The organism is Flavobacterium rarum (SeqCode), assembly GCF_965234445.1.
In the GTDB taxonomy this organism is placed as follows: domain Bacteria; phylum Bacteroidota; class Bacteroidia; order Flavobacteriales; family Flavobacteriaceae; genus Flavobacterium; species Flavobacterium rarum.
Genome location: NZ_OZ248479.1, coordinates 403,700 through 865,072, shown reverse-complemented (window position 1 = coordinate 865,072; position 461,373 = coordinate 403,700). Strand labels below are relative to the sequence as shown.

The following is a 461,373-nucleotide window of genomic DNA, read 5'->3' as shown; positions in this document are numbered from 1 at the left end:
AAATGAAGCTGAAAATATTTTACACTTCTTTAAAAAGAACGGATATACTATCTACAACGACAAATTAGTAGAAATTGCTGATTATAATGATTATTTAAATAAAAAAACCCCAAATATATTCTTCCAATATTATCATTAAAATGAACAACCCCAAAATATGGCTTTCGTCCCCGCATATGGGAGGCACTGAGCTCAACTACATACACGAAGCCTTTAATTCTAATTGGATTGCTCCACTGGGGGCAAATATTACCGAATTTGAACATGATTTAGAAAAATATTTATCTCAAGGTGTTTTTGTAACAGCTCTAAATTCAGCTACAGCGGCCATTCATTTGGGATTAATCCTTTTGGACGTTAAAGCCGGTGATCTTGTTATTTGTCAATCCATGACTTTCTCGGCATCAGCAAATCCTATTTTATACCAAGGTGCTACTCCTGTTTTTATTGATAGCGAACTCGAAACCTGGAATCTTTGTCCTATTGCTTTAGAAGCAGCCATTGTTGATTGCATATATAAAGGTAAAATACCTAAAGCCATTATAACAATACATTTGTATGGTGTACCTTATAAAATAGAGGAGATAAGAGCCATTGCCAACAAATACAATATTCCAATTTTGGAAGACAGTGCAGAAGCATTAGGTAGCAGTTACAAAGGGCAAAAATGCGGAACCTTTGGTGATATTGGTGTTTTTTCGTTTAACGGAAACAAAATTATAACCACTTCTGGAGGTGGGGCCATTGTAACTTCAAACCATCAATTGAAGAAGAAAGCACAATTTTTGGCATCACAATCCAAAGACGAAGCGCCTCATTATCAACATAGTGAAATAGGATATAATTATCAAATGAGTAATATATGTGCTGGAATTGGTCGAGGCCAAATGGAAGTACTCGACGAACATATCAACTTAAGAAGAGCTATGCATGATTTTTATGTTTCCCTTTTTGAAAATATTCCAGGTATCACTGTTTTTATTACAACAAACCCAGATTACTTTGCCAATTATTGGTTGACATCCATACAAGTAAATCCTAATGAAACCAAAAATGGAATCGATAGAGAAACCATACGTTTGACATTGTTGGATTCCAACATCGAATGCAGACCGCTTTGGAAACCCATGCATTTGCAACCCTTGTTTGAAAATTATCCTTTTTATGGAAATAAGGTAGCCGAAACTCTTTTTGATAATGGTCTCAGTTTGCCTTCGGGATCCAACTTAACAGATTCGGATAGAGATCGTATAAGTTCAGTTCTATTGAAATTATTAAGCTAAATAAGTCCTAAATCATCAATAAATGACTTCTTAAAAAATAAATCTATGAGTTCTAATTTTTCATTAAAAAAAGTATCACTGTTCCTTATCTGCTTATTGCTTTTTTCGTGTGCTTCCCGAAAAGAAATAGTCTATTACCAAGATATCGATGGTGTTGCATTTAAAGAAAAATCCAATTCGTATGAGATTAAAATCCAGCCCGATGATTTGTTAATGATCATCGTTTCTGCCGAAGATCCTGAAATTGCTGCCCCTTTTAATTTAAAAAGTTATACCGCAGTAAATCCTAGCAAACAAGACGTTGCTGGTTCACAAGCTACACAACTTTATTTGGTCGATGCTAGCGGATTTATAGATTTTCCAATACTAGGTCGATTAAAAGTTAGCGGAATAGCACGATCGCAGCTCGTTCAACTTTTACAGGATAAAATTTCAGCTTTTATTAAAAATCCAATCATCAATCTTCGCATTATGAATTTCAAAGTTTCTGTGCAAGGTGAAGTAACCGTTCCCGGAATTTACACTATAGCTTCCGAAAGAATTACGCTTATTGAAGCTCTTTCTATGGCAAAGGATTTAACTATCTATGGCAAACGCAATAACCTATTAATTATAAGAGAAATTGACGGTGTTAAAACATACAACAGAGTCGATATTACCAAAACAGATTTTATGAATTCTCCTTTTTACTATTTGGCACAAAACGATGTGGTGTATGTGGAACCCAACAAAAACAAAGTCAACGGATCGGCTGTGGGGCCAAATACTGGAGTAATTATATCCATTACTTCTTTGTTGATTACTTTAATTACATTAATTGTAACCACTTCAAAATAATTTCTTGCTATGGAAAGTAATCCTTCGAATGAAAATCATAATCGGGAATTTCAATTAAGAAACTTCATAGATCACTATCTAGTACATTGGAAATGGTTTTTAATTGGAGCTTTCATCAGTCTTACTATTGCATACATCTATTTACGATATACCACCCCACAATTTAAAGCTACAGCTACAATTTTGGTGAAAGACGAAAAAAAAGGAGGCATGTTATCCGAGCTTTCCGCATTTGCCGATATGGGAATTGAGAGCGGTTTAAAAAACAATGTTGACAATGAAATTGAAATTTTAAAATCCCGAACTTTAATAGAAAATACGGTAAAAAGATTGAACTTGAACATTTCAATGTTTATAAAAGGAAATATTATCAATACTGAAATGTACGACAAAACTCCTATTAAAGTATATTTCATTCCAAAAGACAGCCCTTTTTATAAAACTGCAACAACTCTTAAATTTCTAGAAAACTCACCTTATACTTTTCAACTAGAAAACCTACTTCAAGCTGAAAACTCAAAAAACAATTTCATTAACAAACCTGAATTTCGCTATGGAGAAGTTATCACAACTCCAAATTGGAATCTTATTATAACTAAAAATCCAAGTAAATTATTTAAAGTAAACAATAGAGAAATCACTATACAAGTGAGTCCAATGGATGATGTAGTAGATGGTTTTAGAAACAGACTTAACGTAAATCCATTAAGCAAAACCAGTAGTGTAGTCGAATTATCATTGGTTGATCCTGTTTATGAAAAAGCAGAAGTATTCTTAAATAATCTAATTGAAATTTACAACCAAGATGCCATCACCGATAAAAATCAAATTTCTGAAAACACCTCAAAATTTATTGCCAATAGATTGTCATTAATTACTAGAGAATTGGATGGAGTTGAACAAGATGTTGAAAGTTTTAAGAAAAGCAATAACCTAACAGACATCGATTCGGAAGCCAAATTATTTATAGAAGGGGCTAATGAATATGACAAAAAAGGAGTCTCTACAGAAACACAACTCAACGTGGTCAACTCTATGCTTGATTTTACAAAAAAAAGTAGTAATTCAGATTTACTTCCCACCAACATAATCTCAGGAGAAGAAGATGCTTCTGGACTCATCAATATGTACAATGAATTGGTTTTGGATCGCAATAGAATTTTAAAATCGGCAACTGTTGTAAATCCTACCGTAATAAAAATGGACCAACAAATTGCTTCTTTAAAAACAACTTTAATTACAAATTTGGAACGTTTAAAATCTAATTTAAACATTCAAAAAAAAGATTTAGACAGTCATAAAGGAATTATGGAAACCAAGATTGAAAAAATCCCAGTTCAAGAACGCCAATTCAAAGTCATCGCCCGCCAACAAAAAATTAAAGAAGAACTCTATTTGTACTTACTGCAAAAAAGAGAAGAAACCGCCATCTCCTTATCGGCAACAGAACCAAATGCCAGAGTAATTGATGCTGCAAAAGCCTCACATATACCTGTTGCTCCAAAGAAAAAAATAATGTATTTGGTGGCTTTTATCATTGGAATACTAATCCCTTTTGGAACTATTTACCTCAAAGATTTATTGGACACCAAAATAAAAAGCCGCTTGGATCTAGAAGGTAAAACAACAATACCTTACTTAGGAGATATACCCACATCCGATTCCAACACTCAAATCATTAAATCCGAAAGTAGAACTAGCTCTGCCGAAGCTTTAAGAATCATAAGAACCAACATGGAATTTATGCTCAGTAAAGCCCCAGAAAATCAAGCAAAAACTATATTTTTAACCTCAACATTCTCCAAAGAAGGCAAAACATTTGTATCTGTAAATCTTGCAGCAACCTTTGCCCTTTCTGGCAAAAAAGTACTTCTCATTGGAATGGACATACGTAATCCAAAACTAGACGATTATGTAAACTTGCCAAATCAAGGACTCACCAATTACCTTTCGCACAAAGAAACCGCAATCGAAGATTTAATTATCAAACAAAAAGGATACGAAGATTTCCATATTCTTCCAGCGGGAATTATACCGCCCAATCCAGCCGAATTATTATTAAGCAAAAAAGTAGATACCCTATTCAAAACCATAAAGGCGCAGTACGATTACATTATTGTAGATACTGCCCCAGTGAGTTTGGTAACAGATACGCTCTTGATTGCCAAACACGCCGATTGCTTTATCTATGTAATTCGCGCCAATTTTCTCGAAAAAAGAATGCTTCATATTGCCAATGATTTATACCAAGAAAAAAAACTACCCAATATGTGCTTACTCCTCAACGATACCGATTCTACCAAAGGATATGGTTACGGTTATGGCTACGGTACAAAATCGAGTAAAAAACCGTGGTACAAAAAAATATGAAGTAAATAACCCAGAACCTTTAGCCCAATAAAAATCTTTTGGGCGTGACCCTAATAAAAAAAAGGGGCTAACTCAGCAATTTGCTAGTTGCCCCTTTTTTTATTAGGGTCGGGCTGTTGCCGCTACTTCGTTAGCCAGGCCCATCCCTCACGCAGAGAACAACAACTTTACGGTACAAATAGACATTTTACTTTTCAGATTGACATACCCTCAAAAAATGCTAATACCAAACACAAATAGTAAATAACCCAATTTTTACTCCCTCTCCTATTATTGGGGTGCACGACAAAATGCATTTCTTTAAAAAAATTAGGTGCAACTAATTTTAAAAATTGATTTTTTGACTTTGTTTGACATAAATTTCACGGATTTACACTGATTAATACCGTTAGCTATTGGACTATAATGTTTTGGGTGCACGACAAATTGCATCTTCTAGCAAATCACAATGAATTTGATTGTGAAATAATTATATTTATAGTACATTAACCAATCCAATCTGCGTAAATCTGCCAAATCTGCGTGTCAATTTTCACGCAGATTTGGCAGATTTACGCAGATTTTAAAAAAAATAAAGAAATGCAATTTGTCGTACACCCTAATGAATTAACCAATGGTATAATCTGTTCAAATTTGTGTAATCTGTGTCTCCTATTTTGAAACAGTGTAATTTGTTGTGCATCCTCTTTAGAGAGGGCTGGGATGAGGACTAATAAAAAGGACAATTATGTATTTGCGTTTGGTATAAAACCCTACTCCATCCTAAAAAACTGATTGTTTGCAATTACTTCCTCCAATGCAGTTACGTCTTTCCATTTTACTTTTTCCTCAAAAGCAGCAATATGATTGTTATGATGCACATCTGAGCCCACAAAATCGTACATTCCTTTTTGCAATAATTGTTCGGAAATTTTAGCAATTGACTCCCCATAATACCCAACAACCGCCAACAAATTCAACTGAAATAGACAACCTACCCTTTTTAATTTTACATATTCTTCAAAATTATTGTGGAAAAAAGTATATCGTTCAGGATGTGCCAAAACGGGAATATAGCCTGCCACCTGCAAATCAAAAAGTATAGTGTACAACTGCATAGGCGCATTGATATATGACATTTCTACCAATACATAATTGTCTTTCAAGGTCAATAGCTCTCCTTTCTGAAAAAGTTTTACAAAATGATCGTCCATCATATATTCTGATGCCGTACGAAAAGGGAATGATATTAAATGTTTTTGCAATTCTAGAACAGTTTCATTCTTAACTTCTATAATTCTTTCTTTTGTATTATCCCATACATGACTCATAGTATGTGGAGTAGTCACAAACTGAGAAAATCCAAATCCTTGAAGAGCCTTTACCAACCCCAAAGTATGCTCAAAAGTTGGTGCGCCATCATCAATTCCAGGCAACAAATGCGAATGGATATCAATATGATTATCAGGAATTAAATCCTTTAGAATAGCTTTATTTTTGGTAAAAAAAAACAATTGCGATTATTTAAAATACGCTACAAAGTAAATGAAAATTAAACAAATAACACTACTTCAAAAACAGATGCATTAGAACAAAAAAAAGCTGCCAAAACCCAATAATAGGATCTTGACAGCAAAAAAAAAAATGTTTTTATTATTAGAATGTATAAGTCGCAGCTATTAAAGCATAAGTGTTAACACCCTTAAGTGCTCCATCATTGTCTTCAAAAATATCATTTGAAGCAGAATCGATTCTGATTTCTGGAATAATAGTCATATTACCAACTTTATAATTTAACGATAATGTATTCCCAATTATTGAAGATCCAGCAATTGTTCCTAATGAAGCTGTGGCATCTTTTGAATCCATATACTCCAAACGATATGCTAATAATACATTTGAACTAATAGCATAAGTTGGATAAAGTACTAATGAAAACCATTCCCCATCTAAACTACTATCAATATTGTTATTTGTATCTGCATAGGTTGCATTGAACCCAACAGCAAACTTGTCACCAAATTTTTTGGTTCCAACAAAATCAAACTGAGTTCTATCTTCATTCGAAGAACCAATGATTTTTCCAAAACCATCTCTTAGAGGGCTTCCATTTTCAAGTCCCGAAGACACATTAAAATAGGCACTTCCTGTATTTCCTACATAAGCCACTTGTCCGATATATGTTTTTGAGTTTGTTTGCGTTTCAATAGCCGATTTAAAATCAGTAGGATTAGTAACACCAGCCATAAAACTAAATTTACCTGATGTATATTGTGCTTTTACACCTGTGTTAAAAAATGGTCCGTAAGTAAATGCATACGACATACTGTAGTTTTTGTTGTCTACTGCGTCGACCAATTCATAACCAACATGAGTTCCAAAAGTTCCAGCTATAAATTTAAAACTATCAGATACTTCATAAGTAAAAGTCAATTGTTTAATCATAAATGTATAATTATTATCATTATAAGTAAACTCTTTAGCTCTACTTCCAAAACCTAAGTCAACAAATACAGATGCTTTTTTCCATTTGTGAGAAGCTTCAAGGGAAACCATTCCTAATTCAAATGAATTATTAGTATTTGTAAAACTTGTATAGCCACTTGAAATTCCAGAAAAACCATATTTGTAATAAGCATCTGCTGAACCTGCAAATGTAGTTGCTGGTGGTGTAGAAGGTGCATCTTCTTGTGCAAATGAAATAGATGTTGTTAATACTAATGCTAAAATTGTAATTACTTTTTTCATATTTAATCAGTTTTTAGTTAATAATTCAATTAAAATAATTGAATTGAATTTGGTTATTTTTTCTTTTTCTTAGAGCGAAATTATTAACTTTTAGTTAACAGAAAAACTTTTTAGAGACTTTCCGAAAAGAATTATCGATATCCAAAAATCATCAAAAAATAATGTGCATTTCCTATTTAAATCCTTTAATTTTAAAAATTCAATAATCACATTTTTACAAAACACCCTTTAATTTTTATATTTTAAAAAAATAAACATTAAAATAACTCGATTAATTATCAAAAAAAATATAAATAAAAAATAATACCCCTTAAAAAATAGGGGTTAAAAAATATGCAATAAAAATAACCTGAAAAAATATTGCTATTGTAAATTCAAAATATATCTCAAAATTTTGAACAACAAAAAACCTTAAACTCACAAACGAAAAGCTAATTGTAAGTTTAAGGTTTTGAAACTAGGAATATAAATTATTGCTTTTTTTCTATATAAATCGTTAATAAAAGTAACTCCACTAGACAAGAAATTTCCAACGGGTTTTGCCAAATTATTGAATTCGATAATTAGTTTCGTATTTATACTTCAATAATAAATCCGAACAGTAAACACATTAGAGTGAGTAATACTGTTTAGACTTTAAATTTACTTTTATAAAACAATCTAGATCTACGTCTGTTCGAGTGTTTCGTTAAAAAATGCGATAGCTTTTTTTTTATGAAATGTATCGAGAACCCGCATCTAGTAGGCTTCTCGATACAATTTAGAAAAGTAAAGCTCTCGCATTACTTTTCTAAATCACTCGAAGAGACGTTGCATTTTATTACAGTAAAATCAAAGGTTAAATGGTATAAAGTGGCTCTATTATCGATTGCATTATAATAAAAGACTTGAAACCGATAAAAATTATTATTATTATTATTATTATTATTATTATTATTATTATTATTATTATTATTAGCAATTTGATTAATACAAAAACGGCCTTCTGTATGGAAGGCCGTTTTTATAAAAATTAACTTGTTCTTATTTACTAAAAGAGAAGGTAACTCCAGCTACTAAAAACTGATGTCCTAACGGCTCTAAATTTTCTTTTGCATCGGTTGCATTATAAGTATAATTCAACCAAACTGGCATCACTACATTTTCCGACAACTTGATCTCTTTTGAAACTTTACATCCCAAATTAACAAAAGAGGGTTTATCGTAATCTCCTGCGTAATAATATTGCGCTTTATTATTTAAAACCACACCTGCAACTGGCGCAAGATTGATTCCAAATGGCGCTTCAAAATTGTACCCTACTTCCATATAAGTTGTAAAATTTTGTTTCCCTTTTTCGTCAAACTCATCTTCGTATCTGCAATCATTACCTGCAAGAAACGTACTCGAAGTAAACCATAATGGCAATCCATGTTCGGTAAAATCAAACATAAACAACAAATCTAAGGTATTTGAACTATCATTCCCCCAATTAAAAAAGTCATTTGAAACCCCATCTTGTTTATCGGTTGATGGCCAAAAATACTGTTGAGCAGAAATAGTTAAAAAATCATTTACTGCATAATTTACAATAAAATCTATTTCTTTATACCCTTTAGAACCACCATTTTCATCATAATACTCTTTTTGGAAGTTGTGTGTTGACCAGACTCCTACAGACCACTTTTCTGAAATATTGTAATTCCCATATAATTGGGCAACGGGATAATTACCACCCCAACATTGACCTCTCCAGACATAGCGTGAAGCTAAATCTAAATTAATATCCCATGTTCCTTTTATGGACTCTTCAACTTTTGTTGTGTCTTTAACTGCATCTTGTGCATAAGTTAAGCTACAAGAAAAAGCTAATACTAAAATAAATAATACTTTTTTCATTTTGTTTTTGGTTTTGGTTTTGTTTTTGGTTATTCTTTTTTTTATATAAAAAAGTAATTTTAAATTATAGTAAATACTATTAATTACAATAAAATTTAATTAATTAAATATATTTACAATGATACTATTTATTTATGAAATATTTACAATAAATAAAAGTAATTTTGATTTATTTTACAATTGGTAATTTTACTTTTTCTAAAATAGTTTCTGCTGCCAAACGTCCTGTTTCTGCGGCTCCATTCATAAAGCCTTGGTAATCGACACTACAATGTTCTCCAGCAAAATAAACATCCCCAATTGGCTCTGCAGTATGCAACATCGCTGTATTCCATTGCCCTGGTTTTGGACAAGTATAACTCGCTTTTACCCATGGATATGTCGACCACGCTGCAAAGGCATGTTTATTAGCATACGCCTTTTTTGATCCTGGATAAACTTCGTCCAATTGATTAATAAATCTACCTATTTCAGCTTCTGGCAAATCGGTTTTCCAAATGTGGTTGGCAGGCGCATTCTTATTGTTTATCGCCACTTTCGCTAGTCGAATGGACTCATCCCCACCGAAAAAACAGCAATACGCGCCTTTGTTACTGGCAACACTTTTTATACTACTAGAATCCCAACCATCATGAATATCTTTGTGAAATAAGTATCCATAAAATTTGTTTTTACCTTCACGCCACGGTCTATTTTCATACCCAATAAACAATTTATTGTTTTGACCATATCCTAATTCTTGAATCGAATTTATTTTTTCAGGAGTCATTTCAGGTAAGTCCAGTTGAACGTCTCGCAACATTGTAAATGGAATAGTAATTATAACAAAATCGGCCTCTACCTCTTTTTTATCTTTAAACGATAAAATGTACTTTTCTCCTTTTTTAGAAATTGCGGTAAGCATAGAATTCATAACAACCGGTTGTGGTAATTTTGAAGCAATGTTTTCTATAAGCTTTGAATTACCTTCTTTAATTCTATATTTTTCGTCACTATCTCCAAATATTTTGAAACCTTCGGAAGTATCGGTATCAATCATATCCAAAATATTAATTGCGGATTGCTCGGAGGTATCCAAGCCAAATTCAGCCAAATAAGCCGCCGTGAAAGCATCTTTCAACCACTGAGCACATTTTAAAGATTTGATGTAGGCTGTCAAAGTCATTTTATCAAAAACCAAAGCTGAAGGAGTATCATAATCCTCCCCAAGACTTTCGGCATCTTTCTGTATTTTTGGTGCTATTTTTTTAAATTCTTTTATAATTTCTTCTTCTGAGATATGTCTTCCGTCAAAAAAGAAAGTCTCATGAACCAAACCTGCTGCTTTCGATTCGGCATACATGTCCACCAATTCCAAATTGAATTCTTTAGAAAGCGCAATCATATCTTCATGATTAGAGTCAATAAAATCACCACCGAACTCTGGATGGATTCCCATTTGCATGGCATCATTATAATGCGTCAAAATACGACCGCCCAAACGGAAACTTCCTTCGTAAACCTGTGCATTTATACCTGATTTACTCAATTGATAAGCGGCATTCAATCCAGCCATTCCAGCTCCTACGATCACTACTTTTTTATCACTTTTTGGTTGCATTCCTTCGTCAGAAACTGCTTTTGTACTTGGCTCATTCTCTTTTTTGCAACCTATCACTGAGGTTCCAATAATCCCTGTTAGTAAACCAAACTTTGCAACATCGCCCACAAATTTTCGTCGGGTAACCGAATCCGCACTTTTAAACGCAATGATTTTATCTATTTCAATTTCAGGATTGTCGTTAGAAAATTGAGCTAATTTTAAATTAGACAAAATATTTTTTAATACTGTTGATTTTGGGTTTCTCATTGGTTTTTTGGTTTGGTTATTTGACTCAACTACAGATTTTATTACTCAATAATAACAGATTTCATATTCATAAATTCTTTCATTCCAATATCGGCTAATTCTCTACCATAACCCGATTTTTTGATCCCTCCAAAAGGAATTCTAGAATCCGAACGTACTAGTGAATTAACAAAAACATTTCCTGCCTCTATTCTTCTCGCCAATTTATAGGCATTCTCTCGGTCTTCTGTCCAAATTGCTGCTGCCAAACCATATCGATGATTATTGGCAATCGCAATGGCATCATTTTCGTCCTTGGCCCTTATAATTGTAGCAAGCGGTCCAAAAGTTTCTTCTTGAAAAGCAATATTATTGGCATCTACAAAATCAATCAATGTGGGTTGGAAATTGCAATGCTCACGTTCTCCTCCAACCAAAATTTTTGCACCTTGTTTTAGAGAATGCTCCAATTGATAACTTAATTTTTCGGCCAAATCTATTCGTACCAAAGGCCCCATGTTAATCCCATTTTGCAGAGGATTCCCTTGTTGTAACGCACTTACTTTTTGAGTAAACAAAGCTGCAAATTCATCCGCTACTTTCTCTGTTACAATAAAACGTTTGGCGCAAATACAAGCCTGACCCGCATTTAACATTCTAGATTGAGTAGCCACAGTTGCAGCTTTTTCCAAATCGGCGTCATTCAAAACAATAAAAGCATCCGAACCACCCAATTCCATTACCGATTTTTTAATATGCTTTCCTGCCAATGCAGCGACAGATGAACCTGCCATTTCACTGCCTGTCAAAGTAATACCCGAAACAATATCGGCAGCAATAACGCTTTCTACTTGAGGAATATCAATATTTATTTGTTGGAAAACACCTTCTGGAAAACCCGCTTCCAAAAATGCATCTTCTATGGCTTTGGCACAACCAATTACATTTGGAGCATGTTTTAATAGCGTAACATTCCCCGCCATAATTGCCGGAGCTGCATAACGCAACACTTGCCAAAATGGATAATTCCAAGGCATAATAGCAAAAACGGCACCTGAAGGATCATACACCGACATGCTTTTGAAAGGCGTATCGTAATACTCGTCTTTCAACATTTTCTCTGCATTTTCTGCATAGTAATCACAGTTTCCAGCAGATTTCTCAACTTCTGCAATTCCTTCGGGTAGCGTTTTACCCATTTCATTGGTAATCAGTAACCCCAATTCGTCTTTATTGGCTCTTAATATATCGGCCAGTTTTTTCATTTTATCGGCTCTTTCTTGAAAAGTCGTAGTACGCCAGTGTTTGAAAGCCGATTCTGATAATTGCAGTTTTTGAGACAATTGCGCATTGGTTAATACTTCGTGCTCCGCAATAACTGCTTGTGTAAACGGATTTATAGATTTGAATATCATTTTTTTTTAAGTTTCTAAGTTACTAAGAACCTAAGTTTATAAGTTTATTTTTAAAAAGTGAGAGTTTTAGATTATAAGCGTATGTTTTTTAACTCCTAAAAAACTTAGTTGCTTAGAATCTTAGAAACTCAGCATCTCCAATTTAATACCATCCCACTGGATCGGTATCCAGATTGATGTTGACTTGTTTTACTTCGAGGTAATTTTCTATTCCATACAACCCCAATTCTCTACCTGTTCCAGATTGTTTATATCCACCCCAAGGCATTTCATTGAAGGTTGGATGATAAAAATTCACCCATCCAATACCTGCTCTAATTTTTGGCATCACTCTGTGAACACGTGTTACATCTTGTGTGAACAATCCATATCCTAAGCCGTATTCTGTATCATTAGCCATTGCAATTGCTTCTTCTTCAGTTGAGAATTTTATTAATGCCACAACTGGACCAAAAATTTCTTCTCTGGCAATTCGCATATTTGGAGTGACATCTGTGAAAATGGTTGGTTCAATAAAAAATCCTTTGCTATCATCTGTATTCCCCCCAAAAGCCAATGTTGCCTCTCCTTTTCCTACTTCGATATAGGCTTTTATTTTGTCAAAATGGGCTTGAGATACAATAGGTCCCATCGTATTTTCGGCATCACTTCCATCACCCACTTTTATATTTTTGGCTCTAGCCACAAACTGTTTTACAAACTCATCGTAAATAGTATCCTGAATCAAGATTCGAGAGCCTGCTGTACAAACCTGTCCGCTATTGGCGAAAGCGGCAAAAAGTCCCCAATCAATAGCCAAATCCATTTTGCAATCATCAAAAATGACAACAGGATTTTTACCTCCCAATTCTAAGGTTACTTTTTTAAGATTTTCGGCAGCGATTTTGCCAATGTATTTCCCTGTTGAAGTTCCTCCCGTAAAAGCAATTTTATCAATTTTGGTATTGCTGATTAAAGCGTTTCCAGCAATAGGTCCATCTCCTGTAACAATATTGATTACTCCATTTGGAATATCCAATTCGTCTATTAATTGAGCCAAAAACAAAGCAGTAAGCGGTGTCACTTCGGATGGTTTTAAAATAACGGTATTTCCTGCTGCAATCGCTGGCCCTAGTTTCCAGGCACACATTAAAAACGGAAAATTCCAAGGTATAATTTGAGCGCAAACCCCAATAGCCTCGCGAGTCACATAACTAAATGAATTTCCAGGAACACTCATGGTTTCTCCATGAATCTTGGTGGCTAATCCTGCATAAAACTCAAAACAAGAAGCCGCGTCATCAATATCAAATTCGGCTTCACGAATTGGTTTACCATTATTTTCAACTTCCAATTTTACAAATGCTTCAAAATTGTCTCTAATTTTTCCCGCAATTGCAAATAATATTTTCTGACGGTCCTGTGCCGTTTTACTTTTCCATTCCTCACCATCAAAAGCAGCTCTTGCAGCATCGACTGCGGCATTTACATCTTCAATTTGTGCTTCTGGAACTGTAGCAATTACAGCCTTGGTCGCAGGATTTACTATCGTTCTTGTTTTGCCTGATGCTGCATCTACAAAAACACCATTGATATACATTTTATACATAATTTTTAAAGTTAGAAGTTAGAGGTTAGAAGTTTTAAACTTCAACCAAACTTTTATTTAATTATAAATTTGAATTAAACTCGGCGCTAAATAAATAGTCACCGATTGTCCTATAATTTTTGTCAATGCTACTGACGAATCTTCTGTTTTAATAATTTTTTGACCAGATGCCGTTACCAATTTGTACTTTCTGTGATTCCCCACAAAAATGACATCTTCGATAGTAACTTGAAGCGAAATATCATGCATTGTATCAAAAGAAACATTCTCTGGTCTGATGAATACTATTCCCTTATTATCACTTATTTCATGATTAAAGCTAAAGGTTTTATCCTCTAATGAAAATGTTTGTTTATTAGCAATGTTCACCGGAATCAAATTGGCTTCTCCAATAAAACCAGCTACAAATTTGGTTTTTGGATGATTATATAAAGTTTGACTGTCCGACAACTGCTCGATAACTCCGTGATTCATTACTGCAATTCGATCCGACATGGTCAAGGCTTCTTCCTGATCGTGTGTTACATACACAAAAGTTTTATTCAAATCTTTGTGCAACTGTTTCAATTCGAACTGCATCTGTTTCCTTAATTTCAAATCCAATGCACCAAGAGGTTCATCCAACAATAAAATTTCAGGATCGGGTGCAATCGCTCTGGCAATGGCAACTCGTTGTTGCTGTCCACCTGACATTTCAAAGGGTTTTCGTGTCTTAAAAGCTTGCATCTGTACCAATTCAAGCATTTCATCCACTCGTTTATTGGTTTCGGTTTTGCTCAATTTTTTTTGGTGCAAACCAAAAGCGATATTCTCGGCCACATTAAGATGCGGAAACAAAGCATAATTTTGAAAAACCGTATTTACGTTTCTTTTATAGGGAGGCAATTGTGAAATGTCTTGTTTATTGAGTAAAACTTGTCCATTGTCGGGAGTTTCGAAACCTGCAATCATGCGCAAGGTTGTTGTTTTTCCGCAACCACTTGGTCCCAAAATGGTCAAAAATTCTCCATCTTGGATTTCTAAATCCAAATTGTTTACAATAAGCGAACTTCCGTATGATTTACTGATTCCTTTTAATTCTAATTTACTCATTTTACTGTAATTTTAGGACTCTAAATCCTTGTATAAATCTAAATACAACCTACTTATTAATAACTTTTTTCATTCTAAAACCAGAAGTTACAAAACCTTCATTTAGATAAAAATTCAACGCTTTTTCAGAAACGTCAGGTCTTGGCGTATCGAGTTCTATTCTTTTCCAACCCTCTTTTTCAGCTATAGTACCCACATAATCAATCAATTTCTGCCCTATCTTTTTCGAACGAAAATCAGGCACGATATACAATTCATTGACAACACCTAATTTACCTTTTGCATAAATTGCATTAGTTACAACATACGTAACAAATCCAATAATTTCATTGTAAACAACAGCGACAATTATTTCTCCATTAGTCAAAAAATCAGATACTATTTCATCATACTCATCTACATTGTAGTCAAAATCTATTTCTTTATAAAATTGAAGATTCATTTTTTTAAAAACTTCGATTTCTTCTTTTTGCAATGTTCTAATATTAACTTCAATAGTTGCATCCGAGGTTAAATTTGAGATTTCCTTCATTTTTAATTCTCTTTATTAAATTTTAATGAAATAAAAATGGCTGCTGATGATATTAAAAATACCAAAGTTGCCACAGCATTTACTTCGGGTGTAATCCCTCGACGCATCATTCCATAAATTTCTATTGGTAATGTATTTTCTCTTGAAATCAAGAAAAAAGTAACAGGAATCTCATCCATTGATAATACTAGTGATAATAAAACGGCACCAATAATGGCTGTTTTTATATTGGGTAAAATCACTTTAAAAAACGCTTGTAATGGACTGGCTCCCAAATCAAAGGCCGCCATTTCCAAATAAGGATCTAATTTTTTGAATCGAGCCAAAATCTGTGTAATCATAATGGCAATTAAAAAAGTGGTATGTCCAATAAAAACGGCTTTCAATGACAATGGAATTCCCATTAAAGGAAAAAGACTCAACATGGCAACTCCCGTCACAATTCCTGGAAGCGTAATGGGAAGTAAAATTAATTTTAGCAAAAAGTTTTTACCAAAATAATTGTATTTGTGTAGCGCATAAGCAGACGGTATTCCAATTATTAAAGCAGCGAGCGTACTTGATATTGCTATTATAAAACTGACTTCGACAGCATTAATCATTGATTGGTTGTGAAATAATTTTACGTACCAATCCAACGAATAATGTTCAATTGGAAATGAACTTACCGATTCTTTATTAAAGGAAAACCAAATAATAATGAATATCGGGAAATACAAAAACCACAGCACCGAAAAGGCTGAAAAGGAAATTATAAATGCTCTTATTTTTTTCATGATTATTGTGTTTCGTGTTTTTTCTCGTATCGAGAGGAAAGTTCCAATACTATAAAAACCAAAATGAGTAAAACTACTCCAACTGCAGATCCCAGTGGTTTGTCATTGGATGTTCCAAATAAATTTTGAACGATGCTGGATATAAACAATGTATTGGGACCGCCTAAAAGCGAGGCCGCCAAGAAATCTCCTAGCGTAAGTACCAAAGCTAAAGTACCTCCAGAAATAACTCCAGGCAGAATTAGTGGAAAAATTACTTTTCTAAAAGTCACCCAAGAATTGGCTCCTAAATCTTTGCTGGCTTCTACCAATGATTTTGATATTTGTTCGAATGAAGTATAAATTGGTATGCAAACAAAAGGCAAAAAGATATAAATCAAACAGAGAATTACCGAGAAATCAGAATACAACACAAAGCGCAATGGTTTGTCTATAATACCCATATTGAGTAACGACGAATTAAAAATTCCGTTTTCTCCAAGAATTACTTTCCATGCATAAGCTCGAACAATATAGGACATCCAAAAAGGCAGAACGATTAAAGTGTAATAGAACGATTTGTTTTTGGTTACTTTGAAAGCAATAAAATAGGCCAGTGGCAAACTCAATACGATGCAAGCTAATGCAACAATTATAGCATAAATAAAAGTTCGAATCAAGGTTTCGTAATACAATGGATTTGTAAAAATCTTGATATACGAATCAAAATTGAGATCATATACTACTTTTCCAAAATCATCTGTTGCCAATACACTTTGAGTCAAAATGAACAAATACGGCATTACCAGAAACAGGAATAACCACAGCAAGAGTGGAAAAATTAATACATATTTATTGTAGTTCTTCATTGTAAAAAATTATACTTTTTTAATACATATCAAAAACGGCAGTTGCCATTCTTTTAGTGATTTGGCCAGAGGAAAGTATTTCGGTTAAAATTAATTTTTGAGCACTTTCACTTTTCAAAACCTCAGACATGTTTCTAATATCGCCACAAGGCACATTATTATTTTTTAATTCGTTGAGCAAAAAATCACTTTCAAATTGTACAAAAGCGTTTCCCAATAAAGAACTTAAACTTTCTCTGTTTTTGACTCTTAAATTATTTGAACTAAAACGAACATCTGATAGTAAATCATTTATATTCAAACACAAACAAAGCGCTGTAAACTGTTTGTCATTTCCCACTGCAAGGACAATTGCTTTATGATCTTTTGTGTAAAACGTTTCGCCATAAGGAGCTATATTTGGATGTAAACTCCCCATTCTTTCTGGAACAATTCCACCCATTAAATAATTGGTCGCTTGATTGGCCAATGAAGCTAAAGCCGCATTATATAAAGACACATGAACAGTCATACCTTGATTCGAACTACTTCTTTTCAGCAATGCAATCAATATGGCTTCTTTAAGTTGGTGTGCTGCCAGAATATCAATAATGGCAATTGGGACCTTGACAGCAGCACCTTCTTTTTCACCATTTATGTAAATAAATCCAGCTTCTGCCTGCAAAACCACATCAAAAGCGGGAGTTTCGTCTTTGGCTCCATAACCGCTTATTTGTGCATAAATGAGTCTAGGGAATTTACTTCGTAACGTTTCGGCATCTAATCCTAGTTTTATGGCCGAGGAAGGTTTGAAATTGGCAATAACAATATCCGCTTCTGCAATCTCATTCAAAACTAACTGAAGATCTTTTTCGACAGTTAAATCTGCCCACATGACTTTTTTATTATAATTCACAGAACTATAATACCCGGATTGATTTTCCTTGGATTCTGATTCTAAAAGCCAGCTTCTAGTTACATCTCCGTTGTTGGAAGGATTTTCGACTTTTATAACAGTCGCACCCAATTCGGCAAAAAACATTCCTACCGCAGGACCAGCCAAAACCCCCGCTAATTCGACGATTTTTAATCCTGCAAATAGTTCTTGTTTGTTCATTCCTAAAATATTTTTGAAGAAGGAATTATTGGTTTTTTACTTCACTCCAGATTTCATTGTATCTTTTTCTGTTTTTCACAGGTTGCCAAAAATTCAAGGTTTTAAACATTTGATCCATGCTTGCTACATCCATTAATTTTTGAGTTTCGGGAGTTAACAAGGCATTTGCTTCTGGATTTGACACATAGTATTGTGTGAATTCTGCTATTTGAGCCATCACTTTTGGTTGAGAAACGTACTCCAACCATAATTGAGCCAATTGCTTGTTTTTAGCTCCTTTCACAATCATCAAACGGTCAATCCAGCCTGTTGCACCTTCAGTAGGAATCACAGCTTTGATGTTCATTCCTTGCTTGTTTAAATTTGCTGGAGTCAATGGCCATCCCACTGCGGCAACTACTTCTTTATTTTTGAATAAATTGTCCAATTCCCCTGCTGAAGCCCAGTTTTTACGAACCTGAGGTTTCAATTCTACCAATTTTGCTTTACATGCAAGCAACTGTTCTTCGGTTAAATTATACAAAACCGACTGATCTGTTTTGTCGTATCCTAACAATTGAGCCGCTAAATAAATAGAAGAAATATCATCATACATGGCGATTTTTCCTTTGTATTTTGGATCAAAGAAAAGGTTCCATGAAGTTGGAGTTTCTTTGATAATATCGGCATTATAAACTAAATAATCCGGTCCCCAAGTAAATGGCATACCGTATGTTTTTCCGTCTTTTTGAACATCTTTCATTCCAGATAAAACTGGTGAAAGTGATTTCCAAGCCGTTAATTGTTCTATATCTAATGGTTCAGCCAAATCTGAAGAAACGATATAACCCGCCACATCGGATGAAGGAGTGATTACATCATAACTAGCTCCACCGCCACTTTGTAATTTTGAAACCAACTCATCTGAAGATCCAAAATAAGTTCCTTTTACAGTCACTCCATATTTTTCTTCAAATTCTTTGGTAAAAGAAGCGTCAGCATATCCTTCCCAAGCAAGGATATTTAATGTAGAACCTTTTAATGCTGCTAAATCAACAGTTTCTGTTTTAACTTCTTCAGTTTTTTTGCCACAGCTTGAAAATAAGCCTACAATTACAAGTAAGGATAATGCAATTTTTTTCATTTGGTTTTTGGTTTTAGTTAAATAGTAAAAAATTATATAATTTTAGAAATCTAGTCAGAAATTTCTAAACTCATTTGGAGTTCATTTTATCATAGCAATAATGAATAAAGAACATTCTATACTCAATTAAGTGAATTTAAAGATTTAAAAATTTAATTTTCTTTGAACCATAAAGAAATTAAGGTTCATTAAGTCCCAGAAAACTTAATTTTTCTTTATATTTATAACTGAACACTAAAAAAACTGAATACTGAGTACTTTCTTCTTAATGGTGTTCGCTTAATTTAGTAGCTGAATCAATAGGCCAATACATTAACACCGAACAATTCCCGCTACGTGGATCATCTAAATAATCAAACAATGGTTCTACTAAAATGAATCCGCATTTAGTTTGAGCCGTTACTGTAGGATCGATGATTTCACCTTTTATAAGCTTATCACAATACTCTGCAATGGTCATTTGATCTTTTACTTTATCAAAACCAATTGGCATTCCTGCGGTCATTTGACCTAAACATCCCAATTCAATTGCCACCTCTTGACGGGCATTGTAAATTTGTCTTCCAATTCCTTGTCCTTGATAATCGGGATGCACCGAAACATCAAGTCCATACAACCATTCCGCTTTTGGATCATGCGTTCCTAACCAAAGATTATCAGAAATCTCCAAAAAAGTATGGTGTCCTTTATGATAATTTTGCTGTAAAGTTGTAGTAGCCGCAATTACTCTATCTCCATCTAAAACAACCATTTGACCTTCTGGAAAAATTTCCATGTGTCTCAAATATTGCTCTTCTGTCATTAATTCTTCAGCTGATAAAGTTGGAAAAACAATTTTTTGAAGTTCTGCTTCTTGTTTTGCGTATTCTGGTGTAGCAGTCTGTAAAATGTATTTGCCTAAAATTTCTTTTTTCATCTTTTTATGTTTTAAAACCTCACCCCGACCCTCTCCAAAGGAAACGAAGAAGGAACTGTTGTTTGACTTTTGGAATTTGCCCTTTGCCTTTTGCTTTATATTAGCACATATTACCGTAACTAATCAATTTCATTTCCAAATATTCTTTCAAACCTTCAGATCCTGATTCATGGCCAATTCCACTGCTTTTTATTCCAACAAAAGGCAATTCTGTTCCGTGTGCCGCCCATTCGTTTATTCCAACCATACCGAACTCAAGGTTTTCGGCATATACATTTGCATTTTTTATGTGATTGGTAAAAACGTAAGACGCCAAACCATATTCGGTTTCGTTTGCCCATTCAATCACCTCCTCTTGAGTATCAAAAGGAATTACTATCATCAACGGTCCAAATACTTCTGTCTTAATAAAAGCTTGATTTTGTCTGGCTTCAATTAATGCAGGATGTACAAAAAATCCTTTCGCTGCTTTTTCACCACCAATATGAACAATTGCTCCCTCACTTTTTGCTTTTTCGAGCATAGCCAAAGAATGGTTTTGCTGTGTTTTATTAATCAATGGTCCAACAAAATCAATATTTCCTCCATTGACACCTGTTTTTAAATTAGATATATCCTCTTTTACAACAGCAACAAACTGATTAAAAATGCTGGAATGCACATAAAAACGCTGTGGCGAAACACAAACTTGTCCACAATTTCTTAATTTGGCAACCAAAGCTTGATGTGCAATCGATTCTACATCAACATCTTTATCAATTATAACGGGAGCGTTTCCACCCAATTCCAATGACAATTTGGTTGATGTTTTTGAAGCACCATCCATTAATATTTTTCCAACACGGGTACTTCCAGTAAAACTTATTTTTTTTAACAAAGGGTTTTCAATCATTTCGATTCCTGTAGAAACCGGTTCCGTATTGATTAAATTAAAAACTCCTTTTGGAATTCCAGCTTCATGCAAGGATTTTGCCATATTAAAACTCGACAATGGAGTAAATTCGGAACCGCGCATTACAACGGCACAACCCGCCGCCAATGCAGCAGCTACAGCTCTTGCTGGATTATAAGCTGGGAAATTCCATGCCGTAATTACACCAACAACACCCAATGGCTGATAAATGACCATCGAACGTTTGTCAATTCTACTCGAAGGAATAACCCTTCCATAACTGCGTTTTCCTTCTTCGGCATACCATTCGAAAAGGTTGGCAGAAACTTGCCATTCGCCTCTTGCTTCCAGCATTGGTTTTCCTGTTTCCAAAGCGGTTTCTATTGCAAAAGCTTCCACATTTGCACGTATATAATCCGCTGCCTTTTTTAGAAACTCCGCTCTAAAATAAGGTGTTGTATTTTTCCACCCTTTGAAAGCAGCATCAGCAGCATTGATCGCTAATGTGCAGTCTGCTGCATTTCCAAAAGGAACTTTGTCTAAAATTTCTTCAGTCGCTGGACTCTGCACGTCCCATGTAGTTCCGTCTATTGCGTCACACCATTCTCCATTTATATATTGCTTTCTCATTTTTTTCTTTTAAGATCTCTTTGTCAAAGTTTTGAACTTTGACAAAGATTATTTTACTTCAAAACCTCTTCTATCGCTTCTTCCAAAATCATTAAGCCTTTGTGCAAGACTTCATCTTCAATAAACAAAGGACTTAGAATTCTAATACAATTTCCGTACGTTCCAGAAGTAATTACAATCAATCCATTGGCCAAACATTTATCGACAATTGCTTTTGTAGCAACTCCATCCGGAATTCCAGTTTTTGGATTTGTAATTTCAAAAGCCAACATCGCTCCCAATCCACGAACATCCGTAATGGTTTCTGGATATGCAGCTTGCCAATGTTTGAATTTATCATGAACAATTTTACCTACTTTTTTACCAGCAGCATTAATGTCATTTTTTTGCATATAATTGATACTTGCCAATGAAGCCACACAGCTTAAAGGCCCACCCAAATAGGTTCCACCAATAAGTCCTGGTTTTATGGCATCCATAATTTCTTGTTTACCAATTACAGCTCCAATAGGCATTCCGCCACCCATAGATTTCGCCCAAGTAGACAAATCTGGTGTTACTCCATAATGTTCGTATGCAGCCCAAGCTCCAGTACGACCAAAACCAGATTGTACCTCATCGAAAATCAACAAAATGTTATTTTCTGTACAAAATTGGCGTAAATATTGAACGTATCTTTTGGAAGCGGTTGTAAAACCTCCTTCACCTTGCACCAATTCCAATATAATTGCAGCGGTTTGACTGATAGAAACAGTAGATGAAAAAGTTTTATGCAATTTCATAATCATCAAATCATCAAACTCATCTTGGGTCATTCGAGACACCATACTCGGTTTGTAATACGGATATTCCAAACGGTATACTTCGGGTGCGTAAGGTCCTGCTCCTTCTTTGTATTTGACATTGGATGTCAAAGTCATAGCCATCATAGTACGACCGTGAAAAGAACCGTCATAACAAATGATTCCAGCTTTTCCAGTTACGGCACGCGCAATTTTTATCGCATTCTCCACAGATTCAGCTCCCGACAAAGTAAGCATTGCTTTCGTATTTTCACCATGAGGTAAAATTTCACACAATTTTTCGGTCAAATCTAAATATTGCTCGTAAACTGAAACATTAAAAGAGGCATGAATAAATTTTTCGGCTTGTTTTTGAATGGCTTCAATAATTTCTGGAACACTGTGTCCCACGTTATTTACTCCAATTCCACCTGCAAAATCAATCAATTCTCTTCCATCAGCATCAATAATTATGGCGCCTTTGGCCGATTGAATACTGGATGGATTAAAAATTCCCAAAGCGTTTGGAACACTTTTCTTTCTTCTTTCGTATAATTTGTCTGTATTACTCATTTTGTTTGCTTGATAATTTTGCTAATTCTAAATCGGGTTGTGCGAATTTGTATATTTTCATATACATGTTTGTTTTGGTATCAAAAACACCATCCATCACGTGTATTTTATCTCCAATTAATTCATTTAAATGTTCCATGTCACGGCACATAACATTTGCTTCAATATCAAAATCACCTGAAACGGATGCTAAAAAACTAATTTCAGGCAATTTGGTTAACTCTTCAAAAATGGCATTCATATATGTTTTTGGTTTGACCGAGATCAAAATACTTGCATAAGCATTAAAACCAATTTTGTTCGGATCTATCCTTCCTATAATTTTTAACGTTCCATCTTCTACCAAATTGATAAAACGGTGTCTGATAGTACTTACCGCAACATTTATTTCTTTTGATATTTCAGTAAACGACATTCTACCGTCTTTTTGTAATAATGTCAAAATCTGAAAATCCAATTCATCGTCTAATACACTCATCTTTAGCTTATATTTGTAAATTAATTATAACAATTCAAATGTAATTAATTTATTTACAATAATAATAGTTTTTTTGGTTTTATTTTTAAAAAAATAAGTTGTTTTTTGTGTTTTAATTATAGTTGATCTAATTATAAAATCCTCACCCCTTCCAATATCTCTATGTTGTTTGATTAAGAAATTTTGTGTTTATAAGCTAAAAACCACCCCACCCTGCGGGCACCCCTCCAAAGGGAAATTCTAGCCCTCTACTATTGAACTTTTATATATGGAAAATCAAAAAAATCTAGAACTAGTCTCTTTTAAAAATCAACTTTCCTTCACTCCATGTCTCTATTGCTTCAACATTAGAAACATCTTCTAACTCAAAAGGGTTTTGATTTAATACAATAAAATCGGCGTGTTTACCGACAGATAAGCTTCCTTTTATATTTTCCAAATTATCGGCAACCGCGCTACCTTGAGTATAGGCGTATAATGCTTGTTGCAATGTAATTTTTTGACTTTCGCCAATGACAAAACCATCAGCAGCTTTTCGAGTTATAGCCGTTTCAATGTTTACCCAAGGGTTTATTTCTTTTACAACGGGTCCATCGGTAGATAATGCTAAATTAATACCATTGTCTAAGACAGTTTTGCATGGATAAACCACATCCAATAATTCATCTGTCAAAGTACTTTTGAAATTATTGGCCAATTCATAAATAAATATGGGTTGCATGGCAGCAGTCATATTCATTCGTTTGAAATCATTTATATTTTCATTAGATAAAAATCCAACATGTTCTATTCTGTGTCTTAAAGAAGAATCTATTTTGAATAAATCACTATATACTTTCAACGTCAAATCGATGGCTTGATGACCAATAGCATGCGTAGCTACAGAGAAACCTTTTTGCACTGCTTCTTTGGCAGTGGCATAAAATTTATCATAGTCCAAACGCAACACTCCTTTATATCCATCCGTATTTTTATAAGGAACATTCAATGCAGCAGTAGCCGAACTCAATCCGCCATCCGAGAAGAACTTCACGGTTTTGATTTGCAAGAATTCTGATTCATACAGTTCCGGCAACACTTGAATTTCGTCACTACCATCAGGGATACGTAGCGGAAAAACGTTCATTCGCACTTTAAGTAAACCTTCCTGATCCAATTGAATATAGGCTGCAAGCAATTCTTCATTGGCGGCAGGATCTGTAGCACTGGTAATTCCTAAACTTAACAGATAGTTATGTGCTTCCACAATCATGTTTTTATATTCCTCGAAAGTAAAAGGCGGAATATTATTCATAATTAAGCCCAAAGCTCTTTCGGTAAAAATTCCCTGCAAACTGCCGTCTTGATTTTTGCGAATTTCACCTCCAAAAGGGACTTCAGTCGTTTCATCTACTCCAGAAAGTTGTATTGCTAATGAATTGGCAATACCAATATGCGCGCAAGTTCTAATGACAAAAACGGGTCTGTCTGAAATTACTTCATCCAAATCTTCTTTGGTAGGCAAGCGTTTTTCTTCGAGTACCATTTCGTTAATTCCACGAGCCAAAATCCACTCTGAGTTTGGATTTTTTTCGGCAAAATCTTTTAGTTTTTGTTTGAATTCGACTATCGATTTTATGCCTCGAACATCCAACATATAGGTTCGAAGATGTCCAATTTTCCAAACATGTATGTGCGCGTCATTAAGTCCTGGAACAATTGTTTTTCCATGATAGTCAATTTCTTCTTTAAAAGATCCAAATTGGTTTCTCAATTCATTTTCAATTCCAATCGCTTCAATTTTTCCTAAAGCATTAATTACCATGGAATCCGCTTTTGCAAAAGCTTCATCCATAGTAATAATAGTGGCATTATGTATTAAAATTTGTTGCACTCTTTCTTTTATTTTTATTTATTCAATTACCATTTTCAATAATGGTTTGTAAGTATCCACTCTTCTGTCTCTATGAAACTGAAGCAAATCTGCCGCTTCTTTGCATATATCAAAATCAACATCTGCGTAAACAATTTCGTCTTCAGCTCCTCCTTTTGACATGATTTCGCCATAAGGATTACTAATAAAGCTTGAACCGTAAAATGTCATTTCAGAATTTTTTCCTTGCTCCGTGCCTACTCTGTTTACGGCTGCTATATAAACCGAATTACAAATCCCATGAGAGCTAATCACTTTTTCCCAAGCTTTTGCTGTACTGATGTCTGGTCTATCTGGTTCTGAACCAATTGCTGAAGGATAGAAAATTAGTTGTGCTCCTTGTAAAGCAAATATCCTAGCTACTTCTGGAAACCATTCGTCCCAACAGATTCCAACAGCAATTTTCCCGAATTTGGTTTCAAAAATATTGTATCCGGTATTTCCAGGAGTAAAGTAATACTTCTCTAAATATTGTGGCCCTTCAGGAATATGATTTTTTCTGTATTTTCCTAGATAAGATCCATCGGCATCATAAACCACAACGCTATTAAAATAAACTCCAGGTCTTACAAATTCGTACATCGGGACAATAGTGACTATACCAAGCTCCTTAGACAATGCACTAAAACGATCTGATGTAGCTCCGGGAAGTACTTCGGCATAATCGTAATAAGCCACATCTACATCTTGACCAATATACAACGTGTTGAATAATTCTTGAAGGCAAACTATTTTAGCTCCGTTTTGGGCTGCTTCTTTTACTTTGGCAATACTGTCCAAAATATTTTGTTCAACATTTTCGACACAAGCCGCTTGAATTAAAGCTATTTTAACTGTACTGTTCATAAAAAATTATTTCGTAATTAGTGGTTTTTGTTGTGTATTACAGTGAATTCCACCACCACCGATATTAATGGCGCGAGGATCAATAGTAACTATTTTCCTGTCCGGAAAAGCTTTTTGCAAAATATCGGCAGCTTTTTTATCTAAGGCTTTCCAAGATTCAGGACAACCTGGTTTCCAAAATTTCTGAGCCACTACGACTTTGTTCGATATCAAAAAATTCAAATAGCTAGAAGCCAATATCACTTTTATAGGTTTGCCTTTTTGGATAGGGTTTTGTTTTATGATACTGTCATTAGACGCTAAATAATCATAAACTCCATCACCTTCTTTTAATGTTTCATAGATAGCAGGAGCCGATGGCATAGGAACCAATTCGAATTTATTCCCATCTTGATCTTTTGCGTTTTTTAAAACTTTTAAATTCGCATCCATTCTCCTTTTATTTTCAGCCGCAATTGGGTCTTTTTTAGCTTCTTCTTCAGAAATATCGGTGTACAAAATTCTATTTGAGCTTGCAAATCGGGTATGTTCGTCTATGTGTCCTCCAGTAGTGATAACCGTATAAATTTCTTTAATTCCTTTTTCGTTTGGTAGTTTGGATTTAAAAGTTAAATCATCATCGTATCGCCCAAAAGGCAACCAAATTACATTTGTCACTCCTAATAAACGCTTGTATTCAGCTTCCATTTGAGACTTGGTCATGTTCGGATTCCTTTGTTTTTCAACCACTTCCACCGCAATCATAGTGCCTTTTCCGTTGAACTCTCTATTTCCGCCTTCGCTAATCATTTTAGAAGAATTTATTTTCAAGCCGGATTCTTTAGCTACATTTTCATCAATTTTCTCTTCTGCAAGAGAATATTCTGAATTGTTTGCTTCATATCCCCAACCATTGAATGAAAAATCGGCAATTTCCAATTGATTTTGTTTGTTTACAACAAAAATTGGCCCCATATCTCTCCACCAAACATCGTCATGAGCAATTTTGTGAAAACGAACTTTATCTGCCGGCACTTTGTATTTTGCCATTAATTCTTTGATTCGTTTTATTTGATCTTCATAAACGTATTCTTTTTCTGGATTATCTGGATTTACAGCAACATCAATAAAAACGGTAGGTGCCAAAGCTGCCCAAATTTGTACATGTAAATCTTCAACAGACCAACCCGCTTTATTTTCGTAAGTTGGCCATCCCATCCAAACGGATTCCTGAGGTTCAAACTCAGCCGGAAATCGCACAGCTGCTTCGGCTACTTCTGAAACACTAACTTTTTCTTCTGTTTTTTTACAAGATGAAATAGTAGCAATTAATAATGCAAATGCTACTCCCTTGATTATGTTTTTCTTGTTCAACATTTAGTATTTATACAATTTATAATGGTTAATTTTTCCTCACCACTACCCTTTCTATAAAGCAGGGTGAGGATATTATAATTTCAAAGTGTTTTATTGATTCATCAATATCGTTTTATAATCTAAAAAAAGAGATTGTGACTGAATACTAAAATTCTGAACACTGAACACTTTTTTTTACACTCTCTCGTTCAAAACTTCTTGAATAGCATTTTCTATCACATCCAATCCTTCATTTAATTGTTCATCGGTAATTACAATTGGAGGTAAGAAACGAATACAGTTAGTATACAATCCAGCTCTAATTAAAATCAAACCATTGGAAACTGATTTTTTGATTACAGCCATTGCAAAATCCATGTCAGGTTCTTTGGTTGTTCTGTCTTTTACAAACTCTACTACAAGCATCGCTCCTAGACCACGAATATCACCTATTACTTCGAATTTTTTGCTCATTTCCGTCAAACGACTAACTATAACATTACCAACGTGAGTTGCTTTGGCTAAAAATTCTGGTGTATTAATTTCTTTTACTGTTGCATGCGCAGCAACTACAGCAAGTGGGCTACCTGAATATGTTCCACCAACACCTCCTAAATGTGGTGCGTCCATGATTTCTGCTTTACCTGTTGTAGCACTAATTGGCATTCCTGATCCAATAGATTTTGCCATTGTTACAATATCTGGTATAACGCCACTGTGTTCAATTGCCAAGAATTTACCTGTTCGTCCCGCACCAGATTGCACCTCATCTGCAATAAAAACAATACCATGTTCATCGCATACTTTTCTGATTTTTTCAAGGAAACGTTTCGGAACTGGAATAAATCCTCCTTCACCTTGCACAGGCTCAATAATGATTGCTGCAACAGCTGATGGGTCTACATGCGAAATTAAATTTTGGTCAAAACGTTCAATACAATAATCAATATACTCATCATCAGTCATCGCTGCTGGTTTTCGATATAAATTTGGAGACAGAAAACGATAAATATCTGGTGCAAAAGTTCCAAAACCTCTTTTGAATAAACCGTATTTACTAGTCAAACTCAGTGTCAGCATAGTTCGTCCATGGTAAGCCCCTTCAAAACAAATAACTGCTGGACGTTTGGTATAGTATTTAGCAGTCGAAATAGCATTTTCTACAGCTTCGGAACCAGAACAAGCGAGTAATGTTTTCTTTGGAAAATCACCTGGAGTACTATTGTTTAGCATTTCTGCAAAATCTAGATACGGTTCAAAAGTAGTAACTAAAGCTCCCGTATGTATGTATTTGTCCAATTGGTCTTTTATAGCATCTATAACCACTTGAGGTCTGTGTCCTAAATTTACCATTCCAATCCCACCTGCAAAATCAATCAATTGATTCCCGTCTACATCCCACACCAAAGCTCCTTCTGCTTTTTCAACCACCACTTCGGTAGATTTTCCAAGGCCTGCTGGTAAAGCAGCAGCTCTTCTTGCTAAGATTATTTTACTTTTTGGACCTGGAATTTCTGATACTTTTTTAATTTGCGTTCCCATTTTTCTTTTCTTTTTTTTATTTTTAAATATGGCTTTTTGTTATTGACTATTAGCCTTTAGCTTGGTTATTTTTACTTTTTTACTTATTATACTTTCTCCAAATAATAATTCTCATCAACAGGTTTATACATTAATATACTTCCAAATCCCGATTCAGGATCATTGATGTAGTTGTATAATGGTCGAATCCATCGAAATCCAGCATTTCTTTGTGGAGCTATCGTAGGATCAATTATTTCATTATTCATAACTGATTTACAATAATCTTCAATGGACATTTGGTCTTTTACTTTGCCATAACCAATGGTCATTCCAGCTATGATTTGCCCTTTCAAACCCAATGCTACACAAACTTCATTACGCGCTTTATACATTTCTTTTGAGAGTCCTAAACCTCTGTATTCTGGTTGCACTCCCATGTCTATTCCGTACATCCACTCTCCATTAGGAATTTGTACATTGGTAATCCACAAATTGTCTGTCTCTTCCAGAAAAGTGCTATCGTGCTCTGGAAAATCACATCTAAACGAACTTGCCGAAGCTACTATAACACCCTCTTTTTCTACTACGATTTGACCTTCAGGAAAAACCTTTATATGATTCGCAAAATGATTCCTATCCAAGATTTCCGATTCATGCAATGTTGGATAACATCTTGATTGCACATATTCCATTTGTATAATGTCTTCTGCTGTTGCGATTCTAATTATAAATGCATCATTCAAAATCTTTTTAGCAATCATATTTTGATTTTATTAAGAGGCTAAGACACTAAGCATCTAAGTTTCTAAGTTTTTTAAAAAAAACTCTTTTACATTGTTTTATCAAATCTTAGAAACTTAGTATCTTAGAAACTCAGAATCTATTAAACTTTTAATTTATAATTCTCATCTACTGGACAATACATTAATATACAAGCAAAACCAGCTTCGGGATCATTGATATGATTGTATAATGGTTTTATCCATCGAAAGCCAGCTTTGGTTTGCGGAGTTACTGTAGGATCCGTAAATTTTTTAATTTCTAATGCGTAACAATACTCTTCAATGGTCATTTTATGTTTTACTTTTCCATAACCTATGGCCATTCCTGCAATAAGTTGTCCTTTTAAACCTAGTTTTTTGCATATTTCTTGCCTAACCGTGTACATTTCTGTCGAAAGTCCTAAGCCTCGAAATTCAGGTAATATACCCATATCGATTCCATACATCCATTCTCCATCTGGAACATGTGCATTGGTAATCCATAAATTATCTGATGACTCTAGAAAAGTATCTTCCTGTGTTGGAAAATGAGACCGAAAAGTACTGGCAGAACCCACAATTACTCCATCTCTTTCCAACACAATTTGACCTTCTGAAAATACTTTGATATGATTTACAAAATGATTCCTATTTAACAACTCTGTTGGATCCAAAGTAGGATAACATTGCTTTTGAACATATTCCATTTGAACCGCATCTTCTGGAGTTGCGTTTCGAATTACAAATTCATTAAATAAAACATCTTTCGATACCATAACTATCTCATTTATAACACAAATCCAGCAATAAGATATAACAGTGACGAAGCAACAAATATTGTCAATTGATATGGAAATTGAGACATACCGTGCTGCATCATATCTACCTTACAAGATTGTGCCGTTAATACTCGATTATCAGAAAAGAAACAAGCTGCAGCTCCCCAAACAGTTCCAGATGCTAATGCTCCTTGAACCAACCAAAAATTGGCTCCCAAAGTATGAGACAACAATGCAGTTGTAGGAACCAAAATAGCATAAATCCCCCAGTTTGAACCAGTAGCCCAGCAAATCCAAGCAACCAAAGCAAAAACGATGAAAGGCAATGTAGCACTATTTAACCATCCTATTCCTTGTAGGTTTTCGACAACGAACTCATTAAAGCCCAAAGCATTTTGAACATCTTTTAATAAATAAGTAAAGCCTAAAACAGTCAATACGAAAGTGATCGTTTCTAATCCTAAAACGAAATGCTTTGATATTTTATTAAATTTAATTACTCTGAAAATTAAAAAGTATAAATAGGTAAATACAACAGCAGTAATAATTCCACGTAATGCATCTATGCTTCCAAAAATATATTCTGTAGAAAAAGAGAAACTACCCCAATAATCCATATCAAAAGGATAAGGAAATACAGTACACCAGATTAAAACAAAAATGGGTAATATAAAATAGGATAATTTACCTTGCTTTGCATTTGGTTTTGGAGCCTTAACAGTAGCAGGATCAATAGGTTTCACATTTGCCTCAGCCAGTTTGATTCCTTTTGAATCTGGAATTATTTGAAAAACAATCAAGCCTCCCATGATTAATGAAATCCAAGCCGAAAAATTATAAGGTATCGTACCCAAGAATGCTTGAATCGGGTTGGTAATAGCCACACCTGTAGCGTCTAGAACTCCACCATCAATAGCCACAATTTGAGTCCCGTAAAAAATGGTCCAAGTCGAAATTGGAAATATAATGGTAAAAGGAACACAAACCATGGTCAAAACCAAAGCTAGTTTTTCTCTAGAAACTCCAAATTTATCGGTAATAGGTCTCATGGTATTCCCTACAGACAATGCGCTTAAATAATCATCCAAGAAAAAGAAGAAACTTAAAAAATAAGTCATTATCAAGGATTGCTTTTTGTTTTTTACATGATTCTCAGAATATCTAGCAACTGCTTTAATTCCACCAGACGCGTTCAACAATTGCACAAATGCACCATAAAGTATACAAACAAGTATTACCCAAATCAATCCTTGATCGTGCGCATCTCTAGAAATAGAAGTAAACATACCATCAAACATATTCAATGGAAATATCATTCCTTTTCCTTCTGGAAAATATTCTTCAGATCCTCCGTGTTGTGCCAATAATGCAAATCCAATTGCACATCCTATAATTAAGGGTTCCAATGCTTTTCTGGTAATCATTGCCACTCCTAGCACAGTAAAAGCAGGAACTAGAGCATGCCAATGAATAAAATAACAAAGTGTAGCCAAGAATAAAAGGGCAACACCGATAATTGTAGATACTGATTTCATAAGTTTAATAGATTTAGTTTGGTTTTGGTTTTTGGTATATTAACTAATTTAAATTGGTTCCTTTTTAAATTACAGACCTATATATAATGATTTACTAATTAACTTTTCGAAGTTGTAAATAAATCAACATGTACATGAATATTTTGTAAATCTAACAATATTTTCAATACACGCAAAAAAATTTATTGTTTTTTTATATATTATTGTATATTTGAAAAAATTTAAAAGTTAACATTATGTCATTTAACGAAGTAAAAAACTTTATAAACGGGGAGTTTATCTCTGGTAGTTCTACAAAAAAACATGCTGTAATCTCTCCTTTAGACGGTACGGAATTAACTACATTCAACGAATCTACTATGGAAGATTTGAATGAAATAATCCATTCAGCACAAATAGCACAAAAAGCGTGGCAAAAAGTCACAATGAAAGAAAGAGCTCAAGTATTCTATAAATACAAACAATTGTTAGAAAAGAATAGCGAAGAATTAACCGAGATCATCTATAGAGAGAACGGAAAAATTCACAGTGAAGCCAAAGCAGAAATAGACAAAGCCATTGAACTAACCGAATTTGCTTGTTCATTACCACAATTTGTAAATGGAGAAAACATGGAAGTAAGCAAAGGTGTTTTTTGCTCGTCTACAAGAGTACCACTGGGTATTGTAGCTTCAATAGTTCCTTTTAACTTTCCAACTATGGTACCACATTGGACTATTGTAAATGCTATTGCTCTAGGAAATGCATTTATATTAAAACCATCCGAAGCAGTTCCGGTAAGTAGTCAATACACCGCCAAACTCCTTAAAGAAGCAGGTCTTCCTGATGGATTGTTTAATATTATAAATGGAACTCAAAGCACGGTAGAAAACATTTGCGATCATCCCGGAATTCAAGCGGTGACGTTTGTAGGATCTACCAAAGTAGCCAAAATAGTGTACCAAAGAGCGAGTAATAATCTCAAACAAGTACTAGCACTTGGTGGCGCAAAAAACCACATCCTATTATTACCCGATGCGCATCCTGAAATGGCATCATCAAATATCGTTGCATCAATGAGCGGTTGTGCAGGTCAACGTTGCATGGCTGCCGCTACCTTAATTGCTGTTGGAAATTGCGATTCTATTTTGGATAAATTAATTGGAGATGCTCAAAAAATTCAATGTGGTACCACTTTAGGAGCTGTAATATCTAAAGCGGCCAAAGACAGAATTGAAGGATATATTACAGAGGCCGAACAACAAGGCGCCAAAATTATTTTGGATGGACGTAATGCAGTTGTTCCAGGAAAAGAAAATGGTTTTTATGTTGGACCAACTATAATAGACTATGCAACTGCAGATATGAAAATTGCAAGAGAAGAAGTTTTTGGACCAGTATTAGCAATAGTTCGTGTGAATACCATTGACGAAGCTTTGGCAATTGAAAACGCTAATCCGTATGGAAATGCCTGTTCTGTATTTACACAAAGTGGCGGTTTGGCCAACTATGTGACTGAAAATGCTTCAGCTGGAATGTGCGGCGTAAATATTGGCGTTCCAGTTCCAAGAGAGCCTTTTGGTTTTGGAGGATGGAATGAATCTCGATTTGGTTCGGGTGATATTACCGGAAAAAGTTCTATTGGCTTTTTTACCAAAGAAAAGAAAACTACAACCAAATGGAATCCAGAAGCAGGAACCAATTGGATGAGCTAAGTTGATTTTTTTTGGTGAAGTATTTTATTTGAAAGTGATCTTAATCGTAAAATAAAGCGTCTTAATTATAGGAATAAAATAAACTAATATTTTTTTTGTAACTTTAATTTTTAAACCACTTAAAAATAACCAATTATGATACGAAGAGCCACTATTCAAGATTTAGATCAGTTAACCAAATTGTTTGATCAATATGTAGTTTTTTATAAGAAACCATCCAATTTTGAAAAACACAAAGAGTATTTGAAAGAGAGATTAGAAAACAATGAAGCAATTATTTTTTTAGCTTTTGATGAAAGTAACATAGAAAAAGCAATTGGTTTTACTTTAGTCTACGTGACTTTTTCTTCTTTGGCGCTCAACAAAATACTTATTTTAAATGACTTGTTTGTAGATTCTTCTATTCGGAAAAATGGAATTGGCGAGAAACTTATTTTACAAACAGTTGAATTAGCCAAAGAGTTAGGATCTAATATTATACGTTTAAGAACCGCAAAAAACAATACAGTAGCTCAAGGTTTATACCAAAAAATGGGATTTGTAAGAGAGGATTATTTATATAGTTATGATCTTGCAGTACACTAAATACAAATTAAACTAATTAAAAAAGAATGTTAAGTAAAGAACAAATTATAAGTGACAGTAAAGAATTCAGTTTGTTTTCATGGTCAGCACAAGCTAGTTTAAACCCAATAGCTATTGAAAAAGCCGAAGGGGTTTATTTATTTGATTATGATGGCAACAAAATAATCGATTTTTCATCAGGTCTAATGTCCGTAAATATTGGACATGGAGACCAAAGAGTCACGGCAGCAGTTGTTGAACAAATGCAAAAGGTAAGTTTTGTAACTCCATCTTGCACTACCGAAATAAGAGCTAAATTGGCTAGAAAGCTAGCAGAGATTTGCCCAGGCGATTTAAACAAAGCTTTCTTTACTTTGTGCGGAACATCATCAGTTGACAATGCAATTAAACTAGCTCGTTTGTATACTGGAAGACATAAAATCATTGGTCGTTACAGAGCCTTTCATGGTGGATCAATTGGCGGAATGTCTGTGGGTGGTGATCCTAGAAAATTGGCTAATGATTCGCAACAAATGTCAAATACAGTTCTTTTGGACGATCCATACTATTTCTTTGGTATGAAAAATCTTGATGAGGCTACAAAACTAAGTTTAAGCTTGGAATATGTAGAAAGAATAATTCATTTTGAAGGAAAAACTAATATTGCCGCTTTTATTTTTGAAGGAGAAAGTGGTTCTTCGGGTTGTTTGCATTATCCAAAAGGATATTTAAAAGGTGTAAAAGCGCTTTGTGAAAAATATGATATTCTTTTTATTGCAGATGAAGTAATGGCAGGTTTTGGAAGAACCGGTAAATGGTTTGGTTTTGAAAATCACGATATCATCCCAGATATGGTTTGCATGGCCAAAGGACTAACTTCCTCTTACCTTCCATTAGGATGCTTAATGGTATCAGATAAAATTGCATCCAAATTTGACAATACTCCCATGATGATAGGGCTTACATATAATGCACATCCTGTTTCAATGGCAGCTGCATTGGCGGTTATTAACATATACGAAAGTGATAATTTGATTGCCAATACCCGAAAAATGAGTGCATACCTAGAAACAAAAATTGATGAAATGCGAGCCAAACATCCAAGTATGGGAGCATTTAGAAACACCGGTTTATTAGGTTGTTTGGATGTACTAAAAAACAAAACTACTGGTGAACTAATTGCTCCTTATAATGCTGCGGGAGACGATTTAAAAGTTACAAACTTAATTGCTGGAAAGCTTCGTGCAGCTGGATTATACACTTTTGTACGTTGGGGATATATTTTTATAGCACCTCCATTATGCATTACGGAAGCAGAAATAGACGAAGGATTAGCTATAATCTCTGAAGCTTTATCCATTGCAGATGAGCATTTGGTTTAAAATTTAAGTCAAAAAAAAAGAGGGTTTCTAAATACAGAAGCCCTCTTTCTTTTTTTACTAAATAAAACAAACCTAACCAGTTGGGTGTAATTATTTTTCACCTCATAGAAACATAGAGTTTATAGTTTTTAAAAGAAAGAAATAGACGCTTTACTTTTCACATAGAAATTCTATGTGTGAAATAGTGCTATTTCAATTAATTTTTTGCCTATTTAGCATTAAACTATGATTCTATGTGGTTGAATTTTTATTTTATTTGAATTTCACCCAACGGGTTAAACCTAACAAATGGTATCATTTTGAAATACTTTATTGATCAATTCGTATATTTTTTCTTTATCCAAAGGTTTTGTAATATATCCTGAAAATCCTGCTTTGATAATTCTTTCTTTTACTTCAGTAGAAGAATGTGCAGTTTGAGCAATAATGATGCTTTCTGGTTTCTGGTTTTTTATAATTTCAAAAGCTTCGTAACCATCTAAAACTGGCATTTTTATATCCATAAATATCAAATCAATATCTGAGTTTGACGCGCTTAAATCTACCACTTCTTGACCGTTTTTTGCTCTAATAACCTTATGATTTTTCTTTTCTAAAAGAGTTTTTAGCAATAGGAAATTTATATTATCATCTTCTGCTACCAAAATAGTCTTGCCTTCAGAATTGTATTGCATGATTTCGAATTCAATATCATTTTTAATCTGTGAACTTTCATCGTACAATAATGGTATTGTAAACTTAAAAACAGATCCTCCGCCAAAAACTGACTCTACTGAGATATGGCCACCAAGCATTTCTACATAAGCTTTGGATATTGACAATCCCAATCCTAAACCACTCATTGAAATGGAATAATCATCATCTATCCTTCTAAAGCGATTAAAAATAACATCCAAATCTTTTTTACTAATTCCGATTCCTGTGTCTTCTACTCTAAATTCCAAAAACTTATGATCAGGACAAATTGAAAAACCAAATGCTATATGCCCTTTCTCGGTAAATTTTATGGCATTGGTCAACAAATTAACAATCACTTGTTTTAATTTAATTTCATCTGTCAAAACATTATTAGATAACTTAAACGTGTTTTTAATTAAATAAAGTTCAATTTTTTTATCTTCTGGAATGGTAACTCTAAGTGTATTAAACAAATCTTTTAAACATTTTTCAATATTTAATCCTTTAAATTTAGGCGCAATTTGTTTAGCATCAATTTTGGACATTTCGATTAAATCTTCAATAATTGACACTAGACTTTTCCCACTGTTGTTAATTATTTTTAAATACTTTTTCTTATGGTCTTCAGATAGATTTTCATTCAAAAGCAAATCTGAAAAACCTAGAATAGCATTCATAGGAGTTCGGATTTCATGAGATAGATTGGCTAAAAAAGTTGACTTAAGTTTATCACTTTCTTCTGCTTTTTCTTTGGATTTTTCCAATTGAAATCGATTTTTTCTGTGATCGTCAAATAAATTACCAATGTAACCAAATTCCCCAGGTTCTTTTTTAAGATGACTTATTGCAATTTCCTGATCGGTTTCTAATATAGTTTTAATTAATCGAAGAGGTCTATAGATCCACTTTCTAGAATAATAAAAAGCACCAATAAGACTGAAGAAGGTAGCAATTACAATAATCAGCAGCAACTCTTTGGTTCTTTCAAAATTAAGGTGGGAAGGCCTTTCAAATAATAATTTGGCAACCACAAGATTATCATCATCCCGAAGTTTGATTACCGAAGTTACTTTTTTGTTGCCAATAGTATCTGTATCAACTTTATCTAAAAGTTGAATTTTGGAAGTCGTTATCTCTTCTAGATTTTTAAAATATTTTTTATCTAAAAGTCGTGCCATAAAAAAATATCCCGAAGGTTTCGTTTTTATTTTTTTTGGATCATCAGATGTATGTATAGTACCTCCAAAAACCTCTACCACTCCTTCTGGAACACGCATGTAAAATCTTGAATTTTTATTTCTATACAAATGCATCATGGCTTGTATAGGTATAAAATCTTTGGATTTAATTTTAGGATTTGAGGTTCTTACAATGATTTTTTTACTTAAGTCGTAAACAGAAATATAATCTACTTCGTAAGTAGGAAATTCATTAGCTACATAACTATTATACCAGATAGTATCTTTAGTTTTTGTAAATTCTACTAAAGCATCCCAATATGTTAAATCATTTATGGTAACAATTTGAGTTTTTGAATTAAAATCAAACAATCGATTGACTTCGGTTTTGTATTGATTCGAATTGTCTCTAAAAACGTCTTTTTCTTGTTGGACTGTATACAGATAAAGGGAAAGAAATAACAATAAAAAAAGCGAGCAAATTCCAATGATTAGAATAACCAATTTGGAATATGTCGTTAATTTAAGAGTCAATTTCATACAATAGATCAGGGGTTATCATCCGAAATAAATTGCAATATACAGCTTTTTTAGAAAACAAAAAATAAAATACAACTTACTGATAAGATGGGTTTTACATTTACGATACTATTTCTCATTATTGTATTTTTTTAAAAACCGTATTGTTAATTTACCAGATTCTTTAATATCTTGATCAAGCCATTTACCATTAGTGTTAGCCGATTTATTAAGCATAGAACAGGTTTCGTCTTTGCTTGAAATTGACCAAGTGATCCAACTTAATTTTCTTGCTTCCATCCAATCGATGTATTCTTGCCAAGCAATAACATTTAAAGGTCCATCACCAGTAGCTTCCATGCCAGCCGATTCAGAGACAAAAATAGGCAATCCGTTTTTAATAGCATCGTCAGTTCTATCTCGAAGCCATTTGCCATGAGTTCCCGCATAAAAATGCATGGTGTACATTATGTTTTCAAAACCAACTATGGGATCTGCGGCTGCTAAATGAATATCTTGGTCCCAATGCGGATTACCAACAAGAATGATGTTTTTGGGGTCATTGTTTCTAATCACTTTAATCACTTTTTGTGAATAAGCCTTTACTTCCGACCAAGTTTCGTTATCTGGCTCGTTAAAAACTTCGTAAATAATATTGGGGTATTTGGAATATTTTTTTGACATTTCATCAAAAAAAAGTTTTGCTTCATCTAGATGAATATTATGACTATGAAAATCGATTATTACATAAATATCCTGATCTATTGCAGCTTTTATTACTGCCTCAATCTTTGATTTTGAATCATTTTGATTCAGAATATAGCAATTTTCATCAGCATCAACACCCATAGCGGCTCTTAAAACAGTAGCATTCCAATCATTATGCAAAGTTTTAACCACACCTTTATTATAAAATTTACCCCACCAATTGTGCCAGCCGAAACTCAGTCCGCGCAATACAATAGCTTCTCCATTTTTGTCTACTAGCTGTGTTCCTTTTACGCTAAGCTGTCCGTGTTTTTTGACGAATTGGGCGTTTGCCAAACTGCAACTCAATGCAAGTAAAAGCAGGATTATTTTTGATTTGAAGTTCATGTTTTATTATATATTATGTTTCATAATAGATGATAATTTAGCATAAAAATAATACCTAACAGGTTAAAAAAACGGGTTAGAATAGAAAATTTTCATAACTACTAAATTAAGGAATTAATTTTAGTGTAATCACATCGTGAGAAGCGATATCGGCAGTGAAATTCTTTTTAGTATTTCCTACTTCTTTGTTCATCCAAAGGTCTTTAACTTTGAAGGTGATTTTATTAAAATTCGCTTCAAAGCCAAAATCAGCATCTTTGATTGGATTTTTCTTCCAATCGTAATTGATTTTTTTAGGAGCATCGGATCTGTTCAAGAAAGTGACTGCCCAAGCTCCATCGGATAAGGGTTTAACCCAAACTTCCAATCCGTCTTCGGCAGAAAGTTTGAATCCTTGAATTCCCAATTTATCCTGATTTACGGCAATGAGTTCCTTATTGGTTAAAATAGCCACCGTTTCTTTGGACATTTTTCTGAAATCATTTCCAGCAATAAGCGGAGAAGCCATCATACACCACATTGCAAAATGGGTTTTGTCCTCAGTATTGGTCATTCCGTTACCCACTTCCATCATATCAAAATCGTTCCAATGGTCTGGACCTGAAAATTTACGAATGTCTTTGCGCATTTCGGCAATTTTCATGAATCCCCACGACGACCAATTGCCTTCTTCATGGTGGAATTCGCAATCGAAGCATGGGTAAATATCCCCCGAAATTCTCCAAAGATTCCCAATAGGTTTTCCCCACTCCCAAGGTTTGTTATCACCCCATTCGCAAAGGCTGAAAACGATTGGTCTTCCAGCGGTTTTAAGAGCGTTGCTCATTGTGGCGTAGGCTTCGGGAGCATTGATTCCTGCGGTGTTGCACCAATCGTATTTTAAGAAATCAATACCCAAATTGGCATAAAAACGAGCGTCTTGGTACTCATAACCTCTGGTACCTGGGTAACCTGCGCAAGTGTGGGTTCCGGCACAATTGTACAATCCAAATTTTAGTCCTTTGGAATGTACATATTCAATCAAAGATCTCATTCCGTTTGGAAACTTAATTGGGTCTGGCACTAGATTTCCGTTAAAGTCTCTTTCTTTGGACATCCATCCATCATCGAGAACAATATAGGTATAACCCGCATTTACCATTCCTGAGGCAACCATAATATCGGCGGTTTCTTTGACCAGTTTTTCATCGATGTTGGTTTCAAAAGTGTTCCATGAGTTCCAACCCATTGGCGGTGTCATGGCAAGACCTTCAAATTTTCCTGAACCTTGTTTGTATACATTTCCTTGAGAGAAAGCTGAAAAAGCGACTCCAATTAGAAAAGTAAAATAATATATTTTTTTCATTTTGATTGTTTTAAAAAATAAAAAATCGAGTAGGTAGGGGGATTACTCCCCCGCCCTCTCACACCACCGTGCATGCTCTCGCACACGGCGGTTTCTTTAGACTTTTAAACCTCTCGTAATGCCATGCAAGGTTGTACAAACCTTGTTCTTCAAACCAATCATTGCTCATTGCATGTTGTACTTGTGGACTTCTCGACTTTCGCCAGTGTCCTTTTCCAGACAGAGCTAACATCCAACTACTCCAATTCTTTACACCTAACTTTTTTAAGAATTGTTGTAAAGTAGAGACTCTTTTACATTGTTTTATGCGATAACATCTAAGTTTTCTTCTAATCCAACTGTCTAAGTCTCGCATTAGTTTCAAACTCTTTGAGTATTGAAAATACTGCAACCAACCTCTTAGCACTGGGTTTAGTTCCGAGATAAGGCTCTCAAAACTTCTTCCTCGATTGCGTTTAGTGATTAGCCTGATTTTGTCTTTGAAGCGTTTTTGATTTCGCTTTGAGATACTTAACCAACCTACTTTTTGGATTGTATATCCTAAAAACTTGGTTTGATTTACATCACAAGCTTTACTCTTGTCCTTGTTCACAACAAGTTTTAGTTTGTTTTCGATAAAGTTGCTTACCGATTGCATTACCCTCTCTCCTGCCTCTTGACTTCGTACGAAAATATTACAATCGTCTGCATAACGAACAAATTTGTGCCCCCTTTTCTCCAATTCTCTATCCAATTCGTCTAAAACTATGTTTGACAATAATGGCGATAATGGACTTCCTTGTGGTGTGCCTTCAAGTCGTTGACTTACGATTCCGCCTTTCAAAATCCCTGTTTGGAGGTATTTCCTTATCAACTTCAAGAGGATTTTATCCCCTATCTTGGTTGACAATTCATACATAAGTCGGTCGTGGTTTACTAAATCGAAAAAGGTTTTAAGGTCAATATCTACAACCTTCTTTCGCCCTTCTTCAACATAACCACTCGCTTTCTTCAAGGCTTGATGCGCATTTCGCTTTTCTCTAAAACCGTAGCTATTCTCGGAAAATAACGGGTCGTAGATTTGATTCAATACTTGCGCAATTCCTTGCTGTATGATCCTATCTGTTACCGTTGGAATTCCAAGCATTCGCACTCCTTTGTCTGGTTTGGGAATTTCTACAAGTCTCACCGATGTGGGTTGGTACGTTCCTAGTTGTAAGGACTTGATAAGATTTTCTCCCTCATCCTTGAACCAGTCTGCAAAGTTACCAACCACCATTTGGTCGATTCCTGCCGCACCTTTGTTCTGTTTTACCCGTTTGTACGCTCGGCGGATGTTCTCCGTAGAGCATATCACTTGCATTAAGTTGCAATTTGCTAAGGCTCGTTCTTGTTGTCCTGCTCCGTTTACTTGTGACTCCTTTCTTTCGTCTGCTCCACTTACGGTTTCACAATTCTCAGAATGGCGCATAGCATTCGAGTTGCTTCCATCTAATGGAAACAAATCCAACTGATATGCTATACCTTGCTGTCGCTTCATAAACCAAATTTCTAACTAACTGCTCCTTAAATCTAAAGATTCAGACCTTCAGCCAAGGTGTTAACCACTTGCCTACTATGTCCTCTGCTGACTTCTTCAAACTCTTTTGTTTACATCACTATAAACATAGTCCACTTAGAACAAGTTTCAAGACCTCTCGGGATAAGGCTCATTTTTCTTTCCGTGGGTTCCGCCTAATTTACTGTATCGAGTTACGTTTGAATTTTGGGCTTTCGCAGTCTATGGCCTGCTTGCCCCTCAAAATCAGCCTTATATTAGATTTCTGTGCGTCAGAACCTCACTTTTGCTGATGGCTTCTTTCAGATTCTACCTCACGGTAGACACCCTTGCCAATTGCTAACACTTCCTATCAACTCGGCGTGTACAGAGACTCTCACTCTGCTAGAAAAAGACCATGCCCGACATACCAAAAAAGGAGCTTCAAAATTTTGAAGCTCCTTTTTTCATATAAGAATAACAAACTATTTAAAAGAAAAAATCTGAGGATTCACATTAATCATAAGCCAAGCCCAATTGTTGGTATGGTCAACGTCTCCGCCTTTTAATCGTTGCATGGTATCTGTTGCAAACATTTGAGAATACCCACCGCTTACATTTACAAATTTATGAACTGCATAGCCAAAAGTCAAATCTACTTCGGTACCTAAATAATCATCCATTTTTTTTCCATTTCCACCAATAACGGTATTAGCTGCATTAAAAACATGTGGAGACAAAGCAAACTGCCATTTTTTATTAGTATACCCAAATTTAAGAAAGACGTCTTGTAATCCTACCGTATTTTTATAATTCCCTACATAGAAATAATCCATCAACCCATTAAATGCATGATTGGTTCCAAACAAAGGAAAGAAAGATTTAATGTCGGTACTGGTATTAGTTTGGCTTTTTCCCGATAGAAATTCATATCCAAAACCAGCTTTAAATTTATCTGTTACTGCGTAATTAAAGTTCAAAGCCGCATTATAAGCGCTTACATTATTGGTATTACTTTTTCCAGTTTGCCCATAAAACCAAAGATTAGTATCCCAATTTTTTCCTTTTGTATTCATATATGTACCAAAAGTTTGCATGTAATCTACTTTTAATTCTGGAAGTGGTGTTGGTATTGGAGCGGTTAACTTATTTTCATAACCTGTATTCAGAAATAACAAACTCATGTTTATTTTACTTAATTCGGTATGATACCAAGCGTATTGCATGGTTTTATAGTTGGGAACCACATAATTTGTTGCAAGATCTGTTTCGCCATTTGCATTATAGGCTAACCCAAGATCCAATTGACTCTTTTTGCTTTTGTAGGTTATTAAAGCAGCATCATGACTTTGTCCTTGTTGCAACCAATCAATTTCGCCAAAAATACGTTGATTATCATATGAAATCACCTGGCGACCAAGACGCATACTCCACTTTTCATCAAAATTATATTGAGCCCAGGCTTCGAATAATTGAATACTATTTGCGTCCGATTTTGTAGTGGTTTGAACATCTCCCCATACGCGAACGTTTTGCATGGTCAGTTTGGTTACAAATTTATCTTGTTTGAAATTAAGATTCAAACGCGTTCTTCCAGAAATAAATTGACCTGAAGTTTCCCCATAAGGAATTGGGGCTCTAAAACCATTTCTAAATTCGTAACGAGGTCTGATTTGTAAATTGGCATCAAATTCCTGAGCATTAACACCTAAGCTTAGCATTATTATTAACGATAAGCTGATTTTTTTAAGTAAGTTCATTGGTATTTAATTTAGTTTAGCTTTTCAGCTTCTTCGTTTATTTTTTTTATTGTTTCGTCTGAGTTTACTCCCAAACCTTCTTGCTGATAGGCTAATTCGCCTTCGGCATTAAAAACGCTAATTATATTGGAATGTGAAAAATCCATAGGCGACACTTTTTTATAATTCACAGACAATACTGCTGCAAATTCTCTTGTATTTTCTTCGGTAGAACGCAGAAAAATCCATTGATCAGTTTCCATTTTATTTTCGACAGAAAAAGCTTTTAAACGCTTTGGAGTATCCACTTCGGGATCAATACTAACCAAAACTAGTTTCACATTACCCTTGATTCTGTCAGGTAAACGAGATTCTATATTTCGCATATCAGCAACTAGTCTAGGACAAGCCGATTTACATGAAGTATAAATCATAACCATTACTAAAACTTTTCCTTTCAAATCTTTCATTTCAATTTCTTTACCATCTTGGTTGGTCCATTTCGATGGTAAATTGTAGATCGACAAATCGGAAATAGGTTTGTCTTTTGGAATATTTTGACCTTTCAACTTGGAGTCACAACTTTGCAGTCCCAGCACCAAAATTAATATTATTGCAAGTATTTTTTTCATTTTATTTTATTTTTTCATATCTTTTGCACAGCGAAAACCTAAATTTCTAGAAGCATAATTTGCTTTTAAGCTGGCTCGAAAACCATAACGCATAAAGGCGGCATAATTCATCAGGTCGGATGCGTTTATAGATCCACTGCCACAGAAAAGATTTCGATCTGTTGCTTTGTCTTTTCTTGATTCTCCCGACAAAAAAATACTATTAAAGTCCGAAGTCCATTCCCATACTAGTCCATGCATATCATAAACTCCCCAATAGTTTTTAAAGGTTTTACCCACTGGATTTGTGAAGGTTTTCGGTTTTTCATACCAAGACAAGATGTATTTATTAAATTCTTCTTTCGATCTGGCGTCTATCCTTTTTTCATCGGCCATACCAACATATTCCCATTCGTCCATACTTGGTAGTCTTTTGCCTTGGCATTCGCAATACTTCTTAGCTACAAACCAAGAAACATTAGTTACAGGAGCATTGGGTAAATTAGTAGTACCAAAATCATAATCACTTTTCCATTGTGACAAATAACTTTTCTCGGCAAACAGACCTTTTATATTTGAACGATTGTATTGCGGGTATTTTTTTATAAAAAGTAAAAATTGAGCATTGGTAACTGGATAAATGTCCATGTTAAAAGAGTGTACCGCTACTGGTTTTTTATCAGCGGTACCATAAAGGGGAATATACTCCCCTTTTTTTATGGTTACCATCTGAGTGTTTTGAGCTTTTATAACTGTTGACAATAGTAGTAAAAAAAGGATTCCTACTGTTTTGAATTGTAACATGGTGAAACTCTTTAAAGTTTAAAATCTATTTTCGTTGTGCTTTAACCATAGCAGGTGTAATCACTTTTTTGCTGTTTCCCCAGCTAGCATAAACATAAGTTAATGCATCTGCAATTTGTTGGTCACTTAATGCTTGAGCTGGCATAGCACTATTGAATTTTTTACCATTTACCGTAATTGGCCCAGTTAATCCTTTAACTACTCCTTTAATAGCACGGTTCACATCGGCATTCAAATAGTCCGACTTGGCTAGTGGAGGAAAAGCACCTGGAATCCCTTGTCCTGTTGGTTGGTGGCAAGCCACACATACCTTATCATAAACGCCTTTACCTTTATCAGCATTTTGGCTATACCCTTGTATTGCAAATCCTAATATTGCAATTGTAAAAATAAACTTTTTCATAATTTTAATTTTAATTGAATTAATTAATACCGTTTGGCTATTTCAATAATAAAGTTCAATTCCTTATACACAGGAAAGATATTTAAAAAAAGAGCTACATCCAAACGGAATTGTTTCTATTATTAATGTTCTGCTTGACTTTTTTGAGCTTTGACCATTGCAGGTGTTATAATGGTTTTATTATTTCCCCAACTGCTATAAACATACGTTAATACATTTGCAATTTCGTCATCTGTTAAGTTTTGACTTGGCATCACGCTATTGATTTTTTTGCCATTTACCGTAACTTCACCGCTCAAACCTTTAAGTACAACATCGATAGCTCGTTTTGGATTTGCATTTAAGTAATCTGATTTGGCCAATGGAGGGAAGGCACTAGGTATTCCTTGACCTTCAGATTGGTGACATGCAAAACATGTTGTTCCATAAATTGCCTTTCCAGCAGCAATTTGTTGTGGAAGTGTTAAAGCAACTTTGGATTTTGCAGCTTCTTTCGCTTTTGGCATGGTTTGAATAGTTCCACCTTCTGGCAAATAAATTCCTTCTTCGGTAGTTCCAGAATAAATAGTTTTGTCAGCAGGTCCTTCTACTTTTAGCATTCCCAAAGCGCCTTTATTGAACGCTCTAAAAATAGAGTGATCTACTAAGACTAATGTAGCAGGTACTTCACACTTAAATTCTACAATTGCCGCTCCACCAGCTGGCACCAAAGTGGTTTGAACATTTTTGTTAATAGCATCTCCGCCTTCTATATATACTTTGTCAAAAATTTCACCAATTACGTGGAAAGAAGAAACCAAGTTTGGCCCTCCATTACCCATAAAGATACGAACTGTTTCACCTACTTTGGCAGTTAATGCTTTATCACCTACTAGCGACCCTGTTTTACCATTGAAAACCACATAATCTGGCTCTTCTTTTATCGCTTTATTCATATCAAAAGCTTGTAAACCTTGTTCTCCATACTTCCCTTGTGTATAGAAATCACCTTGCATTACGTAATATTCTTTGTCCACTGGAGGCAATCCTCCTTCTGGCTCCACCAAAATCAAACCATACATTCCATTGGCAATGTGCATCCCAACTGGTGCAGTAGCACAATGATACACATACAGCCCTGGATTTAAACATTTAAAATTGAACACTTTTTCATGTCCTGGCGCTACTAATGACGACGCAGCTCCTCCACCTTGTCCTGTTACAGCATGCAAATCAATATTATGCGACAATTTATTGTCTGGGTGATTTTCTAAATGAAACTCTACCTCATCACCGACACGGGTTCTAATGAAACTTCCTGGAACTGAACCTCCAAATGTCCAATAGGTATATTTTACTCCATCGGCCATTTCGCCTTCCAATTCTTTAACTTCCATATGAACAATAAGCTTAGTAGCTTCTCTATCACCCACTGTTTTTGGAACAAAAGGTGGAGCTGTTAATTCGGCTTCTTGTTGGCCTTCAACTTTAATATACTTGTTACTATCTGCATCGCTACTTGGCTTGTAAAGATTGAATGCTAATAATCCTAACGAAACAGTTAAGCATGCTGCTAAAACAATTCTGATTCGTTTGCCTTTTTGTGTTTTTGGTTTCATAATGGTAAAGGTTTAATGAATTTAAATAAGAGATAAGTTTGTCTTTTATTTCGATGTAAAATTAAATGATGAATGATAAATAGATCATGATAAATATCATGTTTTTAACTTTTATTTAAGACTTCTATTTTAGCAAAATAATGACCAACACTAATAAGATTAAAGTCATTATCAAACTGATTTTCCAAAACGTGTTGGCTTTTTTCAATTCCATAAACTGATAAGCCACCAACATAAACTTAGCAACAGCCAACCCCATTAGTAAGGAAACTACAAAGATTGAAATTGAAAAGGAATTAGCTATAAAAGCGGTAGTCAAAGTAAGTACAAGCAAAATTCCATAAACAATTAGAAGTGATTTTTTCATTTTTAATAAATTAAATACAGTACTGGAAACAATAGCAACCAAATCAAATCACACATGTGCCAAAAGGCAGCACAAGCCTCTACATCTTCAACAACGGTATCCGAATTTTTCTTTGTCATTCCGTAATTGGTCCACATTAAAATGACCAAACCCATCACAACATGAATCATATGAAATCCTGTTAGCAACCAATAAAAGGTAAAAAAAATGTTTGTATCTAATGACATTCCCGATTCAATTTTATGATAGTATTCAATACTTTTTAGTATTAAAAACAATATTCCCCCAAGCATTGCCAATTTGAAATACAATGATGATTTTTTCACATTTGCTTCTTTAAATTCATGCACCGCGTTGGCCATAAAAAAACCACTTGTCAATAAGAAAACCGTATTTATGGCCCCAAAAGTGGTATTCAGTTGCATTCTAGAATGATGGAATAAAACTGTATTTTCTCTTCCATAATACACAAAAGCAACCAATGCCATCCCGAATGTCAACAACTCGAGAAAAATGATAATCCACATCAGGAGGCCTCCCGGTGGATAATAGATGTTCTTGTAATTTATTTTTAAGGCGTTCATTTCATTTAAGATTGAAGAATAACGATTTATGATTTTATATTTTGCCGAAAACGATGGAGGAATAATAAATAATTTTATATTTTGAAAAACGGAATTGATTATTACAGGCTTTTGTTTCTGATAATGGCAAAAAAGCAAAATATTACTCTTTAGCCCCGATTGCAGTGGAAATCCTCCCGATTTTTCATCGGGAGATTGTAGCGGAAAGCGGGACAATATTTCCAAAAAAACCAAATCCTTCTGCTCCAAAATCTAAAATCGTTAATCAAAAATCTGAAATCTTTCTATTCCCAATCCAATAATCTTTTTTCGCCTTCAATTTTTTTTATATCTGTAATATCCTGAGACATTTCGATTACTCCTTTGTAGTTTTTATTGGCATCTCTTACCGCAAAATAGCGAATGTATATCAGTCGTTCTTTATAATTTATCCAAAAAGAAGATTCATTTTGAGTTCCTTTTTTAAATTCATCTAAGATTTTCAATACTGTCCCTACACTTTTTGGAGGATGGCAAAACTTCACTTCACGGCCAATGATTCCTGCACTTCTAGGAAACACCCGATCTTCTCCTCTGTTGTAGAAAATCACTTTATCATTTTCATCCACATAAGTCAAATCCAAAGGCATGGTTTTAAATAATAAATTCACTTGCTCCACTGTCATATAACCTTCATCATAATGGGAAGTGTTTTCTAAAGAAAAAGGCATTTCGCGAATGGTAAAATCTTCTGAAGGATGTATGTATGCCACCGCTGGAAAAGAGGGAGGTGTTTGAGTGAGCATCCAGCCAATTTCTTCTTCGCCTTTGCGCATTTCAATCCAATCACTTTCGGCTAGGATTTCTAATGCATTTGGAAACAAAACATCTTCTTCAACTCCTATCAATCGAGAAATTCCCTCTGCCAAAAATGGCGTATTGGTTTTTATCTTTTCAAGATTATTCATTTTAAGATAATACTGTATTAATCGGAATTGTTCTCTCAAATTATCATGAAACGACCACATTCCTTGCGAGGGTCCCACCCAACCTTTTTTTTCTAAAAAAGGAAATAACTGATTTTCTTTTCTGGCAAAACGCTTTTCGATGGTTAGTAATTGGTTGAATATATTAGTATATTTTGGCAAATCTTCCGATGGATTTACGCTTTTAATTTCTTCTAAAAGATTTTCTATAATTTCTTTTTCCTGAAAGTAAATCCATACGGGATGACCTTTGGGCAGTACTGGTGTTTCAGCTATTTCTGTCATTTCAATTAAATTTTAAACTATTAATGGATTATTTTTAAACCATTAAGACATTAAGAAAATTAAGCTTTGATTCAATATTTAAACTTTACCTTAATGAAACTTAATCCCTTAATGGTTCAATAAAAAATGGTTTGTTATAAATCATTTTTGATGTTTAATTTTTTCATATAATTTCACTAAAGATTGCAACAACTCAACAGGAGTTGTTAGAATTTGATAGTGTTTTTGCCCAAACATTTGCGGCAGATAATATTTAGCTTCGGCTTCGATGGCCAATGCGTAGGAATTAATATTTCTAGAATTGAGTTCCCGAAGGGCTTGTTTTACATCATTGATTCCATATTTCCCTTCGTATTTGTCGTAATCATTGGGTTTGCCATCAGAAATCAGTATTACCCATTTATTCTTCGTACTCCGTTTGTCGAGACGAACTCCTGCGTGCCGAAGTGCAGCTCCAATTCGGGTATAACCGCTGGGTTCAATAGCTCCAATTTTATGTTTGGCGGTATTCCAACTTTCGTCAAAATCCTTAACCGTGAGATAGGTCGAATAATTTCGTGTTTTGGAGTAAAAGCTATCGATCGAAAAATCGATATTGAATTCGTTTAAAATTTCGCCAAACAAAATGGAAACTTCTTTTTCTACATCTATCACGCGATTTCCAGCAGCATATCCATCACTAGACAAACTAATATCTAGCAATATTAAAATCGACAAATCCTTTTCCTTTTTTCGGTTCGAAATATAAATTTTATCCGAAGGTGTTCTTCTCGAATGCACATCGACATACAAGTCGGTGATGGCGTCAATATCAAATTCATCGCCTTGAGTTTGTCTTTTTTGCTGTTGCATTTTGTTGTTGACATTCGTCAGCATTTTGCGCAAGCCCATCAACGTGGAAGCATTTTTTACTACGGTTTTTTTGTAATAATCGCTATCCATTTTTAGCTGTGACTTTGGATATACTTTGCAAAAATTTTCTTTGTAGCTGTTTTTACTAAAATCCCATTCATTGTAACTGTGGTGAAAACCTTTGTCATCGACAGAAGCACTTTCGGAAATTGTGGTATTCTCCATAAAATCGGCTTGATATACCGAATGTGAGGTGTCATCCACCCGAACGGTATATTTCATGTTCAATTCTTCCAAAGCTTCCTGATGGTCTTCCAACTCATCAGACCCATCAAAATCACGCCAGTTGCCATTGAATTCTTCAGCGGTTTCTACTTTTTCAAAATTATGCAACATCACATAATCTTCTTGTTGCTTTTTGTCGAGTTCAACTGTAATCACTTCCTCTACGGCTTTTGCTTTAAGCGTGGTTAAGGGTTGAACTTCATTTGGTTTTTTAGTTTTGTCCGAGAAATTTTGGAGTACATCTTCTTTGTCAACTTCAACTTCATTTTTCATCCATTTGCCAAAAAGCCATGAAAAATCGGGTTCATTCTTTGCACTTGCTTTTTGGATAAAATGACTTTTGGCATCCACAAGAAATTGTTTGTCGAGAGAAAACTCTTTAAATAAAACAGAAAGAATTTCTTCGGAGGTTTCTAATGCTTTTTGCTGCGAAAGAAACAATGTAGGTTCCGTTTCTTCCACTTTCCAATTGTAATTCAAACGTTGTTGCACGCACAAGAATAAAAGTCGAAAATGGTAAAAAGTAAGATTCTCTTCCAAAGTAGGTAGTTCCCCAAAAGAAACAGGCAAGAAGAAATTATTATTTTTATAGCCCCCTTCTCGTTCGGCAGGATATATTTCGATAGAATTTCCTGTCAAAGCTCGCGCCATAATAGTCAAACGGGGTTTTATCCCAGCAAGCGTAACCGTTCTGGCTTCCACTTCGGGATTGGTTTTTTTTCTGCTTTTTAAATGCTTGAAAAACTTCCCAACTAAATATTCATCTATTTCGAAACCCATTTTTTAAGTGTTCAGTGTTAAGTTTATTAGTGATCAGATATTAGTAATCAGTGGTCAGTTTTTTAGTCGTCATGCAAAGTATCCGTTTTCTTGATCAACTGAACACTAAAAAACTGACCACTGCCAACTAAATCATCAAATTGCACAAATCTTTAAGTGCTTCCAATGTTTGCAAATCATCTGTCAATGGCTCTACGACTGCTACATGAACAGATAATCGTTTTGGTAATCCGCTGTGAATGATTTTGGCAGCATCAACCAATAGCCGTGTTGAAACCGTTTCGGTCAATCCTAATTCGGTTAAGTTTCTAATTTTATTCCCAATAGCAACTAGCTTCTTGGCAGTATCGTTGTCAATATTGGTTTCATTTACCAAAATTTCTACTTCAATTTTCGGCTCAGGATAATCAAAAGAAACGGCAATAAATCGTTGACGGGTGGAAGGTTTCAGTTCTTTAAAACCTCTTTGATAACCGGGATTAAAAGAGGCTACTAGCATAAAATCTCCATGTGCTTTAATGGTTTCTCCCAATTTGTCTATAAAGAGTACGCGTCGGTGATCCGTCAGGGAGTGAATCGCCACAATTACATCGGGACGGGCTTCGGCAACCTCATCCAGGTAAATAATCGCTCCTTCTTTTACGGCAGTGGTCAAAGGACCATCAAGCCAAACGGTTTCGGCTCCTTTGATGATGAATCGACCAATTAAATCGGTTGAAGAAGTTTCTTCATGACAACTGATGGTAATGAGTTTTTTATCCAATTGATGCGCCATAAACTCAACAAAACGAGATTTCCCTGTTCCAGTTGGACCTTTCAATAAAAAAGGAATTTTATTTTTGTAGGAATGCTCAAAGACTTCGACTTCTTTGCCTACAGTGTGGTAATAAGGTTTGTTTTCTAACATGCTTTTAAATTTTAGAAAAAAACCGAAACGTAAAACAATCGTTTTTCTAGAAATGGATATTCAAAAACTGCTGTCAAAACGTTCCGGTTAAAAAATGGTTCGGTTAGTTTTTTCTGTTCCTGCAAGGTTTTTTTCCAAACCTTGTAGGTATCTTATTGTTGACATTTCATACCTACAAGGTTTGGAAAAAAACCTTGCAGGATAACCTCATAATTAGCAAGAACAAAAAGATCTTGAAATCTGTGAAGCTGCGTGAGGGATTACTTCACTATATATTTATTTTCATTGGTGTTCAGTGAATTACATTTGAGCAAGGCGCCATAGCGCTCGTGATAGCCCGACCGCGTTGAGGAAAGGGGGGAATAGGCGGTCTCTAAAGTTACCCCCCTTTACTCAATGTGGTCACGCCCAAATAATTAGAACGGAATATATTTATTTTGTTTCCAAAGCCTCATCGGTTGGACGGCCATATTTTACAAAATCATAGATAAACAAGCCGATACCTGTGGTGAACATCGTTGCACAGATTAGCAATACCACAAAGTGAATGCTGATTTCATTTTGCACGACCATGAATTCCATTTTCATTTTTCGTTCCAAATAGACTTGTACCACTCCGGCCACTCCAAAAGCCACTGTCATTCCAAGCATTCCGATATTGGACAACCAAAAAGCGGCCATTCCTGTTGCGCTTTGGTATCTTTTTCGGCCCGTTAAATTGGGTAAAGCATAGCTAATTATTGCCAAAACAATCATCGCATACGCTCCCCAAAAGGCATAATGTCCGTGCATAGCCGTTACCAAAGTTCCGTGAGTGTACAAATTAGTTTGTGGTAAAGTATGTGCAAAACCCAGTAACCCTGCTCCTACGAAAGAAACAATTGATGAACCGATGGTCCAGAATAAAGCAATTTTGTTGGGATGGCTTTTTTCACCTTTGCGATACATATTCACAGCAAACAAAGCCATTGCCAAGAAAGCCAAAGGTTCTAGTGCAGAGAAAATTCCACCAACGATCAACCAAATTTTGTTCACTCCTATATAATAATAATGGTGCCCCGTTCCTAATACTCCCGATAGGAAAGTCAGTCCAACGATTACATACAGCCATTTTTCGATAACCTCTCTATCAACACCCGTCAATTTGATTAATAAATACGAAAGAATACCTCCCATAATTAATTCCCAAACACCTTCAACCCACAAGTGAACCACCCACCAACGGAAGAATGAATCCATCACTTGACTGTCAAACCAGATCATTCCTGGTAAATACAATAAAGCTGCAAACAGCAATCCCATTGACAATACCAATGCGGTTGTGGTTCTACGTTTTCCTTTGTAAAGCGTTCCCAGAATCAGACCCAAGAAAAGCAATACATTGATGACTACCAGAAAATCCAGTTCTCTTGGGATTTCAAGAAATTTTCTACCTTCCCAGTGGTTGAAGTGAAAACCAACAATGGCCACCACACCAACAACGGCGAGTGAAATTAATTGTACATACGCCCATTTTACGCTTATCAATTCGCGTTGCGCCTCTTCGGGAATAATGTAATACGCTGCTCCCATAAATCCAGTTAACAACCAAACAACCAATAAATTGGTATGCACCGCTCGGGCTACATTAAAAGGAACAATATCGTGCAGGCCCTGGATTCCTATTCGGTCAAAGCCCATGATAAAACCATAGATAATTTGCAGAGAGAACAAAAGCATGCACAATGCAAAAAACCAATAGGCTACTTTTTGTGATTTATATTTCATTTTTGTTAATTTTATTTGTTTTTAGGTAAAAAATGGTATCGCTTTTTTTATTTTTTTTTGCTTACGCAAAAGTGTATTGGTTAGCGATTTCATATTTTATATAATTAGATAATTTGAAAATGTGATAATAAAAAAGGAATTAAAAGTAATTTTCTAATCAACTCATTTTCAGATTTTTTATTGATTTTCTTTAGCCAAAGGAGAAACAATACGGTCAAAACCATTCAAATCGATTTTTCCAATCCACTTAAAGTATGCCACAACGGCATCGGCATCTTTTTCATTCATATTATAAACCACCATTTTTCGTCCGTTTGGTGCCCAAGGTATTGGAGACATCAATACTGCTTTGACATAACCTTCGCCTCTGCGGTCGATAACTTTGGTCAGCTCTGGAGCATAATAGCCTCCTTCTCCCAAAATGGTATGACAACCCATACAATTGTTGCGTTCCCAAATTTCTTTTCCTCTCACTACTTTTGCATCTATTTTGCTGTAGTTGGTTTGATCATTTCTGGGCATAAACGAATAAATGGTCAATCCTATAAAGATTAAAAAGGTGACCAAAGTTCCTCCCAGAAAAAATGCTCGTGCTTGTGATTTTGAAAGCATAATAATCTGTTTTTTGTTAGTTAATAAAATTAATTTTAAATAAAAGATAAATTTATCTTTTATTAGAGAACAAATTTAAAGGATATTTTTGTCTTTTATTGTGCAATTCAATCATTTTTTTTAAATAAAAATATTTTTTTTTATTATTTGAATGCAAAAGCGCTTCAACGCTCGAAAAAGTAATCTTATAAGTTTTCAACAACAAAATGTTCTTAAGTAGTATGTGAAATATGATAAAAATCATGTTCTAACTTTTTTAATATTCGTAAAATTATAAAGTCAAAAAAAGAAGATTCCAAAATCTCATTCTTTTAATTTTCAATCATTTATAAAAAATAATAAATAATATATTTAATTAAGGATAAATTTGTCTTTTATTTAAATGTTACCTACTTTTGTACTCTAAATTTTAATTAAAAAAACAACACGATGGAAACTTTAGAGAAAATTACAATAGGAGAATATGTAGCAAAAGATTTTAGAACAGCAGCATTATTTTCGAAATACGGCATTGATTTTTGCTGTAACGGCAACAGAAGTATTGAAGAAGCTTGCGAGAAAAAAGCAATGAATCCTGCCGAATTATTACAAGAAATAGAAGGTGTTTTATCTTCAAAAAGTGATTCTGGAATCGATTTTAATGCTTGGCCAATTGATTTACTAGCTGATTATATAGAAAAAACACACCATCGATATGTGGTTGAAAAAACACCGATTCTTCTTCAATTTTTGGACAAATTAAGTCGAGTGCATGGCGCCAATCATCCAGAATTGATAGAAATTAACGAATTGTTTAAAGGTTGTGCTGGTGAATTGGCACAACACATGAAAAAGGAAGAATTGATTTTGTTTCCTTTTGTTAAAAAAATGGTGAATGCAACCTTAACAGATGATTTAATTGAGCAACCTCATTTTGGAACGGTAGAAAATCCAATTGCCATGATGATGCACGAACACGATGCCGAAGGAGAACGTTTTAGAAAAATAGCTTCGTTATCAAATAATTACACCCCACCTTCAGACGGCTGTAATACCTACAAAGTAACATTTGCTATGCTGGAAGAATTCGAACAGGATTTGCACAAACACATCCATTTGGAAAACAATATTTTATTCCCAAAAGCAACCAAGCTCGAAAAGGAATTTTCGGCACATTTATAACCAAAATAACCACTTAAAATCAACTACTATGGAGAACTACGTTATCAAAAGGAATGGAAAATACAAACCATTTGAAAGTTTTAAAATAAAAGACGCCATCGATAAAAGTTTTAAAAGCGTATCTGTAGCAGTTGATGAAAGTGTTTTTGAAAGTATCATCATCCAACTCGAAAGCCAAGAAGTATGGGCTGTTGAAGAGATTCAGGATTTAATTGAAAAAAAATTATTCGAAAAACAATATTTTGATGTAATGCGTTCCTTTATGCTGTTTCGACATACTCGAAAATTGCAACGTGAACATGTAGCTGGTTTAAATGATGACACTACTTATGTTGACAGTACACAAACTATTGAAGAATACATAGAACAAACGGATTGGCGCATCAATGCGAATGCAAACACTTCGTATTCAAATGCTGGATTGGTCAACAATGTGGCTGGAAAAATTATTGCCAACTATTGGTTGGACAAAGTATACACCAAAGAAGAAGGTTACGCTCACAGAAATGGAGACATTCACATTCACGATTTGGATTGCCTAACAGGATATTGCGCGGGTTGGAGTTTGCGCGTGCTACTCAACGAAGGTTTTAATGGTGTTCGAGGTCGAGTAGAGAGTAAACCGCCTTCCCATTTTAGAGAAGCATTGGGACAAATGGCTAATTTTCTTGGGATTTTACAAAGTGAATGGGCAGGTGCTCAAGCTTTCAGTTCGTTTGATACGTATCTTGCTCCATATGTATTTAAGGACAATTTAGGATTTGACGATGTTTTAAAAGCAGTAAGAGGTTTTGTGTACAACCTAAATGTTCCTGCACGCTGGGGACAATCGCCTTTTACCAACATTACTTTGGACTGGATTGTACCTGATGACTTAAAAACACAGATTCCGACCAAAAACGATCATCATATTTTTGAAAAAAACATTACATCTGACTTACTAGCGAGAGCCAAAAGAAGAGGCGTTTCCAAAGCAACCGACTTGCGTTATGAGCATTTCCAAAAAGAGATGAACCTCATCAACAAAGCGTATTATACGGTTATGACCGAAGGTGATGCCAATGGGCAACCCTTTACCTTCCCTATCCCGACGGTAAATATCACCGAAGCTTTTGATTGGGATGGAGAAAATACCGATTTACTTTTTGAAAATACAGCAAAAATTGGATCGTCCTATTTCCAGAATTTCATTGGAAGCCAATATATATTAGACGAAAACGGCAATCAGATTGAAAATGAGAATGCCTACAAACCCAATGCCGTACGCTCTATGTGCTGTCGTTTGCAACTCGATTTACGCGAATTGTTAAAACGCGGAAATGGTCTTTTTGGAAGTGCAGAAATGACGGGAAGTATTGGAGTTGTTACTATAAATATGGCACGATTAGGCTATTTGAATAAAGGAAACAAAGAAAAATTATATACTCAACTGGACTCTCTTTTATACATAGCCAAATCGACTTTGGAGAAAAAAAGAGTATTTATTCAAGAAATGTACGATCGCGGATTGTATCCTTATACCAAACGCTATTTACAACATTTTAGAAATCACTTTTCGACTATTGGAGTAAATGGAATGAATGAAATGATTCAGAATTTCTCCAACAATCAAGACACAATTACATCGGAAGAGGGAATTGAATTTGCGTCTGGGATTCTAGATCATATTCGAAATAGAATGAGAGAATTCCAAGAAGAAACAGGTAACCTCTACAATCTGGAAGCTACACCTGCAGAAGGAACTACGTACCGTTTTGCCAAAGAAGACAAAAAACGATATGACGACATTATTCAAGCAGGACAAGAGGAAAATATTTATTATACCAACAGCTCCCAAATTCCAGTAGATTATACCGAAGATCCTTATGAAGCCCTGCTTTTGCAAGATCAATTGCAATGCAAATACACGGGAGGAACGGTTCTGCATTTGTACATGAGCGAAAAAATAAGTTCGCCAGAAGCCTGCAAACAATTTGTCAAAAAAGTAATTTCCAATTTTAGATTGCCTTACATCACCGTTACTCCAGTATTTAGTGTTTGCCCAATTCATGGTTATTTGAATGGAGAACATGAATATTGCCCGAAATGTGATGAAATTATAATTCAGGAAAAGGCGAAGTTCATTGAGATATAAAAGAGGTTTAAAAGTTAGTTTAATGTTGTTTAAAGGTTTAAATTGTTTAAGATGGCATTAGCCAAAATCAATAATTTTTTTGGCTAAAGCCCATCCATACTTTTTCAATTTCATCCCTCCTGCTAAAGCTAGAGGCAATTAAAAGCTTTAAACAACATTAAACTCAAAACATTTTAAACTTTAAAACATTTAAACAATTTAAACCTTTAAACAATTTAAACCTTTAAACAATTTAAACTCTTAAACAATTTAAACTCTTAAACAAACTTAAACCTTTAAACAATTTAAACTATAAGAAAATGAAAATAACAACCAATCAGATTTTAGCGCAAAATCAAGAATTACGCACCAAATGCTTGGTGTACACACGGGTAATGGGTTACCACAGACCCGTAGAAAGTTTTAACATAGGAAAAAAAGGTGAACACAAACAACGAACTCATTTTACAGAAGGAAAGTGTTGCTAGACCTATTTATAGCTTAACCCCTTTTACTTTATTGGATTATCCACATAAATCAGCTTGCATTCTTTGGTTTGCAGGCTGTAATATGCGGTGTTTGTATTGTTATAATCCAGAAATTGTCTTTGGAAAAGGAACAATATCCTTTGAAAAAGCAATATCCTTTTTAAAAACCAGAATCAATCTTTTGGATGCAGTCGTTTTTAGCGGAGGGGAATGCTTGTTGCATAAAAAATGTATCTCATTTATTGCCGAAGTAAAAAAAATGGGTTTCCTAGTCAAAATCGACACCAATGGTTCGCAACCCAAAATACTAGAAGAACTCATTCAAAAAGAGCTCATCGATTATGTAGCGCTCGATTTTAAAGCACTTCCTGAAAATTTCGAAAAGATTACAAAGTCAAAACTATTTAAACCTTTCGAAAAGTCATTACATTTATTGCTAGAAAGTGATATTGAATTTGAAATCCGTACTACGGTTCATTCCGACTTAATAAATGAAGAAGCGGTTCAAAAAATGATTGCCTACTTACAACAAAACAATTTTGAGGGGAATTATTATCTTCAAAATTTTAGAAATGATGTACCCACAATCGAGAAACTAGGATACTCCTATCGGGAACTTGATGGAGAATCACTTTCTACCCAAAATATCAAAGTAATTATTAGAAATTAAATATGAGAAAGAGCTGGATTTTGGTATGTTTTGTCAATTTTTTAATTGCTTCATTAATGGGATTATTGCTTCGATGGATGTATGTAGCTCCAATTGAAGGTGTCAATTTTCAGTTCTTAATGCACGGGCATTCGCATGTGGCCATGTTGGGTTGGGTGTATTTGATGTTGTACTGCTTGATTTTTCATTTATTTATTCCAAAAGAAGCACAACAAAAACCCGTTTATAACCGATTATTTTGGGTAACGGAACTCGCCGTAGTAGGCATGATGATTGATTTTCCTGCGCAAGGATATGCTTTTGCTTCGATATTGTTTTCGACTATGCATATTTTTTGCAGTTACTATTTCTGTTATTTGATTTGGAAAGATGCCAAGCCTAGAACATATCCAGAAAAAAGAATGTTACAAACGGCCTTGTTTTTTATGATATTCTCCACACTCGGAGTTTGGTGTTTGGGGCCTGCCGTTGGAATGATGGGAAAAGCAAGTGCCTTTTACCAAATTGCGATTCAGTTTTTTCTACATTTTCAGTTTAATGGTTGGTTTATGATTGCAGTCTTAGCTTTGTTTTTCAAACAGTCAAAAATAAAAATAGACGAAAAAAAATTCCGTTTGTTTTATAATTTATGTGTTACATCAACGGTATTAACGTTGGCTTTACCGGTGAGTTGGTCACTTTCGAATCCCATTTTTTATTGGATAAATGCCGTTGGAGTCATAATCCAACTACTATCATTTATTCTTTTTACTCTACTCCTTAAACCTCATTTTCAGTATTTCTTTGCTCCACTCTCCCCTTTAGAAAAAACCGTGTACCGATTTGCTTTATGTTCTTTAGCTTTAAAAATCATCATTCAATTAGTAGTTTTAATTCCTGAGTTGGCACAAATATCTCATGAAATTCGGAATTTTGTTATTGGATACATCCACTTAACGATGTTAGGAATTATAACTGGTTTTCTGTTTGGATTTGCGTTGCAAAATGGTTTTTTAAACTCAAAAATTAAAATTCAAAAATGGGGAATCAAATTTTTCTTATTAGGATTTGTAGCAACCGAAATTCTTTTATTCCTTCAAGGTACTTGGCTATTCTTGAAAAACGGGGCATTTCCCAACTATTATCAAAATTTATTTATAGCCAGTATTGGTTTGCCTTTAGGCTTATTATTTGTAACTGGCAGTCTATTCTATAAAACCAAATTTAGACGTTCAGACGTTTAATTCAATAGCAATTAATACCAAAAATGAAACTTATTTCTTAAATTTGTAAAAAACCAATTATGTTTTCCAAAACCTGTGAATACGGCATACGAGCCACCATTTTTATAGCTTCAGAATCTTGTTTGAATAGAAGAGTAGGACTTAGAGACATTGCCAAAAAAATTGATTCCCCCGAAGCTTTTACAGCCAAAATTCTTCAAATTTTATCCAAAAACAACATTATAAATTCTATAAAAGGTGTAGGTGGTGGATTTGATATTCCTAGAGAAACGATGAAAGATATAAAGTTGGCCCAAATAGTAAATGCTCTTGAAGGAGACCGCGTTTTCACGGGTTGTGGCTTGGGACTTAACCATTGTTCCGAAGACCATCCATGTCCGATGCATGATAAATTCAAATCCATTCGAAACGAATTGGCTTTTATGCTTGAAAACACCAATTTGGAAGAACTGGCTTTGGGTATAAAATCAGGTGATACTTTTTTGAGATATTAATCAAAAAGTAATCTTATATTTATAAAGTTTTAATTTTAATTACAAACTTTATGAAAGAGTCCGAGAAATCCGAACCCAATTTTTCATCAAATAAAACTGAATTCGAAGATAATGGCATTTGGCTAACCAATAGTTTGACCCTCCGCAAACTTATTGGTGTATTGGGAATGGCAATGCCGTTTTTGCTATTTATTTTTTTATTCTTAGACAATGGTTTAAAATATCCATTAGAATCCATCAGCCATTATTACTTCACCAGAGTTTGTGGCATATTTGTCATTATTTTAAGCTTACTGGCTATCTTTCTGATTGTATATAAAGGCAAAGACAAAGTTGATTTTTATATTTCTACAGTAGCAGGTATTTTGGCCCTAATTGTTGTTTTATTTCCTACCAGCAACCTAACTCAAAGCTGTTGCGATTCCACAAAAATTTATGCGGTCACTTTTTTACCCCAAAGCAATTTCAGAACGTATTTTCATTATACTTCTGCAGGATTGTTTTTTTTATGTTTGTCTTATATGACCGTCTTTTTGTTTACCAAATCAAACAAATCGCCCAATGAAAGGGGTACCCAAAAAATAATTAGGAATCGAATCTATAGAATTTGCGGAGCTGTAATGTTTACCGCTGTACTGGTTCTCTTTGCAGGTTCACTTAAAATAATTCCACCCGAATACTTTAAGAATTATCCCTTAACTTTTTGGATGGAAACACTAGCTATTGAGAGTTTTGGATTTGCTTGGTTAATTAAGGGAGACACGCTTTTTAAGGATTAAACTAAAAAAAGGCTTGAGGTTACATCAAGCCTTTTTCATTATTTAAACTATTACTAATTCAGGAATACTAAGTTCAAACAGTTCGTTTTTATATTGTTTCAATTGATTTTCTATTTTTTCTTTACTTTTTTCAAACCAAGTATTCGAAGCCATTAAGGATTGATAATATTCAATTCCTTCATTCAAATTGGATTTGAAATCTTTTAATTTCTTTACTTGAGGCGCAGTAATACATTCTGAGAATTCATTGATTTCATTTTTCAGATAATCCATGTACATTTTCAGTTCATTGATAATAACATTTGGACGTTCGTTATTGCCTAAAACAGAAGCATTCCCATAAATGTGTTTTACCATATCCAAAAGCGAAACTTCTTTGTCAAAATAAGCCAAATTAGGTCCAGGACATATAACTACGCCTTGAGATTGTCCTTTTATTTTGATGTTGTTTTCAAGATAAGAAGCATTGGCCAAACCAACACAAAGACATGCTTTTTCGGTAATGCTGTTTTTCTTTTTATCAAAAGCTTGAGTTGACAAAGAATCTTTTTCTGCATTTAAGGCTTCTAATTTTAAATCTTGGTATTTTTTGGAAGCAGGGCACATTCCTTTTGGGCCGTATTCTTTGCTTAATGCCAAGAACTTTTTTGGACAGGAACTTCCCGCATTATCTTCTTCAATCCTTTTTTGTTTATAATACTCATTGGTGGTTCCTTTAACGGCATTAAAAGGGATTCCAAGAGGAGAAATATGACTCAAATAAAAATCATCTTCTTTGGCTTTTTCCAATAAAGTTCTCGTTTCCGCATCTACAGAAGTTGCTTCGGGCACCAACAAAAATGGAGAACCCCAACCCACAGAATCTATTTGATAGTGTTCTAATAAAAAGTCATGCTCTTCGGCAGTTCCTACTCCTCCTTGAACTGTAATTTTTAATTCTAGAGGAGCTTCTGGCGCATGCATTCCTTTTATATCCAAAGCTTTCACCATTAACTCATGAGCCGATTGAATTAACTGTTCTTTCTTTTGTTTGAATTCTTCTAGAATAGGCCCAAGTAAAAAGCCATCGGTTGCAAAGGCATGACCTCCACAATTTAAACCCGACTCAATTCTATATTCGGATACCCAAAGTCCTTTTTTGGCCAAGAAATTTCCTTGAATCATAGCCGAACGAAAGTCACTTACTTTCAGGATAATTTTCTTTTGTAAATTATTATTCACATCTGGATAAAATACAGTAAAGTTCTCAAAATAAGCATACAATCTAGGATTCATACCAGCAGAAAGTACTACTGAAGAGGTCAAATTACTGTTTGCGAATCCTCTTAACGAAGCATGAGCATCATTAAATTCAACTGGTAATTGTTCGTCTTTATCAAAATTATCTTTATCGACTTTGGTCATGATATTGACATCGATTTCACCAGGAGAAAGATTTTCTTCAAGATACTTTTTGATGTTGTCTTTAAACGCAACTCCATCTTGGATTAACTCTTGTAATCCTTTCTTGAAATCCGATTTATTCGGTAACATTGCAATGTAATTCTCCAAAGCTTGTTTGCTTTCAGCCAATTCTTCTTTAAATTTTTCGAATTTATCTTTTACAATAGTGTCCATTAAATTTAAATAAGAAGTAACACGTTCTGCACGATAATCCTGCATTTTTTGGGTAATTTCTTGATATGGAATTTTGAATTTTTCGCTATAAAAAGCATTCATCTTTTCAATCAAATCATCGTCTATTATAGAAACAACAGATGAAATTCCGTATTGAGCGACACGTATCGGACTATCAATTGTATACGCCAATCCCATAACAGGAATATGAAAAGTATGTTGTGGTTTTTTTGTTGTCATGCGTCTTCTTGGTTTATTAATTATAATCATGCAAATGTCATCATAGCAATTCGCATAAAAGCTGATAAATGTCATACTAGCAAGAAACATATTAGAATACATTTACCGGTTTTAAAAACCACAAACGCAACTATTTAACAAAAAGCTTTTTTTCGATAGTTTTCTATGGGTATAAGAACGATGTAGCTTCAAAGTTTTACCTTATATTTGCAATGAATTAATCTTCAATTAAAAAAACACAATTAAAGTTTTTAAAAAATGAAAAGTCTCAAAGAACGTATATTGGAATTAAAAAAAGAGAAAAATGCGGTAATCTTAGCGCATTATTATCAAGAAGCCGATATTCAAGACGTGGCAGATTACGTAGGAGATAGCTTAGGATTGTCTCAAGAGGCTATGAAAGTAGATGCCGATATCATACTTTTTGCAGGAGTTCACTTTATGGCCGAAACTGCCAAAATATTAAACCCTTCCAAAAAAGTAATTTTACCTGATTTGAAAGCGGGTTGTTCACTAGCTGAATCTTGTCCTGCGGATTCTTTTCAAAAATTCACAGAAGCGCACCCCGACCATATTGTAATCACTTATGTAAATTGTTCTGCCGAAGTAAAAGCGCTGACAGACATTGTAGTTACTTCCTCAAATGCCGTGAAAATTGTAGAATCTATTCCCCTTGACAAACCAATTATATTTGCTCCAGACAAAAATTTAGGAAAATATGTAATGGAACAAACGGGTAGAGATATGCTACTTTGGGATGGTGCTTGTGTGGTACATGAAGCTTTTTCTTTAGACAAGTTAATCGCTTTATACAAACAAAATCCAGATGCTCAAATCATTGCTCATCCAGAATCGGAAACACATATCTTAAAAACAGCCAACTATATTGGTTCTACTGCGGGTATGATTAATTATGTAAAAACCAATCCAAGCAACAAATTTATTGTAGCCACCGAAGCGGGTATTTTGCATAAAATGAAACAAGAAGTGCCCGACAAAATATTAATCCCCGCTCCTTCAAACGAAGATAACACTTGTGCTTGTAGCGAATGTGGGTATATGAAAATGAATACACTTCAAAAAGTATATGATTGCTTATTGAATGAAACTCCCGAAATTAATGTTCCAGACGACATTAGAATAAAAGCACTAATCCCTATCGAACGTATGCTCGAATTATCTTAATAATGATTACAACCAATTATTTAATTATAGGTTCAGGAGTTGCAGGATTGACATTTGCCATCAAAATGGCCGATCGCTTTCCCAACAAAAACATCACCATTATTACCAAAGCAAACGCTGACGAATCCAACACCAAATATGCTCAAGGTGGCATTGCGATTGTCACTGACAAAACCGAAGATTCGTATCAAAAACATATAGAAGACACACTAGTTTGTGGAGATGGACTATGTGACGAAACGGTAGTCAAAATGGTGGTCACCGAAGGGCCAAAACGTTTGAAAGAATTAATTGAATGGGGCGCTACTTTTGACAAAAATGCCAAAGGAACATTTGATTTAGGCAAAGAAGGTGGGCATTCCGAAAACAGAGTGGTTCATCATAAAGACCAAACAGGACACGAAATTCAACGTGCTATACTAGAACAAGTACTGCAAAAAGAAAACATTACCGTTCTGGATCATCATTTTGCGTTGGAATTAATAACTCAAGAAAATCGATGCGTTGGTGCTTACGCTCTTGACGAAAAAACAAATGAAGTAATCACCTATCAATCTGAATTCACTTTACTAGCCACTGGCGGAATTGGTCATCTTTATGGACACACCACCAATCCAATAATTGCAACAGGAGACGGAATTGCCATGGCTTATCGTGCCAATGCTGTTATAAAGGATATGGAATTTATACAATTTCACCCTACTGCATTATATGATGCTTCACCAGGTTCTAAATTTTTAATATCAGAAGCTGTTCGTGGTTTTGGAGCTCGTTTGAGAACCAAGAAAGGGGAATTATTTATGCACCATTATGACTCTCGAGGCGATTTGGCTTCAAGAGATATTGTTTCCCAAAGCATTGATTTGGAACTCAAAAAATCGGGTGACGAGTGTGTTTATTTGGATTGTACTCATCTAGAAATGGAAGGTTTTAAAAAACACTTTCCGATGATTTACAAGCATTGTATGAAAGTTGGAATTGATCTTGAAAAAGAATGGATTCCTGTTGTTCCAGCCCAACATTATTTGTGTGGCGGAATTGTTGTGGACATTAACGGGAAAACGTCTGTAGAAAACTTATTTGCCTGTGGTGAATGCTCTAGAACTGGCTTGCACGGCGCCAACAGACTGGCTTCGAACTCACTATTGGAAGCTTTGGTGTATTCCGATAAAATTTATCATTACTTAGCCGAAAATCCTTTTGTCGAGCCAAAAACAACAAGTACCATACCAAAATGGTCTATCGAATCTAAAACAAAAATCGCACAAGAATACATCGCTCAAACCAAAGCAAAACTGCAATTGTTGATGCGTCAAAATGCGGGAATCGTTCGATTTGATTCGGACTTACTAAAAGCCAAAGAAGCGCTTAAAAACCTGCAAAATGAAATTGATGAAAAAATAAAAAACCATCTGGTTTGCACTGATTTATACGAATTGAATAATATGATTGACATTGGGAATCTTATCGTTCAGCAATCGATTGACCGAAATGGCAATTGCGGTGGATTTGTGAAGTTTGAATCGAATGATATAAAATAATAAAACGTTTTATTATGAATGAAAAATCCCCTCAACTTTCGTGGTTGAGGGGATTTTTCAGTACTTTATCAAAAATTTGCAGAACTATGCCCTGTAAATGGCAACGCCCACTCTATCTATATGCTCTTTCAAATCAATACTTTCAAGAGTATTGTAATCTAAAACATCAAACCGGTAAGGCATTGAACTTTCCTCATTGAACCAATAACTGATTTTATTCACGGCATCCAATGTAAGTGAATCGCCTTTTAGAGCAATATCTACATCACTTCCATTTTTAAAATTCCCTTTAGCCCTACTTCCGAAAATATAAGCTTCGGTAATCAAAGGTTCTTTGCTTAAAAAATCAAGAATGGAAGTTAAGTCGCTTTCACGCAATCCCAATTTATTAGTCATCTAATTTATTTTTAAAAGTTGCATGCAATTGTTTTAACAAAGGAAAATATTTGTGATGTATCAAATCCTCGACAGCAGTAGCTTTGGCTTCATCATAAGTATGGGAAGTAAGGTTTCTATCTACTAGCAAATCAATCCAGCTATGACCATCCGAAATAATCTCTATTTCAAAAGCTTTTTTCAAGGCAGCTCTAGGCGATTTCACATCTACAAAACCCTGTTCTTCAAGATAATCCTTGACCATATTCCAAGACAACTCAAAACTCATTTCAAAAAAATGAATAATCCCAGCTTTTTGAGTAATATCAGGGTTTACAATTTTCAAGGCGTTTTCGAGAAGTTGTAATGTTTTGCTGAAATTATCAAAACGTTGCTTCCAACGAATATCTGGAGTTTCCATATTATTTTTTTTTGAGTGTAAATTTAGGTTATTATCTTATATTACAAAACTGGCTCAACACGAATTGTGTGTGTAAAATTTTTCGCTCGAGTCGTGGCTAACCTTTTTTTAAATAAATACAAAACTCACACAATTCGAGGTAGTAACTAATTTAGATAATTCTTTATCGTTTTATTTTTGTTCAAATTCTACCATCCATTCAATTCCATATTTGTCTCTAAACATTCCAAAATAAGTTCCCCAAGGGCAATCTCCAATCGGATATTCAACATTTCCGCCTTCCGAGAGTCCGTGAAATAATTTATCGGCTTCTTCAAGACTTTTTGCACTAATGGATATCTTTGACCTGTTTTCATTTTCATCTACTCGTCCCATACTTTCTGGAACGTCATTACCCATTAAAAAGTTTTCACCAATTGGCAAAGCAATATGCATGATCTTATTTGCTTCTTTTTCCGGTATTGGATATTCTGGGCTCGACATCTCATTGAAGCGCATAATCTTTGCGAACTCACCTCCAAATACTGATTTGTAAAAATGGAATGCTTCTTCGGCATTTCCGTTGAAGTTAACGTGTGGATTGATAAGTGCCATAATGTGTGTTTTTTAAGTTTTTGCTTTTCAAATGTCTTAGAGCAAGGTGTCGCAATACAATGAATTCTAATAACCCCTAGGCATACTGAAGTTTGCGCATAAATTAAGATTTGTTTTCGAATTTGCCTAAACCATTCAAACATAAAACCGACTTTCTGTTAAGTCAATTACCTAAATATCTTGTAGTTGCGAATATGGCTTTTTTTTCTTTTTTTACGATATTCAAACAAAATAACTGAGATAACCATTAGCTGAAGTAGCAAGCACAAAATAGAACCCTCAAAACCAAAATAACCACCGTTCCAAATAGTTGGAGTATTGAATTTGGTTTGAATAATAGAAAAATGTTGATTTCCACTCACATTAAAACCAAAAACTGTACCCTGAAAGAAATTCCAACTAAAATGCAAAGCTATGGAAAACCATAATTTTCTGGTAATTACATAAGGGATTCCAAATAGAAATCCAATTACAAAAAGTTGCGTGAAACTAATAAAATCCATAAAAGGGTTTCCTAAATGCAATACGCTAAAGATAATTGCGGAAATAAATAGCGCAATATAGTTATTGAATGAAGCCAATAAGTTTTTTAAAATATAGCCTCTAACTAATACTTCTTCTGCGATGCCAACAAAAATAAAAAGGAAAAGACCAAAGAAAAATGATTTCGAATCGAAAACTACATTTTGAACCTCTATTTGATTTGTAAAATATAAAATCGAAAACCCCAGAAGCATAATAATGAATCCCAAAAAAATGCCTTTGCAAATATCTTTCCCAATCAAGTGATTTTTGAAACCTAAAGTGTGAAATGGTTTTTCATCAGCAAATTTCATCATTAACCAAATGGTAATCAAAGTACCTAGAAGAGTAGCGAATGAAACAATCAATAATTGAAAAGGTGTTTTATGAACCATTTCAATATTATTTATTTCAAGCCCTAAATTATAATAGGCTATCCATTGAAATAGACCAACTATAAAAAAATAAGGTATTATTAGCTTAAAAATATTACACCATCCTTCAGTTGGAGTCATTTCATTTTCTGTCATTATTTATTATTTTGAAAAAAAAAGTTTGAGAAACCTCTCCTTAATAATTTAATTAATTTGCTGTAATTCCATTTTTTTATTATCTACAAATAATCTACAGCTTACGGTAAAAAAGCCAGAAATATTAGCTTTAATATCCAGTTTTTCTCCATTACGATTAGTCAAACTGCCCGTCATTCTACTTGGAGTAATAAAATTCAGTTGTTCATCTTGCAACTCACCGTTTACAAAAAGCTTTTCACCAGTAAACCAATTGTTTTCTACTTTAATTTCTGAATCTTCATATTTTGTAACCCACGTACTTTTCATCTTTATAAATTATTCGTTAGACTTTGTATTATTTAATTGCTAATATATAAAATAATAATCTTACATTTCATTTTTTTTAACAACTAAGCGTTATTGTATAAAAAAACTAATTTCAGCTTACCCAAAATCTACTTAGAACTGCGTGAGGGATATGCCAAATTACCGAAGTAATGGCAATAGCCCGACCGCCGATAGGAAAAAGGGCAATGACGACAACGAAACTAGCCCTTTTTTCTAGCGGGGGTCACGCCCAAATTATCGCTAAATTTCAATATATAAAAAAATCCCAGTTGTTAAACCAGGATTATTAAATTCAATTTCTTGAAAGTTTTATTTTTGAGGTTTATTCCCCGAAGGCAAGTAATACAACCAACTGAACCCTATTAAAAATAAAATTAATGAGGCGATAAAGGCTGGAATTAATATTTCGCGATTGTTTTCTAAAGCGTTGTTTAAAGAAGCATACAACAACCAAATTTGGATGGTGACATTCAGTATTAATATAAAGATCAAAGTCGAAAGAATATTATTCAACTTATTGGGATTCGCTTGATTTTGACTGGTTCTAAAAGTACTCATTTTTTAAAGTTTTTGGTTATGAGTTATCGGTTATGAGTTATCGGTTTAAATGGATAGCTAATAACTGACAACTTCTTATACTTCGTGTTCTTTGTGCTGTGATGCTTTCACAAAGATTTCGTTTTCCTTAAAAAACACATCCAAACTAGGCAACGATCTTGGTGGCGGGCCTGCTAGGACATCTCCCGTATTGGCATCAAACGATCCTTCGTGACACGGACAATGAATGATTCCTGTGCCCGGTTTGTAAAATACGGAACACGATAGGTGCGTGCATTTTTGTTCATACGCTTTGAAATCACCACTTTCTAAGTGAATCAAAATGTACGGTATAGTACTGCCCGGTATTACAAAAGCTCGGGTTCCACCTACAGGGACTTCGTCTTTTTTGCACACAAAATGCTCTCCCTCGACTTCTTCTTTGGGAAGCAAATAGGCTTTGGCCGCTACGAGTCCGCTACCTACCATGAGTCCGCCCGATACAAGGGTTAGGAATTTGGCAAAATCACGACGACTTACATTGGTCGCTTGTTGTTTGAGAATTGGAAAGTCTTTCTTCCAATTTTTATTTAAATTATCTTCTTTTGACATTTCTTTATGTTGTAAAAAGGTTATGTTTCAGGTTTAAAGTTTCAAGTTACCCTTTTGTCTTAATACTTAATACTAGTATATAATCAGCTCCGTGCTTCCTTTTGGCATCATGATATTGACTTTGGTATTGACAATTTCTTTGCCAAATATGAAGGTGTTGACTGGCGTACTATTCGGACGCATTTCCTCTATTTCGGTCCTTGTTCCAAAAAACAAAGCACCGCTTGGGCAAACTGTAGCACACATTGGTTTTTTGCCAATGCTGGTTCTGTCGTAACACATGGTACATTTCATCATCAAATCGTAGGACTCCTCTTTTTTGGGTACACCAAACGGACAAGCCATCACACAATTCGAACAACCAATACATCTCTCGGTATTGGCGGTATGAACAATTCCGTTTTCGTCTTTGGATATGGCATCGGCAGGACATACATTGGCACAAACGGGATCATCGCAGTGCATACAAACCTGAACCGTAGTTTGAATCGTTGAAGCCCTATCCACATAATTCACATGAATTAAGGATTCCTGACCGTTGGTCTCACATTCGGCGCAAGCCATTTCGCAGGCTTTACAGCCAATACAGCGCTGCATATCTACAAAAAATTCCTCGTTTTTATTGAAACTAGTGTAATTCATATTTACTTTTTATAGATTAAACACTTGCATACGCAGTTGATTCCTTTGATGGCCCTGCTATTTCTTTAAGAGGTTCCAAATGACAGGCACAAACTTTGAATTCCGGTATTTTTGAAATAGGATCTAAAGTTCCTGGTGTTAATTGATTGGCGGATTTTTTTCCAGACCAGTGGTACGGAATAAAAACAGTATCCTCACGAATGGTTTCTACTATATTGGCTGGAAAAATTCCTTCTCCGCGTCGAGTGGAAACTTTTATTAATTCTCTTTGCTGAATTCCGTATTGTTGTGCTAGTTTGGGATGAATTTCTAATAATGGCTCAGGAAACTGATCCACCAATTTCCCAATTCTACGGGTTTGTGTACCGCTCAAATATTGAGACACCACACGACCTGTTGTCAAAATCACAGGAAATTCAGCATCAGTTACTTCACCTGGAAGTTTGTATGGCGCTGGATTAAAATGTGCTTTTCCGTCTGGGGTTTTAAACTTTTTGTCTTCCCATAATCTTGGTGTTCCAGGATGACCTATTGTTGGGCAAGGCCAAAAGACACCCATTTCATCTTCAATTCTTTTGTATGTAATTCCATAATAATCGGCTGTTCCTCCTTTTGATGCCACACGCAATTCGTTAAAAATGGCTTCACTATTTTCATAGGTAAACTTATCTTCAACTCCTAAACGTTTGGCTAATTCAAGAATGATAGAAGTATCGGTTCTCGCGTCACCAGGAGGCGTTACCGCTTGACGGATACGAATCACACGACCTTCTGCGGATGTTGTGGTTCCTTCCTCTTCTTCCTGCAAAGAACCTGCTAACACAATATCGGCGTGGCGTGCGGTTTCATTCAAGAAAAAGTCAATACATACGTAATATTCTAATTTCTCCAAAGCTTCCCGAACGTAATTACTATTTGGCAATGACACCAATGGATTGAAACAAATCGAAATCAATCCTTTAATCTCTCCACGATGAATCGCTTCGATGATTTCGTAAGCCGAAAGACCTTTTCCAGGTAAATCTTTCTCGTTGATTCCCCATACTTCCGAAATATACTTTCGGTGTTCTGGATTTTCAATATCTCTGTTACCAGGCAATTGATCACATTTGTGTCCATGCTCTCTACCGCCTTGTCCGTTTCCTTGACCAGTAATGGTTCCGTAACCGCAATACGGCCTACCAATTCTTCCTGTTGCTAAAACCAAGTTGATACAACCCAAAACATTATCTACTCCTTTGGAGTGGTGTTCTATTCCACGGGCGTGAAGCAAGAAACTCGTTTTGGCTTTACCCCATAACTCAGCGGCTTCTCTTATTTTATTTTTGTCTATTCCCGTTACTTCCTCCGCCCATTCTAGCGTATAGTCTTTTACGGCATCTATCGTTTCTTGAAAACCAGATGTATAATTATCTATAAAATCATGATCCAGCATGTCATGATCCACCAAGTATTTCAGCATAGCGCCGTACAAAGCCGAGTCGGTTCCTGGACGAACATCCAAATGAATGTCGGCAGTTCTTGCCAGCGGAATCATCCTAGGGTCAATCACTATAATTTTGGCACCACGATCACGGGCTTTCCAAATCCAATGTGTCAAAGTTGGAAATGTCTCGCTAATATTAGCTCCAGCCACAATAATCACTTCGGCATACTCCAGATCCGAATAATTATTCGAAGCCCTGTCCAGTCCAAATGCTTTTTTGTTACCCGCACCTGCACTCACCATACACAAGCGACCGTTGTAATCTAAGTTTTTGGTTTTTAGCGCCACGCGAGCAAATTTACCAACCAAATAACTTTTTTCATTAGTCAACGAAACGCCAGATAACATCGACATAGCATCATTACCGTATTTTTCTTGAATTCTTTTGATTTCCGAAACCGTTTTGCTCATGGCCTCATCCCAAGAAGTTGGAACAAATCCTTGCCCCGGAACACTTTTCAAAGGAGTCATTAAACGATCCGGATGGTTGTTTTGCAAGTAGCGTTGCACCCCTTTCGGACACAATCTTCCTTCATTGAAAGGGAATTCCATCCAGGGTTCAAAACCAACTACTTTATTTTCTTTGACCAACAATTGAATTCCGCATTGCATTCCACAAAAACAACAATGTGTTTTCACAGCCTCATCTGGTTCATCTCTACCTACATAACCATCCTTTGGCGCATAATTCAGCGTTGGTCCAAAATGCTTTACAATATTCTCTTCTGATACAGGTAATTTTGCCATTTTATATTTTTTACAGTTCTCTGTTATTAGTTTTCGGTTTCAAAAATCTAAAATCATAATTCTAAAGTCTGCAGTCCTCCTCTGGGCGTGCCACCAATAATGAAAGAGGCCAACTCACTATACCGCTTATTCGGCCCCTTTCATTACTGCTGTCGGGCTATCCGCGCTACTTCGGTAGCTAGCTTCTATCCCTCACGCGGTCGTAATCAACATCAGTTTTCAATAAAAACATTTAGTTGTTTCAAAACCACTCACCCTATTTTCAATCTTCTTTCTGAAATCTGCCTTCTTTATTCTATTCTCTAACCTCTAACTTCAAAATCATCCAAATAAATTTCCGCCTTCTAGTCTAGCCTTCAAATGCGCTTGTGCCAATCGGGATCTTTTTCCTTCTGGGCTTAAATCAAGATGCGATGTTCCATCTGCGTGATTAAAATCAAAACCTAATTGTTCGGTTACTGTTTTCAAATCTTGAATATGCAATTTGGTTGCAAATTCCTCTCCTGTATGCGGACAAACAGCCATTCCCATTTTCATTCCTTGCTTCTTGTAAATATGTGCTCCAATTTGTGCAGGACGCTGAATGATATGAAAAAACTTCCCAAACGGAATCCAAATCAAAAACATAATTACTGTTACAGCGTGTAAAACTGCCAAGAAATCAAACGCAAATCCTTTCATAAATTGATAGGAATAGGTAAGACCTAGGCCCGTTACCGAAATGGCAATCAACAAAATAAGCGGTAACAAATCGCCTTCAAAAGACTGAGTAGCAATTAATCCTGGATTGGTCAAACGACGTCTTAAATAATACAGCGATCCAAAAATAACCAGATAAGAAGACCAATTCAAGGCATGAAAAGTCAAAAAGGCGATTATAGAACCCAGCTCAAAATCCATTACTTTAAAACCGAAAAAATAGGCTTCATAAGTCGAAATTGTATTGGGAGCCATCGCAAAATGTATCCATCCAAAAGTAAGCGGTATCGTTATCAAAAATGCCGAAGTACAACCCACAGCAATCATAAAATGCGCCACCCAGCGGTATTTCCCTCTTGGATAAATAAACTTTTGAAAAGCAATATTCTCCACCGATTCTTTGGTGGCGAACCAAAAATGCGAGAACACTTTTCCAGTGACCAAATACGTAATTCCACGTTTAAAATAAATCCAAGTAGGTGGTCTTTGCAACCAAACCGTGTAGCGATATACAATCCCGAAGAAAGCAAACACGGTACCAAATAAATAAGTAACCAATGCAGCATCAAAATTTTGCAACTTTCTAGAACCAAAAAATACAAGAGCAATCATAAAAATAGAGAGTCCCGTTGCAATCAGTAAAGCTTTGGCATTATAAGTATTGTTTTTCATCTACTTTGTATTATATCAAAAACGTATTGATTAAAAATTCAAATTTATTAAATACCTAACAGGTCTTGGAGACCTGTTAGGATAAAAATGTTTACAAAACTCCCACTTCAGGGGGCTGGAGGCTAACTTGGCTTTTCACAACCTTTACGATTGTAAAACCACCAATTTATAACTGTAGCTAAGATAGTAAAAACAATCAAACCAATAAAGAATTGATTTACAGTTCCGTTTATAGTAATGTTATTTCCAATTAATTTAGAAAATATAAATGGTCCAAATGCTGCAATGGCTGCTGTCCAACCAATAACTCCAGCAGCTTGACGCTGATCTTCTGAAAAGATAATTGGAAATTGTCTAAAGGTACCTGCATTTCCAATCCCTGTAAAGAAGAACATTGCCAAAATGACTCCCACAAATAGTGGAAATTGATCCATACTTGTAGGCGCAACCAATCCTTGAGTTACTAAAAGTATAGCACCTGTTAAAATTCCTAATCCTGTAATTGTGGTTAAAATGGCTCCTCCTACTTTATCGGCTACAAAACCAAAAGCAATTCTACTGGCAGAACCAATCAGCGGGCCGTAAAAAGCATATACTAATGGATCTGGTGCATCTGGAAAATCGCCGTATAAAAATTTAATCATCAAAGGAAAAGCTGCTGACAAACCGGCAAAGGTTCCAAAAGTCATTACATAAGTAATGGTACAATACCAAGTGTGTTTGTTCTTAAAAATATCCATTTGTTCTTTTACAGAAGAATGCATTGGAATACTTTTTAAATAAAACCAGCTGATTACCGACAAAATCAAAAGAAAAGGAATGTACCAAAATGCCGCCGATTGAATGTATACTTCTTTGTTTTTTACCGCTTCATTATCTGGACTTAATTTATTTAATATTTTTTCAGCCAATTTTGGATTGGCATTGGCTATGGCTTTTGATTTTGCTTTTAAAGGTAGCGCTGCAAAAATAACTGCATTATCTGTCGAATGAGTTGCCGCTGTAACTGAATCCATTACAGGTTTCTTTACAGTAGATAATATTTTTGTTTGCACTTCGGCATCCAAGGCACCAAAAACTTCAGATTGTTTTTCAATAGTAGTATTTTTAAAAACGGTAAGCGTTTCTTTTGGATCAATACTAGTAAATACAGAGGCTGCTCCGTAAATGCTTACACTCAAAATAAGTGGTGTTACAAACTGAGCTAATGAAACTCCAAAATTCCCAATCCCAGCTTGAATTCCCAATGCTGTACCTTTGAGTCTTTTTGGAAAAAACAAACTGGTACTTGGCATATAGGATGAAAAATCACCTCCTCCAAAACCACAAGTAAAAGCCAGAACTGCAAATATCCAAAAAGGAGTATTGGTATCCATTACTGCAAAACCAATTCCGATTACTGGAATTAATTTTATTAAAGTAGCCCAAGCTACAACGTGTCGAGTCCCAAAAATTGGTAAAATAAACGTATGAATAATTCTTAAAAAACCAGCAGCTAAACCAGGTATAGCCACCAACCAAAAAAGTTCATCTTTGGAAAACGAAAATCCAAGTCCGGGAAGTTTTACTGCAATTACACTCATCATAAACCATGAGGCAAATGACAATATTAAAGATAAAGTGGTAATAGTTAATGTTTTCCATGCGATTTTACTTCCTGTATTTTCCCAGAATTCTTCATTTTCGGGTTCCCATTTGTCTAGCCAAGTTTTCATATTATGTGTATTTAATTTGTATTTGATATTGTTTTTTATATTGACATTGAAATTGACATTGATATTGACATTTCTTAATGATTATGCTCAATTTCCTTTGTAAAACTCGGAGATTTTACACGAAGAATTTTAATAATCGTGCGGTGCATCCAGAGTAAACAAAGTACTGAGATTACAAATATAAAGATCCAAGAACTAGTCCAAAGTCCTGTTGAGTTCAGTAGATACCCAAAGATAATTGGCCCAACGAAACCTCCTAAACCTCCTATCAAACCTACCATTCCTCCTACTACACCTACTTCATTAGGAAAATATTCTGGAATGTGTTTGAAAACCGCAGCCTTCCCAATTCCCCAAGAAATACCAATAAGAATGACTAACACCAAATACACCCACATATTGGCCTCAAACTTGATTTGAGTAATTCCTTTGGCCAAAAGTTCTTTCTTTTTTACCTCTTGGTTTTGCTGTACCACAATTTCTTGCCATGATTTTTTCACGGGAAGAATCGATTTAATTTCTTTTTCGGTCACAACTTTTGTATTTACACTTTGGGCTTTGCCGTCTATTTTAATTTCAGAAGCAGCAATTTCGGTTATTACGCCTGTTTTTGCAGCCAATACTCCAGGTCCAGCAGTGAAAATCTCCATTTTTGGAAACATCAACAAAAAGCTGATTACTATGGAAGATCCCAAAACCCAATACATTACTTTTCGAGCACCAAATTTATCCGACAAATAACCTCCAAAAGCTCTAATTACTCCCGATGGCAAACTAAACATGGTAGCAAACATTCCTCCCATTACGAGTGTTGTTTGGTATACATTCATAAAATTGGGCAACAACCATTGAGAATAGGCAACAAAGCAACCAAATACTAGGAAATAGTAAGCTCCAAATCGCCAAACTCGAACGGATTTTAATGGTTTCAATAATGTTTTTATGTCTTTTGAATCTCCTAACGGTTTTTTATTTTTAGCAAATACTATAAAAAGAATTCCCATCAATACCAAAACAATTGCATAGGAAACGGGTAGCATTTTCCATCCGTTTTCAGGATCATTTTGGGAGAAATTATTCAATAAAGTAGGAGCAATAAATGTTGTTAGCGCAGCACCTGCATTTCCCATCCCGAAGATTCCTAAAGCTCTTCCTTGCCAATTTTGGGGATACCAAACTGAAGTGTACCCTATACCAACCGCAAAACTGGTTCCTATCAGTCCGAAAAGAAAACTCAATACCGCAAAACTCCAGAATGAATTGGCAAATGGCAATAAAAAAAGAGGAATAGAACATAGAAGTAATAATGCAGAAAAAATTATTTTACCTCCGAATTTATCCGTCAAAATTCCAATTGGTAGTCTAAAGATAGACCCCGATAAAATAGGAATTCCAAGTAACCATCCAACTTCAACAACACTCCAATTAAAAATTCCTTTATCGACCAAAAAAGTGACCAATACTCCATTTAATGTCCAGCAAGCAAAACAAATAGAAAAAGCTAAAGTATTTAGAAATAATATTTTGTGAGATTGGTTTAAGTTGCTCATAAATTAAATGTCATGTTGTTAATTCAATTTCTTTATAAAATAAATTCACTAATTAAAAAGACAAAAAAGTCCTTTATAATGTGTAGCAAAAATAACATCCTTATAAAAATCAAAATATGATAATTATCAGTTGTAAAAAACAATCTGAGCAAAATCATTTAAATTATGATATAAATATAAAGAAATAATCAACATCTTTAACAATTTTTTATTTTCAATTTATTGACATTAAACAATTTAAAAATAAAAAAACAAGACTGTATTAAAATAATATTAGCTTAAAATAAAACAAACATTTAAAGTTAAAAAAGCATATTTAAAAAATATTTTTATTTTTTAAATTAAATAAAAAACACAAATCAGTTTGACAATTTGAAATTTTAATAATTATTATGTTTTTTAGGTCATTAAAAAGTTAATAAGTATTTTTGACCTGTTACTAATCAACCCAAACTATGAAAAAGTATTTTTACACATTACTGTTTTTAATTTCTTTTATTAATTCCACTTTCGCACAACTAAAAAGTCCTTCGGATTTTATTCCCAACTACGGAAAACAAATCACCTATTACCATCAAGTTGAGGATTATTTCAATTATTTGGCTGGAGAATCCAAACTCATCAAGAAACAAAAATATGGGGTTACAAATGAGCAAAGAGATCTGAATTTATTTTTCATTTCGACTCCAGAAAATTTAGCCAATCTGGAACAAATTAGAAACAACAATTTGTCAGCCATAGGCATGTCCAATACCAAAACGGCAACTGTAGAAGACAAAGTCATTGTTTGGATCAGTTTTAATGTACATGGAAATGAATTTGCAGGTACCGAAAGTGCTTTGACAGTTGCTTACGAATTATTGAACCCAACCAACGAAACTACCAAAGCTTGGTTAAAAAATACTATTGTTATTCTCGATCCTTGCATTAATCCTGATGGCTATTCCAGATACGGAAATTGGTTACGTGAGATTTCGGGCAAAAAAACACATCCTGGATTGTATGACAGAGAACACATGGAAGTTTGGCCTGGTGGAAGATACAACCACTACATTTTTGATTTGAATAGAGATTGGGCTTGGCAAACACAAGTCGAGACGCAACAACGTATTGCGATGTACTACCAATGGATGCCTCAGGTTCACACAGATGTACACGAGATGAGCTATGACTCGCCTTATTTCTTCCCTCCATCGGCAGAACCTTTGCATGAATTTATTGAACCCTATCAAAAAGATTTCCACGCTACCTTGGGGAAAAATATTTCGGCCAAATTTGACAAACAAAACTGGATGTACAATACCCGCGAACGATTTGATTTGTTTTACCCAAGTTATGGCGACACTTACCCAACCTACAACGGCGCCGTTGGTATGACACTGGAACAAGGAGGAATAGGAGCTGGTAGAGAAATTACAATGGAAAACGGATCCAATTTAACGATAAAAGACCGTTTGACACATCATGCAACAGCGGTACTTACAATTGTAGAAAGTGCTTCTTCTCAAAAAGAGGCCTTAGTAAAAGGGTTTAGAGATTTCAATAACAATGCTAGAAAAAAAGTAAAAGGTACCTACAAAACCTATGTTATGAAAAGCAATCCTAAGTTGGAACAAATGGCTGTTTTGCTTAAGAAAAATAATATTGATTTTGCTTATGCTGATGCTTCTGCTAATGAATCGGGTTTTCATTATCAATCCAAAAAGAATGAAAGTTTTAAGATTGAACCCAATGATTTGATTATAAAAGTGGATCAGCCAAGAGCTGTATTAACACAAATTCTTTTTGAACCCAACCAAAAACTGAATGACAGTTTATCATACGACATCACAGCTTGGGCATTACCTCTTGCTTATGGCGTAGAAGGTTATGCAGTAAAAAACAGTTTGGATATTAAAACAAAAACGACAATTGAAGTCAAAGAAAAGAAAGTTCCGGAAACCGTTTACGCTTTTCATATTCCTTGGAATAACAGAACCTCAGCGCAAGTCATTTCACAATTACATCAAGCAGGTATCAAAGTAAGATCGGCGATGAAAAAAGCAATTTTTGGTGACATTACAATTGAACCAGGGGGATTAATTGTAAGCAAAGCCGATAATCCTAAAGCAGTTGATTTTGAAAAAACAGTAAGTGATATTATAAAAATAAAATCGGATTTTAATTTTATTTCAACTGGATATTCTACCAATTCGAAAGATTTAGGCGGAGAAAACTTCATCTTGCTTAAAGCTCCAAAAGTACTATTGTTATCCGGAAAAGGAGTAAGTTCAACCGAGTTTGGTGCTACCTGGTTTTATATGGATGAAACCATTAGTTATCCTATGAGTATTGTAGAAACGGCCAATTTTAGCAGAGTAAAATTATACAATTACAACACTTTGATTCTTGCCGATGGTTATTATAATTTATCCGATGAGCAAAAAACGCAAATAGATAATTGGATCAAAAACGGCGGGAAAGTAATTGCAATGAACGCTGCCATTTCATTATTTGAAGATAGAGAAGGTTATGCCTTAAGTCCTTTTGCCAGTTCCGAAGAAAAGGAAAAATCGGAGAAGGAAGAAAAGGAATTGGAATTGAAGAAGCGTTTCTTGGATTTTGAAGGTTCAGAACGAAGAGCGATTTCGGGATCGATTCCTGGCGCTGTCATGGAAAACAAACTAGACAAGACTTACCCAATGGCTTTTGGTCTTGGAAATAGTTATTTCAGTCTTAAAACAGGTGAGAAATGCTATCCTTTATTGAAAAAAGCGATTAATGTGGCCTACATTCCGAAAGATTATCATAGTTATGGTTTTGTTGGGAATGACATGAAGAAAAAACTAACCGAAACCGTAAGTTTTGCTGTTGACAAAAAAGGAGACGGATCGGTAATTTATATGGTAGACAATCCATTATTTAGAGGCTTTTGGGAAAACGGAATTTTACTGTTCAGCAATGCTTTGTTTTTGGTGAATTAAGACTTAAAACAAAAAAGAAAGGGAGTATGATAAATCAATTATACTCCCTTTCTTTTTTAAATAGTATGCTCTTCACGAGCGCAAGCTGGTATGTACTGAACAGGCGTGGATTACAGTTTGCTATCGTTTACGGAAATATATAATGAACTATCAGGACTTCCGTTGCAATGAGCTGCGTTGCAAACGAGGACGAGAAAATAGGAACAAACGAATGCCAGTTGGATAGTCTCCTTTCAAGTAAAATTGAAAGCTAATTTCAATTAACTGCTTTAAATTGTTTCATTTCTTGTAATGGTTCGATGAAATTATAATCTTTCCACATCTTGGGATCATAAGATTTAATAGTTGTAAATCGAAAGTCTTCTTCCTTTATTTTTTCAATTGCTGATGATGATGATTCAGAACGAGACATATTAAGGAATTCAGTTTTATTGAGAATATTGGCTTCAATTTTAAAATCAAGTGCCAAAACATCTTTTTCACTATTGGTCAATTCTATAAGCTTTAATGGCCGATTAAGATAAAAGTAATTACCGCTTTCTAATGTGGCATACTGAATATAGTAGCTATCGTCTTCGGCTCTTTTCTTGTAAATTATTGTTCCTTTACTTACATTTTCGGACACTTTAATTCCAAAAAGGAACTTCATATTAAAATTATGCACCTTTTCGCCTTCGTCTAGTACATAATCGGTTCTCAGGACGGCATAATCACTTTCAGAAATGTATAATTTACCCACATACATTGCTTTGCTTTTTCGAGGTTTAAAAGTAAGGACATAAGCAAATTCATTCTGATTAGTGTAGATAGTGCCTTCAAAAGTATAATCATATAGCTCTGGTTTTTGTATAAAATCGAATTTCTTGTTACTCAACAAATCATTTTTATACATAAAACTGTCAAGATTACTTTTCTCAGCAGTTAATTGATTTTTTACTTCTTTGTCTTTACCTGCTTTTTTATTGAACTCTTTACTAAATGAAATAGTATCTCTTGATCCTATAAGACCACTCTTTATGCGGTAATATTTAGTGGTATCGAGATGTTGTAGCATCAAGTTTTTAGCTTTTTTTTCTAAATCCTCTATGGATGCAGACTCTCCTTCATTTTTTAAGATCGTGGCTTTTAAAACATTCAATTTTGAGGTAAACACATACTTATCTGCTTTTTTTGTTTTAACCGAATAGTAATTACAAAGGATATCAGTAAATGACAACGGTGGATGCGAAATTAATTGTTTAGAAAAAGTCTGCAGGTCATTGTTGACTTTTGACAATGCTTGTTTGCTAAAACCCGTTGATTTGTTAATCTCTATATCGATTATTGAAGGATTAAAATAATTAGAGGTTCTGTAAAAGAACATTTCTTTTGACCCTTTTTCTCCCGTAGTATAATTTTGACTTAAGTTCGCTTTTACATTTGCCATGATTTCATAGGCATTCGGTTTTTTATTAGACACAACAACATCTTTCAATTCGTAAATTCCGGGTAAAAGTTTAATTGTATAATCGAGCTTTTTCAATTCCCCAACGGTCAGTTGCCTGTTAACAAAACCCAAATAGGAAACCGTAAGTAGAGTATCATCAGTACTATTTTTTTCAGAGAGTGCAAAAAATCCTTCGGCATTAGAGACTAGGTTTTCGGACTCGTTTACCTTAATATTAGCATACGGAATACTTTCTCCCGTAGTGGAATCGATGATTTTCCCCTTTGTGTTTTGAGCCATTCCAGGCAGGTAGAAAAGTAAAGTAAAAAAAGTAATAAAAAAAGTTGTTCTCATCGATATAATGTTCGTTCCTAAACAAGACTAATTGATGGCGATTTTGTTACAGAGTTTGGAAAACTTGTTGCCAAAGGCGAGTATTTAAGATAAAGTGTTAAATATAAAAAAACATAAGAGTTGATCTAAAAATACTACCGTTGTTGTGAACCGTGTTGCAAACGCTACCTTTTATCTTTCAAATAAGGAGGTACAGTACCAGCGAGAATTTTGAACTCTGAAAGGTCTTTTTTTAAAACTTTTAAATCAAATTGGATCGATAAAATAATATTCAGGTGATCTTTTAAACCTACAAAGCTTTTTTTTTCTATCCTATTTTAATGAGTAATGACTTAACATTATCAAACCTTACTCATGTGATTTGAGATAAAATTTCACTTGAAAAAAAGACTAACTTGGCATTATTCTATGTTATTTAATAAATAAATTACTACCTTTGAACTATTATATGACAGTAAAAGTTAATAATATTGCTAATTGACGCTTTAGAATAACTATTTTTAAAAACCACTTATTTACAAATGAAAATTAGAAAAATCGGACCAAACGGAGATTTACAAGACATGAACAATAAAAAAAGAAATCCTTACAAAATTATTCTTTTTACTATAATCATTCTCTCAATAGCTTTTTTTGGCTTTAAACATTTTAAAAATCATGATACTACTGTTTGTTTGGATTCGGATACCAAAGTCTATAACGAATACAAAGACGCAGTTGTACTGATAAAACATAAGTATGGTTATTTTGCAAAAATTAAGGGAAAAGAAATTCAACTTACTACCGAGGACGCCAAAGAAGAAACGGTTTTTGGAACTGGTTTTTTTGTAGATAGAGACGGAAAGATAATAACCAACAGTCATGTTTTGCAACCATGGAAATCATCAAATGAAGAAGATGAAAAAACAAATACTACTATAAGAAATATAAGAATGAAAATTGCTTCAATTCTTACTACTGATATTTCTGAAGATGAGTATGAAAGTTTTATTGAAAGAAACTGGAAAATTGCTTCAGCGTATGACGAAAATGAAGGTGAAGGTGATTATGAAGAAGGAAATGAAGAAACAAGTGAAGAGCCAGCAGGTGAAGAATTTATCAGCTCAAATGACACAGAAGTAGATACCTCGAAAGCAGCAACTGATATTGCAGCATCTATTCCAGTCAAAGAATACGTTTCGAAGGAAGATATAGAAGTATATGTAAAGACTGTAGATATTACGGTAGCACTTCATAATACTGATGACCAATGGCTTAGTTGCGAAATCGAAAAAATTTCAGAAGATACCAACATTGATTTAGGCCTTGTACAATTAACGGATCGTACAACCCCAGAAAGTGTTGTAAACATTATCAATCTTGACAATGCTGTCGAGGACGATGCCTCTTTAAATCCTGGCCAAAAAGCGATAATGATTGGCTATCCTTTGGGAATGGATTTGGCAAAAACGAATTCAGGTATTAAAGTGCAACTTTATGATGGTAAAATAAGTAAAGAATCCGACGGTAATAAAATTCAATACAGCATCACTTCTACACATGGCGCCAGTGGTGCACCGGTATTTAATGAATGTGGTCAATTGATTGCAGTAAATTTCAGCGGAGTAGATCAGGTACAGGGTATTAATTTTGGAATTGTTGCCAAGCATATTCACAATTTCTAATCGGAAGTTATCTTAAAGCTTTAAAAAAAGCCTTAGGAATTATTTAGTATTCTCCTTCATAATCAAATAAAATCACTTTTTTTAATATGAATAAAATTTTCACTATAGGTGCATTAATAGTTTTTAATGCCGTTTTTTCTCAGATTCCAACTCTTGATGTAGATAACCAGAAAAAAAATCCTGTAATCCTGCAGGAAGCAAAAATTGACACCCAGATTTTAGGAAATCTTGCCACAACAACAGCAATTTATACCTTTTACAATCCGAGCAACCGAATTTTAGAAGGTAAGCTTACCATTCCGTTGCCAGAAGGGGTAAGCATAAGCGGTTATGCTTTAGATATAAACGGAAAATTGAGAGATGCGGTTCCCGTTCCCAAAGAACGTGCTAAAGAAGTATTTGAAAGTCTTGAAAAAAGAAATATAGATCCAGGTATTATAGAAAAAGTAGCTGGAAATAATTTTAGAACAAGAATTTATCCAATTCCTGTGCAAGGCAGCAGAACTATAAAGATTACCTATCATCAGGAACTAAAAAACTTCGCTTCGGATTATCTCTATTTTTTAAGTTTTGCCAATGCAGCTAGCATTCCAAAATTTAATCTAAAAGTGTTGATTAATGAAAGTCTGACAACTCCTAAAATCACAGAAAATCCAGATGGAAGTTTTGCTTTTCAAAAGCAAGGAAATCAATGGGTTGCTGAAATTAATAAAGAGAATTTTACACCAAACGAAAGTCTTAAAATAACAATCCCAAAAACAAATCAGTCTTCAAATGTTCTGCTACAGAAAGCTTCTGGCGACAAGTTTTATTTTGCTGCCAGTGTTTCAATGGATTTTCCAGTGAAAGAAAAGCCGAAATCCAAAAAAATTGCCATTATTTGGGATAATTCTTTCAGCGGATCAAAAAGAAATCTTGAAAAGGAACTTGACTTTCTTAACGCCTATTTTTTCAGTAACAAAGATATTTCTGTAACTTTTGTTCTTTTAAATAATATTCTAGAGAAAGCAGAAGAATTTACTGTTTCTGGAGGAAACTGGAGTGTATTAAAAAATAGAGTTATCAACTTAAAATACGATGGGGGAACTGACTTTGGCACATTGAAAGAAATTCCAGGAATAGAAGAATATCTTTTATTTTCTGACGGAATTTCTAGTTTTGGTGATTTAACATTGAAATTTAAAAACCCACTAAACAGTATTGTAAGTACGCCTACTTCCGATTTTAACCTACTTAAACTTTTGGCATCCCAATCTGGAGGGAATTTTATCAATCTTAATGAATTAGACACTCCATCTGCACTAAAAGCATATAACAAACTACCTGTTAAATTTTTAGGCTTTAAAGAGAATACTACTGTTCAGGAGCTGTTTCCAAATGTGGGTACTGTTGTAAATGAGCCAGTGAATATATTTGGAATTTCGTCTCCAAATCTGGGTAAACTTACCGCTATCTTTTCTGTAGGGGATAAAAAATATGAAGTACCTGTAGATTTTAATACCGCTGTGCAAGTAGACAAATGGCCCATTGCACAATTTTGGGCACAAAGAAAAATTAATGATCTTGAACTTAATTCAACTCAAAACCGCGATGAAATCAAAAACTTGAGCGAACAGTTTGGTGTGGTAAGTAAAAACACCAGCCTTATTGTATTGGATGACATCAATGATTATGTGCGTTACGGAATCAAACCTCCACAGGAATTACTATCAGAATACAATAAAATCGTTTCTCAAAATAAAAGGGAAATTTTAGAAAAAAGAAAAAATCTGCTATCCAAATCTTTTGATATAACCCGTGAACTCGTAACGTGGTGGAATTCTGAGTTTAAACCTAAGGAGAAAAAAGAATACCCTACAGTATCTAATCAGTCGGTTAGAGAAAATCATTTAGAAGAGTCTGCTGTTTACAGTAGTCAGAAAGTAAGCGCAGAAAGTGTTACCGTAGATGCCGAAGTTGTATCTATGAAACCGAAAGGCAAAATAACTTTGGTTGATGTAGAAAGCAACGAAGAGTATATGAGAGATTTTCAGGCGCTACAGTCACCTGAATTGATTTACCTGAAATATCTTGAAAATCGTCCAAAATACGAAAAGCAGGTGACTTATTATTTTGATGTCTCAAAATTGCTTTTCAAAAAAGGAGACAAAGTACTCTCTTTAAAAGTTTTAAGCACATTAGCAGAGCTTGATCTGGAAAATGAAGAATTATACAAAACGATATATTATTTACTAAAACAGAGAGGTAATTTTGAAAAAGAATTGTGGATTACGCAAAAAATTCTAGAATGGAGACCGTTCGACCCTCAAAGTCACAGAGATTATGCATTGGCTTTGATAGATAATAAAAAACCTCAAGAAGCTCTTAATGTTTACAAATCGATGCTTTATCAGGAATACACAGACGAGATTTCAGTGAGAGACAATGGCATTGAAGAAATCTTGATTATGGAAATCAATAATATTCTAAGCCAAAACAAAAATGTAGATGCGAGCAAAATAGATGATCGTTTGAAAGCAAATCTTCCGATAGACATCCGTGTTGTAATCAACTGGAATAAAGACAATACCGATATAGACCTTTGGATTACAGATCCGAGAGGCGAAGACTGTTCCTACTCTCATCAATCTACGGAAATTGGTGGCCGACTAAGTAACGATTTTACTCAAGGTTTTGGTCCTGAACAGTTCTTACTAAAAAAAGCCATCAAAGGAAAATATAAAATTAAAACCAATTTTTTCGGTGAGAGACAGAATATTCTTTCTGGACCTACAACAGTAATGGCCGAAGTATATCTGTACTATTCTGATGGAAGACAAGAACGCAAAATTGCTGTTTTCCAAAGTCAGAAAGAAAATAAGCTTGAAAATGACAGCAAAATTCTCATAGGAGAATTTGAATTTTAGAAAAGATTATACAAAATACCGAAGAATTACTCTTCGGTATTTTTGTTTAATCTTTCTTGAACTTAAGCAATTGATACCGAAATTATTGATAATTTTTCTCCCTTTCTATTTCGTCCTTTATTCTTTTGTTGACATCCACTTTTGCACCACGCAATACATAAATCGAAATTTCTGGTTCTCTGGCAAATTTATTGATTCTTTTGCCTGCCAAATAAACGGTATCAAATAACGGAATCTCGGTTTTTCTTTCTTTGTCTTCGTCATCATCCTCTTTTACCAAAATGACATCTTTGATTTTTTTATCTAATGGAAGCCAATTGATATAGTCGGCATTAAAGGAATGAGCAACCACATCTTTATTAGTTGTATAATAATTGATAGCCCCCGCCTGTCCGTAATTATCGCAAAGAATTAAGGTATGCTCCAAATCAGGAAGTGTTCCTGCCACAGAATCTACTTTCATGGCCAATTCTTTCCAGCCTAGCATATCGGCGAAATCTTGTGGCAATAAATGGTCTTTACCATCTTCCCAATGAAGTAAGCCAAATTTTTGATACGGTTTGGCATGATTTACTATGTATTCCGGGCTTTTGTTTGGGAAGAAAGCGTTGTACATCTGGATAAAAAACAAAATGGGCATTATAATTAAAACGGGTTGCAAATACCGCTTCCAACCTTCTTTTAATTGATTGGCCAGATAAACGGAGCCAAACGAAATGTAAATAGGATAAAGCCCAATTGCGTAATAATCTTTGGCTTTGAAATACATAAAAACTGCAAGTGTAAAGATAATGCTCCAAAAGAACAGTCTGTATTTTTGAAACGGCTTGTACAATAACAAAGCCAACCATCCCGATACAATCACAAAAAATGAACCAATAAAAAAGAGCAATTGTGATTTTAAAAAATCCAATCGATCCACATAAACCAATTGTGTATCCGCCAATTCTTTTAAATGATGAATCACTGGGAAGTTGTTGTTATATTGCCATAAAAGGTTGGGCGTAATTATCAACAAACCTAAAATAAGAGCAAAATACAATTTGGGCTGACCAAAGATTTTGCGCTGTTCGGTCACTATAAGAGCAGGAATCAATCCAATAATTAGAAAACCAATGTTGTACTTATTCAGAAAACCAAAGGCAAATAAAATTGCTCCAATGAAAAGCCACTTGGTGTTTTCGCTATTGATGTATTTGATTAGTATAAAATAAAAAGTGGTCCAACACAATACATCAAAAGAGTTGGGTTGGTACAAAGTGTTCAGTCTTAAAAGTGCCGAGAAGAACACACAGGTTGCTCCCAAAACTAGTGCAAACAAATTGCCTTTTAATTCTTCAATAGCTTTCCATACCACGACAATAGTCAAGGCCCCAAACAAGGCAGGAAAAAATTTAACCCAAAAAACCGAATTCCCCAAAAGATAAATAAGATAAGAAATCCAAGAGGTAAAAGGCGGAACCGATAAATATCCCCAAGCCAAATGATGGGCTTGGTCAAGGTGCAAATACTCATCACGCTGTAAATCGTAATCGGAGCTTATTAAAGAATATTGCAAAATGAATTTTAATATAATGAAGCTGAGTAATAATAAAGTTTTTTTGGTCATTTGCGATTGTCAGTTATGATGATTGATGTTGTTAATTCAAATGTAAATATAAAGCTACCCGCGGTTAAAACAGTAGGCTACAGAAAAATATCTGAAAAACTATTAATTGATAAAAAAATAGCTCACTTTCTACCAAACATCTTGTGAACTGCGTGAGTGATAGAAGCTAGCTACCGAAGTAGCGCGGATAGCACGACCGCCGATAGGAAAAAGGGCAATGACGACAATGAAACTAGCCCTTTTTTCTAGCGGGGGTCACGCCCAAATGAAGTTTTTAAAAGTAAATACTTCCTTTTTATCCCCCAATCTTAATCATGCTTCTGTTTTTAGAAAAAAGCAGTGGGTTTTGAAATTTGGCATCATCATCCATTCCGCCTCGCATGGCATGTTTGGATTTTATGTTTTGAAAAATTAGCGGTTCTATGGATTCTCCTGCTCTTAAAGTATCAAGCAAGGAGGTTTCGGAATTGGAGAACAAACAGTTTTTTAATTTCCCATCGGCAGTTAAACGGATGCGGTTGCAAGTACTACAAAACGGATTGGTCACCGAACTGATAACGGAAAAACTGCCTTTATAGCCTTGAATTTTATGGTTTTTGGAAGTGTCGTTGGGTTTGTCTTGAGTGCGTTCTACCTTTTGTTCGGTATAAAAAACATTGGCTTGCGAAAGGATTTCGGCATAACTTACCAACTTTTCTTTGTTCCATTGATTGCCATCAAAAGGCATGAACTCAATAAACCGAATTTGGATGTTTCGGTCTTTGGTCATTTCAATAAAATCGATAATTTCGTTATCATTAAATCCTTTGATAACCACTACATTTAGTTTTACTTGAAACCCATTCAACTCCAGCAAATCGAGATTTTCAATTACTTTTTCAAAATAATTGCGACGCGTAATTTGGTTGAATTTGTCTTTTTTTAGACTGTCAATACTCACGTTCAAAGTCGTGACTCCTGCTACTTTGAAGGTATCAATGAATTCGTGAACTAGAATTCCGTTGGTGGTCAAAGTTAATTCGACTCCCAATTTTCCTAATTGTTCGATAATGGTTTTAGCATCTTTTCGCACCAAAGGTTCGCCACCGGTCAATCGGATTTTGGTTACACCATTTTTTACGAATGTTTTAGCAATGGTAACAATCTCTTCTGCAGTCATCAGATGTGCTCTTGGTGTAAGCGCAATCCCTTCGGCTGGCATACAATAAGTACATCTCAAATTACAATGTTCTGTAATCGAAATGCGGAGGTAATTATGAGCTCTGCCGTGGTTGTCCTGCATTGGATTGCTGTTATTTTCCATGGTTGAAACCATTTAATATTTTGAATAAATGCAATATGGAAGGAAATACCGCATCCATAGATTCGCTGGCTCCAGCTGTAGAGCCGGGCAAGGCCATAATCAGTGTATTTCCTTTGAATCCCACCACGCTTCTGGACAACATCGCGTAAGGCGTTCTGTCCTGTCCGTACGAGCGAATGGCTTCCTCTATTCCAGGAATACGTCGGTCGAGCATTGGAATAATGGCTTCGGGAGTGACATCACGGTTGGACAAACCTGTTCCGCCTGTGAGAATAACCAAGTCTTTGTTGGCCGAACACAGTTTGTTTATGGTTTCCTGAATATCGAGAACCTCATCGGGAATGACCGAATAGCTTGAAACCCTCAATCCCAAATTCTTGATTTTGTCCGAGATTACCTTTCCTGCTCGGTCTTCTTTTTTTCCGCTGGAAACACTGTCAGAACAAACGATTACCGCTACCGATAAATCCAAATTTTCCTTGACTCCATAATCGGATTTTCCACCTTTTTTGTGCAGTAGTTTTATGGTCGAAATTTCGACTTGTTTGTCGATGGGTTTTAGCATATCGTACATTGTCAAGGCTACAATTGATGCGCCGTGCATGGCTTCGACCTCAACGCCTGTGCGGTAAATGGCTTTGACCGTTACCTTTATCAATACGGAATCTTCCAGCAGTTCATATTCAATTCCTGTGAATTCAATCGGCATGGGATGACAATCCGGAATGGAGTTCGAAGTGTTTTTTACGGCAAACAACCCTGCTGTTCTCGATACTTCAAGCACATTACCCTTGGGAACAGTGTTGTTTATAATAGCTTGCATCGTTGCCGGCGAACCAACTTTTACAATAGCTTGAGCCGTAGCGGTGCGTTGTGTTATGATTTTATGGGTGATATCTACCATTATACTTTATTAATTATTTTTTTAATCTTTTGATGTCCGCTTCAATTTCTTTTAAACTCTGTTCTTTTTCAATTGACATTTGTGTTACCTTATATTTTTCAAATTCAACATTTGATTTTTCAACAGCCATATCGTGGCTTATTTTTCCTGCATGTTTCAAAAGTTCTCTCCCATTGAGTTGCAAAATGCTGTCCAAACGTTCTGTCCAATCTTTCATGTACATTGGCATTTGCTGTTGTGCCATAGTTTCCGAAAATGCTAAATATTGCTCTACTAATAAACCCAGCAACTTTATTTCATTTTCGTCAAGATAATTTTTAGCTACGCTTACATCCGTTTTTTTAATTTTATTACTGTCTTTTTTATCTAATGATTGCATTCCTAAAAGAGGCAAATCAGCATCAACTCGTCTGTAAACCAACTCAGCTGCTGTGTTTTGGGATATCGCCCAAAGCAACTTGTTTTGCACTATCTTAAAGAACTCAATAGTCTTTTCATCTTTTGGATTATAATCAATGCTTGTTGTATAAATATCTTTTATCTTTTGATAGAAAAAACGTTCCGATAATCGTATTTCTCTAATACGTTCTTGTAATTCGGTAAAATAATTCATCGAATTACCTGTTTTGAAACGATCATCATTTAAAGCGAAACCTTTTACAATGTATTCTCTCAACCGTTGTGTTGCCCAAATACGAAATTGCGTCCCTTGTTGTGATTTTACCCTATATCCTACAGAAATAATAACATCTAAGTTATAGAAATTGGTAGGTTTTGTAGAAAAATCGGAAATTCCGATTTTTCTAATACTAGTCATTTCATCCAACTCTTTTTCAGCATAAATATTTATAATATGCTCATTTATTGTTGACTTTGCTTTACAAAAAAGCAGTCCCATTTGTTCTTGCGTCAACCAAACAGTTTCTTCTTCAAGTCGAACATCAATTTTAATGCTACCTTCTTGGTTTTGGTAGATTAGTATTTCACCGTTACTCATAAGCTTACTATCTATTTATGTGTTCTTTTTCCAAGTATAACTTTCGTCTTCAAAAATTTCTTTTCCGAAAATGGCTGTTTTTTCTTTTATTTCCTCCACCAAAAACTCCAAAGCTTCGTACACCACTTTTCGCCTAGGTGCCGAAACAAAAACGAACAAACATATTTCACCTGCTTTTACTTTTCCCAAACTGTGGTAAATGTGTAAACATGACAACTCATATTTGGCGAAAGCCGATTCCCGGATTTCGTAGAATGTTTGTTCCGCCATTTTTTCGTAGGCGGTGTATTCAATTGCTGTGACTGTTTTTCCTTCAATCACATCGGCCCGAACTTGTCCCAAAAAAATATTGTGGGCGCCAATCGTAGTTTTGCTTTGGTGTTTGGCAATCGAATTCCCAATGAATTCGGATGTTATTTGTCCTTGAATGAAGGAACTCTTTTTTGGTTTATCTAGTGACATACTTATTGTTTTTTTGCCACAGATTACAAGGATTATAGTGATTTTCTATGATTTCATTTTTATAAATCCGTGCCTATCTGTTTCATCTGTGTAATCCGTGATTATTTTTTTTTTTTTAATATTGTCATTGCTATTGAAATTGAACTTGATTTATCCCTTTTCCTAAATGAAAAACCCCGACAAACCCTGATTTTATCAAATAATTCATAGCGACTAAACTGCGTTGCCCCGTTTGGCAAAACAAAACGATTTCTTGGTTTTTATTCAATTTCTTGCTGTATTCTTCTAATTCTTTCAAAGGAATCTGAATAACATTTTTTCCTTTAAACTCAGGCATTTCATCGGATTCCCGAACATCAATAACAACAATTTCTAACTGTTTGCATTTTTCTAAAAAAGCTTCTGGAGTTAAATCTTCATTTGTTCTTTTGCTGTTCAAAAGCAAAGTTCCGTTTATGAATCCTTTTTCAATTGCTTTTGGATTTTTGACAAAATCAATAATTTGAGTTTGGAAATTCAAAGCATCATAAATCAATAATTTGCCCGATAATACCTTACCGATTTCCAATATTATCTTAAGTACTTCAGTAGCTTGAAATGCACCTAAGGTATTGGGCAAAACACCCAAAACTCCAGATTCGGCACAATTGGGAACGGCATTCAATCCTTCCTGTTCCGGAAACAAACAACGGTAACTCGGACCATTTTTATAATTGAATACCGAAACCTGACCTTCAAATTTATGAATCGAGGCATACACTACCGGAATCCTTTTGGCGACAGCCACATCATTAATCAAATACCGAACGGCAATCGTATCGGTGCAATCCACAATAATTTGGTATTCCTTTATAATTCGAACTGCGTTTGCAGTAGTAAAAAACTCTGAGAAAGTGATCACGTTAATTTCGGGATTTAGTTCCAAAATTGCTTTCTTGGCGGTCTCAGCTTTGCTCTTTCCGCAATCTTTTATGGTGTACAGTAATTGTCGGTGCAAATTAGTTTCTTCTACCACGTCACCATCCACAATTCCGATGTTTCCGACTCCCGCCGAAGCCAAATTTTGCAAAACAGGACAACCCAAACCGCCCGCACCAATAACCAAAACGCTAGCATCTTGCAATTTTTTCTGGCCTGTTTCTCCTATTTCTGGAAGAATCATTTGTCTGGAATACCTCATAGTGTTTAAACGTTTAAAAGTTTAAAAGTTTAAAGTTAAACGGGTTTAAACCATTAAACTCTATACTTTAAACAAATTTCAGCCACCAGCAAAAGGTGGCAGAAAAGCAACTACATCATTGTCTTTTATTACAGTTTTCAAATCGCTCATTGTTTGGTTGACCGCAATGTTATAAGTTGCGTTTTGCATGTTTTGGTAACTGTTTTCAATTTTTGCTTTTAATGCCGAAACTGAAATAGTCTCTTCTTCGAAAGCGAATTGCTCCTCTTTCAACTTTGTTATATCCGCGAGTAAACCAAAATATTTTAGGGTAATATTCATTTGATTAAATTTTGATATTCTTCTGGTGTGTTTATATTTTGAATCTGGTTGTTCCATTTTTCTGGAATATCAAGAGTTTGGTGTTTGACATCTTCAATCACTTTTCGCAATTTTAATTGGTTTCCAGCCATGTGTTCACCGAATACAATTCTCATCGAACGGTCGTAAACCCCAATCAGCGGGCTTGTTTTATCGCCACTTTTGGTTTGCGTAACCATGTATGTTTCGTCGTGGTTTTTTAGTAGCCATTGCAACAATTCAGTAGAAACTAGTGGCACATCAACACTCAATACCAGATTGACTTTGGTTTTGGATGCAAGTAGTGCGGTATACAATCCACCAACTGGACCTTTATTTTCAATTATATCTTCTACTCTAGTATATCCTAAAGCATCATATTCCTTATTTGTGGAAACGATTAAAATATTCGAACCTACAATGGGTTGCAAAGCGTCACAAATATGTTTGATGAATACTTTTCCATTGAAATCCAACAAACCTTTATCAGTCTCCATTCTTTGGCTTTTCCCGCCTGCCAATATAATTGCTGTTATTTTATTTTCCATAATTTTCTTTTATGCTAATTATGCAGTTGCATATAATTTAAAAATAGCAATCCCAATGACTACTGATAATACGATTCGTAACCCTTTCGAATTGAATTTGACACTTCCATAATAGGCACCCAATAATCCTCCTATAAAAACTAAGCCAATCAACAACCCCGAAGATGCAGGCAAGCTTCCGCCTTGTGACACAAAACCAAAAAGACCTGATATGGAATTGACCAATATGAACAATGCCGAAACAGCGGCCGTTTGTTTCATAGTAGCCCAGCCCATGAGTAACAAAACGGGACTCAAAACAATTCCCCCACCAATACCTAACAAACCGGATAAAAATCCAATTAATGCTCCAAAAGCCAATGCCATTGGAATATTTATAGTTTTTAAATTTTCTTTCTCTTTACCAAAAATCCCTAACAATCGCAAAACGGCAAAGACCAAAACCGTAGCCAAAATTATTTTATAATAAAAAGCATCAATTTTTAAATAACCTCCAATAAATGAAGCGGGAATTGAGGTTAGAGCAAAAGGATAAAAGAGATTCCATTTAAAGTTTTTTTCTCTGTAATAAAAATAAAAGGAAAGACCCGAAACCAAGATATTCAATACCAAAGCTGTCGGTTTCATAAATGTCATCGGAAAAGCAAAAGCACTCATCAAAGCAAGATAACCGCTAGCGCCACCATGACCTACACTAGCATATAAAAAGGCTACAATTGGAAACAGTAATAATAATAAAGGCATGTCTAATAAATGTTCCACGCTCATAAAGAATGTTTTTTAAGTTCTAAATCCAAAAAATTCCAACAGGCAACATTAATAGCTTCAAAAGATTCAATTAGTGATTTGCCATAAGGAGTCAAAACTGTTCCCCCACCTTTATTACCACCCACTTGAGTTGCAATCAAAGGCTCTTTGGAAGCTTTATTGGAAGCATCAATCAATTTCCATGCTTTTTGATACGAAATATTCATTTCCTTTGCCGCTTTATTGAGTGAACCAGTGGACTCAATCAGCTTTAATAACTGAATTCGTCCCTCACTAATGAGAATTCCCTCATCGGTTTCAATCCAAATTTTACTCTTTATTTTCAAAGCAGACTATTTCGTTATACTTTTACAAATATAACGAAATGATAATTCCCTTAAAATAAAAAAACAGCTCAATCTCTTTTTTTTTGTTATAAAAAAATAATAGTATACTTACTTCAAGAAATTTGATGCTTTATTAGTTGAAATGATGATTATAGTGATATTATAAAAAAAATGCATTAATAGCTCTAAAAGCGATTAGTCAAGAATAAAAATTCTCATTAAAATCTGCGACCCGAGCGACAGCGAATTGGCGAAGCAACATGAGGTAAAATAACTGATGCATTTGTGAAGATATTTACTCCAAAAAATACTTTTAAAAAAATAAAATAATTATATTCGCTCTTCCTTTTTAATTCTAATCAACTCTAAATAAGCATGAAACAAGCCACCACTATAGACGAAGTCATTCAATTTTTGGATGAAATAATTAAAATATCAAAACTAGAACAAAGCGCTATAGGCTTGTTTACTACTCTTTACCGTGAAGTTACAATACAAATAAAACACGGCATTGGCAATGGTTCTTTTCAAAATGGGGAGCGAATGGAAAAACTGGATGTTATTTTTGCAAATCGGTATTTGAAGGCGTATTACCAATACAAAGCCAAAGAAAAACCTTCTGAATGTTGGGAATTCTCGTTTCAACAAGCCGAAGACTTTTGGCCAATAGTTGTTCAGCATTTATTACTCGGTATCAATGCGCATGTAAATCTGGATTTAGGAATAGCTTCAGCACAAGTCAGTACAGTAGAAGATATTGAAAGCTTAAAATCCGATTTTGACCAAATAAATACAATTCTGAGCAATCTGGTAGAAAGCGTCGAAAAATGCTTAATCAAAATTTGGCCAACATTGACCATTATACTCAAATTATCTGGAAAAATAGACAACTTCTTTATTGATTTCAGTATGAAAACAGCCAGAGATGGTGCTTGGAAATTTGCCAATGAATTTGTTGTACTACCTGAAAATCAAAGAGAAAACTGCATAAAGGAAAGAGATGTAAAAATCACTAAAATCGCTCGATTAATTTCAAACCCAGGTTTTTTGGTTAGCAGTGTTTTTAAATTCATTCGAATATTTGAAAAGGGAACTGTTGCTCAAAAAATAATCGATTTGCAGTTAATTGATGAAAAAAAAGTGGAGTGTGTTGTAGTTTAATTACTAAAAATAGTACCCCGAAAATTACAATATGGGTGTGACACACCTCCCTTTTTGCTTACACCATAGCCAACGGTTTCAACCGTTGGAGACAATATAGAAAATCTAATATCGAAAAACAATCTTGATTATGTTACCCACGGTTGAAACCGTGGGCTATAGTTAAAACGTATACAAAACTAGATCATTATTGTATTATCCAACTACTTTCAAGGTTTTGCAAAAAATCACTTAAGCCTGCTCTTTCACAAATCGAGCAATTACTTCCTGATAATAATTAAAAGTAGTTTTAGCAATCGATTCCCAACTAAATTGTTTCAACACTCTCACGCGTCCCGCTTTACCCATAGCGGCTGCCAATTCTTCATTGTCCAACAATGCATTTATTTTGACAGCAAAAGCTTTTTGAAAACCAATTGGATCTTTTGGATTGAAATCGGTTCTCGAAACACTTTCTAGCGGAATCAAATAGCCCGTTTCTCCTTCTACAATTATTTCAGGAATTCCACCCACATGACTTCCTACGACTGGTGTTTCACAAGCCATAGCTTCCAAATTAATGATTCCGAAAGGCTCATACAAAGATGGACAGGCAAAAACTCGAGCATGACTGTACAATACTTTGATTTTTTCACGAGGTAACATTTCAGAAATCAAGATTACTCCGTCTCTCTCTGATTTCAATTTTGCAATAAGAACTTCCGTTTCTTTGGCAATTTCTTCCGTATCGGGAGCTCCTGCGCAAAGCACAATTTGACAATTTTTGTTAAAATATTGAGCAGCTTCAATCAATCCTGAGATTCCCTTTTGACGGGTAATTCGGCCTACAAAAAGCACAAAAGGAATATTGGGGTCGATGCCATATTCGGCTAACAAAGCTTCATCAAAAGTAGGCTTGTAAAATTCGGGGTCTATTCCGTTATGGATTACAGTTACTTTTTTGGGATCAACACCATACGCTTCCACCACATCGGTCTTCATTTGCTCACTAACAGCAATCACGCCATCGGCAGTTTTGTAAGCGTTGGTTTCAATCCATCGGGACATAAAATAACCGTTACCCAATTGTTCTACTTTCCAAGGGCGGTGCGTTTCCAAACTGTGAGTCGTCAATATTAACGGCACCTGCAATAATTCTCTCGTAAAGACACCCGCCAAATGCGTGTACCAAGTATGACAATGCACAATATCCGCTTTTGGAGTCGCTTGAGCCATTTCGACATTTCGGCTTAAATTATGAAACATCTTAATGTGTTCGTTTTCTGGATCGACCATTTTAGTCAAACAGGAATTAATTCCTTCCACATGCATGGAATCCTTGTTTTCTTTTTGGTCTCCAAAACAGCGAACCTCAACTTGAGCCAATTTGGCCAACTCCTGACTTAAAAAATCAATATGAACACCTGCTCCTCCATAAATGTAGGGCGGAAATTCGTTGGTATAAAGTGCTATTTTCATTTACTATCTTTTTAAAATTTAAAACAATTGACATAAAGGCACATTACTTAAAACCTTAAACTGCACCAAGACATCAATTTAGTAAAAATACAAAACCCCAAATTAATTTGTACTCAAACCAACCATTATTTTGAAACATTTTTTAACTAATTTCAAAATTATTTAAACTTTCAACAAAACACAACATTAAATACTATTGCTATTTACAGCATTTTAACTAGATTAGCCTAAAAATCGTATTGCTTTTTTATACATCAAAAAAACTTAGTATATGCAAACAAAAAACTCAAACTTCAACAACTACAGTTTCGAAAAAATTGCCGACACCATCATCCGACTTGGTGTGCTATTTTTATTAATAAGTTGGTGTTATGACATCTTGAAACCCTTTGTTTTAATCCTAATTTGGGCGGTTGTTATTGCCATTGCATTCAGTCCTGTATATGAATCCGTTACCAAATTATTTAGAGGAAAAAAGATTTTGGCAACGCTATTTTTGACTTTAGTTTTGCTAAGTATTTTAGTTATTCCCAGCATACTAGTATCCCAATCGTTGTACGAAGAAATTAATAATTTCAGCCATTCCTATCAAGCTGGCGAACATTTGATTCCGCCTCCGGGAGAAAGCACCAAGGATTGGCCTACAATTACAAAACCCATCTTGGAAATCTGGAAAAGTGCCTCCGAAGACATTTCGAACGTAGTATTTAAATATTCCGATCAACTAAAAGTAGTTGGAGAATGGTTATTGCTTGCTTTGGCAGGTGTTGGAAAAGGTATTTTACAATTTATTTTTTCGATCCTAATTGCCATGGGATTATTGTTGTATTCTGACTCACTAACCAAAGTTTCCAAAAATATCTTCATCAAACTAATAGGTTCCAATGGCGAACATTATGCACTAATCACCGTAGCTACAATACGCAATGTAGTAAAAGGATTTCTGGGAGTAGCCTTGATACAATCCTTAATGGTAGGTGCCGGATTCTTTATGGCGGGAGTTCCTTTTGCTGGGATTTTCACGGTTATTTGCTTAATTCTTGCTGTAATCCAAATCGGAATTGGCCCAATTGCTTTTCCTGTTGTGATTTATATGTTTTCGGTTACCGACACCACAACTGCCACACTTCTGGCGATTTGGATGGGTATCACCATGATTTCCGACAACATATTAAAACCCATATTTCTGGGAAGAGGAAATCCGCCTGCACCAATGCTTGTGATTTTTCTAGGCGCCATTGGAGGATTTATTTACAACGGATTCATTGGATTATTCCTTGGGGCTGTTATCCTGACCTTAGGTTATAAATTCTTCCTTTCCTGGATTGAAATGATAGAAGACGAAAAAATTGAAGAATAATTTTCATTTACCAATAGTTATTTGGGCGTGCCCCCATTGAGAAAAGTAGCTTACTTTAGACACCGCTTACAAAGCCACTTTTCTCAATGGGGTCGGGCTATCACGAGCGCTATGGCGCCTTGCTCTATCCCTCACGTAGTTCACAAGTTCTTTAGGCAAAATAAGTGAATTTGTTTTTACAAGAGTCCAAATTACTGCTGTCAAATTACTCCCGAAACAATAACGAAGTTTATAGTTGTTAAACTAGAGTAAATACACGGCAACGGCATCCCCTCTCTTCAATTCATATTGTCCATGAGGTACATAAATCAAACCATTGGAAACGGAGAAAGAATTGAGCATCGATGAGTTTTGATGCGTCAGAATTTCTGCTTCTCCATTATTGATACTCGCTTTCAAAAATTGAGAACGGGTATTTTTTACTTCATAATCATGAACTAACGGAAACTGGACTGCTTGCTGATAATTAACCTCCGCTCCCGAAAGTATAGCCAATGTAGGCAAAACGTACACATAAAAACATGTCAAACAAGCTGCAGGATTTCCTGGCAAAGCAAAAACCATCTTGTCATTCAACTTTCCTGCGAATAGAGGTTTCCCTGGTTTTTGGTTCACTTTATAAAAAAGAGTGTCGACTTGAAGTTCTTTTAATGCACGAGCCACAAAATCATAATCTCCAACGGATATTCCTCCCGAAACCAAAACTACATCATTGTTTGTTATTGCTTCATTCAGTTTGTTTTTAGTATTTTCAAAATCATCATTGACTTCATATAAAGTGACTGCGTCATAAAATGCATCCATCAATGCAGATTGTAACATAATACCGTTACTCTCATAGACTTTTCCATATTCGAGAGGAGTTCCGGGTTTTGACAATTCATTACCCGTAACTACAATGCCGACCTTTGGTTTTTTATATACAGAAACTTTTGTAAAACCAAGGCCCGCCAAAAAACCGATGGCAGCAGCGTTTAACACAGTTCCTTTTTCGAGAGCCAAGTCCCCTACAGAAATTTGTTCACCAATAGGTCTAACATTCGTCTCAGGTTTTACTAATTCGTCCAACAGCAATTGTGTCCCGTTGGCTGCTACTTTTTCAATTTGGATGACTGCTTGAGCCGAATCGGGTACAGCAGCACCTGTAAAAATCTTTACGGCTTGTCCCGGTTGCAATTCTACTATATGAGAATCTCCTGCTTTTACTTCTCCTACGATCTCATAAGCCAAAGCATCATGCAAACACAAAGCATAACCATCCATCGCCGATTGTCGGAAAGGTGGCATATTAATAGGCGACAATAGGGATTGTGCTAAAATATGTTTTCTTGCTTGAAATAAAGAAATCTCTACTTCATGCAAAACAGGTAAATTAAGTTCTAATATCGAAAAGGCTTCAGGAACGGAAATCATAGGTTATTTTTTAATAGTATTCAAAAATACAATTTGAAAATGGATATCACTTATTGTTCCTATAAAAAAACAGAAAATCCAAATAAAATTAACCTTCTGAAACCCTCTAAAAATGTCTTTTTTCGAAATAAATAAGCTACCGAAAATCTCAAATAAAAAAACCATGGTTACATTCCATTCAAACATTTATGTTAATTTAAATCAAAGCTTTAAACCTTTTTCTCCTTCATCTATCTTATCTCTATAACTTAAAAATAAAATGAAATGAAAAATTTAATTATTGCCTTAGTATTCGGAATAAGTTTGACAGGATTTGCTCAAGAAGCCACTCCACAACCCAAAAGAGCTGACATGGAAAAATTGACTCCAGAACAACGCCAAGAAAAACAATTAGCCCATCTAACCAAAAAACTTTCTTTAGATGCCAAACAACAAGAAGCGGTTGGTAAAATATTGGCAGAAAAAAGTGCCAAAGCACAAGATCTGAAAGCTCAAAAAGGCACAAGAAAAGCCAATGGAAATAAAATGACTGCTGAAGAAAAAACAGCATTCAAAAACTCAATGCAAGCCGAAAAAGCAGCTACCGAAGCTACAATGAAAGCGATTTTATCTGCTGATCAATATCAAAAATGGCTGGATATGAGAGAAGAGAATATGGAAAAAATGAAAGACAAAACGAGTGCAAGAAGAGGAGGAATGTAAAGAATAATTCAAATTATATTCAAAAAATTAAACACGAATTCCCCCAATTATCACGAATAAATTTGTGAGAATTGGGGGAATTCGTGTTTTTCTCCTGCAAGGTTTTTTTCTAACCTTGTAGGTGTAACTTATTATGAAGTCGTTTTCAAACATACCTACAAGGTTAGAAAAAACCTTGCAGGATATCAAATAACATCAAAGGTTAGAAAAAAAACGGTGCAGGATATAAAGAAATTAAAAGGTTTTAGAAACTTTATCAATAGCATTAATAGTAAAGTCTAAATCTTCATACGTTAACGCATCGGTGATAAACCAAGTTTCGTAAGCTGATGGTGCGATGTACACTCCTTCGGCCACTAATCTGTGGAAGAATTTCTTGAACGTTTCATTGTCTCCAGCAGCTGCAGATATAAAATCGGTTACTGGATTCGCATCAAAATGAACCGAAATCATTGAACCAATTCTATTGATGGTAAAAACCACGTTATTGGCTTTCAAAACTCTTTCGATTCCTGCACCCAAATAAGCTGTTTTCTCTTCCAATCTTTTAAAAATAGAGCGATCAGTATCTAATGCCTGCAACATGGCCAATCCAGCAGCCATCGCCAATGGATTCCCCGATAATGTTCCCGCTTGATAAACGGGTCCAAGAGGCGCTAGGTAATTCATGATTTCGGCACGAGCGGCAAAAGCTCCAACAGGCAACCCGCCTCCAATTACTTTTCCGAAACAAACAATATCAGCATTGATATTGAACAATTCTTGAACTCCACCTCTGGCCAATCTGAAACCGGTCATTACCTCATCAAAAATCAATAGAATTCCGTTTGCTGTACACAACTCGCGCAATCCTTCTAGAAATCCTTTAGCAGGTGGAATACAACCCATATTTCCTGCAACGGGTTCTACAATTATAGCGGCAATTTCATTTTTATTGGCTTCGATTAAAGTAGCCACATTTTCCAAATCATTGTATTTGGCTAGTAAAGTGTCTTTGGCAGTTCCAGCAGTTACACCTGGACTGTTTGGTGTTCCAAAAGTAACGGCACCACTCCCCGCTTGAATTAAAAACGAATCGGAATGACCGTGGTAACAGCCAGCGAACTTGATGATTTTGTCTCTCTTGGTAAATCCGCGAGCCAAACGCACCGCGCTCATACACGCCTCTGTACCTGAATTTACAAAACGAATTTTGTCAATATTTGGAACCATCGAAACGGCTAAAGAAGCGATTTGAGTTTCCAATTCGGTTGGCATCCCGAAAGACGTTCCCAATTTGGCTTTTTCAATTACGGCTTCGACCACTGGTTCGTAGGCATGACCCAAAATCATTGGCCCCCATGAATTGATATAATCGATTAAACGGTTTCCGTCCTCGTCATACAAATACGCTCCTTTGGCACTTTTTACAAATATTGGTGTTCCGCCCACAGCTTTAAACGCTCTTACTGGTGAATTTACTCCTCCTGGGATTACTTTTTCTGCTTCCGCAAAAAGTTCACTACTTCTTTTATAGATCATTATTTTAGACTTCTTAGATTATTAGACTTTATAGATTATTGGACTTCTTGGATTGATGGAATACTAGAATTTGTGTTTTCAAAACCGAAAACAGATAACTCTTAACTTATAACTCAAAACCCATAACTTACTTCACAATCAACTTCTGTCCTATCGAAAGCGCATTCTCTGTTAAGTTATTTTTCTGTTTTAATTCGTCAACGGTTAAATTGAATTTTTTGGAAACCGAATAAAAAGTATCTCCTTTTTGAATTTCATACAAACTGGCTTCATCTCCACCGAAATTATCTTCAAGCAATACTTTGGTTTCTGTTTTTGTTATTTTGCTCCCCAAAACTTTGTCATCGTATTGACTTAAATTGTACAACTCAATATAGTTAATTAATTTTTCCGGATATCTTGGGTCGGTGGCATAACCTGCGTCTCTCAGCCCTTTTGCCCAAGCTTTGTAATCCCCTTTGGGCAAAGCAAATAAATTAGCATATCTTTTTTTACCTGTCAAAACTGTCGCGTGATCTTGGTAGGATTCAGAAGCTTGATTGTATTTTCGGAAACATTCATTAGCAGAATCATCATCTTTATAAATCTTGTCTCCTGTCCAATCGTTATGGCATTTTATGCCGAAATGGTTATTGGCATTCATTGCCAAATCACTTTGCCCAGCTCCAGACTCCAAAATACCTTGTGCCAAAATAATACTGGCAGGAATTCCATAGGTTTTCATATTGGCCATCGCAACGGCATTGTATTGCGTTATGTAAACTTTGGTCACTTCATTTGTTGACATTGGCTTGGAATTCACTTTACTGCTACTGCCGTTTTGGATGGGTTTGGAATATTTCCATCCCACTGGTTTTTTGGTAGTAACGATTGTTGATTTCGAAGAACCACATCCGATGATAGTCCCAATGAAAAGAAATAAAACTATTTTTTTAAACATGAAGCTGTATTTGGGCATTATATTGATACTGTAATTATTTATTTTATAAAAAATGAGACGCTTATATTTGCTATTAAAGTTTCTATTTTAAATAGTCATTGAAACTGCTATTGTCCTACTTCAATCAACGTCTTATTCTTCTTTTTTAAAAGCGCATTCATACCCTGAATTCCCTGTAATCCTCCTGTATGAATCAATAAAATTTTGGTGTTACTCGAGAAATAGTTTTTCTGAATTAAATCTATAACGCCAAAAACCATCTTTCCAGTATAAACGGGATCCAATGGCACTTGTGTTTGTTTGTAAAACTGATTTATAAACTGAATCAGTTCTTCATTTACCTTTCCGTAACCTCCAAAATGATAGTCGGTGATTAATTCCCAATTTGTATTGGTGGCAAATTTACGAATTTCTTCCGATAAAGTAGTTATTTGCCTAAGGTCGTCAGGAACGCCTTTTTTATTTAAATTGGAAGAAAATTTATTCATGGGCGTTTCATCTTTTTTTAAAAAGTCTACTTTTAATGCTGGAAATCCCAAAACTTTTTGATGTGGCAATGCACTGTTAATAATCCCCGAAATGGTTCCGCCTGTTCCTACCGCACAACATACGTAATCAAACTTAGCATCTTCCTTAGTTAGTATTTCTTCGCAACCTTTTATGGCATATTCATTGGTACCTCCTTCTGGAACGAGATAAAACGATCCGAATTTGTGTTGGAGATTGGCTATAAAATCAGGTTCGGTTTTGAATCGATAGGCTTCTCTGGTGACAAATTCGAATTGCATTCCGCATTCTTGAGCGAACTGTAAGGTTGGATTTTCGACAATTTTGTCGGCTAACTCGTCTCCGCGAATTACGCCAATGGTTTTGAAACCTTGTTCTTTTCCAGCGTAAGCCACTGCCGCAATATGATTGGAATACGCACCGCCGAAAGTAAGTACCGTTTCTTGATTCTCAACTTTCGCTTGAAGCAAATTGTACTTTAGCTTCCTGAATTTATTTCCGGATATAAAAGGATGAAGCAAATCCTCTCTTTTTATTTCAAGAGAGATTCCATTAGGTAAACTATATGATATTATTTGATTCAATATTTAGGATTTAATTGTTTTTAGATAGTTTATAAAACTAAAAAAAGTTCTCGTTTTTAGATAATCTAAATGCATTTCATTTGTATAAGCTTCCCTTTCAAAGCTGATATTTCTATAGGCTAAATTGGCGTTTTTATATTGGAGCAAACGTACCGCATATTCGACAAAATACCAAACAAAAAAAGGCAAAACGAGTAATTCCAATTGCTGTCTAATATGGATTTTCTCGTGGTTGATAAGCACTTTATTTTCCGAATCAAAGACGTATTTTACAAATACAAAAGGAAAGAGCGTTAGCCCGCGATATCCTTTCGGAATTAAATATTTGGTAACAATAACAAACATTGGTTATAAAATTTATAAATTTGTAGAGGCAATTTAGCTCAAATTAAAGAAAAACACAATCGCCTAGTAGCGAATTTCAAGTTTAAAAACAGCATGGCAGAACAAAGTAATGAAAATAAATTAATAGAAGGCGAAGATTTTTATTTTACGCCCGAAGGTTACAAATGTTTTACCGAAAAACACCATTTGAAAAGAGGCTATTGTTGCAAAAGCGGTTGCCGTCATTGTCCCTATGGATTTGATAAGAAAACGGGGGAAATTAGAAAATAGAATAAAGAGAAAAGAATATAGATTGCAGAAGCAGAATTTAGATTCAGTTTTTTATATATTAGATTTCTAGTTTTATTTCAAACAGCATTAAATTGCCTCTAGCTTTAGCTGGAGGAGTGAAAACAGGGGACTATTTAATGGCTTTAGCCAAAAGATATATTTGGCTAAAGCCAATTTGATTTACAATTTATTATCCCTCCAGCTAAAGCTGGAGGCAATTCAACAACAGCAATGGACATTCTTTCTTTAAAATATAAAATTAAAATTCACAAGTCCTACCACAGGTCGGATATACGGTATCCATAGTGGATAATTTCTTTAAATTAAGAAAAATATCTTGATTTACGGGATGCGAGAGGGATAAAAGCAAACTACCGAAGTAGTGCGGATAGCCCGACCGCATTAAGGAAAGTGGCCGACTAACCACAGCGAAACATAGGCCACTTGGCTTAATGGGGTCTCGCCCAGAAGCTCCTCATTTGAACAATTAATTTTAGATTTTAAATACCAAAAAAATGACTTTTCAAGAACAAATACAACAAGGAATTCCATCTATATTACCACAGCCAAAACCGTATGAGACCAACATTAATCATGCACCAAAGCGAAAAGAAATATTGTCTGAGGAAGAGAAAAAACTGGCGCTCCGTAATGCTTTGCGCTATTTTGAGCCGAAACATCATACGGAATTAATTCCTGAATTTCGTAACGAACTAGAGACTTACGGTCGTATCTATATGTACCGTTTGCGTCCCGATTATAAAATGTATGCGCGTCCAATCTCGGAATATCCAGGAAAAAGCGAGCAAGCCAAAGCCATTATGTTGATGATTCAGAACAATCTGGATTATGCCGTGGCGCAACATCCGCACGAATTGATTACGTATGGCGGAAATGGAGCTGTTTTCTCGAACTGGGCGCAATATTTGTTGACGATGAAATACTTATCGGAAATGACAGATGAGCAAACGTTGACCATGTATTCTGGACATCCGATGGGGTTGTTCCCTTCTCACAAAGAAGCGCCGAGAGTGGTGGTTACGAACGGAATGGTAATCCCGAATTATTCGCAACCCGATGATTGGGAAAAAATGAATGCTTTGGGAGTTTCCCAGTATGGGCAAATGACCGCAGGAAGTTATATGTACATAGGACCACAGGGAATTGTACACGGAACAACCATTACGGTTTTGAACGGTTTCCGTAAAATAAAACGTTCCCCAAAAGGAGGTTTGTTTGTAACTTCTGGTCTTGGAGGAATGAGTGGCGCGCAACCCAAAGCGGGAAATATTGCGGGTTGTATCACGGTTTGTGCCGAGGTGAATGCCAAAATTACCCACATTCGTCATAGTCAAGGATGGATAAATGAAGTGGTGGAAGACATAAACGAATTGGTCAAAAGAGTTGCTTTGGCGAAAGTCAATAACGAAACGGTTTCTATTGCCTACCTCGGAAACGTGGTGGACGTTTGGGAACGATTTGACGAGGAAAACCTTTATATCGATTTGGGTTCCGACCAAACCTCGCTTCACAATCCGTGGGCTGGTGGGTATTATCCGGTTGGAATTTCTTTTGAGGAAGCCAATGACATGATGGCTAATAATCCTGATTTATTTAAGGAAAAAGTACAAGAAACATTGCGTCGACACACAACAGCTATTAACAAACATACGGCCAAAGGAACGTATTTCTTTGATTATGGAAATGCCTTTTTACTCGAAGCTTCACGTTCCGGAGCTGATATTATGGCCGAAAATAAAATTGATTTTCGATACCCGAGTTATGTGCAAGACATCATGGGGCCTATGTGTTTTGATTATGGTTTTGGGCCTTTCCGTTGGGTATGTGCCTCGGGAAAACCGGAAGATTTAGCCAAAACTGATGCTATTGCTTGTCAAGTTTTGGAAGAAATAGCTAAAACAGCTCCTATTGAAATTCAGCAACAAATGCAGGATAACATTCAGTGGATCAAAGGTGCACAGGAAAATAAATTGGTTGTGGGTTCTCAAGCCCGAATCTTATATGCCGATGCCGAAGGCCGTGTAAAAATTGCCGAAGCTTTCAATCAGGCGATTGCCAAAAGCGAGATAGGAACGGTTGTTTTGGGTCGTGATCATCATGATGTTTCTGGAACGGATTCTCCTTACCGAGAAACTTCGAATATCTATGACGGTTCAAGATTTACTGCTGATATGGCCATTCATAATGTGATTGGCGATAGTTTCCGTGGCGCCACTTGGGTGTCTATTCACAACGGCGGCGGTGTTGGCTGGGGAGAAGTTATCAATGGTGGTTTTGGAATGGTGCTGGATGGTTCCAAGGAAGCTTCTCGACGCTTGGCCTCAATGCTTTTTTGGGATGTCAACAACGGAATCTCAAGACGCAGTTGGGCTCGTAACGAAGGAGCTGTTTTTGCTATAAAACGTGCTATGGAAGTTGAACCTTTGTTAAAAGTAACATTACCGAATTTAGTGGATGATGCCTTATTGGATTAATTGTTTTCAAACAATAAAGTTTGACACAGATTTCACAGATTAGCACAGATTCCATTTTTTTTGTTTTTTAAAATCTGTGCTAATCTGTTTAATCTGTGGCTAAAAAATTTCGAGAAGCTCTATTTAAAAAATTAACACTCATTTAGCTAAACTGGTACGGTTTTTGCACTAGTTTTAACTTAACTAAATCATATGAACATGAAAACTATTAAATTCTTGCCTCTATTGTTACTTTTCATAGTTGCTTCTTGTGACACCGTAAAAGTATATTCTGATTATGATAAATCTGCTGATTTTGCACAATACAAAACTTTTGCTTTTATGAAATCGGGTATTGACAAAGTCGAAATATCTGAATTGGACAAAAAAAGAATTCTGAACGCTATCGACCAACAATTGCAAGCCAAAGGAATGACCAAAAGTGAAAATCCCGATTTATTAGTAAACATTTTTACTAAGTCGAGAGAACAAGTTAGCGTAAACCAATTCAATGCCGGTTATGGCTACGGTTGGGGTTGGGGATGGAATCCATATATGATGGGCGGACAAACCACAGTAACCTCTTCCACAGAAGGCACTTTATACATTGATCTTATCGATGCTAAAAAGAAAGAATTAATTTGGCAAGGTGAAGGAACTGGAACACTTACCAAAGAAATGAACCGAAAAGATGAAGTAATAAACAACATTGTTTCTCAAATTTTGGCACAGTATCCTCCGGTACTTCCTAAAAAATAAAAATAACTTAAGACAAAAACCTACCTTTGCGTAGGTTTTTTTTATAATTAGAAATTATGGCAAATAAAGACATTTCCAACATAGAAGACATTCAATTAATGGTAGACATTCAATTAATGGTAGACACTTTCTATTCTAACATTCGAAAAGACGAACTACTGGGTACTATTTTTGATGAAAAAATAGGCAACCGCTGGCCAGAACATTTGGAGAAAATGTACCGCTTTTGGCAAACTATACTGCTCGAAGAGCATACTTATTCTGGAAGTCCTTTTCCGCCACACAAACAACTGCCAGTCGAGAAACAACATTTTAACCGCTGGATGGATATTTTCACTCAAACTGTGGATAGTTTATTTGCAGGTAAAAATGCTGATGAAGCCAAACTAAGGGGCAAAATGATGGCCGAGATGTTCAACCACAAAATTGAGTATTTTAGACATGAAGCGAAGCATCCGCTTTTGTAAAATAACACAAATATTGTAGTTTTTTGGATACAAATTACACAGATTATCACAGATTGTTTTTTTTTCAACATTCAACTACCACTACTTTTCCAATCAATTCAGATAAAGTTTTGAATTGCCTCTAGCTTTAGCTAGAGGATGATTTGTAGCAGTGTCAATTACTTTAGTCAAATATTTTGCTGTTTTGGCTAAAGCCAATTTGATATAAATTCATCTCCCTCCAGCTGAAGCTGGAGGCAATTTATCTGCATATCCTTAGGGACTTTATATTATTCAAATCCATTGTATTACTTTTGCTACACTAACAAAACTTTTCCAATCAACTCACACAAAGTTTTGAATTGCCTCTAGCTTTAGCTAGAGGATGATTTGTAGCAGTGTCAATGGCTTTAGCCAAAATATTTTGCTATTTTGGCTAAAGCCAATTTGACATTAATTCATTTCCCTCCAGCTAAAGCTGGAGGCAATTTATCTGCATATCCTTAGGGACTTTCTATTATTCAAATCCATTGTATTACTTTTGCTACACTAACAAAACCAAATTACAATGACTAATTCTCTAAAAACAATCCTTTTTCTATTTATCGCATTCTCATTTTTCACGAGTACCGCCCAAAAAGACAAAAACACAAGAATATACCAATACGCTACAATCAACGCTTTGATGGAAGGTGGTTTTGATGGTGATATGACACTTAAAGATTTGCAAAATAAAGGGACTTTCGGGATTGGGACTTTTAACGAATTGGACGGCGAAATGATTGGGTTTGACAATCATTTTTACCAAATTAAATCGGATGGAAAAGCGTATGAAGTTTTACCTTCGCAAAAAACTCCTTTTGCGGTGGTTGCCAATTTCTCGAAAGACAATGTTGTTTTTGCACACCAATCCTTTGACCTCAAGAAACTCTATGCTTTACTAGACACCATATCGCCCAATAAAAACTTGTATGTGGGATATAAAATCAAAGTGAAATGCCAAACGATAAAAACCCGAAGCGTCTCTAAACAAGTCAAACCCTATCCATTAATGATTGATGCCATAAAAAAACAATCCGTTTTTGAATTGGGAACTATTTCTGGAACGCTAGTTGGCTTCCGATTTCCTGACTATACGAAAGGGCTGAATGTTCCGGGTTATCATTTTCATTTCCTTTCAGATGACAAAAAAACGGGCGGACACGTGTTGGATTTATTAGGCTCTAATTTTGAAATCGAAATTGACTATATGGATGATTTTGAAATGCATATTCCCGATAATGAAGTGTTCAACAAACTGAATTTAGCCAAAACCAAAGCAGAAGATTTGGAGAAAGTGGAGAAAGTGGAGAAATAATTTCTATAACCAATTTGAAATGAAATCAATTAGTGCTACTAACCTGCAATAAAGAATTAAATACATCTCCTTATAAATAGCTAATGATTATTTTGAATATTTTTTGCAAAATAAAAAAGTCTTTATGGTTTAAATCTAAATAGACTTAACCGCATTAGATATGACTAATCACAACCTTCAACCTATATAAACTCTTCAATGTAAATTAAAATAAACACCTTTAATTGCATTAACACAAAGTTAACAGCATAACATTTATTTTACATTTTGATAAAGCAATAAAAACTTTTTGATAATCCATAAAATTTACTAATATTAAATATATTACGTTCATTTGTAAAAAATATTTAATATTAGTAAACAATGAAAACAAAACTAAATCGGATACTATTCTTAGTAGTACTAAATTTTACAGGATTTTGCTTTTCCCAAAAGCAAGGATTAATAGGTACTGTTTATGACAATAAGCTTCCAATACCTGGAGCGACCATCTCAATTGAAAATTCGAATAATAAAACGACATCCGATTTTGATGGAAATTTTAAATTGACTTCAATTGCAGATGGAACTTTTAAAGTTATTGTTAATTCAATTGGATTTAAAACACAAGAAGTAACAATTAGTATTAGTCCAAATGAGGTTTATAATATGGGTGCTATCACTTTGGAACCATTAGAAACCGGATTAAAAGAAGTTATTGTCAATTCAGCTCAAAGAAATAGTGAATTACGAGCGCTAAACATGCAAAAAAATGCTATTAATGTTATGAATGTTATAGCAGCTGATGGAATAGGAAAACTCCCAGATCGTAATGCTGCCGAAACCGTTCAAAGAGTTCAAGGAGTATCTATAGAACGAGATCAAGGAGAAGGAAGATTTGTATCGGTAAGAGGACTCCCGCCATTTTGGGCTTCAACTACTATAAATGGCAACAGAATACCAACTGCAGAGGAAGAAACAACCTCTAGAGCTACTGCATTTGATTTCTTTCCTTCCGAATTAATTGCTTATGTACAAGTAAACAAAGCTATTACACCTGACATTGAAGCCGACGGAATTGGCGGAAGTGTTAATTTCATCACCCATAATGCACCCGCAAAACAAACATTGAATGCTACTATTGGTAGTGGCTATAATGACAAATCTGGAAAAGGGGTATACAATGCTGCTTTAACTTATGGCGGAACAACAAAAAACAAAAAATTTGGTTATTTGATTAATTTAACTCGTTTTAATAGAAACTGGGCTACTGATAATTTTGAAGCCAGAAGAGATGGAGATGAAGGAGTTTTTAGAATGGAATTAAGAGATTATACAGGAATACGTAAAACTACAGGTGGAAACCTTGCTCTTGATTACAACTTGAGTCCTAAAAGCAAGATTTATTTAAAATCAATGTACGGTACTCTTTCTGATTTTGAGACACATTACAAACAAAGAGTTCGTTTTGATAAATTTAACTCTACCACCAATACGGCAAGAGTAGAACTACAAAACATTCATAACAACTTAATTACAGAATTAAAATCTGTTAACCTTGGAGGAAAACATGATTTAAACAATGGTACCATTGATTGGGAATTAGCATCTTATGAAAATGAATTCAAATACGGAAACATTCCTGATGCTGAAAATAAATCATACTTTGTAATCAAATACAGACAAGATGGTATTGGAATGAATCCTTCTTATATTGTTAATAAAGGTAAAGGTCCAAGAGCTTATTGGGCAGTAGATGGCGGGAAATTAGATTATAAAAATCCAGATGCTTTATTTGGTTTCTATAGTGATCCTAATTTTAAAACTGATGCAGCAAAAATGAAATTCTCAGATTTAGAATTTTATAAAGTTGCAATTACAGAGAAAGACAAAATCGTAGCTGCTTTTAATCATGAGATTCTAGCTAATGATAAATTGACTTTGAAATACGGATTTAAATATAGAGATAAAGAACGTACTGCACGATTCTCAGACATTTTCTACAATTGGATACCTGGAGGAGCTCCAGCACCACTTCTTTCAGACTCACAAGGATTTCTAATTGAACAACCTGGAAGAGCTGACTATTTAAGAGAATTAGACACTAACATTTCTAGCACTTTTGGTCCTGTATTATCTACAAATGGTATGGATGATTTTTGGAATAAAAACAAAGGAAACCTAGTGATTAATAAAACCGACTCAGAAGCTTTAGAATATAATAAAGCTTTGGGAAGAAACTTTGATGTTAATGAAACGCATGCCGATGCTTACGGAATGGGGACTTATAAAGTTTCTGAAAAACTAACTGCATTGGGAGGTATTCGTTTATCGAATACTGAAACAAGAGTAAATGGCTACAATGTGATTAATGGCGTATTGACTCCTGTTGAAAACACAAAAAAATACTTAGCTGTATTACCTATGATTCACTTAAAATACCAAGCTAATGAAAATTTAAATCTAAGATTTGCCACGACAAGAACTTTTGCTAGACCTAATTTTGGTGATATTACCCCTGGTGGATCTTATGTAGAAGCAGACAACGAATTCAAAGGTGGAAATCCAAATTTAAATCCAACTTATTCTTGGAATATTGATTTAATGGGAGAATATTATCTTTCTAATGCAGGTTTGATTAGTGGAGGTGTTTTCTATAAATCTATTAAAGATCCAATTTTTCAAGACTCTTACCAAGGAACCTATAATGGGATTACAGGAGTTGAATTTAGCACGCCAAATAATGGAAACGAAGCTTGGATTGGTGGTTTAGAGTTAGGTATCATGAAACGTTTTGATTTCTTACCTGGTTTCTTACAGTATTTTGGAACGCAATTAAATGCAACCTTGATGACTTCAGAAATGACAACAACTACAGGAAGAGAAGTAAGCTTGCCTTATCAAGCCAAACAATTATTCAATGCGCAATTATTCTTTGAAAGAGGAGGATTTAACATTAGAGCAGCCTATAATTACAAAGGTAAATATGCGATCGCTTTTGCTGATCAAGACAAAAATGACATATACTATGGCAAATACAGTACATTAGACGTAGGACTTTCGTACAAAATCAATAAAAACTTCTTGTTATTTGCCGACATCAACAACATTCTCAATAATCCATTAATGTACCATTATGGTAATTCAGAGGATCGTCCTAAGCAAGTTGAATTTTATGGTGTAAAAACAGCTTTTGGTGTCAAATTCACACTATAAATCAAAGAAGTCTCTTCACAAAAGAATGAAAAATACTAAAACACAAAATAATTGGTATGTACCAAAAGCGGCATTTGCTGCTTTTGGTGTATACTTTTGTATGTATGCCTTTAGAAAACCATTTACAATAGCAAGCTTCGAAGGCATAACATACTGGGGATTGGACTATAAAGTGCTATTGATTATTGCACAAGTTATGGGCTATTTTCTATCAAAATTCATTGGTATCAAGATTGTATCTGAACTTAAAGAAAAAGATAGATTAAAGTTTTTATTTGCCTTCATTGCATTTGCATTTCTTACACTTTTAGGATTTGCATTAACTCCAAGACCTTATAACATTTTCTTTATGTTTTTGAATGGCTTACCCTTGGGCATGATTTGGGGCATTGTTTTTTCTTATATTGAAGGCCGAAAAGCAACAGAAATTTTAGGATTAATTCTATGTACTAGTTTTGTTGTTTCCTCAGGTTTTGTAAAATCGGTTGGAAAATTCACCATGAGTTATTTTGGAGTAAGCGAATTTTGGATGCCTTTTTTAACAGGTTTATGGTTTATCATTCCGTTAGTCTTTTTTGGCTTGCTTTTGGATCGTTTGCCAAAACCATCTGAAGAGGATATTGCGTACAAAACGAAACGGGTTCCTTTAAATCAAAAAGAAAGAAAAAAATTAATTCTTACCTTTTGGGTTCCCTTATTTTGCTTAACTATTTTATATGTTAGTTTAACTATTCTAAGAGATTTTAGAGACAATTTTACCGGTGAAATCTGGGACGCCTTAGGCTTTAAAGATGCCGTTTCTTTGTATACCTATGCCGAAATACCAATAGCTTTTACGGTTCTTTTGGTCCTAAGTTTTATGGTTACTATAAAAAACAACACAAAAGCCTTCTTGCTTTATCACTACATTTTACTAACAGGTGTTTTGATTATTGGCTTGTCGACTATAGCATATAGCAGCCATCTCTTATCCCCAATGCCTTGGATGATTATTACTGGTATTGGAATGTACTTGTGTTATATTCCTTTTAATGGGTTGTTTTTTGACCGTATGATTGCCACTTTCAAAATCAAGGGCAATGTGGGCTTTTTAATCTATTTTGTAGATTCATTTGGTTACCTGGGCAGTATATTAATACTACTATTTAAAAATTTTGGCTACAAAAAAATATCCTGGCTACACTTTTACATACAATTGAATTATGCGATTGCTATTATTGGTTTTTTTACCATTCTCTTCGCCGCCATACAATTTCAAAGAAAAATTAACAAAATGAATTCGGCTCCACAAAGTCAAGAAGAAGCTTCTTTTCAGCTTCAAGAATGGAAATAAAAAACAATTCATACCTATGAATAAAAAATATGATTTAATCGTGATTGGTGGCGGAATACTAGGCCTTTTTCATGCTTACCACGCTTTACAAAAAAAATTAAAAGTGGCAATTATTGAAAAAAATAGTGTGCCGAATGGAGCCTCTGTTCGAAATTTCGGACAGGTCATTCCATCTGCAATGAATATAAAATGGCAGAATTACGGAAGAGAAAGTTTGGCTATTTACAAGAAATTACAAGGACAAACCGACTTAACCGTTAGACAAAACGGCACCGTTTATTTAGCATCGAATGAAGAAGAAGTTCAATTAATTGAAGAGTTGAACAAAATCAACAAAGACAGGGATTACGAATCTGATTTATTAACAAAAAAAGAATGTTTACAGCGTTTTGACGGATTAAAATCAGACTATTGCAAAGCAGGCTTATTTTATCCAGAAGAGATAACAGTAGATTCTAATATAATGATAACTCGATTTCAAAAACTATTAATAGAACAATACGGTGTACGTTTTTTTTATAACACAACTATTATAGCAACTTCCGAAAACAACAACAGTTGTGAAGCAATTTCGTCCAATGGTCAAAAATTTATAGCCTCTAAGATTATAATTTGTGGAGGTAGCGAGTTCAAAACACTTCATCCTAGTATCTATGAAAATAGCGATTTGGTTGCCACAAAACTTCAGATGTTACAAACCAAACCGCAAGGCATATATGCTCTGCCTAGCAATATATTGACAGGATTAACCATTCGTCGCTATGAAGCATTTGAAGAATGCCCATCATATACTACTATAAAATCAAAAGAGGTTTCGACTAGTTTCGATAAAAAATTTGGGATTCATATCCTATTCAAACAATCCTTAGACGGTTCTATCATTATTGGAGATTCTCATGAATATGCTGATGCAAAAGACATCGATGTTTTAGGCTACGATCTAAATATGGAAATTGATACTTTTATGATCAATGAAGCCAAAAAAATAATCGATCTACCTACTTTCGAAATACAAAAAAGATGGTTTGGCATCTATTCACAATGCAAAACTCAGGATATTTTTGAACACAATCCGAGTCCAAACATTCATATAATCACCGGAATTGGTGGCAAAGGCATGACAGGAAGTGCCGGATTTTCTAAACAAAAAATAAATTTAATATTCAATAAAAATTAGACAAATGAAAAACATAAAACTTGTAGTACTAGACATGGCAGGAACAACAGTAGACGAAGACAATGTTGTGTACAAAACCTTATGTAATGCTGTAGTAAAACACGGATTTGAAGTTGATTTAGATACGGTGTTAAAATATGGGGCTGGAAAAGAAAAATTAAAAGCAATAACAGATGTCTTAGAATTTTTAAATCAACCAACTGATAAAGCCTCGATGATTTTTGAAGAATTTTCAATTGATTTAAAACAAGCCTATCAAGATTTGGAGGTTAAACCTATAACTGGTGTGACCGAATTCTTAGAAGAATTAAAAGCAAAAAAAATCAATATTGTTTTAAATACGGGTTACAATTCTAAAACTGCCAACCAATTATTAGACAAATTAGGTTGGAAAAAAGGAAATCAATACGATGCGTTAATAACTGCTGATGATGTAGTAAATGGAAGACCTAGCCCTGAAATGATTCTAAAAGCTATGGAACTGTTTGATGTAAAAGACAGTAAAACTGTTTTAAAAGCTGGCGACTCAGCCATTGATATCGAAGAAGGAAAAAATGCCAATTGCGGGATCACTGTTGGGGTTCTTTCTGGTGCTCAAACCAAAGAAGAGCTCGAGGCAGCAAATCCTGATTACATCTTTGATACTATTACTCAAATTAGATCATTATTTGTTTGTTAGTCCTAATTTGTGATTAAACCCAGCTCCATTTGGCGCTGGGTTAAAAAAAATTAAAATTTATTTACAATGGCCCACTTAGATCTTCCCTATTTACAAGCGCCAAGCGCTACTTCTATTCTTGTATCTTGGATTAGCAATTTTGAAGTCAAGCCTGAAGTATTCTATGGGCTTAAAATTAATAATTTGACAAAAAAAGCATACGGAAACAGTACCTTAATTGAAGAAAATCATGTTGTAAATCATGTTCAAATACAAGAACTACAACCCAATACACGTTATTTTTACAGAACAAAATCAGGTGATCAATTATCTGAAGTGTATAGTTTTAAAACTCAGGTTGACCAAACACAACATCGTCAAAAATTACGTTTCATTGTTATTGGAGATCATCAACGATTTGACGAAGCGTTTCCAAATCTTGTAGAAAAGGCTTCTGCAAAGGCATTAGAAATTTGGAATGGCACTTCTATTGAAGAAACGGTTAATTTTGTGATGAATTTGGGCGATCAAGTACACAATGGAGGCGAACTTTCACATTATAGAATGCATCATTTTCATAAATCAAGTAGACTATCCACCAAAGTTCCTTTTACTACCGTTTTAGGGAATCATGAGCTTTATGGTGATCCCGAAGCCAAAAACTACTTTGCTCATTTTGACTATAGCAGTTTGAATTACAAAGGCATAAAACCAAAAAATACAGATAATGAGACCGAATACTATAGTTTTAGAATTGGTAAAGCACTGTTTCTGCATCTAAACAGCAATTCAAATTGTGTAGACCAAACTCACTTTGTTAGTCAAATCATTCAAAAAGCAGATAAAGATGATGAAATTGATTGGATTTTTGCTGCGGCTCATCACCCACCTCGAGCTGAACAATTAAAAAAAGACGGAAACGATTATATCTGCAATGTCATTATTCCAATCCTGCAATCATCAGCAAAAACTAGTATCTATTTTGCTGGACACGCACATCTTTATGCTAGAGGAGCGAATAGAAACCATAGGATACATGAAATCATTAATGGAGGTGCTTCTTGGGATCAATACTGGACAGATGCTCCCGATGCTATAACACTTTACGAAGACGTTCAAAAAACTTTAGAAGCTCATGTGTTTCAATTGGTAGAATTGGATTTTGAAAAAGAAGAGCTCCAAGTACTAACCTACTCTACTGGAAATGCCCTGAAAGAAAAACCACTGCATTTACTAGATTATTTTTATAAAAAAAAGAAAGAAAACCGACCCGAGACACCTGCTATCAACAATTTACCTGAGAAGATCACGTTACCTTTCACCTTTAAGGGTACGGACTATTCAGGCGATGAACCATTAAATAGTAGTGAATTTGAAATTATAAAAATAATTGATACAAACGAAATAGTGGGCTATTCAAAAAAAAGAGATTACGAGAAATGGTTTGGCAGTTCTGGCACTCCAAATTTTTCTCCTATAAACATACATCACTCTACTTCAATTTTATCATTGACTGTAAATGAAAATGAACTAGAAACTGGAGTGTACAGAATTAGAGTTAGATATCGGGATCAAAACTTGTCTTGGTCAGAATGGTCCAAAACAGCAACTTTTGTAATAGAGTAGTTTTTCTATTCTTTCTCAGAATAAAAATAAAGAACTAACATTGAACAAATTGCATTTGAATTATTCACTGGTACATGTGGAATTTTACCATTAAAATATAACGAATCTCCTTCTTTTAATAAAACGTCTTCATTATCTATAACATACAGAACTTCACCTGTTAAAACATATTTAAATTCCCATGCATCTGTAATCACCTTATCCCGTTTGCAACCTGGTTCTAAAGTAAGTAAGACAGCTTCAAAACCCAAAGCATGCATACTTTTACTAAATACATGTAAATAACTGAATCCAGTAGCTTCTATTTCTTTTTCTAGGATTTGTTGCTCTTCCTTTGGTACGTGGATAAATTTAGCATTTGATTTTTGTTCAACACCCTCAAAAAAATAACTGGCATCAATTTCTAAGGATTGAATTAAATCCAATAAAACAGGTAACGAAGGTATCGTTCTTCCATTTTCAATTCTAGAAATCAAACCATTACTAACATTAGCTCGATTAGCCAATTCTTGTATTGTTAATTCATTTTTTTTTCGAAAATCTTTAATTCTTTTCCCTATACCTATCAGAAAATCATTCATTTTTATAATATTATTTAAAAATAACTTTGTCGTTGTTATCCATTAAAAACAGAAAAATCTATCAACACTCATTTAGAATGTAAATGTAATTTTAAAAACTCTAATCACAATAATATACTTTAGAAAATACCTACACAAAACATATTTAATAAAAAATGACAAACCATAAGTTTGCCATTTTTATTTAAACATTCAAATAATATCAATAACACATTTAACTTTTTATTCAAATATTTAAAACTAACCAAAATATAAAATGAATTACTCATTCAAGAAATTGACTTTATAATTTTCCAGAATCATTATTAATAATTCTATATCATTGGCATTGATATCACCAATATTACCAATTCTAAAAACACTCAAATTACTAAGTTTCCCAGGATAAATTACAAAACCATATACTTTCAAATAATCATATAACGATTGGAAGGTAAAGGTTTTACTATCGGGAAATAAAAAAGTCGTAATAATAGGTGATTGAAACTGAATTTCAATACAACTCTTAAACCCTAGATTTTCTAATCCAGCAACCAACTTTTTTTGATTATCAAGATATCGCTTATATCGTGCCACAATTCCTCCTTCATCAACTAATTCTAGTATTGCCTGATAAAAAGCTCTAACCACATGTGTTGGTGAGGTAAACCTCCATTTTCCTGGATCCATCTCCATATTTATCCATTGATCGTACAGATCTAATGACAAAGAGGTACTGTTTCCTTCACACTTTTGAATGCTTTCTATCTTTGAAATAATAAAAGAAAAACCCGGAACACCTTGCAAACATTTGTTTGAACTACTTATAATAAAATCGATTTGCAAAGCATCAATATCGATTGGAATACCTCCCAAACTACTCATTGCATCAACAATTAGCACTTTATCATGTTGCTTAACCACCTCACAAAGATCTTCTAGTGGATTTAAAATTCCAGTTGTAGTCTCACAATGCACAAAGGCTACATGGGTAATAGATGGATTTTCTTTTAAATAGGAATTTAACACCTCTTTATCAATGATTGATCTTTCATCAAATGCCAACGAAGAAACATTTTTCTTTGCTTTAGTAGCAATTTCATAAATTCTTTCTCCATAAGCTCCGTTTTTGAGAACAAGTAAATGATTGTTTTCTCCAACACTTGAAATTATGGTACTTTCTACACCATAAGTACCGCTTCCTTGTAGCAAAGTAACAGTGTGTTTTAGATTTGATAAACTATTTATTTCTAATAATTTTGAACGAATATCTTCAACTAAAGTTTTGTATTCTTCATCCCAAGTACACCAATCCTTTAGCATAGATTGTTTTACTGTATCACTTGTCGTTAAAGGGCCTGGTGTTAATAATTTGTAGTGCATATCATTAAGTTAATTTTGGTAAATTTATAATTAAAAATAAAACAAAATATATAAATAGTAAATATTAACCGTAATTTAATATTATAAGTTTACTATTTGTAAACTTATATGATAAAAAATTAGGTAAAAAAACTCAAATTAAAGCTTCATTATACAACCTTACACACAAAGCAACCCATTATTAAAATCCTATAAAAACACTTCGTTTACTAAAAACACTCGATAAAAACCCATCATTAGTCGTTCAAAATCGTACTTTTGCATAAAAACTATATCGTTTTCGTTATGAACACAAAAATAAAAAGTAATCCGTTATTAGACCGTTTGCCAAAACATTTAAAACAGTTTATCAAACCTCAAGATTATAGCGATTACACTCCGATCAATCAAGCGGTTTGGCGTTATGTGATGCGCAAAAATGTGAATTATCTCTCGAAGGTAGCTCATAGTTCGTATCTGGAAGGTTTGAAAAAAACGGGAATTGAGGTGGATAACATTCCGAGTATGTATGGCATGAACCGCATCCTTAGCGAGATTGGCTGGTCTGCAGTGGCGGTAGATGGTTTTATTCCGCCAAATGCTTTTATGGAATTTCAGGCGTACAATGTGTTGGTGATTGCATCTGACATTCGCCAACTTGAACATATTGAATACACTCCCGCACCTGATATTATTCACGAAGGTGCTGGTCACGCGCCTATTATTGCGAATCCAGAATATGCAGAATATTTAAGACGTTTTGGAGAAATAGGTTGTAAAGCCATTTCTTCGCACAAAGATTACGAAATGTATGAAGCCATACGTTTGCTTTCTATTTTGAAAGAAGCCGAAGGCACACCGCAAGCCGAAATTGAAACTGCCGAAAAAGCAGTGGAAGACCTGCAAAACAATATGGGAGAATTGTCTGAAATGGCACAAATTCGTAACTTGCATTGGTGGACTGTTGAATATGGTTTAATAGGCACAGTCGAAAATCCTAAAATTTACGGCGCCGGATTATTGTCCTCCATTGGCGAAAGTGCTTGGTGCATGACGGATAACGTGAAGAAAATCCCTTATGCTTTTTCGGCAGTAACTCAAAGTTTTGATATTACCAAATTGCAACCTCAGCTGTATGTTACTCCTGATTTTGCTTATTTGAGTTTGATTTTGGAAGAGTTCGCTAACACGATGGCTTTACGCACTGGCGGATTGTCTGGGTTAAAAAAACTAATCCATTCGAAAGCATTGGGAACTGTTGAATTGAGTACCGGTTTACAGATTTCGGGCATCTTTACTAATGTTATTGAAGACGAAGGAAAACCAATTTACTTTCAAACTAATGGAAAAACGGCTTTATCATATCGTGAAAAAGAATTGGTGGGTCACGGAACGAGTACGCATCCAGAAGGTTTTGGTAGCCCAATAGGAAAGTTAAAAGGTATCAATCTGGCAATCGAAGACATGAGTCCAAGAGACCTAAAAGCTTATGGTGTTTATGAAGGTCAAACGGCTACTTTGGAGTTTGAAGGTGATATCAAAGTGGTTGGAGAAATCATTACTGGAAAGAGAAATTTGCATGGCGAAATTATTTTAATTTGTTTTAAAAACTGTACAGTTACACACGGAGATACTGTTTTATTCCAACCGGAATGGGGGAATTACGATTTGGCGGTGGGTAAAAAACTGGTTTCGGCTTTTTCGGGTCCTGCCGATGTGAACAGTTTTGATTTGATTTTGCACGTACCTTCGAGCAAAACCATTAAAGCCAAACAAACGGCCGAAAGAGACGACTTGGAAATACTATACCAATCGGTGAGAAGTATTCGCGAATCAAATGACACCGCAACTTCATTGGAACCTATTTTTGAAAAGCTTCAAAATAACCACCCCAATGATTGGTTACTTTCTATTGAAATCATTGAGCTTTTGAATACGAGAAACGAAACGAATTTGATGCAACAAGTGCTTTTGCATTTGGACAACCTTAAAAAACAACGTCCTGAAATCTACAACTTAATCTCGAATGGATTGGAATTGATTTTTGAGAATGAAAAAACGACGCATTAGGATTATAGACACAGATTAAAATTTATAGACACAGATTACACACCCGAGCGATAGCGAACTGACGAAGTAAATTTTAACAGATTGTTTTTATGTGAAAGTTTGTGTTTTTTTTAGCTAAAAATAACCTGAATATCCATGATTATCATTGACGCTTTTTAATACCCCAACTATCCGAAAACTTGTCATTTATATTGCTTTTTTTGGATGATGGCAAAAAAGTAAAATATCTCCCCGATTGCTAAACAAATTTTAGCCTCCTAATGCCTATTGGTATTTTTTGATTATACCATAGACAACGGTTTCAACCGTTGGAAACAATACAACGCGAAATAATGTTGAAAAATTGGTCTTACAATTCGTTACCCACGGTTGAAACCGTGGGCTATGGCAGGAATGTAGCTGTTTTTTTCTTTTTTTGAATGATGGCAAAAAAATAAAACATCTCCCCTTAGAGCCCCGATGCTAAGCAGATTTTGCCTACTAATGAAATTGACATTTTTTTAATTATAGCATAGCCAACGGTTTCAACCGTTGGAGACAATACAACGCGAAATAATGTTGGAAAATTGGTCTTACAATACGTTACCCACGGTTGAAACCGTGGGCTATAGCAGAAATGTAGCTGTTTTTTTCTTTTTTTGAATGATGGCAAAAAAATAAAATATCTCCCCTTAGCCCCGATTGCAGTGGAAATCCTTGTAAGCCGGGGTTCGGCTTACAAGATTGAAACGGAAAGCGGGACGATATTCACAAAAAGGCCTAATCTTTCTGCTTCAAAAAATTATAATAGGATGCTGAAAATAATTATCAAAAAGGGTAACCAATAGCAATATTAAGCACTAGATTGTCTTTCCTCCAAGCTCCGCTTCCAAAATCGATAGCATCAATCACCCAATTACTTCCGTCAACCAAATAAGGCTGTCTGATGGGGAAAGCCAAGTCGGTTCGCAGGATTAAAAAAGAAAAATCAAAACGCAACCCCGCTCCTACTCCAACTGCAATTTGTTTCATAAAATCTTTTGAAAACTGACTACCTGCTTTATTTTTATCCTCATTCAAAAGCCAAATATTTCCAGCATCTACAAACAAAGCTCCATCAACAATACTAAACAATTTGGTTCTGTATTCGGTATTGAATTCTAGTTTTATATCCCCTAATTCGTCCGGTATAAAATTAGCATCTGTATTAGTGTTTTGATAACTTCCGGGGCCTACCGATTGTGATTTAAAGGCTCGAAGACTATTGGCTCCACCGGCAACAAACTGTCGGGAGGATGGCATTACGGTATTGTTTCCATTAGCAAATCCAGCACCTGCGATGAATCTTGTGGCTAACTTGCTGTTTTCGCCGAGTTTTAAATAATGCCTCAAATCGCCTTTGACTTTTATAAATTGACTGAAAGGCACACCAAAAAACTTAATAGTATCTCCTTTTTTGGCATTGGCTCCCATAAGCAACCCTGTAACATTCCCTGATAGATCCAATTCACCATTGAAATAGAAAGTATTTTTCTTTCTTATTTGCATGGCATTGGTAAAAGTATACGAATAGGTCGGACCAAAAATAAGTTGCTTTTCGATTACTCTCCCTAATGATTCATTTGTTTCAATATCTTCCAAATAGGAATCCGTTACATTTTGCGGACTTACATAATTAATTTCCAACACTTTAAATTCGTGTTCCGCTTTGATACTTTCTTTCCACATATAACCAAAAGAAGTCTTGAAAGAATTTAATGTGTACTGATCGGCCTTGCTTTGACGTTCATAACGGACAAGCGCTTTTGTTTTAGGAACAAATTCACTCGAATTTTGCCATTTGAAAGGAGCGACTAAACGTGGCCAAATCAAACTGGCTTCCCCTCCAAAAGTATAAATATCGTGTCCTCCATTCTGCCCTGAAACCTGAAAATCAACACCACCAAATAAGGAAAGTGTAAACAATTCGGCTCCGCCAAAAAAGTTTCTATTATTCCAATTAATTTTCGCTTCAGAACCTGTATATCCTGCCGAATTGGTACTGGCGCCTACTTCAAAACGAAGGAATTTTTTGGGCAACAACGTCAAATAATAATAGGCATTCAAAGCATCGGGAATGGTATCATCTACTTTGAATTCATTTTTTACAAACTTAAAAGTGCCTAAACTTACAAATCGATTCAAGGAAAGATTATGATTTTTTCTGTTGTACAAATCTCCTTTTTTAAAATACAAGGTGCGGTCAAATACTCTAGGATTAAAAGTTTTGGCAGAATCAATTATGGTAAAGTCTTTGTACTGAACCACATCTTCCTTTTTATGAGCAATACTGTCTGTTAGAATAGAATAATTAGGATAGACAACGATGTCATTTATGGCAAACGGTTTCCTTGCTTTTGAGGGTGCTTCCTCTTTTATTTTTAGTCTAATATTTACTTCGTGATTCCCCTTTGAACTATCAACCTGAGCCAAAATATAATCGGGATTAAAAAAATAAAATCCTTTTTCTTTTAGTCGGGCATCAATGCGGTCGCGTTCCAATTTTATAACTTCTAAATCATAAGGATTGCCAGGAATTAAAAGGGTTCTTTTCTGAGTCCTACTAATTGCTTTTCCCAAAGCGGTGGAATCTTCTGGAAAAGAAATAGTTGAAATTTTATATTGTTTTGAAGGTTTTACAATATATTCTGCTGTGGCTCGTTTACCATTTCTCGTTGAATCTGACTGTACTTTGGTTTTAAAATACCCTCTGTTTTCGGTATAATTTCGAAGTAAGGATGCATTATATTCTAAATCCACCTGACTGAATAAAACAGGCGGTTCTCCTACTTTGGTGCGCAACCAATATCGAAACCCTTTTTCTTTTTTGGGTTTTCCCGCTAAGTTATAAATCAGTAATTTTGGTCTTAATCCCAATATTTGTTTGGTTGGTTTGGGGCGTAAAAGATTGGTTAATTCTTTTTCCAGTGCTTTTCTAGCTTTTCTTTTTATAATAGAATCCTCCACTTTTACTGAACCTCCGGTATAGAGCAGGTCGCCTTCGGGCAAATACTTAGTGTTACTGCATCCTAAAATAAAGAATGAGCATACGATTAAAAGATATTTTGAATATTTATTTTGCATAAGGTATCTTTACATAAACAATTATTTTTACACGAATTTCACGAATTGACACGAATTCAAAATGCGGAATTGGGCTAATTTCACAAAAAAATTAAGGCCGTTCTTAAACCCAAATTCCGCATTAGAAATCTACTGCATCTGAATTCTTCTTCAAAACCAAGAGCTTACTCCTATTTTTAAATTCAAAATACAAAAGTATTACATCTTTAAAAATAGTCCGTGAGCTCTTGCTTTTATTGAATAATTCAGCTTCGCTACGAAGTCTAATGCGGATTCTGGGTTAAATTTGAAAACAATTTGCTTCGTTTGTCAGCTATCGCTCGGTCACAAATTTCACCTATTTATGCAACCAATATAGTTCGTGAAATTAATTTCACGCTTGAATTCGTGTCAATTCGTGAAATTCGTGTCTGCCTTTTTTAAATCCCGTTATTGTCCCACGGCCGAATGGTTATCCTTCACCTTTTGCTTCTCTTTCTCCAATTTCTTTTTTTCTTTACGAATTTGTTCCTTTTTTGAAATCTCAATTTCTTTTGCACTTCGTTTAAAAAGCTCTTTGAATTTATTGTACTCCATTGTGATGACAAAGACAACTCCTGTTTCTACAATTTCGCCTTGAATGGCCACTTGATATTCATTTTTTCGGTACGCCCGAATCATATACCTGCCATCTTTACTCAATTGGTATTCTATCGAAGCATCACCAGCAATATTAGACGCATCTTCATTGGCGCGTTCTTCTCCTTCCACACCAAAACTGCTCCCTACGGTAACTTTCAGTCTGTCGTTCAATAATTTTTTTGAAATACCCACATTCAAATCGGTTCTGGTTTCTTTTGTTCCCGAAGTATAATCTTCAGTTGATTCCAGATCAAATTCCAGTTGAACTCCAGCAATTAAATCTCCCGCCAAATCATTCATTTGTTGCGAAAGTATTTTACTCGCGCTTTGTCGGGCAAGATATTCGGCGCTTGTGCTTCCGCTTTCGCTAGAAAAAGGGTTTTCGCCAACAAATCGATTAAGCAACAATAAAGCAAATACTTGCTTATTCAATTCAGACGGATCTTGTCTTAGCTGTTCTAATTTGGTTTGCGAAGCACTCACAATATCCGAGGATACATCATAATTCCCATCAGGTAAAATGATGTCAAAAGTAATTTCCGGTTTTAATAATTCCCCATTCATTTTCAATAAAGTCTGAAATGGAATTTTTTGCTTATACGTATTTTTAACCTCCGGAGACACAGCTCCAAGTTGATCACTAAGTAAATCCAATGGCGCCGTATTGACTTTATAAACCGCCGTAATATTCACAGTTGCCATCGTTGGCTCTCCGTTCCAAATAATATAACTGCCTTTTTGAATATCAAATTTTCGTCGGATCATATTGAAATTCATTTCGTATGCGCCTCCGCTAAATTCGTATTTACCCGTTAGTGTAGTTTTTCCGGAAGGGTCAATACCAGCAGTAAGTTCTGCTTCCCCTTTTAAATTCAGATAATCCCCATTTCCTTTATCAATTACCAAAGTAAAATCGGCTTCTTTATTTATAGTAATAGCAACCGACACATCCATTCCTATTAATTTAGATTGATTCAGCTCTTTCTGCAATGCAACGGTTTGTTTTAAATACAGATTATCTTCATCCACAAATTCGACAATTCCTTCCCTATCCACAATTGATGGATCCGACTGAGGCATAACAACCGTAAATTTTGTTTCGTCATTTATTTCCACATTTCCCTTAACAACAGGATTGTCAACTGTTCCGCCAATTTTTAATTTGGTATCCAAAAACAAATCGCCGTAAAAAAGATCATTATCGGTAACTTTGGAATGAATCGCCCTGAAATCATCTGCCGTAACGTTTAAATCAAAATTAAAATCCCTGAAATTTTTTGTCGTCATTTTTCCGTTTACGGCCAATTCATTTTTATTTTCATCAAAAATGGAGAAATGGTCAAAGTCAATTTCTTCATTTCTCAATGAGACCTTTTCGTCATTTACGGTAAAATAAGAATTGAGTTTTGTGATTCGGAAACCCGCATCTTTAAAAAGTAATTCCCCATTAACTTTTGGTTCCGTAACATTTCCGGTAATTTTAAACTGTCCAGACAAAGAACCTTTTCCATCGGTTATATTCCCAAATGAAAACCCTTGAATACTTTTGATATTTAATTGATTTACATCTAAGTTCAAATCGAAATTATCGCTGTCAATTGTATATTTCCCTAAAAGAGCCAAATCATTCCCTTCGCCCGATAGCGTCATATTTGCAGAAAGTATATTTGTATTTTTGTTATCTACTTTTAAAGCGATATCTCCAACAGCTTCTCCTCCAAAGACAAACGTATCAATGGTCAAATCTGATGTAAAAACGGGGTTCGTCATAACGTTTTCGACTACGGCAGATCCATTTATTAAACCTTGCATTTCCAATTCATCTTTCTTAATCATATTCAAAATGGTCTCTATTTTGAAATTCACAAAATCAACGTGAAGCGGAGCATTGTTTTGATCACCTTGCGATTGAATCTTCAATTCATTTCCGGAATGATCCAAATAAAATTTATTGACATAAAGTCTTTTATCTCCAAATTCTATTGAGTTCTCCCGATTTATATTCCATTTATCATAGTTTAAAACTAAATTTTCATGATTCAGTTTAATGACGTTTTTCGAGTCTTCATGGAGTAATTCACCAGCAATAAAATATAAATCTTTTTTGTCTTTATCTTTTACCTGCAAAGCATACGAAAGAATATTGTTTTGAGCTTTTCCTGATAAATTTGTAAACGGAATTTTAAATTGTCCGCCTTCAATGGTTGCTACAGAAGCTTGATATTCTAGAGCATTATCCTTTGTTTCGATATTTATTTTGCCGTCTGAAATTGTAGTATTGGCATAAATAATTTTCGGAATTGCTCCTTTTATTTCCAAAGTATCGCCGACACTATTGTATTTTCCGAAAATATTTATGAGTTCCATTGCTGTCAACTTCGGAATTAATTTATATAAAACAGGATCATTTTGAATCGAAAGTTTAAATGTAAATTGTTGTTTATCCGAATTGTTTTTGTATTTCGCCGTCTGAACATTTATATATTTTGACAACGAATTTTGTATCGCATCCGAAAGTGTAGTTAGTTTGTATTTACCATCTATTTCTGCATTAACAAATTGGGAATTGATTTTTATATTATTTTTTTGATTGTTTGAAGAAGCAATAATTTTAACCTTATCCAAAACAATCGGTTCAGTGTCTTGCAAAATTTGAATGTTGGATGCGACTATTTCGCCATTCAAATAATCAGGATTACTGTTGGCAATATCTGCAACAACATTTCCTCGAAGTTTCATCGGGCCTGCATGCAGATTTAGTTTTTCCAAATCGGCAATGTCAAGGTTCAGATCTAATTTTACTGCTGGATATTTATCTTTGAAACCACCATTTGCATCCAGTTTAAATTTTAAATTTGGGTCTTTACTATCCGCTTTTATATCAAAATTTCCTTTGGCAATCGAACCTTTCAATGCTATATTGGAGTAAACATATTTATTAAAATCTGCTTTTTTTACAATGGCTAAGAGCTGAGCATTTGCCGTTTTCGGATTTAATCCTTGTCCTTTAACTTTTGCATTGACCGTGATTTTTCCTAATGAATCATTCTTGATTAACTGTCCCAAATTAAAATCGTCAAAGGAAAGCGTAGCATCATATTTTTCAATGTTTTTAATTCTATTATCAAACAATGCATCCACATTGGCTTTGCCATAACTGCTGTTTAATGCCAATTTGGTTTTGAAATTGTCGATAGTACCTTTGAATTTTCCACTACCATTAAACTGTTCCGGAAGTTGAATTGTTTTGGGAAGTGTTCCTTCAGGTATAAAAGAAATTACGTCACGGGAAGAAGAAGTTATGTTTTTTATATCCAAATCAAAAAACGCTTTTTCGTAATTGGGAAGCCCTTTTATTTTTCCAGAAACAGAGACTTTTGTATTTCCAATTCCCTGCATTTGAAAATAAGGAATATTCAAATCCTTTACTTTTCCATTTACACGAGAATTGATATATAAAACGGCATTAGGATTCGATTGAAAAGGATTCATTTTATGCAATTGTGGAGCAAAAAGTAAAATATCTTTAAAACCAATTCTCGACTGACTCAAATTAGCATCAACCGACAAATCTCCTATGTTTTCAGAAACTTTTGCAAGCGATTGATAGTTCACTTTTATTTTGTCTTTCAATTCCGTTTGAGGCGTTCTTACATACAAATCAGTCAGATAAGCCTGTTTTGGCCCATAAAAAAATTGTGTTTTAAGTTGTTGAACTTGTAGTCCGCTTTTCTCGTTTACAGTTAAAGATTTTACACGCCCTGAAATAATCTCATTCCCATAATAAATATGCTCTGCTTTGGCATTCAACCCATTCAAAGAAAGGTGACTGTAATCCATTCCATTTGCAATCGCAGGAGATTGCATATCATCAAATTGGAAAGCAATGTTTTGCAAATCGATTGTTTTAAGTTTCATTTTCCAACCATTTGTTGCAATGGCTGTTGTATCTAAATTGGGTGTTTTTAGTTGCCTATCTTTTTTACCCAGAAGCAGATTTCCTTTTAGGTTTTTGACTTCAAAACGATCAAAATCGAGCATTTGATTGTTTATATCCAAATCATTAACCAATAGTTTTAAACTCCCCAACGTAAATCCTGAATTCATTTTAGAATCTTTATTGTCGTATAAAACCTTGATTTTAGACAATGTGATTTTTTTTAATTCCAAATTAAAATCGCTTCTTTTATTAATTGTATCAATAGTTTTAACAGAGACTTCGGCTATTTTTTCAACCAAATCCTGATTTAAAACTACATTCAATCCCTTTAAATCAATATAAGGAATATTGAAATCCATTTTGTCCAAATCAAACTTTTTGAATTTTGTGCTGAAATTTTCCAGCTTTAGGCGAATGTCATTTTTGGATAAATCGTCTTGAAAACTAAACTTGATGTTTTTTAAATCCACATCAACAACCGATACAACATATGGTTTGCTTTTAGGATCCGCTGGCGCGTTGGAAGCAAATGCTTTGATAATGTAATCGAAATTGAATATTGCATCCTTATTCCTTGAAATATTGGCCGTTGCGTTTTCCAGTTCAATCGAGTTTATTTCTATTTTGTGATTGATGATTTTAAACAAATCAATATCAATGGCCAGCCTTTTCCCACTCAATAAAGTGTCTTTGTGTTGGTCTTCAAAATAAAAACCTTCTAGTACTATCGTTTTTGGGAAAGTTATAGCAATATGATCTAGAGAACTTTTAGTTTTAAGCTTTTCATTGAGATAAGTGAGTACCTTATCTTTTGCAAAATTTTGGATAGCTGGAACTTGAATTAAAACAATGATTAAGAGCAAAACACACACAATTGTAAGAGCGCTCCAAAGTATAATACGCTTTGTTTTTTTTACAAAAGAATTTAGTTTTGGGTTCATATAAAAAATCTTTGTAAAATAAATGCTTTTGAATTCTTGTTATTCATACTATTTATCAGGAATTTTTGAATCTACAAATATGCAATAACTCAGATTTTATAAGTTATACAATTCCACTAATATGTATTAAAATTATTGTGTGATTGTCTAAATTATTAAGTTGAAGCATCCTAATTTAGCTATACTTTATAAAGTTAAAAAACTTACAGTTTCAAATCCTGTTGCAACTGACTTTCGTTTTCAATGATCTCCCCTTTGTATTGCAACTTCCATCCTAAAGAATTGGTTAGAATCAGCATTTTGGAGATTTCGCTCACCAAACGATTTTTAGCATTGGTTTTCAAAGTAGATTTGTCTACTTTCTTGGCCAAATTAGCTCGTACTGTTTTATTTATTTTATTGTAATCCGCTCCAGTAAATTCGTTTAGTTTACTTTGCTCCACATCATAATATTGAATATCTGGATAAATAGAAATTTCTTCTTTTGGAATAGACAAAATCGTTATGGTTTTATTCTTTTCATCAATATCGTATTTCATTTGATGCAAATCATAAGCCACGGTCACCTTGGCATTAACAATCACGATAGCCTTCTTTTCAAACGAAATCATATCCATTAAATACTTATTCGAATTCTTAAAGGTAATCACCTCCGAGAAATGTCCTTCAGTAACCACCAATTTCCCAACATTGAGAATTTGTTGCTGAATAAGACTGGTATTATAATCGAACTCGTCTTCTTTTTCCTTTTTGAAATCGCAGTATTTGAACAATAGCAACCCAACTACAAAAACCCCAACTCCTATTAAAATTCGTTTCAACATAATTAAAATTTCATAAATGAATACTGAGCTACTAATTTAGTAATTTTTTCCTTCAATTTGGATTCGAATTTTTTATGACTTTCGGAATTTGGATTAAAAGGGCGGTGTTGCATACTTTTTTGAATGCTTTCAACAATTTCCATTGTATCATAAGCCGTTTCTGCAATAGTACTTTTCTTGAATTGTTCCCAAATATAATCAATCGCTATTTGACTTGGATGTATCATATCTTCGGCATAGAAACGATAATCCCGAAGTTCGTCCATCATGATTTCGTAGCTAGGAAAGTATTCAGTGTTCTGTATTGAGTGTTCAGTTCTCACTATATTATAAACAGCGGTAATCAAATGTGCTTTACTAACCTGATTTTCGACAAAACCATCTTTGAGGTGACGTACTGGTGAAATGGTAAATATGAAATTGGAATTGGAATTTATGGCTCGAATCAAACTGATTGTGTTTTCGATACTTTCCTGAATGGTTTTTACCGAAAGTAATTCTTTGACAAACTGTTTTTGAGGTACTTTATGACAATTGGCTACTATTTCGTTGCTTTCAACATTTCGATACACCCAAGACGTTCCATAGGTAATAATGATGTGGGTTGCTTCTTGTAATTGCTTTTTGGTTTCCCTCAGAATTTGATTCAGGTTTGTCAATAATCCCACTGCATCTGAATGACTTAAATCCGAATGTACCTCAAAACAATGCCAACGCTCATTGTGAAAAAAAACATCTTCTTCAGTAAACAATAAATCATTGATCACTCTATCCATAATTTTTTCAATAGAAACTGGATTAAAAATTATTCCGAAAGTATTTGTTGAGTTTTTAAATTTAAAATACTGGAATTTGTCCCCCATATTTTCAGCAAAACAGGAACCCAAAGAGACAATTTTGGAGTTGTAGTCTATGGGATTAGGGTTTTTGGGAATGGGAATTTGGGTTGTGAAGTTCATTCTAAGTTTTTAATATTTCAAAAATACGAAATAAAAAAAACTTTAAATACTAAACCCCAAATACTCCATTTTGAAAATGGTGTATTTGGGGTTTTTAAATAATATTATTCACTCAAAAAAGGTATGAAATTTAATAAGTGAATGTAGATATACCATCTGAAGCTCCATTGTAAAAACCTTTTTGCTCAGTTGGAAAACTTTCAGCATTATACTTATACTCATATGTGTTTGTATAAATATCTGTAGAATTGGAATAAGTACGTTTAACTATATTGTTAACATAAGCCCCCTCCTCATCATTTACCAATAAATTAAAACCTACTACATTCTTAAAAGGATTGTTCTTAGCATCATATTCATATGTTTCGGAACTGTTGGTACCATAATATGATTTTTCTTTCTTCACTAGATTACCGTTTTTAAAAGTATACTTCCCAATATACCCATATTCTTCTTCTTTTCCTGTAGCAACTGCAACTCTAAAATCTTCAAAAGAAATAGTACCATCAGTATTATGAACGTATTTAGTCTTATACTTGTAATCATCTCCAGTCTCTAAACTTATCTCAGATGTAAGTTTACCATTAGTGTAGGTGAATTCAGTTGTCTGATCCACAACCCCTTTATTGTCAGTATCTACAATTTTTGTAATTAATTCTCCAGTATAAGTAAATGTAGTTTTATCTCCGAAACTATCAACCGAGCTCACTAATTTATTTCCACTATAGGTAAAATCAGTAGTGAATGATTCACCAGTAGAAACATAAGATGATTTCTTTAATAAAACAGTAGTTGTTGGTGCTGATGTAGTATCATCATCACTAGAACAAGAAGAAAGCACTAACAATGTAGCACTAAATAAATAAAGTAATTTTTTCATAATTATATATAGTTAATTTTTTACAAAAAAAAAGATAAAAAAACCAAAAACCAAATTCTAAATCATAATTTTCTATATAATAATACGTACAAAATAAAAATAAAAAACATAAAGATTTGGTTATTAGTTGATTAGTGTTTTAAATTCACTGTAAAAATTAAATCCCCTATTTCAATTTGATAATTATAAAAAAGTACATTCTTTTATAATTATAATCCAATGAAAAGCCCTTAAACAATCTGTATAAACAGATTATTTAAGGGCAATATTTAATTATTTATCTTTATAAAAGATGATACATATCTTTTGAAATCTACTTCACAAAATCAACCGCCTTAACCAAAGCCTCAGCAATTCCGTCTGCATTTTTTCCTCCAGCGGTAGCGAAGAAAGGCTGTCCTCCTCCTCCACCTTGGATGAATTTCCCTAATTCACGAACCACTTGGCCTGCGTTTAGTTTTTTGTCAGCCACTAATTCTTTAGAGATGTAACAAGACAACGTTGGTTTTCCTGCTTCGGCTGTAGCCAAAACTAAGAATAAATTCGTTCCTAATGTACCCAATTCATAAGCCAAGTCTTTGGCTCCTTCTGGACTCAAATCAACTTGTTTGGCAAGGAATTGAATTCCATTGATTTCTTGTAATTCCTGAGCCAATTCGCCTTTCATATTTTTAGCTTTATCTTTCAATAAAACTTCCAATTGCTTTTTAAGCGAACTATTTTCATCTTGCAATGTTTGAATCGCTTTTACAGGATCAACAGCATTTTTCAGGACTTCTTTGATTTCATAAAAAGAATGCAATTGAGATTCAAAGAAATCTTTGGCTGCATCGCTGGTAATCGCTTCTATACGTCTGATTCCTGCTGCAACTGCACCTTCGGATACAATTTTAAAATGCCAAATATCACTTGTATTCGGAACGTGGGTACCTCCACATAACTCTACCGAATCCCCATATTTTATCATTCGAACCAAATCACCATACTTCTCTCCAAACAGCGCTATCGCACCTTCTTCAATCGCTTGGTCTTTTGGAATCGCTCTTTTTTCTACCAAAGGCAAGCTTTCGCGAATTCTGGCATTCACAAAATCTTCCACTTCTTTAATTTCATCATCCGTCACTTTAGAGAAATGAGAAAAATCAAAACGCAAAGAAGCCGAACGTACCATAGAACCTTTTTGCTCAATATGTGTACCCAATACTTTTCGCAATCCTTGGTGCAACAAGTGTGTCGCCGTATGATTTGACGATGTTCTAGCTCTTTGATTTTTATCCACAATAGCCGTAAAACTATCGGTTAAATTATCAGGTAACGATCTAGTCAAATGTACCGTTTGATTGTTTTCCTTTTTGGTATCAATAATATAGATAATATCACCATTTTGCGCTTCCAAATATCCTTTATCACCTGTTTGTCCACCGCTTTCACCATAAAATGGAGTCGAATTGAAAACCAACTGATAAATTTCGCCATCTTTCACACTATCAACTCTGCGATATTTTGTGATTTTAACGTTGTGTTTCAATCGGTCGTAACCCACAAATTCCTGAACATCATCTTCAACCAAAACATTCCAATCTCCTGCAGTAACTTTAGAAGCCGCACGAGAACGTTCCTTTTGCAATTGCAATTGTTCTTGGAAACCCTTCTCATCCAATTCCAACCCTTTTTCAGACAAAATCAAAGCCGTTAAATCGATTGGAAAACCATAGGTATCATACAATTCAAATGCTTTTTTACCATCGATTACAGTTCCTGAATTGGTATTGATTACCGCATCCAGCAACACCAATCCTTGATCTAATGTTCTCAAGAAAGAACTTTCCTCTTCCCGAATCACATTCGAACACAACGCTTTTTGGGAGCGAATTTCCGGAAAAGAACCGCTCATTTGAGTGCTCAACGTTTCTACCAATCGGTATATAAAAGGCTCTTTGGTATCCAAGAAAGTAAAACCGTAACGAATTGCACGACGCAAAATTCTACGAATTACATAACCCGCTCCAGTATTAGACGGCAACTGACCATCGGCAATAGCAAAAGCTACTGCACGAACGTGATCCGCAATCACACGAATCGCGATATTTATTTTTTCTTCTTCTTCGTCTTTCGCTTTAATCGTGTATTTAGCACCCGTAATCGTTTCAATTTCTCTAATTAGCGGTGTAAAAACATCCGTATCATAATTTGATTGAACTCCTTGCAAAACCATACAAAGACGCTCAAATCCCATACCAGTATCCACGTGTTGAGCAGGCAATTTTTCTAGCGAACCATCGGCTTTGCGATTGAATTCCATAAATACATTGTTCCAAATCTCTACCACGTGCGGGTGATCGTTATTCACTAAAGATTTACCAGAAACCAAAGCTTTCTCTTCAGCCGAACGAATATCAACGTGAATTTCAGAACAAGGTCCACAAGGTCCTTGGTCACCCATTTCCCAGAAATTATCTTTTTTGTTACCAAGTATAATACGGTCTTCATCAATCAAGGTTTTCCAAATATCCCAAGCTTCTTGGTCAAAAGGTACATTCTCATCCGGATTTCCTTCAAAAACAGAAACATACAGTATGTCTTTCGGAATTTTATATACCTCTGTCAATAATTCCCAAGCCCAGTGAATCGCTTCTTTCTTGAAATAATCACCAAAAGACCAGTTCCCCAACATCTCAAACATAGTGTGATGGTAGGTGTCAATTCCTACTTCTTCCAAGTCATTGTGCTTTCCAGAAACACGAAGACATTTTTGCGTATCGGCAATTCTCTTGCTTTTTGGCGTTCCAAGACCCAAGAAATACTCTTTAAACTGTGCCATTCCCGAGTTGTTAAACATCAAGGTTGGATCATCCTTAAGAACAATCGGAGCCGATGGAACAATTAAATGTCCTTTACTTTCAAAAAAATCTAAAAATTGTTTACGTACGTCTTGTGATTTCATTTTTGCTGTATATATTCTGTAAATTCGTTTACTTTTTAGTTGCTAAGCTACTAAGTCTCTAAGTTCCTAAGTCTTTTAAAAAACTCAGAATCTTAGCTTCTCAGAAACATAGAAACTCTTCTTCTGGGCGTGACCACATTTGGAAAAGGGGCCCAATTTTGCAACCGCATATTCGGCCCCTCTCCCAAATGCGGTCGGGCTATTTGCGCTACTTCGGTAGCCAGCGTCTATCCCTCACGCGAACTCGTTATTTCAAGAGCTTTATTCTAAACTAAAAAACTCAGTAGCTTAGCAACTTAGAATGGCAGTATCTCAAAAATTCATTTATTATTAAAAAAAGAGCAGAACAACTGAAACATTTATTAAATTTGTTCGACTTACTCTTTAACTAATTTGCAAAAATAGGGTATTTTAAAATATGGCGAAAGTAAAATATTATTACGATTCCGTAAATCTTGCCTATCGCAAGATAAAAATTAGAAAAAGACGAAAATTTGGTTTCGCTTTACTGTTTTTATTAGCCTCGGCGCTTTTCGGATTCTTGACCTTTATCATTCTATTGAACACTCCTTATTTTGACACACCAAAAGACCGTTTGCAAGCAAGAGAAATCGAAAATTTAAAATTGAATTACGCCATTTTGAACAAAAAAATGGATCAAGTAGATGATGTAATCGAAGATATCGAAGATAGAGACAACAATTTGTACAGAGTCTATTTTAATACCGCCGCCATTCCCGAAGAAGAACGAAAAACAGGCTATTCCAAAATCAATCGTTATGCTACTTTACAAGGATATAATAATTCAAAATTGGTGAGCAACACCACAGAAAGAGTTGACGCATTGAGTAAAGAATTGGCCATACAATCCAAATCGTTGGACGAAATTGTAAAATTGGCCAAAGCAAAAAACAAATTGTTATCGGCAATTCCGGCCATCCAACCGGTAAAAAATGAAAATTTAAAAAGAATGGCATCCGGTTTCGGTTATCGATCTGATCCGTTTACCAAAGCAAGAAAAATGCACGAAGGAATGGATTTTACAGCAAAAACAGGAACCCCAATCTATGCAACAGGCGATGGAGTTGTAGTTAGAGCAGACAATACTGCTTCAGGATTTGGGAACCATATTGTAATCAGACACGGTTACGGATACGAAACGCTTTATGGACATTTAAGCAAATACAATTGTCGCCCTGGAAAATCAGTAAAAAGAGGTGATATTATCGGTTATGTTGGTAGCACGGGACGATCCGAAGCGCCGCATTTACATTACGAAGTACACAAAAATGGAAAAGTCGTCAACCCGCTTAATTTTTATTACGGCAATATTTCGGCAGTAGAATACGTCGCTATTTCTAAAATTGCCAATCAGGAAAATCAGTCTTTGGATTAGTTTTTTTTTAAATATTATAGAATTAAGAATTATTATAATGATTATCTTAAAGAATTCTTGCTAAGCACTTTCTAATTCTAGCTCTCGCAAAGGCGCGAAGACGCAAAGAAAAGGATTGCAAAATTTGCGACTTTGCGTCTTTGCGAGAAAAATGAAACTTAACTTAAAAATGAAATTCATTAGAAAATAAAAAACATGCATATCGAACTTTCACCAGACAAAAGATACTATAGCATCGGCGAAGTCGCCAAAGCATTTGATGTAAACGCTTCCCTGATTCGTTTTTGGGACAGTGAATTTGATATTCTGAAGCCAAAGAAAAATGCAAAAGGAAACAGAATGTTTACACCCGAAGACATAAAAAACTTAAAGCTTATTTTTCATTTGGTGAAAGAAAGAGGATTTACACTCGAAGGAGCCAAAACTCATTTGAAAGAAGGACAAAAGAAAACTATGGACAAATTTGAAATTATCAGTAAATTAGAAACCATAAGAATGCAATTGATTAGCATTAAAAACGAATTATAAGCCCTTAACCCGAAATGGGAGAATAAAAAATAAAAAAAAACAATAAAACAATAAAACAACAAACTTTAAATTAAACAATCATGAAAAGATTTTTGCCTTGGATTATCGGAATTGGAGTAATAATAGTAATTGCTTTTTGGGTGATGGGACTAAAAAACACAGCGTTACGCCACAGTCAAGCAGTTGGAAAAGAATGGGGTAATGTTGATGCTGCCTATCAAAGAAGAAACGACTTAATTGGAAATTTGGTAAACACAGTAAAAGGAGCTGCCGATTTTGAAAAAAGCACTTTGACAGCGGTAATAGAAGCTAGAGCAAAAGCAACTTCGGTAACTATTGACCCATCTAATATTTCACCAGAACAATTAAGTGCTTTTAGTAACGCACAAAGTGGAGTAACAAGCTCATTGTCTAAATTATTGGTTAGTGTTGAAAGATATCCTGAATTAAAAGCAAATTCTAATTTCTTGAAATTACAGGACGAATTGGCGAGTACAGAAAATCAAATTTTAACAGCAAGAACCCGTTTTAATGAATCCGTTGAAATATACAACGGCTATATTCTAGCGATGCCACAAAGCTTTTTCTTAGGAAGCTATAAAGAAAAACCTTTCTTCAAATCTGTTGAAGGCGCAGACAAACCTGTTGAAGTAAAATTCTAAAAAAAACTTAACCCCGCCATGGCGGGGTTTTTAAAAACTATACAATGTCAAAAGTAGAAGATTTTTTAAGCAAAGAAGAAGAACAGGAAATTGTAGAAGCTATTCGAATAGCCGAAAAAAACACTTCTGGCGAAATTAGAGTTCATATTGAGAAAACCACTTCCCTTGATGCATATGATCGCGCCATGGAAGTTTTTCATGAATTGAAAATGGACGAAACAGAACTTCAAAATGGAGTTTTGATTTATCTTGCCGTCGAAGATAAAACCTTTGTGATTTGTGGTGACAAAGGTATCAACGATATTGTTGAAGCTGATTTTTGGAACTGTACTAGAGATGCAATGGTTACTCAATTCAAACAAAACAATTTTAAACAAGGCCTTGTAGATGGAATACTGAGAGCCGGAGACCGATTACAAAAGCATTTTCCTTGGCAAGAAGGCGACACCAACGAATTATCAAACGAAATATCAAAAGGATAAATGATGAAAATTCCAACAAAGAAAAAATCAAATTCGAAAGGAATTTTACAATCCCTGTTCTTATTACTTGTACTTTTTTCGAGCAATTGCATTTTCTCTCAGTTTACAATACCAGAGAAGCCTAGTTTTCAAACCTCGGTTTATGACTATGCCAATGTTTTAAGCCCAGAGGAAAAATCACAACTCGAAGAAAAACTTATCCGATATTCTGATTCAACCTCTACTCAAATTGTAGTCATTACAATAGAGAGCCTAAAAAACGAGGATGTAAGCATACTAGCCACTAAATGGGCGCATACATGGGGTTTAGGACAAGCCAAAGAAGACAATGGAGTTATCATTCTTTTGGCTAAAGCAGAAAGAAAAATAGCTATCAACCCGGGTTACGGCTTGGAAGATCGATTGACTGCAGGAATTGGAGGAGAAATAATTAGAAATATTATCATTCCCGAGTTTAAAGCGGGTAGTTATTACAGCGGATTAGACAAAGGTGCAGACGCTCTTTTTGATGTCTTCAAAGGCAAATACAAAGGCGAACGCAAACAAACCAAAGGAAAAAACTTTCCAATTTTACCTATCATTGTTATTGTGGCCATCGTTTTGTTTTTATTTTCAAGAAATAAAGGAGGCGGTAGCGGAAATTCAGGAAATCATGGCGGAGGAATTGGCTCTAGCCTACTCGATGTCATTATCCTAAGCAGTCTTGGCAGAGGTGGCGGAGGAGGTTTTGGAGGATCTTCAGGCGGTGGCTTTGGAGGCGGTGGCGGAGGCGGCTTCGGAGGCGGTTTTGGCGGAGGCGGATTCTCCGGTGGAGGTTCAAGCGGAGGCTGGTAAAAACATATAAATATAAAAGAGAGTTCAATATGGACTCTCTTTTGTGTTTTAAAAATATCTTTGTTTTGAAAACTGACGCCCTAGCCCAGACAGAAGCGGCATCCTTTCTTGTCCCGATTTTTCATCGGGATTAGAAAGATATAGCGGATGGCTGGATAAAGCTCCTTATACCATTTAAGTTAGAATTTACTACAAAATAAAAGATTTTTCTTAATTAGAAAAAAAAGCATAGCTGGGCTAAAGCTTCTTTTTGATTTGAATAAGAAAGGAAAAAAGATTGTTTTATTACAGTAAACTCTATGCTTAGATAGTAGTAATAAAACAAAAACATTTCTATTTCTTTTGTGCCAAAAATTAAATTTAAAAATTTAAAAAAAAAGCTATATTTGATTCTTTAAAAAAATAATATCTGTTTTTGTATTTGTTGTAAAAACATTAACCCGCCAATATGCTTTCACATAAGACCAAATATGCCCTTAAAGCACTTCTTTACTTAGCACAACAAGATGAAAATCACATTTCAAGAACCATTGAAATTGCAGAAGGTGCTTCAATCCCTAAAAAGTTTTTAGAACAAATACTTTTGGATTTAAAGCGAGGTCACTTTGTAGGCAGCAAGCAAGGAAAATATGGTGGATATTACCTTTTAAAAGACAAAGAAACGATCACATTGGCTGATATTCATCGATTATTTGATGGGGCAATCGCTTTACTTCCCTGCGCCTCTTTAAACTTCTACGAACGTTGCTCGGATTGTGTAAGCGAGTCTGAATGCTCGTTACGACACGGGTTATTAGCTATTCGGGACGAAACTTTGAAAGCCATGCAAGGTATTACAATTGCCTCATTGGTAAAAAAATAAAAAAATATATTTTAAACTCTACTAGTTTTATAGAATTAGTTATATATTTGTCGAAAACGAAATAAACTCAATGAAAACCATCAGAATCTTTTGTCTTTTACTAGTATGTTTTACTTCTAAAGCCCAAACCGAAAAAAATGTAGATCATCAAAGTTTACTTTGGACTCGCTATTACAACCAATTAACAATAAACAACAAATGGTCAGTACATACTGAATTTGACAACCGGATTTTTTTGAATCCGACGAAACAGAATTTGTTTGTAATTCGATTGCAAGGTCGCTACAAAATCAATTCGAATATAGAAGTTGGTGGAGGATTGGTCTATTTCTCAGTAACCACACAAGATCCTGATGTTGCTTTTGATTTTAAAATACCCGAGTACAGAGGACAACAGGATATTACATGGAAACAAGAATTTGGCAACTTTACATTGAACCAACGTTTTCAAGTCGAAGAACGTTTTTTTCAAAATGCAAACAAAGAAGAACTACTGTCGGGAACTACGTTCTTTTGGAGATTCAGATACCGACTTCAAGGAGAATATTCTTGTTGGAAAAAAGAAAACCAATATTTGAAAGTAATTGTGTACGATGAATTGATGATTAATGGTGGTAAAAATATTGTCAAAAACACTTTCGACCAAAACCGAATTTACACTGCGTTGCAATATGGGATCAACAAAAATAGTGCGATAGAATTGGGCTATCTAAAAAGTTTCCAACAACGAGCTAATGGGGTAGATTATTTTGACCGAGATATTATTCGGTTTACCTTATTTCATAAAATAAAACTTAACAAATAGAACAAAAAAAAGTCCCGAATTTCTTCGGGACGTTCTAGTTTTATTTCTCACGAATATAAATATCTATTGGCACTCCTGAGAAGTCCCATTTTTCTCTAATTTTATTTTCAAGGTAACGTTTGTAAGGTTCCTTAACGTATTGTGGCATATTGGCAAAAAACACAAACTGAGGCGTTGGTGTTGGCAACTGCATACAATATTTAATTTTCACATACTTCCCTTTAGTTGCAGGTGGCGGATACGCTTCAATCACTTTCAACATAAACTCATTGAATTTAGAAGTTGCAATATGTTGCTTTCTATTTTCAAAAACCTGAACTGTCGCTTCCAATGCTTTCAATAAACGTTGTTTGGTCAAAGCCGACACAAAAAGAATCGGCACATCTGTAAATGGCATTAATTCTTTTTTGATTTTCTCTTCATAATCACGGGTTGACATCGTTTCTTTTTCTACCAAATCCCATTTGTTTACCAAGATCACAACACCTTTTCGGTTTTTTTCGGCCAACCAAAAAATACTTTGATCCTGACCTTCAAATCCACGGGTTGCGTCTATAATCAAAATACAAATATCCGCATGCTCAATGGCACGAACCGAACGCATCACCGAGTAAAACTCTAAATCTTCTTTGACTTTCGCTTTACGACGAATTCCTGCCGTATCGACCAAGTTGAATTCAAAACCAAAACGGTCAAACTTCGTATCAATAGCATCACGAGTTGTTCCCGCAATATCCGTAACCATAAAACGTTCTTTACCAATCAATGCATTGATAAAACTTGATTTCCCTGCATTAGGGCGACCTACTACAGCAAAACGAGGCAAAACCACTTCTTCTTGCACTGGCTCCGGCTTCACTGGAAAAGCATCAATCAATGCATCCAATAAATCTCCTGTTCCACTTCCGGAAATACTTGCAAAAGTGTAATATTCTCCTAATCCTAGGTTATAAAACTCAATAGCGTCTTTTTCACGCATGGCATTATCCACCTTATTTACAGCCAACAATACTGGTTTTTTCACTTTACGCAAAAGTCTCGCAACAATATCATCCATCGGAGTAATTCCCTCCTCAACATCAACCACAAAAATAATAACATCGGCCTCATCGATAGCCAATTCTACTTGTTTACGGATCTCACCTTCAAAAACATCATCCGATCCGCGAACGTATCCTCCCGTATCAATCACAGAAAACTCTTTTCCGTTCCACTCGCTTTTACCGTAGTTTCTATCTCTGGTTACCCCAGAAACCGAATCTACAATAGCTTCTCTTCTTTGTATCAGCCTATTAAAAAGGGTTGATTTCCCTACATTAGGTCTTCCTACTATCGCAACAATATTGTTCATAATATAAATTAAAACATTAATTTTTCCCGAATACTGATTTCCAGTTTCGGGTTGCAAAGGTAGTGTTTAAAACCATGATTATCAATTTTTTTGGTATATTAGCGCAACCTTATCAACTTAACTACTTCATTTCTATAATTATGGGCACCAACAATGAGATCCGTTTGCGTTTGCGATTCTACAAAGATGTCAATCAAGACATCGATTCTCTGCGTCAAAAGTTCATACTATTTATAAACACCAATTCTCCTGATTACGCATTAAAAATAAAAGAATACCACATTTGGATCAACATTAAAGGCACAAAAAAAGCCTATTGGTCACCGCATCTGCATCTCGAAATGGAATCCAAAGGCGATAACCAAACCCACATTCGAGGTTTATTTGGTCCCGACCCCGATCTATGGACCTTTTTTATGTTCTTACACTTTATGATAGCGGGAACTTTCATCATTTTTAGTGGGATTGCTTATTCTCATTACATTATAAAAGAATCTACAATGGGCGATTTCGTCGTGATGTCTCTCATGGTTTTTGCGTGGTTCTTACTCTACGTCATCGCCAAACAAATCCGAAGTAACGGCGAAAAACAAATGAACGATATCGAAAAAGTATTTTTAGAAATTATAGAATCCTAATAATAAGAAGCCAATCCAGCTCTCCATTGCAACTCCTCGCTCAAAAAGGAGTTGTTTCAATGCGCTTGCTCGAGCTTCTTGCAGTCGCTCAGCAACCACAGGAACAACAACCCTTTTTCACTGTGGGGTTTCCATTTCGATCTGGGCTAAAAAAAATCAGCATTAGAACAAAATTCCAATACTGATTTTATATTTATTTCGCTTTAAACTTTACTATCAAACCATTTCACCGATTCCAAAAACATCCGTAAAAAACCGTTTAACACTTACAATCTGTGGCAAAAAAAAATCAGCATTAGAGACAAACTCTAATACTGATTTTTACTATTTTATTTTTCAACTTTTAACAAGTCCACAAATTCACTGAATACTAAAAATCTGAACATTGAACACTACTTATTGATTATACCCAAAACGCTTCAACATATTTGCATTGCTTCTCCAGTTTTTATTCACTTTTACGTACAACTCAATATGGATTTGTTTTCCGAAGAATTTCTCCAAATCGGCACGAGCATCCATTCCTACTTTTTTCAATGCAGCCCCTTTGTGGCCAATAATGATTCCTTTTTGAGTATCGCGCTCCACCATAATCAAAGAACGAATGCGGATGATATTCTCATCTTCAAAAAATTCTTCGGTTACAATTTCAACTGCGTACGGAATCTCCTTACTGTAGTTCAATAATATTTTTTCACGGATTGTTTCGTTTACAAAGAAACGCTCCGGTTTGTCTGTTAATTGATCTTTTGGATAATACGCTGGCGATTCCGGCAATAATGAAATGATTCTCTGAAAAACTTCAGGAACATTAAAATTCTGCAAAGCCGAGATTGGATAAATTTCGGCATTTGGAACTTTAGCAGTCCAAAACGCCACTTGCTCTTCCAACTGAGCTTGATTTGAATTGTCTATTTTATTTAACAATAACAACACTGGAATTTTTGAATGGATGATTTTATTAAAAAAAGCTTCGTCTTTCAATTCCTGCTCCCCAATCTCTACCATATAGATTAAAACATCAGCATCCTCAAAAGCGGATTTTACGAAGTTCATCATCGATTCCTGCATTTCGTAGGCCGGTTTGATGATTCCTGGCGTATCCGACAAAATCATTTGAAAATCTTCTCCGTTTACAATCCCCAGAATTCTATGACGTGTTGTTTGTGCTTTTGACGTTATAATGGACAACCTTTCACCAACAAAGGCGTTCATTAGTGTTGATTTTCCAACGTTTGGATTCCCTATGATGTTTACAAAACCTGCTTTATGTGACATTTCTACTTAAATTTATGGTGCAAAGGTAGTCATATCAAGTCAATAGATAAAATAAAACATTTTTTAAATTTTTTGTTGAAAGTGTTGTTTTTCGTCGTATATTTGCACCCGAAACAACGCGGGATAGAGCAGTAGGCAGCTCGTCGGGCTCATAACCCGAAGGTCACAGGTTCGAGTCCTGTTCCCGCTACTAAGTTAATTTATTGAAATTACAAACGCACATCGCGGGATAGAGCAGTAGGCAGCTCGTCGGGCTCATATCCGCCGCGGCGGACACAGATTCAACTTCATTTACAGCTACTAAGAATTTCAATAAAATACAAAACGCACATCGCGGGATAGAGCAGTAGGCAGCTCGTCGGGCTCATAACCCGAAGGTCACAGGTTCGAGTCCTGTTCCCGCTACTAGAAAAGCTTCAGAGAAATCTGAAGCTTTTTTTCATTTACAATACTTTATTATGGACGAATTCGTTGTTTACATTTTATATTCCGAAAAATTCAATAAGAATTACACTGGTTTCACGTCCAATTTAATGGAACGGTTCAAATCCCACAATCACTTAGGCACTAAAGGCTATACCTTACAATTCAGACCATGGAAAGTTATTCATGTTGAATTTTTCAATTCCAAAACCGAAGCCATGAAAAGAGAAAAGCAATTAAAATCTGGCATAGGAAGGGAATTTATTCAAAATCTCATTCAGAATTTATAAAAAAGGAGGGCTCATATCCGCCGCGGCGGACAAAGGTTCGAGTCCTGTTCCCGCTACTAGAAAAGCTTCACAGTATTGTGAAGCTTTTTTTCATTTACAATACTTTATTATAGACGAATTCGTTGTTTACATTTTATATTCCGAAAAATTCAATAAGAATTACACTGGTTTCACGTCCAATTTAATGGAACGGTTCAAATCCCACAATCACTTAGGCACTAAAGGCTATACCTTACAATTCTGACCATGGAAAGTTATTCATGTTGAATTTTTCAATTCCAAAACCGAAGCCATGAAAAGAGAAAAGCAATTAAAATCTGGCATAGGAAGGGAATTTATTCAAAATCTCATTCAGAATTTATAAAAAAGGAGGGCTCATATCCGCCGCGGCGGACACAGGTTCGAGTCCTGTTCCCGCAACTAGAAAAGCTTCAGAGAAATCTGAAGCTTTTTTTCATTTAAAATACTTTATTATGGACGAATTCGTTGTTTACATTTTATATTCCGAAAAATTCAATAAGAATTACACTGGCTTCACGTCCAATTTAATGGAACGTTTCAAATCCCACAATCATTTAGGCATTAAAGGCTATACCTTAAAATTCAGACCATGGAAAGTAATTCATATTGAATTTTTTATTTCCAAAACCGAAGCCATGAAAAGAGAAAAGCAATTAAAATCTGGCATAGGAAGGGAATTTATTCAAAATCTCATTCAGAATTTATAAAAAAGGAGGGCTCATATCCGCCGCTGCGGACACAGGTTCGAGTCCTGTTCCCGCTACTAGAAAAGCTTCAGAGAAATCTGAAGCTTTTTTTATACCACAAAACTAAAGTGCTTGCTTCGCTCCTTCATTTTTTATCTTTTGCACTTCTTTTCATAATCTTTTAAAATTAAACACTCTTAATTAAAAAAAAATAAAAATAAAAAACACAACAGTCCAAAAACCATTGTGCTTTTCTAAAAACAACTAACTAATTTTATCTAATTACAGGCTTAATTTATAATTTTAAAATATTATTCATCTGCTGCCAATACTCCTTTTGACGAATTGGACACTTCCATTTGATAAGCTACACCCGATTCATTTACCATAGTGAGATTAAAATCCTCTTTCTGTATTAAAGCTTTAGGTACTACTCCCGAAAACGAATTGTATGCCAAGTTCAAATTTTTCAAATTTTCCATTTTTACCATGTTAAACGGAATTTGACCATTTAGTTTATTATCAAACAAACTTAAATTTTCTAGGGATTCCAAATTTTCTACATTCCAACTAATGCTTCCAGAAAAATTATTACTGCACAAAATAAGTTGTTTTAAATTTTTTAACTGATATAGCGAATCTGGTAGATCTCCTGACAACTTATTATTGAATAGCGAAACAGTTTCCAATTCTTTTAAATTTCCAATTTGAGTCGGTAATTCGCCTGATAGGTTATTCATGAAAAGATTCAAGGTTTTCAAGTGTGGTATTTCGCAAATGGAATTCGGAATTTCACCCGACAATTTGTTAAAAGAAAGATCCAAAACTCTCAGGTTATTTAATTTCCCGATAGTACTTGGTATTTTTCCTGAAATTTGATTTTTAAAAAAATTCAGTTCTACCAAATCTTTCAAATTAGTTATTCCATCTGGCAATGTACCCACTAAATTATTATTGGTCAGAACAATACCGACCACTTTATCATTTTCAACCTTTATACCATACCAAGTTTCAACAGGAGCTTTTAAATCCCATTTTGTTTTCCAATGCAAACCGTCAGTAGACTTATACAATTGCATTAATACCTTTTTATCTGAAACAGATACATTTGCCATTATCGACAACGAAAAGGCAACAGTAAGAAATAATGTAACGCTATTTTTCATGATCTATATATTTAAACAACAGATTAAAAGTAAAATAAATTAATTTTAAATGCAAATTTTACCGATGAAATACACTTTTATTTTATTTTTATATGTAATTTATTACTTTATAATCGTCAAATATCATTTAAAATTATATCAAGTAAAAGCATCAGAACTATTATTTTTGTTATTATAGAAAATAATGAAATTCCCCCCCCACAAAAAAAAGACTGGTCAAATTGAGCAGTCTTTTTATACATTTAATAAACAGGTTTATATTGCAAACAAACCTTGCTTGTGAGCATTGTACAAAACCAAATCATAAGGAACTAAATTAGGTGCCACTTTCTCAGAAGTAGCATTCAATTTGATACCATTGTGTTTTCTAAACAAGTAAATTTCTTTTAGACAATTTGACAAACTCTGATGAATTAATGTCGTAAAAATTGGCAACTGATTGTCGGCTACCAATAAGTCAATTTGGTAATTTGAACTGCTTTTTGATAGATTGTTTCCGATTATTCTTAAAGTGAATAGTGTCGGAATTCCATTTTGTTCACCTTGATACTGTACTACCATATTATTTAAGATTAAAGTGTGGTTAAATTAATTTTTATAGTTTTCAACTCTTGATTGATTAAATTCTGAATTAAAGTTATAAAAAAAAACAAAACTGATATATAAACAACCATTAAATTATCAAAACTTTATAAAATAAATCCTTAATGAAAATTTACACAACCATAGTTAAGAACAATACTCCTAAAATAAAAACGAAAAACCCTGTAAAGTATGAAGTTACAGGGTATTCTAACTAAATGTATTAAAACAAACAACTTTCTTTATATTTCTAATCTTTAAATTAGAACATTACTCTTTTATTACAGGAAGAGAAAAAACATTTCCTATTTCATTTCGCATAGTCAAATTCAATTTATCCAATACTGCCAATTTATTAGACACTAAACCAGAAAACAAATTATAAGAAATATTCATTTTTTTTAAATGTACTAATTTCTCTAATTCCAATGGAACCTTTCCTTTAAAATCATTATCAAAAAGGTGAAGATTTTCTAATAACACCATATTACTTATTGCCGGACTTAATGGACCAGAAAATTTATTACTATACAAAGAAAGCGATTTCAACGCTTTTAAATTGTAGAAAGAAACAGGCAATTGTCCTTTAAAAGAATTCTCATAAAGAGAAAAATTTTCTAAGTTCGTAAGTTTACCTATTTGTGGAGGCAGTTCTCCAGACAAAATATTTCGATCTAATGCGAGCACTTTTAAATTTGAAAGTGTACAAATAGAAAGAGGCATAAAACCTGTCAATCTACAATTGGAAAGATCTAAAACCGTCAATGATTTTAAATTACCAATATTAAGAGGTATCTCTCCATTTATTAAATTGAACCCTAGATCCAACTCTTGCAAATTCAGCAAGTCACTAATCTCAACAGGAATTCGTCCAGATAGATTATTACCTTTTAACTTTAAAGAAACTACCTTATCATCTACTACTTTTACTCCATACCATTTATCCATTGGTAATGAAAGATCCCACTTCTTTATCCACTTACTCCCATTGGTAGTTTGATTTAGTTTTATCAAAATATCCTTTTCAGCTTGTGATACAGTAGCAAAAACAGAAAGTGAAAAAAAGACCGATAATAGTAAAGTAATTTTTTTATTCATTTGCTTTGCTTAAAATTCATTACATCAAAAATACTTAAAAAGTTCGCTAATAAACAAAATAAATCGGCGAATTAACAAATTTAATTTTTTAGGAAGTACTTATCTTACTAAAAAATAATAATGTTTAAAAAAAAACCAATTCATTCACCAACATTAAAACCAAACCATTCCTAACCAACTAACTTTTAAATTAAGCAGAATCTTATTCGTCTACAGCTAAAACACCATACTCATTATCAGAAACTTTCATTTTAAATGCAACTCCAGTTTCAATTAGCATTGTTAAATTAAAATCATCTTTTTGAGCTAATGCTTTAGGTACCATTCCCGAAAATGAATTATAAGATAAGTTTAGGGTTTTTAAATTGTCCAGTTTAACTAGATTAAAAGGAATCTGTCCATTTAAATTATTATCAAACAAACTCAAAGATTCCAACGAGCTTAAATTATCAATATCCCAACTTATATATCCAGAAAATTTATTACTACTTAATATCAATTGTTTTAAATTCTTTAAATCATAAAGCGAAACAGGAAGTTGCCCTGATAATTCATTATTAAATAAAGAAACAGTTTCTAATTCTTTTAAGTTTCCAATTTCACTAGGAAGTTCTCCAGTAAGATTATTCATAAAAAGCATTAATTTATTCAAATGTGTTATTTCACAAATTGAAACTGGAATAGAACCTGATAATTTATTAAAAGAAAGATTCAATTCTTTTAAGTTTTTTAATTGTCCAATATTATTTGGTATTTGTCCAGAAATTTTATTTTTAAATAAATTTAACTCTTCTAAATTCTTAAGACCAATTAATTCCACAGGCAAATTTCCATTCAAATTATTATTGGATAAATTAATAGCAATTACTTTATCATTTTGTATTCTAACTCCGTACCAAGTTTCTATTGGTGTACTCAAATCCAATTTTACTTTCCATTGCTCACCAGCAGTTTGCTGATGTAATTTTATCAAACTATTTTTTTCAGCATTGGATATTGAGGCCAACAATGAAACAGAATAGCTAAGAGTTAAAAATAAAGTTATTATATATTTCATGATAATTTGTTTTCATCAAGGGAAACAAAAGTCATGCCAAAATTAAGGTTAATGACTTATTTTATAGATATACTACACTTAAACACATTATTCATACGTATTCATTTACTTTTATTATATATTTAAGTTTTCTAAAAAATGAGTACATTTGATTGAATAACCTTAAAACCTTTAATTATGGAAATGAATTGGATTGCAATTTTAGTAAGTGCATTGACAACATTAATAGTTGGATTTGTTTGGTATCACCCAAAAGTATTTGGAACTGCTTGGATGAAAGAAACGGGGCTTACACAAGAGGAATTAGCAAAAGGAAATATGCTAAAGATATTTGGCTTGACCTTTATTTTCTCTCTTTTTATCGTTATAATCGAAATGTCATTAACAATTCATCAAACTGGTGCAATGGGAATGATCGGTGGTCCGAATAAATTAAACGAAGCTTTACCCTCTTTTAAAGCTTTTATGGCTGATTACGGATCTGCTTTTAGAACGTTCAAGCACGGCGCATTACATGGATTAATGTCTGGTTTATTATTTGCTTTTCCGATGATAGCTATAAACGGTTTGTTCGAAAGAAAATCTTGGAAATATATTTTGATACATGCAGGTTATTGGTTAGTTACCCTAACCATTATGGGGTCCCTAATTTGCGGTTGGGTATAAATTAAAAAATATTAAAGCCTTATTTCTAAATGTTTTAGAAATAAGGCTTTATAAATTTAAAACAAACTTTCAATTTGACTGGCTAACTCAAAATCTTTGTCGGTAACACCTCCAGAATCATGAGTTGTCAAGCGAATATTTACTTTGCTATAGACATTAAACAATTCGGGATGATGATTCATTTTTTCTGCCAAGACACCCATTTGCACAATAAAACCGAGTGCTTGATTGAAATTCTTAAATTTAAATTGCTTTTCAATTCCGTTATCTTTGAATTCCCAACCTTTCAAATTTTCCAACAAGATTTCCCCTGATTCTTTTGTATATGTTTTCATTCTTTTATTAGTTTATATAAAGTTAGATAAATTATAACAATTCCAATTAAAATTAACTTTATTGATTAATTTTGAAAAAAAAATCAACCAACTTTTTTGGAAACAACTCTTTCTCATCAAATTTACGAAACCAAATCCCAACTTCCTGAAAATTGGAATAATCTGGGCAGTAAAAATATTTTTTTATCCAAAGAATATTTCGAAATATTAGAAAAATCGGCACCAACAAATATGATTTGTCATTATATCGGTCTGTTTAAAGCCGAAGAACTTGTTGGTATTGCAATTTCTCAGTTTTTAGATTTAAATCACTTAGAATCTTTTGGAGACAGAGACAAATGCTACAAAGCCACTATTCGGAATTTAATTTTAAAGAACTTTGCCTCTCATATATTAATTTTAGGAAATAATATGTTAACAGGTCAAAACTCTTTTGTTTTTTCGGATACTATAACTACTAATGAAGGTCTTATTGCACTAAAAAAAGCAACTGATGCATTAAAATTTAAATTTAAATCTTCGGGAAAGAAAGTTCACATTACAACTTATAAAGATTACGATCAAAAAACTGCGAAAAATTTTGAAAATGAAATATTTGATAAAAACTACAAATATTGCATACAACCAAATATGAACTTTACCATTCGCGACCAATGGAAAACAGAACAAGATTATATTGATTCCTTAACAAAAAAATACAGAGATCAATACAAAAGAGCACGTAAAAAAGGAGACGGAATTGAGAAAAGAAAATTACACTTGGAAGAAATAATTAAGTATGAAGATACTATTTACTACTTATACCATCATGTTGCAAAAAGCGCACCTTTTAATACTTTTTTTCTAACCAAAAATCATTTTAGAATATTAAAAGAAATATTTAATGATAAATTTTTATTTTATGGCTATTTTATAAATGAGGAACTTATTGGATTCAATACTTTGATCAAAAATGGAAATTCAATAGATACCTATTTTTTAGGATATGATGATTCTATTCAAAGAGAAAAAATGTTGTATCTAAATATGCTTTACGATATGATTGGATATTCCATTAACAAAGGATTTAATGAAATTGTTTTTTCTAGAACGGCATTGGAAATCAAAAGTTCGGTAGGTGCAACTCCTATTGAAATGTATGGTTTTATGGAGCATAATAATAAACAGATTAATAAATATGTCCCTAAAATATTCCCTAGGTTGGAGCCAGAAGTGGTTTGGCAAGAAAGAAATCCTTTTAAAGAGTAATTAAATTTCAATTTAAAATATAGAGCATAGAGAAAAGAATAAAGATTTTGTGTTTTAGTTTAAAAAACAAAAGCAAAAATAGTGACTAATTGACAAACTTCTGCTTTCGTTTAGATAATAAACCAAAATCTTTCAAGAACAATTTTGTGTCAATATGTCCTTGATCTTTCCTCTATGCTTTATTTTCTATTTATTTACAAATTATCTATTTCTTCTTGAACAATTTCCCAATCCAAAAGAAGTTTATCTAACTCGGCTTTCTTTTTATTATAAGCCATAAAAAATTTAGCATCTTCTATATGCTTGTCGTAGTTAGATGCTAACATTTTGTCATCGTGTTGAATGTCTTTTTCCAATTGTTTTATTTGACTTTCAACTTTACTTAATTTATTTTGCAACGCTTTTCCTTTTTTCTGGTCTTCATAGGAAGCTTTGTTACTATCTTTTGGAGCTGTTGCTTTTAGGGCATCTTTTTTCTCAACTTCACGCATGTTTTCCATATTGCGTTGCTCCAAGAAATAATTAATATCTCCTAAATATTCTTTTATTTTTTGATCTTTGAATTCATATACCAAATTAGACATTCCTTGCAAGAAATCTCTATCATGAGAAACTAAAAGTAAGGTTCCACCAAATTTCTGCAAAGCGGCTTTCAATACATTCTTCGATTTTATATCCAAGTGATTGGTAGGCTCATCCATCAACAATACATTAATAGGTTGTAACAATAATTTACACAATGCCAATCGATTTCTTTCTCCCCCAGAAAGCACTTTTACCTTTTTTTCGACATCGTCACCACGAAACAAAAAAGAACCTAACATATCACGTACTTTCATACGATTGGTATCCATAGCCGCATCCTCCATGGTTTGCAATAATGTAATTTCACCATCAAGATATTCGGCTTGATTTTGAGCAAAATATCCCAATTGAACATTATGCCCTAACTTAATTGATCCTTGGTATTCGAACTCATCAACAATGGCTTTGATAAAAGTAGATTTTCCTTGTCCATTTTGACCAACAAAAGCAATTTTACTTCCGCGTTCCACCAATAAATTGATGTCTTTTAAAATGGTTTTATCACCATAACTTTTGGTAACATTCTCTGCCTCTACTACAACTCTTCCCGGTTCTTTTGAAACTGGAAAAGTAATATTCATAACAGAATTATCATCTTCATCGACTTCAATACGTTCTACTTTGTCTAATTTTTTGATTAACGATTGTGCCATTGAAGCTTTTGAAGCTTTGGCACGGAATTTTTCAATTAGTTTTTCCGTTTCTTCAATTTTTTTAGCTTGGTTTTTTTGAGTCGCTAATTGTTTTTCTCTAATTTCATGACGCAATTCAAGATATTGAGAATACGGTTTGTTAAAATCGTATGCTTTACCTAGTGAAATTTCAATAGTTCGATTGGTTACATTATCCAAAAACATTTTATCATGCGAAACAATTACAACAACTCCTGGATAATTTCTTAAAAAACTTTCCAACCAAATAATACTTTCAATATCCAAGTGATTCGTTGGTTCATCCAGCAACAAAACATCATTGGCTTGTAATAATAATTTGGCTAGCTCAATACGCATTCTCCATCCTCCAGAAAAAGTTTCTGTTTGATTGTCAAAAACTTCTCTTTTAAAACCTAAACCTAAAAGTATTTTTTCAGTATCACCAACGTAATTATATCCACCAAGTAATTCAAAACGATGCGTATAATCTGACAGGTCTTCTATGATTTGACTGTATTCATCACTTTCATAGTCAGTACGAGTAACTAACTGATGATTAATTTCAGCTAACTTATTTTCAACAATTTTAATATCCACAAAAGCTTCATAGGCTTCTTCAAGAACGGTTCTTCCTTGTTCAAAATCGATATCTTGACGTAAAAAACCCATTCGAACTTCTTTTTCTTGAGAAATAACTCCCGAATCAGGAGCAAAATCTTTGGCAAGTATTTTAAGCATAGTCGATTTACCTGCACCATTCTTTCCAACAAGACCAACACGGTCTCCTGCACCCAATCGAAAAGTAACTTCTTCAAACAAATAAGAACCACCAAACGAAACCGATAAATTGTGTATATTAAGCATTTATTATGATTTTATTCCTTTATGAAATTGTATTTTTGTTATTCTAAAAAAGGAAAAATTAAATTTTTTGCAAATGTTAAAAAAAGGATCCAAATTAAATAGCATTTTAACAGGAACTTGTCCTAAATGTCAGAATGAGAGTATGTATTTGGATAAAAACCCATTTCATTTGGGTTCAATTCTAAAAATGAATGAAAATTGCAGTCATTGTGGTTTGAAATACCAAATTGAACCTTCCTTTTTTTATGGAGCAATGTATGTAAGTTATGGTTTGAATGTAACCATAGGAATAGCAGCATTTATCGTTTCTTTTATTTTTTTACATACTAGTATAAAAACTTCATTTATAACTATAATCGCAACATTAATTGTGTTTTTCCCAATAGTTTTAAGATGGTCTAGAAATATATACATCAATATGTTTGTTTCTTATGACCCAAATAGCACAAAATAATATTAGCATTTAAATTAGTTGTTACAAAGAAAAAAAATTACTTTTTCTTTATATAAAATCTTTGAATATCAATTTCTGGATTCAATACAGTATCATTTTCTACATGATCAAATAATGCTTTAGCCATTGCAGGGCCTAGCATAACACCACGAGTTCCAAGACCATTAAGAATATGAATATTTTTAAACTCCTTATGTGTACCGACTAAAGGTCTTCTGTCCCTAACAGTTGGACGAACTCCGGCATAATGGTCTATAATTTCAAAATCACAAGAAATTATTTCTTGAATTCTTTCAATCAATTCTGTTCTTCCTTCTTGAGTAGGCAAATTGGTTTTGTCCTTCCAGTTGTATGTTGCACCTACTTTGAACAAATCATTTCCCAAAGGCAAAATAAAAACACTTGTATTAATTATCACATCTAATTTTAAAAGAGGAGCTTTAATGATAAACAATTCACCTTTGGTGCCATCCAAAGGGAGTTCTTCAAAAAACGGATTCCCATGCAAACCAAATCCTTCTGCAAACACAATATTTCTAGACTCAATTCCTTTGTAAGATACACTATCCGGATTAATGACTAAAGCATTATAATCAAACTTCTCTTTCTTTAAAATTTGATGAGACAATAAATACTCTTCATATTTAGTAACTAACAAAGCAGTATCAACATATCCAGTTTGTAATACTTCACCATATCCAAAAGGAGAATCTATTCCAACATACTCTTTAAAACACAATGTAGTAGATAAGAATGGTGCAAGTGCAATTTTATCGGATGAAGCAAACCAATTATTCTGTTCCTCAATAGAAAAGAATTTTCTTAAAATAGGTGTTTTAAAATCAAACTTGACATCAATCTTTTTATTAAGATTATAATAGAAAAGGGTCATTAAATCAAGTTGTTCTTTAGCTTTCCATACTTCACTAAATCTTTTTAAAATTACAGGATTGTACAAACCACCTGCGATTTTGGAAGAATTTTGAGAATCATCACTAAAAACAATGATCTTTTTTTCCGACAATAATGCAACTTCGGAAAAAGAAATACCAGCTAAACCTGAACCAACAATAATATAATCAATCATAACCTTCAAAAAAAAAATTAAATAAAACAAAAAACTCTTACTTATAAAAAGTAAGAGTCTCTGTTAATATATATTGGAGTATTAATAATTCCACATATCGTGTTCAAAATCACGAATTTTGCTTTTAATTCTTTCTGATTCTAATAATTGGTTTAAAGCATTTTCATTGACATATTGAGTAATTTGACGATCCCCATATACATTTTCTTCTTTGTAAATAGTACCACTAAATTGACGTGAATCTAAAATTCTATCAAAAGAAATTGGCATAGAAGAATTTTTTTCATTGAAAGCCAAATAACCATGCAAGTAATCACGAACTGAAGGATAAAATATCCAAAACAAATCTATATAATCTGGATTTTCATTACCAATTTCTCTAGCTTCAGGAGCAATTGGACAAATTCCTAGTAAACGGAATTTTAATTCACTTTGACGTTTGTCAAAATACCAATATCCTTTTAATCTATATCCAGTAATGTCTTGAGCAGACAATTCTCTTCTATTAATAAACTGAGGATCCAAGACTTGAGCAGCAGCAGCAGGAACAACTACTTGTGTTCTTTTTCCTTTGACAGTTTTGTAAGTAACAGTTTCTTTTGGAAAATAAGCAGCTCTATTAGCATTGATAATCTCTTTACCAGCATCAGTAGTATCAATATAAGTAAAAGAACTACTCATATCTTTAAAAGTTTTTTTGGTATTAAAATAATCATCCGCATAGACTTCAGTAATTTTATTTGTTTTAATCCCTTTAATTAAGACATCAAACAATGACCTTCTATCTTTACCTATATTAGTAGAATCTACGGGAAAGTAAAGAGGAAAATTGAAACGTTCGCTCAAATCTACTATCTCCCAAGTTGTTTTTCCCATTAATATATCTCTATCATCTACATAACCATAAGCTAAAGGCTTATCATTATCAAGAGACACTTGAGATTTAGTTTTAATACCTATTTGCTCAGGTGTTTTTGCATTAAGCAAATTGGATTGTGCAAATGAAGCTAAACTTCCCGCAACCAATGCAATAACTACAACTAAATTTTTAGTCTTCATCTTTAATTAATTATTAAGTAATTTAAGTAGGTAAAATGTAACTTAAATATTATTGTATTTCGTAAATAACTGGAGCTGTTCTTGAAAGCATAATATCAGAACCAACTAACTTAGTTTTAATATCAGAAATAGTAACTTGATCACCTCTTGTTGCTCTAGCTAAAGCAGTTTTACATTGCGCATTAACTCTATCACCAGAAACAATAACAGCAGCTTGTCCAGCAACTTTTAAAGTAAATCCAACAACATTTAATTGTACATTGAAATCAAAATCAGGTAATTTTGCAGTAACTTGAGAAACCTCTAAACGAGACTTTGCTCCTTTAACATTACCCATTTCGCCACCTATAGCTCCCACTGGAGGTGGAATACCTTTAATTCTAAATGTTTTTTTATCAGAAACTTTAGATCCATCAGGAAGCGTACCAGTAACATTGATAACCACTTCAGATCCTTGACCTGGATTCATATTATAAGAACCTGCTTTTCCAGCAGAGCTTAAACCTGGAGCAGAAGCACTAACTTTGTTTGAAGATATCCCAGCAAAAGTTATTGTCATAGGATTAATTACTCCTCTATAAACTACATTCATTTTGTCTGCAGAAATAGTAGCAGAATTAGGTTTAGGAACAACCACATATTTACCTTCAAATTTCAAAGGAATAGTTTTTCCGTCTTCCAAGAATGTAAATTGACCATTAATGTTTTGTTCACCAACACCACCAGCTGTTAGAGAAATAACGGCTTGACCATTTTCCAATTTACCTGGACCTTGGAAAGATGTTGGTTTAGTGTTTTCGTCATAACGACCTAAAACTACTTTACCTTTTACATTTTCACCTTGAAAATATGCGTTTTTCTCTAAAACAACAATTGCTTGATAGTTACTATAAGAAGCAGCTTCAACAGCAGCTTTACCTAAGGCAGAATTGTAAACATCAGCTTCTGCTTTTTTAACATCATTTTGCCAAGCAGAAAGTTTAGCCACAGAAGCTACTGCAGGAAAACCTTTAAAGTGATAAGACAAATACTTAATTTTGTTTCCGTCTTTATCTTTAACATCTGCAACACTAAATTTACTTTCAACTTCTCTAACTATTGCAGCATACTTTTTGTCAGTTCCTAAAGCCACTTTCATATCAGCTTTATACTTTTCAATTTTTGCAATAATTTCACTACCTTTTTTAGTATAACCTTCACCTATGAACCAGTTGTCAATATTGTCACCTTTATCCATATTCTCGTAAGGTAATTTACCAGTTTCATCGTCTACAATAAAACCCTTAAGAACATCAGTTTTCAAAGTGGCAACATAGGCGTCGAACTCTTTAGTAATAACTTCAACTTTGTGAGCTGTTGCTGCTGCTGCAACGAAATCACCTTTAGCTTCAGCTGCCTTAGTATCTAAGGACATTAATAAAGATTGATTGGTTTGTGTAGAAGCAGCATTAGCGCTTTCAAATTTTTCATTCATTAATCCGAAAGCAGATAAAACTTCTTTGGACATATTCATTGCTAACATTGCGATGAAAACCAGATACATCAGGTTAATCATCTTCTGTCTAGGGGTTAATTTTCCTCCTGCCATTTTTTCTAAATAATTAGTTTAATTAATAATAATTTTAGTCTAAAACTAATTATCCTTTATTGTTCATTGCAGAAAGCATACCTCCATAAACATTGTTTAAAGAAGCAATGTTTGCAGTCATTGAAGCCATTTGCTCTTTCAATTTACTTGCATTTTCAGCGATTTCTTGATTAGCTTGAGCATTTCTAGAAGCACTTTCTAATTGTACTTTATACAAACTATTTAAAGACTCCATTTGTGCAGCTGCCATAGACAATTCTTCACTGTATTTTTTTGTTGCAGAAATAGAATCAACCGTTGGAGATATATTTCTCGAAGCATCTTCAAAGTTTCTGATACTAGTACCAAGACTAGACATTAATTCACCGTCAATTTTTGCTTCTTTAAGCATAGCATCTAATTTTGATGACAACATTCCGTCTGCATCATCAGAAACAACTTCTTTTACAGCTGCTTTTTCTCCTCCTACTAATTCAGGATAAACTAACGACCAATCTAATTCTTCATCTACAGGCTCGAAAGCGGAAAGTGCAAAAATAAATGCTTCAGTTAGCAATCCGATTGAAAGCATTAAGGTTCCAGTTAATGGTCCAATCTCAAAGTGAGTAATTTTAAATAACGCTCCAATAATCACTACTGCCGCACCCATACCATATGCGAAATTCATTGTTTTTTTGCTCAATATTGCCATCTTTGTAATTTTTTTTTAGTTAATTTATTAGGTTTATTTAAATTGATTTAGTTTATTTTTTACCGTTACCAGTTGTTTGGGTTCCCATGTAATCCTGAACTGTTCTGAATCCAATGTAACTTCTTGCAGAATCTGAATACTCAAAAGCACGAGTACCTACTTGAAGGAAATACGCTACGTCTTTCCAAGACCCACCTCTTACAACTTTACGTTTGTTTGAATTATCAATAACCGCAGGATTCATTGTAGAAACAAAATCATAAGAATTAGCATCATAAGCTGAATCTGTCCATTCTGATACATTACCTGCCATATTGTATAAGTTGTATCCGTTAGTTTCATAAGATTTAGCCTCTACAGTATACAATGCTTGATCTGCAGCATAATCACCTCTGTTGGGTTTGAAGTTTGCTAAGAAACAACCTCTATCACTTTTAGTATAAGGTCCTCCCCAAGGAAAAGTTGCAGACTCTAAACCACCTCTAGCAGCGTATTCCCACTCTGCTTCGGAAGGTAATCTAAAAGCATTCACATTATCAACATGATTCTTTTTAGATTTTATATAACTATTTTTATTCAAAGTTCTCCATTCGCAGAATGCTTTGGCTTGACTCCAAGTAACACCTACAACTGGATATTCCCCATAAGCTTTGTGCCAAAAATAATCATTATGCATTGGCTCATTATACGAATATGCAAAATCTTTTATCCATACAGTTGTATCTGGATAAACCTTAACTTCTTCAGTACGAATGAAGTCTTGTCTTTTACCAACTTTGGCTTTAGCAGCAGCTTGAATATCCATCCATGTATAACGGAATTTCAATTTGTTTACGTCCATAGTTCTCAACCCATTGTATGATGCTTCTAATGGCAAATACATTGAATCCATTACTTCTGTATAAAACTCATCTGGATATTTTTTGGTATCCTTAACTAGCTTTGCTTTTCTATTTAATCTTTTGTATGCATTAGGATCTTTGTCAGTACCAATACTATAATAGTTATCATACATGTATTTATCGTAAGCAGTCATTTTTTCCGGATCAGAATTCTTAAAAGTATAATCAGCTATACTTCCTGAATTTTTGGATTTCCCTTTTCCATCACTTGCAACACCTTGACCGCTATCTTCTGCCAAAATTGCTAAACGAAAACGAATAGTTGAATCTTTTACCCATTCAACAAATTGACGGTATTCGCTATTTGTAATCTCTGTTTCGTCCATATAAAAAGACCTAACAGTTACTGTTTTTGTAGGCGCATCACCAATATTGGCCAAATCATCATCTGATTTCCCCATTATATATGATCCCCCGGGAACCAATGTCATTCCATAAGGTTTTTCTGGATGCCATTTTGCTCCTTTTACACCAACCAACTCACCTTTGTCGCTTGATCTACCACAGCTAATCAACACTGTTAAAATTGCCGTTATCGCAATGAAATTCTTCATAAAAATTGGGGTTATCTATTCATTATTATTCAGACCACAAAACTATTTATTTTTTATATACAAAACAATACTTTTATAGCCCTTAATTATTTGGTCAAATGTATATTAAAAAAATTTAAAAAAAAATAATTTACCGATAAAGAGGCGAAATTATACGACAAAAAACAGATTTTTAAAATATTTGTAAGTATATCGGAAATAATATTAAAATTTTCATAAAATTAACAAATTTAATGAATAATAATCAAGTTACTGAAAGACAATTGTTTCTAAATCACGTTCTTTCTTTGCACTTTCCACCATCTTTCAGGCATCTCTTGATTACAAGCAGCTAAATATTCTTCATACGAACACGGTAATAACGTATTTTTCTTCAACTTATTGTTGAAACTCGAAATAAATGGTATTTCTATCCACCATCTTTCTGTTTTATCACTTTTATAAAAAACAAGATCCTCTTCTTCTAAAGGAACTATGTATTTTAAATAATTTTCTCTACTCCCAAAAGGGTATTCATTTGATCTATAATGAAACCCTTCTATAAAATACCAAATTAATTGAGAAACTATAACTGCCTCTTGTTTAGAATTATTGTGATTAAAAATTCCAAATGAACTTACTTTATCACTTATTCCTGCATACCTAGCTAATGAACAAATTTCTTTACCATTAAATCCATTGGGCTGAAAATCTACAAAATTTCCAGAATCTGAAGATTTAATTGCATTTAAATCTAAACTAACAACATCTGCATCTCTAAAAACCGGTTCAGTAATTGAAATATTGTTTGAAACTTCTCCCAATCGATAAGCATCAAAAAATAATTTTTCAATCAAATCGATCTCTTCCTGAGCATTATAATAGGTTTGAAAACCAATATTACAAAAATTAAATAGATTATTAGGCTCATCTATAATAATCTTTGTCAAAAAAGAACCAGCGCTAATTGATTCGTTTTCTTTACCAAAATCAAACTTGTTATCAATTGCTACCAAATTGACCATTTGTTCCAAATCATCGTAAGCCCTATAAAGCGCATAAGTCAAATCTTGAGAACCCCCAATAACTATTGGTATTATTTTTCTTTTTATTAAACTTGAAGCTATTTTTTTTAAAGCAAAAAAAGTATCTTCTTTTGTGTTTCCAGATAGAATATCTCCTAAATCTGCAATTGATGCATTCCAATTTCCAGGAAACATACCGTAAAATTCTTCTCGGATAGCCTTAAGATCTACTTTATTAACATTAGTAGCACTTCCCCTATTTTCAATAACACCTATTATGGCAATGTCAATTTTATCTAAATTTGGAAATTCCTCGCTTGTATGCAATACCAGCTTACTACCCAAATGTTGAGAAGACAAGCCTGAAATATAATCGATAAATTCTTTATTTAAGGGTTCCAAAAAATCAAACTCCATTTTTTACTTTTTTTTCCTACTCCTCCAGATTGAATCGGGACCTCCGCAAAAAGGCAAGGAAGAGCAATCGGAATTAGACTATTTCTTTTTAGCTACAACTTTTTTAACTGCTGGTTTCTTAGTAGCAACCGCTTTTTTAGTAGTTGCTTTTTTTGCTGCTACTTTTTTGACTGGAGTTTTCTTGGCAATCATTTCTTGTACTTCTGCCAAAGTCAATTTTGAAGCATCTACATCTTTGCTTAACTCAATTTTAATTTTCCCTTTGGTTATAACAGAACGACCCCAACGTGCTTTTTCGACCAATATTCCTTCTTCAACCCAGTTATGCAAAACTTTATCAATGTTTTTCTGCAACTTGTCTTCAATTAAAGCTTCAACATCTGATTGTGATAAATTATCAAAATCATATTTTTTGCTTACGTTAATGAAAATTCCGTTCCATTTGATAAATGGTCCAAAACGACCTGTTCCTTTTTGAACACCTTCTCCTTTATATATAGCAATTGGAGCATCTGCAATCGCTTTTTCATCAATTAACACTTGAGCTCTTTCTATTGAGACATCCAAAGGATCTTCTCCTCTTGGTAAAGAAATAAATACAGCACCATGACGAACATAAGGACCATAACGACCATTACTTACCTCAACTTCTTCTCCATTATATATACCCAAATTTTTTGGAAGTAAAAATAATTTCAGCGTTTCTTCTAAAGTAATATTCCCAATGTTTTGTTCGGACATTAAACTCGCGAATTTCTTCTCTTCGTCATCTGCAGCACCAATCTGAGCCATTGGCCCAAATTTTCCTAAACGAACCGATACTGGTTTTCCAGAAACAGGATCAGTTCCCAAAATTCGTTCTCCACTCTCTCTTTCTGCATTTAACTCTACATCTTTTACCGTAGGATGAAATTGATCGTAGAACTCCTGCATCATCTTTGTCCACTCAATATTTCCTTCGGCTATTTCATCAAAATCTTGTTCAACTTTTGCCGTAAAATTATAATCTAAGATATTTCCAAAATTTTTAACTAAGAAATCCGTAACAATTGTACCAATATCTGTTGGTACTAATTTTCCTTTATCAGAACCTGTGTTTTCTTTAAGTAACTTCTCTCCTACTTTACCAGATTGCAAAATAAGTTGTGTATAATTTCTCTCTTGACCGTCTAGATTTCCTTTTTCGACATAATTTCTATTGATAATAGTAGAAATCGTTGGTGCATAAGTAGAAGGACGACCAATACCTAATTCTTCTAATTTTTTCACTAAAGAAGCTTCTGTATATCTTGCCGCAGCACGTGAATATCTTTCGGTTGCTGTAATAAAATTATTTTGCAGCTTTTCATTCACTTTCATGGCAGGCAACATTCCTTCTTGCTCTTCTTCATCATCATCGTGACCTTCCAGATAGACCTTTAAAAACCCTTCGAAAAGTAATACTTCTCCAGAAGCTGTAAAAACTTCTCCATGATTATTGGCTTCAATTTTTACATTAGTACGCTCTAATTTGGCATCACTCATTTGAGAAGCAAGAGTTCTTTTCCAAATTAAATCATACAATCTAGCTTGATCCCTGTCGATATCTACGGTATGGCGTGACATATCGGTTGGACGAATAGCTTCGTGAGCTTCTTGAGCTCCTTTGCTTTTATTGACAAAAGTTCTAGGATATGAAAATTCCTTTCCATAAGATTTAACAATCTCTGCTTGTGCAGCATCCATAGCGTCTTTTGACAAATTTACACTATCCGTTCTCATATAAGTAATAAGTCCAGCTTCGTATAAGCGTTGTGCTAATTGCATTGTGATTCCAACTGGCAAATACAATTTCCTAGCGGCTTCTTGTTGCAATGTCGAAGTTGTAAATGGCCCAGTAGGTGATTTTTTGGTAGGTTTAGTTTCTAAATCTGCTACCTTATAAATAGAGCCAATATTATTATTTAAAAAATCTTCGGCTTCTTTTTTTGTATTGAAATTTTTAGGAAGTTTTGCTTTGAAAGTTTTTCCAGATTCATTTGTAAACTCAGCAACAACAGAATAAGTTGCAATTGCATTAAAGTTTTGAATTTCGCGTTCTCTTTCAACAATTAAACGAACCGAAACCGATTGCACACGACCTGCAGACAATCCGCCTTTTATTTTTCTCCAAAGAACAGGTGATAATTCATAACCAACTAATCGATCTAAAACACGACGAGCTTGTTGCGCATTTACTAAATTATAATCAATTTCACGGGGATTATCAATTGCTTTAAGAATAGCTGTTTTTGTAATTTCGTGAAAAACAATACGTTTTGTTTTTTCTTTTTTTAATTTAAGCTCTTCGGCAAGATGCCAAGAAATAGCTTCACCCTCGCGATCCTCATCACTTGCTAACCAAACCATATCGGCATTTTTGGCTAAAGTTTTTAATTTGGATACTAAAGCTTTTTTATCGGATGAAACTTCGTATTTGGGTTTAAACCCATTTTCTACATCTACACCTATTTCTTTTGAAGGTAAGTCAGCAATATGTCCATAACTTGACTCTACTTGATACTCACTTCCTAGAAATTTTTCGATTGTTTTTGCCTTTGCTGGGGACTCAACTATCACTAAATTCTTTGCCATGTTGCTTTTGTTTGAAACGCAAAAGTAATTTTTTTTTTTAAATATCAGCCTTTCATTGATTTTAAAAACACTTTATATCGGTAAACGGACTTTTCTAAAAGCATAAGTATGAACTTTTGCATCTGACTATTTCAAGATGAATCAAAACAAAAAGAGATACAGGAAACAAAAAAAATACTTTTTGACAACAAAATACATCAATTAATTAAACCTTACTTTTTGGATGTACTATTTTGTAGAAACATAAAACCTACAGTATCTACAAAGGATTTAATAGATATTTCTCTTTTTACACATACTATCTGTTAGGAAAATAGTACTATTTCAATTCATTCTTTAATCATTAGTCATAATTATATGTCAAAGTAGTCCCTTTTTATTTAAATAAAATTACCCAACAAGTTAACCTTATATATAGGTATAAAATAATCATAACAAAAGTTATAGTTATTAGCACAGAAGAACTAATGATACCCACTTTCAATTAAAATACGAGTATTAACTAAAAATAGATAATTATACACCTAAAATTATTTTAGAAAAAAAACAAATGCATTTGATTAATTAGTTAAATTTACTACAAATGCCTAGGTCAAATACTTCAGAACCATTCATGAATAGAATTGAACAAATAGATAAAATTAAAAACAATCAAAATTGGGACATCATCATAATTGGTGGTGGTGCCAGTGGACTTGGAATAGCTATTGACGCAGCCAGCAGAGGCTTTAAAACTATTCTTTTGGAGGCTGTAGATTTTGCAAAAGGGACTTCGAGTCGAAGCACGAAATTGGTCCATGGCGGAGTTCGTTATTTAGGACAAGGAAACATTGCCCTTGTCATCGAAGCGCTGAAAGAAAGAGGATTGATGGAAAAGAATACGGGACATTTAGTTAAAAACGAATCCTTCATAATTCCAAACTATAATTGGTGGGGTGGTTATTTTTATACTTTTGGATTGAAAATTTATGACTTATTAGCCGGAAAATTAAGCCTTGGAAGTTCTATTTATTTGTCAAAAAAAAGAACATTGGGATTTATACCGACCATTAATCCAAAAGGATTACAAAGTGGTGTACTGTATCATGATGGGCAGTTTGATGACTCCCGATTGGCGATTAACCTTGCACAAACTGCATCAGAAAAAGGAGCTTGCATACTCAATTACTTAAAAGTTACACAATTACTAAAGGACGACAAAAACCAAATTACGGGCGTCATAGCAATCGATCAAGAATCAGGAGAAGAATATACATTACAAGGCAGAGCCGTGATTAATGCAACGGGAGTATTTACCAATGCCATCATGAAGATGAACGATACCGTTTACAAAAAATACATCGTTCCAAGCCAAGGCATCCACTTAGTATTTGACAAATCTTTTTTGCCAGGTGATTGCGCATTAATGATTCCGAAAACGAGTGATGGAAGAGTACTTTTTGCAGTTCCGTGGCACGATAAAATTGTAGTTGGTACTACCGATACTTTGGTCAAAAAATCAGAAATTGAACCCATTGCTCTTGAAGAAGAAATTGAATTTGTACTAGAAACAGCGAAGAGATATTTGACAAAAAATCCAACACGAGCAGATGTTCTTTCGGTTTTTGCAGGTTTAAGACCTTTGGCAGCACCCGAAAAAAAAGGACAAAGCACCAAGGAAGTTTCCAGAAGCCATAAAATAATTGTTTCCCAAACTGGACTAATCACCATCACCGGCGGGAAATGGACAACTTACCGGAAAATTGCAGAAGATATCGTCGACAGAGCTATTACAGTACATAAACTTACACCAAACAAATGTGTCACCGAACATTTGTCTATTCATGGAAACAAGAAAAACATCACAGCAGATTTTGAAAATCACTTATTTATTTACGGAACGGATAGTAAAGCCATTCTTCAATTACAAGAAAACGAGCCTAAACTTAGGGAGAAACTACACCCAGATTACAATTATACTTTAGCGGAAGTGGTTTGGGCCATTCGAGAAGAAATGGCTATGACGGTTGAAGATGTTTTGGCGAGACGTGTTCGGTTGTTGTTTTTGGACGCGCGTGCAGCAATTGCTTGTGCTGATAAAGTAGCCCGTTTACTGGCGAAAGAATTAGAACATGATGAAAACTGGATTCAGAATCAATTGGCCGTATTTAAAACCGTTGCCAATGGTTTTTTGTTGAAAGAGTTTAGGGTTTTATAAAAAGGAGAAGGGATTATTAGTTTAAAAAAAAATGCTGTATACCTACAACGTCCAAAAAAACCTTGAAGGAGATTCAATTCCACAAAATACAATTCTAAAAACGAAAGCCCTAGCCCCGATTGAAGTGAAAAGCCCGGAGCAAAAAAAGCAAACGTTTCCTGTTCTAGAAAAGCGACCAAGGAAGCTCTTTCTGGAACTTTGGAAACTTTGCTTTTTTTGCGAGGACTTGTAACGGAAAGCGGGAAATAGCTCCGTAATGATTTCAGATATTTGATTTTAGATTAACGATTTTAGAAGTAAAAATCGACGATAATAATCGAATAAGTCGCTTTTAAATTAGTCTTACTAAATCTTAAATCAGTCCCGATAATTATCGGAATTAATCTTCATTCTAAAATCCTTTAAATTTTGTTAATTCTTCGGCTGACATCTTGTCATAATACTTGTATTTGCCTTATCTTTGCGCTTTGAAAATACCCAATGGAAAAGATAATTGAAGAAAGCAAACAAGGAAATAGCCTTGTTCTAGAACATAAACCAGAGAACACCAAAAAACTTTTTATAGAAAGCTATGGCTGTGCGATGAATTTTTCGGATAGCGAGATTGTGGCGTCTATATTATCCGATGGTGGATACAACACTACTTCTATTTTGGAAGAAGCCGACTTGGTTTTGGTAAATACTTGTTCGATTCGGGACAAAGCCGAACAAACGATACGCAAACGTCTGGAGAAATACAATGCCGTAAAACGAATTAACCCGAAGATGAAAGTGGGCGTTCTAGGCTGTATGGCGGAGCGTTTGAAAGAAAAATTTCTTGACGAAGAGAAAATTGTAGACCTTGTAGTAGGACCTGATGCCTACAAAGATTTGCCGAATTTGTTGAGTGAGGTTGAAGAAGGACGTGATGCCATCAATGTGATATTGTCGAAAGAAGAAACATACGGTGATATTTCGCCGGTTCGATTGATGAGTAACGGAATTACAGCACTCGTTTCTATCACAAGAGGTTGCGACAATATGTGTACGTTTTGCGTGGTGCCTTTTACCCGTGGGCGTGAGCGTAGCCGTGAGCCACAAAGTATCATGAACGAAATTCAGGATTTATGGAGCAAAGGATTTAAAGAAATCACACTTCTTGGTCAAAATGTAGATAGTTATTTATGGTACGGTGGTGGTTTGAAAAAGGATTTCGTCAATGCAACTGATATGCAAAAAGCAACAGCAGTAGATTTTGACCAATTACTGGAAATGGTAGCGGTTGGTTTTCCAAAAATGCGCATTCGTTTTTCGACTTCAAATCCACAGGATATGCACGAAAGCATTTTGCACGTTATTGCCAAATATCCTAACATTTGCAAACACATTCACTTACCAGTACAATCAGGAAGCAATCGAATCTTAAAAGAAATGAATCGTTTGCATACCCGAGAAGAATACATGGCTTTGATTGACAAAATACGTTCTATCATTCCGGAGGGAGCCATTTCGCAAGATATGATTTCGGGTTTTCCAACAGAAACCGAAGAAGATCATCAAGATACTTTGAGTTTAATGGAATATGTGAAATATAATTTTGGTTATATGTACAGCTATTCCGAACGTCCGGGAACTTTAGCGGGAAGAAAAATGGAAGATGATGTTCCTGAAACTACCAAAGCAAGAAGGTTGCAGGAGATAGTGGATTTACAACAAAAACACGCTTGGTTGCGTTCTGAGGAATATATTGGTAAAACAGTGGAAGTTTTAGTAGAAAAAGTTTCGAAAAAATCAACTGAGGAGTATTCGGGTAGAAATTCACAGAGTACAACAGTAGTTTTTCCGAAAGAGGATTATAAGATTGGAGATTTTGTAAATGTAAAAATCACATCTTGTACTTCAGGAACTCTGAAAGGAGAAGCGGTTGGATATTCAAGTATGAACTGATTTTTTTAACCACAAATTACACGAATTTTCACAAATTAAATTTATTCAATAAATATGAGTGACACTAATGACTTTTATTATAAGAAAAATGAAAACTACGAAATCGTTGGCCTTTGTATGGAAGTACATCGAATATTAGGACCAGGTTTACTTGAGATAGTTTATAAAGATGCATTAGAAATAGAATTTAAAAATCACAATATCCCATATAAAAGAGAGAAAGAATTCACGGTAGAATACAAAGGGATTATTTTGCCTCATAAATTTTACGCCGATTTTATAGTTTATTCTGATATTATTCTCGAAGTAAAATCAATAAAAGAAATAAATAATGACCATCTGGCACAAACATTAAATTACATGAAACTAGCGGACACTCCAGTTGGAATAATCGCTAATTTTCAAAATAAATCATTAGTTCACAAAAGACTCATTAACACATAAAACACGAATTTGTGAAAATTTGTGTAATTTGTGGTTAAAAAACTAAAACACAATGAACAAAAAACATATACTTATCGCTTTAATAACTTTTATCGTTGCTTTTGGAAGCACATTCTATGTCATTAGAACCTATTTTCCAAAACACAAAGTTGAAAAAACAGCTATTAAAAAAGATACGTCAACAAAACCTCAATAGTAGAATACTAATATTTCATTAAAAAAATAAAGTTTGAAAGTTTAGATTTAAAGTTTGCTTGGCAACTTGAAACAGTAAACCTTAAACTAAAAAGACTAAAAGAAAATGGATACAGTACAATCAATAAAACAGCGTTTTGAGATTATTGGGAATGACCCAAAGCTCAATCGCGCGATAGAAAAAGCCATTCAGGTTGCCCCTACCGATATTTCGGTTTTGGTGGCTGGTGAAAGCGGTGTGGGTAAAGAAAATATCCCAAAGATTATACATTCCTTATCACACCGAAAACACGGAAAATACATTGCCGTAAACTGTGGTGCCATACCAGAAGGAACCATTGACAGTGAGCTTTTTGGACACGAAAAAGGAGCTTTTACAGGTGCAACTAGCACACGTGAAGGGTATTTTGAAGTAGCCAATGGCGGTACGATTTTCCTTGATGAAGTGGGTGAATTACCATTAACTACACAAGTACGTTTGTTGCGTGTTCTAGAAAATGGAGAGTTCATAAAAGTGGGTTCATCACAAGTTCAAAAAACAAATGTCCGAATCGTAGCAGCAACGAATGTTAATTTATTCAAAGCTATTGAAAAAGGAAAATTCCGTGAAGACTTGTATTATCGTTTGAGTACCGTAGACATTACTTTGCCTCCTCTACGAGAACGAAAAGAAGACATCCATTTACTATTTAGAAAGTTTGTTGCCGATTTTGCCAATAAATACAAAATGCCTCCTTTGAAGCTTGATGATAATGCTATTTTATTGTTGCAAAAATTTCGTTGGAGCGGTAACATTCGACAATTGCGAAATGTTGCTGAACAAATTTCGGTATTGGAAACCAATAGAGATATTACAGCTACTACATTACAAACCTATTTACCTACTGAAGGCAGTAATTTACCATCTGTAATAAAAGATAAAAAAAACGACTCCGATTTTAATACCGAAAGAGAAATTTTGTACAAAGTTCTTTTTGACATGAAAAGTGATTTGCATGATTTAAAAAAACTCACATTAGAATTAATGCAAAATGGTAGCTCGAAAGTTCAAGAAACCAACAAATCGCTGATTAAAAAAATATACGGAGCCAAAGAAGATGACAGTGAAATAGATTTTGAAGAAGAACCTAGAAACACTTACTTATCGAATCAAAACGAAGAGCAAGAATACGAAGAGCAAGACAATAACAACTATCTTTTGGCAGAAACCATTGAAGAGGAAGAAGTCTTAAGGCTTGAACAAAAAGAAATCGAAATGATTAAAAAATCATTAGAAAAAAATAAAGGAAAAAGGAAAGCAGCCGCAGATGAACTAGGTATTTCCGAGCGTACTTTATATCGAAAAATAAAACAATTTGATTTATAACAAAGAATAAAATTCCAAATTCCAAATTTGAAAATTCATATATTTGAAAATAATTATAAATTTCCGCAATATCTGGAATTATATAATTGCAATTTACCCTGTTCCCTATGAAAAAAATACATCCTTTTTTATTTATAATTTTACTTTTTACTATAAGTGGTTGTTCTGTTTATAATTTCACAGGAACTGGCAAAATTGACGCCAAAACGTATCAAGTAAACTTTTTTCAAAACAATGCCGAATTGATTGAACCCGGAATCGATAGAACTTTTACACTTACATTACAGGATTTGATTCAAGGTCAAACCAATTTGCAATTAGTAAAAAATGGAGCCGACTTAACCTATGAAGGTGAAATAACAGATTATAGAATCAGTCCGATGACTGCAACAGCAGATCAACAAGCTTCGCAAAACCGTTTAATGATTAGAATAAATGTTCGATTCACCAACAAAAAGAAAGAAGCTGATGATTTCGAAAAAAACTTTGAATTTTATTATGACTATCCAGCGAATCAACAATTAACAGGAACAATAAAAGATGCTGCTTTTAAAGAGATTTTTGAAAGAATTACACAGGATATTTTTAATGAATCGCTAGCCAAATGGTAAACTGAAAAATTTACACATTATATATAGAATCCTTTAATAATCAAAAAAGCGGAATACACAAATACAGAATACAAAAACAAATGAACATTAGTAGTTATAATTATTTATTAAACCAACCTGAAGAAATCAACGAAGCTCAGACTTTATCTTTAGAAAAAGTATTGGATGAATTTCCATTTTTTCAAAGTGCAAGAGCTTTACGTCTCAAAGGGCTTTACAATCAAAATAGCTATAAATACAACTTTGCTTTAAAAATCACTGCTGCTCATACTACAGATAGAAGTGTACTATTTGATTTTATCACATCCGAGTCCTTTATTGCTATTCAAAAAAAGACATACGACAAAAAAATACAAGAACTCCTCAATATTACAGTTGTTGATAGTCAAGTTGTAGTTAAAGACGTAACTCCAAAAAATACAAATACGGCTTTGGAGCAATCCATTCTAACTTCAATTAAAGAATCGACATTAAATCCAGAAGATTTACAAACCGTTGTATTTGAAAAATTAGAAATCGATAAAAATGTTGAACAATCGATACTGAATTCTATAAAAGAAGCAACACCTGAACAAAGAATAGAAGAAACTTTTGAAGTAGAAAACAAATTAGAGCTAGGAAAACCATTAGAATTTTCAAAAGAAGAAACCCATTCTTTTCATCAATGGCTCCAAATTTCGCGGATACAACCTATAATTCGAGACACAACAATAGAAAACGCAAGTATGGCAACAAAACCTATCATTGACGAGGATAAAAAGAAAAAGGCTGAATTAATAGATAAGTTTATAGAAACCAGTCCAAAGATCCCACCTATAAAACCAGGCGTTGTCTTTTCTCCAAATATTGACCTCAACAAGGATGACAATTCTTATTTAATGACAGAGACTTTGGCAAAAGTGTATTTGGAACAAAAAAAATATCAAAAAGCTATACAAGCTTATGAAATATTAATTTTGAAATATCCAGAAAAAAGTAGTTTCTTTGCAGACCGTATAAAGGATATTAAAATAGTACAACAAAATAACAATTAATAATAAATAGTATGTTTTCAATTTTTTTAGTTTTAATTACAATAGTATGTTTTCTATTGATCGTAGTAATTATGGTTCAAAACCCTAAAGGTGGTGGTTTATCTTCTACAATAAGTGGTTCTCAAATGTTAGGTGGTGTTCAAAAAACGACTGATTTTTTAGACAAAAGTACTTGGACATTGGCTACTGTATTAATTGCATTAATATTACTTTCAGGATTGAGTTTCACAGGAACTTTGAGTGATTCTGATTCTAAAATTATTGACAAAACAGAATCTGCAGCACCAACAACAGCTCCAGTTCAAAATGCACCTGCACAGAATGCACCTGCAACTCCAGCAAAATAATTTATTTTACATAAATACAATAAATGCCAGCCTGTCAAAGCTGGCATTTTTTATAAGAAATAATGTCAGTTTATAAAGTATGGCACAATTTCTGAAATCATAATTATATAAAAAATAACATAAATATAAAATCATGAGTTTAAACATTAAACCACTTTCGGATAGAGTACTTATTGAACCGGTAGCTGCAGAAACCAAAACAGCATCGGGTATTTTTATTCCAGATACTGCCAAAGAAAAACCTCAAAAAGGAACTGTAGTTGCAGTAGGAAACGGAACAAAAGACCACACTATGACAGTAAAAATTGGCGATTCTGTACTTTATGGAAAATATGCCGGAACAGAATTAAAATTAGAAGGAAAAGATTACCTAATAATGCGTGAGGACGATATCCTTGCAATAATTTAAGAAAAGCATTAAGACCTAAGAATTAAGTATTAAGACTAAAGTTTTCTGGTTCTCATTGAACAACATTAAACATTTAAACTTTAAACAATTTTAAACTAAAAAAAGTAATGGCAAAAGATATAAAATTTGATATTGAAGCACGTGACGGATTAAAACGTGGAGTTGATGCATTAGCAAATGCTGTAAAAGTAACCCTTGGACCAAAAGGTCGTAACGTAATTATTGGAAAATCTTTTGGTGGACCAAACGTAACAAAAGATGGTGTTACTGTAGCCAAAGAAATTGAATTAAAAGATCCATTGGAAAATATGGGTGCTCAAATGGTAAAAGAAGTAGCCTCAAAAACCAACGATTTGGCAGGAGACGGAACTACAACTGCAACCGTTTTGGCTCAAGCAATAGTAAAAGAAGGTTTGAAAAACGTTGCGGCTGGAGCAAATCCTATGGACTTGAAACGCGGTATCGACAAAGCTGTTGAAGCTATTGTTGCTGACCTTGCTAAACAAGCCAAAGTGGTAGGAAGTGATTCTGAAAAAATCAAACAAATTGCTTCTATCTCTGCTAATAATGATGAAGTTATTGGTGAACTAATCGCTAATGCTTTCGCAAAAGTAGGTAAAGAAGGTGTAATTACTGTTGAAGAAGCCAAAGGAACAGATACGTATGTTGATGTTGTGGAAGGAATGCAATTTGACAGAGGATATCTTTCTCCATACTTTGTAACCAATCCAGAAAAAATGGAAGCAGAACTTGAAAGTCCATACATCCTTTTGTATGACAAAAAAGTTTCTTCTTTAAAAGAATTATTACCAGTATTAGAGCCAATTGCTCAAACTGGAAAACCATTATTGATTATTGCTGAAGATGTTGATGGTGAAGCATTATCTACTTTGGTAGTAAACAAATTGCGCGGTGCCTTGAAAATCGCAGCTGTAAAAGCTCCTGGTTTTGGAGACAGAAGAAAAGCAATGTTGGAAGATATCGCTATCTTAACAGGCGGAACTGTAATTTCTGAAGAAAGAGGATACACTTTAGAAAACACTACTCTAGAAATGCTAGGAACTGCAAAAAGAGTAACTATTGACAAAGACAACACTACTATTGTAAGTGGTGCTGGCGAAGCTGACATGATCAAGAATCGTGTGAACCAAATTAAAGGTCAAATGGAAGCTACAACTTCTGACTATGACAAAGAAAAATTGCAAGAACGTTTGGCTAAATTAGCTGGTGGTGTTGCTGTTCTTTATGTTGGTGCTGCTTCTGAAGTAGAAATGAAAGAGAAAAAAGACCGTGTTGACGATGCACTTCACGCGACTCGTGCTGCTGTTGAAGAAGGAATTGTTGCTGGTGGTGGAGTAGCTTTGTTAAGAGCAAAAAATGCACTTAGCACTATTGTTGCTGACAATGCAGATGAGAAAACAGGAATCCAAATTATATCTCGTGCAGTAGAATCTCCATTGAGAACTATTGTTGAGAATGCTGGTCTTGAAGGTTCTGTAGTAGTAGCAAAAGTTTCTGAAGGTACTGGTGATTATGGATACAATGCCAAAACTGACGAATACGTAGATATGTTGAAAGCAGGAATTATCGATCCTAAAAAAGTAACTCGTATTGCATTGGAAAATGCAGCTTCGGTAGCAGGAATGATATTAACTACTGAATGTGCATTGATAGATATTAAAGAAGAAAATGCAGGTGGTGGCCACATGGGTGGCGGTATGCCAGGAATGATGTAATATCCAAGTAATAAGATTTTAGCACTAAGATCTTTTCACAATCTAAATCCGTCTTGAATTCGTTCTTGACGGATTTTTATATGCTTTACTATTAAAAATTGAATGCTTTGTAGACTTTATAATTAGCCAAAATAATTAATTGACCTGTTATACCATTTAACCTTTGATTTTACTGCAATAAAAAAGCAACGTCTCTTCGAGTGATTTAGAATAGTAATGCGAGAGCTTTACCATTCTAAATTGTATCGAGAAGCCTACTAGGTGAGGGTTCTCGATACATTTCATTAAAAAAAGCTATCGCATTTTTTAACGAAACACTCGAACAGACGTAGAACTAGATTATTTTATAAAGGTAAATTTATAGTCTAAATGGTATTATACTTTCAAACAATTTTGCATAAAAAAACCGTCTTGTGTTTAAAGCAAAACGGTTCATTTATTTTAATATTTTTTATTTAGCAACCACTTTTTTCTTAATTAATTTTAGAAAAACCGGAAATGTTGAAATCAAGATAATTCCAATAACAATTTTCTCTATATGCTCTTTTAGATCAATTCCCATCTCTAAAAACATTCCATACAAATAATGTCCCGAAAAAATTAAAATAAAAGACCATAAAAAAGAACTCAATATATTGTAGAACATGAATTTCTTTTTGTCCATTGTTCCAATACCAGCAACTATCGGTGCAAATGTTCTGACGATTGGTAAAAACCTTGCATAAATTATGGCTTTTCCTCCGTGTTTTTCAAAAAATTCTTTGGATTGAAGCAAATATTTTTTCTTAAACAAGAAAGTATCTTTTCTATTGTACAAATAATACCCACTTTTGGCACCAAACCAATAACCAACCATATTACCAAGCACACCCGAAAAAGCAACAAGTGTTGATAGTAAAACTAGATTTATAAAATCACTTGGTATGTATAAAATGTTTTGAACAAGATCACGACTGTAAATTCCAGCTAGAAAAAGCAAACTATCTCCAGGAAGGAAGAAGCCAGCAAAAAGACCTGTTTCTGCAAATACTATGAATAAAACGATATACAAACCCAGTTGAATGCCACCGATTGAAAAAGTAATGTAAAATTCGGGATTTACTAATTGGGTCCAATCAAAGTTACTCATAAAATTTTATTTTTATTTAGGATGTGAAAGTAAGGATTATTTAGGTGAACCACAATTTATTATTTCACTTTAAAGTTTTATTAACGATTTAAAAACTATAAAAAGCATCAATTAACATTACATTTATTGATGCTTTTACATTAATCATCAAAAATAATTAAGCAGTTAAACTTAACTTTTTTTATACAATTACAGCCTTTCATATTGGCAACAACCATGAAGGTTGTCATAAACTTCTTTTGTTGATTTTACTTCATCCGCGTCATGTCCAACATTTGCAATAGCTTTTTTTACATCTAATAAAGTACATTTCTCTTCATTTATAATAACACTCAATTGGTGCGTTTCAATATTCCACGATGCTGATTTAACTCCGGGCACCGAAAATGCAGCTTTTTGAATTCGCTTCTGACATTGTTCACAGTTTCCATTTATTTCAGTAGTATATTTGGCGTTTTTATTTTTATTTTCTTGGCCTTGAGCAGAAAACCCCAAAACAGTCATTAGCAAAATTAAAAATACATTCTTAATCATATTGCTATTGAAGTAATTTCTAAATTCTAGTTTTATTGATTTCATTTTTTTAGTATTAAAAGTTGACATTGATTTTTGAAATTGACATTGTTATTGATATTGATATTGTAATTATTTTATTTTAAATCGTAATCCTGCATAGTACATCTGCCCAAAAACGGGTGCATACAAAATTGTAGCATCAAAATAAGGGCCAAAAGGGTTTTGTGTATCTACTATTGCTGGATTTTGAGTATAATTTCCGATATTCTCCCCTCCCACATACACCTCAAAAGTCTTTGAAAAAACCTTTGTGATTTGAGCATTCATCAAAGAATAAGAAGGTGAATTTTCAGGAAGTTGGTACTCAACAGGATTGGATGCTGTATAAGGCAATTGCTGCTCCCCAATCCAATTGTAGGTAAAATCAAATTTCCATTGCTGTCCCTTATCTTGAACATTCGTTTCGTAACCTAGATTTCCAAAAAAACGATGTGCTGCCTGCAAGGGTCTTTGGTATTTTCCCGATAAATAATCGGTTTTGATATCATAGTATTTATACGCAGAACGCAATTCCAAATGTTTTGCTAATTCGTAATTGAATTCCAATTGAAAGCTATTAGCAAATGAAACACCGTCTAAATTATGAAAAATCACTTGCTGTGGACTTTGCATTACATCGACCACAACCTGATTCTGGAAATTGGTTCTGTAAAAATCAATGGTTACATCTCCATTTCTATTAAACAACTTAAATCCTTGCATAAAACTCAGTCCATAATTCCAAGCAATTTCAGGATCCAACCCATACAATTTCCCTCCCGAATTTACAACATCGAAGGTTCTGGAACTGGCAAACAAATTTTGATTTTCGGCAAAAATATTGGCAGGACGTTTTCCTCTACCAGCAGAAACTCTCAAAACACCTTTTTCCCAAGGATTGTATCTCATGTGTATTCTTGGAGTAACAAAAACCCCCAAACGATTTCCAGAATCAACCCTACCTCCTAGAATCAAACTAAAATCATCTTGATTGTCAAAAGTATACTCAAAGAAAGCGCCAAAGGTATTGTCAATTCTGCTATAATCTGTTGTATTGACGAACTCTGAATAGGTATCATAGGTAAAATTCAATCCTGCAGCAAACTTATTCCTTTCATTATTGATAATTGAATTAAAAATCAAATTCGAATAAAAACTATTTTGTTTGATGTTGTACCCATTCAATCCAAAATAGGAATCTTGATCATAACTGGAGAAGGCATTTTGAAAACCAATACTTTGATACGGCATATCCTTAAAAACATATCCAATTTTTGTAGAAATATCAATCTTTTTGGTGTCAATTTCCGAACCCCAAGAGTTTGTTGTTCCTTTATCAGTATCTTGATCAAAACTCAATTGTCCCATTAATTTTGAATCATTCATATATTGAAAATTAATAAAACTAACCCAACCCGTCTCGGCATTATAATACTGATAGCGATTGAGTAAATTAATTTGTTTTTGCAAAGGATTGTCTAGAAAACCGTCATCATTGTTATCCATTTTGGAATTTCGCATATTTCCGTGAAGCAATAAACTGGTGGCCCATTTGTCTGATAGTTTCTGATTAAAATTAGCATTCAATTCAAAACGGGAATCAGACGAACCATAGGCATTAAATAAAAACGGTGCATCAGATAATGGCTTTACCAATTCAGTATTAATTTGTCCCGAAATGCTTTCGAACCCATTAACTACACTTCCAGCTCCTTTGGTAACTTGAATGCTTTCAATCCAGGGCCCAGGAGTAAAAGAAAGGCCAAAAGATTGCGAAGCCCCTCGAACAGAAGGTACATTTTCTTGGGTCATCATCAAGTAGGGACTTGTCAACCCCAATATTTTAATCTGCTTGGTTCCGGTCAAAGCATCAGAAAAATTGACATCGATAGACGGATTGGTTTCAAAACTTTCAGCTAAGTTGCAACAAGCTGCTTTGAGTAATTCTTTTTTGGTAATCAAGCTTGTATTACCTGTAACAGTATATGATTTTTGAATACTCTTGCGTTTGGATTGGACTTTAATTTCCCTCAACGTGTCTTGTGAATAGGAACTAAAACCAATAAACAAGAGCAATAAAACCAATGTTATATTTGTTTTCATAATTTAAATTATAATGATTAAAAATATCAAACCTTAAAAAACAGATTCAATTCTAATTAAACATTACAATTTATCGTAAAGGATATACTGGCTGTACAGCTTGAAAAGAGGCGGTGCATTGGCATCACAATAATAAGAAAGCGTCTTATTGTTTTTAAAATTTTCTACAGCAGTAAATACAAAAGAATGTGTTTCTGGAATGAGGAACGCACAATCCATTAGGAAAGAAAATGATTTAAAAACATTACTTTCTGTTTTTTTCTGGATAACAACTTTTTTGTCTTTGCAGCAACTGTCTTTTTTAGAAACTAACTTTTCGCAACAGCCTTTTTCACTTTTAAATGAAGGCAAAGGGGAATTCAAAGAAACAGAGGCCAATTCACCTCCGCAATAATGCACATTAAAAGCCAGTCCAACATTGGAAACCAATAGTAGGACTGCAAGAAATAGGCTTATTTGTTTTTTGAAAATCATAATGCAAAATTAAAACTATTATATAAGGAATAAATCAAATTCTTGTTAAACTTTAAAAAAAGTTAAAACTACAATTCAAATACTTGGCCCATGCTAGGAATCACACATTCGATTCCGTACTTTTCTTGAATTTTTATTCTAAGTTCATCCGCTGGTTCCTTTTCTCCATGAACCAAAAAAACTTTTTCAATACTGCCTAACTCAGAAAGCCAATTGACCAAGTCTTTTTGATCACCGTGTGCAGACAACCCATCTATTTCAAGTATTTTGGCTTTTACATCATAATATTTTCCATGGATTTTGACCTCTGTTGCCCCTTCCAATAATTTTCTGCCACGAGTACCTTCGCCTTGATAACCAATAATAATTACTGTTGTTTCTGGCAATCCAATATAACGCTCCAAATAACTTAAAACTCTGCCGCCCGTAACCATTCCACTAGCAGCAATTACAACTTTGGGATGTTTATTATAAATGGTATCAATCGTTTCTTGATAATCGGTAATTAGAGTAAACATTTTACACATAGCCGTAAACTCTTCAGAACGCAAACGGTGCCATTTTCTGTTATTGGCAAAAAGTTCCAGCATACTTATTCCCATTGGAGTGTCAATAATATAAGGAATATTTGGAATTCTATTTTCTTCTTTCAGCTTCCAAATCAAGTACATTACACTTTGCACACGTTCTACAGCAAAACTTGGAATTATAACTGTACCTCCATTGTGAAATGCATTATTTATATACATTTCAAGTTCTAATTTGGGATCTACATCTGGATGCAATCTATTGCCATAAGTACTTTCGAGAAAAACATAATCTGCTTTTTTGGGTTTCGTGGGCGGATACATCAACACATCATTGTCACGGCCAATATCTCCAGAGAAAACGACAATTTTATTTTCAAGCCGAAGCTCAACCGTACAGGCACCCAAAATATGACCAGCATTTGTAAAAACGGCTTCGATTTCGGCATCCAATGAAATACTTTCGTTTGGATTTATAACCCTAAAATGCGGAAAAACCTTTTCAGCTTGGGCAATTGTGTAAAGAGGCTCAGCAATTTCGTGTTTTGAATATTTTCCTTCATTGGCCAATCTGGCATCTTCTTCCTGTATTTTGGCACTATCCAAAAGAATCAATTTGGCAACATCCTTGGTAGGACTTGTACAATATATTTTACCATCAAATCCTTGATTGACAAGCCTTGGCAACCAACCACAATGATCCAAATGACCGTGGGTCAATAAAACAAAATCTATAGTAGAAGGTAAAATAGGTAATGGCTCCCAATTTAATTCTCTCAGTGGTTTCAAACCTTGAAATTGACCACAATCAATCAAAATACGTACACCGTTGCTTTCAACCAAAGTTTTGGATCCTGTAACCGTTCCAACTCCACCAATACAAGTGATTTTCATTTTTTTTTAATTTTGATTAATCGAATCTAATTCTAAGAAACTAAATAAATCTGCACAGCTCTGAAGCTTCTTTCATAACATTTTTCATTCTGTTGGGACTCAACCCAATTTTCTCCAAAACCGCTCTATTGTTGACAACCTCTCTCACCAGAATAACATCTAGAATTAATAATTTGTCTTTTTCTGAAAGGGATAATGTAGTCAAACAGGTGATCGGATATAATTGATAATTATCTATTTTAGTTTTTAAATTATTTGCTTCGGGATAATCCCAACTCAACAAATTCAATCCAGAACATTTTGCAAAATCAACTGCATCCGAAGTAAACCGATTGTTGGTTACAATCCAACATTTTGAAATCAAGTCTTTCTTGTCAAATATATCGTGGTTTTTGTCTTTCAGATCATTGAAACGCGAAAGGATATACATAGGAACTTTTACATCTGAAGCCGCATCTCTACCAACATGAAACTTACATTCCAGCATTGCAATGCTATTGTTTTTCTTAACAAAAACATCTATTTCGTGCTTTACACATTTGCCTTGAAGGGTTAAATTTGTTTTGGTTTCATAATGCTCTGAAGAAAAAAGACGAGCAATAAATTTCTCAAAGAAAAAACCTGCAGGACCCAACAACCGAATAGCTTCTCTTAAATTGTATCGAGCTGCATGAGAATTTGAGGATTTTTTCAAAAGACCAAAGGCCATTTTATAAATGTATTTTGTTGAAATACCTTCATAAATTTCTTTTTCAATACTCTGAAGAACCTCTTCGACAATAGTAGGACTGGCCCCTGATTTCAAGAGAGATTGTTTCAACTTTGATCTGTTGAAATCTACAATTGCACCTGAATGTTTTATAATTTTCATCTTACTTGAACCAGACTAAAATAAGTACTAAATTCTGATTAAAGATACAAAAAAAATAAAGCTTACTTGTTTAATTTTTGATAATAAAATGCTGGAATAAAAAGAATTAGAAACAATGGCTGAATCAAAAATCGACGTACATAAAAAAGCAACAGATTATTTTGATTTCCATAAAAATGAAGAACTGAAAAGAATCCAACAATTAATACCACAAAGAAAAATAAATATAAAATTGAAGCAAATTGAAGCATTTCCTTGTCCTTAAAAAGGCAATAAACAATTGCTAGTGATATCATTCCATTTAGAAAAAAACGAAAAGACATACTCAAAAACAACCAAAACCCATTGTAGTTCGGCAAAGGCATTTTTAAATAATCCCCTTCAAAATAGCGAAGAAAAGGATCGTAAAACAATTGACTTTCAAACGCACGAATAGCGACTAAAATAAACAATAGTAGAACGATTAAAAAAACAGTTTGCTTATTTTGAAGTACTTTATTTAGCATATTTCGAGAATTTATTGACCCAAATTACCCACAAAACAAAAACAACTCCATAAATAATCAACGGGAACAAGACTCCATGCAAAAGATGTTCTTGTTTTGGAAAATAATACAACAAAACTGTTAATGCAGCGATGCGGAGTACATTTAGAATATAAATGAATAGACTTCCGCCAAAAACAAACAGCATAGTGTTCTTAAAACTTCCGGAGAAGGCGATTACGAAAGATATAAAAAGTATAATTACACTTATTCCGTTACAACCCTCTACTATTCGAGCAACACTCTTATTTTGAAAATAGATCGAATAAAAAGGTTCATTAACCACTTCTTCAACACGAACCAATTGGTAAAACCAAGAAAGGACAGCTTCAGTATTTTGAGCTACAAAGTGCGTTATTGAATCTGTTTTATTACTCTCAAAACCATTCAAAAAAAACTGATAGCATAAGCTTAAGAGTACGTAAGTCCCGAAAAAAGAAGCTAGAAAAAGCAAAAAAGGTTTATAAAGGACAAAATATTTTTTCAAAATTATTTTTTTTTACAAATTTATGCAATTATAAAATGAGCATTAAATACTTTTGTAAAAAAAATAAAACATGGACTTTCAAGAATTACAACCCAAAGTAACGGAGATTACTTTAAACACAACACTTTCTAGGGACGAAAAACTTTTAGCAGTTTGCCAACTTTTGAGTAATTCTATTTCCTACTACAATTGGGTAGGCTTTTATTTTGCCAATCACGAAGCCAAAACATTGCACTTGGGGCCGTATGTAGGAGCAGAAACAGACCATACCGTTATCCCTTTCGGAAAAGGGATTTGCGGACAAGTAGCAGAATCGAATGCCAACTTTGTAGTACCTGATGTGGCCGCACAAGACAACTATATTGCATGCAGCTTTACTGTAAAATCAGAAATCGTAGTTCCATTATTTGTAAATGGAGAAAACATTGGACAAATTGATATTGACAGTCACGTAATTGATCCATTTACAGCAGAAGACGAACGCTTTTTAGAGTTTGTGAATGGGGAAATCGCGAAATTGTATTGATTTTCCATTTTTTTATCTGAAAAATATTTATATGAAATTCAATTTCCTCTGTTGTTTCTACTTTATTTTTAATTTTGGCTTTTGTCAAACGTCAAATGACGATGCCGTTTATTTAGATTCTCTTCATAACATAGGTACTGAGGATAATTTTAAATACATCCGAATCACCAAAGACTACTATACAAACAAGGATACTTATTTGGTTTCTGATTTTTATAAATCTGGAAAATTAGAAATGAGAGGGACTACAAAAGACAAAAACATATTAAAACTTGATGGTACTTGTATTTATTATTATGAAAATGGAAATAAAAAACAAATATCAAATTATGCTGACTCAAATTTAAACGGGAAACAATTCGAATGGTATGAAAATGGAAATATAAAATCCGAAAAAGAAATTTCATGGGATAGTAAGAATTTAGTACCAAATGTTGAATTCATCCATTATTGGGATGAAAATGCAATTCAAAAAGTAATTGACGGAAATGGCACTTATACTGAAATCAAACCAGAAGAAAGTTCTCAAGGGGAAATAAAGAATCGTTTAAAGCAAGGTAAATGGACAGGAACTAACATTATAGACAAATATACATATACAGAAAATTATGAAAATGGTATCTTAATAGATGGTGTTAGTATTGATTCTTCCAAAACAGAACATACCTATAAAACTATTGAATACAATGGAATCCCAAGAAAAGGCATGGAAGCTTTTTATAGTTATATTGGTAAAAATCTTAGAATACCGAAAGAAGTTTCTACAAATAATATTACAGGAAAAATATATGCGTCATTTTTTGTTGAAAAAGATGGTTCCATAAAAGATGTAACAATAATTAGAGATATTGGCTATGACACAGGAAAAGAGGTCATCCGAATAATTAAAAACTACAAAGATTGGAATCCAAGCACTTGCAGAGGAATCGGTATTAAAAAAAAATATTCTTTACCCATAACTATTAGTTCGCCCAAACAATACAATTTATATCCTAATTATTGATTTTTATACGATTTTAGTAAAAAGGTTTATTTTTCAAAAAATAAATAGTACTTTTGCACCCGTCTTACAATAGCTGTACGACATACATAAAAATCATTTAAATAATATTAGCATGTATTTAACGAAAGAGATTAAAGAAGAGATCTTCGCACAACACGGAGAAAAAACAAACACTGGAAAGTCTGAAGCGCAAATTGCTTTGTTCACATACAGAATTACTCACCTTACTGAGCACTTGAAAAAAAATCGTCATGATTACAACACTGAGCGTTCATTAGTATTGTTAGTAGGTAAAAGAAGATCATTGTTGGATTACTTGAAAAAGACAGAGATCAACAGATATCGTGAGATTATCAAAGTATTGGGTATTAGAAAATAATCAATATATAAAGAGGTGCGAAAGTGCCTCTTTTTTATTTTAGATTTTAGAGTGCAGATTTTAGATTTTTTGAAAAAACCATCTTTTGTCTATCCGTCTATTATCTATCCGTCTTAAAAAAAGTTTGTTTTTCATTGGGTTTTAGGCATTAACTACGCAACAACAACACAACTAAAACCTATGTTAAACTTAAAGAAAAAAAATTATGATTCCACAATTATTTGTAGAGAGTATCGATTTAGGTGATGGCAGAAACATCACAATCGAGACAGGTCGTTTAGCCAAACAAGCTGACGGATCTGTTGTAGTAAGAATTGGTAAAACTGTTATTTTAGGAACAGTTGTATCATCAAGAAAAGCAAGTCCTGGAATCGATTTTTTACCATTGACGGTAGATTACCGCGAAAAATTTGCAGCAGCAGGTCGTTTTCCTGGAGGTTTCTTCAAAAGAGAAGCGCGCCCGAGTGACAGCGAAGTGCTAACAATGAGATTAGTTGACCGTGTTTTACGTCCGCTTTTCCCAAGTGATTACCATGCAGAAGTTCAAGTTATGATTCAGTTAATGTCTCATGACGATGATGTTATGCCAGATGCATTAGCAGGTTTAGCCGCTTCGGCAGCACTTGCCTTGTCTGACATTCCTTTTGAAACCTTAATTTCTGAAGCTAGAGTGGGTAGAATTGATGGAAAATTCATCATTAATCCTTCTCGTGCACAATTAGAATTATCAGATATTGATATGATGATTGGAGCTTCAACCGATTCTATCGCTATGGTAGAAGGGGAAATGAAAGAAATTTCAGAAGCAGAAATGCTGGAAGCAATCAAATTTGCTCACGAACATATTAAAGTACAAATTGCAGCTCAAGAAAGATTGGCAAATGCATTTGGAAAAAAAGAAGTTCGTACCTACGAAACGGAAAAAACAGATGATGCCATTTACGCTAAAGTAAAAGCAGCAGCTTATGATAAAATTTACGCTATTGCAAGCAAAGGTTCTGCAAAACAAGAACGTTCTGCTGCATTTGATGCCGTAAAAGAAGAAGTAAAAGCCTTATTTACTGAAGAAGAATTGGCTGAAAATGGAGATTTAGTTTCTAAATATTTCTACAAAACCAACAAAGAAGCAGTACGTAACGTAACTTTGGATTTAGGAACACGTCTTGACGGAAGAAAAACTACTGAAATTAGACCAATTTGGTGTGAAGTAGATTATTTACCATCAGTTCACGGTTCTGCATTGTTTACTCGTGGAGAAACTCAAGCATTGGCAACAGCCACTTTAGGAACTTCTAGAGAAGCAAACCAAATTGATTCACCATCAGAACAAGGTGAAGAAAAATTCTATTTACACTACAACTTCCCTCCATTTTCTACAGGAGAAGCTCGTCCGTTAAGAGGAACTTCAAGAAGAGAAGTAGGTCACGGAAACTTGGCTCAAAGAGCTTTGAAAAATATGATTCCTGCTGATTGTCCTTACACCATTCGTGTAGTTTCGGAAGTATTAGAATCAAATGGTTCTTCTTCTATGGCAACTGTATGTGCTGGAACATTATCATTAATGGATGCTGGTATCCAAATGATACGCCCTGTTTCTGGAATTGCAATGGGATTGATTACTGATGGAGAGCGTTTTGCAGTTTTATCAGATATTTTGGGTGATGAAGATCACTTGGGAGATATGGATTTCAAGGTAACTGGAACTTCAGAAGGGATTACAGCTTGTCAAATGGACATCAAAATTGACGGATTGAAATATGAGATTATGGAAGCGGCGCTGGCACAAGCTAGAGATGGTCGTTTGCATATTCTAAACATACTTACTGCTACACTTGCAGCTCCAAAAGCAGATGTTAAAACGTATGCTCCAAAAATCATTACAAGAACCATTCCTGGTAACTTTATTGGCGCGTTGATTGGACCTGGTGGAAAAGTAATTCAAGAATTACAAAAAGCTACTGGAACAACTATCGTAATCAACGAAGTAGACGAGCAAGGTGTTATCGAGATTCTTGGAACCGATCCTGCTGGAATTGAAGCAGTATTGGCCAAAATCCAATCGATTACTTTCAAACCACAAATGGGGGAAGCTTATGAAGTGAAAGTAATCAAAATGCTTGATTTTGGTGCAGTTGTTGAGTACCTAGACGCTCCAGGAAACGAAGTATTGCTTCACGTTTCTGAGTTGGCTTGGGAAAGAACAGAAAACGTTACCGATGTAGTAAACATGGGTGATGTATTCATGATTAAGTATTTAGGTTTAGACCCAAAAACTCGTAAAGAGAAAGTATCTAGAAAAGCCTTAATGCCAAGACCTCCACGTGAGGAGAAAAAAGAGTAATCCAATCTTAGTTTACTAAAGGTTTATTTATAGAAAACCCCGTTTCATGTATGTGAAACGGGGTTTCTCGTTTTTGTTTAGATTCAACGCAACCTTTTTAAATTTTCAGTATCTAATCAAATAAAGAGCTAAATCAAACTCAATAAAAACAATAAAAACCAAAAATAAATGGAATTCATAAATTATTAGCAACAGTTTTTTTAGTATTTTTTTTAAATCCTTTTATGCAGAAATTTGCTAAAAAAAACAAAAATATAACAATAATAGTTGTTTTTGTAGGATTTAATAGTACTTTTATAAAAAAGTTGTATTTTCTATATTTGATTAAAAATATAATTACCTATAAATCCATTACATGAAACCAATATGTCAAAAAATGCAAATTATAAAATCAAAAATAAATTTTTTGGTATTATTAACACTACTTACAACCATCGCATTCAAGACACATTCTCAAACCAATTCTGACATTCCTTTATATTCTGAGTATGACTCTATTGTTGGAAGAGAAAATCTTGGCATAAATAACGGAACACTTCACACTGATCCCTACCGAAAGATTTCCCAAAATCATAGGTATTATATTAAAGAGGAATTTAGCATTGGACAACTTAGTTATGATGGACAAATATATCTAAATATCAATCTGAAATATGACTTATTAAACGATCAGTTGATATTCAAACACAAAAACCAAACGGACAATCTTTCTATAAACCTAAACTGTAGTAAAACAAATTTCTTTATTATTAAAAATAAAAAATTCATTAATTTCAATTTAGATCCGTCATTAAAACCTGATTTTTTAAAAGGATTTTATGAAGAAAACTTTTTAGGAAATGAAATTTCACTTTATATAAAACATTTTAAAGAAAGAAAAGAAATCAACCAGTTTGATGGTATTTATAGTGACTATTTGGAACATGAAATTTTCGTAATCAAATACCAGCAAAAATTCTACAAAATAAACACGGAAAAAAATCTAAAAAAAATACTCCCCGAATACAAAAAAACAATTAGTGATTATTATAGAATGAATGGTAATCTTGAAAATAGTAACAAAGTACAGTTCATCGAAAATTTAGTCCGATACATCAATAATCATTACCCAACAAAAGCCTAATTAGATGAGAAAAATAATTATTACTATTATTACCCTAACTTCATTTCATGCTTTATTTTCTCAAAAAATTAATGACAAAATATCAATAGATTTCAACAATATTAATAGAAGAACAGCAATGCAAAACTTGGAGAAGACAACAAACTATATGTTTTACTTTAATCCAAAATGGCTAAACAATGATACTATTTCTATTTCGAAAAACTACAAAGAAGCTACCATTAAAAATATCCTAGATGGTATTTTTGAAGATACCGATATAAATTATTACATCACAAAAAAGAGGGTAATCCTAACACAAAACAGTTTAATTTACGATAAATTACCAATAGATTTTTTTTTAAAAACAGAAGAAAACACTACTGTAAACAAACCAACAGAATCAGAGGTAAAACCAATTTTCTATAAAGAAAAAGATAGCCTTCAATTATCTAAAAAAGCAAACATAAGTACGACACTAATAGGTAAGGAAAAAAAGAAATTTGAAACGAAAATATATTCACTTTCTGGGTATATAAAAGATAGAAAAACTAGAAAACCAATTCCAAACATATCTATTAGCGTACAAAAAAAGAAAACAAATACCGTTACAGATACAGAAGGTTATTATATCTTAAAACTTCCATATGGCATTAATTACATTGAAGTTGAATCTGTAAATTATGAAAAAATTATTCGAAAAGTTATAGTGTATGACAATGGAAAACTTGATATTTCAATAAATGAAAGTATAAATGAACTTAATGAAGTTTTAATAAAAGGGAATCGAAATAAAAACATTAGAACTGCAGTCACTGGAGTTTCTACAATAGATATTGAAGGCATTAAAAATGTTCCATTAGTACTTGGAGAAAGAGACATATTTAGAGTAGCGGCAACATTACCGGGAATAAAAACAACGGGAGAAGGTTCAGCAGGATTTAATGTAAGAGGAGGGAAAGATGACCAAAATTTAATCTTACTTGACAATGCTGTTTTATACAACACCTCTCACTTTTTAGGTTTTTTCTCAGCAGTCAATCCATACACAACTAACAAAGTAGATATTTACAAGGGGAGTATCCCCGCACAATTTGGAGGAAGACTGTCTTCTGTCTTTGATATTACTACTAAAAAAGGGAATTTAGAAAAAACTACTGGAGAAGGAGGAATTGGATCAGTTACCAGCAATCTTACCGTTGGAACACCAATTATAAAAGGTAAATCAAGCTTATTAATTGGAGCGAGAGGAACTTATTCAGAATGGATATTAAAGACTTTAAAAGAAGAGTCATTAAAAAATAGTGAAGCCGCATTTTTCGATGGCACATTGAAGTACAACCATAAAATAAATGACAATAATAATATTGAATCGACTTTGTATTATAGTCATGATCAATTTAGTATTTCATCCGATTCATTATTTAAGTATAGCAACCGTTTAATTTCACTAAAATGGGATCATTCTTTTAACAGTAAAAACAAAGCCGCTTTGATTTTAACTAATAGTGAATATAAATTCAATATTGATTATAATGCAGAAGGGATTAATTCATTTGATTTTGGTTATAAATTAAATGAATCTCAACTACTTGTAAATTTACAATCTCAATACTACAAAAAACATACTTTTAACTACGGTATATCATCAAAATTATACAACATAGACCCAGGTTATCTAAATCCTAAAAAAACAGAATCTACACTCATCCCAATTAACATAGAAGATGAAAAAGGATTAGAAACTGCCGTTTATTTTTCAGATAATTTTAATATAACGGATAAAATATTATTAAATGCAGGTTTACGCTATTCATTCTATGCCGCATTAGGAAATTCAATCCAACGCGTTTATCAAGTAGGAGTCCCCGTAAATGATGCAACCGTTATTGCAACAAATGAATATAAAAACAATGAAGTCATTAAAACCTATGGAGGTTTTGAACCTAGATTAGCTCTTCGTTATTTAATAACGGATGATTTTTCAGTAAAAACAAGTTATGACAAGACCTTTCAATTCATTCATTTATTAACCAATAATACAACCCAGTCTCCAACAGATGCTTGGAAGCTTTCTGATTTAAATATTGAACCACAAGAAGCACAACAATACTCTATAGGATTTTTTAAAAACATCAATAAAGATCTATTAGAAATTAGTTTAGAAGGATACTACAAAAAGTCTAAAAACATATTGGATTACAAAGTTGGTGGAGATCTTGTTTTAAAAGAAAACATAGAAACAGAAATACTACAAGGAGTAGGCAAAGCCTATGGGATAGAACTGCTTTTAAAAAAACAATTTGGAAGGCTTAATGGCTGGTTAGGATACACTTATTCCCGTACTTTTATAAAACTAGACAGTAAATTTAACGATGAAAAAGTAAATAACGGAAAATATTTTCCGACTAACTTTGACAAACCACACGAAGTAAGCACTGTTCTAAATTATAAAATTACGCAACGTTATAGTTTTTCTGGTAATTTTATTTATCAATCCGGCAGACCAATCACTTATCCTATTGGCAAGTATGATTACGGAAATGCCTCATATACTTTGTATAGTGACAGAAATAAATTCAGAATTCCAGATTATTACCGTTTGGACATTGGTTTTAATATTGAGGGTAATCATAAATTAAAAAAAACAACCCATAGTTTTTGGAATATATCTGTTTATAATGTATTGGGAAGAAACAACCCGTACTCTATCTTTTTTATAACTGAAGAAGGCAAAATTAAAGCGTACAAAACATCCATTTTTGCAATCCCAATTCCAAGTATTACCTATAACTTTAAGTTTTAATAACATGAAATATAAGCATCTAAATAAAATTATTCTATTATTAACTATCTCTTTTATAGTAAATAGCTGTACAGAGCAATATGCCTTACAAACAAATACTTTTGAAGATGCACTTGTTGTAGAGGCCACTATAACAAATGAGTTAAAAAAACAAGAAATAAAAATAACCAGAACCTATCGACTGGAAGAAGAAGAGACAACAATTGAATCAGGAGCAACCGTAACTGTAACCGATAATGAAAACAATAAATATGATTTTGACTTGAAAGACACTGTATATGTTTCTCAGTCTGAATTTCAAGCGATACCAGGAAGAAAATACCGACTAGACATAGTCACCAAAGAAGGAAAACTATATTACTCTACTTCGGAAACATTACCAAGTGTGAATGAAATTCAGAGTGTAGATGCAACTGTTCAGACCTTTGGTAATCAAAGAGGCGTCCAAATTACAGTAAATAGTTATGACCCGAAAAACAGTTCCAAATATTACAGATATGAATATGAAGAAACCTATAAAATAGTAACACCTCTGTGGGATCAAGATAAAGCTATTCTATTACCTCCCTTACCAGAAAGCAACCATAAAGAAATTGGTCTGATTCCTAGAGAGGGAGAATCTAAAATTTGCTACAGTACCGATAAATCAAAAGAAATTCTAATATCATCGACAAATTCATTAAAAGAAGATCGAATTGCATTTCCAATTCGATTCATTAGTAATCAGAATTATATTATTTCTCACAGATACAGCATTTTAACCAAACAATACATTCAAAACTTAGAAGCCTACACATATTACAAAACACTAAAAGAATTATCTGGCTCAGACAATATATTGTCACAAAATCAACCTGGTTTTTTTTATGGCAACATCAAATCATCGGAAAATCCAAATGAAAAAGTAGTTGGTTTTTTTGATGTCTCCTCTGTCTCTTCGAAAAGAATTTTTTTTAATTATTTAGATTTATTTCCAGGCGAACCACTACCTCCCTACTTTGACAGTTGTGATATTAGAGTTTGGACATTTTGCTTTATATCAGAAAACCCAGATTGTAGAGGAGCACAACTTCTTTCAACAATAGAATCAAATAAATTAGTATATTTAAATAGCTATCAATATTCCAATCCTCAATTTACAACTTATGAAATGGTACCTATAGTTTGTGGTGACTGTACCAGTTTTTCATCCAACATTGTACCACCATTTTGGACAAATTAATTTAAATAGTTATTAATGAAACCATTTCAATTAAATATATTTTTTCTACAATTAATACTCTGCTTGACCTTAATAAGTTGTACAGAGCAATATGCACTTCAAACAAATACTTTTGAAAATGCACTAGTGGTAGAAGCTACTATAACAAACGAATTAAAAAAACAAGAAATAAAAATCACAAGAACCTATCGACTTGAAGAGGAAGAGACAACCATTGAATCTGGCGCATTAGTAACCGTAACTGATACAGAAAATAACAAATATGTATTTGATCAAAAAGACAGTGTTTATGTTTCACAAACAGAGTTTAACGCTATCCCGGGAAGAAAATACCGTTTGGACATAATAACCAGCCAAGGGAAAGTATATTATTCTACTCCTCAAACATTGACAACTATCAATGAAATCCAAAATATCGATGTAAGAGTAGAAACTAGAAAAGGCGACAGAGGAGTTGAAATTAATGTAAATAGTTATGACCCTACTGGTACCTCAAAATATTACAGATATGAATATGAAGAAACATACAAAATAATGGCACCACAATGGGACGCTAGAATGACTAAACTTTTACCCCTAGCGCCAGACGAAACCCATCCTGCTATTATTGTTCTTCCAAGAACACAAGAGACAAAAACTTGTTATACAACTAAAAAAGAAGACAATATAATACAAACCTCAACAAATCAATTTCTAGAAGATAGAGTTCACTTCCCCATACGATTCATTAGCAATCAAAACTACATTATTAGTCATCGTTATAGCATTTTAGTTCGCCAATACATTCAAACAATTGAAGCCTATAGTTTTTACAAAACATTAAAAGAAATATCTGGCAATGAAAGCATCTTATCTCAAACCCAACCTGGTTTTTTTTATGGAAACATAAAATCTTCTGACAACCCCAATGAAAAAGTTATTGGGTTTTTTGAAGTCTCTTCTGTTTCTTCAAAACGAATTTTTTTTAATTATGCCGATTTATTTCCAAAAGAGCCTCTACCACCCTATTTTATTGACTGTACAGAAAGACTATATGTTGATTGTTTTAATCCAACACCCGAGTGCAAAGGAGCGGCTTTACGTTCGGCAATTAGCGGAAATCTTTTAGTTCACTTAGGCAGTAGTAACATAACATATCTAATGGTTCCTCCTCCTTGTGGAGATTGCACCTCATTTTCATCTAACGTAACACCATCATTTTGGATAGACTAAAAATTACCCTAAGTATCGTTTTAATAGTAGTAAACTATTTATTTTCTTGCGCACAAAATAACAATTCAATTACTGAAAGTAAAAGCATAACACAATCCATGCAAGAAAAAATATTTTTGCATTTAAATACTACTACATTCCTAACAGGAGAAACACTATATTTTAAAATGTATTGTATGAATCCCGTTAATACATCAAGAAGTCTGATCAGCAAAATAGGATACATAGAACTTATTGATAGCGATAAAAAAGTCGTTTCAAAAAGTAAAATTTATATAGATAAAGGAGTTGGCAAAGGAGATTATTTCTTACCAACCACATTAAAAACGGGTAATTACAAAATAGTTGCCTATACTAAATGGATGCTAAACAGTTCTTCAACAAACTTTGAAGTAATTGACATTACAATTATAAATCCATTCCAACCCAAACAAGGTGCAAACTTTAGTAATAATAGCGACACATCCTTAATAACAGAAAATAGAACCGTAACAAAACAAAACGCTACAGCAACCGGTGCCGTTGATAAAACAAACTCTGTTATAGAAACAAACAAAAAAACATACTCTAATAGAGAAAAAGTAAATTTAAATAGTAATCAGTTATCTAATGGTATCGGAAAAGGGAATTATTCCATTTCTGTTAGAAAATTGGTCAATTTGCCAATTAACAAACAAAAAAGCGCCGTTGAGTTCAAAGAAATTAATACCAAAACAAATTCAAACAATCCAACAACAGACATCAATATAGTACCGGAATTTCGTGGAGAACTCATTACCGGATCTATTAGTTCGGATAAAGCCGAATTAAGTATTAGTAATAAAATAATTTCACTTTCAATACCTGGTAAGTCATTTGCGTTGAAAACGTTGAAAACCAATTCATTAGGCAAATTTACTTTTATACTCGATAAAAATCCAAATAATACAAACTGTGTTATTCAAGTTATTGATGACAACCGAAATGATTATAGCATACAATTGGATGAATTTCAAAAAACCCAAACTGCATCATTATCTTTTTCATCCAATTTAAATCTTACAGAAAACGACTCAATCGCTATTCAAGAACAGTCTACAGCTAATCAAATTGAAAATGCCTATTATGAAATAAAAAAGGACAGTCTGGTAACAAACTACAAAACAGATTCATTTTTTAATACATTTCAAAAAGAATATGTACTTGACAATTACACTCGTTTCCCAACATTTAAAGAAACTATAATAGAAGTAGTAATTGAATTATATTATAGAAAAAACAATGGCTCTTATAAAGTTTATGTTAGAAATGACAAAAAAGACCTTACCGTTTATGGACCTCCTTTAGTTTTAGTGGATGGAGTCGTTATACAAGATACAAATGAACTTTTTGATTATAATATGGCAAACGTTTACAAAATAAGTTTAGTTAATGAAGGATATGTATATGGTCCTGGATTGTTTGGTGGGCTAGTTAGTATAGAGACCAAAAACAATGACTACCAAACCAAAGCAACTGGTAATTACATAATACAAACAGAAATCCAAAGACCTTTAAACGAAACTAAATTTTTTACCCCAGATTACACAGACAGGTCCAAAAACGAAAGAATCCCAGATTATCGCTATCAATTATTATGGCTTCCGGAAATAACCTCATTCAACAAAGAGAATCCAATATCTTTTTACACCTCAGATGTAACAGGGATATTTGAGGTTTCATTGGAAGGTTTTACAGAGCAAGGTGTCCCGATCTCTCTAAAAGATACTTTTGAAGTACAATAAGCGACATCAAAACCCTAATTCATTATTTTGAATTGGGGTTTTTAATTTAATTCAATTATTTTGAATCAACAACGCAACCATTTCCTTCTTACAAAGACTATTATAAAAAGTATAGAAGTTTATGAAAAAATACACCACAATTCTAATAGCATCTCTTTGTTTTACATTCCTTTTGTCTTGTTCAGAAGAAACTGTCGATGCAACTACTCCTATTCCATCAACAAGTGAAACAATCTCACCTCCACCAAAAAATGTTCTTAAAAAGGAGGATCCACTTGTAGAATATTTAGCAATAACTGGGTACAATCAATTTTCACTTCCTTGTGGAGATACAAATGATAGCTTTGAAATTGGATTTGAATTTTACCCCCTAACAAATGGGAATATAATTGCACTTTCGGTACGTATTCCCGAGGCTAAAGCCAAAGTAGTAATGACAATTTGGGATGTTGCATCAAAAGCTAAAATCAGAACAGAAGAAATAGAAGGAATAACTGCAAATACAATTATTTCAAAGGATATCACTCCCTTGAGTTTAGTAAAAAACAAAAAATACGCAGTAACTATATACACCAATAGCTATTACATGCGCCATGCAGCAGAATGGGCTCAACCACAATATCCTGTTACATGTGGAAATATAAAAATAGTTGTTGCAATAATGGGTGAGGCGAATTCTAATCAGTATCCAAAAACTGGAACTGGTAATTTTCAAAACGGTGATTGCAGTTTTAATTTCATGCCAACTAATTAAAAATAAAATAGAATGAAAAAGAAAGTAAAACCACTGTTTTATTATTGTGTAATAATATTAGCGTTTTTTGGATGTACCGATATAGATGACAATCTTAAAATTATAGATGAAGTTATCATTGCACCTGAAAATATAATTACTAAAGACTCGGAATTATTTCAATTAATTTCGATAGTAAGTACATTAAAGGATACTCTTGTAAATGAAACTGTATGCGTAGACTTCAAATACCCAATGAATCTGACAATTTATGATAAAGAATATGCAGCAATTGGTACTAGATTTTTGCTAAATGACAAACAACTAAGTCTTTTATTAGAAAAAATGACCGATGAACAATCTTTGAGTATAAGTTACCCAATTACAACAACTCTAAAAGATGGAACAATTTTCAGTATAAACACGAATGCAGAACTTAAATTAGCGATCGATAGCTGTTCAAAAGAAGACATTATAAGCTCTTGTAATTCTTCATTCTGTAATGCTAATCCAAGCCAACAAACACCATTTGTCTGGAAAGTTCAGTATGTTGAAAACGGAAGCAATAAATATGTGAGCGGCTTCTTTGTCACAAATCCAGATACAACTCTTACTTTTAATTTTAATGGTATAAAATATCCAGGTAACTGGGAAATTATTTTTGTAAATAATGAATTGCACATTAATATCAAATTGGAAGGTGACTCTCCAGTAGCTAAGTATTGGAATTTTGACAGAAAAATAATTCTCACTTTGGATTCCATAAAAATTTTCGATCCCACACAAAATGTAGTTCTAAAAAAAGCATATCAATCAATTGAACAATATAGTATTGGTGACAAAGGACCATCAGATGGAATAGTATTTTACGACAAAGGTTCTTATAGTGATGGATGGAGATATATAGAAGTTTCTTTAGTTGATTTAGGTAGTTTTGAATGGGGTTGTGCAACCTCACCAGTAGCTGATTCTAGGAATAACAACATAGGGAAAGGTCTTTATAATACTGCCGCGATTGTTAATTTCCACAATGATTTAGCCAATTATTATAAAAATCCAGCAATGTGTAATGCATTAAGCAACGGTACAGTTAGCGCAAAGGAAGCTATTCTATATAAAACAGAAATCAGTAGCGATTGGTTTTTGCCTTCTCTCGCAGAATTGCAATTAATCTATGACAATCTATTTATTAATGGAAAGGGAAATTTAACAAATTCAACATATTGGAGCTCTTCAGAAATTGATGCTATTAGTGTCTATTCAATAAACTTCAAAACTGGAGAAAGAATAACTGTTCTTAAAAGTCCAAATACAACAGGTATTAAAACAAGAGCTGTACGTTATTTTTAAAATAATTAGCAATACATTTAAGCGTAATACATTTTTTATTTGAATTTAGATCTAATTATTAAAGGTTGCATCAAGCAAAACAGCAAGGCACAAGAAGAGTTATACAATCTGTATAAAACGAATCTTTTTGTGCTGAGTCTAAAGTATTGTTCAAACAAAACGGAGGCCGAAGACAATTTGCACAATGCTTTCTTAGAAATATTAACCAATATAAAAAAATTCAATAATAAGGGTTCATTTGAAGGATGGATAAAAAGAATTACAATTAATAAGGCAATTGACAGCTATAAAAAAAGCCATAGTCTAACGCCTATAAAAGACGATTATTATGAAGAAATTACTATTGAAGATCATGAAATTGATCTGCCGTTAGATATCTTACTCTCCATTATTCAAGATTTGCCCAATCAATATAGACTAGTCTTTAACCTATATGAATTAGATGATTATTCGCACCAAGAGATTGCAACTATGCTTGGCATTTCTGAGGGCACTTCAAAGTCGAATCTTCATAGAACAAAATCGATTTTAAAAGAGAAAATAAAAAAAACTTATTCATTCCGTAATTACAATAGGGCCAATGAAAAATGAAAAAGAAATAGGTAAAGCACTTCGAGATAAACTAAGTGATTTAGAGCAAATGCCTAGTGATAATATTTGGAATTCAATTCAAAAAGATCTTCAAAAAAGAAAAAAGAAACGAATTGTTTTCATACCATTTTGGATAAAAACGACTGGAATATTTTCTTTGGCGCTTCTGCTTTTTATATTTACTAACCCATATTTCTCTATTTATAATACTACAAATAAACCCAATAATCTAAACACTGGAGTTGACACGTTTAATACTTTTGAAGATTTTGACGGCGAAAAAGAAAATAAAAGCAATAACAAAAATGGAGACAATGTTAAAATAGCCAATCCGAGTCTAGACACAAATTCAGACCACAAAAACAAATCAAATGGTGTGGAGATAGATTCCATTTACACGAACAAAAAAGAAAATAAAAAAAGAGAGAATATAGATTTATTAGTTAAGACAACTGAAAAAACTAACTCAACAGCTCTAGTCAACAACAGTTTGAGCAAATCAATACAAAGTAAACGTAATTTTTCAAATAAAAAGAATAGCCAAATAACGGCTTCAACAAACAGTAAAGAAAAGAAATTTAAATACCAAAATTCAAATACAACCAAAAAAAGACATAGTAATACATTAAAAAGTACAAAAACTGTAGTAGCGCAATCAGGAAATAAGCAAGAAAAATTAGATTCTAAAAATGCTGCTATTAAACATGAATTCCCTAAACAACTGAATGCTGAAATAGCTGAAGCCTCAAAAAAAGATACACTAAAAAGTAAAGAAAAAAAGGAAAAAAGAACAGAAATAATATTATACCCAGAAGACAAGCAGGACTCTGCCAAAGTCATTTTAAATAAATTTGATTTATATGCATTCATGGCACCTTCAGTTTATGGATATCTAGCAAATAATTCTCCTATTGATACTAGGTTAAATAACAATTCTACAACTTCTCAAATCAAGTTCAGTTATGGCTTGTATCTCTCTTATGAAATAACTAATAATTGGAGCATTCGCCTTGGAGTAGAAAAGACAAACTTAAATTATCAAACCAAAGACGCAGTAATAAATATACCAAATTACCAAAATATCAATTACTTAAATTCTATTTCTAACGCAAGTATTTACAGCCAGTCTAACAATTCCAGTACTATGACTATTGTGCAAGAACTGGAATACACAGATATTCCAATAGAAGTAAAATACAAATTCATTCACAATAAAATAGGTGTAGGAGTTATAGCGGGGATTAGCTATTTGTCCCTTACCAAAAATAATGTAAATGCAAAATCACAAAATTCTAGTGAAATTAAAGTTGGTGTAATTAAAGATTTATCTGATAAATCATTTAGCATAAATTTTGGTTTTGGTCTTGACTATAAATTTTCAGAAAAACTAAAACTCAATCTTGAGCCCATTGTCAAGTATCATCTTATAGATTACTTAAATGGATCGCAAAATTACAAGCCCTACTCATTTGGAATACAAACTGGTTTGCAATATTCTTTTTCTTTTGACCAACAAAAAAAGCAATAGTGAAATCTATTTTGAATAGAAAAGTTTTTACAGAATTTATTATTTTACAAAACCCCATTTCATCCATTCGACTTGGGGTTTTTCATTTTTAGGGCATGACCTCAATAGAAAATGGAGCCAAATATACAAACCGCTCATTCGGCTCCATTCACTATTGCGGTCGGGCTATCCGCTCCGCCGCGGCGGATTGCTCCTATCCCTCATGCGGTCGTAAAACGAGAACTTTACACCAAAAAACAGCATCCAAATCAACTATCAAAAAATCCGCGTTAATCCGTCTAATCCGTGGCCAAAACCAACACACAAAACAAAACTTTGCGCCTTTGCGCCTTTGCGAGAAAAACAAACACAAAAAAAAAACCTTTGCGCCCCTTGCGTAACTCTTTGTTCACTTTGCGGTTAAACTCCACGAATCACCTATTTAAAAATCCGCGTAAATCCGTTCCATCCTTCAAATCCGTGGCCAAAACCAACACAACACAAAACCTAGCGCCCCTAGCGTAACCCTTTGCGGACCTTGCGGTTAAACTCCACAAATCACCTATTTAAAAATCCGTGTTAATCCGTTCCATCCGTCAAATCCATGCCCAAAACAAACACAAAACAACCCTTTGCGCCCCTTGCGTAACCCTTTGCACACTTTGCGGTTAAACTCCACAAAACCACTATTAAAAAATCCGCGTTAATCCATTAAATCCGTGGCCAAAACCAACACACAAAACAAAACTTTGCGCCTTTGCGCCTTTGCGAGAAAAACAAACACAAAAAACCTTTGCTCCCCTTGCGTAACCCTTTGCGCACTTTGCGCACTTTGCGCACTTTGCGGTTAAACACACCATCCCATCAAAAAACATTGTTTTACACCTTTTAAAGCGAATAATTCAAAAAAATAATAAAACCAATACATTTTATTCAAAGAAAAAAAATATCTTTAGCGTGAATATTATTAAACAATTAACTATTAAAAAAAACTACTATGTGTGATTCTACCAAAGAACTATCCTTTACTCCTTACCCAACCGTCCAAACCACCAAGATTAACACTTTACCGTTTACTTTCCTAGAACCAGGTGAGGTGAATTACCCCGTAGCCCCATTAGTATCTGCAAAATTCTACACTCCAAAAGGCGGTGTTTTAACCTTAAAAGTAAGAGCTACAGTATACATGAACTCCGAAATTCCAGACGCACCCGTTGTTGAACCACCAGTTGAAAAAGACGGCGTTTTGACCATCAATTACGATTATGATTTCTCCATGGAAACCCCAGAAACTTGCGATGTGTGGTACGTAGAACTAGATTACACTTCGCCTACTGTGGGTAATATAAATAAAATTGAGTCTTTTATGGTAAACTTGGATCCTGAAGCATCACGAGGAACTTCAACGCAAGTTCCTTAAAAATGAACTTAAAAAGCAAAAAATATTTCTTTTATATTCTCCTATTAATTCCTGTTTCACTTTTTTCACAAAATGTTATGGAGACTTTTTTTGAAAAAAAGATTCTTCATCTAAATTCAATTGAATTTAAAGAGGAAATAAATTTAGTAAAAGCCCAATCTTTTTATTTAAAAAAAGATTGGGATTCTACATTGGTCTATTCTATGAAACAGCTAGGCAGTAGTAATGACAAAAAGATAGTGGATTATTGTCATTACTTTAGAGGAGTAAGTTTTTTCAACAAAAAACTTTATAATGAGGCAAAGAAAGAACTTAGTTTGACATCATCAGACTTCGAACTTGCAACTTTAAGAAATTTTACTTTAGGAGCTACATTATTAGAGTTAAAAGAATTTAACAATGCACTTTATTATTTTAATATTTCCGAAAATCAATCTTTAAAAATCAAAGATTTTAAAATTTTAGCTGACTCATATAATGGAATAGGTACAACTTATATTTTTCTCAAAAAATTTGAAAAAGCAGAAAAATATTTGCAGAAAAATTTAGAACTAAATTTAAAGTTTAGAAACAAAAAAAATATTTGCTCTTCTTATATGAATTTAGCCACATTATATTATGAACAATATAAGGATAATTTAGCTATTCATTATTTTAAAAAATCTTATAACATATCTAAAACAATAGCTGATTTTGGCTCAAAATATTTGGCTTCAAAAAATATGGCTGTTGTCGAAGAAAACAGAAACAACTTCAAAGAAGCTTTAGCTTACAGAAAAGAATCAGAGCAATGGAAAGATTCTCTCAACAACCAAAACAAAGTCTGGGCACTCGCAGACTACGAAAAGAAATATGCGGTAGCACAAAAACAAAAACAAATCTCAGTACTTAAGGTCGAAAACAAACTAAAAGACACCCAACGTAATACCATGTTTTTTTCAACAGTTGGTTTATTATTGTTTTTGGTAGGAGGTGTTTATGTCTATGCTCAAAAAGTGAAAAACGCCAAAATCATCCTTACTCAAAAAGAAAAACTAGACGAGCTCAATTCTACCAAGGATCAATTGTTCTCCATAGTGAGTCATGATTTGCGCTCCTCGGTAAATGCCCTCAAAACCAGCAATACCAAACTAACCAATTCGCTAGAAACCAAAAACTACAGCGAGCTAGACCAGCTTTTGCACCAAAACAGTGCCATTGCAAACGGCGCCTACAGTTTGCTGGACAACTTGCTCCACTGGGCGTTGTTGCAAACCAAACAATTGTATTTCAGCAAAGATTCGGTGCATTTGTATTCCATCGTGCAACAAATAGAATACAACTACAAACCCTTACTGCTCGACAAAAGCATTACTTTTGAGAACGCCGTTTCCAAAAATAGTTTTATCTTCGTTGATCTCGATTCGCTAAAAATTGTTTTGCGCAACCTTCTCGACAACGCTATCAAATTCTCACCAGAGAACAGCAAAATTAGTTTTTATACCGTCGAAACCAACACCAATTTTTGCCAACTAGTGATTCAGGACAGCGGTTTGGGTATGAACCAAAACACCATAAACGAGTTGCTGGAAGACAACGAGTTGTTGGCCAAGAAAAGCAATTCGGAGATAATAGGTACAGGCCTCGGGATGCAATTGTGCAAACAAATGATCAAGAAAAACGGAGGAACACTAGCCATAGAAAGCGAACTCAACAAAGGAACCAAAATGATACTTTCGTTCCCAAAAACAGAACAAAATGGATAACATCAATGTACTTATTATAGAAGACACCCCAGAGCAAAGTGATGCACTGAGCAAAGTCTTACTGGCCAACAAATACAACATTGTAGGCGTTGCCAGAAATTATACAGATGCCCTAACCTTATTCTACCAAAACCCCGTAGACATTATTGTAATCGATGTTTTCCTCGACGGAAAACCAGACGGAATAACCTTTGCCGAGACTATTAATATTGTGCCAAACGGTTGTAAACCTTTTGTATTCTTGACCAGTTCACAAGATCGCCAGATTTTTGAGAGAGCTAAACTCACCAAGCCTTTCAGCTTCCTGATGAAACCCTTCAACGAACTAGAAATTCTTTACGCACTGGAAATGGCTGTCGAAAAATTCTACGAGCAAACCAATGTTTTCCTGAGCGAAGACCAAGACACCGTAATCAGCAATGATTATATGTTCATCAAAAAGAAAAACGCACTCAAAAAAGTGTCCCTTCAAGACATTTTATACATTGAAGTTGAGGATCGTTATTGCAACATCGTCACCGAGAAAGAAAAATTTGTCATCTTGATTTCGCTCACCAAAATCAGCGCATTGCTCGACAAAAACAAATTCACCCGTACCCACAGAAACTACATTGTCAACACCGACAAGATAGAAGAAATCATCCTAGCCGATAATTTGATCATCCTCAAAGGCGGTCACAAAGTAAACCTAAGCGACTCCTATAAAGACTTCATCAAAAAAATGAATATTTTGTCTTAGGGATTGGTTTTGCGCTCGTATATCATTGTGAGGTGTAATTTTATTCTAAAAAAAGCAATATATAATGACGTTTCGGTCGTCAGTTCGAGTAAATTTTCAGAAAATGCGAATAGCTTTTTCTGAAAATTGTATCGAGAACCGTTCGTTATAATAAAAACTTCTATGGCAGTTCCTATGACTATGGGAATCTCGCATGTCTCTTCGCGTGCAGAAGGTTTTCTACGTACAATCAAAAATTATTATCACTCATACCAACAAAAACCCATTTCATGACATTGCTTTTTTAAAACACTAATTACTGTTGTAAATTTACTTTAGAATTAAAATCCAAAAAACACCACCATGAGACTAGAACTTAATAAACCGAAAAATATGCAATTCAGAACCTTCTTTAACAGATTTAACCCTTGGATTGGACTTGTAGCTTCCTTATGCCTAATTATACCAAGTCTATATGACATCCTAGACGAGCCATTACTTTTTACTAGCGATCATTTAATCCTAGGGGCAGGACTATTCTTTATGATTTTATTTTTAAAACAAATATTTGATAGAATCATCAATTTTGACGAAATGGAGTAACCCTTAAAATAAAAAATAGCAAATGCCATTTACTCTATTTCTTATATAAATAAGCTTTCCAAAAAACAATTAAATTAGTTAGAAGTACCTGTTTCATTCATTTGAAGCAGGTATTTTTTATTTCGGACAATCACAAATTGCTTCACCATTTCGACAATATAATAGATACTTTTGCTCTAATCAAAACATCCAGATTGGATCAAATCAAAAAATAAATATTTCTTTTGTAACTTTTTCGATACTTCAAACGTATAACCATTTGTACACTTAAAAATTGAGGAGACAAAAACATGAGACAACTTAAAATCACCAAGCAGGTTACCAATCGTGAAACCGCTTCATTAGACAAATATTTACAAGAAATTGGAAAAGTTGACCTTATTACCGCTGACGAAGAAGTAGAATTAGCTCAAAAAATTAAAGCTGGGGATCAAAGAGCCTTGGAGAAATTGACAAAAGCCAATTTGCGTTTCGTAGTTTCGGTAGCCAAACAATACCAAAATCAAGGTCTTACCTTACCCGATTTGATCAATGAAGGAAACCTTGGTTTGATAAAAGCAGCACAACGTTTTGACGAAACTCGTGGATTCAAATTCATCTCTTACGCCGTATGGTGGATTCGTCAATCGATACTACAAGCTTTGGCAGAACAATCTCGTATTGTTCGTTTGCCACTAAATAAAATTGGTTCTATCAACAAAATCAACAAAATGTATGCCTTATTAGAGCAATCCAATGAGCGCCCGCCCTCTGCTGAAGAAATTGCAAAAGAACTAGACATGACCGTAAATGACGTAAAAGAGTCTATGAAAAACTCTGGACGTCACTTATCAATGGATGCGCCTCTTGTAGAAGGAGAAGATTCAAACCTTTACGACGTATTGCGTTCTGGTGAATCTCCAAATCCAGACAGAGAATTAATTCACGAATCATTGCGTACCGAAATAGAGCGTTCACTAGAGACATTGACTCCTAGAGAGGCAGATGTAGTGCGTTTGTACTTTGGTCTTGGCGATCAACATCCAATGACATTAGAAGAAATTGGTGAAACTTTTGACCTGACTCGCGAACGTGTACGTCAAATCAAAGAAAAAGCCATCCGTAGATTGAAACATACCTCTAGAAGTAAAATCTTGAAAACCTATTTAGGTTAATTAAAATATCCCCAAATTAAAATTTTGAAAATACTATAATTTTTAAATATTTTAATACAACGTGAACAACAGTCTGATTAACTGTTCGTTTTTTGATTGATGATTGAAACTCCGGCTGATTACCGGAGTTTTATTTTTTAATACAGCCTAAATAGCATCCTAAATGCAACTATTAAATATTTTGAACCATTAAGAAATTAAGTTTCATTAAGCATTGACTCTAAATGAAACTTAATTTCTTAATGGTTTTTTATGAATATATTTGCAGCATTTTATAAAGACCTATATGCTTTTAGATGAGGAGTCCAAAATCAAAAATCGTTAATCATCAATCTTAAATCAAAAATCATTGTACCTTTGCAAAAAAAATAAACAACACAAATGTAAAGATACACTTCTGTGCATCTGATCGTAAAAACTACACAATGAAGAACACACTTATTGCTCCATCAGTTTTGGCTGCCGATTTCGCCAATTTACAACGTGATATCGAAATGATTAACAACAGCGAAGCCGATTGGTTTCATATTGACATTATGGATGGTGTTTTTGTACCCAATATTTCTTTTGGAATGCCAGTACTTGAAGCTATTACTAGACATACCAAAAAAACAGTAGATGTCCATTTGATGATAGTCAATCCAGACCAATACATCAAAACTTTCAAAGCATTAGGAACAGATATCTTAACGGTACATTATGAAGCCTGCACGCACTTACACAGAACCCTTCAAGCCATCAAAGCCGAAGGTATGAAAGCAGGAGTAGCGCTAAACCCACACACTAGTATTGATTTATTGGAAGATGTAATCAATGATATTGACATGGTTTGTATCATGAGTGTAAATCCAGGTTTTGGAGGGCAATCTTTTATAGAAAATACATACGCGAAAGTAAAAAAACTAAAAGACCTAATTACCAGAAAAGGAGCATCAACTATCATAGAAATAGATGGTGGAGTAACCAACAAAAACGCTTTGCAATTGGTCGAAGCAGGTGCCGATGTACTTGTTGCAGGAAGCTTTGTCTTCAAAGCAGAAAACCCTACACAAACCATTGCCGATTTGAAAAAATTGACAACAGTATAAAAATAGAATTCATTCCCTTAAAATTAGTAGGGCGTGACCGAATTGAGAAAAGGGGCTTACTTTGGGCACCGCCCATTCAGCCCCTTTACTCAACACGGTCAGGCTATCCGCGCTACTTTGGTAGCTTGCTTCTATCCTTCACGCAGCTTCACGTATTTCAAGACTATTTAGCATTAAATAAGCTAAAAAAAGCCGAGTAGCCACAAAATTAAAAAGTCCCAATAAGTTTAAAAAAACAGAATTGGAACTTTTTTCAGTAAGCACGAATCACAACAAATCTTAATGGTACTGATTTATTAAATACTTAATCAAATCAGTAGTAGTTATTATACCAACCAACAAATGATCTTCACACACAGGCAACGCGTGAAATTCATTACTAGCCAATATCTCGGCAGCTTCCTTTATAGTAGTTTCTGGAGTAATGGTAATTAATTTTTTTGCCATCACCTGCTCTACCGTAAACATATTGTAAACAGTAGTATCCACAACCTCTTCATCATCATCTATGGCATCGGCAAAGGAAATTCGCAACAAATCGGTGTAACTCAATATTCCAATTATCGTAGCTCCATTTACCACAGGAATATGTCTTATTTTATGATGCTTAAAAAGAGATTCAGCTTTTGTTAAATCATCTGAAATAGTCAGTTTAATAATATTTTTGGTCATAATAGTTGACACGGGAACATGCTGTCTCATAACACCTCTTTTTTAAATTATACGTAAATTTAAAAAAGAAAAAAATAGCAAAATATGATGTTTATCAGTTGTTTTTCCAAACTATTTTCCGATATAAAATAAAGCCATTTTTTTTCAATAATTCTTACAAAATTTTTATTGTTTTAGACTCAAAGAACCTACGTAAAAATACGTGGAGAAAGAATTGATATTTCTTAGTTTTTTTCTTATTTTTTAAAAGAAATAGATCATTATTGAAAGGTAAATCTCTATTACATGTGTTTTGTTGAAAGAAAAAATTAACATTATAACAAAAAACAAACAGTAAAAAGACAGTCATTAAGGCTGAAATAAGTTCTAAAAAACTCCTTAAGTACTGATTTTTCTAAGAAAATTCATATTTAACAAAAAATTAACATTCCTACAAAATAGTGTACGAATTTTTTGCTAGTTTTACTTTGTAAATAAATAAATTTATAACTAAAACATTTTTATTATGTCATTTTCAACAACATTGACCGTAGGCGGGAAAGATTACAAAGTACTTTCAGTAAGCTACGATTTAGCACAAGAAACTGACGCTTCAGGGCGTCCATCTACAGTAACACGTGGAGGTAGAATCATGGTAGAGGTAGAATCTACTGGAGGAACAGAATTGTTTGAATGGATGACCAACAATTTCGAAAGAAAAGATGGGTCAGTAAAATTCATCAAACGCGATTCAAACGCAACTCTAAAAGAATTGAAGTTTACAGAAGCGTACATGGTGAAGTACAAAGAAAACTTTGACCACACTGGAGACAATCCGTTAACGGAAACTTTTATGATTTCTGCTCGCAAAATTGCAATGGGTGGAGGAGAATTTGACAATGCTTGGGTATAATCCTAGAGACTTAGTCAAACTTTTTTAAGCTTGAACCTTTTAAAGGAAGTCTATTTATGGACTTCCTTTTTTGTGTTACAACCACTTCCTAATTAATACACATTACAAAAGATTCTTTTTCTTCTTGAATCTAAAATCTAAAGTCCAAAATCTAAAATTATAAAAATATGAGTTTTTTATCTACCTTTCATGTTGACGGAGAAGAGTACAATGTACTAGAATTTAATATTGATTTCAAACAAGGAACAGACACTACGGGTAAACCCATTGGAGGACCAAAAGGTGGAGCCATAAAACTCACCATTGAAGCCACCCAAAACACAAAATTTCTATCTTGGATGCTCAACAGCGAATTGACAAAAGATGGTAAAATAATTTTTTATCGCAGAGACGCTTTGAGTAAAATGAAAGAGCTAACCTTCAAAAAAGCTTTTTGCATCAATTACCACGAGCAATTTTCCAGCACAACAGATATCCCAATGAAAATAGCATTAGAGATCATAGCAAAAGATATTGTCTTTGGAGATGCCCAATTTTCAAACAACTGGATCGCTTTAGAATAGTTTTTTTTTAGTTTTAGTCGCAGTCGCATTAATTTAGTAAAAAGAGCAAAATATATCCTAAAAAGATAATAACTCTTCACTGACAACCGAAAACCGATAACCGACAACCTTTAACTGATAACCGATTAAACCCCAACCTGATGATTACATACGCAGAACAAGTACATTTAGACATTAGCGGTTTCGCACCAAATGTTGTTTATTATGATTTGAAATTATCTCAAAAAATGATGGGTCACCACCATTTTTCGTTTGTGTGGCAATACACCAACACCGCCATTATAGAACCCAGCGCACAAGCCAAAGCCATACGAGATTACTTAGGACGCGATGTAATCTTTACATTCAAAAGTCTTACGGGAGTGCAACTGATGGCCAAAGGAGTAATCAACTCGCTTGAATCTATTGATTTACACGGCAGTCCTGCAGGATTGCACGTAACAGGAATAAGCCACAGTATTTTTCTTGACGACATGAAAAAGTCTAGAACCTTTATGGAGCAAGACCTAGAAACCATTGTAAAAAAAATTCTAGCCGAAGGTCCAGGGGATTTCTACAATCGTGAAGCGATTATCCCAACCTATGACCCGAATCTGGCCTATATGCCACAATACAACGAAACCAACTTTGATTTCTTGAAACGACTGGCTCAGCGTTACGGACAATGGTTTTATCACGATGGAATGCGTATGCAATTTGGACAGTTAAAACCCAGCAAAGTAAAACTAACCAATGGAGGATCATTACACCATTTCAAAATACAAACCCTATTGCATTCTCACAAAGAATCGCTGGGTGGCTATGATTACAATAGTGCGTCTAATATTAAAAATTCATTGGGAAAAACCACCACAGGCAGTGGTGATGGATTTGCAGTCGCCGTTGGATACAGACAAGGAGCGGTTAGACAACCCGACTTGGAATTAGGTGCCTATACCGCACAAGCACCCGATTCTAGCACCCTTAGTGAAATGGTCAAACTACAAACCAATGGTAAAGATGCCAACAGTATTTTTTACAGCGGTTTGTCTTATCTTCCGCTTGGAATAGGTCAAAAATTTACGATTGTAAACAACACAGTAGAACACAATTTAGTTGTAATAGAAGCCACACATCAATCAGAAGTTCACGGAAATTATACTTGTGCTTTCAAAGCCATCCCCTCCGATGTTGGCGCGCCGCATTACACCAATGTACACGCTTACGCCAAAGCCGAAAGTCAACCCGCTAAAGTGATAGACAACAACGACCCCGATGGCTTAGGGCGCGTAAAAGTTGAATTTTACTGGGCTGGAGGAAATACAAAAAGCGATTGGATGCGCCTAATACAACCGCACGCAGGAGCTGGAAAAGGATTTTATTTCATCCCGGAAATCGACGAGGAAGTCCTAGTTGGTTTTGAAGGAGGAAGTGCCGAAAGACCCTATATAATGGGAACAAACTACAACGGTAGCGAAAGTTCAGGTTACAACACCAGTGGCAACGACCAAAAGGTAATTCACACCCGCTCCGGCACCAAAATGATCTTTAACGATGCCGAGGGAAGTGTTTTCATCGAAGACCCGAGTGGCAATACTTGGAAAATGGATGGTCAGGGGAATATTGAGGTCAATGCTCCTAAGAATTTCACCGTAAATGCAGGGGAGAATATTACATTTACTGCAGGAATTGATGTATCTGTAAATGCAGGTGCAAATATAAGTGAAACTGCAGGAGAGAATAAAACGACTACAGTGGGTATGTTTCATAGTTTGTCTGTAGGTACAGATTATATGATACATGTAATTGGCAAAATGACTGAATACATAAAGGGAGATAAAGAGTCCCGCACCGAAAAAGAAAGAACTCGAATTTCAAATGGAAAAATCGTAACACAAAGCCAAGGAACACATGAACAACACTCAGATAAAGTTGTAAAAAACAATTCGGGAGAAAAAACAAGTATGTATTAATTATGAGTAAAACAACCATAGTAGAAGGAGATATATTTGAGTTTACAGGTGGCAACAACATTGCATACAGTAAAGAAGGAATTGAAAATAGTGCCAGTAAGGTTATGCAAATTGGTAAAACGGATGGAGTAACACATGACGAGCCTACAACTTACGAAATAATTGAAAACCTAAAAGGGGTAAAAGTAACAGCTATATTATTTTTTGATGGAACAAAAAACAATAGAAACAATACGTTTAGACGTTTAGACAAAGATGCCAATAGCAATACAAGTGGGTATAGCAATACCATTTACAAAAAAAACTATGAAAAAGAAAGCAGTTATGAAAATGGTTACTCAAATATTGCAGCATTATCATATATGGCGATTGAAGATAAACCAAACAAAATAGTTGTAGAATACATTGAAGGAGAAGGAACAGAGGATGATATAAAAGGAGACACTATGGGGTATGCCTTTGGCTCTGGCACTACGGGTATTCCTGCCAAAGTAGACAAGGGTTTTACTAAGATTAATGCCAAAATCAATAAGGTTTTTGATTATAAGCAAGAATACGTACAAGAACTTACTATCAATGTTTTTGGGTTTAGCCGTGGTGCAGCGGCAGCTCGTAGTTTTATGACCACCACAAAAGAAGACTTTGAAGAAAAATACCCTAGAGCCAAGATAATCTATAAGTTTGTCGGCTTGTTTGATACGGTATCATCTTATGAACCCGAAGGTGTTCTAGGTAAAGTTGGCTCGGCGGTAAAACATGATTTTGACAATGATGTAAGAGAATTAGGGTTGCAACTTGGTGGTATGGCAAAGAAAGTGATACACCTCACAGCAGAAAATGAATACCGAACAAACTTTTCGCTCACAACAATTGCAAGTTCCATTGCCGCTGGAGTTGGCTTCGAATTACAGTTACCTGGAGCCCACTCGGATGTAGGTGGAGGGTATGAAGAGTACGAACATCTTGAAAAAAGAAATTTAAGCAAATCAGATAGAGGCGATTATGAATTACTCGAAGAAGGATGGTATAACGAGGATGAAATAAAAAATAGGGGAACAATAAATTGCACTGGTACACGAAAACTAAAAAATTCGTACCAATTTATTCCATTGGCAATTATGATGCATTTTGCCAAGAAAAACGGAATGACATTTGAAGGTTTTGATGATAATTTTCAGAATAAAACCTTCAAGGTAATCCGCGAGCTAGAAAACGTTAAAAACAAACTTTTGAATTTTGCTATAGAAAAAGAAGGAGCCGTAAATGTGATAACCAAATTAAACAACTGGCACGAATTAAAGGATCTTCGCCACCGCTATTTACATATCTCATCCAACGAAGAATCACTGGGCATGGGCGAAAATAATCCCAATTGGTGGAGTACCGTGGTAAAACGTACCATTATTGAAGATAATGCTTAAACCAAACCTAATGAAAAACAAAACCATTTTACTTTTTACTTTTATCCTAATCGCGCAACTAACCAGTTGTCAAAAAAAAGAAAACATGAACACCGAAAAATTTGATTGGGAAGGATTAGGTTGTACTCCAGCAGGTTACCCAGTAGTAATATTATCGCCGAATATATTTTATTCCAACGGAGGAAAACACATAACCTTAATCCCAAATATGAGTGATACCGGAGGATCGGATTGGACTGGATCTGGCAGAGGTTGGTCTAGTGAACCAAGTCCTGCACCCGATCATTTGAGTATTGTATGGTTCTCTATCACAGAAAATAAAATTTATGAGGGCGAATTTCAGCTTCCACAACAAAAGATATACGAGCTTTTTAAGGAAGGCTACATGACGTATGGCATACCGATAGACACCAAAGACGGCAAAGAAACCCTACACTGGGAAACCTATGACGCTCTTACGGCAGGACTAGCTCCAAAAGGTATGGTAGTGGTATGGTTAGAGGGGCTTAATAAAGTAGAATTAGGAAGATACCAAGCCCGAGAACTGAGCAAAGCCGAAGCCAATGAGGTGTTTAAAAGGCATTTTAAAGTAGATTTTGATATGCCTGACACCATAATTAAATTAAAATTTGATAAACTACTCCCTAAAGTTCAAGAAGAAATTAGACAAGACAAATTCAGTTGTAAGCAATGGGATGATTATCGCTTGCGATACAACTGGAAAGTGGAATTTAATAAACCGCTGGAAATGTATAGTTACTATATACGCTATTTCAACAGTGAAAAATCAGGCGAAATTCCACCTTCATTAGCTCAAGACGAGTATAATAGAGTCATTTTAGAACCTGTCAGTAAAGTAGTTCCAAATAATTTAGGCATGTATGTTACAGCCCAAAATAAGAAAAACTATTTGATTAGATTTGAAACACTAGACGAGCAAGAAACTATTGAAGCGTTCCAAAAACTAGAGGAAGCAAGTCCAAAAGCTATTATTACTGTTTTTATTACAGTTGATGATGATTTTAAAAAGTTTAGCGTAACGCTAAAAAATGATAAAAAAGAAATTATTCTCGAAAAGGCACTTTTACGATTGTTTACTTTGGACAAAAGCAATGATTTGAGCAATGAAAAATAGCACAACTATTTTGGCAAACAAGATAGTGAACCACAAAAGGACAATTGGAATTCACAAAACCATTTTACTTTTTACTTTTTTCCTAATCGCGCAACTAACCAGTTGTCAAAAAAAAGAAAACATGAACACCGAAAAATTTGACTGGGATGCAATGGCTTGTACTCCTGCAGGTTATCCAGTAGTAGTATTATCGCCTAATATATTTTATTCCCACGGAGGTAAATGCATAACCTTAATCCCAAACATGAGTAACACCGCAGGGTCAAATTGGACTGGCTCTGCGAGTAGTTGGTCTAGTGAACCAAGTCCAGCACCTGATCATTTGAGTATTGTATGGTATGCGCCAACAGAAATGAAAATTTATGAAGGGGAATTTGAGTTACCACAACAAAAAATTTACAATCTCTTTAAAGAAGGTTATATGAGGTATGGCATCCCTATAGATTCCAAAGATGGAAAAGAAACTCTACACTGGGAAACCTACACCTCTCTCACGGCAGGACTAGCTCCAAAGGGTATGGTAGTAGTTTGGCTAGACGGACTCAATAAAGTCGAGATTGGTCGGTACCAAGCTCATGAACTTGGTAAAGCCGAAGCCAACGAAGTGTTTAAAAGGCATTTTAAATTGAGTGGAGAAATGCCAGAAACCGTTGTTGAAAGTGAATTGGTATCTAGAAGAGTAACTCCTGAAGTTCAAGAAATAATTAAGCAAGGTAAAATAAGCTATAAGCAATGGGATGATTACAGGTTGAGATACAACTGGAAAGTGGAGTTCAACAAACCACTGGAAATGTATTTTCTTGACATGGAATTTTTTAATAGTGAAAAATTAGGTTATCTCCCTCCTTCAATGAGTCAAGAGAGCTTTAATAAAATCATATTGAAACCCACAAGTAAAGTAGTACCAAGTTATATAGGAATGTATGTTACAGCCAAAAATGGACGAAAGTACTTGATAAGATTAGAAACACTTGATGAAAAGGAAACCATTAAAGCGTTCCAAAAACTAGAGGAAGCAAGTCCAAAAGCTATTATTACTGTTTTTATTACAGTTGATGATGATTTTAAAAAGTTTAGCGTAACGCTAAAAAATGATAAAAAAGAAATTATTCTCGAAAAGGCACTTTTACGATTGTTTACTTTGGACAAAAGCAATGATTTGAGCAATGAAAAATAACACAACTATTTAGATTTAGAAAATTTAAAAAGACTGCGCCACGAGTATCTGCACTGGTCGGTAAAGGCAGATAAATTTGGTTTAGGTCCAAGATTCGGAGAAGTATTGCCTATAGAAAAACGCAAAAGAGAAATACATCATGGATAAATTTTATAAAATAGTAGTTTTAATAATAGTAAGTTTAAATGCCAGTTGTCAAATGAAAAACAAATACGAATGGGAGAGTTATACCTGTCAGCCTTCAATAGAAAAAATAAATGGCAATGAAAATATTTATAGAGTAGAATTTGTTCGGGGAGATATTATTACGCTCGAAGGCATTCCTGCCACTTTGCCTTTTGGAGGTTCCTCGGGTCGTTGGGGAGATTCTGGAAAAAGCTGGACCTCACAGCACGGCACGCCTATAGGAACTGATGTCATTTATTATGCAGGTTACGAAGATAAATTTTACCATCTTAAGACAGATTTTCCTGTAGAAGAAATGAAAAAAGCCGTAGATACAACCTATCAATATAATGATGATACTCATGAAAAATTTTCGGGATTAATTTTTGGTTTTGCACCACAAGGTATGGTGGTGGTCTGGAAAGAATATGGAATTTTCGTAATTGAATTAGGTCGTTATCAAGCAGAAGTCATTAAAGAGGATACGGAACTGGAGAAAAAACTCTTTAAGGACTGGTCTATGAACCGTGAAGAGGTAAGAGCACGTGATTTTATGCCAAATACTTCATGTACCCAGTGGGACATGTACCGCAAGCGTTATACTTTCAGGGTTGTAATGCAAAATGAAAACCCCAATTTGCGTTTGTTCCAATATTGTTTTACCAATTATAATGGGGAACAAGACATTATTTTTATGCCTTCACGACCATCAACGAGTTATGACAATCGACCTTTACCGCAAATTCTGGAGCTGGACTGGGAAACGAGTTTTTATGAGCGTTTTCGTGGCAATATTTTTTTAAATGAGAAAGTGATATTCGACAAATTCAAAAATTTCAAACCAGAGGATAAACAGGAATTTGAGGTGAAAATAAGTAAAGACAACAGAAAACTGGAATTGTTTTTAAACAACGAGCCAGTTGAAGTAGACAGCATACGTATTTATAAAGGGTCAGTTATGTATAAAGGTTCTTACTAATCATAAAATTTTAAAAATTCAATAGTTGATGATACATTCGGAAAATTAAAAAAATATACTTGTCGATATAGTAAATCACCACCTAATCAGAGCTTAAATAAAACTAAGCTAGTGTGAGCTTCAAGCACGCACCAACAAAGAACCCTACAACAGCACCTCAAACATCAAAAATGCGGCTACCAAAACCACCACAGGGAGTGGAGACGGATTTGCAGTCGCCGTTGGATACAGACAAGGAGCGGTAAGACAACCCGACTTGGAAGTAGGTACCTACACCGCACAAGCAGCCGATTCTAGCGCACTTGGCGAAATGGTCAAACTACAAACCAATGGTAAAGATGCCAACAGTATTTTTTACAGCGGTTTGTCTTATCTTCCGCTTGGAATAGGTCAAAAATTTACGATTGTAAACAATACAGTAGAACACAACCTGGTTGTAATAGAAGCCACGCATCACTCAGAAGTACACGGGAATTACACTTGTGCTTTCAAAGCCATCCCTTCCGATGTTTGCGCGCCACATTACACCAATGTGCATGCCTACGCCAAAGCCGAAAGTCAACCTGCCAAAGTAATAGACAACAACGACCCCGATGGCTTAGGGCGCGTAAAGGTTGAATTTCACTGGGCTGGAGGAAGTATGAAGAGCGACTGGATGCGTCTGATACAACCGCACGCAGGAGCCGGAAAAGGTTTTTATTTCATACCTGAAATCGACGAGGAAGTCCTAGTAGGTTTTGAAGGAGGAAGTGCCGAAAGACCTTATATAATGGGAACAAACTACAACGGCAGCGAGAAACAAGACAATCATAGCTTTACTAAAAACGAAAGTATTCTTACTCGCTTATCGATATCACTCCAAATCTAGCCTATTATTCTCCCCTTCCCTCTTCATCTATAACCAAACGATACGGAAACACATTCGAGGATCTTTGCTTCAAATACTTCATAAAACTATCACAGAGATAATCCCATTCGGTTACAGAAATATGTTGCTTTTCCTCTGGATTCGTTTTGATGAATACATCAACTGTTCTACTAAATCCTGCTTTAATTGAAACTTCTTTTCGAGTACCTTTTTCGATTCGAACCTCAAAAAGTGTGTTTTTAAAATGATTGTGCGCAAAGGCCTTTATATCGGCAAATGTTACAATTCGGCCTCTAGTAAGCAATGCATTACGGTAGGCTAGAATTCTATCTTTATTGTTTTGTCTATTGACTCCTCCCACTGTATTGGTAAACAAGGTGGTTTGTTTGCTCACAAAATACAAATCGTCTTTGGACTCCAATATCGTTCCTGCTTTGATGTCATTACCATCTTCGGCACAAGTAGACCAATATTGAGCTGTAAAATTTTTACCTTTTTCTGTATTGTGCTTGGGTCTAATCATCAAATAAGGTGCATTATTTCTGGTAAAACTGCTTTCTTTGGCTTGCTGTTCTACAGAAGCTAGTAATTGATTAATCTCAGTTAATGCACTTTTCATAAAATCTTGTCCAAGATCCGAAAACGAAGAACTCTCATCCTTCAATAAATCTAATACGTTTTGCAACAACTCAGAGGCCGTTCTTGAATCAAAACGAGACACTCCACCAGTTCTTAAAACAGCATTTCCTTCATCAACCATACCATCATTGAATTCTTTAATTTCGTAATGACTGCCCGATGGATCTACAACAGTATCAATATCGAGGTAGTTATTGTCCTCAGTATCCAGTGCCATATAACTTAAAAAACCGCTTAACTCTCTAGTCAAAGAGTGCAGTTTTTTATTGATTACCGGAAAACAATTCGTCGTTATCGATACATTGTCAATGATTTGTGGCACCAAAGATTCAGGGAAAATCATTTTAATCCAAATAATTTTGTTTTGATTCTCGTTAGTTAACTCTTCGAAAACTTTATATTCTGACGAATAATCGGCGATATTTTTAGGCGATATTTTCCCTTTCAAAGTAAAAAAATTATCAAAATAAAACTCGTTTACTTCTCGAGAAACTTCAACCAAATGCGTGTAATTTCTATTGATAATGGAATCAATATTCATATCGTTAAAAGGCACATTATATCCCTCTTGCACCTTTATTTCTTCATCATCATGATAACATTTCAATTGCTTCAAATAATATTGAAACATCTCTTTTTGATGGGTATTTTTTATATCAATATACAACATAACATCCTCGAGTTCCACAACATCAGGACTTGTAATTTCAATCCCTAGAATGATTTCACCTGCGGGTAAAACAGATTTATATCCATAAACGGGTTCTTTGTAAAACAAATTCGAAATTTCCAGCAAATTTCGCTCATACGCCATGTACTTCACATTACAAGACGTCAATTTCACCTCCAATGTTGGCGAAAGAAAAATCTCTTTCACAATCGGTTTCAGCGGATTGTAAATATTATGCATCCTACGTCCTACTACCATTTGGTTTTTCAATGAGACTTTCAAGTTGTTTTCCAAGGGCAAAGCATGAAGAATTCCACGAGCTGGCTTGGCTCCCGAAGTCACCTCCGGAAACATAATTTCCAAGACACGCTCCACCACACGAGTTTTGGAATCTTCCAATTCATGCGAAACTTTTTCGAGTTCATAAGACAAGGCATTGAGTAACAAACTCACCACAGGATCAAAAGTCGTTTCCATCTCAATATCCGAAAACCCCCAAGCTCTCGCCGCTCTCTTCAAAACTCTGTCTTTTATTCTTTCTTGTCTCATATTTTCTAAAAAAATGAATGAATCTTTTTTTTGAAACAGTCTCTTTTACAAAACGGTTTTCAATTATATTTGTTCTATACTAATCATTTGGGCGTGACCCCGTCGAGAAAAGGGGCTTAACTTTAGCACCGCTCATTCAGCCCCTTTCCTAAACAGGGTCGGGCTATTGCCACTACTTCGGTAGTACGGCCTATCCCTCACGCGGTCGTAAACCAAGACCTTTAGTGGAATTACATTTTCATAATAAAATATGACTATCCGTTATCTAGACTTTAATTTATTTTCTTGACACAGATTTCACCTCCGAAAGCTTTCGGGATTCACAAATTAATCTGTGGAAATTTGTGAAATCTGTGTCAAATAAACACATTTAAGTTTTTATATTTATGCAATAATTCGCGCAATACCCTTATTGGTATTAGTTGCGGACGTCATATAATAAAAAAACACATTAGACCACCAAAATCACCTCTTTCGTCCAGTGTACTTCGCCATTCTCAATAGAAACAGTCATTTTGTCTCCTTCCTGAACTTCACCCGAAATAATTTTTTTAGCAAGTGGTCTTCTCAAATGACTTCTAATAATACTTTTGATAGGTCTTGCACCATATTTGGCATTATAACCACTTTCGGCCAAATGCATTTTGACTTCCATAGGAATATCAACCGTAATATTGATGGTCTTTAGCAAGTCCATGAATTCTTTTTTAAGATGGACTTCAAATATTTTCAAAGCATTGTCTTTACTGATTGGTGCAAAAGGAACAATCTCCGTAAGCCTACCCAAAAATTCAGGCCTGAAAAAACGACCCATAATTTCCATCAATGAAGTCGATGTCGGAATCTCGTTTCTATTAAACGATTCCACGATATGATCCGCTCCAATATTCGAAGTAAACAATATAATGGCATTCGAGAAATCGCCTTCTTTCCCCAATCTATCGTGTAATTTTCCCTCATCCATTATTTGAAGAAAAACATCATAAACAGAAGTATGCGCTTTTTCAATCTCATCAAAAAGCACAATCGAATACGGTTTTTGTCTTATTTTGTTGACCAACAAACCACCTTCTTCATAACCAACATATCCTGGAGGTGCTCCATAAAGTAATGCAGCCGAATGTTCTTCCTTGAACTCCGACATATCAAAACGGATAATAGCGGTCTCATCTTGAAAAAGAAACTCGGCCAAACTTTTGGCCAACTCCGTTTTCCCAGTTCCCGTAGGTCCTAGAAAAAAGAAAGAAGCAATGGGCTGACCCGATTTACTCAATCCCGATCGGGATTCCAGAATTGAACCCGCCACAGTGGCTATACAATGGTCCTGACCAATCACGCGCTGGCCTAATACTTCCTCAATCGAATTGAGTTTGGTTTTTTCTTCTTCTTTTAATTTCCCAACAGGAATTCCTGTTTTTTGAGCAATCACAAGAGACAAATCAAAGGCTTCAATATGCACTCTCTTGTCCAATGCCTTTTCTTCAAGTGTCTGTAACAACGATTCAATATACTGAAATAACGATTTTGACTTCTCAAACTCTTCATTATTATGATCGTCAACCACCATCAAAAAAGTGGTTTTCTTGGTCAAATCCTGTAAGAACCAATTGGCTTCTTTCAGCAATTGTTCTTCAGTCAATTCCTTTTCGTTGGTTTTCAAAACTTGAAGTTTGTTCATCAAAGATTCTTTCTCTTTCAAGAAAGTCTCCCCAGAAGTTTTCAAAACTGACATGGTATGATCAATCAAATTTATAGCCGATTCCGGCAAACTTTTTTCTTTCAAATACCGTCTCGACAACCGAATTGACTCAGAAATAGTCTCTTCGTCAATCTTTATTTTATGATGTTCTTGATATACTTGTATCGATTCTTTTATCATTCGAAACAAAGTATCGTTATCTCCTTCTTCCAATTTCAATAATTCAAACATTCCTGCCAAGCCCTGCTCCTTCTCTATTCGTTTCGAATATTCCTCCACAGTTGATGTGGCAATAATGTTTAAACCTTTGGCCAATTCTCCTTTTAACACATTCGAAACTCCAGAATCTCCTCCATTTTTATCCAGCAAAGTATGAATATCTTCAATAATCAAAATCGATTTTGGGTACTGTCTTAATTCCTGTATGCAATTGCGCAAACGATCCTCGATTTCACCTTTGTAAGACGCTCCAGCAATCAAAGAAGACAAATCCAACTCAAATAATTGCACCTTATGCAACACATCTGGCACTTGATTCTGAATCACATTTAGAACTAGATTGTCAATCAAAGTTGATTTACCAATACCTCTATCTCCTATTATTAGCACATTGGGTTTGGAGAAACGACACAAAATTTCTTTCATGGTATTCAGCTCCGTATCACGACCAATTGCAATTCTATGTTTTTTATTTTTTTCTAAATTTTTATGAATACAATACTTTCCTAAAAATCCTTTTTTCACCTCTTGCTTGGCTGAATTTCCAACTTCTTGCGGGGCCAGAATTTGTTCTTCCAACAATTCGTTCCTTGCAATTGGATAGGTTTTCATTTGGTCAAAATTGAACCCTATGCCAGGTGAACTCAAAGCTACCATTACAGCAAAAAGTGAGATAGATTCTTCGTTGAGCATCACTCGAACCAATTCGGCTTCATTGATAATGGCATCGATAACATCACCAGGTTCAGCATCCAAAACATGATTTGTTTTGGGTTCATCTTCCATTCGAACCTCAGCCCATTCGTCCAGATAATAAACATCCTTTCACATACTTTCAAGCTGTTTCAAAAGGGAAAAATCCCTATTCAGCATTGCTTTTAATAAATGGGATGCGGTGTAAACCTGATTCGAATTGTTCTTAGCAATTTTCTTCGAAATTTCAAAAGCAGTGATTAATTCCTGACTGAAAATATTTTTTTCTTCTTCCATCTTTTTTTAATCTTTAATCCAAATGAACATATTCTTGACTTTGTAACTAATATCCAACCCTTTGACACAGTTGGTCGTTTTATCTTTATTCAACCGAATAGCGTCAATTCGAATTTTTTTTCCTTTAATATTATCACAGAATTGTTCAAAAGTCAAAAGATCTTCTCCATTCTTAACCACTGGGATTTCATAATTACCGCATAAAAATTCTTCAAAATCATCTTTTACTTTATTTCCTTCGGCCACTTTCAACAAAAGAATTTCAAATTGATCTTCGGATATTTTTGGTGCTTTTTTGACAACTTTTATGCTGTCTTTTTTAGGATCTGTACTTGATGCAACAGGAATGTATTGCAACATATCTTCTAGTGGGTCTTTTTGAACTTTCCCTTTTGGCAAAGAAAATTTTTCGGGTTTTTTTTCATATTCATAAGAAGTAACATCAAGCGGATTAATTTTTTTAATTTCTTTTGGATGTACATAAACCGCAATTCTAGCCACACTATTAAAATTACCATTTGCAACCAAAGTGATAATTTTTTCTCCTGCTTTTGTAAAAATGTAAACAGGATTTTGAGTCGTATCGTCAATCCCATTATTTTCGCCAAAAGACCATTCCCAAGTCTTTCCACCTTCTTTTATACCTCTAAAATAAGTGGGGTGCCCCACAGTAATAATTTTGGAAGCCAATATGGTTGGCATTTCACTTTTATTGACACTATGATTATCACTTATAGTAACCTCTTTGGTATGGATACAAACTCCATTTAAGGTAAGGGAAACAATGTATTTTCCTGACTGTTTGTAGATATGAAAAGTATGTTGTCTGGTGTCAAATTCTGAACCATCTCCAAAGTCCCAAAGCCAAGCGTTTGCATTCTCTGTTTTGTCATAAAATTCTACTGATTCTTCACTTTGAAAGTGCTCCGACAAGACATAAAATTTAGCAGTATCACAGTCTACCCGATTAAAAAATTGCACTAAAAAATACACGATTGAAAGCAATAAAAAAAGCACAAAAAATAGCACAATCTTTAAATCAAACTTAACATCAAAATAACCTTTTTTCATCACTGATTTTATATTTTAAGAAAAAAACAAATCATCCGTTTTTCAATAATAGTGTATGATTTTAAATACAAACATATACTTTTATTAGATTCAAACATAAAAAAATATAAGAATATTTTTCTATAAAAACCAATACAAATTACAACTAATTCCTACTAGTGTTTGATTTACAGTATTTTAGAACAATTTTATAAAATAAAAAAAATATACAAACCACGTAGAAATACGGGGTAATTACTTTCTTACTTTAACTATTTTATGATTCAGTTTTATTTTACAAAAAAAAATATTTGTTTTTAAAAATATATTTATACATTTGCCCCATACCACATTTTTATAATTGATTTTTCAAGTCAATTAGAAAATTTTCCAAAAACCATTTTATTTTATTTATAATACTTTCACTATAATTAAAACTAAGAAAAATCACAAGTTAATTACTTGGTTTTTTGCTAATTTAATTCTAAGAAAGACTTGTTTATTCCTTCATTTTTGACATTAGGAATAGGCTGTTTTTTTATTTATAAAAAAAATAAAATTCAACAAAAAAACACATAAAAAGGAAAATTTTGAAACAAATTCGAAATTCAAAAAAAATATAAACCTAAAAATGAAATATAAAATAGCGCTATTACTTTTCTTGACAATTGTGCTTGTTTGTCAAAGCCAAAATTACTTAGCTCAGATTCCATTCAAGTATGATTATTCTGTTGATTTATTAAAAAAACAACATAAAATGAACGAAAAAGCAATAGAAAATCAAGCGGTAGTGAATGACAATAGCGAAAATTTAAGTGATGAAGTTTTGGCTATAAAAGAAAAATACAGTATTGTACTTGGTGTAATGCCAAAAAAAATAACCAATTACAAATTATATTCTTATATCGACAAATGGATTGACACTCCATACAAAGACAAAAGCTTTTCTAAAGATGGGATTGATTGTTCTTATTTCATTCAATCGCTTTACAGTTCTGTTTACAAAGTAACACTCCCAAAGGATCCTGCAGGAATGTTCAGATCAAAATCATTGCAATTATTTACAGGACGTGATTTTCTTGAAGAAGGGGATTTAGTTTTTTTTAGATACGACAAAGATAATCCTATTTCGGATGTGGGCTTGTACTTGCACAACGATAGAATCTTAGCTTGCACCGATAAAGGATTGGCTATCTACAATTTTAATGACGAATATTTTCAATTACGCTACATCGCATCAGGCAGAATTGATGAAGAGGTAAATAAACAGTCCAATGGAACTAAGTAAAATCGTCAATCAAATAGAAGAAATCGCTCATGATATTCGGGCTGAGATTATTGCAAATGAACTTATTCAAAGCAATACGCTTACCGAAAACAAAATCATGATTGCCAATGAAGGGCAGTTTTCTAGAGCGTATCGTCATGATGTATTGGGCGCAAGTATTTTGGATGACAATTACGATAGTCAAGAATATCTCAAACTACAACTCTCTAGAGACAGTATTTACGACACGCTACCCGAAGGATTCATGCACAGTCCTAGTGACAATGGGACCGAGAAATCGGTAAACCAAATGATTCGGGAGCACAAACACCAGAAAAAAAAGGAGGCCGAATCGCGTAATTTCTTTTCCCCATTTGAAAACGAAATATTTCATTATAGAACAAAAATTGAAAATACAGAACGTGATTTTCTTTATAAATTGAATGGTAGTAAACCATTAGAATTTTTTTACGAATTCTGGGGACTATCTAAAGATTTCCCTGCTGTACTGGTTTCCAAGTTGATACAATTATTGCCTTATGCGTACAAAATTGTCGGTGATATTGACCTATGTTGTCGTTGTTTGTCCAGCATTATCGAAGAACCAGTAAGTTTCAAAACATCGGGATCAAGAGAATACAGTGACAACAAAGAAGAAATTACACTTGGGGATAATCGATTGGGGATTGATTTGATATGTGGCAACAGCTATATGGATTATTCGTATAATGTTACAATCGAAATAGGGCCCATTACTAAAAACTCATTTGTAAAATTTATAAATGATGGAGAAATAAAAAAATTTATCGACTGTTTCTATGAGCATTTCTTTCCTATGGAAGTTGAACTCAAGACACTTTTGATAATGAATCAAGACATAGAAGAATTTAATTTTAATACAGAGCCTGTATTAGGCTACTCAACAAGAATATAAAATGATCAAAAACCATTTAAGGGATCTTATCGACATAAGACTTATTATAATTATAGTAATATTAATAGCAATTACGGTAGTTTTGACAATGATTTTTAGTGACAAAGTCAAAGAATTTGATAAAAATTACAAAAGAAAATTTTACATCTATGCATTGTCATTTATGTTCATTTATGCTTTAGTAGCATTTTTGGGTTTCAACAAACTTTTCTCTAAGCTATCCGACGAGTTTTTGTTTTATCAAATCTCAACCCTACTGTTTGGTGGAATGCATGTGTTTTTTTACCGTTGGTATTTTGATGAATTCCATTTAAAGACTTTCCCAGCTGAATTGCTTTTTTCGTTAGTGATAGTATTGTACTCCAGCATACCCTTTATATTAATCTACACTGCACTCAGCGGATTAGAGTTTACGCTATTAATGTGTTCCCATTTTATCGCATTTTTAATACCAACATGGGTAAACGGGTTATTTGAATACATGATCCAAATTCCACCAAAAATATATGTTACTTGGAAATTTCCAGAAGAAAAAAATGCTTTTGAAGATTTGAACGATGCCGAAATTAGAGATCTTTTATTGATTACGTTATTAATTAAAAAGAATGAGAAAGACACTGAATACACTACAATAAGAGCAAAAGGACCTGTAAGAATGGATTTTGGACGTTTGTTTTACCATACAGCACAAGATTATAACAAACACTTTTCGAACCAGCCAATCCAACTCAATTTTGACGGAAAACCGTGCCATTGGGTCTTTTTCTTGCAACCAAAATGGAATGAAAAAGCAAAATATGTCGACGCAAGATATACTTTGGGCATGAACGGAATCACAGAGAATTCGGTTATTATTTGTGAACGAAAAGAAAAGCAAATTGTAAACAAAAAAGAGGACAAAACAATAGGTTTCATTCATGAAAACCAAGACAACTAATACAAACAAACTACTAATACTATAAAAAATGGTTGAAAAGCTGAATCATTTTCCAGTCAATTGGATTGACGGAATGAAGATTAACAAAAGTCATTTTTTGGCTATGCAAGAAAATGTTGCAGAGTTAGTAAATGACGCGATAGGCATACACACTACCCCAATGAGCTATGGTTTGTTGAACTTGGGGAATCAAAATAAAGAGGCCATAAAAATCACTTTGGGGATTGACAACCACAAACTATTGCGAGTAAGAGTTGAAGAATGCCATGCCATTACGCCGAATGGTTCCCGTATTGAGATAAGCCGAAATTTTACAGACACATTGGATTTACAAATTCCGTATGCCGAAGATACCTATCAAATTAAAGAAGGAGAACAACACGTTTTGTTAGCGTGTATTTCTGTAAATTCTATGAAACGCATTCCTTTTGGTGAACCAGATCCAGAAGAAGTTCCACCTCGCTATCCGAATACCCAACCCGAATACAAACTCCATTTGATAAATGCAGATGAATTTCGTTCTGGAATAGGGTACGGAGGTTTTTATTTGGCAATTGGTAAAATTGTAATTGGTGATACCACAACATTAGACGAAGCTTATATTCCATCTTCGGTAACGGTATCAAGTCATCCCAAACTTATTGATTTACAATCAAGCATTGCACATAGTTTTGGACAGCTCGAAATATACTCTGTACAAATAGCTCAAAAAATCAATAGAAACCAGCAAACTGGAATTTTGGTTCAAATGATGATGGGATTGGCCGATTTTACCGCCAATTATTTGGGGCAAACACTAACACAATTTCGTTGGTTTTCTTTGCATCAACATCCTGCAAGCATGTTTAGCTCAGTAGTTTCTTTGGCCAGAATTATGAAAAATTTTATCGATTCCAAATCAGGATCTGGTAAAGAAGAACTCTTAAATTATTTTGCAGATTGGTGTGATCTTTCACAAGGGGATTTCGAAACTTTATTTACCACCTTGATCAATACCAATTACGATCATGTCCATATTGATAAAACAGCTACGGTATCCATTCAGTTTTTAGAAAAAATAGAAAAACTTTTCGAAACCTTAAACAGATTGGATTACATCGGTAAGAAAAAAGAAAATATCGAATTATTTGTAGCCGAAACAGATAAAAACGATAGCATTATGAACAACAGTAAAAGACATAGTTTCTTTATAGAAAAATAAAAAAATGGAAGTATTAAACAAACAGGAACGTCAAAAAGCATTCTTTGCATTTTTAGTGGTTTTTATCTTAACAATAACAGTAATATTAATTGCAGCATCTTTCAATTTTTATATGCCAAGAGCTGAAAATAAAGTATTGAAATCTCAAAATGAGAAACTGAACAAAGAATTTGATTATCAAACCAATTTTGCTGTAAAGATTGACAGTGTTAGAACAGTAGTCGATTCCATAAATGCACCAAAACAAGACAACGATTTCCAACAACGATTAGCAAATGTGATCTTGGCAGACATTTATCAAAAACTACCAAAAGACTCTATCAACAATAAAAAGATGTACAACAATATCATCTTGGCATACAAGCAAATTATCGATTACAAAAAAGAAATCAGAAGCCTTACCCATAATGCACACCTTATCGACAGTTTGAACCAATCGGCTAAAACCTACAAAGAAGAGCTCGAAAAAGTGCGCAGAGACTTAGACGTTTGCCGACAAATCTATCAAAATCAATAAGTAAGGCTTCTTTAACAAAACAAAATCACGCTACACTTGAAAACAACAGACAGAATCTATACCATTCAGAAAGGAGATACTTTGCAAAAAGTATCTCAGGAACTTGCTATAGCCCCTCTGGAATTGAGAAGGTATCATAATATTTATTGCGAAATACCCGATTTGATTGAAGCTGATTTTCCAAGTCATTTAGAGGCAGTGCTTTTGCCACCCGTTAAAAGCGACAATGAAATAAATGAAACAGTAGAAAAGAAACGAAGAAAAGTTAGTTTTTCAAAAGGAAATACCTTGCCGTTTCTACCAGCGGGTTCGCAAAAGAATTACAATGTAAAATATACAATCGAAGAAGGTGACGAAAAAGACATCCTAAATTTTGAAACGAATGTAAAATGGATTGCAATTGACAAAAATGGATTTCATCTTTTCGAGATTAAAAGAGCAAAGGCTATTTATATAAACACCCTTGCACCCGACACAATGATGGATGAGATGGATGCAAAAACAACCGAAACTCTTTATCCGTTACAAGTTGTAGTAGATTCAACTGGCAAATGGGTTGATGTTTACAATTATAATGAAATAGTGGAGCGTTGGGAAAATACAAAAAAAGAAATCTTAGACTATTACGAAGGTGATGTAACTCAAATTCATATCAAACATGTAGAGCAATACCTCGAAACCAAAGCAAACTTGATGACTGCTCTTAAATCAGATTATTTTTTGAGCACATTCTTTAATGGTATTCACGTAGGGTATACTCCTGAATACACTTTTGAAAACAACATTACATTTCCTTTAATAAAAGAAGAAGAAGCCCTTTTTAAAGTGCAACAAAAAGTAGAGCCTTTTTTAGAAGAAAACCATTCAATCAAAGTGGAACAAACTGGCGATTATGTAGATATTGATATTGCATTTGAATTGGATCCTTGGGAAGGAAATTACAAAGCAACTTATTTCTTGAATCCCGACAACTATTGCATCGAAAAAATGGAATTGGAATGTTGCATAAACTACGATTCCCCTGTAAAATCAACCATTACAATTGAGGGTATTGAAGAAGTAGAAAAACAAACCATGGACACAAACCATCAGCTGAATTAAATTCGATTTATAAAAAACAAAGAAATTAAAGTTTCAAAAAATCAAAGCAATGAGCGAAAAACACATAGTAGTACAAGGAGCCACCGTAAAATGCAAATTTAGTGTAGAACCCAAGTTGGATAAACTAAAGGTAAAAACACAAAGTAAGCATTATGCGAATGACAAAGATGCCTCAAAAAAACTCATTGCAACCGACAAAGAAATTGGGCAAACCCTTGAGAAAAATACTTTTGGCAAATGCAAAATGCAACCCAACGGAAGCGGTGATTATTTGCCATGCCAAGCAGTGATTACCAAATGGTCGGGATTTTATGACAAAGTAACGTTGTCCAACAAAGGAAAGATATTATTGGAAAGCAGTAAAGCAACCTGCCCCATAGGTGGACCAGATTGCATTACAGTAGACAAACACGGACAAAAAGCAGAACCTGGTAAGCAAAATGCAAAAAAAGCAAAACCACAAGTAAGCAACCAAATTAATCCCTTGGTCAATAAAGCAAAATTTCAAGCCGAAGTGAATGGAACTGATTCTATTTGTATTTAAAAGAAAGTAGTATGTCTGAATTAAAAATAACAGGAAATCCAGCACCCGTAGTCGGTAAAGAAGAATCGTACTCGGTAAACCAATTGTTGCCTACATCAATCCCTACAGAAATTTTAAATGGATCAAAACCAAATCCTTTTGAATTTCCAGTGGAATGGTCAGTGCATGTATTAGAAAATGGCAAATGGATCAAAAAAGAGGAAAATAACAAAACAGGAAATATAGTTTTTTATAAATTTTCACAACTAAGCCTGACAAGAAAAGGGATTCGTATTCTTGCTCAAAGAGGAGAGCAAACTGCCAGACTAGATGTAAAACCACACAATGCCGAGAGTCCAAAAATAGATAGTATTGAGTTTCTTGATAAAAACGGAAATAAACCTACAAAACCTTTTGCATACGGACAAACTCTAAAAGCCAGAGTTCATTGCTTGCACATGGAGAGACATACAGTGTATGCTACCTTATGGGAAGATGACGCCGCTGGCGCAGGGCACAACAAAGCCAATGAGAAGAATAAAATGAAAACACTTCCCGGTATTGTAAAAAATGGAATTGCCGATATTGATTTTGTTTTAGAACCCGATTTTGCCAAAATTGCCAATGCCGTAAAAGCCAAAGGTGATACCAGTGAAGGTAAAACACATGAATATTATGTTACTGCTGAAATTTTGAACAAAAAAACAGCGAGTAAAAATACGAATGTTGCTAATCCTAGTTACAAGGATACAACAGCAAAACCACGTACTCCAAAAAAAGAAACTCCTGCACAGAAAAAAGGGCCCTCCAAAAAACAAGAGAAGGAAAAATCTATTGGAGATGAAATTACTGACTGGTGGGAAGGCTTATTTAAAGTGAAACCTATAGTTGCCCCTAACCCAAAACCACCTACTAGGAATAATCCTCTAAAAGTTGGTGAGCCTGATAAAAATCCAAAGGAGGATGAAAAAGAAGGAACCAGTTGCGGAGAAAAATTTTGCATCAAAAAAGGTGACAAAAGCGAGTTAATACGTGAAATAAATATTCGTCTAGCAGGTTTCGGTGGAAATGTCCCGACGGATGAATTTACAGATCGCACAGAAAAAATGATTAAACAGTTCCAACGAGATTATATGAAGGTGCCTGAAACTGGAAAGGTCTGTGGTAATGTTTTGAAAGCGATTGATGAGTTTTCGACTAAGTTTGACATATCAACTACCCTTTGGAATCAAATTAAATGTAGTTGTTCCACAAAAGGACAGCAAGTTACCAGTAAGTTACGAGTAATAAACGAACTTAATAATTGTAAAGACTGGGGAGATGGAACAGGAAAAGGAACGTATAAAACAGGAAGTGAGGAAAAAAATCATAAATATGAATATCCTGGAATTCATAGGTCACTATTGTTTGGTTTTAAAGCAATGCTTTTTTACATATCAAAACAGAATACATATAAATTTAGGATGTTTAGTTCTGGATATAGATGTCGCTTTAAAAATTATATGACAACAAATCATCAAGGTAAAGCGCTTGACATTCAATTTAGCAAAGATTCATGGAATATTGCAGGTGCCGAAAGAAGAAACTTAGTTGAATTGAGAAAAATAAGAGATGATATTTTTCATAAATATCTAAATGCTAAAACTAGTTGGATAAATGGCAGTAACAATTTTTGTTTAGAACCAATTGACCTTATATATAAAGCGAATGGGGAAATTGATAAGAATTACACCTATAGTTGGATTCATTTTGATGTTAGGGAATTTGAATCAAAATATTTAGATGATAAATACTTTTGTAAAAATTCAGTTAGTTTGAACGGAAAGAAAATTATACAGCTAGCAAAAGATTTAGGTTTTGCAAACACTTGTAAATGTATAAATCCTTTCGAAAGTGAATTATCTCAAAGTAATGCAAGTTCAGATAGAGTAGACCCTAAAACGCTTAGAACTTCGAAAAAAGGGATCGCTTTTATTAAAGATTGGGAAGGAAAACATATGTCTGGACTAAAACATATACCTTATAATGATTCAAAACATTTTTGCACTATAGGCTATGGACATTTGATAGCTAAAAATAAATGCCAGAATATAACAGTGCCAGAAGAATTTAAAAATGGAATTACCGAAGATGAAGCACTAAAATATTTCAACGATAGATTAATAGGCTTTGAAAAAGCAATACAAAGGGATATAAAATCAAAACTATATCAATATGAATTTGATGCCTTAGTTAGTTTAGTTTTTAATACTGGGGGTGAATTTTTGAATACTGGTGGAGCAAATGATGGCGAAACTCAAATTAAGAAAAAAATTAATACTGAAGAATATTCTGCAGGAGCTGATGAAATGTCAGATGTCACCAATGGAGGAACTCCTGGATTAGTAAAAAGAAGAAAAGCTGAAATTAATATGTTCAAAAACAATATTTATGATTCAACACACTAAAAAAATGAAAAATCTAATTTATGTACTTCTTTTGTTTCTAAACTTAAGTTGCAAATCAAATACTGAAAAATCAGAAAAAAACAATTCAGTTTCAAAAGTAATAGATACTGATACTGTAGAAAAAGATGAAAGTCCAAAATCAGTCCTTATTAATGGAGAAAGTTATAAATTTTACAGGTCATATTATCTTCAAGCTGATGCAAATGATATTCCGGAAATATCGCAGGATAAAGTTGTAGAAAAATTTAGAGATATGAAAGTTGAACTTTCTAAAGATATTATATCAATAGATGGTATTGAGTCGAATTACACAATTGAAAAAATGGATTCAAGGAATTTTTTTATGACAAAATATCAATACAATTATTATGTCAAAGCTTTTAAAAATGGTTTTGATATTGATATAATAAACAATGTAAATTATTTGCAATTGGATTTATCTAATAACTCAAAATCTCCTTTTAAAGATTATTTTTTAGATGCTGGAACAACAATCTTTATAAATGATTGTCTTTTTTTAAATTTTAAAAGATACATTATTTGCTTTAAAAAAGAAGACAAAAAAAAGGTTTCGGATAAGAAAAGTTGCGGCTTACCTTTTGATTTTGAAAAAGTAAAAATTTGTTCTCAAAATTGTAGTCAGATATATCCTCAATATACTTCAATGGAATTGCCAAACATTGCCAAAATTACAGTTGAACTAACACAGTATGAGCCTGATATAATTTATTTGTTAAATAATGGTAATTTAAAATTTCAAACATTTATTGTTCAATATTCTGGAGATGCAATTTCTCAAACTTTAATAAATATTAAAGATGGCAAACTAATTTCAAGCCAAAATATAGGTTATGAAATGGATGGTGAAGATGAAAGTTATCAATCTTTTATAATTGATACAAAATTAAATATTGATATTATAGATATTAATTATAAAACTAAATTAAGAAAAGTTTTAAATAGTTTTAAAATTAATTCAGATGGAAAAATTATAAAAATAAAATAATTGCAAAAGCCAATAACTTGAATTTGCAATCCGTGCCCACAAAAAAAATAAAGAAAACAATCCTCAAGGAATTCTAAATATATAAAAAAAGTTCATTGACATTTTGAAAAACAAAAAAAATGGCTCATTAAGGCAAACAATAGCGTTTGGTAATAAATACGATGCGCTATAGGTTTGTTAAAATGTCAAACACTAAAGGCCAGAGTTCATTGCCTGCATATGGAGAACCGTAGAGTGTATGCAACCTTATGGGAAGATGATGCTGGCGCAGGGCACAACAAAGCCAATGAGAAGAATAAAATGAAAACACTTCCCGGCATTGTAAAAAATGGAATTGCCGATATTGATTTTGTTTTAGAACCTGATTTTGCCAAAATTGCCAATGCCGTAAAAGCCAAAGGTGATGCTGACGAAGGCAAAACACATGAGTATTATGTCACTGCCGAAATTTTGAACAAAAAAACAGCAAGCACTAATACTAATGTTGCCAATCCTAGTTACAAGGATACAACAGCAAAACCAGCTACTCCAAAAAAAGAAACTCCTGCACAGAAAAAAGGCCCCTCCAAAAAACAAGAGAAAGAAAAATCTATTTTGGATGATGTTATTGATTGGTGGGAGGGAAAAGTTAAAATAGAGCCAATAGTACTTCCAAATCCAATTGACGCAATCAATAGTGTGTTAAAGATTTTTACTCCTGATAAAGATGATGAAAAAGGCGATGAAAAAATTACTTGTCCGAGATGCAAAATTTTAACTAAAGATGAACTAAAATTAATTTTTACCGACGCAAGTGATTCAACATTAGTAGAAGTAGTTACAGCTTTTAATGAAGTGAACATTAAATTAGGTATAGATACATGCCAGAAAAAAGCACATTTTTTTGCTCAAATTAGAGAAGAATCTGGTACTAAATTGACTCCACACGAAGCAGAAGGCATGAATTATTCAGCTAGGAGACTAAAAGGTAGTGATTATATTAGTGGTACTGGTTGGGTTAAAGATTTAAATAATGGAGGTCATTACCTCTCTGGAACTTCAAGAGATTCCCCGTTTTCATATTTCAAAAATCATCCTAATGAGGCCGATATATATGGAAGAAAAGATTTAAATGCATATAAAGATGGAGGTATTCAGGGCGCTAATCAAGAAGCTATTGCCAATAGAGTTTATGCAAATAGAAATGGAAATGGAGGTATTGAAAGTGGTGATGGATGGAAATATAGAGGAAGAGGACATATTCAATTAACAGGTAAAGATAAATATGATTTAGTAAATAATAAATTAAAACAAAAAGGAATATCATTAATTATTGATTCTAATAACGTTAACAATAATAGCGAAGGTATAAAAGCGTCTATGGCATATTGGGATGCATCGGGATTAAATACTAAAGCTGCTGCGGGTAATAAGGGTGAAGATGTTGATGAAATTACAAAAATAATAAACCTTCATACAGACACTTACGATAAAAGAAGAGGACATTTTTTGAATACTTCTAAACATTTCAAGATAAGTGAATGTAAAAAAACCGCCAACAATGATAAGGCTGAAACTGGTGTTATAAATAAATATAAAATTGAAATTGATAGATTTACATATACTAAAGTATTAACTTCTACTACTTCCAAAAAATACGAATATGAAATTTATGATTCAGGAATATTAAAAAAAACTATAACTATAGAAAAAAACGAACATAACCTTTTGCCATTCCCTAATTCAGGAGATAATTGGGGAAGATTTGGAACAAGAGACGCAGGAGGTGATAACTGGGTAGATGAAAAAGTTTGTGCAGCTTTGTTAGGGTTCTTTTACTCGTTACCAAAAAATAACTATAGTGGCACTCTATATTTTAATGATATATCTGCAAATGATGGACGGAACATTGGTCATGCCGGTCATAGAATCGGAAATGATATAGATATAAGATATCCAGGAAGTCCTAATACTGCTGGTGCTTATTTATGGTCTCAAGCTTCACAAACATATAATACAGAAACTTTATTTATAAAAGCTTTAGAAAATATTTTAGAAATAAGTTCTAAATGGGGATTTAATAAAAATTATGCGTACAAAGTCGGCATAGCTCATACAACAGGCAGAGCAACTTCAATTCACCAAGATCATTTTCATCTAGGTTTAAGATAAATAGTAATATGAAAAAAACAAATTTATTTAGCGTCATCTTTTTCTTATTTCATGTAATACACTGTAATGCTCAAAAAAAGGAAACGAGATTAGAATATCAAAATGACAATTTAATAAAAGAACTAGGTATTGGATTAGTGCAATTAGTAAATCCAAATGAAAAAATTATTTTGTATAATGATAGTTTCTGTACAATCATAAAAACTAAACAAGCAAAAATAGGAAAGGATATCATCCCTATCCTAAACAAACCTGATTATGGCATCCAATTTTTTGTTTGCTTAGAAAAAAATAGCAAATACTATAAAATCGTTATTTCCAATGGCAAATATGCGTATATAGAGCCTAATCAAAAATATTTGTATTATGACTGGTATGATTTTTTAAAGAATCAAGTAACAAGTATTGAAAATAAGAATATAAAGTCAAATCCATTGTTTGATAAAATGAATGGGAAAGCTATTAATATTAAAAACATACAATCAGACGATGAGATTGAAGTAATTGAAATTAAAGGCGATTGGTTAAAAATTAAAAACACTACTCTTAATAAAGAGTATTGGATAAAGTGGAGAGAAAAAAATAATCTTTTAGTATATCTTAATCTTTTAATGTAAAAAATAAAATGAAAAAAATAATAATATTCTTCTTTTACATCTTATCTCTTAATTCTTGTTTTGGGCAGAGCAAATCTGATCAAAAACAAACTTTAGATTTTAAGATACCTGTTGGCATGTATATTTTGGATAGTGCTATGCTGAATTGGAAAGATCAAGTTTTTAAAATTTTGGCATTAGAAAAAAAAACAAACGATAAACAAAATGCACAACATAATTCATTACTAATAATTATTTTAAAAAAAGTTGAAAATGAATTCATAGAAGTTAAATCAAATAAAAATATAGTTTTTAAATATGATGATAATTGTCCTGCAGACGGATTTCAAAAAATTGCAGTTAAAAACAATTATTTCACAATTGAGCAAGTTTATTGCAAAGACTTTCTTTTTGTCAACTCATATACCACTTTTAGATTTGATGAAAAAACAAATGAAATTGTGATGCATAAGTACAGTGAAGCTTATACCAATCGTAGTAATCCAGATAAATTAATTCCCAACAAAATAAAAACAATTAAAGATTTCGGCAAAATTCAATTTGAAGCAATTACACAAGAATTATTAATGAAGTTAGTAAAATAACTCGATAACATAGATTTGAAATCCATACCCACAAAGAGAATAAACAAAACAATCCTCAAGGGATTCAAAAAATAGAAAATTACTCCTAAAAAAACCGTTCTTTTTTATTTTAAAAAACAGAACACCAAAGATTAAAATCCTAGACAAAAATACCACAAACTTGTCTATTCCAATTATCAAGTCAAAAGCCTGAAGGAGAAACTCATGCCCAAAAAGAAAAAATCCAAAAACACAACATTCTGAAAGACGCTGTAACACAGCTTAAAATATAAATCTATAAATCCGTAAAAAAGCAAAACAAACAATCATTTAAAAAAACAAAGACTATGTTAACAAATTATGGAATTGGAGGGAATGAGGTAAAATTGGACGCTGATGAAGCCATTAGCGCAATTCCTCAAAACAGAACCCTTATCGCACAAAAACTTACTATTGACACTCCTGTAAAACCAGAATTAGTAGAAGGAATCACTAGCATCGAAAAAGCTTTTGAACATTTTAAACCAGAGGTTAAAGTAAACTTCGAAAATGCTGAAGGAGCAACTAAAACCGAAGCTTTGAAATTCAAAAATCTTGGAGATTTTGGTGTAAATGGGATTACAGCTCAAAGCACTTTCTTATCGGACTTAGAAACAGAAAAAGACCAATACCAAAAAATTATCCGTCAATTGAAAACGAATAAAATTTTGAAAGCAGCTCTAGAAGATGGTGATGCCAAAAAAGCATTATTAGAAAGCTTAGGCGGGTTAATTAATGAATTAAAAGACAACAAATAAAAACCAACAGATGAAAGATAATACGACAAAAGGAGCATTTCAAGACAATGGTGGAGATGTTGCAGTAATGGAACGTAAAGTTGCCAGTTCAGTAGAAAAAAGTGTTGAAAAATTGGCCAAATATGGTGGTTTCGACTTATTGGAAATGTCTATTGAAGGAACTCAAAACCTAAATCCAGATAGAAAAGCAAGAAGAAAAATTTTCTTGGGCGAAATAAACAAAGCCAAAGAAAGAGAAACTTTGATGAAAACCCTTGAACTTTGGGTTGCTGTCTTAAACAACAACGAAGCGTTGACAGACATGGTGGCGCAATGTGAAGACAAAAGCAAAGAATCGGAAGTATTGCTAAAAAAGAATCTTGTAAAAGCGGTTGAAGACACAAGAGAGATAGAAGCTGCTTACAGAACGCTTTCTTTATTTTACAAAAATACTGAGACCGACAAAGTAAAAAACATCACTATTGTAAATGCCGATATTGAACAATTAAAAGATCTTGACAATACTCGTTTCATAGATGCCATTCACTCCGAATTAGTTGACAACTACGATCGTTTGGATTTAAAAAACAACTACGGAATTGTCGTGATTCCTGGTTATTTAGGATCCAACAAAGTAGTCGAAAAATGGGCTAAAATAGCACACGAAAACAAAGTAATGCTGGTTACCGATTTTGAACACTTGGACGAACCGGATGATGTTATGGAAATGTTTGACGCTGCCAACTTAACTGGAGGTGACGTTTATCGTTCCAATGTAATTATGACTTGCAACTGGTTGGTAGGTCGTGGTCGTTTTGAGCAAATTGGAGAAGGCGAAGATTTATACATCGCTCCCTCTGCTGCTCTTGCTGGTAAAATCTACAAAACATTAATGTCACAAGTAACTGCTGGAAAGAAATTTGGTGGTATAAACGAAGTAGACGGTGTGAAATTTGACCTTAAGAAAAGTGAAATTGCCAACCTAGAAAACATGGGATTGGTTCCTATGGTTAATGAGTACGGTAAAGTTATGGCGTTTTCTGCAAAAACTTTGTTTAGCGGAGACAACTTAGGTTTGCAAACCTATTCTGTTGTGCGTGTATTTGATTATGTAACCAAAGTTTTAATGGATTTCCTTAACCGTCGTGCTTTTGAAAATTTCACAGCCAAAACGCGTAAAGAAATCATGGGACAAATTGTAAGTTTCTTGGACGGAATTACTGGACCAGACAAATTGATAGAGAATTTTGAAATTCGTCGTTTTGAGCAAGATCCTATCCAAAAAGACAGAATCTATGTAGACATTCACATGAAACCTTACTTTCCTGCAAAGAACTTCCTCATCAAAATGGATGGTCACAAAGGAGATGACGGAACAGAATGGGATACTGATTACGAACAAAAATAATCCTTTGATTTCAGCTATAAAAAAGGGAACACATTTTTTGTGTTTCCTTTTTTTTAAAATTAAAGGAATTAAAGAAAAAAGAACTTTATGAAACTAATACAAAAATTCACAATTATACTTCTTTTGGTTTCATTTTCTGGAGCAGTTCAGGCTCAAAAAAAGAAAAAAAGTCACCCTTTAGATGACATCAATTGTCCGATTACACAAAATGAATTGCTTCTTGATGGTAAACATTTTGCTAGTGTCCCTCCTATTTTCTTAAGAATATATAATGAGGCTACTGAATATGCAACACTACAACTTGGAAAAAGAAAAGGAAATGTTTTTTTGTATTTCAAAATATTTACAGATAACACCTGTGTTAAGCAAGAACAACCACTAGAACTTTATTTTGAAGACGGGCAGATTTTGAGTTTAAAGAATCAATTCAAAGTAAATTGTGATGGAAATGTAGTACTCGAATTGAGTGTTCGTGAAATTTCAATAATAAGGAACCACATGGTTAATAAAATAAAACTTTTTACCCTTAATAAAGATTACGAGTTCAGCCCAACAGATGCAGACAACAAGCTTTTAAGAGAGTATCTAACCTGTTTGAAGTATTACAAAGTCAAAAATGATTAATTCGTAAACCTTTCAATAATAGAAACAAACCTTTTCTAATAAAAACACTTAAAATATGCCAATTCCACAATTGAATTTATCCCTTGGACTTACAGACAATGATGGATCGGTATTTTATGCCGGTTCTGGAGAAGGAAAAGTGATTGTACGAACCGATTCTGCCTTGATAAAACACACGATTAGCATTACAATTTCAGAACAAGAAGTGGGTACGATTTACCTTAAAACACATCAGACTAATTCCGAAATCCCATCCAAAATTGAGATTCCAACCTATCAAATGATTCTTACGGATGATAAAACCAACGAAAAAGAAATATATAAAGTAACCCGAGATACCTTTTTTTATAAAGAACAAAGCACCAAAAAAACTATTTGGAGTTTCTTAGGACTAAAATTTTTAGCTCCAAAAAATTTCTTATTCGAAAACATTCCCTTTGAACCATTGAAAGAAGAAATCGAAACTTTTGATATTTCTCGATATAGAAAACTCAATTCAGACGAACTGACTTATACTTTTGAGAAAGACAATCAAACCATACAGCTTTTTGCTGGAGATATTAATTCTTTACAAATGCAAAAAGGCATCAGTTACTTCATCATAGTCGACGAGAACAATGGAAAAAAGTTGATTGGTGACCTACTCTATCGGGAGAAATTTTTAAAACTTACACCAAAAGTAAAACTGAATATCGTGAAACGAAAAAAAGTTTCCAAAGCCATGCAAACTGACCTAAAAGGAAAAACGGATCGACTTATTTATCTATAATACTACTACTCATGAAAGGAGCATTTTACAAATTACCCGTAGATTTTGGTACAATAATTCAAAAAAAAGAACTTGAAAAAACTTCTTTGGAACATTCTATTGCCCAACAAATAATTCTATTGGCCACTACAACTTTTGGAGAATGCAAATTTGACGAAACCTATGGTTCCAAAATATGGGAAATCGATTTTGATCTGTTGATGAACGAAAACACCTTAAAAGAGATCATTTCAAAAACCATGAAGCAATCGTTGCAACAACACGAAGAACGGATAAAAGTCAATGAAATAAAAATCGAATTATCCGAAACAAAGTACACCGTAAAAGATGTCAATCGAGCCAAAAAAAGAGTCGATATCATTATTGAAGCTACCGTAAAAAGCACGAACAGACCTTTTGACTTTAGAGGGTATTTCTTTGTGGGGCCGTTGTCTTATAAATAAAAAAAACCTCAATTTTCATGAGGCTTTAACTTTAAATTTTCTTTAACAAAATCTTTTCTTGAGAAAACTGATAAGCTGCATCTAGAAAAGAAACCATCTTTGCCCAATTGCTATTAGGCTCAAAATAATTATTGTATTGCTTTACAATTTTAATTGTCAGTTGGTTCTCTTTTAAACTGGCAATACTTGTAAATTTCCCAGTTGTATTTTCGACTTTTTTATTTAATTTCTCAAAACCCGAAATAGTGTAACCTTTTGGAATTTCAAAAATAATTTCATTTTCAATTCGTCTTGGAAAAGGCATATAAATATTATTTTTTCGCTCTAGTTCTTTTTTATCAATTTCTATCTGACTCGTTAGTATTTTACCAATTTCAACAATACTATTATTCCCGGCTTTTTTGAGTAAATTGTTTTCAATTTTAAAATCCTCTTGATATGCAAAAGGAGAATTTTCTTCAAATCTACCCGTATTTGTAATTTTGATTTCAGGCTTTTCTATTTCAAAACCAAATTCTGATGATAACGATTTTTTGTATTCTTCCTTATTCTTGTCTTTTATTTTATTGACTAATGATTCATACTCTTTTTTATATTGTATCTGTTTTTTGGTATTGGATACTTTATCAAGAACTCTTTCGGTCACATATTTATTATAATCCTCCTCTAAATAATCATAAAATTTCAATTTATCTTTTTGCTCATCATATTTAAAATGACCAAAAAAAGAGGCGTTTCTTTTGATATTTAAACTTAATAAATCATCTGACAAGGTAACAAACGATGTTGTTTTACTTACATTATCGTCTGCTGTTGTTGAAGGCAGTGTAACAAATTCTGCATTCACAATTTTTTTATTTTTAACAATGTCGAGAACAAATCCTTTGGTGTTTTCAAGATCATAATCAAAACTGCCCACATCTGTATATGGATTAAAATACTCTAAATAAATTGGAGTCTTTGTATTTACTCGTATTAATGTTTTTACATTATCTCTTATTAACAAATCTTCCAATGAACCGTTTGATCTTGAAGTACCTACTATTAAATCATAATCAATTTTGTTTTCTTTTAAAAAAGCCATGAAAAAACGAATAAAAGTAGTCTCATCAGAGATGAAAACAGCTTCTCCAAACAAATTAAATGGATAAAAAATATCGGCATCTTTTATTATAGAAGCTTCAAAATATTGCGTAAAATACTCATGTCTAGCAAAATTATAAACTGCTTTTACTTTTTCTTCATCCGTTTTAAAAGTATTGTTTTTTAAAAAAACTTTTACTTTATCTAAATCTTTAAAGGAACTATATTGATTTTCAAAATAATCAAAAACATCCTCTTTTTTAACCGTTTTTCTTAAATAGGTTCCTTTTTCTGGGATAAAGACATCGGCATATTTGTAATCAGTTAGCCCTCCATTTTTAGCAAAATAAACTTGAAATTTATAACAAGGCATTTCAACAAAAGGGTAAAACCAACGAGGAAATTCATTTTTCTCAATATCTTTTGCTTCCAAAACATATTCTTTAATAGATTTCTTTTTCCCAATAATCTCTTTAAAATCAGGAGCTCCGTTATATGTATTTAAGTTTAAATAAAAATCATCTTCTGCAATGATTGATATCTTTTTGTTCATTACAGGATATAGATCGCCTAAAGTATTTTCTACAGGTTCAAAAGTTTTGTTCAATGCCCCAAAAGGTTCAAATGAGTAGAAATAATAATCTAGTACATCGCCGATTTCTAAATTATTTATTGCGATTTTCTTTTCTTCATCAAGCTTTTTCGCTTCCTTTTCAACATCGATTTCAATCACCTTTCCATTTGGTTTAATAATTTTAACCCCGAATAATGTACTCCCTTTTTTATAGGAATACCCTAATTTTGAATAAAATTTATCATTAAAAGAGAACTCTGAAAATTCATTAATTGCAGCTTGATCTTGCAGTTTTAATCGTTTTCTAATGGCTGATGAGTACACTACTTTAGCTCCTGAATTTTTATAATTATAATATTCATATTTAAAAATAACTACTACCGATTCATTCTTCCATTTTTCAGGGGTTTCAATACTATTTTTATAATTATCTGATTTTCCCCAAAACAATTCCTTAACTTCTTCCTTATCTTGAGAGTAGGTAGAAAAATTAAGGAATCCAAAAAACATTAAAAGTATTTTTATTTTCATTGTTTAATTATTGTTTGATTAAAGTAATTTGTTGATTATAAACAGTATTGATGCTTTTGTTAATAGAATTCCACTTTGTAATATCATTAGACTTGATAACAGCTTTTTTAAAATTAAAAGCCTTTTTATAAACAATAGTGTTTCCAACTAATTGAAAAGTAATTTGAACTGAATAATCCTTTTCCTGCACATTTAAATTTTCAGGTAACTTTGTCACTTTATATCCTTTTGGGACTTCGAGAGCAACATTAGTTTCGTAATTGGTTTTAAACCTGAATTCAAAATCATTTTTACGTTCTTTGAGATCAAAATTTTTATATTCATTTAGGTATTCCAAATCAATATAGAGTTCATTTTCAAAACTAGAAACTTTGTTTGCAACCGATACATTGTAATCCAAAGTTAATTTTTGATCTCTGTTTTTTAGGTCCGACGTTTTTAAAGCACTAACTTCAATATTCTTATCCTTTTTTGATAAATATTTTTCTAACGTCTCCCCTTTTTCATTATTTTCAAAAGATTGGTAAGTATCCAAAAACTGAGTTCGGCTCTCCCCTATGAATTCTTTGTAGCACGTACCTTTTAATTTATCACCATCAATACTCAATTTGGATTTGAATATTTCTTTATTGGATTCACTTGTTGACGAAGGAATTTTGTCGATTATAAATTCATTTCCATTTTCAATCATCACTTCTTTATTCTGAATTCGTTCTGCATATTCACCAAATGAATTATACTTTTCTGTTCCATCTATAAAATACTTTTTCCCTTTAAAAAACAAAGTACAAATCATGTGATTATCAACTGCAAGCGATGGAGTTGAATAATCATAAGCAATATGTTTGGTCCCAATCCAACTTAATCGTGCATCAAAACCAGCTAATTTTAACATTTGCTTATTCAAATTGGCCATTCCTTTGCAATCACCATATCTTTTTTCGAAAACATTATTGGATTCATCTGGTTTAAATCCCGCGATTCCGTCTTCAAAAGCGATGTACCTAATATTGTCTTGCACCCAATAATAAATGCTTTTTATTTTCTCTTCATCCGTTTTGGCATTTGCTGTTAACTCATTCACTTTGTCTTTTAACACAACAGGGTTATCTTTCATTGAATCAATCAATGACTTGTACCATTTGTATAAATCTGCTGTAGAATTAAATAAAGGGGTTTCAATGTCTTTGTACTTATACGACTTAGCAATTAATAATATATGAGGATATATATAACTTTTACCAGGAGCATTCTCTTCCTTTGTAAAAGCAGGGACATCGTTCATTGTATAAATGTAGGTAGTTGTGTTTTTATTTAAATCAGTTGTTGAAGTTTTGGCTATTGAATTCCCTTCAAAGTTAAATTCTTTAAGTTCTAGATTCAACCAATTTGGCACTTCTACTTTTATGCTTTTTTTTATAACCGGATACTCATCATTAAAGTAAAGAGTAGTGAAGTATTTTACATCTTCGTATTTTTTCTCCAAAGAATAATTATAGGTATATCCTTGTACCGGAAAATCAACAGTCATATACTTTACCCGAGCATCATTGTAAAAAAGATCGTCATCTTTATAAAATTCATCTTTTACTGGAAAATAAACATCTTTTTGGTTGCGATATTTTAATCCGAAAGATTCAATTTTGGACTCGCTATCATAGAATTCATATTTCTGAATATCAGCTCTTTGATTAATATTCATTAAAATTTCTTTAACTGAATTTTTAACTTTTACTTTAGAGTCATTTTTATTGAACTCAAATATTATACTTTCATTACTTTCTAGAATTGCAATATCGAATTTATCATACTTTGCTCTAAGCAATTTAGCAGCACTAATCTCATCTGTGGTAGGCTCAATATTTTTTTGTGTAAAAACAAAAAAGGGAATAAGTAAAAAGAAAAGTAAGGGTTTTATAGGGAATTTCATTTTAATAATTTGTTGAAATATACTACGTTAATATTTATTATGGAAATTATATATTAAAAAAACCTAATCCAAGAAGAGGAATTTTAACCCATTAAATTTCAATATTTTACAAGATTCATAAGCATCAAAAGGACAAAAAAACTACTTTAAAATTTAATAAATGAGAACATAAACCTAATGCTTAAAAAAATTAGATAAGAAAAGAGGAAGCAAAAAGCAACAATTTCTTAAATTCTTTGATTCAGCATCAAGCTCACTTTATGATAAAGATTGGGAAATTGCTTTTCGAACTCCGAAGGTGTTTCAAAAAAATTCTCTAGGATTACCGCTAAAAATTCAAACTGATTTGTAAATGCATAAATCCTGAAATACTCGGATGCTATTAATTGTTCTCTAACGTTTGGAATACTTACTTCCTCATTTATTTCAGTATACATTCTGGCAAAAAGTAGTGCACTAATATCATTACTGCGCATTCCCTGATGGTGCAGCACGTGTGCAAATTCATGTATTCCAAGATTCAAATTATCGTTGGTTATATCAAATCCTTTTTGGAAATCTTCCCAAGAAAAAACTACAGCTTTTGCATTGGGATTAAACTCCCCTTTATGGTATTGTTTGGATAAATTTGAATAATAGACGGATGGGTAAATAATAATTTTATCAAAAACGTTACAAAGATATTGTCTCATACCAAAAGACAACATAGTAATTGTGGCTGCAATATGGACTTTTACTTCTTCTGTAATTACAAAACTATCGCGACTTACAAATTCGTAATTATCCAAAAAACGAGCAACTCGATGTTCAAAATAAACCTTTTTTTTATCTGATAAGTTCGTGTAAAAAGTAAACTCCTTAGTAAGAAAATCAATTGCAACTGGGGTTATTTTTTTGGGAAAAGGGCAAAAATGAACAAAAACAGGTTTGTCAAATAACAAACCGTAACAATATTCTACAATCCTAAACAGCACCCGAAGTAAAAGACCAAAAGCCAAAACAAAAACCATAATAGTAAAAAGGAGTGCGATATTTTGCATGAAAAAACAGAACTATTTGATATTAAGTTATAAAAAAAGCAAAACTGTAAACTACTACAATTTTGCTTTCTGATTGTGACCACGGCAGGGTTCGAACCTGCAACCCTCAGAGTCGAAATCTGATATTCTATCCAGTTGAACTACGCAGTCGGTTGATTTTAGATTGTTGATTAACGAGTTTAGATTTAAAAACGTTAACCAACAGTCTATTTTATTTTAAGTCAATAATTTTTTAACTATTGTAGAAATGGTTTTTCCTTCAGCAGTTCCGCCAAGTTGAGCAGCTGCCAATCCCATAACTTTACCCATTGATGCAATTCCTGATGCCCCAGTTTCGGCAATGATTTTTGCTATTACTTCTTCTACTTCGGCTTCACTTAATTGTGCAGGCAAGAATTTTTCGATTACTGCGATTTGTGCCAATTCTGGTTCAGCCAAATCCAAACGATTTTGTTCTGTAAAAATCTTAGCACTGTCCTTACGCATTTTAACCAGTTTTTGAAGTAATTTAATCTCATCCTCTGCTGAGATTTCTTCTTTTGATCCTGATGCAGTTTGTGCTAATAATATTTCGGATTTAATAGCTCTTAAGGCTTCTAATGCTACTGTATCTTTGGCTCTCATGGCGGTTTTCATTTCGTCCATGATTTGTACTGATAAACTCATATCGATTTATGATTTTAGATTATTGAATTTAGATTTTAGATTCTTGATTTCATGAAAGTTTATCTTAAAATAGAAATCTTGAATATCCATATTTGTTTTAGAAATGATAAGTTGATGAAAATGTAAATCTAAAATCTAAAATCTCTGATCTACAATCTCAAATCATCTGCCCCAGATGGAAATGGAAAGCCTTTTTGAGAGAAACTATATTTTTTCTTGAACTGGAAAAGCGACTGAAAGAAGCTCTTTCTTGTTCTTAAAAAAAAATAGTTACGACAAAAAGCTTGAAATGTACAGCTGGATTAGGCCCGACAAATTTAGAAAATTTTACTCGCATTAACAACTACTGTCCTATCTCATACTAACAAAAAAATAACCCGAAAATAAAAAGGTATTTTCGGGCTATCTCAAATTGTTTTGAGTTAATTAATCTACATTGTCATGTAAATACGAGTTGTTGGAACGCAATTGCAAATCATTATTGCTATCTGTACCAACAGATATTCTTGAATTTGAATTATTTGTTTGTGAACTCGACAGATCAATACCAAATCTTTTGTAAGCTGGTTCTCTTTCTAATTCATCCACTTTTGATATTGTATCGTGAAACTTATAATTGAAATCTTTTAGTTTTCTTCTTCTTTCTTCGGCTCTAAAACGCAATGTTTCTTCTATAGTCATGTCAATAGGAGAATTGTTTGCTAGTACGGGAGTCTCAACAGGTTCTGCAACTTGTTTCATTGTGATATTCATTTCGGCAGGAATTGCTTCGGCTACTGCTTTGGCAACTGGTTTACACTCCAACAAATCATTTTCCACTTCCATGTACTCTTCCAAAGAATATTTGATAATGCCATTATCTGATAATTCTGTTACGGGAACAAATTGAACAGGTTGCACTACGTTTATTTCTTTTGTTTCATTTGTTAACTCAAACAAGAAATTTGGTTCTTCAACAGCTTGAACGGGTACTGGTTTTTGAATTGGCAAATCGAAAGTAAAAACAGTTTGTTCTTGTTGTTTTTCTTGAAAACGAGTAGAATCTATTGTGTCTTCTTTAAGCTGTTCTGCAACTGGATTCGAGATGATAAAATCAATTTCCTTTATAGGAGAAACAATTTCGAAAGTCACATCCAAATTTTTAATAAACTCAGACATGCCTATTAATTCATCATCATTAATCGATGAAATTACTGGCTCTGGAATAGCTATTTCTTCGATTAAATCAAAAACAACTCTATCAGTAGTATTTGAAATTGGTGTTTCAGAGTTTAGATTAAAACCTGCAACAGTATTTTTTGACAAATCGAATACACTTCTTTGATCTTCACCAAGAGTATGTATGATTTTCTTTGGTTCAACATTTACGATTTCATTTTGTTGTTCTACATCAAAACCTGTAGCGATAATGGTAATTGCAACAGCATCTCCAAGCGTTTCGTCTTCACCAACTCCCATAATAATATTGGCATTGGAACCAGCTTCAGATTGAATGTGTTCGTTTATTTCGGCAATTTCGTCAATTGTAATTTCATTGGAACCAGAAACGATAAGCAACAAAACGTTTTTGGCACCAGTAATTTTATTATCATTTAAAAGAGGTGAATCTAAAGCAGAAACAATTCCTTCTTTGGCTCTATTTTCACCAGATGAAACAGAAGATCCCATAATAGCTGTTCCGCTATTGTACAATACTGTTTTGGCATCACGTAAATCGATATTTTGAGTATAATGATGCGTAATTACTTCGGCAATACCTCTTGAGGCCGTTGCCAAAACTTCATCCGCTTTTGAAAATCCAGCTTTGAATCCTAGATTTCCATATACTTCTCTTAATTTATTGTTGTTTATTACAATTAATGAATCAACTTGTTTACGCAATTTTTCTATACCGATAAGTGCTTGTTCTTGACGCACTTTTCCTTCAAATAAGAAAGGCAAAGTAACGATACCAACAGTAAGAATATCTCTTTCTTTGGCCAATTGAGCAATCACTGGCGCAGCACCTGTACCTGTACCACCACCCATTCCTGCGGTAATAAAAACCATTTTGGTATTGCGATCAAGCATTTTTTCAATCTCAGAAATACTTTCAATAGCAGATTGATGTCCTACATCTGGATTTGCTCCAGCACCTAGACCTTCAGTTAAGTTTACACCTAATTGAATTTTGTTGGGCACAGAACTATTATCAAGTGCTTGTGAATCGGTATTACAAACGATGAAATCAACGCCTTTAATCCCTTGCTTAAACATGTGGTTTATGGCGTTACTACCGCCTCCACCAACTCCAATAACTTTTATTACATTTGATTGATTTTTTGGTAAATCAAATGAAATACTTCCAAATTCTGAATTGCTTGGCATCATATGGGGTTTTACTTTTATATTAACTATTATCTCTAACTACTCTAGGCTTGGGGCAAAAAGGAGGTTTGACAATTTATTGTATTATAGTTTTAATTAATTATTCTGCGTTATCTAAAAAATCTTTGATTTTATCTACATATTTATCAAAAAAAGATCTTCTTATTTTATTTTCTGTAGACTCTTCTTTTACAGTTTCTTCTTGAAACACTTTTTCGGGTTCTACATAAACCACTTCTTTTATTTCTGCAATTGGCTCTCTAAAATAGGTTACCTTTTCTGGAACACTATTGGTTTGCATTTTCACAGCACTTTGCGTTTTGTTTTCAATACTATTCATCACCAATCCAACTGCCGTAGCATACAATGGACTTGAAATTTCTTCATCCGAATTTCCAGCTAAATGTTCATTAGGATATCCAATTCTAGTATCCATTCCAGTGATGTATTCTACCAATTGTTTAATGTGCTTCAATTGTGCACCACCACCAGTAAGAACAATTCCCGCAATTAATTTTTTACGAGGATCTTCATGTCCATACGCTCTTACTTCTGTAAAAACTTGTTCAATAATTTCTACAACTCGCGCATTAATTATTTTGGAAAGATTCTTTAACGAAATCTCTTTAGGTTCTCTTCCTCTTAGACCTGGAATAGAAACAATCTCGTTGTCTTTATTTTCTCCTGGCCAAGCAGAACCAAATTTCACTTTTAACAATTCAGCTTGTTTTTCGATTATAGAACAACCTTCTTTTATATCATCAGTAATTACATTTCCTCCAAAAGGAATAACTGCTGTATGACGAATAATTCCATCTTTGAAAATGGCCAAATCGGTAGTTCCTCCTCCAATATCGATAAGAGCTACTCCAGCTTCTTTTTCTTCCTGACTTAAAACCGCATCCGAAGATGCCAATGGTTCTAATGTTAATCCGGACAATTCAATTCCTGAGCTTTGAATGCATCTACCGACGTTTCTGATGGATGACGCTTGACCTACGACAACATGAAAACTACTTTCCAATCTTCCACCATACATACCTATTGGCTCTTTGATATCTGATTGTCCATCAATCTTGAATTCTTGAGGCAATACGTGAATAATCTCTTCCCCTGGCAACATGGCCAATTTATGAACCTGATTAATTAATAAATCGATATCACTTCCACCTATTACTTCTTCGGGATTACTTCTGCTTATATAATCACTATGTTGAATACTTCTTATGTGTTGACCTGCTATACCTACAACCACATCTTTTATTTTGTAACCCGAATTGTTTTCGGCCTCAAGTATCGCTTGTTGTATAGATTGAATGGTTTGTGTAATATTGTTTACTACACCTCTAGCCACACCTAAACTCTTAGATTTACCAACACCTAAAATTTCAAGTTTCCCATACTCATTCTTTTTGCCTATCATGGCAACAATTTTCGTCGTCCCAATATCTAGACCTACTGCAATATTCTCTTTTTCCATTTTCTATTATTTTGTGCAAACTACTTGTTCCGTAAATCTGAGATCTATTTTTTTATATTTATACAAAGAACTATCCAAACTTACCTTCTGAAAAAAAGCTTTGTAATTTTTGAATTTTCTTTCAACATTTATCAAACTACCAAAATCAATATGGTAATTATAATTTCTATTGAACATTAATAAGCTACCATTGGGCATAATTTGTATGCCAATGATGTTTTTTCTCAGAAACGCATCATCATAAATTATCTTAAATAATTTAAATAAATCTTTGTTTTTTTTCTTGTTTATCTCCCCAGACACAAGTGGAACGCGAGCTGTAAAATTTGCCGACAAAGGCATAGTATTACCCTCACTATCAACATAGAAAGAACCTTTACGATCAAAGACTCTAGCGATAGGAGTCTTTTGTTTTACAACCGCCGTTAGAACACCATCGATACTCACAAACACATCCGCTTTCTCGATCATTTCATGAGCATCTAATTCTTGCTCTAATTTGTTCAAATCTAACTTATCTTTTGGTATGGTAGAAGCATTCGATTTATTTTCTATTAACAATTTATTAACCGTTTCTTGCTTAACAAACATTGAGTTTTCACCTACAAAAACCACTGCTGCTTTAGTTAATTTCCTTTTTGAATTACGTTTGGATGTAAACGAAAAAAGAAAAACGACCAAAACAATCATGAGTACTAGTCGTATGTTATTCCAATTAAAGACTTTCATATAATGCTTTTTTAATTGATGGCACCATCTCTCCTAAATCTCCTGCTCCGATTGTTACAATAATGCGAGCATCATTGGCTAAAATTGCAGGAATTAAATCTTCCTTACTCACTATTTTTTTATGTTCATTGGTCATTTTATCCATAAGCCATTTTGAATTTATTCCTTCCATAGGCAATTCACGAGCTGGATAAATTTCTAACAAAAATACTTCATCAAATGCGGATAAACTTTTGGCAAAATTATCTGCAAAATCTTTAGTTCTACTAAATAAATGAGGCTGAAAAATAGCCAAAACTTTTTGACCAGGATATAATTCTCGAACCGCTTGATGAACCGCATTAATTTCCGTAGGATGATGGGCATAATCATCAATATATACTAAATTTTCCTTTCTAATTTGATAGGAGAAACGTCTTCTTATACCTTTAAAAGATAATAAAGCTCTTGCAATAACCTCGGTTGGGGTGCCGTAGGTTATTGCCATCGCTAATGCCATTAAAGCATTCATTAAATTATGCTTTCCAGGCAAACCGAAACGTAAATCTTTAATCAATTCGTTTGGGGTTTTAACATCAAAAACGTAACTGCCGTTTTCTATTCTTACGTTGTAGGCTTCAAAAGCGGCTTCTTCATTTACAGCACAAATAACACCTTCAAGAGGCAATTCATTAGTTATAAAAAGCTTACTTTTATCTTCAACTTTATCTGCAAATTCTACAAATGAAGCTTCAATAGCCTCGCTTGTTCCATAAATATCCAAATGATCGGCATCCATAGATGTAATGCAAGCAATATTGGGATGCAAATGCAAAAAAGAACGATCAAATTCGTCGGCTTCAACAACTGTAACCGTTTTACCGTTTCCAATTAAATTCGAATCATAATTCTCCACTATTCCACCTATAAAAGCAGTCACATCAGCACCACTTTCATACAAAATATGTCCTAAAATACTTGAAGTTGTCGTTTTTCCGTGTGTTCCTGCTACTGCAAAACAAAAAGTATCTTTTGTAATTATTCCGAGAACCTCGGCTCTCTTTTTTACTTGATAATCTCGTTCCAAGAAATAATTCCATTCCGAATGATTTACCGGCACAGCAGGTGTTATAATCACCAGTGTGTTTTCCGAATAAAAATTATTTGGTATTAACCCAATATTATCTTCAAAATGAATATCAATGCCACTTTCAATCAATTCACTTGTCAGAATCGAAGGTGTTTTGTCATAACCCGAAACTTGTTTTCCTATGGCTTTAAAATATCGAGCCAAAGCACTCATCCCGATACCACCGATACCAATGAAATAGACGTTTTTTATTTGATTTAAGTTCATATTGCTTTTTATATAAGATTCTAAGGCCTCTATTTTATTTCTTACTTCCTACGTCAATCAATTTTACAATTTCGTCAACGATTTGTATTGTTGCATTTGGCATAGCCAACTTTTTTATACTTTTACTTAAAAATTGTTGTTTCCCAATATCTTTTATCAAAGACTCAAATACAATTACAAAATCTTCGTCTAATTGTGATTCTTTTATCAAAATGGCTCCTTTTTTGTCTACAATTGCTTGGGCATTTTTGGTTTGATGATCCTCTGCAACATTTGGTGACGGAATAAAAATAACAGGTTTTCCCACTATACTTAATTCTGAAACAGAAGAAGCTCCAGCACGCGAAATCACTACATCTGCTGCTGCATAGACCAAATCCATTCTTTCAATAAAAGCAACGACTTGAACATTATATTTATTGTATTTTTGGTATTCTTCCAAATAAAACTTTCCACATTGCCAAATAACTTGGACATTTAATGAAAGAATATAGTCTAATTCTTTTTCAATTAATTGATTGATTCTTCTAGCTCCAAGACTTCCACCTAATACCAAAAGTGTTTTCTTATTTCGATCCAATTTAAAGTGGGTCAACGCTACTTCTCTTTTGTCTTTGACATCAATTAAATCTTGACGAACAGGATTCCCAGTCAAAATCATTTTGGCTGCCGGAAAAAACCGTTCCAAATTATCATAAGCTACACATATACGATTGGCTTTTTTACTTAATAATTTATTTGTTATTCCTGGATATGAATTTTGTTCTTGAATTACCGTTGGAACATTCAAACTATTTGCCATTTTTAATAATGGACCACTAGCAAAACCTCCTGTACCAATAACAACATCTGGTTTGAAATCTTTTATTATTTTTCTGGATTCCCACAAACTGTTCAATAATTTAAAAGGAAACATTGCGTTTTGAATTGTTAATTTTCTTTGCAAACCTGCAATCCAAAGTCCTTTTATTTTATATCCTGCTTGCGGTACTTTTTGCATTTCCATTTTGTCTTTTGCACCAACGAACAAAATAGCTGCATCAGGAAAACGAGATTTTAATTCGTTTGCAATAGCAATTGCAGGGTAAATATGCCCTCCAGTTCCTCCGCCGCTTAAAATGAATTTGTATTTTGCCATTATTAAAAAATTAAAATGAATCTATATCATCATAAATTGTAAAAAAAGAATCGTTTAAAAAATACTAAAAATCAAATTATTTCAATACTGCATTCATCGGATTTGAAGATGTATCATTAATCGAATAATTATTAGATTTACCATCATCTTTTGTCTCTATATCAACTATTTCTTCCAAATCTTCTTCTAACTCTTTATCAATAAGTCTTTGAAGTGCTTCTTCTCTTATCTCTTTAGATAATTTTTCTGCTGCAATTTCTTCTTCTTTTTTGGTCACACTTAAAATAATTCCAAGACCAAAACAAGTCATCCAAATAGAACTACCTCCACTACTGATTAGTGGTAAAGTTTGACCAGTAACAGGCAACAACTCTACGGCGACAGCCATATTAATCATAGCTTGAAAAATCATTGGAAACCCTAAGCCTATAACTACTAATTTCCCAAAACGAGTATTGGCTTTATGAGACGCAACTACAAATCGAAACAATAGTAACAAATACAAAAGCAAAACCCCTATTCCACCAACCAATCCATATTCTTCTACAATAATGGCATAAATAAAATCGGATGAAGATTGAGGAAGGAAATTCTTTTGAACACTTTTTCCTGGACCTAAACCATATATTTGCCCAGAAGCAATTGCGATTTTGGCTTTTTCGATTTGATAATCATCTTCGTCTGCTTTATTACTGGTAAAATTCTCAATACGACTTCCCCATGTACCTACTCTACTAAAAAATCTAGAATCAGGAAATGCTTTGGCAATCAAAATGAAAAAAGTCAAGAATAAAATTCCAGAACCAATGATGAAAAAAATATATTTTAATGGATATCTACCTATAAAAACAAGCATTATAACCATTGAAAAAATCAAAGCTGTAGTTGAAAAATTGGCAGGTAAAATAAAAATCAATGTTATAAAAACAGGTGTCCAAAGTTCCCATAAAGAAGATTTGAAAGTAATTGGAGTTTCTCTAGTCTTGGACAAATAACGGGCAACAAAAATAAACAAAAAGATAGCTGCAACTGTAGAAGTTTGAAATGACAATCCTATGAAAGGAATTTGAATCCATCTACTTGCATTGGCACCAGCAATAACAGTTCCTTTAATCAAAGTATAAGCCAATAATAACCAAACCACAGGCAACCCTGCTTTTGAAATGGTTCTGAAATAAAGATAGGGTATATTATGAACCCAATATATAATTAAAAATCCAATACAGATATGTGCAAAATGCTTCACTAAATATCCTAAAGTATTTCCAGTACCGTGACCTAAATAAGCCAGGTTACTACTTGCACTAAAAACAGGCATAAAAGAAAACAAGGCCAATAAGGCCACGAATGACCAAATACCTTTATCTCCTTTTAGTTTGTTAATTAGTTCTTTCATTTTATTAGACTTCTTTGACTGTTAGACTTCTTTGATTGTTGGACTTCTTTGATTGTTGGACTACTTTGATTACTAGACTTCTTTTACTGTTAGACTTCTTTGATTGTTGGACTTCTTTGATTTTTAGATATGTATAAACTATATAGTCTAAAAATCTAAGAAGTCTAAAAGGTCTAAACTATAGATTCTTAACTGCTTGCTTGAATTGTTTCCCTCTATCTTCATAACTTTCAAACAAGTCAAAACTGGCGCAAGCTGGAGACAACAAAACAGTATCTCCTTTTTCGGATAAACGTTGAGCCATACGAACGGCTTCGTTCATATTGTCAACTTCAACCATAATATCAACCACATTACCAAAAGCGTCAATAATCTTTTTATTATCGATTCCTAAACAAATAATAGCTTTTACTTTTTCACGAACTAGCGACATTAATTCATGATAATCATTTCCTTTGTCTACACCACCTACTATCCATACAGTAGGTGTATTCATACTATCTAAAGCAAAAAATACTGAATTCACATTGGTCGCTTTGGAATCATTGATATACTGAACATTTTGAATTTTCAAAACTTTTTCTAAACGATGTTCAACCCCTTGAAAATTTGATAAACTTTCACGAATAGTTTCTTTTCTTATTTGCAGAATCCTAGCTACAGAAGTTGCTGCCATTGCATTTTTTAAATTATGTTTTCCTTCTAATGCAATGTATTCCGTGTCCATTGTAAACTCTTCTTGGTTGATTTTTACTTCCATTTTATTATTTTTTATATAAGCTCCTTTATTAAATTCGTTTGTTAACGAAAAAGGAATTAATTGGGCCTTCACATTATTTTTACTCAACCATTCCGAAATGGCTTCGTCGTTTGAATCATAAATAAGAAAATCTTCCTCTGTTTGATTCATTGTGATTCTAAACTTTGAATCAATATAATTTTGATATTTGTAATCATAACGATCCAAATGATCCGGACTAATATTGGTTAAAATTGCAATATGAGGCTTGTAATTTAGAATTCCATCCAGTTGAAAACTACTCAGCTCTAATACATAAAAATCATAGTCATTATCTGCCACTTGCCAAGCAAAACTTTTTCCAATATTTCCTGCAATTCCAACATTTAAACCAGCTGCTTTCAGTAAATGATAAGTCAACATTGTGGTGGTGGTTTTGCCATTACTTCCTGTTATCCCAATGGTAACTGCTTTTGTAAAAGGAGCTGCAAATTCAATTTCAGAAATAACTGAAATCCCATTGTTTTTTATCCGTTTTACTATATTTGATTTGTCCGGAATTCCAGGACTCTTCATTACCAAATCCGCATTCAATATTAAATCCTCAGTGTGTTTTTCTTCTTCCCAAGCAATTCCATTTATAACAAGAACTTCTTTGTAACTCTCTTTTATTTTTCCAAAATCGGAAACAAAAACATCATAACCCTTCTTTTTTCCAAGGATAGCAGTACCTACACCGCTTTCTCCGCCTCCTAATATTACTAGTCTCATATTATCTCAATTTCAGAGTTACAATTGACAATATGGCCAACATAATAGCAACAACCCAAAACCGTGTTACAATCTTACTTTCGTGATACCCCCTCTTTTGATAATGATGGTGAAGTGGGGACATTAAAAAAATCCTTCGTCCTTCGCCAAAACGTTTCTTTGTGTATTTAAAATAACTGACTTGCAAAACAACAGAGAAGTTTTCGACTAAAAAGATTCCACACAATAAAGGAATCAACATTTCTTTTCGAACCGCAATAGCCAACACGGCAATGATTCCGCCAATAGTCAAACTTCCGGTATCTCCCATAAATACAGACGCAGGATAAGAATTGTACCAAAGAAATCCAATGAGGGCGCCCAGAAACGAGGCAATAAAAACCGTCATTTCTCCCGAATTGGGGATATACATTATATTCAAATAATTAGAGAAAATAATATTACCCGAAACAAAGGTGAAAATCGCTAATGCAAAAACCGAAATCGCCGAAGTTCCAGCAGCCAGACCATCAATTCCATCTGTTAAATTGGCACCATTTGAAACTGCAGTAATAATAAAAATAACAACAGGAATAAAAATCAACCATGCCCATTTTTCATAACCTTCACCAGTCCAAGCCAACAACTCGGCATAATCAAATTCATTATTTTTAAAAAAAGGTATTGTTGTAGCTGTAGATTTCTCTTCTAATGAAGCTTGATTTACTACCGTTTCTGTAGTTTGTTTGTAAATATCTACTTTTGCTGTATCTGTTCGAACCGTAACTGCTGGACTAAAATAAAGAACCGAACCAACAATCACTCCTAGTCCTACTTGTCCGAAAACTTTAAAAATCCCCTTAAGTCCCTGTTTGTCTTTTTTGAAAATTTTAATATAATCATCAATAAAACCAATTGTACCCATCCACAAAGTGGTAACAATCAACAAAAGAATATAGATGTTTTGTAACTTGGCAAAAAGCAAAACCGGAAGAAGGGTTGCAAAAATGATGATAATACCTCCCATTGTTGGAGTACCCGCTTTTTCATTTTGTCCTTTTAAGCCCAGTTCACGAACCGTTTCTCCAACTTGTTGTCTGCTTAAAAATCCAATAATACGCTTTCCAAATATAGTTGACAATAGCAAGGATAACATCAATGCCAATGATGATCTAAATGTAATGTATTGAAAAACTCCTGTTCCAGGAACATCCATAACTTTGTCTAAATATTGAAATAAGTAGTATAGCATATTATTTTATTTTAAAAGTTGTTCTAAAATTTCTTTTACATTTTTCATATCATCAAAATCATGACGAACCCCTTTAATTTCTTGATAGGTTTCGTGTCCTTTACCTGCAATTAATATAATATCATTGGGCTGTGCCAATTGACAAGCTGTTTTAATTGCTTGAAACCTGTCTGTGATTGACAAAATTTTCTTGAAGTTCTGAGCTTCAATCCCTTTTTCCATTTCTTGAATAATTACTTCAGGATCCTCATTTCTAGGATTATCCGAAGTCAAAATAACCTTATCACTCAATACAGAAGCGATATTTGCCATAATAGGGCGTTTTGCAGTATCTCTATTTCCACCACAACCTACAACCGTAATTAATTGTTCGTTTTTTGTACGAACATCGTTAATGGTGTTCAACACGTTTTCCAATGCATCTGGCGTGTGCGCATAATCTACAATAGCCGTAATATTTGAATTGGAAACTATAAATTGAAAACGACCAGAAACGCTCTCCAATTCCGACATTAATCGTAATACTTCCAAACTATCCAATCCCAACTCTACCGCAGTTCCATAAATTGCCAAAAGATTGTAAGCATTAAAAGTTCCAATTAATTTCACCCAAACTTCATTTCCATTTATTTTCAACAACAAACCCGACAACTGATTCTCCAGAATTTGAGCTTTGTAATCGGCATACGTTTTTAAAGCATAGGTCAAACGTCTTGCTTTTGTATTTTGAAGCATTACTTGTCCATTCTTGTCATCAATATTTGACAATGTAAAAGCACTTGTAGACAATTGGTCAAAAAAGCTTTTTTTGACATCTCTATACTCAGCAAAAGTGGGATGATAGTCTAAATGATCGTGGGACAAATTTGTAAAAATGCCACCTACAAAATGCAATCCTTCGGTTCTCTTTTGGTGAATCCCATGTGAACTCACTTCCATAAAACAATATTCTACATCCGAATCAATCATTTCTTTCAAATAATGATTAATTGTAATCGAATCAGGCGTTGTATGAGTTGCTTTGTATTCAACATCATCTACCAAAATCTTAACTGTTGACAACAAACCAACTTTGAAACCTGCTTTTTTAAACAATTGGTATAATAAAGAAGCAATTGTTGTTTTGCCATTCGTTCCCGTAATACCAACTAATTTTATTTTTTGTGATGGATTTCCAAAAAAATTGGAAGCCATAAAAGCCAATGCTGCGTTAGTGTCTTTCACACAAACATAAGTTATTCCAGCAGTCAAACTCACAGGAAGTCTATCACAAATAACTGCTACCGCTCCTAAATCAATTGCTTTTTCAATAAAATCATGCCCATTGGAAAGTGAACCGCGAATGGCTATAAAAACATCGTTTTTTTGGATCTTTCTAGAGTCAAATTCCAATTTGTTCACTGCAATTTCTGTAGAACCTGAAACAGATTCTATTGCTACTTTATATAATATGTCTTTTAATATACTCATGATAATTCCAATAGTATAGTTGAATTTTTTACAATATTTTGCCCTGCTTGGATGGATTGTTTTTTTACTTTTCCAACACCAACAGCTTTTACTTTAATTCCTAAATTTTCTAATAAGGCAACAGCATCCATCCCCGACATTCCTCTTACATTTGGAATATATTTAAATTCCTTTTGGTTTTTTACAAAATAAGAATTGTAATTGGCTTCTTGTTTTGGCACAGATCCATCCAGTTTTTTTATAACATTTGTAGAAGGAGTATCGGTATAAATTTTTTGAGCAATTCTTTTAAAAACGGGACCAGCTACGTCTGCTCCATAGTAATTATTGTTGGCTGTATTGGGTTTATGAACCACTACAATACAAGAATATTTGGGATTATTTGCTGGAAAATAGCCCACAAAAGAAGAAGCATAATGTTTGTCTAGCCCTCCATTTGAAGCGTAATTTACTTGAGCGGTTCCTGTTTTCCCTGCCATAGAAAAATCTTTAGAGTATAATTTTGATGCGGTTCCTTTTTTGACCACATTGGCCAAAACAGCTTTTAGTTTTAAAATAGTTTCAGGAGAACATATCCTTGGATTCATAACTTCAGTATTGAACTTTTTAATAGTTTTATTCCAAGCTTTTATTTCAGTAACCAGTTGTGGTTTTACCATTACTCCATTATTAGCTACAGCATTATAATACGTCAATGTTTGTAATGGCGTAACTGAAACTCCATAACCAAAAGCCATCCAAGGCAAAGTAATATTAGACCAGTTTTTATCACTTGGTTGTGGTATAAATGGCTTTCCTTCTCCTTTAAAAATCAGCCCTAACTTTTTGTTTAATCCATACGAATTAACATGATTGACAAATTTAGTAGGATTGCTTTTGTAATTATTATACACCGCTTGCGCCATAATAGTATTCGAAGAAACTTCAAATCCACGAGCCAAAGATATTTTACCATATCCTCCTTCGTGCGAATCTGTTACTTTACGACCCGAATAAGTAATTACGCCACCATGACTATTAAAAACGGTACTTGTATCGGCCACTTTATCTTCCAATATTGTCATTAAACCAACCAATTTAAAAGTTGAACCAGGTTCATGAGACTCTGCATAAGCATAATTGGTAGTCTCATAATAACTACCATCTGTTGCTCTGCCCAGATTTGAAACTGCTTTTATCTGACCTGTTTTGGTCTCCATAACAACAACGCAACCGTGATCTGCTTGATATTCTTCCAATTGTTTCAATAAGGCATGATGCGCAATATCTTGAATGTAAACATCAATAGTTGAAATAACATCATAACCATCTTGTGGTTCTACTTCGTTAACATCTCGAATGGGTTTCCATTGTCCTTGAGCAATTTTTTGTTTTAATATTTTACCATCTTTACCATTAAGATAATTACGGTATGCCCATTCTATCCCTTTCCCATCTGAATAACCTCCCATATTTCGCTCATAACCAATAGTACGTTCAGCAATCTTACCAATTGGATGTTCACGAACTGTTTTTTGCTCAACAATAATCCCACCTTTATAGGCTCCCAACTTAAACAATGGAAACCCTTTAATTTTCATATATTGGGTATAACTAAGATCTTGCGCTACCAAATAATACCTGTTTTTATTTGCTCTTGCTCGTCTTAATTCATTTTGAATTGAACTACTTGATTTTCTAAGTACAAAAGCCAAAGAATCGGATAATAATTTTATGTTTTTTTCAAATGTTTCTGTTTTTGGAGCAACAGCATCAAAACGTATACTATAATTTGGAATAGAAGTAGCCAAAAGACTTCCATCTGCAGAATAGATATTCCCTTTATTGGCAGGAATAACAAAATTCCTTACCGTTCTTTCTTTTGCCAATTGTCTATAATGTTTCCCATCTACCCACTGAATATTTGTTAACTTAACGACAATAGCCATTGCCATCAAAAAGATGAAAAAGGCGACCAAATAGGTTCTATAGGATATGTATTTATCATCTACTGCCATAATTTTTCTAAGAAATTTTTCTCGTCATTTTCTTTAACTTCAATTTTAACAGGAGGAACGGTTGATGGAAAAATTTGCTTTTCAACCATTTTATCCGAGATTGTAGATTCCATTTTTAGTTTCATCAACTCCGAACGCTTGTCTACAAATTCCGAACGTAATTCTTTGACTTTATTGGTCAATTCAACAATCTTGAATACTTTTTGTTCGTATCGTTGTGTATTGGCAATCATAATAATAGCAAGCAAAATCAAAAAAACAATAAAACGCCAATTTCTGATAGCGTTATCGTCTATAAGAAACTGAGCTTTTAATATGCTGTAAATTCCGCCTTTCATTCCGTATTATTCTATTTTGTTGTGGGTTGTCCGCTATAGGTTATCCGTTATGGGTTATCTGTTATAGTTGTCTATAATGGGTTGTTAGTTATCTGTCAGGATATCATTGTCAAACTAGTAAATACAAACAACAACTCTTAAAACAATTAAATCCTTAAACTTTTAAACAATTAAACTTTTTCCTTTTTCTCTGCAATTCTCAACTTAGCACTTCGGGCTCTATTGTTTATTTTGATCTCATCATTATCCGGAACAATTAATTTTCCAATAGTTTTAAAAGGAACAGAAAAATTTCCAAAAAAATCACGTTCAGGTTCTCCTTCGAACATCCCGTTTTTGATAAATCTTTTCACTAGTCGGTCTTCCAATGAGTGATAAGAAATTACACTTAATCTTCCTTCGGGAGCTAATATTTCTAATGATTGCTCTAAAAACTCTTTCAAAACATCCATTTCCTGATTCACTTCTATTCGAATCGCTTGGTAAATTTGAGCTAATATTTTATTTCGAACTCTTTCAGGCAAATATTTAGCTAAAACTTCTTTCAATTCATCAGTAGTTCTTATTGGCTGATGCTCTCTAGCCTCAATAATTGTTCTTGATAAAACGGGTGCATTTTTAAGTTCACCATAATCAAGAAAAACCCTTCTAAGATTTGCTTCATCATACTCATTGACCACTCGATACGCATTCAAATCATTTTTCTGACTCATTCTCATATCCAACTCGGCATCAAAACGAGTGGAGAATCCTCTTTCGGGCACATCAAATTGATGGGAAGAAACACCTAAATCTGCCAAAATTCCATCAACACTTTTTACCCCATAAAAACGAAGAAACCTTTTGATGAATCTAAAATTTTCGTTGATAAGCGTAAATCTTTCGTCTGGTAAAGCATTCGCCAAAGCGTCTTCATCTTGATCAAAAGCAAACAATTTTCCGTTTGGACCCAGTCTACTCAAGATTTCTTTTGAATGACCACCGCCACCAAACGTTACATCAACATAAACCCCATCTGGCTTTATATTCAAACCATCTACAGAAGCGTGAAGCAATACTGGATTATGATATTCCATTGTCGTCGTCATTTAAATTACCCATTACCTCTTCGGCCAAATCTGCAAAATCTACATCTTCGCCATCTATTGATTTTTCATACAAATCTTTATCCCAAATCTCTACAATATTTACTGCCGATGAAAAAACCACATCTTTAAAAATACTGGCAAAAACCACTAAATCTTTAGGAACCAACAATCTACCCAATGCGTCAATTTCTACCACTTTTACACCAGCAGTAAAACGACGAATAAAGTCATTGTTCTTTTTTACAAATCGATTGAGCTTGTTGATTTTTTTCATCATCAAATCCCATTCTGCCATAGGATACAATTCGAGGCAGGGTTGAAACACAGAACGCTTCAAAACAAAACCGTTTTGAAGAGAAGAAGCCAATTGCTTTTTTAGAGGAGCTGGTAATAAAACTCTTCCTTTGGCATCGACTTTACACTCATATGTCCCTATAATTGTGTCCAAGTAAATTATGTTATTTGTATAAAGCAAAAATATATAAAATATTACCACATTTTACCACTATATCCCACTTTGTTAATAAGTTTAACCACTTTGAGACAGAAACCCTTAGTTTATGGACTATCAAGTCATTAGCCTTCTTTTACTTTAATTGTAAGAAAGATTGTGTTATGTTCATAAATATCAAAAACTAGGATAAAAAAAAAGCTTTTTGATTTAGAAAAGAATTGATTTTATACGCTGAAAAAAAAGGTGAAAATTTAAAAAATGAGGGTTGAATTCAATCAAAACATTAAATGGTTAAAAATTTGCTACTAAAATTCTTTTTAATTTTATAAACCCTATATTTGTTGCAAATTGAATTTGGCATAAAAAACATGGAAAAATACTATAAAAAAGAAGGTAAATACAGCTATTATGAAGCAGGCGAAGGAATTCCTATTGTAATTTTACACGGTTTGATGGGAGGACTAAGCAATTTTGACGCAGTAGCAAGTTATTTTTCTAATAAAGGATACAAAATCATCATCCCGGATTTACCTATTTACACTCAAAATATTTTAAAAACTAATGTGAAGAGTTTTGCAGTTTATGTAAAAAACTTCATTACTTTCAAAAAACTAGACCGAGTTATTCTTTTAGGAAACTCACTAGGTGGTCACATCGCATTATACCACACCAAAATGTTTCCGGAAAAAGTATCAGGACTTGTAATTACTGGAAGCTCAGGATTGTACGAAAGCGCCATGGGAGACAGTTACCCAAAAAGAGGCGACTACGAATACATTAAGAAAAAAGCAGAAGATGTTTTTTACGATCCAAAAATTGCTACTCCAGAACTTATTGACGAAGTATACGCAACAGTAAATGATCGTATAAAATTAATAAAAACATTGACTATTGCCAAAAGTGCCATTCGACATAATATGGCGAAAGATTTACCAAAAATGCACGTTCAAACTTGTATTATTTGGGGAAGAAATGACAAAGTTACCCCTCCAGATGTTGCCGAGGAATTTCATAAATTATTACCCAATTCTACTTTATATTGGATTGACAAATGTGGTCATGCGGCTATGATGGAACATCCAGAAGAATTTAATACCCATCTTGAAGATTGGTTGACACACACCCATTTAGCGGAGCATTAATATTTAAGTAGAATTTTACAAAAAAAAACATGAAAATTAATACTGCCGAATTCGTAATAAGCAACTCCGATGTGAGCAAATGCCCAAAGGACTTTTTACCAGAATATGCTTTTATAGGCCGATCCAATGTTGGGAAATCATCATTGATTAATATGTTAACTAATCATAAAAAATTAGCAAAAACTTCTGGAAGACCAGGAAAAACACAACTTATAAATCATTTCCTAATCAACAACAATTGGTTTTTGGTTGATTTACCTGGATATGGTTATGCGAAGGTTTCCAAAAAAACTAAATCTATTTTTCAAGAATTTATCACTGATTATTTTGAATCAAGAGAACAATTAGTTTGTGCTTTTGTATTAATTGACATTCGCCTTGAAGCACAAACTATCGACATTGAATTCATGTCTTATATGGGAGAAAGTGAAATTCCGTTTTGTATAATATTCACCAAAGCGGACAAAATTAGTAAAGTAAAAATTGATTCCCATATTGCAGCATACAAAAAGAAAATGTTTGCCAATAACTGGGCCGAAATGCCACATTATTTTGTCACTTCTGCAACAGAATCTACTGGAAAAGAAGAGCTATTAAGCTACATAGGAGAAGTGAACGAAGAAGTAAACAAAAACAATTCTGAGTTTTAAAACTGTCAAAACCTAAAAAAAAAATCCCAAAACTACATTATTGCTAGTTTTGGGATTCTTTTTATAATTAAAATTTTTACTTATTTTTTCAAATCTAATTTCTCTCCGATAGCACGATGTCTATGACTCGTACCTAAATGCATTTTTTCTACTTTTGGATGTAATCCCCAGTTTGTGTTTACGCGCTAGAGCCGTCTCACAAGCGGAAATAAAAACTCAAACCAGTAAAGAGTAAAAAACGAGACGTAATAGCTCCAACATTATATCCTTAGAGAAGATCTCGAAAAACTAGACAACTCATTATAAATAAAGTAAAAAAATCACACTATTCAAAATTAAGTTTTATTAATCAAAATTATCTGTATATTTGTAATAGATTTTAACCTATGAGAATAGTAACCTTTACAAAAATAAAAGACTTTACAAAAAAACATTCCAATTCCGATGTTGCTTTGAGCGATTGGTATTTTAAAACCAAAAGAAGTGAATGGAACACATTAAGTGATATAAAAAAAACTTTTAACACTGTAGATTATGTTGGCAATAATCGATATGTTTTCAACATTAAAGGCAATGATTACAGACTAATTGCCATTATTATTTTCGCTTCTGGAAAAGTGTATATTCGATTTATTGGCACGCATGCAGAATATGACAAAATAAACTGTTCAAACATTTAAAGACCATGAGAACAATAGAGACAAAAAAAGAATACATCGCCATAACAAACCGTATTGAAGAATTATTACTTCTTGTAGATAACAATACACCCGCGAATGATAAAAACTTTATCGAATTGGATTTACTTTCAGATTTGGTAGCAGATTATGAAGAAGCAACCGAACCTATAAAAGCGCCAACACTGATAGAGGCTATGAAATTACGGATGTATGAGCAAGGTTTAAATCAAAAACGCTTATCTGAACTACTGGGAGTTAGCACTTCTAGAGTTAGTGAGTATTTAACTGGCAAAAGTGAACCTCCATTAAAAACTGCAAGAGACATTAGCCAAAAATTAGATATTGACCCTATGATTGTTTTAGGATTGTAAATATTAAAGCAAAAGACGGGTAAACTAGTACCAAAATGGAAAGAAAACCATTATCCCACTAAAAAATATTCCTTTTTGCTAATTAAAACCCCTTTGCAATAATTACTGTTAATTAAGAGAAAAGCTAAATAATATCTTAATGAATTTGAGAAAAAAAATCCCAAAGGCACATTTTTCAAATGACTTTGGGATTTTTAATTATAACCAAATAAACAAAAGTTAATTCACTTCATTAAAAGCCATTAATTTTTGAAAATCATTTATTTTTAAATTGCCTTGAACCTTTACAAGCAGCACTTGAGAATCATTTTCGATTTCAACTAAAACTTCTTTCAACTGTTCTCCTTTTTCCAAAGAAAAAATACGGACTTTATCATTTCCTTTAGCAGTATAAAGAATTTCTTCAAAATTATTTTGCTTTAAGAAAGTATCAAAGTTGGATTTTATAAAAGTCGGATTCGATTTTGAAATGAGTACATTGTACTTTTTAATTCCCGAAATCTGTTTTCTAAAATCTCTAAAATCTTTGTCCCAAACTAGAGAATTGACAACAAAACTCGAAACTCCAAAAGAGATGGAAATTTCCTCTTTGTTTTCTTTTCTAAAAGTTTCATAGGGTGTATTAGCACCACAAGACACTAAAAATAAAACGAACGATACTACAATTAAATTCTTCATAATTACTGTTTTAATGAAAGACGAATAAACGATTCGTTTGTAACAGTAAATTATACGGAAAAGAATAATTATTTTTTTAGTTCCAGTTTTTCGGCAAAATAATCGCAGAAATCAAGCATAGTATCTGACATTTTTTCATCATTTGTGGCTCTTTTAAAAGTTTCGGCCATTGAAACTAACGTTTGATGAAAGAATATTTTCATTTCATCGACAGGCATTTCTTTGGTCCACAAATCGATACGCATGCTTTCTTTGGCTTTGCTGTCCCAAACATTTAGCATAATTGCTTTTGTTTCTGACAGCGCTACTCCTCCATCTTCTGCGGTCCAAAAAAGTTTTTCGGGCACACGATTTTCATCCAATTCGACTAAAAACTTTATTTCTGAGGTATTTTTATTTGACATTATTTCTTGGGTTTGTATTTTGATTTTTCGAAAATTTCTTTTGCATTTGTTTTCATTAATTCCGCGACATTTACTTCGTTATTTTCCATATAAGAACGTACGATTTGCCAACCAATCCAAGCTCCTACTTGACCTGGAGATTCATTGTCTATTTCTAAATAAAATTTGGAAAACGGAGCCGGGTCTATAAACCGAGACGTTAATTTTTGTTCGTCACTATATAGCATTTCTCGTTCTATAAAATAACGCCAAATATAGCTCTCATTCTCTTGACACCAAATAATTTGTTCCGGAGTATATCCCATTTTTTCGGCATCATTATATTCTGGAAGCAAAATATCTTTCAAGTAAAGCTGCTTTCCAAAATAAATCATTTGGGATAAAAAATTCTTTTCTATTGAAGGTGCAATTTCCCTTGTAGAAAAACTACTTACCAAATCTGGCATCATTTGTCTTTCTTCAAAATTTTGTTTTAGGTATTTAGGAAATTGATAAAATTCATGTTCTTTTCCTAAATACAATTCCAAAGATATAAGAACCAATGAATCGGCATAAATGGCTTTATTACTAGGATCCATATCCGAGATTAACGTAATGATTTTTGGATTTTTGGTCTTTGGGAAATAATATTTAATATGTTTAAACAATGTCTCAACTTCATTTTGAATAGTATCCGTATTTGAATATTTCTTTTGCACTTCAGTATAAACTTCTCTCCAAATAGGCGCCGACATTTTATTCAACCAAACCGTATCGTTTACTTTAGGGGAAAAGAAATACGGGAACTGTTTTTTTAGTTTGGCCAAATCTTTAGGAGGTGTCTCAAAAAATAATTTATCAAACCGTTCTACTTTACTAGTAACAGGTGTTTCTTCGATCGCTTTTTCTACTTTATTTTTCTGATCACAAGACCAAAACAGCAAACAAAAAACAATAGGTAATAGAAAAAATTTCATATCTTTTTATATATTTATCAGTTCACAGATTCATTTCGAGCTTAATTCGTAAATCGTTATTGGCTTTTTCAACCAATACGAAACATACTCTATTCAATCGTAATATTTTATTTAAATTTGTTTCCAATGAAAATTAGAAAACATTGAACTTAATTTTTTTGCAAATATACATTCCTGCTTTTTAAAACTTAAACTATTATGACTAAAAAAAGAACACTTCAAATCGAAAAAGTAAATACTCATATTGTAGAATGGCTTAAAAGCTATGCTGAAAATTCAAAAGTCAATGGATTTGTAATCGGAATTTCAGGCGGGGTGGATTCTGCAGTTACCTCAACACTATGTGCACAAACAGGTTTAAAAGTATTGTGTATTGAAATGCCAATTCATCAAGCACCAAGTCATGTATCTAGAGCAAAGGAACATATTGAACAATTAAAAAACAGATTTCCAAACGTGTCAAATAGTATTGCAGATTTAACGTCTGTTTTTGAAACTTTCAAAATTGAAGTTCCAGTTATAGATGATATAAGTAAAGTAAATTTGTCACTTGCCAATACCAGAGCACGCTTAAGAATGACAACATTATATTACTTTGCTGGAATCCATGGATTATTAGTTGCAGGGACTGGAAACAAAGTAGAAGATTTTGGAGTTGGTTTTTATACAAAATATGGAGATGGAGGTGTTGATTTGAGTCCAATTGCCGATTTAATGAAATCGGAAGTATTTGAATTGGGCGCCTATCTTAAAATTCCAACTTCTATATTAACAGCCGCTCCTACAGATGGACTTTTTGGTGATGACCGCTCTGACGAAGATCAATTGGGAGCAACTTATGACGAATTGGAATGGGCAATGTGTATAAACGACACAGAAATCGCTGAAAATAAACTAGATGATCGTCAAAAAGAAGTGTTAAAAATTTACAAAAAACTGAATCAAAACAACCAACATAAGATGAATCCAATACCAGTTTGCGCTATAAACTGTTAAAAAAATATTATTTGTCCGAAAAATTAGACTTATATAAAATATTTTTTATAATTTTATACCTTCAAAAACAATCCTAAAACACAATACCATGATTAAAGTTTGTTTAGCAGATAACTATCCTGTCGTACATTTTGGAATAAAATCGTACTTCAAAGACCATTCAGAAATCTCCATCGTTGCAAATGTTGGAAATTTCGCTATGGTAAAAGACATCCTTCTTACAAAAGAAATAGATGTTCTTGTATTGGATCTAGAGCTTGAAGGTCTAGCTAGTATTTTCGAAATCAAATCGGTTTTGAAAAACTTTCCTAAAACAAAAATTATTTTTTACAGCGGTCTATCAGAACAGATTTACGCTCCAAATGCTATTAAAGCAGGAGTTTCTGGATTTGTTCACAAAACCGAAAAACTGGAAACTTTGGGTCAATCGATTATCAAAGTAAACCAAGGAAAAATAATTATGAACGAAGCCGTTATGAAAAACATTGCTTTGATTGCAAAACAAAGCAAAAGCGAACGTTTGTACAGAAAACTTTCCAATCGTGAAGTAGAAGTATTGCGTTACTTAAGTGACGGAAAGAAAAACCACGAAATCGCTGAGATATTAACGCTCAACGAAAAAACAATCAGTACTTACAAACTACGATTGTTGACAAAATTAAACGTTACGAATCTAGTAGATTTAGTAAACAAAGCTAAAACTTTAGAAATCGTTTAACTGTAACGCGACATGACTCTTCCTAGTTTTTTCGAAAAAGAATTAATTAGTTTATAGTAGTCCATCGCCATTGCCATAGACTCTGTATTATCTGAACCTGGTTCATTTGATACAGAGTTTTTTAATTCATCAATAATTTTATCCACCAAATACCACCTCATCGTCAAAATGGTTTCGGATACATACTGACTAATCGTTTCATTTTTGGTTTTCGGTATAATGTTCTGACCTTCCCAGTTGTGCAATACCAATCGTTCATCTTCCATCAAAATATCGGTAACCTCTTGAGCAAAATCAGCATTCAATTGCATCAAATACCTTTCGATTTCTAAATTTTCATTTTGCAGAAAATATTGAATTAGATCATTAAAAATATCTCGAAACAGAGGATTAGCAAGTTCCACCTCATCTTCTTGTAAACTCAAGTAAATTCTTTGATAGACTTTGTATTCTTTCTTTTCTATAACATTTTCGATTTCGCCTGATTCGTTGTTTGTTTTCATAAAAACATCTTCAAACTCTTCTGTTTTATTTCCATATAATAAAAGAATTTCAATAATTTTTCGTTCCAAACGATAGAGCACATCTACTTTTTCAGAAGCAACAGGATTTTCATTTTTAACAATTTCAAAAGCTTTTTGTTCTTGTTTCACTTTTTTACCTACTTCTGAAATATCTTTTTGGACCAACTGTGCCAATGTACTTATCAAAACCTGTTCCGAAATATCCATTATTCTGGAACATTCCTGTATGTAGATTTCTCGTTGAATACGATCCGGAATTTTGGAAATACTAGTAACCATATCCCGAATAAGATCGGCTTTTTTTACAGGATCGTTCTTGGCATCATTCATTAAAAGAGATGCTTTAAACTGAATAAAATCTTTCGCATTGCTATCCAAATAAGCAACCAAATCATCATAAGAAGTTTTTCTGGCAAAACTATCAGGATCTTCTCCGTCTGGAAAAGCACATACTTTTACATTCATTCCTTCTTCAAGAATCAAATCGATTCCACGAACAGAGGCACGAAGACCTGCGGCATCACCATCAAATAGAACAGTAATATTTTTGGTCAACCTATTAATTAATCGAATTTGATCTGGCGTAAGAGCAGTACCCGAAGAAGCAACGACATTCTCTATACCCGCTTGATTGAACTGGATTACATCCGTATATCCTTCAACCAAAAAACAATTGTTCAACTTGGCTATAGATTGCTTGGCTTGAAAAATACCATACAAAACTTTACTTTTATGATAAATTTCACTCTCGGGAGAGTTTAAATATTTCGCGGCTTTTTTATCGTTAGTCAAAATTCGACCTCCAAAACCAAGTATTCTTCCCGACATACTTTGAATGGGGAACATCACTCTGTTCTTGAATCGGTCAAAGGGACGATCTTCTCTAGCGATGGTCAATCCTGTACTTTCAAGGAATTCCATTTTATACCCCTTACCTAGTGCTTCTTTGGTAAAAGCATCCCAAGTTTCTGGCGAATATCCCAGAGCAAATTTCTTGATAGTCGCATTAGTAAAACCACGTTCTTTAAAATACGAAAGACCAATGGCTTTTCCTTCTTCTGAATTCAAAAGCGTATCGTGAAAATAGGTTTTGGCAAATTCAGAAACCAAATACATGCTTTCGCGAACGTCTGTATTTAACTTTTCCTCGTCTGATTGTTCTGTCTCTTCAATCTCAATATTGTATTTTTTGGCCAAATATCGAATGGCTTCCGGATAGGTAAAATGGGAGTGTTCCATCAAGAAAGCCACGGAATTACCCCCTTTACCTGAACTAAAATCTTTCCAAATCCCTTTTGCTGGCGACACCATAAAGGAAGGAGAACGCTCATCAGAAAAGGGACTTAATCCTTTAAAGTTACTTCCTGCACGTTTAAGTTGTACAAAATCGCCAATAACTTCCTCTACTCGTGCAGTTTCAAAAACAGTATCTACGGTTGCTTGTGATATCAATTTATTTTAAAGTTTCTAAGTTACTAAGGCGCTAAGTTACTAAGTTTTTGAAAATATTAACCCTTTCAGAGTTTGAAACTCTGAAAGGGTTAAAAAACAAATTAAAAATTTTTTAATTAAAATCGAAACGAAGTCCTAACGATATATTATTTTGATCCACAGAATTCTTTTCAAATAAAGGCTGTAAATCATATTTCAAATACAAACTTGTTGATTCATAACCCACATAAGTACTCAACCCATAATTAAAGTCATTTACATTATAGTTTCCTTTGGTTTTTTGCTCCACACCATTTCCATTAGCATCATCAAAACAAAGAATCTGTTTTGATTTTATTCGGAAACCTGCATACCCTCCCAAACCAACTCTCCAACTTTTATGTGTTCTGAAATAATCGGCATCATCACGAATTTCTTTTTTAGTAAAATCAAATTCCAAATGCATCGGAACCATTATATACACATTTCTAAAACGGGATTCGTCCAAATGAAACGTACTGGTTAGCAAATCAGTCTGTGCTCCATTTTTTTCGAAATATCTGTTGTCTGTCGCTCTTAAATTATTATACATCAATGACAGACCGTATTTAAAATGCAACAAATTATCCTCTTTCAAAATTCTGGTATTAGATGTAAAACCCCACTCATAGAAATGTGATTTCCAATATTTAAAATCCGAATGGGCAACTTGTTTGTCAGTGACTAAATTATTGGCCCCAAAAGCAAACACAAACTGAGAAGTGGTTCTTTTCTCCCCTTTACTGGCTCTCTTTTCGAAGTAATCTTTTGAAAAATGAATACTAATGGAAGCTGACGAATCTTTAGCCGAGCTTTTTAACTTTCCGTCCACTTTGTCCTGTACTATTCCATGCAATTCTAGTTCAAGTTTTGCCACTTGATCTTCAATTGCAATAGCTGAGGCTTCGGCTAATTTTTTCTTCTTTTTATCGGCTTCCTCCGTTGTAATTTTATTTTCGGATAATTCGACATTCACTTCCTCTACCTGGGTTTTTAATTTCTCCTTTTCTTCTTTTACGACCGTCTCTATCTTGGAAGCAACTTCTTTTGTTCTGTTTTCGAATGAATTCTGGGAGTGAATTTTGCCTACAAAAAGGCATGCAAATACTACTAAGTAAATTTTAAAATTTCTCATGTTTGGTTTTCTTAAATGTGATTGATGATTTATTCTGAATTTCGATTGCTTAAAGCTACAGTTACCGTTTTTATTTTTTGATTGACCACTTTAAGCGCTTTTTCTCTAAAACTAAGTTCCAATTCGCCGTCAACTTGAGAAAGCAATTCATTTGAATTTACTTTAACTGTTGATTGTAGAATACTAGAATTCTTCTTTTTAGAAAGAGGATCTACCGATGCTAATAGTTCGTCAACATTAACATATTTAGATTTTCGCAAAACAACTTGCTGTTCCGCTTTTTGACTGATGATTTGGTAGATGATTGGTATTTGTTGTTCTTGGGTTTCTTCTGTTTGAACTACTTGCTTTTCTATTTTTGTGGAAACATAACTGCTATTTGACTCATTGGATTTTTTTTCAACCTTATACGACTCTAAAACAATACTTTTTACCATTATTTTCTTGGAAATGTATTGAGGTGTCGAATTGTTTTTTTTCTCAGGAACAATTTTAGGTTCATTAACCACAATATCATTCTTTGGAATGGCAATTTCTTCCTGATTTTGATTAAAATACAATGTGCTTATGAGCAAAAAACCCAAAACACTTGCAGCAAAATAAACCCACTTAAAATTGCGTTTCGGTTTTTCTGTAACTGCCAACATAGCGTCCAATCTATCCCAGGAAGATGGAGATGGAGTAAACTCACGAGTAGCAAGCTTCTCTTTAATTTGCTTCTCTATTACACTTTTTTTCATCCTATTTTATTTTTAAAAGAAATTGTTTTGACAACAGAATCTTAATAATTCTTTTCTCTATTTTTCAAAATCTCAATTTGACTCTTCAACATCTTTCTAGCTTGTGAGAATTGTGATTTTGAAGTTCCTTCATTAATTCCTAACATAGTTGCTATTTCTTTATGCTTGTATCCTTCAATTACAAATAGATTAAACACAATTTTATAACCATCTGGTAAACTATCTATCAAACTCTGGATATCTTCGACAGAAAATTGCAAATCTGTTTCATACACAATCTCATCATAACCATTGGAATCCTCAATGAAATTTACCTTTTTGTATGCTCTAATACTCGAAATGCATTCATTAATCATAATTCTGCGAATCCAACCTTCAAAACTACCTTTCTTTTCAAATTGAGTTAAATTGACAAACATTTTCATGAAAGCGGTAATCATAACGTCTTCGGCTATGTGAATGTCTTTAATGTACTGTCTGCAAACACCTAACATTTTTGGAGAAAATTTAGCATAAATACGTTGTTGTGCTTGTCGATTGTTTGCGACAGCCAAATCGATTAGTTCATTTTCTTCCTGATGTAAATTAATTACTTTCAAAATGGTTAATAAAGTGTTTCTATTTGTATAGACGAGAAAAAAATAAAAAAGGTTGTATGCGATTGCAAAAAAAAAGAAAATAAATTTAAACCAATCCGTTAAATGATTAAATATCAATCTTTTATAAGTAATAAAATTTATTTTTTCCTTTCTATAACATAGTTGACCATTAGAATCAATGCTGATTTATAGTCAGATTCAGGATAAGCATTCAACAACTCTAGGGCTTGTTGTTGAAATTCAATCATTTTATTTTCGGCGTAAGCCAAACCTTGATTGTCTTTTACAAAAGTGATCACTTCTTTGACTCTTTTTTTGTCCTTATTGTGGTTTTTTATCGAATTGATGAGCCAACTTTTCTCTTTTGGAGTACAATTGTTGAGTACGTAAATAAGAGGTAAGGTCATTTTTTGTTCTTTGATGTCGATTCCGGTTGGTTTACCAATAGCTTCTTCAGAATAATCAAATAAATCGTCTTTGATTTGAAAAGCCATTCCAATGAGTTCTCCAAATTTACGCATATTCTCTACCTGAACTTCATCATCAATCACCGATTTTGCACCAAGAGCACAACAGGCTGCAATAAGAGTAGCCGTCTTTTTTCGAATGATTTCATAATAAATGTCTTCTGTAATATCGAGTCTACGGGCTTTTTCTATTTGGAGTAATTCGCCTTCACTCATTTCGCGAACGGCTACCGATATTATTTTCAATAAATCAAAATCTTCATTATCAATAGAAAGCAATAAGCCTTTAGACAACAAATAATCGCCTACCAAAACAGCAATTTTGTTTTTCCAAAGCGCATTTATTGAAAAAAAACCTCGTCTTCGATTACTATCATCCACTACATCATCATGGACCAAAGTTGCGGTATGAATCAGTTCAATTACACAGGCGCCACGATAGGTTCTTTCATTTACAGTTCCTTTGGAAACCATCTTTGCCATCAAAAAAACAAACATAGGACGCATTTGTTTACCTTTTCTATTGACTATATAATAGGTAATTCTGTTAAGCAAAGCCACTTGTGAAGTCATCGATTCATAGAACTTTTTTTCAAAAAGTTCCATTTCATAAACAATGGGCTGCTTTATTTGTGTAGTGATATTCATTTAGATGTCAAATATACTATTTTAAATAAAAAAACGTTATATATTGTAGATAGTGTATTTAATATTTTATTCCTAAAAATAAAAATACATCTTTATTTCACTCAAAATACTCTTCTCTCTAAAATGTATTTTATTATGATTCTAACTTTATAAAAAAAGCAAATTTACTGCACCTTTTATAGTTACACTATAATTTACAATTATACCATCAAATAAATTTTAAAACAAATATAACTTCTAATGATTTAATTGTTAGAATATTAAAATTATTATACCATTAAACCTTTTAATCAATTTATCATCTAATAACTATAAACGAACCTTAAAAACTATTAATTATGAAAACAAAGAATTTATTTATTGCTTCTTTAATGGCTGTAGCATTATTTACTAGCTGTACCTCATCAGACAAAACTCAAGATTCTTCGACTGCTATTTCAGCAGAACAAGTTGCAGTTGATGCAAAAATTGATGCCTCGGTAGACGATGTTTCGAATATAGTTGAAGACCAATTCACTATGAAACAAGGAATGACTAGTAAGTCTACAGAAACAATGAAAAGTATGTTGCCTGCATGCGCAAAAGTCACTTGGACATTGGTTGATGGGCTTTTTACTGGAACAATTGATTTTGGCACAGAAGGCTGTGCTCTTGAAAACGGAAATGTTTTGAAAGGAAAAATGTCCATCACTTTTTCTGCAAACTTCAACACTTCAGAACAAACCATTACGTATAGTTTTGATGGATTTATGCATAATGGCAAAAAACTTCAAGGTACCAAAACGATAACAAGATCTCTAAAAAGCACTGAACTATTAGCTGCTGTTCACCCAGTTTCTGCTTGTTCAATTGATCTGACAATTACTTTTGAAGATGGAAAAACATATACTAGAACTGGCAACAGAGTTAGAGAAATGGTTGAAGGATATGAAACTAAAGAAAATTGGGACGATAATGTTTTCCTTGTAACTGGAAGTGGCTCTACCACCATGCCAAATGGAGACAAATGTTCTAATACTATTAAAACGCCTTTGCGTTTTTTAGCGGCTTGTAAAAAACCATTTCCAGTTTCTGGAACTGTTCTTAAAGTTAAAAATGACACCGAAGCTTTGGTCGATTTTGGAACAGGAGAATGTGACAATCTTGCAACTGTAACTATTGCGGGTGTTACTACAACAATAGAATTGAAAAAATAAACCGTTTTATTAAAACACAAAAAGCATTAAAAGGAACTGGATTGTTCTTTTTAATGCTTTTTTATTTCTGGACTTTTTTTGTTTACGCTTCTTTATTGGCCAATTGTCCGCATGCGGCATCAATATCTTTACCACGACTTCTTCTTACTTTTACCACAATTCCACTAGCTTCTAGCGCTTTTATATACGCATTTATAGATTCTTCAGAAGCTTGTTGAAATTCACCATCGTCTATTGGATTGTACTCGATAAGATTTACTTTGCAAGGAACATATTTACAGAATTTAACCAATGCATCTATCGACGCTTTGTTGTCGTTAATATCTTTCCAGACAACATACTCGTAGGATATTTTGCTTTTCGTTTTTCGATACCAATATTCTAATGATTCTCTTAAATCTGCCAAGGGGAAATTTTCACTAAAAGGCATTATTCGGGAACGAATTTCATCAATTGCGGAGTGCAAAGAAACTGCCAATTTGAATTTTACCTCATCATCTGCCAATTTTTTAATCATTTTAGGAACACCCGAGGTAGAAACCATAATTCGTTTGGGCGACATTCCTAAACCTTCTGGAGAAGTAATCATTTCGATAGCTTTGAGAACATTATTGTAATTCATAAGGGGCTCTCCCATACCCATAAAAACAATATTCGACAATGGATGATTGTAATACAGTCTGCTTTCTTTATCAATAGCAATCACTTGATCGTAAATTTCGGCTGGCTCCAAATTACGCATACGCTTTAACCGAGCAGTAGCACAAAAATTACAATCCAAACTACAACCCACTTGGCTCGATACACAAGCCGTAGTTCTAGTTGCGGTAGGAATCAAAACACTTTCGACCACCAAACCATCATGTAACCGAACGGCATTCTTCACCGTTCCGTCCTCACTTCGTTGCATGGTATCTACTTTGATGTGGTTTATCACAAAATGTTCTTCGAGCATGCCACGAGTACTTTTGGCCACATTGGTCATGTCTTCAAAACTATGTGCCCCTTTGCTCCACAACCATTCATATACTTGATTCCCACGGAAAGCTTTATCCCCGTTGGTTACAAAAAAATCTCTCAATTGGTCTTTGGATAGTGATCGTATGTCTTTTTTCTCGATTTGCATGCTGCAAATTTAATGACATTTTGTTGAATTGTTGTTTTGATAGTGAAATTTTAAGAAAATGAGGTTTAAATAATCTTTGTTCTGTTTTTTCATATCTTTGTTAAGTATTCTGTATTTGTTTCAAATCATTTATTTCAAAAAACATTAAAGACTAAGAATTTCAAACAGAAGCAATAGATTAACAGCTAAATAATTAATTATGCCAACACAAAATATATTTATAGCGCACCCAACAAACAAAGAACAAATTGACGCATTGAAAGCTATTGTAAAAGCTTTCAAAATCAAATTTGAAATTTCTGAAGAAAACCCATACAATCCTGAATTTGTCTCTAAAATAGAACAAAGCAAACAAGAATTCAAAGACGGTAAATCTACTCGTGTTAAAAAAGAAGATTTACAAAGCTTTTTAGGATTGTAATGAGTTATCAGTTAGGCTTTTCCGACCAAGCCAAAAGCGATATTGACTTTCACAAAAAATCAGGCAATAAAGCTATTTTAAAAAAATTATTCGTTTTGTTAAACGAAGTTACCCAGCACCCTTTTGAAGGAACTGGCAAACCCGAACCCTTAAAACACAGCTTAACTGGTTCTTGGTCTCGTAAAATAAATCTTGAACACCGACTGGTTTATGAAGTTATACAAGAAACTGTTTTAATTTATTCCGCTAAAGGACATTATAACTAAAAAACCTCGCAAATTGCGAGGTTTTTTTATAGATATTATTCTAAAAAATTCACGGAAAAAGTCGGGAGACTTTTTTCACTTTTATGGCTCGCAAGAACTTTCAAAAAAACGCAAAGTCATGAGACATTTGCGGAGCCTGCAAGACAAAGTTTTATATACTTCGAAGAGCTGGGCAGCTTTACGGACTTCAAGAACTTTTAAAAAAACACAAAATCATGAGACATTGCGTAGCGCATTCCAAAGACTTCACTTAGACTCGTAAGAGCCAGGTTTAATTAGGCAAAACAACCGAATCAATTACGTGTATTATTCCATTAGACGATATTATATCTACTGCCACAATTGTAGAAGTATTTCCTTTTTCGTCTGTTAGAATAACGTTTTTACCACTAAGTGATGCTTTCAATTTACCCCCTTGCACTGTAGTTACAGTTGCTGTTCCATTTCCTTTTTTAATGGCTGCTACAACTGCTTTGCTATCTAAACTACCTGCAATTACATGGTACGTTAATACAGCTTGTAACATCGCTTTGTTTTCTGGTTTCAACAAAGTCTCAACGGTTCCAGTCGGCAATTTTGTAAAAGCCTCATTCGTTGGTGCAAAAACTGTAAACGGACCTTTTCCGGATAAGGTTTCCACAAGTCCGGCAGCTGTAACGGCAGCTACCAAAGTGGTGTGATCTTTTGAAGCGATAGCATTTTCAACAACTGTTTTGTTTTTTTGAGCATGGACATTAAAACCAAATGCTGCAACAAATAAGGATAAAGCAACTACTTTTAGATTTTTCATGATAATTTTGTTTAATGTTTTTAATAATATTTTAAACAAAAATAAAAATATTATTGGATGCTTTTTACATTTTAACAAACATTTGTCATCTGTCAACTCATAATTAAATCAAACTATTTATCTTAACATCAGTATGTTAGTGAAATTAACAACCTGTTATCTCCACTAAATATCCAAAATTTAGCATCAATGCCTTTACAAACCCTCAACAACTTAAAATCTTATCTTAAATAGCCAGTAAGCACTTTCTTATCTAGCGTAAAAAATCAAAATAGAGCGAATTTGCTATTCGTGTACATACTGTAAATCGATAGAGTATTCTAACTATCTAAATTAAATGTAACTTCATTCAGTTTTCGAATTAATTCTAGTTTTTTTTTAAAATGCCTTTTTTGTTTCTATTCTTTACGTTTACGGATTACAAATCCCCGTTAACGCACCCGCTTTGAGAAGTCTGCGGACTTTTCCAGTATACAACTTAGAAAACAGATCGTTTAGTGATAAATTCAAACGCTCCCACTTTAAACAAAAATTAAAAAAATACAAAATGACAATACTGCTACTTTGTAGTTTTTTTTAGCTTTTGAAATGCAAACAGTTCTAAAATAAATTACGGAAAAAGTCGGGAGACTTTTATCACTATTCCGTTTTACAAAAACTTAAAGAAACACAAAGTCAGAGACATTTGCGTAGCATGGACGTTTTTAAAGAACTCTACGGGGAGAGGATTACATTATTTTTAACCCGTTGGGTGAAATTCAAGTAAAATAAAAATTTAACCACATAGAATCATAGATGGATGCTAAATAGGCAAAGAATAAATAGAAATAGCACTATTTCACACATAGAATAGCTATGTGAGTAGTAAAACGTCTATCTTTTTCTTTTAAAAACTATAAATTCTATGTTTCTATGTGGTCAAAAATAATTTCACCCAACGGGTTATTTTTAATAACTATCCGTTAAGGAGACCATAATTGATTTTCTTGACAGAGATTTCACCCCTGAAAGCTTTCCTATCGTGTGGACACAAATATTAGCCCTTTTTTTTTACGTATTCTTAATAAATCAATTTTATTAAGATCCAGTTTTATCAGCAATTCTAACATAGCCCGCGGTTTTAACCGTGGGTAACGTATCGATAAACATTTTTTTTAGACATTGAATCCTCCCTAATATTGTATCCAACGGTTGAAACCTTTGGATATGGTATAATCAAATCGTTGTCAAGAGGAATCACTATAATAAATTGCTTTATTCAACACCAAAATTTTGGAGTTGTGTCCACACTATAGGATAGCTTTCGGGGTTCACAAATTAATCTGTGGGAATTTGTGAAATCTGTGTCAAATAAACACATTTAAGTTTTTGCATTGATATACTAATATGTATAAAACTTTATTGGTATAAGTCACAGATAGTCATATTCTTTTTTAAATTAAGCAAATGGTATAAAATATTAAAAAAGTAAGACATTCATTTATGATTTGTACCTTTGTTACAAATTTCAACCATTCACAAAATGCATTTTATTTCCCAAGATTTAGAAGATTATATAGAGCAACATTCTGAAAAAGAACCAGCTTTACTTGCCGCTTTAAACAAAGAAACCTATCAAAAAATATTGCTGCCTAGAATGTTGAGCGGGCATTTTCAAGGACGTGTTTTGAGTATGTTAGCCAAATTGATTCGGCCTGTTAATATCCTAGAAATTGGAACCTACACCGGTTACTCGGCTTTGTGTTTGTGCGAAGGCATGCAGGAGAATGGACAATTGCACACTATAGACATAAAAGAAGAATTGATTGATTTTCAGCGGAAGCATTTTGACAAATCACCTTGGGGTAAACAAATTGTACAGCATTTGGGTGAAGCAGTTGCCATTATTCCTAATTTAGATTTAAAATTTGATTTGGTTTTTATCGATGCAGACAAAGAAAACTACTTGAATTATTTTGAAATGATTCTTCCAAAAATGAATAAAGGAGGTATAATTTTGTCGGATAATGTACTGTGGAGTGGAAAAGTATTAGAACCAGTTCATCCCAACGATGTAAGCACCAAAGTTCTTATAGAATACAATCAATTACTTAAAAATGACCCAAGAATAGAAACGGTTTTATTGCCTATAAGAGACGGATTGACAGTAAGTCGGGTGATTTAAGATTAAAAACTAGAGTAAAAATTAAAAATAATTCTTATTTATTTTAAACTTTAAACTCTTTATTCCCTGATATCTTAGCCTTGATGGTAGCGGCATCCTTTTTGTTTTTCCTTTAAAAACAAAAAGATACAGCGGACAGCGAGATTAGCTCCATATTCAACACTAACTAATTTGACTGTTTTGGAAAATTCTTTTGGAGTGCCCATTGGTAGGCTTTATACATTACAAAGCCAGTGGTTAGTCCGAACAAATACCCAGAAAGTATATCTATTGGGTAATGCAATCCTAAATAAATACGGCTGTAAGCAAATAGTAACGGCCATAAAAATAAGAATCCAAAATACTTGATTTGTTTATTGAAATTAAGATATAAAAAAGTAGCCACTGCCATAGTATTGGCGGCATGCCCTGAGAAAAAACTAAAAGAAGAACGTGATTGAACGACTCTAATAAAAGTATTGATTTCAGGATTATTACATGGTCTGAGTCTTTGAAAAGTATGTTTAAAAAGATTGGTTATCTGATCCGTTGCTGTTACCAAAAAAGCAACAAAAAGCAATAAATAAAGGGATTGTTTTATACCTAGTTTTTTGTAAATAAGATAAAATAGAAGCAGGAAAAGCGGAATCCAATTGACTTGTTTGGTAATAATAAGCCAAAGACCATCGTATGTTTCGGATCCTAAAGCATTGAGATAAATAAATAATTGGGTATCTAGATCAAGTATTTTTTCGAGCATTACATTTGGCGTTTTACGGGACCAGTTAAATCATCGATAAGAGTCGTTCCGTCTGGATTTGCAGTACCACTTAGCACACTATCTTTGGTTTTATTTACTTCAGTAGTAAAGGTATCTGTGATTCCAGAAAAAGTATTGGATGTTTCACCTAAAAGGCTCGTTTTTGCTTTATTAATTTCAGAATTAATTCCACCAGTTAAGCTGTCTAAGGTTTTTTGATCAAAACCATTGGCTTCGGCACCTTTTTGAATTTCGCTTTTAATATCGTTGGTGGCATTTTTAAGTTGCGCCATCGCTTTTCCCATAGTTCTAGCCATTTCAGGCACTTTATCAGATCCAAAAAGCATCAATACTATAAACATGATAAAAACCAATTCGCCTCCTCCTATTCCAAACATAATTTCTGTATTTTATTGCAACAAAGATATTAAAATTTAAAACTTTGTCATTTAAATTTGTCTTAAAAAAAGAACTGAGTTACTCAGACCTCAAAGCTTTGTTCAGCTTTTAAAATCTTAGTAACTCAGCATCTTAGTAACTTAGTATCCCTTAATTAATCAAACTTCGATTTTACTTCAACTTTTGGCCAAGCATTGTTGGTCACATCAATATCGGCAGTTTCAAGTTTTGGATCAATTTGAATTTGTTTAATAGCCTTTTCTGTGGCATATACTTTTTTGGCCGTTTCATTGTTTTGCCTCCAAATTTGAGCTGGATATTTATAATTATCCATTGTCCCATCTTCATACGTAATTTGAACAATAATTGGCATTGGCATGCCACCTGGTTTATTGAACTCTACTTCGTAAAAGTATTTAGGGTTTTTCAAAGTAGCGCGTTCTTCTGCACTAAGTTTTTGATTTACATATTCAGAAAGAGAACTTACTTCTTCTATTTTAAAAGGTTTTTTAGATACAGGATTCAGTTCAGCATTATCGCTTGCAATCAAATAAACAAAAGGTCCTTTTTCTTGACCAAAACGACCTTTTCTAACTTTTGCATCTTTCAAAGCCACGGTAGGAGTTTCGGTAACATAATATTGTTTTACTTCATTAATTCCAATATCTACAAAATCAGTTGAATAAAACCAACCTCTAAAAAACCAATCCAAATCTACCGCCGAAGCATCTTCCATTGTTCTAAAAAAATCTTCAGGAGTAGGGTGTTTAAACTTCCATCTGTTGGCATACATTTTAAAAGCATAATCAAACAACTCACGCCCCATAATAGTCTCTCTCAATATATTAAGACCCGTAGCTGGCTTTCCGTAAGCATTATTCCCAAACTGAATAATACTCTCCGAGTTTGACATAATAGGCTCCAAAAATTTTTGATCACCACTCATATAAGGAACAATGTTTTTGGCAGGACCGCGTCTAGAAGGAAAATTTGTTCCCAACTCTTGTTCGGCCATATACTCCATAAATGAGTTTAATCCTTCGTCCATCCAAGTCCATTGACGTTCATCTGAATTGACAATCATCGGAAAAAAGTTATGTCCTACTTCGTGAATCACTACTCCCATCATTCCGTTTTTTATTTGTTCGCTTGTCTTCCCATTTTCATCTGGACGACCATAATTCCAACAAATCATTGGGTATTCCATTCCTTGATCTTCTGCAGATACAGACACCGCTTTTGGATAAGGGTAATCAAAAGTATGAGCAGAATAGCTTTTTAAAGTATGCGCTACCGTTATTGTCGAAGTTTCTCCCCAAAGTGGGTTGGCTTCTTTTGGATAAATCGATTCAGCCATAACTACTTTTCCGCTCAACTGTACCGCCATAGCGTCATAAATAAACTTTCTAGAAGTAGCAATGCCAAAATCTCTGACATTTTTGGCGCTAAACTTCCAAGTTTTCTTTTTGTCTGAAAACCCTTTTTCGGCTATTTCGGCCTCAGCTTGTGTAACAATAACCACAGGTTTGTCAAATGATTTTTGCGCCAAAGCATAACGTTTTACTTGCTCGGGAGTAAACACTTCGCTTCTATTCATTAATTCTCCTGTAGCATCCATTATGTGATCTGCAGGAACTGTAATATTGACATCGAAATTCCCAAATGGTAAAGCAAATTCTCCACCACCCCAAAATTGCATATTTTGCCAACCTTCTACATCATTATAAACTGCCATTCTTGGATAAAACTGAGCAATAACATACAATCTATTGTTTTCTTTTTCGAACAGCTCGTAACCCGAACGGCCTCCGTCTTGCTGATAATTATTAATATTATACCACCATTTTATAGAAAAAGACATGCTCGTTCCAGGCTTCATTGGGGTTGCCAAATTGATACGCATCATCGTTTGATTGACTGTATAAGACATTGGAATACTTTTTGCGTCTTTTACATATTCGATATTAAATCCACGTTCTAATCCTGGCTTTAAATACTCATTGGTAAATTTATTAACCGGTAAAACTTGTTCGATTTTTTCATTTTCAACCAATGGAGATTGCGAATTTTTGGCCGCTTGGTTTTGGTCCAATTGAATCCACAAATACTCCAAATTGTCTGGAGAATTGTTGTAATACGTAATGGTTTCAGAACCGCTTAATCTAGCGTTTTTGTCATCAAGTTCCACATCAATTTTATAATCGGCTTGTTGCTGATAATACGCTGGCCCAGGCGCACCAGAAGCGGTACGAAACATATTGGGAGTAGCCAACAAATCATACATTTGGCTAAACTTGTTGGAATCGTATTTACCTTGTTGTTTGACAACTGGTGCAACTGTTTTTTCTTGAGCCAATAAAATGGTAGGAAGAATAAATAATAAAGAAAGGGTTCTCATATACTAAAGTTCGTGTTTAATAGGCCGTGAAAATAACATTTTTAAATAGAAATGTTATTATACGTTAATATTTTAACACTTGTTTAGTAGAAGATGCTGTAAAAAGAAAACTATTCTTAGTTCCAAATGTTGTAACATGAACTATATTTTGCTGTTCCAAAAGGCTTTCAATTAGAACAGAATTTACTATTTCGAGCGAACTGAGTTTTGGTATTTCTTTTATATTCAAATAACAAACCAACACATCTCCATCAATTTCTTTACTTAAAAAATTCATAGTTTTGGTTTGTCCATTGACCTTAATAAAAAATTTTTCAGACAAATATTTTTTTAACAACTCCAATGATTCTAAGGACTCTTTATCGGTTCCCAAATAAAACTTTTTCTTGAATTTTTGCTCTAAAGTTTTATTAAGGTCGTCTATAAAAATGCGAGACGTTATTTGAAGCATTTTTTTTTCGGGAGCATAATTGATTTGGTAAATAGCCATATAAAATTTATGTACACCAAAACTGCTTATTGTAAAAGTAAAAACCAAAAAGAGAGCAACAACTATTCCTTTTTTCATTTTTCAAAAGTAGCAATATTTTTGAACTCTTTGTTTTTTGTAATTAAAAAATCCATTACTTCAAATTGCTGATTAATTTTGCTAAAAGCATTCGATTTTGGATCGTTTTCACAGAACAATAAGAAAAGTCCAACCTCATCTTCTTTTAATTTTAATTTATCTATAAAAAAAGAATAGCTAACATTTTGCATCGCTACAGTAGTAAAACTGGCATCGGCAACCAAATCTACTTTTTCAGGATTGTTTCTTAATATGTTTTTAAAAATCTTTTTGTAAACGCGAATAACATCCATATTATTTGGATCTCCAGTACCAGTAGGCATCATCAATATATTATCAGGAGAAGACTGTTTGTCATCATAATACTGAGTATCAACTATTTTTTGGGTATTGGCAAACTCAGGATGCGGTCCATGTGTGGCATATACAACAACAGCTAGCAATTCATTTGCTACTGCATTTAATTTCACTCTGTAAAAAGAAGAAGCAATGTCTGATTTTGACAAAACTACCCTTTTGGTCTTAAATCCTAAGCTCGTAAAAACAAGTGAATCATTTACTTTTGCCAAAATGCTAAAAAATCCTTTTGAATCAATTACGGCTCCTGTTTTGGCATTAACATTAAAAACCAAACCACTTTCGACAGCAATTGAATCATTCACTACTTTTCCGTGTACCGTTTTGCGCGTCAAAACTTGACTAAAACAAATTTGACAACTCAAAAACAAAACCAAGACTCCTATTATACTTCTCATTTACAAACTCTTAAAAATTAAATTGCGAAAAAAGAATCATCTTAATAAAAACAGCACTTTTCACTTATTAAAATTACAACATTATTTTAATCTTTCAGACATGAACAACTGTTATTTTTTTATAAAATCCCTTTTGAAATGCATAAATTATGTCATTCCTTATCAATTCTTCTCTGATTGTAAGTAACCGCTAAATTGGTCATTAAAAACATACTAATGGTTTTGTTTTTATTCTTTAGGGATTCCGCAAATTCTAAATCCTCAACACAATAATACTGAAAACCTCTAATGAGTTCCTCGGGGATTTTGAGGGTTTTAGTATAATATTTACCTCCAAAAAGATATTCTAGTTTTTTTAGTAACATTTCTTTTTTCTCGATTTCAACATTCATTTTAAGAATATCTCTATCACCAGAAAGGTAATTAAAAAAACCTTGTACACCGCCGGATCCAGAATACAACCTTCTCTCTTGAGGGGTAAATTTAATCTGGCCTTTAGGAATGATTCCCAAACTTTCGGCATTAATATTGGCGTATTTATTAATTATTACTTCGTCTAATTCGACAGCATTAAAAGTCAAATTTACTTCAAGAACCCCAGAGCTATACTCGTGTTTGTAAACATATTTTCTCAAATACTTATAATCAATTCCAGAGAAATTTAAAATATCACCCGCTTTTGCTTGTATTGAAAAACAGCCGTTTTTATCCGAAACCGCCATCATTTTGTTGGTACAATTAATCACGCTTATTCCTTCAAGCTTTGTCGTATCGGATGCTACAACCCCAGTTATCATTTTCTCCGCATTTGCTTGAGCAATCAACAATTGATTTTGAGCTTGAGTTATTAAAACAAACAATACAATTAAATTCTTTTTCATTTTTAAAATATAAAATTCAAAATTTCAAAACTACTTAATTCTGACTCCTTCCATCCTGTTTTTATTGAAGCTAGAAGCCAATCCCACTATTAAAAACATACTCATGGTCTTGTTTTTATCTTTCAGAGACCTGCAAAAATCTACATCTTCAACACAATAATATTGGAAGCCTCTTATGTATTCTTCGGGTATTTTTAAGGTTTCTATATAATATTTTTGTTCAAACAACACTTCCAACTTTGCTATAAGAAATTCTTTTTTCTCTACCGAAACTGCTTTTTTAAGCATCTTGGTTCTCCCACTTATAGCATTCAAAATTGGATCAATTGCCAATGCACCACCCAAAATTCCTAATAAATGAATTGGTTTAAAATCGCCCGCAGTTTGTAATCGCCTTTCGGCAGGAGTTAGTTTAATTTGGTCACGAGGAATTATCCCCATATTTTCGGCTGTAATATTTGGATTACCATTGACAATCACTTCATTTAATTCAATACTTTTTGACGTTAAATCGACACTAATAATCCCCATTTTAAAATCTTTCGCATTAATATACTTTCGCAAAGGCTCATAATTAACCGCAGAAAAACTCAAGATATCGCCAGCATTGGCTATAATAGAAAAAGCACCATACTGATCTGAAACGACACTGATTTTATTGGATGTATTTGTGATATTAATTCCCTCCAATGGCATTGTGTTTGAATGCACTTGACCTTTAACCCATTTCTCGACACGCTCTTGGGCAGTTATCATCTGAGTTAAAAAAAAGAAAAGAAGTAAAAAAGTAAAATTATTTTTCACAAACGCTAAATTGATTATTTAGAAAATGACTTTTATTAAAAACCAAATAATTGATTTTTTAACAACTACTTCTTTTCAGACTCTTTTTGATTGCTTTGGCATCTTTAATTTCCTTACTGTTTTTATGAGTCGAATCTTCAGTAAAAGTTTCCGTTGGTACAAATTGAAAGGTTGTTGATACTAAAAATTGAATTAAACAAAGTATAATTTTAGTCATAGTTTTCATTAATAGAATGTAAAAGTATCCCAAACCCATCCAAATTAATTACTAACGGTTTGGTAAAAGTTTGTTAATTAAAACCCATCTTTTGAATCCTTAAAAAAAATCATTTTATACCTTTACATTGAATTTATCAAGAAAAAAAAATGAAAAATTGCATTATAGCCAGTACCTCAACGCTACACGAAGGCCAATACCTAGACTATTTACTACCCGAATTACAATTGCATTTCATGGATTGCAAAACCATACTTTTTATCCCTTTTGCAAGACCAAGCGGCATGACTCATGACGATTATACCGCAAAAGTTGCAACGGCATTCAGCAAAATAAACATAACCGTAAAAGGTCTTCACGAATACGAAAACCAAAAGGAAGCCATTCAAAAAGCCGAAGGAATTTTTACTGGTGGAGGTAATACTTTCTTGCTAGTTACTCAATTGTACAAAAATGATATTATAAACATTCTTGCAGATACTCTAAAGGGTGGCACTCCTTATTTGGGTTGTAGTGCAGGAAGTAATATTTGCGGATTGACAATGCAAACAACAAATGACATGCCGATTATCTATCCTCCTAGCTTTCAAACTTTAGGATTAATACCTTTTAATTTGAATCCGCATTATTTAGATCCAGATGCAAATTCCCAACACATGGGAGAAACAAGAGAAACGAGAATAAAAGAGTTTCATGCGTTCAATTCTTTACCCGTATTGGGATTACGTGAAGGGAGTTGGCTGGATGTAAAAGAAGATAAAATTATTTTGAAAGGAAATTTGAAAGCTCGCCTTTTTAGACAAAACCAATTACCCGAAGAACTGGAAACAGGAAGTGATTTGAGTTTTTTGAATTAAAAAATTAAAAACCATTAAGATATTAAAAATTTCAAGCTTTAACAACGCTTAATCTATCTTAATATCTTAATGGTTTAAAAAAAAAAAAAAAAACCTCAAACTTACATTTGAGGTTTTGGAGCGAAAGACGAGGCTCGAACTCGCGACAACCAGCTTGGAAGGCTGGAGCTCTACCAACTGAGCTACTTTCGCATTAATCATTAAAATTTACCCTTAATAATCAAAAATTAATTTGATTTTAGAGCGAAAGACGAGGCTCGAACTCGCGACAACCAGCTTGGAAGGCTGGAGCTCTACCAACTGAGCTACTTTCGCATTACTGAGGTGCAAAGATAATTAATAAAAACAGTTATTTGCAAATTTTTTTTCAAAAAAAATTCGACATTTCTATTTCTTGTTTACAACCATTTTAAAACTAAAATGTTATACTTTTATTTTTTTAAAATATTAATACAAAACACCAAAAAAACATCCTCTTTAAAGACTTTTCAAATAAGACTAGTTGTAAAATGAAAAAGAAAACCAATTGAAACTTGTCAATTTTAAGATGATAAATTACCTACCGTCTCTTTTTTTGACTTTTTACAAAGAATAAATTAACAGGAATTATATCAATATTTTAAAATAATAATAGCATCTTTGTATGCAAAAATTAATGAAAAATTAGAAAAATAGTAGTTTTAGATTCGTAATAAGCAAAGGTTTGAAGTAGTCCTTGATTTTGTATTGTTAACTATAGCACAAAAGCTCCAAACCAAATTATCTGTTTCGATACTTGAATATTTGCTGTGGGTTTTTACAAAAAACTGAAATACACCTTAAGCAAGTGACTCTTTTAAAATAATAGATGATAGACAATAATTATTTAAACATCAAAAAACTTAGTAATGAATAAACTTTACTTATTTTTTTTCTTTATACTTTTAGTAAGTTGCAAAAAAGAATCAATCATAAATCTAGATTCTTTTACAAAAAAAGACACCTCAAATAAAGAAGGAGATGTTATTGCAATTGACACTACACTTTATGACGCCTTTAAAAGCGAAGCACTCCGAAAATTTTACAATTCCAGAGACAACAGCACGGTTTGGCAATCGAAAAAAAACAGAAATATTGTTCTTGAAACGATAAAAAATTGTGAAATAGAAGGATTAAATCCATCCGATTACGCTATTTCTAAATTAACCAAATTTGAAAAAAAATTCACTGAATTGGAAGAATCCGAAAAGGTGAATTATGACTTGAAATTAACCTATAATTTTCAAAAGTATCTGAATCATTTACACAACGGAAAATTAAATCCAAGAAAGCTTTACAGCAACTGGGACTTAAACATCAATGAAATAGACACTAAATCTATTTTAAATGAAGCATTGTCACAAGACTCTTTGTCTGCAGCAATAGTAAAATGTCAACCACATGCACTTACTTACAAAAAATTGATTAAAGCATTATACCTTATCAATCAATTTCCAGATGAGCAAACTCCAATTATAGTTACAGAAGACAAAATAACTCGCAACGCAAAAAATACAGTAATAATTAATATCAAAAAAAAGTTATTGTATTGGAAAGACTTAAACAGCAAAGACAGTATCACTTCGACATATGACGACACCACATTTGAAGCTGTCAAAAAATTTCAGACACGTCATGGTTTAATTTCTGATGGAATAATTGGAAAAAGCACCATAACTGCGCTAAATTTTACCAAAGACGATCGGAAACACCAAATCATAGCCAATTTGGAACGCTGGAGATGGTTTTCTAAGTCTTTTACACAAAATTATCTTTTAATAAACATACCAAATTATAGCTTGAATGTAATAGAGAATCAAGAAATAGTGATGAGTAAACGCATTGTTGTAGGTAAAATAAAAAGAAAAACCCCAATTCTTACTTCTGTATTACAAACCGTTGTATTCAATCCTACCTGGACAGTACCACCTACTATTTTAAAAGAAGATTTACTGCCAGAAATGATTGAAAACAGAAATGCCTTAAAAAATAAAGGTATTGGAATTTACGACTCAAAAAACAACGAAATTGATCCACTGAAATGGAACGAGAAAAAACCATACGGATATCGCTATGTTCAAAAACCAGGCTACTACAATTCCTTGGGAGTAGTTAAAATAAATTTTCCGAACCATCATAGCGTTTATTTGCATGATACCAATCACCGCAATTTATTTGAAAGAAACAATCGCTCCTTAAGTTCTGGATGTGTAAGAATAGAAAAACCATTGGAATTGGCTCAATTATTATTAGACAATCCGAAGCGATATTCAAAAGAAAAAATTGATTCTATTGTTGCAACAAGAGAAACGCTGTTTTTGGGTGTAAAAAAACGCTATGCAATATACCAATGGTACTGGACAGCGTGGAGTGAAAATGACGAATTGATTTTCAGAAATGATATCTACAATTTAGATGCCGATTTATACAAACAATTACGAAATTAATTTTAACTTTTTAGAATTATTCAAAGAAGGATGATAAATATACAAGCAAGATCCGTTTTTTATTACATCAATAATCTCCGAAGTAACACCTACTGGAAGTGCTGGACATCCTTGACTCCTACCCAATCTTTTGTGCGCTTTTATAAAGGCTTCAGATACATAATCGGCACCGTGGATCACAACGGCTCTTTCGCGAGCACGATCATTTAATCCTTTTTCTAAACCATCGAGTTTTAAAGATAATCCGTGTTTTCCATTATAAACTTCGCCAGTTGCATAAAAACCCAAACTACTTTGATAAGATTCTTCTTTGTTTGAAAAATAATTGGCAAACTCCTCCCCTGTATTTCTTCCGTGAGCTACCAATGATTGAAATAAAATTTTATTGGTTGACAAATCAATAATCCAAAGGCGTTTTGTATTTGATGACAAACTAAAATCAACCATTGTTAGAATGTCTTTTTTAATAAGTCCTTTTTCTTTTAAGGAATAAAACCCTATTAAGGCTTCGGTAAAACATACAGAATTTGGTAATTGAAATTGATTGGCTTGAAGAGAATTATATACTGACGCTACTTTACTATCTATATTTGATTTTAAAACAGAAGCAATTTCATTACTTGTAGATTTTTTAGACTTGTTAAAAACATTCTCACTTAATGAATATGAAATCAACATGTACATCGAAGCAAAAAATATTTTATAAACCATTGTGTATCTATTCGTTAAACAAATTTAAGGGTTTGCAAATATACAAACTATAACTACTTTGCAAAATAAAAATGCATTTTGTCGGTAAAATTTAACTTTTAGTCGATTATGATTTAGTATAAAAATAAAATTTAGCAATCAATTTTTAAATAATTATATTACTTTTGTTACAAATCAATTGTTTTTTATGACAAAAGCTAAATATATTCTTATCTTTTCGATGATTCTTTGTGCAAACTTAGTTTTGGGTCAAAAAAAAATACTTAGTACGAAGTCTATTACTTCTAAGATATCAATAGATGGAAAAATTTCGGAAGAAATATGGAATTCCGCAGAAATCGCATCGAATTTTGTTATGTATCAACCCGATAACGGCAAGCCGATTGGTGAAAATAAAAAAACAGAAGTAAAAATTTTGTATGATAATGATGCGGTTTACATTGCTGCCATTCTGCACGATGAAAATCCAAATAAGATAAAAAAAGAAATTACTAACAGAGATAAATTTGGCGTTGCTGATTATTTTTCAGTTTTTATAAATGGTTTCAATGACGGTCAACAAGATTTTAGGTTTTATATTAGTGCTGCCGGAGTACAAATAGATTGTATTTCAACCGAAGGATATAATGATTTTACTTGGGACGCCATTTGGGACAGTAAAACCGAAATAACAGATAGTGGCTGGGTCGTGGAAATGAAAATTCCATATGCTGCCATTCGTTTTCCCAATTCAAATAAACAAACATGGGGCATCAATTTTCTTAGGAGCATAGAACGCGATGTTCAAATATATTCATGGAACCGAATTGACACTAAAATTGGTGCAGAACTAACACAAAACGGAATATTGCAAGGTATTGAAAACATAAAAACCCCTACTCGATTATTCTTTATTCCTTACGCTTCTTTTTACAATCAAAATGATGATAACCAATCCGACAATACTATTAAAGGAGGGTTGGATATCAAATACGGTATTAACGATGCCTTTACGCTGGATGCAATATTAGTACCTGATTTTGGGCAAACCAAATTTGACAATGCCATACTAAATCTAGAACCTTTTGAACAAAAATTGGATGAAAATAGACCTTTTTTTACCGAAGGAACCGAATTGTTTTCTAAAGGAAATTTGTTTTATTCCAGAAGAATTGGTGGATTTCCGACTGGAGATGTCAATGTTGCCGATAATGAAGAATTAATTAAGTATCCTAGCACCGTAGACTTGCTCAATGCAATAAAAATATCGGGGCGAACCAAAAACGGATTGGGAATAGGATTTTTAAACGCCATTACCGAAAAAACATATGCTACAATTCAGGACACCTTGACATTATCCAATCGAAAAGAAGTTATTGAACCATTAGCCAATTACAACGTTTTTGTATTGGATCAACGTTTCAATAAAAATTCGTCTGTTACTTTTATCAACACCAATACTATTCGCAATGGCAATTTCAGAGACGCCAATGTAGCGGGATTATTGTTTGATTTGAACACTAAAAAGAATAGTTATAATCTAAATGGCGATTTCAAATACAGCACAATAAATACTTCTGAAGATTATAACGGATTTAAAACCTCATTGGGCTTCAAAAAAACGAGCGGTAAAATTCGATATGAAGTCTCTGGAAAATACATCTCAGAAGATTACGATGTAAATGACCTAGGTATTATATTTTATACCAACTATCATGCTGCTTATGGCAATGTAAGTTATAGAATCCTAAATCCGACTTCTGTTTTTAATACCTTTAAAATTATTGAAGAAGCCAATTTGGAAATTCAGAACACAACGGGAAAAATTCAAGAAAATTTTTTAAAAACCACTATAGGAGCCAAATCAAAAAACAACACCTATTATGAGTTTTCCTTATTATATGCGCCAAAAGAAACTTTTGATTTTTACGAACCCCGAGTATATGGACGTTATGTTTATGTACCCAAAAGAATTTCTTCCTATTTTGGTTTTGAATTAAATAGAAACCACGATTTTACAGTAGACGCAACTACTTCGACAGTACAATACGACGAGGAAAACAGACAAACTTATGGTATTTATATCAATCCAAAATACAGATTTAACAATCAATTCTCACTGGAATATGCTTTTGAATATTTAACCAAAAGAAATGACAGAGGCAGAATAGGACATGACACAAATGGTATTGTGTTTGCAGAACGTAATCGAGAAACGCTGCAAAACACACTAACAGGAAAATTTGCATTAACCAATAGAATGGCTCTTAATCTGGATGTACGTTATTACTGGTCTTATTCCGAAAACCATGAATTTTTCACGCTTCATGATGATGGCTATCTTGCTCCAAATCCTACTTACAACCTTAATCGAAACAGAAATTACAATTCTTGGAATTTTGATTTATCTTATTCTTGGTGGTTTGCTCCAGGAAGCCAGATTTACATTCTGTACCGTAATTATGGATTAGAAGACACTCGTCTAGTAGAAAAAGACCTATCCACGAACTTGAAAAATATTTTTGACAGCAACTTAACCAATATTTTTTCGATAAGCGTTCGGTATTACATCGATTATAATGTGGTGAAAAATAAATTTTAATCTTTTACACGCTAACTGTAACATTACAACAATTCGGTAGTCTATTCATTTAACCTATTTTTAATTCTTGTTTTTTTTTTGCAAAAGAAAGAATTAGAAAACTTTGATTATACAAACTATCGTTTCATGAAAAAACAGCATTTCATTTATTTTCTATTATTTTTTGCTTTAGGGTACGGACAAAAAAAGACGTTGCAAACAAAATTTATCTCCGAAAAAATCACTCTAGACGGAAAACTTGACGAAGCCATCTGGCAAACTGTTCCGGTTGCCACAGATTTTACTATGTTTCAGCCTGATAACGGAAAAAAAGTAGAAGAAAACAAAAGAACTGAAGTTCGTGTACTCTATGACAATGAGGCCATTTACATTGGTGCTTTACTTTATGACAATGAACCCAACAAAATATTAAAGGAAATTAGTAAAAGAGATGATTTTGGAACTGCCGATTTTTTTGGTGTTTTTGTAAATGGTTATAATGACGGTCAACAAAATTTTCAGTTTTTTGTAAATGCTGCAGACGGCCAAGCCGATTGCTTAGCAACAGACTCCAACGGCGAAGACTATTCTTGGGATTCCGTTTGGGACAGTAAAGCAGTAATTACTGATATTGGTTGGGTAGTAGAAATGCGAATTCCCTATGCCGCATTGCGTTTTTCGAGTGAAGCAAAACAAACCTGGGGAGTCAATTTTTTTAGAGAAATAAGAAGAGACCGCGCCAAATATTCTTGGAATTTTATCGACTCCAAAATTGGAACGTTCACCCAACAAAATGGTATTGTAGAAGGCATCGAAAATATAAAAACCCCAACAAGACTTTTCTTTTTACCTTATGCTTCTTTTTATACATACGCCAATGCGGATCAAAAAACTTATGGCGAATTGAAGGGTGGCCTTGACATTAAATATGGTATAAATGACGCTTTTACGCTTGATGCCATGCTTATTCCGGATTTTGGGCAAACCAAATACGATGATCGAATATTGAATTTAAGTCCATTCGAACAGCAATTTAATGAAAATAGGTCTTTTTTTACCGAAGGAACCGATTTGTTTAGCAAAGGAAATTTATTCTATTCCAGGAGAATTGGAGGCTCACCCTCTTATTACCCAGAAACCGAAACCAATGAAGAAGTCACTGAGTACCCTAATAGTGTAGAATTGTATAATGCTACCAAAATTTCAGGTCGCACAAAAAGTGGATTAGGCGTTGGCTTTCTTAATGCTGTTACAAAAAAAACATACGCTACGGTTAAAAACACAGACAATCAAGAAACAAGAGCTGTATTGGTTGAACCATTAACCAATTACAACATTCTTGTTTTTGACCAGCGTTTTCACAAAAACTCATCTGTTTCTTTTGTAAATACTAATGTTACTCGAAATGGTTCTTTTAGAGACGGTAATGTTTCTGCTTTGGTATGGGATTTGAACACCACCAAAAACACCTACAATCTAGCTGGAAATTTTGAATACAGCCATGTAAATGATATTAAAGAAAAAAAAGACGGTATCAGTACTGCTTTGGATTTCTCGGAAACAAGTGGCAAATACAGATATAGCATTTCTACCGATATGGTTACTAAAGATTTTGACAGTGACGATTTGGGAATTCTTAACGAAACCAACTATTATAGTTTTTATGGAAACACTAGTTATCGAATACTTAATCCAACCAAAATTTTCAACTCTTTCAACACCAACATTAATGGATTTACCCGCTTTCAAAAAGAAACTGGAAAAGTCCAAGGCAACCAGATCAATCTTAATGTAAATTCATCAACCAAAAAGAATCATTATGTTGGTTTTGGGCTACAATACCGCCCAATGGAAAATTATAATTATTACGAGCCCAGAGTTCAAGGAAGATACAGCATAGATCCTACTAGATTTGGGGGTTGGTTTAGCGTCTCTACCAATTACAATAATAAATTTGCATTTGATATCAATCCTTATTTCGCTGTTTTAAACGAACCTGGCAGAAATTCTGTAGGTATCGATTTTGGCCCAAGATATCGTTTTAATGACCATTTAGCTTTGAATTACAGTTTCAGTTATTTCAACCAAAACAACAACAAAGGATATGTTGACAGGAGTGATAGAAACAAAGATTTACCTCCAAATACCATAATTTATGCAAACAGGGACATCGTCACCTATACCAATTCATTAAATGGCAAGTATTCTTTGAACAGTAGAATGAATTTTGATATTTCAGCTCGCTACTATTGGTCGTACACCGAAAATAATAACTTTCTCAAACTAGAAGACAATGGAAGACTTAGCGACTACATTGGATATACCGAAAATAAAAATCAAAATTTAATCACTTGGAATCTAGATGTATCCTACAATTGGTGGTTTGCTCCTGGGAGTCAATTGACTCTTTTGTATCGAAGCAATGCTGCTAAATATGATAACTTGATAACTAAAGATTTTGGCAACAATTACACCAGTTTGCTTAACAATGAGGATTTAAGCCACGTGATTTCCATTAGCGTAAAGTATTTCATAGACTACAATCAAGTAAAAAATGTGTTTTAAAACTATTTCTTAATGACAAATACAGTTCTTTAGAGAATCCTCTTTTTACAAGACAAAAACATCTTCAAAAAACCTAGTATTTCCTACATGGTTTTCGAAGATTTTTTTTTATGTTTTTTAAAGAAAAAACGACTTTTTGCAACACATTTTTAGGTATTTGTTGCACTTCTCATTTATATGTATAATAGTAGTTTTGACTCCTTTATATTTTTTGCGAAAGCCTTATATTTACAAAAAATTTAATGCTATGAACAAAAAAGTAATTTTAATGATTTTAGACGGTTGGGGAAAATCTCCTGACCCGAAAGTTTCTGCAATTGATAATGCAAATGTTCCGTTTATAAATAGTCTCTATACAAAATACCCAAGCGCTCAACTTCGAACCGATGGTTTACACGTTGGTCTTCCTGAAGGGCAAATGGGAAACAGTGAAGTAGGACACATGAACCTAGGAGCTGGAAGAATTGTTTACCAAGATTTAGCAAAAATCAATCTTGCTGTAGAACACAAAACCTTGGTAAAAGAACAAGTTTTGCTTGACGCTTTTGAATATGCCAAACAAAACAATAAAAAAATACACTTTTTAGGATTGCTTTCGGATGGAGGTGTACACTCACACACTTCGCACTTACGCGGATTAATCGACGCTACGCAAGATTACGGATTGGACAATGTATTCGTACATGCCTTTACAGACGGCCGTGATGTTGATCCAAAATCGGGTGAAAAATACGTAAAAGATCTAGAAGAATATATTGCCAACACTACTGTAAAATTAGCTTCTATCACAGGCCGTTATTATGCTATGGATAGAGACAAACGTTGGGAAAGAGTAAAGCTAGCTTATGATGCAGTGGTTAATGGTGAAGGAAATCACTCAACTGATGCAGTAGCCAGTGTTAAAGAAAGCTACAAAAACAATGTAACTGATGAGTTTATTCACCCAATAATTATGGTGGATGACAAAAACCAACCTCTTGCTACAATTAAAGAAGATGAGGTTGTTATTTTCTTTAATTTTAGAACAGACAGAGGACGTGAATTGACCGAAGCGCTTTCGCAAAAGGATTTTCATGAGCAAAACATGCACAAATTAAAATTGTACTATGTGACGCTTACCAATTATGATGAAACCTACGAAAATGTAAAAGTGGTGTACAACAAAGACAACATCACAGAAACATTGGGTGAAGTTTTGGAAAAAGCCAACAAAAAACAAATTCGTATTGCCGAAACCGAAAAATATCCTCACGTAACTTTCTTCTTTTCAGGTGGTCAAGAAACTCCTTTTGAAGGTGAAACCAGAATATTGAGAAATTCTCCAAAAGTAGCTACTTACGATTTGCAACCAGAAATGAGTGCTTATGAATTAAAAGATGCCTTGGTTCCTGAATTAAACAAAGGTGAAGTTGATTTTGTATGTTTGAATTTTGCCAATGGAGACATGGTAGGTCATACAGGAGTAATGAGCGCAGCTATCCAAGCTTGCGAAGCAGTTGATGCTTGCGTAAAAGAAGTAGTTGAAGCAGCTCTTGCTAATGATTACACCACTATTATCATTGCAGATCACGGTAACTGCGAAACAATGATTAATCCTGACGGTTCACCAAACACAGCGCATACAACTAATCCTGTGCCAATTATTTTGGTTGATAAAGATCTAAAAACAATTAAAGATGGCGTTTTAGGAGACATAGCTCCTACTATTCTTGAATTAATGGGAATAGAACAACCAGCAGCAATGACTTGTCATTCTTTATTATAAAAAGCGTCAGTTGATGCATTTTTAACAAACAAAGAGGGTGTGAAATTAATTTTTCACACCCTTTTTGTTTTACATTTTATCCAATAAATAAAAATACTCTTTTTCGATATTTTCCTGATGATTGGGATGAGCAATACGAACCAGTTCTGTAGCGCGTTGCTTTAAAGTTTTACCATACAAATCGGCAATACCGTTTTCTGTAATTACATAATGAATATGCCCTCTAGTTGTAACTACTCCCGCACCTTGTTTCAAGAAAGGCACTATTCTGCTTTGACCATTTTTTGTAGTAGATGGCAAAGCAATAATCGCTTTTCCTCCATCACTTAAGGATGCTCCACGAATAAAATCCATTTGTCCGCCAACACCCGAATACATTCTAGGCCCAATAGAATCAGCACAGACTTGTCCAGTTAAATCAACTTCAATTGCCGAATTAATAGCTATCATTTTTGGGTTTTTCCGAATTCTTGCCGTATCATTTACAAAAGAAGATTCCCGTAACTCGATAAAAGGATTGTCATTAACAAAATCATACAGCCGTTTGGATCCTAATAAAAAAGTAGACAATACTTTTCCTCTTAATGTACCTTTGTAATTGCAATTAATCACATTGCTTTCGATCAAATCGATTACACCATCCGAAAACATTTCGGTGTGTAAGCCTAAATCTTTATGATTACCCAATTTACTCAAAGCAGCATTAGGAATCGATCCAATGCCCATTTGGAGTGTACTTCTATCTTCAATCAAAGAGGCAATATAATTCCCGATTTTATCTTCTACTGCTGTAAAAGGGGCTACTTCATGCGAATAAATAGGCACATCTACTGCTACTAAATAATTTATTTCTGAAACATGCAAAATCCCATCGCCAAAAGTTCTCGGCATTTGAGGATTTACTTGTGCTATAACAATTTTCGCATTCTCAATCGCTGCAACTGAAGCTTCAACAGAAACGCCTAGCGAACAATATCCGTGACTATCTGGTGGAGACACATGTATAAAAGCTACATCCAATGGCAGCACATTTTTTCGAAACAAACGAGGCAACTCACTCAAAAAAACCGGAGTATAAGAACCATTTCCTGCTTTTAACGTATGTCGAACATTACTACCTATAAAAAAAGAATTCACATGAAAGCTATCTGCCAATTCTGGATTAGCATAACGCGCCTCACCTTCAGTATGCAAATGACAAATTTCTACATTTCGCAATTCAGATGCTCTTTCGGTTAAAGCATTTGCCAGAATTGTTGGAGCTGCTGCAGCTGCTTGTAAATAAACTCTATCACCAGATTTTACGACTTTTACAGCTTCTTCTGCAGTAACATACTTTTCCATAATTGTTGTATTTATAACAAATATAAAAAAAGGAGTGATTATAGAATATGATAAAACTCATAACTCTATTGAACATTATATAATTAAAAGTTAAAATCTCTTTTTTAAAAGTATTACTATTATATTTGCACATAAATATTTTTAAAATGGATCGACTATTATCAAATATCAAAATACAAGTCAACGACAAACTTTATGTAAAAGATCCTGAGACTTCTGCATTAGGCAAAAAAATCATTCAAGAAAGTATAATTCTTATTGACAATATTGGTTTTGATAATTTTACTTTTAAAAAATTGGGAGAAAAAATTGGCTCTAACGAAAGTTCAATCTACCGTTATTTTGAAAACAAACACAGATTATTAGTATATTTATCCTCATGGTATTGGAGTTGGATGGAATACCGATTAGTGTTTTCCACCTCAAACCAATCTGACTCTTGGGAAAAACTAAAAAAAGCAATTTCTATAGTTACAGAAAAGGTAGAAGATGATCAAAAAACACTACACATTAACGAATCGATTTTAAACAAAATCATTATAGCAGAATTCACTAAAACTTTTCATACCAAAGAAGTAGATCAAGAAATTATAGAAGGATATTACACCATTTACATAAGAGTAATCAACAGAATAACAGCTATAATAAAAGAAGTGAAACCAGAATATTCATACGCTAAAAGTTTAGCCTCAAGTGTTGTTGAAGGAGCTTTACACCAACACTTTCTAAAAGACCATATGCAAACTATTACCGACTGCAATCCAACTATAAGCCCAACTGAATTTTATTATAACCTTGTTGAAACTATACTTAAAAAATAGCAATATGACTGCATTAAAACGACTATTCAACCTTTTAGAATTAGACAAAAAAGATGTCTCTCAAATCTTTTTCTATGCCATTTTTGCTGGAATTGTAAGTTTATCACTTCCGCTAGGCATTCAAGCCATTGTAAACTTTATTCAATCTGGACGAATAAGTGCTTCTTGGATAGTTCTTGTTGTACTTGTAGTAATAGGAGTAGCATTAGTAGGCATATTGTCTCTAATGCAATTGCGAATAACAGAAAATTTACAACAAAAAATGTTTGTTCGATCCTCTTTTGAGTTTGCATCAAGATTACCAAAAATTGAATTCAAAGAACTTTATGGGTATTATCCACCAGAATTGGCCAATCGTTTTTTTGACACACTTACCATCCAAAAAGGAACCTCAAAATTATTAGTAGATTTTTCGGCCGCCATTTTACAAATTGTATTCGGAATTATCTTATTGTCTTTATACCATCCATTCTTTATGGTGTTTGGTATTCTATTACTAATTTTATTATATATAATTTTTAAATATTCTTATAATAAAGGAACAGAAACCAGCTTAAAGACATCCAAAAATAAATACAAAACTGCGAGTTGGCTTCAAGAAATTGCACGTAATAATTTCAGTTTTAGAAACGAACTCAACTACGATTTCGCTCTAGAAAAAAACAACTCAATAATGAAAGATTACTTGTACTGCAGAGAGAACCATTTTAATGTTATCAAAAGACAGTTTAGTCATTTGATCATTTTTAAGGTAATCATCACAGCAAGTTTATTAATCATAGGAGGATATTTGGTACTGAATCAGCAAATGAATATTGGGCAATTTGTCGCGGCAGAAATCATTATTTTATTGGTTATTAGTTCGGTTGAAAAAATAATTCTTGGACTTGAAACATTCTACGATGTGTTGACAGCAGTGGAGAAAATTGGTCAAGTTACCGATATGGAATTAGAAGCAGAAATTACTGTTGAAAACAAAAGTTGCTATACCAATATTAGTCTTGAAACCGAAAACATGGAGTTTCAATTTCCTGGAACTAATTTTGGCATTCTAAATAATATTAATTTAAAAATAGATTCAGGAGAAAAAATTATAATCGACGGAGAAAATGGATCTGGAAAAACAACCTTGATTCGAGTGCTTTCCGGCTTGTTACATCCTACTTCTGGGAATTTCTATATCAATGACGACACCTTTAGAAAAATAGACATTAAACAATACCGTTCCAGAATTGGCAGTATTATACAAGGAGAAACACCGTTTGAAGGTACCATTCTTGAAAACATCACTTTTAATGATAAAAGTATCAGTTCCGAAGATTTAAAATGGGCTTTGGATGGAGTACAACTTACTAGTTTTATAAAAACATTACCCAAAGGTCTGGATACTAAAATATTTCCAGAAGGCAAGGAATTGTCCTCTTCAAATGCACAGAAAATATTATTGGCAAGAAGCATTATTCACAAACCCAATATTTTATTTTATGAAGAACCAACCGACAAAATGGATGTTAAAGTGGCCAATGAAATAATTGATTTTATTACATCAGAAAAAAACAAATGGACCGTAATCGTTTCTTCTCAAAATCCACATTGGCTTACCAAATGCACACGAGAAATTACTATGCAAAAAGGAACAATTCTAACCGATACCAAAAAATAAGAATATGTTAAACATATCAGACAAAAATCCAATAAACAATAGTGCTCTTGAAAAATATTCTACAATCAAGAATTTGAGCAACAGACCTCATTATAAAATCTTGAATAGAATTATTCTTGCGGTTTCTATTCTAGGAATTATTGCTCTTTTCCTTCCATGGACACAAAATATTTCGGGCGCAGGAGCAGTTACAACATTAAAACCCAATCAGAGGCCACAATCCATTCAATCTGTTATTTCTGGACGAATAGAAAAATGGTTTGTTCAAGAAGGGGATTATGTAAAAAAAGGGGATACAATTCTATTTATATCGGAGATAAAAGAAGACTACATGGATCCCAATTTGGTTAGAAACACCAAAAACCAGGTAAATGCCAAGAAACAATCGTTGGAATCCTATGGTTCGAAAGTAACAGCGCTTTCTTCACAAATGCAGGCTATACAAAAAGAAAAAAGTTTAAAACTAGAGCAAGCCGAAAACAAAATAAAACAAGCTCGTTTGAAAATAAAAAGTGACAGTATGGATCTTGTGGCTGTAAAAACACAACTAAAAATTGCCAATACCCAATACAATCGATCGTTACAATTAAACAAAGAAGGATTAAAAGCAATGACTGATGTAGAAGAAAAACGCTTGAAACTTCAGGAGGTTGAAGCCAAAATAATTACTCAAGAAAATAAATTTTATACAAGTAAAAATGAATTCATCAATGCTGAAGTAGAAATCAATAGAATATCGGCTGAATATTCGGAGAAAACGTCAAAAGCACAAAGTGATCAATTCACTGCTTTGAGCAATCAATTCGACACCGAAGCACAAGTAAATAAGTTAGAAAACCAATATGCCAATTATAGCATTCGCAATGGCATGTATTATATCAAAGCGTCTCAAAATGGGTATATCAACAGAGCCTTGCAGTCGGGAATAGGCGAAAACATAAAAGAAGGAACTCCTATTGCAACGATTATGCCTTCAAAATATGATATTGCTGTGGAATCTTTTGTAGACCCAATTGATTTACCTTTAATAAAAAGAGGCGAAAAAGTGAGAGTTTGGTTTGATGGTTGGCCAACAATTGTATTCTCAGGATGGCCAGACATGTCTTATGGAACATTTGGTGGCGAAGTAGTTGCTATAGAAAACTTTATAAGTGATAATGGAAAATTCAGAATCTTGATTGCGCCAGACAAAAACGAAGCACCTTGGCCTAAACAATTAAGCATAGGATCTGGTGCTCAAACCATAGCTTTGCTAAATACCGTTCCGGTTTGGTTTGAATTTTGGAGAACACTTAACGGTTTTCCTCCTAATTATTACAAAGGAAAAGAGAAACCTTCAAAAGAAAAGAAATAATGAAACAAGTATGTACTATTTCGCACAAAGAAATGGTTATTTACTAGTTCCATCTGACTTTTAAAAATTAACAAAAACAGTTCTACACTCAATCGTATGGGTTTTAAAAATTAAAAATTTAATTTTTCTTTGCACCATTAAGCTATTAAGGTTCATTAAGTCCTAGAAAACTTAATTTTTCTTAATTTCTTAATGGTAAAAATTTTTCTTTATTTTTTTCTTACCCACACAATTCTTGGTAGAATCATAAAAACTAAGAGATGAAACACCTTCTTTTACTACTAACATTATTAGGAACAACTATTTTTTATAGTCAGACCAGTACTGAACCCACATTACCTCCAAATCTCAAAGAAATGAGCTATAATGAGTATTTGGGTTTTGTAAAAAAATACCATCCATTGGTAAAGAACGCAAACTTGGAAATCAGCAAAGCGCAAGCTAACCTAATGATGGCTCGTGGAGGATTTGATCCAAAATTGGAATTGGATTATAATAAAAAACAGTTTCAAGGAACCGAATATTATTCGATATTAAACAGTAGTTTCAAAATACCAACTTGGTATGGAATTGAAGTAAAAGCAGGATTTGATAAAAACGAAGGATACTATCTTAATCCTGAAAACAAAACCCCTAATACTGGTCTTACTTCACTTGGAATCAGCGTTCCTCTAGGACAAGGCTTACTGATTAATCAAAGAATGGCCGATTTACAAAAAGCGAAAATTCAAGTCAAATTAAGCCAAGCTGAGCAAAAATTAGAAGCTATAGCTGTTTTGTACGATGCATCTGTAGCGTATTTTAATTGGAAAAAAAACTACGAAGAATATTTGCTTTATGAAAATTACAGAACAAATGCACAAAGGCGATACGAAGGAATTGAATCTTTAATAAAACAAGGAGACAAACCAGCAATTGACAGCATAGAAGCAGGAATCGTAGTCAGAAATAGGTTGTTGTCACTTGAGGATTCAAAACTGAAACTAACAAAAGCCAAATTAGAATTATCCAATTATCTTTGGCTAGAAAACAACATCCCTTTAGAATTGGCTGATGTCATTATTCCAGAGAAAAAACTAGGGCAAACCATACAAGAAACATTAAACATTAGTGACTTGGTCAATCAAGATTTTTCAATCATTAATCACCCAAAAATTGAAGCTTTACAAAGTAAAATTGACATGTTGACGGTAGAGAAAAAAATGAAAGCCAATTTGTTGTTACCAAAAATCGATGTAGGATATTCTTATTTGGCGCAACCCAATCCGACCAAACCCAACAGCACCGACAATTACAAAGTAGGTGTTGACTTTTCTTTTCCCTTGTTTTTAAGAAAAGAACGAGGTGGTTTGAAACTAGCGCAATACAAAATCCAGGAAACAGAGTTTACAAGAGATTTAGAAAAAGTTCAATTATCTAATAAAATAAGTGCTCAAAGATTTGAAATCACATCCTTGAGCAAACAACAAAAATTGATTAACAAATTGGTCAATGACAATTCTACCATGTTGCAATCGGAAGAGCGATTGTTTAACTTGGGCGAAAGTTCCCTTTTCTTGATCAACACCAGAGAAAACAATCTAGTGACCGCACAACTTTCTCAAATCGGGTTAGAAAATCGATTTTATATTTCCAACTCAGAGCTTTATAAAATCATGGCCAATCCGAATTAATTCTTGGCAAAATAAAAAAGAGAGGTTTCACAACAAAAAATCTTTATTTCTTTTTAAAATAAAATCAGTTTTATTAACCTGAGTTAGATTATTCAATAATTTATTGGTTATCCTGCAAGGTTTTTTTCAACCTTGTAGGTATTTCACAGATGGAAAGATACCTATAAGGTCTAGAAAAAGACCTTGCAGGAACATTAACTAACATAATCAATTTATAAAAAAGTTGTGTATTAATCGAACTCAGTTTATAAATTTATGCAACACATGTTCAACAGCATAAATCAAAAGTCCGACCAGACCTCCCACCAATGTTCCATTGATTCGAATGTATTGTAGATCGCTTCCTATTTCCAGCTCTAATTTTTTTGAAACTTCATCGGTATCCCAGCTTTTTACGGTAGACGAAATCAATTCACCAATCATTTTTTTATTATTGATAAGCACGGACATCACATCATTTTTTATAAAATTATTAATCTTATCCATCATCAATTGATCGGCTTGTATTCCTTTTCCAAAACTCTGAATCATATTGGCAATACTGTTTTTGATTATTGACGCCTCTTTTTGATTTAAATCATTAGCAATAGCCGTTTTGATTTCCAACCAAATGCCACTAATGTAATCTTGCACTTCCTTTTTATTAGCAAAGCCAAGAACCAAATCATTAACCTTTTGTTGCATTTCGGGTGATTCTTTCAACTCGATTATAAAATCCACCACATAGTTGTTTACTTTTTTTCGAATAGTACTGTCTTGATGACTTGCCTGATCCAGAAAATCATACAGTCCATTAAAAATTCCTTCTGTTATTTTTTTATCGGCCAAGCCAAAAGAAAGGAATGGAGTTGAACTTTTAACTTTTTCTTCAATCACATGTTTATTGCTTTGCAATTCAACAATTAACGTTTTCAAAACATTGGTCACCAATTGTTCTTGTTTATCCCTTTTGGTCAATGATTCCAAACCAAGAGCAATCCATTCTGCTAAATTTACTTTACTTAATTTACCACTAAACTGCGTTTGTATAAAACGCTGCACTTCTTCGTCATCGATTGTTTTTAAAAGACCGGGAATTACATTTTCAATAATTAAAATGGCTACAGTATTAGCATTTTTCTCATCTATCAACCAATCCGAAGCTTTTATTGCCACATTAAATTGCTCAATTTTCAGTTCCAATTTTTCTCTGGTCAAAAACTCATCCGAAACAAAATTTCCCAAATTCTCCCCTATTTTGTCCTTGTTACTCGGAATCAAAGCCGTATGCGGTATCGGAATCCCAAGCGGATGCCTGAACAAAGCCACCACTGCAAACCAATCGGCAATTCCGCCCACCATTGCGGCTTCGCTAAACGCTTTTAACCAATTTATCTTATAGACATTGGCAACCACAAAAAGTACTACGGCAATTCCTAATAGGATAAGCGCGTTTCTTTTCATTTTAGCCAAATCCTGCTCTTTTTTACTGTCTTCTTCTATGGATGCATTCATAATATAACGAATTGATTTCTTAGCTAATTTAAGCATTTAAAGTACTACAAAATACTAAAAACATATAAGTCTCCAAATCACAATAGGAATTTGTGGCAATTTTAAAGTCTTAAAAATTAAAACAAACCCAATACAAAAGAAATAATTTTAAAAGTGTATTTTTGCACTCTGAAAATTCGAAAACATGATTATTCAAAAAACCCGTGAAGAAATAGAATTAATGCGCGAAAGTGCCTTAATCGTATCAAAAACATTAGGAATGATTGCTTCTGAAATCAAAGAAGGAGTTACCACATTATATCTTGACAAAAGAGCTGAAGAATTCATTCGCGATCATGGCGCAGTACCTAGTTTTTTAGGACTTTATGGATTCCCGAATTCATTGTGTATGAGCCCGAATTCTCAAGTGGTACATGGTATTCCAAACAACAAACCATTGGAAAGTGGTGATGTAATTTCGGTTGATTGCGGTGCTTTCAAAAACGGATACCACGGAGATCACGCCTACTCGTTTGAAATTGGCGAAGTAGCCGAAGAAACAAAAAAATTATTACGTATAACCAAAGAATCACTTTACGTTGGAATTCGTGAATTACGAATCGGAAACCGTGTGGAAGATGTCGGAAATGCGATTCAAAAATATACTGAAGCGCACGGTTATGGTGTGGTTCGCGAATTGGTTGGTCACGGTGTTGGTCAAAAAATGCACGAAGACCCCGAAATGCCTAATTACGGAAAAAGAGGTCGTGGAAAACTTTTCATCGAAGGAATGGTTGTCGCTATTGAACCTATGATCAATATGGGAACCAAAAACATCAAACAACACAAAGACGGTTGGACAATCACGACCGCGGACGGAAAACCATCTGCCCATTTTGAACACGATGTGGCCATTATCGATGGGAAACCAGAGATTTTATCGACGTTTGCTTATGTGTACAAAGAATTGGGAATCGTGAGTAATGAAGAAGATGAGTTTCGAGAAGTGCCTTTTGTTATCTAAACACGAATTTCACGAATTGGCATGAATTCAAAACTCATAAAAATTGCACGAATGTTGATGATAAAGAAATAGACACGAATTTCACGAATTAACACGAATTCAAAATTTATAAAAAATTGCACGAATAGTAAATCAATTATGGATGGCATTTATTTAAAAGAGGAATCTTATAAAATTATTGGTCTTTGCATGGAGGTTCATAAAATTCTTGGCAAAGGCCACAGTGAAGTTGTTTATAAAGATGCTTTGGAATATGAATTTAAAATCAATTCTATACCTTTTGAAAGAGAAAAAATCTATGAAATTGAATATAAAGAAATTATTTTACCGCGAAAATACGTTGCCGATTTTGTCATTTACAATGAGATAATATTTGAAGTAAAAGCAATTTCACAATTAACAAATAGTGACACCAAACAAACATTAAATTATTTAGCATCATCCAAAAACAAACTTGGCTTATTAGCCAATTTTGGAGAAGATAGCCTCAAATACAAACGAATTATTTTATAAACATAAGTTCGTGAAATTCATTTTAAGCATTAATAATTCGTGCAAATTCGTGAAATTCGTATCATTTTTTTTATTTTAATCCGTGTTTAAATTTTTATCCAATGAAATCTGTGTTTAAACTTATACTCAATACCATTCCTCGTCCAATCTTAATTCGATTGAGTTACGTGGCTCGTCCTATTATTGCTTTTACATTAAAAGGAGACAAATTTACGGATCCTATCGATGGGAAAAGTTTCAAATCAATGTTACCTTATGGATACGAAACACAACGCAACAATGTGCTTTCGCCAAGTACACTTTCGTTGGAAAGACACCGTTTGCTTTGGTTGTACCTAAACGAACAAACCGATTTTTTTACAGCTCCAAAAAAAGTATTGCATTTTGCACCGGAACAGGCTTTTTATAAACTGTTTCGCAAGCAAAAAAACCTTGATTATACTACAACCGATTTATTTTCTCCTTTGGCAGATGTAAAAGCAGATATCTGTAATTTGCCTTTTGAAGACAATCAATACGATGTTATTCTTTGCAATCACGTTTTGGAACACATTCCGGATGACACCAAAGCCATGCAGGAATTGTACCGCGTTTTGAAACCTGGCGGAATGGCTATTTTGCAAATTCCACAAGATTTGAATAGAGATGTAACCTTTGCTGACGATACAATTACCGACCAAAAAGAACGTGCCAAAATCTTTGGTCAATACGATCACGTACGCATTTATGGTCGTGATTATTTTGATAAACTGAGAAGCATTGGTTTCACCGTTGTTGAAGAAGATTACACTAATAAAATAGCACCCGAATTGGTAGAAAAATATTGTTTGGCAAAAGGCGAAATCATTCCGGTTTGTTTTAAATAATTATCATTAAACCTAGCTAATCCTAAAATATATTTTTGCCACAGATTCCACAGATTTTCACAGATTGAAATAAACACAAATAAAGAAATCCGTGAAAATCCTTAAAATTTGTGGCATAAAATAATTCCAATCCGCTTATCGAACATCTGTAAAAATAATTGCATTTGAAACCCGAAAATTCCTTTCAGTTTTGCTTTGATATTAGTTTTGAGCAAAAGCTTAACACCTATATTCCGACCGCTTATATTGTAGGACATACGGAAGCGATAACATATATAGACAAAAAAGCAAGCCCACAAGTTCTTGAAAGTTTTGGTGTGATTGTTGAAAATTTGGATGCAGACACCAAAAAAGCACTTTCAATTTGCGATGCGCTCAAGCCTGAAGCTATCTTTAAGAATTTTGGAAAAAACAGCAAATCGGCAAAAACCATTGAGGATTTGTTCAAAGACAGCAAACTGGAATTTGGGATTCGGCAATTCCTTAAAACGAAACTGGACCAGTTTTACACTTTAGTTTGTCAAAATAATTTTCCGCTTTCACTGAATCTGGGAAAAGAAAAAGATTTTCGCATTAGCCGAATTGATTCCACAAACCCTACATTGAAAACCCAACTTGAGTTTGAGAAGCACGAAAACGGAATTTCATATACTTTACTTTTACAAGACGACACAACTGTATTCCATCCTTCAATCACGGATGTTACTTTGCTTTTGGACGAGCCCGGTTGGTTGATCGCTTACCATAAATTACATCTTTTAGAAAACATCAACACCAAAAAGCTAGTTCCTTTTTTGAAAAAGAAAACCATCGAAATTCCCTCGAAAATGGTTGCGGAATACTTTGAAAAATTTATTAAAGATGTCGCAAAAAAAGCGGATATAAAAGCCACCGGATTTGCAGTTGAACTCAAGGACAAAATCACAAGTTGTTCGCTACAGCTGGTACATGATTTTTTCAAAAACACCTATTTGATCAATCTTTTATTCGATTATAATGGTTACAATTTTGATAATAGTAAAACCAAGAAAATTCACTCCGAAATTGACACTAGTAATTTGGATGAAATCAAGGTTATTCAATACAAGAGAACAGCCGAGGAAGTGACATTTGAAAAAAAATTGATAGAACTAGGTTTATCCAAAAGAGAGAATGGTACGTTTGGACTTTCACCAAAAGAAGAAAAACAGGATCCATACGCAACTATTCAATGGGTAATCGAAAATCAAGAAATTCTCGAATCTTCTGGTTTTTCGGTTAAAGATTTAAAAATAGATAATAAGAAAATAGAAACTCACAAAGTCACTATTCAATTTTCAAATGACATCAAAAGCGATTGGTTTGATATCAAAATGATTGTGGTTTGCGAGGCATTTGAATTTAGTTTCGCTGAAATTGTTCCGAATATAAAAAACCGAAACCGAATCTTTCTTTTACCAAACGGCAACTATTTTTTGATTCCGATAGAATGGATGACACTTTACGGACCAATGGCAAAACTGGCGAAAGTTCAAAACGGAAATATTATATTACTCAAAAGTAATTTTGCTGTTTTGGATGGAATTTCAGAACTTAAAAATTCAATTCATTTAAAAGGAGAAGTCGAATATCAACCTTCCTCTTTGGTCAAAGCAACATTGAGACCCTATCAAATTGAAGGAGTCCAATGGCTTTTGGAACATTACAACAACGGACTCGGCGCTTGTTTGGCCGATGATATGGGATTGGGGAAAACCTTGCAAACCTTATCCACGCTCGTTGCAGTACAAGAACAATTGGAATTTAAAAAAGCCGACGACATTCAATTCGATTTGTTTGGAAACGAAATTACGGTACCTAAAGAATATTTAAAAACCTTAATTGTGCTTCCGTCATCTTTGGTATTCAATTGGTATAATGAAGCTCGAAAATTCACACCACATTTCCGAAGAGTGCAGTACATTGGCACCGATCGAAAACTGATTTCCAAAAAATTAGAAAAATACGACATCATCTTTACGAGCTATGCCATCGTGTCCAGAGACATTTTGATATTAGAAAAATACAATTTCAGGTATTTGATTTTAGACGAAAGTCAATACATCAAAAACAAAAACTCTAAAATTTTCAAGTCGATTAGTCAAATAAAAGCCAGTCATAAAATATCGTTGAGCGGAACTCCTATAGAAAATTCACTTGATGATTTATGGTCACAAATGCAATTTATCAATCCGAATATCTTGGGGAGTTATGCGTTTTTTGCCGAAAATTATAAATTACCAATCGAGAAAAAGCAAGACGAAAACAGTTTATTGGAATTAAAAAATCTCATAAGTCCTTTTATATTAAGACGCACCAAAGAACAAGTTTTAAAAGACTTACCAGAATTGTCCGAACAGATTTTCTATTGCGACATGGAACCCGAACAGGAGAAATTGTATGAAGAGGAAAAATCCAAAGCACGAAACTCATTATTAAAAACAGATGGTTCTGGAGTAGACAAAATCAACATCATCAATACGTTGATGCGTTTGAGGCAGTTGAGCAATCACCCCAAAATGATTGATTCCAAATCGGAAATGGATTCGGGAAAATACATTGCTGTGACTCGTTATCTCGAGACTTTGGTCCAATCCAACCAAAAAACGATTGTTTTTAGTTCGTTTGTGTCGAATTTAAATTTTTATAAAACGTGGTGCAAAGAAAACAAAATAGATTTCTGTGAACTCACCGGAGAAACACCTTTGAAAGAGCGGGAATTTCAAGTCAATCGCTTTCAGGAACAGGAAAAACCATTGTTGTTTTTCATTTCTTTGAAAGCGGGTGGCGTTGGACTCAACATAACGAAAGCTTCTTATGTTGTTTTTCTGGATCCTTGGTGGAATCCTTTTTCGGAAAAACAGGGAATTGGACGCGCGCATCGTATTGGACAAATGAATAAAGTAAATGTGATTCGGTTTATCACCAAAAACACCGTTGAAGAAAAAATTATTCGTTTACAGGAAAGTAAAAAATTATTAGCCGATTCGCTTTTGGATGAAAATTATATGAGTTCAGAAATTGAGGAGAATTTGGATTTTATTTTGGAGTAAATTAATAATCCTGTTGTAAAGATAAACGCATGAATTTTTCACCGCAGATTCGCAGATTTCAATCAAAAAAAATGTCCAAAATTAATCGCTTTCAACTGAATTAGCGCAAATTTATTTCTATAAAGCGAAAAATTAAAAAATATAATCTGCGAATCAGCGGTCAATTAAAACTCATACATTTGCCCCGTCTGTTTACCGTTCTTGTCAAATATATAATTATAACTCCCGTTAATTTGTATATTTACCATTCATGAACAAGTCGCTATCTATGAAAATAATTGCTGTTTTACTGTTTTCTTTATTTTATATCAATTCTTCAGCGCAAGTCGAGACTGAATTAGCACCACCATTCAATATCAAAACAGCTTCTTTTGTTCAGAACAGTCAAAACGTAGTTCCAATATTTCGTTTAGGCGATTCATTTCAATTTCAATTTGATGATTTGTTTGGCAATGAAGCCGACTATTATTACGAAATCACCCATTGCGATTACAATTGGACTCCAACAGACATTCCAAAAAGCGACTATTTATCAGGTTTCGACAGCCAAAAAATTCAGGATTACATTAATTCTTTCAACACTTTACAGATTTTTACTCATTATAACCTAACCTTACCCAACAACTTCAGCAAAATAGTATTAAGTGGCAATTATGTCTTGACTATATTGAACTCAGACAAAGAAGTTATTTTGAAAAGACATTTTATTTTGTATGAAGACCTAGTGTCGGTCCCTGTAAAAATAAAACGGCCTCGAACAGTCAAAAACATTTATTCCAAACAGAACTTAGAATTTGAAATCAAAGGTGATCAATTTTTATTTCAAAATCCGATGCAAAACTTAAAAGTAGTTTTACTTCAAAACGGAAAATTCAAGACTACTATTCGGAATGTTGTCCCACAATACACCGTCAGCAATAATTTTGTTTTTAAATACGATCTGGAAACACAGTTTTGGGCAGGTAACGAATTTTTATATTTTGATTCCAAAGACATCAAAAACGCCAATAATTATGTGAGTTTCATTGGTAAAGACAATGATATTTACAACACCCATTTATATACTAATAATGATAAATCCAGTTTTCCATATTCCAATTATCAAGATGTAAATGGAAATTTCACTGTTAGAAAATTAGATGCTGAAAACAATTCAATAGAATCCGATTATTCATGGGTTTACTTTAGCTTATCTGCGCCTTTGGCCAATCCAAATTCATCAATTTATGTAGTTGGAATGTTTAATAATTATACTGTTTCTCCAGAAAACAAGATGGATTTTAATACCGAAAAGGGATTGTATGAAAAAGCTATTTTAATCAAACAAGGATTTACAAATTTCCAATATATGACTTTGGATAATAAAGGAATTATCGATCAAGAAAATGCTATTGACGGTAATTTTTACCAAACCGAAAATGAGTATACTGTTTTGGTTTATTATAAAGGAAGTGCCGATCGATATGAAAAAGTGATAGGTCTAGGAACAGCGAATTCATTAAACATAACAAATTAGAAAACTTTGAAAATTTTTAAATAAATTATTTATTTTTTTTGTAGATTTGTCAACAAATAGCACTTAATTAGCTCATTAACATGGTTTCACAAATAACAAGAGGCATAAAAATTTCAGTATTGACTAGTTTTGAAGGTACCTACTTCAAAAACTACAAGATTCACTTTGCTTTTAGTTATGAGATTACAATCGAAAACCACAGTAAAGACTCCGTTCAATTGACTTCACGTCACTGGGAAATTTATGATTCTTTGAATGATTTAGAATATGTAGACGGAGAAGGTGTTATCGGGAAAAAACCCGTTTTGAAACCTGGAGAACAACACACTTATAGTTCTGGCTGTTTATTATCATCCCCTTACGGAGCAATGAAAGGGTATTTCAATATGATAAACTTCACTTCAACCAAATCTTTTAGAGTAATCGTACCTACATTTAGAATGTGTGCCCCTTTTGCTTTAAATTAATTTGACTTTAATTATGATATTTTTATCATGATTTAAATCTTTCCTTCGTACTTTTGCATCAAATTATCTAATTGTTTACTATTTAATTATAAAGATATGTTAAAAGGATTTTTCAATGTACCCAATGCGGTAAATGAGCCAGTAAAAAGTTACGCTCCCAATTCTCCAGAAAAAGCTTCAGTTCTAGCGGCTTACAAAGCCATGTGGAATACTAAAATCGATGTTCCATTGTATATTGGAAGCGAAGAAATTAGAACTGGCAATACCAAAAACATGACTGCTCCACACGATCATCAGCATATTGTGGGAACTTATCATTTGGCCGAAAAATCACATATTGAAAAAGCAATTGCCAACGCATTAGAATCAAGAACCGCTTGGGCTAATATGGCTTGGGAACAAAGAGCCGCTATTTTCTTGAAAGCTGCCGAATTGATTGCAGGTCCATACAGAGCCAGAATAAATGCTGCAACAATGATTGCGCAGTCCAAAAATATATTTCAAGCAGAAATCGATGCTTCCTGTGAATTAATTGATTTTTTACGTTTCAACGTTGAATTCATGTCGCAAATCTATGCCGATCAACCAAAATCCAATTCGGATATGTGGAATCGTTTAGAATACAGACCACTTGAAGGATTTGTCTATGCAATTACACCTTTCAACTTTACAGCTATTGCTGCCAATCTTCCAGCAAGTGCTGCCATGATGGGGAATGTTGTGATTTGGAAACCAAGTGACAGTCAAGTATTCTCTGCAAAAATTATTATAGACGTATTCAAAGAAGCAGGAGTTCCTGATGGTGTTATCAACGTTGTTTTTGGAGATGCCTTGATGATTACAGATACCGTTTTGGCGAGCCGTGATTTTGCTGGAATTCACTTTACAGGATCAACACATGTTTTCAAAGATATTTGGTCCAAAATAGGAGCCAACATTCATCATTACAAAACCTATCCAAGAATTGTTGGAGAAACAGGTGGTAAAGATTTCATCATCGCTCATCCAAGTTCTAATGTGAAACAAGTAGCTACTGGAATTGTGCGTGGTGCCTTTGAATATCAAGGACAAAAGTGTTCGGCTGCTTCAAGAGCTTACGTACCGCAAAGCTTATGGCCAGCATTAAAAGAGCAATTAATTACCGATACGAAATCAATGAAAATGGGTTCTCCAGAAGATTTTGGAAACTTTATAACAGCTGTAATTCACGAAGGTTCATTTGACAAATTGGCTAGTTTTATTGACCAAGCCAAAAAAGATACTGATGCCGAAATCATCGTGGGTGGTAATTATGATAAATCTGTTGGATATTTTATTGAACCAACAATCATTGTAACTACAAATCCAAATTATAGCACAATGGCAACCGAATTGTTTGGACCTGTTATGACTATTTATGTGTATGAAGATGCAAAATGGTCAGAAACATTGAAACTAGTAGACACTACATCTGAATACGCTTTAACTGGAGCTGTTTTCAGTCAAGACCGTTATGCAATCGAAGAAGCAACTACTGCTTTACAAAATGCAGCAGGTAATTTTTACATCAATGACAAACCAACTGGAGCAATCGTTGGAATGCAACCTTTTGGTGGAGCAAGAGCTTCTGGAACCAATGACAAAGCGGGATCTGCCTTGAACTTATTGCGTTGGGCTTCTCCAAGAACAATTAAAGAAACTTTTGTAACTCCAACAGATTACAGATATCCATTTTTGGGAGAATAGATGTAATTTTATATTTTAGAACTAAGAAATTAGATTTATAAAACCCCACAAAAATTCAATTTATTTTGAAGTCTTGTGGGGTTTGTCTTTAGAAATAAAATCAGTTTAAAAACTATATTTTTTATTTCTCTTCTACTTTATTTACCTTTTCAAAAACAAATTCTGAATTATCGTAGTCCATCTGGACATCTTTCGAAAAAAAATAAACATTCATAAGACTCATTGCTAACCCTTTACCCCAATAAATCTTATTCCCTCTTCTTAACAAAGCAATTGGAATTATATTATTATTTCCACCGTAAGTAACATAATTATACAACCCCAGCAAAGTATCTCCAGAAATTTTACCTCTTACATCTCCAGAATCTTTCCCTACTGTCCCATATCGTCTCTCGTAATTCCCAGTGAAATGCTTCTCATTCAACGATAATGATAAAAAAGCAGTATCATTTCCATTTATAGCTCGATAAAAACTCTCATTTTTCTTGAATTTATTTTCTTTATTACAACCATACAATAGCGATACTAAAAGAATAAAAAACAAAATAATTAAATTAGGCAATACCTTTTTCTCTTTACACATAATTTCCTAAAATAATTTTATATAAAAAAAGCATAAAAACCTAAAAAGGCAAACTATTAAAAAACATAATTTGAAATTGGGTTCTACTTGAGTTCGACAAGATTTGTGACATCACACCCACTTCCATTTTTAAACTTTTATTAAAACAATAACCAACACCTCCATAAATTCGATCTCTATCAAAATAATTGGCTTCAGTATTGATGAAAATTTCATTGTATGCAGAAGCATAAATAGCATTTTTATCCATTACCTTTTTGTTAATTGGGACATTCAAAGACAGAAAATAACGCAAACGCATCTTGAAATTTTCATCAATAAATCGCTGCTCAAAACGGTATCTATGCTGAATATTTACTCTACCAAATTGCTCTTTGGTAATAAACTGCTGAAATATTCTATGCTCATCAGTTTTAAACTTATCATCTGTTCCAGCAATAAAAGGTTCTGAATGGATGTAAGCATATCCCAAAAGTACATTATTATTGTTTTCGGATATATTATATCCAATCCCTGTTCTTAAAAGCAGTTGCTCTAAATCTCCTGCGAAATTATAATTTCGATACTGCACTTCATTGTGCCAATTCCATCGATTATTTATTTTTTGATTCCCGAAATACAGAAACCAATTCCCTACTTCAGAATTTTGCGCATTTCCTTTGGCAGCAATAAAAAACACCGCCAAAAAACATAATAATTGTATTCTCTTAACCATTCAATTCGTTTTTTTTTCTTGACTAGCTATTTTTCAACATACTTACACCACAAACTTCAACGGCAAATGCACCACTTTCTTAGTCTCGAAGAATTCATCTTCAAAGAAATCAGAAATATTATATTCAGTCGCTTTAGGGAAATCTTTTAATTCTTCGGTTAAGTCTCCGCCTTTTAGATAAAGAATACCATTTTTCAACTCGTGTTTACTTTGTTTCTTGATTTTAGTTCTCACCCATGAAACAAAATCAGGCATATTGGTCACGGCACGACTTACGATAAAATCGAAATCGCCTTTTACATTTTCGGCGCGAAGTTGCTCTGCTTTTACATTTTTTAGTTCCAATGCTTCTGCAACAGCTTGAACCACTTTTATTTTTTTGGCAATAATATCAATTAGAAAAAAGCGGGTTTCTGGAAAAAGAATCGCCAACGGAATACCTGGAAAACCACCTCCAGTACCTACATCCAACACATAAGTCCCAGGTTCAAAGGTATTGACTTTGGCAATGGCCAAAGAATGCAAAATGTGTTTAGTGTACAAAGAATCAATGTCTTTACGGGAAATTACATTGATTTTTTCATTCCAATCGTGGTATAAAAAATCCAATTTTTGAAACTGTTCCTTCTGATTATCAGATAGGTTAGGAAAATACTTTATAATCTCGTCCATTTTAAAAATTTTTAACAAAAGTACTGCTTTTAGCTTATAAATATTTAACTCAATATTGTATGTTGAAAATTTATATTGGTTACCTTTGCAAATATTCAAAAAATTATATGAGCAATACCGCACCTACATTTGCAAAGCTAGACAATTTAAAGTTTTTTAGAACGCTTAACTCTCGAGTTAACAGTTATTTTAAAGAAAATAATATAGAAAAAACGGGAAATTGGAAGATACATTTAAAAACTGTAATTCTATTTACTGTTTTCCTTGTTCCATACTTCTTAATTCTAACTTTAGACATGCCATTTTGGGCTCACTTGCTACTGACCATTGTTATGGGAATTGGGATGGCCGGAATTGGAATGAACGTAATGCACGATGCCAATCACGGATCGTATTCAACCAAAAGTTGGGTGAATAAATTCATGGGAGGAACCATATATGTATTAGCAGGAAACGTGCACAACTGGCAAGTACAGCATAACGTTTTACACCATACTTACACCAACATTATTGGTCATGACGAAGACTTGGAAGCAGGAAGAATTATGCGTTTTTCCAAAGAAGCTGAATGGCATAAATTCCATAAATTCCAACAGTATTACGCAGTGTTTTTATACGGATTATTGACTTTCAATTGGGCAATAACAACTGATTTTAAACAAATGAGTAGCTACCTAAAAAGAAAACTATCTTATGGCGAACCAAAAAGCCCAAAAACACTTTGGACAACATTAATTATCACAAAAGTTATTTACTTATCGATTTGGATTGTTTTACCTATCGTAATTGGAATCACTTGGTGGAAAGTTCTTATTGGATTTTTCGTTATGCACTACACTGCTGGACTAATCTTAAGTATTGTATTCCAATTGGCACACGTAGTAGACGAAGCTGCCAATCCGCAACCAAACGAAGCTGGCGAAATGGAAAACACTTGGGCTATTCATCAATTGTTTACTACTGTTAATTTTGCTCCAAAAAACAAAATTGTAAACTGGTACACTGGAGGTTTGAATCACCAAATTGAGCACCATATTTTCCCACACATTAGCCATGTTCATTATGGCAAAATTGCAAAAATCGTAAAAGAAACGGCCAAAGAATGTCAATTGCCTTATTACGAATACAAAACAATGACAGCCGCTGTTATTGCTCACTTTAAGCATTTAAGAACTTTGGGTCTAGAACCCGCTCTATAATAATTATCTAAAAAAGAATAAACCAAAAAATTACATTTTAATGAGCAATCCACTTTCAGACAGAATTAACAATCTAGCCACATCGCAAACATTAGCAATGGCTGCATTGGCAAGAGAATTAAAAGCGCAAGGAAAAGACATTATCAGTTTAAGTTTAGGAGAACCTGACTTCAATACTCCAGATTTCATCAAAGAAGCCGCAAAAAAAGCGATAGACGAAAACTACAGCACCTATTCTCCAGTAGAAGGTTACGGTGAATTGAAAGAAGCAATATGCAGAAAATTTAAAAGAGATAATAACCTAGATTATACACCTTCTCAAATTGTAGTTTCAACGGGAGCCAAACAATCTTTATACAATATTGCACAAGTAATGCTTAATGACGGTGACGAGGTAATTTTACCTGCGCCTTACTGGGTAAGTTATTTCGAAATTGTGAAATTATCAGGAGGAGTTCCTGTAGAAGTTCCTACTTCTGTAGATACCGATTTCAAAATCACACCAGAACAACTTGAAGCAGCCATCACACCAAAAACAAAAATGATGTGGTTCTCTTCTCCATGTAACCCAAGTGGATCGGTTTACAACAGAGAAGAATTAACGGCTCTTGCCAAAGTGTTAGAAAAACACCCACACGTATATGTAGTGGCTGACGAAATTTATGAACATATCAATTTCTCAGGAACTTTCTGCAGTATCGCTTCTATACCAGGAATGTTGGAAAGAACTATTACAGTAAACGGAGTTGCCAAAGCATTTGCTATGACAGGATGGAGAATTGGATATATTGGAGCACCAGAATTCATCGCAAAAGCATGTATCAAAATCCAAGGACAAGTAACTTCTGGCGCAAACAGTATTGCTCAACGTGCTACTATTACTGCTGTAGATGCTGACCCAAGCGTTTTAAAACACATGGTTGACGCTTTCCAAAGCCGTAGAGATTTAGTTGTTGGATTGTTAAAAGATATTCCAGGAGTAAAAATCAACGTTCCAGAAGGAGCATTCTATGTATTCCCAGACGTTTCTTCTTTCTTCGGAAAAACATTAAAAGGAACATTTATCAAAGACGCCAATGACTTTTCAATGTACTTATTAGGAGAAGCAAATGTAGCTACTGTAACTGGAGACGCATTCGGAAACCCAGATTGTATCCGTTTCTCTTATGCAACCAGCGAAGATTTATTAAAAGAAGCATTACGCAGAATCAAAGAAGCAGTTTCGCTTACTGAAGTTTTAGCATAACATAAAAGCTTGTTTAAAGTTTAAAATAGTTTAAGGTTTAAAGTTTCATTACTTTATACTTTAAACTATTTTTGTTTTTAAGACCATTTTGGGCGTGCCACCATAAAGCAAAGGGGCCAACTTATCTTAACGCTCAGTCGGCCCCTTTGTTTTATGCTGTCGGGCCATACATGCTACTTCGGTAGCTTATTCCTGTCCCTCACGCGGGCTAACGGTTAAAAACACGTTTAGAATATTTCAAAAAAATCAGCAAAAACACAGTAAGCATTCCTAAAAGAAATTCACACAAATAATGTATTTTTGTTATAATTATATAAAATAAAACCAAAAACTTCATAAACTTTCTAAACTTTCTAAACTTCTTTCAATGAAAATATTACTTCTAGGCTCAGGCGAATTAGGAAAAGAATTTGTAATTGCTGCCCAACGCATCGGACAAACCGTAATTGCCGTTGACAGTTACGAAAACGCACCAGCTATGCAAGTTGCACAGGGTTTTGAAGTCATCAATATGCTGGATGGAGATGCTTTAGACAAAATCGTTGCCAAGCACCAACCCGATTTTATCGTTCCTGAAATAGAAGCCATCAGAACCGAACGTTTTTATGATTACGAAAAACAAGGCATTACCGTAGTTCCTTCTGCAAAAGCAGCCAACTTTACGATGAACCGAAAAGCCATTCGAGATTTGGCTGCCAAAGAACTCGGATTACGCACCGCCAATTACCGCTACGCCACTTCTGCCGAAGAATTACGCAAAGGAGTTGAAGCCGTTGGAATGCCCTGCGTAGTAAAGCCACTAATGTCATCCTCTGGAAAAGGGCAATCCACCATAAAAACTGCTACCGACATTGACAAAGCATGGCAATATGCTGTAGAAGGATCTCGTGGCGATGTAGTTGAAGTTATCGTTGAAGCTTTTGTCAAATTCAATTCGGAAATTACCTTATTGACCGTTGTTCAAAACGACAACCCCACCTTATTTTGTGCCCCAATCGGTCACAGACAAGAACGTGGCGATTACCAGGAAAGCTGGCAACCCGCAAAAGTATCAGACGCAGCTTTATACGAAGCTCAAGATATGGCTGAAAAAGTAACGGAAGCTTTGGGCGGAGCGGGATTATTTGGTGTTGAATTTTTCCTTGCCGATGACGGTGTTTATTTCTCTGAATTATCACCAAGACCTCACGACACTGGAATGGTTACTTTGGCGGGAACGCAAAACTTCAATGAATTCGAATTGCATTTACGTGCCATCTTAAGTTTACCAATTTTCGAAATCACTTTAGAAAAAGCAGGAGCGAGTGCCGTAATTGCAGCTTCTGAAAATTCAACAAATCCAAATTATACCGGAATAGAGAAAATTGCAGCTTTACCCAAAACCGATTTTAGAATTTTCGGCAAACCAACATCAAGACCCTATCGCAGAATGGGAGTCGCTTTAGTCAACGATGTCTTAGACACTCCAATTGAGGAATTAGTAGAAAAAGCAAAAGAAGCTGCCCAATTAGTAACCGTAAATTATTAAAAATATGAAAAATTTAGCAACAATTATAATAATCTTCTTCGCTTTCGTACTACAGGCACAAGAACAAAAATCAGAACAAAAATCTCAAATAGTCGAAGTTTCATGTGGCGAATGCAATTTTGGAATGAAAGGAAAAAGCTGTGATCTAGCAGTTCGAATCGATGGAAAAACATACTTTGTTGACGGAACCAAAATAGACGACCACGGAAACGCACATGCCAAAAATGGTTTTTGCGAAGTGATTAGAAAAGCTGAAGTTACTGGAAAAATCGTAAACAATCGCTTTCAAGCCACAACTTTCATTTTACTTCCAGAAGAAAAATAAATGACATTAATACTTAATACTATTGGGCAACATGTAAAGCTTACAACACAGGAGCAAGAACTTTTCTTGTCCAAAATAGAAATACACCATTACAAAGCCAAAACCATATTATTAAGCAGCGGAGCGATTTGTAAACATTCTTATTTTGTCAATTCAGGTATTCTGCGCAGTTTCAATATTAATGACAATATTGTAGAACACGTAATGAGTTTTGCTTGCGAAGGCTGGTGGATTGGCGACATGTACAGTTTACTTTCGCAAAAACCAGGCAACTTATTTATAGAGGTCTTGGAAGATGCCGAAGTGGTTTTATTATCCAAAGAAAATCAAGAAATACTGTATCGTGAAATCCCAAAACTCGAACGTTTCTTTAGAATACTTACCGAAAACTCACTCGTAGCCAACCAAGAACGGTTGATGGACAACCTCAGCCTCACTGCTGAAGAACGTTTTGAAAAATTCTGCAAAAAATACCCCACTCTCCTTCAGAAAGTCGCCCAAAAACAAATAGCTTCCTATTTTGGAGTTACTCCAGAATTTTTTAGCAAAATGAAATCAAGATTACTGAGAAAGTAGTTTTCAGTTATCGGCTTTTTATTATCAGTAAAAAAATACTATCCATTTTCATCCTACCTCACAATGATTACCATTAACAGAAACTCACAACTCATAACTAATAACCGATAACTTCCCTTCTTAATCTAGATTAAGTGTCAATCGCTCCAAACGGTTGTAAATTTGTATAATAAAAATCACTAAATTTATACATCATGGCAACTACAGTTTTACACAAAGCAGATACAAGAGGACACGCAGATCATGGATGGCTAAACGCTTATCATAGTTTTAGCTTTGCGAGTTGGTACAATCCAGATAGAGTTCAATTTGGAGCATTACGCGTTTTAAACGACGACACAATTGCAGCCGGAATGGGTTTTGGCACACATCCGCATGACAATATGGAAATCATTACTATTCCGCTAGAAGGGGATTTGGCTCACAAAGACAGTATGGGCAATACCGAAGTTATAAAAACTGGAGACATTCAAGTAATGAGTGCTGGAACTGGAATTCAACACAGTGAATTCAATCCAAATGCAGAGCAACGAACCAAACTTTTTCAAATCTGGGTATTCCCAAAAGTGAGAAATGTAGAACCTCGTTACCAACAAATCACATTAGACACTAGTGAGCAAAAAAATAATTTTGCTCAAATTGTATCTCCTAATCCTGATGATGCCGGAGTTTGGATTCACCAAGATGCTTGGTTTCACTTAGCTGCTTTTAGCGCTGAATTTTCAAAAAAATACGAACTAAAAAAAGAAGGAAATGGCATGTATGTTTTTGTGATTTCAGGAACAATTACTGTTGACGGTCAGGAATTGGAGACTCGTGATGGTTTAGGTATAACTGATTTCGAAACTTTGGACATCAAAGCAACAACAGACGCAAAGTTTCTGTTAATGGAAATCCCAATAGCGTACTAAATCAAAAAGCCTTAATTTTTTTAAACTTTAAAGATTAGCACATTTCGTGTTAGAGACTTTATAAAAAAATAAGATTGAAAACAATTATAATGTAGAAAAAAAGTAAAAAATACATCCTATTTTTTACTTTTTTTCTAAAATCAATACAAAATCAATCAACTGGCATCACAGTTTCTTTTTTTTTAGAACTATTGCATTATTACACAAATTATCTAAATAATTTAGTTGTTGGAAGTTGAATACAAATTCTATATATTTGAGTTATAAAATTATCTGCTTTATAAAAATCTTATGGTATCACAAAGCATACAGGTACAAAAAACGGAACGTTAAAAATGATTTTAATTGAAGATTTATCATAGATAAACGAAAAAATATTAAAAAATAATTTTACTTCAAATTGGAATTATCAAGCAAAATTAATTAGTAATCTTTAAATTAAATAATAATGACAAATTTAGTAATTACAGCTCAAATTATTTTAGCCGCATCAGTTGCCTTTGTTTGGATATTTAGAATACACAACGTAATCAAGGAATTTAAACAGTTTGGTTTGAACGATGTTACCAGAAGTTTTGTGGGTTTTGCAAAAACGGTTCTAGCCACTTTATTAATAGTAGGCATATGGTACGAATCACTAGTCACGATTCCTGCAGCTCTTATGGGATTCTTCATGATAGCTGCGCAATATTTTCACTTTAAAGCAGGAAACCCTTTCAAACAACGTTTACCCTCTTTACTACTGCTTTTATTGAGCGTTTTTATTGCTCTAAACTCGGCCAAACTCATATAATTATGACTTTATATACTTTTTGCACTTTCTTTTCGGGAATCTCTTTTTTGATTTATGGAACTATATACTTTACTGGAACCCATATGAAAATGGAATTTAAGCGTTTTCAATTAGAAAAATTGGGTTTGCTGGTGATAGTTTTAGAAATTTTGGGTGCTATTGGATTATTGATTGGATATTGGAGCTATAAACCATTGCTTTTACTCTCTTCTGGTGGACTAGCCCTTTTAATGTTTTTGGGACTAATTGTTAGACTAAAACTTAAAGACAGCCTTTGGGTTTCACTACCTGCTCTGTTTTTTATGTTTTTGAATGTCTTTATATTTTACTATGGTATTAATCAATAAAAACTTTATAATTTATAAAAAAAACAATCACTTAATCTCAAAACATATACCCGATTAAAAATAAAAAAAATAACAAGCCCTAAGTTAAAACATTAGGGCTTTTCATTAATACTTGATGTAGAATGAGTGCTTTATTAATAGGATTAATATTTAAAGTCCTCAAATTTATAGAACATTATTATTAATGCAAATTAAGGGTTCAAATGTGGTGTTAGGCACTAAATATTGACACAAAAATTTCATCTACATTTTTGTCTCGTTGGGTCTAAACAATCTCCATTTAGATCTAATTATGTAAAAATGCATAGGCTCTACGGAACATAGAGAGCATTTCAAATTTAATTAACCCAGAACCCGCATTAGACTTCGTCACGAAACTGAATTATTCAACAAAAGCAGGTGCTCACGGACTATTTTTGAAGATGTAATACTTTTGTATTTTGAATTTAAAAATAGGAGAATCAAGCGAAGCGTATCTTGAACTCCAATGTAAAATATAAAAGCTGAAAAAAGTTCTTGGTTTTGAAGAAGAATTCAGATGAAGTAGATTTCTAATGCGGAATCTGGGATTAACTACCAATTTTTAGTACCTAACGACACAAAAAACAGATTTTCAACTCTTCATTCTCGTTACTTACTTTAAACATTAAAAAATACTGATTAACTTACAAAAACTCTCGGAATTAAACTTTTACACAAACAAAAAAACTAATCCCCATTCAATTTCCGAATTACTTTAGCAGGATTACCAACTGCCAAGGAATTTTCAGGAATATCTTTGGTTACTACTGATCCGGCTCCAATAACACTACCAGCTCCAATAGTTACTCCGGGACAAATCACAGAATTCCCTCCTATCCAACAATCATCGCCAATGTTTACGGATTTCGAACTTTCAACAGTTCTTCTTTCTACAGCATTGAGCGGATGGGTTGCGGTGTAAATATGAACGCCTGGAGCAAAGAAAACATTGTTGCCAATGGTTACCTTCATAGTATCCAAAACCACACAATTGACATTGAAATATACATTCTCTCCCGAATGAATATTGAACCCATAATCACAATGAAATGGCGGTTCAATATACAATCGTTTATGAGAATTGGGCATTAACTCTCTCAGAATGGCACGTGATCTACCATTCATCATATATTCTGTAACATTCAATTTATGCAATAATTTTTTTGCTTTGGTGCGTTCTTCTATGAGTTGCTTGTCATTGGCAAAATAGATTTCGCCCAAAAGCATTTTTTCTTTTTCGGTCATTTTTTTAAAATAGGTTTTTAAATAATAAAAAAGATTAGCTGAATTCACATTCACTATATGAATCAAAACTCAATGCTAACTTATTTCAATTATTATTGGTCATTTGTAATTCTAGGCCAATTTAAGATTATGCTAATACTAAGCAACTACTTTTTTACTGTTTTTTAAAGCTTCAAGCAATTCAGTCATGTCAATTACCGCATAAGTCGATGAATAATCGGATACCGCATAAGGCAAAATAAGACTGTTATTATGAATTATAGAACCACAAGAATAGACTACGTTGGGCACATATCCTTCTCGTTCATCTTCCAAAGGAGTAAGCAATGGCTCGTCTAGTCTTCCAATTTCTCTGGAAGGATCATCTAAATCAAACAAAGAAGCTCCGATACAATACCTCCTCATCGCTCCTACTCCGTGTGTAATAACCAGCCAACCTTCTTCGGTCCATAAAGGCGACCCACAATTCCCAATTTGCGTATATTCCCATGGATATTCAGGGCGTTGAATAATTTGAGGTTTTTTCCATTCGTTGGATCGTCCCGAATACATTAGGTAATTATTAACTCCATCTAATCTTCCCAGCATGGCATATTTACCATTAATCTTTTTAGGGAACAATGCCATCCCTTTGCTCTGTGACCCTTCACCATACAAAGGCATTACCCGAAAGGTGTAAAAATCTTCAGTGGTAATTAATTTTGAAAGTATCGAATGTCCATTATAAGCTGTATAAGTTCCCATTACACTTTCGGAACCATCATCATCAACAAAACGAACAAAACGAGCATCTTCGATCCCACGACTCTCAGCTTCGTAAATTGGAAAAATAACTCGTTCAGAAATATCAGAATCATGCTTGAATTGTATGTCATAAAACGAATCCAGCAACCAAATCACTTCTTCATACGCTTCTTTTTTCTCTTTGCTTATATTTGGATTGATTAATTCTGCATTTAGTAAATCCTTAAACACAGAATATTCAAAGACATCAGGCAAATCTAACATTAAAGGAGAATAAATGTCTAGTGTATGCATTTCTGCCAATTTGGACAAAATCCTTTTTTTATTGAACATTAATTTATACGAAACTTCAGCCTTATCAATACTGTCTCCAATTCGCATCATCCTTAGATTATTGTCTTTGTCTATAATTCCTCTTCTAAATACAATGGAAGAAACATGACCTTCTCCTGTAGCCCGAAACGAAATCACTACACGTTTCTCTCCTTTTTCTAAACTCGACTGGTCAAAGTCTTCAACAATGGAAGGGTTAAAAAATGCAGCTGATTCTATGGAATATTCCATAGTAAGATAAGACCCAATAAGCATTTTTCTCTCCTCAGACAGTTCCTCAAAATTGACTTGCATTTCTTCAATTAAAGTTCGAACATTTCCGCAATGTTTAAAAAACAAAGAGGAGATATTTCGATGCCGCCTTGCAAACTCTCTGTTTATTTGTTCCAAAGTATGATTGACCTGTTGATTGCTCATTGCCAATATACGACCAATCAATTCTTTGGTCCGTTCTTCACCGCTCATAAAATATCGAGCAATTACTCTACTGGAATCTGGCAAAAACTTTATACTCTTTCGGATAACACAGACTTTCATAAATTTCATTTTAAATTATAAAACAATATGCAAACGCATTTGGGTGTTTCAAGAAAATATATTAATTAAATCGTAAAGGATAAATTCTATTTCCTAACCTATACAAATAATTTTATAAATAGGTTATGAGTTAAAAAAAGACAAATAAAAAAACTACAATTTTCAGAAAGGAAATACTACCAAATATACAAAATAAAAACCCATGAAAATTTGATTATAAATAGGTTAAATACAGTACTTGTTCGATTTTCTTTTGAAATAAAAAACAATCTCATTTAGCCCTGATGGAAGGGAAAATCCTTTTTGAACGCTTTTTCGGCGAGCAAAAAGATTGGAATGACAGCAGGACAACTGTTCTTGATACCCAAAAAATTGCTGCTCCTAAAAAAAATAGTACTTTTGCAGACGATTTTTAGTTTCCTTTTTGAGGGGAACTTTAAACTTTTATAAATAAAAAATAAATATATGAAGGCATACGTATTTCCGGGTCAAGGCGCACAGTTCACAGGAATGGGAAAAGACTTATATGAAAACTCCCCATTGGCAAAAGAATTATTCGAAAAAGCGAATGAAATTTTGGGTTTCCGCATCACAGACATCATGTTTGAAGGAACTGCAGAAGAATTGAAAGAAACCAAAGTTACACAACCAGCCGTTTTTTTACACTCCGTTATTTTAGCAAAAACATTGGAAGATTTCAAACCAGAAATGGTAGCAGGACACTCTTTGGGTGAATTTTCTGCCTTGGTTGCCAATGGCGCTTTGTCTTTTGAGGATGGTTTGAAATTGGTTTCTCAACGTGCTTTGGCAATGCAAAAAGCTTGTGAAATCAAACCTTCAACAATGGCTGCCGTTTTAGGATTGGCAGACAATATCGTTGAGGAAGTTTGCGCATCTATCGACGGTATTGTTGTGGCTGCTAATTATAACTGCCCAGGACAATTAGTAATCTCAGGAGAAACCACAGCAGTAGAAAAAGCCTGTGAAGCAATGAAAGTCGCTGGCGCAAAACGTGCTTTGTTATTACCTGTTGGCGGCGCTTTTCACTCACCAATGATGGAACCTGCAAGAGAAGAATTGGCTGCAGCCATTGAAGCGACTACATTCTCTGCTCCAATTTGTCCAGTGTATCAAAATGTAACCGCTTCGGCTGTTTCTGATGCAAACGAGATCAAGAAAAACTTAATTATTCAATTGACAGCTCCTGTACGTTGGACACAATCGGTTCAACAAATGATTGCCGATGGCGCTACATTGTTTACTGAAGTAGGTCCAGGAAAGGTTTTGGCTGGTTTGATTGGAAAAATTGATAAAGAAGCTGCAACTGCGAATGCTTAATTTTTAGATTGCAGATTGCAGATTTTAGAAAATAAACATATCATAAAGTCCTCATGAACTAATGTTTGTGGGGATTTTTTGTTTTTTTCTTGTAGAGATGCACTGCAGTGCATCTCTACTTTGTTTTTAACACCATCCTTTTATTCTTTTATGCATTTCAGCCTTAAATTCTTCAGGAGTATAGCCATTTCTCACTTCTTCATCAAAATCAAAAGTAGCTCTGTCTATTCCTTTGAACTTCACTTTCGCAGATTCATAAACTATAGAAGGTTCTTCTACTTTATTAACTTTCGGATTTTCTTTTTTTGAATTCATGGCTCATTATTTATATAACGAATTTACAATTAATTCTTTAAAACAAAAAAAATCAAACTATTAGAAATTATCTTGCCTGAACAGCCATATCTGTAAAATCAGAAAACAAACCATCTAATCCTAATTTATAGAAAGCTTGGTATTCTAGAATTGGATTGTTATAATAGTTATGCAATAAGCGTCTCCCTTCACTTCTAAAAGTATATGCATGCACCTGTAACCCTTTTTTATGTGCATCCAAAATTAACGTGCTTGGCGGCAACGCCTCTTTATCGGAATCATCAACTTTCCCGTCTGCATTTATATCATCGGCTTTACCATCTTTATTTGCATCAGTCCCTATATACGAAATAATAAATGGCTTCCACGGAGCAATACCATTAGCATAGGTTTTAACAAAATCTAAACCAGCTTGAGTTCTAAAAAAACCATAATTTCTAGTATCTCCTTTTAAATACCAATCATAAGGCATACCATCAGAAATAATTTCACCTGCAGGAACCGTAAAAATCAAATCTCCATTCAGTGCCACATCGTAACAGCCTAACAATTGAATAATCTTCACAGAAGATTTGCTTCTGATGTATTGCAAATTAGAAACCTCGAAAGATTGTATATAAACGGGAGATGAGGCATTATTCCAACCTTCAGCTGTCAAAACTTCTAACAGTTTATCCGTGATTTTTAAGTTTAGCGCTTCATGAAAAGAAGGATGTTTTGTTTCAGGATAAATTCCAATGATCCGTCCTGTTTGAGCAGATTTTTGTTTGGCCAAAGCAATCACATCCGCAAATGTGGGAATGGCATACAAATTATTGTAGTTTTGTGACCGTTCTGCAAAAGCCTGTTTTGCTTTTAACTGTTTGATTTCTGCTAAAGTAAAATCAGAAACAAACCAATCGGTTACCATTGCACCATCAATATTTTTTGTGTTTTTTTTTGATGCGAAAGCGAGAATGTCAGAAACATTTGTTGTCCCTGATAACATCGGCTCGTGACGCACTACCAATTGACCGTCTTTTGTCATAACCAAATCGGGCTCGATAAAGTCGGCTCCCATTTCTATGGCTTTAGTATACCCTTCAATGGTATGTTCCGGTAAATAACCCGATGCACCACGATGAGCAACTATAATAGGATTTGCTCCTGTTAGAGTAGGATACTTTGCATTTACTTGTGCTTTATCATTTTGATCAACCTGATCAAAAGACAATAATAAAAATGCACCACACACAAAAAACACGCTTCTTAAAAGATTACTTAAGACCATACTTATTATTTTTAACAAATAAATTCAATTTCACTTCAATTGATGTTAGCGCTGCGTTAAATCTGTTATGATAAATACTAACATAAAAAAATCCCAAATTATCGATTGATAGTTTGGGATTTTGTAAGGCGTAAAGAGGCAATGTAGTACGTCTCTACGAACGAATCTTCTGTTCCCATTTCCAAGCGCTCGTCATTGCTTCATCCAAGGTGGACTGTGCTTTCCAACCTAGGACATTATTTGCTTTATCGGTATTGGCGTAAGCAGACGTGATGTCACCTTCTCTGCGGGGAACAATTTTATAGGGAAGTTTTTTACCGCTTACTTTTTCGAAACTGTGAATCACTTCCAGCACTGAACTTCCCGTTCCTGTACCAAGATTGAAAGTCTCTACTTTATCCAAATTATTTTTGTTCAACAAACGCTGTAAGGCTATTACGTGGGCTTTCGCCAAATCGACTACGTGTATATAATCGCGAATACAGGTTCCATCAGGAGTTGGGTAATCATCGCCAAAAACAGATAATTCTTGACGCAAGCCAAAACCAGTCTGAGTAATAAATGGTACTAAATTTTGAGGAACTCCTATTGGTAATTCTCCAATTTCAGCCGACGGATGCGATCCAATTGGGTTGAAATAGCGTAACAATATTGCTTTGATATTTGTTGCTTTTGCCACATCGTGAATTATTTCTTCGCCTATTTTTTTGGTGTTTCCGTATGGAGACATTGGTTGTTGAACGGGCGCATTCTCGGTGATTGGCATTTTTTCGGCTTGACCATAAACGGTGCAGGACGAACTAAATATAAAATTAGCTTCAGGTTTTTTCTCTAGTTCTTGCAGGATATAAACCAGTGTCCCAATGTTGTTTTCATAATAAAGCAAAGGATTCTCAACGCTTTCTCCAACTGCTTTGGAAGCTGCAAAATGAATCACTCCTAGAACATCATTATGCTTTTGAAAAAAATCTTGTACGTTTTTCTTCTCGCGCAAATCCAATTTTTCAAACAGTGGTGTTTTCCCCGTAATGGCAACAATCCCTTTTAATACTTCTTCAGACGAATTGGAAAGGTTATCAATAATTACCACTTCAAATCCTTCATTTTGCAATTCGACTACAGTATGCGAACCAATAAATCCCAATCCCCCTGTTACTAGTATTTTCATATTTGATGTTTCTTTTGTCGAAAATAGAAAAAAGAGAATAGAAAATAGATTACTAAACAAATCCATTCTCTTTATTCTCTTTTCTTTATACTATGTTCTTTATTCTGTGTTTTTTTTTTATTTTAAAAACTCTAAAACGCTATCGGTTATGAATTTAATTTGTTCATCGTCTAATTCTGTATGCATTGGCAATGAAATAACTTCTTTAACTAATTGGTTTGTAACTGGAAAATCTTCTTCTTTGTAACGCACATCCAAATACGCTTTTTGGGAGTGCAATGGAATAGGGTAATAAATGGCGCAAGGAATTCCTTTGTTTAACAAATGTTGCATCAAACCATCTCTATTGGCATCAACAATTCTCAAAGTATATTGGTGAAAAACATGACAATCGCAAATGTCACAAATAGTTGGAGCGACAATATTTTTATGTCCTTCAAAAGCAGCGGTATATTTTCTGGCTGCATCTTGCCTTGCTTTTCCGTAAGAATCCAACAAAGGCAATTTTGCATTAAGAACAGCCGCTTGAATACTATCCAAACGAGAATTTACTCCTACTACGTCATGATGGTAACGCTCGTACATTCCGTGATTTACAATACCTCGAAGTTTGTGAGCCAAAGCATCGTCATTGGTGAAAATTGCGCCACCATCGCCATAACATCCTAGGTTTTTTGAAGGAAAGAAAGATGTTGAGGAAACATGTCCAATTGTACCTGCTTTCTTTTTTGTTCCATCAGAAAATTTACAATTGGCTCCAATTGCTTGAGCATTATCTTCGATTACAAATAGATTATATTCTTTGGCAATAGCCATAATAGCTTCCATATTGGCTGCACGACCAAACAAATGCACTGGCACAATAGCTTTCGTTTTTGGAGTAATCGCTTTTTTGATAGCCTCAATGGAGATATTCATGTTTACTAAATCAACATCTACCAATACAGGTGTTAATTGCAACAAAGCAATTACCTCAACGGTAGCAGCAAATGTAAAATCGGCAGTAATAACTTCATCCCCTGGTTTTAAGTCCAACCCCATCATAGCAATCTGTAAAGCATCTGTACCGTTGGCACAAGGAATTACATGTTTTACATCTAGATATTCTTCTAAAGATTTTTGAAAAGCATGAACTTGTGGTCCATTAATATAAGTATTGGTATCCAAGACTTCTTGAATTGAAGCATTTACAGTTACTGCAATTTTATCGTATTGACTTTTTAAGTCAACCATTTGTATTTTTTTCATGTATTCTTTTTTAACATTCTATGCATTTCATAGAATCAATTAATAGAAGTAAACTCGTTATTAAACAAATTTTAAATGTAAATCAGTCCATCTAAACAAGCACAACAAAAATAGTTATTTAAAGAGTTTAAACCAATGAAACCAATAGAAAATATACGAGCACTTTAATATAAAAACCAATCTAAGAAGAATCTTTAGTTCAAGTATAATTTTAAAGAATTTTAAGAAAGAAAATAACACAAAGAAAATGTATTTTTACAAAAAAAATAAAAATGCATTTTCTTTATAATTTAACCATTATTTTCGCCCAATCATTATTAAAAATCATAGCGCTATTCAGTCCAAAAATGAAGCTTTTTGTGGAAGGTAGAAAAGAGGTTTTTACTATTTTGGAGCAAAAAATAACCCAACAGGATCAAACGATATGGTTTCACGCCGCCTCATTGGGCGAATACGAACAAGGCTTACCCGTAATCAAAAAAATTAAAGACAAATATCCCAATCATAAAATTGTAGTCACTTTTTTCTCTCCTTCTGGTTATGAAGTCCGAAAAAACAATGCTGATGCAGATGTAACGGTTTACCTCCCCTTGGACACACCGAAAAATGCAAAACAGTTTTTAAAATTAGTACATCCTGAACTTGTCTTCTTTATTAAATATGAGTTTTGGATCAATTATCTGGATCAATTACAAAATCAAAAAATACCGACTTATTTGATTTCGGGTATCTTTAGAGAAAAGCAATTGTTTTTTAAATGGTACGGTGGATTTTATAGAAAAGCCCTTGATACTTTTACTCACTTTTTTGTACAAAATGAAAATTCCAAAAAACTAATTACTCAATTAGGAAAAACCAATGTTACAGTTTCTGGCGACACTCGATTTGACCAAGTTGTTGCCATATTAGAAAAAGACAATACATTAGACTTTATAGCTCAATTCAAAAACAACAAAACCACAATTGTAATTGGAAGTTCTTGGCCTAAAGATGAAGCTTTACTAGTAGAATACATCAATAATTGCAGGGAAATTGTAAAATTCATAATCGCTCCTCACAATATAAAAACAGAGCAAATACAACAATTAAAAAGCAGTATAACAAAAAAAACAATTTTATTTTCAGATAAAGAAAATACAGAACTATCTCAATATGATGTTTTTATAATAGATACTATTGGCATTTTGACTAAAATCTATAGTTATGGAGACATTGCCTATGTTGGCGGAGGTTTTGGAAACCCAGGTGTGCATAATCTTCTGGAACCCGCTACTTTTGGTATTCCTATCGTTATTGGTCCAAATTACTCCCATTTTGATGAAGCTATAAAATTAGTCAATTTAAACGGATGTACTTCCATTGTGAACTATACCGAATTAAATCAAGTATTTTCAACCTTAATTCTAAACAAAGATACAAGAATTAAAAAAGGCGAAATTTGCAACACTTTTGTTCAAAAAAACAAAGGAGCAACAGATACAATTTTAGCCCAAATTAGAAACTTATAAAATTATAAACAAAAAAATTAAACTTCAAATTAAACCTAAAAATTAGGCGATTAATTATAATTTATAAACATATTCTTATTTTTTTTATATTAATAAGAAAAGCTAACGTCCTGATAGAAAATTATTTTAAAAAAATAAATGAAAAAATATTTTACATATTAAAAATTTTATATCTTTGCCACGAATTAATAATTAACCTTTATATTAAATTAAGATGAAAAAAGTATTTTTAAGTTTAGCTGTTGTTGCTGTATTAACTGTTGTATCATGTAAAAAAGCTGACGCTGCTGCTGAAGAAACTGTAGCTGTAGATTCTACTGCTGTTGTTGCTGATACTGCTGCTGTTGTTGCTGATACTGCTGCTGTAGTAGTTGATTCTGCTGCTGCTGTTGCTGCTCCAGCTGCTGAAGCTCCAGCTGCTAAGTAATTTCAAATTACGCAAAGAAAAATAAGCTGTATATTTTGTATACAGCTTTTTTTATGCCCTATTGCGAAAATTTACCACAAAAAAAAGACACCAATTCAAAATCGAGTTGGTGTCTTTTTTTTCTTCAAATTGAACCAATAACAATCAATCAACAAATATCAAGTCATTATCAGAAAAATCTAATATTTCAGAAATCGATGCGTACTTTACAATTTCATCAATACCTTTTTGAACCCTTAATTCTGTGGTATATTTTCTACTTAGCGCAATTTGAGCTCCGTCTAAAAACAATTTAAAAAAATACTTATTCCCAGGTGATTTGAATTTAGTAAAAGTAGCCAGTTCGATGTTGTTTTTAAAATATTCTATCGCTTCTTCGCATTCAAATTTAAGCTCATATCGCATACTAGTAAAAATTACTTTCCCCTTTCTAGAAGTAAACACAAATTTATATTGATCATCAAACCTTTTACTTATCACAAAAGCACCCATTTAAATTTAGATTTTAGATTATTAGACACTTAGATTCCTATACTTCAAATCTAAAATAAAAACAAAATTATACAGCCATCATTTTTTTAAATAAAAAAAGCTTCAAACATAGTTTGAAGCTTTTTAGTACTCAGAGCGGGACTTGAACCCGCACGAACATTGCTGTTCACTGGATTTTAAGTCCAGCGTGTCTACCAATTTCACCATCCGAGCATTATACTTTACAGTTTTATATTTAATTTTTTAAAAAAATTAATTAAATACAACACCATCCGAACATTATACTTTACAGTTTTATATTTAATTTAAAAAAAAAAATAATTAAACACAACACCATCTGAGTATCACACCTTTTAATTATAAATCAAATTTAAAAAGAATAAATACAACACCAAAAAAGTATTATACTTTTAAGTATATATCTAATTTATAAAAAAACTAAATACAAGATTTGAGTATTATGCAATATAGAGCGAAAAACGGGGCTCGAACCCGCGACCTCGACCTTGGCAAGGTCGCGCTCTACCAACTGAGCTATTTTCGCATTTCATTTTTTTAAAGAACCACAAACATCTCTTGTATTAACTCACCTAATTTTATTAGCCAGTAGAGTTTGTTAAACTTGTTTGCGGTTGCAAATTTAGAACATTTATTCAATTACACAAGTCTTTTTTTTAAAAAAAATAAAGATAAAATTTAACGTTCTGACAACGATATATTTATATTCAAAAAATTATTTCAATAGCAATAGCAATAGCAATTTAAATTAAAAACTGTACCAAAACAGGATTACATTGTTCTTACCAATAAAAGTAAAAAAACGGATCACTGATTACTAACCGCCTACTTCCTTGACAACATTCTTTTTATTTCATTAAGCTTCATTAATGCTTCAACAGGCGTTATGGTATTGATATCTAAATTCACAATCTCTTCTTTAATTTCTTCCAACAATGGATCATCCAAATTAAAGAAACTCATTTGCATCTCTTCCTTGTCTGATTTGATACCTACAAGAGCATCACTAGAATGGTTTTTCTCAAGTTTCTTTAACATTTTCTGAGCTTTCAAAATAACGATCTGAGGCATTCCTGCCATTTTTGCCACGTGAATTCCAAAACTATGCGCACTTCCACCTTTAACCAATTTACGTATAAAAAGCACCGTATCTTTAAGTTCCTTAACCGAAACATTGTAATTCTGAATGCGAGGCATTGATTCACTCATTTCGTTCAATTCATGATAATGTGTAGCAAACAAAGTTTTGGGTTTGGATGGATGCTCATGCAAAAACTCAGCAATAGCCCAAGCAATTGAAATTCCGTCATAGGTACTTGTTCCTCGTCCTATCTCATCCAACAAAACCAAACTTCTATCTGAAATATTATTCAAGATAGAAGCAGTCTCATTCATTTCGACCATAAAAGTGGATTCACCCATCGAAATATTATCCGAAGCCCCTACTCTAGTAAATATTTTATCTACAATTCCCATCCGAACACTTTCGGCAGGGACAAAGCTTCCCATTTGCGAAAGCAGAACAATCAAAGCAGTCTGACGCAATATTGCCGACTTACCCGACATATTGGGTCCGGTAATCATAATTAATTGTTGGGTTTCTCTATCCAAGAAAACATCATTTGCAATATAAGGCATTCCAACTGGAAGTTGCTTCTCAATTACAGGATGTCTACCATTTTTGATTTCGAGCTCGAATGTTTCATCAATATCTGGGCAAACATATTTGTTTTCGATTGCCAATTGTGTAAATGAGCACAAACAATCCAATTGCGCTACGAGATTGGCATTCATCTGAACGGGTTTAATATAGGTAGCAATCCAACTCACTAGTTGCTCAAACAAATCGCTTTCAATTTTATGAATTTTCTCTTCGGCTCCTAGTATTTTGGTTTCGTATTCTTTTAATTCTTCAGTAATATAACGCTCCGCATTAACAAGTGTTTGCTTTCTGATCCATTCGGAAGGAACTTTATCTTTATGCGTATTCCTGACTTCGATATAATATCCAAAAACATTATTAAATGATATTTTTAAAGAGGAGATACCCGTTCGTTCCGATTCTCTTTTTTCGATTCCTTCCAAAAATTGTTTTCCAGAAGTAGAGATTGCACGCAAATCATCCAATTCTTCATTAATTCCTTTTGCAATGGCATTTCCTTTGGCTACCGCTACAGGCGCATCTTGATTCAAAGTGGTTTTTATCTTTTCGCGCAACAAATCGCAACTGTGCAAACTATCACCAATTACTTTAACTGCTTCCTGCGGACTTGACAAAGCCAAAGCCTTAATTGGAATAATAGCATCCAGAGATTCCTTCAAATAAACCACCTCTCGTGGCGAAACCTTACCAGTGGCAATTTTAGAAATCAATCGTTCCAAATCTGAAATCTGTTTGATTTGACTTTGAATACTTTTTAGAATATCTTGATTATCTTTTAAATAAGAAACTACTTGATGGCGGCTTTTTATTTTATTACTATCCTTTAGAGGCAAAGCCAACCAGCGTTTCAACAAACGGCCTCCCATTGGCGAAAGCGTTTTGTCAATCACATCCAAAAGCGTAACTGCATTCGGATTGTAACTGTGATACAATTCAAGATTGCGAATCGTAAATCGATCCATCCAAACATAAGCATCTTCTGCAATACGTTGAATGGAAGTAATGTGTTGCACTCTATTGTGTTGCGTTTCGGACAAATAATAAAGAATGGCACCCGATGCAATTATTCCTTCACTCAATTCTTCGATTCCAAAACCTTTTAGAGAAACTGTTTGAAAATGTTTGGTCAATGTCTCAAAGGCGTAATCTTCTTTGAAAATCCAATCTTCCAAGTAGAAATTATGAAAATCTTCACCGAAAATTTCGCGGAAATCATTTTTGTTGTTTTTTGGAATTAAAACCTCAGAAGGATTGAAATTCTGAAGCAATTTGTCAATATATTCAGCATTCCCTTGAGCAGTGAGAAATTCACCCGTAGAAACATCCAGAAATGAAACACCAATAGTTTTATTCGCAAAATAAATAGCCGCAAGAAAGTTATTGGTTTTGGACTGCAACACTTCGTCGTTCATAGAAACCCCGGGAGTAACCAATTCTGTAACGCCTCGCTTAACAATAGTTTTGGTCATTTTAGGATCTTCGAGTTGATCACATATAGCCACCCGAAGTCCCGCTTTTACTAATTTTGGCAAATAGGTATTAATAGAATGATGAGGAAAACCAGCAAGCGCAGTCTCTGTTTCGGAACCAGCTCCTCTTTTGGTTAATGTAATCCCCAGAATTTTTGAAGCCCGAACGGCATCTTCTCCAAAAGTTTCATAAAAATCCCCAACCCGAAACAACAAACAAGCATCAGGATATTTCCTTTTGATTTCGTTGTATTGCTTCATTAATGGAGTCTCTTTAACTATCTTATCTTTTGCTGCCAAAATTGTTGTATTTGTGTGAATAAAAAACTCAGCGAATTTATAATTTTATACCGCAAAAAACTAAGACGAAAAAAATTAATTTACTTTTAAGAAATATTTACTCTACAATTTTGTTTCTTTGTGTAAATTTGTGAAATAATTCAAAAAATACTATGAAAAAAATATTTCTATTAGCTATGCTAACAGTTTTAGGAGTAACGACTTCTAATGCTCAGGATACTTCAAAAAAGAGTAAAAAAACAAAAACAACAGTTCCTGCTTTACCAAAAGTAGAAGGAGCTGGAATGGTTTTTGAAAACGAAACAATTGACTATGGAACTGTAGCTCACAATGCTGATGGTAACCGTCAGTTTGTATTTACTAATAATGGAAACAAAGCACTAATCATCACAAACACTCAAGGAACTTGTGGCTGTACTGTACCGTCTACTCCAAAAGAACCTATTGCTCCTGGAGCAAAAGGCGTTATCGGAGTGAAATATGCTACTGACAGAGTTGGTCCATTTACAAAACAAGTAATTGTAACCTCAAACGCTACTGGTCAACCTACAAAAACACTTACTATAAAAGGAACTGTTTTACCAGATGCTGCACCTACTACAAAAAGCTAATAGTACTTTTTTAAACTATAAAAAAAGGCTTCCTTATTCTAGGAGGCCTTTTTTATAAACCATTATCCAAACAATGAGAAAACTAGAAAACAGCGAATTAGATAGAAAATCAATAGAAGATTTTAAAGAATCCAAAAAAACACCTTTAATTTTAGTTCTAGATGATATTCGCAGTTTACATAACATAGGTTCCGTTTTTAGAACAGCTGATGCTTTTTTGATAGAAAAAATAATATTGTGCGGCATCACTGCCACACCTCCAAATAAAGAAATTCACAAAACAGCTCTAGGTGCCACCGAAACTGTCACTTGGGAACACCACCAAAACGTTTTAGAAGTTATTGCCGATTTAAAAAAAGAAAATATTACAACACTAGCCATTGAGCAAGTGGAGAGCGCCATTTTTCTTCAAGATTTTAAAGTCGAAAAAAATAAAAAATACGCTTTAATTTTTGGCAATGAAGTCTATGGTGTAGCGCAAGAAGCTGTTGCACTATGCGATGGCTGTATTGAAATTCCACAATTGGGAACCAAACACTCCTTAAATATTTCAGTTAGTGCTGGGATTGTGGTTTGGGATTTGTTTAAACAATTTAACAATTAAAAGTTATTTTGTAAAAATGCATTTTTTTATCTAAGAATCTTTACAACAAACTTAATCGACTTGTTAAAAATGCTTATTTTTATAAAATGAAAATTTATACGCATTTCTACATATTAATACTTTTAGTACTTACACCCTATACCATTTGTAATGCTAAAAATACCAATAACGTCCCTCCCAAAAAGGGATTTACAACTTCTTTCTTAAAACAAAAACGCAAAGCTGATTTTCTTGCAAACGTAGCTCCAATAGTTACTGCAACTGATAATCAAACCTATTGCCCTTTAACAAGCGTAAACATTGCAACCACTATCAATATTATCGACCCAGATGATACTTCTACTGATGCAATTTATATACAAATTTCATCAGGTTATATAAATGGACAGGACCAATTATCCCTTAACAATGCCATTTTACACCCTACTATTACAAGTAGCTGGAATGCAAGTGAAGGAAAGTTAACTTTAAAAAGCCCGACTAATGGGACAGCGGTAACCTATACCGATTTTGTGAGTGCTATTAAAGATGTTCAGTTTAGCAACTCTTCGACTAACCCATCAGGTACAAGGAATTTTTCAATCAGTATAGGTCAAGCCAATTATTTACCTCGAAATGGTCATTATTATGAATATGTTCCTAATTTAGGTATCACTTGGACCGATGCAAAATCGGCCGCTGATATCAAAACGTATTATGGTTTAAAAGGATACCTAGCTACTATTACAGCTGCAGATGAAGCACAGTTAGCAGGAAAACAGGCCCCAGGAGCAGGTTGGATTGGTGGTAGCGACGCTGAGACAGAAAATGTATGGAAATGGATAACTGGTCCCGAAGCTGGCACTGTTTTCTGGAACGGAACCTCTAATGGCTCTAGTCCTAATTTTGCCTTTTGGAATTCCAACGAACCCAATCAAGCAGGAGACGAAGATTATGCACATATCACTGCACCAGGAGTTGGAATTGCAGGTTCTTGGAACGACTTATCCAACACGGGGGATTTAAGTGGCGATTACCAACCCAAAGGTTATATTGTTGAATATGGTGGAACACCAGGAGACCCTGTTTTACAACTCTCTGCGAGTACTACACTAACAATTGCTTCCATTACAAGTACTTTACCTGCATCAAGATGCGATTCTGGAACAGTAACACTTCAAGCCTCTGCCACAGCTGGTATTATAAATTGGTATGATGAATTAACCGGTGGAACTAACCTTGGAAATGGCACAAGCTTCACCACTCCTAGCATAAACAATACAAAAATATATTATGTAGAAACAGCAACAGCAAGTTGTTCAAGTAGTAGAACTGCAGTAGAAGCTAAAATAAACATTACCCCAACAATAACAAGCACTAACTCACCTTCAACCAATTGCGGGCCAGGATTATTCACCCTAAATGCCACTCCTACTGAAGGAAACATAAACTGGTATTCACAAATTGGCGGTAGTATTGTGGGCACTGGTTTATCTTATACAACTCCAACTATTCCCACTAATACTACCTATTATGCTGAAGCCGTTAATAGCGGATGTATCAACAATACAAAAACTCCAATTGACTTAATCGTTTACCCGCTTCCAATTGTGACTGATCAAACTATCGCAAAGTGTGTTTCTAAAACTATTACTTTAGACGCAGGTATTCCAAACATGACTTATCTGTGGTCAACTGGTGCTGTAACACAAACTATAGATGTTGTGGCTAAAGGAATTTTTACAGTAAATGTAACCAGTCCAGCTCCTCAAAACTGCACCAGTAAAAAAACAATAACAGTTTTAGAAAACAACAAACCAGAAATAAAAAACATAAACGTTAACGAAACAACAGTTAGCATTGAACTAATTCAAAAAGAAGATTATTTTGAGTTCTCGATTGATGGTATTAATTATCAAAACTCAAATGTATTCACTAATGCTCCCAGCGGATTACAAACTGCATATGTTAGAGATATCAATAAATGTAGTGATGACAAAAAAACTTTTATAGTTATCATTGTACCAAAATACTTTACACCAAATAATGATGGCTATAATGATGTATGGGAAATTAAAGGTTTAGTCAATTATCCGTTAGCAGAAGTAACACTTTTTGATCGTTATGGGAAAATAATAACACATTTAGATTCCTATTTTCGTAGTTGGGACGGAACTTTCAATAAAAACCCTCTGCCTGCGACAGACTATTGGTATGTACTGAAATTAGACAAAGACATTCCAGAAGTAAAAGGTCATTTTTCTTTGAAAAGATAACATAATGATTCACCTATCAACAAGACTTTGAAAGTTCTCAATATTTCAAAGTCAAAATAATTTTGACATAAAAGTTTTTAAAAAAAAATTACAATGCTTTTTTATATTTTGCAATATGGAGATTACATTCAAAAATAAATTATTTTACCTTTTTCTTATAATACTATTTCATACGACATATCTAAGCAATGCTTATATTCCACCAAAAAAAAGGTTCTACAAAGGTTCTACACAAAACTCTAACTTACCTAGAACTATTTTAAAAATAGTCTCACCCATAATTACAGCAACTGGAAACCAAGTCTATTGCCCACAAACAAGCATTAACATAATTACGGACCTAAATATTAATGATCCAGCATCTAATACCATTTACGCCATAAATATTCAAATATCATCAGGATACGTAATTGGGGAAGATATTTTAACTCTAACAGGTTCATATCCAAATTTGACATCAAGTTGGAATACAGAAACGGGAAAACTTACACTCTCAAGCACAACTGGAAACCCGCTACCCCATTCTGATTTTATCAAAGCAGCAAAGGATGTCAAATTTAAAACAAGCTCAGCAATACCAACTGGAAACAGAAACTTCTCCATAAATTTAGATAAATCCAATTATCTGCCTTCGTCCAAGCATTATTATCAATTTGTATCCGATCCTGGCATCTCATGGGGAAATGCAAAAAGAGCGGCCGAATCAAGTTCATATTATGGACTAAAAGGTTACTTAGCAACCATTACCACATTAGACGAAGCTAAATTTGTTGGAGAACAACTCTCTGGAAACGGTTGGATTGCTGGGAGTGATGCGGTAAAAGAAGGAGAATGGAGATGGCAGTCCGGACCAGAAACTGGAACAATTTTTTGGAACGGATACGAACCAGGATACACCACAACTTTTGCGTACTGGAATAACTATAAAGAGCCTGATAACGGAGGGGTTTTAAAAGACTTCAAAACAGGCATAGAAAATTATGCTTACATAACAAATCCAGACAATGGACAAAAAGGAAAATGGAATGACTTAGGGCTTTATGGAGTACAAGACCCAACAAACCCTAACTACCCCAAAGGTTATGTCGTAGAATATGGAGGTATGCCGGGAGACCCAACACCACAAATAGCAGCCAGCACCACATTAACCATACTGTCAATAACCAGCATCAAAGCTTCTGAAATATGCAATTCAGGAAGCAGTAGCCTTGAAGCAACGACATCGGCTGGAACCATAAACTGGTTCGATACAGCAGTGGGAGGAAACAGTGTTGGAATCGGCACAAATTACACCACTCCAATTTTAAATACCTCAACAAACTATTACGTTGAAAGCACAAATGAAGGATGCACAACAAAAAGAACTGCTATTGAAGTAACAGTAAATTCAATTCCAAACATCACTCCGACAACTGTTCTTACACCTGTTTGCGGTTCGGGTATATTTTTTCTAAAAGCTACAGCAAGTGAGGGAATATTAAATTGGTTTGCAACAAATACTGATAGTAAATCTTTAGGAACTGGATTCACTTATATAACGCCACAAGTTTCCACAAACACAACTTTTTACGCAGAAGCCAACAATAATAATTGTTTATCGTTAACAAGAACACCTTTCAAAATTGAGATTTACCCCCTTCCTCCAGTTACAGATCAACACGTTGCGCTTTGCGTTCCAGGTTCGGTTCAATTAGACGCATCCGTTCCTAAAATGACCTATCTTTGGTCCACACCTGGCGCCGAGACCTCTAAAATTATTACCGTTTCAGATTTAGGAGTATATTATGTTGATGTAACCAGTCCAGCTCCTCAAAACTGCACCAGTAAAAAAACAATAACAGTTTTAGAAAACAACAAACCAGAAATAAAAAACATAAACGTTAACGAAACAACAGTTAGCATTGAACTAATTCAAAAAGAAGATTATTTTGAGTTCTCGATTGATGGTATTAATTATCAAAACTCAAATGTATTCACTAATGCTCCCAGCGGATTACAAACTGCATATGTTAGAGATATCAATAAATGTAGTGATGACAAAAAAACTTTTATAGTTATCATTGTTCCAAAATACTTTACACCAAATAATGATGGCTATAATGATGTATGGGAAATTAAAGGTTTAGTCAATTATCCGTTAGCAGAAGTAACACTTTTTGATCGTTATGGGAAAATAATAACACATTTAGATTCCTATTTTCGTAGTTGGGACGGAACTTTCAATAAAAACCCTCTGCCTGCGACAGATTATTGGTATGTACTGAAATTAGACAAAGACATTCCAGAAGTAAAAGGTCATTTTTCTTTGAAAAGATAAAAATTAAAACTTACTTTTTTCTTGGATTTTATCTAAAATAAAAAGATAATCTATTTGATTTACAACAAAGTCACGATCAGAAACATCAATAACCAAAACGTTCAAATCGGTTTGGGTTTTGATATATTCCAAATATCCTTTATTGATTTTGTCCAAATATTCTGCCGTAATATCTTGTTCATAGCTTCTGCCTCGGTTTTTTATATTTTGCAACAACCGTTCCGTATTTTGATACAAATAGATATACAAATCGGGTTTTGGCATTTCTTTATAAATAATATCAAAAAGGGTACGATACAAACGAAATTCATCTACTTCTAAAGTGATTTTAGAAAATAATAATGATTTAAAAATATGATAATCGGCAATAATAAAATCTTTAAACAAATCAAATTGAGACAAGTCATCTGATAATTGTTGGTATCTGTCCGCTAAGAATGACATTTCAAGAGAGAATGCATAACGACTTTGATCTTCATAGAATTTTGGCAAAAAAGGATTGTCCGCAAAACGTTCCAAAACGGTCTTGGCATTAAAATCTTGAGCCATTTTTACAGCCAAAGTTGATTTTCCAGCACCAATATTCCCTTCAATAGCAATGTAATTGTACTGATTCAGTATTATTTTGTCCAAAGGACTTTCTAATTTTTGAACTACTTTGCAAATACTATCATCAGGAGTAATTTGAATCAACTCTGAAATTGATTTTTTTAAAATAGGATGATGCCAATCAACATTCAAATCCTTAAAAGGCAACAAAACAAATTTCCGGTTTTGCATTAATGGATGCGGAATTTGAAGGTGCTCAAGATTAATTATTTCTTCTTCAAAAGCAATCATATCCACATCAATGATTCGAGATTGATAGCCGGATTTTTCATTACGAATACGACCCAGCTTTTTTTCAACTTGTAAAATTTGCTCCAAAATTTGCTCTGGAGTTTTGGATGTATGCAAAAGCAAAGCACAATTAAAAAAAGCTTCACTCTCAAAACCCCAAGAAGGTGTTTCATACAAACTTGAAACCTTTATAATAGTGCCAATTTCTTGATGAATCAATTCGAGACATAATTCAATGTTTTTCAAACGATTGCCTTCATTGCTCCCCAGAGATAAAATGACCTGATGTTGTAATTCCATAATTAGCACAAATTAAGTAAAAGAATTTTAGATAAACAGTATATTTGCCTCTAGTGTTGCAATTTATTTTCATCATAGAATGTAACAAATCAATACAATTCACTACTTATTAGAAAAATAAATTTATATGAGATTTTTAGGAAACGTAATGGCTACCATTATTGGAATTTTTGTTTTTTTTATGCTGTTCTTCTTTGGGATTATTCTCATTGGAGCCATTTTTGGAGGTGAATCTGAAGGAGTTGAAGTAAAAAGCAATTCAGTTATTGAATTGAATCTTGAAAACATCTCCAATGATTACGCTGGAAAATACAAAGACCCTTGGATGGATATTTTTTCAGAAAAAAAAGGAATTGGACTCACCGATATCATAAATGCTATTGCTGCAGCAAAAACAGACAACGATATAAAAGGAATATCAATTTTAAACGAAGATTCTTCACTAGGTTTAGCCCAAAGCAAAGAGTTGAGAGAAGCTCTGATTGATTTTAAAAAATCAGGGAAATTTGTTATGGCTTATGCCAATAATTATTCACAAAGAGATTATTACCTGAACTCTGTTGCCAATACTATTTATTTAAATCCAGCCGGAGATCTTGATTTTAAGGGATTATCAACTGAAGTAATGTTCTTTAAAGATTTACAGGAAAAATCAGGAATAAAAATGGAAGTTATCCGTCATGGAAAATACAAAAGTGCCGTTGAACCTTTCTTAGAAAACAATATGAGTGATGCCAATAGAGAGCAAACTACAGCTTTATTAAATTCGGTTTGGAATTCTATTATATCCGATATTTCGGAAAGCAGAAAAATACCAACTGCACGATTGAATGAAATCGCGACTGGACTATTGGCGCGAACTCCTGAGTTGGCCAAAGCAAACAAACTTATCGACATAATAGCTTATGAAGATGTATATCATAAGGACATCAAGAAAGCTTTAAAAATCGAAACAGATGAAGATTACAATAAAGTATCCATATCTGATTATGCACAAAAAGTAGGGACTACATCAATATCAATAGACACAGACAATCAAATTGCAGTGATTTATGCTCAAGGCGAAATCCAAAGCGGTGAAGGAGATGTAAATGTAATTGGTGAAGGTTCCATGCGCCGTTCTTTGCAAGAAGCCAGAAAAAACAAAGACATTAAGGCAATCGTACTTCGCGTGGACAGCCCTGGAGGAAGCGCTTTGACTTCGGATTTGATTTGGAGAGAAATAGAATTGACCAAAAAAATAAAACCAGTAGTAGTTTCTATGGGGAATTACGCGGCTTCGGGCGGTTATTATATTGCTTGTAATGCCAATACAATCTTTGCAGAAAAAAATACGATCACAGGTTCAATCGGGGTTTTTGGTGTGTTGCCAAACTTTAGTCAATTATCCACTAAAATCGGAATTCATACAGAACAAGTTACCACCAATGAAAACTCCAATTACAGTCCGTTTGTTCCATTGAACGAAAAATTCAAAGGCGTGACCCTTGAAGGCGTAGAACGTGTTTATAAAACATTTGTAACGCACGTTGCCGAAGGCCGAAAAATGACTTTTGCACAAGTAGACTCTATAGCACAAGGTCGTGTTTGGACAGGTTCTGAGGCATTAAAAATAGGATTGGTTGACAAAATCGGAAACCTAAATGACGCTTTAAAAGAAGCCGCATCATTAGCCAAAATAAAAACGTATTCTACCCAAAACTTCCCTGAATTCGAAAAAGATTTTGCAGATATATTTGCTAAATTTCCTTTTGCAAAATCAAAAGAAGCTTTAATCAAAGAAGAATTGGGAGAAGAAAATTATTTTATTTTGCAACAAATCAAGAAAGTGCAATTGCAGAAAGGAATACAAGCCAGAATGCCTTTTGAGATAAATATTAATTAATAATATTGACATACCATCTAAAACCCTTTCAGATACAAATTTGAAAGGGTTTTTCTTTTATGAAATCGCCATCATTCCGAAATCACAAAATAAGATTAAAGAATGGCAATACCACATTCCATTAAAAAACAAATATTATCTTCGTATGATAATTTTACAAAACAACTAATTAATAAACCTCTGTTTTTGTAAAAAATAACCCAATTTACCGAACCTATATGCTAAAGAAAATATTAAAAATCGCTGGAATTGTGTTGGTTGTGCTTGTTGCTTCCTTATTTGCCATTCCGTATTTCTTTAAAGATCAAATAAAAGCTAAAATCACTGAGACCATCAACGAAAAAGTAGATGCCAAAGTTTCCTTTGCGGATGCTGACTTGAGTTTGTTCAAAAACTTCCCAAAAGCGACAGTAACCTTAGATAAATTATTAATTATCAACAAAGCGCCTTTTGAAGGTGACACATTGGTTTCTTTAGGCGAATTGAATTTAAAAATGTCCATCAAGGAATTATTTAAAAGCAAAGAAGAAGCCATGCAAATTGAAGGCATCACTTCCAAAAACGGTTATATCAATATTATTTTTAACAAAGACGGAATCGGGAATTTTGATATTGCTTTAAAAGACAACAAACCCAAAGAGGACGGAAAAAGCGACCCTATGCTTTTGAAAATCCAAAAATACCAAATTGAAAATTTCAAGTTTCAATACTTTGATGAGTCCTCACAAGTACGAATGGTTATTGACAGTTTGAACCACGAAGGAGCTGGTGATTTTAATAACACAAAATTGGATTTAGACACCAAATCGACGGCTAAAATATCTCTTAATCTGGGCAAAATCAATTATATGAAAAATGTTGTCTTGTCACTCGATGCTGTATTAGAAATTGATTTAGAAAAGAGCAAATACACTTTTAAAGAGAACAAAGCATTGATTAATCAATTGCCTTTAGAATTTGACGGTTTCATACAAATGGTTGATGCAGGACAAGTATATGATTTGAAATTCAAAACACCCACTTCTTCCTTCAATAACTTCTTAGGACTGATTCCAGCGGCTTATGCATCGAGTTTAGAAGGTGTAAAAACCACAGGAGATTTTACCGTAAAAGGTTTTGCAAAAGGTATGCTTACAGACTCAACGATACCAAAATTTAAACTTAAAATCAGTTCCAACAACGGTTCTTTTCAATATCCGAACTTACCAAAATCAGTTGAAAGTATTGTAATAGATACTGAAATTGTAAATGAAACAGGAATAACGAACGATACCTATATTAATCTGGACAAACTTTCTTTTAGAATAGACCAAGACGTTTTTAATGCAAAAGCCAACATAAAAAATATAAGCACAAATGCATTGGTAGATGCCGCTTTGAAAGGAACCATCAACTTGGCCAATCTTTCCAAAGCCTATCCCATAAAAATGGACAAACCGCTAACGGGAATTTTGAAAGCTGATGTCACAACCAAATTTGATATGGCTTCGGTAGAGAAAAGTCAATACCAAAATATCAATAATGCAGGAACAATAGGCTTAACCGGATTTAATTATTCTGATGCCAATGGTAAAAATATGACCATTAGTTCTGCTTTGGTACAGTTTAATCCAAGTCAAGTGAATTTGAAACAATTTAATGCCAAAACCGGAAAAAGTGACCTTAGCGTAACAGGAGTTTTGGATAATTTTTATGGTTTTATGTTTAGAAAACAAGAGCTGAAAGGAAATTTTAATTTGACTTCCAATCAATTGGCTGTTAGTGATTTTATGACAACCACTATTGCTAAAACTGAAGAAACACAAAAAACCAAGAAAGCCGAACCTTTGAAGATTCCAGCTTTCCTGAATTGTACGCTTACGGCAAAAGCCAATACGGTTTTGTATGATAATTTAACTTTGAAAGCGGTTTCAGGGAAAATGATCATCAAAGACGAAAAAGTTACTTTAGAAAATGTAAAAACATCGATTTTCGGAGGAACAATTGGTGCTAGTGGTGCAGTTTCTACAAAAGGAAAAACACCTATTTTTGATATGAATCTTAATTTAAACCAAGTTGATATTCAACAAAGTTTCACTCAATTGGAGATGTTGAAAAAAATTGCTCCAATTGCGGGAATTGTGAATGGAAAAATAAACACCACCATTAAATTAAATGGAAATCTAGATGCTACCGAATTGACTCCTGATTTAAAAACACTGACAGGTGATTTGGTTGGGCAATTGCTTTCGACTACTATTAATGCAGAAAACTCTACCATGTTAAAAGCATTGAGTTCTAATTTAAAATTTATAGATTTAAGCAAAGTAAACCTTAATGACATAAAAGCAGTACTTACTTTCAAAGACGGAAAGGTTAATGTAAAACCATTTGACATCAAATACCAAGACATCAAAGCAGTTGTAGGCGGGTCACACGGTTTTGACCAAAGTATGGATTATAACGTCAAATTTAATGTTCCTGCCAAATACCTAGGTAAGGAAGCGAATGCATTTATATCGAAAATGTCGCCAACTGATGCAGCCAAATTTGACAATATTCCAGTAACAGCACTAATGACGGGAAATTTTAGCAATCCAAAAATTTCTACCGATATGAAAACGGTGATGACTAACTTGACAATGCAATTGGCCAAACAACAATCGGATAAATTGCTTAAAAAGGGAACTTCGGAATTGGACAAATTATTGAACAGCGGTAAAAAAACAGATACGGACACTACTAAAACCAATGCTCAAAAAGAAGATATCAAAAAGAAAGCAGGCGATTTGTTGAATGGCTTGTTTAAGAAGAAAACACCTTAATCAAGCTACTGAGTTTCTAAGATTCTAAGTTCCTAAGATTTCCACAAACTTAGTTACATAGAATCTTAGTTACTTATAAACTTAAACTTCCAAGCGCACCACATAGCCTTCAAAACTGCGAACATTAAAAACAGTTCCATCATCAAAAATGAGGTATTGTCCTTTAATACCAGTTAGTTTTCCGGCAAAACTATGCATTTTGTCCAAGCTCAAACTGTTTACTTTTTTGGGATAATTCAATACTGGAAAATGCATTTCGTATAAATCGTTTTTGTCAAGATGAAAATATTCTTGAACTTCGGCTGGGATTAGATTTTCGAGTTTTAAACGTTCGGCAATTAGATCGACGTGTACGACATCGTTTTGCAGCATTTTGCGCCAATTGGTTTTATCGGCATAATGGTTTTTGAGAGCCACCTCGGTAATTCCAGCCAAAAAGCGATTGGGAACTTCAACAATTGAAATTGCTTGACTTGCTCCTTGATCGATCCAACGAGTGGGCACTTGCGTTTTGCGAGTTACTCCTACTTTTACCTCGCTAGATAAAGCCAAATAAACGATATGGGGTTGCAATTGGACTTTCTCTTCATAATCCAAATCACGGTCGGCAATTCCAAGATGAGCAGTGCTTAACTCGGGTTTCATAATCCAATCCCCAACTGCAGGACTCGAGTAAAAACAATCGTAACAAAAACCTTGTCGAAATATTTTTTTCTTTTTTCCACAATTCAAACATTGATACCCCACAAAATTGATTTCCAATTCCTTGTTTAATAATTGATTTACATTCAAAAAACTATTTTCAAAAACCAAATAATATTGAATCGGATCACCTAATTCGGTTTGCATTTTGGAAAGTACACCTTCGTATGTCATTTTAGATTGCTGATTTTAGATTGTAGATTGAAGTTGGTAAGACTAATCATTTGGGTTAGAATATTTGACACAAATAGAATTGTTTTTTATAAAAAAACACTATTTTTGGTACTATTGCAAAGTTAGTATTTGTAAATCTATTTTCAAATCTAAAATCGTTAATCTAAATTCATAATTCATAAATCCCCATGCCTTTATCCTTTATCAATTCTATCGCTTCTTGGTTTTTAAAACAAAGAATTCATCAAATTGAGCTTTTTCTAAAATATCCCAATGAAGTTCAAGAAGAATTATTGATGAACTTAATTCGAAGTTCAGAAAGGACGGTTTTTGGCAAACAATACGATTATGAATCCATAAAATCCTATCAAACTTTTACGGATAGAGTTCCGATTTCGACTTATGAAGATTTAGAACCTTACATAGAGCGCACTCGAAAAGGGGAGCAAAATGTGCTTTGGGAAGAGCCTATAAAATGGTTTGCTAAATCCAGCGGAACTACTAATGCCAAAAGTAAATTTATTCCCGTGAGTAATGAGGCGTTGGAAGATTGTCATTACAAAGGCAGTAAAGATTTGTTGTGTTTGTATTTAAATAACAACGAGGAATCTGAAATGTTTTTGGGAAAGAGTTTACGATTGGGAGGCAGTTCTCAGATTTATGAAAACAACAATACTTTCTTTGGAGATTTATCGGCTATTTTGATAGAAAACATGCCTATTTGGGCTGAATTCAGTAGTACGCCCAGCAGCAAAATTTCTTTAATGAGCGAATGGGAAACCAAAATGAGTGCCATCATCAATGAAACCATCAACGAAAATGTGACCAGTTTTGCAGGAGTCCCTTCTTGGATGCTAGTTTTAATGAATAAGGTGTTGGAGGAAACAGGAAAAACAAACCTTATGGAAGTTTGGCCTAACTTGGAGGTGTATTTTCATGGAGGGGTAAGTTTTGACCCCTACCGAGAACAATATCAAAAAATACTGCCTCAAAACCAATTCAAATATTACGAAATTTACAATGCCTCCGAAGGCTTTTTTGCCATTCAAGATTTAAATAATTCGAGTGATTTACTATTAATGCTGGATTACGGAATTTTTTATGAATTCATCCCGATGGATACTTTTGGCACACCCGACCAAAAAGCCATCCGATTGTCGGATGTACAATTATTCAAGAATTATGCCATGGTGATTACCACTAACGGCGGATTATGGCGGTACTTAATAGGCGATACTGTTCGATTTACCTCTTTAAACCCCTATCGCATTCGGGTTACAGGGCGTACCAAACATCATATTAATGTATTTGGAGAAGAATTAATGGTCGAAAATACGGACCAAGCCATTGCCAAAGCCTGTAAAATCACCCAAACCGAAGTAGTAGATTATACTGTAGCTCCAATATTCATGAAGGACAAAGAAAAAGGAGGCCATGAATGGATGATTGAATTCAAGAAAAATCCGAAAGACATTGCCACATTCCAAAAGACTTTGGATGATACGTTACAATCCTTAAACTCTGATTACGAAGCCAAACGTTACAACAATATGACGCTTAATCCGTTGGTAATAAATGTTGCTAGAGAGCGATTATTTTACGATTGGCTTAAAGAAAGTGACAAACTTGGAGGACAACACAAAATCCCAAGATTATCCAATAAAAGAGATTATTTGGAACAATTGAAAAAAATGTAAAATTAAATTAAACGCATTCAATAATTCATTAATTTACGGCATTCAAAATGACACCTTAGAAATTGTCACTTTTATATTCAATCAATCCGAACACTTTTACTAATGAAAAAAATATTCCTTATACTAATTGTTATAGTAATTACTTCCTGTAGTTCATCCAGTCATGTTTGCGGCGGAAGTGGCGGAAAACGATGCGTTGAAACTACTCCTAAAACAAATATTGATAAAGGTCTTGACACCTAGAAATTATTTGTGTTTTTATAAAACAAAAAAGCCTTTCAAAAATCTATTTTAAATGGCTTTTCACATTATACATTGTCAGTAATGACTCAATACTATTTTTCCAAAATCTTTTTCAGATTGGCTAAATTTTGATTTTCAGCATCTTTTATTATTCGCTCTCCTATAAAAGTCATAAGATTCATTGGATATGGAGAATATCCATAAAATTCAGCTGTGACTTTTGTCTCGTTATCTGAAACGGCTTCCAATAAAGTGCTTGCTTTATCATCGCCTTTCATTGGTCGTTCAAAATGCAAATCAACATCAATCCTATCTTCAGAAATAGCCGTAATTTGTTGCGAACCTGCTCCAACATTATCATCTTTGCTGTCCCAAGTTGCTTTGAAACCAACGGTTCCATCAACACCTTCATAAATCATATTAACATTTGGATCCTGCATCACCCAAATACTGTAATTTTCTTGATTTTTTACCATTTTTACATAGTCAAAAACCACTTTCTTTGGTTTATTAATGGTTGTCGAAACCGAAACCGTATAATCATTCGATATAAAAAGTGCTGTAAATAACAACAGTGCTATAAAACCGACAATTCCAAAAACTATTATTTTAAGTATCTTCATAAAACAGCTATTTAATTACTTGGATTTTCATCAAAATTAACCATCCAGTGAATACCAAATTTATCCACAAACATTCCGAAATAAGCGCCCCAAAAAGTTTGATTCATAGGCATGAAAGGATTTCCTCCTGCTGAAAGTCCATCAAATAGTTTGTCTGCTTCCTGTTTACTTTCGGCATTGATTGAAATCGAAATATTGGCTCCAATTACCACATCGCCAGTTGCAGCATTACTATCACTTCCCATTAAGACAGAATCCTTCCCTATTGGTAAAGAGATATGCATAATTCTGTTTTTGTCTTCTTCCGAAATAGCTTCTGCACCTTCTGCATCTGCGGGCATTTCATCAAACTTTCCAACATAAGGAAACTCACCTCCAAAAACCGACTGATAAAACAAAAATGCTTCTTCGCAGTTTCCATTAAAAATTAAATACGGATTAATTGTTGCCATTTTTTTTAAGTTTTAAATTAATTAATTTTTCATAGTATCTAAGTTTCTAAGATTTTGGGCATTTTTTAAATTTAAAAAAAATAGTACAACCAATTAAACGTTTTACATTTCCACACAGTCTTAAAAACTCAGTTCCGATCGCTATCGGGATAGTTACTTATCATCTATTTTTTTAATTTCTGAAAGCTCTTTAATTATTTCCATTGACTTTGGAAACGTATTTTTAAAATAATCAGCATATTTCTCTATGCAATCCATAGTGACATCTAGCACAGTTGTCGTATTATTTTGTGTCAAACGATACGTTTCCATAGCTCCAGTCCATTCTTGTGAGGCAGTGTTTATTGGCATTTCTTCAAAATTTTTCAAATCACTCAGGTGCTTAAAAGCCATGTATTCATTAATAACTTTACTTTGAATTATACTGTTCATCCCTTCACCGTTTGGCGTAAGAAAATGAATTTTACTACCTTCATTCCAATCACTTTTGGCATAGGTTCCTTCACAAAAACCAGATGTCCATTGACGGTACGTCTCATCATTCCATAAAACCTCCCAAACTCTCTCTTTAGGAGCTTCAATTTCGATATTAAATTCAAGTGTTTCCATATCTTTTTTTGGTATTTTAGTTAAATCCATATACAAAACATTCCAACGGTGCCCGTCCAAATCTGCAAAACCACAGCCATACATCCAACCTGAGTTTTCAGCAGGTTTGGAAAAGAGGTTACCCCCTGCTTCTAGTACCTTAACCGCAAATTCATCAACTTCTTCTTTACTTTGTGCATCAATAGAAATTAATACTTCAGTACTTTTATTTGCATCTGAAACTTTATTCTGAATGCAGTTTGCAAATTGCGTTTCTTCAAAAAGCATGATGACGAAATTATTCTCTCCAACTAACATACATATCGAACTTGCAGTAGCGTGCAACTCATTAAAAGAAAAACCAATCGTATGAAAGAACTCTTTTGATTTTTTCAAACTTTTTACAGGCAAATTGAGCCATACTTTTTTTATCATTTTTTTTATTAAAAAAATTAAATATTCTCTACATACTTTTTAAAATTATCAAGAATAGCTTGCCAACCCCCTTTTTGCATTTCTTCCGGGTTTTCTGTTTCAGGGTCAAAATTTTCGATTACCAATACTCCATCTGGTGTTGTCGCAAAAGTGATTTCTACCTTTCTCCCATCTGCCATTACATATTCAATAGCTTCATTTTGTTTCACTAAAGTATATTCTCCCTCAAAATCAAAACTCATTGTTCCATCTTTGGAAGCCATAGTCGATTTGAATTTACCTCCTACCTGCAAATCATTTTCAGCAAAGGGAGTATGCCAATCTTCGGAGGCATTATTCCATTTGGTAATATGCTCAGGAGTTGTCCAGCGTTCCCAAACAGTTTCTATTAGAGCATTTACATTAGACTGTACTGTTATCATTATCTTATTGTTTTTATAAAATTACAAATAATCTTAAATAAATTTCATTTTTAGTCACAAAAAAAACCTGCTCTAATGACAGAGCAGGTTTTTACAATTATTTAATTATCAGAACTTAAGAAGCAATCTCCAATCGTTTCAATAAATTTTTATTCAATGTTTCTTTAGCGTATTCCATATCAATTTCTAATCTTTTATCGTCAGAACTTGGTAATTCGTACATCGCATCGGTTAGAATCGCTTCGCATAATGAACGCAATCCACGAGCACCCAATTTATATTCTAATGCTTTTTCTACAATAAAATCCAAAGCTTCATCTGTAATGGTAAATTCTACCTCATCCATCAAAAATAATTTTTGATATTGCTTGATTAAAGCATTTTTAGGCTGAGTCAGAATCGCACGCAACGTCTCTCTGTCTAAAGGATCCATGTGTGTCAAAACAGGCAAACGGCCAATAATTTCGGGGATTAAACCAAAATCTTTAATGTCTTTTGGGATAATGTATTGCAACAAATTGTCTTTGTCAATATTATCCACATTTTTGGATGTAGAATACCCAACAGCCTGACGGTTTAAACGTTTTGAAATAATACGTTCTACTCCATCAAAAGCACCTCCTGCAATAAACAAAATATTTTGAGTATTGACCTCAACAAATTTTTGATCTGGATGTTTACGACCTCCTTTTGGTGGTACATTGACTACAGTTCCTTCTAATAATTTCAACAAAGCTTGTTGCACACCTTCTCCCGAAACATCACGAGTGATGGAAGGATTGTCGCTCTTACGCGCAATTTTATCAATTTCATCAATAAAAACAATTCCTCTTTCGGCTTTGGCCACATCATAATCCGCAGCTTGCAAAAGACGAGTCAAAATACTTTCCACATCTTCTCCTACGTAACCTGCTTCGGTAAGTACTGTTGCATCAACAATAGCAAGAGGCACATCCAACATTTTGGCAATCGTTTTGGCTACCAATGTTTTTCCTGTTCCTGTTTGCCCTACCATAATGATATTGCTTTTTTCAATCTCTACTTCATCGTCCAATTGCTGTTGCATCAAACGTTTGTAGTGATTGTAAACCGCCACAGACATCACTTTTTTGGTTTGATCTTGTCCAATTACGTATTGATCTAGGAAAGCCCTAATTTCTTTTGGTTTCTTTAAAATTAAATCTCCAACTAGTTTTGAACTGCCGCTTGATTTTAATTCTTCCAAAACAATTCCATGCGCTTGTTCGATACATTTATCACAAATATGAGCATCGATTCCTGCGATCAATAAATTGGTTTCCGGTTTCTTTCTTCCACAGAAAGAACATTGTAATACTTGTTTTGCCATCTTCTTAAGTTAGAAGTTAGATGTTAGAAGTTAGAAGTATCTATCGTACTTCTAACCTCTAACTTATAACTTTTTATTATCTTCTCAACACTTCATCAATCATTCCGTATTCTTTGGCTTCATCGGCAATCATCCAATAATCACGCTCACTGTCTTGATGTACTTTATCAAAAGTTTGTCCAGAATGGTGTGATATAATTTGGTATAACTCATCTTTCAATTTCAACATTTCACGCAAGTTGATTTCCATATCGGTAGCAACACCTTGTGCTCCTCCTGATGGTTGGTGAATCATAACACGTGAATGTGGCAAAGCCGAACGTTTTCCTGCAGCACCTGCACACAAAAGCACAGCTCCCATAGAAGCAGCCATTCCAGTACAAATTGTAGCTACATCTGGCTTGATGTATTGCATAGTATCATAAATCCCCAATCCTGCATAAACGCTTCCTCCAGGTGAATTCAAATAAATCTGAATGTCTTTGGAAGCATCTGCGCTTTCTAAGAATAATAATTGAGCTTGAACAATATTTGCAATTTGATCATCAATCCCTGTACCAAGGAAAATAATTCTATCCATCATTAATCTCGAAAACACATCCAATTGAGAAATATTCAACTGTCGCTCTTCAATAATATAAGGAGTCATTCCTTTTGGATTCATTGCACTTACTATTTTGTCATAGTACATTGCATTTACCCCTTGACCCTTAATCGCAAATTTTTTGAATTCTTTTCCGTAGTCCATTTATAGTATAGTTTAAAAGTTTAAGTGTTTAAAAGTTTAAAGTTCCCTCAGAAAGACTTTAATCAGTTAAACAAAAGAGCGTCAAAACAAAAAATCTTTTGACGCTCAAATATAACTATTTTTTATTGTTTTGTATCTGCAAAAAAACCATAAAGTTAATCGGTTTTTGTTTTAAAATTAAAAAACACCAACCTTCTAAAATCTAATTTCTTACCTCTGCAACCTCATTGCTCTTTTAGGGGTTAGGGGCTTTATTCTCCGTAAGAAGCAGCAATAAACTCATCGTAAGTCACTTCTTTTGTAGTAGGATTTGCTTTTTCTTTAAACAAGTCTAGCATTTTTTCTCCAACTACTTGATCCGAAAGTCTTTTTACCTCATCTTGGTTAGACAAAACTCTTGCTACAATTCCTTGAACTTCTGCGTCAGTTGGATTAGTTTGTCCAAATTGAGCCATTTGTTGTCTGATAGATTTAGTCGTAAATGATTTCAAGTCTTCAAAAGTAACTTGAATATTACTTGTAGCCATTGCTTTCCCTTCGATCAATTGAAAACGCAATCCTCTTTCAGATCTTGCATATTCTACGATTGCTTCTTCTGGAGTCAATTGTTTTTCTCCAACCGTTTGCAACCATTTGATTAAGAATTCAGAAGGCAAATCAAATTTTGTGTTTTCGATCAAGAAATCTTGAACATCAGCCAATAATTTTTGATCCGCTTGTTGCGCGAATTGAGATTCAGCATCTTCTTTGATTTTTGCTTTCAATTCTTCTAGTGAAGCTACAGTTCCAGCACCAAAAAGTTTATCAAACAATTCTTGATTCAATTCAGCTAGCTCAGAAACATTGATAGCAGTTATCGTAAAATCAACATCAATAGCCAAATCATGTACATTATCGTGTCCTACTTTCAAGTAATCCATCAATTGATGATCATCTTGAAACAATCCTTTAGTATTTACTGTTACAACATCTCCAACTTCTTTTCCGATGAATAAATCTGCGGTCGCTTTATCTTTAAAAACCTCCAAAGAGAAAGTTGTTTGATTGTCAATTCCATTTTCTGCATTTACAAAAGTACCAGCGATATCAGAATCAGCAGTAACTTTTTCAACTGGATTTGCATTTCCAAATTGTTTTTGGATACGAGCCACTTGACCATCAATTAATTTATCATCAGCAGTAACGATATATTTTACGATATCATTTTTAGCTTCAAGATCCAATTCAAAAAACGGCACCAAACCAATTTCATATTCAAAAACTAGTTCTTCAGTATCCCAAGAAAAAGCTTCGTTCACTTTAGGAAGTGGAGTTCCCAAAAGATTCAATCTTTCAGACTGCACAAAACGCTCCAAAGCCAAATCAACTACTTTTTGAACTTCTTCTTGTTTAATTGCTTTTCCATATTGTTTTTCAACTAGGTCTTTAGGCACAGCCCCTTTTCTAAAACCTTTTACAGTTGCCAAAGGCATTTTTTCGTTGATTCTTTTTGCTACTTGTCCTTTGTAATCCATGTGAACAACCGTCATTACAATCGTTTCATTCACAGCGTCTATTGCTACTCTTTTGATATCCATCTTCTTCTTTAATTTACATTATAAATTTGGGTTGCAAAATTATGAAATTTTTACAACCCAAACAAGTATTTTATTTATGTTCCAAAACTACCCAAACGATAGTATTTTCATCACCAAATCTAAAATCTAAAATCAGCATTCTAAAATCTAAAATCCTCTGGGCGAGACCCCATTTTTGAAAAGGGCCAAACAAAGACACCGCTTATACGGCCCTTTCCAAAAATGCGGTCGGGCTATCCATGCTACTTCGGTAGCTTATTCCTATCCCTCTCGCAAGCACAAAACGAGAAATTTAGTTCAAAAAACAGTATTTAAACCAAAAAAATCTGTGCCAATCCGTTCAATCCGCGTCATCTGTGTGCCATACACACTAGACAAATAATTGCAACAAACTATTTAGCATAACTCAAAACAAAAACCGCATCCCCAACCGAAACAATCCCCATTCCCAATCCAATCACATTTTGACCAAACAACACTTTGTTTCCGAAATTTCGAAACTTAGCCAAAGTCTTCAAAGGATCTTTACCTGAAATTATACCTTTTTCTGGATCAACAGTCGTCATTACACAGCGGTCGCAAGGCTTCACCCCAACAAAAGAAACAGCTCCAATTGTAAATTCACGCCAAAGATCCTCTTCAAAAGCAATACCATTAGTAAAAACAAAATTGGGTCGAAAGCGTTTTATGGAAACGGCCGTTTTTAATCGGGAATTCAAATCATCCAAGGAAGATTGCCCAATAATCAAAAAAGGATACGCATCCGAAAACGAATTGTTTTCGGCTCCCGTAATGGCATAATCGGGATCTAGTTTTCTTTCGCTTTCTTCAGGCATATATACCAATCGAGTCGAGAATCCCAAAAGGTTTGTAAACCATTCGTTTATCGTTACACTCACTTCAAAAGCATCAATAGTATCGTCCCAAACCGTTACTTGAATTTTAGAATCAGAAATCTCAAAATTAGGACGAAGTGGTACATCAAGCCATTCCATAAGAACGCTATGTGTAATCCTCAACTGATCTCCCACAATTTCAGGCTTAAAAAGTGCCAATTCAGGATATTCCCGTTGTGTCAAAAAACGGCCAGAATCATCCACCAACAACCATCTACGGTCCAACTCTAATCCACGATCCGTAACTTTTGATGCTTGCAATAGAATTCCGCCTAACGATTTTATAGGATAAACCCAGATTTCTGAAAGTTTTAACATAGCATCATTTTTTTTTCAAAAATACAGAAAACAAAAAGAGCACACAAACAAAAAAAACCGTCAAACCATAGTAAACTTGAAGGAAATCAAAAAGTAAAATGTAATGGTAAAATTATCCGAATCGGATTGAAATTAGATTTAAAAAACAAAAATCAATTTCATTTCATGAAGAAAAAGAAAAATTTGTAGCCCGTAGCGGAATCGAACCGCTCTTACATGGATGAAAACCATGCGTCCTAACCGATAGACGAACGGGCCATAATTTTTATTTCGGGTGCAAAAATACAACTATTTATGAGATGTACAAACCAAAAAACCAAATCCTATGAATAGAATTGTACTTTTTTTAATTCAACAAACACAATCAATTCAGAATTAGAACTTTCTATGAAAAATATTTTTTTTTATTTATCAATTATTTTCAAAATTCAATTAAGGCAAACTTCAGAATCCATAATTGACCAAGAATGCGGGTTTTTTTGTACCGTCTAATTGCATTCCTTTTCCTTGACTAACAATTATTTCAGCATTCGCATTGCCCATTATGTAGGATTTTCCAAATACAAAACCATTTTCACATAAAACCTATTGCCTAAATTCGTTTTAGTAACTGTTGTCAGGTAGTGCTTATTTCCTTTAATTTAACGCAGAACATAAAAAAGTATTAATATCAAAATCGAAACTTGCGGACTAACTTTATCAAAAAAAAATGTTTTTCAGCGAATGGCTATACTGCTCTTGTCATAATATTTACTTATTTATTTTTTTTATTTATACCAAACACATATATAAATTAGTCCAATTATTTATCCTCAACCCAAACTCTTTCCCAGGACAAACGTATGAGTTGTTTTTCCGCAGATTCGCAGATTTCAAATATAAGTTAATCTATAAATTAGCCGCTTACAGCGGAATTAGCGCGAATTAATTTCTTTAAAATTTTATTTTTTTTTAAGGAATAATCTGCGTCCCGATAAATATCGGGATCGGTTGCTTTTTTTACTATTGCTCTCCAAATTAGAGTGGGCCTTTGGACTATATAGTATTTGTGTTTGGTATTACTTAAAATACCACATTAAAAAAACAAAATTCCCTTCGCTTTTACTGAATTTGCAAGTCTTGATGAGGGCTATCCAGATCCAATTGAGGATTACGAAGATTGCATACGCCTCATTTTGATAAAAAAAATGGCTCTCATTGCTGAAAGCCATTTCTATACCATATTTAAAGCAACTAATTACAATTTCAAAAAAGATTCAATGGTGCCAAAATACTTCTCTTCTGCATCAAGCCAACCATAATGTTTGCAATTTTCAAGTAGAATCATTTTTGAATTTGGAAATGTTTTCAAGGAGATTTCTCCAATTGCCGCACTAATGATCTCTTGTTTGCCTTGAATCTGTGTTTTTAGAAAAGCCATCGGTTTGGGCAAACGACGATCCAAAAAGAGAGAAAAAGATGAATAGGAATATTTTCTTCACCCTCTTAATTAAGAATTCATTAAACTCTCTATTTCTTCTACTTCTATCGGTATATTCCTCATCAAATTGAAAGGTTCTCCAGTTTCTTGAATAACAACATTATCTTCCAAACGAATTCCAAAACCTTCGGCGGGAATATAAATCCCAGGCTCAACTGTGAATACCATATTGGCTTTCATTGGTTCATGTAATAATCCGTAATCGTGTGTATCCAATCCCATGTGGTGAGAGGTTCCATGCATAAAGTATTTTTTGTAGGCTGGCCATTCTGGATTTTCGTTTTGAACATCTGCTTTGTCAATCAATCCTAAACCAAGTAATTCGGAAGTCATGATTTTACCCACTTCTACATGGTATTGTTTCCAAAAAGCACCTGGAGTCAGCATTTTTGTAGCTTCGTTTTTAACTCTTAAAACAGCATTGTACACGTCTTTTTGTCTGTCTGTGAATTTTCCAGAAACAGGAATCATACGAGTCATGTCGCTAGAATAGTTGGCATATTCTGCAGCTACATCCAGTAAGATTAAATCACCCGCTTTGCATTGTTGGTTGTTCTCGATATAATGCAAAACATTGGCATTGTTCCCAGAAGCAATAATTGGGGTATAAGCAAAACCTTTGGAACGGTTTCGAACGAATTCGTGAATCAATTCGGCTTCGATTTCGTATTCGGTTACGTTTGGTTTTACGAATGAAAGTAATCTTCTGAACCCTTTTTCGGTAATAGTACATGCATTCTGAATTAAATCAATTTCTTCGGTTTCTTTTACCGAACGAATGCGTTGCAGTATTGGGTTGCTTTTGGCAACTTGATGTGCAGGATATTTGGCCTTCCACCATTTTATGAAACGGGCTTCACGAGTTTCGGTTTCAATAGAAGCGCGATAATGTTCGTTGGTGTTAATGTACATGATGTCTGAATAGGTCATCATTTCGTTTAAGATTTTTTCAAAATCTTGTAGCCAATACACCGTTTTAATTCCGGAAACTTCAAAAGCGCGGTCTTTGGTTAGTTTTTCACCTTCCCAAATAGCGATGTGCTCACTAGTTTCTTTTAGGAACAATATTTCTTTTTGGTTTTCGTAAGGTGCGTCTGGAAAAAGCAACAAGATGCTTTCTTCTTGATCTACACCAGATAAATAAAAAATATCACGATGCTGTGCAAATGGCAATGTACTATCTGCTGAAACCGGATAAATATCATTGGAATTGAAAACGGCTACACTATTTGGCTTCATTTGAGCCATGAATTTTGCGCGATTTTTTATAAAAAGTGCGCGCTCTATTTGATGATATTTCATTTAAAAACGATTTTGAGTATTGAATCATCAAAAATAGCAACTTTTAGAATGTAATTGGTCTTTGTTATATTTTTTTTAAGTTTTTAATATAATGTATAAAAAAAAACTGATAATTTGCACAAAAGTTCTTGCTTTACGAGATGCGTGAGGGATAGAGCAAGGCGCCATAGCGCTCGTGATAGCCCGACCCTGTTAAGCCAAGGGGCTTTGTAAGCGGCTCGAAAAGCAAGCCCCTTTGCTCAACAGGGTCACGCCCAAATTTGCATTATTAGCATTACTTAAAGTTTTAAATTCCGAAGCCTTAGTGCATTCGTGATCACAGAAACGGAGCTGAAACTCATGGCCAAAGCCGCTATCATGGGAGAAAGTAAAATTCCAAATACCGGATACAAAACGCCAGCTGCTATTGGTATTCCTAATACATTGTATAAAAAGGCAAAAAGCAAGTTTTGCTTGATGTTTCGCATAACGGCGTGGCTCAATTTTTTGGCTTTTACGATTCCTTGCAAATCGCCTTTGACCAACGTGATTTTGGCACTTTCGATAGCAACATCGGTTCCGGTGCCCATTGCAATTCCGATATCGGCTTGTGCCAAAGCGGGTGCATCGTTTATCCCGTCACCTGCCATAGCAACGATTTTGCCTTGACCCTGCAGTTTTTTAATTTCTTGTAGTTTGTCTTCGGGCAAACAATTGGCTTTGTAGGAGGACAATCCTAATTCGTCTGCCACGGCTTTGGCTGTATTTTCGTTGTCGCCTGTAAGCATTATCACGGCAACGCCTTGACGTACTAATTCTTGTACTGCAGTGGCACTGGACTTCTTGATAGCATCGACAATCGAAACAAAACCAACAGCTTCACCATCAATGGCGATATAAGAAACGGTTTTTCCCTTTTTTTGCTCGTCCGTAACTTGATTTTCTAGTACAATAGGAACAATGACTTTCACTTCTTGCATCAAGGCTTTGTTTCCTAAAGCCACTTTTTTATCGGCAACAGTTCCAACAACTCCTTTTCCAGCAATGGCTTCAAAATGGATGACTTCGGATAAAGGAATCGCTTTGACTTTGGCATAATGGACAACTGCTTCTGCCAAAGGATGCTCGCTGTTGGTATTAACCGAAGCTATCAATTGCAACAGAACATCTTCGTCCTTGTTTATTGCATATATTTTTTCTACCGAAGGTTTCCCTTCGGTGATTGTTCCTGTTTTGTCGGTAATTAAAACGTTCACTTTGTTCATGTTTTCTAGGGCTTCGGCATTTTTTATTAAAACTCCCGATTGCGCTCCTTTCCCTACTCCGACCATTACAGACATGGGTGTTGCCAATCCCAAAGCACACGGACAAGCAATAATCAATACGGCGATAGCATTGATAAAACCATACACTAGCGCGGGTTCTGGACCATAACTTGCCCATACAAAAAAGGTGATTACAGCAATTAAAACCACAATTGGAACAAAATATTTGGCAATGACATCTGCCAATTTTTGAATAGGCGCTCGGGAACGACTGGCATCGTTTACCATTTGAATAATTTGCGACAACACCGTTTCTGACCCAACTTTTTCGGCAACCATCACAAAAGATTTATTACCATTAATCGTTCCAGAAATCACAGAATCACCAACCGTTTTGTCAACTGGAATCGGTTCACCAGTAATCATCGATTCATCGATATTGCTTTGACCTGTGGTGATTTTTCCATCAACTGGGATTTTCTCTCCAGGTTTTACTCTTAGTAAATCACCTTTTTTGATGTCATGAATCGAGATTACAGAATCGGTTCCGTTCAGGACCAAAGTAGATTCGGTAGGGGCCAATTTCAATAATGCTTTTATGGCTCCGCTGGTTTGGCTGTGGGCTTTGGCTTCCATCAATTGCCCCAACAAAACCAGGGTTAGAATTACGGTTGTAGCCTCAAAATAAAGCGAAACTTCTCCGCCATGGCCTTTAAATTCATGAGGGAATACCTCCGGAAAAAACAAACCTACCAAACTAAATAGAAAGGCAACGCCTGACCCAATTCCAATAAGAGTAAACATATTTAGGTTCCATGTGATTATGGACTTCCATGCTCGTACAAAAAATATCCAACAAGCATAAAAAACTACTGGAAGTGATAAAAATAGTTGAACCCAATTCCACTTGGATTGATTCAAAATTGTATATAAAGGATTGTGCGGAATCATTTCGGACATGGCAATGATAAAAATTGGAAGTGTAAATCCAACTGCAATTTTCATCTTTAGCAACAAGTCTTTGTAATTGGTATCATCCTCCGAATCTATGGGTGTCATTGGCACTAAATCCATTCCGCAAATAGAGCAAGACCCAGAATGATCTTGAACAATCTCAGGATGCATAGGGCAAGTATATTGTGTCTTCTGCAGGGTTACTTCGGGATATTTAACTAAATCCATTCCGCAAACTGGACAATCTCCCGCTTTGTCATAGACTTTTTCACCTTCGCAAAACATGGGGCAGTAATATTTTCCCGGATTATTATTTAGAGTTATTTGTTTGTTTTGATCTTCTGAATCTTTTGTGCCACAACAGGATTTCGCAATTGGCTTATCCTCGGTTTTATGAAATGCAGTCACAGAATCATTTTCTGTTATAGTATATTTTCCAACCGAGTATAATGCTTTTTGAAATTGAAAAACAGAAATATGCTTTTCCGTTGTAATGGTTGCAATTGGCGGATCTAAAGTGACCGAAGCTTCAACTCCCTCAATAGCATTCAAAGTTTTCTCTACATTGGTTCGACAACCATCGCATGACATTCCTGTAACTGTATAAGTATGTATCATAATTGTGGATAAAAAAAGCCTTGCGAAAATCACAAGGCTTTTTTGAAAATTATTTAATGTTTCATTTCTTTCGAATCCATCTTTTTCTCGGTCATTTTCATGCCACATTTAGGACATTTACCTGGTTTATCAGATGTAGCTCCATCCATTGTACAAACGTATTTATTTTTTACCACAGGAATTGTTTGACTTCCTTTGACAGCGGTATTGTGAACCGCTACTTTACTTGCCACTAAATCCATACCACATTTACTGCATTGCCCTTTTTTTTCACTGATTTCTTTGGGATGCATAGGACAAGTGTACATTGTTTTTTGAACTTCTTTTTTAGGAGTTGTTGCTGATGATTGGGCCGATACAGATGTGCCAATAGCAAAGAATGCTACTAAAACGATAATTAGTGTTTTCATGATTTTTATTATTTATTATTTATATTCAATTCTTTTTATCAATACAAAGTTCGGAAAATTACGTTCTCCAATTGTTGTAGAATTCTTAATTAAATTTGTAAAACTTACAATTGATCAATTTGAATTCTTTTGTTTTTATCCATTTTTTTAAAATTGGTCGGGGTGATTCCAGTAACTTTTTTGAATTGATTGCTTAAATGTGCAACATCGCTGTAATTCATTTTAAAGGCAATTTCACTTAAGGATAATTCATTATAACTCAAAAGTTCTTTTACCTTTTCAATTTTTTGACTTATAAAAAAATGTTCAATTGTAGTTCCTTCATAATCAGAGAACAAGTTACTTAATGTATTGTAATCTTGTGCTAAATTTTCGGATAAATAGCTCGATAAATTGGTTTTTATATCTAAATTTCGATGATGAACTAAGCCTATAATTTGGTTTTTAATTCTTTCAATGGTACTATTTGTTTTATCCTCCAACAATTCAAACCCAAGCTCTATAAGGCGAGTATTTAAAACCACTTTATCTTGATCATTCCAATCTTCCAAAAGTTCAACTTGTCCTAACTCAATTGTAACAGTATGAATTCCATGCTTTTCAAATTCCGATTTCACAACCATTATACAACGATCACAAACCATATTTTTAATGTATACCTTCATTCTCGATTGATTAAATGCATTAATAATTTAAACTCATTCCAAAACCCAATCCCATATCACTGTCGTAATGTGTTGTTATTCCAAAATTCCGTTTTACTATATAACGCAAACCAGCCATATATTCTTTGTCGGTATTCCACATTAAATTCATTCTTACTCTCTTTGAAACAGGAATATCTTTTCTTTCAAATTGCAAACGAATATTTCCATCAGTAAACACTTCCGCTTGGGCTTTTATGAGCATTGGTAAAGTAAGCTCTATACCAGCACTAAACACCGAACGAACATCTTTGGTACTTTCTTGACCAAAAAGATTCTTTTCCGTTTCTCCTTCTTCCATTTCTCTATAACGCCAATCGAAACCCACAAATGGCATAATCCATTGCATTTTTCCAATATAACGGCCTATATGTGTTTCCGTTTCGTAACCATGATGATCATTATAACCCAATCGCCATTCTGTACCAATACTCCATCGTGTGTTTTGTAGCATTACTTCACCATCATTTCCGTTGGTTGCAAAATCGTTTTCAGCCATAAAATGAAATGCTCGATCATCGGCAAACAACTTGCGTTGCGCCAGTTTTGGGTCTGGTATTTCTGGATTAGGCGCTTGGTTTTGGTAAGTAAAAACCCTTCCCATACCACTCATCATGTGATAGAGAATATGGCAATGAAAAAACCAATCCCCTTCAACATTAGCATTAAACTCAAAAACATCAGTTTCCATTGGCATAATATCTACGATGTTTTTAAGAGGTGCAAAATCACCTTGCCCATTTAACAGTCTAAAATCATGACCGTGTAAGTGCATTGGGTGCCGCATCATGGAACCGTTGTAGATTGTAATTCGAACATTCTCTCCTTTCTTGATTAGAATTTTGTCTGTTTCGGAAACCACTTTATTATCTAAACTCCATACATAACGGTTCATGTTTCCTGTCAACTCAAATTTTAATTCTTTTATAGGAGCATCTTTTGGAAGTGTTGTTTTGGTTGGAGATTTTAGCATTGCGTAGTTTAATGTAACAATATCCGAGAGTTCATTACTATTGTAATCTGCTTCGGTCATTTTCATTTCTTTTTTACTATCCTTTTTTGACTTTGCAGTACCAGTAATTTCTGGATACATCACCACATTCATGTCCATTTGATTTAGACTCATACTCATTCCCATATCATCTAAATCTCCATTCATTTTCATCATATCATTCATCATTTTCATCCCTTCAAAATATTTTAATTTTGGCAAAGGAGATTCTAATTGTTTAATACCCTGACCTAGATATAGTGAAGTTGATTTTGTGCGATCTTCTGATGTTGCAAGAAATTCGTAAGCTGTTTTGTCTGCTGGAATAGTCACAATTACATCGTACGTTTCAGATACTGCAATGATTAATCTATCCACCTCTAATGGCTCAACATCATTCCCATCATTGGCCACTACAGTTATTTTACTGCCTGCATAAGTGAGCCAAAAATAGGTGGATGCTCCTCCATTTGAAATTCGCAAACGGACTTTGTCTCCTGCCTTAAATTGTGACAATTGACTTTCGTTTTTTCCATTAATAAGGAATTTATCATAATACACATCGCTCACATCCATAGCATTCATTCGTTTCCATTCGTTGGTCACTTTGGTGTTAAAATGCCCCTCTTTTATTGCTTCTGCATAGCTTTGTGTTGTGCCTTTTTGTATTGCAAACCAATCAGAGGCATTGTGTAGCATTCGATGCACATTATCAGGGTTCATGTCCGTCCACTCACTTAAAATGACAGGAACCGTTGGCAAATCATCAATTCCTTTTCTAAAATTTGGATCATCGTTTTTTTTATTCAAAATCATCGACCCATACATTCCAATTTGCTCTTGCAATCCCGTATGACTGTGATACCAATGTGTTCCGTGTTGGATAATTGGAAATTTATATAAATGTGTAGTGTGTGGTTTGATAGGCATTTGAGTCAAATTGGGTACTCCATCGTATTGATTGGGCAAAAACAAACCGTGCCAATGCAAAGAGGTCTCTTCGTCTAACTCATTATGGACATAAATTTCGGCAATATCTCCTTCAGTAAAAGTTAAAGTAGGCATTGGAATTTGACCGTTAACAGCAATAGCTCTTTTGGAAATTCCTGTAAAATTTACAATGGTATCCCGAACATACAAATCATACCGTACTGTCTTTTGAGCAAATGATTTTACACCAATAAATATAAAAAAGATTACAATTAAAAAATTTTTCATCTTATTTAATTGTTTCTACTACCTTCCCACATGTTAACATCTGAGCGCCGTAATATGGATTCTTTATCGCACTTTCTTTACTAAGCCAATTGGCTCCTTTTCCACCTTTGGCCATTGGACAAAACTGATAATATACAGGTGTTTCTAATTTAGAAACCTTAAGCAATTCATACATGTTTTTAGATAGACTTGAAAAATGATCTCTCTGATGAGAAACCTCTTTTGTCTCTGAAATATGTTCTGAGTGTTCAATTAAAGAATTCATAACTTTCATCCATACCATATGAACTTCAGGTTTTAAAGATTCCATTTTTACTGCTTTAATAGAAGTCAAAAGTGCAGCAGATTTTGTAGCAGCAACAGTACCATCGGTTTTTACTAAGGCGTCTTTTAATGTAAAATAATTATCAAAAACGGGTTGCAGCTCATTAGTCTCTTGATTTTGAACAACAGATGAAGAATTAGAAATTGTCATTCCTGCCATCTCATTTTTGGACTCTACCTTTACAGCAACTTTAGCCTCTCTATCATATTGACAACAACCGTCTAGATTTGAATAGGCTTTGTCTGGCGCAAGAAATGAATCACTGTCATAACCCGCCAATGCAATTTTTTTTAAGATATATTCTTGATTTGTTTTTTTAGTATCATAAGTAAGTGTTGCCATTTTCGTGTCTGCATTCCAAACTACTTCAGCTATATTTTTTTGACTTCCAGCTTTATCAATTTTTGATTTACACATTCCGCAATTGCCATAGATCTTTACAGTTTCGGTTTTGGTATTATTAATTTGCGCGTAGGATTGAGTGATAGAAAGCATTATTAATGTTACTATCATTATTTGTCTTAATGAATTCATTATGTATTATTTTTAAATGATGAATAAGTAAAACAATATTCAAATTACAGTTAACACTATATTCGATGTATTGATTTACATTTAATTGGAGATTTAAAGCAATATTTGCTTGGAAATTGACACACCATTGGCTGTCAAAATTAAATTTAGCCTATTTTGGGAATGAGCCAAATGGATTGAAAACCAGAAGAAATTAAGGCTTCCAAATTAAAATATTTTGCTTTTTCTGTATAATAAAAAAGATTTTTAGTATATATTTCGGATGTAAAAGCAGTAAAAAAGGCAACTTGTGCTATTGGAATATTGCAATTGGAATGTCCACATTTGCCACCACAACCATTATGATGCTTTCCATTAGTAGTGTTTGCAGTTTTGCAACAATCTGTATTTTCTTTTTTCGAAGAAACTTCTTTTTCACAAGAAGTTTTGTCTGAATATTTATTTTTACATGCAAAAGCTGTATCCGGCATCATTAAGAAACCAAATACAGCCAATACTAGTATGTAAATATTATTATTCATTTCAGTCAATCTAATTAACAAAATTACAACATTTAATGCTTAATATCACAAACAAAGCTGAAACATTAGAATTAAAACCTATTTGTCATCTCCTATAATTGAGTAGACTATGGACTGAGAAAGCGATAAAATAATGCTAAAAATCATGGCTACCCAAAAGGAATCTACCGTAAATCCGCCAACAATTTTAGTACAAAGCAAAATAATCAAAGCATTGACCACCAATAGAAACAATCCTAAAGTAACTATTGTAAAAGGTAAAGTCAACAATACCATTATAGGCTTAATAAAAATATTAAGAAGTCCCAATACTACTGCTACAAGCATTGCAGTATAAGGACCTGCTATATGAACTCCAGGCAAAAAATAAGCAATCCCAAAAACCAATCCTGCTGTAACAAATATTCTAATAATCAAATTCATTGTCGCTCTTTTTAAAATTTCAATAAATATAATAAAAATTCTATACTAATCTAAATTATTTTAAAAAAACACTTGCTAATTCATAAAACATTTCTGGGTTTTCTGCATGCAACCAATGACCAACATTTGGAATAGTTTCAATGCTTGAATTTGAAAAATACTTTTTAATACCCTCAATATCATTGTCTTGAATGTAATCCGAATTCCCACCTCTAATGAAAAGAGTTGGTTTTTCAAAGATCAACTCAGTTTGTAAAGCTTTACCAATTTCGTTTATATTGTTATTGAAAACCGCCAAATTGAATCGAAATGCCAATTGTCCAGGTTCTTTCCAGTACAAACTTTTCATCAAAAATTGTCGTGTCCCAAAATCAGGAATGTAATTTTTCATTAACTCCTCTACATCATTTCTGCTTGGTTTGGTAGAAAAATCAACCGCATTGAGTCCCGCTAAAATATCTTGATGATGAGGCGCATAGAACTTTGGTCCAATATCGGCAACTAGTAATTTATCAACTAGATTGGGATAAGAAGTTGCCAAAAGCATAGCCGTTTTTCCTCCCATAGAATGTCCTATCACATCAATACTTTCAATACCATTTTCATTACAATATTCGAAAACATCCTGTGCCATGATTTCATAACTGAATTCATCTGAATGAAAACTACGACCGTGGTTTCTCAAATCCAGTAAATGAACTTGAAAACCAGCAGATGCAAATTGCATGCCAAGTGTTTTCCAGTTATCAGACATCCCTAAGAATCCGTGCAATATAAGTAAAGGCTTCCCCGAGCCTTCTATTTTTGAGTAGAGCATTTTGATTGCAGATTTTAGATTTTAGATTTTAGATTGCAGAATTCAAACTCAACATCCTAGAATCATTAATCTATTTTAAGAACTATTTCAATTTTTGCAAATACATATTCACCACATTATCCAAACCAAGATAAATAGCTTCTGAAATAAGTGCATGTCCAATAGAAACTTCCAATAAACCAGGAATATTTTGATTAAAGAACTGTATGTTATCCAAACTTAAATCGTGTCCTGCATTAATTCCCAATCCTAACTCATTGGCCAAAACAGCCGAAGTTACATAAGGATCTATTCCTTTTTTGTTTCCTAAAGCATACTGATGTGCAAAAGCCTCGGTATAAAATTCTATTCTTTCAGTTCCAATTTTTTTGGCACCTTCAATCATTTCCATAACTGGATCAACAAAAATCGAAGTTCGTATTCCATTTCTTTGAAACTCTTGAACAATTTCTGTTAAAAAAGAAGTGTGTTTAATCGTATCCCAACCTGCATTTGAGGTAATGGCATCAACAGCATCAGGAACCAAAGTCACTTGGGTTGGCTTTATTTCTAATACTAAATCAATAAAAGTACGCTCTGGATTTCCTTCAATATTGTATTCTGTATAAACAATTGATTTTAAATCTCGTGCGTCTTGGTACCGAATATGACGTTCGTCTGGACGTGGATGAATGGTTATACCCTGACCTCCAAATTGCTGAATATCAGCCGCTACTTTAAGCAGATCTGGAACATTTCCGCCTCTCGCATTTCGCAAAGTGGCTATTTTATTTATATTTACGCTTAATTTTGTCATAGAAAGATCTATTAATAGGTGTACTAATATTTTTTTAGACAAAAATACAAAGTAAAAGGTAGCATATTTTGTATATTTTTGATTATTTTGCATCAAATATTGAGGATACATTTTATGACAGATATTAAAAATTACATTACAAACGATTACAAAGCGATTAACAGCCAAGAAATCATTGGTGTTGTACAAGATTTTTTTGATGATTTAAATTTTTCTCATTTTCCAATAATAGAAGAAGAAATTTTCATCGGTAGTATAGCTGCGGATGACATTGAAACTTTTGACACAGACAAAAAAGTAACCGATTATAAATATACACTAGATCATTTTTTCGCCAGATCCAATATGATTTGGCTAGATGTGTTAGAGGTATTTGCTAAAAACCACACCAATTTGGTTCCTGTTTTAGACGAAAACAACAAATATATTGGGTATTATGAAATAGAGGATATCATTAAGTTTTTTCATGAAACCCCTTTTTTAAAAGAACAAGGCGCAATAATAGTAGTTAAGAAAAACATTATTGATTATTCGATGAGTCAAATTACTCAAATAGTAGAAAGCAATAACGGAAAGCTATTAGGTCTTTTTATTTCAGATTCCGACATAAACACAGTTCAAGTAACCATCAAAATCAATTTAGGCTCTATCAATGACATTATACAAACCTTTAGGAGATATAATTACGAAATATTGTCAGAGCATTATGAAGACAATTACATTAACAACTTAAAAGAAAGATCCGATTATTTGGATAAATACATGAATATGTAATTCAAAAAATTAAAGAGCAGCCAACATTATGAAAGTAGCCATTTACGGTCAATATTATCTAGTAAGCACAGAACCAATCATAAAAGACATTTTTGTGTTTTTCAACACTAATAATGTAGAAATGGTAATTGAATCCAATTTTTTGAAAATGCTTTACGATAAAAACATTGTAAAAAAAGAATATAAAACTTTTTCAACTCATTCCGAATTGGATAGTAGTTTTGACATGTTGATAAGTATTGGAGGAGACGGCACCATATTGAGAGCTGTAACATTGGTCCGTAATACGGGCGTCCCACTTTTAGGCATAAATGCTGGAAGATTGGGTTTTCTTGCCACCGTTCAAAAAGAAAATATTGCCGCATTTATGCAATTTGTAATCGATAAAAAATATACTATTTCTAAAAGAACTTTGTTGAGTTTAAAATGCTCTCCAGATAATGAAGCTATCGAAGAACTCGATTTTGCAATGAATGAAATTTCTGTAAGTAGAAAAGACACCACTTCTATGATAACCATAGATACCTATTTGAACGATGAGTTTTTAAATTCATATTGGGCAGACGGATTAATAATTGCAACACCTACAGGATCTACAGGATATTCTTTGAGTTGTGGCGGGCCAATATTGACACCAGATGTAAAAAGTTTAGTCATTACACCAATAGCGCCACATAACCTAAATGCAAGGCCATTAGTTGTTCCGGATGGAACTGAAATTAGACTAAAAGTTTCAGGGAGAGAAGAACAATATTTAGTTTCCTTGGACTCTAGAATCACAACTGTCAAAAACGATTCGATATTAACCATTAAAAAAACTTCTTTTGAAATTAATATGGTTGAAATTCCCGAAGAAACGTTTTTAAAAACATTAAGAACAAAATTACTTTGGGGTGAAGACCGAAGAAATTAAGCTTTATTTATATATTTTATACGATAACGTTTCATTTTTTCGTTTAATATCAAGAGTTTAACCAAATATTTAAAGTAACATACTTTAAAAAAGAGCGCTATTAACAATTAGCGTATTGAAAACTATTGATAATTATTATATTTGCAACCAATTTTAAATTTATGTTGAAATTTTTAAGTTTATTTTTAAGTTTATTTACCCTAACTGCTACTCATGCACAAATACATGAAATAGGTGTATTTTTGGGCGGAAGCAATTTTATAGGAGATATTGGAACTACAACTTACATTAAGCCAAACGAACCTGCATTTGGAATACTTTACAAATGGAATAAAAGCCCAAGGCATTCGTATAGATTTTCATATACACAATCTAAAATTTCGGGAGATGACAAAGACTCAAAAGAGCAAGGCAGACAAAATAGAGGGTATCGTTTTACAAACAATTTGAAAGAACTATCAGCAGGATTAGAATTCAATTTTTTTGATTTTAACCTACATGAATACAAAAACAAAATAACTCCTTATGTTTATTCCGGTTTGAATTTTATTTATTTTGATGGAAAGTACTTAAACTCAAATATAATAAAATCAAACGGTAATTCTACATCTATAGCAATTCCAATGGCTTTAGGATTAAAATCAAATATTTCTGAAAATTTTATTTTAGCAGCAGAAGTTAGAGCCAATTATTCTTTTACTGACAATCTAGACGGCAGTAATCCGAGTGACAATTCTTTACCTAAATTTGGCAACATAAATAATAATGATTGGTATGTTTTCTCAGGAGTTACTTTGACTTATACATTTGGAGAAAAACCATGTTACTGTAGCGAATAAAATGATATTAAAAAACGAAATAAACACTGGAAACATACCCAAACACCTTGCCATTATTATGGATGGGAATGGGCGTTGGGCAAAACAAAAAGGATTCCTTAGAACCCTAGGACATGAGAGTGGATCTAAATCTGTCAAAATAATTATACAAGAATGTCTAGATTTAGGTGTAGAATACCTAACACTTTATGCTTTCTCCACAGAAAACTGGAACAGACCAAAGCTGGAAGTAGACACTCTAATGAGAGTTTTGATCAATTCCTTAAAGAAAGAACTCAAAACAATGCAAGACGGAAACATCAAAATGAATGCAATTGGTAATATTGACAAACTACCAAAAAACGCACAAATTCAATTAAATGATGTGATAAACAAAACTAAAGAGAATACGAAAATGACATTAACTCTGGCCTTAAGCTACGGATCTAGAGAAGAATTGGTAAATGTTGTGAAAATAATAAGCGAGAAAGTTAAAAATAATATAATTTCAATAGACAGTATTGACGATTCAATTATAAATGAGCATCTTTACACACATAATCTACCAGATGTTGATTTATTAATAAGAACTAGTGGAGAACATAGAATAAGTAATTTTTTGTTATGGCAAATTGCATACGCAGAATTATATTTTACAGATGTACTATGGCCAGACTTTAAAGAACAAGATTTACATGAGGCTATTGTTAGTTATCAAAAAAGAGAACGTCGATTTGGAAAAACAAGTGAACAAATTAAATAAATTTTTAGTGTTACATAAAAGCATAAAACTAGTCCTTACCATTTTAATTTTAGGAACCTTTACTCAAATAAAAGCGCAAGATAGAGTACCATTTGATCAAGGCAAAAAATACATCCTAGCTGATGTTAAAATTGTTGGCGATATAAGTTTTAACCCCCAAACTGTAGTTACTTTCGCTGGATTAGAAAAAGGGCAAGAAATTACAATTCCTGGAGAACAAATTAGTGGCTCAATAAAAAAATTAGGAAAACTTGGTTTATTTGATGAAATCTCATTTTATATTAATCGTATAGAAAAAGATAGCATATATCTTGATTTGAATATAATAGAATTACCAAAAATTAATCAAGTTAAATTTGTGGGTGTTTCCAAAAGTAAAGCAGAGACATACATCAAAGACAATGGCTTAACTAATGGGAAAATAGTAACTGAAAATTTAATTACTACTACAAAAAACTATATCGAAAAAAAATACAAGAAAGATGGCTTTTTTAATGCAAAAGCATACATTACCACTACAAAAGACACCCTTACTTCCAATCAAGTAAATATGCTTGTAAAAGTAGATATAGGCGATAAAGTCAAAATATTTGCTATTGATTTTGAAGGAAACAAAGAAATCAGTAGTAGCAAACTATTGAGTTCTATGAAGAACACAAAGGTTAGAAACTCCCTTAACTTTTTGAAGAGATCAAAATACATTGAAGACAAATACCAAGAAGATTTAGAAAAGATTGTAAACGATTACAAGAAAATTGGATACCGTGACGCGCGCATAAAAAACGATTCTGTTGTTTATAATAAAGAAAAAAATGGAATCTATATAAAAATTAAAGTAGAAGAAGGACTTAAATATAAATTTGGAACTATAAAATTCATAGGAAACACGGTATATTCTGACGAAGGGTTAAGCAGTATGCTTGGTCTTAGAACAGGGGATGTATATAATGGAGTTTTATTGCAAGAAAGAATTGCCGACAAATCAAAACCAGATGGTGAAGACATTACCAATTTGTATCAAAATAACGGATATTTGTTTTCGAATATTAATGCTGTAGAAACAAAAACAACTGAAAATACAATTGATTTTGAAATTCGTATTACAGAGGGTCCAATAGCTTATTTCAATAAAATCACAGTTGTTGGAAATGACAAAACCAATGATGAAGTTATCTATAGAGAATTAAGAACTCATCCTGGTGACAAATACAACAAAGGAGAACTTGTAAGAACCATTAGAGAAATTGGGCAATTAGGATTTTTTGATCCAGAAAAAATAGAACCAAAATTCAAAAATGTTGATTCAGGAGCGGGAACTGTAGACATCGAATACAATGTAGTAGAAAAAGGTGCTAGTCAAATAGAACTTCAAGGAGGTTATGGTGGCGGAGGTTTTGTGGGGACTTTAGGACTTTCATTTAATAACTTCTCTGTAAGAAACATATTCAACAAGGAGGCATATCATCCTCTTCCAATGGGAGATGGTCAAAAAGTAGCCTTACGTTTGCAAGCTAGTTCGTATTTTAAAACATACAGTTTATCATTTTCTGAACCTTGGTTTGGAGGAAAAAGACCAATACAGTTTAGTAGCTCATTTTCTTTTAGCCAACAATACAATTCAAATTTTCAAACCCAAAGAGTTGACAAATCAAGATACATAAACATTACCGCTTTATCTGTTGGAATGGCAAAAAGATTGACAGTACCAGATGATTATTTTACATTATCTCAGTCAATTAGTTTTCAACAATACGACTTACACAATTATAACGTTGGTTTATTTACTTTTGCAAATGGATCTTCAAGTAACTTATCATATACTATAGGTTTAACTCGAAATAGCAAAGGTTTTAATCCTATCTTTCCAACCTATGGAGCAGAATTCGGAGTAACAGGTGAATTTACACTACCATATTCAGCATTCAATGGAGTCGATTATACTAAATTAGGACAAGAAGAAAAATACAAATACAAATGGACAGGTCAATCTTATGTTGACAACAATGATAGAGTTGTAAATGCAGGCGATTATCTTGACAAATATCCGAGTTCATCTTACGTATCTAATAAAGTAGATAATTACCAAGATGGTGTTGCCGATCCAGCAAAAGTAGACCAAGAAAAGTTCAAATGGTTGGAATATTACAAAGTACAAGTTAATGCAGACTGGTTTACAACCTTATACAAAAAATTAGTCTTACGTACTTTAATGCAATTTGGTTTCTTAGGAGCTTACAATCAAGATCGTGGTGTTATACCTTTTGAAAGATTCTATTTGGGAGGAGATGGAATGGCTGGAGGTTCTATTGATGGAAGACAAAATATTCAATTGAGAGGATATGAAAATGGGGCTTTGACACCAGCAAGTTCAACTGGAGAAGCATTTGGAGCAACAATTTACAATAAATTCTCATTAGAATTACGTTATCCTATAACATTAAAAGCTTCTGCATCTATTTATGCTTTAGCTTTTGCTGAAGCAGGGCAATCATATGAATCACTGTCCGATTATCAACCTTTTAATTTGGCTCGTTCAACAGGGGTTGGTCTTAGGGTGTTTATGCCAGCATTTGGATTATTAGGAATTGATTTTGGTTATGGTTTTGATGCTGTACCAGGAGCAATACAACCAAGTGGATGGCAAACACATTTTATTATAGGACAACAATTCTAATTAAAATTGGTTTGAAATTTCTAAAATTAAAAATTATGAGAAAAGAATATTTATTTATAATTTTATCGTTTTTTATTGGTATAACCATAAACGCTCAAACCAAAGGAAATAAGGTAGGTTACATTGATATGGAATACATATTACAAAATGTACCTGATTATATCGAAGCAAAAGCTCAATTGGAGCTAAAAGCTCAAAAATGGAAACAAGAAATTGAGACTAAGAAATTAGATATAAATAAACTGACTGAAGCTTTAAAAGCAGAGAAGCCATTATTGACAGCCGAATTAATAGAAGATAGAGAAACAGAAATAAAATTTTTAGAGTCTGAAAAATTAGATTACCAACAAAAAAGATTTGGTCCAAATGGTGATTTAATTATACAAAAATCAGGATTGGTAAAACCAATTCAGGATCAAATTTTTACTGCAGTACAAGATATAGCAGAAGCAAAAAAATATGATTTTATTTTTGACAAATCATCTCATTTAACTATTCTTTTTGCCGCAAAAAGGTTTGACATAAGTGATCAAGTAATTCGAGTATTAAATAGAACTGAAAAAAGAGAACAATTAACCAAGAAGCAACAAAAAGAAGAAGAAGCTAAAGAGAACAAGGAAGACGCAATAGATGAAAATCCAGTTCTAGCCGAAAGAGAAAAAGCATTATTGGATAAAAAAGCAGCTAGAGAAAAATTAGTTGAAGATAAAAAACTAGCTCAAGAAGAAACTAAAAGAAAATACGAAGAAAAAAGGAAACAATTATTGGCAGAAAGAGAAGCCAAAAAGAATGGAACGGTTTTACCGGCTACAACAGAAACTGCAACTAATCCTGGTGTAACAACCAAATCAAGTGGAGAAGTAGCAAAACCTACAAATGAAACAGCTAAGCCAAATGTTCAAGAAGAACGCAAAAAAGCACTAGAAGAAAAGAGAAAAAAAATACTTGAGGAACGAGAAGCTACCAAAAAAGCAGCTGAAGAAAAAAGATTAAAAGAACTTCAAGAAAGAGAGGCTTTGAAAAAAGCAAATTAATAAAAAACAAAAGTAAACAACTAAACAAATTCTAATTATTTAATATTTAAAAACGATGAAACAATTCAAAACTTTACTAATTGCTGGATTACTATTTATAGGAGCTACTCAAATTTCAACAGCTCAAACTAAAGTAGCACATGTTGATGTAAGCGAAATAATGACAAAAATGCCAGCAATGCTTGAAGCTCAAAAACAATTGGAAAAATTGAGCGGAACTTATGATGCTGAATATAAAAAGATGGTTGAAGAATATCAAGCAAAATTGAAAAAGTACGGTGATGAATCTGCTACTGTAACAGAAGCTATAAATCAAGATCGTTCTAAAGAAGTTCAAGATATGCAAAAAAGAATTACTGATTACAGAGACAATGCTCAAAAAGAATTACAAGCAAAAGAATCTGAAATTGTAAAACCAATTATGGAAAAAGTAAGAGCTTCTATTCAAAAAGTTGGTAAAGCTAAAGGATTCCAATATGTTCTTGATGGATCAACTCTGTTATTGGCTGACGGTACAAACATTACTATTGATGTAAAAAAAGATTTAGGATTTTAATCCAAATAAAAACAATTCTAGACTGCTCTTCCAAAATATTTGGATTGAGCAGTTTTTTTTTACACTATAAAATATAGTATATTTAAACTGTAGTTTTAATTTATTTAATATGACAAACGATAGTCCAATAGGCATTTTTGACTCTGGAATAGGTGGGACCTCCATCTGGAAAGCCATACATGATTTATTGCCAAACGAACAAACCATTTATCTGGCAGACAGTAAGAATGCACCTTATGGCCAAAAATCAAAAGCAGAGATCATATCTTTGAGCATGAAAAATGCCGATTTGTTAATACAAATGGGTTGTAAACTCATAGTAGTAGCCTGCAATACCGCAACAACAAATGCTATACAGGAATTAAGAGCCAAATACAATATTCCATTTATTGGAATAGAACCAGCTATTAAACCAGCAGCTACTCATTCAAAAACACAAACAATTGGAATCCTTGCTACGAAAGGGACCTTAAACAGTGAACTTTTTAACAAAACGACCGAGAAATATCAAGACATCAAAATCATCGAGCAAATTGGCCATGGTTTGGTACAGCTGATAGAGAATGGAGACATTAATTCGCCTGAAATGACGAAATTATTGCAGTCTTATCTCACTCCAATGATTGAAGCTAATATTGATTATCTTGTGCTGGGCTGCAGTCATTATCCTTATTTGATTCCACAAATAAAAAAAATGATTCCAGAACATATTCACATTATTGATTCTGGAGAAGCCGTTGCTAAACAAACCCAAAATATTCTTAGAGATATTGTAGGTTTTACATCGAAAAAAAATAGCACACCTTTTTTTTATACCAATACAAACCCAAAAGTCTTAAATGAAATTTTAGAGAATCAATATAAAGTTCAAGAGAAGGATTTTTGAATGTAGATTAACGTTTTTAAACCCGAGTGATAGCAAAATGTTATTATGATTAAGGATGAAATTATAAATTTGATTGCTGATTATTGATTAAGGTCCTGATAGTTATCGGGATTGATTTCTGATGTGCAAAATCTTTAAAATCGACTATTTTATATTTGCAATACAAAAACCTGACTCGAAAAAAAGCAAACTGACAAAACATTTCAGATGTTTAATTTCGAGAAAAAGCTAGCAACTTTCTATTACCAACACGAAATCCTAAATGTACAATCAAAATGTACAATCTTAAATCATTCCTCCTTAAACCAGCTAGAATACATTACATAATTATTGGATATACGTTCAATTTCACCTGCAAAATTGGACTGGTCTATATCTTTTACTTTCTTGGCAGGAACACCTGCCCATATAGTTCCTGATTCGATTACAGTATTTTGAGTCACTACTGCACCTGCAGCAACTATAGAATTACTTTCGACTATACAATTATCCATAACAATTGCTCCCATTCCTATTAACACATTGTCATGAATCGTACAGCCATGAACAATAGCATTGTGTCCTATAGATACATTGTTCCCAATAATTGTTGGGTGCTTTTGATACGTACAATGTACAATGGCACCATCTTGAATATTTACTTTGTTTCCTATTGTTATATAATGAACATCTCCTCGTAATACTGCATTAAACCAAACACTACATTGAGATCCAAAAGTAACATCCCCAACTATAGTAGCATTCTCTGCAACATAACAATCTTCCGGAATGTTGGGAGACTTTCCATTTACTGCTTTTATTATCATTTTCTATTACTTTTAATTAATGGCGGGACAGTTACAATCGTATTTTTTAGGTTTACATAAGAAGTTGATTCCTAAAGTAAGTTGATGAAATCCTGCAGTATCGTATTGAATGTCTCCTAATAAGTGAGTATAGGTATAAGCAAACATGTAACTTTTATAATTAAAACCTAAAACAGGAGTAATATACTGCAATTTCTGGCTATTAGTTCCAGTTCCATTCAAATATTCGGCTCCATCAAAACTTCTTCTATAGGACAATCCACCCCACAATTGACCCATATCCAATTTTTTATATACTTTTAAATTTAAATCAATTGAACTTTCCTTCGTTTTGTCTACATATTGATACAATACAGATGGTTCCCATAATACTTTATCGGCATTACCAAAAATATAACCTCCACTAGCAATAAATTTTCTCAAATTGTCACTTTCATATTCGCTGTAAATATTTTGTCTTGTTTCCAAAACATTTTTCACTACTCCATGTAAACTAAAATCCAGATAATTATAAGATGCTCCTATATCCAAATTGAAATAGGAATCCTGTCTAACCCCACCTAAAGCGGGATCAGGATCGGTAAACTTAGTTTGATCCAACTGACTTTGATTAACACCTACATTTATACCAAATGACAATTGATTCAGGTCAACTTCATCCCTAGAAAACATTATATGATGCGCATAGGTGGCCTTGAATCCAAATTGTGAATGATATCCGTTTACATCATTAAAAATAATAGCTCCAACTCCAGACTGCTCTCCCACTCTACCATTATAACTTAAAGTTTGCAAGGCAGGTGCATCTGATTGGTCAAACCATTGTCCCCTTACCGTAAGTCTAAGTTTTGAACAATTTGATGCTCCAGCCATAGACGGAAAAATTAAATAATAATTATCCGATAAATAATCAGAATACACAGGTATTCCCTCCTGGGAAAAAGTACTCAAAGTGATAAAAAAGAGGACAACAATAAACTTGATTTTAGTATACATTATAAGGGGTGTTTTTATAAAATTTATGACGAAAATAGAACTTTTGTTAATTTGTTCATTAAATTACCAAATATAGTTAATCATAGAAAATAACTTTACTAAATTTGTAAAAAATAACAAAAATCATGACAAAAGTTACTATAAAAGAAACTCAAAATCCAACTATAATAAAATTTGAATTCCCTGATTTCATTACTCAAAATGAAAGCTTTGAGTTTAAAAATATAGATGAGGCAAAAGCTTCACCACTTGCTCAACAATTATTTTATTTACCTTTTGTGAAAACGGTGTATATTTCAGGTAATTTCATTGCTATTGAACGATTCAGTATTGTAGAATGGGACGATGTAAAAGAGGCAGTAGCAGAACAAATTGAAACGTATGTTAACAAAGGTGGTATTATTATAACTGTTGAAGAAAACAAAACAAAAAAACAACCCATTACTGTTTATGGAGAATCGACTCCAAATCCAGCGGCTCTGAAATTTGTCGTTAGCAGAATGCTCACAAAAAATGCAATAGAATTCAAAAACATAGATCAAGCTACTCCATCTCCATTGGCAACAGAGTTGTTTAAATTTCCTTATGTAAAAGAAATTTTTATAGATGAAAATTATATTTCGGTTACAAAGTACGAAATTAACGAATGGCAAGACATTACACTTGAGTTAAGAAGTTTCATTAAACAATATATTGAAAACGGCGGAACTGTATTGGATGAAAATTTAATTAAAGCTGTTGTAAAAGACGAGAAAACAAAAGACGAATCCTTTGATTCTCTTGATGAAACCTCTCAAAAAATCATCAACATATTAGAAGAATATGTAAAACCAGCAGTTGCCGCAGATGGTGGAAACATACTTTTTGATTCGTATGACCAAACAACAAAAACAGTAAAAGTAATTATGCAAGGCGCGTGTAATGGATGTCCTTCATCTACGTTTACTTTAAAAAGCGGAATTGAAAACATGTTAAAAAGCATGTTGAATGATGAAGAAATAAAAGTAGAAGCATTATAATAGCATTTTATTTTTTAGATTTAAAACTCCTTTCAACTTATTCACAAATTCTTTTGAATATCCTTTTTAATATTGAAATGGGAGAATAAGAATTCGAAATAAATCTAAGCTATTAAACAACATTCAATTTTGTTAAAAGTATTCAGACTTTAATACATTTCACAAAAGCAATATCGTTCTATGGAATTTTAAAACTGATATTAATTTTTTAATATATTACATTTTTAGAAGTATTTAGAAATATATCTCTTTATATAAAAAAGGCTCAAACCAATTACTGTTTGAGCCTTTCTTTTTAGGATGAAAATTTAATTTTCTATTTTTTTATAAACTTTTTATAATATTGTTTACCATTTTCAAGTTTAATTTTTGCCACATAAACACCTTCTTTTAAATTACTGACTTCGATGGTGTTATTATTGGGAATACCTTCAAATATCACAATTCCTTGAATCCCTATAATTTGGTAAAAAATAGAAGGAGAATTAGAATTAATCTGAAGAATATGACTCACTGGATTTGGAAAAATAACAACATCATTTAGAGCATATTCATTATCTATAACTCCGAGTGATTCTTGCCAAACAAAAGAAAAGCCATCAGCCTTATTTAGAAACTCCGTAGTTTGATTATTTGTACCTGTTAATCCATTGCTGAATATTAAATCAACAGTTGTAGGTCCAATAATTGTATATTTATAAAAACCATTACTATCTGCAATCATGGTAACACCTGGCCATACACTACTGTCTATACTACCTTGTGGAAAAGCATTCCAATAATGCACTTTTGGAGTCACAGACCAAGTAGACGGAGGTTTGAAATATACTGTAACAGTTTTCAATGCGCTAAAACTATACACTTCGGTTTTTACAGCAGAACTCACGTTGGTGCTATTTTTTACAAATGCTTTCAAAGTAGTATTTGCAGTTATAGCCAAAGATTTTGTTCCAACTGCTGAACTTGAAGTTGTAGTCGGCACAGTTCCATCGGTAGTATAATAAATTGTTGACGTAGTTGCATTGGCGGTAAGTACAACATTTACAGTGTTTCCTGTTGTAAAACTTCCTCCAGCTGGCGCAATTGTCAAATCGGGCGATGCGCTAAAACTATACACTTCGGTTTTTACAGTAGAACTCACGTTGGTGCTATTTTTTACAAATGCTTTCAAAGTAGTATTTGCAGTTATAGCCAAAGATTTTGTTCCAACTGCTGAACTTGAAGTTGTAGTCGGCACAGTTCCATCGGTAGTATAATAAATTGTTGACGTAGTTGCATTGGCGGTAAGTACAACATTTACAGTGTTTCCTGTTGTAAAACTTCCTCCAGCTGGCGCAATTGTCAAATCGGGCGATGCGCTAAAACTATACACTTCGGTTTTTACAGTAGAACTCACGTTGGTGCTATTTTTTACAAATGCTTTCAAAGTAGTATTTGCAGTTATAACCAAAGATTTTGTTCCAACTGCTGAACTTGAAGTTGTAGTCGGCACAGTTCCATCAGTAGTATAATAAATTGTTGACGTAGTTGCATTGGCGGTAAGCACAACATTTACGGTATTTCCTGTTGTAAAACTTCCTCCTGCGGGAGCAATAGTCAAATCGGGCGCTGCGCTAAAACTATACACTTCGGTTTTTACAGCAGAACTCACGTTGTTGCTATTTTTTACAAATGCTTTCAAAGTAGTATTTGCAGTTATAGCCAAAGATTTTGTTCCAACTGCTGAACTTGATGTTGTAGTCGGCACAGTTCCATCGGTAGTATAATAAATTGTTGACGTAGTTGCATTGGCGGTAAGCACAACATTTACAGTATTCCCAGTTGTAAAACTTCCTCCTGCGGGAGTAATTGTCAAATCGGGAGCTGAGATAAAACTATACACTTCGGTTTTTACAGCAGAACTCACGTTGGTACTATTTTTCACAAATGCTTTCAAAGTAGTATTTGTAGTTATAGCCAAAGATTTTGTTCCAACGGCGGAAAGCGAAGCAGTTGTAGGCACAGTTCCATCGGTAGTATAATAAATTGTTGACGTAGTTGCATTGGCGGTAAGTACAACATTTACAGTATTCCCTGTTGTAAAACTTCCTCCTGCGGGAGTAATTGTCAAATCGGGAGCTGCGCTAAAACTATACACTTCGGTTTTTACGGCAGAACTCACGTTGGTGCTATTTTTTACAAATGCTTTCAAAGTAGTATTTGTAGTTATAACCAAAGATTTTGTTCCAACGGCGGAAGACGAAGCGGTTGTAGGTTCAGTTCCATCAGTAGTGTAATAAATTGTTGAAGTAGTTGCATTGGCGGTAAGTACAACATTTACGGTGTTTCCTGTTGTAAAACTTCCTCCTGCGGGAGAAATAGTCAAATCGGGAGCTGAGCTAAAACTATACACTTCAGTTTTTACAGCAGAACTCACGTTAGTGCTATTTTTTACAAATGCTTTCAAAGTAGTATTTGCAGTTATAACCAAAGATTTTGTTCCAACGGCGGAAAGCGAAGCGGTTGTAGGCTCAGTTCCATCAGTAGTGTAAAAAATTGTTGACGTAGTTGCATTGGCGGTAAGTACAACATTTACGGTGTTTCCTGTTGTAAAACTTCCTCCTGCGGGAGCAATAGTCAAATCGGGCGCTGCGCTAAAACTATACACTTCGGTTTTTACAGCAGAACTCACGTTGGTGCTATTTTTTACAAATGCTTTCAAAGTAGTATTTGCAGTTATAGCCAAAGATTTTGTTCCAACGGCGGAAAGCGAAGCGGTTGTAGGCTCAGTTCCATCAGTAGTGTAAAAAATTGTTGACGTAGTTGAATTGGCGGTAAGTACAACATTTACGGTGTTTCCTGTTGTAAAACTTCCTCCAGCTGGCGCAATTGTCAAATCGGGAGCAATCGGACATCTTCCCACTGGCTCTGCAGTCAACCAACCAGCATCGTAATATTTTATTCCAGCAGTTGCGGTAAGATCCGCTGTTTTTAACGTGCCATCATTAAAAATCAAATTGGAAGCACTAACTGTAGAAGGAAAAGTAAAAGTATACCAATCGCCACAATCTTGAGTCATAGCTACTCCTGGCCAAACCACCGTAGTAGCTGTACCTGTTGTTCCCCAATAGTATATTTTAACTGAAGAACTCCAAGTAGACGGTTTCTTAAAATACACCGTAAAAGCAACTGGCGTAGTAAATGAATAAGTCTCCGTTTTTACAGCAGAACTAACATTAACTGTATTTTTAACAAATGCTTTCAAAGTTGTATTTGTTGTGATTGCTAAGCTCTTTGAACCAACAGCCGATGCCGATGCCGTTGTAGGCTCTGTCCCGTCTGTGGTATAATAAATTGTTGAAGTACTTAAATTAGCAGTCAAAACTGCATTTATAGTAGTTCCCGTATTGTATGTTCCGCCAGCATCCACTATAGTTAAACTTGGCACATCCACTTGACTTAATTTATCCCAAACAGCAAAACCGGTTCCCGATAATTTAAGTATCCATCCCGTGCCTGTTGGCGTCCAACTATCAGAGCCTAATTTCATAGCCACTTTATTGTCAATTATTGCAGCATACAAATTGTTGGTAGCAGCAACAATGTTCAAAGCCGAAGTACAACTCAATTGATTGTCTTTTCTTAATTTAATCATTGCATCAATCTCAGTTTTGATACCCCAGTTAAAATAATGGGGCCACCAAACCATTGGTGTTCCAGGATGCGTTAACAAATAAGCATACCCTTTTAAAACATGACTTCCAGGAAAAATCCAAAGATCTTGACCATAAGGCACAGGACCTGTATCATGATTGTCGAGCATAGTTACCGCATTTGCAGGCCAAACTCCGATTAATCCAGATGCTTTTCCATTGCTGTCTTTTAAATAACTTAGATTATTATCATTGAATGCATTTTGCAATGTGCTTTTGGTTGCAAAATCAAAAGCCGTTGAAGAAGCTGATGTCGTTCCTGCTTTGGTATAATCAATCCATTTAACAATTCTATCTCTATTTCCTTCTAATATTTCACCAACCGAAAAATAGGGATTTGTTGCGTCATTGTATTCTTTGATGTATTTTCCATCGTACCCGTGAACAAAATCATAACGCCAACCGTCAAAACCAATATCCGTTTTCAACCAATTCATCCATGTTTTTATTCCATCACGAACCAAAGCATTGGAATGATCTAAATCTCTTGCAGCCGAAAAAGAACCGGATTCACCAGCTGATTTTAAACCCGCAGCTACAGGATCATAATCCGCAGCACCTGTTCCTTTTTGTCCAGAGGCACTAATATTAGAATTATTACAAATAGACCAAGTTTCAGTTGGTGTATTCCAAGATGGAGTAGAAAAATCATACCATCCTAGAGTACCCCCTCTATGATTAATAACAATATCTGCAATTACTTTAATGTTTTTGGAATGTAAGTCAGCAATCAAAGAGACCAATTGGGCTTGTGTCCCTTGAGCATTATTTAAATCATACCAAACTGTAGGTATATACCCCATTCCGCCTGTTGATTTACTTGGTGGTGGCAACCAGATGGCATCAAAACCGGCAGTTTGCAAAACCGTTGAGTTGCTTTTAATTACCTCATACCATTTGGTAGCAGAGACGTCTGTTGTCCAGTGAAATCCTTGTATCATTACTTCTTTTCCAGTCGCTTTTGTTTGTGAATAAAGAAAGAAATTAAAACAACTTAACATTACTATAAATAATGTAATTCTATTTTTCATTTTGGTTTAAATTTGGTTAATTAATATTAAAATAGTTTGAAAAACTAATGGTTTAATTATAAAAAAAAGCAAAAAATCGCTATACCCGAAAGCTTTCGAGTAAAATTTAACACTCTAATATGTTGTGAACTAACTTTGATTTTTAACCCTTGTAAATGAGAACAATTTTCACAAAGGGGTCGTTACATTATACTATCGAATCAAAGAAAAATGGGATTTAAATAATTTAATTTCAGACTGTTCTGTATATTCTATTGTAAACCAATAATCTGTTGCTGGCATTTCTGCGCCTATATAAAACCCATTCCAGCCATCACCTGTCGGATTAATTTGCTTTAATAATTTGCCATAGCGATCAAAAATATAAATAACAGACGCTGGTTGACCTTCAAGTCCTATTACATTCCAAAAATCATTATTACCATCTCCATTTGGCGAGAAAAATTTAGGATATCCAATTACAAAAATGTTTTGGGTTAAATTAGTACATCCATTTTCGTCACCAACTGTTATAGTATGAGGTCCTGGTTTTAAATTATCAAACACATTTGAAGACTGATAAGAACCATTATCCAATTGGTATTCAAAAACAGCATTCCCACCAGTAACTGTAACCGTAACTGTGGCATTATCCGAAAAAGCTAAAGTTTGAGTTGTCGTCATGGCCAATCCTGGAAAAGATGCAATCACTTTTGCGGTTCCAGATCTTCCTATACATCCCGTATTAATATTAGTAGCTTGCACTTCATAATCCCCTGATTGCGTAGCTTCAAAAGTATTGGAAATTGCACCGCTGATTGGCAGTGAATTGAGATACCACTGAAAATTATAATTAGACGTATTCAAACCTAAATCCAACGTATATGTTTTGTAGGCTACATTTGTTGCCTGATCCACACATATTACACCTTCTTCAAGGGTTGGTTTTGGCAATGGATTTACATTTACAATAATATCCAAGGGAGTTCCCACGCATCCATTAAGACTTGGAGTAATCCTATAAGTCACATTTCCTTGAGAATTTCCGGTAGCCTCTAGAACTTGATTGATAGTATTTCCTGTACCAGAAATCGCGCCAGTAACGCCTACCTCAGCAGTAGTCCAATTAAAAGTAGTTCCTGTAATGGTTGGAGACAAAGTAATATTGGTAGCATCTCCGCTACAAATTGTTCCTGGCGGTGTCCCCAAAACTTCAGGCAAAGGATTGACAATTATTGTAACCGTAAGCGGAGTCCCCATACAACCATTGATTGAAGGAGTTACGGTATAATCTACGGTACCTGAAACAAAACCAATATTGGAAAGCAACTGTACAATTTTAGCACCACTTCCTGCAGCAGCACCTGTAACTCCAGTAGCGTTTACTGTCCAAGTAAATGTAGTGCCCACTATTAAACTTGACAAATCAATACTCGCAGTCTCGCCCGAACATAGCGTTTTCTTTAGAGTGTTTTCTATTACATTGGGTACAGGGCTAACATTTACCGTTATCATTTTTGGCGACCCAATGCAAGTACCTATTAACGGAGTTACATTATAAACCACTTGTCCTAAATTATTCCCTGTCGTCGTAAGTGTTTGATTAATTGAACTTCCATTACCAGGAGTGGCCCCCGTTACATTGTTTTGAACTGTATTCCAAGAAAAAGTAGATCCTGGAATTGTACTTGACAAAACTAAGGCTGTTACATCTCCAGAGCAAATAGCTGTGGCTCCCGTAAAACTGGCAATAGGCAATGGATTTATAGTTAATGTTCCATTCATTACAACAGCAGGCAAACAACCTCCTGTAGTGTTTACCGAGTAATTGTAAGTTCCCGAAACCGTTGGTGTCCCACTAATGGTAAATACACCAGAAACAAAACTTCCTGAAACTCCAGCAGGCAAACCCGAAACGTTTGCATTTGTGGCACTACCACCTATCACATATTTTATAGGTGTGATTGAATCGTTTAAACAAATGGTTTGATTTGCAGTTGTTGAAGCCGATGTCAAAGCCATTGTTGGCAACGGATTAATTATAATAGAACCTCCTAGATTTATTGCTGGTAGACAACCGCCTGTTGTAGTTACCGTAAAGTTAAAAGTCCCATAAACCGTTGAAATTCCAGTAATTGTAAATAAGCCTCCTGCAAAATTACCCGTTACTCCTGCAGGCAATCCTAATACAGTGACTCCCGTTGCACTTCCTCCTACTGAATATGTTATGGCATTTAATGGTGTGCCAAAACATAGCGTTTGGGTTGTTGTTGTTGTTGCCGAAGTCAACACTAGCGTTGACAGCGGATTAATTACAATTGTTCCTCCTAAACTTACGACCGGTGTACAACCACCAGTAGTTGTAATTGTATAAGGAAATGAACCTGCTACTGTTGGTGTCCCACTAATGGTAAATACACCAGAAACAAAACTTCCTGTAACTCCAGCAGGCAAACCCGTAACGTTTGCATTTGTAGCACTACCGCCTATCGCATATGTTATAGAAGTCATTGAGTCGTTTAAACAAATGGTTTGATTTGTAGTTGTTGAAGCCGATGTCAAAGCCATAGTTGATAAAGGAATAATTGTAATCGAACCTCCCAAAATTACCGTTGGCGAACAACCTCCTGTGGTGGTAACTGTATAATTAAACAAGCCCGAAACCGTTGGTGTACCACTAATTGTAACTATTCCTCCAGCAAAACTAGCAGTTACTCCAGTAGGTAAAGCATTTACCACAGCTCCCGTTGCACTACCTCCTACTAAATAAGTTATTGTATTTAATGTCGAATTCAAACAAAAAACTTGATTGGTTGTTGCAGCAGCCGATGTCAAAGTAAGAATTGATAAGGGGCTAACCGTTATCGTACCAGTTAAAATAAATGCTGGCGTACAACCGCCAGTAGTTGCCACTGTATAATTAAAAGTTCCTGCAACTGTTGGAATCCCACTTAATGTAAATACTCCAGAAGAAAAACTTCCTGTTACTCCAGCAGGCAATCCAGTGACAGTGGCACCAGTTGCACTTCCGCCAACTGTATACGTTATTGGAGTAATCGCAGTATTTATACAAAGAGACTGACTCGGTGTTGCTGGTACAGAAGACAACGTAAGTGTTGGTACAGGAGTTACAGTTACAGTACTCAATGCACTCGCACTGGAGCATGTTGTTGTTGGGTCTGTTATGACCACGCTATAATTACCAGCAACAGTAGTAGAAAAACTAGCAATATTTCCTTGAGCTGGTGCAGTAGTTGGCACGGTCCAAGCATAATTATAAGTCCCGGCAGATCCAGGAGTAGCGGTAACAATTGCGCTACTACCTGTACAAACTGTTGGACTATTAACCGTAACAATAGGCAACGGGTTAATAACTACTGTATTACTAGCACTTACGCTTGAACAATTAGTATTAGCAATAATAACACTATAGTTTCCAGCCACTGCTGTAGTAAAACTAGCTACATTTCCTGGTAGAGTTGCACCAGAAGGAACTGACCAAGTATAGGTATAAGTACCTGCTGGAACGGGAACTGCTGTAACGGTGGCACTGTTTCCAAAACATACTGGAAGAGTATTTACAGTAACAGTAGGCAAAGGATTTATTGTAACCGTTCCTATAGCACTAGCACTAAAACAACTTGTGGTTGTATTTGTAATGACTACACTACAATTTCCAGCAACATTAGTAGAAAAACTCGCCACATTTAATGGCGGAGTTGCAGTAGCTGGCACTGACCATGCATAAGTATAAGTTCCTGAATCACCTGGCGTGGCAATCACGGTTGCGCTTGTGCCCGCACAAACAGATGGACTATTTACGGTAACCGTTGGTAAAGGATTTACTGTGATGTAGAAAACCATATCTGGTCCTGTACATAGAGTTCCTGGATCAAATGCATTTACTGTAATTTTAGCAATTTGAGTAGTGATTACATTAGCTGATGCAAATGAAGGAAGGTTGCCAGAACCACTTGCACCTAAACCAATAGCCAGATTATCATTTTTCCAAGTAAAAGTTGCAGTCGCTCCTAAAGGGCTAGTAAAAGATTGAACAGGAACAATATTAGTTGCACAAACTGGAATATTTGCAATCTGGTTGGTCAACGGAATATTACAAGCAGATGCAGCACAAGTAAAAGGTCCTACAAAAATTGAACACGGACTCCCGTTTGGTTTGACACTGATGGTAACACTTTCGCTAAACGTCAACCCCGTAACATTCAAGGTATTTGCTGCTATGTTTCCAGTAATTGCAGCACCACCAGAAGATTTTGTATAGGTATAATCATAACTAGTTGCTCCAGCTACTGCAGTCCAATCAAAAGTCACACTTGTGTTAGTTTGTGAACCACAAGTAAAAGTTAAAGGAGGATTTACAGTCGCTACTATTGGTACTCTTGTAGCAGTTGTACACCCATTAAGAGTAGCATCTATATAATAAGTCGTCGTTGTACTTAAACTTGTTGGAGTATTAATTGAATTACCTGTACCAAAGGAAGGTCCCGTTGTAGCAGTGTACCAATTGATGGTTGAACCAGGTGTAGCTGTAGCCGTCATAGTAACCACTCCTGCACCACAACTTGACCCTCCTGGAGAAGTTAGAATAGTTGGAATTGTATTTATTGTTGCAGTTACCATAGCTCGTGGAGCCGAAGTACAACCATTTAGAGTAGCATCTACATAATAATTGGTAGATGTACTAATACTTGTGGGTGTATTTACGGTATTTCCAGTAGTAAATGCTGCACCAGTAGTAGCGGTATACCAATTGATTGTTGCCCCAGCAGTAGCTGTAGCCGACATACTAACTGTCCCAGTACCACATAAATTACCACCTGGAGTAGTAAGAATACTAGGTACAGGATTTATAGTGATAGTAGCTGTTGAAGAACCTGCCAATTGACAAATAGCAGCATTGGCAGCTACTGCATAAGTAACAGTATATGTGCCTATAGCAGAAGTTGCTAAATCGATTACGCCTGTAGTAGCATTGATTACTAATCCTGCTGTTGAACTGTAGGTCCCTCCTGTTACAAATCCTGCAACTCCGGTTGGGGTTGGATTGGTTCCGTTTTTACAAACGGGTGTAGTATAAGAAAATCCGATAACTGGTGCAGATCCACCAATTGATACGATCGTTGAAGTGGACAACGAGCATGTTTTTGAAGATGTAGTACTAAAAGAAATATCATCTATGGCAAAATCATTTCCTCCTCCAGAAATATTAGTATCAATAATTTTTAAAGTCGCCAAAGTTGCTGCACTAGAATTCCAAGTCCCCATAATATTTGTCCAATTACAAGTTGTAGTTGCTGGAGTCCCTGCTGTTACAACGTTTGTAGCCGAAACTGGAGTTACTGTAATTGGAATTCCATTAACAAGTACTTGAAAAGTAGCAACACTACCATCCCCAATATTTTGAACCCAAAACGAAAAATTATAACTTTTTGATGTTTCTACAGGAACGGTTTGAGACCATATAACACTATTTGCAATTGTTGCTCCATCAGCAATAAGCATATTACCAGTTCCTGTTGTTTTGTCTCCACAAGTAGTAAATTTATTATACCAAGTCGAAGGGTTTGAAACTATTCCGTAAGCAAATTGCGTTCCGCTGGTATTAGTCAATGAGTATCCGTAATCGGAATAAAAACCAGAAGTTCCGTTTTCAAAACCAGGATTACCAATTAAATTTCCAACAGAGGGTGGAATAGTCGTTGAAGCTACACTGTAGGTTGTAGTTGCAGTAGGATTTACCGCAATACTATTACTCGTTCCCGCAATTGGGCCACCTGGTGAGGCAGACCAACTATAAGTAGCTCCTCCATTGGCCGCTGTCAAAGTAACTGAAGCACCAGACAAAAGACATCCTGTTGGCGTGGCATTCAAAGTTAAAGCGGGCGGAGCTACCAATATAGCTGGAGTCGATACTGAACTGGCAGGAGAATTTGAATCGGTTACGGATACAGAATAAGTACCTCCAGCTAAATTTTGAAATATTCCTGTAGAATTAGTTCCAGATGCCATTCCTGACAATGTGAAGGTGAATGGGCTAACACCTCCATTGGGATAAGCAACAATTACCCCATCATTGCCAGTGGGACAAGAAGGATTTGTTAACGATGCCGAAATGGTCAAAGGAGCTGGCGGTGCATATAATGAAATATCATCAATGGCAAAGTCATTTCCACCTCCACCCGCAGTATTTGTCGATAATTCAAAATGAATAAAAGCGGTTCCAGTCCCAGCCACGTTTATTGTGTAGGATACTTTATTCCAACCTGATGGCATTAATCCAACATCCGAATTCCCAGCAATAAGTGTCTTGGTACATGGACATTGATTGGATAAAGTCAAATCAATTTTCGGTGCAGGATTTGTACCATTTGTAACAATATTAACATTTCTTATCCAATAGGTAAAAGTGTAATTTAACCCTCTTTGAATAGGTAAATTTACATATTTATAAAAAATATCATTATTCTGACCATCAACAACCATCATATTCCCAGTCCCAGAGTGATCTGTACTTGTAACAAAATTTACAGTATTTACAGGTTTTGGATTGGTGGTAATCGCGTATTGACCTGGACTACTATTTCCACTAGGTACAATAAGAGAATAATTACTGGTATAACCACCTGTACTCTCAAAACCTCCATTCGAAATAAGATTCTGAGCATTTGAAACTGAAAATGTTAAAAAACATAAAACAATAAGAAGTAGTAATCTCTTTTTAGGAGCAAAAAGGGAATGCAAGGTAATGTTTCGCATAATTGTAGGTTCTAAGTAGTTTGGTTTGGCGTTTGGCTTCATTTATTTTAAGAGTCTTAATATTGCTCTTGTTTTAAAATATGTGTTTTTTTCTAGTTAATTTTTTAACAATTAATGTTATTTCTTTTACTTAAATTACAGATATTTCAATTTGACATGTTAAATTTATATAAATTTTCACACGTACAACTTGCCTCAAATTCCAACTACTTACGAAAACGTGATAGTGTTGAAAAGTTTAAGCAAACTCACTAATTACAAGTGATTTGTGATATTTAAAACTGTGACTAACGATCTTTTTACTTTACCAACAAAAATTCGGATCTTCTGTTTATAGCGTTTTGCTCCTCATTGCACTTATTTTTGCAATCTATTTTGAGTTCTGTTTCACCATATCCTTTACCCGAAATTCGAGCGGGATCAATTCCTTTGGAAATCACATATTGCACAGTAGCTTTGGCTCTTTTGTCTGAAAGATTTAAATTGTATTTATCATCACCTTTGGAATCCGAATGTGATTTTACATATATTTTTAGTTTCTCATTTTGTGACATAACATAAACCAATTTATCAAGTTCCTCGGCGCCTTGCTTGGTGACATTACTTTTGTTAAAATCAAAATAAATTGGATTTAAAATAATTTCTGTTTCGGTCACAATAACATCAATTGGTTTAATAGTTACATTGACCGTAATTACACCTCCAACAAATTTTGCCAAGGGAATTTTTTCGGTCATATAACCATCTTTATAAGCTTCAATGATGTATACTTTCTCACAATCAACATCATAAATAACTTCACCTTTTTCATTAGAAATTTGCGATCCTATTACATTGCTTTTTTCATCCAAAATAAGCACTTTTGAATTCTTTAGTATAGCATCATCTTTCAAGCTCCTAATCACAACTTTTATCTGGCCTTTGCAAATTGGAATCGAAGAATAAATATGATCTTCGCCCGATCTGTTACTGGAAACATAGCCCAATTGTTTGTCTGTATTATAAGTCAATGCAAAATCATCTTTCTCTGTATTTACAGGTTTTCCAGCATTTGTTGGCTCATCATTTTTATTTAAATCCACAAAAAAAACATCCAATCCTCCAAAACCTGTCAAACCATTCGAAGCAAAATACAACACATTATCAGCTGTAACAAAAGGAAAGCTTTCATCACCTGCTGTGTTTATTGTATCTCCTAAATTTTCTGGGGAGCCATACGATCCATCCTTATTTACCCGTACTTTCCAAATATCGATTCCACCAATAGACCCAGGCATATTGGAAGAAAAATATAAGACACTTCCGTCTTTATTAATGGATGGATTACTGGTAGAATACTTTTTATTATTGAATGGCATTGCCGTTATTGCTGTCCATACTCCATTCTCATTTTGAGCTTTAAACAAATGAACTTGTCCAAATTTTAATCGTTTGGCATTATTTTTTTCATAAAGATTAGAGTTAAAACTTTCGCTGGAAAAATAAATAGTCTTTCCGTCTGCAGTTACGCTTACTGGCCCTTCATGAAATCTGGTATTCAATTCAGAAACAGGTGTAGGCTCAGAATAACTTCCATCTGGTTTCAAACTCGATTGATAAATATCTAGAAAAGGCTCCTCATTCCAACCGTATTTTTTACCACCAACATTTCGAGCACTAGAAAAATACAAAATATCATTATAAAGCACCGCTCCAAAATCTGACTTTTCTGAATTGATCTCCAATAATTTGACATTAAAAAGTTTTTCTTTATAAATTAAACTGGGCAAATAATCGGGGTTTTTGTTGAATTCTATGGCGCGTTGATCTGTAGGGACTTTGGCAGCAAATATTTTCATTTGAGAATTTGCATCTTCATATTGAACGTTTGCTTTTAGCATTTGCGCATAATTAAAATACGTTTCAGCATCTTGCTCTGTTTTTACAGCCAATGCATACCACTTGGCTGATTCTACCGTATTAAACATATTATAATAACATTCCCCCAATTGCTTATACACATAAGGATCTGACTTTCCTTTTTCGACCAATAAAAGATACTCTTGCGTAGCTTGAACAAACTCGTATCTTTCAAATAAATCATCGGCAACATTTGTATATTTATTTTGCGCTAAAACCGAAAAATTAAATAGCACAAAAAAGAACAGTATAGTATTATTTTTCATTTCAAATGGTATAAAATATTAGAAAAACCTTGGAGAAAGTGATACTTTTTTGACTGGTAAAAAGTCATACAACAGTATTATTTCATGAGAGGATGTAGCAGAAACATTTAAATCCGATACGATGTGATCGTATGCGTATCCTATTCTTAAATCTGGCGTAACATTAAAATTGACCAACAATCCAAAACTATCCTGTAGTCTATAGGTCGCCCCAAATTCAACTTTTTCCTGATACAAAAAATTGGCCGAAACATCCAAAGATGTGGGCACTTTAAATGCCGATTTCAACAAAAATGAAGGTTTGAATTTTAAATTTGGATTCAGGTCAAAAACATAACCTGCTGTCAAGAAATAATGAGAAACATCTGAACCGTATTTTTTTCCATCATAATCCAAATGAGCTGCATTTAATATATTTGGTATCGAAAAAGAAACGTAATATTTATTCGTGTAATAAAAAACACCCGATCCCAAATTGAAGGTTGCATCATTGCTGTTTTTACCAAAAATTCCCTCGGAAGGATCTGGCAATGTTGAGATAATTTCAGAAAAATTAACTTTTTGAAAAGTCGCTCCTGCTTTAATTCCAAAAGACAAGTTGCTATTTTCTCCTAATCTTAATTTATAGGCAAAATCTCCATATACATTTTGTTCGGTTATTGGTCCTATTTTATCGGCAATAACAGACAATCCAATTCCAATATTTTTCCCAGCAGGTCCTTCACCATAGAAAGTAAAAGAAGTTGGAGCATCCTCAATATCCAACCATTGTTTTCTGTATAATAATCCAAAAGTAAGATGCTCTTTGGTTCCAGCATAAGCAGGATTTATTACATTCATATTGTACATGTATTGTGTATATTGAGGATCTTGTTGCGCCTTGACATCAACAACAAGCAACAACAAAAATATAGCAGTCAGTAAAATTTTATTCATAATTGGTTAATTTTTTATTCGAAAAATAAATCTCTTGTATGAAATTATTTTTGCTAATTTTCTCTAATTAAATAAATCCACCCTGTTTTGGATTTACCATTATTAAACTCTATAACATAATAATAAGTAGCACTTGGAAGCGCTTCGCCAGCATTGGTTTGGCCTAACCATTGATCCGTATAATTAGTTTTACTGTACAATTGAAGTCCATATCTATTGAATATTTCCAATTTTTTTACATCCATTAATCTCAGATCAAAGAAATCGTTCGAACCATTTCCGTCTGGTGAAATTCCTTTTTGAATGTCACAGTAAATGGATTCGATTAAAACATCAGAAGTAGTTTCACAACCAGTTGAATTGGATTTCACCGTAAGGCTGTAAACCAAAGGATATGTTTCTATTGCAGCAGTAGCGTCTACAACATCATTTATATTCAAAACATTCGAATTTGTCCCAACAGTATTCCCATTTTGATCTTTCCAAATGTACTCAACTGTATTCGGATCGTATGAATTTGACAATGGACTAGCCGTCACTTCATACTTATTGGACACACAGGTCCAAGACGATTCGAATTGTATTTCAGGCGGAACGGGACTTATCAATTGATTTGTACCAAAAGTTTCGCAAGTAGTATTATTTTTGAATCGCACACTTAGTATATAATTAGCAGGTACTAAATTCTGAAAGGAAGGACTGTCTTGATAACTATTACCAACACTGTATTCCACTCCAGTGATTCCCGCTATCTCAATTGTTCCAACAGGCACTACACAAGTAGGCTGGATTACAGCCAAAAGAGTTGGAGTTGCTGGAGCCAAAGGTTTTGGATCTATAGCAGTAGCAATCATTGATGAAGCCACACAAGTAACATCGCCAATATTCCTAACATTTAAAGTATAAACATTTGAAATAAGCCCGTTGAATACATTTGAAACTTGATAGTTCGTTCCATCCAAACTATATTCTTTTCCAACTTGTGGCACAATTGTAATAGCACCCGAAGGCAAAGCACAAGTAGGCTGTACAACACTTAGAGCGGTTGGCAGTAAAGGACTCGACGGAAGTGCATTTATTTTCAAAACGCTTGCTGATACAGCAGAGCATGTAATATCTACTGTATTTCGAACATACAATGTATAGTCATTTGGAACAAGCCCATTGTAAACATTTACCAATTGATATGTTATTCCATCCAAACTATACTCCATTCCTGTTTGCGGCGTAATGGTAATCGAACCAGAAGGCAAAGCACAAGTGGGCTGCGTTAGACTTGATGCAACTGGAGGTTTTGGAGCAGATGGAATAGCATTAATTTTTACGGTCGTTCCAGAATTAACAAAACAAGTAGCATCCAAAGTATTTCGAACATACATTACATAATCTCCTGGCGGTAGAAATTCAAAAATAGTAGAAGATTGGTAGTTTGTTCCATCCAAACTAAATTCCATTCCTTGTTGAGGTGTTATGACGATAGTTCCAGTAGGAATAGCACAAGTAGGCTGAATACTATTGGAAACTGTTGGTACTATTGGAGCTGTCGGAATAGCGTTTATTTTGACAACAGCAGTTGAAGCCACCGATGTACAACCATTTGCGTTAGAAACTTTAAAAGTATAGTCTGTATTAGCAGTTAACCCCGCAAACAAATAATTAGCACCGGAACCTATTACTGCGGTGCCTGATGAAGGAATGATCGTCCAAGTGCCAATTGCTGGTAATCCGCTAAATAAAATACTTCCAGCATTTACAGCACAAGTTGGTTGAGTTGAACTATCAATTATTGCAGTTTGTTGCTTGTCTAAAAACGGACTGACCATTAACCTGCTTAAGCTTTCGCATCCTATTAATGGAGTAGTAGATTGTTGGGATGCATAATAAACACCGCCTTCAGCAATCGGAGTGTTTGGTTGCAAAACAGTTCCTCCACTCGGAGCAGCGTACCAAACTACATTTGAATTATTAATAATTCCTTTTAAAACAATTGCATTTAAGGTTGCATTTTGAGATTCACAAAAAAGAGGATTGGAATCATCAATTGTCGGTACTAACGGATCCACTATTCGTGCCAAAACTTCAAGACGATTCACACTTTCGCAACCCGAAACATTTTGGGTAGCATAATATTTTAAATCGCTTACCAAAGGAGTTGACACAAGCAAACTATTCCCAGAGATTGCTGCATCGTACCATACAATTGGAGCGCTTCCTGTGACAACTAAATCTGCAATTTTTGCAGATTGACTAGAACAGAATAATTGTATTCCGTTTCCAATTGGGCTTGCTGGAGCATTTATAGCAACATCAACCACAACTCTAGGAGTACTTTCGCAACCGGATACTGTTTGAGAGCCATAATAAAAAGCATTCATCAAAGGTGCTGAATCCAATAATAGTGTATTTCCCGTTGCCGACGTGTACCATTTTATACTAATTCCAGAAGTAGTTTTGGTTGAAAGAGTTGATACTGTAGCATTTTCTGATTCACAAAAAGTTATATTTCCACTAATGGTTATTGCAGATGGTTTATTAATAGTAACCGTTACATTTAATTTGGCAACACTTTCACAACCAGAAATTGTTTGCGTAGCCGAATAAATTCCATTGGTCAATACTGTACTTGGCACCAATAAAGCACCTAATGAATTGTACCATTTTATATTGTTTCCTGTAACTATTAAGTCTTCAACTACAGCCGAATTACAAAAAACGGGATTTGCAAGAGTTGTTGTAGGTGCTGCAGGTTTATTGATTGTAACTGTCACTTTTAATCGATCAAAACTTTCACATAATAATCCTGTAGTCGCTGTCTGCGAAGCATAATAATCTTCTGAATCTAGCAACACAGTACTACTTGACAACGGAATTCCACCAATAGCGTCAGCATACCATTTAATCCCAGTCCCAGAAGCTATTAAATTTCCAACTGTAGCGTTTTCAGATTCACAAAACACCTGAGTGTCCGAACCCGTGGGTTTCGATTGAGAATTAATTGTTAACGACACAGCCGTTCTACTGGAACTTAAACAACCGTCAACCGTTTTTCTTGCTTCGGCAAAATAAGTATATACTCCCGGCAAAGTAAAAGTTGGTGTATAAGTAGTACTGTTTGAGAGTATAGCTACACCTCCACTGTTATTATTATACCAATCTATCGTTTCTCCCGCATTAACCGTAGCTGACAAACTTGGAGTAACTTGACCTTCACAAATAGATTTATCCCCTCCAGTAACTGGATTACTTACAATAGCACAAGCACAATTGGGAGCAGTTACATTAAAAGACTCCACACATCCATTTCCTTTATTGGCATTAATAGTAATGTTTGTCCCAGCAGGAATACTAGTTATAGAATTTCCAACTATTACACCAACTGCAGGCACTCTTGTAATGACACTGCCACTTGCAGCTGTAAAATCTACCATATAAGTTAACAAATCAGCTGAACAGGTTTTTGCAGTTACATTCAAAAAAGGAGAATCTTTTATTTCTAATGTTACTGCAATTCTAGAATTGCTAGAACAAGAAGCTATTTTATTTTGAGCATAATAAGCAATAGAACCAACAGTATTTAAAATTGGACTTGTAATAATGTTACCATTTATCATTGCATCATACCAAACAATTGTCCCCGTTGCAACAGTTGCTGTTGCGATTAACGTTTGCAAAGGACTTGTCGCGCAAACCGATTGATTCCCACCACTCGTAGGAATCTGAGGATTATTTACTGTAACTGTAAGCCCATATCTTGTAGCACTCTCACAAGTTCCAACTGTTTGTGAAGCGTAATAAGTAGTTCCCGAAACCAAAATATCAGAACTTGAAAGAGGACCTCCTCCTATTGGATTGGCATACCATTTTATAGTCCCTGCTCCAGATGCCACTAAGTCAGCTATCGTTCCTGCGTTACAAACCGTCTGTGCTCCAGAACCAGTTGGAACTGGAGTAATATTTACAGTAACTGTGGTTGAAGATCTTGTAAAACTTTCGCAAGAAAGAGTTCCTGTAAGTGTTTGAGTAGCATAATAAGTTTCCCCGTTCACTAAATTTGTATTGGGATCCAAGGGCGAACCTCCCGAAGGAGCTGAGTACCATTTTATACCTGAACCTGTTGCTACTAAATCAGCTACTTTTGCAGTGTTGCAAAATGTTTGAGTTGCAGCTAATACAGGTCCAGCTGGGTTATCAACAACAACATCTACCTGCAAGCGTGAAATACTTTTACAAGAAGTAGTTGCATTGGTTTGTTCTGCAAAATAGTTTCCTGTTGTCAAATCAATATTATTAGGAATTGCAATACCTCCAACTGCCGCTGAAAACCATTCTACATTATTTCCAGTTGCAACCAAATCACTAACTCTTGGATTAATTAGTTTACAAAAATTTTGATTGGTTAGTCCTGTTGGAGCATCAGTAACATTATATACAACCGTAACATCTGCAGATGAAGCAAGACATTGACCACTTGAAATAGTCCAAGTAAAAACATAAGTACCTGTGACACCCACTGTAACAGTAGTATTACCAAAAGAACTATCGCTAAAAACAACTGATCCTGGCCCCGATTTTTTTGTCCAAGTACCAGTTCCAACAGCAGGAGTATTTCCTCCTAAAACAGCACTAGTCAAAGAACATCTGGATTGATTTCCTCCTACCGTTGCAACAGTTGGGTTTGCCACAAAATTCATTGTCAAACTTGCTGAAGAATAGCAGGGAGTCATAGCAGCACCTGCAACAACCACAGGATTTGGAGCTTCCAAATTGTAATCAATTGCGCCACTTCCGTAATCGGTTGACCTGGTAGCAGGACTCAAAAAAGAATTCGTGACATTGTAATTGGAAGAGGTGTTATCCTGCATTGTAAAAGCAAAAAACTTAACATCTCCGCTGGTGTATCCAACTAATGCTTTTGAAACTTCCACTTCAAACCCCAAATTATAATCAGTAACCCCTGTGTTATTTTTATTGACACCCATTACGGCGGTTGGAGTTCCGGTAGCAGCAGTACCTAAATAAGTTTTGGTTGAATTACCTGTTTTTAATTCTATAACATCTGCGTAATAATTTGTTTCACCTGTATCTGTTGCAATTGCAATACAATAATCGGCAGCAAAATAGGAATCAAAAGTACTTGGGTTGTTGTTAAAATAATTAAAAGCTCTTACATCTGGGAGTGATCCATTTTCATCCCCATAATTGGAAACATTAAATCCCCCAGGCTTGGTATCTAGAAAAAGCATAATTCTTCTATAATTTAAAGCTTTACCAGCTATACCAAACACCAATTTATCTTCAGTTGGACTTATTTTCAAAGCATTTATATACCCATTTGATGCATTCCCAGATAATGAAGCAGAAAGTACGTTGTCCTCAAGAGCGCCTGTTCCCCATGCGTTCTCAGTAAGAGATCCATTCAAGGTCACAGCATATCGAGATCGGACACTTACAATTTGTCCATTAGTCAAGGTATTTGTGGTATAAATTCTGCTGCTTGACATTGGTTGTTTGACAACTCCATCTACCGAAAATTCAAATAAATCAGCTCCGCCCAAAGCGGTAAAAGTAATTGAAGTTCCCAAACACAAAGGATTGGCTGTATTATTTACTGGATTTGAGGACAAAGAAACTCCAGGAGGAACATAATAGACCGATGCCACTACAGGGACTCTTGTACTCGTTCCAATACCTGATCTGGCAGAAACATAAAAAGTGGTAGTTGTAGCTACATTGGGACTATAATTATTTCCTGTTGCCAAAACTGCCACACTAGTCTGGCTAGCAAACCATTCTATAATATCGCCACTCGCTCCTGTAGCCGAAAGATTGATTACACCCGGACCACAAGAACTTCCTGCAACTGTTGTAGGTGGAGTAACAACCGCTACATAATCAAGTCTTTCATAAAACGGTTTAAGTAAGTACTTTTTATGTTCAATCCATTTTGAATGTGATGATTCTTCTCTTTTTTCAACAATTACTGCTAAATTCCCAAAATTAGCAGCTATTATTTTATTACTTAATATTATAGCAATTAGTAAAATTAAACGTAATTTTATTTTCATCAATCTTGATTTATTGTTAAAAAAATAATGATTTGATAACCTTTAAGTTTTTAAAAGTAAATCATTAATTACATTTATTATAATGTCTTTTTTCAACAATAACACTACAACGTTGTAGTGTTTACAAATATTTAGAAATTAGTAAATTAATACGACTATTTCTTAATAAATTATTATTTGGTCGATTGTAGTACACTGTTTGTCGATTATTTTTTCATGAACTCTTTCTATTTATTTTTATAAAAGTGATTTAAAGATTGAAAAAATCGTGAATTCACAACTTTTTAAAAACCCATCAACTTACCTGATTAAATATCAATCAGATAACCCAATTTATTTTAAAATGTTATAAAAAAAAGCATACTTTTGGTTTATTAATCTAAAACCAAAATCCATGGGAGTATCATCATTTTTTAAAAGTTTATTTGGATCAGCCAAAGAGAAAGCAGTTGAAATTACAGAACAAGCAGAAACCATTTTTGAAGAAACAAAAGAAGCAGCGCAACCATTTGTAGAAAAAGCAGAAGCATTTGTAGACGAAACAGTAACACATATCAAAGAAACCGCAACACCCTATGTAGAAAAGGCAGAAACATTTGTAGAAGAAACTGTAACTAAAGCCAAAGAAGTAGCAATACCCCATTTAGAAAAAGCAGAAGCATTTTTAGATGAAACTGTAGCTAAAGCTAAAGATGTTGCAACACCTCATATAGAAAAAGCAGAAGCCTTTGTTGAAGATATTATATCCAAAGCTAAAGAAGCAACTACAAATCATAATAAAGAAACTAGTTTACCCGAAATAAAATTAGAATCGAAAAATATTGAAACACCAACAAAAACAGAAGAAGATAAAGAATAGCTTTTTCTTAAAAATAGCGTAAACATTCAGCTTTTTTTTAGTGAATAAGTTACTAAGTTTTATAAAAAAATGGCTCTTCGCCTAAACTAGTGGGTACATCTTTTATACGTTTCCAAGATAATATATCATAGCAATGAAGTTTTCCGAATTTCGATAGCCTCTTGCCCTAGATCTGGCTAATTGCATCACGCTGTTTAGTCCTTCTGAAACGGCATTAGTTATCCCTGTTGTGATTGATTTGATTATTCCATTGTAATGTGCATAAATCGTCTTTATAAAAATATTTATTGGTCTTAATTCCAATGACAAAGCTCGTTCTATCCATTTATCCATTAATGGTTCTATTGCAAGTGTTTGTACATTCCATAATTGGTCAAATTCCGATTTTATTTTATAAGCAATCGTTGTATTTAAGGAACTGTCTTGAAGAAAAAAATCTAGCTTTATCTTCTGATTTTCAGTTAGATTTTTTTCATTCTTCAAAAATATGTATTTGGTCTTTTTAAGGGATTCAACAGTTTTTACTTCCTCATTCCTAACCGAATTCACGGCTTTATTAAGGCATTTTTTAATATGAAATCTATCAAATACAACTTCCGTACCAGCGAAATACTCTCGTTGTCCTGCTTGATAGGATACCGACATATCCATACTAAAAAGTTCTATATTACTTGGAAAACCTCCATTGTCCCAGAGCCATCCGTAGAACTCAGAGAAGACTTCTTTTTTTCTTCCTTCCGTTACATACAGCACGTTTCCAGTATCTAAGTCGGTAAAAATAGAAACATAATTATGTCCTCTTTTTATTGCTGTCTCATCAACAGCAACACGTCTAACATCTGCGAAGTTAAATTTAGTAATCACTTTGTTTTTTACAAAATAATGGAAAACTCTCCATAGATTCTTGTCTGGTTCGCCCAATTCTCTCCCTACGGATGAAATAGACATTTCTTTACACAGTCGAATTGCAAACGACTCAAATTTAAAGCTGTAATGCGTACCGTTTCTACTCCAGGGATTACCTTGAATAACTTTCACGCCATCTTTTGGACAATCTATACGAGGAATGCGAACATTTAAATAACAACGATATTCAAATATATCCAAATGACGAATTCGCTTAAAACTACTATCATAAACGGAACGCTCTTGTCCACAACAAGGACAAGGAAATTTGGTGCCACGTTCAAAATCTATATAAACATCAATAACTAGATTTGCTTTTTGAACTTTTGCATCAACTAACAACCAAGGTGCTTTTATTCCTAACAAGGGGCCTAAGCCTGATAAATCTTCCATGCCGAAAATTAGTGAATATTTTGTATACCCACTAATTTAGGCGAAGAGCCAAAAACTTACATGACTTATATGTTTAAAACACATTCGACAAAGAGCAGTTATTTTTAGAAATAAGCTGAATTCTTTTTATTTTATGCCAAAGCTTGAATCAAATCGGCAATCAAATCCTCGGCGTCTTCAATCCCTACGCTCAATCTTACTAGATCATCAGTAATCCCGATTTCTTTCCTTTTGTCCTCTGGTATCGATGCGTGTGTCATCAAAGCTGGATGATTGGCCAATGATTCTACTCCACCCAAAGATTCTGCAAGTGTGAACACTTTTAGTTTTTCCAGAAAATCAATCGCATCCTCTTTTTTTCCCGATACAAACGTAAACGAAACCATTCCTCCAAAACCGCTCATTTGTTTTTTGGCAATTTCGTGATACGGATGACTCGGTAATCCCGGATAATAAACGGTTTTGATTTTAGGGTGATTACTCAAAAAATCAACTACTTTGGCCCCATTTTCACAATGTCTTTGCACTCTTAAATGCAAGGTTTTAATCCCTCTTAACACCAGAAAACTATCCATTGGGCCCAAAGTCGCACCTGTAGCAAATTGTTGAAAATGCAATTGGTCTCCCAGAGCTTCGTCTTTTACAATTAAAGCTCCAGCAATTACATCGGAGTGACCGCCTAGATATTTAGTAGCCGAGTGCATTACAATATCGGCTCCTAAGTCCAAAGGTTTTTGTAAGTAGGGTGTTGCAAAAGTATTGTCTACTGCAAACAGAATTTTGTTGGCTTTTGTTATTTTGGCAATTTCTTGAATATCGGCCAACTTCATCAATGGATTTGTAGGTGTTTCTACCCAAACCAATTTGGTGTTTTCATTAATTAGTGATTTGAATTTATCCAAATCATTCATATCTACAAAATGGAATTTTATTCCAGAATCTTTATAAATACGAGTAAACATTCTATAAGTTCCTCCGTATAGATCATCCATTGCAATGATTTCGTCTCCTGCTTTAAACGATCTTAAAATACAATCTGTAGCCGCAAGCCCCGACGAAAAAGCCAATCCTCTAGTTCCATTCTCGATACTAGCCAAAGCATTTTCAAGTGCAGATCGAGTAGGATTTGCGGCTCTGCTGTATTCGTAATCTGGATTTAAGGGTTTGCCCGGACTCGTTTGAACAAAAGTCGAAGTTTGATAAACAGGTGGCATTACCGCTCCCGTACTTGGATCATGATGCTGTCCACCATGTATAACTTTAGTATTGAATTTCATTTATTGTTTTTTTTTTATAAGATTGATTTGACACAGATTTCGCAGATTTTACAAATTAATCTCTGAATTTTTTGTGTTATCAATACGGTTAAGTTTTTGCATTCATTTAATAACTCGCCTGAAAATCTTATTGAAAATAATTGCGAACCTTTTTATAACTACACAAACTTCCTGATACTCATCATAATTCCAATATGCAAGCCTTCGTGAAAGTTATTAAATTCAATAGCGCCTTTTGCACTTTTTAAAGTGAAACCTGTCGATGTTGGATATTCTTGATAATTTACAAACAATCCATTTGTATAATCTGATTCAGCTTGATCAACAGTTTTAAATAACAAAGCTTTTATTTCATCTACCTCGGCTTGAGTTACATCGTGTTCAGGCTTTGTGCCTTTACGGTATTTCTCGACCATTTCATCCGACACCACCATTGGCAATCCCGATAATTTATAGACCAATAATTGTTGAGTTACTACTATATGTCCTAAGTTCCAAATCAAATTATTACTGAATCCTTCGGGAATTTTATTCAATTGTTCCAGTGAATAATTTTCAAAATAAGAACTCAGCATTTTTCTACTGGTTCTGTTAATTTCAAATGTATCTTGCATAATTGTAATTTTTGGATAAAATTAAACATTTTAACTATCAAATGATTTCCTTTGTATTTAGAAAATAAAAAAATGAACAAAATATACTATCTCGCTTCTTGTGACACTTGTCGAAAAATAATAAAGTCACTTCCAAAAGACCATAACTTGGCGTTTCATGACATCAAACAAAACCCAATAACTGTTGAAGAACTAGAGGAAATGTATAAACTTTCGGGTAGTTACGAAGCCTTATTTAGCAAAAAAGCGGTGCTTTACAAAACAATGGACTTAAAAAACAAATCCCTTACCGAAGACGATTTCAAAAAATACATCCTCGAACATTATACCTTCTTGAGCCGTCCTGTTTTTATTATAAATGAAAAAATATACATTGGCAACACTCAGCAAAATATGTTGCAGGTCATGAAAGCTTTGGGATAAAAAGAGAGATTTATTTAAGTTTGAAACGATACCAAATTATCTTTCTAATTTAGAAATTGCAAGTCGTGCGTCATTTTATCAAATCATTAATTAAAATATACCGAATGCAAACAAAGACAACTATTATTTATTCATCTGTTGATGGTCTGACCAAAAGAATTTGTCATTATATAAAGGATGTTTTAATTCTAAAGAATCATTTGGTCGATATAGTTTCTATTCATGATTACAACCAAAAAACAGCAGATTTTGACAAAGTAATTATTGCTTCGAGTATACGATATGGGAAGCATAATGAACTAATAGAGAAATTTATAAAAGAAAATACTGCGCTTTTGCATTCAAAAAAAACGGCATTTATTTCTGTAAATTTAGTAGCACGCAAAGAGGAGAAAAGTACACCCGACACAAATCCTTATGTCAAGAAATTTTTCAGCACTATTGAATGGAAACCAACTCTCGTTGTTGTATTTCCTGGAAAATTGGATTATAGTCTTTATAGTTTTAGAGATCGAATTTTAATACAATTAATTATGCTAATGACAAAAGGACCTACTAATTCAAAAACAGTTATAGAATATACAAACTGGGATAAAGTAAAAGAATTTGGGGAAAAGTTTGCCGAAATATAAAATACAAACACACAACAGTAGATTTTATAAAATTCGAATATTTTTAAAGTGAATGCTCTAAAACGAAACACTTCAAACTTTTAATTATCTTTACACTCTAAATTTCAATGTCATGAGTTTACAAATCATTCAAAACGAAAAAGGAAAACCTGCGGGAGTTTTTATTCCTATAAAAGAATGGAAACAGATGAAAGCAAAGTATAAAGATCTGGAAACTTGGGATGAACCGGAACAAACCGAAGAAGAAATCCTTAACAACATCCGCCAAGCTGTTGAAGAAATGAAGTTGATAAAAGCGGGTAAACTAAAAGGTAGACCACTTCAAGAACTTTTAGATGAGTTATAAAATAATAACCATCCCAACATTTGACAAAGAACTAAAATCATTGTCTAAAAAACATCGGTCTATCAAAGTAGATCTAGCTCAACTTGGAAAACAACTACTGGAAAACCCCAGAAAGGGTGATGAAATTCTTCAAAATTGCTATAAAATTAGAATGGCAATTGCTTCCAAAGGGAAGGGGAAAAGTGGCGGTGCTAGAGTAATAACCTATATTTATATACAAGAAGAAACGGTTTATTTACTTTCTATTTACGACAAATCAGAGCACACTTCAATTTCTGATGCGGTTATTCGCGATTTGATAAAAAGTCTAGATTTAGATTAAAAGCCCCAACTCCTCTCCAAAATAGATGGAGACTTAAAATACTCAAAACCCCAAATTTAGTAATGTCAAAAAGAAATTTCGCCTTGATTGGCGCCACTATCGTTTCCATAATTTACGGAGTTACTTTTACCATTGCCAAAGATGTAATGCCAAAATACATCGACGCCTATGGATTCATCCTTTTGCGAGTTGGTGGGTCCATGCTTTTGTTTTGGTTAGTTTGGCTTTTTATGCCTAAAGAAAAAATTGCAATCAACGATTTTCCTCGAATAATTGCTTCCGCTTTTTTTGGAGTTGCCTTTAATATGCTGACTTTTTTCAAAGGTTTAAGCTTGACCTCTCCTATTTCAGCAGCGGTAATTATGGTTTCTACCCCCATGATTGTTTTGGTTCTTTCGGCCATTATTATGAAGGAACACATGAAAAAAAGAATGATTTTCGGAATTATTCTCGGTTTAATCGGAACAGCATCACTTATCCTTTATGGAAAATCCATTGGCGACACTTCTCAATCTGGACTGGGTAATTTTCTGGTTTTGGTCAATGCTATTTCGTATGGATTTTACCTGATTATAGTCAAAAAATTGATGAACAAATACAATGCTTTTACATTTGTAAAGTGGATTTATTTGTTTGGTTTTATAATGGTTCTGCCTTTTGGCTGGAGCCAATTTACCGCTGTGGATTGGGCTATTGTGCCTACAGGCATTTACTGGAAAATAGGCTTTGTGGTGGTCATATCAACTTTTTTGACCTATTTACTGAATTTACTTTCGATGAAAGAATTAAAACCAACCACGGTAGCTGTGTTTATTTACTTGCAGCCTTTGTTTGCTACCGTTTTTGCAATAAGTTTAGGAAAAGACACGTTGAGTTTAGTCAAAATTGGTTCTGCTTTATTGATCTTTTCAGGGGTTTATTTGGTTACCTATAAAAAAAGTTAGCAGTCTTGGCGTTCAATCTTATCTTTAGCCAAGTCCCTGAGACTGAAAAATGGGACTGAGACTGAACACTAAAAACTGAAAACTGACCACTTTTTCCTTATCTTTACACACTTTTAGAAAATAATATGATACAATCGATGACTGGTTTTGGTAAAGCCACTTTGCAATTACCATCCAAAAAAATTACAATTGAAGTAAAATCCTTAAACAGTAAAGGTTTGGATTTAAATGTTCGCATGCCTTCACTTTACCGCGAAATGGAATTGGGTTTACGCAACCAAATCGCACTGAAACTGGAAAGAGGTAAGGTAGATTTTTCTATTTTTATCGAAAGTACCGCAGAGCAGACTACTACGAAAGTAAATGTGCCAATTGTAAGAGCCTACATCAATCAATTAAGAGAAGTGTATGCTGATGCTGATGAAACCGAGTTGATGAAAATGGCAGTTCGTATGCCCGATACCATGAAAATAGAACGCGATGAGATCGACGAAAATGACTGGGTTCAAATTCAAACCGTTATCGAAGAAGCATTGCAAAATATCCTGACTTTTAGAAAAGATGAAGGACAATCGCTGGAAAATGAATTTCAATTGCGTATTGGCAACATTCGCCAATACATGAATGAAGCTTTGGCACTAGATCCAGAGCGTGTTCAAGCTATAAAAGACCGTTTGCAGACTGCTATTGCCGAATTAAAAGTCAATGTAGATGAAAATCGTTTTGAACAAGAATTGATTTATTACCTAGAAAAACTGGACATTACAGAAGAAAAAGTACGTTTGACCAACCACTTGGACTACTTTTTGGAAACCATCAACGGAACCGAAGCCAACGGTAGAAAACTAGGATTCATTACCCAAGAAATGGGTCGTGAAATCAACACTATGGGTTCGAAATCAAACCATGCTCAAATGCAAAAATTAGTGGTTCAGATGAAAGATGAATTGGAAAAAATTAAGGAACAAGTATTGAATGTATTGTAATAAAATTTGACATGCTATACATTCAAGAAATAAAGCAAATATTAATCAATGCTCGGCAGCAATCCTATCGAGCAATTAATACTGCGATGATTGAAGCGTATTGGAAAATTGGACAAAAAATTGTTTTGCAAGAGCAAAACGGTAAAGAAAAAGCCAATTATGGAGAAGCATTGTTGAAAGAATTATCTAAAAATTTATCAACTGAATTCGGAAAAGGATTTTCTTCTTCAAATCTTCGTAATTTCAGACAATTTTATCTGACATATCCTGATGAACAAATTTGCTACACAGTGTGTAGCAAATTGAGTTGGAGTCATAATCGATTAATAATGAGAATTGACGACCCTGTAGCTCGGCAATATTATTTAACAGAATCCACTCAAGAAAACTGGAGCGTTAGAACTTTAGAAAGAAACATAAAGACATTATATTACAATCGTTTACTATCTTCAAAAAACATTTCTAACAACAATATTAACGAAACCAGTATAAACATTAAAGACTTTATAAAGGATCCCTATGTCTTTGAATTTCTTGATATTCCTGAACCCAAAAGCCATTCAGAACAAGAAATAGAAAGTATTTTGATTGAAAATTTTCAAGTATTTTTAATGGAACTTGGTAAAGGTTTTTCATTTGTAGGCAGACAATACCGTATAAGCAGCGAAACAGAACATTATTATATTGACTTGGTTTTTTACAATTATATACTGAAATGTTTTGTTTTATTTGATTTAAAAATAGGCAAACTCACCCATCAAGATATTGGACAAATGGATATGTATCGCCGTATGTTTGACGATTTAAAAAAACCAGAAGGAGATTTGCCAACAATAGGGATTATTTTATGCACAGAAAAAAGCGAAACCGTGGTTAAATATTCTATTATAAATGATTCCCCTCATCTTTTTGCAACAAAATATTTGCCCTATTTACCAAGTGAAAAAGAATTAATAGACGAAATTGAAAGGGAAAAAATAAAATTGAAATTATTAGGAAACTAATTCAGGATAAAATGAAAAAAGGAAAATTAATCGTATTCTCGGCACCATCGGGATCTGGAAAAACCACTATAGTTAGACATTTATTAGGGAAAGAAGATTTGAATCTTGAATTTTCGATTTCGGCAGCTACACGGGAAGCACGTGGCGAAGAAGTAAATGGCAAGGATTATTACTTTATGTCTTTGGAAGAATTTAAAAAACACATCAAAGCCGAAGATTTTGTAGAATGGGAAGAAGTCTACAGAGATAATTTCTACGGTACGCTAAAAAGTGAAGTAGAACGCATTTGGGCCAAAGGGAAAAACGTGATTTTCGATATTGACGTTGCAGGTGGATTACGTATCAAACATAAATTTCCAGAGGAAACTTTGGCTGTTTTTGTTAAGCCTCCAAGTGTAGACGAACTCAAAAGAAGATTAAAAGAACGCTCTACCGAAACCGAAGATAAAATCAATATGCGTATTGCAAAAGCTTCTGTAGAACTAGCTACTGCGCCTCAATTTGACGTGATTATAAAAAACTATGATTTGCCTATTGCTCTGGAAGAAGCGTATCAATTGGTTAAGAATTTTGTGAAAGAGTAAATGATTACACAAAGATTCGCAAAGAAAAAATGAGATCCACAAAGCTTTTATAAAATCCTTCGTGAATCTTTTAAGAATCTTTGTGAACCTTTGCGAAACACTATTATATGAAAATCGGACTTTATTTCGGAACGTTTAATCCCATTCATGTTGGGCATCTTATCATTGCCAATCACATGGCGGAACATGCCGATTTGGATCAGGTCTGGATGGTGGTTACGCCACACAATCCACTGAAAAAGAAAAGCACTTTACTCGATGACTATCACCGTTTACAAATGGTGCATCTTGCCACCGAAGATTTTCCAAAAATAAAACCTTCGGACATAGAGTTCAAATTATCACAACCCAACTATACCGTTCATACTTTAGCACATTTACAGGAAAAATACCCAGATCACGAGTTTTCCTTGATTATGGGAGAAGACAATTTAAAGTCATTACACAAATGGAAAAACTTTGAAGTGATTATGGCGCACCATGACATTTATGTGTATCCCCGCATTTCTTCCGAAACTGACACAAGCCTGAAAAGCGAGCAGGCGCATCAAAATTTGGATTTGAAAAACCATCCCAAAGTACACATGATAGATGCTCCTGTTGTAGAAATATCTTCAACTTTTATTCGAGAAAATGTTAAGAGGGGAAAAAATGTTCAACCTCTTTTACCCAATAAAGTTTGGGAATATATCGATCATAATAATTTTTATAAAAAGTAATTAGATTAAAACTGCTTTTAATTCTGTTTCAATATCCTGAAAAATAGCGCTCAAATTATCGTTTTTACCCGATAACAAAAACACATCCGTACTGGGCATTTCTTTACTGTCCCAGATCATTTGCAATTTATTTTCTTGGATCAAATTTTTGGCATTGACATTCCACGTAACCGTAACCCCATTATTTTTGCTAAGGATTTCAAGCATTTCATATTCTGAAGGGATAATATAACTGGCTACCATCGAAGGTCTTTTCTTGGCAAAAACATGCAGCCAAAATAATTTAATATGTGGAATTCCAGCATCATGACTGTACCATTTTTGGTCGTTTAACCAATTTTCAACGGAAACATAATCATTGATCTTACTATTTTGTTGGATACTAGAAAGATCAATATTATTTGAACCCACGATAATTTGTTTGATTTCACCCACCTTTTTTTGAAGCGTATCAAAAGTGTCAAATTTCTTGGTTACTATTGCAAAATCCAGTTTTTTCGAATTTACCAAATCAAACAATGCATCATTAGTATGGAATGTAAAATCGATAAAATCAAATTTGGCAATCAATGCGCTCCCAATACTGCTCATTAAATGTCCCGATATTCCAACAGAAAGCAATCTATTGGCATTGAACGCTTTGGCTCGAAAACCGTTTTCTACATTTTCCAGTCGATCTAAGGCATCAATGATTAAATTATTGAGTAACTTAGCATATTCTGTCGGTTCAACCCCCTTGGACTTTCGATTAAAAAGCTTGTAACCTACATGCGCCTCCAACATCACTATTTGCTGACTTACCGCTGGTTGACTGATAAATAATTCTTTGGCTGCCAAAGAAAAATTTCCGTTTTTATACACCGATTTAAACGTTCGGTACCACTCTAGATTAACCATGATATAAATATATTTATCACAAACATAATTTAAATTATTTTTACTAATACCATATTCGCCATAAATTTGTAGTATAATATTAATACGAGATGAAAAAAATTACTGTATCAACAATTCTAGCATTAACCGTAAGTTGCTTTATGGCAACAGCGCAAAAACAAAATAACAAAAAGATGAAAAAAGTATTATTTGTAGTTACGAGTCACGATCAATTGGGTAACACAGGAGAAAAAACAGGATTTTGGACAGAAGAATTAGCAGCGCCTTATTACGCATTGTTGGACCAAGGTGTAGCAATAGACATTGCCACTCCAAAGGGAGGACAGCCTCCAATTGACCCAAAAAGTGCTGATCCTTCTTCAGCAACAGAAGATACCAAGCGTTTTGACGCTGATACTGTTTTATTGGATAAACTAAAAAACACTAAAAAATTAGCAGCCGTAAATCAAGCTGATTATGATGCGGTTTTTTACCCAGGAGGTCACGGTCCACTTTGGGATTTGGTTGAAGATGCAACTTCTATTGCTTTGATTGCAGATTTTTATACTCATAAAAAACCAGTTGCTTTTGTTTGTCACGCTCCAGCAGCATTGAAAAATGTAAAAGTAAATGGAGAATTTTTGGTAAAAGGAAAAAAAGTAACTGGATTCGCCAATACCGAAGAAGAAGCAGTTGGATTAACAAAAATTGTTCCGTTTTTATTGGAAGATGCATTGCAAACCAATGGAGCAACTTATAGCAAAGTAGCCGATTGGCATCCTTATGCTGTGGAAGACGGTTTATTGATTACAGGTCAAAATCCAGCATCATCAAAATTAGTAGCTGAAAAATTATTGGCACAATTGAATTCAAAATAAAAAAGCAACTAAGTTTCTGAGATGCTAAGTTCCTAAGATTTAAACTTAGCATCTCAGAAACTTAGCTTCTTAGCAACTTTATAATAACAAAACATGTTAAATTTCGAATTATACAATCCTACCAAATTGGTTTTTGGAAAAGGTCAAATAGAAAAATTACCAACACTGATTCCTGCCAATGCAAAAATTCTTCTTGCATATGGTGGAGGAAGTATTTTTAAAAATGGAATCCACGAGCAAGTTCGTAAAAGCTTGGAAGGATTTGAAATTATTGAATTTGGAGGAATTGAAGCCAATCCACATTTTGAAACTTTGATAAAAGCCGTTGCAATCATCAGAGAGCAAAAAATTGATTTCATTCTGGCAGTTGGAGGTGGAAGCGTTATTGACGGGGTAAAATTTATTTCGGCAGCCGTTCCTTTTGAAGGAGACCCTATTGACATTCTTAAAAAGAGAATTATTTTTAAAGAAGGATCTACCGTAATTCCTTTTGGTACTGTTTTGACTTTGCCAGCAACTGGAAGCGAAATGAATTCTGGTTCTGTTGTTACTATTGCTGCAACACATGAAAAACTAGATTTTGGAGGTGCTGCTATGTTTCCTAAATTCTCAATTTGTGATCCAACTGTAATTGCCTCTTTGCCAAAAAGACAACTGCAAAACGGAGTGGTCGATGCTTACACACATGTGCTGGAGCAATACCTGACCTATGTGCACGGAGGTTATTTACAAGACCGAATTGCAGAAAGTATTTTGCAAACTTTAATCCAAATAGGACCTGCTGTAGTAGAAAAACCAACAGATTATGCTTTGGCTTCCAACTTTATGTGGAGTTGTACGATGGCTTTGAACGGACTGATTCAAAAAGGAGTTCCTTCAGATTGGGCTACCCATATGATTGGTCATGAATTAACAGCGCTTTACGGAATTGACCACGCTAGAACTTTAGCCATTATTGGACCAAACCTATACAAAGTGATGTTTGAAACCAAAAAAGAAAAACTAGCCCAATACGGAAAACGCATCTTTAATTTGTCTGGAACAGAGGACGAAATTGCCAATGGAGCTATTGCAAAGACTATTGACTTTTTTCATACAATGGGAATGAAAACATTACTCTCAGAAAATGCAGAAAATTTTGAGAAAACTGCTGATTTTATTGTAGATCGTTTTGATAAAAGAGGATGGAAAGCTTTAGGAGAAAAGCAAAATATTACCTTAGATAAAGTGAAAGAAATTGTAACAATGAGTTATTAATTTCAAAATAAAATAACAAATAAAAAAAAGGCGTTCACTTAACCAATAAGAACGCCTTTTTAAAATACTAAAACAAAACTAACTAACTCAATCTTCATATAAAATTTCAAATATTGTTATTCTTAAAGAACTATAACGCATACATTATCAGTATATTGTGTGAATTATAAAAAATATTTGAAAATATTTTATTTTTTAATCAAAAACTTTATAAACCCCTATAAATTCAAGGCTCGACAAAAAAATAATTTGTATTATTAGTATATTTTTAAGTACTTTTGATAAAATTTAATAAAAAAATGGCCGATAATTTAAAATTTGCAGTAATAGGTGGAGGAAGCTGGGCTACTGCTATAGCAAAAATGTTGTGCGTAAATCTTCCAGAGATTTCTTGGTATATGCGAAATGAAGCTGCTATTGAACACATTAAAACTTTCAAACACAATCCAAATTATTTAAGTTCTGTTGAGTTTGACAACAACAAACTTAAACTTACTAACGATATCAACGAAGCGGTTGCTTATGCTGATTACATTATTTTTGCAATTCCTTCTGCTTTTTTAGATGGTGAATTGGCAAAATTAACAGTTTCCTTAAAAGACAAAATAATTTTTTCTGCAATTAAAGGAATTGTTCCCGAAACCAGTTTGATTGTTGGCGAACATTTTCATTTTCAATATGACATCCCTTATTACAACATAGGTGTGATTACTGGACCTTGCCACGCTGAAGAGGTAGCACTAGAAAGACTATCTTATTTAACAATTGCTTGTGGAGATCCTGATAAAGCGGCTATTGTTGCTAAAAATTTATCAGGTAATTATATAAAAGCAAAAATTACAGACGACATTATAGGTACAGAATATGCTGCAATGCTTAAAAATATTTATGCAATAGCTGCTGGTATTGCTCACGGATTGGGGTATGGTGACAACTTTCAATCGGTTATAATGAGTAATGCGATTCGTGAGATGAAAAAATTCATCAAGAAAGTGCATAGAATGAAGCGAAACATCAATGATTCGGCTTATTTGGGCGATTTATTGGTTACGGGTTATTCTGTTTTTTCGAGAAATAGAATGTTCGGTAATATGATTGGAAAAGGATACACCGTAAAATCGGCACAAATGGAGATGAGCATGGTTGCCGAAGGATATTATGCCGTAAAAAGCGCTTATAAACTCAACCAAGGCTATGGTGCCAAAACGCCTATAATTGATGCTGTTTATGCTATCTTGTATGAAGGAAAAGAAGCCAAAAAGGTGTTTAAAAAACTGACTGAGGAATTGGATTAAAAAAGTAGTGTTCTGTTGAGCACAGAATCTGATAGTAATAACTACTAATGATAAATAAAAAAAGGCATTTTCTTAAATTGGAAAATGCCTTTTTTTGATTCATTTATGCAGCTAATCAATGAATACTATAAACGGGAACCCTAAACACTTATTTCACCATCACTCCATCTACAAACAAAATAGGCACTTCTTCAACCTGATTTTCATTGATTGAATTGGCTTTGAAAATAAATTTCTTATCGAATAATTTGTTTCCTATAAAGTAAGAAACCATAAATTCATTATTAAGTACTAAGACGCTTTTTTCTATCATTTCAATTTTGACTACAGAAACAGCAGGAACTTCAACAAAAGCGTGTCGCAACAGCGAAGTATTTTTCATTTCGCCGTCAATGGTTCCAAAAGCTTTGGAAACGACCATGACACTTTCTATTAGAAAATCACTATCGTTTACCAAATAGGCATACCATACTTTTTCCATAAAATCATCGCTCCATTCTTGAACGGCTGCAATAAATACGTTTTCTACTTCGGGGATTGTGATGTCAGATTTCATTTGATTATTTGAATGATGATTAACTCCCGATAGCTCCCATCGGAATTGATTATAGAATTAAACTTCAATTAATTCGCTTAGTTTTTTGGTTCCTGCAAGGTCTTTTTCCGGACCTTGTAGGTATTATGCCTTTTATGTTTATACCTACAAGGTTAAAAAAAACCTTGCAGGATAACTAAATATCTCGAATACGGTATGCCCTAGCCCAGATGGAAACGGCATCCTTTTTCTTTTTCCTTTAAAAAGAAAAAGATATAGTGGACAGCTGGAAATAGCTCCTTATAAATTATATGCTGGATTTGAATTGCTCTAAGAAACGCACGTCATTTTCATAAAACATACGAATATCACCAATTTGATACAATAACATCGCGATACGTTCGATTCCCATACCGAAAGCAAAACCATTGTATTCGTCTGGATTGATACCACAGTTTTTAAGGACATTTGGATCTACCATTCCGCAACCCATAATTTCCAACCAACCTGTTCCTTTGGTAATTCTATAATCGGTTTCGGTTTTTAAACCCCAATAAATATCAACCTCGGCGCTTGGCTCTGTAAATGGAAAATAAGAAGGACGCAAACGTATTTTTGATTTCCCGAACATCTCTTTGGTGAAATACAAAAGGGTTTGTTTTAAGTCGGCAAAAGAAACGTCTTTGTCAATATACAATCCTTCTACTTGGTGAAAGATACAGTGTGAGCGAGAAGAAACGGCCTCATTACGAAACACTCTTCCTGGAGAAATCGTACGGATTGGCGGCTTGTTGTTCTCCATATAGCGCACTTGCACGGATGAAGTATGCGTACGCAACAAAATATCTGGATTGGTTTGTATGAAAAAAGTATCCTGCATATCACGCGCCGGATGGTATTCTGGCAGGTTTAATGCGGTGAAATTGTGCCAATCATCCTCAATTTCTGGCCCTTCGGAAACGTTGAAGCCAATATTAGAAAAAACGTCTATAATTTGATTTTTTACCAATGAAATAGGGTGACGAGAACCAATAATTGTTGGTTCGGCCGTACGAGTTAAATCTCCGTAAAAACCTTTTATTTCTTCTTTGCTTGCCAAAGTTTCTTGTATGGTTTTTATTTTGTCTTCGGCAGATGTTTTAAGTAAATTGATTACTTGTCCAAACTCCTTTTTTTGGTCGTTGGGTACATTTTTGAACTCGGCAAAAAGGTCTTTTAACAATCCTTTTGTCCCTAAGAATTTAATTCTAAATACTTCTAGTTCTGCTGGATTCTGTGTGGAGAAGGCCTGTGCTTCACCAATATATTCTTTTATCTTGTCTATCATTATCGTTCCGTAATTGAGAGTGCAAATTTAAGTAAAAGTTAGAAGTTAAAAGTTAGAAGTTAGAAGTTTTTCTATATATCTGTTTTAAAATCTAAAATCGTTAATCAATAATGGCAAATCATTATTCTAAGACTTCTCTTTCTAAGAAATAATTAACAATGGCTTCTTTCATTAAAACCGATTGTTCTCCTGCTTTCAATGGCGGTAATTCTTCTTTTACTTTATAATGTGGCCAACCCTCTTCGTCAAAAAATTCGAATTCGTAGAATCCGTACGGTTCCAATAATCGGCAAATAGCAATGTGCATTAAATTGAGTTTCTCGTCTTTTTTGTATTCACGATGTACTTTTCCCAATTCCTGTACTCCAATTAAATAAATAATAGCATCCAAATCCAAATCTTCCCCTTGCGAAAATTGATTGGAAAGTATATGGACAAGCTGTTCCCAGCGTTCTTTCAGTTGTGTGTCTCTAGACATTTTAGATTTTAGATTTTAGATTTTAGATTTTAGAATAATTGTTTCGGTAATTTTACCAATCTACAATCCGAACTCTAAAATCTAAAATTATTTCCCGCAAAGATAAGAACTTGAAAATTGACAATGGTTACCGAACAATTCTTTTATCTTTGCTGCTTTAAAATTTAAAATAAAAAAATGAGTTTTTTTGATATTATTATTGGCGGATTCTTGTGTTATTCATTCTATAAAGGAATCAGAAACGGGCTTTTTGTAGAATTGGCTTCTTTGCTTTCGCTAATTTTAGGAATTTACATTGCCATTAAATTTTCATCGGTAGTCAAAGATTTTATATCCGGCTGGTTGCATTGGAATCCTTATACTGTTCAGATATTTGCATTTATTTTGACTTTTATTGTGGTTGTAATTGGGATTTATATGTTGGGGAAAATTTTAACCAACGTTGCAGATTTTGCTTTTTTGGGATGGATAAACAGTCTGGGTGGCGGTTTTTTTAGAGTATTAAAAACCGTTTTAATCATCAGCGTGTTTTTTACTCTATTCGAAAAAATGAATTACCACAACTATCTGGCCAAAAAAGAAACGCTGGATAAATCCTTGTTCTTTAACCCGATTCAAAAAGTAGCGGGGTTTATTTTTCCTTCTATGGAGAAATGGTATGACAAGGCGAGGAAGTAGTGGAAAGTGTTCCGTGCTCAGTGTTTTAGTGATCAGCTTGCCTTTTCTAATGGGCTCTTTAATTAGTTTACAAGTTTAATTTGTAAAACGCGATGGTCCTAATTTCGTCAAGCACCTTTTTCAAAGTTTTGAACTTTGAAAAAGGTTAAGAGTCATTAAGAAGTGGTATGATAAGGCAAGGAAGTAGCGGACAATTATCGGTCTTGTTTATTCTTTTTCAATGAATTTAAATGACAACACTTTTAGCCTATAAAAACTATAGCCCATGGTTTAAACCATGGGCTATAGTTTTTACAAAAGCATTTTGTCTGACATCATAATGTATTCTCGGCTTCAAGAACACTAAATATTGAACCAAACTTAAACGGAATGCTAAAAACAGATAACTGACTACTGTTCTCTATATGTTGACTCCAAGTTTAAACTAACCACTAATTTGACTTCACTTCCTTAATAGCGTTACCATCAATCCAGCCTTCGGTTCCATCGGTTAATTGAATTTTTTTCCAGTTTCCTAATTTTTCTAGTACATAGACTTTGGTTCCTTCGTGAAGTACAAAAGTAGCATTGCTTGCTTTTTGCGGTTCGCTTCTTACTTCAGCAGATTCGACAAAAACAATAGCTGGTTTTTCGTTATCAAAATGACTTTTTTCAAAAAAGGCAGCCGACATACTCATTGCCATAAGCAACAAAACAACGAACATTGCAAAGAAGAAAACTCTTTTTGCGACTACTTTTTGAGAAAAATAATAGACCATAAAACACACTAAGAACAACATTGCAAAGACAATAGTAATCCAAGCCCAAGTTTCGAAAGGATAAATCCCAGTAAAATCGCGAAGTAACTTTGCAAATCCCACTTTTGGAACGACTTTAATTTCGTCAATGGTTTGTTTTTGAGCAAATTTTATATTGTTTAAAACGGCTGTATTGAAAGGATCTAAAACTAAAGCTTTTTCATAATTGTAGATAGCAGGAGCGGTTTGGTTCAACTTAAAATAACTATTCCCCAAATTAAAATACAATTGAACCGATTCTTTGTTGTCATTCAAAACCGATTCGTAGGCTTTAATTGCAAGTTCGTACTTTCCTTTTTGGTACAAATCATTTCCTTTTTCAAAACCCGTTTGAGCAAAGAAAACTTGAGAGAAGAATAATAGTATGTAAAAAATATTTTTCATTTAATTAAATATAAATTGTCAATCGATAATTCTTAAATCTGAAGTCTTAAATCTAAAATTATATCTGTTTTTCTAATTCGGAAATAATAATTACTGCTTTGTCAAAATCTTGTTGAATCGTAGCACTAGAAGATGGTGCGTATCTAGCCACTTCGCAATTTTCGGTTAGTGAAATAAAATCATTTACAATTTCAGGGTTCGCTTTTTTAGACAATAATAATTCTTGAATGTTGTCTTTGCTCATTTCTGAAGTTTCGATATGCAACTTGGCTTTCAAGAAATTGTGCATTGCTTTTTCCAGCGCCACATAAAAAGGTTCTTTGTTGTTGATCTGTTTTTTGGCTTCGCCTAAATATTTCTTCGCCAATTTGTTGTTCATTTTAATTCGGTTTCCAAAAACATCGCTATCAATAGCTTCTTTTTTCTTTTTGAATAAAACGATTAATGGCAGCATTAAAAAAGGTAAAAGCAACAATCCATAGAATTTATTTGAACCAAAAAACACTTCTTTTTTACTGGATACAAGTTCTGTTTTTAAATCAATGAATTTAAACTGTTCTACTTTTTCAATTTTATTTTTTCCAACGTTGGCAGTAGATGTTGTATCGTTATTTTGTGAAGGCCCGTCGAGAACATTAATTTTTATTTCGTTAGAACTGATTGTTTTGTATGAACCAGTACTTAAATCAAAATACGTAAAGCGCATTGGCTTAATAATATAATCGCCTTTGTATTGTGGTATAATAGTATAGGAATCTGAGATTTTACCATTCATTCCAGAAAGTGGCGTATTTACTTTTTCATCATGAACAGCATCATACATTTCTAATGCATTAGGCACTTCTGGTTTTGGCAAAGTAAATAGTTTTAGGTTACCTGTACCTGTAACACTTAAAACAAGATCCAAACTTTCGCCGTTTTTCAAAGTTGTTTTGGACGGAACTGCTTTGAAATCAAATTTACCAACAGCGCCTGTAAAATCAATTGGTTTTCCGGCTTCCGGCAATGCTTTTACTTTGATCGTTTTGGCTCCAGCAGATACTCTCTTATTACCATTAGTAACTATTACACGACCAAACATATCTCTACGATTCGTTGGTAATTGAACTCCAATATCCAAAGAAAGAGGTTCTATTTCTAATTTTCCTGATTTTTGTGGATATAAAACTGTTTTACGCAATACTACATAACGGTATTTTTCACCTTTAAACATGCCTTCTTCGGCTACCAATTGCTTGATGTCAATATTTTGGCTCCAAAAATCATTGTATTTAGGTTTGCTAAGTTCTTTAAAACCACCGTCAAGTCCTATATTGTAACTGAAATACAATTTATAGACTACAGTAATGGGTTGATTAATATAAGGATTGGTGTTTGAAATTTCGGCAACTAAATACAGATTATCATCGGCAGAAATTTGAGAATCATTCGGATCTCTTGGTTGTTCAGTGGCAGCAGTTACATTAATTTTTAAAGGTTGCGTTTTGTAAATCTGCCCATTATACTCAATCATAGCCTGTTTGATAACCAAAGTTCCTTTTTGATTGGGTAATAAAAAATAAGAATAACTCTTTTCAAAAGATGTTTTTCCATTAATCCAAGACTGGCTTACCTGCTGAGATGGCCCAGCAATAATTCTGAACCCATCAAATGAGGGTTGAACAAAATTATCTCCATCAATATTCATTACAAAATCGATACGTAGTCTCTCGTTAAGACCAAGCGTCGTTTTGCTAACTCTTGCCTCAAATTGTACTTGAGCCATTAGTCCTTGAAAACATAATAGGAATAGAATTAAATGCCTTTTCATTACTTATTTTTAATGTTTTTAATTGTTTAAAAGAGTTTAAGGGTTTAAAAGTTCAGTTATTCAAGAATTGAGTTAACAGTTACAACTTTAGTTTGCCTAATTTTTATTATTATAAAAAAATTAGATGATTGACAGTTTATTGTTTTTGTTAAAAAAATAAACTCAACGTTTTTTGAGTTACCAGAACGGATTTAAACAATTTAAACTTTAAACAATTTTAAACCCTTTAATTTAACTACCAATCTTTCTCTGTTTTTACTGGAGATCCCTTTACTTTTTTGGCATTTACTTTATCTTGAACTTTCTTTTCTTCGTTGTTTACGGCATCCAATAGATTTTCGGTACGTTGTTTTGAAATACCGCCTGGTTTTGGTTTAGGTTGCCCTTGATCGTCTTTGGGTTTGTCGTCTTTTTTATCTTTATCACCGTCTTTTTGATCGTCCTTTTTGTCCTTGTCTTTATCCCCGTCTTTTTTGTCGTCCTGTTTCTTATCGTCTTTTTTGTCGTCGTTTTTATCTTTATCCTTGTCTTTGTCCTTATTCTTGTCTTTCTTTTTATCGTCTTTTGGAGGAGGATTGTCTTTTAGCATTTTTTTAGCCAAAGCATAATTATAACGGGTTTCTTCATCTTCAGGATTATTTCGCAAAGCATTTTTATAAGCTTCTACAGCTTGGGTATAATCCTTCTCTTTCATGAAAACATTCCCTAAATTATGGTAGGCTTTGTGTTTTTGAGATCTTGTTTTTAAATTTTTCAATGCATTTGCATAAGCAAATTTAGATTCAGAGAATTGATTTTGTTTGTAAATAGCGTTACCTAAATTATACGAAGCTACTGTTCTGTTTGGAAATTTAGAATGCGAAATTCTATAATTAGCTTCCGATTCCACAAAATTTCCGGCTACAAATTCTTCATTTGCTTTAGGCAAAACTTTGTCTTTCTCTTGGGCATTGGCCACAAAAGTAAAAAGCAGTAGTAGTATGTATAAAATTTTATTTTTCATTTTCATTTAAATGTTCCTTTCAAAGCTTTGGCAACAATTGAGTCGTTTACCCTTATTTTAATACTTTATTTATTCTCGTTAAATAAATTCAATTTTTTAACCCATCTGGTTTTTCTTTCCAAAAAGAAAATATCCATATACAATAATACAAATGCTATTCCCAAAAACCATTGAAACTGCGATTGAAAATCGGCCATTTCGGTAGCTTCAAATTCGGTTTTTTGTATTTTATCCAATGTGTTTTTTATATATTCCAATACTTCCTTGGTATTGTTTCCATTTACATAACCGCCACCTGTAATTTTAGCAATAGTTGTTAGACCCGGCTCATTCAATTTAGTAATCACCACTTCGCCATTGTTGTCTCTTTGGTAACTTTCTACAACACCATTCTTTTTTAAAGGTATTGTTCCTCCTTTTTGAGTACCCAATCCAATGGTGATGATTTTTATTCCCATTTTTTTGGCTTCCTCAGCAGCTGCTTCGGCACCTTCAGAATGATCTTCTCCGTCCGAAATCATTATTAACAATTTGCTGGTCTTACTTTTATCATCAAAATAAGTTCCTGATAACTTTATTGCTTCATCGAGTGATGTTCCTTGAGAAGACACCAATCCGGGTCCCATACTTTGCATGAACATTTTTGCCACTGCATAATCAGTTGTTATGGGAAGTACAGGAAATGCGCTTCCAGCATAGGCTACAATTCCTATTCTATCACTGCCTAATTGATTGATGATTTGAGAAACAATTTGCTTGCTTTTTTCCAAACGACTAGGAGCTACATCTTCTGCAAGCATACTTTTGGATACATCCATTGCAAATACAATGTCAATTCCTTCTCTTTTTACGGTTTCTACTTTGGTTCCAATTTTAGGATTAACGAGTCCGAAAATTAAGGCAGTCAAAGCCAAAAGCATTACAGTCAATTTTAATGCAGGTTTAAAAACAGAGCGTTCTGGACTAAGTCTTTTTAGTAATTCCAAATCTCCAAATTCGCGTTGTTTTTTTCTTTTCCAATATAAATTAATAAGAAAAATAACCACCACAACTGGTAGTATAAAAAGAAGGTATAAATAGATATGTTCGTCTAATTCCATTTAATTTGTGATTTTAGATTGCTGATTGCTGATTTCAGATTTGTTATCACGACTAAATCGCAAATCACAAATATTAAATCTCCAATCAAAAATCTTTATATAAAACTTCTATACACTGTATTTCGCAATCCTAATTCGAATAATATCAAAAATCCAGCGAATAAAACAAAAGGTCTGAATTTTTCATCATAATCATAGAATTTTAATTCTTCGATTTCGGTGGTTTCCAGTTTATTAATTTCGTTATAAATTTGAGCCAATTTGTCGTTACTTGTAGCTCTAAAATATTTCCCTCCTGTTTTTCTAGCAATACTTTGCATTAATTTTTCATCAATCTCCACTTTCATCATTTGAAATAATAATTGGCCATTTGGTCCAATTGCGTATGGAGATTCTGCCATTCCATTAGTTCCAATTCCAATAGTATAAACTTTTATACCGTATTGTTGTGCAATATCTGATGCTGTTTCTGGCTCGATAAATCCAGCATTATTTACTCCATCTGTCAATAAAATAATCACCTTACTTTTGGCTTTGCTATCTTTTAAACGGTTTACAGCTGTAGCCAATCCCATCCCAATTCCAGTTCCATCTTGCAAAACATTGTCATATTTTATACTTTGAATAGCCTCTTGAATAACGGCTTTGTCGCTAGTTACTGGTGTTTTGGTATACGCTTCAGAAGCATATACTACAAGCCCAATTCTGTCATTTGGTCTTTCGTCCACAAAGTTGGCTGCCACTTTTTTCAGCGCTTCCATTCTGTTGGGTTTAAGATCTTTGGCCAACATACTTCCAGAAACGTCTACTGCTACAACTATATCTATTCCTCTCGTCGTTTTGGTTTTGTTACTGACATCAACAGTTCTAGGTCTTGCCATAGCTACAATTAATGAAGACAATGCCAATAAACGGATTATGTTTAATAAGGGTTCTAACTTAGGCAATACAGAATTTGCTCCTTTAAAACCTTTAAGTGAACTAATCTGTAAAGAGGCCGTTGGCTGATCCCTTCTCCAAAATATCAGTCCAATTGCAACCGGAATCAAAAGAAACATCCAAAAAAATTCTGGATTTAAAAACGTTATTTTTTCCATTAGTTACTTGCTGATTTAAGTTCTACCGAATTCAAAATACGTTCGGTTAATTCTGTAGCATAGCGATCTCCTTCTTCGTGGAGAATCATGATTTGTTGCAGTCCTCCTTCTTGTCCGAAAAGTAAGATTTCATAGTAGATTTTTGAACTAGTTTGATTCTCTCCGTCAATTCTTGAAAAAGTTCCGTATCCTTTTTTGCCAGTTACTCCTTTATTGGTTTGGAAATCCTCTTGTTTGACAATCATATTTTGTGCACCTTGAGATTCTAATACTTTCAAAGAACTTTCAATGGATTTGGACAAATCTAATGTTGTTTCTTTTTTATATTTATAAGTTGATACCATTATATAAAAATTGTCCAACAGGCTTCCGTACCCAAAAGATTGCATTTCTTTAATGAGTGCCATTCCGTCTTTTGGCAATGATTTTGTCAAATCAATACGCTTCAAGACTTTTGGAGATTCTATTAGTATTCCAGGGTTTCCATATTCACTTTTTACCCATTCTCCTTCTAATAACTCTTTGGTAGGATGTCCAAATACATTGTCTACTACATAATTATAGCCTTTGGTGGCCATAAAGTAAATTGTTATGGTAGAAACTAAAAGGAAAACAGATAAAACGGCAACGGTAATACGTTGAGTTCTTTTTTTTCTAAGCAAAATTTTAATTTGTTTTTGCTTTTGAGCCTCATTCAAAATGGTATCTTCCTCGATTGGAACTTCAACCGGAATGGCTTCATCTAGCGTTAAAATTGCTTTTTGAATTCTATTTCGATCTTCGGTGATTTCAAATTCTAACGGTTTTGATTTGGCAAATTTTACTAAATCGGCCTGTTTCAAAACAGTAAATAAGTTTTCTATCGTTTCCTGAGAAAGCTTCATTTTCTTTTTTAATGATGCCGCCTTAAGTCCCGCAATCAATTCTGAAGTTGTACTTTCCATCGCTGGAATTTCAATTGCTTCTTCGATATAGTTTCGAGCAATATCGGTCAATTCACTATAATATGCTTTTACCTCACCGTGTTGCCAAAGTTCTTTTTTCTCCAATGTATTAAGTAAACTAGTCGCTTTTTCGATTGGTGTTTTATAAACTTCTTCTTCAATTTTTTTCTTCTGATGTATTTTTATATACCAATAAATAGCAACTCCAATTCCTATAATCAATAAAATTCCCAAAAGATACTTCCACCAATCGCCAAACGAATTTTGTGCTTTTACAATGTCTTTAATGTCATACATCTTTTGTCTTAATGTATCAACTTGAACATTTGCAACTTCAACTTTTATCGAATCGGTTAAAACAACTTTGTTATTAATCAAGATTTTGATACTTGGAATCGTATACTTTCCTGAATCAAATTGAGTTAAGCCATACTTTTTGATTAATTCGTATCTATCGTCTTTTTTGATAGTGTCAATCGGATAGGAATGAATTACTTCTAGTGCTCCAATGTTTTTCAGTTTTGGAAAAACCACTTTAGACAATGTATCTACAGAAGTTTTTAAAGTCAGTTTAAACTCCGCTCCAATTTTATTTTTTGTTGTATCAATACTGGTAACTACTTTTTGCTGTGCAAAAATAGAAGTAGAAATCAGTAGTAAGAATATAAATAATTTTTTAAACATTTATTTTGGGAAATTTTTATCTCGATTTAAAATAGCCTAACAATTTGGTGACATAACTTTCGTCAACTCTTGTGTTTACAACACCTGAACCTGATTTTCTGAAGGTTTCTATAAAATAATCCACATTCTCATGAAAGTATTTCTCATAATTCATCCGTACCAATTTCGAGCTTGTATTGATCAATCTCGTTTCACCTGTTTCTGCATCAAGCATAGATACCATTCCTAAATTGGGCATTTTTTCCTCTCGAACATCATACACGCGAATACCTGTAATATCATGTTTTTTGGAAGCAATCTTTAAAGTTTGCTCATAATCTCCCGACATAAAATCGGAAATAACAAATACAATAGCTTTCTTTTTTTGAGTTCCGGATAAAAATTTCAAAGCTTGAGAAATATCTGTTTTGTAACTCTTGGGATGAAATTCTATCAGTTCCCGAATGATACGCAACACATGTGATCTTCCTTTTTTTGGTGGAATATACAATTCAATTTGGTCTGAAAATAAAATCAAACCTATTTTATCATTGTTTTGAGTGGCGGAAAAAGCCATTGTTGCTGCAATTTCGGTAACAATTTCTTTCTTGAATTGGTTTTTGGAGCCAAAACTTTCTGAGCCCGAAATATCAACCATTAACATCATGGTTAGTTCTCTTTCTTCTTCAAAAACTTTAACATGTGCTTCATTATAACGAGCGGTCACATTCCAATCGATAGCACGAATATCGTCCCCAAATTGGTATTGACGCACTTCACTGAAAGTCATTCCACGCCCCTTGAACGACGTATGGTATTCCCCCGAGAAGATATGATCACTCAATCTTCGGGTTTTAATTTCTATTTTACGTACTTTTTTTAAAAGCTCTTTTGTATCCATTTTTTCGGATTGCAGATTTTAGATTTTAGATTTCAGATTCCGAGTCGCAAAAACAACTAAAAGCTGAATAAATGAACACTTTCCTTAGATTGCAGTTTTTAAATCTAAAATCTGCAATCTAAAATCTAAAATTTTTAAGGTACTTCGATTTCGTTTATGATTTTATTTATGATGTCTACCGATGTAATGTTTTCGGCTTCTGCTTCATAAGTAATTCCAATTCTATGGCGTAAAATATCATGAACTACAGCACGAACATCTTCAGGAATTACATAACCACGCCTTTTGATAAAAGCATAACATTTGGCTGCGGTAGCAAGGTTGATACTTCCACGAGGAGAAGCTCCAAAACTAATTAATGGTTTTAGTTCGGCCAATTTATATTTTTCAGGATAACGAGTAGCGAAAATAATATCAAGGATGTATTTCTCAATTTTTTCATCCATATAGACTTCACGAACAGCCTCTTGAGCACGCAAAATTTGTTCTACTGATACTACAGGATTTACTTTGTCATAACTTCCTTTAAGGTTTTGACGGATAACCAAACGCTCGTCTTCCATTTTAGGGTAATCAATAACTGTTTTTAACATAAAACGATCGACTTGTGCTTCCGGAAGTTGGTACGTTCCTTCTTGCTCAATTGGGTTTTGAGTTGCTAGAACCAAAAATGGTCGGTCTAATTTGAAAGTGGTGTCCCCAATAGTAACTTGTTTTTCCTGCATGGCTTCTAATAAAGCGGATTGCACTTTGGCAGGCGCACGGTTAATCTCATCGGCAAGAACAAAATTAGCAAAAATTGGTCCTTTTTTTATCGAAAATTCATTGGCTTTAATGTTATAAATCATGGTTCCAACAACATCCGCTGGCAATAAATCTGGAGTAAACTGGATTCTACTGAATGACCCTTGTATGGCTTGCGAAAGCGTGTTAATGGCTAATGTTTTTGCCAGTCCTGGAACACCTTCCAATAAAATATGTCCTTGACCCAAAAGTCCAATAAGTAATCTTTCGACCATGTGTTTTTGGCCCACAATAACTTTGTTCATTTCCATGGTAAGAAGGTCTATAAAAGCACTTTCTCTTTCGATTTTTTCATTGATTGCTCTAATGTCTAAAGTCGTTGTATTTTCTTCCATATTTATGTTTTTATAACCTTTTTTTTTTCGTCTTTTATTTGATGGTGCAAATTGAATTTTTTTTTAGAAGTAAGATGTTAAAGAATGGTTAAAACTTCGACCAATCCCCTAATTTTAAGGTTGAATTATGATACTATTTGTCTATTTTTAAGAACTAAAAAAAATAAACTTTAAAACAACAGATTTAACCTCGAAATTTAAGGGGGGCAAAAAATATAAAACCGATGAGTAAAATACCTTTTTCAAAAATAATTGCTGGAACTATGACTTGGGGAGTTTGGGGTAAAAACTGCACTAGTAAAGAAATGATTGAATTGATGAATTCTTGTCTCGAAAGTGGTATTACTACTTTTGATCATGCCGATATTTATGGCGGATATACCACAGAATCAGATTTTGGAAATGCTTTTGGCGAAAGCAAAATTGACAGACAAAGCATTCAATTAATTTCTAAATGTGGCATACAAATGGTCACTGAAAACAGAAGCAATTCTGTTAAACATTACGCCTACTCTAAAGACTATATTGTTTGGTCTGCAGAACAATCTTTACGGCATTTAAAAACGGATTATTTGGATCTTTTGCTTTTGCATCGACCGAGTCCATTAATGCAAGCAGATGAAATTTCAGAAGCGGTTGAAAAGTTAAAAATAGATGGGAAAATTTTAGATTTTGGGGTTTCAAATTTTACGCCAAGTCAAAGCAATTTGATTGAGACAAAGACCAAAATAAATTACAACCAAATCGAATTTTCAATTACAAACCTTGAACCAATGCTAGACGGGAGTTTAGACCACATGACATCCAATCGAATCACCCCGATGTGTTGGTCCCCACTTGGAACGGTTTTTAGAAAAAACAATGAGCAATCGGAACGAATTAAAAAAGTTACCAATGAACTTTCGTCCAAATACAACGTGACTGATGATATTATTTTGCTGGCTTGGATATTGAAACATCCATCTGGAATTTTGCCTGTTTGTGGTACATCCGACAAAAATAGAATTGCCAATTTGATGCAAGCTACTACTATTGAAATGGAATTACAAGATTGGTTTGCACTTTGGACAGCCAGTACTGGGAATGAAGTGCCTTAGGAATTTAAGATTTAAGATTAGCGATTTTAGATTTAAGAAATTATTAGAATCGTAAAATCCACAATCTTTGTATTTATTAACTCAAAATCTAAAGTCTAAAATTGTTATCAAAAGCTGAAAGAGTAAACTGGCGAATCAATCACTTTCAAACATCTTTAAAATTTAAAAATTATTGACTTTGTCAAAACAAAAGTGATTCGTTTTAATTTTATAAAAGCCTAAATAGTCTTTTAATTTCATGCTAATATTTCTGAAATCTAAAATCGCTAATCTCAAATCAAATGATCAACAAGCGTATTCTTATCAAGAATTTACTGGCTCACAATGATGAAAGTAGTTTCTATGATAAAAAGCGACAATTGAATTTGCATAGTAGGGAAGGGAAAGCAAAGTTTCTAAAACATATTTGTGCTTTGTCCAATTCCAACCCCACTAATAATTCGTATATTGTTGTTGGTGTTGAAGATGAAAACAATACAATTGTTGGGGACGATTTTTTTGATGATAGTAGGATTCAGAATTTAGTGAATGCTTTTCTTGAAAATCCGCCTAAAATTCAATATGAAAATGTGCCTTTCCCCAATTTACCAAAGGACAAAGTAATTGGATTGGTGACCATAAAACCTAAAAGCAAAACATCTTATTTCAAAAAAGGAATTCATACTATTGTTGCCAACAGTATTTTTATTCGTCGTGGAAGTAACACGATGCCTGTCGAAGGTGAAGTTGAGAAAAATTATCAGAACACTGAAACGGTTATTGGAATCGAAAATAATTCGAGAAACAGTATTGAATATACCCTTGATGGTGTTATTGACTTTATGAATTTTCGACATAAAGACATGGCTCCCAAATACAAAGTTTTTAAAGAATTATTTGTGATTTGTTGGGCTGGAATTCCAAAAAAATCAAGAGACAAAACCTATTTATCCAGAGTAGATATTGAGTTAATAAACGAACAAATCAAGCTGTTTTATTCGGCTCAAGATGTAGTTGAAATCACCTTTGACGAAGATAGTTTTACGATTGTCGAATATGTACCTTTGGGCTTGAATGACAGAACGAGTTATTATTCATTGGAACAGCAAACGATTCATTTTCATGACAATGGATATTACAAAATTGATCGTAAAATACTTTTTGAGCCACCAGAATTCAATAGAAAAATGTTGTATCACATATACAATTCCAATATTTCTTTGCTAAACAAAATCCAGAAAGGGATTGCATTATCAGATCGAGAATACAAAGATTTGGAGAATTTACCTTCTACTTTTATGATTTGTTACTTGAATGGTTTTGACGAGGCCAAACAAAAATTAATTGATGCTAAACCGTTATTAAAACAATTTGCACAAGTTTATTTGTCGTTTAAAGAAGCGTTACGCATTTTGAGAAAAATGAAATATGACGTTCAATAAAAAATTTGTTGCTTTAATTGAATAACCCTGTAATCCAAATTACAACATCATTAATAATTTGACAAACAAATCCAGTCATTAACAATATTAAGGTGAGGAGTGCATTCATTTTAATAATTTTTTGTAAAATTAAATCAATTCCTTGTAAGAAACAATCACGGAAAACAGTGATTTTTTTCAACCTCAAAAGTACTTAAAAATACTACACTTCGCTTGTCAAAATATTGAATTTCAACGGATATAAATCGCTTTTCGACGAGTTTATTCTTAATAAAATCTTAAATATTGATTTTAGTGCTGTTTCATTTTAATTAAAATAACTGCTCTATGCTTTTTATTGTTTTAAACAGTAGCGAAAAAGAAGATCTTTAGCATGGAGATGTGTGAGTTTTGGAGCAAGCACCATATCACTCGTGACAGCCCTACCTTTAGAGAAAAGGGGCTAATAAACAGAGCCTGTTGAAACTTTTGAATTACGTTCTGGAAGTTTGCTCCTTTGTAGTAGCCAGTGTCACTACTATTTCTGTACTAAAACAAGGAGATTTTTGAAAAATATTTTTTTTTAATAAAAACCAATCAGAGAAATTAATATTCAACACTTAATTAATGCTTTAATGGTTTTTAATTTTTGCTTCGAATTCTAAAACGCAAAAACCTCATTTGGTGTCACACAATAATCCAACAATACATCACTCTCAAAAAAATCTGAAATTTGTGCTTCGGGTGCAAAGAACGAAAGGCCAATTTTAATGGTTTCGGGTTTGCATCCTGCTAAGAATTTATCATAAAACCCTTTACCGTAACCCACTCGGTTTCCGGTTTTGTCAAAAGCCAAAAGTGGCACAAAAACAACATCAATTTTTGTAGCAGGAACTTCTAGACCATCAACAGGTTCGGGAATGTTGTACTCGTTTTTCTTTATTCTCGTATTGTCCGTCAAAAGAAAATGAGTCATTTCTCTAGTTTTAAAATCACTTTTCGAAATCACGATTTCTTTGTCTTTCCCAGCTAGGAGATGCAGTATAAATTCGGTATTGACTTCCTTTTGCTCTTCAATAGGTAAAAAAACATGGAAATACGTTTTCTCCCAAATTGGAAGTTTAATTATTTCATTGGCAATAGCCAAGCTTTTTTCTTCAATTTCAGTAGCAGTTAGATTTTGTCTTGCCGCTTTATACTTCTGCCTTAATTCCTTTTTCAACATAAAGTGATTCTTTTAGATCGGTGATAAAAGTACTCAAATGATCTACTTCTACATGATCCATAATCACAATTTTATACCATAAATTATCGTCATTGTATTTTTGGGGAACCAAATCAAATTTTTTGACCAACGATTCATTAATAAATTGAGACTGAATCGTCACAATATTCATAAACGGTTCTCTAAAATAGGCCACTTTCAATTCGTCCAATTGATCACAGAGCCACTGTGTTCTCATTTGCAGTACACGCACTTTTTCACACCAGCCAAAAGGCCCGTAGGTGAATAAAATCATCCAAACTGCCACAGCATTAGACCCAGACCTACTACCGCAAAGTGTTAAATCCATTCCTTCCACATACTCGGCTTCTTTGGTCAATACATTTTCTATCAAACCTTTTCGACATAGAAATATCCCAGTACCATAAGGCGCTTGAAGCATTTTATGGGCATCTATTGTTATGGAACTGATTTTAGGATTTTCAAAATTAAGCTCACTTTCTTTGTTGCTAAACGGATATATGAATCCCCCGTAAGCACCATCAATATGAATTTTGTATTCCAAATGGTGTTTCTCTAATAGTTGAATATAATCATTAGGATCATCAATTGCACCAAACATAGTTGTTCCCATATTGGAGACGATTATAAAATATTTTTTGCCTTTTTTTTTGGCTTTAATAATGATGTTTTCCAATTGGAAAGTATCAATTTCTCGAGTATAAAAATCAACTGGAATTTTCAGCCAATCCAGCATCAATAAATTGGCTGCTTTTGGGATAGAGTAATGAGTATCTTCGGAGGCAAGTATGGCAATTTCTTGTTGATTTGCCCCAAGTTTGTAATTGAAATAATTGCGATACATCCAAATGGCTTGGATATTGGCTTCTGTCCCTCCAGGAGAAATATAACCATCATAGGTTTTGGGTTGTGCCTTAAAAATATCTACAGCAAGTACATCCAAAACTTCGCGTTCCATTTCTTGTGTCCCCTTAAATGCTTTTTCTGAAGTACCCAATGTATGACAGCCAATGTGGTTTGGGTTGGCTACATAGGTTTTTAAAGTGGGGGCATCTTTCAAGAACGAGGCTTCCTCATTATATACTTTACTGTCTAGTTTTGAAGCGGGGTATCCCAATGAAGTATCCAAAGTAAAATTTACATTCTCTTCTAATGCCTTTTCAATACGGGCTTTTCTCTCTTTTTGAGACATTTTTTTCCAATACAACATAATCTCTATATTTTATTCAAAAATAAGAGAATGGAAAGGATCAAAATATGACAATTGTTAGGTTTGTAACTATTCAGCTTTTTCTAAATTAACGTCAAATTAAAAAAGAAAAAGACACCCCCGAAAGCTTTCGGGGTTCACTAATTTACACGAAAACACAGTCCTTATAATTACACAAATTTTCAAGAACTGATAATTTTCGTGGCTCGAGCGAAGCGAATAGACGAAGTAAATTAATTTTTAAAATTGAATATAATTAGTGCTAATTAGTGAACCCCGAAAGCTTTCGGGGGTGTCTACTTTTAATTAGGCTGAATAGTTACTTAGGTTTTATTCGTCTTCGGTAGTATTCGAAAGATGATAAATGGCATCTCCTTGATACACAATTGGAGAGTGATTTGCATTGAGCACATAACCGTCATTTGGCGCTTTAATTTTTCGTTCAAATTTCCCAAAAGGATCCGTAATCATTCCCAGAAGAGTCCCCTTTTTTACAAACTGTCCAACCAAGTTATTATCAATCAATAATCCCGAACATTTGGCTCTTAACCATCCTGATTTTTCAATGTATATGGTTGCTTTTTTTTGCAAAGGAACATCGTGTTTGGTGTCAAGCATTCCTAAAAAGTTCAAAAGCCGTTTGACACCATTGATGCCTTCTTGAGCTACATCATGATTAATATCCAAAGATTTTCCGCCTTCAAACAAAAGCATTTTTACTTTTAATTTTTCACTGGAACTTCTAAAAGAACCTGGTATGTTTTTGGAGAACAAGGTAAAAGGAGCGTGAAATGCTTCGGCTAACACTTTTACTTCAGGATTATTTGGGGTAAGCCTAATTTGAGGAGCATTAAAACGGCTAGCACCTCCAGCATGAAAATCTACTGCATAATCCACAAGTGGCATGATGTCGGTAATGATGTGATAAGCAAAACGACTGGCCAATGATCCTTTTCGGCTTCCAGGAAATACTCTATTCAAATCCCTTCCGTCTGGAAAATCCCGAGATCGATTAATAAACCCGTATATATTAATAATCGGAATACAAATGATAGTCCCTTTTTTGGGTTTGTTTATTTTTTTACTAATGAGTTGCCTCACTATTTCGATACCATTAAATTCATCTCCATGAATTCCTCCCGAAAAGAGCACTACTGGGCCCTCAACTTTGGAACGTTTCACAATAATTGGTATCGTTAATTTGGTTGTAGAGTGCAGACGAGCAATCTCTAGTTGGATGGTTTTACTTTCGCCAGGCAAAACAGTTTCGCCAAAAATAACTAATGGTTTATAATCTTTCATGGTTTAAAAATAAAAGCTAAATATAGAAATTATTTTTTTGGTATTAAAAGTCTGAACTTGTTTTACGCTTTAGAAAAATGTTATTTGTAAATTTGTTGAAAGCAAAACGATAATTACAATGGAAAACAGCATTAAAGCTTTAGAACTTAAAACACAATTAGATAATCTACGTCCTATTGATAGAGAGAAAGAAGCAAGAATCATGCAAAAATTCCGTTTGAACTGGAATTATCACTCCAATCATTTAGAAGGGAATTCGCTTACTTACGGAGAAACCAAAGCATTGATTTTATTTGGAATAACTGCCCAAGGAAAACCATTACAAGATCATTTTGAGATTACGGGGCATAATGAAGCCATCAATTGGGTGATTGATGTTGTAAAAGGCGATTATCCATTGAATGAAAATTTCATTAGAGAATTGCATACGCTTTTGCTAAAAGCGCCTTACGAAGTAGATGCCATTACTCCTGATGGACAACCCACAAAAAAACGAATAAATGTATGCAGTTATAAAACCTCTCCCAATCATGTAAAAACAAAAACGGGGGAGATATTTTATTTTGCCACACCCGAAGAAACGCCTTCTAAAATGTCCGATTTGATGAATTGGTACAGAGAAAAAATTGAACAGGAAGACGTAAATCCGATTTTTCTAGCAGCTGAGTTTCATTATAAATTTATTAGGATTCATCCTTTTGATGACGGAAACGGCAGAACGGCCAGAATACTGATGAATTTTATTTTGATGAAATTCGATTTTCCACCAGTTATTATAAAAACAGAAGACAAAGCCAATTATTTTGCAGCTTTACAATTGGCTGATGCTGGAAACATTGAAGCTTTTATTGATTATATAAGTCAAAATCTAGTCCGTTCACTCGAAATTATGACTGCTGGAGCCAAAGGAGAAAGTATTGAGGAAGAGGATGATTTGGATAAAGAGATTGCATTGTTGGAGCAGAGAATTAAATTTTCAGTAGAGAAAACAGAAATTATAAGGAGTAAAGAAACAATAAAGAATATTTATGATCACTCAATAAAAAGATTATATGAAAAATTCGTAGAAAGTGGTAAAAAATTTGAAGCCTTTTATAATTTTAGTGAAGTAAATTTTTCTTTTAATAATCTTGATTCAAAAAGAAATAGTTTACCTCAAGAAAATGATATAATTGACGAAAACAGTAGAGACATTAATTTCAAATATTCTTTTAAATTTTTCAATAAAGGTGATTATGATAGATTTAATAACATGAGTTTATTGTATATTAAATTTGAAACAAATAAATATACGATTTTTGGTAGCGGTATTATTTCAATAGATAAGATTTGCAAAAATTATTCGGAAAAGTTAACAGATGAAGAAATTAGTAAAATAATGACATCCGTTTCTCAAAGCCACCTTAAATTCATTGAACAAAAAATAGCCGAAAAAGAAAACAAATAATCTTAAAAATTTTTGTTAATCTTTGCGTCTTCTTCGTGAACCTTCGTGTAATAAAAAATGAACAACCCAAATTTAGCCCTTCAAATACAAACCCTGCCTGATGGACCCGGTGTATATCAATATTACGATAAGGAAGGGAAGATTTTGTATGTGGGAAAAGCCAAGAATCTAAAAAAAAGAGTCTCATCTTATTTTAATAAAGTTCATGATGCCGCCAAAACCAATGTCCTAGTAAAGAAAATTGTAACGATAAAGCACATTGTTGTTCCTACCGAAACCGATGCGCTTTTGTTGGAAAACAATCTTATAAAAACACTTATGCCGCGATACAATGTTTTGTTGCGGGATGACAAAAGTTACCCTTGGATTTGTATAAAAAAAGAACCTTTTTCACGAATATTTACCACCCGTAGAATAGTGAAAGATGGTTCTGAATATTTTGGTCCATATACCAGTTTCAAAACCGTTCATACCATTCTCGACTTGATAAAAGAATTGTACCCGTTACGAACTTGTAATTATGATTTAAGTAAATCGAATATCGATAGTGGAAAATTTAAAGTTTGCTTAGAATACCATATCGGTAATTGCAAAGGACCTTGCGAAGGTCATGAAACATTAGAAAATTACCAAAAACAAGTTGATGCAATACGAGAAATTCTAAAAGGAAATTTCAAAGAAAGTATGAAAGATTTTAAACGTCTGATGACTAGTTTGGCTCAAGACATGCATTTTGAAGAAGCACAAAAAATAAAAGAAAAAATAGAAGTTTTAGAGAATTACCAGTCGCGTTCTACCATTGTAAATCCAAAGATTACCAATATTGATGTTTTCTCAATTGTATCTGATGAAAGTGCTGCTTTTGTCAACTTTTTGCAAATTTCTCATGGTTCCATCATTCGATCGCACACGATGGAAATTAAAAAAAAGCTCGAAGAATCAGACGAAGAGTTACTGGAACTAGCAATTATCGAATTGCGAGAGCGTTTTCAATTATTGTCAAAGGAAGTAATTGTCCCTTTTGAAGTCGATTTGGGAGAGCAAATAAAAATTACTGTTCCTCAATTGGGAGACAAAAAACAAATTCTTGATTTGTCCATTCGAAATGCCAAGTTTTATAGAATAGAACAACTCAAACAACTGCAAATTGTAGATCCAGATCGCCACACCAATAGAATAATGGCGCAGATGAAAAGTGATTTACGATTACCCGTAGAACCCAGACATATTGAGTGTTTTGATAATTCAAATATTCAGGGAACCAATCCCGTTGCTGCTTGTGTGGTCTTTAAAGATGGAAAAGCAAGCAAAAAGGATTACAGGCATTTTAATATAAAAACGGTAGTCGGTCCAGATGATTTTGCCTCAATGGAAGAAATTGTTTATCGCCGTTACAAAAGACTATTGGATGAAAATGAGCCATTACCCAATTTAATTATCATTGATGGTGGTAAAGGACAACTATCATCGGCTTTGAAAAGCATAGATGCATTAGAATTAAGAGGAAAAATAGCCATTATAGGAATTGCAAAACGTCTCGAAGAATTGTTTTATCCCGGAGATTCTATTCCATTATATCTGGATAAAAAGTCGGAAACATTGAAAGTCATTCAGCAATTACGTAACGAAGCACACCGATTTGGTATTACTTTTCACCGTGACAAAAGAAGTAAAGCAGCGCTGAATTCTTCTATTGAAAGTATTCCTGGAATTGGAGAAAAAACGATGCTTACATTAATTCAACATTTCAAAAGTGTTAAAAGATTGAAACTGGCTACAGAAAAAGAAATTTCCGACGTTATAGGTATGTCAAAAGCCAAAAAAATTACCGACTTTTACAAAACAAAGTAATTTGCCCCTTATGTATAGAGTATTGCTTTTTATCTTTTTGTTTTTTACTTGTTTGAATTCATTTTCGCAAAACATTGTAAAAAAACCCAAAATTGGACTGGTACTTAGTGGAGGCGGTGCCAAAGGGTTTGCCCATATAGGTGTTTTAAATGTATTGGAAGATGCTGGTGTAAAAATTGATTATATTGGCGGAACCAGTATGGGTGCAGTAATAGGTGGTCTTTATGCCATTGGATACAGTGCAAAACAAATTGATTCCATAATCAATGTAACCAATTTTAGTAATGTTATAAACGATTTTATACCGAGATCATCCAAGAATTTTTATGAAAAAAGAAATGACGAGTTATACGCCTTAATCCTTCCGTTCAATAAATTTAGTATTGGTACACCAGAGGCCTTGTCAAAAGGAATGTATAATTTTAATCTCTTGAGTCGTTTGACCTTGCCAGTACGGCATGTTCGGGATTTTAGTAAGCTTCCAATTCCTTTTTTGTGTATTGGAACCAATATTGCCTTGGGGGAACAGGTCGTTTTTGACAAAGGTATTTTTGCGCAAACCATCACGGGAAGTTCTTCTTTGCCTTCTGTATTTGCACCAGTTATGATTGATAACAACCTTATTATTGATGGAGGTGTACTAAACAATTACCCCATAGAAGAAGTTCGAAAAATGGGCGCCGATATCATAATAGGTGTCGATGTTCAGTCTGGACTGTTGAATAAAGACGAGTTAAGAAGTGCTTCTAGAATTTTCTTTCAAATTACTAATTTACAAATGGTTGAAAAGATGAAAGTAAACGCCAATTTAACCGAAATTTATATCAAACCCGATGTGAAAAATTACGGCGTGGTTAGTTTTGACAAAGCTACAGAAATTATCAAAAAAGGAGAGGATGCTACTTTTGCTGTATATGAAAAAATCGATTTGTTGGTTGACAAAACGAATCCCTACCACAAACCAAAATTAAAAATTGAATCTGATAGTTTGAATATAATTGATATTAAAGTCAATGAATTAGAAAATTTTTCTAGAGATTACGTAATTGGAAAATTAAATTTCTTACCGGGGGCAAAAATAAGTTTTAAAGATTTGGAAACAGGAATAAACAACCTTAATGCTACTCAAAATTTTAGTGCCGTAAGTTATTATTTTGATAAGAATGGAGAATACGATGATTTGGTTCTTACCTTAACAGAAAGTCCTATAAAAACAAATTTAAAATTCGGTTTGCATTATGATGGTTTGTACAAAAGTGCCATTTTGGTCAACATTACCAATAAAAAAACATTTTTTAAAAATGATTTTTTATCAGCTGATTTGGTTTTGGGAGATAATGTAAGGTATTATTTTGATTACTATATTGACAACGGATTTCAATTGAGTTTTGGTTTTAAATCTTTTTTGAGTCAATTTAACAAAAACATCCCTGCTAGCGTAATTACTTATGCTAAAGAAGCTTCAAATTCTATCAACGTTGATTATGTAGATTTGTCCAATCAATTGTACATACAATCGGTATTTGCACAAAAATTTCTTGTTGGTGTGGGAGTAGAATTTCAATATCTCAATATTACCTCCGAAACACTGGAATTGAATTCGACTATTACAAAAAATAACTATTCTAGTGTTTTTGGTTATTTAAAATACGATAGTTACGATAATAAATACTTTCCTAAAAAAGGTTGGTATTTTTCTGGAAATCCTCAATTTTATATGTTCTCGTCAGAGGGTAAAGACAAATTTGAGCCTTTTTCTATAGTTCGCGCAGAGGCTGGTATTGCCAAATCCTTTTTCAAAAATACCACAATCAAAATTCAAGCAGAAGCTGGTGCATCAATAGGGGATAAAAGTTTGCCTTATTTTGATTTTATGCTTGGAGGGTATGGCTTTAACAACACCAATAATTTTAAATATTTTTATGGGTATGATTATTTGAGTATTGCTGCAAATAGCTATTTGGAAACCACAATAACTTTAGATTATGAAGTATTCAAAAAAAATCATCTCAACTTCTCTGCAAATTATGCCAATTTAGAGGATAACTTATACGACTCCTTAAAATGGATTTCTTTACCCAAGTATTCTGGTTATGCTCTTGGTTATGGTTTGGAAACCATTATCGGTCCATGTGAAGTAAAGTATTCTTGGTCACCGGAAACCTCAAATTCCTACCTTTGGTTTTCTGTTGGATTTATTTTTTAATTTTTGTTTTTTATCGATTAAAATTACGACATTTGTAATTATGAAAACAAATTGGACCGGTTTATTAGAGTATCTTCAATTCTTAATCAAAAGAAATCCAGAGTGATTCTTTGCGTTTGGTAATCTTTTTGCAGGTTCAAAGAATTTGATGCTTTATGATAATTATCGAAGCAGTTGCTTTTTAAAAGCAATTTTTTGACACTGCATTTTTAATGAATTGTTTATTATCTAATCTAATTGTTATGCCAATATACCACAAACTAGGAAACATTCCTCCTAAAAGACACACCCAATTCGAAAACCCAAAAGGTGGACTGTATTACGAGCAACTTTTTGGTACCGAAGGTTTTCACGGGCATTCTTCTTTGTCCTATCACATTCACAGACCGACTCAGATCAAAGAAATACTAAAATCGTATTCTGTTGAACCCAAAATTGCAATTGGGAAAAATATAAAATCATTGTTGCTAAAGGGGTTTGAATTGAAACCCGAAGATGATTTTTTGGACAGTCGTAAACCCATGTTGGTCAATAAAGATTGTACTATTGGGCTGGCAGCACCTAGAAAATCATTGACCACTTATTTCTACAAGAATGCCGATGCCGATGAGATGCTATTCATTCACAAAGGCAAAGGAAAACTCCGTACGATGTTGGGAAATATTCCTTTCGAGTATGGTGATTATTTGATCATTCCACGTGGTATTATTTATCAAATCGAGTTTGAAACCGAAGACAATCGCTTGTTTTATGTAGAGTCATTTGCTCCATTTTATACTCCAAAAAGATATAAAAATGATTCTGGACAACACTTGGAACATTCGCCTTTTTGTGAGCGTGATTTTATCCTTCCAACCGAATTAGAATCGCATGACGAAAAAGGAGACTTCGTTATCAAAATGAAAAAAGAAGGAATGATGCACGAAGTGGTTTATGCTACACACCCTTTTGACGTAGTGGGTTGGGACGGCTACAATTTTCCGTACGGTTTCAGCATTCACAATTTCGAACCTATTACAGGGCGTGTGCATTTGCCACCTCCTATTCACCAAACTTTCGAAACTAGCACTTTTGTGGTCTGTTCTTTCGTGCCAAGACTGTACGATTACCATCCAAAAGCCATTCCGGCACCTTACAATCATAGTAATATTGACAGCGACGAAGTGCTGTATTATGTTGATGGCGATTTCATGAGCCGTAACAATATCGAGCAAGGACACATCACACTCCACCCAAAAGGAATTCCACACGGCCCAGCTCCTGGCGCTATGGAACGCAGTATCGGACACAAAGAAACGCAGGAATTGGCCGTAATGATCGACACTTTCCGCCCGCTTATGGTAACCGAAGAAGCAATAGGAATAGACGATGGACAGTATTATAAATCTTGGGTAGACTAATTAGGAGCTATTTCCTGCTGTTCACTGTATCTTTTTCTTTTTAAAGAAAAAAGAAAAAGGATGCCGTTTCCATCAGGGCTAGGGCTTTAAAACAATCAACAACATTTTCGGAAATCACAAAAATCCGAATCATAAAAAATAAATACAATGGCAAAAGAAGTAAAATCAGTAGAATACGGATTAGAGAAGATATTTGAGGGAGCACAAGATTTCCTTCCATTACTAGGAACCGATTATGTCGAATTCTACGTAGGCAACGCAAAACAATCGGCACATTATTACAAAACCGCTTTTGGGTATCAATCATTGGCGTATGCTGGATTGGAAACAGGCGTAAAAGACAGAACGTCTTATGTGTTGAAACAAGACAAAATAAGAATCGTTTTAACCACACCCTTAACGCAAGATTCGCCACTACACGACCATTTAAAAAAACACGGTGACGGAGTAAAAGTTGCCGCACTTTGGGTAGAAGATGCCAGAAGTGCTTATGAAGAAACGATGAAGCGTGGTGCTCGTTCCTTTATGGAGCCAACGGTAGAGAAAGATGAATTTGGCGAAGTAGTTCGCTCTGGAATTTATACCTATGGCGAAACTGTGCATATTTTTGTAGAACGAAAAAACTATAATGGTATTTTCTTGCCAGGCTACAAAGAATGGAAATCAGATTACAATCCAGAACCAACAGGTCTAAAATATATTGACCACATGGTAGGAAATGTGGGTTGGAATGAAATGAATACTTGGGTGAAGTTCTACGAAGACGTAATGGGATTTGTCAATTTCCTATCTTTTGATGACAAGCAAATCAACACCGAATATTCGGCTTTGATGAGTAAAGTGATGTCAAACGGAAACGGAAGAATTAAATTCCCAATCAACGAACCAGCCGAAGGAAAGAAAAAATCTCAAATCGAAGAGTATTTAGATTTCTATGGTGGACCCGGAATTCAGCACATCGCTATTGCAACTGATGATATTATAAAGACAGTTTCGCAATTAAAAGCAAGAGGCGTAGAGTTTTTATCGGCACCACCACATACCTATTACCAAGCTATTCCAGAACGATTGGGAGTACACATGGATATGATGAAAGAAGATTTGGCAGAAATAGAAAAACTGGCCATTATGGTAGATGCCGATGAAGATGGTTATTTGTTGCAAATTTTTACCAAACCGGTTCAAGATCGTCCTACTCTCTTTTTTGAAATTATTCAAAGAATGGGAGCCAAAGGATTTGGTGCTGGTAACTTTAAAGCGCTGTTTGAGTCTATTGAACGGGAACAGCAATTGCGAGGTACATTATAATATTTTGATATTTTTACATTATCAATAAAAATAATAGTTAAGTAACCCTTAAAATTGCAAATGTTGTGTTAAACTTGACTTTTCGCTAAGAAAACCTTGATTTATACAATACCTTTGCACTCGCAAATCAGGAAGGGGTGGTTTCCTTCTTAGTTTCATATAAATTTTCATAATTTATAGTTTTTTGGTTAGTTAATAGCATAAAAACTCAGTCATTAATTTGACTGAGTTTTTTTGTTTTAATACATTTGAAGTTATTTTAAAAAATAGACATCGAATCCAATGAAAAAAATTATAATTTTCTTAGTAGTGATCATCACTTTAGGTTTCGACTCTCAAAAAGACGAAGCCTTTGCAGTTGGAGAATTTCTAAAATTCAAAGTGCATTACGGTATAATAAATGCGGGTTATGCTACAATCGAAGTTCAAGAGGCCACTTTAAATAACCAAGCTGTTTATCATGTTGTTGGAAAAGGATATTCTACAGGCATGACCAAGTTTTTTTTTAATGTAGAAGATGTTTACGAAAGCTACATAGATAAAAACACTAGAAATCCATACAAGTTTGTTCGAAAAATAAACGAAGGAGGATACACCAAAAATCAAGAAGGCTTTTTTAATCAAAAGACCAATAAAGTTCTAGTAAAAGATTACAAACACAAAAATGAAAAATCTTTTGACTTTCCCAAAAATACTCAAGACATTTTATCGTCATTTTATTATTTACGGAATTACCCGAATATAAATAAAATCAAAGAAGGCGAATCCGTTATTATAGACATGTTTTTTGACGGTGAGATTACAAAATTTAAGTTAAAATTCATCGGTAGAGAAGATATTAAAACTAAATTTGGACTTGTTTCGACAATGATTTTTAGACCTTTGGTGCAGTCTGGACGGATATTCAAAGAAGAAGAAAGTTTAACAATTTGGATTTCAGATGACTATAATAAGATACCCATCCGAATAAAAGCCAGCCTTTTGGTAGGGTCTTTAAAGGCCGATTTGGAAGAATACAAAGGATTGAATAATCCGTTTAAAATTAAATCAAAATGACAATTAATGATACCACAGCATCAATTTTGGATGAAATTGATCATAAATTCCAAGCTATAAATCAAAAAACAGAGACGCATCTTGAAGGATTACTTTGGTCCAAACCCATAACCTATTGGGATTACATTCAAACAGATGCGCTATTGAATTTGCAAATTCAAAGAACAACATTGCCCGACGAGATGGTTTTTATTATGTACCATCAGGTCAATGAATTGCTTTTTAAAATGATACTTTGGGAAATGCATCAAATCTCTTATGCCGAAAAATTAACAACGGAATTTTTTACAGAGCGGTTAATGAGAATAAGTCGTTATTTTGATATGTTGACCACTTCATTTGATATAATGGGAGACGGTATGGAAGTAGAACAATACATGAAATTTAGAAATACACTAACTCCTGCAAGTGGTTTTCAAAGTGCACAATATAGAATGATTGAAATTGCGTCGACCGATTTAATCAATCTTATCGATTACCGTTTTCGAGCAACTATTGATAGAAACACCCCTTATGAACATGCCCTTGATCACATGTATTGGCAAGCTGCAGGCAAAGATCATCAAACGGGAGAAAAATCATATTTGTTATTAGAATTTGAACGCAAATACAAAGCCACTTTTATCACTCAGATGAAAGAATACAACACTATAAATCTTTGGCAAAAATTCAAGCAACTACCAGAATCCGATCAAAAGAATGAAGATTTGATTATAGCAATGCGTCATTACGATCATACCGTAAACATTACTTGGGTAATGGGCCATCTTAATGCAGCCAGAAAATACATTGACAATGGTAAAGGAGACGGTGAAGCCACTGGTGGTAGTGATTGGAAAAAGTATATGCACCCCAAATACCAAAGAAGGATTTTTTTTCCAGAATTATGGAATGAAGAAGAGTTGGCCAATTGGGGAGTAGAAAAATTAAGCTAAAAGAGTAAGATTTGAAACATATAATTGTAATTTTAGTCGTACTGTTTTCCTTTGTATCTTGCAACAAGAATGAGGATATTTTGGAGAGTCAATCTATCCCAAAATCAAAAAAGAGTGATTTTGGCTTTAAATTTTCGGATTTTAATGTTGTCCAAGATTCTGTAAAATCTGGTGATACTTTTGGAAGCATTTTGCAAAATCAAAATATTGGCGACAAAAAAGTATTCGATATTGTCGCTCAAGTAAAAGACACATTTGATGTTCGAACCATTAGAATAAACAAACATTACACCCTACTCCGATCTAAAAACAAAACAAATTCACTCGCTGTTTTTATATATCAACCTGATGCCTTAAATTATTATGTTGTGGATTTGCGCGATTCAATAGCAATAGCCTTTAAAAAAACAAAACCACTAACTCTAAAACGAAGAACAATTGGTGGCATCCTTAAAGGATCATTGTCAGAAACTCTAGAATCAGCAAAAGTTGAAGGAGCATTAGCCACTAGGATTTCAAAGATTTTTGCCTGGTCAGTCGATTTCTTTAAAGTTAAAAAAGGAGATCGATTTGGACTGACATTTACTGAAAGATATATTAATGATTCTATTTATGATGGCGTTGATAGTCTTGAAGCTGCCTTTTTTGAATATAAAGGAAAGATTATTTATGCTTTTCCATTTGAACAGAATCCAGGTTCTGGGAAAATGGATTATTATGATGAAGACGGCAAAACATTGAAAAACTTCTTTTTAAAAACGCCCATTAAATTTAGTCGTATTTCTTCCCGTTTTACTTCAAATCGATTTCATCCTGTGCAACAAATATGGAAAGCGCACAAAGGAACCGATTATGCAGCACCAACTGGCACACCTATATCTACAACTGCTGCAGGAATTATTGAACAAACCGGTTATACTGCGGGTAATGGGAATTTTGTAAAAGTTAAACATAATAAAACCTATTCTACACAATATTTACACATGTCCAGAATATTGGTAAGACGAGGACAACATGTAAATCAAGGGCAAACTATCGGATTGGTAGGAAGTACAGGATTAGCATCTGGACCACATGTATGTTATCGTTTTTGGAAAAATGGCGTACAAGTCGATGCATTGCGATTAAAATTACCAAATGGCGAACCGATGAATTCGAGAAACAAAGAACGATTCCTAAAACAAATCGAACCATTGAAATTCGAATTGGATAGTGTTTCCAATTTATAAGTTTTTAAAAATAAAGAATCATTCCAAGATAAGACTTCCTTAATAAGAATATCTAAAAAATTTTGTGCAGATTTCTCAATTTAACATGGTTTACTCCGTATTAAATTGAGAAATCTTTTTCATTATTTACAGATGGTTGTTTATTTTGTATAGGAAGCAATTTAAACATTTAATCGTTTTATAATGTTCTGATTTTAGCCCAGTCAAACTTATTTCAGTAAATTTGCACAATTCTAAAAAAACTAAAATAAAATGGCTTTACAAACAATAAACCCAACCGAAACTAAAGCTTGGAAAAAGCTTCAATCTCATTATACTCAAATACAAAAAGCTTCAATGGCAGCAATGTTTGAAGCAGATACAGAAAGAGCCAAGAAATTTCATTTGAAATGGAATGATTTTTTGGTTGATTACTCCAAAAACAGAATCAATCAAGAAACAATTGATTTGCTGCTTGAATTGGCAAACGAAACCGGATTAAAAAATGCAATCTCCGATTATTTTGGTGGAGCCATAATCAATCAAACAGAAAATCGTGCTGTTTTGCATACTGCTTTGCGTGCACCAGCAACGGCTGTCGTAAATGTAGATGATGTAAATGTTATGCCAGAAGTATACGAAGTAAAAAACAAAGTAAAAACGTTTACAAACGAAGTAACCTCAGGACAAAGAACAGGATACACCGGAAAGCCATTTACCGATATCGTTAATATAGGTATTGGTGGTTCTGATTTAGGACCTGTAATGGCAGTTGAAGCTCTACAATATTATAAAAATCATTTGAATCTTCATTTTGTATCTAATGTTGATGGAGATCATGTCAATGAAATTATCAAAAAACTAAATCCAGAAACTACCTTATTTGTTATTGTTTCTAAAACTTTTACAACACAAGAAACCTTAACCAATTCGGAGACTATCAAAGCTTGGTTTTTGAAATCGGCAAAACAGGAAGATGTTGCCAAACATTTTGTGGCGGTTTCAACCAATTTACAAAAAGTAACCGAATTTGGTATTAATCCAGATAACGTATTCCCAATGTGGGACTGGGTTGGAGGACGTTTTTCTCTTTGGAGTGCCGTGGGACTTTCTATCAGTTTAGCAGTTGGTTTTGACAACTTCAATGATTTACTAAGTGGTGCCAATGAAATGGACGAACATTTCAAAACAGCTGATTTTGATAAAAACATTCCTGTAACACTTGCTTTATTAAGTGTTTGGTACAATAATTTTTTTGGTGCCGAAAGTGAAGCATTGATTCCTTATACCCAATACTTGCAAAAACTAGCGCCTTATTTGCAACAAGGTACTATGGAAAGTAATGGTAAAAGTGTAGGTCGCGATGGAAAACCGGTGAATTATGAAACGGGAACTATTATTTGGGGGGAACCTGGAACCAATGCACAACACGCCTTTTTTCAATTGATTCACCAAGGAACTAAATTGATTCCAACCGATTTTATTGGATTTGTAACACCATTATACGGAGATGAAGATCATCATGATAAATTGATGTCTAATTTTTTTGCTCAAACGGAAGCATTGATGAATGGAAAATCGCAAGAACAAGTGCAAGCTGAATTTGACAAGCAAGGATTAAGCGCAGAAAAAGCAAAAGAACTTTTGCCTTTCAAAGTATTTTCTGGAAACAAACCAACCAATACGATTTTGATTCAAAAATTGACCCCAAAATCTTTAGGTTCACTTATTGCAATGTACGAACATAAAATTTTTGTTCAAGGAATGATCTGGAACATCTTTAGTTTTGATCAATGGGGTGTAGAACTTGGAAAACAATTGGCCAATTCGATACTGGACGAAATCAATTCAAAACAAGTAAAAAATCACGATAGTTCAACCCAATTTTTATTGAATCATTTTTTAGAAAACAAATAGATTTTTTTTATATAAATTAATTAAGAAAAGCCTTGATATTTGAAAATCAGGGCTTTTTTTTGTCTAAAAACGAATATTTTTCCTAAGTATTCAAAATAAAAATACTTTTTTAAATCACTATGTTGTCATATTGTTAATTTTAACGCTGACATAAAAACAATATTACAAAATATTGATCAATTAATGCAAATATGTTTATTTACTATGCATGTGTAGTAAAAAGTTTAATTTCTTAATATGATCTTAACATTTACAGACTTATTTGTTATAATTTTGCCAAACTAAACAAACAAATTAATATGAAAAAAATCATCTTTATTTTTATTTTTTTCCTGTCGTTTATCGGTTATTCTCAGGTAACTACTTCAGGAATTTCAGGAACTGTGAAGAATGTAACTGGCGAAAAAATCACAGGAGCTTCAGTGCAAGTAATTCACATACCTACTGGAACTAAATACAATACTATCACCAACGCTACTGGTGGATACGCTGTTCAAGCAATTAAACCAGGAGGTCCTTATACTGTTAAGGTATCTTACATTGGTTCAAGAATTAGTGAGACAACAGAAATAACTGCTCCATTAGGAAACACAGTTACAGTGAACGTAGTGCTTGAAGACGAAACAAACCAACTAAAAGAGGTGGTAGTTACAATGTCTAAATCAAATAGTTCTTTTTCTAAAGGAAAAACAGGAGCTTCACAACAGTTCTCCAACAGACAAATTAATGCGGTACCGGTTATTGGATCTCGATCTATTACTGCTATTACCAAATACAATGCCAATGCGGGAAGCGGTGGTACTTTTGGAGGTCAAGACTCAAGATTAAACAACTTTACCATTGATGGTTCTGTTTTTAATAATGGTTTTGGTTTAGGAAATGATGCACAAGCGGGTGGTAGAACGGGTTCTACAGCAATCTCTCTAGATGCAATTGAACAATTACAAGTAAATATTGCTCCTTTTGATGTACGTCAAACTGGTTTTACAGGATCTGGAATCAACGCTGTAACTCGTAGTGGAACAAATGAGGTAGAAGGATCTGTTTACAACTCATTCCGAAATAATAAAGAAAGTTTCGTAGGAACTAAAGCAGGAGAATTAGAAATTGTACCTGCAACATTTGAAGAGACAATATGGGGAGCTAGAATTGGTCTACCTATTATTAAAGACAAATTATTCTTCTTTGGTAATTTCGAAACAATTGAAAATGTAAATCCAGCAACAACTTGGACATCTACAAATTCTCCAAATCCTAGTGGACAGGTTTCTGCTCCAACTTATGATCAAATGCAACAACTTTCGACGTTTATGCAAGATAAATTAGGATACACTACGGGTCCATGGGAAAATTTTGATTCTAAAAGAGAATCTAAAAAATTCCTTGGAAGGATAGATTGGAACATTAATGATGACCATAAACTTTCTGTTCGTTATGTTCATCATGATTCATCTTCTGATGTGGGTGTTTCTAATTCCAATTCTTTAGGATTTGGAAATAGAACTCAAAATGTGAATTCAATGGCTTTTAAAAACAGTGGTTATACCCTTGAAGATAACACCAGGTCTATAGTAGTACAATTGGACTCAAAATTATCAGAATCTTGGAGCAACAACTTTATTGCAGGATACGACTTGCAAATAGAAGACAGAGGACTTCAAGGTGGTGGTTTGTTTCCAACTATTGACATCAAAAATGGTACATCTAGTACAGTTGGGAATTTAACTTTCATGTCTGTTGGATTAGATCCTTTTACACAAGGAAATAAATTACGTTATTCTACAATACACTTTACAGACAATGTAACTAAAACTTTTGGCAAACATACTTTACTATTTGGTGCCAATTACGAACGTTTCAAATCAGAAAACTTATTCTTCCCTGGTTCAAACGGTGTTTATGTTTTTAATTCAGCTGATGATTTTTATGCTGCAGCCAATGAGTCAATTGCTTTGAATGGAGCTCCGTCTGTAAATGTACTTCCTGTAAGAACACAATTTAGATATTCTGCTTTGCCAGGAGGTGCTGAACCACTTCAAGTAATGGAGTCTAACAAAATAGATCTTTACATTCAGGATGACTTTAAAGTAACCGATGATTTAAAAATTACCTACGGTATCCGTGCTACAGCTGTGTCTTTCAAAGATACTGCTCTTGAAAATCCAGCTGTTACAGCAATGACTTTTGCTAATGGAGAAAAATTCAATACTGGAGATATGCCAAACACACAATATCTATTTGAACCTAGAGTAGGATTCAACTTAGATGTTGCTGGAGATTCAAAAACTCAAGTAAGAGGTGGAACAGGGATTTTTACAGGAAGACCTCCTTTTGTGTTCTTGTCAAATGCTATTGGAAACAATGGGGTGTTAACTGGGTTTGTTGATGCTAGTGATGCTAATGTAGGGCCTGGTGGATATGGATTTACTTCCAATCCAGCTCAATACTTTACACCTGCAACACCTACATTGCCATCTACTTTTGATTTGGCTTTTACAGATACCGACTATAAATTTCCTCAAGTTTGGAAAACAACTATTGCAGTAGATCAAAAATTACCTTTTGGTTTTGTTGGAACTGTTGAAGGAATTTTTAGCAAAAACATCAATGAAGTTGGTTATTACAATGCCAATTTAGCTAATCCTGTTGGAACAATTGCTGGTCCAGACAACAGACCATTGTATGCCGGAAATGACAATGGTGTTCGTATAAACAACAATGTTTCTAATGCTATTGTATTGACTAATACAAATCAAGGGTATTTTTATTCTACTACTTTTAAATTAGAGTATCCATATAGCAAAGGATTATGGGGTTCATTTTCTTATACTCATTCAGCCGCTTATGATTTACTTTCAGCTGGTTCTATTGCTTCTGGTTCTTGGACTGGTGCTAGATCTGTAAATGGGAATAATGATTTGGCTTTAAGTCTATCTAATAATAATACTCCGCATCGATATGTTGGTATTGTAGGATACAAAATTAATTATGGAACCAAATATGGTGGAGCAACTTCTATTAACTTAGGTTATATTGGAGAGCAAGCCAATCCATTTACGTATGCTTATGGAGGAGATTTAAATGGAGACAGAGTAAACGGAAATGATTTACTTTTTGTACCCTTAAAAGCTACAGACCTTAGATTTAGTACTATTACTCAAAATATAGCTGGAACTACAGTAGTATTGTATACTGAAGCACAACAACAAGAAGCTTTTGACAAATTTATAGATCAAGATTCTTATTTGTCAAAAAGAAGAGGTCAATATGTAGAAAGAAATTCAAATGTTTTACCAATGTTACATAAAATAGATCTTTCTGTAACTCAAGATTTTTATTTGACTATTGCAGGAAAGAAAAACAGTTTTCAATTTAGAGCCGATATCTTAAACTTTACAAACTTCTTGAATAGAGATTGGGGTATTTCTCAACGTGCTACTGCATCAAATATATTGAATGTTGCACAAGCACCAAGTGGAGCTAATGGTAATATTCCTTTTTATACTATGGCTTTGCAAACGGACAACGAAGGGAAAAGATTCTTAGCTAGAGACACTTTCCAGAAAAATGCCTCTACATTTGATGTTTGGCAAGCACAATTTACCTTAAGATATACTTTCGGAAAATAAAAATTAATTAAAAATAGACGAATCCTTTATAAACATAAAAATAACAATTATGAAATTTAAAAATCAAATCCTATATTTTGTTGCCATTTTATCGGTTGCATTAATGACTTTTTCTTGTACAAATGACGAAACCAAAACAGTAGTAAAACTTCCTTCTATAGTTGAGATAGCTAAAGCTGACCCTGCTAATTTTAGTATATTAGTAGATGCATTAAACAAAACTAGTTTGACAGCTTCATTGAGTAATCCAGGTTCTTATACGGTTTTCGCTCCTACAAATGCTGCTTTTACAGCCGCAGGGGTTACAAGTGCATCTATAAATGCTCTTGATCCAGTAGTTGATGCTCAAAAAATTCTTGATTTAAAATTATCACTTCAAAATCACATTATAGGAGTAGGAACAAGATCAGCAGATTTAGTTGCCACAGCTTCTTTTAAAACTTTTGGATTTTATAAAAGTGCTGCTGCGGCTTTTTCGGGAACTGCAAATTTAAATATGACCATTAGTAAAGTTGGAAGTGATATTGTAATTAATGCAGGTGCTACAAATGGAGGTGCTAAAATAACTACTGTAGATATTGAGGCCAACAATGGAATCGTACATGTAATTGATAACGTATTAAAACTGCCAACATTGGTAAATCAAATTGTATCAAATCCAAGTTTATCTTCTTTATTAGGAGTTGTAAGCACTCCTGCTCAAGCAAGTGTATTAACAACTTTAACAAATGCAACGGGTTCAGCAGCAATTACTGTATATGCTCCAAATAATGATGCTTTTACAGCAGCATTGGGAACTGGTGGTTCTTTAGTAGGTAAAACAGATGCTCAAGTTACAAACATCTTAAATTATCATTTACAAAGATCAAATAATACAGCTAGTTCAGCTAGTTCGTATACTAGTTCATCAGCATTCGCAGACGTAACAGTTAATACTTTATTTGCTGTATCTCCTGCTACTACTCCAGCTTCTTTCAGGGCATTCAAAATTACTAAGGGGACAGTTAAAATTACAGATTTAGTTACTCCAGTAGTTAATGGAAATATTAAGGTTATAAACATTCAAGCTACTAATGGTGTGATTCAAATTATTGACAAAGTGTTACAACCATTTTAAAATATTTTTTTTTCTAAAAAACCCAGAAATTTTTTCTGGGTTTTTTTATGACTTTTTTGCTTATATTTGTTTAAATTAAAAAACTATTTATGTACACTATTTTACAAAAAATGCATTCCGGTTGGGCCTATATTGCATTGTTAGTTCTTGTTATTGCTGTTGTTAATGCTATAATGGGAATGGTTTCCAAAAAAGAATTTACTGCTAAAGACAGAAAAATTGCATTGTTTGGTTTAATTGGAATACACACTCAATTGTTGATTGGTTTAATTTTATATTTTGTTTCTCCTCTTGGATTGGCATCTTTAGGTCAAATGTCTGATAAGGCTTTACGTTTGACTTCATTGGAACATCCGTTAATCAATCTTATCGCAATTGCCTTAATTACAATTGGTTGGTCAAAACATAAAAAATTAACAACAAGTGAATCAAAATTCAAAACCTTTTCAATATTTTATGGTTTAGGATTGGTACTCGTTTTGAGCAGAATTCCTTGGTCCCTTTGGTTTTAAAACATAAATAAAAGTCCTTAAAAGGGGCTTTTTTTTACTCTTTTTTTTTGCGACACAAAGTTTCACCTAATAGACTATAAATGAAAAAAATAATCTCATTGTTGTTTTTACTAGCCAATATTGGACTAGTAAGCAGTCAAAGTTCCATTATAAACAGCAAAAAATTTTCCATAAATAAAGATACCGTAAAAAAAGTACCTAAGATTGCTGAAAAAGAAGTTGAACCAATTGCTGTCGCCCCAGACTCTGTAATTGTTGAAACAGGTAAGTTTGTTTTTTTTAAGAAAAATGCTCACGCCTCTTATTATCACGATAAATTTAATGGCAAAAAAACAGCAAGCGGAAAACGATTTAACAATCAAAAACTAACTGCAGCTCATAGAAAATTTCCTTTCGGGACCAAACTTAAAATTACCAATGAAGCCAATGGCAAATCGGTTGTAGTTGAAGTAACAGATAGAGGCCCTTTTGCAAGAGGTAGAGAAATAGATTTAAGCAAAAAAGCCTTTATGGATATTACTTCCAATAAAAGCAGTGGTGCTGTAATTGTAAAAATTGAAGAATTACGAAAATAAAATCACCATTTTTTAAACGGATTGTTACTTAAGTAAGAATTGTAATATCGTTTGTCATTTGTAACTTCCTGACCCAACCAAATTGGTTTTTCAAAAGTTTCTGATTCCGATTTCAGTTCTATTTCGGCCATAACTAATCCTTCATTTTCTCCATAGAATTCATCAACTTCAAAAATATGATTGCCCGTTTTAATCTCAAAACGGGTTTTGTCAATGACTCCAGCTTCACATAAAAGCAATAATTTTTCGGCTTCATCTACAGGGATTTCTTTTTCCCATTCAAATCTGGATAAACCCGATTCATTTGATATTCCTTTTATAGTCAAATAACCCTTTTTCCCTTTTATACGAACACGAACCGTTCTCTCAGGCACGGCACTTAAATAGCCTTGCTTGATCCTATTTTGAGTAAACGTCTCATCTTTGAATGCATTCGAAGAGACCAAAAACTTTCTTTCAATTTCTACCATTTTCATAAATTTTATAAATCTAAAATCAGCAATCTAAAATCTAAAATCGTGCTGTTGTTCCCATCTGGGCTAGTCAGTGCATCAAAGATATTCATTTATTTTTTTAACAGTTCTTTCGTTCCATTTTTTTCAAAACGTTTCTAAATTTGTAACATGCTCGAACCGCTTCCAAATAGAAAAATCATACACATTGACATGGATGCCTTTTATGCTTCGGTGGAGCAAATGGACAATCCAGATTTAAGAGGAAAACCTATTGCAGTTGGAGGTGCTGAGAATCGAGGAGTAGTTTCTGCAGCGAGTTACGAAGCTAGAAAATTTGGTGTTCGCTCTGCTATAAGTGGTGTTTTGGCCAAAAAGTATTGCCCAGAATTAATTTTTGTAAAACCAAGATTTGATCGTTATAAAGAGATTTCAAAAAAAATACAAAAAATCTTCCGAGAATATACCGATTTGGTAGAACCACTATCTCTTGACGAAGCATATCTCGATGTTACCCAAAACAAAAAAGGAAATCCAAGTGCTAGTTTATTGGCACAAGAAATAAGAATGCGTATTTTTAATGAAGTCGGCTTAACCGCTTCGGCAGGGATTTCGGTCAATAAATTTGTTGCCAAAATTGCCAGTGATTACAATAAACCCAACGGCCAAAAAACCGTAAATCCAGATGAAGTTGTTCCGTTTTTGGAGGAATTGCCTATTCAAAAATTCTATGGAGTAGGGAAAGTAACTACCGAGAAAATGTATCAATTGGGCATTTTTACTGGATTGGATTTAAAAAGTAAATCGGTAGAATTCTTGGAAAAGCATTTTGGAAAATCGGGCAGTTTCTACTATAATGTCGTTCGAGGTATTCACAACAGCGAAGTAAAATCGGATCGAATTACAAAATCTGTAGCAGCAGAATATACTTTTGATATCAATCTGTCTTCTGAAATTTTTATGCTTGAAAAGCTTGAAAAAATTGCAACCGAATTGGAACGCCGTTTAAAAAAACATCAAATTGCCGGTAAAACAATAACGTTAAAAATAAAATACAGTGATTTTACACAACAAACTAGAAGTAAAACAATGCCCTATTTTATTTCGGATAAAGCGTTGATATTAGAAATTGTTAAAGAATTGTTGTTCCAAGAAAAGATGAAAGAATCCGTTCGTCTCCTCGGAATTTCTTTGAGTAACTTAAATACAGAAATTAAAAAAACGATAGTAGTACAACTAAAATTTGACTTTTAATATTGCTATATTGACGTTCAACAATAGTTAAACCCTTTAAAATCGCTGTTTTATTATTTTATTGTATTTATATTTGACGTCTTAAAGAAATATTAATGGTATAAAATAAAAATCATGAAAACTTTAACTGAACATGAAAATACTCTAACTAAGTATTTTAATTCTCTAAAAACGAATACAGTTCCATTAATATCTTGGGGTTTTAGTGCGACCTATCAAACAGAAATTAAAAATATTAACTTAGACTGTACTAAAATTGCTGTTCTTTCAAATTCAAAAAAATGGAAAAACACAACCTGGGATTTTAAAACCAAATTGGAAGAAAAAGTAATACTTATTACCGATGCCAATTTAAATATTGTTTTTGCTTCTCACTCTATGTACAAAATGAACGGCTATGTAGAACAAGAGGTATTGGGTAATAGTCCAAAAATGTTTCAAGGAAAAGATACAATTAAGGAAACTTCAAACGAAATTAGAGAAGCAATTACTCTGCAAAAACCATTCTTTAAAAAAGTATTAAATTATAAAAAAAACGGAGAAATTTATTATTGTACTATTGAAGGTCATCCAATTTTTAATAAAAAAGGAGAATTAGTAAATTTCATAGCCTTTGAAGAGGCCGCTTAAAACATTTTTAAAGTTTAAATTAAAAATTTTAATCAATTCATTCCCCACTCAATAACTTCATCATTTCTAATGCGGTTCTTGTGTTTTTGACATTATCAAAAGTCAACAACAGTCGTAAACCTACTGGGGTTTGTTTTTCTTTCATTACACAAATTTTACTGTGGGTTTGTACAAACTGAATCACTTTGTGAAAACGTGCAGAATGATAAAAATCGGATTGCTGATCGGATACAAAATAACCAATCATCTTCCCTTTTTTCATTACCAATTTCTCAATACCAACTCTGGTAGCAATCCATTTGATGCGAATGCTGTTCATCAAAGCTAAAGCTCTTGGTGGCATTGGCCCAAAACGGTCGATTAGTTTATTTTGAAAAATAACTAACTCTTCTTCGTTTTTTATAGCACCCAGCTCATTGTACAAACTCAATCGCTCTGTGACATTATTGATGTATTCGTCTGAAAACAACAGCTCAAAATCAGTATCAATTTGCAGGTCTTTTACATATTCTTTGGTTTCGATATTGCTTTCTTCGGGATATAAATCTTTGAATTCGTTTTCTTTCAATTCCTCGATGGCTTCATTCATGATTTTTTGGTAAGTGTCAAAACCAATGTCGTTGATGAAACCGCTTTGTTCTCCTCCCAATAAATCTCCTGCACCACGAATTTCAAGATCTTTCATGGCAATGTTCAAACCGCTTCCCAACTCGCTGAATTGCTCCAAAGCTTGAATTCGCTTTCGGGCATCTTCGGTCATGTGCGAATACGGCGGACAGATAAAATAACAAAATGCTTTCTTGTTGCTACGCCCTACTCGACCTCGCATTTGATGTAAATCTGACAATCCAAAATTATTCGCATTATTAATAAAAATGGTATTCGCATTCGGAACGTCCAATCCACTTTCGATAATAGTTGTGGCAACCAAAACATCAAATTCTCCGTTCATAAACGCCAGCATTAATTCTTCTAGCTTCGCGCCTTCCATTTGCCCGTGGCCAATTCCTACTCGGGCGTTGGGCACCAAGCGCTGTATCATTCCAGCAAATTCCTTAATATTTTCAATTCTATTATTGATAAAGAAAACCTGTCCGTTTCGCTGAATTTCATACGAAATCGCATCTCGAATCAGTTCTTCATTAAAACCAACCACATTGGTCTCAATTGGATATCTATTTGGTGGCGGTGTTGTAATTACCGATAAATCTCGTGCTGCCATCAACGAAAACTGTAAGGTTCTCGGGATTGGAGTCGCAGTCAAAGTCAAAGTGTCAACATTGGCCGCAATGGTTTTGAGTTTGTCTTTTACATTCACTCCAAATTTTTGTTCCTCATCTACAATCAATAATCCAAGGTCTTTGAAAACCACATTTTTGTTCACCAATTGGTGTGTTCCAATGACAATATCGAGTTTTCCTTCAGCCAATTGTTTGAGGGTTTCGGCTTTTTGTTTGGCGGTTCTAAAACGGTTTAAATAACCAATTGAAACGGGCATGTCTTTCAACCTTTCGGAAAAAGTGCGGTAATGTTGGTACGCCAAAATAGTTGTTGGCACCAAGACTGCTACTTGTTTTGAATTATCCACCGCCTTGAAAGCGGCACGAATTGCAACTTCGGTTTTACCAAATCCTACATCGCCACAAACCAAACGATCCATAGGACGCTCGCTTTCCATATCGGCTTTTACTTCTTGAGTCGATTTGGTTTGGTCGGGCGTATC

Annotated in this window: 386 protein-coding genes, 8 tRNA genes and 1 pseudogene (2 of these 395 only partly in view); 189 read left to right on the top strand and 206 right to left on the bottom strand. The window is 33.9% G+C overall.

Going from position 1 to position 461,373, the window contains the following annotated elements; translation table 11 throughout:
- The 4 genes in view from AC8GF4_RS03590 to AC8GF4_RS03575 are tightly spaced (at most 45 nt apart) and all read left to right on the top strand, a layout consistent with a single transcriptional unit that may run on beyond the window.
- Nucleotides 1-139, top strand: the final stretch of a protein-coding gene (locus AC8GF4_RS03590) for an FkbM family methyltransferase (RefSeq protein ID WP_506592758.1). It extends 662 nt beyond the left edge of the window; 139 of the gene's 801 nt are visible here — the last part of the coding sequence; its start codon lies beyond the left edge, outside the window; the stop codon is at nt 137-139.
- Between the two features lies 1 nt (nt 140).
- Nucleotides 141-1,283, top strand: a complete 1,143-nt coding sequence (locus tag AC8GF4_RS03585; protein ID WP_506592757.1) for a DegT/DnrJ/EryC1/StrS family aminotransferase — start codon at nt 141-143, stop codon at nt 1,281-1,283.
- Between the two features lie 45 nt (nt 1,284-1,328).
- A complete protein-coding gene (locus tag AC8GF4_RS03580; protein ID WP_506592756.1) occupies nt 1,329-2,120 on the top strand; it encodes a polysaccharide biosynthesis/export family protein in 792 nt (263 codons plus the stop codon).
- A 9-nt stretch (nt 2,121-2,129) separates the two neighbouring features.
- Nucleotides 2,130-4,490: a GumC family protein gene (locus AC8GF4_RS03575; RefSeq protein ID WP_506592754.1), complete on the top strand. Its 2,361-nt coding sequence runs from the start codon at nt 2,130-2,132 to the stop codon at nt 4,488-4,490.
- A gap of 752 nt (nt 4,491-5,242) precedes the next feature.
- Here the strand turns inward: AC8GF4_RS03575 and AC8GF4_RS03570 are convergent.
- From AC8GF4_RS03570 to AC8GF4_RS03460, 23 genes are all read right to left on the bottom strand, one after another.
- Complete coding sequence (locus AC8GF4_RS03570; RefSeq protein WP_506592753.1) at nt 5,243-5,983, bottom strand: tyrosine-protein phosphatase; 741 nt, start codon at nt 5,981-5,983, stop codon at nt 5,243-5,245.
- Nucleotides 5,984-6,125: 142 nt separating this feature from the next.
- Nucleotides 6,126-7,217, bottom strand: a complete 1,092-nt coding sequence (locus AC8GF4_RS03565; protein WP_506592752.1) for an outer membrane beta-barrel protein — start codon at nt 7,215-7,217, stop codon at nt 6,126-6,128.
- Between the two features lie 1,023 nt (nt 7,218-8,240).
- On the bottom strand, nt 8,241-9,095 hold the full coding sequence (locus AC8GF4_RS03560) for a hypothetical protein (protein ID WP_506592751.1): 855 nt from the start codon (nt 9,093-9,095) through the stop codon (nt 8,241-8,243).
- A 169-nt stretch (nt 9,096-9,264) separates the two neighbouring features.
- The gene (locus AC8GF4_RS03555; RefSeq protein WP_506592750.1) at nt 9,265-10,944 is read right to left on the bottom strand and encodes a flavin monoamine oxidase family protein; all 1,680 of its coding nucleotides are present in this window, start codon (nt 10,942-10,944) and stop codon (nt 9,265-9,267) included.
- 41 nt (nt 10,945-10,985) lie between these two features.
- Nucleotides 10,986-12,338, bottom strand: a complete 1,353-nt coding sequence (locus AC8GF4_RS03550) for an NAD-dependent succinate-semialdehyde dehydrogenase (protein WP_506592749.1) — start codon at nt 12,336-12,338, stop codon at nt 10,986-10,988.
- Between the two features lie 142 nt (nt 12,339-12,480).
- Nucleotides 12,481-13,926, bottom strand: coding sequence for an aldehyde dehydrogenase family protein (locus tag AC8GF4_RS03545; protein ID WP_506592748.1), 1,446 nt, complete (start codon nt 13,924-13,926; stop codon nt 12,481-12,483).
- A gap of 57 nt (nt 13,927-13,983) precedes the next feature.
- Nucleotides 13,984-15,018 carry an ABC transporter ATP-binding protein gene (locus AC8GF4_RS03540; protein ID WP_506592746.1) on the bottom strand — a complete coding sequence of 345 codons (1,035 nt, stop codon included), beginning with the start codon at nt 15,016-15,018 and terminating at the stop codon, nt 13,984-13,986.
- A gap of 49 nt (nt 15,019-15,067) precedes the next feature.
- Entirely contained in the window at nt 15,068-15,550 is a 483-nt protein-coding gene (locus tag AC8GF4_RS03535) for a GNAT family N-acetyltransferase (RefSeq protein WP_506592745.1), read from the bottom strand.
- Nucleotides 15,551-15,552: 2 nt separating this feature from the next.
- Nucleotides 15,553-16,326 carry an ABC transporter permease gene (locus AC8GF4_RS03530; RefSeq protein WP_506592744.1) on the bottom strand — a complete coding sequence of 258 codons (774 nt, stop codon included), beginning with the start codon at nt 16,324-16,326 and terminating at the stop codon, nt 15,553-15,555.
- Nucleotides 16,327-16,328: 2 nt separating this feature from the next.
- Complete coding sequence (locus AC8GF4_RS03525; protein ID WP_506592743.1) at nt 16,329-17,174, bottom strand: ABC transporter permease; 846 nt, start codon at nt 17,172-17,174, stop codon at nt 16,329-16,331.
- A 19-nt stretch (nt 17,175-17,193) separates the two neighbouring features.
- Nucleotides 17,194-18,270 carry a CaiB/BaiF CoA transferase family protein gene (locus tag AC8GF4_RS03520; RefSeq protein WP_506592742.1) on the bottom strand — a complete coding sequence of 359 codons (1,077 nt, stop codon included), beginning with the start codon at nt 18,268-18,270 and terminating at the stop codon, nt 17,194-17,196.
- Nucleotides 18,271-18,295: 25 nt separating this feature from the next.
- On the bottom strand, nt 18,296-19,393 hold the full coding sequence (locus AC8GF4_RS03515; RefSeq protein WP_506592741.1) for an ABC transporter substrate-binding protein: 1,098 nt from the start codon (nt 19,391-19,393) through the stop codon (nt 18,296-18,298).
- 265 nt (nt 19,394-19,658) lie between these two features.
- Nucleotides 19,659-20,309 (bottom strand): GNAT family N-acetyltransferase, encoded by a 651-nt coding sequence (locus AC8GF4_RS03510; protein ID WP_506592740.1) that lies wholly within the window; start codon nt 20,307-20,309, stop codon nt 19,659-19,661.
- 100 nt (nt 20,310-20,409) lie between these two features.
- Nucleotides 20,410-21,831, bottom strand: coding sequence for an aldehyde dehydrogenase family protein (locus tag AC8GF4_RS03505; RefSeq protein WP_506592739.1), 1,422 nt, complete (start codon nt 21,829-21,831; stop codon nt 20,410-20,412).
- A gap of 53 nt (nt 21,832-21,884) precedes the next feature.
- Nucleotides 21,885-23,186, bottom strand: a complete 1,302-nt coding sequence (locus AC8GF4_RS03500) for an aspartate aminotransferase family protein (protein WP_506592738.1) — start codon at nt 23,184-23,186, stop codon at nt 21,885-21,887.
- A complete protein-coding gene (locus AC8GF4_RS03495) occupies nt 23,179-23,664 on the bottom strand; it encodes an Lrp/AsnC family transcriptional regulator (RefSeq protein ID WP_506592736.1) in 486 nt (161 codons plus the stop codon). Before AC8GF4_RS03495 ends, AC8GF4_RS03500 begins: the two co-directional genes overlap by 8 nt.
- Before the next feature lie 292 nt (nt 23,665-23,956).
- Nucleotides 23,957-25,537 (bottom strand): amidohydrolase, encoded by a 1,581-nt coding sequence (locus AC8GF4_RS03490; RefSeq protein WP_506592735.1) that lies wholly within the window; start codon nt 25,535-25,537, stop codon nt 23,957-23,959.
- 18 nt (nt 25,538-25,555) lie between these two features.
- Nucleotides 25,556-26,422 (bottom strand): carbon-nitrogen hydrolase, encoded by an 867-nt coding sequence (locus AC8GF4_RS03485; protein ID WP_506592734.1) that lies wholly within the window; start codon nt 26,420-26,422, stop codon nt 25,556-25,558.
- Between the two features lie 6 nt (nt 26,423-26,428).
- On the bottom strand, nt 26,429-27,778 hold the full coding sequence (locus AC8GF4_RS03480) for an agmatine deiminase family protein (protein WP_506592732.1): 1,350 nt from the start codon (nt 27,776-27,778) through the stop codon (nt 26,429-26,431).
- Between the two features lie 174 nt (nt 27,779-27,952).
- On the bottom strand, nt 27,953-29,299 hold the full coding sequence (locus tag AC8GF4_RS03475; RefSeq protein WP_506592731.1) for an aspartate aminotransferase family protein: 1,347 nt from the start codon (nt 29,297-29,299) through the stop codon (nt 27,953-27,955).
- 86 nt (nt 29,300-29,385) lie between these two features.
- Nucleotides 29,386-30,042: a GNAT family N-acetyltransferase gene (locus AC8GF4_RS03470; protein WP_506592730.1), complete on the bottom strand. Its 657-nt coding sequence runs from the start codon at nt 30,040-30,042 to the stop codon at nt 29,386-29,388.
- Nucleotides 30,043-30,164: 122 nt separating this feature from the next.
- Nucleotides 30,165-30,818 (bottom strand): GNAT family N-acetyltransferase, encoded by a 654-nt coding sequence (locus AC8GF4_RS03465; protein ID WP_506592729.1) that lies wholly within the window; start codon nt 30,816-30,818, stop codon nt 30,165-30,167.
- Between the two features lie 11 nt (nt 30,819-30,829).
- A complete protein-coding gene (locus AC8GF4_RS03460; RefSeq protein WP_506592728.1) occupies nt 30,830-32,356 on the bottom strand; it encodes a Na+/H+ antiporter NhaC family protein in 1,527 nt (508 codons plus the stop codon).
- Nucleotides 32,357-32,592: 236 nt separating this feature from the next.
- Here AC8GF4_RS03460 and AC8GF4_RS03455 point away from each other — a divergent pair, with 236 nt between their 5' ends.
- The 3 genes from AC8GF4_RS03455 to AC8GF4_RS03445 all read left to right on the top strand — a co-directional run bounded on the left by AC8GF4_RS03455 (nt 32,593) and on the right by AC8GF4_RS03445 (nt 35,996).
- Nucleotides 32,593-34,050 carry a CoA-acylating methylmalonate-semialdehyde dehydrogenase gene (locus AC8GF4_RS03455; protein ID WP_506592727.1) on the top strand — a complete coding sequence of 486 codons (1,458 nt, stop codon included), beginning with the start codon at nt 32,593-32,595 and terminating at the stop codon, nt 34,048-34,050.
- Between the two features lie 135 nt (nt 34,051-34,185).
- Nucleotides 34,186-34,635: a GNAT family N-acetyltransferase gene (locus AC8GF4_RS03450; RefSeq protein ID WP_506592726.1), complete on the top strand. Its 450-nt coding sequence runs from the start codon at nt 34,186-34,188 to the stop codon at nt 34,633-34,635.
- A 26-nt stretch (nt 34,636-34,661) separates the two neighbouring features.
- Nucleotides 34,662-35,996, top strand: coding sequence for an aminotransferase class III-fold pyridoxal phosphate-dependent enzyme (locus tag AC8GF4_RS03445; protein WP_506592725.1), 1,335 nt, complete (start codon nt 34,662-34,664; stop codon nt 35,994-35,996).
- Between the two features lie 281 nt (nt 35,997-36,277).
- Here the strand turns inward: AC8GF4_RS03445 and AC8GF4_RS03440 are convergent, their stop codons facing one another.
- From AC8GF4_RS03440 to AC8GF4_RS03365, 16 genes are all read right to left on the bottom strand, one after another.
- The gene (locus AC8GF4_RS03440; protein ID WP_506592724.1) at nt 36,278-38,392 is read right to left on the bottom strand and encodes an ATP-binding protein; all 2,115 of its coding nucleotides are present in this window, start codon (nt 38,390-38,392) and stop codon (nt 36,278-36,280) included.
- Between the two features lie 108 nt (nt 38,393-38,500).
- Nucleotides 38,501-39,466: a glycoside hydrolase family 5 protein gene (locus AC8GF4_RS03435; protein WP_506592723.1), complete on the bottom strand. Its 966-nt coding sequence runs from the start codon at nt 39,464-39,466 to the stop codon at nt 38,501-38,503.
- 106 nt (nt 39,467-39,572) lie between these two features.
- Nucleotides 39,573-40,811 carry a glycoside hydrolase family 27 protein gene (locus tag AC8GF4_RS03430; protein ID WP_506592721.1) on the bottom strand — a complete coding sequence of 413 codons (1,239 nt, stop codon included), beginning with the start codon at nt 40,809-40,811 and terminating at the stop codon, nt 39,573-39,575.
- A gap of 58 nt (nt 40,812-40,869) precedes the next feature.
- Entirely contained in the window at nt 40,870-42,330 is a 1,461-nt protein-coding gene (gene ltrA, locus AC8GF4_RS03425) for a group II intron reverse transcriptase/maturase (protein ID WP_506592720.1), read from the bottom strand.
- 482 nt (nt 42,331-42,812) lie between these two features.
- Nucleotides 42,813-44,087: an alginate export family protein gene (locus AC8GF4_RS03420; protein ID WP_506592719.1), complete on the bottom strand. Its 1,275-nt coding sequence runs from the start codon at nt 44,085-44,087 to the stop codon at nt 42,813-42,815.
- A gap of 11 nt (nt 44,088-44,098) precedes the next feature.
- Nucleotides 44,099-44,698, bottom strand: a complete 600-nt coding sequence (locus AC8GF4_RS03415) for an SCO family protein (RefSeq protein ID WP_506592718.1) — start codon at nt 44,696-44,698, stop codon at nt 44,099-44,101.
- Between the two features lie 6 nt (nt 44,699-44,704).
- The gene (locus AC8GF4_RS03410; RefSeq protein WP_506592717.1) at nt 44,705-45,481 is read right to left on the bottom strand and encodes a formylglycine-generating enzyme family protein; all 777 of its coding nucleotides are present in this window, start codon (nt 45,479-45,481) and stop codon (nt 44,705-44,707) included.
- Between the two features lie 25 nt (nt 45,482-45,506).
- A complete protein-coding gene (locus AC8GF4_RS03405; protein ID WP_506592716.1) occupies nt 45,507-45,884 on the bottom strand; it encodes a c-type cytochrome in 378 nt (125 codons plus the stop codon).
- A gap of 122 nt (nt 45,885-46,006) precedes the next feature.
- The gene (gene nirK, locus AC8GF4_RS03400) at nt 46,007-47,482 is read right to left on the bottom strand and encodes a copper-containing nitrite reductase (RefSeq protein ID WP_506592715.1); all 1,476 of its coding nucleotides are present in this window, start codon (nt 47,480-47,482) and stop codon (nt 46,007-46,009) included.
- Nucleotides 47,483-47,606: 124 nt separating this feature from the next.
- Nucleotides 47,607-47,849: a cytochrome C oxidase subunit IV family protein gene (locus AC8GF4_RS03395; RefSeq protein WP_506592714.1), complete on the bottom strand. Its 243-nt coding sequence runs from the start codon at nt 47,847-47,849 to the stop codon at nt 47,607-47,609.
- A gap of 2 nt (nt 47,850-47,851) precedes the next feature.
- Nucleotides 47,852-48,433 (bottom strand): cytochrome c oxidase subunit 3, encoded by a 582-nt coding sequence (locus tag AC8GF4_RS03390; protein WP_506592713.1) that lies wholly within the window; start codon nt 48,431-48,433, stop codon nt 47,852-47,854.
- Between the two features lie 284 nt (nt 48,434-48,717).
- A complete protein-coding gene (locus AC8GF4_RS03385; protein WP_506592712.1) occupies nt 48,718-49,683 on the bottom strand; it encodes a DUF438 domain-containing protein in 966 nt (321 codons plus the stop codon).
- A gap of 141 nt (nt 49,684-49,824) precedes the next feature.
- On the bottom strand, nt 49,825-51,600 hold the full coding sequence (locus AC8GF4_RS03380) for a nitric oxide reductase activation protein NorD (protein ID WP_506592711.1): 1,776 nt from the start codon (nt 51,598-51,600) through the stop codon (nt 49,825-49,827).
- A 127-nt stretch (nt 51,601-51,727) separates the two neighbouring features.
- A complete protein-coding gene (locus tag AC8GF4_RS03375; RefSeq protein WP_506592710.1) occupies nt 51,728-52,507 on the bottom strand; it encodes a CbbQ/NirQ/NorQ/GpvN family protein in 780 nt (259 codons plus the stop codon).
- 432 nt (nt 52,508-52,939) lie between these two features.
- A complete protein-coding gene (locus AC8GF4_RS03370; RefSeq protein ID WP_506592709.1) occupies nt 52,940-54,274 on the bottom strand; it encodes a cbb3-type cytochrome c oxidase subunit I in 1,335 nt (444 codons plus the stop codon).
- Between the two features lie 177 nt (nt 54,275-54,451).
- The gene (locus AC8GF4_RS03365) at nt 54,452-54,886 is read right to left on the bottom strand and encodes a c-type cytochrome (RefSeq protein ID WP_506592708.1); all 435 of its coding nucleotides are present in this window, start codon (nt 54,884-54,886) and stop codon (nt 54,452-54,454) included.
- A gap of 429 nt (nt 54,887-55,315) precedes the next feature.
- Between AC8GF4_RS03365 and ric the strand changes: the two genes are divergently transcribed.
- The 7 genes from ric (at nt 55,316) to AC8GF4_RS03330 (ending at nt 61,814) form a co-directional block, all read left to right on the top strand.
- Nucleotides 55,316-56,047, top strand: a complete 732-nt coding sequence (ric, locus tag AC8GF4_RS03360; protein ID WP_506592707.1) for an iron-sulfur cluster repair di-iron protein — start codon at nt 55,316-55,318, stop codon at nt 56,045-56,047.
- Nucleotides 56,048-56,075: 28 nt separating this feature from the next.
- Nucleotides 56,076-58,181, top strand: coding sequence for a ribonucleoside triphosphate reductase (locus AC8GF4_RS03355; RefSeq protein WP_506592706.1), 2,106 nt, complete (start codon nt 56,076-56,078; stop codon nt 58,179-58,181).
- A gap of 299 nt (nt 58,182-58,480) precedes the next feature.
- The gene (gene nrdD / locus AC8GF4_RS03350) at nt 58,481-58,648 is read left to right on the top strand and encodes an anaerobic ribonucleoside-triphosphate reductase (protein WP_506592705.1); all 168 of its coding nucleotides are present in this window, start codon (nt 58,481-58,483) and stop codon (nt 58,646-58,648) included.
- Nucleotides 58,602-59,318, top strand: a complete 717-nt coding sequence (locus AC8GF4_RS03345) for an anaerobic ribonucleoside-triphosphate reductase activating protein (protein ID WP_506592704.1) — start codon at nt 58,602-58,604, stop codon at nt 59,316-59,318. Before nrdD ends, AC8GF4_RS03345 begins: the two co-directional genes overlap by 47 nt.
- Before the next feature lie 2 nt (nt 59,319-59,320).
- Nucleotides 59,321-60,541: a hypothetical protein gene (locus AC8GF4_RS03340; RefSeq protein ID WP_506592703.1), complete on the top strand. Its 1,221-nt coding sequence runs from the start codon at nt 59,321-59,323 to the stop codon at nt 60,539-60,541.
- Between the two features lie 59 nt (nt 60,542-60,600).
- Nucleotides 60,601-61,035, top strand: coding sequence for an RrF2 family transcriptional regulator (locus AC8GF4_RS03335; RefSeq protein ID WP_506592702.1), 435 nt, complete (start codon nt 60,601-60,603; stop codon nt 61,033-61,035).
- 50 nt (nt 61,036-61,085) lie between these two features.
- Complete coding sequence (locus AC8GF4_RS03330) at nt 61,086-61,814, top strand: hypothetical protein (protein ID WP_506592701.1); 729 nt, start codon at nt 61,086-61,088, stop codon at nt 61,812-61,814.
- Nucleotides 61,815-61,856: 42 nt separating this feature from the next.
- Here AC8GF4_RS03330 and AC8GF4_RS03325 read toward each other — a convergent pair whose 3' ends face one another.
- Complete coding sequence (locus AC8GF4_RS03325) at nt 61,857-63,671, bottom strand: hypothetical protein (protein ID WP_506592700.1); 1,815 nt, start codon at nt 63,669-63,671, stop codon at nt 61,857-61,859.
- A gap of 258 nt (nt 63,672-63,929) precedes the next feature.
- Between AC8GF4_RS03325 and nadA the strand changes: the two genes are divergently transcribed.
- Entirely contained in the window at nt 63,930-64,856 is a 927-nt protein-coding gene (gene nadA / locus AC8GF4_RS03320; protein ID WP_506592699.1) for a quinolinate synthase NadA, read from the top strand.
- A gap of 2 nt (nt 64,857-64,858) precedes the next feature.
- Nucleotides 64,859-66,397, top strand: a complete 1,539-nt coding sequence (gene nadB / locus AC8GF4_RS03315) for an L-aspartate oxidase (RefSeq protein WP_506592698.1) — start codon at nt 64,859-64,861, stop codon at nt 66,395-66,397.
- Nucleotides 66,398-66,481: 84 nt separating this feature from the next.
- Here the strand turns inward: nadB and AC8GF4_RS03310 are convergent, their stop codons facing one another.
- From AC8GF4_RS03310 to AC8GF4_RS03255, 12 genes are all read right to left on the bottom strand, one after another.
- Nucleotides 66,482-66,793 carry a nucleotidyltransferase family protein gene (locus AC8GF4_RS03310; protein ID WP_506592697.1) on the bottom strand — a complete coding sequence of 104 codons (312 nt, stop codon included), beginning with the start codon at nt 66,791-66,793 and terminating at the stop codon, nt 66,482-66,484.
- Complete coding sequence (locus AC8GF4_RS03305) at nt 66,786-67,193, bottom strand: nucleotidyltransferase substrate binding protein (protein WP_506592696.1); 408 nt, start codon at nt 67,191-67,193, stop codon at nt 66,786-66,788. The genes AC8GF4_RS03310 and AC8GF4_RS03305 overlap by 8 nt, the downstream gene beginning before the upstream one ends.
- A gap of 171 nt (nt 67,194-67,364) precedes the next feature.
- Nucleotides 67,365-67,787: a VOC family protein gene (locus tag AC8GF4_RS03300; protein WP_506592695.1), complete on the bottom strand. Its 423-nt coding sequence runs from the start codon at nt 67,785-67,787 to the stop codon at nt 67,365-67,367.
- Nucleotides 67,788-67,954: 167 nt separating this feature from the next.
- Nucleotides 67,955-68,839, bottom strand: a complete 885-nt coding sequence (locus AC8GF4_RS03295) for a CPBP family intramembrane glutamic endopeptidase (protein WP_506592694.1) — start codon at nt 68,837-68,839, stop codon at nt 67,955-67,957.
- A 48-nt stretch (nt 68,840-68,887) separates the two neighbouring features.
- Nucleotides 68,888-69,148, bottom strand: a complete 261-nt coding sequence (locus AC8GF4_RS03290) for a hypothetical protein (RefSeq protein ID WP_506592693.1) — start codon at nt 69,146-69,148, stop codon at nt 68,888-68,890.
- Between the two features lie 330 nt (nt 69,149-69,478).
- Nucleotides 69,479-69,727, bottom strand: coding sequence for a DUF6755 family protein (locus AC8GF4_RS03285; RefSeq protein ID WP_506592692.1), 249 nt, complete (start codon nt 69,725-69,727; stop codon nt 69,479-69,481).
- A gap of 75 nt (nt 69,728-69,802) precedes the next feature.
- Nucleotides 69,803-70,318 carry a QcrA and Rieske domain-containing protein gene (locus tag AC8GF4_RS03280; RefSeq protein WP_506592691.1) on the bottom strand — a complete coding sequence of 172 codons (516 nt, stop codon included), beginning with the start codon at nt 70,316-70,318 and terminating at the stop codon, nt 69,803-69,805.
- Between the two features lie 72 nt (nt 70,319-70,390).
- Nucleotides 70,391-70,960, bottom strand: a complete 570-nt coding sequence (locus AC8GF4_RS03275; protein WP_506592690.1) for a 4Fe-4S dicluster domain-containing protein — start codon at nt 70,958-70,960, stop codon at nt 70,391-70,393.
- Nucleotides 70,961-70,976: 16 nt separating this feature from the next.
- The gene (locus tag AC8GF4_RS03270) at nt 70,977-73,193 is read right to left on the bottom strand and encodes a molybdopterin oxidoreductase family protein (protein WP_506592689.1); all 2,217 of its coding nucleotides are present in this window, start codon (nt 73,191-73,193) and stop codon (nt 70,977-70,979) included.
- Nucleotides 73,194-73,514: 321 nt separating this feature from the next.
- Nucleotides 73,515-74,564 (bottom strand): MFS transporter, encoded by a 1,050-nt coding sequence (locus AC8GF4_RS03265; RefSeq protein WP_506592688.1) that lies wholly within the window; start codon nt 74,562-74,564, stop codon nt 73,515-73,517.
- Between the two features lie 122 nt (nt 74,565-74,686).
- The gene (locus AC8GF4_RS03260; protein WP_506592687.1) at nt 74,687-76,279 is read right to left on the bottom strand and encodes a magnesium transporter MgtE N-terminal domain-containing protein; all 1,593 of its coding nucleotides are present in this window, start codon (nt 76,277-76,279) and stop codon (nt 74,687-74,689) included.
- Nucleotides 76,280-76,353: 74 nt separating this feature from the next.
- Nucleotides 76,354-77,829 (bottom strand): MFS transporter, encoded by a 1,476-nt coding sequence (locus tag AC8GF4_RS03255; RefSeq protein ID WP_506592686.1) that lies wholly within the window; start codon nt 77,827-77,829, stop codon nt 76,354-76,356.
- Between the two features lie 455 nt (nt 77,830-78,284).
- Between AC8GF4_RS03255 and AC8GF4_RS03250 the strand changes: the two genes are divergently transcribed.
- Nucleotides 78,285-80,792 carry a M14 family zinc carboxypeptidase gene (locus AC8GF4_RS03250; protein WP_506592685.1) on the top strand — a complete coding sequence of 836 codons (2,508 nt, stop codon included), beginning with the start codon at nt 78,285-78,287 and terminating at the stop codon, nt 80,790-80,792.
- Between the two features lie 256 nt (nt 80,793-81,048).
- On the opposite strand, the gene AC8GF4_RS03245 is transcribed toward AC8GF4_RS03250, so the two are convergent.
- A complete protein-coding gene (locus AC8GF4_RS03245; RefSeq protein ID WP_506592684.1) occupies nt 81,049-82,572 on the bottom strand; it encodes a carboxypeptidase-like regulatory domain-containing protein in 1,524 nt (507 codons plus the stop codon).
- Between the two features lie 521 nt (nt 82,573-83,093).
- Here AC8GF4_RS03245 and AC8GF4_RS03240 point away from each other — a divergent pair.
- Both AC8GF4_RS03240 and AC8GF4_RS03235 read left to right on the top strand, forming a co-directional pair.
- Nucleotides 83,094-84,236 carry a S1 family peptidase gene (locus tag AC8GF4_RS03240; protein ID WP_506592683.1) on the top strand — a complete coding sequence of 381 codons (1,143 nt, stop codon included), beginning with the start codon at nt 83,094-83,096 and terminating at the stop codon, nt 84,234-84,236.
- An 86-nt stretch (nt 84,237-84,322) separates the two neighbouring features.
- Nucleotides 84,323-87,142 (top strand): DUF2135 domain-containing protein, encoded by a 2,820-nt coding sequence (locus AC8GF4_RS03235; protein ID WP_506592682.1) that lies wholly within the window; start codon nt 84,323-84,325, stop codon nt 87,140-87,142.
- A gap of 82 nt (nt 87,143-87,224) precedes the next feature.
- Here AC8GF4_RS03235 and AC8GF4_RS03230 read toward each other — a convergent pair whose 3' ends face one another.
- From AC8GF4_RS03230 to AC8GF4_RS03185, 10 genes are all read right to left on the bottom strand, one after another.
- Complete coding sequence (locus AC8GF4_RS03230; protein ID WP_506592681.1) at nt 87,225-88,751, bottom strand: ArnT family glycosyltransferase; 1,527 nt, start codon at nt 88,749-88,751, stop codon at nt 87,225-87,227.
- A gap of 295 nt (nt 88,752-89,046) precedes the next feature.
- Nucleotides 89,047-90,054, bottom strand: coding sequence for a GTP 3',8-cyclase MoaA (gene moaA / locus AC8GF4_RS03225; protein ID WP_506592680.1), 1,008 nt, complete (start codon nt 90,052-90,054; stop codon nt 89,047-89,049).
- Complete coding sequence (gene moaCB / locus AC8GF4_RS03220) at nt 90,044-90,958, bottom strand: bifunctional molybdenum cofactor biosynthesis protein MoaC/MoaB (protein ID WP_506592679.1); 915 nt, start codon at nt 90,956-90,958, stop codon at nt 90,044-90,046. The genes moaA and moaCB overlap by 11 nt, the downstream gene beginning before the upstream one ends.
- A gap of 13 nt (nt 90,959-90,971) precedes the next feature.
- Complete coding sequence (gene rhuM, locus AC8GF4_RS03215; protein ID WP_506592678.1) at nt 90,972-91,955, bottom strand: RhuM family protein; 984 nt, start codon at nt 91,953-91,955, stop codon at nt 90,972-90,974.
- 15 nt (nt 91,956-91,970) lie between these two features.
- Nucleotides 91,971-92,417 (bottom strand): molybdenum cofactor biosynthesis protein MoaE, encoded by a 447-nt coding sequence (locus tag AC8GF4_RS03210; RefSeq protein ID WP_506592677.1) that lies wholly within the window; start codon nt 92,415-92,417, stop codon nt 91,971-91,973.
- Nucleotides 92,418-92,547: 130 nt separating this feature from the next.
- Nucleotides 92,548-93,597: a ThiF family adenylyltransferase gene (locus tag AC8GF4_RS03205; protein ID WP_506592676.1), complete on the bottom strand. Its 1,050-nt coding sequence runs from the start codon at nt 93,595-93,597 to the stop codon at nt 92,548-92,550.
- A 78-nt stretch (nt 93,598-93,675) separates the two neighbouring features.
- A complete protein-coding gene (locus tag AC8GF4_RS03200) occupies nt 93,676-93,918 on the bottom strand; it encodes a MoaD/ThiS family protein (protein ID WP_506592675.1) in 243 nt (80 codons plus the stop codon).
- Nucleotides 93,915-94,484: a molybdenum cofactor guanylyltransferase gene (gene mobA, locus AC8GF4_RS03195; protein WP_506592674.1), complete on the bottom strand. Its 570-nt coding sequence runs from the start codon at nt 94,482-94,484 to the stop codon at nt 93,915-93,917. The genes AC8GF4_RS03200 and mobA overlap by 4 nt, the downstream gene beginning before the upstream one ends.
- Before the next feature lie 18 nt (nt 94,485-94,502).
- Complete coding sequence (locus AC8GF4_RS03190) at nt 94,503-95,252, bottom strand: sulfite exporter TauE/SafE family protein (RefSeq protein ID WP_506592673.1); 750 nt, start codon at nt 95,250-95,252, stop codon at nt 94,503-94,505.
- Nucleotides 95,249-95,578, bottom strand: coding sequence for a winged helix-turn-helix domain-containing protein (locus AC8GF4_RS03185; RefSeq protein WP_506592672.1), 330 nt, complete (start codon nt 95,576-95,578; stop codon nt 95,249-95,251). The genes AC8GF4_RS03190 and AC8GF4_RS03185 overlap by 4 nt, the downstream gene beginning before the upstream one ends.
- A 375-nt stretch (nt 95,579-95,953) precedes the next feature.
- Between AC8GF4_RS03185 and AC8GF4_RS03180 the strand changes: the two genes are divergently transcribed.
- Nucleotides 95,954-96,739 carry a DUF5995 family protein gene (locus tag AC8GF4_RS03180; RefSeq protein WP_506592671.1) on the top strand — a complete coding sequence of 262 codons (786 nt, stop codon included), beginning with the start codon at nt 95,954-95,956 and terminating at the stop codon, nt 96,737-96,739.
- A gap of 231 nt (nt 96,740-96,970) precedes the next feature.
- On the opposite strand, the gene glgA is transcribed toward AC8GF4_RS03180, so the two are convergent.
- Nucleotides 96,971-98,197, bottom strand: coding sequence for a glycogen synthase (gene glgA / locus AC8GF4_RS03175; protein ID WP_506592670.1), 1,227 nt, complete (start codon nt 98,195-98,197; stop codon nt 96,971-96,973).
- A 271-nt stretch (nt 98,198-98,468) separates the two neighbouring features.
- Here glgA and AC8GF4_RS03170 point away from each other — a divergent pair, with 271 nt between their 5' ends.
- Nucleotides 98,469-99,557: an AI-2E family transporter gene (locus AC8GF4_RS03170; protein ID WP_506592669.1), complete on the top strand. Its 1,089-nt coding sequence runs from the start codon at nt 98,469-98,471 to the stop codon at nt 99,555-99,557.
- A gap of 243 nt (nt 99,558-99,800) precedes the next feature.
- Here the strand turns inward: AC8GF4_RS03170 and AC8GF4_RS03165 are convergent, their stop codons facing one another.
- Nucleotides 99,801-100,970 carry a molybdopterin molybdotransferase MoeA gene (locus AC8GF4_RS03165; RefSeq protein ID WP_506592668.1) on the bottom strand — a complete coding sequence of 390 codons (1,170 nt, stop codon included), beginning with the start codon at nt 100,968-100,970 and terminating at the stop codon, nt 99,801-99,803.
- Nucleotides 100,971-101,234: 264 nt separating this feature from the next.
- Here AC8GF4_RS03165 and AC8GF4_RS03160 point away from each other — a divergent pair, with 264 nt between their 5' ends.
- Nucleotides 101,235-101,672 (top strand): DUF4890 domain-containing protein, encoded by a 438-nt coding sequence (locus AC8GF4_RS03160; protein ID WP_506592667.1) that lies wholly within the window; start codon nt 101,235-101,237, stop codon nt 101,670-101,672.
- Between the two features lie 234 nt (nt 101,673-101,906).
- On the opposite strand, the gene hemL is transcribed toward AC8GF4_RS03160, so the two are convergent.
- The 4 genes from hemL to AC8GF4_RS03140 all read right to left on the bottom strand — a co-directional run bounded on the left by hemL (nt 101,907) and on the right by AC8GF4_RS03140 (nt 105,569).
- Nucleotides 101,907-103,193 (bottom strand): glutamate-1-semialdehyde 2,1-aminomutase, encoded by a 1,287-nt coding sequence (hemL, locus tag AC8GF4_RS03155; protein ID WP_506592666.1) that lies wholly within the window; start codon nt 103,191-103,193, stop codon nt 101,907-101,909.
- A 127-nt stretch (nt 103,194-103,320) separates the two neighbouring features.
- Nucleotides 103,321-104,133, bottom strand: a complete 813-nt coding sequence (locus tag AC8GF4_RS03150; RefSeq protein WP_506592665.1) for a glucosaminidase domain-containing protein — start codon at nt 104,131-104,133, stop codon at nt 103,321-103,323.
- A 107-nt stretch (nt 104,134-104,240) separates the two neighbouring features.
- A complete protein-coding gene (locus AC8GF4_RS03145) occupies nt 104,241-105,224 on the bottom strand; it encodes a 1-aminocyclopropane-1-carboxylate deaminase/D-cysteine desulfhydrase (RefSeq protein WP_506592664.1) in 984 nt (327 codons plus the stop codon).
- Between the two features lie 3 nt (nt 105,225-105,227).
- The gene (locus AC8GF4_RS03140) at nt 105,228-105,569 is read right to left on the bottom strand and encodes a hypothetical protein (protein WP_506592663.1); all 342 of its coding nucleotides are present in this window, start codon (nt 105,567-105,569) and stop codon (nt 105,228-105,230) included.
- 93 nt (nt 105,570-105,662) lie between these two features.
- On the opposite strand from AC8GF4_RS03140, the gene AC8GF4_RS03135 reads away from it, so the two are divergent.
- From AC8GF4_RS03135 to AC8GF4_RS03090, 10 genes are all read left to right on the top strand, one after another.
- Nucleotides 105,663-105,839 (top strand): C1orf53 family protein, encoded by a 177-nt coding sequence (locus tag AC8GF4_RS03135; protein ID WP_506592662.1) that lies wholly within the window; start codon nt 105,663-105,665, stop codon nt 105,837-105,839.
- A gap of 515 nt (nt 105,840-106,354) precedes the next feature.
- On the top strand, nt 106,355-108,334 hold the full coding sequence (gene hutU / locus AC8GF4_RS03130) for a urocanate hydratase (RefSeq protein ID WP_506592661.1): 1,980 nt from the start codon (nt 106,355-106,357) through the stop codon (nt 108,332-108,334).
- Nucleotides 108,335-108,532: 198 nt separating this feature from the next.
- Nucleotides 108,533-109,072: a DUF4136 domain-containing protein gene (locus tag AC8GF4_RS03125; RefSeq protein ID WP_506592660.1), complete on the top strand. Its 540-nt coding sequence runs from the start codon at nt 108,533-108,535 to the stop codon at nt 109,070-109,072.
- Between the two features lie 56 nt (nt 109,073-109,128).
- Nucleotides 109,129-109,539 (top strand): group III truncated hemoglobin, encoded by a 411-nt coding sequence (locus AC8GF4_RS03120; RefSeq protein ID WP_506592659.1) that lies wholly within the window; start codon nt 109,129-109,131, stop codon nt 109,537-109,539.
- A 547-nt stretch (nt 109,540-110,086) separates the two neighbouring features.
- Nucleotides 110,087-110,875, top strand: a complete 789-nt coding sequence (gene budA / locus AC8GF4_RS03115; protein ID WP_506592658.1) for an acetolactate decarboxylase — start codon at nt 110,087-110,089, stop codon at nt 110,873-110,875.
- A gap of 363 nt (nt 110,876-111,238) precedes the next feature.
- Nucleotides 111,239-114,070 (top strand): TonB-dependent receptor, encoded by a 2,832-nt coding sequence (locus AC8GF4_RS03110; RefSeq protein ID WP_506592657.1) that lies wholly within the window; start codon nt 111,239-111,241, stop codon nt 114,068-114,070.
- Nucleotides 114,071-114,095: 25 nt separating this feature from the next.
- Nucleotides 114,096-115,403: a DUF5690 family protein gene (locus AC8GF4_RS03105; RefSeq protein ID WP_506592656.1), complete on the top strand. Its 1,308-nt coding sequence runs from the start codon at nt 114,096-114,098 to the stop codon at nt 115,401-115,403.
- Nucleotides 115,404-115,419: 16 nt separating this feature from the next.
- Nucleotides 115,420-116,580, top strand: a complete 1,161-nt coding sequence (locus AC8GF4_RS03100) for a TIGR03364 family FAD-dependent oxidoreductase (protein WP_506592655.1) — start codon at nt 115,420-115,422, stop codon at nt 116,578-116,580.
- Nucleotides 116,581-116,584: 4 nt separating this feature from the next.
- Nucleotides 116,585-117,259 carry a phosphonatase-like hydrolase gene (locus tag AC8GF4_RS03095; protein ID WP_506592654.1) on the top strand — a complete coding sequence of 225 codons (675 nt, stop codon included), beginning with the start codon at nt 116,585-116,587 and terminating at the stop codon, nt 117,257-117,259.
- 66 nt (nt 117,260-117,325) lie between these two features.
- On the top strand, nt 117,326-118,864 hold the full coding sequence (locus AC8GF4_RS03090) for a purple acid phosphatase family protein (RefSeq protein WP_506592653.1): 1,539 nt from the start codon (nt 117,326-117,328) through the stop codon (nt 118,862-118,864).
- A 5-nt stretch (nt 118,865-118,869) separates the two neighbouring features.
- Here AC8GF4_RS03090 and AC8GF4_RS03085 read toward each other — a convergent pair whose 3' ends face one another.
- Complete coding sequence (locus tag AC8GF4_RS03085) at nt 118,870-119,445, bottom strand: helix-turn-helix domain-containing protein (RefSeq protein ID WP_506592652.1); 576 nt, start codon at nt 119,443-119,445, stop codon at nt 118,870-118,872.
- Nucleotides 119,446-119,706: 261 nt separating this feature from the next.
- A complete protein-coding gene (gene phnW, locus AC8GF4_RS03080) occupies nt 119,707-120,807 on the bottom strand; it encodes a 2-aminoethylphosphonate--pyruvate transaminase (protein WP_506592651.1) in 1,101 nt (366 codons plus the stop codon).
- 285 nt (nt 120,808-121,092) lie between these two features.
- On the opposite strand from phnW, the gene AC8GF4_RS03075 reads away from it, so the two are divergent.
- Nucleotides 121,093-122,856: an aromatic amino acid hydroxylase gene (locus AC8GF4_RS03075; protein WP_506592650.1), complete on the top strand. Its 1,764-nt coding sequence runs from the start codon at nt 121,093-121,095 to the stop codon at nt 122,854-122,856.
- Nucleotides 122,857-123,663: 807 nt separating this feature from the next.
- Here the strand turns inward: AC8GF4_RS03075 and tamL are convergent.
- The 6 genes from tamL to alaS all read right to left on the bottom strand — a co-directional run bounded on the left by tamL (nt 123,664) and on the right by alaS (nt 137,067).
- A complete protein-coding gene (tamL, locus tag AC8GF4_RS03070; RefSeq protein ID WP_506592649.1) occupies nt 123,664-125,958 on the bottom strand; it encodes a translocation and assembly module lipoprotein TamL in 2,295 nt (764 codons plus the stop codon).
- 429 nt (nt 125,959-126,387) lie between these two features.
- Entirely contained in the window at nt 126,388-131,460 is a 5,073-nt protein-coding gene (locus tag AC8GF4_RS03065) for a translocation/assembly module TamB domain-containing protein (protein WP_506592648.1), read from the bottom strand.
- Nucleotides 131,461-131,663: 203 nt separating this feature from the next.
- On the bottom strand, nt 131,664-132,284 hold the full coding sequence (locus tag AC8GF4_RS03060) for a DUF4230 domain-containing protein (RefSeq protein ID WP_506592647.1): 621 nt from the start codon (nt 132,282-132,284) through the stop codon (nt 131,664-131,666).
- A gap of 2 nt (nt 132,285-132,286) precedes the next feature.
- Nucleotides 132,287-133,243, bottom strand: a complete 957-nt coding sequence (locus AC8GF4_RS03055) for a GSCFA domain-containing protein (protein WP_506592646.1) — start codon at nt 133,241-133,243, stop codon at nt 132,287-132,289.
- Nucleotides 133,244-133,373: 130 nt separating this feature from the next.
- Nucleotides 133,374-134,123, bottom strand: a complete 750-nt coding sequence (locus AC8GF4_RS03050) for a hypothetical protein (protein WP_506592645.1) — start codon at nt 134,121-134,123, stop codon at nt 133,374-133,376.
- A 313-nt stretch (nt 134,124-134,436) separates the two neighbouring features.
- Nucleotides 134,437-137,067 carry an alanine--tRNA ligase gene (gene alaS / locus AC8GF4_RS03045; RefSeq protein ID WP_506592644.1) on the bottom strand — a complete coding sequence of 877 codons (2,631 nt, stop codon included), beginning with the start codon at nt 137,065-137,067 and terminating at the stop codon, nt 134,437-134,439.
- Between the two features lie 418 nt (nt 137,068-137,485).
- Between alaS and AC8GF4_RS03040 the strand changes: the two genes are divergently transcribed.
- From AC8GF4_RS03040 to AC8GF4_RS03010, 7 genes are all read left to right on the top strand, one after another.
- Nucleotides 137,486-138,463 (top strand): M23 family metallopeptidase, encoded by a 978-nt coding sequence (locus AC8GF4_RS03040; protein WP_506592643.1) that lies wholly within the window; start codon nt 137,486-137,488, stop codon nt 138,461-138,463.
- Nucleotides 138,464-138,658: 195 nt separating this feature from the next.
- Complete coding sequence (locus AC8GF4_RS03035) at nt 138,659-138,991, top strand: MerR family transcriptional regulator (RefSeq protein ID WP_506592642.1); 333 nt, start codon at nt 138,659-138,661, stop codon at nt 138,989-138,991.
- An 80-nt stretch (nt 138,992-139,071) separates the two neighbouring features.
- The gene (locus AC8GF4_RS03030) at nt 139,072-139,653 is read left to right on the top strand and encodes a LemA family protein (RefSeq protein ID WP_506592641.1); all 582 of its coding nucleotides are present in this window, start codon (nt 139,072-139,074) and stop codon (nt 139,651-139,653) included.
- Nucleotides 139,654-139,697: 44 nt separating this feature from the next.
- Nucleotides 139,698-140,135, top strand: a complete 438-nt coding sequence (locus tag AC8GF4_RS03025; RefSeq protein ID WP_506592640.1) for a TPM domain-containing protein — start codon at nt 139,698-139,700, stop codon at nt 140,133-140,135.
- The gene (locus tag AC8GF4_RS03020; protein ID WP_506592639.1) at nt 140,136-140,969 is read left to right on the top strand and encodes a TPM domain-containing protein; all 834 of its coding nucleotides are present in this window, start codon (nt 140,136-140,138) and stop codon (nt 140,967-140,969) included.
- Between the two features lie 448 nt (nt 140,970-141,417).
- On the top strand, nt 141,418-141,831 hold the full coding sequence (locus AC8GF4_RS03015) for an RrF2 family transcriptional regulator (RefSeq protein ID WP_506592638.1): 414 nt from the start codon (nt 141,418-141,420) through the stop codon (nt 141,829-141,831).
- Between the two features lie 70 nt (nt 141,832-141,901).
- Nucleotides 141,902-142,636, top strand: a complete 735-nt coding sequence (locus AC8GF4_RS03010) for a DUF2490 domain-containing protein (protein WP_506592637.1) — start codon at nt 141,902-141,904, stop codon at nt 142,634-142,636.
- Between the two features lie 40 nt (nt 142,637-142,676).
- Here the strand turns inward: AC8GF4_RS03010 and der are convergent, their stop codons facing one another.
- Nucleotides 142,677-143,987 (bottom strand): ribosome biogenesis GTPase Der, encoded by a 1,311-nt coding sequence (gene der / locus AC8GF4_RS03005; RefSeq protein ID WP_506592636.1) that lies wholly within the window; start codon nt 143,985-143,987, stop codon nt 142,677-142,679.
- Between the two features lie 74 nt (nt 143,988-144,061).
- Here der and AC8GF4_RS03000 point away from each other — a divergent pair, with 74 nt between their 5' ends.
- The gene (locus tag AC8GF4_RS03000) at nt 144,062-144,625 is read left to right on the top strand and encodes a hypothetical protein (RefSeq protein ID WP_506592635.1); all 564 of its coding nucleotides are present in this window, start codon (nt 144,062-144,064) and stop codon (nt 144,623-144,625) included.
- Between the two features lie 396 nt (nt 144,626-145,021).
- On the opposite strand, the gene era is transcribed toward AC8GF4_RS03000, so the two are convergent.
- Nucleotides 145,022-145,903 carry a GTPase Era gene (era, locus tag AC8GF4_RS02995; RefSeq protein WP_506592634.1) on the bottom strand — a complete coding sequence of 294 codons (882 nt, stop codon included), beginning with the start codon at nt 145,901-145,903 and terminating at the stop codon, nt 145,022-145,024.
- Between the two features lie 117 nt (nt 145,904-146,020).
- On the opposite strand from era, the gene AC8GF4_RS02990 reads away from it, so the two are divergent.
- The 5 genes from AC8GF4_RS02990 to AC8GF4_RS02970 all read left to right on the top strand — a co-directional run bounded on the left by AC8GF4_RS02990 (nt 146,021) and on the right by AC8GF4_RS02970 (nt 147,344).
- Nucleotides 146,021-146,093 (top strand) — tRNA-Met (locus tag AC8GF4_RS02990).
- Between the two features lie 142 nt (nt 146,094-146,235).
- Nucleotides 146,236-146,308, top strand: a tRNA-Met gene (locus AC8GF4_RS02985).
- A gap of 53 nt (nt 146,309-146,361) precedes the next feature.
- Nucleotides 146,362-146,616: a GIY-YIG nuclease family protein gene (locus tag AC8GF4_RS02980; RefSeq protein WP_506592633.1), complete on the top strand. Its 255-nt coding sequence runs from the start codon at nt 146,362-146,364 to the stop codon at nt 146,614-146,616.
- Nucleotides 146,597-146,860 (top strand): GIY-YIG nuclease family protein, encoded by a 264-nt coding sequence (locus AC8GF4_RS02975; RefSeq protein WP_506592809.1) that lies wholly within the window; start codon nt 146,597-146,599, stop codon nt 146,858-146,860. The genes AC8GF4_RS02980 and AC8GF4_RS02975 overlap by 20 nt, the downstream gene beginning before the upstream one ends.
- Nucleotides 146,861-147,089: 229 nt before the next feature.
- Nucleotides 147,090-147,344, top strand: coding sequence for a GIY-YIG nuclease family protein (locus AC8GF4_RS02970; protein ID WP_506592632.1), 255 nt, complete (start codon nt 147,090-147,092; stop codon nt 147,342-147,344).
- A 290-nt stretch (nt 147,345-147,634) separates the two neighbouring features.
- Here AC8GF4_RS02970 and AC8GF4_RS02965 read toward each other — a convergent pair whose 3' ends face one another.
- The 4 genes from AC8GF4_RS02965 to AC8GF4_RS02950 form a co-directional block, all read right to left on the bottom strand.
- The gene (locus tag AC8GF4_RS02965; RefSeq protein WP_506592631.1) at nt 147,635-148,489 is read right to left on the bottom strand and encodes a leucine-rich repeat domain-containing protein; all 855 of its coding nucleotides are present in this window, start codon (nt 148,487-148,489) and stop codon (nt 147,635-147,637) included.
- Between the two features lie 255 nt (nt 148,490-148,744).
- Nucleotides 148,745-149,050 carry a hypothetical protein gene (locus tag AC8GF4_RS02960; protein WP_506592630.1) on the bottom strand — a complete coding sequence of 102 codons (306 nt, stop codon included), beginning with the start codon at nt 149,048-149,050 and terminating at the stop codon, nt 148,745-148,747.
- Between the two features lie 291 nt (nt 149,051-149,341).
- Nucleotides 149,342-150,169 carry a leucine-rich repeat domain-containing protein gene (locus AC8GF4_RS02955; protein WP_506592629.1) on the bottom strand — a complete coding sequence of 276 codons (828 nt, stop codon included), beginning with the start codon at nt 150,167-150,169 and terminating at the stop codon, nt 149,342-149,344.
- A 202-nt stretch (nt 150,170-150,371) separates the two neighbouring features.
- Nucleotides 150,372-151,226, bottom strand: coding sequence for a leucine-rich repeat domain-containing protein (locus tag AC8GF4_RS02950; RefSeq protein ID WP_506592628.1), 855 nt, complete (start codon nt 151,224-151,226; stop codon nt 150,372-150,374).
- Nucleotides 151,227-151,403: 177 nt separating this feature from the next.
- Here AC8GF4_RS02950 and AC8GF4_RS02945 point away from each other — a divergent pair, with 177 nt between their 5' ends.
- On the top strand, nt 151,404-151,892 hold the full coding sequence (locus AC8GF4_RS02945; protein ID WP_506592627.1) for a DUF1761 domain-containing protein: 489 nt from the start codon (nt 151,404-151,406) through the stop codon (nt 151,890-151,892).
- A gap of 56 nt (nt 151,893-151,948) precedes the next feature.
- Here the strand turns inward: AC8GF4_RS02945 and AC8GF4_RS02940 are convergent, their stop codons facing one another.
- A complete protein-coding gene (locus tag AC8GF4_RS02940) occupies nt 151,949-152,227 on the bottom strand; it encodes a 4a-hydroxytetrahydrobiopterin dehydratase (protein ID WP_506592626.1) in 279 nt (92 codons plus the stop codon).
- A gap of 96 nt (nt 152,228-152,323) precedes the next feature.
- On the opposite strand from AC8GF4_RS02940, the gene AC8GF4_RS02935 reads away from it, so the two are divergent.
- A complete protein-coding gene (locus tag AC8GF4_RS02935) occupies nt 152,324-153,475 on the top strand; it encodes an 8-amino-7-oxononanoate synthase (RefSeq protein ID WP_506592625.1) in 1,152 nt (383 codons plus the stop codon).
- A 194-nt stretch (nt 153,476-153,669) separates the two neighbouring features.
- Here the strand turns inward: AC8GF4_RS02935 and AC8GF4_RS02930 are convergent, their stop codons facing one another.
- Nucleotides 153,670-155,577, bottom strand: coding sequence for an ABC-F family ATP-binding cassette domain-containing protein (locus tag AC8GF4_RS02930; protein ID WP_506592624.1), 1,908 nt, complete (start codon nt 155,575-155,577; stop codon nt 153,670-153,672).
- A gap of 73 nt (nt 155,578-155,650) precedes the next feature.
- Here AC8GF4_RS02930 and AC8GF4_RS02925 point away from each other — a divergent pair, with 73 nt between their 5' ends.
- The gene (locus tag AC8GF4_RS02925) at nt 155,651-156,031 is read left to right on the top strand and encodes a DUF983 domain-containing protein (protein WP_506592623.1); all 381 of its coding nucleotides are present in this window, start codon (nt 155,651-155,653) and stop codon (nt 156,029-156,031) included.
- 37 nt (nt 156,032-156,068) lie between these two features.
- Here the strand turns inward: AC8GF4_RS02925 and AC8GF4_RS02920 are convergent, their stop codons facing one another.
- The 7 genes from AC8GF4_RS02920 to topA form a co-directional block, all read right to left on the bottom strand.
- Nucleotides 156,069-157,118 carry an NAD(P)/FAD-dependent oxidoreductase gene (locus AC8GF4_RS02920; RefSeq protein ID WP_506592622.1) on the bottom strand — a complete coding sequence of 350 codons (1,050 nt, stop codon included), beginning with the start codon at nt 157,116-157,118 and terminating at the stop codon, nt 156,069-156,071.
- Between the two features lie 81 nt (nt 157,119-157,199).
- Nucleotides 157,200-158,177, bottom strand: a complete 978-nt coding sequence (porN, locus tag AC8GF4_RS02915; RefSeq protein ID WP_506592621.1) for a type IX secretion system ring subunit PorN/GldN — start codon at nt 158,175-158,177, stop codon at nt 157,200-157,202.
- A 49-nt stretch (nt 158,178-158,226) separates the two neighbouring features.
- Entirely contained in the window at nt 158,227-159,765 is a 1,539-nt protein-coding gene (gene porM / locus AC8GF4_RS02910) for a type IX secretion system motor protein PorM/GldM (RefSeq protein ID WP_506592619.1), read from the bottom strand.
- Between the two features lie 49 nt (nt 159,766-159,814).
- Entirely contained in the window at nt 159,815-160,456 is a 642-nt protein-coding gene (gene porL / locus AC8GF4_RS02905; RefSeq protein WP_506592617.1) for a type IX secretion system motor protein PorL/GldL, read from the bottom strand.
- A gap of 52 nt (nt 160,457-160,508) precedes the next feature.
- Nucleotides 160,509-161,912: a T9SS ring complex lipoprotein PorK/GldK gene (gene porK / locus AC8GF4_RS02900; protein ID WP_506592615.1), complete on the bottom strand. Its 1,404-nt coding sequence runs from the start codon at nt 161,910-161,912 to the stop codon at nt 160,509-160,511.
- A gap of 269 nt (nt 161,913-162,181) precedes the next feature.
- On the bottom strand, nt 162,182-163,333 hold the full coding sequence (locus AC8GF4_RS02895; RefSeq protein WP_506592613.1) for a formimidoylglutamase: 1,152 nt from the start codon (nt 163,331-163,333) through the stop codon (nt 162,182-162,184).
- Between the two features lie 78 nt (nt 163,334-163,411).
- Nucleotides 163,412-165,946, bottom strand: a complete 2,535-nt coding sequence (topA, locus tag AC8GF4_RS02890; RefSeq protein ID WP_506592611.1) for a type I DNA topoisomerase — start codon at nt 165,944-165,946, stop codon at nt 163,412-163,414.
- Nucleotides 165,947-166,559: 613 nt separating this feature from the next.
- Here topA and AC8GF4_RS02885 point away from each other — a divergent pair.
- From AC8GF4_RS02885 to groL, 10 genes are all read left to right on the top strand, one after another.
- Nucleotides 166,560-168,143, top strand: coding sequence for a glycerol-3-phosphate dehydrogenase/oxidase (locus AC8GF4_RS02885; protein ID WP_506592808.1), 1,584 nt, complete (start codon nt 166,560-166,562; stop codon nt 168,141-168,143).
- 480 nt (nt 168,144-168,623) lie between these two features.
- A complete protein-coding gene (gene miaB, locus AC8GF4_RS02880) occupies nt 168,624-170,069 on the top strand; it encodes a tRNA (N6-isopentenyl adenosine(37)-C2)-methylthiotransferase MiaB (protein ID WP_506592609.1) in 1,446 nt (481 codons plus the stop codon).
- A 54-nt stretch (nt 170,070-170,123) separates the two neighbouring features.
- On the top strand, nt 170,124-170,513 hold the full coding sequence (locus AC8GF4_RS02875; protein WP_506592607.1) for a GxxExxY protein: 390 nt from the start codon (nt 170,124-170,126) through the stop codon (nt 170,511-170,513).
- 52 nt (nt 170,514-170,565) lie between these two features.
- Nucleotides 170,566-170,709, top strand: coding sequence for a hypothetical protein (locus AC8GF4_RS02870; RefSeq protein ID WP_506592605.1), 144 nt, complete (start codon nt 170,566-170,568; stop codon nt 170,707-170,709).
- 105 nt (nt 170,710-170,814) lie between these two features.
- Nucleotides 170,815-172,074 carry a sigma-54 interaction domain-containing protein gene (locus AC8GF4_RS02865; RefSeq protein ID WP_506592603.1) on the top strand — a complete coding sequence of 420 codons (1,260 nt, stop codon included), beginning with the start codon at nt 170,815-170,817 and terminating at the stop codon, nt 172,072-172,074.
- Nucleotides 172,075-172,181: 107 nt separating this feature from the next.
- Nucleotides 172,182-172,685: an LptE family protein gene (locus AC8GF4_RS02860; RefSeq protein WP_506592601.1), complete on the top strand. Its 504-nt coding sequence runs from the start codon at nt 172,182-172,184 to the stop codon at nt 172,683-172,685.
- A gap of 80 nt (nt 172,686-172,765) precedes the next feature.
- Complete coding sequence (locus AC8GF4_RS02855; protein WP_506592599.1) at nt 172,766-173,719, top strand: tetratricopeptide repeat protein; 954 nt, start codon at nt 172,766-172,768, stop codon at nt 173,717-173,719.
- Between the two features lie 11 nt (nt 173,720-173,730).
- Nucleotides 173,731-174,066 carry a preprotein translocase subunit SecG gene (secG, locus tag AC8GF4_RS02850; RefSeq protein ID WP_506592597.1) on the top strand — a complete coding sequence of 112 codons (336 nt, stop codon included), beginning with the start codon at nt 173,731-173,733 and terminating at the stop codon, nt 174,064-174,066.
- Nucleotides 174,067-174,199: 133 nt separating this feature from the next.
- On the top strand, nt 174,200-174,475 hold the full coding sequence (locus AC8GF4_RS02845; protein WP_506592595.1) for a co-chaperone GroES: 276 nt from the start codon (nt 174,200-174,202) through the stop codon (nt 174,473-174,475).
- Between the two features lie 107 nt (nt 174,476-174,582).
- Nucleotides 174,583-176,211, top strand: coding sequence for a chaperonin GroEL (gene groL, locus AC8GF4_RS02840; protein ID WP_506592592.1), 1,629 nt, complete (start codon nt 174,583-174,585; stop codon nt 176,209-176,211).
- Between the two features lie 451 nt (nt 176,212-176,662).
- Here groL and AC8GF4_RS02835 read toward each other — a convergent pair whose 3' ends face one another.
- The 8 genes from AC8GF4_RS02835 to xrtF form a co-directional block, all read right to left on the bottom strand.
- Nucleotides 176,663-177,340 carry a DedA family protein gene (locus AC8GF4_RS02835; RefSeq protein ID WP_506592590.1) on the bottom strand — a complete coding sequence of 226 codons (678 nt, stop codon included), beginning with the start codon at nt 177,338-177,340 and terminating at the stop codon, nt 176,663-176,665.
- 189 nt (nt 177,341-177,529) lie between these two features.
- Nucleotides 177,530-177,919: a heavy-metal-associated domain-containing protein gene (locus tag AC8GF4_RS02830; RefSeq protein WP_506592588.1), complete on the bottom strand. Its 390-nt coding sequence runs from the start codon at nt 177,917-177,919 to the stop codon at nt 177,530-177,532.
- Nucleotides 177,920-177,985: 66 nt separating this feature from the next.
- Nucleotides 177,986-179,998 carry a TonB-dependent receptor plug domain-containing protein gene (locus tag AC8GF4_RS02825; RefSeq protein WP_506592586.1) on the bottom strand — a complete coding sequence of 671 codons (2,013 nt, stop codon included), beginning with the start codon at nt 179,996-179,998 and terminating at the stop codon, nt 177,986-177,988.
- Between the two features lie 63 nt (nt 179,999-180,061).
- Nucleotides 180,062-180,472, bottom strand: a complete 411-nt coding sequence (locus AC8GF4_RS02820) for an HYC_CC_PP family protein (RefSeq protein ID WP_506592584.1) — start codon at nt 180,470-180,472, stop codon at nt 180,062-180,064.
- Nucleotides 180,473-180,540: 68 nt separating this feature from the next.
- Nucleotides 180,541-181,893: an MBL fold metallo-hydrolase RNA specificity domain-containing protein gene (locus tag AC8GF4_RS02815; protein WP_506592582.1), complete on the bottom strand. Its 1,353-nt coding sequence runs from the start codon at nt 181,891-181,893 to the stop codon at nt 180,541-180,543.
- Between the two features lie 40 nt (nt 181,894-181,933).
- Complete coding sequence (locus AC8GF4_RS02810; protein ID WP_506592580.1) at nt 181,934-182,764, bottom strand: ATP cone domain-containing protein; 831 nt, start codon at nt 182,762-182,764, stop codon at nt 181,934-181,936.
- Nucleotides 182,765-182,826: 62 nt separating this feature from the next.
- The gene (locus tag AC8GF4_RS02805) at nt 182,827-183,270 is read right to left on the bottom strand and encodes an exosortase F system-associated membrane protein (RefSeq protein ID WP_506592578.1); all 444 of its coding nucleotides are present in this window, start codon (nt 183,268-183,270) and stop codon (nt 182,827-182,829) included.
- Nucleotides 183,260-183,796, bottom strand: a complete 537-nt coding sequence (gene xrtF, locus AC8GF4_RS02800) for an exosortase family protein XrtF (protein ID WP_506592576.1) — start codon at nt 183,794-183,796, stop codon at nt 183,260-183,262. Before xrtF ends, AC8GF4_RS02805 begins: the two co-directional genes overlap by 11 nt.
- 70 nt (nt 183,797-183,866) lie before the next feature.
- Here xrtF and AC8GF4_RS02795 point away from each other — a divergent pair, with 70 nt between their 5' ends.
- The 19 genes from AC8GF4_RS02795 to rpe all read left to right on the top strand — a co-directional run bounded on the left by AC8GF4_RS02795 (nt 183,867) and on the right by rpe (nt 207,059).
- A complete protein-coding gene (locus AC8GF4_RS02795; protein WP_506592574.1) occupies nt 183,867-184,322 on the top strand; it encodes an XrtF-associated fRMsr-like GAF protein in 456 nt (151 codons plus the stop codon).
- A 31-nt stretch (nt 184,323-184,353) separates the two neighbouring features.
- Nucleotides 184,354-185,325 (top strand): energy transducer TonB, encoded by a 972-nt coding sequence (locus tag AC8GF4_RS02790; protein WP_506592572.1) that lies wholly within the window; start codon nt 184,354-184,356, stop codon nt 185,323-185,325.
- Between the two features lie 112 nt (nt 185,326-185,437).
- Nucleotides 185,438-185,704: a 30S ribosomal protein S15 gene (gene rpsO, locus AC8GF4_RS02785; protein ID WP_506592570.1), complete on the top strand. Its 267-nt coding sequence runs from the start codon at nt 185,438-185,440 to the stop codon at nt 185,702-185,704.
- A gap of 205 nt (nt 185,705-185,909) precedes the next feature.
- Nucleotides 185,910-188,045, top strand: coding sequence for a polyribonucleotide nucleotidyltransferase (locus tag AC8GF4_RS02780; RefSeq protein ID WP_506592568.1), 2,136 nt, complete (start codon nt 185,910-185,912; stop codon nt 188,043-188,045).
- Between the two features lie 376 nt (nt 188,046-188,421).
- The gene (locus AC8GF4_RS02775) at nt 188,422-189,168 is read left to right on the top strand and encodes a hypothetical protein (protein WP_506592566.1); all 747 of its coding nucleotides are present in this window, start codon (nt 188,422-188,424) and stop codon (nt 189,166-189,168) included.
- Nucleotides 189,169-189,172: 4 nt separating this feature from the next.
- On the top strand, nt 189,173-191,953 hold the full coding sequence (locus AC8GF4_RS02770; RefSeq protein ID WP_506592564.1) for a TonB-dependent receptor: 2,781 nt from the start codon (nt 189,173-189,175) through the stop codon (nt 191,951-191,953).
- A 4-nt stretch (nt 191,954-191,957) separates the two neighbouring features.
- Nucleotides 191,958-193,175 carry a DUF4249 domain-containing protein gene (locus AC8GF4_RS02765; protein ID WP_506592562.1) on the top strand — a complete coding sequence of 406 codons (1,218 nt, stop codon included), beginning with the start codon at nt 191,958-191,960 and terminating at the stop codon, nt 193,173-193,175.
- Nucleotides 193,176-193,190: 15 nt separating this feature from the next.
- Entirely contained in the window at nt 193,191-194,387 is a 1,197-nt protein-coding gene (locus tag AC8GF4_RS02760) for a DUF4249 domain-containing protein (protein WP_506592560.1), read from the top strand.
- Between the two features lie 176 nt (nt 194,388-194,563).
- Complete coding sequence (locus AC8GF4_RS02755; protein ID WP_506592558.1) at nt 194,564-196,150, top strand: hypothetical protein; 1,587 nt, start codon at nt 194,564-194,566, stop codon at nt 196,148-196,150.
- Between the two features lie 121 nt (nt 196,151-196,271).
- Nucleotides 196,272-196,904, top strand: a complete 633-nt coding sequence (locus AC8GF4_RS02750) for a hypothetical protein (protein ID WP_506592556.1) — start codon at nt 196,272-196,274, stop codon at nt 196,902-196,904.
- A 12-nt stretch (nt 196,905-196,916) separates the two neighbouring features.
- Nucleotides 196,917-198,233, top strand: a complete 1,317-nt coding sequence (locus AC8GF4_RS02745) for an Lcl C-terminal domain-containing protein (protein ID WP_506592554.1) — start codon at nt 196,917-196,919, stop codon at nt 198,231-198,233.
- A 39-nt stretch (nt 198,234-198,272) separates the two neighbouring features.
- Nucleotides 198,273-198,824, top strand: a complete 552-nt coding sequence (locus AC8GF4_RS02740) for an RNA polymerase sigma factor (protein ID WP_506592552.1) — start codon at nt 198,273-198,275, stop codon at nt 198,822-198,824.
- A complete protein-coding gene (locus AC8GF4_RS02735) occupies nt 198,814-200,352 on the top strand; it encodes an outer membrane beta-barrel protein (RefSeq protein WP_506592550.1) in 1,539 nt (512 codons plus the stop codon). The genes AC8GF4_RS02740 and AC8GF4_RS02735 overlap by 11 nt, the downstream gene beginning before the upstream one ends.
- 976 nt (nt 200,353-201,328) lie before the next feature.
- Nucleotides 201,329-201,751 carry a hypothetical protein gene (locus tag AC8GF4_RS02730; protein ID WP_506592548.1) on the top strand — a complete coding sequence of 141 codons (423 nt, stop codon included), beginning with the start codon at nt 201,329-201,331 and terminating at the stop codon, nt 201,749-201,751.
- A 2-nt stretch (nt 201,752-201,753) separates the two neighbouring features.
- The gene (locus AC8GF4_RS02725) at nt 201,754-203,496 is read left to right on the top strand and encodes a tetratricopeptide repeat-containing sensor histidine kinase (protein WP_506592546.1); all 1,743 of its coding nucleotides are present in this window, start codon (nt 201,754-201,756) and stop codon (nt 203,494-203,496) included.
- Nucleotides 203,489-204,235, top strand: a complete 747-nt coding sequence (locus AC8GF4_RS02720) for a LytR/AlgR family response regulator transcription factor (RefSeq protein ID WP_506592543.1) — start codon at nt 203,489-203,491, stop codon at nt 204,233-204,235. The genes AC8GF4_RS02725 and AC8GF4_RS02720 overlap by 8 nt, the downstream gene beginning before the upstream one ends.
- A 342-nt stretch (nt 204,236-204,577) precedes the next feature.
- Nucleotides 204,578-204,817, top strand: a complete 240-nt coding sequence (locus tag AC8GF4_RS02715; RefSeq protein ID WP_506592541.1) for a hypothetical protein — start codon at nt 204,578-204,580, stop codon at nt 204,815-204,817.
- Between the two features lie 290 nt (nt 204,818-205,107).
- The gene (locus AC8GF4_RS02710) at nt 205,108-205,971 is read left to right on the top strand and encodes a sigma-70 family RNA polymerase sigma factor (RefSeq protein WP_026707723.1); all 864 of its coding nucleotides are present in this window, start codon (nt 205,108-205,110) and stop codon (nt 205,969-205,971) included.
- 425 nt (nt 205,972-206,396) lie between these two features.
- Entirely contained in the window at nt 206,397-207,059 is a 663-nt protein-coding gene (rpe, locus tag AC8GF4_RS02705) for a ribulose-phosphate 3-epimerase (protein ID WP_506592537.1), read from the top strand.
- 279 nt (nt 207,060-207,338) lie between these two features.
- Here rpe and AC8GF4_RS02700 read toward each other — a convergent pair whose 3' ends face one another.
- The gene (locus tag AC8GF4_RS02700; RefSeq protein WP_506592535.1) at nt 207,339-207,761 is read right to left on the bottom strand and encodes a CBS domain-containing protein; all 423 of its coding nucleotides are present in this window, start codon (nt 207,759-207,761) and stop codon (nt 207,339-207,341) included.
- A 475-nt stretch (nt 207,762-208,236) separates the two neighbouring features.
- Here AC8GF4_RS02700 and tssD (AC8GF4_RS02695) point away from each other — a divergent pair, with 475 nt between their 5' ends.
- The 8 genes from tssD (AC8GF4_RS02695) (at nt 208,237) to AC8GF4_RS02660 (ending at nt 216,883) form a co-directional block, all read left to right on the top strand.
- Nucleotides 208,237-208,623 (top strand): type VI secretion system tube protein TssD, encoded by a 387-nt coding sequence (gene tssD, locus AC8GF4_RS02695; protein WP_143377196.1) that lies wholly within the window; start codon nt 208,237-208,239, stop codon nt 208,621-208,623.
- 167 nt (nt 208,624-208,790) lie between these two features.
- Entirely contained in the window at nt 208,791-209,186 is a 396-nt protein-coding gene (gene tssD, locus AC8GF4_RS02690; RefSeq protein ID WP_506592532.1) for a type VI secretion system tube protein TssD, read from the top strand.
- 140 nt (nt 209,187-209,326) lie between these two features.
- Complete coding sequence (locus tag AC8GF4_RS02685; RefSeq protein WP_506592530.1) at nt 209,327-211,138, top strand: type VI secretion system Vgr family protein; 1,812 nt, start codon at nt 209,327-209,329, stop codon at nt 211,136-211,138.
- A gap of 2 nt (nt 211,139-211,140) precedes the next feature.
- Nucleotides 211,141-212,559, top strand: coding sequence for a T6SS phospholipase effector Tle1-like catalytic domain-containing protein (locus AC8GF4_RS02680; RefSeq protein ID WP_506592528.1), 1,419 nt, complete (start codon nt 211,141-211,143; stop codon nt 212,557-212,559).
- Between the two features lie 10 nt (nt 212,560-212,569).
- Nucleotides 212,570-213,694: a DUF2931 family protein gene (locus AC8GF4_RS02675; protein ID WP_506592526.1), complete on the top strand. Its 1,125-nt coding sequence runs from the start codon at nt 212,570-212,572 to the stop codon at nt 213,692-213,694.
- A 121-nt stretch (nt 213,695-213,815) separates the two neighbouring features.
- Nucleotides 213,816-214,871 (top strand): DUF2931 family protein, encoded by a 1,056-nt coding sequence (locus AC8GF4_RS02670; RefSeq protein ID WP_506592524.1) that lies wholly within the window; start codon nt 213,816-213,818, stop codon nt 214,869-214,871.
- A 199-nt stretch (nt 214,872-215,070) separates the two neighbouring features.
- Nucleotides 215,071-216,015: a DUF2931 family protein gene (locus tag AC8GF4_RS02665; protein WP_506592522.1), complete on the top strand. Its 945-nt coding sequence runs from the start codon at nt 215,071-215,073 to the stop codon at nt 216,013-216,015.
- A 256-nt stretch (nt 216,016-216,271) separates the two neighbouring features.
- The gene (locus tag AC8GF4_RS02660; RefSeq protein ID WP_506592520.1) at nt 216,272-216,883 is read left to right on the top strand and encodes a phage baseplate assembly protein V; all 612 of its coding nucleotides are present in this window, start codon (nt 216,272-216,274) and stop codon (nt 216,881-216,883) included.
- A gap of 4 nt (nt 216,884-216,887) precedes the next feature.
- Here AC8GF4_RS02660 and AC8GF4_RS02655 read toward each other — a convergent pair whose 3' ends face one another.
- From AC8GF4_RS02655 to AC8GF4_RS02645, 3 genes and pseudogenes are all read right to left on the bottom strand, one after another.
- Nucleotides 216,888-218,741, bottom strand: a complete 1,854-nt coding sequence (locus AC8GF4_RS02655) for a type VI secretion system baseplate subunit TssF (protein WP_506592518.1) — start codon at nt 218,739-218,741, stop codon at nt 216,888-216,890.
- Nucleotides 218,742-219,192: 451 nt separating this feature from the next.
- A pseudogene (locus tag AC8GF4_RS02650) lies at nt 219,193-221,649 on the bottom strand (AAA family ATPase).
- Between the two features lie 6 nt (nt 221,650-221,655).
- Nucleotides 221,656-222,582 (bottom strand): PKD domain-containing protein, encoded by a 927-nt coding sequence (locus tag AC8GF4_RS02645; protein ID WP_506592516.1) that lies wholly within the window; start codon nt 222,580-222,582, stop codon nt 221,656-221,658.
- A 748-nt stretch (nt 222,583-223,330) separates the two neighbouring features.
- Here AC8GF4_RS02645 and AC8GF4_RS02640 point away from each other — a divergent pair.
- The 17 genes from AC8GF4_RS02640 to AC8GF4_RS02560 all read left to right on the top strand — a co-directional run bounded on the left by AC8GF4_RS02640 (nt 223,331) and on the right by AC8GF4_RS02560 (nt 239,983).
- Nucleotides 223,331-223,987, top strand: coding sequence for a C40 family peptidase (locus AC8GF4_RS02640; protein WP_506592514.1), 657 nt, complete (start codon nt 223,331-223,333; stop codon nt 223,985-223,987).
- Nucleotides 223,974-224,900, top strand: coding sequence for a type VI secretion system baseplate subunit TssG (locus AC8GF4_RS02635; protein WP_506592512.1), 927 nt, complete (start codon nt 223,974-223,976; stop codon nt 224,898-224,900). The genes AC8GF4_RS02640 and AC8GF4_RS02635 overlap by 14 nt, the downstream gene beginning before the upstream one ends.
- A 1-nt stretch (nt 224,901) precedes the next feature.
- A complete protein-coding gene (locus tag AC8GF4_RS02630; RefSeq protein WP_506592510.1) occupies nt 224,902-225,837 on the top strand; it encodes a TssN family type VI secretion system protein in 936 nt (311 codons plus the stop codon).
- A gap of 28 nt (nt 225,838-225,865) precedes the next feature.
- Nucleotides 225,866-227,038, top strand: coding sequence for a hypothetical protein (locus AC8GF4_RS02625; RefSeq protein ID WP_269221841.1), 1,173 nt, complete (start codon nt 225,866-225,868; stop codon nt 227,036-227,038).
- A gap of 4 nt (nt 227,039-227,042) precedes the next feature.
- Nucleotides 227,043-227,555 (top strand): type VI secretion system TssO, encoded by a 513-nt coding sequence (gene tssO / locus AC8GF4_RS02620; RefSeq protein ID WP_269221840.1) that lies wholly within the window; start codon nt 227,043-227,045, stop codon nt 227,553-227,555.
- A 36-nt stretch (nt 227,556-227,591) separates the two neighbouring features.
- Nucleotides 227,592-228,656 (top strand): LysM peptidoglycan-binding domain-containing protein, encoded by a 1,065-nt coding sequence (locus AC8GF4_RS02615; RefSeq protein ID WP_506592507.1) that lies wholly within the window; start codon nt 227,592-227,594, stop codon nt 228,654-228,656.
- 49 nt (nt 228,657-228,705) lie between these two features.
- The gene (locus tag AC8GF4_RS02610) at nt 228,706-229,200 is read left to right on the top strand and encodes a DUF4280 domain-containing protein (RefSeq protein WP_269221837.1); all 495 of its coding nucleotides are present in this window, start codon (nt 228,706-228,708) and stop codon (nt 229,198-229,200) included.
- Nucleotides 229,201-229,211: 11 nt separating this feature from the next.
- Nucleotides 229,212-231,626: a glycoside hydrolase family protein gene (locus AC8GF4_RS02605; RefSeq protein ID WP_506592505.1), complete on the top strand. Its 2,415-nt coding sequence runs from the start codon at nt 229,212-229,214 to the stop codon at nt 231,624-231,626.
- Nucleotides 231,610-232,632, top strand: a complete 1,023-nt coding sequence (locus tag AC8GF4_RS02600) for a hypothetical protein (protein WP_506592503.1) — start codon at nt 231,610-231,612, stop codon at nt 232,630-232,632. Before AC8GF4_RS02605 ends, AC8GF4_RS02600 begins: the two co-directional genes overlap by 17 nt.
- A gap of 219 nt (nt 232,633-232,851) precedes the next feature.
- Entirely contained in the window at nt 232,852-234,783 is a 1,932-nt protein-coding gene (locus tag AC8GF4_RS02595; protein ID WP_506592501.1) for a glycoside hydrolase family 19 protein, read from the top strand.
- 8 nt (nt 234,784-234,791) lie between these two features.
- A complete protein-coding gene (locus AC8GF4_RS02590) occupies nt 234,792-235,400 on the top strand; it encodes an SH3 domain-containing protein (protein WP_506592499.1) in 609 nt (202 codons plus the stop codon).
- An 8-nt stretch (nt 235,401-235,408) separates the two neighbouring features.
- On the top strand, nt 235,409-235,984 hold the full coding sequence (locus AC8GF4_RS02585; protein WP_506592497.1) for a hypothetical protein: 576 nt from the start codon (nt 235,409-235,411) through the stop codon (nt 235,982-235,984).
- A 326-nt stretch (nt 235,985-236,310) separates the two neighbouring features.
- Nucleotides 236,311-236,760, top strand: a complete 450-nt coding sequence (locus tag AC8GF4_RS02580; RefSeq protein WP_269221830.1) for a hypothetical protein — start codon at nt 236,311-236,313, stop codon at nt 236,758-236,760.
- 67 nt (nt 236,761-236,827) lie between these two features.
- A complete protein-coding gene (locus tag AC8GF4_RS02575) occupies nt 236,828-238,147 on the top strand; it encodes a DUF5458 family protein (protein WP_269224598.1) in 1,320 nt (439 codons plus the stop codon).
- Nucleotides 238,148-238,234: 87 nt separating this feature from the next.
- A complete protein-coding gene (locus AC8GF4_RS02570; protein WP_506592495.1) occupies nt 238,235-238,771 on the top strand; it encodes a hypothetical protein in 537 nt (178 codons plus the stop codon).
- A gap of 55 nt (nt 238,772-238,826) precedes the next feature.
- Nucleotides 238,827-239,540 (top strand): hypothetical protein, encoded by a 714-nt coding sequence (locus tag AC8GF4_RS02565; protein WP_506592493.1) that lies wholly within the window; start codon nt 238,827-238,829, stop codon nt 239,538-239,540.
- Between the two features lie 11 nt (nt 239,541-239,551).
- Nucleotides 239,552-239,983 (top strand): GPW/gp25 family protein, encoded by a 432-nt coding sequence (locus tag AC8GF4_RS02560; protein WP_506592491.1) that lies wholly within the window; start codon nt 239,552-239,554, stop codon nt 239,981-239,983.
- Nucleotides 239,984-240,014: 31 nt separating this feature from the next.
- Here AC8GF4_RS02560 and AC8GF4_RS02555 read toward each other — a convergent pair whose 3' ends face one another.
- From AC8GF4_RS02555 to AC8GF4_RS02470, 18 genes are all read right to left on the bottom strand, one after another.
- Complete coding sequence (locus AC8GF4_RS02555) at nt 240,015-242,171, bottom strand: DUF3858 domain-containing protein (protein ID WP_506592489.1); 2,157 nt, start codon at nt 242,169-242,171, stop codon at nt 240,015-240,017.
- A gap of 7 nt (nt 242,172-242,178) precedes the next feature.
- Entirely contained in the window at nt 242,179-244,101 is a 1,923-nt protein-coding gene (locus AC8GF4_RS02550) for a transglutaminase-like domain-containing protein (protein ID WP_506592487.1), read from the bottom strand.
- 227 nt (nt 244,102-244,328) lie between these two features.
- Nucleotides 244,329-245,141, bottom strand: a complete 813-nt coding sequence (locus tag AC8GF4_RS02545) for a zinc-dependent peptidase (RefSeq protein WP_506592485.1) — start codon at nt 245,139-245,141, stop codon at nt 244,329-244,331.
- Between the two features lie 76 nt (nt 245,142-245,217).
- Nucleotides 245,218-245,291: transfer RNA gene (locus AC8GF4_RS02540), tRNA-Arg, on the bottom strand.
- 66 nt (nt 245,292-245,357) lie between these two features.
- On the bottom strand, nt 245,358-245,807 hold the full coding sequence (locus tag AC8GF4_RS02535; protein WP_506592483.1) for a GatB/YqeY domain-containing protein: 450 nt from the start codon (nt 245,805-245,807) through the stop codon (nt 245,358-245,360).
- Between the two features lie 426 nt (nt 245,808-246,233).
- Nucleotides 246,234-248,174, bottom strand: a complete 1,941-nt coding sequence (ftsZ, locus tag AC8GF4_RS02530) for a cell division protein FtsZ (protein WP_506592806.1) — start codon at nt 248,172-248,174, stop codon at nt 246,234-246,236.
- 100 nt (nt 248,175-248,274) lie between these two features.
- The gene (gene ftsA, locus AC8GF4_RS02525) at nt 248,275-249,654 is read right to left on the bottom strand and encodes a cell division protein FtsA (RefSeq protein WP_506592481.1); all 1,380 of its coding nucleotides are present in this window, start codon (nt 249,652-249,654) and stop codon (nt 248,275-248,277) included.
- Between the two features lie 6 nt (nt 249,655-249,660).
- Nucleotides 249,661-250,383, bottom strand: coding sequence for a cell division protein FtsQ/DivIB (locus AC8GF4_RS02520; protein WP_506592479.1), 723 nt, complete (start codon nt 250,381-250,383; stop codon nt 249,661-249,663).
- Nucleotides 250,370-251,719 carry a UDP-N-acetylmuramate--L-alanine ligase gene (murC, locus tag AC8GF4_RS02515; RefSeq protein ID WP_506592477.1) on the bottom strand — a complete coding sequence of 450 codons (1,350 nt, stop codon included), beginning with the start codon at nt 251,717-251,719 and terminating at the stop codon, nt 250,370-250,372. Before murC ends, AC8GF4_RS02520 begins: the two co-directional genes overlap by 14 nt.
- 34 nt (nt 251,720-251,753) lie before the next feature.
- A complete protein-coding gene (gene murG / locus AC8GF4_RS02510) occupies nt 251,754-252,857 on the bottom strand; it encodes an undecaprenyldiphospho-muramoylpentapeptide beta-N-acetylglucosaminyltransferase (RefSeq protein WP_506592475.1) in 1,104 nt (367 codons plus the stop codon).
- A 76-nt stretch (nt 252,858-252,933) separates the two neighbouring features.
- Complete coding sequence (locus AC8GF4_RS02505) at nt 252,934-254,253, bottom strand: FtsW/RodA/SpoVE family cell cycle protein (RefSeq protein WP_506592473.1); 1,320 nt, start codon at nt 254,251-254,253, stop codon at nt 252,934-252,936.
- A gap of 178 nt (nt 254,254-254,431) precedes the next feature.
- Entirely contained in the window at nt 254,432-255,763 is a 1,332-nt protein-coding gene (gene murD / locus AC8GF4_RS02500) for a UDP-N-acetylmuramoyl-L-alanine--D-glutamate ligase (protein ID WP_506592471.1), read from the bottom strand.
- A gap of 1 nt (nt 255,764) precedes the next feature.
- Nucleotides 255,765-256,994: a phospho-N-acetylmuramoyl-pentapeptide-transferase gene (mraY, locus tag AC8GF4_RS02495; RefSeq protein ID WP_506592469.1), complete on the bottom strand. Its 1,230-nt coding sequence runs from the start codon at nt 256,992-256,994 to the stop codon at nt 255,765-255,767.
- 6 nt (nt 256,995-257,000) lie between these two features.
- Complete coding sequence (locus AC8GF4_RS02490; protein ID WP_506592467.1) at nt 257,001-258,464, bottom strand: UDP-N-acetylmuramoyl-L-alanyl-D-glutamate--2,6-diaminopimelate ligase; 1,464 nt, start codon at nt 258,462-258,464, stop codon at nt 257,001-257,003.
- The gene (locus AC8GF4_RS02485) at nt 258,461-260,461 is read right to left on the bottom strand and encodes a PASTA domain-containing penicillin-binding protein (protein WP_506592465.1); all 2,001 of its coding nucleotides are present in this window, start codon (nt 260,459-260,461) and stop codon (nt 258,461-258,463) included. The genes AC8GF4_RS02490 and AC8GF4_RS02485 overlap by 4 nt, the downstream gene beginning before the upstream one ends.
- Nucleotides 260,452-260,799 carry an FtsL-like putative cell division protein gene (locus AC8GF4_RS02480; protein ID WP_506592463.1) on the bottom strand — a complete coding sequence of 116 codons (348 nt, stop codon included), beginning with the start codon at nt 260,797-260,799 and terminating at the stop codon, nt 260,452-260,454. Before AC8GF4_RS02480 ends, AC8GF4_RS02485 begins: the two co-directional genes overlap by 10 nt.
- A gap of 170 nt (nt 260,800-260,969) precedes the next feature.
- Nucleotides 260,970-261,887 carry a 16S rRNA (cytosine(1402)-N(4))-methyltransferase RsmH gene (gene rsmH, locus AC8GF4_RS02475; protein ID WP_506592461.1) on the bottom strand — a complete coding sequence of 306 codons (918 nt, stop codon included), beginning with the start codon at nt 261,885-261,887 and terminating at the stop codon, nt 260,970-260,972.
- Entirely contained in the window at nt 261,862-262,335 is a 474-nt protein-coding gene (locus AC8GF4_RS02470) for a division/cell wall cluster transcriptional repressor MraZ (RefSeq protein WP_506592459.1), read from the bottom strand. Before AC8GF4_RS02470 ends, rsmH begins: the two co-directional genes overlap by 26 nt.
- Before the next feature lie 374 nt (nt 262,336-262,709).
- Between AC8GF4_RS02470 and AC8GF4_RS02465 the strand changes: the two genes are divergently transcribed.
- The 4 genes from AC8GF4_RS02465 (at nt 262,710) to AC8GF4_RS02450 (ending at nt 265,184) form a co-directional block, all read left to right on the top strand.
- The gene (locus AC8GF4_RS02465; protein ID WP_506592457.1) at nt 262,710-263,483 is read left to right on the top strand and encodes an alpha/beta fold hydrolase; all 774 of its coding nucleotides are present in this window, start codon (nt 262,710-262,712) and stop codon (nt 263,481-263,483) included.
- Between the two features lie 29 nt (nt 263,484-263,512).
- On the top strand, nt 263,513-264,133 hold the full coding sequence (gene yihA, locus AC8GF4_RS02460) for a ribosome biogenesis GTP-binding protein YihA/YsxC (protein WP_506592455.1): 621 nt from the start codon (nt 263,513-263,515) through the stop codon (nt 264,131-264,133).
- 386 nt (nt 264,134-264,519) lie between these two features.
- Nucleotides 264,520-264,813 carry a type II toxin-antitoxin system HigB family toxin gene (locus tag AC8GF4_RS02455; protein WP_506592453.1) on the top strand — a complete coding sequence of 98 codons (294 nt, stop codon included), beginning with the start codon at nt 264,520-264,522 and terminating at the stop codon, nt 264,811-264,813.
- A 5-nt stretch (nt 264,814-264,818) separates the two neighbouring features.
- Complete coding sequence (locus tag AC8GF4_RS02450; protein ID WP_506592451.1) at nt 264,819-265,184, top strand: helix-turn-helix domain-containing protein; 366 nt, start codon at nt 264,819-264,821, stop codon at nt 265,182-265,184.
- Between the two features lie 219 nt (nt 265,185-265,403).
- Here AC8GF4_RS02450 and AC8GF4_RS02445 read toward each other — a convergent pair whose 3' ends face one another.
- The 3 genes from AC8GF4_RS02445 to gldB form a co-directional block, all read right to left on the bottom strand.
- On the bottom strand, nt 265,404-265,862 hold the full coding sequence (locus AC8GF4_RS02445; RefSeq protein WP_506592449.1) for a DUF4252 domain-containing protein: 459 nt from the start codon (nt 265,860-265,862) through the stop codon (nt 265,404-265,406).
- Between the two features lie 68 nt (nt 265,863-265,930).
- On the bottom strand, nt 265,931-266,266 hold the full coding sequence (gene gldC / locus AC8GF4_RS02440; protein WP_506592447.1) for a gliding motility protein GldC: 336 nt from the start codon (nt 266,264-266,266) through the stop codon (nt 265,931-265,933).
- On the bottom strand, nt 266,266-267,222 hold the full coding sequence (gene gldB, locus AC8GF4_RS02435) for a gliding motility lipoprotein GldB (RefSeq protein WP_506592445.1): 957 nt from the start codon (nt 267,220-267,222) through the stop codon (nt 266,266-266,268). Before gldB ends, gldC begins: the two co-directional genes overlap by 1 nt.
- A 198-nt stretch (nt 267,223-267,420) precedes the next feature.
- Here gldB and nadE point away from each other — a divergent pair, with 198 nt between their 5' ends.
- On the top strand, nt 267,421-268,218 hold the full coding sequence (gene nadE, locus AC8GF4_RS02430) for an NAD(+) synthase (protein ID WP_506592443.1): 798 nt from the start codon (nt 267,421-267,423) through the stop codon (nt 268,216-268,218).
- A gap of 88 nt (nt 268,219-268,306) precedes the next feature.
- A complete protein-coding gene (locus AC8GF4_RS02425; protein ID WP_506592441.1) occupies nt 268,307-268,936 on the top strand; it encodes a LuxR C-terminal-related transcriptional regulator in 630 nt (209 codons plus the stop codon).
- On the opposite strand, the gene dnaG is transcribed toward AC8GF4_RS02425, so the two are convergent.
- The 5 genes from dnaG to AC8GF4_RS02400 form a co-directional block, all read right to left on the bottom strand.
- The gene (gene dnaG, locus AC8GF4_RS02420) at nt 268,933-270,912 is read right to left on the bottom strand and encodes a DNA primase (RefSeq protein WP_506592439.1); all 1,980 of its coding nucleotides are present in this window, start codon (nt 270,910-270,912) and stop codon (nt 268,933-268,935) included. The two genes, AC8GF4_RS02425 and dnaG, sit on opposite strands and share 4 nt — an antisense overlap.
- Nucleotides 270,913-271,024: 112 nt before the next feature.
- The gene (locus tag AC8GF4_RS02415; protein ID WP_506592437.1) at nt 271,025-272,065 is read right to left on the bottom strand and encodes a hypothetical protein; all 1,041 of its coding nucleotides are present in this window, start codon (nt 272,063-272,065) and stop codon (nt 271,025-271,027) included.
- A gap of 29 nt (nt 272,066-272,094) precedes the next feature.
- Nucleotides 272,095-272,805, bottom strand: a complete 711-nt coding sequence (locus AC8GF4_RS02410) for a hypothetical protein (RefSeq protein WP_506592436.1) — start codon at nt 272,803-272,805, stop codon at nt 272,095-272,097.
- Between the two features lie 41 nt (nt 272,806-272,846).
- Nucleotides 272,847-273,404, bottom strand: coding sequence for an RNA polymerase sigma factor (locus tag AC8GF4_RS02405; protein ID WP_506592434.1), 558 nt, complete (start codon nt 273,402-273,404; stop codon nt 272,847-272,849).
- A 137-nt stretch (nt 273,405-273,541) separates the two neighbouring features.
- Nucleotides 273,542-274,519: a polyprenyl synthetase family protein gene (locus AC8GF4_RS02400; RefSeq protein WP_506592432.1), complete on the bottom strand. Its 978-nt coding sequence runs from the start codon at nt 274,517-274,519 to the stop codon at nt 273,542-273,544.
- Between the two features lie 338 nt (nt 274,520-274,857).
- Between AC8GF4_RS02400 and AC8GF4_RS02395 the strand changes: the two genes are divergently transcribed.
- On the top strand, nt 274,858-275,715 hold the full coding sequence (locus AC8GF4_RS02395) for a hypothetical protein (RefSeq protein ID WP_506592430.1): 858 nt from the start codon (nt 274,858-274,860) through the stop codon (nt 275,713-275,715).
- 82 nt (nt 275,716-275,797) lie between these two features.
- On the opposite strand, the gene rlmN is transcribed toward AC8GF4_RS02395, so the two are convergent.
- The gene (gene rlmN / locus AC8GF4_RS02390) at nt 275,798-276,841 is read right to left on the bottom strand and encodes a dual-specificity RNA methyltransferase RlmN (RefSeq protein WP_506592428.1); all 1,044 of its coding nucleotides are present in this window, start codon (nt 276,839-276,841) and stop codon (nt 275,798-275,800) included.
- Nucleotides 276,842-277,040: 199 nt separating this feature from the next.
- Here rlmN and AC8GF4_RS02385 point away from each other — a divergent pair, with 199 nt between their 5' ends.
- Complete coding sequence (locus tag AC8GF4_RS02385; protein WP_506592426.1) at nt 277,041-277,262, top strand: DUF2683 family protein; 222 nt, start codon at nt 277,041-277,043, stop codon at nt 277,260-277,262.
- On the top strand, nt 277,262-277,528 hold the full coding sequence (locus tag AC8GF4_RS02380; RefSeq protein ID WP_506592424.1) for a Txe/YoeB family addiction module toxin: 267 nt from the start codon (nt 277,262-277,264) through the stop codon (nt 277,526-277,528). The genes AC8GF4_RS02385 and AC8GF4_RS02380 overlap by 1 nt, the downstream gene beginning before the upstream one ends.
- A gap of 271 nt (nt 277,529-277,799) precedes the next feature.
- Here the strand turns inward: AC8GF4_RS02380 and AC8GF4_RS02375 are convergent, their stop codons facing one another.
- A complete protein-coding gene (locus AC8GF4_RS02375; protein WP_506592422.1) occupies nt 277,800-278,318 on the bottom strand; it encodes a fasciclin domain-containing protein in 519 nt (172 codons plus the stop codon).
- 1,522 nt (nt 278,319-279,840) lie between these two features.
- Here AC8GF4_RS02375 and AC8GF4_RS02370 point away from each other — a divergent pair.
- The gene (locus tag AC8GF4_RS02370) at nt 279,841-280,482 is read left to right on the top strand and encodes an O-methyltransferase (protein ID WP_506592420.1); all 642 of its coding nucleotides are present in this window, start codon (nt 279,841-279,843) and stop codon (nt 280,480-280,482) included.
- Nucleotides 280,483-280,648: 166 nt separating this feature from the next.
- Here AC8GF4_RS02370 and AC8GF4_RS02365 read toward each other — a convergent pair whose 3' ends face one another.
- The 7 genes from AC8GF4_RS02365 to AC8GF4_RS02335 form a co-directional block, all read right to left on the bottom strand.
- A complete protein-coding gene (locus AC8GF4_RS02365; RefSeq protein ID WP_506592418.1) occupies nt 280,649-281,221 on the bottom strand; it encodes a phosphatase PAP2 family protein in 573 nt (190 codons plus the stop codon).
- Entirely contained in the window at nt 281,221-281,619 is a 399-nt protein-coding gene (locus tag AC8GF4_RS02360; RefSeq protein ID WP_506592416.1) for a Sec-independent protein translocase subunit TatA/TatB, read from the bottom strand. Before AC8GF4_RS02360 ends, AC8GF4_RS02365 begins: the two co-directional genes overlap by 1 nt.
- 155 nt (nt 281,620-281,774) lie before the next feature.
- Nucleotides 281,775-284,018 (bottom strand): M1 family metallopeptidase, encoded by a 2,244-nt coding sequence (locus AC8GF4_RS02355; RefSeq protein WP_506592414.1) that lies wholly within the window; start codon nt 284,016-284,018, stop codon nt 281,775-281,777.
- Nucleotides 284,019-284,082: 64 nt separating this feature from the next.
- Nucleotides 284,083-284,586: a DUF6702 family protein gene (locus AC8GF4_RS02350; protein ID WP_506592412.1), complete on the bottom strand. Its 504-nt coding sequence runs from the start codon at nt 284,584-284,586 to the stop codon at nt 284,083-284,085.
- Nucleotides 284,583-285,341 carry a BamP family beta-barrel-assembly machinery protein gene (bamP, locus tag AC8GF4_RS02345; RefSeq protein WP_506592410.1) on the bottom strand — a complete coding sequence of 253 codons (759 nt, stop codon included), beginning with the start codon at nt 285,339-285,341 and terminating at the stop codon, nt 284,583-284,585. Before bamP ends, AC8GF4_RS02350 begins: the two co-directional genes overlap by 4 nt.
- 152 nt (nt 285,342-285,493) lie before the next feature.
- Complete coding sequence (locus AC8GF4_RS02340) at nt 285,494-286,222, bottom strand: carboxypeptidase-like regulatory domain-containing protein (RefSeq protein ID WP_506592408.1); 729 nt, start codon at nt 286,220-286,222, stop codon at nt 285,494-285,496.
- Between the two features lie 30 nt (nt 286,223-286,252).
- Nucleotides 286,253-286,978 (bottom strand): carboxypeptidase-like regulatory domain-containing protein, encoded by a 726-nt coding sequence (locus AC8GF4_RS02335; protein ID WP_506592406.1) that lies wholly within the window; start codon nt 286,976-286,978, stop codon nt 286,253-286,255.
- Between the two features lie 414 nt (nt 286,979-287,392).
- Here AC8GF4_RS02335 and pepE point away from each other — a divergent pair, with 414 nt between their 5' ends.
- Nucleotides 287,393-288,100: a dipeptidase PepE gene (gene pepE / locus AC8GF4_RS02330; protein WP_506592404.1), complete on the top strand. Its 708-nt coding sequence runs from the start codon at nt 287,393-287,395 to the stop codon at nt 288,098-288,100.
- 116 nt (nt 288,101-288,216) lie between these two features.
- Here pepE and AC8GF4_RS02325 read toward each other — a convergent pair.
- Nucleotides 288,217-288,292 (bottom strand) — tRNA-Gly (locus AC8GF4_RS02325).
- Between the two features lie 50 nt (nt 288,293-288,342).
- A tRNA-Gly gene (locus tag AC8GF4_RS02320) sits at nt 288,343-288,415 on the bottom strand.
- Between the two features lie 572 nt (nt 288,416-288,987).
- Here AC8GF4_RS02320 and AC8GF4_RS02315 point away from each other — a divergent pair.
- A complete protein-coding gene (locus AC8GF4_RS02315) occupies nt 288,988-290,565 on the top strand; it encodes a L,D-transpeptidase family protein (protein ID WP_506592402.1) in 1,578 nt (525 codons plus the stop codon).
- Here AC8GF4_RS02315 and AC8GF4_RS02310 read toward each other — a convergent pair.
- Nucleotides 290,554-291,276, bottom strand: a complete 723-nt coding sequence (locus AC8GF4_RS02310) for a murein L,D-transpeptidase catalytic domain family protein (protein WP_506592400.1) — start codon at nt 291,274-291,276, stop codon at nt 290,554-290,556. The genes AC8GF4_RS02315 and AC8GF4_RS02310 overlap by 12 nt on opposite strands.
- Before the next feature lie 187 nt (nt 291,277-291,463).
- Between AC8GF4_RS02310 and AC8GF4_RS02305 the strand changes: the two genes are divergently transcribed.
- The 3 genes from AC8GF4_RS02305 to gpmI all read left to right on the top strand — a co-directional run bounded on the left by AC8GF4_RS02305 (nt 291,464) and on the right by gpmI (nt 298,166).
- Nucleotides 291,464-293,857 carry a DUF5916 domain-containing protein gene (locus AC8GF4_RS02305; RefSeq protein ID WP_506592398.1) on the top strand — a complete coding sequence of 798 codons (2,394 nt, stop codon included), beginning with the start codon at nt 291,464-291,466 and terminating at the stop codon, nt 293,855-293,857.
- A 126-nt stretch (nt 293,858-293,983) separates the two neighbouring features.
- The gene (locus tag AC8GF4_RS02300; protein ID WP_506592396.1) at nt 293,984-296,401 is read left to right on the top strand and encodes a DUF5916 domain-containing protein; all 2,418 of its coding nucleotides are present in this window, start codon (nt 293,984-293,986) and stop codon (nt 296,399-296,401) included.
- A gap of 247 nt (nt 296,402-296,648) precedes the next feature.
- Nucleotides 296,649-298,166, top strand: coding sequence for a 2,3-bisphosphoglycerate-independent phosphoglycerate mutase (gene gpmI, locus AC8GF4_RS02295; protein WP_506592394.1), 1,518 nt, complete (start codon nt 296,649-296,651; stop codon nt 298,164-298,166).
- Between the two features lie 69 nt (nt 298,167-298,235).
- Here gpmI and AC8GF4_RS02290 read toward each other — a convergent pair whose 3' ends face one another.
- Nucleotides 298,236-299,510: an acetyl-CoA hydrolase/transferase family protein gene (locus AC8GF4_RS02290; RefSeq protein WP_506592392.1), complete on the bottom strand. Its 1,275-nt coding sequence runs from the start codon at nt 299,508-299,510 to the stop codon at nt 298,236-298,238.
- A 146-nt stretch (nt 299,511-299,656) separates the two neighbouring features.
- Between AC8GF4_RS02290 and AC8GF4_RS02285 the strand changes: the two genes are divergently transcribed.
- The 4 genes from AC8GF4_RS02285 to AC8GF4_RS02270 all read left to right on the top strand — a co-directional run bounded on the left by AC8GF4_RS02285 (nt 299,657) and on the right by AC8GF4_RS02270 (nt 305,021).
- Complete coding sequence (locus AC8GF4_RS02285; RefSeq protein WP_506592390.1) at nt 299,657-300,331, top strand: TetR/AcrR family transcriptional regulator; 675 nt, start codon at nt 299,657-299,659, stop codon at nt 300,329-300,331.
- 4 nt (nt 300,332-300,335) lie between these two features.
- Nucleotides 300,336-301,994, top strand: coding sequence for a peptidase domain-containing ABC transporter (locus AC8GF4_RS02280; protein ID WP_506592388.1), 1,659 nt, complete (start codon nt 300,336-300,338; stop codon nt 301,992-301,994).
- Nucleotides 301,995-301,998: 4 nt separating this feature from the next.
- On the top strand, nt 301,999-303,348 hold the full coding sequence (locus AC8GF4_RS02275; protein WP_506592386.1) for an HlyD family secretion protein: 1,350 nt from the start codon (nt 301,999-302,001) through the stop codon (nt 303,346-303,348).
- Nucleotides 303,349-303,608: 260 nt separating this feature from the next.
- Nucleotides 303,609-305,021 carry a TolC family protein gene (locus tag AC8GF4_RS02270; protein ID WP_506592384.1) on the top strand — a complete coding sequence of 471 codons (1,413 nt, stop codon included), beginning with the start codon at nt 303,609-303,611 and terminating at the stop codon, nt 305,019-305,021.
- Nucleotides 305,022-305,261: 240 nt separating this feature from the next.
- On the opposite strand, the gene AC8GF4_RS02265 is transcribed toward AC8GF4_RS02270, so the two are convergent.
- Entirely contained in the window at nt 305,262-306,515 is a 1,254-nt protein-coding gene (locus AC8GF4_RS02265; RefSeq protein ID WP_506592382.1) for a DUF445 domain-containing protein, read from the bottom strand.
- Between the two features lie 184 nt (nt 306,516-306,699).
- Between AC8GF4_RS02265 and map the strand changes: the two genes are divergently transcribed.
- The 7 genes from map to pruA all read left to right on the top strand — a co-directional run bounded on the left by map (nt 306,700) and on the right by pruA (nt 315,676).
- Nucleotides 306,700-307,518 carry a type I methionyl aminopeptidase gene (map, locus tag AC8GF4_RS02260; protein ID WP_506592380.1) on the top strand — a complete coding sequence of 273 codons (819 nt, stop codon included), beginning with the start codon at nt 306,700-306,702 and terminating at the stop codon, nt 307,516-307,518.
- A 138-nt stretch (nt 307,519-307,656) separates the two neighbouring features.
- Nucleotides 307,657-308,031, top strand: coding sequence for a GxxExxY protein (locus tag AC8GF4_RS02255; protein ID WP_506592378.1), 375 nt, complete (start codon nt 307,657-307,659; stop codon nt 308,029-308,031).
- Between the two features lie 101 nt (nt 308,032-308,132).
- Nucleotides 308,133-308,897, top strand: coding sequence for a methyltransferase domain-containing protein (locus tag AC8GF4_RS02250; protein ID WP_506592376.1), 765 nt, complete (start codon nt 308,133-308,135; stop codon nt 308,895-308,897).
- Nucleotides 308,898-309,061: 164 nt separating this feature from the next.
- Nucleotides 309,062-311,968 carry a DEAD/DEAH box helicase gene (locus AC8GF4_RS02245; RefSeq protein WP_506592375.1) on the top strand — a complete coding sequence of 969 codons (2,907 nt, stop codon included), beginning with the start codon at nt 309,062-309,064 and terminating at the stop codon, nt 311,966-311,968.
- Nucleotides 311,969-312,218: 250 nt separating this feature from the next.
- The gene (locus AC8GF4_RS02240) at nt 312,219-313,484 is read left to right on the top strand and encodes a type IX secretion system plug protein (protein WP_506592373.1); all 1,266 of its coding nucleotides are present in this window, start codon (nt 312,219-312,221) and stop codon (nt 313,482-313,484) included.
- Nucleotides 313,485-313,564: 80 nt separating this feature from the next.
- A complete protein-coding gene (gene apaG, locus AC8GF4_RS02235) occupies nt 313,565-313,951 on the top strand; it encodes a Co2+/Mg2+ efflux facilitator ApaG/CorD (protein ID WP_077370225.1) in 387 nt (128 codons plus the stop codon).
- 96 nt (nt 313,952-314,047) lie between these two features.
- A complete protein-coding gene (gene pruA / locus AC8GF4_RS02230; RefSeq protein WP_506592371.1) occupies nt 314,048-315,676 on the top strand; it encodes an L-glutamate gamma-semialdehyde dehydrogenase in 1,629 nt (542 codons plus the stop codon).
- 121 nt (nt 315,677-315,797) lie between these two features.
- Here the strand turns inward: pruA and AC8GF4_RS02225 are convergent, their stop codons facing one another.
- The 3 genes from AC8GF4_RS02225 to rsmG are packed head-to-tail and all read right to left on the bottom strand — an operon-like array spanning nt 315,798 to nt 317,646.
- Nucleotides 315,798-316,259 (bottom strand): hypothetical protein, encoded by a 462-nt coding sequence (locus AC8GF4_RS02225; protein ID WP_506592369.1) that lies wholly within the window; start codon nt 316,257-316,259, stop codon nt 315,798-315,800.
- Between the two features lie 40 nt (nt 316,260-316,299).
- Nucleotides 316,300-316,974 (bottom strand): DUF2490 domain-containing protein, encoded by a 675-nt coding sequence (locus AC8GF4_RS02220; RefSeq protein ID WP_506592367.1) that lies wholly within the window; start codon nt 316,972-316,974, stop codon nt 316,300-316,302.
- Between the two features lie 42 nt (nt 316,975-317,016).
- Nucleotides 317,017-317,646: a 16S rRNA (guanine(527)-N(7))-methyltransferase RsmG gene (rsmG, locus tag AC8GF4_RS02215; RefSeq protein ID WP_506592365.1), complete on the bottom strand. Its 630-nt coding sequence runs from the start codon at nt 317,644-317,646 to the stop codon at nt 317,017-317,019.
- Nucleotides 317,647-317,753: 107 nt separating this feature from the next.
- Here rsmG and AC8GF4_RS02210 point away from each other — a divergent pair, with 107 nt between their 5' ends.
- The 8 genes from AC8GF4_RS02210 to AC8GF4_RS02175 all read left to right on the top strand — a co-directional run bounded on the left by AC8GF4_RS02210 (nt 317,754) and on the right by AC8GF4_RS02175 (nt 324,571).
- Nucleotides 317,754-318,845 carry a fatty acid desaturase family protein gene (locus tag AC8GF4_RS02210; RefSeq protein WP_506592363.1) on the top strand — a complete coding sequence of 364 codons (1,092 nt, stop codon included), beginning with the start codon at nt 317,754-317,756 and terminating at the stop codon, nt 318,843-318,845.
- Nucleotides 318,846-318,885: 40 nt separating this feature from the next.
- Nucleotides 318,886-320,091, top strand: coding sequence for a pyridoxal phosphate-dependent aminotransferase (locus AC8GF4_RS02205; protein ID WP_506592361.1), 1,206 nt, complete (start codon nt 318,886-318,888; stop codon nt 320,089-320,091).
- A 367-nt stretch (nt 320,092-320,458) separates the two neighbouring features.
- Nucleotides 320,459-321,619 carry a formate-dependent phosphoribosylglycinamide formyltransferase gene (gene purT, locus AC8GF4_RS02200; RefSeq protein WP_506592359.1) on the top strand — a complete coding sequence of 387 codons (1,161 nt, stop codon included), beginning with the start codon at nt 320,459-320,461 and terminating at the stop codon, nt 321,617-321,619.
- 4 nt (nt 321,620-321,623) lie between these two features.
- Nucleotides 321,624-321,944, top strand: a complete 321-nt coding sequence (locus tag AC8GF4_RS02195) for a DUF6370 family protein (protein WP_506592358.1) — start codon at nt 321,624-321,626, stop codon at nt 321,942-321,944.
- Nucleotides 321,945-322,520 carry a Crp/Fnr family transcriptional regulator gene (locus tag AC8GF4_RS02190; protein ID WP_506592356.1) on the top strand — a complete coding sequence of 192 codons (576 nt, stop codon included), beginning with the start codon at nt 321,945-321,947 and terminating at the stop codon, nt 322,518-322,520. It begins immediately after the preceding gene.
- Between the two features lie 194 nt (nt 322,521-322,714).
- Nucleotides 322,715-323,431: a pirin family protein gene (locus AC8GF4_RS02185; protein WP_506592354.1), complete on the top strand. Its 717-nt coding sequence runs from the start codon at nt 322,715-322,717 to the stop codon at nt 323,429-323,431.
- A gap of 448 nt (nt 323,432-323,879) precedes the next feature.
- Nucleotides 323,880-324,224: a DoxX family protein gene (locus AC8GF4_RS02180; RefSeq protein ID WP_506592352.1), complete on the top strand. Its 345-nt coding sequence runs from the start codon at nt 323,880-323,882 to the stop codon at nt 324,222-324,224.
- A 2-nt stretch (nt 324,225-324,226) separates the two neighbouring features.
- Nucleotides 324,227-324,571 carry a DoxX family protein gene (locus tag AC8GF4_RS02175; protein ID WP_506592350.1) on the top strand — a complete coding sequence of 115 codons (345 nt, stop codon included), beginning with the start codon at nt 324,227-324,229 and terminating at the stop codon, nt 324,569-324,571.
- 708 nt (nt 324,572-325,279) lie between these two features.
- On the opposite strand, the gene AC8GF4_RS02170 is transcribed toward AC8GF4_RS02175, so the two are convergent.
- Entirely contained in the window at nt 325,280-325,837 is a 558-nt protein-coding gene (locus AC8GF4_RS02170) for a sugar O-acetyltransferase (protein WP_506592348.1), read from the bottom strand.
- A gap of 138 nt (nt 325,838-325,975) precedes the next feature.
- Entirely contained in the window at nt 325,976-327,451 is a 1,476-nt protein-coding gene (locus AC8GF4_RS02165; protein WP_506592346.1) for a glycoside hydrolase family 130 protein, read from the bottom strand.
- A gap of 284 nt (nt 327,452-327,735) precedes the next feature.
- On the opposite strand from AC8GF4_RS02165, the gene AC8GF4_RS02160 reads away from it, so the two are divergent.
- Together AC8GF4_RS02160 and fabD are read left to right on the top strand one after the other, a co-directional pair.
- Nucleotides 327,736-327,867, top strand: a complete 132-nt coding sequence (locus AC8GF4_RS02160; RefSeq protein ID WP_506592344.1) for a hypothetical protein — start codon at nt 327,736-327,738, stop codon at nt 327,865-327,867.
- 49 nt (nt 327,868-327,916) lie between these two features.
- Nucleotides 327,917-328,789, top strand: a complete 873-nt coding sequence (fabD, locus tag AC8GF4_RS02155) for an ACP S-malonyltransferase (RefSeq protein WP_506592342.1) — start codon at nt 327,917-327,919, stop codon at nt 328,787-328,789.
- A gap of 126 nt (nt 328,790-328,915) precedes the next feature.
- On the opposite strand, the gene AC8GF4_RS02150 is transcribed toward fabD, so the two are convergent.
- The 4 genes from AC8GF4_RS02150 to AC8GF4_RS02135 form a co-directional block, all read right to left on the bottom strand.
- On the bottom strand, nt 328,916-329,104 hold the full coding sequence (locus AC8GF4_RS02150; protein ID WP_506592340.1) for a hypothetical protein: 189 nt from the start codon (nt 329,102-329,104) through the stop codon (nt 328,916-328,918).
- Nucleotides 329,105-329,171: 67 nt separating this feature from the next.
- On the bottom strand, nt 329,172-330,374 hold the full coding sequence (locus AC8GF4_RS02145) for a glycerophosphodiester phosphodiesterase (protein WP_506592338.1): 1,203 nt from the start codon (nt 330,372-330,374) through the stop codon (nt 329,172-329,174).
- Between the two features lie 154 nt (nt 330,375-330,528).
- Entirely contained in the window at nt 330,529-331,542 is a 1,014-nt protein-coding gene (gene galE / locus AC8GF4_RS02140; RefSeq protein WP_506592336.1) for a UDP-glucose 4-epimerase GalE, read from the bottom strand.
- A 117-nt stretch (nt 331,543-331,659) separates the two neighbouring features.
- Nucleotides 331,660-332,790 carry a DegT/DnrJ/EryC1/StrS family aminotransferase gene (locus AC8GF4_RS02135; RefSeq protein ID WP_506592334.1) on the bottom strand — a complete coding sequence of 377 codons (1,131 nt, stop codon included), beginning with the start codon at nt 332,788-332,790 and terminating at the stop codon, nt 331,660-331,662.
- Between the two features lie 272 nt (nt 332,791-333,062).
- On the opposite strand from AC8GF4_RS02135, the gene AC8GF4_RS02130 reads away from it, so the two are divergent.
- Complete coding sequence (locus AC8GF4_RS02130) at nt 333,063-334,298, top strand: 3-deoxy-D-manno-octulosonic acid transferase (protein WP_506592332.1); 1,236 nt, start codon at nt 333,063-333,065, stop codon at nt 334,296-334,298.
- A gap of 214 nt (nt 334,299-334,512) precedes the next feature.
- A complete protein-coding gene (locus AC8GF4_RS02125; protein ID WP_506592330.1) occupies nt 334,513-334,725 on the top strand; it encodes a hypothetical protein in 213 nt (70 codons plus the stop codon).
- Nucleotides 334,726-334,869: 144 nt separating this feature from the next.
- On the opposite strand, the gene AC8GF4_RS02120 is transcribed toward AC8GF4_RS02125, so the two are convergent.
- The 4 genes from AC8GF4_RS02120 to mutS all read right to left on the bottom strand — a co-directional run bounded on the left by AC8GF4_RS02120 (nt 334,870) and on the right by mutS (nt 338,667).
- The gene (locus tag AC8GF4_RS02120) at nt 334,870-335,217 is read right to left on the bottom strand and encodes a YegP family protein (RefSeq protein ID WP_506592328.1); all 348 of its coding nucleotides are present in this window, start codon (nt 335,215-335,217) and stop codon (nt 334,870-334,872) included.
- A 127-nt stretch (nt 335,218-335,344) separates the two neighbouring features.
- Nucleotides 335,345-335,430: transfer RNA gene (locus AC8GF4_RS02115), tRNA-Leu, on the bottom strand.
- 258 nt (nt 335,431-335,688) lie between these two features.
- Nucleotides 335,689-335,761: transfer RNA gene (locus AC8GF4_RS02110), tRNA-Gly, on the bottom strand.
- Between the two features lie 299 nt (nt 335,762-336,060).
- The gene (gene mutS, locus AC8GF4_RS02105) at nt 336,061-338,667 is read right to left on the bottom strand and encodes a DNA mismatch repair protein MutS (RefSeq protein ID WP_506592326.1); all 2,607 of its coding nucleotides are present in this window, start codon (nt 338,665-338,667) and stop codon (nt 336,061-336,063) included.
- A gap of 152 nt (nt 338,668-338,819) precedes the next feature.
- Between mutS and AC8GF4_RS02100 the strand changes: the two genes are divergently transcribed.
- The 4 genes from AC8GF4_RS02100 to AC8GF4_RS02085 all read left to right on the top strand — a co-directional run bounded on the left by AC8GF4_RS02100 (nt 338,820) and on the right by AC8GF4_RS02085 (nt 344,454).
- On the top strand, nt 338,820-339,278 hold the full coding sequence (locus AC8GF4_RS02100; RefSeq protein ID WP_506592324.1) for a DUF1573 domain-containing protein: 459 nt from the start codon (nt 338,820-338,822) through the stop codon (nt 339,276-339,278).
- 73 nt (nt 339,279-339,351) lie between these two features.
- Nucleotides 339,352-339,882 carry an RNA methyltransferase gene (locus AC8GF4_RS02095; protein WP_506592322.1) on the top strand — a complete coding sequence of 177 codons (531 nt, stop codon included), beginning with the start codon at nt 339,352-339,354 and terminating at the stop codon, nt 339,880-339,882.
- An 86-nt stretch (nt 339,883-339,968) separates the two neighbouring features.
- Nucleotides 339,969-342,137 (top strand): T9SS type B sorting domain-containing protein, encoded by a 2,169-nt coding sequence (locus AC8GF4_RS02090; RefSeq protein WP_506592320.1) that lies wholly within the window; start codon nt 339,969-339,971, stop codon nt 342,135-342,137.
- Between the two features lie 115 nt (nt 342,138-342,252).
- Nucleotides 342,253-344,454, top strand: a complete 2,202-nt coding sequence (locus AC8GF4_RS02085) for an Ig-like domain-containing protein (protein ID WP_506592318.1) — start codon at nt 342,253-342,255, stop codon at nt 344,452-344,454.
- Between the two features lie 3 nt (nt 344,455-344,457).
- Here AC8GF4_RS02085 and folK read toward each other — a convergent pair whose 3' ends face one another.
- Entirely contained in the window at nt 344,458-345,594 is a 1,137-nt protein-coding gene (gene folK / locus AC8GF4_RS02080) for a 2-amino-4-hydroxy-6-hydroxymethyldihydropteridine diphosphokinase (protein ID WP_506592316.1), read from the bottom strand.
- Nucleotides 345,595-345,721: 127 nt separating this feature from the next.
- Here folK and sppA point away from each other — a divergent pair, with 127 nt between their 5' ends.
- Both sppA and AC8GF4_RS02070 read left to right on the top strand, forming a co-directional pair.
- Complete coding sequence (gene sppA, locus AC8GF4_RS02075) at nt 345,722-347,479, top strand: signal peptide peptidase SppA (RefSeq protein WP_506592314.1); 1,758 nt, start codon at nt 345,722-345,724, stop codon at nt 347,477-347,479.
- Between the two features lie 218 nt (nt 347,480-347,697).
- Complete coding sequence (locus tag AC8GF4_RS02070; RefSeq protein ID WP_506592312.1) at nt 347,698-350,283, top strand: AsmA family protein; 2,586 nt, start codon at nt 347,698-347,700, stop codon at nt 350,281-350,283.
- Nucleotides 350,284-350,364: 81 nt separating this feature from the next.
- Here the strand turns inward: AC8GF4_RS02070 and AC8GF4_RS02065 are convergent, their stop codons facing one another.
- Entirely contained in the window at nt 350,365-351,159 is a 795-nt protein-coding gene (locus tag AC8GF4_RS02065) for a DUF2797 domain-containing protein (protein WP_506592310.1), read from the bottom strand.
- Between the two features lie 188 nt (nt 351,160-351,347).
- Here AC8GF4_RS02065 and AC8GF4_RS02060 point away from each other — a divergent pair, with 188 nt between their 5' ends.
- Both AC8GF4_RS02060 and AC8GF4_RS02055 read left to right on the top strand, forming a co-directional pair.
- Nucleotides 351,348-352,856, top strand: a complete 1,509-nt coding sequence (locus tag AC8GF4_RS02060) for a GH3 auxin-responsive promoter family protein (protein WP_506592308.1) — start codon at nt 351,348-351,350, stop codon at nt 352,854-352,856.
- A 102-nt stretch (nt 352,857-352,958) separates the two neighbouring features.
- Nucleotides 352,959-353,099, top strand: coding sequence for a hypothetical protein (locus AC8GF4_RS02055; RefSeq protein WP_506592306.1), 141 nt, complete (start codon nt 352,959-352,961; stop codon nt 353,097-353,099).
- 92 nt (nt 353,100-353,191) lie between these two features.
- Here the strand turns inward: AC8GF4_RS02055 and AC8GF4_RS02050 are convergent, their stop codons facing one another.
- The 20 genes from AC8GF4_RS02050 to AC8GF4_RS01955 form a co-directional block, all read right to left on the bottom strand.
- Nucleotides 353,192-353,722 carry an SRPBCC family protein gene (locus tag AC8GF4_RS02050; protein ID WP_506592304.1) on the bottom strand — a complete coding sequence of 177 codons (531 nt, stop codon included), beginning with the start codon at nt 353,720-353,722 and terminating at the stop codon, nt 353,192-353,194.
- 11 nt (nt 353,723-353,733) lie between these two features.
- The gene (locus AC8GF4_RS02045) at nt 353,734-354,174 is read right to left on the bottom strand and encodes a VOC family protein (RefSeq protein ID WP_506592302.1); all 441 of its coding nucleotides are present in this window, start codon (nt 354,172-354,174) and stop codon (nt 353,734-353,736) included.
- Between the two features lie 153 nt (nt 354,175-354,327).
- On the bottom strand, nt 354,328-355,197 hold the full coding sequence (locus tag AC8GF4_RS02040) for an SRPBCC domain-containing protein (protein ID WP_506592300.1): 870 nt from the start codon (nt 355,195-355,197) through the stop codon (nt 354,328-354,330).
- A 17-nt stretch (nt 355,198-355,214) separates the two neighbouring features.
- The gene (locus tag AC8GF4_RS02035; protein ID WP_506592298.1) at nt 355,215-355,619 is read right to left on the bottom strand and encodes an SRPBCC family protein; all 405 of its coding nucleotides are present in this window, start codon (nt 355,617-355,619) and stop codon (nt 355,215-355,217) included.
- A gap of 115 nt (nt 355,620-355,734) precedes the next feature.
- Nucleotides 355,735-356,967, bottom strand: coding sequence for an ATP-dependent Clp protease ATP-binding subunit ClpX (gene clpX, locus AC8GF4_RS02030; protein ID WP_506592296.1), 1,233 nt, complete (start codon nt 356,965-356,967; stop codon nt 355,735-355,737).
- A gap of 76 nt (nt 356,968-357,043) precedes the next feature.
- Nucleotides 357,044-357,715: an ATP-dependent Clp endopeptidase proteolytic subunit ClpP gene (clpP, locus tag AC8GF4_RS02025; protein ID WP_506592294.1), complete on the bottom strand. Its 672-nt coding sequence runs from the start codon at nt 357,713-357,715 to the stop codon at nt 357,044-357,046.
- Between the two features lie 251 nt (nt 357,716-357,966).
- Nucleotides 357,967-359,292, bottom strand: coding sequence for a trigger factor (locus AC8GF4_RS02020; RefSeq protein WP_506592292.1), 1,326 nt, complete (start codon nt 359,290-359,292; stop codon nt 357,967-357,969).
- A 392-nt stretch (nt 359,293-359,684) separates the two neighbouring features.
- Complete coding sequence (locus AC8GF4_RS02015; RefSeq protein ID WP_506592290.1) at nt 359,685-360,506, bottom strand: MOSC domain-containing protein; 822 nt, start codon at nt 360,504-360,506, stop codon at nt 359,685-359,687.
- A gap of 186 nt (nt 360,507-360,692) precedes the next feature.
- Nucleotides 360,693-360,764 (bottom strand) — tRNA-Glu (locus AC8GF4_RS02010).
- Nucleotides 360,765-361,743: 979 nt separating this feature from the next.
- Nucleotides 361,744-361,926, bottom strand: a complete 183-nt coding sequence (locus AC8GF4_RS02005) for a hypothetical protein (protein WP_506592288.1) — start codon at nt 361,924-361,926, stop codon at nt 361,744-361,746.
- Between the two features lie 69 nt (nt 361,927-361,995).
- The gene (locus AC8GF4_RS02000; RefSeq protein ID WP_506592286.1) at nt 361,996-363,288 is read right to left on the bottom strand and encodes an aminopeptidase P family protein; all 1,293 of its coding nucleotides are present in this window, start codon (nt 363,286-363,288) and stop codon (nt 361,996-361,998) included.
- A gap of 278 nt (nt 363,289-363,566) precedes the next feature.
- Nucleotides 363,567-366,104, bottom strand: a complete 2,538-nt coding sequence (locus tag AC8GF4_RS01995) for a heavy metal translocating P-type ATPase (protein ID WP_506592284.1) — start codon at nt 366,102-366,104, stop codon at nt 363,567-363,569.
- 53 nt (nt 366,105-366,157) lie between these two features.
- On the bottom strand, nt 366,158-366,514 hold the full coding sequence (locus tag AC8GF4_RS01990) for a heavy metal-binding domain-containing protein (RefSeq protein WP_506592282.1): 357 nt from the start codon (nt 366,512-366,514) through the stop codon (nt 366,158-366,160).
- A 104-nt stretch (nt 366,515-366,618) separates the two neighbouring features.
- Nucleotides 366,619-367,179 carry a helix-turn-helix domain-containing protein gene (locus AC8GF4_RS01985; protein WP_506592280.1) on the bottom strand — a complete coding sequence of 187 codons (561 nt, stop codon included), beginning with the start codon at nt 367,177-367,179 and terminating at the stop codon, nt 366,619-366,621.
- 19 nt (nt 367,180-367,198) lie between these two features.
- Nucleotides 367,199-369,427 (bottom strand): multicopper oxidase domain-containing protein, encoded by a 2,229-nt coding sequence (locus AC8GF4_RS01980; RefSeq protein WP_506592279.1) that lies wholly within the window; start codon nt 369,425-369,427, stop codon nt 367,199-367,201.
- A 1-nt stretch (nt 369,428) separates the two neighbouring features.
- Nucleotides 369,429-370,286, bottom strand: coding sequence for a DUF3347 domain-containing protein (locus AC8GF4_RS01975; protein WP_506592277.1), 858 nt, complete (start codon nt 370,284-370,286; stop codon nt 369,429-369,431).
- A 146-nt stretch (nt 370,287-370,432) separates the two neighbouring features.
- Nucleotides 370,433-370,807, bottom strand: coding sequence for a hypothetical protein (locus tag AC8GF4_RS01970; protein ID WP_506592275.1), 375 nt, complete (start codon nt 370,805-370,807; stop codon nt 370,433-370,435).
- 78 nt (nt 370,808-370,885) lie between these two features.
- Nucleotides 370,886-371,230 carry a phage holin family protein gene (locus AC8GF4_RS01965; protein ID WP_506592273.1) on the bottom strand — a complete coding sequence of 115 codons (345 nt, stop codon included), beginning with the start codon at nt 371,228-371,230 and terminating at the stop codon, nt 370,886-370,888.
- 55 nt (nt 371,231-371,285) lie between these two features.
- A complete protein-coding gene (locus AC8GF4_RS01960; protein WP_506592271.1) occupies nt 371,286-372,047 on the bottom strand; it encodes an alpha/beta fold hydrolase in 762 nt (253 codons plus the stop codon).
- 82 nt (nt 372,048-372,129) lie between these two features.
- The gene (locus tag AC8GF4_RS01955) at nt 372,130-372,843 is read right to left on the bottom strand and encodes a pyridoxine 5'-phosphate synthase (protein WP_506592269.1); all 714 of its coding nucleotides are present in this window, start codon (nt 372,841-372,843) and stop codon (nt 372,130-372,132) included.
- Between the two features lie 114 nt (nt 372,844-372,957).
- On the opposite strand from AC8GF4_RS01955, the gene AC8GF4_RS01950 reads away from it, so the two are divergent.
- The 8 genes from AC8GF4_RS01950 to murI all read left to right on the top strand — a co-directional run bounded on the left by AC8GF4_RS01950 (nt 372,958) and on the right by murI (nt 381,261).
- Nucleotides 372,958-373,617, top strand: coding sequence for a CBS domain-containing protein (locus AC8GF4_RS01950; RefSeq protein ID WP_506592267.1), 660 nt, complete (start codon nt 372,958-372,960; stop codon nt 373,615-373,617).
- Nucleotides 373,618-373,645: 28 nt separating this feature from the next.
- The gene (locus AC8GF4_RS01945) at nt 373,646-374,530 is read left to right on the top strand and encodes an NAD kinase (protein WP_506592265.1); all 885 of its coding nucleotides are present in this window, start codon (nt 373,646-373,648) and stop codon (nt 374,528-374,530) included.
- A gap of 161 nt (nt 374,531-374,691) precedes the next feature.
- Entirely contained in the window at nt 374,692-375,369 is a 678-nt protein-coding gene (porG, locus tag AC8GF4_RS01940; RefSeq protein ID WP_506592263.1) for a type IX secretion system protein PorG, read from the top strand.
- A gap of 1 nt (nt 375,370) precedes the next feature.
- Nucleotides 375,371-376,111 carry an undecaprenyl pyrophosphate synthase gene (gene uppS, locus AC8GF4_RS01935; RefSeq protein ID WP_506592261.1) on the top strand — a complete coding sequence of 247 codons (741 nt, stop codon included), beginning with the start codon at nt 375,371-375,373 and terminating at the stop codon, nt 376,109-376,111.
- On the top strand, nt 376,044-378,785 hold the full coding sequence (locus AC8GF4_RS01930; RefSeq protein ID WP_506592259.1) for a BamA/OMP85 family outer membrane protein: 2,742 nt from the start codon (nt 376,044-376,046) through the stop codon (nt 378,783-378,785). The genes uppS and AC8GF4_RS01930 overlap by 68 nt, the downstream gene beginning before the upstream one ends.
- A 35-nt stretch (nt 378,786-378,820) precedes the next feature.
- Nucleotides 378,821-379,819: an OmpH/Skp family outer membrane protein gene (locus AC8GF4_RS01925; protein WP_506592257.1), complete on the top strand. Its 999-nt coding sequence runs from the start codon at nt 378,821-378,823 to the stop codon at nt 379,817-379,819.
- A 55-nt stretch (nt 379,820-379,874) separates the two neighbouring features.
- Nucleotides 379,875-380,375 carry an OmpH/Skp family outer membrane protein gene (locus tag AC8GF4_RS01920; protein WP_506592255.1) on the top strand — a complete coding sequence of 167 codons (501 nt, stop codon included), beginning with the start codon at nt 379,875-379,877 and terminating at the stop codon, nt 380,373-380,375.
- Between the two features lie 109 nt (nt 380,376-380,484).
- Nucleotides 380,485-381,261, top strand: coding sequence for a glutamate racemase (murI, locus tag AC8GF4_RS01915; protein WP_506592253.1), 777 nt, complete (start codon nt 380,485-380,487; stop codon nt 381,259-381,261).
- Between the two features lie 290 nt (nt 381,262-381,551).
- On the opposite strand, the gene AC8GF4_RS01910 is transcribed toward murI, so the two are convergent.
- Both AC8GF4_RS01910 and AC8GF4_RS01905 read right to left on the bottom strand, forming a co-directional pair.
- Complete coding sequence (locus AC8GF4_RS01910; protein WP_506592251.1) at nt 381,552-382,067, bottom strand: gamma carbonic anhydrase family protein; 516 nt, start codon at nt 382,065-382,067, stop codon at nt 381,552-381,554.
- A 12-nt stretch (nt 382,068-382,079) separates the two neighbouring features.
- The gene (locus tag AC8GF4_RS01905; protein WP_506592249.1) at nt 382,080-383,063 is read right to left on the bottom strand and encodes a PorP/SprF family type IX secretion system membrane protein; all 984 of its coding nucleotides are present in this window, start codon (nt 383,061-383,063) and stop codon (nt 382,080-382,082) included.
- Between the two features lie 125 nt (nt 383,064-383,188).
- On the opposite strand from AC8GF4_RS01905, the gene AC8GF4_RS01900 reads away from it, so the two are divergent.
- On the top strand, nt 383,189-384,082 hold the full coding sequence (locus AC8GF4_RS01900; protein ID WP_506592247.1) for a NifU family protein: 894 nt from the start codon (nt 383,189-383,191) through the stop codon (nt 384,080-384,082).
- A 316-nt stretch (nt 384,083-384,398) separates the two neighbouring features.
- Here the strand turns inward: AC8GF4_RS01900 and AC8GF4_RS01895 are convergent, their stop codons facing one another.
- The 5 genes from AC8GF4_RS01895 to AC8GF4_RS01875 all read right to left on the bottom strand — a co-directional run bounded on the left by AC8GF4_RS01895 (nt 384,399) and on the right by AC8GF4_RS01875 (nt 404,727).
- Nucleotides 384,399-388,805, bottom strand: coding sequence for a chitobiase/beta-hexosaminidase C-terminal domain-containing protein (locus AC8GF4_RS01895; protein WP_506592245.1), 4,407 nt, complete (start codon nt 388,803-388,805; stop codon nt 384,399-384,401).
- Nucleotides 388,806-388,997: 192 nt separating this feature from the next.
- A complete protein-coding gene (locus AC8GF4_RS01890; RefSeq protein ID WP_506592243.1) occupies nt 388,998-395,603 on the bottom strand; it encodes a T9SS type B sorting domain-containing protein in 6,606 nt (2,201 codons plus the stop codon).
- 257 nt (nt 395,604-395,860) lie between these two features.
- Nucleotides 395,861-397,726 (bottom strand): OmpA family protein, encoded by a 1,866-nt coding sequence (locus AC8GF4_RS01885; protein ID WP_506592241.1) that lies wholly within the window; start codon nt 397,724-397,726, stop codon nt 395,861-395,863.
- An 18-nt stretch (nt 397,727-397,744) separates the two neighbouring features.
- On the bottom strand, nt 397,745-398,662 hold the full coding sequence (locus tag AC8GF4_RS01880; RefSeq protein WP_506592239.1) for a PorP/SprF family type IX secretion system membrane protein: 918 nt from the start codon (nt 398,660-398,662) through the stop codon (nt 397,745-397,747).
- A 53-nt stretch (nt 398,663-398,715) separates the two neighbouring features.
- Entirely contained in the window at nt 398,716-404,727 is a 6,012-nt protein-coding gene (locus AC8GF4_RS01875) for an Ig-like domain-containing protein (protein WP_506592237.1), read from the bottom strand.
- A 394-nt stretch (nt 404,728-405,121) separates the two neighbouring features.
- Between AC8GF4_RS01875 and AC8GF4_RS01870 the strand changes: the two genes are divergently transcribed.
- Nucleotides 405,122-405,586, top strand: coding sequence for a hypothetical protein (locus tag AC8GF4_RS01870; protein ID WP_506592235.1), 465 nt, complete (start codon nt 405,122-405,124; stop codon nt 405,584-405,586).
- Nucleotides 405,587-405,688: 102 nt separating this feature from the next.
- On the opposite strand, the gene AC8GF4_RS01865 is transcribed toward AC8GF4_RS01870, so the two are convergent.
- The 3 genes from AC8GF4_RS01865 to AC8GF4_RS01855 all read right to left on the bottom strand — a co-directional run bounded on the left by AC8GF4_RS01865 (nt 405,689) and on the right by AC8GF4_RS01855 (nt 408,776).
- Nucleotides 405,689-406,885 carry an ISL3 family transposase gene (locus AC8GF4_RS01865; protein ID WP_506592233.1) on the bottom strand — a complete coding sequence of 399 codons (1,197 nt, stop codon included), beginning with the start codon at nt 406,883-406,885 and terminating at the stop codon, nt 405,689-405,691.
- A gap of 131 nt (nt 406,886-407,016) precedes the next feature.
- The gene (locus AC8GF4_RS01860) at nt 407,017-408,162 is read right to left on the bottom strand and encodes a cystathionine gamma-synthase (protein WP_506592231.1); all 1,146 of its coding nucleotides are present in this window, start codon (nt 408,160-408,162) and stop codon (nt 407,017-407,019) included.
- A 158-nt stretch (nt 408,163-408,320) separates the two neighbouring features.
- Nucleotides 408,321-408,776, bottom strand: a complete 456-nt coding sequence (locus AC8GF4_RS01855; RefSeq protein ID WP_506592229.1) for a DinB family protein — start codon at nt 408,774-408,776, stop codon at nt 408,321-408,323.
- 72 nt (nt 408,777-408,848) lie between these two features.
- On the opposite strand from AC8GF4_RS01855, the gene AC8GF4_RS01850 reads away from it, so the two are divergent.
- The 9 genes from AC8GF4_RS01850 to nadD all read left to right on the top strand — a co-directional run bounded on the left by AC8GF4_RS01850 (nt 408,849) and on the right by nadD (nt 414,736).
- On the top strand, nt 408,849-409,199 hold the full coding sequence (locus AC8GF4_RS01850) for an arsenate reductase family protein (protein WP_506592227.1): 351 nt from the start codon (nt 408,849-408,851) through the stop codon (nt 409,197-409,199).
- Between the two features lie 104 nt (nt 409,200-409,303).
- On the top strand, nt 409,304-409,831 hold the full coding sequence (hemG, locus tag AC8GF4_RS01845) for a menaquinone-dependent protoporphyrinogen IX dehydrogenase (protein ID WP_506592225.1): 528 nt from the start codon (nt 409,304-409,306) through the stop codon (nt 409,829-409,831).
- A 112-nt stretch (nt 409,832-409,943) separates the two neighbouring features.
- The gene (locus AC8GF4_RS01840; protein ID WP_506592223.1) at nt 409,944-410,177 is read left to right on the top strand and encodes a hypothetical protein; all 234 of its coding nucleotides are present in this window, start codon (nt 409,944-409,946) and stop codon (nt 410,175-410,177) included.
- Nucleotides 410,167-410,499 (top strand): type II toxin-antitoxin system RelE family toxin, encoded by a 333-nt coding sequence (locus AC8GF4_RS01835; RefSeq protein ID WP_506592221.1) that lies wholly within the window; start codon nt 410,167-410,169, stop codon nt 410,497-410,499. Before AC8GF4_RS01840 ends, AC8GF4_RS01835 begins: the two co-directional genes overlap by 11 nt.
- Before the next feature lie 62 nt (nt 410,500-410,561).
- Nucleotides 410,562-411,443, top strand: coding sequence for a DMT family transporter (locus AC8GF4_RS01830; protein WP_506592219.1), 882 nt, complete (start codon nt 410,562-410,564; stop codon nt 411,441-411,443).
- Nucleotides 411,444-411,568: 125 nt separating this feature from the next.
- The gene (locus AC8GF4_RS01825; RefSeq protein WP_506592217.1) at nt 411,569-412,429 is read left to right on the top strand and encodes a YicC/YloC family endoribonuclease; all 861 of its coding nucleotides are present in this window, start codon (nt 411,569-411,571) and stop codon (nt 412,427-412,429) included.
- 11 nt (nt 412,430-412,440) lie between these two features.
- Complete coding sequence (locus AC8GF4_RS01820) at nt 412,441-413,433, top strand: PDDEXK nuclease domain-containing protein (RefSeq protein WP_506592215.1); 993 nt, start codon at nt 412,441-412,443, stop codon at nt 413,431-413,433.
- A gap of 11 nt (nt 413,434-413,444) precedes the next feature.
- Complete coding sequence (gmk, locus tag AC8GF4_RS01815) at nt 413,445-414,017, top strand: guanylate kinase (protein WP_506592213.1); 573 nt, start codon at nt 413,445-413,447, stop codon at nt 414,015-414,017.
- 107 nt (nt 414,018-414,124) lie between these two features.
- Nucleotides 414,125-414,736 carry a nicotinate (nicotinamide) nucleotide adenylyltransferase gene (nadD, locus tag AC8GF4_RS01810; protein WP_506592211.1) on the top strand — a complete coding sequence of 204 codons (612 nt, stop codon included), beginning with the start codon at nt 414,125-414,127 and terminating at the stop codon, nt 414,734-414,736.
- Here the strand turns inward: nadD and AC8GF4_RS01805 are convergent, their stop codons facing one another.
- Nucleotides 414,737-415,633, bottom strand: a complete 897-nt coding sequence (locus tag AC8GF4_RS01805; RefSeq protein ID WP_506592209.1) for a LysR family transcriptional regulator — start codon at nt 415,631-415,633, stop codon at nt 414,737-414,739.
- An 89-nt stretch (nt 415,634-415,722) separates the two neighbouring features.
- Between AC8GF4_RS01805 and AC8GF4_RS01800 the strand changes: the two genes are divergently transcribed.
- The 3 genes from AC8GF4_RS01800 to AC8GF4_RS01790 all read left to right on the top strand — a co-directional run bounded on the left by AC8GF4_RS01800 (nt 415,723) and on the right by AC8GF4_RS01790 (nt 419,042).
- Complete coding sequence (locus AC8GF4_RS01800; RefSeq protein ID WP_506592207.1) at nt 415,723-416,490, top strand: type 1 glutamine amidotransferase domain-containing protein; 768 nt, start codon at nt 415,723-415,725, stop codon at nt 416,488-416,490.
- Between the two features lie 93 nt (nt 416,491-416,583).
- Nucleotides 416,584-417,747, top strand: coding sequence for an iron-containing alcohol dehydrogenase (locus AC8GF4_RS01795; RefSeq protein WP_506592205.1), 1,164 nt, complete (start codon nt 416,584-416,586; stop codon nt 417,745-417,747).
- A 299-nt stretch (nt 417,748-418,046) separates the two neighbouring features.
- A complete protein-coding gene (locus AC8GF4_RS01790) occupies nt 418,047-419,042 on the top strand; it encodes an NAD(P)H-dependent glycerol-3-phosphate dehydrogenase (RefSeq protein ID WP_506592203.1) in 996 nt (331 codons plus the stop codon).
- 148 nt (nt 419,043-419,190) lie between these two features.
- On the opposite strand, the gene AC8GF4_RS01785 is transcribed toward AC8GF4_RS01790, so the two are convergent.
- From AC8GF4_RS01785 to AC8GF4_RS01775, 3 genes are all read right to left on the bottom strand, one after another.
- Entirely contained in the window at nt 419,191-419,598 is a 408-nt protein-coding gene (locus AC8GF4_RS01785) for a hypothetical protein (protein WP_506592201.1), read from the bottom strand.
- Nucleotides 419,599-419,884: 286 nt separating this feature from the next.
- Nucleotides 419,885-420,904: a phenylalanine--tRNA ligase subunit alpha gene (gene pheS / locus AC8GF4_RS01780; protein ID WP_506592199.1), complete on the bottom strand. Its 1,020-nt coding sequence runs from the start codon at nt 420,902-420,904 to the stop codon at nt 419,885-419,887.
- Nucleotides 420,905-421,025: 121 nt separating this feature from the next.
- Nucleotides 421,026-421,382, bottom strand: coding sequence for a hypothetical protein (locus AC8GF4_RS01775; protein WP_506592197.1), 357 nt, complete (start codon nt 421,380-421,382; stop codon nt 421,026-421,028).
- A gap of 177 nt (nt 421,383-421,559) precedes the next feature.
- Here AC8GF4_RS01775 and AC8GF4_RS01770 point away from each other — a divergent pair, with 177 nt between their 5' ends.
- Nucleotides 421,560-422,060, top strand: coding sequence for a CvpA family protein (locus AC8GF4_RS01770; RefSeq protein WP_506592195.1), 501 nt, complete (start codon nt 421,560-421,562; stop codon nt 422,058-422,060).
- A 431-nt stretch (nt 422,061-422,491) separates the two neighbouring features.
- On the opposite strand, the gene AC8GF4_RS01765 is transcribed toward AC8GF4_RS01770, so the two are convergent.
- The 8 genes from AC8GF4_RS01765 to AC8GF4_RS01730 all read right to left on the bottom strand — a co-directional run bounded on the left by AC8GF4_RS01765 (nt 422,492) and on the right by AC8GF4_RS01730 (nt 431,898).
- Nucleotides 422,492-423,241, bottom strand: a complete 750-nt coding sequence (locus AC8GF4_RS01765; protein WP_506592193.1) for a tetratricopeptide repeat protein — start codon at nt 423,239-423,241, stop codon at nt 422,492-422,494.
- A 58-nt stretch (nt 423,242-423,299) separates the two neighbouring features.
- Nucleotides 423,300-425,051, bottom strand: coding sequence for a BatD family protein (locus tag AC8GF4_RS01760; RefSeq protein ID WP_506592191.1), 1,752 nt, complete (start codon nt 425,049-425,051; stop codon nt 423,300-423,302).
- Between the two features lie 235 nt (nt 425,052-425,286).
- Complete coding sequence (locus AC8GF4_RS01755; protein ID WP_506592189.1) at nt 425,287-426,054, bottom strand: tetratricopeptide repeat protein; 768 nt, start codon at nt 426,052-426,054, stop codon at nt 425,287-425,289.
- Nucleotides 426,055-426,119: 65 nt separating this feature from the next.
- A complete protein-coding gene (locus tag AC8GF4_RS01750; RefSeq protein WP_506592187.1) occupies nt 426,120-427,154 on the bottom strand; it encodes a vWA domain-containing protein in 1,035 nt (344 codons plus the stop codon).
- A 95-nt stretch (nt 427,155-427,249) separates the two neighbouring features.
- Nucleotides 427,250-428,251 (bottom strand): vWA domain-containing protein, encoded by a 1,002-nt coding sequence (locus AC8GF4_RS01745; protein WP_506592185.1) that lies wholly within the window; start codon nt 428,249-428,251, stop codon nt 427,250-427,252.
- Nucleotides 428,251-429,879 (bottom strand): hypothetical protein, encoded by a 1,629-nt coding sequence (locus AC8GF4_RS01740; protein ID WP_506592183.1) that lies wholly within the window; start codon nt 429,877-429,879, stop codon nt 428,251-428,253. The genes AC8GF4_RS01745 and AC8GF4_RS01740 overlap by 1 nt, the downstream gene beginning before the upstream one ends.
- A gap of 16 nt (nt 429,880-429,895) precedes the next feature.
- Entirely contained in the window at nt 429,896-430,759 is an 864-nt protein-coding gene (locus AC8GF4_RS01735; protein WP_506592181.1) for a DUF58 domain-containing protein, read from the bottom strand.
- A 134-nt stretch (nt 430,760-430,893) separates the two neighbouring features.
- Nucleotides 430,894-431,898, bottom strand: a complete 1,005-nt coding sequence (locus AC8GF4_RS01730) for an AAA family ATPase (protein WP_506592179.1) — start codon at nt 431,896-431,898, stop codon at nt 430,894-430,896.
- A gap of 224 nt (nt 431,899-432,122) precedes the next feature.
- Between AC8GF4_RS01730 and AC8GF4_RS01725 the strand changes: the two genes are divergently transcribed.
- Nucleotides 432,123-432,995, top strand: coding sequence for an aldo/keto reductase (locus AC8GF4_RS01725; protein WP_506592177.1), 873 nt, complete (start codon nt 432,123-432,125; stop codon nt 432,993-432,995).
- A 281-nt stretch (nt 432,996-433,276) separates the two neighbouring features.
- A complete protein-coding gene (locus AC8GF4_RS01720; protein WP_506592175.1) occupies nt 433,277-434,416 on the top strand; it encodes an ATP-binding protein in 1,140 nt (379 codons plus the stop codon).
- Between the two features lie 640 nt (nt 434,417-435,056).
- Here the strand turns inward: AC8GF4_RS01720 and AC8GF4_RS01715 are convergent.
- From AC8GF4_RS01715 to AC8GF4_RS01705, 3 genes are all read right to left on the bottom strand, one after another.
- Nucleotides 435,057-435,620 carry a 5-formyltetrahydrofolate cyclo-ligase gene (locus AC8GF4_RS01715; RefSeq protein ID WP_506592173.1) on the bottom strand — a complete coding sequence of 188 codons (564 nt, stop codon included), beginning with the start codon at nt 435,618-435,620 and terminating at the stop codon, nt 435,057-435,059.
- Nucleotides 435,589-436,851, bottom strand: coding sequence for a pyridoxal-dependent decarboxylase (locus tag AC8GF4_RS01710; RefSeq protein ID WP_506592171.1), 1,263 nt, complete (start codon nt 436,849-436,851; stop codon nt 435,589-435,591). Before AC8GF4_RS01710 ends, AC8GF4_RS01715 begins: the two co-directional genes overlap by 32 nt.
- 330 nt (nt 436,852-437,181) lie before the next feature.
- Complete coding sequence (locus AC8GF4_RS01705; RefSeq protein ID WP_506592169.1) at nt 437,182-438,153, bottom strand: succinylglutamate desuccinylase/aspartoacylase family protein; 972 nt, start codon at nt 438,151-438,153, stop codon at nt 437,182-437,184.
- A 118-nt stretch (nt 438,154-438,271) separates the two neighbouring features.
- Between AC8GF4_RS01705 and AC8GF4_RS01700 the strand changes: the two genes are divergently transcribed.
- The 13 genes from AC8GF4_RS01700 (at nt 438,272) to AC8GF4_RS01640 (ending at nt 457,314) form a co-directional block, all read left to right on the top strand.
- On the top strand, nt 438,272-439,600 hold the full coding sequence (locus AC8GF4_RS01700) for a Fic family protein (protein WP_506592167.1): 1,329 nt from the start codon (nt 438,272-438,274) through the stop codon (nt 439,598-439,600).
- A gap of 57 nt (nt 439,601-439,657) precedes the next feature.
- Nucleotides 439,658-441,451 (top strand): excinuclease ABC subunit UvrC, encoded by a 1,794-nt coding sequence (gene uvrC / locus AC8GF4_RS01695; protein ID WP_506592165.1) that lies wholly within the window; start codon nt 439,658-439,660, stop codon nt 441,449-441,451.
- A gap of 10 nt (nt 441,452-441,461) precedes the next feature.
- Nucleotides 441,462-443,657, top strand: coding sequence for a patatin-like phospholipase family protein (locus AC8GF4_RS01690; RefSeq protein ID WP_506592163.1), 2,196 nt, complete (start codon nt 441,462-441,464; stop codon nt 443,655-443,657).
- A gap of 242 nt (nt 443,658-443,899) precedes the next feature.
- Nucleotides 443,900-445,057: a homogentisate 1,2-dioxygenase gene (locus tag AC8GF4_RS01685; RefSeq protein ID WP_506592161.1), complete on the top strand. Its 1,158-nt coding sequence runs from the start codon at nt 443,900-443,902 to the stop codon at nt 445,055-445,057.
- Between the two features lie 147 nt (nt 445,058-445,204).
- A complete protein-coding gene (gene hppD, locus AC8GF4_RS01680) occupies nt 445,205-446,365 on the top strand; it encodes a 4-hydroxyphenylpyruvate dioxygenase (protein ID WP_506592159.1) in 1,161 nt (386 codons plus the stop codon).
- A 282-nt stretch (nt 446,366-446,647) separates the two neighbouring features.
- On the top strand, nt 446,648-447,421 hold the full coding sequence (locus tag AC8GF4_RS01675) for a DUF3108 domain-containing protein (RefSeq protein ID WP_506592157.1): 774 nt from the start codon (nt 446,648-446,650) through the stop codon (nt 447,419-447,421).
- Nucleotides 447,418-448,356: a tryptophan 2,3-dioxygenase family protein gene (locus AC8GF4_RS01670; protein WP_506592155.1), complete on the top strand. Its 939-nt coding sequence runs from the start codon at nt 447,418-447,420 to the stop codon at nt 448,354-448,356. The genes AC8GF4_RS01675 and AC8GF4_RS01670 overlap by 4 nt, the downstream gene beginning before the upstream one ends.
- An 11-nt stretch (nt 448,357-448,367) precedes the next feature.
- Nucleotides 448,368-449,585 carry a M23 family metallopeptidase gene (locus tag AC8GF4_RS01665; RefSeq protein WP_506592153.1) on the top strand — a complete coding sequence of 406 codons (1,218 nt, stop codon included), beginning with the start codon at nt 448,368-448,370 and terminating at the stop codon, nt 449,583-449,585.
- A 252-nt stretch (nt 449,586-449,837) separates the two neighbouring features.
- Complete coding sequence (gene pgi / locus AC8GF4_RS01660) at nt 449,838-451,481, top strand: glucose-6-phosphate isomerase (RefSeq protein WP_506592151.1); 1,644 nt, start codon at nt 449,838-449,840, stop codon at nt 451,479-451,481.
- 299 nt (nt 451,482-451,780) lie between these two features.
- On the top strand, nt 451,781-455,110 hold the full coding sequence (locus tag AC8GF4_RS01655; protein ID WP_506592149.1) for a TonB-dependent receptor: 3,330 nt from the start codon (nt 451,781-451,783) through the stop codon (nt 455,108-455,110).
- Between the two features lie 49 nt (nt 455,111-455,159).
- Nucleotides 455,160-456,227: a fasciclin domain-containing protein gene (locus tag AC8GF4_RS01650; RefSeq protein ID WP_506592147.1), complete on the top strand. Its 1,068-nt coding sequence runs from the start codon at nt 455,160-455,162 to the stop codon at nt 456,225-456,227.
- An 89-nt stretch (nt 456,228-456,316) separates the two neighbouring features.
- Nucleotides 456,317-456,739 (top strand): hypothetical protein, encoded by a 423-nt coding sequence (locus AC8GF4_RS01645; protein WP_506592145.1) that lies wholly within the window; start codon nt 456,317-456,319, stop codon nt 456,737-456,739.
- Between the two features lie 80 nt (nt 456,740-456,819).
- A complete protein-coding gene (locus AC8GF4_RS01640) occupies nt 456,820-457,314 on the top strand; it encodes a septal ring lytic transglycosylase RlpA family protein (protein WP_506592143.1) in 495 nt (164 codons plus the stop codon).
- Nucleotides 457,315-457,316: 2 nt separating this feature from the next.
- Here AC8GF4_RS01640 and AC8GF4_RS01635 read toward each other — a convergent pair whose 3' ends face one another.
- Nucleotides 457,317-457,784 (bottom strand): CYTH domain-containing protein, encoded by a 468-nt coding sequence (locus AC8GF4_RS01635; RefSeq protein WP_506592141.1) that lies wholly within the window; start codon nt 457,782-457,784, stop codon nt 457,317-457,319.
- Between the two features lie 153 nt (nt 457,785-457,937).
- Here AC8GF4_RS01635 and dinB point away from each other — a divergent pair, with 153 nt between their 5' ends.
- Together dinB and AC8GF4_RS01625 are read left to right on the top strand one after the other, a co-directional pair.
- Nucleotides 457,938-459,020: a DNA polymerase IV gene (dinB, locus tag AC8GF4_RS01630; RefSeq protein WP_506592139.1), complete on the top strand. Its 1,083-nt coding sequence runs from the start codon at nt 457,938-457,940 to the stop codon at nt 459,018-459,020.
- Between the two features lie 114 nt (nt 459,021-459,134).
- Nucleotides 459,135-459,650 (top strand): PAS domain-containing protein, encoded by a 516-nt coding sequence (locus tag AC8GF4_RS01625; protein ID WP_506592137.1) that lies wholly within the window; start codon nt 459,135-459,137, stop codon nt 459,648-459,650.
- Nucleotides 459,651-459,687: 37 nt separating this feature from the next.
- On the opposite strand, the gene mfd is transcribed toward AC8GF4_RS01625, so the two are convergent.
- Nucleotides 459,688-461,373, bottom strand: partial view of a transcription-repair coupling factor gene (gene mfd, locus AC8GF4_RS01620; protein WP_506592135.1) — the 3' portion only. The gene runs 1,683 nt beyond the window's last position; the window shows 1,686 of its 3,369 coding nt (coding positions 1,684-3,369); its start codon lies beyond the right edge, outside the window; its stop codon occupies nt 459,688-459,690.

Excerpts from the sequence above, each read along its gene's own strand:
- AC8GF4_RS03585 (WP_506592757.1), top strand. The coding sequence starts at position 141 with ATGAACAACCCCAAAATATGGCTTTCGTCCCCGCATATGGGAGGCACT.
- AC8GF4_RS03580 (WP_506592756.1), top strand. The coding sequence starts at position 1,329 with ATGAGTTCTAATTTTTCATTAAAAAAAGTATCACTGTTCCTTATCTGC.
- AC8GF4_RS03575 (WP_506592754.1), top strand. The coding sequence starts at position 2,130 with ATGGAAAGTAATCCTTCGAATGAAAATCATAATCGGGAATTTCAATTA.
- AC8GF4_RS03565 (WP_506592752.1), bottom strand. The coding sequence starts at position 7,217 with ATGAAAAAAGTAATTACAATTTTAGCATTAGTATTAACAACATCTATT.
- AC8GF4_RS03560 (WP_506592751.1), bottom strand. The coding sequence starts at position 9,095 with ATGAAAAAAGTATTATTTATTTTAGTATTAGCTTTTTCTTGTAGCTTA.
- AC8GF4_RS03555 (WP_506592750.1), bottom strand. The coding sequence starts at position 10,944 with ATGAGAAACCCAAAATCAACAGTATTAAAAAATATTTTGTCTAATTTA.
- AC8GF4_RS03550 (WP_506592749.1), bottom strand. The coding sequence starts at position 12,338 with ATGATATTCAAATCTATAAATCCGTTTACACAAGCAGTTATTGCGGAG.
- AC8GF4_RS03545 (WP_506592748.1), bottom strand. The coding sequence starts at position 13,926 with ATGTATAAAATGTATATCAATGGTGTTTTTGTAGATGCAGCATCAGGC.
- AC8GF4_RS03540 (WP_506592746.1), bottom strand. The coding sequence starts at position 15,018 with ATGAGTAAATTAGAATTAAAAGGAATCAGTAAATCATACGGAAGTTCG.
- AC8GF4_RS03535 (WP_506592745.1), bottom strand. The coding sequence starts at position 15,550 with ATGAAGGAAATCTCAAATTTAACCTCGGATGCAACTATTGAAGTTAAT.
- AC8GF4_RS03530 (WP_506592744.1), bottom strand. The coding sequence starts at position 16,326 with ATGAAAAAAATAAGAGCATTTATAATTTCCTTTTCAGCCTTTTCGGTG.
- AC8GF4_RS03525 (WP_506592743.1), bottom strand. The coding sequence starts at position 17,174 with ATGAAGAACTACAATAAATATGTATTAATTTTTCCACTCTTGCTGTGG.
- AC8GF4_RS03520 (WP_506592742.1), bottom strand. The coding sequence starts at position 18,270 with ATGAACAAACAAGAACTATTTGCAGGATTAAAAATCGTCGAATTAGCG.
- AC8GF4_RS03515 (WP_506592741.1), bottom strand. The coding sequence starts at position 19,393 with ATGAAAAAAATTGCATTATCCTTACTTGTAATTGTAGGCTTATTTTCA.
- AC8GF4_RS03510 (WP_506592740.1), bottom strand. The coding sequence starts at position 20,309 with ATGAAAAAAGAAATTTTAGGCAAATACATTTTACAGACTGCTACACCA.
- AC8GF4_RS03505 (WP_506592739.1), bottom strand. The coding sequence starts at position 21,831 with ATGAGAAAGCAATATATAAATGGAGAATGGTGTGACGCAATAGACGGA.
- AC8GF4_RS03500 (WP_506592738.1), bottom strand. The coding sequence starts at position 23,186 with ATGAGTAATACAGACAAATTATACGAAAGAAGAAAGAAAAGTGTTCCA.
- AC8GF4_RS03495 (WP_506592736.1), bottom strand. The coding sequence starts at position 23,664 with ATGAGTGTATTAGACGATGAATTGGATTTTCAGATTTTGACATTATTA.
- AC8GF4_RS03485 (WP_506592734.1), bottom strand. The coding sequence starts at position 26,422 with ATGAACAGTACAGTTAAAATAGCTTTAATTCAAGCGGCTTGTGTCGAA.
- AC8GF4_RS03480 (WP_506592732.1), bottom strand. The coding sequence starts at position 27,778 with ATGTTGAACAAGAAAAACATAATCAAGGGAGTAGCATTTGCATTATTA.
- AC8GF4_RS03475 (WP_506592731.1), bottom strand. The coding sequence starts at position 29,299 with ATGGGAACGCAAATTAAAAAAGTATCAGAAATTCCAGGTCCAAAAAGT.
- AC8GF4_RS03470 (WP_506592730.1), bottom strand. The coding sequence starts at position 30,042 with ATGATTGCTAAAAAGATTTTGAATGATGCATTTATAATTAGAATCGCA.
- AC8GF4_RS03465 (WP_506592729.1), bottom strand. The coding sequence starts at position 30,818 with ATGGTATCGAAAGATGTTTTATTTAATGAATTTGTAATTCGAAACGCA.
- AC8GF4_RS03460 (WP_506592728.1), bottom strand. The coding sequence starts at position 32,356 with ATGAAATCAGTATCTACAATTATCGGTGTTGCCCTTTTATTCTTGGCT.
- AC8GF4_RS03455 (WP_506592727.1), top strand. The coding sequence starts at position 32,593 with ATGTCATTTAACGAAGTAAAAAACTTTATAAACGGGGAGTTTATCTCT.
- AC8GF4_RS03450 (WP_506592726.1), top strand. The coding sequence starts at position 34,186 with ATGATACGAAGAGCCACTATTCAAGATTTAGATCAGTTAACCAAATTG.
- AC8GF4_RS03445 (WP_506592725.1), top strand. The coding sequence starts at position 34,662 with ATGTTAAGTAAAGAACAAATTATAAGTGACAGTAAAGAATTCAGTTTG.
- AC8GF4_RS03440 (WP_506592724.1), bottom strand. The coding sequence starts at position 38,392 with ATGAAATTGACTCTTAAATTAACGACATATTCCAAATTGGTTATTCTA.
- AC8GF4_RS03435 (WP_506592723.1), bottom strand. The coding sequence starts at position 39,466 with ATGAACTTCAAATCAAAAATAATCCTGCTTTTACTTGCATTGAGTTGC.
- AC8GF4_RS03430 (WP_506592721.1), bottom strand. The coding sequence starts at position 40,811 with ATGAAAAAAATATATTATTTTACTTTTCTAATTGGAGTCGCTTTTTCA.
- ltrA (WP_506592720.1), bottom strand. The coding sequence starts at position 42,330 with ATGAAGCGACAGCAAGGTATAGCATATCAGTTGGATTTGTTTCCATTA.
- AC8GF4_RS03420 (WP_506592719.1), bottom strand. The coding sequence starts at position 44,087 with ATGAACTTACTTAAAAAAATCAGCTTATCGTTAATAATAATGCTAAGC.
- AC8GF4_RS03415 (WP_506592718.1), bottom strand. The coding sequence starts at position 44,698 with ATGAAAAAAATACTTGCAATAATATTAATTTTGGTGCTGGGACTGCAA.
- AC8GF4_RS03410 (WP_506592717.1), bottom strand. The coding sequence starts at position 45,481 with ATGTTACAATTCAAAACAGTAGGAATCCTTTTTTTACTACTATTGTCA.
- AC8GF4_RS03405 (WP_506592716.1), bottom strand. The coding sequence starts at position 45,884 with ATGAAAAAGTTTATTTTTACAATTGCAATATTAGGATTTGCAATACAA.
- nirK (WP_506592715.1), bottom strand. The coding sequence starts at position 47,482 with ATGAAACCAAAAACACAAAAAGGCAAACGAATCAGAATTGTTTTAGCA.
- AC8GF4_RS03395 (WP_506592714.1), bottom strand. The coding sequence starts at position 47,849 with ATGAAAAAATCACTTCTAATTGTTTATGGAATTTTGCTTGTACTTACT.
- AC8GF4_RS03390 (WP_506592713.1), bottom strand. The coding sequence starts at position 48,433 with ATGAACGCCTTAAAAATAAATTACAAGAACATCTATTATCCACCGGGA.
- AC8GF4_RS03385 (WP_506592712.1), bottom strand. The coding sequence starts at position 49,683 with ATGACAGAAATAGCTGAAACACCAGTACTGCCCAAAGGTCATCCCGTA.
- AC8GF4_RS03380 (WP_506592711.1), bottom strand. The coding sequence starts at position 51,600 with ATGGGTTTCGAAATAGATGAATATTTAGTTGGGAAGTTTTTCAAGCAT.
- AC8GF4_RS03375 (WP_506592710.1), bottom strand. The coding sequence starts at position 52,507 with ATGTTAGAAAACAAACCTTATTACCACACTGTAGGCAAAGAAGTCGAA.
- AC8GF4_RS03370 (WP_506592709.1), bottom strand. The coding sequence starts at position 54,274 with ATGAAATATAAATCACAAAAAGTAGCCTATTGGTTTTTTGCATTGTGC.
- AC8GF4_RS03365 (WP_506592708.1), bottom strand. The coding sequence starts at position 54,886 with ATGCTTTCAAAATCACAAGCACGAGCATTTTTTCTGGGAGGAACTTTG.
- ric (WP_506592707.1), top strand. The coding sequence starts at position 55,316 with ATGGAAACTTTAGAGAAAATTACAATAGGAGAATATGTAGCAAAAGAT.
- AC8GF4_RS03355 (WP_506592706.1), top strand. The coding sequence starts at position 56,076 with ATGGAGAACTACGTTATCAAAAGGAATGGAAAATACAAACCATTTGAA.
- nrdD (WP_506592705.1), top strand. The coding sequence starts at position 58,481 with ATGAAAATAACAACCAATCAGATTTTAGCGCAAAATCAAGAATTACGC.
- AC8GF4_RS03340 (WP_506592703.1), top strand. The coding sequence starts at position 59,321 with ATGAGAAAGAGCTGGATTTTGGTATGTTTTGTCAATTTTTTAATTGCT.
- AC8GF4_RS03335 (WP_506592702.1), top strand. The coding sequence starts at position 60,601 with ATGTTTTCCAAAACCTGTGAATACGGCATACGAGCCACCATTTTTATA.
- AC8GF4_RS03330 (WP_506592701.1), top strand. The coding sequence starts at position 61,086 with ATGAAAGAGTCCGAGAAATCCGAACCCAATTTTTCATCAAATAAAACT.
- AC8GF4_RS03325 (WP_506592700.1), bottom strand. The coding sequence starts at position 63,671 with ATGACAACAAAAAAACCACAACATACTTTTCATATTCCTGTTATGGGA.
- nadA (WP_506592699.1), top strand. The coding sequence starts at position 63,930 with ATGAAAAGTCTCAAAGAACGTATATTGGAATTAAAAAAAGAGAAAAAT.
- nadB (WP_506592698.1), top strand. The coding sequence starts at position 64,859 with ATGATTACAACCAATTATTTAATTATAGGTTCAGGAGTTGCAGGATTG.
- AC8GF4_RS03310 (WP_506592697.1), bottom strand. The coding sequence starts at position 66,793 with ATGACTAATAAATTGGGATTGCGTGAAAGCGACTTAACTTCCATTCTT.
- AC8GF4_RS03305 (WP_506592696.1), bottom strand. The coding sequence starts at position 67,193 with ATGGAAACTCCAGATATTCGTTGGAAGCAACGTTTTGATAATTTCAGC.
- AC8GF4_RS03300 (WP_506592695.1), bottom strand. The coding sequence starts at position 67,787 with ATGGCACTTATCAATCCACACGTTAACTTCAACGGAAATGCCGAAGAA.
- AC8GF4_RS03295 (WP_506592694.1), bottom strand. The coding sequence starts at position 68,839 with ATGACAGAAAATGAAATGACTCCAACTGAAGGATGGTGTAATATTTTT.
- AC8GF4_RS03290 (WP_506592693.1), bottom strand. The coding sequence starts at position 69,148 with ATGAAAAGTACGTGGGTTACAAAATATGAAGATTCAGAAATTAAAGTA.
- AC8GF4_RS03285 (WP_506592692.1), bottom strand. The coding sequence starts at position 69,727 with ATGAGTACTTTTAGAACCAGTCAAAATCAAGCGAATCCCAATAAGTTG.
- AC8GF4_RS03280 (WP_506592691.1), bottom strand. The coding sequence starts at position 70,318 with ATGTCAAAAGAAGATAATTTAAATAAAAATTGGAAGAAAGACTTTCCA.
- AC8GF4_RS03275 (WP_506592690.1), bottom strand. The coding sequence starts at position 70,960 with ATGAATTACACTAGTTTCAATAAAAACGAGGAATTTTTTGTAGATATG.
- AC8GF4_RS03270 (WP_506592689.1), bottom strand. The coding sequence starts at position 73,193 with ATGGCAAAATTACCTGTATCAGAAGAGAATATTGTAAAGCATTTTGGA.
- AC8GF4_RS03265 (WP_506592688.1), bottom strand. The coding sequence starts at position 74,564 with ATGAAAAACAATACTTATAATGCCAAAGCTTTACTGATTGCAACGGGA.
- AC8GF4_RS03260 (WP_506592687.1), bottom strand. The coding sequence starts at position 76,279 with ATGAAAACTTGGCTAGACAAATGGGAACCCGAAAATGAAGAATTCTGG.
- AC8GF4_RS03255 (WP_506592686.1), bottom strand. The coding sequence starts at position 77,829 with ATGAGCAACTTAAACCAATCTCACAAAATATTATTTCTAAATACTTTA.
- AC8GF4_RS03250 (WP_506592685.1), top strand. The coding sequence starts at position 78,285 with ATGAAAAAGTATTTTTACACATTACTGTTTTTAATTTCTTTTATTAAT.
- AC8GF4_RS03245 (WP_506592684.1), bottom strand. The coding sequence starts at position 82,572 with ATGAGAACAACTTTTTTTATTACTTTTTTTACTTTACTTTTCTACCTG.
- AC8GF4_RS03240 (WP_506592683.1), top strand. The coding sequence starts at position 83,094 with ATGAAAATTAGAAAAATCGGACCAAACGGAGATTTACAAGACATGAAC.
- AC8GF4_RS03235 (WP_506592682.1), top strand. The coding sequence starts at position 84,323 with ATGAATAAAATTTTCACTATAGGTGCATTAATAGTTTTTAATGCCGTT.
- AC8GF4_RS03230 (WP_506592681.1), bottom strand. The coding sequence starts at position 88,751 with ATGACCAAAAAAACTTTATTATTACTCAGCTTCATTATATTAAAATTC.
- moaA (WP_506592680.1), bottom strand. The coding sequence starts at position 90,054 with ATGGAAAATAACAGCAATCCAATGCAGGACAACCACGGCAGAGCTCAT.
- moaCB (WP_506592679.1), bottom strand. The coding sequence starts at position 90,958 with ATGGTAGATATCACCCATAAAATCATAACACAACGCACCGCTACGGCT.
- rhuM (WP_506592678.1), bottom strand. The coding sequence starts at position 91,955 with ATGAGTAACGGTGAAATACTAATCTACCAAAACCAAGAAGGTAGCATT.
- AC8GF4_RS03210 (WP_506592677.1), bottom strand. The coding sequence starts at position 92,417 with ATGTCACTAGATAAACCAAAAAAGAGTTCCTTCATTCAAGGACAAATA.
- AC8GF4_RS03205 (WP_506592676.1), bottom strand. The coding sequence starts at position 93,597 with ATGAGGTATTCCAGACAAATGATTCTTCCAGAAATAGGAGAAACAGGC.
- AC8GF4_RS03200 (WP_506592675.1), bottom strand. The coding sequence starts at position 93,918 with ATGAATATTACCCTAAAATATTTTGGTTTACTCGCGGATATAACAAAG.
- mobA (WP_506592674.1), bottom strand. The coding sequence starts at position 94,484 with ATGGAAAATAAAATAACAGCAATTATATTGGCAGGCGGGAAAAGCCAA.
- AC8GF4_RS03190 (WP_506592673.1), bottom strand. The coding sequence starts at position 95,252 with ATGAGCGTGGAACATTTATTAGACATGCCTTTATTATTATTACTGTTT.
- AC8GF4_RS03180 (WP_506592671.1), top strand. The coding sequence starts at position 95,954 with ATGAAACAAGCCACCACTATAGACGAAGTCATTCAATTTTTGGATGAA.
- glgA (WP_506592670.1), bottom strand. The coding sequence starts at position 98,197 with ATGAAAATAGCACTTTATACCAACGAATTTCCGCCCTACATTTATGGA.
- AC8GF4_RS03170 (WP_506592669.1), top strand. The coding sequence starts at position 98,469 with ATGCAAACAAAAAACTCAAACTTCAACAACTACAGTTTCGAAAAAATT.
- AC8GF4_RS03165 (WP_506592668.1), bottom strand. The coding sequence starts at position 100,970 with ATGATTTCCGTTCCTGAAGCCTTTTCGATATTAGAACTTAATTTACCT.
- AC8GF4_RS03160 (WP_506592667.1), top strand. The coding sequence starts at position 101,235 with ATGAAAAATTTAATTATTGCCTTAGTATTCGGAATAAGTTTGACAGGA.
- hemL (WP_506592666.1), bottom strand. The coding sequence starts at position 103,193 with ATGATCTATAAAAGAAGTAGTGAACTTTTTGCGGAAGCAGAAAAAGTA.
- AC8GF4_RS03150 (WP_506592665.1), bottom strand. The coding sequence starts at position 104,133 with ATGTTTAAAAAAATAGTTTTATTTCTTTTCATTGGGACTATCATCGGA.
- AC8GF4_RS03140 (WP_506592663.1), bottom strand. The coding sequence starts at position 105,569 with ATGTTTGTTATTGTTACCAAATATTTAATTCCGAAAGGATATCGCGGG.
- AC8GF4_RS03135 (WP_506592662.1), top strand. The coding sequence starts at position 105,663 with ATGGCAGAACAAAGTAATGAAAATAAATTAATAGAAGGCGAAGATTTT.
- hutU (WP_506592661.1), top strand. The coding sequence starts at position 106,355 with ATGACTTTTCAAGAACAAATACAACAAGGAATTCCATCTATATTACCA.
- AC8GF4_RS03125 (WP_506592660.1), top strand. The coding sequence starts at position 108,533 with ATGAAAACTATTAAATTCTTGCCTCTATTGTTACTTTTCATAGTTGCT.
- AC8GF4_RS03120 (WP_506592659.1), top strand. The coding sequence starts at position 109,129 with ATGGCAAATAAAGACATTTCCAACATAGAAGACATTCAATTAATGGTA.
- budA (WP_506592658.1), top strand. The coding sequence starts at position 110,087 with ATGACTAATTCTCTAAAAACAATCCTTTTTCTATTTATCGCATTCTCA.
- AC8GF4_RS03110 (WP_506592657.1), top strand. The coding sequence starts at position 111,239 with ATGAAAACAAAACTAAATCGGATACTATTCTTAGTAGTACTAAATTTT.
- AC8GF4_RS03105 (WP_506592656.1), top strand. The coding sequence starts at position 114,096 with ATGAAAAATACTAAAACACAAAATAATTGGTATGTACCAAAAGCGGCA.
- AC8GF4_RS03100 (WP_506592655.1), top strand. The coding sequence starts at position 115,420 with ATGAATAAAAAATATGATTTAATCGTGATTGGTGGCGGAATACTAGGC.
- AC8GF4_RS03095 (WP_506592654.1), top strand. The coding sequence starts at position 116,585 with ATGAAAAACATAAAACTTGTAGTACTAGACATGGCAGGAACAACAGTA.
- AC8GF4_RS03090 (WP_506592653.1), top strand. The coding sequence starts at position 117,326 with ATGGCCCACTTAGATCTTCCCTATTTACAAGCGCCAAGCGCTACTTCT.
- AC8GF4_RS03085 (WP_506592652.1), bottom strand. The coding sequence starts at position 119,445 with ATGAATGATTTTCTGATAGGTATAGGGAAAAGAATTAAAGATTTTCGA.
- phnW (WP_506592651.1), bottom strand. The coding sequence starts at position 120,807 with ATGCACTACAAATTATTAACACCAGGCCCTTTAACGACAAGTGATACA.
- AC8GF4_RS03075 (WP_506592650.1), top strand. The coding sequence starts at position 121,093 with ATGAACACAAAAATAAAAAGTAATCCGTTATTAGACCGTTTGCCAAAA.
- tamL (WP_506592649.1), bottom strand. The coding sequence starts at position 125,958 with ATGCAAAATAAATATTCAAAATATCTTTTAATCGTATGCTCATTCTTT.
- AC8GF4_RS03065 (WP_506592648.1), bottom strand. The coding sequence starts at position 131,460 with ATGAACCCAAAACTAAATTCTTTTGTAAAAAAAACAAAGCGTATTATA.
- AC8GF4_RS03060 (WP_506592647.1), bottom strand. The coding sequence starts at position 132,284 with ATGTTGAAACGAATTTTAATAGGAGTTGGGGTTTTTGTAGTTGGGTTG.
- AC8GF4_RS03055 (WP_506592646.1), bottom strand. The coding sequence starts at position 133,243 with ATGAACTTCACAACCCAAATTCCCATTCCCAAAAACCCTAATCCCATA.
- AC8GF4_RS03050 (WP_506592645.1), bottom strand. The coding sequence starts at position 134,123 with ATGAAAAAATTACTTTATTTATTTAGTGCTACATTGTTAGTGCTTTCT.
- alaS (WP_506592644.1), bottom strand. The coding sequence starts at position 137,067 with ATGAAATCACAAGACGTACGTAAACAATTTTTAGATTTTTTTGAAAGT.
- AC8GF4_RS03040 (WP_506592643.1), top strand. The coding sequence starts at position 137,486 with ATGGCGAAAGTAAAATATTATTACGATTCCGTAAATCTTGCCTATCGC.
- AC8GF4_RS03035 (WP_506592642.1), top strand. The coding sequence starts at position 138,659 with ATGCATATCGAACTTTCACCAGACAAAAGATACTATAGCATCGGCGAA.
- AC8GF4_RS03030 (WP_506592641.1), top strand. The coding sequence starts at position 139,072 with ATGAAAAGATTTTTGCCTTGGATTATCGGAATTGGAGTAATAATAGTA.
- AC8GF4_RS03025 (WP_506592640.1), top strand. The coding sequence starts at position 139,698 with ATGTCAAAAGTAGAAGATTTTTTAAGCAAAGAAGAAGAACAGGAAATT.
- AC8GF4_RS03020 (WP_506592639.1), top strand. The coding sequence starts at position 140,136 with ATGATGAAAATTCCAACAAAGAAAAAATCAAATTCGAAAGGAATTTTA.
- AC8GF4_RS03015 (WP_506592638.1), top strand. The coding sequence starts at position 141,418 with ATGCTTTCACATAAGACCAAATATGCCCTTAAAGCACTTCTTTACTTA.
- AC8GF4_RS03010 (WP_506592637.1), top strand. The coding sequence starts at position 141,902 with ATGAAAACCATCAGAATCTTTTGTCTTTTACTAGTATGTTTTACTTCT.
- der (WP_506592636.1), bottom strand. The coding sequence starts at position 143,987 with ATGAACAATATTGTTGCGATAGTAGGAAGACCTAATGTAGGGAAATCA.
- AC8GF4_RS03000 (WP_506592635.1), top strand. The coding sequence starts at position 144,062 with ATGATTATCAATTTTTTTGGTATATTAGCGCAACCTTATCAACTTAAC.
- era (WP_506592634.1), bottom strand. The coding sequence starts at position 145,903 with ATGTCACATAAAGCAGGTTTTGTAAACATCATAGGGAATCCAAACGTT.
- AC8GF4_RS02980 (WP_506592633.1), top strand. The coding sequence starts at position 146,362 with ATGGACGAATTCGTTGTTTACATTTTATATTCCGAAAAATTCAATAAG.
- AC8GF4_RS02970 (WP_506592632.1), top strand. The coding sequence starts at position 147,090 with ATGGACGAATTCGTTGTTTACATTTTATATTCCGAAAAATTCAATAAG.
- AC8GF4_RS02965 (WP_506592631.1), bottom strand. The coding sequence starts at position 148,489 with ATGAAAAATAGCGTTACATTATTTCTTACTGTTGCCTTTTCGTTGTCG.
- AC8GF4_RS02960 (WP_506592630.1), bottom strand. The coding sequence starts at position 149,050 with ATGGTAGTACAGTATCAAGGTGAACAAAATGGAATTCCGACACTATTC.
- AC8GF4_RS02955 (WP_506592629.1), bottom strand. The coding sequence starts at position 150,169 with ATGAATAAAAAAATTACTTTACTATTATCGGTCTTTTTTTCACTTTCT.
- AC8GF4_RS02950 (WP_506592628.1), bottom strand. The coding sequence starts at position 151,226 with ATGAAATATATAATAACTTTATTTTTAACTCTTAGCTATTCTGTTTCA.
- AC8GF4_RS02945 (WP_506592627.1), top strand. The coding sequence starts at position 151,404 with ATGGAAATGAATTGGATTGCAATTTTAGTAAGTGCATTGACAACATTA.
- AC8GF4_RS02940 (WP_506592626.1), bottom strand. The coding sequence starts at position 152,227 with ATGAAAACATATACAAAAGAATCAGGGGAAATCTTGTTGGAAAATTTG.
- AC8GF4_RS02930 (WP_506592624.1), bottom strand. The coding sequence starts at position 155,577 with ATGCTTAATATACACAATTTATCGGTTTCGTTTGGTGGTTCTTATTTG.
- AC8GF4_RS02925 (WP_506592623.1), top strand. The coding sequence starts at position 155,651 with ATGTTAAAAAAAGGATCCAAATTAAATAGCATTTTAACAGGAACTTGT.
- AC8GF4_RS02920 (WP_506592622.1), bottom strand. The coding sequence starts at position 157,118 with ATGATTGATTATATTATTGTTGGTTCAGGTTTAGCTGGTATTTCTTTT.
- porN (WP_506592621.1), bottom strand. The coding sequence starts at position 158,177 with ATGAAGACTAAAAATTTAGTTGTAGTTATTGCATTGGTTGCGGGAAGT.
- porM (WP_506592619.1), bottom strand. The coding sequence starts at position 159,765 with ATGGCAGGAGGAAAATTAACCCCTAGACAGAAGATGATTAACCTGATG.
- porL (WP_506592617.1), bottom strand. The coding sequence starts at position 160,456 with ATGGCAATATTGAGCAAAAAAACAATGAATTTCGCATATGGTATGGGT.
- porK (WP_506592615.1), bottom strand. The coding sequence starts at position 161,912 with ATGAAGAATTTCATTGCGATAACGGCAATTTTAACAGTGTTGATTAGC.
- AC8GF4_RS02895 (WP_506592613.1), bottom strand. The coding sequence starts at position 163,333 with ATGGAGTTTGATTTTTTGGAACCCTTAAATAAAGAATTTATCGATTAT.
- topA (WP_506592611.1), bottom strand. The coding sequence starts at position 165,946 with ATGGCAAAGAATTTAGTGATAGTTGAGTCCCCAGCAAAGGCAAAAACA.
- AC8GF4_RS02885 (WP_506592808.1), top strand. The coding sequence starts at position 166,560 with ATGAATAGAATTGAACAAATAGATAAAATTAAAAACAATCAAAATTGG.
- miaB (WP_506592609.1), top strand. The coding sequence starts at position 168,624 with ATGGAAAAGATAATTGAAGAAAGCAAACAAGGAAATAGCCTTGTTCTA.
- AC8GF4_RS02875 (WP_506592607.1), top strand. The coding sequence starts at position 170,124 with ATGAGTGACACTAATGACTTTTATTATAAGAAAAATGAAAACTACGAA.
- AC8GF4_RS02870 (WP_506592605.1), top strand. The coding sequence starts at position 170,566 with ATGAACAAAAAACATATACTTATCGCTTTAATAACTTTTATCGTTGCT.
- AC8GF4_RS02865 (WP_506592603.1), top strand. The coding sequence starts at position 170,815 with ATGGATACAGTACAATCAATAAAACAGCGTTTTGAGATTATTGGGAAT.
- AC8GF4_RS02860 (WP_506592601.1), top strand. The coding sequence starts at position 172,182 with ATGAAAAAAATACATCCTTTTTTATTTATAATTTTACTTTTTACTATA.
- AC8GF4_RS02855 (WP_506592599.1), top strand. The coding sequence starts at position 172,766 with ATGAACATTAGTAGTTATAATTATTTATTAAACCAACCTGAAGAAATC.
- secG (WP_506592597.1), top strand. The coding sequence starts at position 173,731 with ATGTTTTCAATTTTTTTAGTTTTAATTACAATAGTATGTTTTCTATTG.
- AC8GF4_RS02845 (WP_506592595.1), top strand. The coding sequence starts at position 174,200 with ATGAGTTTAAACATTAAACCACTTTCGGATAGAGTACTTATTGAACCG.
- groL (WP_506592592.1), top strand. The coding sequence starts at position 174,583 with ATGGCAAAAGATATAAAATTTGATATTGAAGCACGTGACGGATTAAAA.
- AC8GF4_RS02835 (WP_506592590.1), bottom strand. The coding sequence starts at position 177,340 with ATGAGTAACTTTGATTGGACCCAATTAGTAAATCCCGAATTTTACATT.
- AC8GF4_RS02830 (WP_506592588.1), bottom strand. The coding sequence starts at position 177,919 with ATGAAATCAATAAAACTAGAATTTAGAAATTACTTCAATAGCAATATG.
- AC8GF4_RS02825 (WP_506592586.1), bottom strand. The coding sequence starts at position 179,998 with ATGAAAACAAATATAACATTGGTTTTATTGCTCTTGTTTATTGGTTTT.
- AC8GF4_RS02820 (WP_506592584.1), bottom strand. The coding sequence starts at position 180,472 with ATGATTTTCAAAAAACAAATAAGCCTATTTCTTGCAGTCCTACTATTG.
- AC8GF4_RS02815 (WP_506592582.1), bottom strand. The coding sequence starts at position 181,893 with ATGAAAATCACTTGTATTGGTGGAGTTGGAACGGTTACAGGATCCAAA.
- AC8GF4_RS02810 (WP_506592580.1), bottom strand. The coding sequence starts at position 182,764 with ATGAAAATTATAAAACATTCAGGTGCAATTGTAGATTTCAACAGATCA.
- AC8GF4_RS02805 (WP_506592578.1), bottom strand. The coding sequence starts at position 183,270 with ATGCTAAATAAAGTACTTCAAAATAAGCAAACTGTTTTTTTAATCGTT.
- AC8GF4_RS02795 (WP_506592574.1), top strand. The coding sequence starts at position 183,867 with ATGGACTTTCAAGAATTACAACCCAAAGTAACGGAGATTACTTTAAAC.
- AC8GF4_RS02790 (WP_506592572.1), top strand. The coding sequence starts at position 184,354 with ATGAAATTCAATTTCCTCTGTTGTTTCTACTTTATTTTTAATTTTGGC.
- rpsO (WP_506592570.1), top strand. The coding sequence starts at position 185,438 with ATGTATTTAACGAAAGAGATTAAAGAAGAGATCTTCGCACAACACGGA.
- AC8GF4_RS02780 (WP_506592568.1), top strand. The coding sequence starts at position 185,910 with ATGATTCCACAATTATTTGTAGAGAGTATCGATTTAGGTGATGGCAGA.
- AC8GF4_RS02775 (WP_506592566.1), top strand. The coding sequence starts at position 188,422 with ATGCAAATTATAAAATCAAAAATAAATTTTTTGGTATTATTAACACTA.
- AC8GF4_RS02770 (WP_506592564.1), top strand. The coding sequence starts at position 189,173 with ATGAGAAAAATAATTATTACTATTATTACCCTAACTTCATTTCATGCT.
- AC8GF4_RS02765 (WP_506592562.1), top strand. The coding sequence starts at position 191,958 with ATGAAATATAAGCATCTAAATAAAATTATTCTATTATTAACTATCTCT.
- AC8GF4_RS02760 (WP_506592560.1), top strand. The coding sequence starts at position 193,191 with ATGAAACCATTTCAATTAAATATATTTTTTCTACAATTAATACTCTGC.
- AC8GF4_RS02755 (WP_506592558.1), top strand. The coding sequence starts at position 194,564 with ATGAATCCCGTTAATACATCAAGAAGTCTGATCAGCAAAATAGGATAC.
- AC8GF4_RS02750 (WP_506592556.1), top strand. The coding sequence starts at position 196,272 with ATGAAAAAATACACCACAATTCTAATAGCATCTCTTTGTTTTACATTC.
- AC8GF4_RS02745 (WP_506592554.1), top strand. The coding sequence starts at position 196,917 with ATGAAAAAGAAAGTAAAACCACTGTTTTATTATTGTGTAATAATATTA.
- AC8GF4_RS02735 (WP_506592550.1), top strand. The coding sequence starts at position 198,814 with ATGAAAAATGAAAAAGAAATAGGTAAAGCACTTCGAGATAAACTAAGT.
- AC8GF4_RS02730 (WP_506592548.1), top strand. The coding sequence starts at position 201,329 with ATGTGTGATTCTACCAAAGAACTATCCTTTACTCCTTACCCAACCGTC.
- AC8GF4_RS02725 (WP_506592546.1), top strand. The coding sequence starts at position 201,754 with ATGAACTTAAAAAGCAAAAAATATTTCTTTTATATTCTCCTATTAATT.
- AC8GF4_RS02720 (WP_506592543.1), top strand. The coding sequence starts at position 203,489 with ATGGATAACATCAATGTACTTATTATAGAAGACACCCCAGAGCAAAGT.
- AC8GF4_RS02715 (WP_506592541.1), top strand. The coding sequence starts at position 204,578 with ATGAGACTAGAACTTAATAAACCGAAAAATATGCAATTCAGAACCTTC.
- AC8GF4_RS02710 (WP_026707723.1), top strand. The coding sequence starts at position 205,108 with ATGAGACAACTTAAAATCACCAAGCAGGTTACCAATCGTGAAACCGCT.
- rpe (WP_506592537.1), top strand. The coding sequence starts at position 206,397 with ATGAAGAACACACTTATTGCTCCATCAGTTTTGGCTGCCGATTTCGCC.
- AC8GF4_RS02700 (WP_506592535.1), bottom strand. The coding sequence starts at position 207,761 with ATGAGACAGCATGTTCCCGTGTCAACTATTATGACCAAAAATATTATT.
- tssD (WP_143377196.1), top strand. The coding sequence starts at position 208,237 with ATGTCATTTTCAACAACATTGACCGTAGGCGGGAAAGATTACAAAGTA.
- tssD (WP_506592532.1), top strand. The coding sequence starts at position 208,791 with ATGAGTTTTTTATCTACCTTTCATGTTGACGGAGAAGAGTACAATGTA.
- AC8GF4_RS02685 (WP_506592530.1), top strand. The coding sequence starts at position 209,327 with ATGATTACATACGCAGAACAAGTACATTTAGACATTAGCGGTTTCGCA.
- AC8GF4_RS02680 (WP_506592528.1), top strand. The coding sequence starts at position 211,141 with ATGAGTAAAACAACCATAGTAGAAGGAGATATATTTGAGTTTACAGGT.
- AC8GF4_RS02675 (WP_506592526.1), top strand. The coding sequence starts at position 212,570 with ATGAAAAACAAAACCATTTTACTTTTTACTTTTATCCTAATCGCGCAA.
- AC8GF4_RS02670 (WP_506592524.1), top strand. The coding sequence starts at position 213,816 with ATGAACACCGAAAAATTTGACTGGGATGCAATGGCTTGTACTCCTGCA.
- AC8GF4_RS02665 (WP_506592522.1), top strand. The coding sequence starts at position 215,071 with ATGAAAAACAAATACGAATGGGAGAGTTATACCTGTCAGCCTTCAATA.
- AC8GF4_RS02655 (WP_506592518.1), bottom strand. The coding sequence starts at position 218,741 with ATGAGACAAGAAAGAATAAAAGACAGAGTTTTGAAGAGAGCGGCGAGA.
- AC8GF4_RS02640 (WP_506592514.1), top strand. The coding sequence starts at position 223,331 with ATGAAATATAAAATAGCGCTATTACTTTTCTTGACAATTGTGCTTGTT.
- AC8GF4_RS02635 (WP_506592512.1), top strand. The coding sequence starts at position 223,974 with ATGGAACTAAGTAAAATCGTCAATCAAATAGAAGAAATCGCTCATGAT.
- AC8GF4_RS02630 (WP_506592510.1), top strand. The coding sequence starts at position 224,902 with ATGATCAAAAACCATTTAAGGGATCTTATCGACATAAGACTTATTATA.
- AC8GF4_RS02625 (WP_269221841.1), top strand. The coding sequence starts at position 225,866 with ATGGTTGAAAAGCTGAATCATTTTCCAGTCAATTGGATTGACGGAATG.
- tssO (WP_269221840.1), top strand. The coding sequence starts at position 227,043 with ATGGAAGTATTAAACAAACAGGAACGTCAAAAAGCATTCTTTGCATTT.
- AC8GF4_RS02610 (WP_269221837.1), top strand. The coding sequence starts at position 228,706 with ATGAGCGAAAAACACATAGTAGTACAAGGAGCCACCGTAAAATGCAAA.
- AC8GF4_RS02605 (WP_506592505.1), top strand. The coding sequence starts at position 229,212 with ATGTCTGAATTAAAAATAACAGGAAATCCAGCACCCGTAGTCGGTAAA.
- AC8GF4_RS02600 (WP_506592503.1), top strand. The coding sequence starts at position 231,610 with ATGATTCAACACACTAAAAAAATGAAAAATCTAATTTATGTACTTCTT.
- AC8GF4_RS02595 (WP_506592501.1), top strand. The coding sequence starts at position 232,852 with ATGGAGAACCGTAGAGTGTATGCAACCTTATGGGAAGATGATGCTGGC.
- AC8GF4_RS02590 (WP_506592499.1), top strand. The coding sequence starts at position 234,792 with ATGAAAAAAACAAATTTATTTAGCGTCATCTTTTTCTTATTTCATGTA.
- AC8GF4_RS02585 (WP_506592497.1), top strand. The coding sequence starts at position 235,409 with ATGAAAAAAATAATAATATTCTTCTTTTACATCTTATCTCTTAATTCT.
- AC8GF4_RS02580 (WP_269221830.1), top strand. The coding sequence starts at position 236,311 with ATGTTAACAAATTATGGAATTGGAGGGAATGAGGTAAAATTGGACGCT.
- AC8GF4_RS02575 (WP_269224598.1), top strand. The coding sequence starts at position 236,828 with ATGGAACGTAAAGTTGCCAGTTCAGTAGAAAAAAGTGTTGAAAAATTG.
- AC8GF4_RS02570 (WP_506592495.1), top strand. The coding sequence starts at position 238,235 with ATGAAACTAATACAAAAATTCACAATTATACTTCTTTTGGTTTCATTT.
- AC8GF4_RS02565 (WP_506592493.1), top strand. The coding sequence starts at position 238,827 with ATGCCAATTCCACAATTGAATTTATCCCTTGGACTTACAGACAATGAT.
- AC8GF4_RS02560 (WP_506592491.1), top strand. The coding sequence starts at position 239,552 with ATGAAAGGAGCATTTTACAAATTACCCGTAGATTTTGGTACAATAATT.
- AC8GF4_RS02555 (WP_506592489.1), bottom strand. The coding sequence starts at position 242,171 with ATGAAAATAAAAATACTTTTAATGTTTTTTGGATTCCTTAATTTTTCT.
- AC8GF4_RS02550 (WP_506592487.1), bottom strand. The coding sequence starts at position 244,101 with ATGAAATTCCCTATAAAACCCTTACTTTTCTTTTTACTTATTCCCTTT.
- AC8GF4_RS02545 (WP_506592485.1), bottom strand. The coding sequence starts at position 245,141 with ATGCAAAATATCGCACTCCTTTTTACTATTATGGTTTTTGTTTTGGCT.
- AC8GF4_RS02535 (WP_506592483.1), bottom strand. The coding sequence starts at position 245,807 with ATGAGTTTATCAGTACAAATCATGGACGAAATGAAAACCGCCATGAGA.
- ftsZ (WP_506592806.1), bottom strand. The coding sequence starts at position 248,174 with ATGCCAAGCAATTCAGAATTTGGAAGTATTTCATTTGATTTACCAAAA.
- ftsA (WP_506592481.1), bottom strand. The coding sequence starts at position 249,654 with ATGGAAAAAGAGAATATTGCAGTAGGTCTAGATATTGGGACGACGAAA.
- AC8GF4_RS02520 (WP_506592479.1), bottom strand. The coding sequence starts at position 250,383 with ATGAAAGTCTTTAATTGGAATAACATACGACTAGTACTCATGATTGTT.
- murC (WP_506592477.1), bottom strand. The coding sequence starts at position 251,719 with ATGAACTTAAATCAAATAAAAAACGTCTATTTCATTGGTATCGGTGGT.
- murG (WP_506592475.1), bottom strand. The coding sequence starts at position 252,857 with ATGGCAAAATACAAATTCATTTTAAGCGGCGGAGGAACTGGAGGGCAT.
- AC8GF4_RS02505 (WP_506592473.1), bottom strand. The coding sequence starts at position 254,253 with ATGAAAGAACTAATTAACAAACTAAAAGGAGATAAAGGTATTTGGTCA.
- murD (WP_506592471.1), bottom strand. The coding sequence starts at position 255,763 with ATGAGACTAGTAATATTAGGAGGCGGAGAAAGCGGTGTAGGTACTGCT.
- mraY (WP_506592469.1), bottom strand. The coding sequence starts at position 256,994 with ATGCTATACTACTTATTTCAATATTTAGACAAAGTTATGGATGTTCCT.
- AC8GF4_RS02490 (WP_506592467.1), bottom strand. The coding sequence starts at position 258,464 with ATGAGTATATTAAAAGACATATTATATAAAGTAGCAATAGAATCTGTT.
- AC8GF4_RS02485 (WP_506592465.1), bottom strand. The coding sequence starts at position 260,461 with ATGGCAGTAGATGATAAATACATATCCTATAGAACCTATTTGGTCGCC.
- AC8GF4_RS02480 (WP_506592463.1), bottom strand. The coding sequence starts at position 260,799 with ATGAAAGGCGGAATTTACAGCATATTAAAAGCTCAGTTTCTTATAGAC.
- rsmH (WP_506592461.1), bottom strand. The coding sequence starts at position 261,887 with ATGACGACGACAATGGAATATCATAATCCAGTATTGCTTCACGCTTCT.
- AC8GF4_RS02465 (WP_506592457.1), top strand. The coding sequence starts at position 262,710 with ATGGAAAAATACTATAAAAAAGAAGGTAAATACAGCTATTATGAAGCA.
- yihA (WP_506592455.1), top strand. The coding sequence starts at position 263,513 with ATGAAAATTAATACTGCCGAATTCGTAATAAGCAACTCCGATGTGAGC.
- AC8GF4_RS02455 (WP_506592453.1), top strand. The coding sequence starts at position 264,520 with ATGAGAATAGTAACCTTTACAAAAATAAAAGACTTTACAAAAAAACAT.
- AC8GF4_RS02450 (WP_506592451.1), top strand. The coding sequence starts at position 264,819 with ATGAGAACAATAGAGACAAAAAAAGAATACATCGCCATAACAAACCGT.
- AC8GF4_RS02445 (WP_506592449.1), bottom strand. The coding sequence starts at position 265,862 with ATGAAGAATTTAATTGTAGTATCGTTCGTTTTATTTTTAGTGTCTTGT.
- gldC (WP_506592447.1), bottom strand. The coding sequence starts at position 266,266 with ATGTCAAATAAAAATACCTCAGAAATAAAGTTTTTAGTCGAATTGGAT.
- gldB (WP_506592445.1), bottom strand. The coding sequence starts at position 267,222 with ATGAAATTTTTTCTATTACCTATTGTTTTTTGTTTGCTGTTTTGGTCT.
- nadE (WP_506592443.1), top strand. The coding sequence starts at position 267,421 with ATGACTAAAAAAAGAACACTTCAAATCGAAAAAGTAAATACTCATATT.
- AC8GF4_RS02425 (WP_506592441.1), top strand. The coding sequence starts at position 268,307 with ATGATTAAAGTTTGTTTAGCAGATAACTATCCTGTCGTACATTTTGGA.
- AC8GF4_RS02415 (WP_506592437.1), bottom strand. The coding sequence starts at position 272,065 with ATGAGAAATTTTAAAATTTACTTAGTAGTATTTGCATGCCTTTTTGTA.
- AC8GF4_RS02410 (WP_506592436.1), bottom strand. The coding sequence starts at position 272,805 with ATGAAAAAAAGTGTAATAGAGAAGCAAATTAAAGAGAAGCTTGCTACT.
- AC8GF4_RS02400 (WP_506592432.1), bottom strand. The coding sequence starts at position 274,519 with ATGAATATCACTACACAAATAAAGCAGCCCATTGTTTATGAAATGGAA.
- AC8GF4_RS02395 (WP_506592430.1), top strand. The coding sequence starts at position 274,858 with ATGAAAACAAAGAATTTATTTATTGCTTCTTTAATGGCTGTAGCATTA.
- rlmN (WP_506592428.1), bottom strand. The coding sequence starts at position 276,841 with ATGCAAATCGAGAAAAAAGACATACGATCACTATCCAAAGACCAATTG.
- AC8GF4_RS02385 (WP_506592426.1), top strand. The coding sequence starts at position 277,041 with ATGCCAACACAAAATATATTTATAGCGCACCCAACAAACAAAGAACAA.
- AC8GF4_RS02380 (WP_506592424.1), top strand. The coding sequence starts at position 277,262 with ATGAGTTATCAGTTAGGCTTTTCCGACCAAGCCAAAAGCGATATTGAC.
- AC8GF4_RS02375 (WP_506592422.1), bottom strand. The coding sequence starts at position 278,318 with ATGAAAAATCTAAAAGTAGTTGCTTTATCCTTATTTGTTGCAGCATTT.
- AC8GF4_RS02370 (WP_506592420.1), top strand. The coding sequence starts at position 279,841 with ATGCATTTTATTTCCCAAGATTTAGAAGATTATATAGAGCAACATTCT.
- AC8GF4_RS02365 (WP_506592418.1), bottom strand. The coding sequence starts at position 281,221 with ATGCTCGAAAAAATACTTGATCTAGATACCCAATTATTTATTTATCTC.
- AC8GF4_RS02360 (WP_506592416.1), bottom strand. The coding sequence starts at position 281,619 with ATGTTTGGAATAGGAGGAGGCGAATTGGTTTTTATCATGTTTATAGTA.
- AC8GF4_RS02355 (WP_506592414.1), bottom strand. The coding sequence starts at position 284,018 with ATGAGAACCCTTTCTTTATTATTTATTCTTCCTACCATTTTATTGGCT.
- AC8GF4_RS02350 (WP_506592412.1), bottom strand. The coding sequence starts at position 284,586 with ATGAAAAAAGGAATAGTTGTTGCTCTCTTTTTGGTTTTTACTTTTACA.
- bamP (WP_506592410.1), bottom strand. The coding sequence starts at position 285,341 with ATGAGAAGTATAATAGGAGTCTTGGTTTTGTTTTTGAGTTGTCAAATT.
- AC8GF4_RS02340 (WP_506592408.1), bottom strand. The coding sequence starts at position 286,222 with ATGAAAAAGAATTTAATTGTATTGTTTGTTTTAATAACTCAAGCTCAA.
- AC8GF4_RS02335 (WP_506592406.1), bottom strand. The coding sequence starts at position 286,978 with ATGATAACTGCCCAAGAGCGTGTCGAGAAATGGGTTAAAGGTCAAGTG.
- pepE (WP_506592404.1), top strand. The coding sequence starts at position 287,393 with ATGAAAAATTGCATTATAGCCAGTACCTCAACGCTACACGAAGGCCAA.
- AC8GF4_RS02315 (WP_506592402.1), top strand. The coding sequence starts at position 288,988 with ATGAATAAACTTTACTTATTTTTTTTCTTTATACTTTTAGTAAGTTGC.
- AC8GF4_RS02310 (WP_506592400.1), bottom strand. The coding sequence starts at position 291,276 with ATGGTTTATAAAATATTTTTTGCTTCGATGTACATGTTGATTTCATAT.
- AC8GF4_RS02305 (WP_506592398.1), top strand. The coding sequence starts at position 291,464 with ATGACAAAAGCTAAATATATTCTTATCTTTTCGATGATTCTTTGTGCA.
- AC8GF4_RS02300 (WP_506592396.1), top strand. The coding sequence starts at position 293,984 with ATGAAAAAACAGCATTTCATTTATTTTCTATTATTTTTTGCTTTAGGG.
- gpmI (WP_506592394.1), top strand. The coding sequence starts at position 296,649 with ATGAACAAAAAAGTAATTTTAATGATTTTAGACGGTTGGGGAAAATCT.
- AC8GF4_RS02290 (WP_506592392.1), bottom strand. The coding sequence starts at position 299,510 with ATGGAAAAGTATGTTACTGCAGAAGAAGCTGTAAAAGTCGTAAAATCT.
- AC8GF4_RS02285 (WP_506592390.1), top strand. The coding sequence starts at position 299,657 with ATGGATCGACTATTATCAAATATCAAAATACAAGTCAACGACAAACTT.
- AC8GF4_RS02280 (WP_506592388.1), top strand. The coding sequence starts at position 300,336 with ATGACTGCATTAAAACGACTATTCAACCTTTTAGAATTAGACAAAAAA.
- AC8GF4_RS02275 (WP_506592386.1), top strand. The coding sequence starts at position 301,999 with ATGTTAAACATATCAGACAAAAATCCAATAAACAATAGTGCTCTTGAA.
- AC8GF4_RS02270 (WP_506592384.1), top strand. The coding sequence starts at position 303,609 with ATGAAACACCTTCTTTTACTACTAACATTATTAGGAACAACTATTTTT.
- AC8GF4_RS02265 (WP_506592382.1), bottom strand. The coding sequence starts at position 306,515 with ATGAATGCATCCATAGAAGAAGACAGTAAAAAAGAGCAGGATTTGGCT.
- map (WP_506592380.1), top strand. The coding sequence starts at position 306,700 with ATGATTATTCAAAAAACCCGTGAAGAAATAGAATTAATGCGCGAAAGT.
- AC8GF4_RS02255 (WP_506592378.1), top strand. The coding sequence starts at position 307,657 with ATGGATGGCATTTATTTAAAAGAGGAATCTTATAAAATTATTGGTCTT.
- AC8GF4_RS02250 (WP_506592376.1), top strand. The coding sequence starts at position 308,133 with ATGAAATCTGTGTTTAAACTTATACTCAATACCATTCCTCGTCCAATC.
- AC8GF4_RS02240 (WP_506592373.1), top strand. The coding sequence starts at position 312,219 with ATGAACAAGTCGCTATCTATGAAAATAATTGCTGTTTTACTGTTTTCT.
- apaG (WP_077370225.1), top strand. The coding sequence starts at position 313,565 with ATGGTTTCACAAATAACAAGAGGCATAAAAATTTCAGTATTGACTAGT.
- pruA (WP_506592371.1), top strand. The coding sequence starts at position 314,048 with ATGTTAAAAGGATTTTTCAATGTACCCAATGCGGTAAATGAGCCAGTA.
- AC8GF4_RS02225 (WP_506592369.1), bottom strand. The coding sequence starts at position 316,259 with ATGTGTAAAGAGAAAAAGGTATTGCCTAATTTAATTATTTTGTTTTTT.
- AC8GF4_RS02220 (WP_506592367.1), bottom strand. The coding sequence starts at position 316,974 with ATGGTTAAGAGAATACAATTATTATGTTTTTTGGCGGTGTTTTTTATT.
- rsmG (WP_506592365.1), bottom strand. The coding sequence starts at position 317,646 with ATGGACGAGATTATAAAGTATTTTCCTAACCTATCTGATAATCAGAAG.
- AC8GF4_RS02210 (WP_506592363.1), top strand. The coding sequence starts at position 317,754 with ATGAGCAATACCGCACCTACATTTGCAAAGCTAGACAATTTAAAGTTT.
- AC8GF4_RS02205 (WP_506592361.1), top strand. The coding sequence starts at position 318,886 with ATGAGCAATCCACTTTCAGACAGAATTAACAATCTAGCCACATCGCAA.
- purT (WP_506592359.1), top strand. The coding sequence starts at position 320,459 with ATGAAAATATTACTTCTAGGCTCAGGCGAATTAGGAAAAGAATTTGTA.
- AC8GF4_RS02195 (WP_506592358.1), top strand. The coding sequence starts at position 321,624 with ATGAAAAATTTAGCAACAATTATAATAATCTTCTTCGCTTTCGTACTA.
- AC8GF4_RS02190 (WP_506592356.1), top strand. The coding sequence starts at position 321,945 with ATGACATTAATACTTAATACTATTGGGCAACATGTAAAGCTTACAACA.
- AC8GF4_RS02185 (WP_506592354.1), top strand. The coding sequence starts at position 322,715 with ATGGCAACTACAGTTTTACACAAAGCAGATACAAGAGGACACGCAGAT.
- AC8GF4_RS02180 (WP_506592352.1), top strand. The coding sequence starts at position 323,880 with ATGACAAATTTAGTAATTACAGCTCAAATTATTTTAGCCGCATCAGTT.
- AC8GF4_RS02175 (WP_506592350.1), top strand. The coding sequence starts at position 324,227 with ATGACTTTATATACTTTTTGCACTTTCTTTTCGGGAATCTCTTTTTTG.
- AC8GF4_RS02170 (WP_506592348.1), bottom strand. The coding sequence starts at position 325,837 with ATGACCGAAAAAGAAAAAATGCTTTTGGGCGAAATCTATTTTGCCAAT.
- AC8GF4_RS02165 (WP_506592346.1), bottom strand. The coding sequence starts at position 327,451 with ATGAAAGTCTGTGTTATCCGAAAGAGTATAAAGTTTTTGCCAGATTCC.
- AC8GF4_RS02160 (WP_506592344.1), top strand. The coding sequence starts at position 327,736 with ATGGAAGGGAAAATCCTTTTTGAACGCTTTTTCGGCGAGCAAAAAGAT.
- fabD (WP_506592342.1), top strand. The coding sequence starts at position 327,917 with ATGAAGGCATACGTATTTCCGGGTCAAGGCGCACAGTTCACAGGAATG.
- AC8GF4_RS02150 (WP_506592340.1), bottom strand. The coding sequence starts at position 329,104 with ATGAATTCAAAAAAAGAAAATCCGAAAGTTAATAAAGTAGAAGAACCT.
- AC8GF4_RS02145 (WP_506592338.1), bottom strand. The coding sequence starts at position 330,374 with ATGGTCTTAAGTAATCTTTTAAGAAGCGTGTTTTTTGTGTGTGGTGCA.
- galE (WP_506592336.1), bottom strand. The coding sequence starts at position 331,542 with ATGAAAATACTAGTAACAGGGGGATTGGGATTTATTGGTTCGCATACT.
- AC8GF4_RS02135 (WP_506592334.1), bottom strand. The coding sequence starts at position 332,790 with ATGAAAAAAATACAAATGGTTGACTTAAAAAGTCAATACGATAAAATT.
- AC8GF4_RS02130 (WP_506592332.1), top strand. The coding sequence starts at position 333,063 with ATGCATTTTCTTTATAATTTAACCATTATTTTCGCCCAATCATTATTA.
- AC8GF4_RS02125 (WP_506592330.1), top strand. The coding sequence starts at position 334,513 with ATGAAAAAAGTATTTTTAAGTTTAGCTGTTGTTGCTGTATTAACTGTT.
- AC8GF4_RS02120 (WP_506592328.1), bottom strand. The coding sequence starts at position 335,217 with ATGGGTGCTTTTGTGATAAGTAAAAGGTTTGATGATCAATATAAATTT.
- AC8GF4_RS02100 (WP_506592324.1), top strand. The coding sequence starts at position 338,820 with ATGAAAAAAATATTTCTATTAGCTATGCTAACAGTTTTAGGAGTAACG.
- AC8GF4_RS02095 (WP_506592322.1), top strand. The coding sequence starts at position 339,352 with ATGAGAAAACTAGAAAACAGCGAATTAGATAGAAAATCAATAGAAGAT.
- AC8GF4_RS02090 (WP_506592320.1), top strand. The coding sequence starts at position 339,969 with ATGAAAATTTATACGCATTTCTACATATTAATACTTTTAGTACTTACA.
- AC8GF4_RS02085 (WP_506592318.1), top strand. The coding sequence starts at position 342,253 with ATGGAGATTACATTCAAAAATAAATTATTTTACCTTTTTCTTATAATA.
- folK (WP_506592316.1), bottom strand. The coding sequence starts at position 345,594 with ATGGAATTACAACATCAGGTCATTTTATCTCTGGGGAGCAATGAAGGC.
- sppA (WP_506592314.1), top strand. The coding sequence starts at position 345,722 with ATGAGATTTTTAGGAAACGTAATGGCTACCATTATTGGAATTTTTGTT.
- AC8GF4_RS02070 (WP_506592312.1), top strand. The coding sequence starts at position 347,698 with ATGCTAAAGAAAATATTAAAAATCGCTGGAATTGTGTTGGTTGTGCTT.
- AC8GF4_RS02065 (WP_506592310.1), bottom strand. The coding sequence starts at position 351,159 with ATGACATACGAAGGTGTACTTTCCAAAATGCAAACCGAATTAGGTGAT.
- AC8GF4_RS02060 (WP_506592308.1), top strand. The coding sequence starts at position 351,348 with ATGCCTTTATCCTTTATCAATTCTATCGCTTCTTGGTTTTTAAAACAA.
- AC8GF4_RS02055 (WP_506592306.1), top strand. The coding sequence starts at position 352,959 with ATGAAAAAAATATTCCTTATACTAATTGTTATAGTAATTACTTCCTGT.
- AC8GF4_RS02050 (WP_506592304.1), bottom strand. The coding sequence starts at position 353,722 with ATGAAGATACTTAAAATAATAGTTTTTGGAATTGTCGGTTTTATAGCA.
- AC8GF4_RS02045 (WP_506592302.1), bottom strand. The coding sequence starts at position 354,174 with ATGGCAACAATTAATCCGTATTTAATTTTTAATGGAAACTGCGAAGAA.
- AC8GF4_RS02040 (WP_506592300.1), bottom strand. The coding sequence starts at position 355,197 with ATGATAAAAAAAGTATGGCTCAATTTGCCTGTAAAAAGTTTGAAAAAA.
- AC8GF4_RS02035 (WP_506592298.1), bottom strand. The coding sequence starts at position 355,619 with ATGATAACAGTACAGTCTAATGTAAATGCTCTAATAGAAACTGTTTGG.
- clpX (WP_506592296.1), bottom strand. The coding sequence starts at position 356,967 with ATGGCAAAACAAGTATTACAATGTTCTTTCTGTGGAAGAAAGAAACCG.
- clpP (WP_506592294.1), bottom strand. The coding sequence starts at position 357,715 with ATGGACTACGGAAAAGAATTCAAAAAATTTGCGATTAAGGGTCAAGGG.
- AC8GF4_RS02020 (WP_506592292.1), bottom strand. The coding sequence starts at position 359,292 with ATGGATATCAAAAGAGTAGCAATAGACGCTGTGAATGAAACGATTGTA.
- AC8GF4_RS02015 (WP_506592290.1), bottom strand. The coding sequence starts at position 360,506 with ATGTTAAAACTTTCAGAAATCTGGGTTTATCCTATAAAATCGTTAGGC.
- AC8GF4_RS02005 (WP_506592288.1), bottom strand. The coding sequence starts at position 361,926 with ATGGCTTTTCTAAAAACACAGATTCAAGGCAAACAAGAGATCATTAGT.
- AC8GF4_RS02000 (WP_506592286.1), bottom strand. The coding sequence starts at position 363,288 with ATGAAATATCATCAAATAGAGCGCGCACTTTTTATAAAAAATCGCGCA.
- AC8GF4_RS01995 (WP_506592284.1), bottom strand. The coding sequence starts at position 366,104 with ATGATACATACTTATACAGTTACAGGAATGTCATGCGATGGTTGTCGA.
- AC8GF4_RS01990 (WP_506592282.1), bottom strand. The coding sequence starts at position 366,514 with ATGAAAACACTAATTATCGTTTTAGTAGCATTCTTTGCTATTGGCACA.
- AC8GF4_RS01985 (WP_506592280.1), bottom strand. The coding sequence starts at position 367,179 with ATGAAGGTATACATTAAAAATATGGTTTGTGATCGTTGTATAATGGTT.
- AC8GF4_RS01980 (WP_506592279.1), bottom strand. The coding sequence starts at position 369,427 with ATGAAAAATTTTTTAATTGTAATCTTTTTTATATTTATTGGTGTAAAA.
- AC8GF4_RS01975 (WP_506592277.1), bottom strand. The coding sequence starts at position 370,286 with ATGAATTCATTAAGACAAATAATGATAGTAACATTAATAATGCTTTCT.
- AC8GF4_RS01970 (WP_506592275.1), bottom strand. The coding sequence starts at position 370,807 with ATGAATAATAATATTTACATACTAGTATTGGCTGTATTTGGTTTCTTA.
- AC8GF4_RS01965 (WP_506592273.1), bottom strand. The coding sequence starts at position 371,230 with ATGAATTTGATTATTAGAATATTTGTTACAGCAGGATTGGTTTTTGGG.
- AC8GF4_RS01960 (WP_506592271.1), bottom strand. The coding sequence starts at position 372,047 with ATGCTCTACTCAAAAATAGAAGGCTCGGGGAAGCCTTTACTTATATTG.
- AC8GF4_RS01955 (WP_506592269.1), bottom strand. The coding sequence starts at position 372,843 with ATGACAAAATTAAGCGTAAATATAAATAAAATAGCCACTTTGCGAAAT.
- AC8GF4_RS01950 (WP_506592267.1), top strand. The coding sequence starts at position 372,958 with ATGACAGATATTAAAAATTACATTACAAACGATTACAAAGCGATTAAC.
- AC8GF4_RS01945 (WP_506592265.1), top strand. The coding sequence starts at position 373,646 with ATGAAAGTAGCCATTTACGGTCAATATTATCTAGTAAGCACAGAACCA.
- porG (WP_506592263.1), top strand. The coding sequence starts at position 374,692 with ATGTTGAAATTTTTAAGTTTATTTTTAAGTTTATTTACCCTAACTGCT.
- uppS (WP_506592261.1), top strand. The coding sequence starts at position 375,371 with ATGATATTAAAAAACGAAATAAACACTGGAAACATACCCAAACACCTT.
- AC8GF4_RS01930 (WP_506592259.1), top strand. The coding sequence starts at position 376,044 with ATGAGGCTATTGTTAGTTATCAAAAAAGAGAACGTCGATTTGGAAAAA.
- AC8GF4_RS01925 (WP_506592257.1), top strand. The coding sequence starts at position 378,821 with ATGAGAAAAGAATATTTATTTATAATTTTATCGTTTTTTATTGGTATA.
- AC8GF4_RS01920 (WP_506592255.1), top strand. The coding sequence starts at position 379,875 with ATGAAACAATTCAAAACTTTACTAATTGCTGGATTACTATTTATAGGA.
- murI (WP_506592253.1), top strand. The coding sequence starts at position 380,485 with ATGACAAACGATAGTCCAATAGGCATTTTTGACTCTGGAATAGGTGGG.
- AC8GF4_RS01910 (WP_506592251.1), bottom strand. The coding sequence starts at position 382,067 with ATGATAATAAAAGCAGTAAATGGAAAGTCTCCCAACATTCCGGAAGAT.
- AC8GF4_RS01905 (WP_506592249.1), bottom strand. The coding sequence starts at position 383,063 with ATGTATACTAAAATCAAGTTTATTGTTGTCCTCTTTTTTATCACTTTG.
- AC8GF4_RS01900 (WP_506592247.1), top strand. The coding sequence starts at position 383,189 with ATGACAAAAGTTACTATAAAAGAAACTCAAAATCCAACTATAATAAAA.
- AC8GF4_RS01895 (WP_506592245.1), bottom strand. The coding sequence starts at position 388,805 with ATGAAAAATAGAATTACATTATTTATAGTAATGTTAAGTTGTTTTAAT.
- AC8GF4_RS01890 (WP_506592243.1), bottom strand. The coding sequence starts at position 395,603 with ATGAAGCCAAACGCCAAACCAAACTACTTAGAACCTACAATTATGCGA.
- AC8GF4_RS01885 (WP_506592241.1), bottom strand. The coding sequence starts at position 397,726 with ATGAAAAATAATACTATACTGTTCTTTTTTGTGCTATTTAATTTTTCG.
- AC8GF4_RS01880 (WP_506592239.1), bottom strand. The coding sequence starts at position 398,662 with ATGAATAAAATTTTACTGACTGCTATATTTTTGTTGTTGCTTGTTGTT.
- AC8GF4_RS01875 (WP_506592237.1), bottom strand. The coding sequence starts at position 404,727 with ATGAAAATAAAATTACGTTTAATTTTACTAATTGCTATAATATTAAGT.
- AC8GF4_RS01870 (WP_506592235.1), top strand. The coding sequence starts at position 405,122 with ATGGGAGTATCATCATTTTTTAAAAGTTTATTTGGATCAGCCAAAGAG.
- AC8GF4_RS01865 (WP_506592233.1), bottom strand. The coding sequence starts at position 406,885 with ATGGAAGATTTATCAGGCTTAGGCCCCTTGTTAGGAATAAAAGCACCT.
- AC8GF4_RS01860 (WP_506592231.1), bottom strand. The coding sequence starts at position 408,162 with ATGAAATTCAATACTAAAGTTATACATGGTGGACAGCATCATGATCCA.
- AC8GF4_RS01855 (WP_506592229.1), bottom strand. The coding sequence starts at position 408,776 with ATGCAAGATACATTTGAAATTAACAGAACCAGTAGAAAAATGCTGAGT.
- AC8GF4_RS01850 (WP_506592227.1), top strand. The coding sequence starts at position 408,849 with ATGAACAAAATATACTATCTCGCTTCTTGTGACACTTGTCGAAAAATA.
- hemG (WP_506592225.1), top strand. The coding sequence starts at position 409,304 with ATGCAAACAAAGACAACTATTATTTATTCATCTGTTGATGGTCTGACC.
- AC8GF4_RS01840 (WP_506592223.1), top strand. The coding sequence starts at position 409,944 with ATGAGTTTACAAATCATTCAAAACGAAAAAGGAAAACCTGCGGGAGTT.
- AC8GF4_RS01835 (WP_506592221.1), top strand. The coding sequence starts at position 410,167 with ATGAGTTATAAAATAATAACCATCCCAACATTTGACAAAGAACTAAAA.
- AC8GF4_RS01830 (WP_506592219.1), top strand. The coding sequence starts at position 410,562 with ATGTCAAAAAGAAATTTCGCCTTGATTGGCGCCACTATCGTTTCCATA.
- AC8GF4_RS01825 (WP_506592217.1), top strand. The coding sequence starts at position 411,569 with ATGATACAATCGATGACTGGTTTTGGTAAAGCCACTTTGCAATTACCA.
- AC8GF4_RS01820 (WP_506592215.1), top strand. The coding sequence starts at position 412,441 with ATGCTATACATTCAAGAAATAAAGCAAATATTAATCAATGCTCGGCAG.
- gmk (WP_506592213.1), top strand. The coding sequence starts at position 413,445 with ATGAAAAAAGGAAAATTAATCGTATTCTCGGCACCATCGGGATCTGGA.
- nadD (WP_506592211.1), top strand. The coding sequence starts at position 414,125 with ATGAAAATCGGACTTTATTTCGGAACGTTTAATCCCATTCATGTTGGG.
- AC8GF4_RS01805 (WP_506592209.1), bottom strand. The coding sequence starts at position 415,633 with ATGGTTAATCTAGAGTGGTACCGAACGTTTAAATCGGTGTATAAAAAC.
- AC8GF4_RS01800 (WP_506592207.1), top strand. The coding sequence starts at position 415,723 with ATGAAAAAAATTACTGTATCAACAATTCTAGCATTAACCGTAAGTTGC.
- AC8GF4_RS01795 (WP_506592205.1), top strand. The coding sequence starts at position 416,584 with ATGTTAAATTTCGAATTATACAATCCTACCAAATTGGTTTTTGGAAAA.
- AC8GF4_RS01790 (WP_506592203.1), top strand. The coding sequence starts at position 418,047 with ATGGCCGATAATTTAAAATTTGCAGTAATAGGTGGAGGAAGCTGGGCT.
- AC8GF4_RS01785 (WP_506592201.1), bottom strand. The coding sequence starts at position 419,598 with ATGAAATCTGACATCACAATCCCCGAAGTAGAAAACGTATTTATTGCA.
- pheS (WP_506592199.1), bottom strand. The coding sequence starts at position 420,904 with ATGATAGACAAGATAAAAGAATATATTGGTGAAGCACAGGCCTTCTCC.
- AC8GF4_RS01775 (WP_506592197.1), bottom strand. The coding sequence starts at position 421,382 with ATGTCTAGAGACACACAACTGAAAGAACGCTGGGAACAGCTTGTCCAT.
- AC8GF4_RS01770 (WP_506592195.1), top strand. The coding sequence starts at position 421,560 with ATGAGTTTTTTTGATATTATTATTGGCGGATTCTTGTGTTATTCATTC.
- AC8GF4_RS01765 (WP_506592193.1), bottom strand. The coding sequence starts at position 423,241 with ATGAAAAATATTTTTTACATACTATTATTCTTCTCTCAAGTTTTCTTT.
- AC8GF4_RS01760 (WP_506592191.1), bottom strand. The coding sequence starts at position 425,051 with ATGAAAAGGCATTTAATTCTATTCCTATTATGTTTTCAAGGACTAATG.
- AC8GF4_RS01755 (WP_506592189.1), bottom strand. The coding sequence starts at position 426,054 with ATGAAAAATAAAATTTTATACATACTACTACTGCTTTTTACTTTTGTG.
- AC8GF4_RS01750 (WP_506592187.1), bottom strand. The coding sequence starts at position 427,154 with ATGGAATTAGACGAACATATCTATTTATACCTTCTTTTTATACTACCA.
- AC8GF4_RS01745 (WP_506592185.1), bottom strand. The coding sequence starts at position 428,251 with ATGGAAAAAATAACGTTTTTAAATCCAGAATTTTTTTGGATGTTTCTT.
- AC8GF4_RS01740 (WP_506592183.1), bottom strand. The coding sequence starts at position 429,879 with ATGTTTAAAAAATTATTTATATTCTTACTACTGATTTCTACTTCTATT.
- AC8GF4_RS01735 (WP_506592181.1), bottom strand. The coding sequence starts at position 430,759 with ATGGATACAAAAGAGCTTTTAAAAAAAGTACGTAAAATAGAAATTAAA.
- AC8GF4_RS01730 (WP_506592179.1), bottom strand. The coding sequence starts at position 431,898 with ATGGAAGAAAATACAACGACTTTAGACATTAGAGCAATCAATGAAAAA.
- AC8GF4_RS01725 (WP_506592177.1), top strand. The coding sequence starts at position 432,123 with ATGAGTAAAATACCTTTTTCAAAAATAATTGCTGGAACTATGACTTGG.
- AC8GF4_RS01720 (WP_506592175.1), top strand. The coding sequence starts at position 433,277 with ATGATCAACAAGCGTATTCTTATCAAGAATTTACTGGCTCACAATGAT.
- AC8GF4_RS01715 (WP_506592173.1), bottom strand. The coding sequence starts at position 435,620 with ATGTTGAAAAAGGAATTAAGGCAGAAGTATAAAGCGGCAAGACAAAAT.
- AC8GF4_RS01710 (WP_506592171.1), bottom strand. The coding sequence starts at position 436,851 with ATGTTGTATTGGAAAAAAATGTCTCAAAAAGAGAGAAAAGCCCGTATT.
- AC8GF4_RS01705 (WP_506592169.1), bottom strand. The coding sequence starts at position 438,153 with ATGAAAGATTATAAACCATTAGTTATTTTTGGCGAAACTGTTTTGCCT.
- AC8GF4_RS01700 (WP_506592167.1), top strand. The coding sequence starts at position 438,272 with ATGGAAAACAGCATTAAAGCTTTAGAACTTAAAACACAATTAGATAAT.
- uvrC (WP_506592165.1), top strand. The coding sequence starts at position 439,658 with ATGAACAACCCAAATTTAGCCCTTCAAATACAAACCCTGCCTGATGGA.
- AC8GF4_RS01690 (WP_506592163.1), top strand. The coding sequence starts at position 441,462 with ATGTATAGAGTATTGCTTTTTATCTTTTTGTTTTTTACTTGTTTGAAT.
- AC8GF4_RS01685 (WP_506592161.1), top strand. The coding sequence starts at position 443,900 with ATGCCAATATACCACAAACTAGGAAACATTCCTCCTAAAAGACACACC.
- hppD (WP_506592159.1), top strand. The coding sequence starts at position 445,205 with ATGGCAAAAGAAGTAAAATCAGTAGAATACGGATTAGAGAAGATATTT.
- AC8GF4_RS01675 (WP_506592157.1), top strand. The coding sequence starts at position 446,648 with ATGAAAAAAATTATAATTTTCTTAGTAGTGATCATCACTTTAGGTTTC.
- AC8GF4_RS01670 (WP_506592155.1), top strand. The coding sequence starts at position 447,418 with ATGACAATTAATGATACCACAGCATCAATTTTGGATGAAATTGATCAT.
- pgi (WP_506592151.1), top strand. The coding sequence starts at position 449,838 with ATGGCTTTACAAACAATAAACCCAACCGAAACTAAAGCTTGGAAAAAG.
- AC8GF4_RS01655 (WP_506592149.1), top strand. The coding sequence starts at position 451,781 with ATGAAAAAAATCATCTTTATTTTTATTTTTTTCCTGTCGTTTATCGGT.
- AC8GF4_RS01650 (WP_506592147.1), top strand. The coding sequence starts at position 455,160 with ATGAAATTTAAAAATCAAATCCTATATTTTGTTGCCATTTTATCGGTT.
- AC8GF4_RS01645 (WP_506592145.1), top strand. The coding sequence starts at position 456,317 with ATGTACACTATTTTACAAAAAATGCATTCCGGTTGGGCCTATATTGCA.
- AC8GF4_RS01640 (WP_506592143.1), top strand. The coding sequence starts at position 456,820 with ATGAAAAAAATAATCTCATTGTTGTTTTTACTAGCCAATATTGGACTA.
- AC8GF4_RS01635 (WP_506592141.1), bottom strand. The coding sequence starts at position 457,784 with ATGGTAGAAATTGAAAGAAAGTTTTTGGTCTCTTCGAATGCATTCAAA.
- dinB (WP_506592139.1), top strand. The coding sequence starts at position 457,938 with ATGCTCGAACCGCTTCCAAATAGAAAAATCATACACATTGACATGGAT.
- AC8GF4_RS01625 (WP_506592137.1), top strand. The coding sequence starts at position 459,135 with ATGAAAACTTTAACTGAACATGAAAATACTCTAACTAAGTATTTTAAT.